Annotated in this window: 386 protein-coding genes, 3 tRNA genes, 1 other RNA gene and 1 riboswitch (2 of these 391 running past the window's edge); of the genes, 160 read left to right on the forward strand and 230 right to left on the reverse strand. The window is 66.8% G+C overall.

Annotation, left to right across the window (positions count from 1 at the left end; genetic code table 11):
- The 5 genes from SriyCCGPB3_RS16420 to pilG all read right to left on the reverse strand — a co-directional run.
- A protein-coding gene (locus tag SriyCCGPB3_RS16420; protein ID WP_350259506.1) for an Hpt domain-containing protein crosses the window boundary here: on the reverse strand, positions 1–6001 show its 5' portion. The gene continues 641 nt to the left of window position 1, outside the view; 6001 of the gene's 6642 nt are visible here — the first part of the coding sequence; the start codon lies at positions 5999–6001; the stop codon falls past the left edge of the window.
- 100 nt (positions 6002–6101) lie between these two features.
- Positions 6102–8138: a methyl-accepting chemotaxis protein gene (locus SriyCCGPB3_RS16425; protein ID WP_032130100.1), complete on the reverse strand. Its 2037-nt coding sequence runs from the start codon at positions 8136–8138 to the stop codon at positions 6102–6104.
- A 41-nt stretch (positions 8139–8179) separates the two neighbouring features.
- Positions 8180–8710 (reverse strand): chemotaxis protein CheW, encoded by a 531-nt coding sequence (locus SriyCCGPB3_RS16430; RefSeq protein WP_005410716.1) that lies wholly within the window; start codon positions 8708–8710, stop codon positions 8180–8182.
- A complete protein-coding gene (locus SriyCCGPB3_RS16435; RefSeq protein ID WP_005410717.1) occupies positions 8710–9072 on the reverse strand; it encodes a response regulator in 363 nt (120 codons plus the stop codon). The genes SriyCCGPB3_RS16430 and SriyCCGPB3_RS16435 overlap by 1 nt, the downstream gene beginning before the upstream one ends.
- A gap of 18 nt (positions 9073–9090) precedes the next feature.
- Positions 9091–9492 carry a twitching motility response regulator PilG gene (gene pilG, locus SriyCCGPB3_RS16440; RefSeq protein WP_005418455.1) on the reverse strand — a complete coding sequence of 134 codons (402 nt, stop codon included), beginning with the start codon at positions 9490–9492 and terminating at the stop codon, positions 9091–9093.
- 240 nt (positions 9493–9732) lie between these two features.
- On the opposite strand from pilG, the gene gshB reads away from it, so the two are divergent.
- A complete protein-coding gene (gshB, locus tag SriyCCGPB3_RS16445; protein ID WP_153855727.1) occupies positions 9733–10680 on the forward strand; it encodes a glutathione synthase in 948 nt (315 codons plus the stop codon).
- Positions 10680–11564 (forward strand): energy transducer TonB, encoded by an 885-nt coding sequence (locus SriyCCGPB3_RS16450; protein ID WP_110713262.1) that lies wholly within the window; start codon positions 10680–10682, stop codon positions 11562–11564. The genes gshB and SriyCCGPB3_RS16450 overlap by 1 nt, the downstream gene beginning before the upstream one ends.
- 487 nt (positions 11565–12051) lie before the next feature.
- Here the strand turns inward: SriyCCGPB3_RS16450 and tsaB are convergent, their stop codons facing one another.
- The 4 genes from tsaB to mrcB all read right to left on the reverse strand — a co-directional run bounded on the left by tsaB (position 12052) and on the right by mrcB (position 18357).
- Positions 12052–12765 (reverse strand): tRNA (adenosine(37)-N6)-threonylcarbamoyltransferase complex dimerization subunit type 1 TsaB, encoded by a 714-nt coding sequence (gene tsaB, locus SriyCCGPB3_RS16455; protein WP_153855726.1) that lies wholly within the window; start codon positions 12763–12765, stop codon positions 12052–12054.
- A gap of 9 nt (positions 12766–12774) precedes the next feature.
- Complete coding sequence (locus tag SriyCCGPB3_RS16460) at positions 12775–14823, reverse strand: ATP-dependent DNA helicase (protein ID WP_153855725.1); 2049 nt, start codon at positions 14821–14823, stop codon at positions 12775–12777.
- Positions 14824–15382: 559 nt separating this feature from the next.
- A complete protein-coding gene (locus SriyCCGPB3_RS16465; RefSeq protein ID WP_110713267.1) occupies positions 15383–15919 on the reverse strand; it encodes a hypothetical protein in 537 nt (178 codons plus the stop codon).
- On the reverse strand, positions 15916–18357 hold the full coding sequence (mrcB, locus tag SriyCCGPB3_RS16470) for a penicillin-binding protein 1B (protein ID WP_110713268.1): 2442 nt from the start codon (positions 18355–18357) through the stop codon (positions 15916–15918). Before mrcB ends, SriyCCGPB3_RS16465 begins: the two co-directional genes overlap by 4 nt.
- Positions 18358–18453: 96 nt before the next feature.
- On the opposite strand from mrcB, the gene SriyCCGPB3_RS16475 reads away from it, so the two are divergent.
- The gene (locus SriyCCGPB3_RS16475; protein ID WP_153855724.1) at positions 18454–20553 is read left to right on the forward strand and encodes a glycosyltransferase; all 2100 of its coding nucleotides are present in this window, start codon (positions 18454–18456) and stop codon (positions 20551–20553) included.
- Here the strand turns inward: SriyCCGPB3_RS16475 and SriyCCGPB3_RS16480 are convergent.
- Positions 20550–22115, reverse strand: a complete 1566-nt coding sequence (locus SriyCCGPB3_RS16480; RefSeq protein WP_153855723.1) for a hypothetical protein — start codon at positions 22113–22115, stop codon at positions 20550–20552. The genes SriyCCGPB3_RS16475 and SriyCCGPB3_RS16480 overlap by 4 nt on opposite strands.
- A 30-nt stretch (positions 22116–22145) precedes the next feature.
- Entirely contained in the window at positions 22146–24302 is a 2157-nt protein-coding gene (locus SriyCCGPB3_RS16485; protein WP_248858109.1) for a RelA/SpoT family protein, read from the reverse strand.
- Positions 24303–24432: 130 nt separating this feature from the next.
- Between SriyCCGPB3_RS16485 and SriyCCGPB3_RS16490 the strand changes: the two genes are divergently transcribed.
- Positions 24433–24969, forward strand: a complete 537-nt coding sequence (locus SriyCCGPB3_RS16490; RefSeq protein WP_153855721.1) for a hypothetical protein — start codon at positions 24433–24435, stop codon at positions 24967–24969.
- A gap of 112 nt (positions 24970–25081) precedes the next feature.
- Here the strand turns inward: SriyCCGPB3_RS16490 and hrpA are convergent, their stop codons facing one another.
- Positions 25082–29164, reverse strand: a complete 4083-nt coding sequence (gene hrpA / locus SriyCCGPB3_RS16495; protein WP_350259507.1) for an ATP-dependent RNA helicase HrpA — start codon at positions 29162–29164, stop codon at positions 25082–25084.
- An 86-nt stretch (positions 29165–29250) separates the two neighbouring features.
- Here hrpA and SriyCCGPB3_RS16500 point away from each other — a divergent pair, with 86 nt between their 5' ends.
- The 6 genes from SriyCCGPB3_RS16500 to SriyCCGPB3_RS16525 all read left to right on the forward strand — a co-directional run bounded on the left by SriyCCGPB3_RS16500 (position 29251) and on the right by SriyCCGPB3_RS16525 (position 36185).
- Complete coding sequence (locus tag SriyCCGPB3_RS16500) at positions 29251–29799, forward strand: Dps family protein (protein WP_005410730.1); 549 nt, start codon at positions 29251–29253, stop codon at positions 29797–29799.
- A 551-nt stretch (positions 29800–30350) separates the two neighbouring features.
- Positions 30351–32156 carry a DNA helicase RecQ gene (recQ, locus tag SriyCCGPB3_RS16505; RefSeq protein WP_153855719.1) on the forward strand — a complete coding sequence of 602 codons (1806 nt, stop codon included), beginning with the start codon at positions 30351–30353 and terminating at the stop codon, positions 32154–32156.
- Between the two features lie 232 nt (positions 32157–32388).
- Positions 32389–32772, forward strand: a complete 384-nt coding sequence (locus SriyCCGPB3_RS16510) for a CopL family metal-binding regulatory protein (protein WP_153855718.1) — start codon at positions 32389–32391, stop codon at positions 32770–32772.
- Positions 32773–32847: 75 nt separating this feature from the next.
- Complete coding sequence (locus SriyCCGPB3_RS16515; protein ID WP_164162465.1) at positions 32848–34674, forward strand: copper resistance system multicopper oxidase; 1827 nt, start codon at positions 32848–32850, stop codon at positions 34672–34674.
- Complete coding sequence (locus SriyCCGPB3_RS16520) at positions 34671–35591, forward strand: copper resistance protein B (protein WP_350259508.1); 921 nt, start codon at positions 34671–34673, stop codon at positions 35589–35591. The genes SriyCCGPB3_RS16515 and SriyCCGPB3_RS16520 overlap by 4 nt, the downstream gene beginning before the upstream one ends.
- 81 nt (positions 35592–35672) lie before the next feature.
- Positions 35673–36185: a GNAT family N-acetyltransferase gene (locus tag SriyCCGPB3_RS16525; RefSeq protein ID WP_153855715.1), complete on the forward strand. Its 513-nt coding sequence runs from the start codon at positions 35673–35675 to the stop codon at positions 36183–36185.
- Positions 36186–36274: 89 nt separating this feature from the next.
- Here the strand turns inward: SriyCCGPB3_RS16525 and SriyCCGPB3_RS16530 are convergent, their stop codons facing one another.
- Positions 36275–36583, reverse strand: a complete 309-nt coding sequence (locus SriyCCGPB3_RS16530) for a zf-TFIIB domain-containing protein (RefSeq protein ID WP_132810656.1) — start codon at positions 36581–36583, stop codon at positions 36275–36277.
- Between the two features lie 149 nt (positions 36584–36732).
- On the opposite strand from SriyCCGPB3_RS16530, the gene SriyCCGPB3_RS16535 reads away from it, so the two are divergent.
- Both SriyCCGPB3_RS16535 and SriyCCGPB3_RS16540 read left to right on the forward strand, forming a co-directional pair.
- Positions 36733–37500 (forward strand): CPBP family glutamic-type intramembrane protease, encoded by a 768-nt coding sequence (locus SriyCCGPB3_RS16535; protein WP_153855714.1) that lies wholly within the window; start codon positions 36733–36735, stop codon positions 37498–37500.
- 94 nt (positions 37501–37594) lie between these two features.
- On the forward strand, positions 37595–38020 hold the full coding sequence (locus SriyCCGPB3_RS16540; RefSeq protein ID WP_049400506.1) for a response regulator: 426 nt from the start codon (positions 37595–37597) through the stop codon (positions 38018–38020).
- A 37-nt stretch (positions 38021–38057) separates the two neighbouring features.
- On the opposite strand, the gene SriyCCGPB3_RS16545 is transcribed toward SriyCCGPB3_RS16540, so the two are convergent.
- Together SriyCCGPB3_RS16545 and SriyCCGPB3_RS16550 are read right to left on the reverse strand one after the other, a co-directional pair.
- Positions 38058–38996: an alpha/beta hydrolase gene (locus SriyCCGPB3_RS16545; protein ID WP_153855713.1), complete on the reverse strand. Its 939-nt coding sequence runs from the start codon at positions 38994–38996 to the stop codon at positions 38058–38060.
- Positions 38997–39078: 82 nt separating this feature from the next.
- The gene (locus tag SriyCCGPB3_RS16550; protein ID WP_153855712.1) at positions 39079–39921 is read right to left on the reverse strand and encodes an alpha/beta hydrolase; all 843 of its coding nucleotides are present in this window, start codon (positions 39919–39921) and stop codon (positions 39079–39081) included.
- A gap of 231 nt (positions 39922–40152) precedes the next feature.
- Between SriyCCGPB3_RS16550 and SriyCCGPB3_RS16555 the strand changes: the two genes are divergently transcribed.
- Positions 40153–40491, forward strand: coding sequence for a hypothetical protein (locus SriyCCGPB3_RS16555; RefSeq protein WP_153855711.1), 339 nt, complete (start codon positions 40153–40155; stop codon positions 40489–40491).
- Positions 40492–40567: 76 nt separating this feature from the next.
- Here SriyCCGPB3_RS16555 and SriyCCGPB3_RS16560 read toward each other — a convergent pair.
- Positions 40568–40643 (reverse strand) — tRNA-Lys (locus SriyCCGPB3_RS16560).
- Between the two features lie 178 nt (positions 40644–40821).
- On the opposite strand from SriyCCGPB3_RS16560, the gene SriyCCGPB3_RS16565 reads away from it, so the two are divergent.
- A complete protein-coding gene (locus tag SriyCCGPB3_RS16565; RefSeq protein ID WP_153855710.1) occupies positions 40822–41778 on the forward strand; it encodes a DUF2268 domain-containing putative Zn-dependent protease in 957 nt (318 codons plus the stop codon).
- A 181-nt stretch (positions 41779–41959) separates the two neighbouring features.
- On the opposite strand, the gene queC is transcribed toward SriyCCGPB3_RS16565, so the two are convergent.
- From queC to aspS, 18 genes are all read right to left on the reverse strand, one after another.
- The gene (gene queC, locus SriyCCGPB3_RS16570; RefSeq protein ID WP_014038216.1) at positions 41960–42625 is read right to left on the reverse strand and encodes a 7-cyano-7-deazaguanine synthase QueC; all 666 of its coding nucleotides are present in this window, start codon (positions 42623–42625) and stop codon (positions 41960–41962) included.
- A gap of 78 nt (positions 42626–42703) precedes the next feature.
- Positions 42704–43405 (reverse strand): 7-carboxy-7-deazaguanine synthase QueE, encoded by a 702-nt coding sequence (gene queE, locus SriyCCGPB3_RS16575; protein ID WP_350259509.1) that lies wholly within the window; start codon positions 43403–43405, stop codon positions 42704–42706.
- Positions 43406–43706: 301 nt separating this feature from the next.
- A complete protein-coding gene (ybgF, locus tag SriyCCGPB3_RS16580) occupies positions 43707–44525 on the reverse strand; it encodes a tol-pal system protein YbgF (RefSeq protein WP_054172360.1) in 819 nt (272 codons plus the stop codon).
- Between the two features lie 3 nt (positions 44526–44528).
- Positions 44529–45047 (reverse strand): peptidoglycan-associated lipoprotein Pal, encoded by a 519-nt coding sequence (gene pal, locus SriyCCGPB3_RS16585; protein WP_032128527.1) that lies wholly within the window; start codon positions 45045–45047, stop codon positions 44529–44531.
- Between the two features lie 64 nt (positions 45048–45111).
- Positions 45112–46431, reverse strand: a complete 1320-nt coding sequence (gene tolB / locus SriyCCGPB3_RS16590; RefSeq protein ID WP_110713294.1) for a Tol-Pal system beta propeller repeat protein TolB — start codon at positions 46429–46431, stop codon at positions 45112–45114.
- A gap of 284 nt (positions 46432–46715) precedes the next feature.
- Positions 46716–47771: a cell envelope integrity protein TolA gene (tolA, locus tag SriyCCGPB3_RS16595; protein ID WP_110713295.1), complete on the reverse strand. Its 1056-nt coding sequence runs from the start codon at positions 47769–47771 to the stop codon at positions 46716–46718.
- The gene (tolR, locus tag SriyCCGPB3_RS16600) at positions 47761–48189 is read right to left on the reverse strand and encodes a protein TolR (protein ID WP_088026880.1); all 429 of its coding nucleotides are present in this window, start codon (positions 48187–48189) and stop codon (positions 47761–47763) included. Before tolR ends, tolA begins: the two co-directional genes overlap by 11 nt.
- A gap of 24 nt (positions 48190–48213) precedes the next feature.
- Complete coding sequence (tolQ, locus tag SriyCCGPB3_RS16605; RefSeq protein ID WP_006438802.1) at positions 48214–48993, reverse strand: protein TolQ; 780 nt, start codon at positions 48991–48993, stop codon at positions 48214–48216.
- Positions 48994–49003: 10 nt separating this feature from the next.
- Entirely contained in the window at positions 49004–49435 is a 432-nt protein-coding gene (ybgC, locus tag SriyCCGPB3_RS16610) for a tol-pal system-associated acyl-CoA thioesterase (RefSeq protein ID WP_350259510.1), read from the reverse strand.
- Positions 49425–50465 carry a Holliday junction branch migration DNA helicase RuvB gene (gene ruvB / locus SriyCCGPB3_RS16615; protein ID WP_110713297.1) on the reverse strand — a complete coding sequence of 347 codons (1041 nt, stop codon included), beginning with the start codon at positions 50463–50465 and terminating at the stop codon, positions 49425–49427. Before ruvB ends, ybgC begins: the two co-directional genes overlap by 11 nt.
- A 541-nt stretch (positions 50466–51006) precedes the next feature.
- Positions 51007–52926, reverse strand: a complete 1920-nt coding sequence (locus SriyCCGPB3_RS16620; protein ID WP_429000806.1) for a potassium transporter Kup — start codon at positions 52924–52926, stop codon at positions 51007–51009.
- Between the two features lie 49 nt (positions 52927–52975).
- Positions 52976–53569, reverse strand: coding sequence for a Holliday junction branch migration protein RuvA (gene ruvA, locus SriyCCGPB3_RS16625; RefSeq protein WP_005410756.1), 594 nt, complete (start codon positions 53567–53569; stop codon positions 52976–52978).
- A gap of 13 nt (positions 53570–53582) precedes the next feature.
- Positions 53583–54104 (reverse strand): crossover junction endodeoxyribonuclease RuvC, encoded by a 522-nt coding sequence (ruvC, locus tag SriyCCGPB3_RS16630; RefSeq protein WP_088026882.1) that lies wholly within the window; start codon positions 54102–54104, stop codon positions 53583–53585.
- A gap of 105 nt (positions 54105–54209) precedes the next feature.
- Positions 54210–54941: a YebC/PmpR family DNA-binding transcriptional regulator gene (locus SriyCCGPB3_RS16635; RefSeq protein ID WP_110713298.1), complete on the reverse strand. Its 732-nt coding sequence runs from the start codon at positions 54939–54941 to the stop codon at positions 54210–54212.
- Between the two features lie 162 nt (positions 54942–55103).
- Complete coding sequence (locus tag SriyCCGPB3_RS16640; RefSeq protein ID WP_164162474.1) at positions 55104–55736, reverse strand: esterase/lipase family protein; 633 nt, start codon at positions 55734–55736, stop codon at positions 55104–55106.
- A gap of 75 nt (positions 55737–55811) precedes the next feature.
- Positions 55812–56333: a GNAT family N-acetyltransferase gene (locus tag SriyCCGPB3_RS16645; RefSeq protein ID WP_110713301.1), complete on the reverse strand. Its 522-nt coding sequence runs from the start codon at positions 56331–56333 to the stop codon at positions 55812–55814.
- A 31-nt stretch (positions 56334–56364) separates the two neighbouring features.
- Positions 56365–56685 carry a DNA primase gene (locus SriyCCGPB3_RS16650; protein WP_126929986.1) on the reverse strand — a complete coding sequence of 107 codons (321 nt, stop codon included), beginning with the start codon at positions 56683–56685 and terminating at the stop codon, positions 56365–56367.
- 16 nt (positions 56686–56701) lie between these two features.
- The gene (gene aspS / locus SriyCCGPB3_RS16655; protein WP_164162476.1) at positions 56702–58453 is read right to left on the reverse strand and encodes an aspartate--tRNA ligase; all 1752 of its coding nucleotides are present in this window, start codon (positions 58451–58453) and stop codon (positions 56702–56704) included.
- A gap of 158 nt (positions 58454–58611) precedes the next feature.
- Between aspS and SriyCCGPB3_RS16660 the strand changes: the two genes are divergently transcribed.
- Positions 58612–59355 (forward strand): DUF3011 domain-containing protein, encoded by a 744-nt coding sequence (locus SriyCCGPB3_RS16660; RefSeq protein WP_110713305.1) that lies wholly within the window; start codon positions 58612–58614, stop codon positions 59353–59355.
- 133 nt (positions 59356–59488) lie between these two features.
- Here the strand turns inward: SriyCCGPB3_RS16660 and SriyCCGPB3_RS16665 are convergent, their stop codons facing one another.
- From SriyCCGPB3_RS16665 to blaL2, 3 genes are all read right to left on the reverse strand, one after another.
- Entirely contained in the window at positions 59489–60130 is a 642-nt protein-coding gene (locus SriyCCGPB3_RS16665; protein WP_350259511.1) for a hypothetical protein, read from the reverse strand.
- A gap of 53 nt (positions 60131–60183) precedes the next feature.
- Positions 60184–61398 (reverse strand): cation:proton antiporter, encoded by a 1215-nt coding sequence (locus tag SriyCCGPB3_RS16670; RefSeq protein WP_110713308.1) that lies wholly within the window; start codon positions 61396–61398, stop codon positions 60184–60186.
- Positions 61399–61484: 86 nt separating this feature from the next.
- Entirely contained in the window at positions 61485–62396 is a 912-nt protein-coding gene (gene blaL2 / locus SriyCCGPB3_RS16675) for a L2 family extended-spectrum class A beta-lactamase (RefSeq protein ID WP_350259512.1), read from the reverse strand.
- A 175-nt stretch (positions 62397–62571) separates the two neighbouring features.
- On the opposite strand from blaL2, the gene ampR reads away from it, so the two are divergent.
- Complete coding sequence (gene ampR, locus SriyCCGPB3_RS16680; RefSeq protein WP_350259513.1) at positions 62572–63438, forward strand: LysR family transcriptional regulator AmpR; 867 nt, start codon at positions 62572–62574, stop codon at positions 63436–63438.
- 79 nt (positions 63439–63517) lie between these two features.
- Here the strand turns inward: ampR and SriyCCGPB3_RS16685 are convergent, their stop codons facing one another.
- Positions 63518–65383, reverse strand: a complete 1866-nt coding sequence (locus SriyCCGPB3_RS16685; protein ID WP_043400521.1) for an ABC-F family ATP-binding cassette domain-containing protein — start codon at positions 65381–65383, stop codon at positions 63518–63520.
- Between the two features lie 336 nt (positions 65384–65719).
- Here SriyCCGPB3_RS16685 and SriyCCGPB3_RS16690 point away from each other — a divergent pair, with 336 nt between their 5' ends.
- The gene (locus tag SriyCCGPB3_RS16690; protein WP_350259514.1) at positions 65720–68107 is read left to right on the forward strand and encodes a TonB-dependent receptor plug domain-containing protein; all 2388 of its coding nucleotides are present in this window, start codon (positions 65720–65722) and stop codon (positions 68105–68107) included.
- 189 nt (positions 68108–68296) lie between these two features.
- Entirely contained in the window at positions 68297–69994 is a 1698-nt protein-coding gene (gene ybaL, locus SriyCCGPB3_RS16695; RefSeq protein ID WP_088026892.1) for a YbaL family putative K(+) efflux transporter, read from the forward strand.
- Positions 69995–70423: 429 nt separating this feature from the next.
- Here the strand turns inward: ybaL and SriyCCGPB3_RS16700 are convergent, their stop codons facing one another.
- Positions 70424–71710, reverse strand: a complete 1287-nt coding sequence (locus SriyCCGPB3_RS16700) for an O-acetylhomoserine aminocarboxypropyltransferase/cysteine synthase family protein (protein ID WP_032128543.1) — start codon at positions 71708–71710, stop codon at positions 70424–70426.
- A 182-nt stretch (positions 71711–71892) separates the two neighbouring features.
- On the opposite strand from SriyCCGPB3_RS16700, the gene SriyCCGPB3_RS16705 reads away from it, so the two are divergent.
- The 3 genes from SriyCCGPB3_RS16705 (at position 71893) to SriyCCGPB3_RS16715 (ending at position 74863) form a co-directional block, all read left to right on the forward strand.
- A complete protein-coding gene (locus tag SriyCCGPB3_RS16705) occupies positions 71893–72630 on the forward strand; it encodes a response regulator transcription factor (protein WP_049461520.1) in 738 nt (245 codons plus the stop codon).
- Entirely contained in the window at positions 72627–73922 is a 1296-nt protein-coding gene (locus tag SriyCCGPB3_RS16710) for an ATP-binding protein (RefSeq protein WP_164162901.1), read from the forward strand. The genes SriyCCGPB3_RS16705 and SriyCCGPB3_RS16710 overlap by 4 nt, the downstream gene beginning before the upstream one ends.
- Positions 73923–74062: 140 nt before the next feature.
- The gene (locus SriyCCGPB3_RS16715) at positions 74063–74863 is read left to right on the forward strand and encodes a MipA/OmpV family protein (protein WP_153855699.1); all 801 of its coding nucleotides are present in this window, start codon (positions 74063–74065) and stop codon (positions 74861–74863) included.
- A gap of 72 nt (positions 74864–74935) precedes the next feature.
- On the opposite strand, the gene clpB is transcribed toward SriyCCGPB3_RS16715, so the two are convergent.
- Together clpB and SriyCCGPB3_RS16725 are read right to left on the reverse strand one after the other, a co-directional pair.
- Positions 74936–77521 (reverse strand): ATP-dependent chaperone ClpB, encoded by a 2586-nt coding sequence (gene clpB / locus SriyCCGPB3_RS16720; RefSeq protein ID WP_248858187.1) that lies wholly within the window; start codon positions 77519–77521, stop codon positions 74936–74938.
- Between the two features lie 181 nt (positions 77522–77702).
- Entirely contained in the window at positions 77703–78524 is an 822-nt protein-coding gene (locus SriyCCGPB3_RS16725; RefSeq protein ID WP_153855697.1) for a DUF3014 domain-containing protein, read from the reverse strand.
- A 172-nt stretch (positions 78525–78696) separates the two neighbouring features.
- Between SriyCCGPB3_RS16725 and SriyCCGPB3_RS16730 the strand changes: the two genes are divergently transcribed.
- A complete protein-coding gene (locus SriyCCGPB3_RS16730; RefSeq protein WP_153855696.1) occupies positions 78697–79407 on the forward strand; it encodes a glutathione S-transferase in 711 nt (236 codons plus the stop codon).
- Between the two features lie 79 nt (positions 79408–79486).
- On the opposite strand, the gene SriyCCGPB3_RS16735 is transcribed toward SriyCCGPB3_RS16730, so the two are convergent.
- The 4 genes from SriyCCGPB3_RS16735 to SriyCCGPB3_RS16750 all read right to left on the reverse strand — a co-directional run bounded on the left by SriyCCGPB3_RS16735 (position 79487) and on the right by SriyCCGPB3_RS16750 (position 84961).
- Positions 79487–81091: a hypothetical protein gene (locus tag SriyCCGPB3_RS16735; protein WP_153855695.1), complete on the reverse strand. Its 1605-nt coding sequence runs from the start codon at positions 81089–81091 to the stop codon at positions 79487–79489.
- A 642-nt stretch (positions 81092–81733) separates the two neighbouring features.
- A complete protein-coding gene (locus SriyCCGPB3_RS16740) occupies positions 81734–83452 on the reverse strand; it encodes a thiamine pyrophosphate-dependent enzyme (RefSeq protein WP_350259515.1) in 1719 nt (572 codons plus the stop codon).
- Between the two features lie 132 nt (positions 83453–83584).
- Positions 83585–84442, reverse strand: coding sequence for an XAC2610-related protein (locus SriyCCGPB3_RS16745; RefSeq protein WP_110713326.1), 858 nt, complete (start codon positions 84440–84442; stop codon positions 83585–83587).
- 36 nt (positions 84443–84478) lie between these two features.
- On the reverse strand, positions 84479–84961 hold the full coding sequence (locus SriyCCGPB3_RS16750; RefSeq protein ID WP_075676432.1) for a DUF3574 domain-containing protein: 483 nt from the start codon (positions 84959–84961) through the stop codon (positions 84479–84481).
- Between the two features lie 214 nt (positions 84962–85175).
- Here SriyCCGPB3_RS16750 and SriyCCGPB3_RS16755 point away from each other — a divergent pair, with 214 nt between their 5' ends.
- From SriyCCGPB3_RS16755 to otsA, 4 genes are all read left to right on the forward strand, one after another.
- Complete coding sequence (locus SriyCCGPB3_RS16755) at positions 85176–87611, forward strand: TonB-dependent receptor plug domain-containing protein (RefSeq protein ID WP_110713329.1); 2436 nt, start codon at positions 85176–85178, stop codon at positions 87609–87611.
- A 147-nt stretch (positions 87612–87758) separates the two neighbouring features.
- Positions 87759–88517 carry a trehalose-phosphatase gene (gene otsB, locus SriyCCGPB3_RS16760; RefSeq protein WP_110713331.1) on the forward strand — a complete coding sequence of 253 codons (759 nt, stop codon included), beginning with the start codon at positions 87759–87761 and terminating at the stop codon, positions 88515–88517.
- Between the two features lie 37 nt (positions 88518–88554).
- Positions 88555–90336, forward strand: a complete 1782-nt coding sequence (locus SriyCCGPB3_RS16765; RefSeq protein WP_350259516.1) for a glycoside hydrolase family 15 protein — start codon at positions 88555–88557, stop codon at positions 90334–90336.
- Positions 90333–91697, forward strand: coding sequence for an alpha,alpha-trehalose-phosphate synthase (UDP-forming) (gene otsA / locus SriyCCGPB3_RS16770; protein WP_324187307.1), 1365 nt, complete (start codon positions 90333–90335; stop codon positions 91695–91697). Before SriyCCGPB3_RS16765 ends, otsA begins: the two co-directional genes overlap by 4 nt.
- Before the next feature lie 126 nt (positions 91698–91823).
- Here otsA and SriyCCGPB3_RS16775 read toward each other — a convergent pair whose 3' ends face one another.
- From SriyCCGPB3_RS16775 to rluD, 4 genes are read right to left on the reverse strand one after another with little or no spacing between them, the layout of a single operon-like run.
- Positions 91824–92261: a thiol-disulfide oxidoreductase DCC family protein gene (locus SriyCCGPB3_RS16775; RefSeq protein WP_350259517.1), complete on the reverse strand. Its 438-nt coding sequence runs from the start codon at positions 92259–92261 to the stop codon at positions 91824–91826.
- Positions 92236–92742 (reverse strand): DUF4166 domain-containing protein, encoded by a 507-nt coding sequence (locus SriyCCGPB3_RS16780; RefSeq protein WP_110713336.1) that lies wholly within the window; start codon positions 92740–92742, stop codon positions 92236–92238. Before SriyCCGPB3_RS16780 ends, SriyCCGPB3_RS16775 begins: the two co-directional genes overlap by 26 nt.
- Before the next feature lie 20 nt (positions 92743–92762).
- Positions 92763–93533 (reverse strand): peptidoglycan editing factor PgeF, encoded by a 771-nt coding sequence (gene pgeF, locus SriyCCGPB3_RS16785; protein WP_164081330.1) that lies wholly within the window; start codon positions 93531–93533, stop codon positions 92763–92765.
- The gene (gene rluD / locus SriyCCGPB3_RS16790) at positions 93533–94522 is read right to left on the reverse strand and encodes a 23S rRNA pseudouridine(1911/1915/1917) synthase RluD (RefSeq protein WP_110713339.1); all 990 of its coding nucleotides are present in this window, start codon (positions 94520–94522) and stop codon (positions 93533–93535) included. Before rluD ends, pgeF begins: the two co-directional genes overlap by 1 nt.
- 113 nt (positions 94523–94635) lie before the next feature.
- Between rluD and SriyCCGPB3_RS16795 the strand changes: the two genes are divergently transcribed.
- Both SriyCCGPB3_RS16795 and SriyCCGPB3_RS16800 read left to right on the forward strand, forming a co-directional pair.
- On the forward strand, positions 94636–95523 hold the full coding sequence (locus SriyCCGPB3_RS16795) for an outer membrane protein assembly factor BamD (RefSeq protein WP_110713341.1): 888 nt from the start codon (positions 94636–94638) through the stop codon (positions 95521–95523).
- A gap of 209 nt (positions 95524–95732) precedes the next feature.
- A complete protein-coding gene (locus SriyCCGPB3_RS16800) occupies positions 95733–96935 on the forward strand; it encodes a lipase family protein (protein WP_350259518.1) in 1203 nt (400 codons plus the stop codon).
- 114 nt (positions 96936–97049) lie between these two features.
- On the opposite strand, the gene SriyCCGPB3_RS16805 is transcribed toward SriyCCGPB3_RS16800, so the two are convergent.
- Positions 97050–98684 (reverse strand): NAD+ synthase, encoded by a 1635-nt coding sequence (locus tag SriyCCGPB3_RS16805; protein WP_350259519.1) that lies wholly within the window; start codon positions 98682–98684, stop codon positions 97050–97052.
- Between the two features lie 345 nt (positions 98685–99029).
- Here SriyCCGPB3_RS16805 and SriyCCGPB3_RS16810 point away from each other — a divergent pair, with 345 nt between their 5' ends.
- The 6 genes from SriyCCGPB3_RS16810 (at position 99030) to SriyCCGPB3_RS16835 (ending at position 104362) form a co-directional block, all read left to right on the forward strand.
- Entirely contained in the window at positions 99030–99215 is a 186-nt protein-coding gene (locus SriyCCGPB3_RS16810) for a hypothetical protein (RefSeq protein ID WP_141097650.1), read from the forward strand.
- Between the two features lie 58 nt (positions 99216–99273).
- On the forward strand, positions 99274–99948 hold the full coding sequence (locus tag SriyCCGPB3_RS16815) for a hypothetical protein (RefSeq protein ID WP_141097651.1): 675 nt from the start codon (positions 99274–99276) through the stop codon (positions 99946–99948).
- Positions 99942–100955 carry a hypothetical protein gene (locus SriyCCGPB3_RS16820; protein WP_049447473.1) on the forward strand — a complete coding sequence of 338 codons (1014 nt, stop codon included), beginning with the start codon at positions 99942–99944 and terminating at the stop codon, positions 100953–100955. The genes SriyCCGPB3_RS16815 and SriyCCGPB3_RS16820 overlap by 7 nt, the downstream gene beginning before the upstream one ends.
- Entirely contained in the window at positions 100949–101965 is a 1017-nt protein-coding gene (locus SriyCCGPB3_RS16825) for a TraB/GumN family protein (protein ID WP_350259520.1), read from the forward strand. The genes SriyCCGPB3_RS16820 and SriyCCGPB3_RS16825 overlap by 7 nt, the downstream gene beginning before the upstream one ends.
- Before the next feature lie 318 nt (positions 101966–102283).
- Positions 102284–102553: a hypothetical protein gene (locus tag SriyCCGPB3_RS16830; protein ID WP_110713349.1), complete on the forward strand. Its 270-nt coding sequence runs from the start codon at positions 102284–102286 to the stop codon at positions 102551–102553.
- A gap of 51 nt (positions 102554–102604) precedes the next feature.
- Positions 102605–104362 carry an ABC transporter transmembrane domain-containing protein gene (locus SriyCCGPB3_RS16835; protein ID WP_350259521.1) on the forward strand — a complete coding sequence of 586 codons (1758 nt, stop codon included), beginning with the start codon at positions 102605–102607 and terminating at the stop codon, positions 104360–104362.
- Between the two features lie 117 nt (positions 104363–104479).
- Here the strand turns inward: SriyCCGPB3_RS16835 and sucD are convergent, their stop codons facing one another.
- Entirely contained in the window at positions 104480–105355 is an 876-nt protein-coding gene (gene sucD, locus SriyCCGPB3_RS16840; protein WP_005410793.1) for a succinate--CoA ligase subunit alpha, read from the reverse strand.
- Between the two features lie 20 nt (positions 105356–105375).
- Positions 105376–106545, reverse strand: coding sequence for an ADP-forming succinate--CoA ligase subunit beta (gene sucC / locus SriyCCGPB3_RS16845; protein ID WP_004154430.1), 1170 nt, complete (start codon positions 106543–106545; stop codon positions 105376–105378).
- Positions 106546–106950: 405 nt separating this feature from the next.
- Here sucC and SriyCCGPB3_RS16850 point away from each other — a divergent pair, with 405 nt between their 5' ends.
- Both SriyCCGPB3_RS16850 and SriyCCGPB3_RS16855 read left to right on the forward strand, forming a co-directional pair.
- Complete coding sequence (locus SriyCCGPB3_RS16850) at positions 106951–108564, forward strand: sensor histidine kinase (RefSeq protein WP_164162034.1); 1614 nt, start codon at positions 106951–106953, stop codon at positions 108562–108564.
- A gap of 60 nt (positions 108565–108624) precedes the next feature.
- Positions 108625–109998 (forward strand): sigma-54-dependent transcriptional regulator, encoded by a 1374-nt coding sequence (locus tag SriyCCGPB3_RS16855; RefSeq protein WP_110713353.1) that lies wholly within the window; start codon positions 108625–108627, stop codon positions 109996–109998.
- A 128-nt stretch (positions 109999–110126) separates the two neighbouring features.
- Here the strand turns inward: SriyCCGPB3_RS16855 and pilB are convergent, their stop codons facing one another.
- The 3 genes from pilB to SriyCCGPB3_RS16870 all read right to left on the reverse strand — a co-directional run bounded on the left by pilB (position 110127) and on the right by SriyCCGPB3_RS16870 (position 113055).
- Positions 110127–111857: a type IV-A pilus assembly ATPase PilB gene (gene pilB, locus SriyCCGPB3_RS16860; protein WP_153855680.1), complete on the reverse strand. Its 1731-nt coding sequence runs from the start codon at positions 111855–111857 to the stop codon at positions 110127–110129.
- A 215-nt stretch (positions 111858–112072) separates the two neighbouring features.
- Positions 112073–112480, reverse strand: a complete 408-nt coding sequence (locus tag SriyCCGPB3_RS16865; protein WP_180854230.1) for a pilin — start codon at positions 112478–112480, stop codon at positions 112073–112075.
- A gap of 125 nt (positions 112481–112605) precedes the next feature.
- Positions 112606–113055, reverse strand: a complete 450-nt coding sequence (locus SriyCCGPB3_RS16870) for a pilin (RefSeq protein WP_153855678.1) — start codon at positions 113053–113055, stop codon at positions 112606–112608.
- Positions 113056–113409: 354 nt separating this feature from the next.
- Between SriyCCGPB3_RS16870 and SriyCCGPB3_RS16875 the strand changes: the two genes are divergently transcribed.
- The 3 genes from SriyCCGPB3_RS16875 to coaE are packed head-to-tail and all read left to right on the forward strand — an operon-like array spanning position 113410 to position 116164.
- The gene (locus SriyCCGPB3_RS16875; protein ID WP_180854231.1) at positions 113410–114669 is read left to right on the forward strand and encodes a type II secretion system F family protein; all 1260 of its coding nucleotides are present in this window, start codon (positions 113410–113412) and stop codon (positions 114667–114669) included.
- Between the two features lie 8 nt (positions 114670–114677).
- A complete protein-coding gene (locus SriyCCGPB3_RS16880) occupies positions 114678–115541 on the forward strand; it encodes a prepilin peptidase (protein WP_010481503.1) in 864 nt (287 codons plus the stop codon).
- A gap of 11 nt (positions 115542–115552) precedes the next feature.
- A complete protein-coding gene (gene coaE, locus SriyCCGPB3_RS16885) occupies positions 115553–116164 on the forward strand; it encodes a dephospho-CoA kinase (RefSeq protein WP_350259522.1) in 612 nt (203 codons plus the stop codon).
- Between the two features lie 129 nt (positions 116165–116293).
- On the opposite strand, the gene SriyCCGPB3_RS16890 is transcribed toward coaE, so the two are convergent.
- The 12 genes from SriyCCGPB3_RS16890 to rimK all read right to left on the reverse strand — a co-directional run bounded on the left by SriyCCGPB3_RS16890 (position 116294) and on the right by rimK (position 129831).
- Positions 116294–116680, reverse strand: coding sequence for a hypothetical protein (locus SriyCCGPB3_RS16890; RefSeq protein ID WP_350259523.1), 387 nt, complete (start codon positions 116678–116680; stop codon positions 116294–116296).
- 424 nt (positions 116681–117104) lie between these two features.
- Positions 117105–119087 carry a T6SS phospholipase effector Tle1-like catalytic domain-containing protein gene (locus SriyCCGPB3_RS16895; protein WP_350259524.1) on the reverse strand — a complete coding sequence of 661 codons (1983 nt, stop codon included), beginning with the start codon at positions 119085–119087 and terminating at the stop codon, positions 117105–117107.
- A gap of 179 nt (positions 119088–119266) precedes the next feature.
- Positions 119267–119863, reverse strand: a complete 597-nt coding sequence (locus SriyCCGPB3_RS16900; protein ID WP_350259525.1) for a DUF3304 domain-containing protein — start codon at positions 119861–119863, stop codon at positions 119267–119269.
- A gap of 27 nt (positions 119864–119890) precedes the next feature.
- The gene (locus tag SriyCCGPB3_RS16905) at positions 119891–120991 is read right to left on the reverse strand and encodes a phospholipase effector Tle1 domain-containing protein (RefSeq protein ID WP_350259526.1); all 1101 of its coding nucleotides are present in this window, start codon (positions 120989–120991) and stop codon (positions 119891–119893) included.
- A 41-nt stretch (positions 120992–121032) separates the two neighbouring features.
- Positions 121033–121641 (reverse strand): DUF3304 domain-containing protein, encoded by a 609-nt coding sequence (locus SriyCCGPB3_RS16910; protein WP_180860819.1) that lies wholly within the window; start codon positions 121639–121641, stop codon positions 121033–121035.
- Between the two features lie 190 nt (positions 121642–121831).
- The gene (locus tag SriyCCGPB3_RS16915) at positions 121832–122542 is read right to left on the reverse strand and encodes a DUF4123 domain-containing protein (RefSeq protein WP_350259527.1); all 711 of its coding nucleotides are present in this window, start codon (positions 122540–122542) and stop codon (positions 121832–121834) included.
- 97 nt (positions 122543–122639) lie between these two features.
- The gene (locus SriyCCGPB3_RS16920; RefSeq protein ID WP_350259528.1) at positions 122640–125249 is read right to left on the reverse strand and encodes a type VI secretion system Vgr family protein; all 2610 of its coding nucleotides are present in this window, start codon (positions 125247–125249) and stop codon (positions 122640–122642) included.
- Positions 125250–125471: 222 nt separating this feature from the next.
- Positions 125472–125888, reverse strand: a complete 417-nt coding sequence (locus tag SriyCCGPB3_RS16925) for a hypothetical protein (protein WP_350259529.1) — start codon at positions 125886–125888, stop codon at positions 125472–125474.
- 270 nt (positions 125889–126158) lie between these two features.
- Entirely contained in the window at positions 126159–127529 is a 1371-nt protein-coding gene (locus SriyCCGPB3_RS16930; protein WP_350259530.1) for a sensor histidine kinase, read from the reverse strand.
- Positions 127492–128169 (reverse strand): response regulator transcription factor, encoded by a 678-nt coding sequence (locus SriyCCGPB3_RS16935; RefSeq protein ID WP_005410804.1) that lies wholly within the window; start codon positions 128167–128169, stop codon positions 127492–127494. The genes SriyCCGPB3_RS16930 and SriyCCGPB3_RS16935 overlap by 38 nt, the downstream gene beginning before the upstream one ends.
- A 12-nt stretch (positions 128170–128181) precedes the next feature.
- Positions 128182–128667, reverse strand: coding sequence for a hypothetical protein (locus tag SriyCCGPB3_RS16940; protein ID WP_110713376.1), 486 nt, complete (start codon positions 128665–128667; stop codon positions 128182–128184).
- A 285-nt stretch (positions 128668–128952) separates the two neighbouring features.
- Positions 128953–129831: a 30S ribosomal protein S6--L-glutamate ligase gene (rimK, locus tag SriyCCGPB3_RS16945; RefSeq protein ID WP_110713377.1), complete on the reverse strand. Its 879-nt coding sequence runs from the start codon at positions 129829–129831 to the stop codon at positions 128953–128955.
- Positions 129832–129960: 129 nt separating this feature from the next.
- Here rimK and SriyCCGPB3_RS16950 point away from each other — a divergent pair, with 129 nt between their 5' ends.
- On the forward strand, positions 129961–130398 hold the full coding sequence (locus SriyCCGPB3_RS16950) for an acyl-CoA thioesterase (protein WP_110713379.1): 438 nt from the start codon (positions 129961–129963) through the stop codon (positions 130396–130398).
- Here the strand turns inward: SriyCCGPB3_RS16950 and SriyCCGPB3_RS16955 are convergent, their stop codons facing one another.
- On the reverse strand, positions 130399–131553 hold the full coding sequence (locus SriyCCGPB3_RS16955; protein WP_350259531.1) for a hypothetical protein: 1155 nt from the start codon (positions 131551–131553) through the stop codon (positions 130399–130401).
- 144 nt (positions 131554–131697) lie between these two features.
- Here SriyCCGPB3_RS16955 and SriyCCGPB3_RS16960 point away from each other — a divergent pair, with 144 nt between their 5' ends.
- Positions 131698–132222 carry a hypothetical protein gene (locus SriyCCGPB3_RS16960; RefSeq protein WP_350259532.1) on the forward strand — a complete coding sequence of 175 codons (525 nt, stop codon included), beginning with the start codon at positions 131698–131700 and terminating at the stop codon, positions 132220–132222.
- Between the two features lie 13 nt (positions 132223–132235).
- Here SriyCCGPB3_RS16960 and SriyCCGPB3_RS16965 read toward each other — a convergent pair.
- Positions 132236–132309: transfer RNA gene (locus SriyCCGPB3_RS16965), tRNA-Gly, on the reverse strand.
- 115 nt (positions 132310–132424) lie between these two features.
- The gene (locus SriyCCGPB3_RS16970; RefSeq protein ID WP_110713383.1) at positions 132425–134260 is read right to left on the reverse strand and encodes an autotransporter outer membrane beta-barrel domain-containing protein; all 1836 of its coding nucleotides are present in this window, start codon (positions 134258–134260) and stop codon (positions 132425–132427) included.
- A 207-nt stretch (positions 134261–134467) separates the two neighbouring features.
- Between SriyCCGPB3_RS16970 and thiS the strand changes: the two genes are divergently transcribed.
- The 4 genes from thiS to SriyCCGPB3_RS16990 all read left to right on the forward strand — a co-directional run bounded on the left by thiS (position 134468) and on the right by SriyCCGPB3_RS16990 (position 138189).
- Positions 134468–134668, forward strand: coding sequence for a sulfur carrier protein ThiS (thiS, locus tag SriyCCGPB3_RS16975; RefSeq protein WP_110713385.1), 201 nt, complete (start codon positions 134468–134470; stop codon positions 134666–134668).
- Between the two features lie 117 nt (positions 134669–134785).
- Positions 134786–135580, forward strand: coding sequence for a thiazole synthase (locus SriyCCGPB3_RS16980; protein WP_180860835.1), 795 nt, complete (start codon positions 134786–134788; stop codon positions 135578–135580).
- Complete coding sequence (gene trmB / locus SriyCCGPB3_RS16985; RefSeq protein WP_010481468.1) at positions 135580–136314, forward strand: tRNA (guanosine(46)-N7)-methyltransferase TrmB; 735 nt, start codon at positions 135580–135582, stop codon at positions 136312–136314. Before SriyCCGPB3_RS16980 ends, trmB begins: the two co-directional genes overlap by 1 nt.
- Positions 136315–136341: 27 nt before the next feature.
- Positions 136342–138189: an SLC13 family permease gene (locus SriyCCGPB3_RS16990; protein WP_110713387.1), complete on the forward strand. Its 1848-nt coding sequence runs from the start codon at positions 136342–136344 to the stop codon at positions 138187–138189.
- A 364-nt stretch (positions 138190–138553) separates the two neighbouring features.
- On the opposite strand, the gene SriyCCGPB3_RS16995 is transcribed toward SriyCCGPB3_RS16990, so the two are convergent.
- A complete protein-coding gene (locus SriyCCGPB3_RS16995) occupies positions 138554–138889 on the reverse strand; it encodes a Rieske (2Fe-2S) protein (protein WP_012511947.1) in 336 nt (111 codons plus the stop codon).
- Positions 138890–139067: 178 nt separating this feature from the next.
- On the opposite strand from SriyCCGPB3_RS16995, the gene SriyCCGPB3_RS17000 reads away from it, so the two are divergent.
- The 4 genes from SriyCCGPB3_RS17000 (at position 139068) to SriyCCGPB3_RS17015 (ending at position 142249) form a co-directional block, all read left to right on the forward strand.
- Positions 139068–139349, forward strand: coding sequence for a hypothetical protein (locus SriyCCGPB3_RS17000; RefSeq protein ID WP_019660189.1), 282 nt, complete (start codon positions 139068–139070; stop codon positions 139347–139349).
- Positions 139350–139424: 75 nt separating this feature from the next.
- Entirely contained in the window at positions 139425–140141 is a 717-nt protein-coding gene (locus SriyCCGPB3_RS17005) for a fumarylacetoacetate hydrolase family protein (protein WP_350259533.1), read from the forward strand.
- 55 nt (positions 140142–140196) lie between these two features.
- Complete coding sequence (gene mscL, locus SriyCCGPB3_RS17010) at positions 140197–140601, forward strand: large-conductance mechanosensitive channel protein MscL (protein WP_153855661.1); 405 nt, start codon at positions 140197–140199, stop codon at positions 140599–140601.
- 226 nt (positions 140602–140827) lie between these two features.
- Positions 140828–142249: a M28 family peptidase gene (locus SriyCCGPB3_RS17015; protein WP_110713390.1), complete on the forward strand. Its 1422-nt coding sequence runs from the start codon at positions 140828–140830 to the stop codon at positions 142247–142249.
- 145 nt (positions 142250–142394) lie between these two features.
- Here SriyCCGPB3_RS17015 and SriyCCGPB3_RS17020 read toward each other — a convergent pair whose 3' ends face one another.
- The 10 genes from SriyCCGPB3_RS17020 to SriyCCGPB3_RS17065 form a co-directional block, all read right to left on the reverse strand.
- A complete protein-coding gene (locus SriyCCGPB3_RS17020; protein ID WP_350259534.1) occupies positions 142395–143846 on the reverse strand; it encodes an alanine/glycine:cation symporter family protein in 1452 nt (483 codons plus the stop codon).
- A gap of 10 nt (positions 143847–143856) precedes the next feature.
- Positions 143857–144849, reverse strand: coding sequence for a hypothetical protein (locus tag SriyCCGPB3_RS17025; protein WP_350259535.1), 993 nt, complete (start codon positions 144847–144849; stop codon positions 143857–143859).
- A gap of 237 nt (positions 144850–145086) precedes the next feature.
- The gene (locus SriyCCGPB3_RS17030; RefSeq protein ID WP_180846455.1) at positions 145087–145923 is read right to left on the reverse strand and encodes a TrmH family RNA methyltransferase; all 837 of its coding nucleotides are present in this window, start codon (positions 145921–145923) and stop codon (positions 145087–145089) included.
- The gene (locus SriyCCGPB3_RS17035) at positions 145924–147435 is read right to left on the reverse strand and encodes an alanine/glycine:cation symporter family protein (protein ID WP_180860853.1); all 1512 of its coding nucleotides are present in this window, start codon (positions 147433–147435) and stop codon (positions 145924–145926) included.
- 211 nt (positions 147436–147646) lie between these two features.
- Positions 147647–148219, reverse strand: a complete 573-nt coding sequence (locus SriyCCGPB3_RS17040; protein ID WP_433963296.1) for a GNAT family N-acetyltransferase — start codon at positions 148217–148219, stop codon at positions 147647–147649.
- 16 nt (positions 148220–148235) lie between these two features.
- On the reverse strand, positions 148236–151361 hold the full coding sequence (locus tag SriyCCGPB3_RS17045; RefSeq protein WP_350259537.1) for an efflux RND transporter permease subunit: 3126 nt from the start codon (positions 151359–151361) through the stop codon (positions 148236–148238).
- Complete coding sequence (locus SriyCCGPB3_RS17050) at positions 151358–152464, reverse strand: efflux RND transporter periplasmic adaptor subunit (protein ID WP_197611738.1); 1107 nt, start codon at positions 152462–152464, stop codon at positions 151358–151360. The genes SriyCCGPB3_RS17045 and SriyCCGPB3_RS17050 overlap by 4 nt, the downstream gene beginning before the upstream one ends.
- Before the next feature lie 273 nt (positions 152465–152737).
- On the reverse strand, positions 152738–154801 hold the full coding sequence (locus SriyCCGPB3_RS17055) for a TonB-dependent copper receptor (protein WP_350259538.1): 2064 nt from the start codon (positions 154799–154801) through the stop codon (positions 152738–152740).
- A gap of 72 nt (positions 154802–154873) precedes the next feature.
- Positions 154874–155305: a DUF2946 domain-containing protein gene (locus tag SriyCCGPB3_RS17060; protein WP_110713404.1), complete on the reverse strand. Its 432-nt coding sequence runs from the start codon at positions 155303–155305 to the stop codon at positions 154874–154876.
- A 652-nt stretch (positions 155306–155957) separates the two neighbouring features.
- Complete coding sequence (locus SriyCCGPB3_RS17065; RefSeq protein WP_010481448.1) at positions 155958–156941, reverse strand: LysR family transcriptional regulator; 984 nt, start codon at positions 156939–156941, stop codon at positions 155958–155960.
- Between the two features lie 207 nt (positions 156942–157148).
- On the opposite strand from SriyCCGPB3_RS17065, the gene cysK reads away from it, so the two are divergent.
- Together cysK and SriyCCGPB3_RS17075 are read left to right on the forward strand one after the other, a co-directional pair.
- Positions 157149–158108 (forward strand): cysteine synthase A, encoded by a 960-nt coding sequence (cysK, locus tag SriyCCGPB3_RS17070; RefSeq protein ID WP_110713406.1) that lies wholly within the window; start codon positions 157149–157151, stop codon positions 158106–158108.
- Positions 158109–158375: 267 nt separating this feature from the next.
- Positions 158376–158975, forward strand: coding sequence for an O-acetyl-ADP-ribose deacetylase (locus SriyCCGPB3_RS17075; protein ID WP_110713408.1), 600 nt, complete (start codon positions 158376–158378; stop codon positions 158973–158975).
- 91 nt (positions 158976–159066) lie between these two features.
- Here SriyCCGPB3_RS17075 and SriyCCGPB3_RS17080 read toward each other — a convergent pair whose 3' ends face one another.
- From SriyCCGPB3_RS17080 to gap, 8 genes are all read right to left on the reverse strand, one after another.
- Complete coding sequence (locus SriyCCGPB3_RS17080) at positions 159067–160215, reverse strand: ABC transporter substrate-binding protein (RefSeq protein ID WP_164162910.1); 1149 nt, start codon at positions 160213–160215, stop codon at positions 159067–159069.
- 129 nt (positions 160216–160344) lie between these two features.
- Positions 160345–161349 (reverse strand): class I fructose-bisphosphate aldolase, encoded by a 1005-nt coding sequence (locus tag SriyCCGPB3_RS17085; protein ID WP_010481439.1) that lies wholly within the window; start codon positions 161347–161349, stop codon positions 160345–160347.
- A gap of 196 nt (positions 161350–161545) precedes the next feature.
- A complete protein-coding gene (gene pyk, locus SriyCCGPB3_RS17090) occupies positions 161546–163012 on the reverse strand; it encodes a pyruvate kinase (RefSeq protein WP_164162911.1) in 1467 nt (488 codons plus the stop codon).
- A gap of 174 nt (positions 163013–163186) precedes the next feature.
- Positions 163187–163840 (reverse strand): HAD hydrolase-like protein, encoded by a 654-nt coding sequence (locus SriyCCGPB3_RS17095; RefSeq protein ID WP_164162912.1) that lies wholly within the window; start codon positions 163838–163840, stop codon positions 163187–163189.
- Positions 163837–165012: a phosphoglycerate kinase gene (locus SriyCCGPB3_RS17100; protein ID WP_110713414.1), complete on the reverse strand. Its 1176-nt coding sequence runs from the start codon at positions 165010–165012 to the stop codon at positions 163837–163839. The genes SriyCCGPB3_RS17095 and SriyCCGPB3_RS17100 overlap by 4 nt, the downstream gene beginning before the upstream one ends.
- Before the next feature lie 670 nt (positions 165013–165682).
- Positions 165683–167059, reverse strand: a complete 1377-nt coding sequence (locus SriyCCGPB3_RS17105) for a DUF3999 domain-containing protein (protein ID WP_110713416.1) — start codon at positions 167057–167059, stop codon at positions 165683–165685.
- Positions 167056–169725, reverse strand: a complete 2670-nt coding sequence (locus SriyCCGPB3_RS17110) for a DUF2339 domain-containing protein (protein WP_350259539.1) — start codon at positions 169723–169725, stop codon at positions 167056–167058. The genes SriyCCGPB3_RS17105 and SriyCCGPB3_RS17110 overlap by 4 nt, the downstream gene beginning before the upstream one ends.
- Positions 169726–169850: 125 nt before the next feature.
- The gene (gene gap, locus SriyCCGPB3_RS17115; RefSeq protein ID WP_005414333.1) at positions 169851–170855 is read right to left on the reverse strand and encodes a type I glyceraldehyde-3-phosphate dehydrogenase; all 1005 of its coding nucleotides are present in this window, start codon (positions 170853–170855) and stop codon (positions 169851–169853) included.
- Positions 170856–171048: 193 nt separating this feature from the next.
- Here gap and SriyCCGPB3_RS17120 point away from each other — a divergent pair, with 193 nt between their 5' ends.
- The 3 genes from SriyCCGPB3_RS17120 to SriyCCGPB3_RS17130 all read left to right on the forward strand — a co-directional run bounded on the left by SriyCCGPB3_RS17120 (position 171049) and on the right by SriyCCGPB3_RS17130 (position 173867).
- Positions 171049–171678 carry an OmpW/AlkL family protein gene (locus SriyCCGPB3_RS17120; protein ID WP_110713419.1) on the forward strand — a complete coding sequence of 210 codons (630 nt, stop codon included), beginning with the start codon at positions 171049–171051 and terminating at the stop codon, positions 171676–171678.
- A gap of 558 nt (positions 171679–172236) precedes the next feature.
- Complete coding sequence (locus tag SriyCCGPB3_RS17125; protein WP_350259540.1) at positions 172237–173055, forward strand: S1/P1 nuclease; 819 nt, start codon at positions 172237–172239, stop codon at positions 173053–173055.
- An 11-nt stretch (positions 173056–173066) separates the two neighbouring features.
- Positions 173067–173867 (forward strand): MBL fold metallo-hydrolase, encoded by an 801-nt coding sequence (locus SriyCCGPB3_RS17130; RefSeq protein WP_350259541.1) that lies wholly within the window; start codon positions 173067–173069, stop codon positions 173865–173867.
- A 65-nt stretch (positions 173868–173932) separates the two neighbouring features.
- Here the strand turns inward: SriyCCGPB3_RS17130 and SriyCCGPB3_RS17135 are convergent, their stop codons facing one another.
- Genes SriyCCGPB3_RS17135 through SriyCCGPB3_RS17145 form a run of 3 tightly spaced genes read right to left on the reverse strand, consistent with a single transcriptional unit; the run spans position 173933 to position 176059 of the window.
- The gene (locus SriyCCGPB3_RS17135) at positions 173933–174496 is read right to left on the reverse strand and encodes a hypothetical protein (protein ID WP_197611747.1); all 564 of its coding nucleotides are present in this window, start codon (positions 174494–174496) and stop codon (positions 173933–173935) included.
- Positions 174493–175701 carry a M56 family metallopeptidase gene (locus tag SriyCCGPB3_RS17140; RefSeq protein ID WP_350259542.1) on the reverse strand — a complete coding sequence of 403 codons (1209 nt, stop codon included), beginning with the start codon at positions 175699–175701 and terminating at the stop codon, positions 174493–174495. Before SriyCCGPB3_RS17140 ends, SriyCCGPB3_RS17135 begins: the two co-directional genes overlap by 4 nt.
- The gene (locus SriyCCGPB3_RS17145) at positions 175694–176059 is read right to left on the reverse strand and encodes a BlaI/MecI/CopY family transcriptional regulator (RefSeq protein ID WP_010484077.1); all 366 of its coding nucleotides are present in this window, start codon (positions 176057–176059) and stop codon (positions 175694–175696) included. The genes SriyCCGPB3_RS17140 and SriyCCGPB3_RS17145 overlap by 8 nt, the downstream gene beginning before the upstream one ends.
- Before the next feature lie 118 nt (positions 176060–176177).
- Between SriyCCGPB3_RS17145 and SriyCCGPB3_RS17150 the strand changes: the two genes are divergently transcribed.
- A complete protein-coding gene (locus tag SriyCCGPB3_RS17150; protein WP_350259543.1) occupies positions 176178–176735 on the forward strand; it encodes a flavin reductase family protein in 558 nt (185 codons plus the stop codon).
- Positions 176736–176769: 34 nt separating this feature from the next.
- The gene (locus SriyCCGPB3_RS17155) at positions 176770–178722 is read left to right on the forward strand and encodes an acetyl-CoA hydrolase/transferase C-terminal domain-containing protein (protein ID WP_350259544.1); all 1953 of its coding nucleotides are present in this window, start codon (positions 176770–176772) and stop codon (positions 178720–178722) included.
- Between the two features lie 88 nt (positions 178723–178810).
- On the opposite strand, the gene SriyCCGPB3_RS17160 is transcribed toward SriyCCGPB3_RS17155, so the two are convergent.
- From SriyCCGPB3_RS17160 to SriyCCGPB3_RS17230, 15 genes are all read right to left on the reverse strand, one after another.
- Complete coding sequence (locus tag SriyCCGPB3_RS17160) at positions 178811–179116, reverse strand: HigA family addiction module antitoxin (RefSeq protein ID WP_014038309.1); 306 nt, start codon at positions 179114–179116, stop codon at positions 178811–178813.
- 11 nt (positions 179117–179127) lie between these two features.
- A complete protein-coding gene (locus SriyCCGPB3_RS17165) occupies positions 179128–179406 on the reverse strand; it encodes a type II toxin-antitoxin system RelE/ParE family toxin (protein ID WP_350259545.1) in 279 nt (92 codons plus the stop codon).
- Between the two features lie 308 nt (positions 179407–179714).
- On the reverse strand, positions 179715–181712 hold the full coding sequence (gene tkt, locus SriyCCGPB3_RS17170; protein ID WP_350259546.1) for a transketolase: 1998 nt from the start codon (positions 181710–181712) through the stop codon (positions 179715–179717).
- Between the two features lie 215 nt (positions 181713–181927).
- Entirely contained in the window at positions 181928–183247 is a 1320-nt protein-coding gene (locus tag SriyCCGPB3_RS17175; protein ID WP_110713434.1) for a dicarboxylate/amino acid:cation symporter, read from the reverse strand.
- A 57-nt stretch (positions 183248–183304) separates the two neighbouring features.
- Positions 183305–185020: a BatD family protein gene (locus tag SriyCCGPB3_RS17180; RefSeq protein ID WP_350259547.1), complete on the reverse strand. Its 1716-nt coding sequence runs from the start codon at positions 185018–185020 to the stop codon at positions 183305–183307.
- A complete protein-coding gene (locus SriyCCGPB3_RS17185) occupies positions 185017–186855 on the reverse strand; it encodes a vWA domain-containing protein (protein WP_350259548.1) in 1839 nt (612 codons plus the stop codon). Before SriyCCGPB3_RS17185 ends, SriyCCGPB3_RS17180 begins: the two co-directional genes overlap by 4 nt.
- Entirely contained in the window at positions 186852–187856 is a 1005-nt protein-coding gene (locus SriyCCGPB3_RS17190; protein WP_110713440.1) for a vWA domain-containing protein, read from the reverse strand. Before SriyCCGPB3_RS17190 ends, SriyCCGPB3_RS17185 begins: the two co-directional genes overlap by 4 nt.
- Entirely contained in the window at positions 187853–188302 is a 450-nt protein-coding gene (locus SriyCCGPB3_RS17195; RefSeq protein ID WP_350259549.1) for a DUF4381 family protein, read from the reverse strand. The genes SriyCCGPB3_RS17190 and SriyCCGPB3_RS17195 overlap by 4 nt, the downstream gene beginning before the upstream one ends.
- Complete coding sequence (locus SriyCCGPB3_RS17200; RefSeq protein WP_350259550.1) at positions 188299–189228, reverse strand: DUF58 domain-containing protein; 930 nt, start codon at positions 189226–189228, stop codon at positions 188299–188301. Before SriyCCGPB3_RS17200 ends, SriyCCGPB3_RS17195 begins: the two co-directional genes overlap by 4 nt.
- An 8-nt stretch (positions 189229–189236) precedes the next feature.
- Positions 189237–190262, reverse strand: a complete 1026-nt coding sequence (locus SriyCCGPB3_RS17205) for an AAA family ATPase (RefSeq protein WP_110713444.1) — start codon at positions 190260–190262, stop codon at positions 189237–189239.
- A gap of 173 nt (positions 190263–190435) precedes the next feature.
- Positions 190436–192403 carry a type IV pilus secretin PilQ gene (locus SriyCCGPB3_RS17210; protein WP_350259551.1) on the reverse strand — a complete coding sequence of 656 codons (1968 nt, stop codon included), beginning with the start codon at positions 192401–192403 and terminating at the stop codon, positions 190436–190438.
- Positions 192404–192424: 21 nt separating this feature from the next.
- Positions 192425–192931: a pilus assembly protein PilP gene (locus tag SriyCCGPB3_RS17215; RefSeq protein ID WP_350260381.1), complete on the reverse strand. Its 507-nt coding sequence runs from the start codon at positions 192929–192931 to the stop codon at positions 192425–192427.
- Positions 192932–192957: 26 nt separating this feature from the next.
- A complete protein-coding gene (locus SriyCCGPB3_RS17220) occupies positions 192958–193614 on the reverse strand; it encodes a type 4a pilus biogenesis protein PilO (RefSeq protein WP_110713450.1) in 657 nt (218 codons plus the stop codon).
- Positions 193611–194507 carry a PilN domain-containing protein gene (locus SriyCCGPB3_RS17225; protein ID WP_350259552.1) on the reverse strand — a complete coding sequence of 299 codons (897 nt, stop codon included), beginning with the start codon at positions 194505–194507 and terminating at the stop codon, positions 193611–193613. The genes SriyCCGPB3_RS17220 and SriyCCGPB3_RS17225 overlap by 4 nt, the downstream gene beginning before the upstream one ends.
- Entirely contained in the window at positions 194507–195565 is a 1059-nt protein-coding gene (locus SriyCCGPB3_RS17230; protein ID WP_010484061.1) for a pilus assembly protein PilM, read from the reverse strand. The genes SriyCCGPB3_RS17225 and SriyCCGPB3_RS17230 overlap by 1 nt, the downstream gene beginning before the upstream one ends.
- 219 nt (positions 195566–195784) lie before the next feature.
- Between SriyCCGPB3_RS17230 and SriyCCGPB3_RS17235 the strand changes: the two genes are divergently transcribed.
- Both SriyCCGPB3_RS17235 and SriyCCGPB3_RS17240 read left to right on the forward strand, forming a co-directional pair.
- Complete coding sequence (locus SriyCCGPB3_RS17235) at positions 195785–198208, forward strand: penicillin-binding protein 1A (RefSeq protein ID WP_350259553.1); 2424 nt, start codon at positions 195785–195787, stop codon at positions 198206–198208.
- 379 nt (positions 198209–198587) lie between these two features.
- The gene (locus SriyCCGPB3_RS17240) at positions 198588–199232 is read left to right on the forward strand and encodes a hypothetical protein (protein ID WP_010484059.1); all 645 of its coding nucleotides are present in this window, start codon (positions 198588–198590) and stop codon (positions 199230–199232) included.
- A gap of 281 nt (positions 199233–199513) precedes the next feature.
- Here the strand turns inward: SriyCCGPB3_RS17240 and SriyCCGPB3_RS17245 are convergent, their stop codons facing one another.
- The 7 genes from SriyCCGPB3_RS17245 to SriyCCGPB3_RS17275 form a co-directional block, all read right to left on the reverse strand.
- On the reverse strand, positions 199514–200257 hold the full coding sequence (locus SriyCCGPB3_RS17245; RefSeq protein WP_071229172.1) for a hypothetical protein: 744 nt from the start codon (positions 200255–200257) through the stop codon (positions 199514–199516).
- A 69-nt stretch (positions 200258–200326) separates the two neighbouring features.
- Positions 200327–205351 (reverse strand): ESPR-type extended signal peptide-containing protein, encoded by a 5025-nt coding sequence (locus SriyCCGPB3_RS17250; protein WP_350259554.1) that lies wholly within the window; start codon positions 205349–205351, stop codon positions 200327–200329.
- Between the two features lie 58 nt (positions 205352–205409).
- Positions 205410–206117: a pilus assembly protein gene (locus SriyCCGPB3_RS17255; RefSeq protein ID WP_350259555.1), complete on the reverse strand. Its 708-nt coding sequence runs from the start codon at positions 206115–206117 to the stop codon at positions 205410–205412.
- Between the two features lie 18 nt (positions 206118–206135).
- Entirely contained in the window at positions 206136–207272 is a 1137-nt protein-coding gene (locus SriyCCGPB3_RS17260) for a CfaE/CblD family pilus tip adhesin (RefSeq protein WP_350259556.1), read from the reverse strand.
- Positions 207269–210001 carry a TcfC E-set like domain-containing protein gene (locus SriyCCGPB3_RS17265; protein ID WP_350259557.1) on the reverse strand — a complete coding sequence of 911 codons (2733 nt, stop codon included), beginning with the start codon at positions 209999–210001 and terminating at the stop codon, positions 207269–207271. Before SriyCCGPB3_RS17265 ends, SriyCCGPB3_RS17260 begins: the two co-directional genes overlap by 4 nt.
- 61 nt (positions 210002–210062) lie before the next feature.
- The gene (locus SriyCCGPB3_RS17270; RefSeq protein WP_350259558.1) at positions 210063–210563 is read right to left on the reverse strand and encodes a CS1 type fimbrial major subunit; all 501 of its coding nucleotides are present in this window, start codon (positions 210561–210563) and stop codon (positions 210063–210065) included.
- A gap of 318 nt (positions 210564–210881) precedes the next feature.
- On the reverse strand, positions 210882–211646 hold the full coding sequence (locus SriyCCGPB3_RS17275; protein WP_350259559.1) for an alpha/beta fold hydrolase: 765 nt from the start codon (positions 211644–211646) through the stop codon (positions 210882–210884).
- Between the two features lie 93 nt (positions 211647–211739).
- On the opposite strand from SriyCCGPB3_RS17275, the gene SriyCCGPB3_RS17280 reads away from it, so the two are divergent.
- Entirely contained in the window at positions 211740–212513 is a 774-nt protein-coding gene (locus SriyCCGPB3_RS17280) for an AraC family transcriptional regulator (RefSeq protein WP_110713465.1), read from the forward strand.
- 160 nt (positions 212514–212673) lie between these two features.
- Here the strand turns inward: SriyCCGPB3_RS17280 and SriyCCGPB3_RS17285 are convergent, their stop codons facing one another.
- From SriyCCGPB3_RS17285 to gmk, 8 genes are all read right to left on the reverse strand, one after another.
- Positions 212674–213951 carry a citrate synthase gene (locus SriyCCGPB3_RS17285; protein ID WP_110713467.1) on the reverse strand — a complete coding sequence of 426 codons (1278 nt, stop codon included), beginning with the start codon at positions 213949–213951 and terminating at the stop codon, positions 212674–212676.
- A gap of 296 nt (positions 213952–214247) precedes the next feature.
- Positions 214248–214490, reverse strand: a complete 243-nt coding sequence (locus SriyCCGPB3_RS17290) for a type B 50S ribosomal protein L31 (RefSeq protein ID WP_010484049.1) — start codon at positions 214488–214490, stop codon at positions 214248–214250.
- An 88-nt stretch (positions 214491–214578) separates the two neighbouring features.
- Positions 214579–215517 carry a nucleoside hydrolase gene (locus tag SriyCCGPB3_RS17295; protein ID WP_032127836.1) on the reverse strand — a complete coding sequence of 313 codons (939 nt, stop codon included), beginning with the start codon at positions 215515–215517 and terminating at the stop codon, positions 214579–214581.
- Positions 215518–216041: 524 nt separating this feature from the next.
- A complete protein-coding gene (recG, locus tag SriyCCGPB3_RS17300) occupies positions 216042–218093 on the reverse strand; it encodes an ATP-dependent DNA helicase RecG (RefSeq protein ID WP_433963297.1) in 2052 nt (683 codons plus the stop codon).
- A gap of 67 nt (positions 218094–218160) precedes the next feature.
- Positions 218161–218547: a RidA family protein gene (locus tag SriyCCGPB3_RS17305; RefSeq protein WP_005410875.1), complete on the reverse strand. Its 387-nt coding sequence runs from the start codon at positions 218545–218547 to the stop codon at positions 218161–218163.
- 355 nt (positions 218548–218902) lie between these two features.
- Entirely contained in the window at positions 218903–221065 is a 2163-nt protein-coding gene (locus SriyCCGPB3_RS17310) for a RelA/SpoT family protein (RefSeq protein WP_093999555.1), read from the reverse strand.
- Positions 221066–221171: 106 nt separating this feature from the next.
- Positions 221172–221471 carry a DNA-directed RNA polymerase subunit omega gene (gene rpoZ, locus SriyCCGPB3_RS17315; protein ID WP_005410877.1) on the reverse strand — a complete coding sequence of 100 codons (300 nt, stop codon included), beginning with the start codon at positions 221469–221471 and terminating at the stop codon, positions 221172–221174.
- Between the two features lie 110 nt (positions 221472–221581).
- A complete protein-coding gene (gmk, locus tag SriyCCGPB3_RS17320) occupies positions 221582–222247 on the reverse strand; it encodes a guanylate kinase (RefSeq protein ID WP_110713473.1) in 666 nt (221 codons plus the stop codon).
- Positions 222248–222537: 290 nt separating this feature from the next.
- Between gmk and fdnG the strand changes: the two genes are divergently transcribed.
- The 8 genes from fdnG (at position 222538) to selD (ending at position 233155) form a co-directional block, all read left to right on the forward strand.
- Positions 222538–225606, forward strand: a complete 3069-nt coding sequence (gene fdnG / locus SriyCCGPB3_RS17325) for a formate dehydrogenase-N subunit alpha (RefSeq protein ID WP_350259560.1) — start codon at positions 222538–222540, stop codon at positions 225604–225606.
- A 10-nt stretch (positions 225607–225616) separates the two neighbouring features.
- Complete coding sequence (gene fdxH, locus SriyCCGPB3_RS17330) at positions 225617–226531, forward strand: formate dehydrogenase subunit beta (RefSeq protein WP_097049444.1); 915 nt, start codon at positions 225617–225619, stop codon at positions 226529–226531.
- The gene (locus SriyCCGPB3_RS17335; RefSeq protein ID WP_164119395.1) at positions 226528–227175 is read left to right on the forward strand and encodes a formate dehydrogenase subunit gamma; all 648 of its coding nucleotides are present in this window, start codon (positions 226528–226530) and stop codon (positions 227173–227175) included. Before fdxH ends, SriyCCGPB3_RS17335 begins: the two co-directional genes overlap by 4 nt.
- A 389-nt stretch (positions 227176–227564) precedes the next feature.
- Positions 227565–228548 carry a formate dehydrogenase accessory protein FdhE gene (gene fdhE, locus SriyCCGPB3_RS17340; protein ID WP_350259561.1) on the forward strand — a complete coding sequence of 328 codons (984 nt, stop codon included), beginning with the start codon at positions 227565–227567 and terminating at the stop codon, positions 228546–228548.
- A 4-nt stretch (positions 228549–228552) separates the two neighbouring features.
- Positions 228553–229977 (forward strand): L-seryl-tRNA(Sec) selenium transferase, encoded by a 1425-nt coding sequence (selA, locus tag SriyCCGPB3_RS17345; RefSeq protein WP_350259562.1) that lies wholly within the window; start codon positions 228553–228555, stop codon positions 229975–229977.
- Positions 229974–231929, forward strand: coding sequence for a selenocysteine-specific translation elongation factor (selB, locus tag SriyCCGPB3_RS17350; RefSeq protein ID WP_350259563.1), 1956 nt, complete (start codon positions 229974–229976; stop codon positions 231927–231929). The genes selA and selB overlap by 4 nt, the downstream gene beginning before the upstream one ends.
- Positions 231930–231953: 24 nt before the next feature.
- A tRNA-Sec gene (locus SriyCCGPB3_RS17355) sits at positions 231954–232049 on the forward strand.
- A gap of 26 nt (positions 232050–232075) precedes the next feature.
- Positions 232076–233155, forward strand: coding sequence for a selenide, water dikinase SelD (selD, locus tag SriyCCGPB3_RS17360; RefSeq protein ID WP_153854447.1), 1080 nt, complete (start codon positions 232076–232078; stop codon positions 233153–233155).
- Positions 233156–233212: 57 nt separating this feature from the next.
- Here selD and SriyCCGPB3_RS17365 read toward each other — a convergent pair whose 3' ends face one another.
- Positions 233213–234073 carry a YicC/YloC family endoribonuclease gene (locus SriyCCGPB3_RS17365; RefSeq protein WP_164161107.1) on the reverse strand — a complete coding sequence of 287 codons (861 nt, stop codon included), beginning with the start codon at positions 234071–234073 and terminating at the stop codon, positions 233213–233215.
- 124 nt (positions 234074–234197) lie between these two features.
- On the opposite strand from SriyCCGPB3_RS17365, the gene rph reads away from it, so the two are divergent.
- The 7 genes from rph (at position 234198) to pepQ (ending at position 241444) form a co-directional block, all read left to right on the forward strand.
- Positions 234198–234923, forward strand: a complete 726-nt coding sequence (gene rph / locus SriyCCGPB3_RS17370; protein WP_049426699.1) for a ribonuclease PH — start codon at positions 234198–234200, stop codon at positions 234921–234923.
- On the forward strand, positions 234920–235309 hold the full coding sequence (locus tag SriyCCGPB3_RS17375) for a VOC family protein (protein ID WP_350259564.1): 390 nt from the start codon (positions 234920–234922) through the stop codon (positions 235307–235309). Before rph ends, SriyCCGPB3_RS17375 begins: the two co-directional genes overlap by 4 nt.
- Entirely contained in the window at positions 235306–235902 is a 597-nt protein-coding gene (gene rdgB / locus SriyCCGPB3_RS17380; RefSeq protein ID WP_014038346.1) for an RdgB/HAM1 family non-canonical purine NTP pyrophosphatase, read from the forward strand. Before SriyCCGPB3_RS17375 ends, rdgB begins: the two co-directional genes overlap by 4 nt.
- Positions 235903–235958: 56 nt before the next feature.
- The gene (gene hemW, locus SriyCCGPB3_RS17385; RefSeq protein WP_164161113.1) at positions 235959–237185 is read left to right on the forward strand and encodes a radical SAM family heme chaperone HemW; all 1227 of its coding nucleotides are present in this window, start codon (positions 235959–235961) and stop codon (positions 237183–237185) included.
- 201 nt (positions 237186–237386) lie between these two features.
- Entirely contained in the window at positions 237387–239666 is a 2280-nt protein-coding gene (locus SriyCCGPB3_RS17390) for a DUF1631 family protein (protein WP_164161114.1), read from the forward strand.
- Entirely contained in the window at positions 239663–240037 is a 375-nt protein-coding gene (locus SriyCCGPB3_RS17395; RefSeq protein ID WP_097049436.1) for a PilZ domain-containing protein, read from the forward strand. Before SriyCCGPB3_RS17390 ends, SriyCCGPB3_RS17395 begins: the two co-directional genes overlap by 4 nt.
- Positions 240038–240112: 75 nt before the next feature.
- Positions 240113–241444 (forward strand): Xaa-Pro dipeptidase, encoded by a 1332-nt coding sequence (pepQ, locus tag SriyCCGPB3_RS17400; protein WP_164161116.1) that lies wholly within the window; start codon positions 240113–240115, stop codon positions 241442–241444.
- An 820-nt stretch (positions 241445–242264) separates the two neighbouring features.
- Here pepQ and SriyCCGPB3_RS17405 read toward each other — a convergent pair.
- Positions 242265–243587, reverse strand: a complete 1323-nt coding sequence (locus SriyCCGPB3_RS17405) for an aminopeptidase P N-terminal domain-containing protein (protein ID WP_088028469.1) — start codon at positions 243585–243587, stop codon at positions 242265–242267.
- A gap of 5 nt (positions 243588–243592) precedes the next feature.
- Positions 243593–244141, reverse strand: a complete 549-nt coding sequence (locus tag SriyCCGPB3_RS17410) for a YecA family protein (protein WP_032128368.1) — start codon at positions 244139–244141, stop codon at positions 243593–243595.
- A gap of 153 nt (positions 244142–244294) precedes the next feature.
- Between SriyCCGPB3_RS17410 and SriyCCGPB3_RS17415 the strand changes: the two genes are divergently transcribed.
- The 8 genes from SriyCCGPB3_RS17415 to SriyCCGPB3_RS17450 all read left to right on the forward strand — a co-directional run bounded on the left by SriyCCGPB3_RS17415 (position 244295) and on the right by SriyCCGPB3_RS17450 (position 248444).
- Positions 244295–244516: a TIGR02449 family protein gene (locus tag SriyCCGPB3_RS17415; protein ID WP_005410898.1), complete on the forward strand. Its 222-nt coding sequence runs from the start codon at positions 244295–244297 to the stop codon at positions 244514–244516.
- Positions 244513–244809 (forward strand): cell division protein ZapA, encoded by a 297-nt coding sequence (locus SriyCCGPB3_RS17420; RefSeq protein WP_005410899.1) that lies wholly within the window; start codon positions 244513–244515, stop codon positions 244807–244809. Before SriyCCGPB3_RS17415 ends, SriyCCGPB3_RS17420 begins: the two co-directional genes overlap by 4 nt.
- A gap of 152 nt (positions 244810–244961) precedes the next feature.
- A non-coding RNA gene (gene ssrS, locus SriyCCGPB3_RS17425) (6S RNA) lies at positions 244962–245147 on the forward strand.
- Between the two features lie 83 nt (positions 245148–245230).
- On the forward strand, positions 245231–245824 hold the full coding sequence (locus SriyCCGPB3_RS17430) for a 5-formyltetrahydrofolate cyclo-ligase (protein ID WP_110713499.1): 594 nt from the start codon (positions 245231–245233) through the stop codon (positions 245822–245824).
- Positions 245821–246300 carry an EVE domain-containing protein gene (locus SriyCCGPB3_RS17435; RefSeq protein WP_032128370.1) on the forward strand — a complete coding sequence of 160 codons (480 nt, stop codon included), beginning with the start codon at positions 245821–245823 and terminating at the stop codon, positions 246298–246300. The genes SriyCCGPB3_RS17430 and SriyCCGPB3_RS17435 overlap by 4 nt, the downstream gene beginning before the upstream one ends.
- Positions 246301–246322: 22 nt before the next feature.
- Positions 246323–246970, forward strand: coding sequence for a ribose-5-phosphate isomerase RpiA (gene rpiA, locus SriyCCGPB3_RS17440; protein ID WP_006389802.1), 648 nt, complete (start codon positions 246323–246325; stop codon positions 246968–246970).
- A gap of 21 nt (positions 246971–246991) precedes the next feature.
- Positions 246992–247438 (forward strand): DUF192 domain-containing protein, encoded by a 447-nt coding sequence (locus SriyCCGPB3_RS17445; protein ID WP_110713503.1) that lies wholly within the window; start codon positions 246992–246994, stop codon positions 247436–247438.
- Positions 247439–247598: 160 nt separating this feature from the next.
- A complete protein-coding gene (locus SriyCCGPB3_RS17450) occupies positions 247599–248444 on the forward strand; it encodes a SirB1 family protein (RefSeq protein WP_110713505.1) in 846 nt (281 codons plus the stop codon).
- A 59-nt stretch (positions 248445–248503) separates the two neighbouring features.
- Here the strand turns inward: SriyCCGPB3_RS17450 and SriyCCGPB3_RS17455 are convergent, their stop codons facing one another.
- Complete coding sequence (locus SriyCCGPB3_RS17455; protein ID WP_014038358.1) at positions 248504–248728, reverse strand: rubredoxin; 225 nt, start codon at positions 248726–248728, stop codon at positions 248504–248506.
- Between the two features lie 34 nt (positions 248729–248762).
- Between SriyCCGPB3_RS17455 and thiE the strand changes: the two genes are divergently transcribed.
- Both thiE and hemL read left to right on the forward strand, forming a co-directional pair.
- Entirely contained in the window at positions 248763–249389 is a 627-nt protein-coding gene (gene thiE / locus SriyCCGPB3_RS17460) for a thiamine phosphate synthase (RefSeq protein ID WP_180854327.1), read from the forward strand.
- 16 nt (positions 249390–249405) lie between these two features.
- On the forward strand, positions 249406–250695 hold the full coding sequence (hemL, locus tag SriyCCGPB3_RS17465; RefSeq protein ID WP_180854328.1) for a glutamate-1-semialdehyde 2,1-aminomutase: 1290 nt from the start codon (positions 249406–249408) through the stop codon (positions 250693–250695).
- Between the two features lie 105 nt (positions 250696–250800).
- On the opposite strand, the gene azu is transcribed toward hemL, so the two are convergent.
- The gene (azu, locus tag SriyCCGPB3_RS17470; RefSeq protein WP_164161125.1) at positions 250801–251250 is read right to left on the reverse strand and encodes an azurin; all 450 of its coding nucleotides are present in this window, start codon (positions 251248–251250) and stop codon (positions 250801–250803) included.
- A gap of 123 nt (positions 251251–251373) precedes the next feature.
- Here azu and SriyCCGPB3_RS17475 point away from each other — a divergent pair, with 123 nt between their 5' ends.
- Positions 251374–251976 (forward strand): HAD-IA family hydrolase, encoded by a 603-nt coding sequence (locus tag SriyCCGPB3_RS17475; protein WP_164161127.1) that lies wholly within the window; start codon positions 251374–251376, stop codon positions 251974–251976.
- A gap of 53 nt (positions 251977–252029) precedes the next feature.
- Here the strand turns inward: SriyCCGPB3_RS17475 and SriyCCGPB3_RS17480 are convergent, their stop codons facing one another.
- On the reverse strand, positions 252030–253256 hold the full coding sequence (locus SriyCCGPB3_RS17480) for an acetylornithine transaminase (RefSeq protein WP_006467246.1): 1227 nt from the start codon (positions 253254–253256) through the stop codon (positions 252030–252032).
- Between the two features lie 63 nt (positions 253257–253319).
- Here SriyCCGPB3_RS17480 and SriyCCGPB3_RS17485 point away from each other — a divergent pair, with 63 nt between their 5' ends.
- Positions 253320–254192: an ion transporter gene (locus SriyCCGPB3_RS17485; protein WP_110713514.1), complete on the forward strand. Its 873-nt coding sequence runs from the start codon at positions 253320–253322 to the stop codon at positions 254190–254192.
- Positions 254193–254247: 55 nt separating this feature from the next.
- Here the strand turns inward: SriyCCGPB3_RS17485 and SriyCCGPB3_RS17490 are convergent, their stop codons facing one another.
- Both SriyCCGPB3_RS17490 and SriyCCGPB3_RS17495 read right to left on the reverse strand, forming a co-directional pair.
- A complete protein-coding gene (locus SriyCCGPB3_RS17490; protein WP_153854454.1) occupies positions 254248–255240 on the reverse strand; it encodes a YiiG family protein in 993 nt (330 codons plus the stop codon).
- Positions 255241–255333: 93 nt separating this feature from the next.
- Entirely contained in the window at positions 255334–256152 is an 819-nt protein-coding gene (locus SriyCCGPB3_RS17495) for an SDR family oxidoreductase (RefSeq protein ID WP_180854330.1), read from the reverse strand.
- Between the two features lie 108 nt (positions 256153–256260).
- Here SriyCCGPB3_RS17495 and SriyCCGPB3_RS17500 point away from each other — a divergent pair, with 108 nt between their 5' ends.
- Positions 256261–256944, forward strand: coding sequence for a hypothetical protein (locus SriyCCGPB3_RS17500; RefSeq protein WP_164161135.1), 684 nt, complete (start codon positions 256261–256263; stop codon positions 256942–256944).
- 141 nt (positions 256945–257085) lie between these two features.
- On the opposite strand, the gene SriyCCGPB3_RS17505 is transcribed toward SriyCCGPB3_RS17500, so the two are convergent.
- From SriyCCGPB3_RS17505 to SriyCCGPB3_RS17520, 4 genes are all read right to left on the reverse strand, one after another.
- Positions 257086–257589: a hypothetical protein gene (locus tag SriyCCGPB3_RS17505; protein ID WP_180854331.1), complete on the reverse strand. Its 504-nt coding sequence runs from the start codon at positions 257587–257589 to the stop codon at positions 257086–257088.
- Complete coding sequence (locus SriyCCGPB3_RS17510; protein WP_164161139.1) at positions 257589–257918, reverse strand: hypothetical protein; 330 nt, start codon at positions 257916–257918, stop codon at positions 257589–257591. The genes SriyCCGPB3_RS17505 and SriyCCGPB3_RS17510 overlap by 1 nt, the downstream gene beginning before the upstream one ends.
- Positions 257919–258101: 183 nt before the next feature.
- Positions 258102–258590, reverse strand: a complete 489-nt coding sequence (locus SriyCCGPB3_RS17515) for a DUF2867 domain-containing protein (RefSeq protein WP_429000800.1) — start codon at positions 258588–258590, stop codon at positions 258102–258104.
- A 14-nt stretch (positions 258591–258604) separates the two neighbouring features.
- Positions 258605–259267, reverse strand: coding sequence for a serine/threonine-protein kinase (locus SriyCCGPB3_RS17520; protein ID WP_110713522.1), 663 nt, complete (start codon positions 259265–259267; stop codon positions 258605–258607).
- A gap of 85 nt (positions 259268–259352) precedes the next feature.
- On the opposite strand from SriyCCGPB3_RS17520, the gene SriyCCGPB3_RS17525 reads away from it, so the two are divergent.
- Positions 259353–261350, forward strand: coding sequence for a bifunctional DedA family/phosphatase PAP2 family protein (locus SriyCCGPB3_RS17525; RefSeq protein WP_153854459.1), 1998 nt, complete (start codon positions 259353–259355; stop codon positions 261348–261350).
- Between the two features lie 123 nt (positions 261351–261473).
- Here SriyCCGPB3_RS17525 and SriyCCGPB3_RS17530 read toward each other — a convergent pair whose 3' ends face one another.
- From SriyCCGPB3_RS17530 to SriyCCGPB3_RS17540, 3 genes are all read right to left on the reverse strand, one after another.
- Entirely contained in the window at positions 261474–262052 is a 579-nt protein-coding gene (locus SriyCCGPB3_RS17530; RefSeq protein ID WP_110713526.1) for an LON peptidase substrate-binding domain-containing protein, read from the reverse strand.
- Positions 262049–263413: a UDP-N-acetylmuramate:L-alanyl-gamma-D-glutamyl-meso-diaminopimelate ligase gene (gene mpl / locus SriyCCGPB3_RS17535; protein WP_110713528.1), complete on the reverse strand. Its 1365-nt coding sequence runs from the start codon at positions 263411–263413 to the stop codon at positions 262049–262051. Before mpl ends, SriyCCGPB3_RS17530 begins: the two co-directional genes overlap by 4 nt.
- Before the next feature lie 331 nt (positions 263414–263744).
- Entirely contained in the window at positions 263745–264308 is a 564-nt protein-coding gene (locus SriyCCGPB3_RS17540) for an adenylate kinase (protein ID WP_110713530.1), read from the reverse strand.
- Between the two features lie 136 nt (positions 264309–264444).
- Here SriyCCGPB3_RS17540 and SriyCCGPB3_RS17545 point away from each other — a divergent pair, with 136 nt between their 5' ends.
- Complete coding sequence (locus SriyCCGPB3_RS17545; protein ID WP_153854460.1) at positions 264445–265701, forward strand: 6-phosphofructokinase; 1257 nt, start codon at positions 264445–264447, stop codon at positions 265699–265701.
- Positions 265702–265820: 119 nt separating this feature from the next.
- A complete protein-coding gene (locus SriyCCGPB3_RS17550; RefSeq protein WP_110713534.1) occupies positions 265821–266210 on the forward strand; it encodes a DUF488 domain-containing protein in 390 nt (129 codons plus the stop codon).
- Between the two features lie 72 nt (positions 266211–266282).
- Here SriyCCGPB3_RS17550 and SriyCCGPB3_RS17555 read toward each other — a convergent pair whose 3' ends face one another.
- Positions 266283–266786: a hypothetical protein gene (locus SriyCCGPB3_RS17555; RefSeq protein WP_153854462.1), complete on the reverse strand. Its 504-nt coding sequence runs from the start codon at positions 266784–266786 to the stop codon at positions 266283–266285.
- 308 nt (positions 266787–267094) lie between these two features.
- On the opposite strand from SriyCCGPB3_RS17555, the gene SriyCCGPB3_RS17560 reads away from it, so the two are divergent.
- Positions 267095–269122: a sodium-translocating pyrophosphatase gene (locus tag SriyCCGPB3_RS17560; protein ID WP_071228169.1), complete on the forward strand. Its 2028-nt coding sequence runs from the start codon at positions 267095–267097 to the stop codon at positions 269120–269122.
- Positions 269123–269200: 78 nt separating this feature from the next.
- On the opposite strand, the gene SriyCCGPB3_RS17565 is transcribed toward SriyCCGPB3_RS17560, so the two are convergent.
- From SriyCCGPB3_RS17565 to SriyCCGPB3_RS17585, 5 genes are read right to left on the reverse strand one after another with little or no spacing between them, the layout of a single operon-like run.
- Entirely contained in the window at positions 269201–269920 is a 720-nt protein-coding gene (locus SriyCCGPB3_RS17565; RefSeq protein ID WP_350259565.1) for an energy transducer TonB, read from the reverse strand.
- Complete coding sequence (exbD, locus tag SriyCCGPB3_RS17570) at positions 269917–270342, reverse strand: TonB system transport protein ExbD (RefSeq protein ID WP_110713538.1); 426 nt, start codon at positions 270340–270342, stop codon at positions 269917–269919. The genes SriyCCGPB3_RS17565 and exbD overlap by 4 nt, the downstream gene beginning before the upstream one ends.
- Before the next feature lie 9 nt (positions 270343–270351).
- Positions 270352–271080 (reverse strand): tonB-system energizer ExbB, encoded by a 729-nt coding sequence (gene exbB / locus SriyCCGPB3_RS17575; RefSeq protein ID WP_180859656.1) that lies wholly within the window; start codon positions 271078–271080, stop codon positions 270352–270354.
- On the reverse strand, positions 271067–271534 hold the full coding sequence (locus SriyCCGPB3_RS17580) for a YbaN family protein (RefSeq protein ID WP_110713541.1): 468 nt from the start codon (positions 271532–271534) through the stop codon (positions 271067–271069). The genes exbB and SriyCCGPB3_RS17580 overlap by 14 nt, the downstream gene beginning before the upstream one ends.
- Positions 271535–271565: 31 nt before the next feature.
- Positions 271566–272153 carry a biliverdin-producing heme oxygenase gene (locus SriyCCGPB3_RS17585; RefSeq protein ID WP_012512028.1) on the reverse strand — a complete coding sequence of 196 codons (588 nt, stop codon included), beginning with the start codon at positions 272151–272153 and terminating at the stop codon, positions 271566–271568.
- A gap of 105 nt (positions 272154–272258) precedes the next feature.
- Here SriyCCGPB3_RS17585 and SriyCCGPB3_RS17590 point away from each other — a divergent pair, with 105 nt between their 5' ends.
- Positions 272259–272516, forward strand: coding sequence for a DUF2789 domain-containing protein (locus SriyCCGPB3_RS17590; protein ID WP_010483993.1), 258 nt, complete (start codon positions 272259–272261; stop codon positions 272514–272516).
- A gap of 78 nt (positions 272517–272594) precedes the next feature.
- On the opposite strand, the gene SriyCCGPB3_RS17595 is transcribed toward SriyCCGPB3_RS17590, so the two are convergent.
- From SriyCCGPB3_RS17595 to SriyCCGPB3_RS17610, 4 genes are all read right to left on the reverse strand, one after another.
- A complete protein-coding gene (locus SriyCCGPB3_RS17595; protein WP_350259566.1) occupies positions 272595–275513 on the reverse strand; it encodes a TonB-dependent receptor in 2919 nt (972 codons plus the stop codon).
- 199 nt (positions 275514–275712) lie between these two features.
- Entirely contained in the window at positions 275713–276645 is a 933-nt protein-coding gene (locus tag SriyCCGPB3_RS17600; RefSeq protein ID WP_350259567.1) for a FecR family protein, read from the reverse strand.
- Between the two features lie 104 nt (positions 276646–276749).
- Entirely contained in the window at positions 276750–277250 is a 501-nt protein-coding gene (locus SriyCCGPB3_RS17605) for an RNA polymerase sigma factor (RefSeq protein WP_014038389.1), read from the reverse strand.
- A 72-nt stretch (positions 277251–277322) separates the two neighbouring features.
- Positions 277323–277796 carry a hypothetical protein gene (locus tag SriyCCGPB3_RS17610; protein ID WP_350259568.1) on the reverse strand — a complete coding sequence of 158 codons (474 nt, stop codon included), beginning with the start codon at positions 277794–277796 and terminating at the stop codon, positions 277323–277325.
- A gap of 184 nt (positions 277797–277980) precedes the next feature.
- On the opposite strand from SriyCCGPB3_RS17610, the gene ppa reads away from it, so the two are divergent.
- Together ppa and SriyCCGPB3_RS17620 are read left to right on the forward strand one after the other, a co-directional pair.
- Positions 277981–278517, forward strand: a complete 537-nt coding sequence (ppa, locus tag SriyCCGPB3_RS17615; RefSeq protein ID WP_005410935.1) for an inorganic diphosphatase — start codon at positions 277981–277983, stop codon at positions 278515–278517.
- A 151-nt stretch (positions 278518–278668) separates the two neighbouring features.
- Positions 278669–279790, forward strand: coding sequence for an HDOD domain-containing protein (locus SriyCCGPB3_RS17620; protein WP_110713547.1), 1122 nt, complete (start codon positions 278669–278671; stop codon positions 279788–279790).
- A 58-nt stretch (positions 279791–279848) separates the two neighbouring features.
- On the opposite strand, the gene SriyCCGPB3_RS17625 is transcribed toward SriyCCGPB3_RS17620, so the two are convergent.
- The 6 genes from SriyCCGPB3_RS17625 to thiC form a co-directional block, all read right to left on the reverse strand.
- Positions 279849–280058 (reverse strand): hypothetical protein, encoded by a 210-nt coding sequence (locus SriyCCGPB3_RS17625; RefSeq protein WP_010483987.1) that lies wholly within the window; start codon positions 280056–280058, stop codon positions 279849–279851.
- Positions 280059–280228: 170 nt separating this feature from the next.
- The gene (locus tag SriyCCGPB3_RS17630) at positions 280229–283099 is read right to left on the reverse strand and encodes a TonB-dependent receptor plug domain-containing protein (protein WP_110713548.1); all 2871 of its coding nucleotides are present in this window, start codon (positions 283097–283099) and stop codon (positions 280229–280231) included.
- A gap of 49 nt (positions 283100–283148) precedes the next feature.
- A complete protein-coding gene (locus SriyCCGPB3_RS17635) occupies positions 283149–284048 on the reverse strand; it encodes a helix-turn-helix transcriptional regulator (RefSeq protein ID WP_110713550.1) in 900 nt (299 codons plus the stop codon).
- Positions 284049–284163: 115 nt separating this feature from the next.
- A complete protein-coding gene (locus SriyCCGPB3_RS17640; protein WP_153854467.1) occupies positions 284164–286488 on the reverse strand; it encodes a winged helix-turn-helix domain-containing protein in 2325 nt (774 codons plus the stop codon).
- Positions 286489–286748: 260 nt separating this feature from the next.
- A complete protein-coding gene (locus tag SriyCCGPB3_RS17645; RefSeq protein WP_110713554.1) occupies positions 286749–287420 on the reverse strand; it encodes an ion channel in 672 nt (223 codons plus the stop codon).
- A gap of 93 nt (positions 287421–287513) precedes the next feature.
- Positions 287514–289358 carry a phosphomethylpyrimidine synthase ThiC gene (gene thiC, locus SriyCCGPB3_RS17650; protein ID WP_153854468.1) on the reverse strand — a complete coding sequence of 615 codons (1845 nt, stop codon included), beginning with the start codon at positions 289356–289358 and terminating at the stop codon, positions 287514–287516.
- Positions 289359–289440: 82 nt separating this feature from the next.
- Positions 289441–289542, reverse strand: a riboswitch (TPP riboswitch).
- Positions 289543–289787: 245 nt separating this feature from the next.
- On the opposite strand from thiC, the gene SriyCCGPB3_RS17655 reads away from it, so the two are divergent.
- Positions 289788–291365 (forward strand): BCCT family transporter, encoded by a 1578-nt coding sequence (locus SriyCCGPB3_RS17655; protein WP_350259569.1) that lies wholly within the window; start codon positions 289788–289790, stop codon positions 291363–291365.
- A gap of 552 nt (positions 291366–291917) precedes the next feature.
- Here the strand turns inward: SriyCCGPB3_RS17655 and ggt are convergent.
- The gene (gene ggt, locus SriyCCGPB3_RS17660) at positions 291918–293636 is read right to left on the reverse strand and encodes a gamma-glutamyltransferase (protein WP_350259570.1); all 1719 of its coding nucleotides are present in this window, start codon (positions 293634–293636) and stop codon (positions 291918–291920) included.
- 685 nt (positions 293637–294321) lie between these two features.
- On the opposite strand from ggt, the gene ilvC reads away from it, so the two are divergent.
- From ilvC to leuB, 9 genes are all read left to right on the forward strand, one after another.
- Complete coding sequence (ilvC, locus tag SriyCCGPB3_RS17665; protein ID WP_110713561.1) at positions 294322–295296, forward strand: ketol-acid reductoisomerase; 975 nt, start codon at positions 294322–294324, stop codon at positions 295294–295296.
- 38 nt (positions 295297–295334) lie between these two features.
- Positions 295335–297071: an acetolactate synthase 2 catalytic subunit gene (ilvG, locus tag SriyCCGPB3_RS17670; protein WP_350259571.1), complete on the forward strand. Its 1737-nt coding sequence runs from the start codon at positions 295335–295337 to the stop codon at positions 297069–297071.
- Positions 297055–297306, forward strand: coding sequence for an ACT domain-containing protein (locus SriyCCGPB3_RS17675; RefSeq protein WP_014038403.1), 252 nt, complete (start codon positions 297055–297057; stop codon positions 297304–297306). Before ilvG ends, SriyCCGPB3_RS17675 begins: the two co-directional genes overlap by 17 nt.
- Before the next feature lie 96 nt (positions 297307–297402).
- Positions 297403–298494, forward strand: coding sequence for a threonine dehydratase (locus tag SriyCCGPB3_RS17680; protein WP_350259572.1), 1092 nt, complete (start codon positions 297403–297405; stop codon positions 298492–298494).
- On the forward strand, positions 298491–300077 hold the full coding sequence (locus tag SriyCCGPB3_RS17685) for a 2-isopropylmalate synthase (protein WP_350259573.1): 1587 nt from the start codon (positions 298491–298493) through the stop codon (positions 300075–300077). Before SriyCCGPB3_RS17680 ends, SriyCCGPB3_RS17685 begins: the two co-directional genes overlap by 4 nt.
- Positions 300078–300087: 10 nt before the next feature.
- Positions 300088–300867: a class I SAM-dependent methyltransferase gene (locus SriyCCGPB3_RS17690; protein WP_350259574.1), complete on the forward strand. Its 780-nt coding sequence runs from the start codon at positions 300088–300090 to the stop codon at positions 300865–300867.
- A 60-nt stretch (positions 300868–300927) separates the two neighbouring features.
- Positions 300928–302346 carry a 3-isopropylmalate dehydratase large subunit gene (leuC, locus tag SriyCCGPB3_RS17695; protein ID WP_350259575.1) on the forward strand — a complete coding sequence of 473 codons (1419 nt, stop codon included), beginning with the start codon at positions 300928–300930 and terminating at the stop codon, positions 302344–302346.
- Entirely contained in the window at positions 302346–302924 is a 579-nt protein-coding gene (leuD, locus tag SriyCCGPB3_RS17700) for a 3-isopropylmalate dehydratase small subunit (RefSeq protein WP_005410953.1), read from the forward strand. Before leuC ends, leuD begins: the two co-directional genes overlap by 1 nt.
- Positions 302914–303975: a 3-isopropylmalate dehydrogenase gene (gene leuB, locus SriyCCGPB3_RS17705; protein ID WP_350259576.1), complete on the forward strand. Its 1062-nt coding sequence runs from the start codon at positions 302914–302916 to the stop codon at positions 303973–303975. The genes leuD and leuB overlap by 11 nt, the downstream gene beginning before the upstream one ends.
- A gap of 107 nt (positions 303976–304082) precedes the next feature.
- Here leuB and SriyCCGPB3_RS17710 read toward each other — a convergent pair whose 3' ends face one another.
- Positions 304083–304856, reverse strand: coding sequence for an SDR family oxidoreductase (locus SriyCCGPB3_RS17710; RefSeq protein ID WP_153854474.1), 774 nt, complete (start codon positions 304854–304856; stop codon positions 304083–304085).
- Between the two features lie 117 nt (positions 304857–304973).
- Here SriyCCGPB3_RS17710 and SriyCCGPB3_RS17715 point away from each other — a divergent pair, with 117 nt between their 5' ends.
- Positions 304974–305879 (forward strand): LysR family transcriptional regulator, encoded by a 906-nt coding sequence (locus SriyCCGPB3_RS17715; protein ID WP_153854475.1) that lies wholly within the window; start codon positions 304974–304976, stop codon positions 305877–305879.
- Between the two features lie 626 nt (positions 305880–306505).
- On the opposite strand, the gene SriyCCGPB3_RS17720 is transcribed toward SriyCCGPB3_RS17715, so the two are convergent.
- Positions 306506–309667 carry an efflux RND transporter permease subunit gene (locus SriyCCGPB3_RS17720; protein ID WP_350259577.1) on the reverse strand — a complete coding sequence of 1054 codons (3162 nt, stop codon included), beginning with the start codon at positions 309665–309667 and terminating at the stop codon, positions 306506–306508.
- A gap of 4 nt (positions 309668–309671) precedes the next feature.
- Complete coding sequence (locus tag SriyCCGPB3_RS17725) at positions 309672–310802, reverse strand: efflux RND transporter periplasmic adaptor subunit (RefSeq protein ID WP_350259578.1); 1131 nt, start codon at positions 310800–310802, stop codon at positions 309672–309674.
- A 119-nt stretch (positions 310803–310921) separates the two neighbouring features.
- Between SriyCCGPB3_RS17725 and SriyCCGPB3_RS17730 the strand changes: the two genes are divergently transcribed.
- From SriyCCGPB3_RS17730 to SriyCCGPB3_RS17740, 3 genes are all read left to right on the forward strand, one after another.
- A complete protein-coding gene (locus SriyCCGPB3_RS17730) occupies positions 310922–311602 on the forward strand; it encodes a TetR/AcrR family transcriptional regulator (protein ID WP_049398377.1) in 681 nt (226 codons plus the stop codon).
- 136 nt (positions 311603–311738) lie between these two features.
- Positions 311739–312386 carry a protein-L-isoaspartate O-methyltransferase family protein gene (locus SriyCCGPB3_RS17735; RefSeq protein WP_005414414.1) on the forward strand — a complete coding sequence of 216 codons (648 nt, stop codon included), beginning with the start codon at positions 311739–311741 and terminating at the stop codon, positions 312384–312386.
- Between the two features lie 16 nt (positions 312387–312402).
- Positions 312403–313761 (forward strand): TolC family outer membrane protein, encoded by a 1359-nt coding sequence (locus SriyCCGPB3_RS17740; protein WP_110713581.1) that lies wholly within the window; start codon positions 312403–312405, stop codon positions 313759–313761.
- 68 nt (positions 313762–313829) lie between these two features.
- Here SriyCCGPB3_RS17740 and SriyCCGPB3_RS17745 read toward each other — a convergent pair whose 3' ends face one another.
- Together SriyCCGPB3_RS17745 and waaA are read right to left on the reverse strand one after the other, a co-directional pair.
- Complete coding sequence (locus SriyCCGPB3_RS17745) at positions 313830–315050, reverse strand: amino acid transporter (protein WP_350259579.1); 1221 nt, start codon at positions 315048–315050, stop codon at positions 313830–313832.
- Between the two features lie 215 nt (positions 315051–315265).
- Positions 315266–316564: a lipid IV(A) 3-deoxy-D-manno-octulosonic acid transferase gene (gene waaA / locus SriyCCGPB3_RS17750; protein WP_110713584.1), complete on the reverse strand. Its 1299-nt coding sequence runs from the start codon at positions 316562–316564 to the stop codon at positions 315266–315268.
- Between the two features lie 60 nt (positions 316565–316624).
- Between waaA and SriyCCGPB3_RS17755 the strand changes: the two genes are divergently transcribed.
- The gene (locus tag SriyCCGPB3_RS17755) at positions 316625–317542 is read left to right on the forward strand and encodes an LpxL/LpxP family Kdo(2)-lipid IV(A) lauroyl/palmitoleoyl acyltransferase (protein WP_110713586.1); all 918 of its coding nucleotides are present in this window, start codon (positions 316625–316627) and stop codon (positions 317540–317542) included.
- 100 nt (positions 317543–317642) lie between these two features.
- Here SriyCCGPB3_RS17755 and SriyCCGPB3_RS17760 read toward each other — a convergent pair whose 3' ends face one another.
- The 3 genes from SriyCCGPB3_RS17760 to SriyCCGPB3_RS17770 are packed head-to-tail and all read right to left on the reverse strand — an operon-like array spanning position 317643 to position 320283.
- Complete coding sequence (locus SriyCCGPB3_RS17760) at positions 317643–318974, reverse strand: O-antigen ligase family protein (protein ID WP_350259580.1); 1332 nt, start codon at positions 318972–318974, stop codon at positions 317643–317645.
- Positions 318955–320070 (reverse strand): glycosyltransferase, encoded by a 1116-nt coding sequence (locus SriyCCGPB3_RS17765; RefSeq protein WP_350259581.1) that lies wholly within the window; start codon positions 320068–320070, stop codon positions 318955–318957. Before SriyCCGPB3_RS17765 ends, SriyCCGPB3_RS17760 begins: the two co-directional genes overlap by 20 nt.
- Positions 320071–320085: 15 nt before the next feature.
- Positions 320086–320283, reverse strand: a complete 198-nt coding sequence (locus tag SriyCCGPB3_RS17770) for a zinc-finger domain-containing protein (protein WP_005410967.1) — start codon at positions 320281–320283, stop codon at positions 320086–320088.
- 421 nt (positions 320284–320704) lie between these two features.
- On the opposite strand from SriyCCGPB3_RS17770, the gene SriyCCGPB3_RS17775 reads away from it, so the two are divergent.
- Entirely contained in the window at positions 320705–324049 is a 3345-nt protein-coding gene (locus tag SriyCCGPB3_RS17775) for a GH92 family glycosyl hydrolase (RefSeq protein WP_350259582.1), read from the forward strand.
- 420 nt (positions 324050–324469) lie between these two features.
- On the opposite strand, the gene SriyCCGPB3_RS17780 is transcribed toward SriyCCGPB3_RS17775, so the two are convergent.
- The gene (locus tag SriyCCGPB3_RS17780; protein WP_014038426.1) at positions 324470–326761 is read right to left on the reverse strand and encodes an NADP-dependent malic enzyme; all 2292 of its coding nucleotides are present in this window, start codon (positions 326759–326761) and stop codon (positions 324470–324472) included.
- 230 nt (positions 326762–326991) lie between these two features.
- Positions 326992–328335 (reverse strand): dicarboxylate/amino acid:cation symporter, encoded by a 1344-nt coding sequence (locus SriyCCGPB3_RS17785; RefSeq protein ID WP_110713592.1) that lies wholly within the window; start codon positions 328333–328335, stop codon positions 326992–326994.
- Between the two features lie 332 nt (positions 328336–328667).
- Here SriyCCGPB3_RS17785 and SriyCCGPB3_RS17790 point away from each other — a divergent pair, with 332 nt between their 5' ends.
- Complete coding sequence (locus SriyCCGPB3_RS17790) at positions 328668–329837, forward strand: OprO/OprP family phosphate-selective porin (protein ID WP_180847767.1); 1170 nt, start codon at positions 328668–328670, stop codon at positions 329835–329837.
- A gap of 66 nt (positions 329838–329903) precedes the next feature.
- Positions 329904–332552, forward strand: coding sequence for a hybrid sensor histidine kinase/response regulator (locus tag SriyCCGPB3_RS17795; protein ID WP_110713596.1), 2649 nt, complete (start codon positions 329904–329906; stop codon positions 332550–332552).
- 51 nt (positions 332553–332603) lie between these two features.
- Here SriyCCGPB3_RS17795 and SriyCCGPB3_RS17800 read toward each other — a convergent pair whose 3' ends face one another.
- From SriyCCGPB3_RS17800 to SriyCCGPB3_RS17820, 5 genes are read right to left on the reverse strand one after another with little or no spacing between them, the layout of a single operon-like run.
- Positions 332604–333056, reverse strand: coding sequence for a DUF695 domain-containing protein (locus SriyCCGPB3_RS17800; RefSeq protein ID WP_110713597.1), 453 nt, complete (start codon positions 333054–333056; stop codon positions 332604–332606).
- Between the two features lie 3 nt (positions 333057–333059).
- Positions 333060–333707, reverse strand: coding sequence for a response regulator (locus tag SriyCCGPB3_RS17805; RefSeq protein WP_075676778.1), 648 nt, complete (start codon positions 333705–333707; stop codon positions 333060–333062).
- A 28-nt stretch (positions 333708–333735) separates the two neighbouring features.
- Positions 333736–334791, reverse strand: coding sequence for an ABC transporter substrate-binding protein (locus SriyCCGPB3_RS17810; protein ID WP_110713599.1), 1056 nt, complete (start codon positions 334789–334791; stop codon positions 333736–333738).
- Entirely contained in the window at positions 334788–336179 is a 1392-nt protein-coding gene (locus SriyCCGPB3_RS17815; protein WP_110714374.1) for a sensor histidine kinase, read from the reverse strand. The genes SriyCCGPB3_RS17810 and SriyCCGPB3_RS17815 overlap by 4 nt, the downstream gene beginning before the upstream one ends.
- The gene (locus SriyCCGPB3_RS17820) at positions 336172–336861 is read right to left on the reverse strand and encodes a response regulator transcription factor (RefSeq protein WP_110713600.1); all 690 of its coding nucleotides are present in this window, start codon (positions 336859–336861) and stop codon (positions 336172–336174) included. Before SriyCCGPB3_RS17820 ends, SriyCCGPB3_RS17815 begins: the two co-directional genes overlap by 8 nt.
- Positions 336862–337103: 242 nt before the next feature.
- Here SriyCCGPB3_RS17820 and SriyCCGPB3_RS17825 point away from each other — a divergent pair, with 242 nt between their 5' ends.
- From SriyCCGPB3_RS17825 to SriyCCGPB3_RS17850, 6 genes are all read left to right on the forward strand, one after another.
- Positions 337104–338243 carry an OprO/OprP family phosphate-selective porin gene (locus SriyCCGPB3_RS17825; protein WP_153854486.1) on the forward strand — a complete coding sequence of 380 codons (1140 nt, stop codon included), beginning with the start codon at positions 337104–337106 and terminating at the stop codon, positions 338241–338243.
- 75 nt (positions 338244–338318) lie between these two features.
- Positions 338319–339647: a CitMHS family transporter gene (locus SriyCCGPB3_RS17830; RefSeq protein ID WP_110714375.1), complete on the forward strand. Its 1329-nt coding sequence runs from the start codon at positions 338319–338321 to the stop codon at positions 339645–339647.
- 25 nt (positions 339648–339672) lie between these two features.
- Positions 339673–340413, forward strand: a complete 741-nt coding sequence (gene phbB / locus SriyCCGPB3_RS17835) for an acetoacetyl-CoA reductase (protein WP_005419193.1) — start codon at positions 339673–339675, stop codon at positions 340411–340413.
- A gap of 207 nt (positions 340414–340620) precedes the next feature.
- Entirely contained in the window at positions 340621–341241 is a 621-nt protein-coding gene (locus SriyCCGPB3_RS17840) for a hypothetical protein (protein ID WP_228756285.1), read from the forward strand.
- Positions 341216–341758 (forward strand): hypothetical protein, encoded by a 543-nt coding sequence (locus SriyCCGPB3_RS17845; protein ID WP_110713604.1) that lies wholly within the window; start codon positions 341216–341218, stop codon positions 341756–341758. The genes SriyCCGPB3_RS17840 and SriyCCGPB3_RS17845 overlap by 26 nt, the downstream gene beginning before the upstream one ends.
- Before the next feature lie 160 nt (positions 341759–341918).
- Positions 341919–344216, forward strand: coding sequence for a TonB-dependent receptor (locus tag SriyCCGPB3_RS17850; RefSeq protein WP_164162879.1), 2298 nt, complete (start codon positions 341919–341921; stop codon positions 344214–344216).
- A 440-nt stretch (positions 344217–344656) separates the two neighbouring features.
- On the opposite strand, the gene SriyCCGPB3_RS17855 is transcribed toward SriyCCGPB3_RS17850, so the two are convergent.
- Positions 344657–345910, reverse strand: a complete 1254-nt coding sequence (locus SriyCCGPB3_RS17855) for a flavohemoglobin expression-modulating QEGLA motif protein (protein WP_110713608.1) — start codon at positions 345908–345910, stop codon at positions 344657–344659.
- A 209-nt stretch (positions 345911–346119) separates the two neighbouring features.
- On the reverse strand, positions 346120–347229 hold the full coding sequence (gene rsgA / locus SriyCCGPB3_RS17860) for a ribosome small subunit-dependent GTPase A (protein WP_110713610.1): 1110 nt from the start codon (positions 347227–347229) through the stop codon (positions 346120–346122).
- Between the two features lie 114 nt (positions 347230–347343).
- On the opposite strand from rsgA, the gene SriyCCGPB3_RS17865 reads away from it, so the two are divergent.
- From SriyCCGPB3_RS17865 to SriyCCGPB3_RS17875, 3 genes are read left to right on the forward strand one after another with little or no spacing between them, the layout of a single operon-like run.
- Positions 347344–348618, forward strand: a complete 1275-nt coding sequence (locus tag SriyCCGPB3_RS17865) for a pyridoxal phosphate-dependent aminotransferase (RefSeq protein WP_110713611.1) — start codon at positions 347344–347346, stop codon at positions 348616–348618.
- Positions 348619–348621: 3 nt separating this feature from the next.
- Positions 348622–349239, forward strand: a complete 618-nt coding sequence (locus SriyCCGPB3_RS17870; protein ID WP_006384308.1) for an SGNH/GDSL hydrolase family protein — start codon at positions 348622–348624, stop codon at positions 349237–349239.
- A 4-nt stretch (positions 349240–349243) separates the two neighbouring features.
- Positions 349244–349963: a class I SAM-dependent methyltransferase gene (locus tag SriyCCGPB3_RS17875; protein ID WP_350259583.1), complete on the forward strand. Its 720-nt coding sequence runs from the start codon at positions 349244–349246 to the stop codon at positions 349961–349963.
- Positions 349964–350108: 145 nt separating this feature from the next.
- On the opposite strand, the gene SriyCCGPB3_RS17880 is transcribed toward SriyCCGPB3_RS17875, so the two are convergent.
- Positions 350109–350888, reverse strand: coding sequence for a polysaccharide deacetylase family protein (locus SriyCCGPB3_RS17880; RefSeq protein ID WP_350259584.1), 780 nt, complete (start codon positions 350886–350888; stop codon positions 350109–350111).
- A 59-nt stretch (positions 350889–350947) separates the two neighbouring features.
- On the opposite strand from SriyCCGPB3_RS17880, the gene grxD reads away from it, so the two are divergent.
- A complete protein-coding gene (gene grxD, locus SriyCCGPB3_RS17885; protein WP_042358958.1) occupies positions 350948–351874 on the forward strand; it encodes a Grx4 family monothiol glutaredoxin in 927 nt (308 codons plus the stop codon).
- A gap of 77 nt (positions 351875–351951) precedes the next feature.
- On the opposite strand, the gene SriyCCGPB3_RS17890 is transcribed toward grxD, so the two are convergent.
- Both SriyCCGPB3_RS17890 and SriyCCGPB3_RS17895 read right to left on the reverse strand, forming a co-directional pair.
- Positions 351952–352491: a DUF924 family protein gene (locus tag SriyCCGPB3_RS17890; RefSeq protein WP_110713615.1), complete on the reverse strand. Its 540-nt coding sequence runs from the start codon at positions 352489–352491 to the stop codon at positions 351952–351954.
- Positions 352492–352534: 43 nt separating this feature from the next.
- Positions 352535–353311: an AMP nucleosidase gene (locus SriyCCGPB3_RS17895; RefSeq protein WP_049415280.1), complete on the reverse strand. Its 777-nt coding sequence runs from the start codon at positions 353309–353311 to the stop codon at positions 352535–352537.
- Between the two features lie 152 nt (positions 353312–353463).
- Here SriyCCGPB3_RS17895 and SriyCCGPB3_RS17900 point away from each other — a divergent pair, with 152 nt between their 5' ends.
- The 5 genes from SriyCCGPB3_RS17900 to SriyCCGPB3_RS17920 all read left to right on the forward strand — a co-directional run bounded on the left by SriyCCGPB3_RS17900 (position 353464) and on the right by SriyCCGPB3_RS17920 (position 358262).
- Complete coding sequence (locus SriyCCGPB3_RS17900) at positions 353464–354873, forward strand: amidohydrolase (RefSeq protein WP_153854492.1); 1410 nt, start codon at positions 353464–353466, stop codon at positions 354871–354873.
- Positions 354873–356156, forward strand: coding sequence for an amidohydrolase family protein (locus SriyCCGPB3_RS17905; RefSeq protein WP_153854493.1), 1284 nt, complete (start codon positions 354873–354875; stop codon positions 356154–356156). The genes SriyCCGPB3_RS17900 and SriyCCGPB3_RS17905 overlap by 1 nt, the downstream gene beginning before the upstream one ends.
- A gap of 20 nt (positions 356157–356176) precedes the next feature.
- Positions 356177–356809, forward strand: coding sequence for a 2-hydroxychromene-2-carboxylate isomerase (locus tag SriyCCGPB3_RS17910; protein ID WP_164162268.1), 633 nt, complete (start codon positions 356177–356179; stop codon positions 356807–356809).
- A 95-nt stretch (positions 356810–356904) separates the two neighbouring features.
- The gene (locus SriyCCGPB3_RS17915) at positions 356905–357846 is read left to right on the forward strand and encodes a DegV family protein (RefSeq protein WP_164162269.1); all 942 of its coding nucleotides are present in this window, start codon (positions 356905–356907) and stop codon (positions 357844–357846) included.
- Between the two features lie 77 nt (positions 357847–357923).
- A complete protein-coding gene (locus SriyCCGPB3_RS17920) occupies positions 357924–358262 on the forward strand; it encodes a hypothetical protein (protein ID WP_005414449.1) in 339 nt (112 codons plus the stop codon).
- Between the two features lie 216 nt (positions 358263–358478).
- On the opposite strand, the gene SriyCCGPB3_RS17925 is transcribed toward SriyCCGPB3_RS17920, so the two are convergent.
- From SriyCCGPB3_RS17925 to SriyCCGPB3_RS17940, 4 genes are all read right to left on the reverse strand, one after another.
- Positions 358479–359891: an efflux transporter outer membrane subunit gene (locus tag SriyCCGPB3_RS17925; RefSeq protein ID WP_350259585.1), complete on the reverse strand. Its 1413-nt coding sequence runs from the start codon at positions 359889–359891 to the stop codon at positions 358479–358481.
- Positions 359888–360970 (reverse strand): HlyD family secretion protein, encoded by a 1083-nt coding sequence (locus SriyCCGPB3_RS17930; protein ID WP_006384446.1) that lies wholly within the window; start codon positions 360968–360970, stop codon positions 359888–359890. Before SriyCCGPB3_RS17930 ends, SriyCCGPB3_RS17925 begins: the two co-directional genes overlap by 4 nt.
- Positions 360971–360991: 21 nt before the next feature.
- On the reverse strand, positions 360992–362521 hold the full coding sequence (locus tag SriyCCGPB3_RS17935; RefSeq protein WP_110713627.1) for an MFS transporter: 1530 nt from the start codon (positions 362519–362521) through the stop codon (positions 360992–360994).
- Positions 362522–362674: 153 nt separating this feature from the next.
- Positions 362675–363592: a LysR family transcriptional regulator gene (locus tag SriyCCGPB3_RS17940; protein ID WP_110713629.1), complete on the reverse strand. Its 918-nt coding sequence runs from the start codon at positions 363590–363592 to the stop codon at positions 362675–362677.
- 156 nt (positions 363593–363748) lie between these two features.
- Here SriyCCGPB3_RS17940 and SriyCCGPB3_RS17945 point away from each other — a divergent pair, with 156 nt between their 5' ends.
- Both SriyCCGPB3_RS17945 and SriyCCGPB3_RS17950 read left to right on the forward strand, forming a co-directional pair.
- Positions 363749–364195, forward strand: coding sequence for a universal stress protein (locus SriyCCGPB3_RS17945; RefSeq protein ID WP_088027082.1), 447 nt, complete (start codon positions 363749–363751; stop codon positions 364193–364195).
- A gap of 5 nt (positions 364196–364200) precedes the next feature.
- Positions 364201–364671 (forward strand): hypothetical protein, encoded by a 471-nt coding sequence (locus SriyCCGPB3_RS17950; protein WP_110713630.1) that lies wholly within the window; start codon positions 364201–364203, stop codon positions 364669–364671.
- A 32-nt stretch (positions 364672–364703) separates the two neighbouring features.
- Here the strand turns inward: SriyCCGPB3_RS17950 and SriyCCGPB3_RS17955 are convergent, their stop codons facing one another.
- The 5 genes from SriyCCGPB3_RS17955 to frmR form a co-directional block, all read right to left on the reverse strand.
- A complete protein-coding gene (locus tag SriyCCGPB3_RS17955) occupies positions 364704–366149 on the reverse strand; it encodes a GGDEF domain-containing protein (protein ID WP_180860680.1) in 1446 nt (481 codons plus the stop codon).
- A 185-nt stretch (positions 366150–366334) separates the two neighbouring features.
- Complete coding sequence (gene fghA, locus SriyCCGPB3_RS17960) at positions 366335–367165, reverse strand: S-formylglutathione hydrolase (RefSeq protein WP_164162272.1); 831 nt, start codon at positions 367163–367165, stop codon at positions 366335–366337.
- Between the two features lie 63 nt (positions 367166–367228).
- Positions 367229–367585 (reverse strand): YqcC family protein, encoded by a 357-nt coding sequence (locus tag SriyCCGPB3_RS17965; RefSeq protein ID WP_164162273.1) that lies wholly within the window; start codon positions 367583–367585, stop codon positions 367229–367231.
- An 8-nt stretch (positions 367586–367593) separates the two neighbouring features.
- Positions 367594–368703, reverse strand: coding sequence for an S-(hydroxymethyl)glutathione dehydrogenase/class III alcohol dehydrogenase (locus SriyCCGPB3_RS17970; protein WP_110713638.1), 1110 nt, complete (start codon positions 368701–368703; stop codon positions 367594–367596).
- A 58-nt stretch (positions 368704–368761) separates the two neighbouring features.
- A complete protein-coding gene (gene frmR, locus SriyCCGPB3_RS17975) occupies positions 368762–369037 on the reverse strand; it encodes a formaldehyde-responsive transcriptional repressor FrmR (RefSeq protein ID WP_005411009.1) in 276 nt (91 codons plus the stop codon).
- Between the two features lie 213 nt (positions 369038–369250).
- Here frmR and SriyCCGPB3_RS17980 point away from each other — a divergent pair, with 213 nt between their 5' ends.
- On the forward strand, positions 369251–372340 hold the full coding sequence (locus tag SriyCCGPB3_RS17980; protein ID WP_164162274.1) for a TonB-dependent receptor domain-containing protein: 3090 nt from the start codon (positions 369251–369253) through the stop codon (positions 372338–372340).
- Between the two features lie 47 nt (positions 372341–372387).
- Here the strand turns inward: SriyCCGPB3_RS17980 and SriyCCGPB3_RS17985 are convergent, their stop codons facing one another.
- The gene (locus tag SriyCCGPB3_RS17985) at positions 372388–373293 is read right to left on the reverse strand and encodes a LysR family transcriptional regulator (protein ID WP_110713642.1); all 906 of its coding nucleotides are present in this window, start codon (positions 373291–373293) and stop codon (positions 372388–372390) included.
- A 130-nt stretch (positions 373294–373423) separates the two neighbouring features.
- On the opposite strand from SriyCCGPB3_RS17985, the gene SriyCCGPB3_RS17990 reads away from it, so the two are divergent.
- Positions 373424–374527 carry an alkene reductase gene (locus tag SriyCCGPB3_RS17990; protein WP_164162275.1) on the forward strand — a complete coding sequence of 368 codons (1104 nt, stop codon included), beginning with the start codon at positions 373424–373426 and terminating at the stop codon, positions 374525–374527.
- A 46-nt stretch (positions 374528–374573) separates the two neighbouring features.
- On the opposite strand, the gene SriyCCGPB3_RS17995 is transcribed toward SriyCCGPB3_RS17990, so the two are convergent.
- Entirely contained in the window at positions 374574–375116 is a 543-nt protein-coding gene (locus SriyCCGPB3_RS17995) for a hypothetical protein (protein WP_153854503.1), read from the reverse strand.
- A gap of 64 nt (positions 375117–375180) precedes the next feature.
- Positions 375181–375738 carry a hypothetical protein gene (locus tag SriyCCGPB3_RS18000; RefSeq protein ID WP_350259586.1) on the reverse strand — a complete coding sequence of 186 codons (558 nt, stop codon included), beginning with the start codon at positions 375736–375738 and terminating at the stop codon, positions 375181–375183.
- A gap of 113 nt (positions 375739–375851) precedes the next feature.
- Between SriyCCGPB3_RS18000 and SriyCCGPB3_RS18005 the strand changes: the two genes are divergently transcribed.
- The gene (locus SriyCCGPB3_RS18005) at positions 375852–376268 is read left to right on the forward strand and encodes a VOC family protein (RefSeq protein ID WP_153854505.1); all 417 of its coding nucleotides are present in this window, start codon (positions 375852–375854) and stop codon (positions 376266–376268) included.
- A gap of 12 nt (positions 376269–376280) precedes the next feature.
- Here SriyCCGPB3_RS18005 and SriyCCGPB3_RS18010 read toward each other — a convergent pair whose 3' ends face one another.
- On the reverse strand, positions 376281–376976 hold the full coding sequence (locus tag SriyCCGPB3_RS18010) for a DAPG hydrolase family protein (RefSeq protein ID WP_153854506.1): 696 nt from the start codon (positions 376974–376976) through the stop codon (positions 376281–376283).
- A gap of 77 nt (positions 376977–377053) precedes the next feature.
- Between SriyCCGPB3_RS18010 and SriyCCGPB3_RS18015 the strand changes: the two genes are divergently transcribed.
- On the forward strand, positions 377054–377716 hold the full coding sequence (locus SriyCCGPB3_RS18015; RefSeq protein ID WP_279908578.1) for a TetR/AcrR family transcriptional regulator: 663 nt from the start codon (positions 377054–377056) through the stop codon (positions 377714–377716).
- 51 nt (positions 377717–377767) lie between these two features.
- On the opposite strand, the gene SriyCCGPB3_RS18020 is transcribed toward SriyCCGPB3_RS18015, so the two are convergent.
- Both SriyCCGPB3_RS18020 and SriyCCGPB3_RS18025 read right to left on the reverse strand, forming a co-directional pair.
- Complete coding sequence (locus SriyCCGPB3_RS18020; RefSeq protein ID WP_248858284.1) at positions 377768–378430, reverse strand: SMI1/KNR4 family protein; 663 nt, start codon at positions 378428–378430, stop codon at positions 377768–377770.
- 129 nt (positions 378431–378559) lie between these two features.
- Positions 378560–379444, reverse strand: coding sequence for a LysR family transcriptional regulator (locus SriyCCGPB3_RS18025; protein WP_180854367.1), 885 nt, complete (start codon positions 379442–379444; stop codon positions 378560–378562).
- Between the two features lie 107 nt (positions 379445–379551).
- Between SriyCCGPB3_RS18025 and SriyCCGPB3_RS18030 the strand changes: the two genes are divergently transcribed.
- The 3 genes from SriyCCGPB3_RS18030 (at position 379552) to SriyCCGPB3_RS18040 (ending at position 382587) form a co-directional block, all read left to right on the forward strand.
- Complete coding sequence (locus SriyCCGPB3_RS18030; RefSeq protein WP_005419275.1) at positions 379552–380610, forward strand: NAD(P)-dependent alcohol dehydrogenase; 1059 nt, start codon at positions 379552–379554, stop codon at positions 380608–380610.
- Positions 380611–380750: 140 nt separating this feature from the next.
- Positions 380751–381959 carry an NnrS family protein gene (locus SriyCCGPB3_RS18035; protein WP_350259587.1) on the forward strand — a complete coding sequence of 403 codons (1209 nt, stop codon included), beginning with the start codon at positions 380751–380753 and terminating at the stop codon, positions 381957–381959.
- 31 nt (positions 381960–381990) lie between these two features.
- Entirely contained in the window at positions 381991–382587 is a 597-nt protein-coding gene (locus SriyCCGPB3_RS18040) for a GrpB family protein (RefSeq protein WP_350259588.1), read from the forward strand.
- A gap of 45 nt (positions 382588–382632) precedes the next feature.
- Here SriyCCGPB3_RS18040 and SriyCCGPB3_RS18045 read toward each other — a convergent pair whose 3' ends face one another.
- Complete coding sequence (locus SriyCCGPB3_RS18045; protein ID WP_350259589.1) at positions 382633–383997, reverse strand: glutamate--cysteine ligase; 1365 nt, start codon at positions 383995–383997, stop codon at positions 382633–382635.
- Positions 383998–384148: 151 nt separating this feature from the next.
- Here SriyCCGPB3_RS18045 and SriyCCGPB3_RS18050 point away from each other — a divergent pair, with 151 nt between their 5' ends.
- From SriyCCGPB3_RS18050 to SriyCCGPB3_RS18060, 3 genes are all read left to right on the forward strand, one after another.
- On the forward strand, positions 384149–384853 hold the full coding sequence (locus tag SriyCCGPB3_RS18050) for a VIT1/CCC1 transporter family protein (RefSeq protein WP_164162282.1): 705 nt from the start codon (positions 384149–384151) through the stop codon (positions 384851–384853).
- A complete protein-coding gene (locus SriyCCGPB3_RS18055; protein ID WP_350259590.1) occupies positions 384850–385674 on the forward strand; it encodes a helix-turn-helix transcriptional regulator in 825 nt (274 codons plus the stop codon). The genes SriyCCGPB3_RS18050 and SriyCCGPB3_RS18055 overlap by 4 nt, the downstream gene beginning before the upstream one ends.
- A gap of 696 nt (positions 385675–386370) precedes the next feature.
- A complete protein-coding gene (locus SriyCCGPB3_RS18060; protein WP_110713667.1) occupies positions 386371–387342 on the forward strand; it encodes an MBL fold metallo-hydrolase in 972 nt (323 codons plus the stop codon).
- 73 nt (positions 387343–387415) lie between these two features.
- Here SriyCCGPB3_RS18060 and yihA read toward each other — a convergent pair whose 3' ends face one another.
- Positions 387416–388018: a ribosome biogenesis GTP-binding protein YihA/YsxC gene (gene yihA / locus SriyCCGPB3_RS18065; protein WP_100440120.1), complete on the reverse strand. Its 603-nt coding sequence runs from the start codon at positions 388016–388018 to the stop codon at positions 387416–387418.
- 156 nt (positions 388019–388174) lie between these two features.
- Here yihA and SriyCCGPB3_RS18070 point away from each other — a divergent pair, with 156 nt between their 5' ends.
- The 4 genes from SriyCCGPB3_RS18070 to SriyCCGPB3_RS18085 all read left to right on the forward strand — a co-directional run bounded on the left by SriyCCGPB3_RS18070 (position 388175) and on the right by SriyCCGPB3_RS18085 (position 391463).
- On the forward strand, positions 388175–388975 hold the full coding sequence (locus tag SriyCCGPB3_RS18070; RefSeq protein ID WP_153854513.1) for a c-type cytochrome: 801 nt from the start codon (positions 388175–388177) through the stop codon (positions 388973–388975).
- A gap of 106 nt (positions 388976–389081) precedes the next feature.
- Complete coding sequence (locus SriyCCGPB3_RS18075; protein ID WP_110713671.1) at positions 389082–389732, forward strand: thiol:disulfide interchange protein DsbA/DsbL; 651 nt, start codon at positions 389082–389084, stop codon at positions 389730–389732.
- A 106-nt stretch (positions 389733–389838) separates the two neighbouring features.
- Positions 389839–390672 carry a thiol:disulfide interchange protein DsbA/DsbL gene (locus SriyCCGPB3_RS18080; protein ID WP_153854514.1) on the forward strand — a complete coding sequence of 278 codons (834 nt, stop codon included), beginning with the start codon at positions 389839–389841 and terminating at the stop codon, positions 390670–390672.
- A gap of 53 nt (positions 390673–390725) precedes the next feature.
- Positions 390726–391463 (forward strand): endonuclease/exonuclease/phosphatase family protein, encoded by a 738-nt coding sequence (locus SriyCCGPB3_RS18085; protein ID WP_005419292.1) that lies wholly within the window; start codon positions 390726–390728, stop codon positions 391461–391463.
- A 58-nt stretch (positions 391464–391521) separates the two neighbouring features.
- Here SriyCCGPB3_RS18085 and SriyCCGPB3_RS18090 read toward each other — a convergent pair whose 3' ends face one another.
- Positions 391522–392397 (reverse strand): EamA family transporter, encoded by an 876-nt coding sequence (locus tag SriyCCGPB3_RS18090; protein ID WP_032128972.1) that lies wholly within the window; start codon positions 392395–392397, stop codon positions 391522–391524.
- A gap of 72 nt (positions 392398–392469) precedes the next feature.
- Between SriyCCGPB3_RS18090 and SriyCCGPB3_RS18095 the strand changes: the two genes are divergently transcribed.
- The 4 genes from SriyCCGPB3_RS18095 to SriyCCGPB3_RS18110 all read left to right on the forward strand — a co-directional run bounded on the left by SriyCCGPB3_RS18095 (position 392470) and on the right by SriyCCGPB3_RS18110 (position 396505).
- The gene (locus SriyCCGPB3_RS18095) at positions 392470–392952 is read left to right on the forward strand and encodes an Lrp/AsnC family transcriptional regulator (RefSeq protein WP_164081387.1); all 483 of its coding nucleotides are present in this window, start codon (positions 392470–392472) and stop codon (positions 392950–392952) included.
- A 77-nt stretch (positions 392953–393029) separates the two neighbouring features.
- Complete coding sequence (locus SriyCCGPB3_RS18100; RefSeq protein ID WP_350259591.1) at positions 393030–393581, forward strand: M23 family metallopeptidase; 552 nt, start codon at positions 393030–393032, stop codon at positions 393579–393581.
- A 172-nt stretch (positions 393582–393753) separates the two neighbouring features.
- A complete protein-coding gene (fhuE, locus tag SriyCCGPB3_RS18105; RefSeq protein ID WP_350259592.1) occupies positions 393754–395898 on the forward strand; it encodes a ferric-rhodotorulic acid/ferric-coprogen receptor FhuE in 2145 nt (714 codons plus the stop codon).
- 172 nt (positions 395899–396070) lie between these two features.
- Positions 396071–396505 (forward strand): hypothetical protein, encoded by a 435-nt coding sequence (locus tag SriyCCGPB3_RS18110; protein WP_350259593.1) that lies wholly within the window; start codon positions 396071–396073, stop codon positions 396503–396505.
- A gap of 70 nt (positions 396506–396575) precedes the next feature.
- Here the strand turns inward: SriyCCGPB3_RS18110 and SriyCCGPB3_RS18115 are convergent, their stop codons facing one another.
- Complete coding sequence (locus tag SriyCCGPB3_RS18115) at positions 396576–399437, reverse strand: TonB-dependent receptor (RefSeq protein ID WP_197612310.1); 2862 nt, start codon at positions 399435–399437, stop codon at positions 396576–396578.
- A gap of 101 nt (positions 399438–399538) precedes the next feature.
- Here SriyCCGPB3_RS18115 and SriyCCGPB3_RS18120 point away from each other — a divergent pair, with 101 nt between their 5' ends.
- The gene (locus SriyCCGPB3_RS18120) at positions 399539–400141 is read left to right on the forward strand and encodes a hypothetical protein (protein ID WP_162622094.1); all 603 of its coding nucleotides are present in this window, start codon (positions 399539–399541) and stop codon (positions 400139–400141) included.
- Between the two features lie 9 nt (positions 400142–400150).
- Here the strand turns inward: SriyCCGPB3_RS18120 and SriyCCGPB3_RS18125 are convergent, their stop codons facing one another.
- Positions 400151–400558, reverse strand: coding sequence for an ExbD/TolR family protein (locus tag SriyCCGPB3_RS18125; protein WP_180855449.1), 408 nt, complete (start codon positions 400556–400558; stop codon positions 400151–400153).
- A 151-nt stretch (positions 400559–400709) separates the two neighbouring features.
- Between SriyCCGPB3_RS18125 and SriyCCGPB3_RS18130 the strand changes: the two genes are divergently transcribed.
- From SriyCCGPB3_RS18130 to SriyCCGPB3_RS18140, 3 genes are all read left to right on the forward strand, one after another.
- Positions 400710–402695, forward strand: coding sequence for a transglycosylase SLT domain-containing protein (locus SriyCCGPB3_RS18130; protein WP_350260382.1), 1986 nt, complete (start codon positions 400710–400712; stop codon positions 402693–402695).
- Positions 402696–402801: 106 nt separating this feature from the next.
- A complete protein-coding gene (locus SriyCCGPB3_RS18135; protein WP_049429401.1) occupies positions 402802–403038 on the forward strand; it encodes a hypothetical protein in 237 nt (78 codons plus the stop codon).
- Between the two features lie 113 nt (positions 403039–403151).
- Positions 403152–404372: a multifunctional CCA addition/repair protein gene (locus SriyCCGPB3_RS18140; protein WP_350259594.1), complete on the forward strand. Its 1221-nt coding sequence runs from the start codon at positions 403152–403154 to the stop codon at positions 404370–404372.
- Between the two features lie 47 nt (positions 404373–404419).
- Here the strand turns inward: SriyCCGPB3_RS18140 and SriyCCGPB3_RS18145 are convergent, their stop codons facing one another.
- From SriyCCGPB3_RS18145 to SriyCCGPB3_RS18160, 4 genes are all read right to left on the reverse strand, one after another.
- A complete protein-coding gene (locus tag SriyCCGPB3_RS18145) occupies positions 404420–404617 on the reverse strand; it encodes a hypothetical protein (protein ID WP_180855451.1) in 198 nt (65 codons plus the stop codon).
- 102 nt (positions 404618–404719) lie between these two features.
- On the reverse strand, positions 404720–405154 hold the full coding sequence (locus SriyCCGPB3_RS18150) for an SseB family protein (RefSeq protein ID WP_005419309.1): 435 nt from the start codon (positions 405152–405154) through the stop codon (positions 404720–404722).
- A gap of 49 nt (positions 405155–405203) precedes the next feature.
- Positions 405204–405539: a hypothetical protein gene (locus SriyCCGPB3_RS18155; protein WP_180855452.1), complete on the reverse strand. Its 336-nt coding sequence runs from the start codon at positions 405537–405539 to the stop codon at positions 405204–405206.
- A 3-nt stretch (positions 405540–405542) separates the two neighbouring features.
- On the reverse strand, positions 405543–406580 hold the full coding sequence (locus SriyCCGPB3_RS18160; protein ID WP_134951226.1) for a S41 family peptidase: 1038 nt from the start codon (positions 406578–406580) through the stop codon (positions 405543–405545).
- Between the two features lie 416 nt (positions 406581–406996).
- Between SriyCCGPB3_RS18160 and SriyCCGPB3_RS18165 the strand changes: the two genes are divergently transcribed.
- Positions 406997–407431 (forward strand): hypothetical protein, encoded by a 435-nt coding sequence (locus SriyCCGPB3_RS18165; protein ID WP_180855453.1) that lies wholly within the window; start codon positions 406997–406999, stop codon positions 407429–407431.
- 180 nt (positions 407432–407611) lie between these two features.
- Here the strand turns inward: SriyCCGPB3_RS18165 and SriyCCGPB3_RS18170 are convergent, their stop codons facing one another.
- The 6 genes from SriyCCGPB3_RS18170 to SriyCCGPB3_RS18195 form a co-directional block, all read right to left on the reverse strand.
- Positions 407612–410641 (reverse strand): autotransporter outer membrane beta-barrel domain-containing protein, encoded by a 3030-nt coding sequence (locus tag SriyCCGPB3_RS18170; RefSeq protein WP_350259595.1) that lies wholly within the window; start codon positions 410639–410641, stop codon positions 407612–407614.
- Positions 410642–410940: 299 nt separating this feature from the next.
- Positions 410941–412023, reverse strand: coding sequence for an acyltransferase family protein (locus SriyCCGPB3_RS18175; protein ID WP_350259596.1), 1083 nt, complete (start codon positions 412021–412023; stop codon positions 410941–410943).
- On the reverse strand, positions 412023–413171 hold the full coding sequence (nagA, locus tag SriyCCGPB3_RS18180; RefSeq protein WP_350259597.1) for an N-acetylglucosamine-6-phosphate deacetylase: 1149 nt from the start codon (positions 413169–413171) through the stop codon (positions 412023–412025). The genes SriyCCGPB3_RS18175 and nagA overlap by 1 nt, the downstream gene beginning before the upstream one ends.
- The gene (locus SriyCCGPB3_RS18185; protein WP_110713700.1) at positions 413171–414199 is read right to left on the reverse strand and encodes an SIS domain-containing protein; all 1029 of its coding nucleotides are present in this window, start codon (positions 414197–414199) and stop codon (positions 413171–413173) included. Before SriyCCGPB3_RS18185 ends, nagA begins: the two co-directional genes overlap by 1 nt.
- Before the next feature lie 7 nt (positions 414200–414206).
- Entirely contained in the window at positions 414207–415274 is a 1068-nt protein-coding gene (locus SriyCCGPB3_RS18190) for a LacI family DNA-binding transcriptional regulator (protein ID WP_006391719.1), read from the reverse strand.
- Positions 415275–415313: 39 nt separating this feature from the next.
- Complete coding sequence (locus SriyCCGPB3_RS18195) at positions 415314–416600, reverse strand: sugar MFS transporter (protein ID WP_110713702.1); 1287 nt, start codon at positions 416598–416600, stop codon at positions 415314–415316.
- A 376-nt stretch (positions 416601–416976) separates the two neighbouring features.
- On the opposite strand from SriyCCGPB3_RS18195, the gene SriyCCGPB3_RS18200 reads away from it, so the two are divergent.
- From SriyCCGPB3_RS18200 to SriyCCGPB3_RS18210, 3 genes are all read left to right on the forward strand, one after another.
- Positions 416977–417996 (forward strand): glucokinase family protein, encoded by a 1020-nt coding sequence (locus tag SriyCCGPB3_RS18200; RefSeq protein WP_248858294.1) that lies wholly within the window; start codon positions 416977–416979, stop codon positions 417994–417996.
- A gap of 143 nt (positions 417997–418139) precedes the next feature.
- The gene (locus tag SriyCCGPB3_RS18205) at positions 418140–420848 is read left to right on the forward strand and encodes a TonB-dependent receptor (RefSeq protein WP_350259598.1); all 2709 of its coding nucleotides are present in this window, start codon (positions 418140–418142) and stop codon (positions 420846–420848) included.
- A 111-nt stretch (positions 420849–420959) separates the two neighbouring features.
- Entirely contained in the window at positions 420960–423317 is a 2358-nt protein-coding gene (locus SriyCCGPB3_RS18210; RefSeq protein ID WP_350259599.1) for a beta-N-acetylhexosaminidase, read from the forward strand.
- A gap of 145 nt (positions 423318–423462) precedes the next feature.
- Here the strand turns inward: SriyCCGPB3_RS18210 and SriyCCGPB3_RS18215 are convergent, their stop codons facing one another.
- Together SriyCCGPB3_RS18215 and SriyCCGPB3_RS18220 are read right to left on the reverse strand one after the other, a co-directional pair.
- Positions 423463–423855 (reverse strand): VanZ family protein, encoded by a 393-nt coding sequence (locus SriyCCGPB3_RS18215; protein ID WP_180848087.1) that lies wholly within the window; start codon positions 423853–423855, stop codon positions 423463–423465.
- Positions 423852–425036, reverse strand: coding sequence for a class I SAM-dependent methyltransferase (locus tag SriyCCGPB3_RS18220; RefSeq protein ID WP_350259600.1), 1185 nt, complete (start codon positions 425034–425036; stop codon positions 423852–423854). The genes SriyCCGPB3_RS18215 and SriyCCGPB3_RS18220 overlap by 4 nt, the downstream gene beginning before the upstream one ends.
- 59 nt (positions 425037–425095) lie before the next feature.
- Here SriyCCGPB3_RS18220 and SriyCCGPB3_RS18225 point away from each other — a divergent pair, with 59 nt between their 5' ends.
- On the forward strand, positions 425096–425833 hold the full coding sequence (locus tag SriyCCGPB3_RS18225) for a pteridine reductase (protein WP_350259601.1): 738 nt from the start codon (positions 425096–425098) through the stop codon (positions 425831–425833).
- A gap of 60 nt (positions 425834–425893) precedes the next feature.
- Here SriyCCGPB3_RS18225 and folK read toward each other — a convergent pair whose 3' ends face one another.
- Positions 425894–426379, reverse strand: coding sequence for a 2-amino-4-hydroxy-6-hydroxymethyldihydropteridine diphosphokinase (gene folK, locus SriyCCGPB3_RS18230; RefSeq protein ID WP_110713711.1), 486 nt, complete (start codon positions 426377–426379; stop codon positions 425894–425896).
- Between the two features lie 91 nt (positions 426380–426470).
- Between folK and SriyCCGPB3_RS18235 the strand changes: the two genes are divergently transcribed.
- The gene (locus tag SriyCCGPB3_RS18235; protein WP_110713713.1) at positions 426471–427214 is read left to right on the forward strand and encodes a 20S proteasome subunit A/B; all 744 of its coding nucleotides are present in this window, start codon (positions 426471–426473) and stop codon (positions 427212–427214) included.
- 75 nt (positions 427215–427289) lie between these two features.
- On the opposite strand, the gene SriyCCGPB3_RS18240 is transcribed toward SriyCCGPB3_RS18235, so the two are convergent.
- The 4 genes from SriyCCGPB3_RS18240 to SriyCCGPB3_RS18255 form a co-directional block, all read right to left on the reverse strand.
- Positions 427290–428801, reverse strand: coding sequence for an ATP-binding response regulator (locus tag SriyCCGPB3_RS18240; protein ID WP_164162132.1), 1512 nt, complete (start codon positions 428799–428801; stop codon positions 427290–427292).
- Between the two features lie 4 nt (positions 428802–428805).
- Positions 428806–429246, reverse strand: a complete 441-nt coding sequence (locus SriyCCGPB3_RS18245; RefSeq protein WP_005411057.1) for a response regulator — start codon at positions 429244–429246, stop codon at positions 428806–428808.
- Positions 429243–431060, reverse strand: a complete 1818-nt coding sequence (locus SriyCCGPB3_RS18250; protein ID WP_110713717.1) for a sensor histidine kinase — start codon at positions 431058–431060, stop codon at positions 429243–429245. The genes SriyCCGPB3_RS18245 and SriyCCGPB3_RS18250 overlap by 4 nt, the downstream gene beginning before the upstream one ends.
- Before the next feature lie 195 nt (positions 431061–431255).
- Positions 431256–431639 (reverse strand): BON domain-containing protein, encoded by a 384-nt coding sequence (locus SriyCCGPB3_RS18255; protein WP_006470382.1) that lies wholly within the window; start codon positions 431637–431639, stop codon positions 431256–431258.
- 170 nt (positions 431640–431809) lie between these two features.
- On the opposite strand from SriyCCGPB3_RS18255, the gene SriyCCGPB3_RS18260 reads away from it, so the two are divergent.
- Positions 431810–432853, forward strand: coding sequence for an oxidoreductase (locus tag SriyCCGPB3_RS18260; protein WP_350259602.1), 1044 nt, complete (start codon positions 431810–431812; stop codon positions 432851–432853).
- Between the two features lie 468 nt (positions 432854–433321).
- Here the strand turns inward: SriyCCGPB3_RS18260 and gnd are convergent, their stop codons facing one another.
- The 7 genes from gnd to SriyCCGPB3_RS18295 all read right to left on the reverse strand — a co-directional run bounded on the left by gnd (position 433322) and on the right by SriyCCGPB3_RS18295 (position 440778).
- Positions 433322–434227 (reverse strand): phosphogluconate dehydrogenase (NAD(+)-dependent, decarboxylating), encoded by a 906-nt coding sequence (gnd, locus tag SriyCCGPB3_RS18265; protein WP_133935587.1) that lies wholly within the window; start codon positions 434225–434227, stop codon positions 433322–433324.
- Positions 434228–434237: 10 nt separating this feature from the next.
- Complete coding sequence (locus SriyCCGPB3_RS18270; RefSeq protein WP_164162860.1) at positions 434238–435476, reverse strand: hypothetical protein; 1239 nt, start codon at positions 435474–435476, stop codon at positions 434238–434240.
- Positions 435477–435493: 17 nt separating this feature from the next.
- Positions 435494–436087, reverse strand: a complete 594-nt coding sequence (locus SriyCCGPB3_RS18275) for a DUF2242 domain-containing protein (RefSeq protein ID WP_164162861.1) — start codon at positions 436085–436087, stop codon at positions 435494–435496.
- 224 nt (positions 436088–436311) lie between these two features.
- On the reverse strand, positions 436312–438489 hold the full coding sequence (locus SriyCCGPB3_RS18280) for a carboxy terminal-processing peptidase (protein ID WP_049429375.1): 2178 nt from the start codon (positions 438487–438489) through the stop codon (positions 436312–436314).
- Positions 438490–438772: 283 nt separating this feature from the next.
- Complete coding sequence (lipA, locus tag SriyCCGPB3_RS18285; protein WP_180855313.1) at positions 438773–439783, reverse strand: lipoyl synthase; 1011 nt, start codon at positions 439781–439783, stop codon at positions 438773–438775.
- Between the two features lie 18 nt (positions 439784–439801).
- Positions 439802–440512, reverse strand: coding sequence for a lipoyl(octanoyl) transferase LipB (gene lipB, locus SriyCCGPB3_RS18290; protein ID WP_032130311.1), 711 nt, complete (start codon positions 440510–440512; stop codon positions 439802–439804).
- The gene (locus SriyCCGPB3_RS18295) at positions 440500–440778 is read right to left on the reverse strand and encodes a YbeD family protein (protein WP_005411067.1); all 279 of its coding nucleotides are present in this window, start codon (positions 440776–440778) and stop codon (positions 440500–440502) included. The genes lipB and SriyCCGPB3_RS18295 overlap by 13 nt, the downstream gene beginning before the upstream one ends.
- 261 nt (positions 440779–441039) lie before the next feature.
- Between SriyCCGPB3_RS18295 and SriyCCGPB3_RS18300 the strand changes: the two genes are divergently transcribed.
- Positions 441040–442113 (forward strand): lipid A deacylase LpxR family protein, encoded by a 1074-nt coding sequence (locus SriyCCGPB3_RS18300; RefSeq protein WP_125893453.1) that lies wholly within the window; start codon positions 441040–441042, stop codon positions 442111–442113.
- 163 nt (positions 442114–442276) lie between these two features.
- On the opposite strand, the gene SriyCCGPB3_RS18305 is transcribed toward SriyCCGPB3_RS18300, so the two are convergent.
- The 9 genes from SriyCCGPB3_RS18305 to SriyCCGPB3_RS18345 form a co-directional block, all read right to left on the reverse strand.
- Positions 442277–443497, reverse strand: a complete 1221-nt coding sequence (locus SriyCCGPB3_RS18305) for a D-alanyl-D-alanine carboxypeptidase family protein (protein WP_049447834.1) — start codon at positions 443495–443497, stop codon at positions 442277–442279.
- A gap of 100 nt (positions 443498–443597) precedes the next feature.
- Complete coding sequence (locus SriyCCGPB3_RS18310) at positions 443598–444872, reverse strand: septal ring lytic transglycosylase RlpA family protein (protein WP_180855317.1); 1275 nt, start codon at positions 444870–444872, stop codon at positions 443598–443600.
- Entirely contained in the window at positions 444869–446014 is a 1146-nt protein-coding gene (gene mltB, locus SriyCCGPB3_RS18315) for a lytic murein transglycosylase B (protein WP_350259603.1), read from the reverse strand. The genes SriyCCGPB3_RS18310 and mltB overlap by 4 nt, the downstream gene beginning before the upstream one ends.
- A 1139-nt stretch (positions 446015–447153) precedes the next feature.
- Positions 447154–448233: a rod shape-determining protein RodA gene (gene rodA, locus SriyCCGPB3_RS18320; RefSeq protein WP_176433130.1), complete on the reverse strand. Its 1080-nt coding sequence runs from the start codon at positions 448231–448233 to the stop codon at positions 447154–447156.
- Between the two features lie 138 nt (positions 448234–448371).
- Positions 448372–449484: a rod shape-determining protein RodA gene (gene rodA / locus SriyCCGPB3_RS18325; protein WP_010481418.1), complete on the reverse strand. Its 1113-nt coding sequence runs from the start codon at positions 449482–449484 to the stop codon at positions 448372–448374.
- Positions 449481–451556 (reverse strand): penicillin-binding protein 2, encoded by a 2076-nt coding sequence (mrdA, locus tag SriyCCGPB3_RS18330; protein ID WP_110713732.1) that lies wholly within the window; start codon positions 451554–451556, stop codon positions 449481–449483. Before mrdA ends, rodA (SriyCCGPB3_RS18325) begins: the two co-directional genes overlap by 4 nt.
- 3 nt (positions 451557–451559) lie before the next feature.
- The gene (gene mreD / locus SriyCCGPB3_RS18335; RefSeq protein WP_110713734.1) at positions 451560–452045 is read right to left on the reverse strand and encodes a rod shape-determining protein MreD; all 486 of its coding nucleotides are present in this window, start codon (positions 452043–452045) and stop codon (positions 451560–451562) included.
- Complete coding sequence (gene mreC, locus SriyCCGPB3_RS18340) at positions 452042–453046, reverse strand: rod shape-determining protein MreC (protein ID WP_350259604.1); 1005 nt, start codon at positions 453044–453046, stop codon at positions 452042–452044. Before mreC ends, mreD begins: the two co-directional genes overlap by 4 nt.
- Before the next feature lie 121 nt (positions 453047–453167).
- Positions 453168–454214, reverse strand: a complete 1047-nt coding sequence (locus tag SriyCCGPB3_RS18345; protein WP_005419402.1) for a rod shape-determining protein — start codon at positions 454212–454214, stop codon at positions 453168–453170.
- Between the two features lie 283 nt (positions 454215–454497).
- Between SriyCCGPB3_RS18345 and SriyCCGPB3_RS18350 the strand changes: the two genes are divergently transcribed.
- Complete coding sequence (locus SriyCCGPB3_RS18350; RefSeq protein WP_134951036.1) at positions 454498–455436, forward strand: carbohydrate kinase family protein; 939 nt, start codon at positions 454498–454500, stop codon at positions 455434–455436.
- 207 nt (positions 455437–455643) lie between these two features.
- On the opposite strand, the gene SriyCCGPB3_RS18355 is transcribed toward SriyCCGPB3_RS18350, so the two are convergent.
- The 3 genes from SriyCCGPB3_RS18355 to SriyCCGPB3_RS18365 all read right to left on the reverse strand — a co-directional run.
- Entirely contained in the window at positions 455644–456267 is a 624-nt protein-coding gene (locus tag SriyCCGPB3_RS18355; protein ID WP_248860626.1) for an HAD family hydrolase, read from the reverse strand.
- A complete protein-coding gene (locus SriyCCGPB3_RS18360; RefSeq protein ID WP_008265071.1) occupies positions 456267–456998 on the reverse strand; it encodes a hypothetical protein in 732 nt (243 codons plus the stop codon). Before SriyCCGPB3_RS18360 ends, SriyCCGPB3_RS18355 begins: the two co-directional genes overlap by 1 nt.
- Before the next feature lie 125 nt (positions 456999–457123).
- Positions 457124–457614 carry the 3' portion of a M1 family metallopeptidase gene (locus SriyCCGPB3_RS18365; RefSeq protein WP_350259605.1) on the reverse strand. 1438 nt of this gene lie beyond the right edge of the window, so the window shows 491 of its 1929 coding nt (coding positions 1439–1929); its start codon lies off the right edge, out of view; the stop codon is at positions 457124–457126.

Here is a 457614-nt window from a genome sequence, read left to right on the forward strand (position 1 = left end):
CATCGGCACGCGCCGGGGCCTGGCCTACCAGGCTGCCGAGGTCGTACAGCGGATAGTCCTCGCCGCTGTAGCGGTAGCTGCTGTCGGCGGCTTCGAAACGCTCGCGCGACAGACGGCCGATACCACTGACCGAGGCGACCGGCACTGCAAAGGTGGTCTCGCCGATCTGTACGAACACCGCCTGGGTGACCGCCAGCGTCTGCGGCAGGCGCAGGGTGAAGCGCACGCCCTGGCCCCGCACCGACTGGATGTCGACCGAGCCACCGAGCTGGCGCACTTCGTTGCGCACCACGTCCATGCCCACGCCACGGCCGGCCAGCTGGCTGACCTGGTCGGCGGTCGTGAAGCCGGAAGCGAAGATCAGGTTGTCCAGCTCCTGCTCGTTCGGTTGTGCGTCGGCCGCCAGCAGGCCCCGGTCGATGGCACGGCGGCGGATCGCTTCGCGATCCAGGCCAGCGCCGTCATCGGCCACTTCCAGCACGATTTCCGAGCCTTCGCGGTGCAGGCGGATGGCGATCTCGCCTTCCTCCGGCTTGCCGGCGGCGCGACGCTGTTCCGGCGCTTCCAGGCCATGGGCCACGGAGTTGCGCAGCATGTGTTCCAGCGGCGCGACCATGCGGTCGAGGACGTTGCGGTCCAGTTCGCCGTGGGTGCCTTCCAGGGTCAGGTGGACCTGCTTGCCGGTATCCATGCCGGACTGGCGGACCACGCGGCGCAGGCGCGGCACCAGACCATCGAACGGCACCATGCGCGCACGCATCAGGCCATCCTGCAGCTCGGAGCTGACGCGTGACTGCTGCTGCAGCAGCGAATCGTACTGGCGCGACAGATCGTCCAGCACGCCCTGCAGGCCCCCCAGGTCGGCCGCCGACTCGTTCAGCGCACGGCTGAGCTGCTGCAGGGTGGAGAAGCGGTCCAGTTCCAGCGGATCGAACTTCTGGTCGGCCTGGTCCTGTTCGCGCTGGTAGCGGGCGACGATCTGCGCCTCGGTTTCCAGGTCGAGGCGGCGCAGCTGGTCGCGCAGTCGCGCATTGGTGCGTTCCAGTTCGCCCATGGCGCCACGGAAGGCACCCAGCTGCTGTTCCAGGCGCGAGCGGTAGATCGCCACTTCACCGGCATGGTTGACCAGGCGGTCGAGCAGATCGGCGCGCACGCGCACCTGCTCCTGCTGCGGACGCGCCAGCGGATCTTCATCGACCACGCCCTCGGCCGGCAGCGGTGCCGACAGCGGGATATCGACCAGGGCAGTCGATGGGCTGATGGTCTGCGCCGGAGCCGCCTCGACCACACTGGCCCCGTGCGCGGCCGCCACGGCCGCTGCGATATCGGTGGTGGTGCGGACTTCAAAGGCTTCGACCAGATCCTGCGCCGGCTCCACCACGCGGTGCGCGCCGGTGCGGGTGAGCAGCTGGTGCAGGCGATCGAACCCACGCTCCAGCAACTGCACGTCGCGGCGCTCGATCTCGGTACGGCCCGCGGCCACGGCCTCCAGCAGCGATTCGATGCTGTGGCCAAGGTCGCCGATGGCGTTGATGCCAGCCATGCGTGCGCCACCCTTCAGGGTGTGCAGATCACGCTGCAGGCCGGCCAGTACCTCGCGGTCCTGCGGCGCATCGCGCAGTTCGCTGATCAGGCCATCGCAATGATCCAGCAGGTCCTTGCCTTCCTCGACGAAGATATCGACCAGTTCGCGGTCGTACACGCTGAAATCGAGCGCATCAACGCCATCGGCGCTGTCTTCCAGAGCGGCGGCTCCATCGTGGGCCGGCAGGTTGGCGGCGGCTTCGGACTCGACAGGCTCGGCATCGACATGGACCGTGCCCTGCCCCGGTGCGTCTTCGAGTTCGAAGAAGCGTACCGGCCCGCCGGAGGCCTGCAGTGCGTCCGCTGCGACCTCCTCATTCACCGTCGCCGGGGACGGCTGATCGGCGCTCTCTCCTTCACCGATCGCCGCCTCCCCGCCGACGTCCGCATCCTCGGCAAAGGCTTCCGCCTCGCCCGGCGCGAGTTCGCTGGCCTGGAGGCCGAGCACGGGCCATTGCCCGTCGTCGTCCAGGGTCTGCTCTTCGTCGATCACGTGCAGGCCGGCCTCGAGCGCGGCTGCCAGCGTGACCGGTTCTGCAAAACCCGGCGCAGCCATTTCATCCTGCAGGCTCGACAGCTCGCTGTCGAGTGGCAGTGCAGCAGTGTCGTCGAAGTCGTTGCCGTCGACATCGCCCGGGCCTGCGGGCTGCTGCGTATTCAGGTCGATCGCGTCAGTTTCCGCAGGCGCAGCCAGCTCATCCGTGTCGCGGTCGTCCACCGGCAATGCGCTGGCGTCGAGGTACGGCGACAGGTCGTCCGCGGCAGTCAGTTCGGCTTCGGCGGCCGGCGTCGGTGCAGCCTCCACTTCGGCCGGCGCAACAACCGGCTCACTTTCAACCGGCTGGATCGATTCAAGCGATCCGGCATCCACGGTGACGGCTTCGCCCTCGCCCGGCACCGACGGCCATCCGGCATCGAAGTAGCGCGAAAGATCATCGCTGCCGGTCAGTTCACCGACGTCGAGACCGGTGTCGATCACGTCCGTGGTTTCCGGCACCTGCGCGCCAGCTGCAATCGGTTCCAGCACCGGCTCGGCAGGCTCGATCCCAGACCCGGTCGGCTCGAACGCGGAGGCATCCGGCGTGTCGACAGCGGCATCGAACTCCGGATCGGTCTCCAGCGGCAGCTCGTCGTCCTCGTCCTCGTCCTCCAGCCCGACCATCGGCCAGCGCGCTTCCGGCAGTTCGCCGGCCAGCGCCTGCAGGCGCTGCACCAGCGCTTCCTGCGGAACAATGCGCGGCTGCTCGGCCTGCAGCGCTTCCATGGTCGCGGTGATCGCCTGCGCGGTCGCCCCCAGTGCGGCAACGCCTTCGTCACCAGGCACCACGTCTGCAGCCAGTGCACGCTTGATGTAGGACTCGGCACCGCCAGTGACGGCAGTGATTTCCGGCACTTCGGTCATCGCGAAGGCGCCGTTCATGGTGTGCACCGCGCGCAGCAGCGCGTCGCTGACCGGCTGCGGTGCCTGCTGCGCCGAACGCAGCCAGTCCTGCAGGGTGGCCTGGTGGACTTCCACTTCGGCTTCGAGGATCTCGCGCAGCACGCTGTCGATATTGGCTGGCGTGCCCACGGCCTCGGGCACCGGCTCGGCTTCGGCCTGCACCGACGCGATGGCTTCGGCCTCGAGGATGCGGCTGATGTCGTCCTCGCCTTCGCTCCCGGCCTCCACCACCGGTGTCGCAGGTGCGACCGCAACCGGCAACGGTACGTAGTAGGTTTCCTCACCAGCGCCGACACGGTCGGCGATGGCCTGCATCGCCTGCAGGTCCACGCTGATGCGCTGGCCGTGGCGAAGCGCTGCGTTCAGCTGCGGCAACGCCGCGTGCGCGTTGTCGACCATGGCCAGCACGGCCGGCGAGGCCGGACGGCTACCGTCCAGCACGCGATTGAGCATGCCCTCGATCTTCCACGCGAACTCACCCAGGGTGCGGGCACCGACCAGGCGGCCACTGCCCTTGAGGGTGTGGAAGATGCGGCGGATCGGCCGCAGCCGGTCCATGTTGTCCGGCTGCATGCGCCATGCCGGCAGCAAGGTACCGAGGTTGGCCAGTTCGTCATCGAACTCTTCCAGGAACACCTCACGGATGTCCTCGTCGATGTTCTCGGCGTCATCATCGAAGCCCGCTTCAAAGCCCTCCTCGGCATCCACCGCGACTGGCGCTTCGACGACGGTCGGTGCCGCCGTTGCCTGCGGATTGAAGTCCGCAGCAGCCGCGCTCAGCTCGGCGAAGAACTGCGCGTCGGCTTCGCTGAAATCGATCGGCGCGATGGTGTCGATGTCGATCACCGACACCGCAGGTGCATCCGCCACAGGCGTCGGCGCGTCGGCACCGGGTGCCGGCGTGTCAATCGGTGCATCCGCAGGAGCGGTGCCCATTTCGACGGCAACAGGATTTTCGTCCTCCATCGTTGGCGCGCCGGCATCGGCGATCTCCAGCGACGGGTGCAGCGGGGCATCGTCGTCCAGCGACAGCGTCTCCATCGCATGCAGCGACAGCACATCGTCAGCGTTGTCCAGCGCGTCGGCGTCGAAGCGGAACACCACGTCGTCACTCGCCGGAGCAGCCTCGTGCTCGGCGGCCACCGGATCAAACACCGGCGCGGCATACGCATCGGCGTCGATGCTTGTCGTCGCAACTGCGCCTTCGTCGGCGTCCAGCGCGACTTCATCCGCCGGTGCCGGAGGCGTTGCCTCCGACAGCGTCCAGTGTGTTGCAGCGCCCTGCCCCGCGTCGGCCTGTTCGAAACTGACCGGATCGAAGCTGGCAAAGGTCGGGCTGCGCTCGTCGGCAGACGCGAGCGGATCGGCTTCCGGATGGAACGGCGCGAGATCCCACTGCGGCACCTCGGGCGCAGGCGCGCTCGAAGCCGCAAACACCAGCGGTGCATCCGCGTCGTCATGCAGCGACAGCGGTGCGGACGCAACCGTCCCCAGCGCGCCAAACATCAGGCTGTTGTCCACCACGTCCGGTGCAGGCGCGGCCGGTGGCGGGTCGAAGGTAAAGTCCGGCAGCGGCACCGGCACCGTGCCGGCGGCAGGCGCGGCCGGCTGCACCGGAATCTCGATGTGCTCCGGCTGCAGCGGCTCGGCCTGCAGCGTGACCGGCTCGCGCTCGATCAGCAGCGACGCAAACGCAATCGGCGCGGCTGCAACAGGTTCCGCCGCGTTGCGCTCCGGCAACGGCCAATAGCGCAGCGCTTCAAGGCTGCTGCGGGTGATGTCGAGGATGTCCTCGCGCCCCGGCCGACGGTCGCGCAGGGCTTCGAGGTAATACTCCAGGCTGGCCATGGCGTCGGCCAGGGTGTCCAGCTGGCGGCCACTGGGCACGCGCTGGCGACCGATCAGCTCGGCTTCGATGTACTGCTGCACACCGCGCAGGTAATCGGCAGCCATGCCCAGATCCAGCATGCGCAGCGCGCCGGACACATCGCCCAGCAGGCGCGGCACGTCCTGCAGCTCAGCATGGTTCCAGCTGGTTTCGATGAAGGCGACGAAATGCTCGCGGGCGGCGGCGAAGTTGGCGATGGCCTCATGTGCCAGCACCTCCACCGTGCGCCGGTTCTCGACCGCGCTCGGATCATCTTCGCCACTGCCACCGGCACCCAGATGGGCGACCTGGTCGTCCAGCGACGCGTCCACGTAGAGCAATGCGCCGGCGATATCCAGCAGCAGGTTCTCGTCGATCTGCTGGCGGCCTTCGACCACGCCACGCAGCGCATCGCGCTGCTGCACGACCACGCCACGGGCCACGCCCAGGCCCATCATGCCCAGCGTATCGGCCACGGCGCCAAGTTCGTTGGCCTGGGTCTGCAGCTGTTCGGGCGCACCGCCAGTACGCAGGTGCAGGTCCAGCGCATCCTTGATGCGCAGCAGTTCTTCCTTCACCGCGCTGCCCACGGTATCCAGCAGCTCGCGGTTGCGCCCGCTCAGGCTGCCACGGGCATGGTCCAGCTCGGCCTCGGTGGCGCTGACGCTGTCCGGCGCGAACGCCAGCAGCACGCTGTCATGCACCCCTTCTTCGCCCCGCGCGGCACGGATTTCGTTGAGCAGCGGCATCAGCACGATCGGAATGTCGCGGTGACCGTTCTGCAGGCGCTCCAGGTAATCGGGCAGCAGCACGCTGCCGCGCATCAGGGTCGCGCAGGCTTCATCGCGATCGGCCACGCCACCGGCACCGATGGCATTGGCCAGCTGCTCCAGCTCCTCGGCCACCATCGCCGGGGCGTACAGCTCGACCATGCGCAGGGTGCCCTGCACCTGGTGCAGGAAGCCGGCGCAGATGCGCATGCGGCTGGCATCGGTCGGGTCTTCCGCGTAGTACTCGACCTCGTTGCGCACCTGGCGCAGGGTCTCGTCCAGCTCGGGCTTGACCCAGCCCAGCGCTGCGTGGCTCATCGCATCGCGCAGACTGCTCATGGACGCGCTCCGTTCGCCGCCGCGCGGAGGCCGCGCGAGTTCTGGCGTGGGGAATGGAAATGCTTCATCGACTGGTTCCTTGCTCGCCGCCCTGCCCGCGTCACGCCGGCAGCTTGAAGTCGGCGACCGAACGACGCAGGTCGGCCGCCAGCTGCGCGAGGTGGCCGATCGATTCGGCGGTCTGCCCGGCACCCTGCGAGGTCTGGCCGGTGATCTGCCGGATCACGCCCATGGTGCGGGTGATGTCCGAGGCCGCAGCCGACTGCTGCTGGGCGGCGATGGAGATGTTCTTGATGAGGGTGTTCAGGGCGTTGGACACGCGCTCGATTTCGGTCAGCGCGGTGCCGGCGTCCTCGGCCAGGCGTGCACCGGACACCACTTCGGCGGTGGTCTGTTCCATCGAGGTGACCGCTTCGTTGGTATCGGCCTGGATCGCCTGCACCAGGTTCTCGATGCGTCGGGTCGCGCCCGAGGTGCGTTCTGCCAGGCGCTGCACTTCGTCGGCCACGACCGCGAAACCGCGGCCCGCTTCACCGGCCGAGGCCGCCTGCACCGCTGCGTTCAACGCCAGGATGTTGGTCTGCTCGGAAATGTCGTTGATCAGCTCCACGATCGAGCCGATTTCCTGCGAGGACTCACCCAGGCGCTTGATGCGCTTGGAGGTTTCCTGGATCTGGTCACGGATCTGGTCCATGCCCTGGATGGTCTCGCGCACCACGCCGGCACCTTCGGCGGCGATTACCACCGAGCGTTGTGCCACGTCGGCCGACTCGGCCGAGTTGCGCGACACCTGTTCGATGCTCGCCGCGATTTCGCCGATGCGGTCCGAAGCCGAGGTGATCTGGTTGGCCTGGTGGCCCGCCGCTTCTGCCAGCTGCATGGCGGTGGCCTGGGTTTCCTGGGTGGACAGCGCGACCTTGGCCGAGGTGTCGTTGATGGTGGTCACCAGGTGGCGCAGCTCGTCGACGGCGTAGTTGATCGCGTCGGCGATGGCGCCGGTCATGTCCTCGGTCACCGAGGCCTTCACCGTCAGGTCGCCCTCACCCAGCGAGGAGATTTCGTCCAGCAGCCGCATGATCGCCTGCTGGTTGCGGCTGTTGAACTCCACCTGGGTCTGGTAGCGCAGTTCCTGCTCGCGCGAGCGGCTGCGCACGTTGGTGGAGACGAAGCCGATGATCGCGATCAGCGACAGCGCACCGGACACCACGCCGATCCAGAAGTTCGGGAACAGGCGGGTATCGGACACCGAGCCGAACGAGGAGAACGCCTCGAACAGCTTGCGGCTGTCGTCCAGCATGTGTGCCGACCCCTGGCCCAGCGCAGTGGCCGCCGACTGTGCGGCGAACAGCTGGCGCGAGCTGGCCAGGATCGCGTCGGCGTCCTGCTTCATCGCTTCCCACTTCTGCTGCGACTGCTCCAGCGCGGCCACGGCGGCAGCACCGCGCACGGCGGTGATGCCCAGTTCCTCGTTGCCGTTGCGCAGGCCGTCGAGCACCTGCGAGAACACGGTGATGTCGCGTGCCAGTGCATCGCCGGACGTCGCCGCAGCGCTGCCACCGGCGCGCATTTCGGTCACGCGACGGGCCATGGAGCCGGCCACCACCACCTGCTGCAGGGCGCTGTACACCTGCGACGACGGCGCGCCGGAGGCGGACATCGCACGCACCAGCTCGTTCAGCTGTGCCTGCAGGCCCGGCACCGCGCCGGTGAAGTTGTTGGCATTGCCGGCCAGCGCCAGCACCGCCGGTTCACTGGCGACCAGCTGCCCGGCCTGCTTGCCCAGCGGCGCCCAGGTTTCGGCCAGGGTGGCGATCGCACCCGACACGCCCGGCTCCTTGCCGTAGCGCCCCTGCAGGGTCGACACGTTCTGTTCGATCGCGTTGCGGGTCGCCTTGAAGGCGGTGAACGCCTGCGCGTTGCCGCCCACCGCGTCACGGCCCTGGTTGGCCAGCTGCTGCGACAGCACCTGCAGGTCGGCTGCCTTGGAACCGGCATCGGCCAGGCGACTGCCCTGCCAGGTGGCGACGCCGGTGTTGACGCCGAACAGGATCATCGATGCCAGCAGCAGGAACAGCCAGAGGTTGCTGCCGCCCAGCCGCAGCTTGCCGGTCTTGGTGGCGTCCGAAGCAGTACTCATCGTTCAACCTCGATCTTCAATGCAGGGGGCGATGCCCGGCCTCAGGCCGCGGCTTGCCGGAATTCAGGGGTACGCGACAGCAGCGAGAGCGAGAACACGCCCCAGTCATGGCCGTCGGCATGGAAGGCGCGATCGACGAAGTGGCCGTAGCGCCCTTCGGCCAGCGTGCCGGCCGCGATCTGCTGGTCCAGTTCGAAGCTGCGCTGGCCGAACAGTTCATCGATGGTCAGCGCGACGTCGCCGCCGGCCTGGCGCATGATCAGCACGCGCTGGCCTTCCTGCTGCACGGTACGCGTGCCTTCCAGGAAGTACTTCAGGTCGACCACCGGGAACAGGTTGCCGCGCAGGTTGCCCACGCCCAGCAGCCACGGCTGCGCGCACGGTACCGGGGTCACCGGCGGCATCGGCACGATTTCCACCACTTCGCGGAAATCGGACACCAGCCGGCGCTGGCCGACGCGGTAACCCACGCCACGCCAGAGGTCCTGGGCGAACTGCCGTTCGGGCAGCTGCACCGCGTGGGCCAGGCTGCGCCGTTCGTAGGCTTCGAGAATGTCGAAGGGCGAGCGCATCAGGCCACCAGTTCGTTGATCCGCGCGATCAGTTCATCCTCGCGCGGCGGCTTGACGATGTAATCGGCCGCGCCCTGGCGCAGTCCCCATGCCTTGTCGGTTTCCATCGCCTTGGTGCTGACGATGATCACCGGAATGTGTTTGATCGCCGCATCACGGGCCATCGCACGGGTGGCCTGGAAGCCGCTCATGCCGGGCAGGACCACGTCCATCAGCACCAGCTGCGGCACCTGGTCGCGGACCAGCTGCAGTCCATCCTCGGCGTTGTCCGCTTCCAGCACCTCGTGGCCGGCACGGCGCAGCCACTGGGTGAACACCGCGCGGTCGGTCGGTGAATCCTCGATCAGAACGATACGAGCCATTGTGCCTTTCCCCCCTGGTCAGGCGTTGACGTATGTGCGGATGGCACCCAGCAGTTCTTCACGCGTGAAAGGCTTCGTCAGGTACTGCTCCGAGCCGACGATGCGTCCCCGCGCCTTGTCGAACAGGCCATCCTTGGACGACAGCATGATGACCGGGGTCGCCTTGAACAGCTGGTTGCCCTTGATCAGCGCACAGGTCTGGTACCCGTCCAGGCGCGGCATCATGATGTCGACGAAGATGATCTGCGGTTGCTGGTCTGCGATCTTGGCAAGCGCTTCGAAGCCGTCGGTGGCGGTGACCACCTCGCAGCCTTCGCGCTTGAGCAGCGTTTCCGCAGTCCTGCGGATGGTCTTCGAATCATCGATGACCATCACCCGGAGTCCTGCGAGTTCCCCGCCCGCAGTCGTGTTTTCAGTCATTGCCTATCCCCAAGCGCACGGCCCGATCTCTGGCGGGGGCCGCTACGAAAGCGTATCTATATCGCACTTTCCGCGCCCGCTTCAAGGCCGCCCCATGGCGCGGGGCATGGCGCCCTCCTGAACGTGACGGGTTTCGCAATGCGTGCGCGACCGCCGGGCGGACGCTGCGTTGCAGTACGGCGGGGAGGCGCGCGAGCGGCGTTGCCGCTACCATCAACGCCTTGCCTGACAGGTGCGCCCATGCCGTTGAACGTCATCGTGGTGATGGACCCCATCGCCCACATCAAGATCGCCAAGGACACCACCTTCGCCATGCTGCTGGAAGCCCAGCGCCGCGGCCATGCCCTGCACTACGTGCGCCCGGGCGGCCTGGCCCTGGAAGGTGGCGTGGCGGTGGCCCAGACCGCGCCGCTGCAGGTGCGCGACGACCCGGCCGGCTGGTATGAGCTGGGCGCGTTCAGCCGTACCGAGTTCGGCCCCGGCCAGATCGTGCTGATGCGCAGGGACCCGCCGGTCGACGCCGAATACATCTACGACACCCAGGTGTTGGACGTGGCCGCGGCCGCCGGCGCCTGCGTGGTCAACAATCCGCAGGGGCTGCGCGACTACAACGAGAAGCTGGCCGCCCTGCTGTTCCCGCAGTGCTGCCCGCCGACCCTGGTCAGCCGCGATGCCAAGGCGCTGAAGGCCTTTGCCCTGGAACACGGCCAGGCCGTCCTGAAGCCGCTGGATGGCATGGGCGGACGCTCGATCTTCCGCAGCGGCCAGGGCGACCCGAACCTGAATGTGATTCTGGAAACGCTGACCGACGGCGGCCACAGGATGGCACTGGCGCAGAAGTTCATTCCCGACATCACCGCCGGCGACAAGCGCATCCTGCTGGTCGATGGTGAGCCGGTCGATTACTGCCTGGCGCGCATCCCGCAGGGCGACGAATTCCGCGGCAATCTGGCCGCCGGCGGCCGCGGCGAAGGCCGCCCGCTGAGCGAGCGCGACCGCTGGATCGCCGCCCAGGTGGGCCCGGAGATGAAGCGTCGTGGCATGCGTTTCGTCGGCCTGGACGTGATCGGTGATTACCTGACCGAGGTCAACGTGACCAGCCCGACCTGCGTGCGCGAACTGGACGCCCAGTACGGGCTGAACATCGCTGGCACCCTGTTCGACGCACTCGAGGCCGGCCTGCGCTGATGCCGTCCGCCCCTGCCGTCCTGCCCCCGCCGCCGCGCGAAGCGCAACGGCTGGGGGCGACCATCGCGCTGTCTGTGCTGGTCCACGCCCTGCTGATCCTGGGCGTGGGCTTTGCCGTGAAGGGCGATGCACCGCTGGTGCCGACGCTGGAAGTGATCTTCAGCCAGACCCGCACCGCATTGACGCCGAAGCAGGCCGATTTCCTGGCCGCAGCCAACCAGGAAGGCGGTGGCGAGCACGACCGCGCGCAGCGTCCGCGCGACAACCAGGCCGGCATCGTGCCGCAGGCCCAGTCCGGAATCAGCCCGGTGCCACAGCAGCAGCAATCGGCCGCACCGGTTCCGCCGCCGCAGGCACGGGTGGTCAGCAGCCGCAATGGCGAAGAAATGGTGGCGCAGGCGCAGTCCCGGCCCACGCCGGATCAGCCCGAACCGGACGCACCGCTGAGCGCGCGCGAACAGCGCGACGTGGAGATGGCGCGCTTGGCCGCCGAAGTGCACCTGCGCTCGGCGCAGTACGCCAAGCGTCCGAACCGCAAGTTCGTGTCGGCCAGCACGCGCGAATATGCCTATGCCAATTACCTGCGCGCGTGGGTCGATCGCGCCGAGCGCGTAGGCAATCTGAATTACCCGGATGAGGCGCGGCAGCGGCGCCTGGGTGGCCAGGTGGTGATCAGCGTGGGCGTGCGCCGCGATGGCAGCGTGGAGAGCAGCCGGATCCTGCGTTCGAGCGGGACCCCGCTGCTGGATGAGGCGGCACTGCGGGTGGTGAAGCTAGCCCAGCCGTTCCCGCCGTTGCCGAAGACCGAGGATGAGATCGATATCCTGCAGGTCACCCGCACGTGGGTGTTCCTGCCGGGCGGCACCCTGCACGACGATCGGTAGGGTTTTGTTGCCCGGACCTGCGGCCCGGGACCCGCTGCAAGCCCAAGCAACTGCAACAGCAAGATCAAGAGCTGCGGTTGGGCTTTGGGTTTGGCGGGGCGGTGTGGGCTTGCAGGACACGCCGTAAACCCATCCCTGGGGGCTCGATGGCGCCATCCATGGCGCCAACGGTCCTGCAAGCCCACACCGCCCCACCTTTGACAGATCGCGGCGCATTTTTGCTATTGGTAGGTGTCGACCTTGGTCGACACACATCCACGCCACGCGTGGATGCGAGCGAAGCGACCCGCTTTTGACTTTGATTTTTTTGATTTTCCGTGGCGGACGCACACGGAAACTGTCCGTGGCCGGGCGGGGTGGGTTCGCGGGGGTGTCCGCGGCATGGATGCCGCGGCCAAGCCCCCAGGGATGGGTTCACGGCGTCCCCCGCGAACCCACCCCGCCCGGCCCAGCGCGGCTTGTGCTTTCGCCCCCCGCCACGAGGGGCTCAGCCGTTGGCCTTCGCCTTCGCCTCGCGCGCCGCCTGTTGCTCGACCAGGGTCAGCGCCACGTTGTCACGCAGGTACGCCGGCTCGACCTTCTCCGGTGCGATGGCTTCGCCGCGCGCGAAGGCCGGCACCGCCAGTGCCAGCACGTCCGATGCCCGCGGCAGCGCAGTGGCATCAAAGCCGCGCAGGCCAGCGCCCAACTGCAAAACAAGCGCGCCCTCGGCTGCACCGAAACCGGTACCGACGCCGTAGGCGGACAGCCCTTCCGGCAGCGCCACCGCGGCAGGTGCGCACACACGTTCTGCATCGCGCGCCACCGGCAGGCCGTCCACGCGCTCGAAGCGGGCAACGTAGAGTTCGCCCATCCGCGCATCGATCGCCGACAGGATCTGCGTTTCTTCCGCCGGTGCCCGCAGCGCCAGCACCTGCAGTGTCGAGACCGGCAGCAATGGCCGATCCAGTGCCAGCGCAATGCCTTGGGCAATGGCGATCGCCAGGCGCACGCCGGTGAACGCACCCGGGCCGCGGCTGAGCGCGATACCGTCCAGCTGGCGGCGGCTGATGCCGGCTTCGGCCAGCAGCGCCTCCGCCCACGGCAGGCTCAGTTCGGCGTGCCGACGCGGGGCAATCTCGAAGCGTTCCAGTACCTGTCCATCGACATGCAGGGCAACGGAACAGGCTTCGGTGGCGGTTTCAAAGGCGAGCAGTTTCATCGGATCGGGTCAGAACAGGGGGAACGTGGCACCGGGCGCCGGCTCGGGACCGGTCGCTACAGCGACCGGGGCAGCCGCATCATCGGCCACGGGCGCCCATTGTGGCGTAAAGAAGGCCTGCACATCGGCCAGGCTGCGGGTACGGCGGAATGGCGGCAGCGAATCGAGGAAGACCCGGCCATACCCCCGATTGAGCAGGCGCGGGTCGCACAGCACCAGCACGCCGCGGTCGCTCTCGCTGCGGATCAGACGGCCGACGCCCTGCTTCAGTGCGATCACCGCCTGCGGCAACTGCTCGTCGCGGAACGGATTGCCGCCCTGGCTGCGGATCGCCTCCAGCCGCGCCTCGTACACCGGGTCATCCGGTGCCGCGAACGGCAGCTTGTCGATCATCACCACGCTCAGTGCTTCGCCGACCACGTCCACACCCTCGCGGAAACTGGCCGAACCGAGCAGCACGCCATTGCCGGATTCACGGAAGCGCTGCAGCAGCGTCGCGCGCGGCGCCTCGCCCTGCACGAACAACGGCCATGGCCCGTCGCGCAGTGCCTCGGCGGCCTCGCGCAGCGCGCGATGCGAAGCGAACAACAGGAAGGCCCTGCCCTGCGAGGCCTGCAGCACGGGTCGCAGGGTCTGGATCAGCGCAGTGCCGAAGCCCCGCGCGGCCGGATCAGGCAGGCCTTCGGGCAGGTAGCACAACGCCTGCTCCGGCCAGTTGAACGGGCTTGGCTGGACCAGCGTGTGGGGGTCGTCCAGGCCCAGGCGCGTGGCGATGTGATCGAAACCGCCACCGACGGTCAGCGTCGCCGAGGTGAAGATCCATGCCGCACGACTGCGTTCGCGGTGCTCGCGCAACGGACCGGACACATCCATCGGCGTGCGCTGGCAGCGGAAACCGCGCGGGGTGAGTTCGTACCAGAGCACATCGGCGGCAGTGGCGGTTTCCGCCGGGTCGGTATCGAAATCGAGGGCAGGTTCGTCATCGCCCAGCCAGCGGCTGAGCCGCGAGACCGCCTCGCGCGCCCGTGCATGGCAGGCATCCAGGCCCGCCGCCGCTTCGCGCAGCGGCTGCAATGCCTGCTCCAGCGTTACCAACCCTGCCATCACCGTATCGAAGCCGTCGCGTACCTGCGGCATCGCCAGTGCGCGCCATTGCGTGCCACGTGGCGGCAGCCCCTCCATCGCCGAACGCAGCGCCAACAACGCCTGCTGCAACTGGTCGACCGGCTCCTGCAACGCCGACTGCGCGCCGCCCACCCCGCGTGCTTCTGCCAGGCAATCGCGCCCGAGCTCCTGCCACGGTCGCATGCCGAAACCCTCGCCGAAGAACTGTGCAGCCAGTTCCGGCAGCTGGTGCGCCTCGTCGATGACGAAGGCCTGCGCGCCCGGCAACAGTTCACCGAAGCCATCCTGCTTCAGTGCCAGGTCGGCCAGCAACAGATGATGGTTGACCACCACCACGTCGGCGGCCTGCGCGCGTTGTCGCGCGCGCACCACGAAGCAATCGTCCCAGAACGGGCAATCGGTGCCCAGGCAATTGTCGACGGTGGAGGTAACCATCGGCAGCAGCGGCGAGTCATCGGCCAGGCCTTCCAGTTCGGCGATGTCACCGAACTCCGAGCGACCGGACCAGGCCAGGATGCGCTGGAACTGCGCCGCCTGTTCGGGGCTGGAAAAACGCGGCTCACCGCGCGCCTGCTGCAGGCGATAGCGGCACAGGTAGTTCGCACGCCCTTTCAGCAGCGCACTGCGCAGGCCGACCCCGAGTGCCTGGCGCACCCGTGGCAGGTCGCGGTGGTAGAGCTGGTCCTGCAGCGCGCGGGTACCGGTGGAGATGATGGTGCGCAACCCGGACAGCAACACCGGCACCAGGTAGGCGAAGGTCTTGCCGGTACCGGTACCGGCCTCGGCCAGCAACAGGTCCCGCTGCTGCAGCGCATCGGCGATGGCTTCGGTCAGGTGCAGCTGGGCTGGACGCGGGACGAAGGCATCCAGATGCGAGGCGAGCGCGCCGCCGTCGCTGAGGGCTTCGCGGCTGGCATGGACAAGGTCGGACATCGGAGGGAAAGGATACCCGGCCGGGCGCTGCCCGGCACCCGTTTCAAGCCGGAGCCAGAGCACCAGCAACGGCAACGGCGGTCATGGCTCTGGGTTGCACCGAGGGCTGGCAGGGGACTGTGGGTTTGCGGGGACGCCGTAAACCCGTCCCTGTGGGCTTGGCCGCGGCATCCATGCCGCGGACACCCCGCAAACCCACAGTCCCCTGCCTTCGACAGTTTCCCGGTGACGGAGGCACGCGCTTCGTAGCGTCGAGCTTGCTCGACTGGGATGTCAAAAGCGGTGGAGGGAACGGGGAAAAACGATGAATTACCGCGAGTGCGCGCAGCGCGCGACCCGCTTTTGATTTTGATTTTGTTCTTGCCTGCGGCCCGCGCGATGTATGGCGGGCCGGGTGGGTGGGGCGTGCAGGACCGTTGGCGCCATGGATGGCGCCATCGAGCCCCCAGGGATGGGTTTACGGCGTGTCCTGCACGCCCCACCCACCCGGCCCATCACCAGTATCCATCAGTGCGAGCGCGCGCCGCAGAGGGGGCAGCGCCCGATGGAGTGGAATACCTCAGTACCGCTTGATCCCCGGCACCGTGCAACCTTCAATCTGCGCATGCGCCGACACCGCATTTTCCTTCTCGCCCCGCGCCAGGCGCGACTGCTCGATCGTCGCCCAGTGCCGGCGGCACAGCGGCCCCGTCTTCGAACCCAGGTCGATCGCCTTGCGTGCGAACGTCTCCGCCTGCGCCCACTGGCCCTGCAGCAGCGCCAGCTCGGCGCGCTCCTGCAGCACCGCCGGGTCACCCGCCACGATCTCCAGCGCATGGTCCAGGCTGCTGGCGGCACCGGCCAGATCGTTGGCCTGGCGCTGCGCCTGCGCGGTCACCCGCAGATCTTCCACCTGCGAATCACGCAGCGGCTGCACCGACAGCTCCTTGTCGTCCGGACCCGCAGCTGCGTTCACGGCGGCCAGACGCTGCGCCGGCGTGGTGGTATCGACCGGCTTGACCACTGGCGGTGCGCTGCTCACGCAGGCGGCCAGGGCCAGACTGAGGCCGGTCAAGGCCAGGGGCTGCAACAGGGATCGCATGTTCATCGACATCATCGGCTCGGAGGAGGAGAGGCTGCGGCAGGTGCCGCGGCAGGTTCGGCAGGCGCTTCCGGCTTGCGGTCCAGTCCGAACCAGCTACGCCAGCCACCGCCTTCGCCTTCGGCACCGCCCTGCCCATCCGGCGACGTCGCCGGTGCGCACGGTGCATACGCCGGAGCGTAGCCGACCACGAACGGGAAGCGGCGGGCACCCGGGCAGCCTTCATCGGTCGTGTTGAGACCGGTGGGTGCCACCGACTGCCAGTCCAGGCCCTTGTTGCTGACCCGCAGCGGGGCACTCGGCAGGCGCTGGAAGATACCCGACCACACCCGCATCGCACCGGTGGCGCCGTACAGGCCGGCCTGCTCGTTCTGGTCGTTGCCGATCCAGATCACCGCCAGATGATCACCGGTATAGCCGGCATACCAGCTGTCACGGCCGTCGTTGGTGGTGCCGGTCTTGCCGGCCGGCTGCAGGCGGCCCAGGCCATCGGCATTCAGTCGCTGCGCGGTACCACTGGCGACCACCTGCTGCAGGCCGACGCTGATCAGGTTGGCGGCGATCGAGTCACCTTCCTGGGCCGGTGCCGGAGTCTTGTCATACCGCTTGAGCAGTTTGCCCTGCGGGTCGAGCACGCCACGCACCGCGTGCAGCGGCTGGATCTCACCGCCGGACGCGAGGAACTGGTACAGCTGCGCCATCGCGTACGGGCTCTGGTCGGTCGAGCCGAGGATCACCGCCGGATTCGCCTCGGCCTTGATGCCGGCCAGCACGTGGATCAGCTGGGTCACGCGTTCGGGGCCGACCTGCATGCCCACGCGCACCGTGGCCTGGTTGTAGGAATGCGCCAGCGCGTCGATCAGGCGCACGGTGCCATGGCTGCGGTTGTCCGCGTTGCCAGGGGTCCAGTTGCGGCCACGGCCGAGCTGGACGGTCACCGGTGAATCGTCGACCCAGCTGGCCAGCGAATAGCGGTCCGGCTGTGCCAGCGCCAGCAGGTACACGAACGGCTTCAGCAGCGAACCGACCGGGCGCTGTGCCTCGATCGCACGGTTGAAACCGACCTCGGACACTTCACGGCTGCCGATCACGGCCAGCACGTCGCCGTTGTGCACGTCGGTCAGCACCATGCCGGCCTGCAGTTCGGGGCGACGCTTGCTTTCCAGCGACTTGATGGTGCGGGTCACCGCACCTTCGGCATAGGCCTGCGCGGACGGCGACATGCCGGTCATCACGCTCAGGCCGGCCCCCTGCAGTGCCGATTCCGGATAATCATGGCCGAGCTGGCGGCGAACCAGATCGACGTAGGCCGGGAAGCGGTTGGCCGCAACCAGGCCGGGGGTCTTGGGCACCCCCAGCGGCGCTTTCAGCGCACGTTGGTACTCGGCGTCGTCGATCAGCGTGGCCTCGTGCAGCTTGCCCAGCACGAAGTTGCGGCGGTCCAGCGCACGTTCCGGGTTGCGCCGCGGATCATAGAAGGACGGGCCTTTGACCAGGCCGATCAGCAGCGCGATCTGCTCGGTTTCCAGCGACGACAGGTCGCGGCCGAACCAGAACTCGGCACCGGAGGACATGCCATGGATCGCCTGGCTGCCGCGCTGGCCCAGGTACACCTGGTTGAGGTAGGCCTCGAAGATGGTGCGCTTGTCGTAGCGCGCTTCCATGATCAGCGCGTAGAGCACTTCGTTGAACTTACGGGTGACCGTCTGTTCCTTGCCGATGCCGAGCAGGCCGCTGCGGGCCAGCTGCTGGGTCAGCGTAGAGGCGCCCTGGCGGCTCTGGCCACCGGAGCGGATGGTCACCCACACCGCACGGGCGATGCCGGACAGGTCGATGCCGTGGTGGCGGTTGAAGTCCTTGTCCTCGACCGCCTGCAGGCCGGTCACCAGCAGGTCCGGCGCCTCATCCATGCGGATCAGGCGGCGTTCTTCCTGCTTCTGCCCGTACAGGGTGGCGATGCGCGCCGGGTCCAGCCGTGCGGCCTTCAGCGCCTTGCGGTTGTCGGCATCACGCAGCGACGCGACCGCACCGTCGGACAACGACAGTTCCAGCCGGCGCGGGGCAACCCGGCCGTCGACATCGTTGTAGCCGCGGCTGGAAATGACGAAACGCCCGCCGTTCACCGCATAGGTGGCTGGCTCCTTGCCCTGGCCGTCATCGCGGTAGGCAGAAGCGGCCAGCTCGGTCTTCAGGGTCGCCGCATCCATTGCCTTGCCGGGCGTGAGCACCAGCGGACGCGCGTACACACGGGTCGGAATCTGCCAGCGCAGTTCACCGAAGCGTTGGGTGACCTGCTGGTTCAGGTACAGCGTATAGGGGATGAGGAAACCCAATCCCAACGCGACCGCAGCCATGCTCCAGGTGATCAGCCGGCGCCGCCACAGCGGGCCGTTGTCCTGCTGGTCGTCGTCGTCGAAATCGTCGATGTCGTCGGAATCGTAGCGTCGGGGCACGGGGATGCGAGAATGTAAGGTCTGGCGAGTCTACCCCAGCCGCTGCGGCTGGCGGATTCTCCCGGGTTCCCCTGCTTAAGCTGGAGTTGCAACCGGATGGCGATGTCCCTGGCCGAGATCCGATACCTGATCAACCGCCTGTCGGGCCTGGCCCGCCGGAGCCTGGCCAGCCTGCGTACCCGTGGGTGGCGGGCGACCTGGCAGCGCATCCGCGTGCACACCCAGCGCGCCGTCCCCGCCCCACGCACGCCGTTGTTCCTGCCACCGGAACAAGCGTTCGCCCCCTTCACGGTGCCGTTCAGTGAAACGCCGGAAGTGAGCATCGTCATCCCGGTCTACAACCACGTCGGCCACACCCTGGCCTGCCTGCGCGCCCTGGCAGCGCACCCGCCGGCGGCGGCCTGCGAGATCCTGGTGGTGGATGACGGCAGCAGTGATACCACCCCGCAGTGGATGCCACAGGTGGCCGGACTGCGCTATGAGGTACGTGAGCGCAATGGCGGCTTCATCGAAGCCTGCAATGACGGCGTCGCACGCGCACGCGGCCGCTTCGTGGTGCTGCTCAACAACGATACGGTGCCGCAGCCGGGCTGGCTGGATGCACTGCTGGACACGTTCGCCAATACCCCCGAGGCCGGGCTGGTCGGCAGCCAACTGCTGTACCCGGATGGCCGACTGCAGGAATCGGGGGGCGTGATCTTCGCCGACGGCAGCGGCTGGAGCTACGGCCGCTTCGAGGCCGCCGACGACCCGCGCTTTGCCAGCCTGCGTGACGTCGACTACTGCTCCGGCGCGGCGCTGATGTTGCCGCGCGCCCTCTGGCAGCAGCTGGGCGGCTTCGATACCCGTTACAAGCCGGCGTACTACGAGGACACCGATCTGGCTTTCCGCGTTCGCGCCCAGGGCCTGCGAGTGCTGGTGCAGCCGGCCAGCCGCGTGGTCCACGATGAAGGCACCAGCAACGGCACCGATACCGGCAGCGGGGTGAAGGCCTACCAGGTGCGCAACCAGGCCATCTTTGCGACCAAGTGGGCGGCCGAGCTGGCCCACCATCCTGCAGTGGGTGCGGTGCCGTCGCCTGCGCTGCTGCAGCGCGGCCGCCGCCAGGTGCTGATCCTCGATGAGGAAGTCCCGAGGCCCGATCGCGATTCCGCCTCGCTGCGCCAGGTCAACCTGATCCGCCTGCTGCTGCAGGGCGGCGCTCACGTGGTGTTCGTCCCCACCCGCCGCGAACACGGCGGCGCTGCCACCGAGGCGCTGCAGCGGATGGGCGTGGAAGTCTGGTACGCGCCGTTCATTGATGGCGTGGCCGGCTGGCTGCGCACGCACGGTGCGCGCTTCGACGTGGCGCTGCTGGTCCGCCATCATGTTGCCCACGAGTGCCTGCCGCTGCTGAAGCGCTATGCCCCGCAGGCACGCACGGTATTCGACACCGTGGACCTGCACTACCTGCGCGAACGCCGCGGTGCCGAAGTCGCCGGCGACACCAGCCTGCTACGGGCCGCCGAGCGCACCCGTACCAGCGAACTGGCGGTGATGGAGCAGTGCGACATCACCGTGCTGGTCAGTGCCGCCGAGCGCGAGCAGCTGCAGGCCGACGCACCCGCCGTGCAGGTGGAACTGATCTCCAACCTGCATGACCTCGCCGGTGCCGGCAAGCCGTTCGAACAGCGCCATGACCTGGTGTTCGTCGGTGGCTTCCGCCATCCGCCGAACCTGGATGCCATGGAGTGGTTCATCGGCGAAGTCTTTGCCGGCATCCGCGCCCGTCTGCCCGAGGTACGCCTGCACTGCATCGGTGCCGCCACGCCGGAATCGCTGCTGGCGTTGGCCGCTCGCCAGCCGGGCGTGCAGATGCATGGCTTCGTCGAGGACATCACGCCTTACATGGACGGTGCCCGCATTTCCATCGCGCCACTGCGCTTCGGCGCCGGCGTGAAGGGCAAGATCAACCTGAGCATGGCCCATGGCCAGCCGGTGGTCGGTACCACCTGCGCCGTGGAAGGGATGCACCTGCACCCGGGCCAGGACGTACTGGTGGCCGATGATGCGGCGGGCTTCGCCGATGCGGTGGTCCGCCTGTACCAGGATCCGCAGCTGTGGCAGCAGTTGTCCGACGCCGGCCTGGCCAACATCGCAGAGCACTTCTCCCTCGACGCTGCCCGCGCGACCGTGCAGCGGGTGTTCTTCACCTAATCCGGGCGACCGCCGGCGCGGCGCAGGCGGTCTTCGAACGCCGGCAGCTCGGCCAGGTCCGGTTGCAGCAACCGGGCCTGTTCGGCAGCGTGTGCGGCAAACGCCAGGTCTCCATTGCCGAGCCGTTCGCTGCCGATCGCCAGCCAGCGCTGGGCCAGGCGCAGGCGTGCCGCGGGAAGTCCAGCCGCGGTCGGCGACAGGGTCTGCCACGCCTGCAGGCAGGCACCGGCCGCCTGCACGCGATTCTGCCGCAGGTTGTCGTCGAAACAACTTCGGCTGGCCGGCAACAGGCGGGCTGCAGCGGCCTTCACCCGTGCATCGCGTGGCGCCAGTGACTGCGCTTCGCGCAACGCGTCGAACGCACTGTGGCCGGGCGGACTGATCCACTGCCCAGCGCGTTCGGCGCGCTCGATCCTGCGCAGGTGGTCGCGCAGTTGGCGCTCGCGCTGCGTGTTGCTGACCGACGGCTGCTGCAGCGCCTTCTGCGCCTGGTGTGCGCGCTGCAGACGCTGTGCGAGCTGCTGTCGTGCGGCCGGCGAGGCGCCCAGTTCTTCCGCCAGCGCTGCATCCGCCTGCGCCGCCTCGAACTGGAAGTCGTCGGCCTGCTTCTGGCTGCGTGCCAGTACGGCCTGCAACGCCTGTTCGCGGCCACGCTGGGCATTGGGATCATCGGCCGCCACCCCAAGAACCGCCAGGAACCCCTTGGCCGCCACGTCCAGCTGCCGCCGCTGCAATGCACGTTGCGCCTGCCTCAGGCGCTGATCGACTGCCCGCGCCAACGCCTCCTGGCTGGCGGGCAGATCGGCGTGGCCGGCATCGAACTGGCGCGCGCGCTGCACGATCGCAGCGGCTTCGGCCAGGTCCCCGCGCCCGGCCAGCGTACGCGCATGCTGCAGCAGATCGCTCAGTGCATCTTCGCGCCCTTCCAGCGCCGGCAGGTTGTCTGGCTGCAGTGCCAGGATGCGCTGGAACAGCGGCAGTGCACTGCTGTCGCCATCGTCGAGCCGCCCGGCAGCGAGGGCATTGCGGGCCAGCGCCAGCAGCGCACCGATGCCCGCCCCGGCACTGCGACGTGCCTGCAACTGGCGGGCGACGGCATCTGCATCGCCTTGCGGCACCTGCAGTTCGCGGGCCAGTGCCAGCGCCTGCGCACTGCCGTCGAGATCATTGCTCTCAAGTTTGTCGCGGGCCTGCTGCAGGGCGGCGGCGGCCGTTCGTGCCAGGCCTTCACGGGCCTGCGGACGGTCGCCATCCAATGCCAGCACGGCCTGGTAACGTTCGCGTGCGCCACTGCCGTCGGCCGCGCTCAGTCGGCCGCTGGCAAGCGCACGATCGCCCTCGACCAGCAGCTGTTCGATCTGCGGTTCATCCCAGAACCAGTCAGCCAACGGCTTGCGCAGCAGCACCAGCAGCACGAACACCGCCAGCGCTGCGACCAGCGCCCAGCGCCACACCCGGCGCGCGTGGCGGGCCTGCAGCCACCACCAACGGCCTTCGCGGCGGACGCGGTCCAGCGCAGGATGTTCAGCGCCATGCGGGCGATGCGGAGGCTCGCGTTCCATGCGTGCAGGGTAGCCGGGGCAGCGTGAAGCTCAGCCGAGGCGACGCGCCTCGCTCACGCCGGGCAGCGCATCCAGCTTGCCCAGCAGGGTCGACAGCTGGCCGTAGTCGCTCACCTTCAGGCGCAGGCGCAGATGGGCACGGCCACTGTTGCGCACGTTGTCACTGTGGATGTCGAGCACGTAGGCGTCTTCCTGGGCGATCAGGTTGGTGATGTCCTTCAGCAGCCAGCGGCGGTCGACTGCAGTGACCACCACGTCCACCTCGTAGCCACCGCCGGCCTGGCCCCACTCCACCGGCAGGATGCGCTGCGGGCTGGTGGCTGCCAGCCGGGCCAGCGCAGCACAGTCTGCACGATGTACGGTGACACCCCGGCTACGGGTCAGGTAGCCGACGATCGGTTCGCCGGCCACCGGCTGGCAGCAACGCGCCAGCTGTACCAGCAGGTTGCCCACGCCCTGCACGGTGAACTTGGACTTGCCCAGGTTCTCGCGGCGCGCGGTCGGGCGTGGCAGGCTCGGCGCAGGTGCCGGCTGGCTGGCCGCACGCTCCGCCTCCAGCAGGGTACGGCTGACCTGGTTCGGGCCGGTATCACCCAGCGCCACCTGGATGTAGAGATCGTCGACGCTGTCGGCATGGAACTTCTTCGCCGCCACCGACAGGTCCGAATGCTGCAGGCCGAGCCGCTTCAGTTCGCGCTCAAGCAGTTCGCGGCCGGCCTGCACGTTGCGCGCGCGATCCAGCTTGTGGAACCAGCTGCGCACCTTTTCGCGCGAGCGGTTGCTGGCCAGGAAGCCGTTGGCCGGCATCAGCCAGTCGCGACGCGGGTCGGCCTCCTTGCCGGTCAGGATCTCGACGCGGTCGCCGCTGCGCAGGCGGTAGGTCAGCGGCACGATACGGCCATTGACCTTCGCACCACGGCAACGGTGGCCCACCATCGTGTGCACCTGGTAGGCGAAATCGAGCGGCGTGGCCCCCTGCGGCAGGTCCAGCACCTCGTCCTTCGGGCTCAGCGCATAGACCCGGTCCTCGGTCAGTTCGGCATCGAGCGCCCCGGCCAGTTCATTGCCCTGCCCATCCTGCGCCTGCTCCAGCAGTTGGCGCATCCAGGTGATCTTGCGGTCGAAGGACTTTTCCGCGCCCTTGCCGCCTTCCTTGTACTTCCAGTGCGCGGCCACGCCCAGCTCGGCCTGCGAATGCATCTCGTGGGTACGGATCTGCACTTCGATGGTGCGGCCTTCCGGACCGACCACGGCGGTATGCAGCGAGCGATAGTCGTTGGCCTTGGGCCGGGCGATGTAATCGTCGAACTCGCTCGGCACCGGCGCCCACAGCGCATGCACCACGCCCAGCGCGGCATAGCAGGCGGCGACATCATCGACCATCACCCGCACCGCGCGGATGTCGTACAGCTGGTCGAACGCCAGCCGCTTCTTCTGCATCTTCCGCCAGATGCTGTAGATGTGCTTCGGGCGGCCACTGACCTCGGCCTTGATGCCCTGCGCGACCAGTTCGCGCGACAGCACCTTCTTGACGTTCTCGACGTAGCGCTCGCGGGCGATGCGGGTTTCGTCGACCTCGCGGGCGATGCGCCGATAGGTCTCCGGCTCCAGGTGGCGGAACGCCAGGTCCTCCAGCTCCCATTTCAGCTGCCAGATGCCCAATCGATTGGCCAGCGGTGCATGGATGTCACGGGTCAGCTGCGCCAGCGCGCGACGCTGCTCATCGTCCAGCTTGTCGGCCGCGCGCATGCGCGCCAGCTGCCGCGCCAGCAGGATGGGCACCACGCGCAGGTCACGGATGATCGCCAGCAGCAGGCGGCGCAGGCCCTCGCTGTTGCGCCCTGCCTCACGTCCGGCATGCAGTGCCCAGACCGGGTCGGCCGCATCCTGGCCATCCAGCAGGCCGATCACTGCGGCCTTGTGGTTGCCCAGCGGCAGTTGCTCCAGGCTGGCGCGCAGGCCGGGCAGATCGAACAGCAGGGCCGCGACCACCGCGCCTTCGTCGGCCGAGAGCATCGCCAGTGCGTCGAGGGTGTCGCCCAGCACCGACCAGCTGGCGCGCATCTGATGGTCGCAGTCCGGCGCTTCCCAGTGCCCGCGCAGGGCCTGGCGCAGCGGAGCAGGCAGCACGGCTGCCGAGGGGCGGTTCAACAAGGCATCCAGGCCGGGGACGGAAGCGCGGTTCACAGCATCGAGCAGGCAAGACAGAGGCCCCTACACTAGCGCCGGCGCCGTTCAGGGACAATCACCGCGGCCACCATCACCCGGCATGAAGACATGCCGCTACACTCGCGGGCAAACCCAGGAGAGTCCCGACATGTCCTCGATCGTCCCGCGTTTCCGTCTACGGCTGCTGGCCTGTGCCGCACTGTTGCTGTCCCTGTCGGCGCCTGCGCTGGCCCAGCGCGTGGTGGAGGGTGACCTGCAGCAGCAGATGTCACCGGCCGAGTTCAAGGCGGCCGGCCTGGACAAGCTCAACGCGCAGGAACTGGCCACGCTGAACCGCTGGCTGCAGGGCAAGGTCGAAGCGGCCACCACCCAGGCGGTTGCGGCCGTACGGGAAACGGCGCGCGAGGAAGGCCGTCAGGAAGTGATCGTGAAGAACCGCGGCTTCTTCGATTTCGGCAGCAGCGAACCGATCACCGGTGTGCTGCAGGGCGAGTTCCGCGGCTTCGGCAAGGGCCGCATCTACGTGCTGGACAACGGCCAGGAATGGGAGCAGACCGACACGTCCACGACCCCTGGGGTGCGCAAGCAGTCGCCAAACGTCAGTATCAAGCCCGGAATGCTCGGTGTCTGGTACATGAAGATCGAAGGCGTGAACGTACAACCGAAGGTACGCCGTACCAAGTAACGGATTGCCTGTCCTGTGGAGCCTGGCGGATGCTCGGCTGCTTTCCGATGGAACGCGATCGTCCATCGCCAGCAGTCGAGCATCGGCTCGGCTCGGCGCTACAGGACAGGATTCACGCCTGGCGCAGTGCGGTCACCCGCTGCGCCAGCTTCTTCGCCGAGATGCCGGTGCGTGCACCCAGCTCCTGCGCGAACAGCGATACCCGCAGCTCTTCCAGGTCCCAGCGCAGGGCCTGCCACTGCGGGCGCTCGCGCAGTCCCTGCTGCTCCCCCGCTTCCAGCGCTTCCAGGAAGGGATGCAGTTCCAGCATGCGTGCCTGGTCACGTGGCGGATCACGCTTGGCGCGCTCGGTGCGCAGGATCATCGCCTTCAGATAGCGCGGGTACTGTGCCAGCGCGTCAGCCGGCGTATCGCGCAGGAAGCCGGGATGGATCAGGCCGACCAGCTGCGCTTCCATGTCGTCCAGATTGCCGCGCGCCCAGCCCATCAACGGTGCTTCCAGCATCGGCTTCAGTTCCGCCACCAGCGCCAGGATGGTCTCGGCCAGTTTCAGCCGCGACATGGCCTCGCCGAACAACGCCTTGGCCGCATGCTCACGTCGCTGTTCGAAGGCCGCCGCATCGCGGATGTCTTCCAGGCCCTCGGCCAGCACCGCGTTCATCGCCGCATCGACCAGGTCGCCACGCAGGCGCTCCTGCGACTCGATCGCCGCATACAACAGGCCGGTCTTGGCACCGACCGGCAGCTGCTTGCGCGCCTGCTTCACCTTCTCGGCCAGGGCAATCTCCAGCAGCCGGCGCACGCCCAGCGGATGGGCCTCCTGCGCCTGCTGGCGATCGGCGAAGATGCGCAGCGCCACGCTGTCGCCCTCGTCCAGCAGCGCCGGATAGGCCGGCACGCCCGCTTCACCGGGTACCTGCAGCGGAATCGGCGTGGCCGGGAACGTGCGCAGGCCATCGGCGGCCATCTCGCGCCCAGCGCGTGCAGCGAACGCATCGCCGGCACGACCACCGAATTTCGCGCGCAGTGCGTCCAGATCGCGCGAGGTCGCCAGCACCTTGCCCTGCTCGTCGCGCAGCCGCAGGTTCATGTGCAGGTGCGGTTCGATCGAACCAGGCTCGAAATCGAGCGCGGTCACCGTTGCGCCGGTCGCACGTGACAGGAAGCGCGCCAGTTCGCCGGTAATGGCATCGGCGCTGGGCTGCGGGAACGCCTCGTAGAACGCGCGGCCGAAGTCCGGTGCCGGCACGTAGTTGCGGCGCATCGCCTTGGGCAGGCTGCGGATCAGTGCCGAGGCCTTGTCGGCGACGAAACCCGGCGCCAGCCAGCCCAGTTGCACCGGGTCCAGTGCGTTGAGCAGGTGCAGCGGTACGTCCAGGGTCACGCCATCGTCGTCGGCACCCGGTTCGAAGCGGTAATGCAGCGGCAGGCGCGCCTGGCCCAGCGGCAGGTACTTCGGATAGCGCTCCTGTTCGCTGCCCTCACCCGGCAACAGATCGACCAGGGACCAGTGCAGGGTCTTGCGTTGTTCCGGCGCCAGCCCCTTCCACCAGGTGTCCAGCCCCGCCGCCGAATGGATCTGCGGCGGCACCCGGTCCAGGTACCAGCGCGCCTGCCAGTCCTCGTCGGCAACGATGCCAGCACGGCGCAGCTTGGCTTCTTCCTCGCGGGCGATCTCCAGCACTTTCTGGTTGTCGGCCACGAAGCTGGCGCGGGTGTTGATCTCACCGGTCACCAGTGCCTGGCGCACGAAGATGTCGTGCGCTTCGCCCGGCGCGATGCGGCCGTAGTGCACCGGCTTCTTCGGCGCCAGCACCAGGCCGAACAGGCTGATCTGCTCGGAGGCCAGCACCTGGCCCTGCGCGCGCGACCAGTGCGGATCGAAGTGCTTGCGCTGCAGCAGGTGCGGCAGTTCGGCGATCACCCAGTCCGGCTCGATCGCCGCCAGGGTCATGCCCCACACCTTCTGCGTATCCAGCAGGTTGGCCACCAGCAGCCACGGCGGCGGCCGCTTGGACAGCGCCGAACCCGGGAACGGCAGGAAGCGGCGCTGGCGTGGCGCCTGGAAATCGCCCTTCTCGGTGCGGTGGCCGATCTGCGTCGGCAGGCCCGCCACAAGCGCCCGATGCAGGGTCTGGTACGCAGCGGCACGCACGCGTTCGCTGAAACCGCCGCCAACCGGTGCCTGTTCCTTCTGCGCGCGCACGGGCACTGGCGCCGGGGCCGCCTCGGCCTTGCCTTCGCGGGCCAGGCGCGCGGCACGGTGCAGCTGGCCACGGGTGGCCTTCACTGCAGCGGCGTCATCGCGCGCCGGAGCCGGTGCACTGCTGCCAGCCAGCAACGGCGCCATCGAGGCCTCGTTGGCCTCTTCCTTCCAGCCCAGTTCTTCGCACAGCAGGCGCAGCTGTCGATGCAGCTCGCGCCATTCGCGCATGCGCAGGAAACCGAGGAAATGGCGACCGCACCAGTCGCGCAGCTTGGACTGGGTCAGGTCTTCGTGAGCCTGCCGATAGGCATCCCACAGGCGCAGCACGCCGACGAATTCGGACCGCCCATCGGCGAACTGCGCATGCGCGCTGTCGGCCGCGCCACGCGCTTCGGGCGGGCGCTCGCGCGGGTCCTGGATGCCCAGGAACGAGGCGATCACCAGCATCGGCCGCAGGCAGCCGGCGGCCTGCGCGGCGACCAGCATGCGCGCCAGCTTCACGTCCACCGGCAGGCGTGCCATCTGCTTGCCGATGGTGGTCATGCGCCGCTCGGCGTCGATCGCGCCCAGTTCGGTCAGCTGTTGCCAGCCATCGGCCACCGCGCGTTCGTCCGGCGCTTCCAGGAACGGGAACTCCTCGATGCGGCCCAGGCCCAGCTGCAGCATGCGCAGGATCACCCCGGCCAGGCTGGAGCGGCGGATTTCCGGATCGGTGAACTCCGGCCGCGCCTGGAAATCGGCCTCGGCATATAGGCGGTAGCAGATGCCCTCGGCGATACGGCCGCAGCGGCCCTTGCGCTGGTTGGCGCTGGCCTGCGAGATCGGCTCGATGTGCAGGCGGTCCAGCTTGTTGCGCGGGCTGTAGCGCTTGACGCGGGCAAAGCCCGGATCGACCACGTAGCGGATGCGCGGCACCGTCAGCGAGGTTTCCGCCACGTTGGTGGCCAGCACGATGCGCCGGTTCGGCCCGGGATTGAACACCCGGTCCTGGTCCTGGTTGGACAGGCGCGCGTACAGTGGCAGCACCTCGGTGTTGCGGTACTTGCGCCGTTCCAGCGACTGGTGCGCATCGCGGATCTCGCGCTCACCCGGCAGGAAGATCAGCACGTCGCCGCGCCCATCCAGGCGGGTGATCTCGTCGATGGCCGACACGATGGCGTCGTTGACGGTGCGCTCGCCCTGCTCTTCGCCCTCGCCTTCCAGCGCGCGGTAACGCACTTCCACCGGATAGGTGCGGCCTTCGACGCTGATCACCGGCGCATTGTCGAAATGCTGGGCGAAGCGTTCGGTGTCGATGGTGGCCGAAGTGACGATCAGCTTCAGGTCCGGGCGCTTGCGCAGCAGCTGCTTCAGGTAGCCCAGCAGGAAGTCGATGTTGAGGCTGCGTTCGTGCGCCTCGTCGACGATGATCGTGTCGTAGTTCGACAACCAGCGATCGCTGGCGATTTCCGCCAGCAGGATGCCGTCGGTCATGAACTTGATGCGGCTGTCTTCGCTGACCTTGTCGTTGAAGCGCACCTGGTAGCCGACCAGCTGGCCCAGTTCGCTCTGCAGTTCCTGCGCCACGCGGCTGGCCACCGCACGCGCGGCAATCCGTCGCGGCTGGGTGCAGCCGATCATGCCGGCCTGGCCACGGCCTGCGGCCAAGCACAGTTTCGGCAGCTGGGTGGTCTTGCCCGAGCCGGTTTCACCGGCGATCACCACGACCTGGTGGTCGCGGATCAACCCGATGATGGCGTCGGCTTCACGCGCAATCGGCAGCTGCGGGTCCAGAGTAATGGACGGCTGCTGCTGCGCCCGGACCTGCCGGCGCTGCACCGACGCCTGCAAGGCCTGCTCGAAGGTGGCGGCCAGCACCGCATCCTGTGGCTTGGCCTGGCAACGCGAGAGCATTCCCAGCAAACGGCCCCGGTCGCGGCTCATGGCGCCGTCGATGGCGGCACGCTGTTGGCGCAGGCGGGGCGGCGGATTTTTATCGATAGAGTTCATCAATCGGTTCGTTCAAAACTTTGAAAGCGACCAGTCATCACGACCGGTTTATTGTGAAGGCCAACGATTCCACAAGGAGGAACCCCATGGCGAAGACCAAGAGCACGACCAAGGCCAAGACCGGCAAGCAGAAGCTTGCAGCGGCGGCACCGTCGGCGCCGAACATCGATATCGGGATCACCCAGGGCGACCGCAAGAAGATCGCCGACGGTCTGTCGCGCTTCCAGGCCGATGCGTTCACGCTCTACCTGAAGACGCACAACTTCCACTGGAACGTGACCGGGTCGATGTTCAACTCGCTGCACACCATGTTCGAGACGCAGTACACCGAGCAGTGGGCGGCACTGGACGACGTGGCCGAGCGCATCCGCGCGCTGGGCTTCAATGCCCCGGGCTCCTACCGGGAATTCGCTGCGCTGACCTCGATCGCCGAGGAACCGGGCCTGACCGACAGTGCGGACTGGCGTGAAATGGTACGCCAGTTGGTGGTCGCCAACGAAGCGGTCTGCCGTACGGCACGTGAAGTGCTGGAGGTGGCGGCCAAGGGTGACGACGCGCCGACCGAGGATCTGATGACCCAGCGCCTGCAGACTCACGAGAAGTACGCCTGGATGCTGCGTTCCCTGCTGCAGTAAGGGTTGGGGGCGGCAGGGCTTGCAGCCCTGCACCCGCCGAAGCCTTCAAGCCAGAGCCAGAGCAAAAGCCAGTTTCCTGAAGGTTGGCGGGGTGGGTCCGGTTGAGGGGGACGCCGTAAACCCGTCCATGGGGGCTTGGTCGCGGCATCCATGCCGCTCACACCCCCTCAACCGGACCCACCCCGCCTTCGACAGATTTTCGCGATCTGCCAGGGCATTGCTTGGGGTCAGATCCGTTTTCCGCAGGAAAACGGATCTGACCCCATTTTGTTTGTCGATATCTGACAGATTTCATCCACGCATGGCGTGGATGGATCCACCGTCACCGGGAAACTGTCGGGGGTGGGGCGGTGTGGGCTTGCAGGACCGTTGGCGCCATGGATGGCGCCATCGAGCCCCCAAGGACGGGTTTACGGCGTGTCCTGCAAGCCCACACCGCCCCGCCCAGCCAGAAGACACCCCAGAGCCGGCTGTTGCCTTTGACGTTGCTCTGGCTTGTAGCAGGTGCAGGGCGCAGCCCTGCCGCCGCCTCCGGGAGGTAAACTAGCCGGATGCCTTCCCGTCCCGCGCACGACCTGCTCCAACGCGTCTTTGGTTACGACGATTTCCGTGGTCCGCAGCAGGACATCGTGGAGCATGTGGCTGCCGGTCATGATGCCCTGGTACTGATGCCCACCGGCGGTGGCAAGTCGCTGTGCTACCAGGTCCCGGCCCTGCTGCGTGACGGATGTGGCATCGTCATCTCGCCGCTGATCGCGCTCATGCAGGACCAGGTCGAGGCCCTGCGCCAGCTCGGCGTGCGTGCCGAGTACCTGAACTCGACCCTGGACGCCGAGACCGCTGGCCGCGTCGAGCGCGAACTGCTCGCGGGCGAGCTGGACATGCTCTATGTCGCCCCCGAGCGCCTGCTGACCGGCCGCTTCCTGTCGCTGCTGTCGCGCAGCCAGATCGCCCTGTTCGCCATCGATGAAGCACACTGCGTGTCGCAGTGGGGCCATGATTTCCGCCCCGAGTACCGCCAGCTGACCGTGCTGCACGAGCGTTGGCCACAGATCCCGCGGATCGCGCTGACCGCCACCGCCGATCCGCCGACCCAGCGCGAGATCGCCGAGCGCCTCGATCTGCAGGAAGCACGCCACTTCGTCAGCTCCTTCGACCGCCCCAACATCCGCTACACCGTGGTGCAGAAGGACAACGCCCGCAAGCAGCTGACCGATTTCCTGCGCGGCCACCGTGGCGAGGCCGGCATCGTCTACTGCATGTCGCGGCGCAAGGTCGAAGAGACCGCCGAATTCCTCTGCGGCCAGGGCTTCAACGCCCTGCCCTACCATGCCGGCCTGCCACCGGAAGTACGCGCCAGCAACCAGCGCCGCTTCCTGCGCGAGGACGGCATCGTGATGTGCGCCACCATCGCCTTCGGCATGGGCATCGACAAGCCGGACGTGCGCTTCGTCGCGCATACCGACCTGCCCAAGTCGATGGAAGGCTACTACCAGGAAACCGGTCGCGCCGGCCGCGATGGCGAGGCCGCCGAGGCCTGGCTGTGCTACGGCCTGGGCGACGTGGTGCTGCTCAAGCAGATGATCGAGCAGTCCGAAGCCGGCGAAGAGCGCAAGCAGCTGGAGCGGTCCAAGCTGGACCACCTGCTGGGCTACTGCGAGTCGATGCAGTGCCGTCGCCAGGTGCTGCTGGCCGGTTTCGGCGAGACCTATCCCCAGCCCTGCGGCAACTGCGACAACTGCCTGACGCCGCCGGCCTCGTGGGACGCGACCATTCCGGCGCAGAAGGCGCTGAGCTGCGTCTACCGCAGTGGCCAGCGTTTCGGCGTCGGCCACCTGATCGACGTCCTGCGCGGCAGCGAGAACGAGAAGGTCAAGCAGCAGGGCCACGACAAGCTCAGCACCTACGCGATCGGCCGCGACCTCGACGCGCGCACCTGGCGCAGCGTGTTCCGCCAGCTGGTTGCCGCCAGCCTGCTGGAAGTGGACAGCGAGGGCCACGGTGGCCTGCGCCTGACCGACGCCAGCCGCGACGTGCTGACCGGCCGCCGCCAGATCAGCATGCGCCGCGATCCGGCCAGCAGCACCAGCGGCCGCGAGCGCAGCGCGCAGCGCACCGGCCTGTCGGTGCTGCCGCAGGATCTGGCGCTGTTCAACGCGCTGCGCGGCCTGCGTGCCGAACTGGCCCGCGAACAGAACGTGCCGGCCTTCGTGATCTTCCACGACAGCACCCTGCGCAACATCGCCGAACAGCGCCCGACGAGCCTGGACGAACTGGCCCGGGTCGGCGGCATCGGCGGCACCAAGCTGAGCCGCTACGGCCCGCGCCTGGTCGAGATCGTGCGCGAAGAAGGGTAGCGGCGGGCCATGCCCGGCGGCCCGTGGATCGGCCGCGCTTCGCGCTCGCTTGGCATGACCCGGCGCTACTCCTACGCTGCTGCCCTTGTAGAGCCGAGCCCACGCTCGGCTGCTTCTGCGGGGACGACAGCCGAGCATGGGCTCGGCTCTACATACATTGGTGCTGCTCCAACCTTGAACCGGCCATTCAGCCGGAAGTGCATCCGCGCTCGCTTGCAGCTAGATTAGCGCCATGTCCCTGGCCTCGACTCTGCTCCGTGTCGTGCTCATGCTCAGCCTGTTGCTCAACGGGTTGAACGCGGCCATGGCCAGCGGTCACGAGGAAATGGGCCGGATGGCCCACGCCGCAGCCACTGCTGTTGATGGCGACACTGCCGACTGCCACCACCACGCGGGTATGCAGGCCGACGAGGCCCCGCAGGCCAAGGCGCCCGCCCACGACGCCCACTGCCAGATCAAGGACTGCGTGCGCAGTTGTGCCCAGCACCCGCTGCTGATGGTACTGCCGCTGCCGGTCATGGCCGGCCCGGCGCTGTCGCTGGCCCCGCAGCCGATGCCGGCCACTGGCCGTCCGGCGCCGCCGCTGCCGCCGATCTCGCGTCCTCCCATCGGCTGATTCCACACGCACCGTGCGCCCTGCGCACCGTAGCCGGCCGCCTGCCGGCGTCTTTACGTGTCTGGAGTCACCACCATGAATACCCGCATTCCCCCCGGTCCGGGCGCTGTGCCCATGCCGTCGCGCCGCCTGTTCGTGCAGGGCCTGGCCGCCGGCGGCGTGGTTGCCGGCATCGCCGCTGTCGGCGTTCCGCAGCGCGCGCTCGCCGCCGCCACGGCCGCCCCACGGCTGGCCGGCGCCCCCGCCGTGCTCAGCGACACCCGCATCGAACTGGCCATCGGCGAATCGCTGGCCAACTTCACCGGCCGCACCCGCCCGGCGATCACCGTCAACGGCTCGCTGCCGGCACCGATCCTGCGCTGGCGCGAAGGCCAGACTGTGGACCTGTTCGTGCGCAACACGCTGGAACGCCATCCGACCTCGATCCACTGGCACGGCATCCTGCTGCCAGCCAACATGGACGGCGTGCCCGGCCTGAGCTTCAACGGCATCGGCCCCGGTGAGACCTATCACTACCACTTCGAGCTGAAGCAGTCGGGCACCTACTGGTACCACAGCCACTCGATGTTCCAGGAGCAGGCCGGCCTGTACGGTGCACTGATCATCGACCCCGCCGAGCCGGCGCCGTACCGGCACGACCGCGAGCACGTGATCATGCTGTCCGACTGGACCGACATGGACCCGGGCGCGCTGTTCCGCCGCATGAAGAAGCTGGCGGCGTACGACAACTACTACATGCGCACGCTGCCGGATTTCCTGCGCGACGTGAAGCGCGACGGCTGGTCGGCGGCGCTGTCTGACCGCGGCATGTGGGGACGGATGCGGATGACGCCGACCGACCTGTCCGACGTCAACGCCAACACCTACACCTACCTGATGAACGGCACCGCCCCGGCGGGCAACTGGACCGGGCTGTTCCGCAGTGGCGAGAAGGTGCTGCTGCGCTTCATCAATGGCGGGTCGATGACCTACTTCGACGTGCGCATTCCTGGTTTGAAGATGACCGTGGTCGCCGCCGATGGCCAGTACATCCACCCGGTGAGCATCGATGAGTTCCGCATCGCCCCGGCCGAAACCTACGATGTGATCGTCGAACCGAGCGGCCAGGATGCCTACACGATCTTCTGCCAGGACATGGGCCGCACCGGCTACGCCGCCGGCACGCTGGCGGTTCGCCACGGCCTGCAGGCGCCGATTCCCGAGCGCGACCCACGCGTGCTGCTGACCATGGCCGACATGGGCCATGGCATGTCGGGCCATGACATGGGCGGTGGTGGCCACGGCGGCCACGACATGGCCGCGATGAAGGGCATGGAAGGCGGCTGCGGCGCCAGCATGGGCCACGGGGCACAGGCTGGCGCCGATACCGCCAGCAAGGCACCGAAGCACCCGGCCAGCGAGCGCAACAACCCGCTGGTGGACATGCAGAGTTCGGCTACCGAACCAAAGCTGGACGACCCCGGCATCGGCCTGCGCGACAACGGCCGCCAGGTACTAACCTACGGCGCGATGCGCAGCCTGTTCGAAGACCCGGATGGCCGCGAGCCGAGCCGCGAGATCGAGCTGCACCTGACCGGACACATGGAGAAGTTCTCCTGGTCGTTCGATGGCATTCCGTTTGCCAGCGCCGAACCGCTGCGGCTGAACTACGGCGAGCGCATGCGCATCGTGCTGGTCAACGACACCATGATGCAGCACCCGATCCACCTGCACGGCGTGTGGAGCGATCTGGAAAACGCGCAGGGCGAGTTCCAGCTGCGCAAGCACACCATCGACATGCCACCCGGCACCCGCCGCAGCTACCGCGTGCGCGCCGATGCGCTCGGCCGCTGGGCCTACCACTGCCATCTGCTGTACCACATGGAAGCGGGCATGATGCGCGAAGTGAGGATCGAAGAATGAGCCGCTCACTGCTTTCCCCCAGCCTGCTGGCCCTGGGCCTGGCCGCCGCATTGCCGGTGTTCGCGCAGTCGCACGCTGGTCATGACATGGCCGCGATGGATCCGCCGGCGAAGACCGTGAAGGCACCGGTCGAACCTGTCGATCATTCGAAGATGGACCATTCCAGGATGGATCATGCGGCGATGGGTCACGGCGCGCCCGCGCCCACCGAACCGCGCGAGCCGATCCCGGTCCCGACCGATGCTGACCGTGCCGCTGCCTTCCCGCCCATCGCCCACGGTGCGATGGAGCATGCGCCAGAGATCAACAGCCTGCTGCTGATCGACCGGCTTGAGCATTGGGACGGCAAGAGCAGCAACGGCCAGGCCTGGGAGGCCACTGGCTGGATCGGCGGCAACATCAACCGCCTGTGGCTGCGCACCGATGGCGAACGCAGTCGTGGCCGCACCGAATCGTCGTCACTGGAAGCGCTGTATGGCCGCAGCGTGTCGCCGTGGTGGGACGTGCTGGTCGGCGTGCGCCAGGACTTCCGCCCGGCCGACTCGCGCACCTGGGCAGCGGTCGGCATCCAGGGCCTGGCGCCGTACAAGTTCGAAAGCTCGGCCACGCTGTACATGGGCTCCGGCGGCCAGGTGCTGGCCAAGGCCGAGGTCGAGTACGACGTGCTGCTGACCAACCGCCTGATTCTGCAGCCGCTGCTGGAAGCCACCGTCGCGGCCAAGGATGAACCGGAGTACGGCATCGGTCGCGGACTGAACAAGGTGGAGGCCGGTCTGCGCCTGCGCTATGAGTTCAGCCGCCGCTTCGCGCCGTACATCGGCATCAGCCACGAACGCACGTTTGGCGACACCGCCGACTACGCCGGTGACCACGCGCGCGACACACGCTGGGTGGCCGGCGTGCGCATGTGGTTCTGAGCAGCGGTTCGTGAGCAATGGCCAGCCCCGGCAGTCGCCGGGGCCGGCTACACTGCGCCACGCTCCATTGCAGGCCCCGCCATGTCGTTGCAGATCCGCCGCGCCACCCTTGCCGATGTCGACGCCCTGTCGGCGATCGCCATCACCACCTACAACGAAACCTGGGGCGACTCGTATCCGCCGCAGGAGCTGCACGATTTCCTGCAGGACCACTACAGCAGCAAGCCGCAGCGCATCGAACTGTCCGATCCACGCAGTGCCATCTGGCTGTTGATGGACGGTGAGTCGGTGGTCGGCTATCTGGCCGCCGGTGCCAACACCCTGCCGCATGCCGAGTCACGCGAGGGCGACATCGAACTGAAGCGGTTCTACATCCTGGCCACACACCAGAACGGCGGCCACGGTGCACGCCTGATGGACGCGTTCATGGCGTGGCTGGACCAACCGCAGCGCCGCACCCTGTGGGTGGGCGTGTGGGAAGAAAATTTCGGCGCACAGCGCTTCTATGCGCGTTACGGCTGCAACAAGGTCGGCGAGTACGACTTCATCGTCGGCGACACCCACGACCGCGAGTTCATCCTGCGGCGGACGTGATCACGCGCCCCCTGTAGAGTCGAGCCATGCTCGACTATTGGCGGCAACAGCCAGTCGAGCATGGCTCGACTCCACAAAGCGCGAAGCGCCTAGAAGTCGAACAGCTCCGACAGGAAGCTGTCCTTCTTCTTTTTCTTGTATCCGTGGCCCCGATTGTCCTCGTAGCGCTGGCCCAAGTGGCGGGTATCACGGTGCATCACCGGCGGCGGAGAGGATGCCGGATGCTGCTGTACAGGCGCGGGCGGCGGCACGGCCGCACCGGCGCCGGCGCGCTCGATGATCTTGTCCAGTTCACCACGATCCAGCCACACGCCCCGACAGCCGGGGCAATAGTCGATCTCGATGCCATGGCGTTCGGCCATCTGCAGGGTCTGGGTCTTGCACACGGGGCACAGCATCGGCATTGCTCCTGTCGGTCCTGCATCGACTGTACCTGTGCGGTGATGACTGTGCGGCAACGCATGACCGATGGCACAGGGACTTCCGACGCACGCCGATGCGGCGGCAGTCGCACACACTGGGCCCCTGTTCCGCAGGGAGTGCGTACATGACCGCGTTGTCCCGCCTGCCCACCACCGCGCGCCTGCTGCTGGTCCTGCTGGGCGTTGGCCTGGGCCTGAACCTGCGCGATATCGCCGCGGCCGCAGGGACTCCGATTCCTGCCCTGCCCATGCCCTACGGCGGCAGCCTGCTGGACAATGCGCTGGCGGTGCTGGCGGCACTACTGTTGGCCGCGCTGCTGCGGCCCCGTGGCATGGGTCTGTCGGCCAGCCTCGGGCTGCGCGGAAATGGCTGGGGAGGCCCGATGTGGGTGCTGTTGGCCAGCCTGCCGTGCTGGCTGGGCCTGGCGCTGCTCGGTACCCCGAACACGGCGTTGACCACGCTGGATGCCACGATGCTGGGCGTGCTGTTCCCGCTGGCCGAGGAAGTGCTGTTCCGCGGCCTGGGCTTCGTGCTGCTGGTGAAGATCGTGCGTGGTCCGTGGCCGCTGCTCGCGCTGCCGCAGGCATTGCTGTTCGGCATGGTGCACTGGCTCGGCTTCGGCGGCTTCAACGGTGGCGGCATCGCGCTGTTCATTGGCGCGGTAATCGCCCTGGGCGGCTTCATCTTCGCCTGGCTGGACCATCTGGATGGCGACACCCTCTGGTGTGGCCTGGTCCTGCACGTGTCGATGAACCTGGCCTGGAATGTGTTCAGCCTTGATGACGCCGTCGCGCTCGGCTGGCAGGCCACCAGCCTGCGCATCGGCACGGCCCTGCTGGCGGTGCTGGTGCTGGCCTGGCACGTGCGCCGCCAGCGGCGCGGGCGGCTGTAACGCCCACTTAGCTTGCCGTGCACGCCGGGCTCACTACCGGCTTGCGCATACTTGCGCGCCTTTCGCTCCCCCTGTTGTCCGGAGTTGCCGCGTCATGTTGCTGTCCAAGCGCTTTGTGGAACCGCGCGTCCTGCTGATCGAGGACGCCGAGGAAACCCAGGAACTCAGTCGCCTCGCCCTGGAAAGCCAGGCCTGCCAGGTCACCGCTGTCAGCAGCGCCGAGGCCGCACTGGGCCTGCTCAACGCCGGCGAACCATTCGACCTGCTGTTCACCGACGTCTGCCTGGGCGGCATCAGCGGCATCGAAACCGCCAACCGCGTGCGCGAGCACCTGCCGCAGCTGCCGATCCTGGTCACCTCCGGCATGGACCAGCACCGCGTGCTGCCGCAGCTGCGCGCCGGCATCCACTTCCTGCCCAAGCCGTACAGCATGAGCGAACTGCTCGATGCCATCCGCCTGTGTTTCCGCCATGCAGCGGATGCCACGTTGATACCGCCGCCGCAGGCCAGCGCGGCCTGAGGCAATCATCCACGCCATGCGTGGATGCAACCGGTCGTCAACCGCTGCTGTACGGCCCGGTACCCGGGAACACCTTCAACAACGCGCGGGTGATCATGTCCGGGTAGACCGTGAAGTGGTCCTCGTCATCGATCACCATGTTCTCCACTTTCAACGAATGCCCGCTGGCGCGTAGCTGCTCGGCGAATTCGGCGTTGTGGCGCAGCATGTCGTTGCGGGTGAAGTAGCGCGGTTCGGGCTTGACCGTCTCGAAGCTGCCGACTGACAGCACCACCGTGGTCGGCTGCGCAGGCGCCTTGGCCTCGGCCTGCAGGCGCGGCACAAAGTGGTTGTCGAACCACAGCGACGGGCTGGACAGGATGTAGGTCCGGAACATGTCCGGACGCGTGGTCAGCACGTAGGCACCGAACAGGCCGCCATAGGAATGGCCGGCATAGGCGCGTCGCGCCGGATCGGTGCGGTAGCGCGCATCGATCATCGGCAACACGCGTTCGGCGAGGAAATCGCGGTAGTGTGCGGCGCCGCCATAGCTGACGTCATCGCTGTAGTCACGCGGATCGGTGCGCGCCGGATTGCTGGGGGTGTAATCACGCGAGCGGCTCTGCTTCGACGTCAGCCCCTCCTGCGGCGGCAAACCGACCAGGATGAAATCCTCGATGTTGACGCCCTTCTGCCCGACCATGTTGCGCACGCTGCGCACCAAGGGGAAGCTGTACAGCGCATCGGTCACGTACAGCACCGGATAGTGCTTTTCAGGGTGCGCGGCATAGTCGGCCGGCAGCGCCACCCAGATCGGATAGTCGCGGCCCATGGGGTCATGTATGCGCAACGCTTCCGTATCCGGCAGCACCACGCCTGGCGCAGCGGCTGCCGCGCTCTCCTTCGCTTCACTCTGCGCTGCCGGCGGCGCCACCGACATCGCACAGCCACTCACGGCCAGGCAGGCCGCCACACTCCATCCACGCACACGCTGCATCCACACGCTCCCGTTGCGGGCGGCGCACCGGATGGCACCGCTGCCGCATCCTTGCATGGCATGCGACACGGTGCCAGTGCGGTCAGGGCGAGGCCGGGGACGGCGCCGGGAAGAGCGTGCGCAGCGCCTGCAATGCGGCCGGATGATAGATCGTCGCGTGGGTTTCCTCCGGCAGTGGCAGGTACTTCACCAGCGGAGATGGCGATGACTGCTGCAGCAACTCGGCCAGTCGTGCAGTGGATGCGGCCAGCTCCGGCTGCCCACTGCTGGCCAGGAACACGCGCGGCTGCGCACGCGTCACCGCCGGCAGCTGCTTGGCCGCCCCGGCCAGCATTGCACCACGGTTCCACCACAGGCTGGGGTCCAGCGCGATGTAGCTGTTGAACAGTGTTGGCTCCTGCAGCAGCGTCTCGACCACGAACAGGCCGGCCAGCGATTCACCGATCAGCGCGCGCTCGTCGGTGGTCGGGTAGCGCTGGCGTACCTGTGGCATCAGTTCATCGCGCAGGAACGCGCGGTAGGCCGCCGATCCCCCAATGCGGGGCGCGATCTTCTGGTCCTGCGGGTCCTTGCTGGGGCCAGTCATGTCGCGGCGGCGTTCGGTGTTCTCGATGCCAACCAGCAGGAACGGACGCATGCTGCCGTTGCCGCTCAGCACCTGCACCAGCCCGGCCACATGCAGGAAGTCTTCACCGATGCCGCCGTCGGGCATGTACAACACCGGCAACGGCGCCTTCGGGTCCAGGCCCCATGGCTGCGGGCGATAGACATTGATGCGACGGGTTTCGCCAAGCACCTTCGACTCAATGGTGAAGGTCTCGCCGATCACCAGGGGTGTGGCGGCAGCGGGCGACGTGGTTTCGGCGGCCATCAGCGGTGCGGCGGAGACGACGGACAACAACAGCGACAGCACGATCAGACGCATGGGACGGCCCATCCTGGGAAAGTGCCGAGCATAGCGTCAGGGCCTCGAGCCGGGTGGGTCGCACTGCAATGCGATGGATTCACGCGAAGGCACATCCCTGCCGAACGCTCGATTCTGGTCCATGCGTGCTGGAACCATGATGCGCCCGCCGAGCGACGACGGGCCAGGATGGCGCTATGCTCGAAGCTGACAGCCCCAGCCGCCCTAGCCGACCACTACAAGGAGGTTTCGATGTTGAGTGCATTGATTGCTGTTGCCCTTGCCGCAGGCTCACCGCAACCCACAGGGAGCCAATCCACATCTGCGTCGTATGCGGACTGCCTGCTGGGTCATATCCAGCCGGGGTTGTCCGATCACGCGGTGCAGCTGGTGCAACAGGCCTGTGCCTCGAAGTATCCGGAGAGCTTCGTCGCATCGATGGAACTGGAGCGCAGGATGAGTGCACAGCGCCGGGCCGATTTCGAGGCGGAACGCGTCGCGATCGAGCGCTCTGCGAATGCCGCAGCAACGGCTGCACAGGAGGCTGCTGACGCAGCAGCCGCAACGGCAAAGGGAGCGCGGACGAAGTAGGAGCCCGGCACCGGGAGCAACAAAAAAGGCACCGCTTGGCGGTGCCTTTCTGAATGACCTGGGTCATTGGATGCAATGGTGGGCCGTGAAGGATTCGAACCTTCGACCAAAAGATTAAAAGTCTTCTGCTCTACCGACTGAGCTAACGGCCCATTGCACTGCCCCAGCCTTTCGGCGGGGTGGGCATTCTACCCTACTTTGGCGGGCAGCGCGAAGCCCGGGTGTGCCGAAGGTGCCGGCCAGCGGCCGGCACTACCCGATCTGGTGAGCCCGCTTAAACCTTCCGGGCCGCCGTCGCATCCCATCTGTGATCCTTCCCCGGAGCCATGGATGCGTCTGATCGTCAGCCTGATTGCTGCCTTGTTGCTGCCATGTTCGGTACTGGCCGCCCCTTCCCAGGTCGTCACCGATGATATCGGCCGCTTCTGGGCCACCTATGACGCGGTGCGCGCCGAGCCCGACGTCGAACGCCAGGTGGCACTCGTCCAGCAGCGCTACATCGATCCGGGCAGCCCTGGCCTGCGTGCACTGATGCAGGTGCGCCACTACACCGCCCGCGAGTACGCCGAGGCCATGCGTGCGTGGCCGCGCTTCTGGACGTCGGTACGCCCATTGACCGCCAACGCGCAGCAGGCCAGCGCCACCCTGGAACGGGACCTGGCCGCGTTCCGGGAGCTTTACCCGGCGCTGCGCCCGGCCACCATCACCTACGCGGTCGGTGTGCTGCGCACCGGCGGCACCACGCTGGGTGACAAGGTGCTGATCGGCGCGGAGATGGCGCTGGGCGATGAACGCGTGGACGTGAGCGAGCTGCCGGAGCCGATGCGCAGCCGCCTGCGGATCTTCTACGACAGCCGCCCGGGGGCGAACAACGCGCAGAACAACCTGCACGAGTACGTACATACCCAGCAGCGCGAGACCACCGGCAGCCTGGCCCAGTACGCGGTACGCGAGGGTGTTGCCGAGTATGTGGCCGAGCGACTGAGCGGGCGCCGGCCGGCATTGCCCTTCTACGACTACGGCGCAACACACGAGGCGGAAATCCGCACGCGCTTCATCGCTGAGATGGACGGCGATGACCTGGACAACTGGCTGTACAACAGCGCCCGCAATCCGTTCGGGGTGAGTGATGTGGGCTATTACGCCGGGTATCGCATCGCGCAGGAGTACATGCGACAGCAGGCTGATGAGAAGGCGGCGATCGCGCGGATGATCGAGCTGGACTATGCCGACCCGGGGGCGGTGCGGGCGTTTATTGACGCGTCGGGGTGGTTGCGGCAGAGATAACGCCGGGCCTTGCCTGGCAGACAGTGCCAACCAAGGTTGGCACCCACCATAGTCAGACCTGCCCGGCGGGTCAGGGAGTGCGAACCAAGGTTCGCACCCACCGAGGAGCAGTTCGCACCCACCATCTTGGAATTCACACCCATCAGGGAAGCCGGCCAGCGGCCGGCTCTACCAGACGCGGTCAGGCGTACAGCGTCGGGTCGGCGACGCCGGCTTCGGCAAAGCCTTGCGCGCGCAGGCGGCAGGCATCGCAGTGGCCACAGGCGGCGCCGTTGGCGTCGGCGTTGTAGCAGGACACGGTCAGGCCGAAGTCCACGCCCAGACGCACGCCTTCGCTGACGATCTGGCCCTTGCTGAGGAACTGCAGCGGCGCGTGCACCTTGATGCCTGCGCCTTCCACGCCCGACTTGGTAGCCAGGTTGGCCAGTGCCTGGAACGCGGCCACGAACTCTGGGCGGCAGTCCGGGTAGCCGGAGTAGTCCACGGCGTTGACGCCGCAGAAGATGTCGTTGGCGCCAAGCACTTCGGCCCAGCCCAGCGCCAGCGACAACATGATGGTGTTGCGCGCCGGTACGTAGGTGACCGGGATGCCGGCACCGCCGGCCTCGGGCACGTCGATATCGTCGGTCAGCGCCGAGCCACCAATGCTGCGCAGGTCCACGTCCACGGTCTTGTGCGCGACCACGCCCTGGGCCTTGGCCACGCGGGCGGCGGCATCCAGTTCGGAGGTATGGCGCTGGCCGTAGCGCACGCTCAGGGCATGCACGGCGAAGCCCTGTTCCTGGGCCATGGCGATGACGGCGGCTGAATCCATGCCGCCGGAGAGAAGCACGACTGCCTTCTTCATGGGTAAAACATCCGGTTGGGAGGGGAAAGCCAGCACGCTGTCCCGCGCCGGAGCTACATCAGGGAACGCTGCGCCGGCTCATCGGCCCGGCTCGTCGTTCCACAGGATTTTATGCAACTGCATCTGGAAGCGCACCGGCAGCCGGTCTTCGACGATCCAGTCGGCCAGCTGGCGCGCGGTGATCTCACCCTTGCTCGGCGAGAAGAACACGGTGCAACGCTTCACCAGATCGTGCTCGGCCACCATCGCCTTGGCCCAGTCGTAATCCTCGCGGTTGCAGATGACGAACTTGATCTGGTCGCGCGCGGTCAGCAGCGGCAGGTTTTCCAGGCGGTTGCGCGCCACTTCGGCCGAACCCGGGGTCTTGATGTCGACCACGCGCGATACCCGGGGGTCCACGGCGCTGACGTCCAGCGCGCCGGAGGTTTCCAGCGAGACGTCCATGCCGGCGTCGCACAGCTTCTGCAGCAGTACCAGGCAGCGCTTCTGTGCCAGCGGCTCGCCACCGGTCACGCAGACGTGGCGCACGCCCTGGGCCAGCACCTCGGCCACGATGTCGTCGATGTCCCACCAGGTGCCGCCGTGGAAGGCATAGGCGGTGTCGCAGTACTGGCAACGCAGCGGGCAGCCGGTCAGGCGCACGAACACGGTCGGCCAGCCGGCGGTATCGGCTTCGCCCTGCAGCGAGGTGAAGATCTCGGTGATCTTCAGGCGTGGCAGGGGCGACTGCACGATCTCGCTGGGCGTGGCGGCGGCGCTGGACGGGGTAACGGCGGTCATGGCGGGGACTTCTTGGTGGGACACGTGGCGGGTGGGCTACCGTGGCCGGTAACGAAAGCAGCCGAGCATGGCTCGGCTCTACAACAGCAACCGGACGGGCACGGCCCAGCCGGTAACGAAAGCAGCCGAGCATGGCTCGGCTCTACAACAGCGGCCGGTCGGGTGTGGCCCAGCCGGTAATGCGAGCCGCCGGGCATGGCCCGGCGCTGCCGGATCCGGGCGGGTTTGCCGAACCGGAAACGAAAGCAGCCGAGCGTGGGCTCGGCTCTACAGGACACATATTGTACGCCCGGTCAGCGGATCAGCGGATCTGCTTGCCGAGACGGATCGACTGCAGGCGGTCCTGCGCGGTACGCGCGGCGTCCGAGCCGGGGTACTGTGCCACGACGGTCTCCAGCGTCTGCTGGGCCTGGTCGACCTTGCCCTCGCCGTACTGCGAGAGGCCAACCTTGAGCAGGCCGCCAGCGGCCTTGTCGTGGGTCGGATAGCGCGAGAGCAGTTCACGGAACTGGGTCTCGGCCATCGGGAAATTGCGGGTGGCGTAGTAGCTCTCGCCCAGCCAGTACAGCGCGTTCGGCGCATAGACGCCGTTCGGGTACAGCTGCAGGAAGCTCAGGAACAGCTGCGCCGAATCATCGTACTTGCCGGCCTTCAGCGAATCGAAGGCGACGTTGTAGGAAGTGCGCTCGTCGCCGGTGGCGGCAAGGCTGCCGGCATCCCCATGGACGGAAGGCGGCCGCTCGGAAGTGGCCGCCGCTGCGGGTTTTGCCGGGGCCGGGGCGGCCTTCGGCGCGCTCGCCGGAACGGGCGGCAGGGCCGGGGCGGCATTGCCCCCTTCCAACCGGTTCAGGCGGCTGTCCAGATCCAGGTACTGGTCCTGGGCGGACTGCTTGAGCTGGGCGTTGTCGTGCTGCAACTGCTCGATCGAGGCCTGCAGGCTGGTGACCTGCTGCCGCAGCTGATTGATCTGGTTCAACAGGTCCTGGTTGGCACTGTTGTTGTACATCTGCTGCTCGAGCGCGCCGACGCGGTCAGCCAGGCTCTGTCGCTGTGCATGCGCCGGTGCGGCAGCCACGAGGGCTGCCGCAACGACCAGCATCAGTTTGATGCCAATGCGCATGGATTACTGCGCGGTGTAGACGATTTCGACGCGACGGTTCTGCGACCAGCAGGACTCGTTCGACTCGGTGCAGACCGGACGCTCTTCACCGTAGGACACGACGGTCAGCTGCGAAGCCGAGCCACCGTTGGCCTGCAGGGCCGAGTTGACGCCGTTGCCACGACGCTCGCCCAGGGCCTGGTTGTACGCGCGCGAACCGCGCTCGTCGGTGTGGCCCTGCAGGGTGATGCGCGAGGACGGACGGTCACGCAGGTACTTGGCGTGGCACGCCATGATGGCCTGGAATTCCGGCTTCACGTCTTCCTTGTCCAGGTCGAAGTAGACAACGCGCTGGCGCAGGCAAGCGTCGGTGTCCAGGTCGCCCGGGCCGTACAGGCCGGAGGTCGACGGAGCGGTCGGGGTGGTGGTCGAGGTGCCGGTGTCGACCGGGGCTGCCGGCTCTTCCTTCACCTTCTTCGAGCAACCGGCCAGGACGGCCACAGACAGCAGGGAAACAAGCAGAACGCGGGTGGACTTGTTCATGGCGATACCTTTGTGGCTCCTAGGCCGATGAGGGGTTCAAGACAGCGAAAATATTAACACTCTTTTAGCGCTGGGTACGGTATGGGGACCATGCCGGTTCGCGCACATCTCCGTCAGCCAGAACCAACCGCTGGCGCACGCGCGCATCGGCAGAAACGGCGTACAGGACACCACGGCCACCCTCGCGGGCGGCGTACAACACCATGCTTGCGTTGGGCGCAAAGCTCGGAGATTCATCCAGCGAACCCGGGGACAGCGTGCTCCAGCGAGGCGACCCCAGCGAGCTGTCCATCATCGCGATCTTGTAGCTGTTGCCCGAGCCCTGGGCGACGGCGATCTTCTTGCCATCGTAGGACACCGAGGGCTTGGCGTTGTAGTTGCCCTGGAAGGTCACGCGTTCGGCACTGCCGCCGCCCGCACCGACCTTGTAGACCTGCGGACGGCCGCCGCGGTCGGAGGTGAAGTACACCGCGCTGCCGTCCGGCGCCCAGGTCGGCTCGGTATCGATGGCGAAGTGGTTGGTCAGCTGGGTCAGCTGCTTGCTGCCCAGGTCCATCACGTAGATTTCCGGGTTGCCCGAACGCGACAGGGTCAGGGCCAGCTTGCGGCCGTCCGGCGAGAACGCCGGGGCGCTGTTGATGCCACGGAAGCTGGTGACCAGCTCACGCGCGCCGGTGCCGATGTTCTGGATGTAGATCGCCGAGTTGCCACGCTCGAAGCTGACATAGGCCAGCTTGCTGCCATCCGGGCTCCACGACGGCGACAGCAGCGGCTCGGCCGAGCGCACGATGGTCTGCGGATTGAAGCCGTCGGAGTCGGCCACCATCAGCGCGTAGCGCATGGCGTCGCCCTTGCCGCTGGCGGTCACGTAGGCGATGCGGGTCCAGAAGGCGCCACGGATGCCGGTGATCTTCTCGTAGATGGCGTCGGCCATCTGGTGGGCGACGTCACGCATGGCGTTGCCACGGGCGGTCATCGCCAGGCCCAGCAGGCGCTCACCCTTGGGCACGTCGAACAGTTCGTACTCGACGCGGTAGGCACCGGCACCGGCGTCGAGCACGCGGCCGACCACGATGTAGTTCTGCTTCAGCGCGCGCCAGGTGGCGAACTGGATGTCGCCGCCACGGACCGGCTTTTCGACGATCTGTGCTTCCGGCAGCGTGCGGAACTGCCCCGAACGCTCGAGGTCGGCGCGGACCACGCCAGCGACGTCGGTCTGCGGTGCGGCGGCCGAACCCTGGTAGGGCATCGGCACGATGGTGATCGGCAACGCGGAGGCATTGCCACCGATGATGTCGATATCCAGTCCCCTCTGCTGCGCAACGGCAGCGAAGGGCAGCAACAGGGCCGCAAACACGGCAAGCCAGCGAGGCATCTTTTTCATGGAGCGCTCAATAGGGGGAAACCGGAACGAGGGATAGCAAAGCGGGAGTGAACCGCTTCGCAATCATGAACCAAGGGTACGTGAATTCCGGGTCAGTTCCAGCCCGTCCTCTCACGCACCGTTAACGTCGTGGCTAACATCGCACCCGCCTGCCCCGATCACGCCACCCGGCCGGGCAGCGTTCGACAGCAGGCTCAGCCTGCCCGGTCGAAACCGGGCCTGCCAGAGGCAAGCGCGACATCCATGGGCGCGGGTGGCTCCCTGGCCACCCTGCCCTGCCCGCCTCAGCGATCCTGGGCGGTAAAGGTGAAGTTGAGCGTGCGCGCGAACACCGACTCGAACCCGCGGTACGGCAGCGGCTGCGCATTGAGCACGGCGGCCTCGATCGAACGCCTGCCGGCCTCGTCGTACGGGCAGTTCGGGCTGACCTTGGCCTGCATCACCGTGCCCCCCGGAATCTGGGTGATGGTGATGGTGCAGCGCTGGCCCAGCGGCACCGTATCCGGGCGCACCCACTGCGACAGCACCTTGGCCTGGATCGCGGCCGCGTACTTGGCCGAAAGATCATCGCTGTTGCCACCGCCACCCGCAGCCGGCTGGGACGCACCGCTGGCACCGGCGGCCGCACTGCCGGCGGCATTGCGCGCGGCGGCGACCTGGCGCAGCTTCTGCTCGGCCAGCTTGGCTTCCTTCTCGGCCTGCTCGCGGCGGGCGCGGATCTCGGCGATCTTCTTCTGCTTCTCGGCCTCGGCCTTGTCAGCCGCCACGCGCTCCTGCTCGGCCTGCTTCTTCTTTTCGTCCGCTTCCTGCTGCTTGGCCAGGCGCAGCTTCTGCTCCGCTTCTTCCTGGCGCTTGCGTTCGGTCAGGTCGATCTGCTCCTGGCGGCGCTTGGCTTCCTGTTCCTGCTTGGCCTTCTCCTGCGAGATGGCCAGCGCGCTCACCGCTTCCTGGTCCTTGGTGTCCGGCTGTGCGACACGCTCCTGCGCCTGTTGCTGCTGCGGCGTGGGGGCGTCCTGCGGGCGCGGCTCGGGAATCGGCTGCGGTGGCGGGATGGTGTCTTCGGGCACCGGAATCGGCTCGGCGACCGGTGGCGGCAGGTCTTCCAGCTTCTCCGACTGGCGCAGGGCCTGACGCGCGGCGGACGCCTCGGACGCGGACAGCGCAAGGCTGGCCTCGACCGACGGGTCGCCGGCAGCGGCATCGGTGTTGCGCTCGGGCGACCAGAACCAGGCCACGATGAAGACCAGCGCGACCAGCAGATGCACCAGCAACGCCAGCGCCAAGGGCAGGCCCCAGCCGGGTTCGCGCTGATGCGAAGGTGGCAGGGCGTCAGCGTGCATCGGTGGCCAGGCCTACCTTGTCTACCTTGGCGCGCTTGATCACATCCATCGCGGCGATGACCTTTTCATAGGCCACGGCGCGGTCGGCGGCAACGATCACGCGCACGCCCTTGTCCTGGGCGGCAATGCCGGCCAGGCGGCCTTCCAGTTCCTCGGCCGACACGGCGGTCGGTTCCTTGGCGTCAGCCAGCTTCAGGCTGAGCTGGCCGTCCTGGCGCACCGAGACGATCACCGGGTCCTGCTTGCTCTCCAGCGCCTTGGCGTTGGACTGCGGCAGGTCGACGTCGAAGCTCAGGGTGAGCAGCGGCGCGGTGACCATGAAGATGATCAGCAGCACCAGCATGACGTCGATGTAGGGAACGACGTTGATTTCCGATTTCAGCTTGCGGCGCTTGCGGCGACCGATGGCAGCGGACATGGCTTGGACTCCCGGGTCAGGCGCTTACTCGTCGCCAGCGCTCTGGCGCTGCAGGATGGAGCTGAACTCTTCGGCGAAGGTCTCGAACCGCACCGACATGCGCTCCACGCGCGTGGTGAAGCGGTTGTAGGCCCACACCGCCGGGATCGCCACGAACAGACCGATGGCGGTGGCGAACAGCGCTTCGGAGATGCCCGGCGCAACGGCGGCGATGCCCGCCTGCGCGCCACTGCTGATCATGTCGTGCATGGTCACCATGATGCCGAACACGGTACCGACCAGACCCACGTACGGCGCGGTCGAGCCGATGTTGGCCAGCAGTTCCAGGTTGCGCTCGAGCTGGTCCACTTCGCGGGTGTAGGTGGTGCGCATGGCACGCTGTGCGCCTTCCAGCTGCGCGCGGCCATCCAGACGGCGCTTGTCGCGCAGGCGGGTGTACTCGCGGAAGCCTGCTTCGAAGATCGCTTCCAGGCCGCCGACGTTGCGGCTGCGGTCGGTGGCCGAGCTGTACAGCTTGCCCAGGTCGGCGCCGGACCAGAAGCGGTTCTCGAACTCGTCGGCTTCACGGGTGGCCTGCTTGAACACGCGGGCCTTGCGGAAAATGATCACCCAGCTGACGAACGAGCCGACCAGCAGCAGCAGCACGATGATCTTCACCGGCAGGCTGGCCTTGGCCATCAGTTCGAGGTAGTTGATGCCGCCGCCGGTGGTGGCCTGGGCAAGGGTCTGTGTCGCGGCGTTGCTGACGTCGGCCGGCAGTGCCTCGGTGACCGTGGCCTGCAGGGCCAGGAGCGTTGCGATCATCCGTTGTTCCTCAGTGTTCGGATTCGGGGTGGAGGTGGGGTTGCAGCACGGCAAGGACGGCCTCGTCCATGCCACGCGGGCGGAAACTGGCCGCTTCCAGTGCGGCGATGCGGACCTGCGCCGACAGCAGCAGTTCGCCGTCGCGCAGGATCTGCTGGTCGAAGACCATGCTGGCCTTCTTCAGCTGGACCAGGCGGGCGCTCACCTGCAGGGTGTCATCCAGCCGTGCCGGCTTGATGAAATCCATCTGCATCGAGCGCACCGCGAAGACCATCCCGTGCTCGGCGCGCATGCGCTCCTGGCCGTAGCCCAGCGCTCGCATCCATTCGGTCCGGGCCCGTTCCATGAAGGCCACGTAGCGGGCGTGGTAGACCACGCCACCTGCGTCGGTATCTTCCCAGTAAATGCGTGTCAGCCAACTGAATCGGGGCTCAACCGGCATCGGGAACCTCCGCGAACAGGTCCTGCGGCGGGTTCTTCGGCTTCAGGCCCATGTGCCGGTAGGCCTTGTGGGTGGCCATGCGGCCACGCGCGGTGCGCACCAGGAAGCCCTGCTGGATCAGGTACGGCTCGACCACGTCTTCCAGCGTGCCACGCTCTTCGGACAGCGCCGCCGCCAGCGATTCGATGCCGACCGGGCCGCCATCGAAGTAGTCGACCATGGTCTTGAGCAGGCGCCGGTCAAGCTCGTCGAAGCCCTCCGGGTCGACCTTCAGCATCTTCATCGCGGCCTGGGCCACGGCCTCGTCGATGTGGCCGCCGGCCTTGACCTGCGCGTAGTCGCGCACGCGCCGCAGCAGGCGGTTGGCGATACGCGGGGTGCCACGCGCGCGGCGTGCGATCTCGCCGGCGCCATCGGCGGTGCAGTCGATGGCCAGGATGGCTGCCGAGCGGCGCACGATCCGGGTCAGCTCCTCGACGCTGTAGAACTCCAGGCGCTGGACGATGCCGAAGCGATCGCGCAGCGGCGCGGTCAGCAGGCCGGCCCGGGTGGTGGCACCGATCAGGGTGAACGGCGGCAGGTCGATCTTGATCGAGCGGGCGGCGGGGCCCTCGCCGATCATGATGTCGATCTGGAAATCTTCCATCGCCGGATATAACACTTCTTCCACCACCGGCGACAGGCGATGGATCTCGTCGATGAACAGCACATCGTGCGGCTGCAGGTTGGTCAGCAGCGCGGCGAGGTCGCCGGCCTTCTCGATCACCGGGCCGGAGGTCACCCGCAGGGCCACGCCCAGTTCGTTGGCGATGACATGGCTGAGGGTGGTCTTGCCCAGGCCGGGCGGCCCGAAGATCAGCACATGGTCGAGCGCGTCGCCGCGCCCCTTGGCCGCCTGGATGTAGATCTCCATCTGCTCGCGCACCGGCACCTGGCCGAGGTAGTCGGCAAGGCGCTTGGGGCGGATGCTGGCGTCGGCGGCGTCATCCTCGCGGGTGGCGCCGGCGCCGATGATGCGGTCGTCGGTCATGTGCTGATTATGCGGCAAAAGCGCGGGTTTCGGCCGGGCTGCGCCCGGCACCCGCAGAAGCAACTGCAACGGCCAAAGCAACAGCCAAAGCTGAGTTCCTGGGGAATGGCGGGGTGGGTCCGGTTGCGGGGGACGCTGCAAGTACGTCCATGTAAGCTCGGTCGCCGCATCCATGCGGCTCACGCCCCCGCAACCGGACCCACCCCGCCTTCGACAGAGTCCTGCGATCTGTCGGGCTGACATGGGCTGCTCTTGGTGGGTGTCGACCTTGGTCGACACGGTAGATCCACACCGTGCGTGGATGGACCTGAGGAGCCGGGTGGATTCTGCTTCCAGCGCGCGCCGTCTCCACAAGTGCCCCCCCCCTTGTTGTTCAAGGGGGCGCGCCGACAAGCGCGGGGATAAGGTGGAATGCGCGGAACGCCGGCGCCCAAGGCGCCTGCGTTTCAAGGGGGCGCGCCGACAGGCGCGGGGACAAGGTGGAATGCGTGCGGGGCCCACGGTTTGCGCAGCAAATCGTGGGACGTAGCGCAGGTGGGGATTAAATCTCCACCTGCGCGCCCAGTTCCACGAGGCGGTTGCCCGGAATCCGGAAGAAGCCGGTGGCCGGGGCGGCGTTGCGATGCATCAGCGCGAACAGCTTGTCGCGCCAGATCGGCATGCCACGGTTGGCGGTGGCGACGATGGTTTCGCGGCTGGCGAAGAAGGTGGTGTCCATCGGGTCGAAGTAGATACCGCCGTGGTCGCAGGAACGCATCAGCGCCAGCGGCACGTCCGGGGTCTCCATGAAACCGAAGCGCACGTAGACGCGGTAGAACTCGTCACCCACCGATTCGATCTTCAGCCGCTGCCCTTCCATCGCATAGGGAATGGGCAGGGTTTCCACGTGCAGGAACACGTTGCGCTCGTGCAGCACCTTGTTGTGCTTGAGGTTGTGCATCAGCGCGTGCGGGGCCACGGTCGGGTCGGCGGTGAGGAACACCGCGGTGCCCGGCACGCGTACCGGCGGTGCCAGCATCAGGCCCGGCAGGAAGGTGTCCAGGCGGATGCCGTCCTTGCGGATCTCATCACGCAGCAACTCGCGGCCACGGCGCCAGGTGCGCATCATGGTGAACAGGAAGATGCCCAGCACCACCGGGAACCAGGCGCCCTGCAGCAGCTTGGCACCGTTGGCGATGACGAAGCCGAGGTCGATGATGAAGAACACCACGCACAGCGGCAGGATCCACTTGCGCGCCTTCGGCCACAGCGATCGCGCCACCAGGGCCAGCAGCAGGGTGTCGATCAGCATGGTGGCCGACACCGAGATGCCGTAGGCCACGGCCAGGTTGGAGGAGCTGCGGAAGGCCAGCACCAGGCCGATCACCATCACCGCGATGCCCCAGTTGATGCCCGGGATGTAGATCTGGCCGATGGTGTCGTGCGAGGTGTGCTTGATCCGCATGCGCGGGATGTAACCCAGCTGCATGGCCTGGCGCGAGACCGAGAACGCACCGGTGATGACCGACTGCGACGCGATCACCGCCGCCATCGTGGCCAGGATGATCATCGGGTACAGCGCCCACGGCGGTACTGCCTCGAAGAACGGGTTCTTCAGCGCCTCGGGGTGGTTGAGCACCAGTGCGCCCTGCCCCAGGTAGTTCAGCACCAGGCACGGCAGCACGAAGAAATACCAGGCGTGGCGGATGGGTTTGGCACCGAAGTGGCCCATGTCGGCGTACAGCGCCTCGCCACCGGTCACGGCCAGTACCACCGCACCGAGGATGAAGATACCGTGCCAGCTGTGCTCCATGAAGAAGCGGATCGCCCACCACGGGTTGAAGGCCTTCAACACTTCCGGCGCGTCGACGATGTTGTAGATGCCGATCGCGGCCAACGAGATGAACCAGACCGAGGTGATCGGGCCGAACGCCTTGCCGATCTTCTCGGTGCCGAAGCGCTGCGCGGCGAACACCGCCAGCAGCACGACCACGGTGATCGGCACGATGAAGGCATGCAGGCCGGGCGCGGCCACCTCCAGGCCCTCGACCGCGCCAAGCACGGAGATCGCCGGGGTAATCACGCCATCACCGAAGAACAGCGAGGCACCGAAGATGCCGAGGATGCCGACCACATAGGCCGAGCGCGACCCGTTGCGCAGCGTGCGCTGGGTCAGCGCCATCAGCGCCATGATGCCGCCCTCGCCGTCGTTGTCGGCGCGCATGATGATGGTCACGTACTTCAGGGTGACCACGATGTTCAGCGCCCAGAACGCCAGCGACAGCACGCCCAGCACGGTGTCATGGTCACTGTTGAGCCCGTAGTGCGGCGAGAACGCCTCCTTCAGGGTGTACAGCGGGCTGGTACCGATATCGCCGAAGACCACGCCGATCGCACCGATGATCAGCGCCATGCCTCCGGCTGGAGGGGCGTGACCGTGGCCGCTGGGGGCGGCTGTGTGCGGGGTTTGACTGCTGGACATGGGACTCCTGGCGAAGCTCAGGCGGTAGGTTGGGGGAAAGGGACGCGGCTCAGCGCAGCGCGGACTGCAGCGCCTTGCGGATCACGGTGGCCACTTCGTCGCCTTCATTGAAGGCATCACGGGCCATGCGCGCCGCTTCGGCCGGCTTGTAGCCCAACTGCTGCAGGGCCACGGTGGCATCGGACAGCGGATCGGCCGGGGCCGGGCCGCTGCCGGTGGGCAGCGCGCCGCCGGCACCGAACTGGGCCGCGCGGTCACGCAGCTCCAGCACCATGCGCTCGGCGGTCTTCTTGCCGATGCCCGGAATGCGGGTCAGCGCGGTGATGTCACCGGCCTGCACCATGCGCGCGAACTCCTCGACAGTGACGCCGGACAGCACGGCCAGCGCGATCTTCGCGCCGATGCCACTGACCTTCTGCACGTCGCGGAACAGGCGCCGCTCACCTTCGCGCAGGAAGCCGTACAGCGAAACGCTGTCTTCCTTCTGCGAGTAATGGGTGTACAGGGTGACCTCGCGGCCAAGCTCGGGCAGGTCGTAGAAGGTGCTCATCGGCGCCTCCAGTTCGTAGCCCACTCCGTTCACGTCCACCACCAGCCACGGCGGCGCCTTGTAGGCGACGATGCCGCGCAGTCGACCGATCATTGCGTGCAGCTCCTCATTTGCGGCCCCACGCCTGGCGGGCACTGAGCCCCAGGCGGTTGGCCGTCGCCCTTACGTGGGCATGGGTGATCGCCACCGCCAACGCGTCGGCCGCGTCGGCCTGCAGCTTGGTTTTCAGGTTGAGCATGAGCCCGACCATGTGTTGAACCTGTTGCTTTTCGGCGCCACCGCGCCCGACCACTGCCAGCTTGATCTCGCTGGCGGCGTATTCGTGCACCGGCAGGTCGCGCAGCACCACGGCGGAGATCGCCGCGCCACGGGCCTGGCCCAGCTTCAATGCCGAATCGGGATTGCGCGCCATGAACACCTTTTCGATGGCCACTTCGTTCGGCTGGTATTCCCGGCACAGGTCGGCCAGGCCCAGCACCAGCAGCTTCATGCGCTGCGGGAAATCGTCGGCGCCCAGCAGCACCAGTGGCTGGTGGTGCACGTGGCTGACCTTGCCGGTGGCGTCAACATCGATGATGCCGACCCCGGTCCGCTGCGAACCGGGGTCGATGCCGAGAATGCGGGTCATGCTGCACTCCTGGCGGGGAGGAACGGAATGCGCTGGCAGGCGTATGGGCTCATGACTGTCCGCGGTGACCGTTCAACGGCCCGCGCCCAGGCCGTCGAAGACGGCTCAGGCGTAGGCGTCGGCGCCGAGTTCGGCGTTGGAATACACGTCCTGCACGTCGTCCAGGTCTTCAAGCATGTCCAGCAGCTTCTTGACCTGCAGGGCAACCTCGCCCTCGACCTTGATGTCGTTGTCCGCGCGGAAGGTGATCTCGGCGTGGTCGGCGACATGGCCGGCGGCAGCCATCGCATCCTTGACCGCGTTGAACGCGTCAGGGCTGGTGACCACGTCGATCGAACCGTCATCCGGATAGACCACGATGTCATCGGCGCCGGCGTCGATAGCGGCCTCGGTGATGGCTTCCTCATCGGCGCCCGGGGCGAAGCTGAGCACGCCCAGGCGCTTGAACATGAAGGCCACCGAGCCTTCGGTGCCCATGTTGCCACCGCACTTGCTGAACGCATGGCGGACATCGGCCACGGTGCGCACGCGGTTGTCGGTCAGGCAATCGACGATCACGGCCACGCCACCCGGAGCGTAGCCCTCGTAGCGGATTTCCTCGTAGTCGACGCCTTCCAGTTCACCGGTGGCCTTCTTGATGGCGCGCTCGATCACGTCCTTGGACATGTTCACGGCCAGGCCCTTGTCCACGGCCACGCGCAGGCGCGGGTTGTTGTTGGGGTCGCCTCCACCGCCGCGCGCGGCAACGCCGATCTCGCGGATGATCTTGGTGAAAATCTTGCCGCGCTTCGCGTCGGACGCGTTCTTGCGGGCTTCGATGGAGGGGCCTCTACCCATGGGTGCTACCGTCTGGCTGCTTCAGGATCAAGGCGCGGATTCTACCTGATCGGGCGCTGCAACCGTGTCTAGGGGCGAAGGATGCCGCCGGGCATGGCCCGGCGAAGAGCGTGCGAACCAAGGTTCGCACCCACCAAGGTAGGACGGTTCGCACCCACCATCTTATGCGGCGGCGGCGTCGCGGCTGTGGTCGAACTGGCCGTGGCGCAGGAAATGCGCGGTCTGCCGCGCGGCGTCGGGCGACACCACCAGACCGCTGTGGCTGGTACGCACCACGCAATGGTCGGCCAGGCCCGGCAGGCGGGTCTCGGCCAGGGCCACGGTGCCGTCGGAGGCATCGTCGATGGCGCCCAGCAGGCTGCCCAGCCCGTGCGGCACTGAACCGGCGATCAGGCCAACCTCGGCCCTGCCCTGCCAGTCCGGCAGGCCATCCAGCAGCAGCTCGCTGCTGCGCCCCAGCGCCAGGCCCCAGCCGTGATCGGACAACGAGCGCGCGGTACCGCTGCCGCGCAGCGGCGAGCCCAGACAGACCACGCGCTGCACCGGCAGCTGCGGATTGCGGCGCAGCGCTTCCAGCGCCAGCAGGCCTCCCAGGCTGTGGCCGACCAGCGACAACGGCCCGGCATCGGCCAGCCGCTCCAGCAGCTGCGGCACCGCCACGTCGGGGCCACCGAAGACCGAGGAGTAACCGAATGCGTGCACCTGGAAACCGCGCGCGCGCAGACGCCAGGCCAGCGGCCCGACCCAGGCACGGGCATTCCAGATGCCATGCAGCAGCAATACGGGGGGAGTCATGCAAACAGCCTGGCGGTCAGCGGGGCAGGAACGTACGGTGATTGAACACGCGCGCGCAGCAAGCGGCGGTGAACGTCAGGCTGCGCGCGGTGCGCGGCGCAGGATGAATTCAAGATCGTGGGTGTCGCCGACCGGGAACAGGTACTCGCCCGCCTTCTCGAATCCATAGCGGGCGTAGAAGCGCTGTGCGCCGAAGTTCTCCGACCACACGCCCAGCCACAGCGTGCGTGGGCCTTCGTGTTCCAGCCAGGCCAGCGCGGTTTCCAGCAGGCGGCTGCCCCAGCCGCAGCTCTGCTGGGTCTTGACCAGGTACAGGCGCTTGAGTTCGCCGTCACCGGGTTTCACATCCGGATGCGGCAGGCCACAGGGGCCGGCGGCGGCGTGGCCGACCGCCTCCCCATCCAGCTCCAGCAGCCACACCGCGTAATCCGGGTGGGCCAGGATCACGCGCTGGCGCTCGACCGTGTAGGCCTCCTCGAGGAAGGCCTGCAGGTCCTGCGGCGGATACAGATGGCCGAAGGTTTCGGTGAACGTGCGGGCGGCCAGCGCCGACAGGGTCGGCGCGTCGTCCACGGTAGCGCGGCGGATCGAATACATGCAGGAAGTTGACGTCAGGGCGAAGCGCGGGTCAAGCCTTTTCAGACGATTCCGCTTCTTCTTCCTCGTCCTCTTCCTCGTATTCCTCTTCGTCTTCGTCCTCTTCTTCCTCGCCTTCCTCGTCCTCGTCGTACTCTTCCTCTTCGTCGTCTTCGTAATCCTCGACGCCGAAGTCTTCACCGTCCCAACGGCCTTCGCCGTCGGCGACGAAGGTCAGGGCCATCGCCGCCGGGTTGGTACCGACGCGGACCAGCCAACCCCCGAACACGCGTGCACGCTCGGTGACCAGGGTGGCCTCGGAGCCTTCATTGCCCAGCTTTTCCCACTCCAGCGAAAACGCAAACTCGGTCATTGCCTGGATCTCCTGATCAGTTGGTCTTGGGGCGAACCTGGATGTGCACTTCGGCCAGCTGCGCGTCGACGATCGGCGACGGCGCGTCGGTCATCAGATCCTGTGCACCGGTGGTCTTCGGGAACGGGATGACGTCGCGGATCGACTCGGTGCCGGCCATCAGCGCGGCGATGCGGTCGATGCCGAAGGCGATGCCACCGTGCGGCGGCGCGCCGTAGTTCAGCGCGTCGAGCAGGAAGCCGAACTTGGCACGGGCTTCTTCGGCGCCGATGCCGAGCAGCTCGAATACCGCGCTCTGCATGTCCGGACGGTGGATACGGATGGAACCGCCGCCGATTTCATTGCCGTTGAGCACCATGTCGTAGCCGCGCGAGACGGCGGTACGGGCGTTGGCGCGCAGGTCGGCGATGTCGTCCACGGCCGGTGCGGTGAAGGGGTGATGCAGGGCGACGTAGCGCTGTTCTTCCTCGTCCCACTCGAACATCGGGAAATCGGTGACCCACAGCGGCGCCCAACCGTCGGCGACCAGGCCGAAGTCCTTGCCGGCCTTCAGGCGCAGGGCGCCCATGAAGTCCGAGACCTTGTTGTAGCCACCGGCGCCGAAGAACACGATGTCGCCGTTACCGGCGCCGACGTGGGCGACCAGCGCAGCGAAGGCGGCTTCGCTGAAGAACTTCTGGATCGGCGAGCTGATCTCGCCGTTGTCGGCGATCTTGATGTAGGCCAGGCCCTTCGCGCCGTACTTGGCGGCATGCGCGGCATATTCGTCGATCTGCTTGCGGCTCAGCGACGCACCGCCCGGGATGCGCAGCGCGGCGACGCGGCCTTCGGCATCATTGGCCGGGCCGGTGAACACCGGGAACTCGCTGTCCTTGACCAGCTCGGCGACGTCGACCAGCTCCAGCGCGATGCGCAGGTCCGGCTTGTCCGAACCGTAGCGACGCATCGCCTCGGCCCAGGTCATGCGCGGGAAGCTGGCGTCCAGCTGGACGTCGACCACTTCCTTGAAGATGGCACGGATCATGTCCTCGACGAAGTCCTGCACGTCGCGCTCGCGGACGAAGGCGAATTCCATGTCCAGCTGGGTGAATTCCAGCTGGCGGTCGGCACGCAGGGCCTCGTCGCGGAAGCAGCGCGCGATCTGGTAGTAGCGGTCGAAGCCGGCCACCATCAGGATCTGCTTGAACAGCTGCGGGCTCTGCGGCAGGGCGTAGAACTCGCCCGGATGCATGCGCGCCGGCACCAGGAAATCGCGCGCGCCTTCCGGGGTGGCCTTGGTCAGGATCGGGGTCTCGATGTCCTGGAAGCCCTTTTCGTCCAGATGGCGGCGCAGGGCCTGCACCAGCTTGATGCGGGTGCGCTGCATGCGCTGCATTTCCGGGCGGCGCAGGTCCAGGTAGCGGTACTTCAGGCGGGTTTCCTCGCCCGGATTCTCGTGGGCGTGGAACGGCAGCGGCGCGGCCTTGTTCAGCACGGTGATGGCGGTGGCGATCACTTCCACCTTGCCGGTGCGCATCTTGTCGTTCACCGCGTGGCGGGCACGCACGACGCCTTCCACCTGCAGCACGTCCTCGTAGCCCAGCGACGCGGCCACGGCGAACACTTCGGCGTTGTCGACTTCCACGGTCACCTGCACGATGCCTTCATGATCTCGAAGATCGATGAAGCAGACGCCGCCCTGGTTACGGGCCACGTCGGTCCAGCCGGCGAGGGTGACAGTCTGGCCAATCAGGGTCTCATCGACCAGGCCGCAGAAGTGGGTACGCATGGGGGGAAGCTCCGCTGGAGAACGCCGGCACCGGATGGGGGCCGGAAAGCCTCGTATTCTGCGGCCGAGGCCCCGGCCGGGGCAAATCCGGCCAGTCACACCGGCTTGATCGCCCCCCTCCCTATAGTCGGGCACCTGCCACCGTATGGGATGCCGCCATGAAACCGCTGTCCCTGGCCAGCCTGGCCCTGACCCTCGCCCTGGGTGCACTGGGCACCCTTGCCCTGCCCGCCCCTTCCGCGCATGCGCAGAGCGGGGTGGTCCGCTGCGAAAGCCAGAACAACCGCGAACGGGTCTGCAACACCGGCTGGCGCAATGCGCAGCTGGTCCGCCAGTTGTCCGGCAGCGCCTGCGACGAAGGCCGCACCTGGGGCAGCCGCAATGGCAGCATCTGGGTCACCAATGGCTGCCGCGCCGAATTCGTCGAGGCCCGCGGTGGCTGGGGCGGCGGCAATGGCGGTGGCTGGGGCGGCAACAACGGCCGCCCCGGCGAGACGATCCGCTGCGAGAGCCAGAACAACCGCGAGCGCAGCTGCCCGGTCGGCTGGCGCAATGCCCGCCTGGTCCGCCAGCTGTCCGGCAGCCCCTGCGACGAGGGCCGCACCTGGGGCGTGCGCAATGGCGCGATCTGGGTCAGCGGCGGCTGCCGCGCCGAGTTCGCCGAAACCCGCGGCTGGGGCGGTGGTGGCGGTGGCTGGGGCGGTGGCAACAGCAATTACTCGGTCACCTGCAGCAGCAACAACAACCGCTCGCAGACCTGCGACTGGGATGAGCGCCAGGGCCGCCCGGTGCTGCAGCAGCAGCTGTCCGGCAGTGCCTGCCAGGAAGGCCGCAGCTGGGGCTACTCACGTGGCCAGGTGTGGGTGAGCAACGGCTGCCGCGCGCGTTTCGGTACGCGGTAAGTACACGGCCGGATCCCTGGCCGACGGCCAGGGCTCTGGCCCCGGTCCGGTATCCCGCATCCACACATGGCGTGGATCTACTGAGGGTCCTTCTGGGGTCGGGGCCCTCCGCAGGAGGGATCCGACCCCGGGATCACGGCGCGGGTGCTGTGTCGTCGCCCCACGGTGGCGGTGGCAGGTCGACCGGCTTGCCCAGGTCGAACTGCACGCGGAAGCGGCGGCCATCCGGGCGGGTCAGCTCGTAGACGAAGGTCTGGTCGGGATCAATCTCCATCGCCCAGGTGTTGTGCGTGGAGGCCAGCATGTCGGCGCGGCGGAACATCGCCACCGAATCGCTGTCGGCCGGGAACTGCTGGCGCTCGGCAGTGCCGGGTGGCGTGCTGTCGCCACCGTACAGGGTGATCGCGTCAGGGCTGCCGTCTTCGTGGCGATGATCGTGCTTCAGGCGCAGGCCGGTTTCCGTGCGGGTCAGCACCCAGGTCCGCGAGTGGTCATCGCCGACATGGAACGGGATGCGCAGCTCGTGCGCCGGATCGGCACAGCCGCGCACGTGCATGACCAGGCGCTGCCCGGCGAACGGATCCTTGCCGGTCGGTGCCGGCGTGTCCTCCACTACCTTGCCGGCATAGGCCTGGCCGCAATGTGCGGCCACGGCAGCCATGAAGGCGTCGGCCGGTGCGGTCGCCAGATCATGGGCGACCGTATCGGAGCGCTGCGAACACGCAGCAAGGCTGAGCAGGAGGGCGGAAGCGGTGACAACGGCAGGCAGTTTCATGCCCCAACCCTAACGGCCATGGCCGACGGGCGCAAACCGCGTGCGGCAACCGCTCAGCGTTCGGCGATGTGCGGTTCCGGCAGCGTCTCGGTGGCCGCCACCGGTGCAGCCGCGCCCTCGCCTGCCGGCTCCTGTTCGACCGGATCGACATCGAACGGCGTGCGGAACACCAGCGACGGCAGCAGCGTGGTCAGCGCCGCATACAGCAGCAGCGCGCCGAACAGCACCGCCGGAATCTGGAAGCGCTCGCGCATGATCGCGGCCAGCACCAGGGTGAAGATCAGCGTCGGCGCCAGCGCCAGCGAGACCCGCAGGCTGCTGCGGAAGCTCTCGCCGAACATCACCCGGCGCTGCAGCCAGACCACACCGATGCGCAGCGGCAGCACCACCAGAGTGATCACGATGCCCAGCCCCAGCGCCTCGAAACTGAGTGCTTCGCTGGGCACCTTGGTGCCGGCATTGAAGAAATAGAACGGCACGAAGAACGAGGCGAACAGGCGCAGCGCGTGCAGGTTCTCATGCGAGGCCAGCAGCGGCATGCGCTGGTGCAGCAGGCGCGCGACCAGGCCGGCGATGAACGCACCGACCAGGTAGTACACGCCCAGCAGATAGGTGATGTAGGCCGCGACCATGCCCACCATCACCAGCAACGAGAACTCCGAGCCCGGCGCATGCGGCGCCACCCAGCGGCCCAGCGCGATGAACAGCAGCGGCAGGCCGATCATCATCGCCAGCAGCGCCAGGCTGGACAGCGCCATGTGGCCCGGATCACCCGCCTGCAGCACGATGAACAACGCCGCCAGCGCCAGCAGTTCGCCAGCGATGGCCTTGCTGGTCACCCAGAACCGCTCGTCCTCGCTCAGGCCCAGCCGCGACAGCGAATCCATGATGAAGCCGGTGGAAGGCGTCAGCAGCGCCAGCGCCAGCAGGCCGGCGGCCTGCCACGGCAGCCCCGCGTAGCGCCAGGCCAGCCAGCCCACACCGAACAGCGTGCCGGTACGGATCACCAGATGCGCCAGCAGCGGCCACATGCCACGGCGCAGCGCCTGCAGGTCCACTTCCAGGCCGGCGAACAGGAACAGCGAGGAAATGCCCAGCGTGGCCAGCAGACCAATCACCGCGTCGTGCGCCTGGTCGCCCAGCCAGAGCATGCCGATGATGCCGAACAGCAGGCAGGTCAGCGGCGCGGGCAGGCTGAAACGCTGCAGCGCGCGCGGGATCACCAGCAGCGCGAAGATCAGCAGCAGGTAGATCAGTTCATGGCTCATGGGGGACTTCCGTGTGGTTCGAACGCGCGCAGGATGCGCGCGCCGAACCGATCCGGCAAGCCGTTTCTGGATGACTCCCGGTTACCTCATCCGATCAGGCGATCGGCAATGCGCCCCACCTGTGCCAGCACGGTAGCGCGTTGCTCGTAGCTGATCGCACCTGCCTGCAGATAAGCCGTCAGCACCCACGGTGCGCCGCCGGCCACGGGCCACAGCACGGCGATGTCGTTGCGCGCGTCCTCGCCGTTGCTGCCGGTCTTGTCACCGACGCGCCAGCGCTTGCCCAGACCCGCGCGCAGGCAGGCGTCGCCGGTTTCGTTGTCGATCAGCCAATCGGCCAGCTGCTGCCGCGACGCCGGCTGCAGCACCTCGCCCAGCATCACGCGCTGCAGGGTCGCAGCCATTGCCGCCGGCGTGGTGGTGTCGCGCGGATCGCCCTTGGCAAAGCTGTTCAGCTCCGGCTCCAGGCGATCACTGCGGCTCACCGCATCACCGCTGGCGCGCAGGAACGCAGTCACCGCGGGCGGGCCACCGACCACGCCGAACAGCAGGTTGGCGGCGGTATTGTCGCTGGTGATGATCGTGGCACGGCACAGATCGCGCACAGTCATGTCCTTGCCGGCGTGGCGGCGGGCGACCGGCGCGTGCGAGAGAAGATCGGCATCGCGCACCGGCACGCGCGTGTCCAGCAACGCGGGCCTGCGCTCGGCCTGGCTGAGCACGGTGGCGACCAGAACGCTCTTGAACGTGCTGCACATCGGGAAACGCTCGTCCTGGCGATGACCGATGCGGCGACCGCTCGCAGTGTCCAACAGGGTCACGCCGAGGCGTCCGGCGCACGCCTTCTCCAGCGTGGCGAAGTCGGTGGCGGCGGTGAGGGCGGCATCGGTCGGTGCACTGGCGGTGGTCTTGCCCGCCGCACGGGCCAGCAACGGCAGGGCAAGCGAGGAAGCAACAGCGGCACCACTGAACTGCAGGAATCGGCGACGGGCGAGCATGCGGGGTTCTCCTGGGGACCGCCCGATTATTGAAGCCCTCCCCGGAGCCGACCAGCGCGAAATATCAGCGGAAGCCATGAACTTAATTCATGCCTGTCGTAATCAACTCGTTGAGATTTACGAAATTCCTCACTGAAGGGTAGGATCAGCCATCACCCTGGCTCACGGCTTCCCGATGCTGCACCCGACCCTGCCGCTGAACGCGCTGCGCGCCTTCGAGGCCGCTGCGCGCCACCAGAACTTCACCCGCGCCGCGCTGGAGCTGTGTGTCAGCCAGGCCGCGCTGAGCCACCAGATCCGCGGGCTGGAGGACCGGCTCGGCATCCGTCTGTTCCATCGCCTGCCGCGCGGCGTGGCGCTCACCGAGGAGGGCGCGGCGCTGTATCCAGTGCTCAATGAATCGTTCGAGCGCATCTCGGCCAGCATCGCGCGCTACACCGGTGGCCCGGCCCGTGAAGTACTGACGTTGGGCGTGGTCGGCACCTTCGCCACCGGTTGGCTGCTGCCACGGCTGGCTGCGTTCGAGGCCGCGCACCCGGACATCGAGCTGCGCCTGCAGACCCACAACAACCGCATCGATCTGGCCGGCGAGGGCCTGGACCTGGCGATCCGCTTCGGTGATGGCGACTGGCAGGGCCAGGCCTGCACGGCAATCCTCGACGCGCCGTTCGCGCCACTGTGCGCGCCGGCGCTGGCGCGGCGGCTGAAACAGCCACGCGACCTGGGCACCCTGCCGCTGCTGCGCTCCTACCGCAGCGACGAGTGGCCGCGCTGGCTGCAGGCGGCAGGAGTGAGTGGCGTGGAAGCCCGCGGGCCGGTGTTCGATTCGTCGTTGACGGTGGCGATGGCCGCGGTCGGCGGTGCCGGCGTGGCGCTGCTGCCGCTGCGCATGTTCGAGCAGGAGCTGGCCGAGGGTCGCCTGCTGCAGCCGTTCAGCACCACGCTGGAGCTGGGGCGCTACTGGCTGACGCGGCTGCGCTCGCGGGCCGAGCGTGAGCCTGCCAAACGCTTCCGCGAGTGGCTGCAGACGCAGGGCGCGTAGGTAGTGCCGGCCGCTGGCCGGCCCCCCCCTTGATCGTCGTGGGCGCATCGCGCTGCCGGCCAGCGGCCGGCACTACCGGTCAGGACTCCAGCAGTTCCATCCACGCGGCTTCGGCTTTTTCCAGCTGGGCGGCAGCGGTTTCGCGGTCACGGCCGATCACCGCCATGCGGGTGGCATCGGCGTAGTTGGCCGGGTCGGCCAGCTGGCGGTCCAGTTCGGCCAGGGCGCCTTCCAGCTCGGCCACCTTGGCTTCGGCGGCGGCCAGCTTGTGCGGGTTCACCGGCTTCTTCTGCACCACCTGCGCGACCGGTGCGGTCTTGACCACCACCGGCTCTTCCACCTGCTCCATGCGCGCCTTGGTGCCCTGCGCCTGCGGACGGGTGCGCAGCCACGCCGCGTAGGCGTCGAGGTCGCCGTCGAACGGCTCGACCACACCATCGGCCACGCGCCAGTAGGTATCGCAGACCAGGCCGATCAGGTGGCGGTCATGCGAGACCATCACGATCGCGCCCTCGAAGGTGGCCAGTGCTTCGGCCAGCGCTTCGCGCATTTCCAGGTCAAGGTGGTTGGTCGGTTCGTCCAGCAGCAGCACGTTCGGCTGCTGCCAGGCGATCAGCGCCAGCGCCAGGCGCGCGCGCTCGCCACCGGAGAAACCATCCACCGGCTCGAACGCGCGGTCGCCCGGGAAGTTCCACTTGCCGAGGAAATCGCGGAACGACTGGTTCGGTGCGTCCGGCGCGATCTCGCGGAAATGCTCCATCGGCGACTGGCCTTCGTGCAGCGACTCCACCGTGTGCTGGGCGAAGTAGCCGATCTTCAGGTCCGGGTGCGCCATGCGCTCGCCGACGATCGGCGCCAGCTCGCCTACCAGGGTCTTCACCAGGGTGGTCTTACCGGCACCGTTGGGGCCGAGCAGGCCGATGCGCTGGCCCGCTTCCAGGCCGAAGCCGACGTTGTGCAGGATCACCGCGTCCTTGCCGTAGCCAGCCTCGACGTGGTTCAGGCGGATCAGCGAGAACGGCAGCTTGGCCGGCGGCGCGAACTCGATGCGGAATTCGCGCTCGGCACGCACCGCTTCGGTGCCGGCCAGCTTGGCCAGGCGCTTCATGCGGCTCTGCGCCTGCGCGGCCTTGCTGGCCTGCGCCTTGAAGCGGTCGATGAAGCTCTGCAGGTGGGCGCGCTCGGCCTGTTCCTTCTCGTGCGCGATCTGCTGCTGGCGCAGCTGTTCGGCGCGCTGGCGCTCGAAGTCGGTGTAGCCGCCCGGGTAGAGCTTGGCGCCGCCACCGTGCAGGTGCAGGGTGTGGGTGGCCACGTTGTCGAGGAACTCGCGGTCATGCGAGATCAGCAGCAGGGTGCCGGGATACTTCAGCAGCCACTGCTCCAGCCAGTACACCGCGTCCAGATCCAGGTGGTTGGTCGGTTCGTCCAGCAGCAGCAGATCGCTGGGCATCATCAGCGCGCGTGCCAGGTTCAGGCGCACGCGCCAGCCGCCGGAGAACGAAGACACCGCGCGATGGTGGGTCTCGGCCGGGAAGCCCAGGCCATGCAGCAGCTTGCCGGCACGCGCTTCGGCGTCGTAGGCATTGAGCTCGGCCATCTTCGTATGCGCTTCGGCCACCGCTTCCCAGTCTTCGCGGGCGGTCGCCTCGGCCTCGGCAGCCAGCACCGCGGCCACCTCGATGTCGCCGCCGAGCACGAAGCTCAGCGCCGGGTCGGGCAGCGACGGGGTTTCCTGGGCAACGCTGGCGATGCGCACCTTGCCGGGCAGATCGACATCGCCCTTGTCGGCCTCCAGCTCACCCTTCACTGCCGCGAACAGGCTGGACTTGCCAGCACCGTTGCGGCCGACCACACCCACCCGGTAACCGGCGTGCAGGGTCAGGTCGACATTGGACAACAGCAGCCGCTCGCCGCGGCGCAAGGCGAAATTACGAAGGGAGATCATCGGGGGAGGCGTCCATATAACCGAATGGAATGTGCTGGTGAGCACTGTTCCTGCGACGCAATTCTAGCGTTAACGAATACTTGACGCGTCCCGGGATGCGCGGCGGCCGGCGTTCCTCTCTCCCACGTCCTCGCCGCGCGCGTCCCGGGCTCCCTCCCCCGCCAGTGCCGATCCGGGCTAAATGGTTGCTGCTGCAACGTTTTTTCCGATGACCGGCATTTGACAGGCACTGAATATCCCGTTAATTCCTGCTTTGCGCACCGCAACAACCGCCGTCCGCCTCACCCCCGTGATGTCGATTCCGGTGCCGCCCCCGCCAACCGGAGCTCCGTCCCGATGACCCGCAAGACCAGCCTGATCGCCGCCGCCGTCGCTGTCGCACTCGGTGGCTCTCCGTTCGTTGCCGCTGCCCAGCAGGCCGGCACCGCCGCCAACACCCTGGACACGGTGATCGTGACCGGTACCCGCGTGGCCGACCGCACGGTGGCCGAGTCGCAGTCGCCGATCGACATCATCACCCCCGAAGCCCTGCAGTCCACCGGTACCAGTGAGCTGGCCACCGCACTGTCGCGCGCCCTGCCCTCACTGAACTTCCCGCGCCCGGCGCTGACCGACGGCACCAGCGGTGTGCGCCCGGCGCAGCTGCGTGGCCTGTCGCCGGACCAGGTGCTGGTGCTGGTCAACGGCAAGCGCCGCCACACCTCGGCGATGATCAACGTCAACGGCAGCATCGGCCGTGGCTCGTCGGCGGTGGACATCAACGCGATCCCGATCGCTGCCATCGAGCGCGTGGAAGTGCTGCGCGACGGCGCGTCGGCGCAGTACGGCTCGGATGCCATCGCCGGCGTCATCAACATCGTGCTCAAGGGCAGCGGCCGCGGCGGCAGCCTGGCGGTGGACTACGGCCAGTATTCGGCCGGTGACGGCAACAAGTACCAGCTGTCCGGCGACACCGGCGTCGAGTTCGGCAATGGCCGCGGCCGCGTGCACGTGGCCGGCCAGATCAGCCAGCAGGACGAGAGCAACCGCGCCGGCCCGTACCGCGGCACCACCCCCAACACCGGCAATTTCCCCAGCATCGGCCAGACCACCTTCATCGTCGGCGACCCGCGCGTGGATGCCACCGCCGCCTCGGCCAACGCCAGCTTCGACTTCAGCGACCACGTGACCGGCTACGCCAGCGCGCTGCTGAGCAACCGCGACATCACTTCGTTCGCGTTCTACCGCTCGCGCAACCACAACGGGCAGAGCGCGCTGCTGGCGCAGACCTACCCGGACGGCTTCGTGCCGGAGATCAACCAGTACTCCAAGGACCGCTCGCTGGTGGCCGGGGTCAAGGGCAACACCGACAACGGCTGGACCTGGGACCTGAGCCTGAACCATGGCGAGAACACCCTGGACTTCCACACCCGCAACAGCATCAACTACAGCCTGGGTGCAACCAGCCCGCGCTCGTTCTACGACGGCACGCTGAAGTACCAGCAGGACATCTTCAATGCCGACCTGACCAAGTCGCTGGACTGGGGCCTGGCCTATCCGGTCACGCTGTCCTTCGGCGGTGAGTACCGCAAGGAGAAGTGGGACCAGAAGCCAGGCGAACTGAACTCGTACACCGGCAGTGGCGCGCAGGGCTTCGGTGGCTTCACCCCGACCAATGAAGTGCATGCCGACCGCCACAACTACGCGGTCTACGCCGGCCTGGAAGCGGACCTGACCGAGAAGTTCTCGGCCGGCATCACCGGCCGCTACGAGGACTACTCGGACTTCGGCGACCGCTTCTCCGGCAAGCTGTCGGCGCGCTACGCATTCACCGACAAGGTCGCGCTGCGGGCCACCGCCTCCAGCGGCTTCCGCGCACCGTCGCTGGCGCAGCAGGGCTACCAGGCGGTCACCAGCCAGTTCACCAACGGCGTGTTCGTCGAGCGCGGCACCTTCCCCACCACCAGCCAGGCCGCACAGGCACTGGGCGCCTCGCCGCTGAAGGCCGAGACCTCTACCTCCTACAGCGTGGGCCTGGTGCTGCAGCCGGTCGACCGCCTGTACATCACTGTCGACGCCTACCAGATCGACATCGATGACCGTATCGCGCTGTCGTCCAGCATCACCACCAATGACGCCAGCAGCGCGTTGCTGACCAGCCTGGGCCTGCCGCAGGTGACCGCGTTCTCGTACTTCACCAACGGCCTCGATACGCGCACCCGCGGTGTCGATTTCGTGTCCAGCTACACGGTGCCCTTCAGCGCCAGCAGCCTGGAACTGACCGCCGCGTACAGCTACAACGACACCGAAGTACGCCGCGTTGGCGGTACCCCGGCGGTGTTCGGCACGCTGGGCCTGAACCAGTCGCTGATCGGCCGCGATGAGATCGGCCGCATCGAGGACAGCTATCCGCGCGACAAGGCGATCCTGAGCGGCACCTGGCGTTCGGACCACTGGGAACTGGGCCTGGCCGCGACCCGCTACGGCAAGTTCACCGTGCGCAACTCGGCCACCGCACTGCGCGACCAGACCTATGGCGACGCCTGGGTGGTGGATGCCTCGGCCAGCTACAAGCCGAGCAGCAACTGGACCCTGACCGTGGGCGCCGACAACCTGCTGGACAAGTATCCGGACCGCACCGAAGACCTGCAGAACTCCACCTTCGGCATGCTGCCGTACAGCAACTACTCACCGTTCGGCTTCAACGGCGCGTACGTGTACGGCCGGGTCAAGTACACCTGGTAAGCGGTATCGGTAGCGCCGGGCCATGCCCGGCGCCGCTCTGGTAGTGCCGGCCGCTGGCCGGCAATCCCCTGGTGGGGTCAGATCCCTTTTCCTTCGGGAAAAGGGATCTGACCCCAATCGCATTTAAGGTTTGCCGTATCTGGCCTCATCGGTGAAAATCGGGATACCCCCGATTTCCTGCGAGTGCCGATGCACCATGACACCGACCTGATCAACATCGTTGCCGTTGGCCTCGGGCTCGCCTTCATCTTCGGCGCACTGGCCAACAAGCTCCGCTTGTCTCCCCTGGTCGGTTACCTGGTTGCTGGCATCTGCGTAGGCCCGTTCACTCCCGGCTTCGTTGCCGACCAGGCGCTGGCCAACCAGCTGGCCGAGCTGGGCGTGATGCTGCTGATGTTCGGCGTCGGCCTGCACTTCTCGCTGAAGGACCTGATGGCGGTCAAGGCCATCGCCATCCCCGGTGCCATCGGCCAGATCGCGGTCGCTACCCTGCTCGGCTGGGGCGTAGCCTCGCTGATGGGCTGGCCCGCCATCCATGGCGTCATCTTCGGTTTCTCGCTGGCCACCGCCAGTACCGTGGTACTGCTGCGGGCGATGGAGGAACGCCGCCTGCTGGAAACCATGCGCGGCAAGATCGCGGTCGGCTGGCTGATCGTGGAAGACCTGGCCTGTGTGCTGGCGCTGGTGATGATGCCGGTGATGGCCGGTGTCTTCGGCCCCGACGCGGCCAAGGAATCGCACTCGCTGGGCAGCGTGCTGGCCGACATCGGCTGGACCTTCGTGCAGCTGGGCCTGTTCGTGGCGGTGATGCTGGTGGTCGGGCGCCGGGTCATTCCGTGGATCCTCGAACGCATCGCCGGTACCGGCTCGCGCGAGCTGTTCACCCTGTCGGTGCTGGCGATCGCGCTGGGCGTGGCATTCGGCTCGGCGATGCTGTTCGGCGTCTCGTTCGCGCTGGGCGCGTTCTTCGCCGGCATGCTGCTCAACGAATCGGAGCTGAGCCACAAGGCCGCGCATGATTCACTGCCGCTGCGCGATGCGTTCGCGGTGCTGTTCTTCGTCTCGGTGGGCATGCTGTTCGATCCGAACATCCTCATCCAGCACCCGTGGCAGGTGCTGGCCACGGTGCTGATCATCATGTTCGGCAAGTCGGCGGCGGCGTTCTTCATCGTGCGCGCCTTCGGCCACCCGACCAGCACCGCGCTGACCATCTCGGCCAGCCTGGCGCAGATCGGCGAATTCGCCTTCATCATCGCCGGCCTCGGCGTGGCGCTGCAGATCCTGCCGAAGGAAGGCCAATCGCTGGTACTGGCCGGTGCGCTGGTGTCGATCATGCTCAACCCGCTGGTATTCGGGCTGCTGGACCGTTGGCAGGCCAAGCAGGAACAGCAGCCGCAGCCGGCCGAGCCGGAAGAGGCCATCGGCCCATCGCGTGATCTGAACGGGCACGCGATCGTGATCGGCTACGGCCGGGTCGGCAGCGAGCTGGCACAGGTGCTGCGCGATCGCGGCGTGCCGGTGCTGGTGATCGATGACAACAAGGAACATGTCGAGCAGGCGCACGCCAAGGGCCTGGCGGCGATCCGTGGCAGTGCTGCCGCCGACCGGGTGCTGGCCGAGGCCCATCCGGAGCGCGCGAAGATTGCGGTGCTGGCGATTCCACAGCCACTGGAGGCCGGTGAGGCGCTGGCCAAGCTGCGGGCGATCAACCCGGAGCTGACGCTGCTGGCGCGTGCGCACAGCGATGCGGAGGTGAAGCATCTGCTGGAACACGGTGCGGATGGCACGGTGATGGCCGAGCGTGAGCTGGCGTACTCGCTGGCGGAGATGGTGATGTCCACGCCGCCGTATCGCGGGCTGGGACAGCACAGTATTCCGGTGGTGTGAGGGGTGTGGGTGCGGCAGGGCTTGCAGCCCTGCACCTGCTGAAGCAACGTCAACGACAAAAGCAAAAGCTGGCATTCCGTGGGATGGCGGGGGGGGGCCGGTGGCGGGAGACGCCGTAAACCCTTCCATGGGGGCTTGGCCGCGGCATCCATGCCGCGGACACTCCCGCCACCGGACCCACCCCGCCTTCGACAATTTCCTGCGGCTGTTGGTAGGTGTCGACCTTGGTCGACACGGCGGTGCATGGGGTCAGATCCGTTTTCCGCAGGAAAACGGATCTGACCCGGAAACAAAAGAATCCCCGGTCGACCCGCATCGACCGGGGATCTGGATCGCCACGTTGCCACACCTTGGAGAGGCAGTTCCACCGTAGCGCATCGCGGCGTGCGTGGTGATCGCCTGTGGCGATGACGACCAAGCGTGCGGCTATCAGGCGCCGGCCAGGGCCTGTTCCAGGTCGGCGCGCAGGTCGCCGATGTGCTCGATGCCGATCGACAGCCGCACCGTGTCTTCGCTGACGCCGGCCTTGGCCAGTTCGGCGGCGTCCAGCTGGCGATGGGTGGTCGAGGCGGGATGGGTGGCCAGTGACTTCGCGTCGCCCAGGTTGACCAGGCGGGTGAACAGCTTCAGTGCATCGAGGAAGCGTGCGCCGGCTTCACGGCCGCCCGGCAGGCCGAAGGTCAGTACGCCCGAGCCGTGCCCGCCCAGGTAGCGCTGCGCGGCGGCGTGCTCGGGGTCGTCGGCCAGTCCGGCGTAGCGCACCCAGGCCACCTTTGCGTGTGACTTCAGGAACTGCGCGACGGCCAGTGCGTTGGCGTTGATGCGTTCCATGCGCAGCGCCAGGGTCTCGATGCCCTGCAGGATCAGGAACGCGTTGAACGGTGACAGCGCCGCGCCGGTATTGCGCAGCGGCACCACCCGCGCGCGGCCGATGTAGGCCGCTGGCCCCAGCGCTTCGGTATAGACCACGCCGTGGTAGCTGGGGTCGGGCTGGTTGAGCCGCGCGAAGCGCTGGGGTTGTGCAGCCCAGTCGAAGCGGCCGGAATCGACGATCGCGCCGCCCAGGCTGTTGCCGTGGCCGCCAAGGTACTTGGTCAGCGAATGCACCACGATGTCGGCGCCGTGCTCGAACGGGCGCAGCAGGAACGGGGTGGCCACCGTGTTGTCGACGATCAGCGGCACGCCGGCGGCATGCGCGACCTCGGCGATGGCGGCGATGTCGGTGACGTTGCCACGCGGGTTGCCGATCGATTCGACGAACACGGCCTTCGTGCGTTCATCGATCAACGCGGCGAACGCGGACGGATCGGCCGGGTCGGCGAAGCGCGCCTGGATGCCGTACTGCGGCAGGGTGTGCGCCAGCAGGTTGAGGCTGCCGCCATACAGCGCACTGGAGGCGACGATGTTGTCGCCCGCCTCGGCGATGGTCTGGATGGCATAGGTGATGGCCGCCTGCCCCGAGGCCAGCGCCAGCGCACCGATGCCGCCTTCCAGCGCGGCCAGGCGCTGCTCCAGTACGTCGGTGGTGGGGTTCATGATGCGCGTGTAGATGTTGCCCGGCACCTTCAGATCGAACAGGTCGGCACCGTGCTGGGTGTCATCGAAGGCATAGGCCACGGTCTGGTAGATCGGTACCGCCACCGCACGTGTGGTCGGGTCGGGACGGTAGCCGCCGTGCACGGCCAGGGTTTCCAGTTGCCACTGCGGGTCGCTCATTGCACCAGGCCCCATCCGGGGAAACCGCCACCATAGGCCAGCCGGGAGCATCCGCTGAGAGCCGCTGGCGATGACGCCAGTACCACCGGTTATCAGGTTGGCCACGATTCAGGCAGCCGTCATGGGCCATTGCTAGGCTTCGCCACCGGGCGCCCCTGCCCGGGCACGGAGGCCCAACGCGCATGCAGCCATCCCCTTGGACACCCACCGCCAGCGGTACGCCGACCCCGGTCCTGCTGGTGGAGGACGACCGCCGCCTGGCAGAGCTGGTCAGCGACTATCTCCACGAACATGGCTTCGCCGTGCAGCATGTGGCCCGTGGCGACCTGGCCGGTGCCGCCTGCCGCCAGCACGCGCCGGAACTGGTGGTGCTGGACCTGATGCTGCCCGGCCTGGGCGGCATCGACGTGTGCCGGCAGATCCGCAGCTTCTCCGATGTGCCGATCCTGATGCTGACGGCCTGCGAGGACGACATCGAGCAGGTGCTCGGCCTGGAATCGGGCGCCGACGACTATGTGCACAAGCCGATCGAGCCGCGCCTGCTGCTGGCTCGCCTGCGCGCCCTGCTGCGCCGCCGCCATGGCAGCAGCAACACCGGCACCCCCTGCCGCCTGATGCACGGCGAGCTGCTGATCGACCGCATGCAGCGCGAGGTGCACCTGCACGGCCAGCCGGTGGACATGGGCACCACCGAATTCGAGATCCTGTGGCTGCTGGCCAGCCAGCCGGGGCAGATCCTCTCGCGTGACCAGATCCTGCAGGCGGTGCGCGGCATCGGCTTCGACGGGTTGGACCGCAGTGTCGATGTCAGCATCGGCAAGCTGCGCCGCAAGCTGGGGGATGACGCGCGCGAACCGCGGCGGATCAAGACGGTGTGGGGCCGCGGCTACCAGTTCAATCCCTCGTCCTGGTCGGCATGAAGCGGCTGTTCCTGCGCCTGTGGCTGGTGGTCGGCGCGAGCTTCCTGATCACCCTGCTGCTGATCAACGTGATCTTCGATCGCATCTACCTGCCGTTCCAGCAGCGTGTATTCGCAGAGCAGGTGCGCGGCCAGTTGTATGCATTGCGGCAGGGGCTGGACGGAAAGGACTCCGCCGCCCAGCAGGACCAGCTGGCGCAATGGCAACCCCACTATGGCATTGCACTGGCACTGCTGCCGTCAGCGCCGGCCCTCGAGGCCGGCGAACAGGAACAGCTGCGGCGCAACGGGCTCATCTCCCGGCAGAAGTTCGAGATCGTACTGGCGCCGCTTGATCCACTGCATCCCGATGGCCCCTGGCTGCGCCTGCACCTGCCAGGCGAGCCGTCGATGACCCTCTATCTCACCCTGATCGCCTATTCGGTGATGCTGGCCCTGTTCGGGCTGTGCCTGTACGCCTGGGTGCGCCTGCTCTGGCGCGATCTGGACGCTCTGCGCGAGCATGCCGACCGCATCGGCGCCGGCGATCTACAGGCACGCGCGCAGGTCTCGCCGCGCTCGCAGATCCGGGTCATCGTCGACCATTCCAACCGCATGGCCGCACGCGTGGCCGAGCTGGTGCAGCGCCAGCGCGACCTGACCCATGCGATCTCGCACGAACTGCGTACCCCCATCGCACGCGTGGCCTTCGGCCTGGACCTGATGCAGGACAGCGATGATCGCGATCGCCGCGCACGGCTGGCCCAGGGCCTGCATGGCGACCTGGCCGAACTCAACCGGCTGGTCAGCGAACTGTTGGCCTATGAACGCCTGGAACACCCCAGCGACGGCGAGCCTCTGCAACGCATCGAGGCCAATGACTGGCTGCAGGACTGCCTGGCCGATGCGCGACGCGACGCGGAACGGACCGGACTTGTCGTGCGCGTGCAGCCCAGTGCGTTGCCGCGGGTGGATGCCGAACCGCGGCTGCTGCAGCTGGCGCTGAGCAACCTGGTCGGCAACGCACTGCGTCATGCGCATTCGCAGGTCGAAGTCTCACTGGTTGGTGTGGGTGGCCGCGCCTGCCTGCGCGTGGATGATGACGGCCCGGGCATCGCCGAGGCCGACCACGAAAAAGTGATGCGCCCGTTCACCCGCCTGGATGACAGCCGCAGCCGCGATACCGGCGGCTTCGGCCTGGGCCTGGCCATCGTCAACCGCATTGCAGCCCGCCACGGCGGCGAGCTGCGCATCAGCCGCGCCACGCTGGGCGGCGCGCGCCTGGAAATGCACTGGCCGCTGGCTGCCAGCTGAACGCCTACGGGCGCGATTACAGTTGATTACAACTCCCGCACAACTGCGGACGGATCGGTCGCCGGCATATCGCCACGCTGGCGACCCTGCAGCACACGCCGGATGCGCGTGCTGCACTCCTCCCATTGTCGAGAGTGCCCATGTCCCAGCGTCACCGTTCCCCGTCCCTGCTCTGCCTGGCCCTGCTGCCCCTGTTCGCCGCGCCGATCGCCCATGCCAAGGATGATCACTGGACCTTCGAAGTCGCCGCCGGTGGTGGCGTGACCCCGCGCTACAGCGGCAGCGAGGACTATCGTGCGACGCCATCGCTGTCCTTCGATGTCACCTCGCCGGGGGGATGGTTTCTTGGCACCAGTGGCATCGGCTGGGGCACCTCCATCGGCGAGCACACCCGCGTACGGGCCTACGTCGGCGCCAGCGGCATCCGCAAGGACAAGGACTCCCTGCTCGGCGGTTCGGATTTCCTGCGCGGCATGGGTGATATCGATACCCGTCCCCTGGTCGGCGTCTCGGCTGGTTATACGCTGGGCGAAGCCGTGCTGAGTGGCGCCTGGCAGTTCACCCGCAAGGACGAGGACAAGGCCGAGAACGGCCTGGCCACCCAGCAGATCCACCTGAACCTGACGATGCCGCTGTTCGACCTGGCCGGCGGCGTGGTCAGCGGCAGCGTGTCCACCGACTACGGCAACCGTGGCTACATGCAGACCTGGTACGGCGTCAGCCCGGAACAGGCGGCGCGCACCGGCTTTGCCCAGCACACGCCGAAAGCCGGCCTGGTCAGTGCCGGTCTTGGCCTGAAATGGAGCCACCGCGTGGGCCGCAACGGCAACTGGTACATCTCGGCCGAGGGCACGCGACTGCTTGGCGACGCCGCCGACAGCCCGATCGTGCAGAAGCCCAACCAGTTCGGCCTGATGAGCGGCTACACGCACCGCTTCTGAGTGGGCGCCGGGCATGGCCCGGCGTACTCCGCAGGAAACGGGGCGCCGCGATCAGGCAGCGCCCCGTGTGAATCACGCCTTGGCGAACACCAGGTGGCCGCCGTCGTTGCCGACTTCGATGGTGTCGCCGTTGGCGAAGGCACCGGACAGGATCTTCTGCGCCAGCGGGTTCTCCAGCTGCGCCTGGATCGCGCGCTTCAACGGGCGTGCGCCATACACCGGATCGAAACCGACGTTGCCAAGCAGGTCGAACGCTGCATCGGACACCACCAGCTTCAAGCCACGCTCGGCCAGCCGCTTTTCCAGGCCACGCATCTGGATGCGCGCGATCTGCTTGATCTGCTGCTTGTCCAGCGGGTGGAACACCACGATATCGTCCAGGCGGTTGATGAACTCCGGACGGAAGTGCGCCTGCACCACGCCCATCACCGCCGCCTTCATCTGCGTGTAGGCCTCCGGGCTGTCATCAGCGCTCATGTCCTGGATCTGGTGCGAACCCAGGTTCGAGGTCATCACGATGACGGTGTTGCGGAAGTCCACGGTGCGGCCCTGGCCATCGGTCAGGCGGCCATCGTCCAGTACCTGCAGCAGGATGTTGAACACATCCGGATGCGCCTTCTCCACTTCGTCCAGCAGGATCAGCGAGTACGGACGGCGACGCACGGCCTCGGTCAGGTAGCCACCCTCTTCGTAACCGACGTAGCCCGGGGGCGCACCGATCAGGCGGGCGACGCTGTGCTTCTCCATGAATTCGCTCATGTCGATGCGGATCATCGCGTCGGCACTGTCGAACAGGAACTCGGCCAGCGACTTGCACAGCTCGGTCTTGCCGACGCCGGTCGGGCCGAGGAACAGGAACGAACCGGCCGGGCGATTCGGATCGGACAGGCCCGCACGCGAACGGCGCACCGCATCGGAGACGACCTTGATCGCTTCCTCCTGGCCGACCACGCGGTTGTGCAGCACCTCTTCCATCCGCAGCAGCTTGTCGCGCTCACCTTCGAGCATCTTGTTGACCGGAATGCCGGTCCAGCGCGACACGACCTCGGCGATCTCCTCGTCGGTGACCCGGTCCTGCACCAGCTTGAAGTCCCTGTGTTCGGCTTCCTGCGCGGCGGCCAGCTGTTTTTCCAGCTGCGGCAGCAGGCCGTACTGGATCTCGCTCATCTTGGCGAAATCCTGGCGGCGCTGCGCGGCTTCCAGCTCCAGCTTGGCCTGCTCGACCTGCTCCTTGATCTTGGTCGCGCCCTGCAGCGCGGCCTTCTCCGACTTCCAGATTTCATTGAGGTCGGAGAACTCGCGCTCCAGCGCCTCGATGTCGTTCTCCAGATCGGCCAGGCGCTGCCGCGAGGCCTCGTCCTTTTCCTTCTTCAGCATCTCGCGCTGGATCTTCAGTTGGATCACCCGGCGTTCCAGGCGGTCCAGCTCCTCCGGCTTGGAGTCGATCTCCATGCGCAGGCGCGAAGCGGCCTCGTCCATCAGGTCGATGGCCTTGTCCGGCAGCTGGCGGTCGGTGATGTAGCGGTTGGACAGCGTGGCGGCGGCGACGATGGCCGGGTCGGTGATCTCCACGCCATGGTGCAGCGCGTACTTTTCCTTCAGGCCGCGCAGGATGGCGATGGTGTCCTCCACCGACGGCTCACCAACGAAGACCTTCTGGAAGCGGCGCTCCAGCGCGGCATCCTTCTCGATGTACTTGCGGTACTCGTCCAGCGTGGTCGCGCCGATGCAATGCAGCTCACCGCGTGCCAGCGCCGGCTTCAGCATGTTGCCGGCATCCATCGCGCCATCGGCCTTGCCGGCGCCGACCATGGTGTGCAGTTCGTCGATGAACAGGATGATCTGGCCCTCGTTCTTGGCCAGGTCGTTGAGCACGCCCTTGAGGCGCTCCTCGAATTCGCCGCGGAACTTGGCCCCGGCAATCAGCGCGCCCATGTCCAGCGACAGCACGCGCTTGCCGCGCAGGCCCTCGGGCACTTCGTCGTTGATGATGCGCTGGGCCAGGCCTTCCACGATCGCGGTCTTGCCCACGCCGGGTTCGCCGATCAGCACCGGGTTGTTCTTGGTCCGGCGCTGCAGCACCTGGATGGTGCGGCGGATTTCCTCGTCACGGCCGATCACCGGATCGAGCTTGCCGCTCTCGGCACGCGCGGTCAGGTCGATGGTGTACTTCTCCAGCGCCTGCCGCTGTTCCTCGGCATTCTCCGACTGCACGTTCTCGCCGCCACGCAGCTTGTCGATCGCGGCCTGCAGGCGGGTCTTGTCGGCACCGGCGGCGCGCAGCGCCATGCCCAGCGTGCCACTGTCTTCCAGCGCCGCCAGCACGAACCACTCGCTGGCGATGAAAGCATCGCCGTTCTGCTGGGCCAGCTTGTCAGTCTGGTTCAGCAGACGCCCCAGGTCATTGCCCATCGAGACGTTGCCGGCCTGGCCGGACACCTTGGGCAGTGCATCCAGCGCCTCGGTCAGGCGCTCGCGCAGGACCGGCACGTTCACCCCCGCCTGGGCCAGCAGCGGGCGCGTGCTGCCGCCCTGCTGGTCCAGCAACGCGCTGAACAGGTGAACCGGTTCGATGATGCTGTTGTCGCGGCCTACGGCCAGCGACTGTGCGTCTGCCAGCGCCTGCTGGAAACGCGAGGTGAGCTTGTCCATCCGCATTGCGAAACCTCATCGGTCATCAGGGCCGGCCCGCGCCGGCGATGCTGGAAAGATGCGGTTGCCCCACCCCGTTTCAAGGGTGACTGCGACTGCACCCCGAGGCCAGTCAGCCTGCGGCCAGCATGCCGGAACGGGTGTGGTCGGCGCGTTGATCCCGATCAGTTCTGCGCGGTGGACGGGCTCAGCGGGTGATCGCGCTGCGGATCGCCCGCAGCTGCTGCTTGACCGCCCTTGCCTGCGCCACATCCATGCGCAGCAGGGCCTTCTGGCCGATGGACCTCGACTGCAGGGTGGGATCGACGAAGCGATAGCGGCCGCGTTCATCGCGTGCCACCTGCGGCGCCTGGGCCAGTTCCGGGGTCTCCAGCAGGTGGTCGATCACCGTGACCAGACGATCGTTGAAGTAGCCCTCGGGCCGGCCCAGGTCGACGTAAGCCTGCTGGATCAACGGATAGAAGCGCTTGTAGGTTGTCGCCGTTGCCGCCGGGTCCAGCGCGGTGAAGGCCTGCACGTAGGGCGCATAGCGCGCCGCGTTGCTGACGGCGATGTGTTCACCGCCTTCGCCTGGCTCCACCTGCAGGTTGCCCGGCAGCGGCCGCGCGGCCAGCGCGGTCGGCGGCACGCTGGGCTTGTCCAGATTGTCGACCTGGGTGACCAGGCGTTGGATCAGGTGGTCGCGCAGCAACAGGGTCAGCGGCCCCTCGCCCTGGAACAACTGGCTCAGTGCGCCCCAGGCCGCGGCATCGCTGTCAGCCAGCCTGGGCAACGCCGGGTCGGCCGCAGCCTCGGCATCCAGCGGATGCTTGATCGGGGGTGGTGCTGGCGCGGGCTCTGCGGCCGCCTTCGGTTGTGGTGGTGCACCGGTACTGGCGGGGGTTGATTGCACCGGCACCGAGACACCGTCCGCCAGGCTCTTCAGCTGGTCGCGGAACAGCCAACCGCCCGCGCCACCGACCACCACCACGCCCAACACCCAGGGCCATACCGCCTTTCCACTCTGCATGATGCAGTCCCTCATCGTTTCACCTGCATGGACAAGGTGTGACCCCGCTGATTCCAGCCGGTTCCCCGCTTGTTCCGCTGCCGTTCGGGTTGAGGCACCCGTCTTTCACGCTCACGTCTGCTTTGCACTGCCCGCGCGAGGCTATGTGTCCTTGTCCTGTGGAGACACCGCCATGCAGTACGCGCTGTATTACTGGACCGGCATCCAGGGCCGTGGCGAGTTCGTGCGGCTGGCGCTGGAAGATGCCGGTGCCGACTACATCGACATGGCGCGGGTGCACGGCGATGCAGTGATGCAGGCGTTTCTCGATGGCAGCAGTGAAGGTGCACAGCCCTTCGCGCCGCCGTTCCTGAAGGCCGGTCGCCAGGTCATCGCGCAGGTCGCGGCAATCCTGGATTTCCTGGGCCCGACGCTGGACCTGGTGCCGCAGGCGGCCTCGCGGCGGATACAGGCGCTGCAACTGCAGCTGACCATCGCTGATCTGGTGACCGAGGTGCATGACACCCATCATCCGATTGCCGCATCGAAGTACTACGAAGAGCAGAAGACCGAGGCCAAGGCACGTGCTGCGTCGCTGCGCAGCGAACGGCTGCCGAAGTTCCTCGGCTACTTCGAGCAGGTGCTGGCCGCCAACGGTGGCCGTCATGCACTGCGCGAGCACTCGTATGTGGATCTGTCGCTGTTCCAGCTGCTGAGCGGGCTGGACTACATGTTCCCGCGCCGCATGCAGGCACTGGTGCCGACCCTGCCCCTGCTGCGTGCGCTGCAGGAGCGGGTGGCGAAGCGGCCGAACATCGCCGCCTATCTGGGCTCGGAACGGCGGTTGCCGTTCAACACCAACGGCATCTTCCGCCACTATCCCGAGCTGGATGGGGAGCGGTAGTGCCGGCCGCTGGCCGGCAGCTGCACACTGCGTCCGAGGTCCATGAGGATGCCGGCCAGCGGCCCGCACTACTCTGGGGTCAGCTGTTTTCAGCCAGCGGCTTCACCGCCTGCTTCTGCAGCGACAGCAGGCCCAGCAGCACTGCCAAAGCCACGTACGCGCCGGCAAACTGCCAGCTGATGATGCGCGCCAGTCCGTCCAGGTCCCACGGCAGGTAGATGCCACCGCGCGGGTCCACCGAGTGGATCAGGCCGAACAAGGTCAGCACGGCGGCCACCAGCAGAAAGCCGCAGGCGCGGCGCAGGCGTCCATCGACCATGGCCGCCACCGCCGAGATCCACAGCATCGACGTGATGATGAAGCCGTTGCCAAGGGTGAAGATCACCGCCAGCTCGGGCAGGCCGTGGCCGTCGAGCTTGGTCAGCAGCTGCGGCAGCTGGTCCGGTGCGATCCAGCCCGGCGCCTTGATCGCCAGCAGGTAGGCCACCGACGGCAGGAAACCGAACACCATCGCGCCGGTATGGTGACGCGGCGTGGCCTGGAAGGCCTGGGTGGTGATATCGATGGCCACGTACACGATGATCGGTGCCAGCACCGCCAGCGGCAGCCACTGCACCAGCCCGGAGATGATGCCCAGCATGCCGCCGATGCCGACAAACAGGCCGGTCAGCAGCGTGTAGCCGCTGCGCGCGCCCATGTGCTTGTAGGCCGGCTGGCCGATGTACGGTGTGGTCTGCGCCACGCCGCCGCAGACACCGGCCACCAGCGTAGCCACCGCTTCCACCAGCAGGATGTCGCGGGTGCGGTAGTCATCACCAGCGGCGCGTGCGCTTTCGGACACGTTGATGCCACCGACCACCATCAGCAGGCCGAACGGCAGCAGCAGCGGCAGGTAGGTCATCGCCGTGGGCAGGCCTTCGAGGAAGCCCAGCGTCGGCAGCGGCAGCACCACCTGCGGCGGCACCCACGCCGGCACATGGAAGCCCGGTGCGCCCAGCCCGGCGATACCGAGGCCGTAATACAGCACGGTACCGAACACGAAGGCCAGCAGCACGCCGGGGCCACGCACCGGCAGCTTGCCCTTGGCAATCAGCACGTACAGCAGCAGGCCCAGGGTGGTGAAGCCGACCAGCGGCGAGCGCAGCGTTTCCAGCAGCGGTAGCAGGCCCATCAGCACCAGCGCGATACCCGCGATGGAACCCAGCAGCGCAGCCCGCGGCAGCGCGCGGGTGACCGCCTCGCCGAAGAACGACAGCACGAACTTGAGCACGCCCATGATGACCAGCGCGGCCATGCCCAGCTGCCAGGTGGCGATGCCCGCAGCATGCGGGTCCATGCCCTGCTGCTTGAAGGCGATGAAGGCCGGGCCGAGCACCAGCAGCGCCATGCCGATGCTGGTGGGTGCATCCAGGCCCAGCGGCATGGCGGTGACATCGTCGCGGCCGGTACGCGCAGCCAGCCGGCGCGCCATCAGGGTGTACAGCAGGTTGCCGACCAGCACGCCGAAGGCGGTGCCGGGGAACATGCGGCCGAACACCACGTCGGCGGGGAACTGGAAGATCCCGACCAGGGCCATGGCGATGAAGCCGAGGATGGAGAGGTTGTCGACGACCAGGCCGAAGAAGCCGTTGAAGTCGCCGGCGACGAACCAGCGACGCGGCGCGGCGGAAGCGGGAGCGGACATGGAAGGGGTGGTGGGGGTGGGGACCGCCGATGGTAGGCCCAGCGGGGCCGGCGCGCCAATTCCGTCGTGGAATGATGGGTTCCAGCCAACGGCGGAGCCCCTCGTGGCTGGGGGTGGGTCGTCAAAAGCAGCTTTATCGGAGTGGGCCGGTCGGGATGGGCTGCGCAGGACACGCCGTAAACCCATCCCTGGGGGCTCGATGGCGCCATCCATGGCGCCAACGGTCCTGCGCAGCCCATCCCGACCGGCCCCTGACAGTTTCCTGCGGGTGCCAACCACGGAAGAGAATCAAAAGTTCAAAAGCAAAGGCAGGCGCTCGTTGTAGAGCCGAACCCATGCTCGGCTGCTGTACGCGAAGCCTCTGAGCCGAGCATGGCTCGGCTCTACAGAAGATCATTTCGATCATTCTTGCGTTATCCACGCATGGCGTGGATCTACCGGCAGATCGCGATGATCTGTCGAAGGCGGGGTGGGTCCGGTTGCGGGGGCGTGAGCCGCATGGATGCGGCGACCGAGCTTACATGGATGTACTTGCAGCGTCCCCCGCAACCGGACCCACCCCGCCATCCCTCAGCAAACCCGCTTCTGCTCTGCCTCCGGCTCGTAGCGGGTGCAGGGCGCAGCCCTGCATCGACCAACCCCCTACTTCTTCAGGAAGTTGTCCACCAGCAGATGCTTCACGTCGTCGAAGCGGCCGTTCAACACCGCCTTGGCTGCGTACAACGCGGTACCGGCCACCTGCTTGGCCTCGATCTGCGGCGGCATCACCAGTTCAGCGCGGCTGGTATGCACATCCAACAGCGCCGGGCCGCGCTGCGCCAGGAAGTCCTGCACCGCCTCCTCCAGGTCCTCGCTGCGGGTGACCGTGCGGCCATGGAAGCCGATCACCTCGGCCAGACGGCCGAAGTCCGGGTTCTTCAGGTCGGTGTAGTTGTCCAGCAGGCCTTCCACCTTCTGCTCCAGCTCGACGAAATTCAGCGAGCCGTTGTTGAACACCACCACCTTGATCGGCAGATTCTCCTGTACCGCCGTCAGCAGGTCGCCCAACAGCATCGCCAGACCACCGTCACCGGACAGCGAGATCACCTGGCGGTCGGGGAACGCCTTCTGCAGGCCGAGTGCCTGCGGCATCGCATTGGCCATCGTGCCGTGCAGCAGGCTGGTCAGCGTGCGGCGGCGTCCGTTGACACGGATGTGACGCAACACCCACACCATCGGCGAGCCACCGTCGGCGGTGAACAGCGCATCATCGGTGGCATGTTTCGACAGGAGCGCGGTCAGGTGCTGCGGGTGGATCAACTCACCTTCGCCCGGCTGTTCTTCCTGCTCGCGCTTCTTCAGCGCCTTGTCACGGCGCTCGATGCATTCGTCCAGGAAGCTGCTGTCCTCGCGCGGCGGCAACATCGGCAGCAAGGCGTCCAGCGTCGGTGCGATATCGCCGACCACGCCGAGGCTCACCGGATGGCGGCGGCCGAGATGACTGCCATCGCGGTCGACCTGGATGATAGTCGCCTTGTCGGGGTAGAACTGGCCCCAGGCGAAGTCGGCGCCGAGCAGCAGCAGCGTGTCGCATTCCATCAGCGTGTGGAAGCCGGATTCGATGCCGAAGATGCCGGTCATGCCCATGTTGTACGGGTTGTCCGGCTCGACGAAGTCCTTGGCACGCGAGGTGTGCGCAACCGGTGCCTGCAACCTGCGCGCAAGTTCCAACAGCTGCACGTGTGCGCCCTGGCAGCCGGCGCCGGCATAGATGCCAATGCGCTTGCCCTGCCCCAACAGTTCAGCGATGCGCTGCAGCTCGGCATCCGACGGGCGCAGCACCGGTTGGGTGTAATGCACGGAGAACGGCACATCGTGCTTCACCTCGGCCTGGCTGATATCGGCGGGCAGGATCACCACCGCTACGCCACGGCGGCTGATCGCCGCCTGGCAGGCCAGCGTGACCACACGTCGCGCCTGCTCGGCACTGTGCACCTGCTCGCAGAACACCGAACAACTGGCGTACACCGCCTTGAAGTCCACTTCCTGCGGGAATTCCATGCCCAGCTCACTGGTCACCACCTGGCTGGCGATCAGCACCATCGGCGCGCGGTTGCGGTTGCTCTCGAACACGCCATTGATGAAATGCAGGCTGCCGGGCCCGCACGAACCGGCACAGGCGGTCAGCTCGCCACTTACCAGCGAATCGGCACCGGCGGCGAATGCGGCCACTTCCTCATGCCGTACGTGCACCCAGGCGATGTCACTGCCATGCATCGCATCGGTCACATGGTTGAGCGTATCGCCCACGATGCCGTAGCAACGGCGGACACCGGCCTGCTGCAGGGCGTCCACCACGATTTCGGCCACGCGCTTGCTCATCGGATACATCCTCGAACGGGGGAACATCCGAGGCTAGACCCGATGAAGTGATGCCACCGCAAAAAAAGGGGACGGAGGGAATTAAGTCGTATGTGCCGCAAACGACTTAATTCCCTCCGTCCCCTTTTTTCTTCAATCGTTGACGTTGATCCAACCTTCCACCGCGCCCAGCTTCGGATTGCGGTAGCGCAGCTTCATCCAGCCATCCTGCTCATCCAGCATCTCCACATGGTCGCCCTGCACCAGGTAGCGTTTGGTGCTGGATGCGCCGGGCCGATCGAACAGGAACAGGCGCGCTGGCACCACGGTGGCCTGCTGGCCACGTAGCGGCCCGTCGGGCGGTGCGCCCAGGCCATCGGCGATGGCGGTCTCCAGCACGCGACCGGCGGGATCATAGGTGCGCCAGACCGCCAGCGGACCCTGCTCGTCGGTCTGTTCCCATTGCAACGCAGCGTTCACCGTGTCGCCCAGCATCAGCACACTCTCGCTGCGGTAGAGGTAGAGCGTCGCGCCCGAGAACCGGTACTGGTCGGCGTACCACATCGGGCCACTGCGGCAGCTGCTGGTCAGGGTTCGAGTGGCAGCATCCACGCTCAACCCCATCAGGTCACCGCAGCTGTCCTTGCCATGGGTGTCCGCCTGCAGCGCGCGGAACCCAGCACTGGCCGGATCGAAGCGATACACCGCCACCGCCTCGTTGACCATGCCCACCGATGCACGCGCAACCAGTTCCGGGTAGCCATCGAAATCGACGTCTTCCAGCGACCATTGCGAATTGCCATCGGCATCGGCCGCGCCCTCAAGCGTCTGGCGCTTGCCCGACGGTGACAGCTGCACCGCGATGCTGCCGTCCTGCTGGGGATCGGCGTGCGCCTGCACGTGAGCGGCCACCTGGAACCGCAGCGTCTCGCTGTCGTCCCCACGCGCCTGCGCCGTCGGTGCCAGCACGCCGGCCAACACCAGGCCCAGCAGGCATTCCCTGTAGTTCATCACTGCTCCCTGCGGCACCGCGGCGGCACCTTCACCTCAGAACGATACCTCGACCGGCTGCCGCGACCACAGCACCGATTGATGCTTGGTCTGCTGCTTCCACGCCAGGCGGATCGCTTCGATATCAGCACGGCGCTGCGGGGTGTCCTCGTGCAGCACCACCAGCACCTTGGTGCGCAGGCGGTTGGGCGAGGCATCACCGCGGAACAGCCACTGGCCGTAGGCATCGAATACGGTCAGGCCATCCGGGAAGCGCGGGGTCACTTCCTTGTCCAGGAAGGTGCGCCACTGCGTCTCGCTGATGGTGTCGGCCTGCGGACGGTTGCCGGCACCCTGCTCTTCGCCCACGCCGAAGTACAGCTCGCTGCGCACCCAGCCGTGGCCGGCGGACGGCCGTGCGGCATCGCCCTTCAGTTCGGCGGTGGTGGCCGTGGCATAGGCGCTGGGCGCCTGCGAGGACAGGCTGGCGCAGCCACTGGTGGCCAGCAGCACGGCGAAGACGAGGCCAAGGTGTTTCATCGGTACAGCTCCGGGGAAGGGGGACAAGGCGAGCCGGCAGCGTACAGCGCCACTGGCCCGGCGTGCTGATGCCAACCGGGCATCAGCTCATGCCGGACCGGCAGGGGCTTGCATCGGCACCGGTCATCACGCGAAGATAATATATCGCTTCATCCGGATGGATGTAAGTGAAACCATCTCCCCCTTCCCCGTCGTCGTAGTTGCTGGAGCCCCCATGTCCGTCCGCCTGCCCGCGTCGCCGCTCGGCCTCGCCATCGCCCTCGCGCTTTCCTCCGCCGCCGTCCCGGCCCTGGCCCAGGACGCCACCAACCTCGACACCGTGATCGTCACCGGCACCCGTGCGGCTGACCGCACCGTGCTCGAATCCACCTCGCCAGTGGATGTGCTGACCGCCGAGGACATCCGCAAGGCCGGCGTGGTCAACGGGGAACTGGGCAGTGCGCTGCAGGCGCTGCTGCCATCGTTCAATTTCCCGCGCCAGTCCAACTCAGGCGGCGCCGACCACGTGCGCGCCGCTCAGCTGCGTGGCCTGTCGCCGGACCAGGTGCTGGTACTGGTCAATGGCAAGCGTCGCCACCACACCGCGCTGGTCAACACCGACAGCAAGATCGGCAAGGGCACCACGCCGGTCGACTTCAATTCGATCCCGGTCAGCGCGATCAAGCGCATCGAAGTGCTGCGCGACGGCGCCGGTGCGCTGTACGGATCGGACGCCGTGGCCGGCGTGATCAACGTGATCCTCGACAACGGCGGTGACGGCGGCGAGATCGAGGCCAGCTACGGTGCCAACCACACCGACCTCAAGCCGATCGGCCGCACCCTCACCGACGGCCAGACCGGCAACATCAGCGCCAAGGTCGGCACCTCGCTGGGCGAGGACGGCGGCTTCCTGCGCGTCGGCCTGGAATACAAGCACCGCAACGGCACCAACCGCGCCGGCTTCGACCAGATTCCGCCGTGGGACCAGACCCCGGGCAACCTGGCGCTGCAGGGCAAGCGCAACTACGTGCTGGGCGATGGCAAGAGCAAGGACATCAACCTGTGGCTGAATACCGAGATTCCGGTGGGCCAGACGTCGACGTTCTACGCGTTCGGCACCTTCAACCAGCGCGATACCGAAGGCGCGAACTACTTCCGCTATCCCGATGGCGATGCCAACTGGAAGCAGGTGTATCCGAACGGTTACCGGCCGATCTCCGAAGGCGAGAACCGCGACGTGCAGGCGGTGGCCGGCGTGCGCGGCCAGTGGGGCGAGTGGAGCTACGACGGCAGCCTGGATTACGGCCAGAACGACTTCACCTACCGCCTGCGTGATTCGCTCAACGCGTCGCTGGGCCCGACCAGCCCGACCCGCTTCAAGACCGCCGACTACGAATACGCACAGACCGTGGGCAACCTCGACCTGAGTCGTGTGTTCACCCAGAGCGACAGCATCAGCCACACCCTGGGCCTGGGCGTGGAAGCACGCCACGAGCGCTACCAGACCCGTCCCGGCGACCCGGCCAGCTACGCCGCCGGCCCCTACACCGATCGCCCGACCGGCTCGCAGGCCGGTGGCGGCCTGACCCCGCAGGATGCGGCGCGCCTGTCGCGCGATGTGGCCAGCGCCTACGCCAGCCTGTCCAGCCAGTTCGGCGAGAAGTTCTCCACCGATCTGGCCGCGCGCTACGAGCACAACGACGACTTCGGCGGTGAACTGACCGGCAAGCTCGGCCTGCGCTATGAGTTCACCCCGGCGTTCGCGTTGCGCGGCGCCATCTCCAACAACTTCCGTGCGCCGTCGCTGGCACAGATCGGCTACGAATCCACTTCAACCGGCTACAACGCTGGCGGCCAGCTGGTGCAGGGCCGCCTGTTGTCGGTCAACAATCCGATCGCACGTGGCCTGGGTGCGCAGAACCTGAAGCCGGAAAAGTCGATCAATACCTCGCTGGGCTTCACCAGCCGCATCGGTGAGCACTTCGACCTGTCGCTGGACTTCTTCCAGATCGACATCGACGACCGCATCGCGCTGTCGGAGAGCATCACCGGCGATGCGCTGACCGACTACGTGGCGGCCAACTACGGCGTCAGCGGCCTGCAGAGCGCCAGCTTCTTCGTCAATGCCGCCGATACCCGCACCCGCGGCGCCGAGCTGGTCACCAACTGGCGCCAGTCGCTGGGCGATGGCCAGCTGCTGCTGACCGGCACCTATGCGTACACCAAGACCACGCTGAAGAACGTGCTGGCCACGCCGGCGCAGCTGCGCGCGCTGAACCCGGACTACGTGCTGTTCGGCATCGAAGAGACCAACACCCTCACCGATGCCACGCCGCGCACGCGCGGCAGCTTCTCGGCCGCATGGAGCAACGACCACTGGTCGCTGAGCACCCGCGTGAACCGCTATGGCAGCGCCACACGCGTGTTCAACTTCGGTGATGGCTACATCCCGCGCCAGACCTACCAGGCCGAGTGGCAGCTGGATGCGGAAGTCGAGTACCGCATCACGCCGCAGTGGAGCGTGGCCATCGGCGGGCAGAACCTGACCGACAACTACCCGGATCGATCCAACAGCGATATCCACTACTTCGGCAACCTGCCGTACGACGTACTGTCGCCGATCGGCAGCAACGGCGCGTATTACTACGGCCGTGTCCGCTATACGTTCTGATTCACCCGTACGGTAGTGCCGGCCGCTGGCCGGCAACGTCACGGTCCATGGATGCACCCTGAGGTTGCCGGCCAGCGGCCGGCACTACCCTGATTCGTAGCCTGCCCTCGACCCCACGTACACGCCCACGCTGGCAAGCTGGGCGTCATGGCTGAACCGCTCCCCCTGCGTCCGCCACCGCCATTGCTGGATGACGCCTGTGCGTTGTTCCTCGATGTCGACGGCACTCTGATCGAATTCGCTGCACGCCCGGATGCCGTGCAGCTGCTGCCGGATGTGCGTGAAGCCATCGGCCGCATCAGCGACCGCCTGGAAGGTGCCGTGGCACTGGTCAGTGGTCGCCCGCTTGAACAGCTGGATCAACTGTTCGCTCCCCTGCAATTGCCTGCCGCCGGCCTGCACGGCCATGAACTGCGTGGCCAGGATGGTCGTGTACTGCGCGACGAACACGACGACGACACCGCCGAGTGGCTGCACGCGCTGCACCAGCAGGCGATGCGCTTCGCCCACGGCCATCCCGGCGTGCTGGTGGAAGACAAGGGCGTCGGTCTGGCCCTGCATTGGCGAGGCGCGCCGCACGCGGCGAGTGATGTCCGCGCCTTCGCCGACCGCCATGTGCGCGGCCGTGCCAGCTACCGCCTGCAGCCCGGCGACCATGTGGTCGAATTCGTGCCGGTTGGCACCGACAAGGGCCGCGCCGTGCGGCGGATGATGCAGTACCTGCCGTTCCGCGGCCGCCTGCCGGTGTTCCTCGGCGACGACCTCACCGATGAGTTCGGCTTCGACGCCGCCAACAGCCAGCATGGCTGGAGCGTGCTGGTGGGCGAACGGGAACCCAGCAAAGCGGTATTCGCGTTGCCCGACATACGCAGCGTGCACGCCTGGCTGCGTGAGAATGCCTATTGACCCGGCCCCCACGGCCGCAACCGAGATGTACCGCGTGATGACCCAACCCGATCTTGATCTGGGCGTGGTCGGCAACGGCAGCTTCGGCGCCCTGGTCGACAAACGTGCCCGCGTTGTCTGGAGCTGCCTGCCCACCTTCGACGGCGACCCCACCTTCTGTGCCCTGCTCGGCCCCAACCAGCAGACCGGTGGCGACTTCGCCATCGAGCTTGAGGACTTCGCGAGCAGCGAGCAGGAATACCTGACCAACACCGCGATCCTGCGCACCGTGCTGCGCGACGCGCACGGTGGTGAACTGGAAATCCTCGATTTCGCGCCGCGCTGGCGCCAGAACGACCGCTTCTACCGCCCGGTCAGCCTGATCCGCCAGGTGCGCCCGCTGGCCGGCAGCCCCCGCATCACCGTGCGTGCACGTCCGCTGGCGGACTGGGGCGCGCGCGTGCCCGAGTCCACCTGGGGCAGCAACCATGTGCGCTGGATCCTGCCCGAGCACGTGCTGCGGCTGACCACCGATGTGCCGGTGCGCTTCATCCGCGATGGCCTGCCGTTCGTGCTCAACCATCCCATCCACCTGATCCTGGGCGTGGATGAATCGCTCAACCGCTCGATCAGTGGCTACGTGCAGGAAGCCTTCCAGCGCACCCGCGACTACTGGCGCGAATGGGTGCGCTACCTGTCCATTCCGCTGGAATGGCAGGACGCGGTGATCCGCAGTGCGATCACGTTGAAACTGTGCCAGTACGAGGACAGCGGCGCGATCATCGCGGCGATGACCACCTCCATACCGGAAGCCCCCGGCAGCGTGCGCAACTGGGACTACCGCTATTGCTGGCTGCGCGATGCGGCGTTCGTGGTGCGTGCGCTGAACCGCCTCGGCGCCACGCGCACAATGGAACAGTTCCTCGGCTACATCTTCAACCTGGCCACCACCGACGGCACGCTGCAGCCGTTGTACGGCATCGGCTTCGAGGCCAAGCTGGACGAAGACGAAGTACCGAGCCTGTCCGGCTACCGCGGCATGGGCCCGGTGCGGCGCGGCAACCTGGCCTGGGTGCAGCGCCAGCACGATGTCTACGGCAGCGTGGTGCTGGCGTCCACCCAGTTGTTCTTTGACCGCCGCCTGCAGGACCCGGGCGATGCGCACACCTTCGCCCGCCTGGAACCCTTGGGTGAACAGGCGTTCGCCCTGCACGACGTGCCTGATGCCGGCCTGTGGGAGTTCCGCGGCCGCACCGAAGTGCACACCTACACCAGCGCGATGTGCTGGGCCGCCTGCGACCGCCTGTGCAAGATCGCCGTACGCCTGAAGCGCGATGATCGTGCCCACTACTGGCGCGAGCGTGCCGACACCATCCATGCGCGCATCATGGCCGAGTCCTGGAGCGAGGCGCTGGGCCACTTCACCGACACCTTCGGTGGTCATCGGCTGGACGCCTCGTTGCTGCTGCTGGCCGACATCGGCTTCATCGATGCGCTGGATGCCCGCTTCGTGGCCACCGTCGACGCCATCGGCCGCGACCTCAAGCATGGCAATTCGCTGTACCGCTATGTCGCACCGGATGACTTCGGTGAGCCGGAAACCAGCTTCACCATCTGCACCTTCTGGTACATCGATGCGCTGGCAGCGATCGGGCGCATGGACGAAGCGCGCGGGATGTTTGAGCTGCTGCTGAAACAGCGCAACCACCTGGGCCTGCTGTCGGAGGATCTGGCCTTCGACAGCGGCGAGGCCTGGGGCAATTTCCCGCAGACCTATTCGCATGTCGGCCTGATCACCGCCGCGATGCGCCTGTCGCGGTCCTGGCAGGAGGCATCGTGAGTCGTCTGGTGGTGGTTTCAAACCGTGTGGCCGTACCGGGCGAGAACCGTGCAGGCGGCCTGGCGGTGGGCCTGCTGGCCGCGTTGAAGGAACGCGGCGGCATGTGGTTCGGCTGGAGCGGCAAGAGCGTGCGCGAGGGTAGCGGCACGCTGCACACGCAGAAGGATGGCGATATCGAATTCGTCACCCTGGACCTGAGCAAGCGCGAGGTCGATGGCTACTACAACGGTTTCGCCAACCGCACGCTCTGGCCGTTGCTGCACTTCCGCCTGGACCTGGTCGATTACGATCGCGGCACCCGCGAGACCTATCACAAGGTCAATGCGCTGTTCGCCGACAAGCTCGCGCCACTGCTGCGCGAGGACGACATCGTCTGGATCCACGACTACCACCTGATCCCGCTCGGTGCGCTGCTGCGCGAGCGTGGCATCGGCTGCCGCATTGGCTTCTTCCTGCATATCCCGATGCCCTCGGCCGACCTGCTGCAGGCGATGCCGGACCATCTGCGGTTGTTCTCCGCGCTGTATGCCTACGACCTGGTCGGCTTCCAGACCCAGCGCGACGCCGATCGCTTCCAGACCTACCTGCGCCTGTTCGGCGGAGGCCGCGTACTCGACAACGGCGAGCTGGAAGCACCGGGCGGGCGCCGCTTCCGTGCGGCGGCGTTCCCGATCGGCATCGACACCGAGCTGATCGCACGCCAGGCCGGCACCGCTGCCACCAAGGCCGCCGTAAAGAACCTGCGCGCCAGCCTGCGCGACCGCCAGTTGGCCATCGGCGTGGATCGTCTGGACTATTCCAAGGGCCTACCCGAGCGCTTCCTCGGCTTCGAGCGCTACCTGGAGCGGCATCCGGACCAGCACGGCTCGCTGACCTACCTGCAGATCGCCCCGGTCTCGCGCGGCGATGTCACCGAGTACCGGCAGCTGCGCAGCCAGCTGGAACAGATCGCCGGGCACATCAATGGCGGCCACGCCGCTCCCGACTGGACACCGCTGCGCTACGTCAACCAGAACTTCACCCATGCCACGCTGACCGGCTTCTACCGTGCGGCGGCAGTGGGCCTGGTCACGCCGCTGCGCGATGGCATGAACCTGGTGGCCAAGGAGTACGTGGCCTCGCAGGACCCGGAAGACCCCGGCGTGCTCGTGCTGTCGCTGCTGGCCGGCGCCGCCGACGAGCTGAAGCAGGCGCTGCTGGTGAACCCGCATGATCTGGACGGCGTGGCCGACGCCATCGCCACCGCGGCAACGATGTCACTGCGCAGGCGCAAGGAACGCTGGCACGCGATGATGGAGCACCTGCGCACCTACGACATCAACCACTGGCGACGCAGCTACCTGGACGCGCTGGAGGGTTGACGAGGCCGCGCCTGTAGCGTCGAGCCTGCTCGACTGGCTCTTGTAGAGTCGAGCCATGCTCGACTGCTATCGGCAGGGAAAAAAAACCCCAGTCGAGCATGGCTCGACTCTACAGAAGGCCGGCGGTCAATCCAGGAACCGCGCGGCCTGCTCCGGTGCGGGCAGGTAACAGGCGTCATGCCGCCCGAACCAGCGGTAGCGGTTGCGGGCCAGCGCGCGGTACGCGGCATCACGCCAGCTGCGCGGCAGCACGCGCAATGCACCACTCAGACGCCAGGCGCCGCCCAGCCCCGCCAGCACCCGCAGGATCGCATCGGTATCGGTCCAGGCCCCTTGCGCGTCCAGCAACAGGAACGACATCGGGTCCTGCGGGTCCAGCCCGTGCGCGCGCAACAGCGCGCTGCCCTGCGCACCCTGCATCGCCGCAAAGCGGTAGCAGCCCTTGCGGTCGAAACGCAGCAGGAAGCGCACCCAGCGGTTGCACAGCGCGCACACGCCATCGAACACGATCACCGCGCTGCCGGCCTCGGCGGCGGAATCACTGCGGTTCGAGCCAGCCTTCATAGCGGATCAGGGCTCCGGCCCAGGGCAAGGTCACATCGACCAGGAAAGTGTAGCGCTGGCCGTGCCACGCTTCGCGACATCGCACGCCGCCGAACCAGCGCTTGGGCAGCGGCAGCAGCCCGAACGCCCAGACCCGCCGCACCGACCAGTCGATGCCACCGTCGCGGGCCTGCAGGTCGAACTCGAAGCGCACCGCCCCCAGCTGCTCGCGCAGGTATCCCTCGTGTACCCACAGCCGCGACACCATCGGCCAGCGACCGAATCGTCGCGCCCAGCGTTCGCCCTGCCCGTGCGCGCTGAACGCCACTTCGGTGGGCAGCGCGTCACCGTCCTTCGGCAACCGCGCCAACGCGGCCAGCAGCGGCACCAGCCAGTGCCGCCCTCTCACGATGCGCGCCTGCCCCACGTAGCGGCAAGGCAACGGCGCGGCATGCAGCACCTGCACCGGCGCGGCCAGGGTGGCGAAGGCCGGCCCCAGCACGCGCGCGAACAGCGGCGTGGTCAGGGCGCGATCCAGGCCAGGGTCGCCATGCGCCCGGTGCGACGGTCGCGCCGGTGCGAATACAGGTCCGGATCGGCCATGGTCGACACCGTGCCGCCATACACCTGCGCCGGGTCCATGCCCGCCGCCTGCAGGCGCTGGCGTGCCAGGGCGAACAGGTCCACCTTCCAGTGCCCCGGGCGCGTCGCCGCGAACGCCACCTCGGCCGCCGGATCATGGCCGACGAAAGCGTGGAAGACCTCCTCGCCGATCTCGTAGTCGGCCGGCCCGGCCGCCGGGCCCAGCCACGCGCGCAGCTGCGCGGGCGGGGTCTGCATGGCGGCCACCGTGGCCTCCAGCATGCCGTCGGCCAGCCCACGCCAACCGGCATGGGCCGCGCCCACTTCACTGCCATCGGCCGCGGCAAACACCACGGGCAGGCAGTCGGCGGTCAGGATCGCCAGCACCACGCCCGGCACCGAGGTCACCGCAGCGTCAGCCACCGGTTCGCTGGCGCCTGCCACCGGCGGCGCGGTGAAGCGCAGCACGGTGCTGCTGTGCACCTGGCGCAGCCAGTGCGGTGCCGAGGGCAGTGCCAGCCCCTGCTGCAGCAGCTGGCGGTTGTGCTCCACGTTGGCCGGGGTATCACCATCGGCCGCGTGCCGGTTGCCCAGGTTGAACTGCGCGAACGGCGCCGGCGAGATGCCCGCACCGTGCCGACGCGTGGTCAGCGCATGGACGCCCGGAGGCGCCGGCCAGTCCGCCTGCAGCAATGGCAGCGCGGCGGCCATCACCAGCGGTCCCGCTCGCGCGCGGCGAAGGCTTCGCTGTCCTCGCGCAGCACCTTCATCAGGTGCAGCATGTCGTCCGGCACCGGCGCGGTGTTGCGCACCGGCTCACCGGTAATCGGATGCGTGAACTCCAGGGTCTCGGCGTGCAGGGCCTGGCGCTTGAAGCCGCGCAGCGCGGCCACCAGCTCGTCGCTGGCGCCCTTGGGCAGCTTCAGCGCACCGCCGTACAGCGGGTCACCGATGATCGGATGGCGAACGTGCGCCATGTGCACGCGGATCTGGTGGGTACGGCCGGTTTCCAGGCGGCACTCCAGCGCGGTGTGCGCACGGAAGCGCTCGCGCAGGCGGTAATGGGTGATCGCTTCCTTGCCGTCCTCGCGCACGGCCATCTTCAGGCGGTCGCGCGGGTGGCGGTCGATCGGGGCATCGGCGGTACCGCCGGCCACCAGCGCACCCATCACGATGGCCAGGTACTGGCGGTGCACGTCGCGCGCGGCCAGCTGCTCGACCAGCGCGGTCTGCGCTTCCAGGGTCTTGGCCACCACCATCACGCCGCTGGTGTCCTTGTCCAGGCGGTGCACGATGCCGGCGCGCGGCAGCACCGCCACCGAGGGGTCGCGGAACAGCAGGGCATTCACCAGGGTGCCGCTGTGGTTGCCCGCGCCCGGGTGCACCACCAGGCCCACCGGCTTGTTGATCACCAGCAGGTGCTCGTCCTCGAACAGCACGTCCAGCGGGATGTCCTCCGGCTGGGCGTCGGTCTGGGTCTCGAGCACCACATTGAGGGTCACGAGCTCGCCGCCGCGCAGCGGATCGCGCGGGCGCGCCTGGGCGCCGTCCAGCAGCACCTCACCGGCCTTGATCCACTCGGTCAGGCGCGAACGCGAGTATTCGGGGAACAATTCGGCCACCACGGCGTCGAAACGACGGCCGGCAGCGGTGTCGGGGACGATGGCCTGGCGGGCCGATTCAGAGGGTTGTTCAGACATGGCAGGGGGCATTCTTTGAAATTTTGGGGTCCCGGCGGCCGGTTTCAGTCGCTGGACAGGACACTAGGCTATCATCGACCCTTCGTATTCCAGCCGCGTCCCGCCTCGACCTCATGATCCGACGCTCCGCCATGCTCTCCGCGCCCGTCCGCCTCACCGCCCTGCTGCTGGTGCTGGTCATCGCCGCCACCGGCTGCCACCGTGGTGCCAAGAAGGGTGATCGCCCCGATGAAGGGACGCCGGTCGAACAGTTGTACGAGAAGAGCCACAAGCTGATGCAGGGTGGCAACTGGAGCGGCGCTGAAACCAGCTTCCGCCGTCTGGTGGCCCAGTATCCGTACGGTCCGTACACCGAACAGGCGATGATCGAAACCGCCTACGCGCAGTACAAGGCCGGCAAGCACGATGACGCGGTGTCCAGCATCGACCGCTTCATCCGTACCTACCCGACCCATCGCAACATCGCGTACCTGTACTACCTGCGCGGCCTGGCCAACTCCAACCGCAGTACGGTTTTCCTGCGCCGCGTATGGTCGCTGGATGCCAGCCGCCGCGACCTGTCCACGCCGCACCAGGCGTATTCGGACTTCAACATCGTGGTCGACCGCTACCCGAACAGCCGCTACGCCGCCGATGCGCGCCAGCGCATGCTGGAGCTGCGTGACGTGTTCGCCCAGCACGAGCTGGACAACGCCCTGTACTACATGCGCCGCGGCGCCTGGGTCTCGGCCGCCGGCCGCGCCAACTACCTGCTGGAAACCTACCCGCAGAGCGCATTCCAGTACGACGCCGTGGCTGTGCTGGCCGATTCCTACACCCACCTGGGCAACAAGACCCTGGCCGACGACGCCCGCCGCGTCCTGCAGCTGAACCAGCCGGACCACCCGTGGCTGGAAGGCAAGTGGCCGAAGTACCCGTGGATGATCCGCAAGCTGAACCCGTTCGCCGGCGAGAAGTCCGCCAGCACCGGCCAGCGCAACGCGCGACTGGAAAAGAAATAAGAAAAAGGCCCCGAAAGGGGCCTTTCTTCTTTCTGCAGAGTCGAGCCATGCTCGACTGCTTCCTGCAGGACGCTCAGCGCGCGGCGGCGTCCCGGGGCCCACCTAGGAATCCTACGAATCCCCAAGGGTTGCGACGCTGGTCCCAATCGGCTCGGACGAGCCCCTCCACACTGCGGCGCAACGGCCATCCCGGCCGTGAAGGAGCGCCCATGTCCCCACTGCCCCGTCGTTTCCGGCCCCTCTCGAGCGTCATCGCCACGGCCCTGCTGGCCCTGACGTCCAGTCCCCTGAGCGCCGCGCCGGCCGCGCCGGGTGATCTGCTGTCCGCCGCGCCCTATCGCGCGTCATGGGTGCCCTCCAAGGCCACGCAAGCGTACAAGCTGCACTACCGCACCCCCGACCACCGCGGCCAGCTGGCCGAAGGCACCGGCCTGCTGTATCTCCCCGCGGGCGCGGCGCCCATCGGGGGCTGGCCGGTGGTGTCGTGGGCACATGGCACCCAGGGCATCGCCGATCGCTGCGCGCCCTCGGTCTCGGGCCCCTACCAGCCCGAACGCGACGGGCGTTTCCTCGACCAGTTCCTGGCCCAGGGCTATGCCGTCGTCGCTGCCGACTACCAGGGGCTCGGCAGCCCCGGCAACCACGCCTACCTGCACGTCCGCACGGCGGCCCGCAACGCCATCGATCTGGTCAAGGCCAGCCGCCAGTATCTGGGCGCATCAGCGCTGTCGCCGCGCTGGGTCTCGGTTGGTCATTCGCAGGGTGGTGCCGCTGCGCTCACGGCCGGGCATCTGGCGCCCACCTATGGTGGTCCTTCCCTGCACTACCGCGGCAGCTTCACAACCGGCACGCCTACCGCAGTCGAGCTGACCGCGCTGGTGATGAAGCCCGACAACCGCACCGCCAATCCTGGCGCGCTCAACGCCTATCACGCGTACCTGCTTGATGGCCTGCTGCAGGTCGCGCCGCAGATCGACCGCGTCCTCAGCGACACCGGCCGCGCCCGCGTGGCAGTGGCACGCGAGCAGTGCCTGGGCGAACTGGCCGCCACGCTGGACGGCGCGGATACCGGCAGCATGTTCACTGCACCGCTGACCAGCGTGCCAGGCATCTGGGCAGTGCTGTACGACTATCTCGGCGTACCGCGCCGCGGTTTCAGCCAGCCGCTGATGCTGGGCCATGGCAGTGAGGACCGCGACGTGCCCTACCTGACCACCCTGCTGTATGCCGCAGGCCTGGCCCTGCGTGGCGAGCCGGTCGCGTTCCGGCGCTACCCGGTCGACCATCGCGGCACGCTGGACGCGGCTGCTGCGGAGGGTCTGGCGTTCGTGCGGGCACGGCTGGGGGACGGCCACTTCGACGATGCTGCGGAAACCGCCAGCCTCGAACAGCTGCTTGAGGAAGTCCGGTAGATCCACGCCAAGCGTGGATGGTCTTCGACCATTGTGCGGACCAAGGTCCGCACCCACCGGAGAGGGGCCAACGGGTTGCCGGCCAGCGGCCGGCACTACCCGCCAACCGCTGCTTCAGCCCTTGTAGCCGTTGCTGATCGGGTAACGACGTTCGCGGCCGAAGGCGCGGCGCGAGACCTTCGGCCCCGGCGCGGCCTGGTGCCGCTTCCACTCGCTGATGCGCACCAGGCGCAGCACGCGGTCGACCACGGCCGCATCGTAGCCGGCGGCCACGATCTCCGTGCGCGACTGCTCCTGGTCAATGTAGCGGTACAGGATGCCGTCCAGCACGTCGTAGGCCGGCAGCGAATCCTGGTCCAGCTGGTTCTCGCGCAGCTCGGCCGACGGCGGGCGGCTGATCACGGCCGGCGGGATCACCGGCGCGCCGCCCACGGTGTTGCGCCACTTGGAAAGACCGAACACTTCCGTCTTGTACAGGTCCTTCAGTGGCGCGTAGCCACCGCACATGTCGCCGTAGATGGTGGCGTAGCCGACCGCGTACTCGCTCTTGTTGCCGGTGGTCAGCAGCAGGCCACCGAACTTGTTGGCCAGCGCCATCAGGATCACGCCACGGCTGCGCGACTGCAGGTTCTCTTCGGTCACGTCCGGGGTCGTGCCCTCGAACATCGGCGCCAGCGATTCCATCAGGCCCTTGAACGCCGGTTCGATCGAGACTGCCTCCAGCTTCACGCCCAGTGCCTGGCACTGCTCGGCGGCCAGGTCGTTGGAAAGGCCTGCGGTGTAGCGCGAGGGCAGGCGCACCGCGGTGACGTTCTCGGCGCCCATCGCATCCACTGCCATGGCCAGCACGATCGCCGAGTCGATGCCGCCGGACAGACCCAGCCACACCTTCTTGAAGCCGTTCTTGCGGCAGTAGTCCTGGATGCCACGGGTCACCGCGCGCCAGGCCAGCGCGTCCATGCTCTCGTCGCCGTCGTCCATCCACACGTGCGGCATGAAGCGGCGGGTTTCACCCTCGTACTCCACCACCAGCCACTGGTCGACGAAGGCGGCGGCGGCCGGGTGCACCGTGCCGTCACCATCGGCCACTACCGAGGCGCCGTCGAACACCAGCGCGTCCTGGCCACCGACCACGTTGAGGTAGGCAATCGCCGCGCCGCTTTCGCGGGTGCGCGCCGCCAGCACGGCATCGCGCTGGGCGTGCTTGCCACGCTCGTACGGCGAAGCATTGGGCACCACCACCAGCTGCGCACCGGCGCGCATGGTGTCGGCCAGCGGTTCGGCGAACCACAGGTCCTCGCAGATCAGCAGGCCCACCGGAATGCCGTTGACCTCGAACACGCAGCTGCCGCCATCCGGATCGACATCGAAGTAGCGGCGCTCATCGAACACCGCGTAGTTGGGCAGCTCGCGCTTGCGGTAGGTCTGTTCGACCAGGCCGTCACGCAGCACGCTGGCGGCGTTGTAGACCACCGCGCCAGCCGCCTGCGGCCAGCCGACCACGGCGGTGATGCCACGGCAGGCAGCAGCGATACGGCCCATCGCCTGCTCGCATTCGTACAGGAAGCCGGGACGCAGCAGCAGGTCCTCCGGCGGATAACCGCTCACCGCCAGCTCGGGGAACATCACCAGCTCGGCGCCATACTCGTCGCGCGCCTGGCCGATCATCTCGATGATGCGCTCGGTGTTGCCGGCGACATCGCCGACCGGGAAATCGAACTGCGCCATCGCGATGCGGATCGAAGCCATGGGAATCCAGCCTGTGGTTGCAATTGCACCATTCTAGGCCTTTGGACACGGACCGGTCAGGCCCGATGCATGCGATCGGTCCGCCCCGCGTCGCGCAGACCTGGACCACGTTTCCCTGCCGGCCAGGCACTGCCATCGCCTCCTCGAATGTCCGTCCTGGGGCTATTGATTTTCGCCTTCATCAGTAGCACTCTCCCATTCACGAAAAATTCAGGGTGATCACCTTCGACGGCTCAGATCACCGCGCAAGCTGGTTCAAAAAGGAATTTGGACGTTGTGTCCAGATTGGCCGGCCAATTCGGTCCGGCTATTGATCGCTGTATCCAATTGGAATGGAGAATCAGGATGAGTTCTATGGCATTGGATGTCGCAGGCTTTGAAGCTGGGATGCTGCAGAGGGCCGAAGACGCAACGTCGATTGGCACCGCATTTGAAGTGGTGAGGAATGGTGCGGTAGCACTGTTCTGCTCGGACTGTTGCGGCAGCAACGGCAATGACTGCGTGCCGGAAATCGACCCGGGCATCAACTGACGCAGATCGAGGGCGAAGGCGGTTGCCTTCGCCCTCTTCATTATCGAGAGCACATTCCATGGATGGATTCAACGCACCGGAGGAGTTCGAGCGGAGCCTCCATGCCTATGCAGGCAGTGACCACGCTGGCACCAACGCGCTTGCGCTGGTCCTGCCATCCACGCGTGCAGTCTTGACCAGAAGCAGACAGCTCGCAGATGCAGGGCGCCTACGCGTTGTGTGTAACGAGAACAGCCCTGGGTTGAGCGCAAGCGGCATGGTTCGGCTGGCGCAGTCCGGCCAGCGACCAGCACTCGTCATTTTCTCGGACCAGCTTGTCTCAGCACACGAAGCAACCCTGCTGATTCGGACCTCGCGCGAGGACATCTACGTCTCGCCGCTCGAAATGATCCTCAATCAGCGCTACGGCTATGCACTGTCGTTCTGGGGCATACAGGGCTATTCCACGATCGAGGCCCATTCGGCCGACAGCAGCGCGATCCTGCACGGGATCATCGACCATCTTCACCAGTGCAGCAGCCTGGGGGATCAATGGTTGCTGCGCGAACAACAGTCACTGCGCAGGCCGGCGATCAGGACATACAACGCGCGCAGAAAGATCAGGATGTTCCGATCCGCACTGCTGGCACAGTACCAACCCGACAGTATCGATGCCGAACTCGACGCCTTGATGGAAGCGATCGATACGCTTGAAGGCGATGTCGTTGATCGACAGGGAAGGCTTGCATGCTGATTCCGCAATTGTTGACTCAACTTGCCCGTCCCTTGCGCCGCCTTGATCGGCGGATTGCCTGGATCGAGTCGATCATCAAGACCCCTCTGACCGACGACGACGAGCACTACCTGCGTGTTGCCTGCGCCGAATCGGGAAACACGAGATTTGGCGAATACTACTACTGGTACCTGCAGAAGCTGTTCGTTGCCAACGTTCTGCGGCGTGGGAACCGGACCGAGTTCCTGTCCCTGCTCAGTCGCGCCGACCGAACGGACTACAGCGCATTCGATGAACTGGCACGTACGCCACGCGGGCTTCTGATCGCAGTGCCGCACCATGCCCACTACATTCTGTCGATCATCATGCTGGCGGAGCGTTTACGGCACGAGCGGAAAACCTTCCTGTTCTATGGAAACCCGGAAACCCATCCAGGCAACGAAATCTTCGACAGGCTCAACGGCTGGTTCTGGAACGAGGACAACGGTGTTGGTTTCGTCCATGACACCCGCAAAGGCCTGGCAACAGCCATCCGTGAACTGAGGGCAGGCGCAGCCGTCTTCATCCTGCCGGACGTTTTCAAGGACGAGAACGCCACGTACCCCATCAGCTTCTGCAAGCGCTCGATGAGCATCATGCTCGGCACCGCCGCATTGTCCCGCAGAACCGATGCGCTGATCGTCCCGATGATCTCCACCCCCGTCGCGTCGGGCCTGGGCTTCAGGAGCGTTTTCGCACCGCCGTGCGCTGAGCCGGCACCTGCAGCACAGGGCCAGTCCGAACGCAGGCTGCTTGCAGACGACTACCGCGTCATGCGCGGGCTCTTCGCCTTCTATGAACACCACATGCAGCACCAGCTGATCTACTGGCAGAACGTACGGCAACACATCGCCCAGAACGGCCCTCATCTTGAGGTGCCGAGGTCCGATGTGGCGCGCGTGGCCGGGCTGCTGGCCCGCGACCCCGACATGCTCGCCCCTACCGCAGTAATTGACCTGAGAAGAGACGCAACGGCACCCACATGCTGAAACAGAAATCACGTCTTGTGCTCCTCATTGCATTGGCGCTTTTCGCGGCGGGCATCAACTGTGCCGCCGCAGCAGATGCCACCGAGTCCCCATTGCGCACCCTTGATACCGTCGTGGTGTCCGGGGTTGCACCGGGTCCCGGACTCTGGAGAGTCTCGCGTGGCGAGCACACACTCTGGATCCTGGGCACGCTCAAGCCGGTGCCATCCTCGATCACATGGGATTCGGCAGCGGTGCGAGAGGTGATTGCCGAGGCTCAGGCCGTGCTGTGGGAGCCATCCTTCACCGTAGACGTCGACACCGGCTGGCTCGGCAAGCTGTCGCTTGGCTACAGCTACATGAAGGCACAGAACAATCCTGGCAATGCGCAACTCAAAGACATCCTGGCACCGGATGTATACGCGCGCTGGCAGAATCTGCGCGACACGTACCTCGCTGGCCGCAGCAACCTCGAAGGCAAGCGCCCGCTTGCTGCGGCGGACGAGCTGATGTCGGCGGTGATGGCCCAGCGTGGCCTGAGCAGCAAGGGGGTGGTCGCTCCCGTCATCGTCGCCGAAGTGAAGGCGCGCGGCATCGGACTGCACACACCTCGATATACGCTCAAGCTCTCGCGCCAGAACGCCGCGCAGATGCTCAAGGCAGTCAGGTCAACGTCGATCGACGACAGCGCCTGCCTGGTGGCAACCATGGATCTTGTCGAATCCGGCATGGATCGCCTGGTAACCAACGCAAATGCATGGTCTACGGGCGAGACCGCCCGGATCGACGTATCCCTGACCTCGAAACGGGATGAACTATGCACGGACTCGCTCAGCAACGCGCCCGCAGCCCGTGCTTTTGGCATGCCCGACATCCGCACGGTCGTAAGGGAGAAATGGCTTGCGGCCGCAGACAAGGCACTGCAGACCAACACGACGACGCTCGCGGTGCTTCCCATCGCCGACCTGTCCGGCAACGACGGATACATCGATGCGCTGCGCCAGCGCGGATACGAGGTCGAGTCACCTTGAACGCCCTCCCGCAGTGACCGACCGATGTCGCCTCGAGTGGATCGACTATCGGCGCTTTTCCTGGCATCGGCAGCACAACTGGCCTTGCTGATCCTGCTGTGCCAGCTCGCCGGCAAGTCACCTGTAAACGCCGGGGATGATGAAACGAGGGTATCGCTCGTGTTCATCGAGCGCCCTCTCGCGCGGGCGCCCGTTCCCGCTGCCATGCCCCGGGCATTGGGAGGGCCCGGCAGGACTGCTGGCCCGGCGCTGCCAGTTGCATCTGCGGCGCCCCGCAGGCCCACGCTGGACGTGGTCGATGAAGCACCTGGACCTGCGATGGCTGTTGCCCCCGCACCGCTCGACCTTGCCATTCGTCCAGATGATATCTCGTTCAAGCGCCCCTCCCTGACAAGACCGGCCCAGGCCGCCTTTCCGGCGCGCGAGCCCACATTGCAGGTGAGCGTCGAAGACAACTCATGGATGGGAAGGTATGCACGCATGGGGCGGAGGATGGCGTGCGCAGAACTGCGGCAGGCGCTTGCATCAAACCCCGGCAGTGCCGAGGCCATCATCAGGACGATGGAGCAGCGCAAGTGCATGAACTAGCTATCGCCATGGTGCTTGCTCCAGCAACTGGAACTGACAGGAGCGCCGGGTGTGAATAAAGCCCTCGAGAAAGCCATGCCGGTGGCACGTACCCTCCGGCTGCTGGCGAGTCTTTCGCGCAACCACCTGCCACTCCTGGCGGGTGCACTGACCAGCATCGTGGTTGCAACCACGTTCGCCCTTGCCGTTCCCATCGCCGCAAGGGGCAACCGCGGCCTGGACCTGAACAGCCTGGAGAAGATCGACAACATCTTCCTGACACTTGCCTTGATCTCAGTGGCGATTGGCGTGGCCACCGCAATGCGGGTCTACTTCATCAATCGCCTCGCTGACGAAGTCACCAATGACCTGCGGGGGCAGCTGTTCTCACGATTGCTCGTCCAGCCGCTGGAATTCCATCAGCAGCAGCCATCAACGGAACTGCTTTCACGATTGACCTCGGATATCGAGCACCTGCGGATAGCCATCGGGGTCAGCTTCTCTGTGGCAATACGCAGCGGAATCATGCTGGCCGGTGCGGTCACCATGTTGTTCATTACCGACCCTGGCCTGGCGCTGCTGACGATCGCCGCCATCCCGTTTGCATCGGTTCCCATCGCCGTGGGCTCCAAGCACCTGCGGGCCAGCGCGCGCGACTACAATGATCTGCTTGCGCAATCGCGCGTCGTTGCGGCGGAAGCGCTGGGCCATATCAGGGCGGTGAAGGATTTCGCCCGCGAACCCTTCGAGACAGAGCGCCATGCGGTGACGCTCGATGCCAGCGTCAGCGGAGCTCGTCGGCGCACGACCTGGCAGTCTGTGCTGACGGCATTGTCATTGATCGTCATGCTGCTGGGCATCACCGCTGTGTTATGGACAGGCACCCACAAGGTCATGGACCGGACGCTCTCGGCGGGCCAGCTGGGACAGTTCGCCATGTATGCCGTGATGTGCGGCATGGCCGCCGCCGCGCTTCTGGACACATGGGGCGCGCTGCAGCGCTCCGCCGGAGCGACTGATCGCATCACCGCATTTGGTGACCTGCCACACCATGAGGCGCAGGAAACCAGGCTGGTGCAGGCTCTGCAGGGATGCATCCGATTCGAGAATGTCGATTTCTGGTATGCCGCTGCGCCCGACAGGCCCGTCCTGCGACGCTTGAACCTGGACATTGCGAAGGGGGAAAAGGTCGCCATCGTGGGCGCATCCGGCGCGGGCAAGAGTACGCTGCTGTCGCTGCTTCTGCGCCTGCATCCCGTGCGGGCGGGCGCCATCTTCATCGACGGCCACGATATCTCCACGTTCCAGCCTGCAAGCATCCGCAACGCAATCGGCACGATCTCGCAGGCGCCGGCGATTTTCGGCCGATCCGTGCTTGAGAACATCCGATACGGCAAGCTCGATGCTACCGACGAGGATGTCAGGAACGCAGCAGTGTCTTCAGGCGCAGATGCCTTCATCAATGAATTGCCCGCTGGCTACGATGAGCCCTTGGGCGAACGCGGAGCCCGATTGTCAGGCGGCCAGCAGCAACGGGTAGCCATTGCGCGCGCACTGTTGAAGCGGGCCGATATCCTGCTGCTCGACGAGCCGACATCGGCGCTCGATTCACACGCCGAACAGGCGGTACATGACCATGTTTTCGGAACGGGCACGGGGCCGACCACGCTCATCGTCGCACACCGGTTGCAGACCATTCTTGCCGCCGATCGAATCGTACTCATCGATGAAGGTGCGGTCGCCGCCACCGGGTCGCACGAAGAACTGCTGATCCGCAGCGCTCGATACCGCGACCTGATCAGGCCGCAGATGCAGGCCATGGTCGAATAATGGCCACCATAGCGTGCCACCCGCAGAACAGGAAAGGCCGCCCGGAGGCGGCCTTTCTGTTTCAAGCAGCCGGCCAGCGGCCGGCTCTACAGAATCGTCTGCCGGAGGCAGTCGATCTTATTTCACCAGCTTGGCGATGGCAGCGCCCAGGTCGCCCGGCGAGCGGACGGTGACAACACCGGCAGCTTCCATCGCGGCGAACTTGCCTTCAGCAGTGCCCTTGCCGCCCGAGGCGATCGCACCGGCGTGGCCCATGCGCTTGCCGGCCGGAGCCGACGCACCGGCGATGAAACCGACGACCGGCTTCTTCACGTGGTTCTTGATGTACTCGGCGCCGGCTTCTTCAGCGTCGCCGCCGATTTCGCCAACCATGATGATGCCTTCGGTCTGCGGGTCTTCGTTGAACAGCTTCAGGCAGTCGACGAAGTTCAGGCCGTTGATCGGGTCACCACCGATGCCGATGCAGGTGGACTGGCCCAGGCCGACTTCAGTGGTCTGCTTGACCGCTTCATAGGTCAGGGTGCCCGAACGCGACACGATGCCGATCTTGCCCGGCTGGTGGATGTGGCCCGGCATGATGCCGATCTTGCACTCACCCGGGGTGATGACGCCCGGGCAGTTCGGCCCGATCAGCACGGTGTCCGGATGCGAGCGGGTCAGCACGTTCTTGACGCGCAGCATGTCCAGCACCGGGATGCCTTCGGTGATGCAGACGATGACCTTGATGCCGGCAGCAGCGGCTTCCAGGATCGCGTCGGCCGCGTACGGCGGCGGCACGTAGATGACCGAAGCGTTGGCGCCGGTGCTCTGCACGGCGTCGGCAACGGTGTTGAAGACCGGCAGGTCGATATGGGTGGTGCCACCCTTGCCCGGGGTCACGCCGCCAACAACCTGGGTGCCGTACTCGATCATCTGAGTGGCGTGGAAGGTGCCCTGCTGGCCGGTGAAGCCCTGCACGATCACCTTGGTGTTCTTGTTAATCAAAACAGACATGGGAATTCCTTGGTGTCGGATCAGGCAGCGTTCTTGACAGCTTCAACGATCTTCTTGGCGCCATCGTTGATGTTGTCAGCCGGGATGATGGCCATGCCACTGTCGCGCAGCAGCTGCTTGCCTTCTTCCACGTTGGTGCCTTCCAGGCGCACCACGACCGGAACCTTGACGCCCACTTCCTTCACGGCGGCGATGATGCCTTCGGCAATCATGTCGCAGCGGACGATGCCGCCGAAGATGTTGACGAAGATGCCTTCAACCTTGTCCGAGGACAGGATCAGCTTGAACGCTTCGATGACGCGCTGCTTGTTGGCGCCGCCGCCCACGTCCAGGAAGTTCGCCGGCTCGCCGCCGTTGAGCTTGATGACGTCCATGGTGGCCATGGCCAGGCCGGCGCCGTTCACCATGCAGCCGATGTTGCCGTCCATGGTGACGTAGTTGATGTCCAGCTCCGAAGCGATCACTTCGGTCGGATCTTCCTGGGTCTTGTCGCGCATGGCGACCAGGGCCTTCTGGCGGAACGCGGCGTTGTCGTCGCTGTCGAACTTGCCGTCCAGCGCGTACAGGTTGCCGTCGTCCAGGATGGCCAGCGGGTTGATTTCAACCAGCGCCAGGTCCTTTTCGTTGAACAGGCGGTACAGGTTCACCATGATGCTGGCGAACTGGCCGGCCTGCTTGGCGGTCAGGCCCAGCTTGAAGCCGAAATCACGGCCGTGGTAACCCTGCACGCCTTCGACGAAGTCGACGTTCAGCGAGTGGATCAGCTCCGGGGTTTCAGCCGCGACCTGCTCGATCTCCACGCCGCCTTCCGAAGAGGCGATGTAGGTGATGGTCTTGGTGCCACGGTCGACCAGCACCGACAGGTACAGTTCCTTGACGATCTCGCCGGCGGTGGTCACCAGCACCAGATTGACCGGCAGTTCAACGCCAGCGGTCTGGTAGGTGGCCATCTTGGTGCCGAGCATCTTGGCCGCGGCGGCCTTCACGTCGTCGGTGGTCTTGCAGAACTTGACGCCGCCAGCCTTGCCGCGGCCGCCAGCGTGGATCTGCGCCTTGACCATCCAGGGGCCCTGGCCCAGGGAGTTGGCAGCGGCAACAGCTTCGTCCGGGGTCGCAGCGACCTTGCCGGCCGGGACCGGGATGCCGTACTCGGCAAGCAGTTGTTTTGACTGGTATTCGTGGAAATTCATGCGTCACCGTGGGAATAGGAACGACCGCACGCAATTCCTCAGGGCCCCGGCGGGGCGCCGGCATGGACCGCGGCGGGCCCACTATTGTGGCCGAGCCGGCGCCGGGGCGCAAAGAAGTCTGTACAAAACGCCACACCCGGCCAGATTTCCACCGTCATTCAGGCAGTTGCGCCGGGGCCGCCGTTGCCCACCGGTATCCACGGCGGGCCAAATGCGCGATCCAGGGCGCTCCGGCGGCACCTGCGCGGGGGCCCTATACTGGTCAACCAGGGTGTGTAGAGTCGGGGGTGCTCGACGGCTTCCACCGCAGGCCACATCGAAGCGACATGCCCGCCCGGCCTCAGGGGACGCCAGGCAGGCCTGTCGCAGATTCCAGACCCAGGCAGCCAGAAGGGGAGTTCCGGCGTGTCACCCAGTGCTTCATTGATCGACCGCATCGAATCGATCCCGCGGCGTGAGCTGTACTTCTTCGCGCTGTACCGGGTGCTGATCGCCTCGGTCATCGCCGCCCTGCTCTACAGCCCCTTGTCGGCCATGGTCGGCGAAGCCCACCACCCACGACTGGCCGATGTGGTTGCGGTCATCTATCTGGCCTTGTCGCTGCTGGCCCTGGTGATCGGCCGCAACGAACGCTGGCTGCGCCCGATCGTGGTCACCGGGGTGATGGTGGACATCGTCGCCGCCACCCTGCTGTCACACGCGCTGCCCGGTGCCAGTGCCGGCATCTCGATGTCGCTGCTGTTCAACATCGCCGCCGCCGCCACCCTGCTGCCGCTCAGCCTGGGCCTGGGCCTGGCGTTGGCCGCCAGCCTCGCCACGGGTGTCGAGTACACCTGGAAGCTGCTGGAAGGCGGCGACCCCACCCGTACCCTGGCCGAGCTGGCCATGTTTGCCACCAGCTACCTGGCACTGGCCTTCATCAGCTACCAGGTGGGCAGCCGCGCCCGCCGCAACCAGCAGCTGGCCAACCAGCGCGGCGACGAAGTGGCCAACCTGTTCCAGATCAACGAACTGATCATCCGGCGCATGCGTACCGGCGTGCTGGTGGTGGACGCCGACAACCGCATCACCCTGGCCAACGAAGCCGCGTCGATGCTGCTCGGCGACAACGACGGCATCGGTGAGACGGGACGCCTGGACCTGGCCAGCGCCGCGCCGGAACTGGCGCGCCGCCTGCAGCGCTGGCGCAACGGCTGGGCCCAGGACGAACTGCCGCTGCAGCTCAACCCCGACCAACCGGAAGTGCAGCCGCGCTTCGCCCGCCTGCTGGCCGGCAGCGAGCTCTCGCTGGTGTTCCTGGACGATTCCAGCGTGGTCTCACGCCGCGCCGAATCGCTCACCCTGTCGGCGATGGGCCGCTTCTCGGCCAGCCTCGCCCACGAGATCCGCAACCCGCTGGCGGCGATCAACTACGCCGTGCAGCTGCTCGAGGAAGGCACCGGTTTCAACGAGAGCGACCGCCGCCTGCTGCAGATCATCCGCCAGCAGTGCCAGCGCACCAACGGCATCGTCGAGAGCGTGCTGGGCCTGGCCCGTCGCGAACGCGCCACGCCCGAGAACGTGGACCTGGTCGCCTTCGTGCGCCGCTTCGTGCTGGAGTACAAACAGGGCCAGACGCTGGAGACCGACAGCATCGAACCGATCATCAGCGAGATCTCGGTGATGGCCCAGGTCGACACGAAACACCTCTACCAGGTGCTGACCGTCCTGGTGCACAACGCCCTGAAATACGGCCGCATCGGCCAGCAGCCGGCCCGCGTGCGCCTGCGCGTGGCGCAGCACGAACGCAGCGCAGTGATTGACGTGATGGATCGCGGCCCCGGTATTCCCGAGACCGTGGCGGCGCAGTTGTTCCGCCCGTTCTTCACCACCTCGGAGCACGGTACCGGGCTGGGCCTGTACATCGCCCGCGAGCTGTGCCGGGCCAACCAGGCCCGCCTCGACTACATCCCGGTGCCCGCCGGTGGCTCCTGCTTCCGCCTGGTGCTGCCCGGCCCGCACACGCTGCTGCCCACCTGATTCCGATTCTGTGCGTCAAACATTTGTCGCTTCCAGCCCCCTCGTTTATCTTTCACGCCCATGAACGAAACCCGCAGCGCCCTCGTCGTCGACGATGAACGCGACATCCGCGAACTGCTGGTACTGACCCTCGGCCGCATGGGGCTGCGCATCAGTACCGCCGCCAACCTGGCCGAAGCGCGCGAGCTGCTGGCCAGCAATCCGTACGACCTGTGCATCACCGACATGCGGCTGCCGGATGGCAACGGTATCGAGCTGGTCAGCGAGATCGCCCAGCACTACCCGCGCACGCCGGTGGCGATGATCACCGCGTTCGGCAGCATGGACCTGGCGGTGGAGGCGCTGAAAGCCGGCGCCTTCGACTTCGTCAGCAAGCCGGTGGACATCTCGGTGCTGCGCGGCCTGGTCAAGCACGCACTGGAACTCAACAACGCCGAACGCCCCGCGCCCGGCCCTGCTGCCGAACAAGGCGCACGCCTGCTGGGTGCTTCGCCGGCCATGGACGTGCTGCGCACCACCATCGGCAAGGTCGCGCGCAGCCAGGCACCGGTCTACATCCTCGGCGAATCGGGCGTGGGCAAGGAACTGGTGGCACGCACCATCCACGCCCAGGGCGCACGTGCGGCCGGCCCGTTCGTGCCGGTCAACTGCGGTGCCATTCCCGGCGAGCTGATGGAGAGCGAATTCTTCGGCCACCGCAAGGGCAGCTTCAGCGGTGCGCATGCCGACAAGCCCGGCCTGTTCCAGGCTGCGCACGGCGGCACCCTGTTCCTGGATGAAGTGGCCGAGCTGCCGCTGCAGATGCAGGTGAAGCTGCTGCGCGCGATCCAGGAAAAGTCGGTGCGCGCGGTCGGTGCGGCGAATGAGGAGCCGGTGGACGTGCGCATCCTCTCGGCCACCCACAAGGATCTGGCCGAGCTGGTCGAGGACGGGCGCTTCCGCCACGACCTGTACTACCGCATCAACGTGATTGAACTGAAGGTGCCGCCGCTGCGCGAGCGCCGCCAGGACCTGCCGGAACTGGCCGCCGCGGTATTGGCACGCCTGGCCCGCAGCCATGGCCGCGCCACCCCGCTGCTGGCACCCTCGGCACTGGAGGCGCTGGCGCAGTACGCCTTCCCCGGCAACGTGCGCGAACTGGAGAACATCCTGGAACGCGCGCTGGCCCTGGCCGAGGAAGACTGCATCGGCGCCGACGACCTGCGCCTGCCGCAGCACGCCCCGCGCGCGCCCGGCAGCGCAGCGCACGCCGAAGCGGTGGTGGACCTGCAACCTGGCAGCGCCGCCCTGCCCTCGTATATCGAGCAGCTGGAACGCAGTGCCATCCAGCGCGCATTGGAAGAGAACCGCTGGAACAAGACCCGCACCGCCGCGCAGCTGGGAATTACCTTCCGCGCGCTGCGCTACAAGCTGAAGAAGCTGGGGATGGAGTAAGGGCCGGGTCGGATCCCTTTCCAAAGGAAAGGGCTCTGACCCGACGCGGACCCACCAACCTGGTAGTGCCGGCCGCTGGCCGGCAACCCCATGCATCGCGCATCCACGCATGGCGTGGATCTACTACCTCAATCCTTGGTAACGCGATTGATCTCGGCCAGGCTGGTGATGCCCGCCGCCGCCTTCTTCAGCGCGGATTGGCGCAGATCATTCACCCCGATCTGCTGCGCTGCCTCGGCAATCTGCAGCGCATTACCGCCAGCCAGCACGATGGTGGCGATCTCATCGGTCATCGGCATCACCTGGTAAAGCCCGGTACGGCCCTTGTAGCCCTCAGTGCACTCATCGCAGCCCACCGCCTCGTACAACTGCACGCCTGCATCCAACTGCGCCTGGGTGAAGCCCTCGGCCAGCAACGCGTGCGCGGGAAGATCGGAAGGCTTCTTGCAGTTGCCGCACAGCCGGCGCGCCAGGCGCTGGGCGATCACCAGCGTCACCGAGCTGGTGATGTTGTAGGGCGCAATACCCATGTTCATCAGTCGCGCGATGGTCTGCGGCGCATCGTTGGTATGCAGGGTGGACAGCACCATGTGGCCGGTCTGCGCCGCCTTGATCGCAATCTCGGCCGTCTCCAGGTCGCGGATTTCGCCGACCATGATGATGTCCGGATCCTGTCGCAGGAACGAGCGCAGCGCCGCCGCGAAGGTCATGCCGCGCTTGTTGTTCTGCTGCACCTGGTTGACGCCGGGCAGGCGGATTTCCACCGGGTCTTCGGCGGTGGAGATGTTGCGCGTCTCATCGTTGAGGATGCCCAGCGCGGTATACAGCGACACCGTCTTGCCCGAACCGGTCGGGCCGGTCACCAGCACCATGCCGTAGGGCTTGTGGATGGCTTCCAGGAACAGCTTCTGCTGGTCCGGCTCGTAACCCAGCTTGTCGATGCCCAGCTTGGCCGCGCTGCCATCGAGGATACGCAGCACCACCTTCTCGCCGAACAGGGTCGGCAGCGTGCTGACGCGGAAGTCGATCTGCTTGGACTTGGACAGGTTCAACTTGATGCGACCGTCCTGCGGCACGCGCTTCTCGGCGATATCCAGCTGCGCCATCACCTTCAGGCGCGCGGCAATGCGCTGGTTCAATTTCACCGGCGCGCGCGCCACCATCTTCAGCAGGCCGTCGATGCGCAGGCGCACCCGGTAATCGTCTTCGTAGGGTTCGAAGTGGATGTCCGAAGCGCCCTTGCGGATCGCATCCACCAGCACCTTGTTGACGAACTTCACCACCGGGGTGTCGTCACCCTTGGCGTCGATGCCGGAGTCGCCACCGGCCCCCAGGTCCTCGTCGCCAGCCGCGACTTCCAGGTTTCCCATGCCCTCGTCGTCGCCACCCAGGGCGTCACCGAGGGTGTCATGGCTGGCGTGCCACTGCTCCAACGTCCGGCGGATCTGGTCCTCATCGACGATGATCGGCTCCACCACCAGGTTGGTGTGGAACTTGATCTCATCCAGCGAGTGGGTCGGGTTGCTGGTGCCGACGAACAGCTTGCCGCCGCGCTTGAACAGCGGCAGCACATTGTGTTTCCGCAGCAGCTCCTCACTGACCAGGCTCATGGCGTTCTGGCTGGCGTCGAACGTGGATACGTCGAACAGCGGCATGCCGAACTCGACCGCGTTGGCAGCTGCCAGCTGGGCTGCCCCAACCACCTTGTTCTGCGCGAACCAGGTCGGCAGCGGCTGCCGGGCGGCGGCAGCCTTGGCCATGGCATCGCGGGCGGAAGCCTCGTCCAGCGCACCATCCTGGACCAGGCGACGGGCCAGGCCGGTGATGCCGACGAGATTGGCGGTGGTTACGGCGTTCATAGGGATCCTTGCTCGTGGTCTGACAGTGCTACGCACCTTCCAAGGGCGCAGCACAGGGCAGCAGAGCCCGTCGATGCCTGATGATCGACGACGATGCCAGTCCTTCAGCAATGCGGCCTATCGAAGATCATCTTCTCCAACAGGCACGGCCCCTACTCCCGCGAACATGATAGCGCTGCCAGATCAGTGGGAGTGTGACTGAGCCAACAACTGACTCAGCCTCGGCATTCGGCAGGAACACGCTGTTGCTCACCGGCCCTGATCGAGCAACTCCAACTGATTGCGGAATCGCCTCCCAACGTTGGAGTCAACAGTAGCTCGATCGCACCCGCCCGTTCGGTCGTGGTGACCTTGAGCACTCCATTTCCCTCGCACTCAATCGCCTCGACATTGGTCGTCTTTCCACCGATACCCGCCATGTTGTCACAGGCCGAAGAAGTCAGCTTGGCTTGCGCCGCAACGTTCTCGGCAACCAGCGACTTGTATGACCCGACCCCGACCAAGGCCTCGGCGACACGGGCACGGATGGTGTAGTCCTGATACGCAGGAATCGCCAATGCAGTCAGAATCGAGATGATGGCAACCACCACCATCAGCTCAATCAATGTAAACCCCTTGTTCATTCCTCTCCCCCTTGAGGATGCCCGCTTGCTTTCCCCATGCAAGCAGAAAAAAAAAGGGCCCCTCACCAGCGGCAAAGGACCCTCTTCCACTGTGCGAGCAATTCAGCTCACACAGTAGTCATTCGTCACGAACCCTTACGGCATTCCGACGGAACGTACTTGTTGTTGGCAGCGTTGGCGACTTCGCACTTCCAGGTGATCACGTCACCCGGAACACTGCCCGCAGCGAGGGCAGCACCACCGCTCATCGGGGTCAGGGTGAAGCTCACAGCCTTGGCGTTGTCCTGCATGCCAACAGTGATGACGCCGGTTTCCTTGGTGACCGCGATCGTCTTCACATTCTTGGTGTCAGCCTTCGTGACGTCGAATGCATAGCCCTGGCCCAGGTCGGCAGCGCCGTTGCTGGCATTTTCGGCGACGATGGTCTTGGCGGCCGAAGCGAGGGTCAGGCCTTCCGAGACGCGGGCGCGCACGGTGTAGTCCTGGTAAGCCGGCAGCGCAATGGCGGCCAGGATGGCGATGATCGCGACAACGATCATCAGTTCGATAAGGGTGAAGCCCTTCTGGTTCTTCATTTGGTACATCCCCAAGATAAGTGGTGGTTGATGTCAGCGGACAGGATCGGTCCGACCATTGGCCGGTTGAGCGGGACCTGCCCCTGCGGGTGGATCAACGCAGGTTGCGTGCCAACCCCGGCACGCCTCCCCCTGGATTTCCCCGCGCCCATGATGGCAGCAATTTCGCGGATGGGAACCCCCCGCATGCGAATCTGCGATGGACGCGGCAATGTGACGCAGTACGTCACCTTTGGTCGCCCCCTGCCACGAATTCGCACACTGAGCCGCCCGCCAACTGCCCAGATGGCCCTGAACCCGCTACCATCAACAGCTAGTTGCCCGCCTGGGGATGGCGGGCCTTGGGGAGCCAACATGTCTGTCAGTCGCAGTGCGATCAAGAAAGAGCCGGTGGCGCGCGCCACCATGGACTTGCAGCCGTTTGTCTGGGAGGGGACCGACAAGCGGGGCGTGAAGATGAAGGGCGAGCAGCTGGCAAAGAACGCCAACCTGCTGCGCGCCGAGCTGCGCCGTCAGGGGATCAATCCCGGCCAGGTCAAGTCCAAGCCCAAGCCGCTGTTCGGTGCGGCGGGGAAGCCGATCAAGCCCAAGGACATTGCCTTCTTCAGCCGCCAGATGGCGACCATGATGAAGTCAGGCGTGCCGATTGTTTCAGCACTGGAGATCATCGGCAGCGGGCACAAGAACCCCCGCATGAAGAAGATGGTTGAGAGCGTCCGCGCGGATATCGAGGGCGGCTCTTCGCTGCATGAGGCCATCAGCAAGCATCCTGTGCAGTTCGACGAGCTCTACCGGAATCTGGTGCGTGCCGGCGAGGGCGCCGGCGTACTGGAAACCGTACTGGACACGGTCGCTACCTACAAAGAGAACATGGAAGCCCTCAAGGGCAAGATCAAAAAAGCCCTGTTCTATCCGGCGATGGTCGTCGTGGTGGCCTTTGTCGTATCTGCAATCCTGCTGATGTTCGTCGTCCCGCAGTTCGAGGAGGTCTTCCAGAGCTTCGGCGCGGAACTCCCCGCGTTCACTCAGATGATCGTGGCAGCATCCCGCCTCATGCTGTCCTGGTGGTGGCTGCTTCTGATCATCCTTGTAGGTGGCAGCGTCGGACTCCTGATGGCTTACAAGCGCTCACCCTCGATGCAGCACTCGTTTGATCGCCTGATCCTGAAGGTCCCGGTGATCGGCCAGCTGATGCACAACAGTTCGATCGCCCGTTTCGCCCGTACCACCGCCGTGACCTTCAAGGCCGGCGTACCGCTGGTGGAGGCGCTGGGCATCGTGGCCGGCGCCACTGGCAACAAGGTCTATGAGGAATCCGTGCTGCGCATGCGCGACGATGTCTCGGTCGGCTATCCGGTCAACATGGCCATGAAGCAGACCAACCTGTTCCCGCACATGGTCATCCAGATGACCGGCATCGGCGAGGAGGCCGGCGCCCTGGATGCCATGCTGTTCAAGGTAGCCGAGTATTATGAGCAGGAAGTCAACAATACTGTGGATGCTCTGAGCAGCCTGCTGGAACCGATGATCATGGTATTCATTGGCACCATCGTAGGCGGCATTGTCATCGGCATGTACCTGCCCATCTTCAAACTCGGCGCCGTCGTCGGCTAAAGGTATCAATGGCATTTCTCGACCAGCATCCCGGCCTCGGCTACCCCGCCGCGGCCGCCCTGGGACTGCTGCTGGGCAGTTTCCTGAACGTCGTCATCCTGCGCCTGCCCAAGCGGCTGGAGTGGCAGTGGAAGCGCGATGCGCGCGAGGTCCTGGAGGAACCGGACTTCTATGAACCGCCCCCACCGGGGATCGTGGTCGAGCCGTCGCACTGCCCGCACTGCAAGCACAAGCTGAGCTGGTACGAGAACATCCCGCTGTTCAGCTGGATCATCCAGGGCGGCAAGTGCCGCCACTGCAAGGCGCCGATCTCGCTGCAGTACCCGCTGGTGGAGGCCCTGACCTCGGTGCTGGTGCTGGCCTGCGTCTGGCAGTTCGGCTTCGGCTGGCAGGGCTTCGGCGCCATCGTGCTGACCTGCTTCCTGATCGCCCTGTCCGGCATCGACCTGCGCACCCAGCTGCTGCCCGACCAATTGACCCTGCCGCTGATGTGGCTGGGGCTGATAGGCAGCATCGACAACCTGTACATGCCGGCCAAGCCCGCCCTGGTGGGCGCGGCGGTGGGTTACCTGTCGCTGTGGACGGTCTGGTGGCTGTTCAAGCAGCTGACCGGCAAGGAAGGCATGGGCCACGGCGACTTCAAGCTGCTGGCGGCACTCGGCGCCTGGTGTGGCCTGAAGGGCATCCTGCCGATCATCCTGCTGTCCTCGGTACTGGGCGCCATCATCGGTTCGATCTGGCTGTACAGCCGGGGCCGTGACCGCGCCACGCCCATCCCGTTTGGGCCGTACCTGGCCGTTGCCGGCTGGCTGTACTTCATGTGGGGTGCGCCACTGGTGGAGCAGTATCTGGTGATGAGCGGGCTGCGCTGAGGGGAGTCCCCATGAGCCGCTATGTGGTTGGCCTGACCGGTGGCATCGCCTCGGGCAAAAGTGAGGTGACCCGGCGCTTCGAGGCGCTGGGCATCGTGGTGGCCGATGCCGACCTGGCTGCCCGCGCCGTGGTGGCCGCCGGCAGCCCGGCGCTGGCCCGCATTGCCGAGCGCTTCGGCGCCGACATGCTGCTGGCCGATGGCAGCCTGGACCGGGCCCGCCTGCGCGCCCACGTGTTCGCCGACCCGGCGGAGCGGACGGCATTGGAAGCCATCACCCACCCGGCCATCCGCCTGCTGATGCAACAGCAGTGTGAGCAGGCCACCAGCGCCTATGCGATTGCCGCCATTCCGCTGCTGACCGAGGTCGGTGGGCGAAAGGCCTACCCTTGGCTGGACCGGGTGCTGCTGGTGGATGCGCCCGAGGCCGTGCGGCATGCACGGCTGATGCAACGCGACGGCATCGACGCCGCGCTGGCCGACCGGATGATTGCTGCGCAGGCCAGCCGGGCGCAGCGGCTGGCACTGGCGGATGACGTGGTGGTCAATGATGGGCAGCCGGAAGACCTGCAGGCGCAGGTGGAACAGCTGCATGCGCGGTATCTGGGGTTGGCTGCGGGCTGAGGCCGGGTTGCCGGCCAGCGGCCGGCACTACCAAAGCGTATCCACGCGTGGCCGGGATCTGGGGATCTGCTGTAGAGCCGAGCCCATGCTCGGCTGCGATCACAGATGGCATTCCGCATATGTACGGACCTACCCCACCTGTTGACGCGCGTGGCGAACCAGCTCGCGGGCGCCCAGCAGCAGACCATCGACCACATCCGGGCTGAGCTGCTGGTGGGCGCCGCCCTGTTCACGCGCGGCGGCGGCAGCGTGCAGTACCTGGACCAGCACGTCCAGACCCGCCAGAGTACGGTCGAGCCCGGCCCGGGCTGCGGCCTGCGCCGGGCTGAGACCCTCTACCTCCAGCCGCTGACCATCGGCACCGTCGCGGCCATCCATGCGGGCCAGCAGGGTGGGCAGCAGATCTTCGGGATCATCGAGCAGGGTTTCGAGCCGCTCGGCCGCTTCGGCGGGCAGCCGGTTGACGGCGTCGCCAATCAGGGCGGAAAGATGGGGAAACACGGGGCGTGCGGACATGAGGTTCCTCGCAGACGGCGAACCACCCGCAAAGGCGAGGTGGCGGACGGTGCGGGTTGGCGTACCGGACAACTCCCGACAGGTGGAAACTCCGGCGGATTCCCAGGAATCCCCACGCACCGTCCGCCGCAGGCGAGCCACGGTGCATTGTCCTCGATGCGCAACACAACATCGGAGACTTCCTGTCGAAGAGTTGATTTCAGGACGCCAATCCCGGCCAGGGCACCCGCCCCGGCTCAGCCATCAGGCCACCCGAAGAAAGTCAGTTCTGTAGGGGAAATCCCAAGCGGCGCGCGGGCGTGCCGATTCGTGCGGCACAGCACGGCCATGCCGCGGCACGCATCACGCAGGTGTCGCTATGGGCCGCGATGCTGGGCCGTCATGGCGGTCAACTACGCGCCGGTTACGACAATCCGCGCGATGGCTATGCGGCAGCATCCTTTACGCCCAGCCCCCTGCGCGCCGACGCCTCCGCAATCGCCACACCGGGTGGATTGAGATAGCAGGTGCGCCAGCGCAGATAGCCCCACTGCCAGTAATACTCGCGGCCAGTCAGCTGCAGTACTTCCTCATAATTCTCCGGATGCTCGCGCCAGGCTGTCAGCTCCTCCAGTTCCTGCACCGACATCGCCAGCGGCACCCGTGGCTGGAACAGCTGCCCGGCTCGTTGCATGCGCTCCCGCTCCTGCCGGTGGGCCTGCTCGATCGCATCCAACTCCTGCATCCGCTGCCGGTAGGAATCGCGTTCGCGCTGCTGCACATGCAGCCACTCGTCATCGTCCAACCCGAACGGCTTGAACCAAGCCCGCGAGTCGTGCACATAGCCATCCAGAAACGTTGCCACAGCCAGCGGTGGTGCCTGCTGCGATTCCCAGATCTGCTCGATATGCCCATCCAGCCACTGCTGTTCCTTCTGGCCACGCAGCTTTGCCTGCACGAAATCAAACGCCGGAATGCTGTTGTACGGGGGCGGCGTAGCCATGCCGTGGTGCGAGGTGACAACGGTGCTGCGCACTCGCCGCGTAGCGTTGTTGTAGCGCATGCCCCATACCTCCTGGGCCAGCTCGGTGTTGCCACCACGCAGGTCCGCGCGGTCCTGCGCCGACGCACCCTGGAAACCCGGCAGCGCGGCGAAGTCGTCCAGATGCTGGCGCCGCCACAACAGATACTGGCGGTAGTGCGCATACATCAGCGCCGCCGTGCGATTGGCTCTGGATGCGGGATTCACAGCCGGCAGGAACGGCGCCATCGCCTGCAGATAAGCGTTGTAGTGCTGGCGCAGGGTGGCGGAGATCTGGAACTGGCGCTGCAGCTCCACGCGCGCCTCTGCGATAGGCAGCAGCGGCACACCTGCCGCCAGAGCGTGCTTGTACATGTCGCACAACGGAATCTGGGAGAGCTTGTCAGCGTCATGCGGCGAACGTCCCTGCTCACCCGGTGCGTAACCGCCACCCACATCCGAATGCACCCCGGGGTAGATGATCTGCTCACAGTTCGCGCCGTCCACCAGGTCCACCGGGAACGAACCACGCACCTCATGTGCGGCCACCATATGCACGCAGCGGCGCACATCGGCGGGAATACGCAGGTCTTCGGCTTCCGCCCAGCCGCCGTGACCATCGAATACCGACTCAAAGAAGCTCTGCGCAGCACCGACCGACGCCACCGTATCGAACAGCCCCATGAAATCGATCTGCACCGGAATGCCACACAGCCGCAGCGGTCCGGGACCGGGGTCACAGGCGTCGCCGAGCCAGTTACAGAATACGCGCGCCTCGGTGGCGCCGCGCGAGAAGCCAAACACCGAAATGCGGATGCGGTCCACCCGGGGATTCTGCTTCTGGAATGGAGCCACCTTCTTTTCCAGAAAGGCGCGCCGTTCCTGCAACACCGCACGGCGCGCCGTGTGATCGGCGCGCGCGAGATGGGTGCCACGCACCCGCTGCAACGCGCCGACCATATTCCAGAAGCCGCCGCTGAGCGAGTTGCGCAGGTCGAGCTCTTTCTCGCCCTGGTTGACAGCCAGATAGTTGGAAAGCGGCATTCGTGCTGCCTGCGCCAGACGCTCCACGTCCTGAAGGCTCAGGCGGAGATCGGCACTCATCTTGCGCGCGACAGGGACCGTGGAATCGAAGCCCATTGCTTTGGTGACGGTGGTACCCGCGAAATGATCGAAAAGGTGATCCTGAACCTGCATCAGCATCCAATTCACCCGCCCCTCGCCTCCCCAACCCGCTGCCGCGCCGGCGCGCGCGTGCCAGCCAGTGCCGGTGTCGCCAATCTCATTCAGCGCCTCGGTTCCTACGCCTTGGATGTAGCTTGAGAACTTTTGTCTGCGTCGCCCCTCACTCCGCAATCGGTCTGCATCATAGACATCGAAAAGCCGTGATACGTTGCTCTCACTCATATCCCCACGCTTTTTGGACACCAGCCTGTGGTTACGTGTCCCGTCAAAGAAGCAGCCTATTGAAAGATCCACACCACAGTCGGATCCGGATTCCGACAATGACGCTGCATATCGCCCCGCTTCATTGGAACTGAGCTGCGTTGGTTGCTCTGACGTCGGAGTAGATACTCTTACCCTCACTATTCCGCCTCCTTGCCCGATGTTGCTTCCAGAAATTTCTTAATCTTTGCTAGATCACCGTTTCCATCACCGAAGTCAATGTCGTAAGCGAAGCCCGGATATCCTGGGGAGTAGGGAGTGGCCACGACCCGCACTTGATCACCCGGAAAGTAGAAGAAATAGATGAACCCATCAAGAAACGGCTCATAGGGCGCAACAAGAACGTCCTTCTCAACATAGCTTTTGGGATCCTTGATAAACATGCTGCTGGTGCGGTAGGCCACTGCCACTTTGAGCCCCGGATGCCAAAGACGAGGGAGCATCACGCAGCAAGTGCGTCCGTTACTGCTGGCGTACGGTTGCATGCCGCCCCCCCATACGTCATTAATGAAGACTTTTCCAAGGCCTTCGTCGGAATAGTTGACGATGCCAATCTTCAAATGCATCTCCGGCGGAGCGTCGGTAATGTCGCGACCAGTATCAGGCTCAATTATGCGTGGCTTCGGGGGAGCTGCCGGTGGTGGACCGACCCTGAAATCCATGATCTTTAGTACTAGGCCTGCCAAAGCAAACAGCGCCAGCCCGATCAGAACGATGCTTACGAACACCTTCTTCACCACGACCATTCGGTGGACACTATTCATTCAAACGCACCCTCGCCTGCGACGCATGTTGGGGTAGATGATCTGCTCACAGTTCGCGCCATCCACCAGGTCCACCGGGAACGAGCCACGCACCTCATGCGCAGCCACCATATCCACACAGCGACGCACATCGGCGGGAATGCGCAGGTCTTCGGCTGTTGCCCAGCCGCCATGGTCATCGAACAGCGACTCAAAGAAGCTCTGCGCGGCGCCTACCGAAGCGACCGTATCGAACAGACCCATGAAATCGATCTTTACCGGAATGCCATATAGGCACAACGACCCAGGGCCGGGGTCGCAGGCATCACCGAGCGAGTTGCAGAACGCGCTCGTCTCAGTGGCGCCGCGCGAGAAGCCGAATACCGAGATGCGGATGCGGTCCACCCGGGGATTCTGCTTCTGGAATGGAGCCACCTTCTTTCCCAGAAAGGCGCGCCGTTCCTGCAACACCGCACGGCGCGCCACGTGATCGGCCCGCGCGAGATGGGTGCCACGCACCCGCTGCAACGCGCCGACCATATTCCAGAAGCCGCCGCTGAGCGAGTTGCGCAGGTCGAGCTCTTTCTCACCCTGGTTGACAGCCAGATAGTTGGAAAGCGGCATCCGCGCCGCCTGCGCCAGGCGCTCCACGTCCTGCAGGCTCAGGCGGAGATCGGCGCTCATTTTCCGCGCGACAGGGGCAGTGGAATCGAAGCCCATCGCGGTGGTGACGGTTGTCTCTGCGAAATGGGTCAAGAGGTGGTCCTGGACCTTCAGCAGCATCCAATTCACCCGACCCTCGCCGCCCCAGCCGGCTGCCGCGCCGGCACGGGCATGCCAGCCGGTGCCGGTATCGCCAATTTCCTTTAGCGCCTCGGTTCCCACACCTTGGATGTAGCTCGCAAAGCGAGCTGCACGCCCACCGGGACTTGAACCCTGATCGCGGTCATAGACATCAAAGAGTCGTGCGATGTTTGATTCCGTCTTATCTTGCCGACGATGAGAGTCCAACTTGTGGTTTCGCGTTCCATCGAAAAAGCAGCCAAGAAAGACATCGGTACCACAATCTGAGGATGACCCGGAGCTCGCTCCAGCATTGCGAGCTGCTTCGCGATCATTCAACCTGGTCAAATGCTCAGAAGCTGGAGAAGATACCGCCACCCTCATTCGTCCACCTCATTGGGCAAAGTCTGCAACAGGAACTGCGTGACTCTCTCTTCGTCGCGCTCACGGCTAGCGAACTCTATGTCGTATTGGAATTTCGGATAACCAGGAAAATACGGCGTCGCGACCACTCGCACCTGGTCATCCGGGAAGTACATGAAATAGATGAACCCATCAAGAAACGGCTTATAGCGCGCAACGAGGACGTCTTTCTCAACATAGCTTTGAGGATCCTTGAGAAACATGCTGCTGGTACGGTAGGCCACCGTCACCTTCAACCCCGGATGCCAGAGGCGTGGCAACGTCACACAGCAGGTGGCAGCATTACCACTCGATCGCGGCTCCATCCCCCCCGCCCAAGCATCGTTGATGTAGACCCTACCCAACCCATCATCCGAGTAGTTCGCCACACCAATCATCAGATGCATCTCTGGCGGCGCATCGGTAATGTCGTGGCCGGACGCGTAGTCAATGATGCGCGGCTTCGGGGGAGCTGGCGGTGGTGGACCAATCCTGAAGTCCATGACCTTCAGCACCAAGCCAGTCAAGGCAAACAGCGCCAGCCCGATCAGAGCAGTCCTGACAAACACCTTCTTCAGCAGAGCCATTCGCTCGACACCGTTCATTCAAACGCACCCTCGAATGCGGGACATTCTGGGGTAGATGGTCTGCTCACAGTTCGCGCCATCCACCAAGTCCACCGGGAACGAGCCACGCACCTCATGCGCAGCCACCATATGCACGCAGCGGCGTACATCCGCAGGAATACGCAGGTCTTCGGCTGCCACCCGGCTCTCTTCATGGCATCTCATCATCACCATGGCGGGCGCTCCAGCAGGCAACAGCCTTGATCGTCATCCGATGTGCCAGCGCAAGATGATCGATGCCTCGGCGTGCCAGACGTCCCAGCACGTGTTCCGCACAGCGATGCACCTGCGAGGGCTGCATGTCCTCCGGCCGCAGCACGGGTCGTTGCAGAATGAAGCGCGTGATGGCATCGGCCTGGCTTCCGCTCCGTAATGCGGTTTCCTGAGCCGCAGTGAACGTCAGTGGTCTTGCGTCGGCATCGAACTGCGTCCCGCCCTTGCCGGTCACGCACATCCAATCTCCGATGCGGGTAGGCAGGTGCCAGTCGTGCAGACCAGCCAGCACGCGTATCCGCTGTGCTTCGTCCAACGCATCCAGCAGGCGGGAGGCGGTGCGCCCATCGGCCCAGCGCAACAGCCACGGCTGGCCGGTGCTGGAACAGCCCTCCCAGATCCGCCGTAGATGCGCGGCCAATGCGTTCGGGTTGGCGGTGCTGCGCAGCACCGACAGCATCGGCGCGCCGCGGCTCAGGTCCAGCAGCGCCTGCCAAAACCGTTCGCGTGCTCCGGCTTCGTCCGGCAGGGCAACCAGGCACGGCGACAATCGGTCCAATCCATTGCCGGCATAGCGATGCGTGAACAGCGGCTCCATTTCTGCGGTCAGCGCGCTCAGCTGCGTCCAGGCGTCCGGCGCGAATGCCATGTCCAGCAGCGCACAGGCGGGCCGCGCGTCCGCGCGCAGATCGCCGGGGCTCTGCCACGGCAACCGGGAATGCCGCCACGGATCGATCCACGGGGCGTCAGCCATTCTTCGCAGACCATGGCAGGCCGGCCTGCATCGCCTTCAGCAGGCACTCCACGCAGACCGTCTGCGCGAACTGCGGCAGCAGAAACAGCTCCTGCACTGGGCCAGTGAAGTGCCGTTCGCCGGTCTTGAAGGTCAGCGTGCCCGGGCAGGTCACGTGCAGGTTGCCGTCCTTCAAGGTAATTGCCGCGCCGCCTCCCGTCGCAATGTGCAAGGTGCCTCCCGCAGCCAGCTGCACCTCCTCCTGGCGACTGGCCGCCACCAGCCCAGCGCGCGCCTGCAGGTGCACAGCGTCTGCCTGCGCCTGCACGTCGAGCGGCTGTTCGCCAGCCACCACACTCAACCCGGCACTATCAGGATTGCGTGTCGCGCCAGCCAGCACGCCGATGGCCTGGCGGCACTGCCAACGCACATGGTCGCCTGCGATCACGCCCGAACTGGCGCCGCTGGCCAGCAGCGTGCTGTGCCCTGCCGCCAGCTGGATCGACTGCCCGGCCACCTGGCAGATGCCTGCCGGTGCCGACAGTCCCAGCACCGCAGACCCGGTTGCGGGGATGTCTTCGTCAGTACCCTGCAGCCGCTGCGATGCCGCCACGCTGTCGGCCAGGGTCTGCAGCACGCTCGCGCCATCGCCCTCGATGGCAGGGCCACGCAGCCGCACTGTGCGCTGCTGCCGTGCAGCTTCGTCAAAGGTCTGCGCCAGCACGACGGTCTGCCGCAGCAGGGACACCGGCGCAGCGCGCAGGCCGGCCGGGGCGGACGCGGCGCGCTGCATGCTGTCCAGCCATAGGCCTGCCGTTGCACGCACGGCGCCCCACGCATCGCTGCGCAGTTCGAACCCACTTCCGCGCAGGCTGCCGCGGAAGTTGTGCTGCCGGTGACACAGATGCCCCATGCTGAGTGCGCTGTGGCACTGCGTTGTGGCGAGTCGCACCTGCAGCTGGTCGTCGCTGTCATCAAACGCCAGACTGTTGCCGCCATCGCCGTCCCAACTCTGCGAGCTGATGCCCCACACAGCGCCTGCATTGCGCTGGGCCGGTTCGCCCGCGCCTACGGCATGCCAGCGCGGGGCGTTGCCACCGGCAAGGTTGTTCTGGGCGCTGCTGCCAGCATCGCTGGACTGCGCGAGCGCTTCAGCGCGCGCCTCGCCACGGCCGTTGTAGAGCGCGCCAATCACGATGGGGCGGCAGAGGTCGCCGTTGACGAAATCCACCACCACCTCCTGGCCGACGCGGGGCAAGAACTGACTGCCCACGCCAGGGCCGGCGAAGGTCTGGGCAACCCGCAGCCAGCCGCTGTCAGCCCTGCTGTCGGTGGCAAAGCCGAACCGCACACGGATGCGCCCGTTGCTGTCCATGTACAGCGGTGCACCGTCATCGCCGCCGAGCACGGTAGCCAGTTGTGGCCCGGGGGCCATCGACCGCCCTGCCCTGCCCTCCAGCGAACGTCGCCATCGACGGTCGAACGGCATGGCCTCGAAGCGGTTGGCATAGCCCAGCTTCAGCGCGCGGTCTGCGGGCACGGTGTCGGGCAAAGCGTGCAGCGGCAGGTGCTGCTGCAGTTCGACAACGGCAGGCAGTTGATTGACCGCCGCGTGTTGCACCGCCGTAAGCAGCAACGCAGGCACCGCCCGCTGCCCGGGTTCTGGCAGCACCTCGAACGCGTAGCCGGGCTGGAAGTCCGGCTCGGTCCCCTCACCGGTCCAGCGCCGCTGCTCACACAGCGCCGCTTCGGTGTCGCGCATCACCTCGGCCAAGGCGTCGTGCGAGGTCTCCCACGCCGCGCGGCGGGCCGGCGAATAGTCCTCCAAGGGGCCACGGGCCACTGTACGAACAGGCAGGCTGGCCGAAACCACCCGCAACGGATCGTCCAGGTCTGTCACGCGGGTCATGTGGGTCGGTACTACCCGCCAGGCTTCATGCAACAGTGCGATGCCCCCGCCATCCAGCACGCGCTGGCTCTGGTGAAGGCGCCGCGGCGGTGACAGCAGCGAGCATCGCGTGCTGTCGCCGAAGATCATCAGCGTGTGCCCGCCCGGTGCCTCGGGCAGCGTGCGGATGCACCAGCCCAGGCCTTCATCGGCCATCAACTGCTGCAGGAATGCCATGTCCGATTGGCGATACTGCACGCGGTAGCCCCGGCACCGACGCTCCAGCGCATGGGCACTTCCGAGGTGCCAGGACCAATGCGCCAGGGGCGCATGCACCGAAAGTACCGTGTGGATGATGCTGGCCACATCCTCATCCTGGAAGACGCGGCTGTGGCGACTGTCATGCAGCCAAGCGGTCCAGTCGGCCAGGTGAACGCGGTACCGCACCAGACGGCCTGCGTAACCCAGGCGCTCGACGCTGCGGATCAGCCCGGCGCGGACAACCTCGGCGCCGTCCGGCTGGCGTGTGGTGATGCTTGCCGGTCGGGTCAGCCAGTCATCCAGGCTGTGCCCGCATGCCTCGCCCAGCAGATCAACCTGGCAGCACAGGCCTTCGGACAACGACTCGCTGCCGTGCCAGCGCTCCACGATCAACCGCAGGGCGGTAGGACCGCAGAATCGATGGACGCGCGACGACGCCTCGTAGGCGGCAACAAACGATGATGGGTGATCCATGGCAGTTCCTCGACGAACACGGCACGCGAGGGCGCGCTTGTCTGTAGTCCAAGCCTTGGCGGATCAATGCGGAGGACGCAATCTGAAAAGTGTCTGAAAAGCGTCGAGGATCAATTTCTGCCCGGCACGAGAGGCCTCACCGGCATCAACGTCAGGGCGTGCAGGCAAGACCTGACAGCCAGGGAGGCGGAATGCGACAAAGGATGCGCCGACCCACGACGACTACTGCAGCGTTGCTCCGCCCCGGATCTTTTCAGCCCGCAACTGCTGTTGCGCGTGGCAGGTCAGCTCGCGTGCAGCCAGCAGCAGGCCTTCCATCGCATCCGAAGGTACGACCTGCAACGGACCTCCGCGGGTGCGTGCGATATGCACGGCGTACATCATCCGGGTCAGGATGGTGATACCTGCGACGGTATGCCTGATGCCGGCCAGCGTGCCGGCCTCCGACGTTTTCAACCCGGCGCGTTGTGCAGCCTCCCCGGTGATGCGGTCGACGTCCATCTGGACCTTCAGGAGCGGCATCAGGCCATCGGGCCGGGACAGCGTGTCCTCGACACGCTGGGCGATATCGGCGGACAGCTGGCTGATCGATTCGCCGACCAGTTGATACAGATTCGGGTAACGGGTGCGGTGTGGCATGGCGAGCCTCCTGGCGGACGGCGGGTGATTCCGGCGCAGGCATCTGGCCATCTGCACGTCAGTCTGTCAGGAGGCAAATGCGGCAATGGCAGCGGGGATCACCGGAACCGTGAGCCGCGACACGCCCCCACAACCACGCGGCTCCCAGCCCGAACTGGCAGGAAGAGGCACTTCCGTGCTCCTTGCGACATTGAATCCACCCGAAGCCTCGCGGATGCAGTGCCGACCAAGGTCGGCGCCTACCGAAGCGGGTGTGTCGGCCGTCCGCGCTTACAACGGCTTCGGCGAGAACGTCAGGGTGGCGATCACGCCACGCTCGCCACCGGGGCGCACGCTCACCTGCCAGCCGTACAGATCGCACAGGCGGCTGACGATCGACAGGCCGATGCCACCGCCCTGCGAATGGCCGGCGTGGGTGCCGCGATAACCACGCTGGAACAGCTTGGCAGCGTCTTCCTCGCTCAGGCCAGGCCCACTGTCGGTCACCGACACCGAATTGGTGCCGACGAACACGCGCACTTCGCCATCCTGCGAGTACTTCACCGCGTTGCCGATCAGGTTGCCCAGCGCCACCGACAGCGCGGCTTCGGGCGCGTCGATCACCAGGTTGCGCTCGCCTTCCAGCGCCAGCTCCAGTGGCTTGCCACCCAGCTGGGCGCGATGCGCGTCCAGCAACTGTTCGGCCACGCGGGCGACGTTGCTGGTGCCCTGCCCGCGCTCGTTGCGCGACAGCAGCAGCAGTGCGCCGATCAGATCGCTGCATTGTTGTTCCGCACGCTGGATACGCTGCAGGCGCTGCAGTACCTTCTCATCCAGCCCGGGCCGGGTCAGCAACAGCTCGGTGGCGCCACGGATCACCGCCAGCGGCGTGCGCAGCTCGTGGCTGACGTCTGCATTGAATTCGCGGTCGCGCTGCACCACTTCGGTCAGCCGCGAGGAATAGTCGTCCAGTGCCTGGGCCAGCTGCCCCACTTCGTCATCGGGGAAGCGTGGTGCCAGCGGCTCAGGGTCACTGGTGCCGCCGCGATAGGCGCGCAGCCGCGCGGCCAGGTCCGAGACCGGCTTCATCACCTTCGATGCCGACCACCAGCCCAGCACCAGCGACAGCAGGCTGAACACCAGTACCGACAGCACCAGCGCGCGGTTGAGCTGCTGCCCACCCCGCACGCTGTCGGTCATGTCATAGGCCAGGAACGCCCAGGCGTCGGGCGTCTTGCGCACGGCCAGCTTGTAGGCGTACGGCTGACCACGTTCGTCGGTACCGGAAATGTTGTGGTTGCCATCAGGCAACGCTGCCCAATCCGGCTCTTCCTCGCGCAATGCCTCGAACTTGTCGGGTTTCACCAGGCGCGCGCGCATCTGCTGCACGGGCAGGTCGGGGTTTCGATCCGGGCTCTCGTAGAACCGACGCACGTACTCGTTGATGTTGCGGTTCATCACGTCTTCCACCAACTGGTTTTCCACGCGCATGCGGGCCCAGTTGGTGGCGAACGCGAACAGTGTTGTCAGGCAGAAGCCCAACAACACGAACGAGACGATGATGCGGCTGCGCAGGCGCCGCCGATAGGGCGTGCGCCGGCGCTCCCCCTTGGTTGCCACGGAATCAGGCTTCCGGGGTGGCGATGCGATATCCGATGCCATGGCGGGTCTGGATCAGCGGCACTTCAAACGGCTTGTCGACCACCGCACGCAGGCCATGAATGTGCACGCGCAGCGAGTCCGAGTCGGGCAGTTCCTCACCCCACACGCGGGTTTCCAGTTCCTGGCGGGTCACCACGGCGGGGGCCGCCTCCATCAGCGCCTGCAGGATCTTCAGCGCGGTCGGGTTGAGCTGCAGCAGCTTGCCCTGGCGGCGCACTTCCAGCGTGTCCAGGTTGTATTCCAGGTCGCCGGTTTCCAGCACGCGGGTCTGCACGCCCTTGCCGCGGCGCGACAGGGCATTCAGGCGCACTTCCACTTCCTGCAGCGCGAACGGCTTGATCAGGTAGTCGTCGGCGCCGGAATCGAAACCGGCCAGCTTGTTGTCCAGCGAGTCGCGGGCGGTCAACATCAGCACCGGGGTCTGCTTGCGCGCTTCGTTGCGCAGCTTGCGGCACACTTCGATGCCATCCATGCCGGGCAGATTGAGATCCAGCACGATCGCGTCGAACTCGTGCACCACAGCCAGGTGCAGGCCGGTAACCCCATCAGCTGCGAAGTCCACGGTGTGTCCCCGGTCCTCCAGGTAGTCGCCGAGGTTGGCCGCAATGTCGCTGTTGTCTTCGATTACCAGGATTCTCACTGTCACCTCTAATTAAAAATCAGTTGTATCCATACGTGTACCGAGACGTTGGACCCGCTGCAGCTCGTTGCCGCCTTCTTCTCTCTTGCGATTCCGTTCCGCCACGGTCATGCAACTCGTCTGCTGGCGATTGGAACCCACAGTTCGTTCGCGCCTGCATATTAGACGACTATCTTCACGCGCCTGTGTCAAAACGGTGTTCACGATCTGCTGGTCATTGAACACTTGAGTTCGTGCCGATTCAGGCATGGCCGATGCGTCCGGGAAGCGTTCCGAAGCGGATCGCAGGCGGCCCAGCACCTCGCGCACGCGGCTGCGATCATCGGGTTTGAGCTCCGAATAGGTCTTGCCATCATTTAGATCGGTTTCGATCCGTTCGACTTCGGCCAGCAGGGGCTGGCCCGGTCGGATCACCTCAGTCTTGTCCTTCGCCGCCAATGCAATGGGAGGAAGAACCGCGCAGGAAAGCAGGCAAGTCATGAGCAGTGCGCGTTTCATGGCAAACGTATCCTTGTCCGAAGGTGAATGCAGACTGTATTGACGTCCCTTCACATGAGCAAGTGCCACTCGGGAGTGGTGAGCAGGAGGGGCTCCAGACACAAGCGAAGCTGGATCGCCATAAAAAAGACCCAGGCGGTGCCCCCGCCTGGGTCTGAAGTTGTATCCCGATACCGATCCTGCTGAGAGGCAGAGCTGCGGTTCGCTGAAGGCTACGCCGGGGCCGATTAAAGGCATGTTAAACCCGGCCTCATTCACTCATGAGAATTTCAAGCCACTGAATAATCAGGGCTTTTTGAGCTTTTCAACATGTTCGATGATGCGTGTGGCCACATCCACCCCGCAGGCGGCTTCGATCCCTTCCAGCCCCGGCGTGGAGTTGACCTCCAGCACCAGCGGCCCACGCGCGGAGCGGATCAGGTCCACCCCGCATACCGACAGGCCCAGCGCTTTCGCCGAGCGCACCGCTACCTGCTGCTCGGCACGGCTGGCCTTGGCTGCCACCGCGGTGCCACCGGCATGCAGATTGGAGCGGAAGTCGCCTTCCGGGGCCTGCCGTTGCATCGAGGCCACCACCTGGTCGCCAACCACGAAGCAGCGCAGGTCGGCGCCCTTGGCCTCGCCGATGAACTCCTGCATCAGGAAGTTGGCATACAGCCCACGCAGCGCCTCGACGATGCCGCGCGAGGCACTGGCCTTCTCGGTGAGGATCACGCCCCGTCCCTGGGTGCCCTCGTTGAGCTTCACCACATGCGGCGGCGGGCCGAGCATGGACAACAGATCGACAGTGTCGTCGGGGTTGTCGCCGAACACGGTGACCGGCATGTCGATGCCCTTGGCCGCCAGCAACTGGTGCGCACGCAGCTTGTCGCGCGAACGCAGGATCGCGTCGGACGGATTGGGCGTGCGCGCGCCCATCAGCTCGAACTGGCGCAGCACGGCGGTGCCATAGCGGGTGATGGAGGCACCGATGCGCGGGATGACCATGTCCACCCCGGTCATCGGCCTGCCCTTGTAATGCATCGAGAAACCATCGGCCGCGATGCGCATGTAGCAGCGCAGCGGGTCGAGGATGCGCACGGTGTGGCCGCGCGCGCGGGCCGCCTCGACCAGCCGGCGGGTGGAGTACAGGGAGCTGTTGCGGGACAGGAGAGCGAGCTTCATCGCGGCAGGATCGGGCGGCAGGCGCGCAGCATAGCGCGGGCGTGTGGCGGGTGGATGATGCTCTGCGGCGTGGCCTGGCCGGAAACGGACGGCACACTGCCAGGATCTGGACAGACCGGAAGGAAGCCCATGTCGATCACCGTGTTCCCACGCTTTTCGGAGGTGGACGTGCTTGGCCACGTCACCAACACCGCCCTGCCCGTCTGGTTCGAGGAGGGCCGCCAGGAGATCTTCCGGTACTTCAGCCGCGAGGCCGGCATGCGCGACCTGACGCTGATCCTGCGCCGCTACGAAATCGACTTCCTGCAGCAGATCCAGCCGGGACACGACGTGCGCATCGAGACCCGCATCGAGAGCATCGGCCGCTCTTCGCTGACGATCGTGCAGCAGGCGTTCCAGTTCGAGGCCCTGGTGGCCAGCGGGCGCTGCGTGATGGTGCATTTCGACTACACGACCAACGCTTCGCGCGAGATCGATGCGGGGCAGCGCCGGGCGTTGTCGGGGCTGTTTACCGAGGAGTATGCGCAGTCGCTGCGGGAAACGCGCGAGCGCGCCGCCGAGGCCTGATCAGGGCGAAGGGATGCGAAGGTTGAAGCGTCCATTGCGAGCACGCAGTGCCAACGGAGTGTCCCGCCACTCCACGGGAAGCGCCAGCGACGTGTGTACTGTCGGGCAACGCGTGATGTCATCAAACTCCCAGCGTTCCTCGTAGGCCTCGCATCGGAGCGTGCCGTCATCGCCGGCCTCGATCACATCGATCCAGGCCCCACTCCGGGCCTTGCCGCTGCCGCCCATCGCACGGCGGCCAATGGCTTGCCAACGCCCCTGCCAGTGGACGAGCCATACGCCCTCGATGGGACGCAGCTCCCCATCGAGCACGCTGCCCGCCACCACCACGCATCGACCGGACGGGCTGGCAATGACCGTCTCCAGATCGCAGGCGTGACGGTCACTGGGCTCGCCATCAAGACAGAGCGCGTACGGGCAGATGCGCGCGAACAAGGTCGGATACGCAGTCAGGCGCAGGTCGTCGGGAAGCAGCGGGATGGCCTGCAGCACCCGGGCATCAGGCAGGACATGCCGCAACGCCTTCGGCACTCCAGCGCTCAGCGCCGGGTGCGCCTGGTGCAGCCACAGACCGCGACAGGGATACAGCTGGCGCGCGCTGCTGGGCAGGCTGCGCAGCCACGACACGGCGCCAGCGTCTCCTTCGGATTGCCGCTGCGCATTCAGTTGCTGCCAGAACTGCCAGCCAGGCATCGCCAGCACATACACCACCTTGTGATGCTCGTCGTAGACGATGACGGCCTCGCACCGGTCAACATAGCAGGAGGCCCAGCGCAGTGCGCTTCCCGGAACGTCCTTCCATCCGCAACTGGCATCACGACCACCTGCAATGGCGATGTCTTCGACGATGGCACCATCACGCAGCATCTGGGTGCTGTAGACGGGCCCTCCCATGCCCAGCTCGCCCCATTCCAGCTGCACATCGTGGGCAGGCGGCCGGTTGGCAAAGCGCCCTGGTGTTCGCGAGCGCAACCGTTCACCGCCTACTGCATCGCCGATCAGATCGAAGCGCTGCAGCACGCCCCCCAACGCAAGACACGCAGCCAAGCCGGCGATCACTCCCAGAGGTGACCACCACGCCACACCGATGACAACCCAGACCAGAATGGGCAGCCATTGGGTGTAACGGCGAAGCGTGCTTGGATTCAAAGCCATGCAGATCAGGCAGAGTGTTCGTTGTGATCCATCACGTCGACCTCCAGAATGTGCGCTCACAGGCTAAGAGAAGCCAAGCGCGATATCCAGCGTTGTATATGTCGTGCTTTGGCACCTTCGATCACTCAACCGCGGACGGACACGATGGCGGAATGGACCGGCTATCCCACGATCATCTACACCAACCGCCCCCTCCTTGATCTGGCCAAGGACCTCATGGCCTGTTTCCGGGATACGTTCGGCTATCAGATGGAGGTGGACCGCCTCGGGAACGGCCTGGGCTTCCTGTTCTACCGCGACAGGGACATGCTGGATCACCACCTCGACGTAGGATTCAACGTTGACCGGGCCGGTCGCGGATGTGTTGGCATTGAAGTGGACGAAGTCGACTTCTACGCCAGGCTTTCCCTGTTCGAGTTCGAGGGCGAATCGGACTTCGACCCCTACGACGTCGGCATGATGCTGAGCGGGGTTCTTCATGTCACCGTGGTGCTGCCCGCAGCAACCGAGGAGAACACGTTCTGCTCGCAGGTGCTCAGTGACATTGAAAAGCTGACGAAAATGCCGGTGGACACTTCCCGGCACGAGCGCCTCAAGGAACATCTTTCCGGGATCAAAGCGCTTTCAGCCGAAGCGGATCGGCTGGGTGGCCTGCTCGATCAGGAGTGATCGAGAGGCGGGATGGAGCGGGCGATGGGAATCGAACCCACGTCAGTAGCTTGGGAAGCTACAGCTCTACCATTGAGCTACGCCCGCAGCGCGGATGAAAGTCTATGCGGAGGGACCGGTACAGCGCAATGGTGGCCACCGCATCCGCGAGGGGTCAGAGCCCTCTCCTTGCGGAAAGGGATCCGACCCCCGCGGTTGCTGCTTAGAACGTGCCGCTGAAGTTGGCGAACAGCGTCGCGTCCTGGGCACGCTTCTGCCCGGCCGATGCGCTCAGGCCGAAGTTGCTCTGCAGCCCGAACAGCTCGGTACGGGCACCCAGCACCACGGTGGCGTAGTTCTTGTCGAAGTTCAGGCCCGGCACGCGGTAGCTGCCCAGTTCCGGCAGGGTCTGCAGCCAGGCACTGGCCTGCTTGGTGTCTTCGAACTCGTGGTCGTAGGTCACCTGCGCGTACGGCTTGACGGTGCCGCCATCGAAGCGGGCCTGCCAACCGATGCGGCCGACGGTCGAGTCGACGTTCTGGCGGTCATAGCCCAGTGCGGTGGCCAGGGTGCCGGCCGCAGCACTTTCGGTGTAACCGTCGATCTTCACCTTCTGCCAGATCACCGAAGCGATCGGGCCGTGGCGGAAACCGCCCTCGGTGCCGAACTCGTAACCAGCGTTCAGGGCAGCGGTCAGGTTGCTGCCGTCCGGCGAACCACCGTGCTCGCGGGTGGCCGGGCCCAGCTGGACCTTGCGGTTCACGTCATAGGACAACCAGGTGTAGCTGACCTGGCCATTGACCCAGATGCGGTCGTGGTACCAGCCCGCGAACAGACCGGCGGTGGTGTCCTTCTGGGTGAAGTCACCACGGCTGTTGCCGAAGTCGGCATTGAGGCGGCCAAAGCCGGCGAAGCCGCCGAACACCATGCCGTCGCGCGCCCAGTCGATACCGAACAGGCCGGCCGGCGCCAGGCCGTCGTACAGGTCGGCGTGGTCATAGCGCTGCAGGTCACCGCGCACGCCGCCCCACCAGGACAGGCCGTCGGCCGGACGACCCCCCAGATGCATGCTGACCTGGTCGGCGCGCGAGCGGCCGATGGTCTGCGCCGAGTGGCTCAGCACCTGCTGCAGACGCGGGCCTTCCAGCACCGAAACCGCGTACTGGCCCAGCAGCTGGTGGCCGGCGGTGGTCGGATGCACGCCGTCGGCGAACAGGTAGGTGTTGGCCGCATCCGGGCTGACGTAGCTGGTCGGGTTGCAGGTCAGGATGCTCTGCGTCGAGTTGGCCGGGTCGATCTTGCAGGCGGTGCTGGTGACGTTGGTGAAACCGTACATGCCCGGGTTGGCAGCCACTTCGCCCAGCACGGTGAAGGTATCGAGCGGGATGAACTCGATGCCGGCCTGCTTCAGGCCGCCGTACAGGGCCTTGTTGTAACCGGCCGACAGCGCGGTGGCGGCTGCGGCATTCGGGCCACGGAAGGCCGGGGTCAGGCCCACGTTCGGCAGGTTCGGCACCAGCACGTACTGCGCTCCAGCCTGCTTCAGCGCGCCGACCAGGGCGATCTGGTCGGTGACGGCCGCGCCGATGATGGCCTGCGCCTGCGCCGGCGCAGCGGCGGCGGCGAACAGGTCGTTGGCACCGCCCCACACCGTATACAGGACATTGGCGTCAGCCTTGCCGCCGTTCGCGGCCAGGTAGCGGGCCGCCTGCGACTTCAGCGACGGGATGGTTCCCATCGCGCTCGGAACGTCCACGCCGACGCGGGCACCACCCACCGCATAGTTGTCGCCGCTCTGGCCGTTGCCGTTGGCGGCGCCGTTGAGACCGTAGTAGTTGGCCACCTGCTGCGACCACACCCAGCCCGGGTTGGTGGTGAACTGGCCGGTGACCGGCTGCACGCCAGGCGGCAGCAACGGCCGGAAGTAGCCGGCATCGGTGAGGCTGTCACCGAAGAACACGGCCTTGGAATACGGGGATTCGCCTGCCATGGCCGGAAGCGCGGCCAGCGCGATCGCGGCCGCCATCAGGGAGCGGATCGGGCGTTTGCTGAGCAGCATGTAAAGAACTCCTGTGGGGATATCGTTGAGGACCCGGCGGACGTACGCCGGCGCACGGTGAATGGTTTCACTGCGCCGCCGTTTGCTCACGCTGCGCCGCCGCATGGATTGTCGCCTGACCGCGTGAAAACCGGTTGTGCCAGAGCTGGCGCCCGGTTCAATTTGCAAACGTTCCGATCCCACCGGGCTATCGGCGACAATGCACGGATGAACATCCAGCTCAACGGCGAACCCCGTACCCTGCCCGCTCTGGCGACCCTCCACGACCTGCTCGAAGCCGAGCAGCTGCTGCAGCGCCGGGTGGCGGTGGAGGTCAATGGCGAGATCGTCAGCCGCAGCCGCCATGGCGAGCATGTCCTTGCCGAAGGCGACGTGGTGGAGATCGTGCACGCGCTGGGCGGGGGCTGAGGCTGCTCGGGTCTTCAGGGGTCAGATCCCTTTGCCACAGGCAAAGGGATCTGACCCCACGCTCGACCCCGCCCGCTGCGTGACCCCATCTTCAGGCGGATAAGCGATAATCGCGCCATGAACGTTCATGTCTCCCCCGATTCGCTGGTGATCGCCGGCAAGACCTATGGCTCGCGGCTGCTGACCGGCACCGGCAAGTTCAAGGACCTGGAAGAAACCCGCCTGGCCACCGAGGCTGCGGGCGCCCAGATCGTCACCGTGGCCATCCGCCGCACCAACATCGGGCAGAACCCGGGCGAGCCGAACCTGCTCGACGTGCTGCCGCCGGAGCGCTACACCATCCTGCCCAACACTGCGGGCTGCTACACCGCCGAAGACGCGGTGCGTACCTGCCGGCTGGCCCGTGAGCTGCTGGACGGCCACAACCTGACCAAGCTGGAAGTGCTGGGCGACCAGAAGTCGCTGTACCCGGACGTGGTGCAGACCCTCAAGGCCGCCGAACAGCTGGTCAAGGACGGCTTCGACGTGATGGTCTACACCTCCGACGACCCGATCCTGGCCAAGCGCCTGGAAGAAATCGGCTGCGCTGCGGTGATGCCGCTGGCCGCGCCGATCGGCTCGGGCCTGGGCATCCAGAACAAGTACAACCTGCTGCAGATCATCGAAGACGCCAAGGTGCCGATCATCGTCGACGCCGGCGTGGGCACCGCGTCGGATGCGGCGATCGCGATGGAGCTGGGCTGCGACGGCGTGCTGATGAACACCGCCATTGCCGGTGCACGCAGCCCGGTGCTGATGGCCAGTGCCATGCGCAAGGCCGTCGAAGCCGGCCGCGAGGCCTTCCTGGCCGGGCGCATCCCGCGCAAGCGCTACGCCAGCGCCTCCTCCCCGGTGGATGGGTTGATCGGCTGATGACCAATCCCTTCGACAGCGCCGGTTCCAAGGCCCCGCCCAAGCCCTTCACCGTGAGCGAGGGCCGCCGCGAAGTGCGCAGCTTCGTATTGCGCCAGGGCCGCTTCACGCCCGCCCAGCAGCGCGCGTTCGACGAACGCTGGCCGCGCTTCGGCATCGACTACAACGGCCAGCCGCGTGACCTGGACGCCACCTTCGGCCGCCCGGCGCACAAGGTGCTGGAAATCGGCTTCGGCAATGGTGCCGCGCTGCGCTTCGCTGCCCAGCACGACCCGTCGCGCGACTACATCGGCATCGAGGTGCACGCCCCCGGCGTGGGTCGCCTGCTGAACGCGCTGGCCGACGACAACGCCGACCATGTGCGCCTGTACCACCACGATGCGGTGGAAGTGCTGCAGAACGAGATTGCCGATGGCGCGCTGGATGAAGTGCGCATCTACTTCCCGGACCCGTGGCACAAGAAGCGCCACAACAAGCGCCGCCTGCTGCAGCCTGCATTTGCCGAGCTGCTGGTGCGCAAGCTGCGCCCGGGTGGCCGCCTGCACTGCGCCACCGACTGGGAGGACTACGCCGAGCAGATGTGGGACGTGCTCGATGCCACCGCCGGCCTGGTCAACCGCGCCGGCCCGCGTGGCAGCGTGCCGCGCCCGGACTGGCGTCCGCAGACCCACTTCGAGACCCGCGGCCAGAAGCTCGGCCATGGCGTCTGGGACCTGCTGTACGACCGCACCTGACGATCGCCTGAGGACACCGCTCCCCACATGGATACCGCGCTGACGCTGACCAACGACATGAAGCTCGTGCTCGGGCTGGTCGGCTTCACGATGGCGATGTTCCTGTTCGAGCGCATCCGCGCCGACGTGGTCGCGCTGGTGGTCCTGGTGGTGCTCGGTGTCACCGGGCTGATCGCGCCGGAGGAAATCTTCGGCGGCTTCTCCGGTAACGCGGTGATGAGCATCATCGCCACCACCATCCTCGGTGCGGGCCTGGACCGCACCGGGGCGCTGAACCGGCTGGCCGCGTGGCTGCTGCGGCGCGGCCATGGCGTCGAGCAGCGGCTGTTGATGATGACCACGGCCATTGCCGGCCTGAATTCCTCTTTCATGCAGAACCCGTCGGTGATGGCGCTGTACCTGCCGGTCGCCTCGCGACTGGCCGCGCGCACCGGGTTGACCCTGCAGCGCCTGCTGCTGCCCATTTCGGCGGCAATCGTGATGGGTGGTGCGCTGACCATGGTCGGCAATTCACCGCTGATCCTGCTGAACGATCTGCTGGCCTCGGCCAACAACAACCTGCCTTCCGGCCTGGCCACCATCGAGCCGCTGCGCATGTTCGCGCCACTGCCGATCGGCGTGGCACTGCTGATCGCCTCGCTGCTGTACTTCCGCTATTACGGCGACCGCAAGCTGGTGGAAGAGGAAAGCCTGGTCAACGACGGGGTCACCCCGGCACGCACCGAGAGTTACTTCGCCAAGACCTACGGCATCGAAGGCGATGTGTTCGAGCTGGTGGTCAGTGCCGAAAGCCCGCTGGTCGGCATGACCCTGGGCGAGGCGGAGAACCTGCACGATGCCCCGCTGCTGCTTGCCTTGAAGACCGGCAACGACACCCGCCTGGCACCGCCGGCGGAGATGCGCATCTGGGTCGGCAGCGTGCTCGGCGCGATGGGCCCGCGCGAGCAGATCAGCGACTTCGCGCAGAACCAGTTCCTGCGCATGTCCTCTCGCCTGAAGCATCTGGGCGACCTGTTCAACCCCAGCCGCGCCGGCATTTCCGAGGCCGTGGTGCCGCCGACCTCGAACGTGATCGGCAAGAGCGCGGCCGACCTGCGCCTGCGCAAGGAGCGCGGTATCAGCCTGCTGGCGATCAACCGCGACAAGCAGGTGATCCGCGAGGACGTGCGCGACGTGCAGCTGCGCGCCGGCGACATGCTGGTGTTCCACAGCATCTGGACCGACCTGGCGCAGGCCGCCCGCAGCCGCGACTTCGTGGTGGTGACCGACTACCCGACCGGCGAGCAGCGCCCGCACAAGTTCAAGATCGCGATGGCGATCTTCGCGCTGACCATCCTGATCGCGCTGACCAGCAAGCTGCCGGTGGCGCTGACGCTGATGACCGGCGTGGCCGGCATGCTGCTGACCGGCGTGCTGCGCATGGACGAGGCCTATGCCTCGATCAACTGGAAGACGGTGTTCATGATGGCCGGGCTGATTCCGCTCGGCTGGGCGATGGATTCCAGTGGCGCGGCGGCATGGGTGGCCGGCCATACCATCGACAAGCTGCCCACCGGCATTCCGGTGTGGGTACTGGAGGTGGCGCTGGCGCTGCTGACCACGGCGTTCTCGCTGGTGATCAGCCATGTGGGCGCGACCATCGTGATGGTGCCCATTGCAGTGAACCTGGCGTTGGCGGCGGGCGGCAATCCGACGGCGTTCGCGCTGATCGTGGCGCTGTCGGCGTCCAACAACCTGATGACGGCCTCCAATCCGGTGATCTCGATGATCACGGGGCCGGCCAACTACACACCGCGTGAGATGTGGCGGGTCGGCGGCCCGCTGTCGCTGATCTACACGCTGGTGGTGGTGTTGATGATCAACCTGATGTTCTGAGGTTGGGGTTTGTTGGCAGGGCTGCGCCCTGCACCCCGGTAGTGCCGGCCGCTGGCCGGCAACCTCAACAGCAAAAGCGTGCATTTCGTGGGATGCCGGGGTGGGTCCGGTTGCGGGGGACGCCGTAAACCCGTCCGTGGGGGCTTGGCCGCGGCATCCATGCCGCGGACACCCCCGCAACCGGACCCACCCCGCCTTCGACAGATTCATGCGAGCTGTCGAAACGGCATTCCGTGCTGCTGTTGGTAGGTGTCGACCTTGGTCGACACGGCTTTTGTAGCGTCGAGCCATGCTCGACTGCTCCTGGCTTGATGGGGTAAGAGCCGCTTTCCTGCGGAAAACGGATCCGACCCCTGGCCTGGACTCAGGCGAGATAAACCTGCCCGTCGCGCACGTCCACCGGCACCGCGCGCAGGCGGTCGCCCTTGCAGGGGCCAGCGATGCAGTCGCCGCTGTCCAGCGCGAACGAGGCACCGTGGGCGGCACACACCAGGTGGCCCTCGCGGCTCTTCAGGAACTGGCCCGGGGCCCAGTCCAGGCGACGGCCCGCGTGCGGGCAGATGTTCAGGAACGCACGCACCTGCGCGCCATCGCGGTACAGCACCAGCGATTCGGCATCGCCATCGACCACCGCTTCGACCTCGGCAAACGCGCCATCGGCAATGGCATCAAGGGCGATCAGGGCAGCGGCGGCAGTCATGGCGAAGGCTCGGACAGTAAACCTGCATTGTCGCACGCCCACTCAGGTGACTGGCTGCGACATGAACACAAGTCATTGATCCGTAATAAGCACAGGCTATATTTAACGAGTTTTTCACTCAATGACAGTGGCGCGTCCCGATACTCTGGTTTCGCTGATCCCAGCCTATCGAGCCGCCATGTTCAATCGCGCATCCGCCTTCAACCAGTTCCGCACCCTGTTCGCGCCGCGCAAGCCGCGTCACCCGCTGGTGCGCGTGGCCGTGGGCCTGCTTGGCCTGGCGATCCTGGCCGCGATGGTGTTCATCGGCGTATTCGTCGGTGCGGCAATGATCCTGGTCGGCCTGGCGTGGAAGCTGCTGGCCTCGCGCAAGCCGGGCGCCGCGCGTCCGGTCGACCCGACCGTGGTCGAGGGTGAGTACCGCGTGGTGCGCAAGCCGGTGCTGCCGGCCTCGCGCTGATCCACGCCCTCCGCGCCCGCTGACGGCGGGCGCCATGCGTTCTAGACTGCGGGCACGCCCCTCCTGGATGCCCGCATGTCCGATGTCTCCGATGTGATCCCTGCCGTAGCCCTGCCGCGTGTGCCGGTGGTGGGCGGCGGCAGCTTCCCCGTGCACCGCATCTACTGCGTCGGCCGCAACTTCGCCGACCATGCCCGCGAAATGGGCGCGGCGGTACCGGCAGCCGATGACCGCGGCCGCCCGATGTTCTTCAGCAAGCCAGCCGATGCGATCGTGGTCGGCCACGACGATGCCATCCCCTACCCCCCAGCAACCGCCAACCTGCACCACGAAGTGGAGCTGGTGGTGGCGATCGGCCGCGATGCGCCCGCGGGCGAGCTGGCCGTGGCCGATGCCGAAGCGCTGGTCTACGGCTATGCCGTCGGCCTGGACCTGACCCGCCGCGACCTGCAGGCCGCCGCCAAGGACAAGGGCCACCCGTGGGATGCGGCCAAGGGCTTCGATGCCTCTGCGCCGATCAGCGAGATCGTGCATGCCGCTGAAGTGGGCGACCTCGCCGCGCTGAACCTGTCGCTGGAGGTCAACGGCGAGGTACGCCAACAGGCGCTGCTGGACCAGATGATCTGGAACGTGCCGGAGATCCTGCACGAGCTGTCCAAGCTGTGGCAGCTGCGTGCCGGCGACCTGGTGTTCATGGGCACCCCGTCCGGGGTGGCTGCGCTGAAACCCGGCGACCGCTTCAGTGCCCGACTGGAAAACGTGGCCGAGCGCCACGGCGTGATCGCCGGCTGACATCACCTGCGCTACCCTGCGCGCTGTCCACTTCCCCCACCGGAGAAAAACAACAATGGGAATGCTCACCGAGTTCAAGGAATTCGCGATGCGCGGCAACGTCATCGACCTCGCCGTCGGCGTGGTGATCGGCGCGGCCTTCGGCAAGATCGTGACCGCCCTGGTCGAGAAGATCATCATGCCGCCGCTGGGCATGCTGATCGGCAAGGTGGATTTCTCGCAGCTGGCCTGGACGTTGTCACCGGCCAGCGTCGGCGCCGATGGCAAGGAGATCCCGGCCGTGGTGATCGGCTACGGTGACTTCATCAATACGCTGATCCAGTTCGTGATCGTGGCCTTCGCCATCTTCCTGGTGGTCAAGACGATCAACCGCCTGTCGCGCAAGCAGGAAGCCGCACCGGCCGCACCGGCCGAGGAAGTGGTGCTGCTGCGCGAGATCCGCGACAGCCTGAAGAAGTAAGGCCGCCTACCGGTAGTGCCGGCCGCTGGCCGGCAAGGTCGGAACAAGCGGGGAGCCGGCCGGCGGCCGGCACTACCGCGGCTGCACGAAAGCCCCGCCCCGGCGGGGCTTTCGCTTTGCCGGACGTGGCGGAAAACAGCGTTCGCGGCAGCCATGACCTCCCGCCCATGCGCCGGGCTGAACGACTGTTAAGCTCCAAGGCTTAGGTCCCTTCCCGGAGTTGTCCATGCGTCGCCGCGTCCTTGCCATCGCATCCTCCCTCGCCCTGCTGGCCGCCCCGGCCTTCGCGGCGCCGCGTACCACCACCCTGCCCCCGGCGTCGCTGGCCACCGCCGCACAGCTGCGCGACCAGGCGCTGGCCGATGACACCGGCTGGAAGGTGGTCGAATCGCTCACCACCGAGATCGGTCCGCGCATCGCCGGCAGCGAGGCCGACGCCCGCGCCGTGGCCTGGGCCGAAGCCAAGTTCAAGGCCCTCGGCTTCGACAAGGTGTGGAAGGAACCGGTGACGTTCCCGAAGTGGGAGCGCCGCAGTGAACACGCCGCGGTGACCGGCAGGAACCCGCAGCCGCTGCAGATCACCGCGCTGGGCGGCAGCCCGGGCGGCACCGTTGAAGCCGAAGTGGTCCGCTTCGCCGACCTGGCCGCGCTGCAGGCGGCACCGGCCGGTTCGCTGAAGGGCAAGATCGCCTTCGTTGATTACCAGATGCTGCCGTTCCGCGATGGCCGCGACTACGGCCGTGGCGGCGCGATCCGCAGCAAGGGCCCGTCCGAAGCGATCCGCAAGGGCGCGGTCGGCTTCCTGATGCGCTCGGCCGGTACCGACTCGCACCGCGTGCCGCACACCGGCATCACCCGTTTCGATGAAGGCCTGACCCCGGTGCCGTCGGCGGCGCTGTCGGTGCCCGATGCCGACCAGTTGGCGCGCCTGCTGGCACGTGGCAGCACCACGGTGAAGGTGGCGCTGGACTGCGGTTGGGATGGCACCGCCACCTCGTACAACGTGATCGGTGAGATCACCGGCCGCAGCCTGCCGAAGGAAGTAGTGGTGATCGGTGGTCATCTGGATTCGTGGGACCTGGGCACCGGCGCGGTGGATGACGGCGCAGGCGTGGGCATCACCATGGCCGCCGGCCACCTGATCGGCCAGCTCAAGCAGGCGCCGAAGCGCACCATTCGCGTGATCGCGTTCGCCAACGAGGAACAGGGGCTGTACGGCGGCAAGGCCTACGCCGAAGCGCACGCCAAGGATGTGGCCCTGCACCAGCTGGCTGCCGAGAGTGACTTCGGTGCCGGCCGCATCTATGCCTTCAATACCGGTTCGCCGAACCCGGAAGGCTCGCGCGAAGCGACGAAGCAGATTGCCGAGGTGATGAAACCGCTGGGCATCGAGTACCAGGCCGACAAGGGTGGCCCGGGTCCGGACGTCGGTCCGCTGGCTGCCAAGGGCGGTGCGTGGGCATGGCTGGCGCAGGACGGCTCGGATTACTTCCACCTGCACCACACCGCCGACGACACGCTGGACAAGATCGACCCGAAGGCGCTGGCGCAGAACGTGGCTGCCTACACTGTGTTCGCGTACCTGGCGGCGGAAGCCGATGGCAGCTTCGGCAGCGAGGCCAAGGCGACCACGCCGCCGAACGAGTGATGCGGTAGTGCCGGGCCATGCCCGGCGAACGCAACTGGAAGCGCGGTGCGAACCAAGGTTCGCACCCACCGGCAATGGCGCACCCACCGGGTAATGGCGTGCGGCCAGAGCCCTCGCCGTGACGAGGGATCTGACCCCGGTCCTGTCAGCCCTCCCACACGCTGGTGTTGTGTACACCCAGCAGCTTCGGATTGAACAGCGGATCCTTGCCCGCCTGGCGGTGCTGTTCGTAGTCGCGCAGCGCCGCCAGCGCCGGCTTCTGCAGCAGCAGGATGGCGATGATGTTCAACCAGCTCATCAGGCCGACGCCGATGTCGCCCAGCGACCACGCGATCGTTGCACTGTTCACCGCTGAGTAGCCGGTCGCGGCCAGGAACAGCAGCTGGAACCCGCCCATCACCCACGGCGCGGGACGATCACGGCACAGGTAGCTGATGTTGGTCTCGGCCATGTAGTACAGCGCCAGGATGGTGGTGAACGCGAACGGCAGGATCGCCAGCGCCACGAACGAGCGGCCGAAGCCCGGCAACGCGGATTCCACCGCATGCTGCACGAAGCGCGGCCCGGCCTCGACGCCGGGCAGATTGCCCAGCAGCAGGCGCGCCTCATCCGGAATGCCATTCACTGCCGGGTCGTAGACGTTGTACAGACCCGTGGACAGGATCAGGAACGCGGTGGCACTGCACACCACCATCGTGTCGATGTAGACCGAGAACGACTGCACCAGGCCCTGCTTGACCGGATGCGAAACTTCGGCGGCAGCGGCCGGATGCGCACCGCTGCCCATGCCGGCCTCGTTGGACAGCACGCCACGGCGCACGCCCCACTGGATGGCGGTACCGATCATTGCACCGAAGGCGGCATCCACACCGAATGCGCTGCGCAGCACCAGCATGATCACCTCCGGTACTTTCTCTGCATTGAGCACCATCACCAGCGCCGCCACCAGCAGATACGCCACTGCCATCAGCGGCACCACCCATTCGGCAACCCGCGCGATGCGGCGCACGCCGCCGATCAGGATCGCACCCAGCACCACCAGCAGTACCGCCGTAGTGGTCATCACCGGCACGTTCCAGGCTTCGTTCACCGCACTGGTGATGGCGTTGGACTGGGTGCCGGCCAGCATCGCGCCGGCCAGTACGGTCACCAGTGCGAACAGCACCGCGTACCAGCGCTGGCCCAGGCCTTTTTCGATGTAGTAGGCGGGCCCACCGCGATACTGGCCCTTGGCATCGCGGTCCTTGTAGATCTGCGCCAGCGTGGATTCGATGAAGGCACTGGACGCGCCGAGGAAGGCGACGATCCACATCCAGAAGATCGCGCCCGGGCCGCCAAAGGCGATCGCCATCGCCACGCCGGCGATGTTGCCGACCCCGACCCGGCTGGACAACGACAGCGACAGGGCCTGGAACGGTGACACGCCGGATTCGGAGCGCTCATGACGGAACATCAGGCGCAGCATGTCCGGCAGCGCACGCAACTGGATGAAGCGGGTGCGCACGCTGAAGTACAGGCCAGCGAGCAGGCACAGCACCACCAGGTACGGGCTCCAGACGACGCCGAGGATCGTGTTGACGATGGATTCGATGTTCATCGGCCGCCCCTCAGAAGAACATGCCCAGGGCGACCTGGGGGCTGATGATGCGGCCGGCGTTGCGCCCGGCCACGGTGAATTCGATGCCGGCGATCAGGCCCAGCGACGGACTGAAGTGGTACTCCACGGCCGGCGCCAGGCTGACGTTGCGGCTGGCCGGACGGTGCTCTTCAATCCGTTCGATCACACCACTGCTGTTGCGTGCGAAGCCGCTCAGGCGCTGGCCGGTCTCGCGGCTTGCGGCCATTTCCATCACGCCCACCCAGCGTGAGTTGAAGCTGTACTCGGCGCCCACCGACAGGCCCAGTACCGAGCCGCGCGAAATGTGCCCCTGGAAGCTGTCGTCGGTGCCATACACGCTGGTGCCGGAAATGGCGGTGCGCGATGGAGCAGGACCGGCGCTGAGCTGGGCGCGCCAGCGCAGCGGGCGATCGTTGCCCAGCCACACCACCTGCTGCACGCCCAGCGCGGCGGTGGTGCGCTGCACGCCATCGCCCTGCGCATCCAGCGGATTGCCGGTGATGCGGTCGTGGCTGCCGGTGCTGAAGCGCTGCACCAGCGCGACCGAGATGGCCGGACGGGTGCCATCGGCATTCGGCGCCTGCAGCAGGTACTGCAGGCGTGCCGTGGTGTCGCCGGCACGGAAGCCGCTGCTGCGCGCACTGCCGGATTCCGAGCGTGAGGCGCTGAGATTGACCTGGCCCATGACCCGGTCGCTGAAGCCGTAGATGATCGGCACCACGGTCGCCCACGCACCACTGCGCTCGGCGCTGCGGCGGCGATCCCCGTTGTTGTCGTAGTGGTCGCGGCTGTCGACCCGCACCAGATAGGGCTCGATGTACCAGTTGCCCTGCGGCAGGCCGGCCGGATTCGGCGTGATCAACGGGCCGGTGAAATTGATCCCGTCGAGGCTGCGTTCTCCGGCCTGCACCGCGGGTGACGCAAGCGCAGCGAGTGCCAGCACCAGGCAAGTGCGGCGAGTGCGGCGTTGGATTCGATGCATGGAACCACTCCTGTACGACGTTGGAAGGATCTCCACCGTGCGGCGCGGGAAACGGCCCAGCAATGAGATAAGTTCTAAAATTGCCTGTCGTTCGGTCAAGCGTGCTTGAAACAACGTGAGCTGACGCAGATGACCCAATTCCCCTGGCATGCACCGCTTGCGCTCTTGCACCGCGCAAAAGAAAACCCGGCCACAAGGGCCGGGTCCGGGCATCAGCACGGCATTGAAACCGCGCGATCAGCCGTTGCGTCGGCTCGCCCACTGCGCCAGCAGCACCGCCGTGGCTGAGGCCACGTTCAGGCTCTCCACCGCGCCACTGCCGGGAATCGAGACCTGCAGGTCGCACTGGCCGGCCAGGCTGCGGTCCATGCCCTCGCCCTCTGCGCCCATCACGTACACCAACCGTTCCGGCAGCGATGCGCGGAATACGTCGTCACCGCCATCGACCAGGGTTGCCGCCAGGCCAAAACCGGCCGCACGCAGCTGCGACATTGCCTGCGCGGTCTCCGGCAGCTGTACCAGCGGGACGGCTTCGGCACCGCCCTCAGCCACACGCGCGGCGGCACCGGACAACGCCAGCGTGCTGGCGGCCGGCAGCAGCAGTGCCTTGGCACCGAAGTGCGCGGCCGAGCGCAGGATCGCGCCCAGGTTGTGCGGGTTGCCCACGCCATCCAGCCACAGCGCCAGCGCCGGGCCGTCGCCGACCTGCTCCAGCCACTGCGCCAGCGGCAGTGCCGGTGCACGCAGCACATCGGCCACCACGCCTTCGTGATGGGTGGTGCCGGCGAGCTTGTTCAGATCGCCGTCTTCAACCACGCGGTACCCCACGCGGTTGGCCACGCACCACTTCAGCAGCGGCTGCAGCCGCGCAATGCGCGCCTCCAGCAGGTACAGCTTGCGCAGCGCCTGCGGCCGCGCCTCGAACGCGGCCAGCACGGCATTCAGGCCGTACAGGCGCAGCTCATCGCTGCCACCGCGCCCGCCACCGCCCGTGGCCGGCACCTCCGGGCGCGGCAACGGCGTTGCGCGCGGCGGACGGGCGGACGGGCGGCGGTTGTTCCAAGGGTTGTTCACTTACACACTCTCCTGCTTGCGCTGGCGCCAGAAATCAGCGTTCTTGATGCCCAGGGCATCAGGGTCGAACACCGGATCCAGGCCGAGCTTCTTCTGTCGTTCGTAGTCACGCAGGGCCAGCATTGCCGGCTTCTGGATGATGAGGATGGCAATGATGTTCAGCCAGGCCATCAGGCCCACGCCGATGTCACCCAGCGCCCAGGCCAGGGTTGCATTATGGAACGCGCCGAACACCACCATGGCGATGATGCCCAGGCGCAGCACCAGCACGGTCAGCGGGCGCTTCTTGTTGTGGTTCACATAGCTGAGATTGGTCTCGGCCATGTAGTAGTACGCCATGATGGTGGTGAAGGCGAAGAAGAAGATGGCGATGGACACGAACGCCGAACCCCAGCCCGGCAGCACCGCTTCCACGCCGGCCTGAGCGTAGCCCGCGCCTTCCGGAATGCCGGCCAGACCCTGGAAGATCGGCGGGGCGCCGGCACCTGCTGGCGAATACACGTTGTAGGTGCCGCTGGCCAGGATCAGGAACGCGGTGGCGGTGCACACCATCATGGTGTCGAAGTAGATGGCGAAGGCCTGCACGTAACCCTGCTTGGCCGGGTGCGAGACTTCCGAGGCCGCTGCCGCGTGCGGGCCCGAGCCCTGGCCGGCCTCGTTGGCATAGATGCCGCGCTTGATGCCCCACTCCACCGCCAGGCCCATCATCGCGCCGAACGCGGCGTGGGTGCCGAAGGCGCTGCTGAAGATGATGTTGAACATCTCCGGCACGCGGTCGTAGTTGATGATCATGATGACGATGGCCATCAGGATGAAGCCGGCGGCCATGAACGGCACCACCACTTCGGCGAAGTTGGCGATGCGCTTGACGCCACCGAAGATCACCACGCCCAGCAGCAGCGCGACCACGATGCCGATGCCCAGCTTCAGCGCCTGCACCGATTCCATGCCGAAGGCCTGGCCATCGAGCGGACCGCACAGCGCAGTGCCGCGGCAGGCGTTGATGATGCTGTCGGCGATGGCGTTCGCCTGCACACCGGGCATCAGGAAACCGGCGGCAATGATCGTGGCGATGGCAAAGGCCAGCGCGTACCACTTCAGGCCCATGGCCTTTTCGATGTAGTACGCCGGGCCACCGCGATAACGGCCTTCGGCATCCTTGGTCTTGTAGATCTGCGCCAGGGTGCATTCCACGTACGAGGTGGACGCGCCGAGGAAGCCCATCACCCACATCCAGAAGATCGCACCGGGGCCGCCGAAGGCGATGGCGGTAGCCACGCCGGCGATGTTACCGATGCCCATGCGGCCGGCCATCGACATGGCCAGGGCCTGGAAGGACGACACGCCAGCGTCGGATTTCTCACCCCTGACGGTGAGGCGGCACATCTCGAGGAAGCCGCGGATCTGCATGAAGCGCGTGCGCAGGCTGAAGAACAGGCCGGCGCCCAGGCACACGAAGATCAGTGCCTTGCTCCAGATGATGCTGTTGATGAAGTGTACGGTTGCTTCCACGCGCGCTCTCTCCAGTCGGCGGGTTGTAAGGACGTCCCGTCGGCTGGAGGGGACCGGTCGATTCTCCCTGATCGAAGGCCGCTGCGGTAGCGCCAGAAGGATGGGGTCGGATCCCTTGCGCAGCGCGCAGGGGCTCTGACCCCGGTTCTACCGTTTAGCGGGTTGGGGGTCAGAGCCCTTTTCTGCGAAAAGGGATCTGACCCCGGGCCATTCAGGGCAGCTGCGTGCGTACCCGGGCAAAACGGCGCAGGTCGTGCAGCACGCCGCGCTTGTAGACCGCGCAGCGGTCCACGCCTTCTTCCTGGAAACCGTTCTTTTCCAGCACACGGGCCGAGCCGAGGTTGAAGTCGACCACCCCGGCCTGCAGCCTGAACAGGCAAAGTTCGTCCATCACCCAGGGGGCGAACAGGCCGACCACCCGGGTCATCACTCCTTGGCCCCAGTAGGCCTGGCCCAACCAGTAGCCCAGCTCGGCCATGTGCCCGCGCTCGGCACTGCCCTGCTGGGCCCCGACGCTGCCGCAGGCCTGGCCGTCGATCTCGATGGCCAGGTTCAGGGTACCGGGGGCCAGCACGCGGCCGGCCAGGAAGGCCTCGCCATCCTCGCGCGTGTACGGATACGGGAAGCGGTCGCGCAGGCCGCGCGACACCTCGGCGTCGTTGGCGTGGTGCAGCAGGGATTCGAGGTCTTCATTGCGCCAGGGGCGCAGCAGGAAGCCCTGGCCCTGCAGGTATGGGGTCAGAGCCCTTTCCCCTTGGGAAAGGGATCCGACCCCGCCTGCCATCCCGTTGGCGGTTGGATCAGGCATGGCCACCCACCGAGGGCGATTCCGCTTCCTGCTTCTCCAGCTCGCGCTTCACCGCTTCCGGCGAGCGGGTGTACGGGGCCAGCCGCGCGTAGAACGCCGGCACCACGAACAGCGACAGGAAGGTCGAGAGGGTCACGCCGAAGATGATCACGATGCCGATCGTGCCACGGCTGGCCGAACCGGGGCCACCGGCCACCACCAGCGGAATCGCGCCGACCACGGTGGCGATCGAGGTCATCAGGATCGGGCGCAGGCGCACCATCGCCGATTCGATGATCGCCTCGCGCACGGTTCTTCCGTCGTCACGCAGCTGGTTGGCGAATTCGACGATGAGGATGCCGTTCTTCGCGGCCAGGCCGACCAGCATGACGATGCCGATCTGGCTGAACAGGTTCACCGTGCCGCCGCTCACCCACAACCCGACCAGCGCGCCGAGCACGCCCAGCGGCACGGTCAGCATGATGGTGAGCGGGTGGATGAAGCTCTCGAACTGCGCGGCCAGCACCAGGTAGACCACCAGCAGGGCCATCGCGAAGGTCAGCAGTACGGCACCACCGGCGCTCTGGTACTCACGCGATTCGCCCTTCCAGTTCACCTGTGCGTACTGCGGCAGCTCCTCGCGAGCCACGTTCTGCGCCCAGGCAATGGCCTCGCCCAGCGGATAGCCCGGCGCCAGGCCGGCGTTGATGGTGATCGAGCGCAGGCGGTTGAAGCGGTTCAGGGTGCCGGCCTCGGCCACTTCGCTCAGCGTGACCAGGTTGGACAGCGGCACCAGTTCGCCGGAAGTCGCGCGCACGCGGATCGCCGCCAGGTCGGCCGGGCTGGCACGGCCATCGCGGCCGGCCTGCACCAGCACGTCGTACTCCTCGCCGTTGTCGACGAAGGTGGTGACGCGGCGCGAACCCATCATGGTTTCCAGCGCCGAACCGATCGCGGTGACCGGCACGCCGAGGTCGGCCGCACGCTGGCGGTCGATGTTGACCCGCATCTGCGGCCGGGTCTCCTTGTAGTCCGAGTCGGGGCCGACCAGGCCGGGATTGTCGGCCATGCGCAGCAGGATGCGGTCGCGCCACTGCGCGATCTCGGCATATTCCGGACCACCCAGCACGATCTGGAACGGCTGGCCGCCGCTGCGCACCAGGCCACCGCCCACCTGCGTGCGTACGCGCACGCCACGGATGGTATCCAGCTCCTTCTGCAGTTCGTTGGCTACTTCCGGCGTGCCCTCGCTGCGCTGGCGCCACGGCTGCAGGAAGATGCTGACGCGGCCGGTGTGCATTTCCTCGCTGGCGCCCCAGCCACCCGGCACGCGCGGGTTGGCGCGCACGATTGGCTTGTCCGGGCCGACATGCGGTGCCAGCATCGCTTCCACCTGCTGCACCTGCTGCACGGTGTAGTCGTAGCCGGCGCCTTCCGGGCCGTCGATCATGATCTGGAACGAACCGCGGTCTTCGGCCGGCGCCAGTTCCGACGGCAGCAGCTTGAGCAGGCCCCAGCTGGCGGCCAGTGCAGCCACCATCACCAGCAGGTAGATCCAGGTGCGGTCCACGTGGTGGTCGAGCACCCGCCCATAGGCCCCTGCCAGGCGCTCCAGGTTGCGGTTGACGAAGCCATGCAGGCCACGCGGCGCGTGCCCGGTGTGCGGCTTGAGCAGCTTGGAGGCCATCATCGGCGTCAGCGTCAGCGCCACGAAGGCGGACAATGCCACCGCGGCGGCCAGCGCCACCGCCAGCTCGCGGAACAGGCGCCCGGTGTTGCCTTCCAGGAAACCGACCGGCAGGAACACCGCCACCAGCACCGCGGTGGTAGCAATCACCGCGAAGGCGACCTGCGCGGTGCCGCGCTTTGACGCCACCAGCGGCGGTTCGCCCAGATCGATGCGGCGCTGCACGTTCTCCACCACCACGATCGCATCGTCCACCACCAGGCCGATGCACAGCACCAGCGCCAACAGGGTCAGCAGGTTGATCGAGAAATCAAACGCATACAGTGCGATGAACGCCGCGACCAGGCAGACCGGCACGGTCACCGCCGGAATCAGCGCGGCGCGGAAGCTGCCGAGGAACAGCCAGATCACCGCCAGCACCAGGATCATCGCCTCCACCAGCGTGGCGTAGACGCGGTCCACCGCGGCTTCGATGAAGGTGGTGTTGTCGAAGGCAACGAAGATCTGCGTGCCCTTGGGCAGGGTCAGCGCGACCCGTTCGGCTTCAGCGCGCGCAGTACGCGCCACGTCCAGCGAGTTGGCGGTGGAGGTCTTGACGATGCCCAGGCCGATGCCCGGCTCGCCGTTGCTGCGGTAGTACGCGCGGCGCTCGGCCGAGGCCAGCTCGATCTTCGCCACATCGCCCATGCGCACCACGTAGCCATCGCGTCCCTTGCCCAGCGGGATGGTCGCGAAGTCTTCCGGCTTGATGTAGTTGCGCTCCACGCGCAGGGTGAAATCGCGGTCGGTCGACTCGATGCGGCCGGCCGGCAGTTCCACGTTCTCGTTGCGCAGCGCGGTTTCGACGTCGCCGGTGGTCAGCCCGCGCGCCGCCAGCTGGTCGCGGTCCAGCCAGATCCGCATCGCGTAACGCTGGCGGCCGCCGATGCGGACCTGGGCCACGCCGTCGAGGCTGGAGAAACGATCGACCACGTAGCGGTCGGCGTAGTCGCTCAGCTCCAGCGTGTCCATGGTCGAGGAGACCATGTTGAACCAGATGATCGGGTCGGCATCGCTCTCGACCTTGGCGATCTCCGGCGGACGCGCTTCCTCCGGCATGCGGTCGGCGACGCGGCTGACCGCATCGCGCACGTCATTGGCCGCCGCTTCGATATCACGGTTGGAGGTGAATTCGATGCTGACCTGCGAGCGGCCGTTGTTGCTGCGCGCATTGATCGTATCGATGCCTTCGATGCCGGCCAGCGCGTCTTCCAGTACCTGGGTGATGCGGCTTTCGATGACTGCGGCCGAGGCGCCGGTGTAGTCCACCGACACCGAGACGATCGGCGGATCGATGGCCGGCAGCTCACGCAGGGTCAGGCGGGTGAAGGACATCACGCCCAGCACCAGCAGCAACAGGCTCATCACCACGGCAAACACCGGCCGCTGGATGGAGATGTCGGACAGCTTCATCCGCCGTGGCCCTCGGCCGCGACCGGCGCTGCAGCGTCAGCGGGCTTCGCACCGCTGGCCGGGGCCGCGTCCTTGGCCGCGACCTTCAGGCCCGGGCGCAGCTTGCCGGTGCCATCGACCACGATGCGCTGGCCCGCTTCCAGGCCCTGCCTGATCTCGACCACGCCGGCACGGCGCGCGCCGGTGACCACGTCCACGCGCTCGACGCTGTCGTCGGCCTTGATGCGGTACATGAAGGTATCGCGGCCGACCTGCACCACGGCGATCTCCGGCACCACCAGCGCCGGGCGCTCGGGCCGGAACAGGCGCACGTCCAGCAACATGCCCGGACGCAGCGCATGGTCGCCGTTGGCGAAATCGGCGCGCACGGTCACCGCACGGGTGGCCGGGTCGATGCGCGCATCGATGGTGCTGACCACACCCTCGAAGGTGCGGCCGGGCCACGCCACGCTGGTGGCACTGACCTTGTCACCGACGCCCAGTGCGGCCAGTTCCACTTCCGGCACCTGGAAATCGATGTGCATGTGCTCGATGTCGTCGAGCGTGGCGATCACCGTGGTCGGCGTCAGCAGCGTGCCCGGGCTGACCTGGCGGATACCCAGGACGCCAGCGAACGGCGCACGCACGCGACGGTCGCCGATATCCGACTGCATCTGCGCCACACGCGCCTCGGCGGCATCGCGGATCGACTTCTGCGTATCCAGCGTGGCGCTGGACACCAGCCGCTGGGTGGCCAGCTCGCGCTGGCGCTTGTACAGCTGGTCGGCCTCGTGGAAGGTGGCCTGCGCCTGCACCAGCGCAGCCTCCTGGGCCTGGCCGCGCAGGGTCACGATCGGCGCCCCGGCAGCGATGTGCTGGCCGCTTTCGAAGTGCACCTTCTCGACGATTTCGCTGACCTTGGCGGTCACGCTGATGGATTCACGCGCCTTGGCCGTGCCCAGTGCCTGCAGGGTGTCGTTCCACTGCGTGGACTGCACGACCTGCGCGGTGACCGGCACCGCTTCTCCCTGCCGACGGGCGGCGGCCTCCTGTTTGCCTGCGCACCCGGCCAGCACGGCCAGGCTGAGGCCAAGGGCCAGGGTCGAAGCGATACGAGCCAACATGAACGGTCCTGAGTGATCCACGGCCGCCGAGTGTAGGCAAGGGCCCGCAAAAGCGGTATGTGCCAAGCGTTTACCGGCGTGGAACCAGGGCTGCGATAGCGCCTTGAACCCGTTCCGTGCAAGGCTGATATCAGCGGTGTCGGCGTGTGTCGAGGTGTATCCAGCCGCCCACTGTGGCCGCTGCCATCGTAGAGTCGAAGCTGCCCGACGGAGGGCGTCGGGCGGGGACGGATCCTGGCGGGGATCCGGCCCCGTTTTTTTGCATCCAACGGATCAATACCGGTAGTTCACCTTCATCCACAGGCTGCGGCCCGGCTCGTTGATGCGCACCGGATCGGCCGGGAAGCCGAAGTCGGCGCTGCCGGCAAGGTTCAGGTGCTCGCTGTAGGCACGGTCGAACAGGTTGTCGACGCCCGCGCTGAGCTGCAGCTGCGAACTGAAGCGGTACGCCGCGTTGAGCGCGAAAGTGGCGAAGCCGGCACTCGGCCCGAGATCCTGGGCGACGACGTTGCCTTGGCCATCTGCGACACGATGCTGGTGGGTCACCGCGCGCAGCAGTGCACCGGCACTCCAGCGCTGGCCCTCCCAGTTCGCGCTCAGGCGTGCTTCCAGCGGTGGCATCTGCGGCAACGGGCGATGCTGGTCGCGGTTCTCGCCCCACGCATAGGCCAGCGTGCCGCCCAGCGTCCATTGTTCGGCCACGCTCACTTCCAGGCCCGCCTCGGCACCAGCGATACGCGCATCAACGTTGCTGGCTTGGCTCATGCCCATCATGCCGCTGCCGTGGTAGGTGAACAGGATGTAGTCCTGGATCTGCCCGGCGTACGCCGAAACCCAGGCCTGCACGCGCGGTCCCTTGTACTGCAGGCCGACATCGAGCTGGGTGGTGCGCTCCGGCTGGATACCGGCAAACGCGTTCACTGCACCGGCCGGGCCGTGGTTGGGCGAGAACAGCTCCCAGTAGTCGGGCATGCGTTCACTGTGGCCGAGGCCGGCATACCAGGTCAGGCCGTCGGCCAGGTCCTGCTCGTAGCGCAGGAAGCCACTGCCGAGCCATTCCTTGCGGCGTTGGCCCGCAGTCGGATTGGGCATGTTGCCCATCATTCCGCGGATCGACTGCCGCTCGTCGCGCACGCTGGCACGGTCGATGCGCAGGCCGCTGATCCAGCGCTGATCGGTGCCGGCACCGAGGGTCAACTCGGTGAACACACCATAGCGACGGAAGTTGGCATCGGTCTCCCACGCCGCCTGCCGGTAGGTGTCGCGGCCCATGCCCATGCGCCCACGATGGCGGCTGTCTTCGCCATCCACACCCGCCACCAGCTGCACATCCTGCCAGCGCCACTCGGAACTGACCCGGCCGCCCTGGGTTCGGCGATCCACGTTCGATGCCATCGGCATCGGCATCATGCTGTGCGGGTTCGGCGTGCGCAGCGTGTAGTTGTCCATCACGTGGTCGGCGTTGTTGTAGTACACGTTGGCCTGCACCGTGTCCCATGCCCCCGGCAGGTTGCGCTTCTCGAAACGCGCGGCGTAGCTGGTGCGTTCGAACGCGGCACCGTCCATGCCACGGCCCGCGTAGCGTGCGATGGCATCACCGGCACCGGCGGAAATCTCCAGCAGCGTGTCGGCATCCGGCGTCCAGCCGATGGCCACGTCACCGTTCCACTTGCGCCACTTCGACGGCACCACGTCACCGTTGCCATCCTTGTAGTCATCGGCTTCGGAACGGTTGCCACTGGCGCGCACGTAGCCGGTCGGATTGCCCAGGGTCAGGTCCAGCACCTGGTCGTTGCGGTTGCGCGAACCGACCAGCGCACTGGCATCGGCACGCACGCCCGGTTCCTCGAAACGCGGGGTATCGCGCTCGAACCGAACGGTGCCGGCCGACGCGCCGGCCCCCCAGCGCACGCTCTGCGGGCCCTTGATGATGGTCAGCCGGTCGAAGCTTTCCGGCGCGATGTAGGACAGCGGATTGTCCATGCGCGATGGGCAGGCGCCGATCAGGTTGCCGTCATTGCTGAGGATGTTCAGGCGCGAACCGAACATGCCGCGCAGCACCGGGTCGCCGTTGGTGCCGCCGTTGCGGATGGAGGAGAAGCCGGGGACGGTCTTCAGGTAATCAGCGCCATCACTGGCAGGCACGGGCTGCCGCGGCAGGCGCGGATCGGTCACCCAGTGCAACGGGGACGACGGTGCGGCGGCGGTGACCACCATCGTGTCGAGGGTACGCGCCTCTTCGGCAGGCGCAGCGTGGGCCAGTGACGCGGCCACGGCCAGGCCAAGGGCAACCGGCAGGCGCGCGCAGGCGCCCGCGGGGCGGGAAGTCATTTTCATCGGAACAGCTCCAAAGTACGCACGCGCGCACGGCGCCCGGTCAGGCGTCGTGCGGCAGATTCGATAGGGACATCAGCGGACGATGGAGAAACGCGGCGGCCCGCGCGCGGCATGTGCCGGCCAGCGCAGCGCGGGCAGTACCTGCTGTGACCACGGGAATACCAGCCGCGGCCGCCACAGCAGCGGCAACAGCAGCACCAGCACCGCCAGCCACGGCAGCAGGCGCATGGCCAGCACGCAGTATTCGCAGGCTTCGCCGTGCATGGCGTGGGGATCGGGCGGACGGCTGGGCGCGGCCGGCGCGGCGCCGTGCTGATCGTGCCCGGGCATGGCCATGGCGTGCATGTCATGGCCCATCGCGGCATGGTCCATGCCCGCCATCGCCGCGTGCTCCATCGGCGATGCCTGCAGCGCGCGGCTGACCAGCGGCGCGAGCACCATCAGCAGCGTCGCCAGGACGGCGAGCTGGAGCAGAAGGCGCTGCGGGCGGGACAGGCGGGTCACCCCGCTAGTGTAGAGCCGGGTCCAGAGTTACCCGTGCGACGAACCGTCGCAGGCATTTACGACACCCCGTCGTGGGGGTGTTCGGCAGGGCTGCGCCCTGCACCTGCAGATGCCACGTCCACGGCAAGAGCCGAAGCAACAGCAGAAGCTGGTTTCCTGAGGGATGGCGGGGCGGGTCCGGTTGCGGGAGACGCCGTAAACCCGTCCCTGGGGGCTTGGCCGCGGCATCCATGCCGCGGACACTCCCGCAACCGGCCCCACCCCGCCTTCGACAGTTTTCCGCGATCTGTCGGAACAACTCTCGGGGTCAGATCCGTTTTCCGAAGGAAAACGGATCTGACCCCAGATGTATTTCGATATCTGACAGTTTTCATCCACGCATGGCGTGGATCAACCGTGTCGACCAAGGTCGACACCTACCAACAGCCATCGGAATCTGTCAGAGGTGGGGCGGTGTGGGCGGGCAGGACCGTTGGCGCCATGGATGGCGCCATCGAGCCCCCATGGATGGGTTTACGGCGTGTCCTGCCTGCCCACACCGCCCCGCCATCCCACAGGAAACCCGCATTTGATGTTGATGTTGCTACTGAGGTTGCCGGCCAGCGGCCGGCACTACCGCGGGTGCAGGGCTGCAAGCCCTGCTCGACCCACCTCACACCGTGATGGTCTGGGTCAGTGACTCCCAGGTCGGTGGCACCGGCCACGCCGCCGCCTGGTTGCCATCCAGCACCCTTCGCAGGTCGCGCGGATCAATCTGCGGTGCCAGCACGTGCACCAGCTCCAGCGCGTAATCACGCAGCACGCGGTCGCGCGGCAGCACCGCCCACGCGATGCATTCGCTGATCGGGTCCGGCGCCGGCCACGATCTCAGGTCTTCGTCGTTGGAACTGACCGCCATCTCCGCCAGCAGGCCCACGCCCAGCCCGGTACGCACATAGGTCTTGATCAGGTCCGCATCAAGCGCGGTCAGCGCCAGGTCCGGCACCAGGCCGTTCGCAGCGAAGGCGCGCTGCAACGAGGAATTCGGCCGGGTCGAGGATTCGTAGCTGATCAGCGGTTGCCGGGCCAACGCGGCCAGGTCCGGTGCGCGACCCGCGCGGTCCAGCGGGTGGCCCTTCGGTACCACCACCAGACGTCGCCAGCGGAACAGCGGCACCGCGATGCCATCGGTGGGCTCACCGCCGGCGGTGCTGATGATGGCGATATCGGCATCACCCTGGTTCAAGCGGTCCAGCGCGTCGGCTTCACCGGCCTGCTGCAGGTGCACGCTCACCTGGGGATAGGCCTGCTTGATCGCCGCCACCGCCGGCGGCAGCACGAAGCGCGCCTGGGTGTGGGTGGTGGTCAGGATCAGCTGGCCCTGGCTCTCGCGGCGCTGGTTGGCCGCGTAGGTGCGGATGTTGTTGGCCTCGGCCAGCACCGCGCGGGCACGGGCGATGACCTCGGTGCCGGCCGGGGTGACCGACTCCAGGCTGCGGCCCTTGCGCACGAACAACAGGAAACCCAGCTCATCCTCCAGCTGCTTGAGCTGCTTGGACAGACCGGGCTGGGTGGCGTGCACGCGCGAGGCGGCCAGCGTGATGTTCAGCTCGGCGTCGGCGATGGCAACCAGGTAGCGCAGCTGGGTCAGCGTCATAGGAGGCAGGCGGCGTGGGGCGGAGGTCCACTCTAGGGTCAATTGCCGTCACCAGCTTATAACCAAAGGTTGTTTAAGAAAGGTATCTGGTCATTTCCGGGCGTCATATGCCGGCGCTACGGTCAGCCGGCAGCCGCTGGCCTGAACAGCCAGCCCTCCCCCTTCGCCCGCCGAAGCCCGGCGCGGCCCCGTTTCCGGAGCGCTTCCATGGCCCTGTACGACTCCATCCTCGATACCGTCGGCAACACCCCCATCGTCAGGCTGCAGCGCCTGGCGCCCCCGCAGGTCAGCGTCTACGCCAAGGTCGAGTCGTTCAACCCGGGCGGCTCGGTGAAGGACCGTCTGGCGCTGGCGATCATCCTCGACGCCGAGGCACGCGGCCTGCTCAAGCCGGGCGACACCATCGTCGAAGCCACTTCAGGCAACACTGGCGTGGCACTGGCGATGGTCGCCGCCGCGCGCGGCTACAAGTTCGTGGCCACCATGGTCGAGACCTTCTCGGTGGAGCGCCGCAAGCTGATGCGCGCCTATGGTGCCAAGGTGATCCTGACCCCGGCCGCCGAGCGCGGCAGCGGCATGGTGCGCAAGGCGGCCGAACTGGCCGAGCAGCACGGCTGGTTCCTGGCCAGCCAGTTCGCCAACCCGGCCAATCCGGCCTATCACCGCAACACCACCGCTGCCGAGATCCTGCGCGACTTCGCCGGCAAGCGGCTGGACTATTTCGTCAGCGGCTGGGGCACGGGCGGCACGCTTACCGGCGTGGGCGAAGTGCTGAAGGTCGCGCGCCCGCAGACCCGCATCATCGCCACCGAACCGGCCGGCGCTGCACTGCTCAAGGGCGATGACTGGAAGCCGCACAAGATCCAGGGCTGGACCCCGGACTTCGTGCCGGACGTGCTCAACCGCGATGTGGTGGACGAACTGGTCTCGGTCGAAGATGACCGCGCCATCACCACCGCGCGTCGCCTGGCTGCCGAGGAAGGCATCTTCGTCGGCATCTCCGCCGGCGCCACCGTGGCCAGTGCGTTGGACGTGGCCGCCCGCGCTGAACCGGGCTCGGTGATCCTGGCGATGCTGCCGGACACCGGTGAACGCTATTTCTCCACACCGCTGTTCGCCGATGTGAATGAAGGGTCCGACGACGAGTGGTTGGCCGGCCTGCCGTGACACCCGGGGTCAGAGCCTTTTCCGTTCGGAAAAGGATCCGACCCCATCCTGCTGGATGCCCGGGGTCGGATCCCTTTTCGGCAGGCAAAGGGCTCTGACCCCCTTCTGCTTCAGCCTGCGTGAAGGCGCCGCCCGCCATCGTGCGTGAAGGCCGTCGGATCGCAGCGCGTGAGACGGTCATGACGCAATATCGATGCCCTGTCCCCTACCGTGGGAACAGCCGGCGCAGATGCTGCGCGGATCACCTCACAGGCAGGAGACGGACGCATGAAGATCGAGGTTTGGCAGGGCGACATCACGACCCTGGCGGTGGATGCGATCGTCAACGCGGCCAATGAAACACTGCTCGGTGGCGGTGGTGTCGACGGCGCGATCCATCGCGCAGCCGGCCCCGCACTGCTGGCCGAGTGCGAGCAGTTGCCGGAGCTGCGTCCGGGCGTGCGTTGTCCGACCGGCGAAGTGCGCGCCACCGGCGCCCATGCGTTGCCAGCGCGCCACGTACTGCACACGGTGGGCCCGGTCTGGCATGACGGCCAGCGCGACGAACCGGCGCTGTTGGCCAACTGTTACTGGAAATCGCTGCAGCTGGCCGAATCACTGGGCGTGCAGTCGATCGCGTTCCCGGCGATCAGCTGCGGCGTGTATGGCTATCCGCTGTACCAGGCCGCGCAGATCGCGGTGACGGAAACGCTGGCCTGGCAGCGCAGCCACGCGCAGCCGATGCGCATCGTGCTGGTGGCATTCAATACGGCCACGGCCAAGGCGTACCAGCAGGCGCTGGCTGCCGCCGGCCAGAACACGGACAGTGAACCGCGCACTTCGATGTTGCCGCCGCTGGGCGATGCAGGCTTCGCTGCAGCGCATTGATCCGCAGCGCTGCAGGCAAGAGAAAAGGCCGGGCATTGCCCGGCCTTCTGCATCACACCGTTGTTTTCATCCACGCATGCGTGGATCACGCTCAACGGCTGGCGGCTTCCACCGCAGCAGCATCATCAGCCACCGCCGCCGCAGCGTCGGCCGCAGCACGTGCAGCCGAGGCCGCAGCACCATCGGCGCTGGCACCCTCCACCTGCACGCGCACTTCCACCAGGCCCGCGCCATTGTTCAGGCCGGACACGTCCACGGTGTAGTGACCGGCCGGCAGCGTCTCTTCCAGGCGCGCGTTGGTGCCGTTGCCACCATCATCGTCGGCCAGCTCGACATCGCCGCCCACCACGCGCAGCACGGTATCGACCTGGCTGGAGATCGCATCCAGGCGTACATCGGCCGGGCGGTCCAGGGACAGCAGGAAGCGGCGGCGGCCATCATTGTCGAGCATGGTGTACACGCTGCCCGACTTCGGCAGGGCGCTGCCATCGCGCTCGACCAGGTTGCCCGGCAGTTCGATGCGGGTGGCCGACAGAGTGAACATGCCACTGACGCCGTCGCCCAGGCCACGCGCGGTCAGGGTGTACTTGCCCGGCTTCAGCGACAGGGTCAGGCGCGAGTTGGTGCTGTCGCCACCATCGTCATTCTCCGCATCAACCCCCTGGCCCGACAGCTTCAGCACCGGATCGAAGACATCCGAGACCAGGCGGATCTCATACAGGCCTGCCATGTCCACCTGCAGGGTGTAGTCCTGCGAACCGCCGGCCAGCATGTCGACGATCTCGCCACTGCCGGCCAACGGCTTGCCGTCGTACGGCACCAGCTTCTCGGCGCGCAGGCGGTACGGGCCGTAATCGGTCGAGCCATTGGCGTTGACCGCCACCTGGTAGGTGCCGCCACCGTTGGCACGGAAGGCCAGCGAGACGTCGCCTTCGCGCTCGTAACCGGTGTTGCTGCTGGCCACCAGGCTGCCGTTGCTGAACACCGCGATCGAGCCACTCAGCGATCCGGTCAGCTTCAGCCCAACCAGCTGCTTGTCTTCCAGCTTGATCTGGTAGAGCTGGTGGTGGCTGCCGTCATTGAAGTTGATGCCGCTGCGCGAGGTGATCTCGCCGGACACCGGCTTGTCGAAATCGAGCGACGCGGCCTTGCCTGCCTCTGCGCCGCCGCCACCGATGCGGTTGCACCCGCCGGCGACCAGGACCGTGGCTACGGCCAGTGTGATTGCTGCCAAACGCATGTTGTTTCTCCTTGGCCTTCCATGTGGTTCCCGCGTACCGGCCGGGCACGCGGGGGCGGAAAAGATACCCGCAAAAGCAAACGCCGGCGTGATGCCGGCGCTGCCTTGTTCATCCAGCGATGGGACGGATCAACCGTTCCACTTGCCCAGCGCAGCCAGGCCGTTGTCCTTGGCACGCTCGTACACGGTCTTCTGGGCAGCGGCGTAGTTGCCCTTCATGTCCTTGGCCCACAGCTTCAGCGCGGCCTGCTGCATGGCACGGCCGTAGGAGAAGCTCAGCGGCCACGGCAGGTTGCCCAGCTGGTTCATCGCGTTCAGGTGCTCGGTGGACTGCTCATCGCTCTGGCCACCGGACAGGAACACCACGCCCGGCAGGATCGCCGGCACGGTGCTCTTCAGGCACATCACGGTAGATTCGGCCACTTCCTCGACGTCGGCCTGCTCATCGCAGCCCTTGCCGGAGATGACCATCGAGGCCTTCAGGATGGTGCCTTCCAGCAGCACGTTCTGCTGGTAGAGCGCGTCGAACAGCGAACGCAGGGTGGCTTCGGTGACTTCGTAGCAGGTCTCGATGTCGTGGTCGCCGTCCATGATCACTTCCGGCTCGACCATCGGCACCAGGCCACATTCCTGGCACAGGGCGGCATAGCGGGCCAGCGCGTGGGCGTTGGACTCGATGCAGGTGCCCGACGGAATGCTCTCGCCGATGTTGATCACCGCACGCCACTTGGCGAAGCGCGCACCCAGCTTGTAGTACTCCTGCAGGCGCTCGCGCAGGCCGTCCAGGCCTTCGGTCACCAGCTCGCCCGGGCAGCCGGCCAGCGGGTGCGCACCCTTGTCCACCTTGATGCCCGGAATCATGCCGTGGTCGGCCATGTACTTGGCGAACGGCACGCCGTCCTTGGTCGACTGACGGATGGTTTCGTCAAACAGGATGGCGCCGGAAATGTGCTCGTTGAGCTTCGGCGTGGTCAGCAGCAGCTCGCGGTAGGCGCGACGGTTCTCCTCGGTGTTCTCGATGCCGACGCCAGCGAAACGCTTGGCGATGGTAGCGGTGGATTCGTCGATCGCGATGATGCCCTTGCCCGGGGCAACCATGGCCTGGGCGGTTTCAGCCAGCTGTTCGATGCTCATGTACTTCCTGTGGCGGGTGCGGGAAAAACGTAAGTATAGCCCCGCTGCCCGTTGCCCCGACGTGGAGGCCAGTCTGGAAACGATTCCAATGTCCGCACCGGACAAGGGATGTCCTGCGGCGTGGGGTCAGAGCCCCTTCGGGAATCTGACCCCGGGTCGGACCCGCGCCGCGGCTCCGACCCGGGGCCGACTGGGTTTACAGATCGCCCAGGCCGATCGCGCGGCCGTCGTCGCCCACTTCCAGCAGGCGCAGGGTGTTGGTTGCGCCCAGGGTTTCCATGTGCTCGCCGCTGGTAAACACCACGCGGTCACCGGCCTGCAGCAGTTCGGCTTCCACCAGCAGGCGGATGCTGCCGCGTGCGGCTTCGCGCGGGGTCAGGCCACGGCTGTCGAAGTTGATCGGGTAGACATCGCGCATCAGCGCCATCTGGCGACGTGCGCCGTCGTGGCGGGTCACCGCGAACACCGGCGCCTTGGCGCGGAAACGCGACAGATAGCGGGCGGTACCACCGGATTCGGTCATGGCCACGATTGCGCGCACGCCCACGTGCTGCGACAGGAACATGGTGGCCATGGCGATGGCTTGGTCAGCACGCTCGAGGTTGCGCGGCGAGGCGTTGAAGTCGGTCTCGGTCTGGAACTGGCGCTCGGCCCCCAGGCAGATGCGCGCCATTGCTTCCACAGCCTTGACCGGCCACGCACCGGCAGCGGTCTCGGCCGACAGCATCACCGCGTCCGTGCCATCGATGACCGAGTTGGCCACGTCCAGCACTTCGGCACGGGTCGGGATCGGGCTTTCGACCATCGACTGCAGCATCTGCGTGGCAGTGATCACCACCTTGTTCTGTGCCAGCGAGGCCTTGATGATCTTCTTCTGCAGGCCCGGCAGTTCGGCATCGCCGATCTCCACGCCGAGGTCGCCACGGGCCACCATCACCACGTCGCTGGCCTCGACGATTTCTTCCAGGTTCTCGATCGCCTCGGTACGCTCGATCTTCGACACCAGCGCGGCATCGCAGCCGTGCGAGCGGGCGATCTCACGCGCGTCGTTCATGTCCTGCGCATTGCGGCAGAACGACACGGCGATGAAGTCGACACCGATCTTGGCGACAATGCCGATCAGCTCCTTGTCACGCTCGGTCAGCGCGCCCAGCGACAGGCCGCCGCCCTGCTTGTTCAGGCCCTTGCGGTCGGACAGCACACCGTCGTTGAGCACGGTGTTGATGATGCGTTCGCCCTGCACCTCCACCACCTGCAGCTGCATCAGGCCGTCGTCGAGCAGCAGCACATCGCCCGGACCCACGTCCTGCGGCAGGCCGAGGTAGCTCACGCCTACCTGGGTGGCGTCACCCGGGCCGGCGCTGGTGCTGGCGATCAGGTCGAAGCGGTTGCCCGCCTTCAGCTGCACCTTGCCTTCAGCGAAGCGCTCGATGCGGATCTTCGGGCCCGGCAGGTCAGCCAGGATGCCGACTTCCACGCCGACGCGGGCGGCGGCGGCGCGCACTTCGGCGGCGCGCTTGGCCTGGCCGGAGGGATCGCCGTGGCTGAAGTTCAGGCGCACCACGTTGACGCCAGCGCGGAACAGATCCTCCAGCACGCCCGGCGGATCAGTGGCCGGACCGAGGGTGGCAAGGATCTTGGTGCGACGCTGACGCTCGAACATGGTGAATGGGCCTCTCCCGATAAAGAACGGAAATTAGCACATCCTTCACGCCGCATGTATACGGTTACAGCCTTGCGCTGCCTGACTTCGCGGGTCATGGAACGGACATCGTCCGGACATTCGCTGGCGCAGGGAGTTCTGCAGAGCCGAGCATGGGCTCGGCTCTGCAGGGGACTAGGCCAGCAGCGTTTCCAACTGCGACGGCGCGTGCGCCAGCTGCCCGGCACCGGCTTCGATGAGCTCGGCCTCACCGCCAAAGCCCCACAGCACACCGACACTGCGCAGGCCGTGGTGGTGTGCGCCTTCGATGTCCATGCGGCGATCGCCGATCATCCAGCATTGTTCGGGCTTCACCTGCAGCCGACGCAGCGCCTCGCCGACCAGTTCCGGCTTGTGGCTGCGCGAGCCGTCCAGGGTCGAACCGACGATTTCCTCGAACAGCCCGCCGAACGGCAGGTGGGCCAGGATGCGGCGCGCATGCGGCTCGTTCTTGGCGGTGACCACCGCCAGGCGGTGGCCACGCCCATGCAGCGTGCGCAGGGTGTCTTCCACCTGCGGGTACACCGTGTGCTCGCGCCAGCCCTCGGCGTCGAAGCGTTCACGGTAGTAGCCCACCGCCTGTTCCACCCGCGCCGGTTCAATGAACAGCGGCGCGAAGGTGGTGCGCAGCGACGGACCGATCCAGCCCAGCAGCGTCTCCTGCGGCGGCACCGGATGGTCCATCTTCTGCAGCGCGTAGGCGATGCAGGCGGTGATGCCCACCTGCGAATCGATCAGCGTGCCATCGAGGTCGAAGAACAGGACATCCTTGCTGCACTCGGCACTCATGCGCCGCGCGCGTCGAGTGCGGCCACCGCCGGCAGGGTCTTGCCTTCCAGGAATTCCAGGAACGCACCGCCGCCGGTGGAGATGTAGCTGACCTGCTTGGCGATGTCGAACTTGTCGACCGCCGCCAGCGTGTCACCGCCACCGGCGATGGAGAACGCCTTGGAGCTGGCGATGGCGCGGGCCAGCGCTTCGGTGCCCTTGCTGAAGGCTTCGAACTCGAACACACCGACCGGACCGTTCCAGACCACGGTACCGGCCTTCTCGATCAGCTGCGCGTACTGCGCCGCGGTCTGCGGGCCGATGTCCAGGATCAGGTCGTCTTCGGCAACGGCGTCGACCGCCTTCACCTCGGCGACCGCATCCGGCATGAACTGCTTGGCGGTGACCACGTCGACCGGCAGCGGGATGTCGGCGCCGCGCGCCTTGGCATCGGCCACGATCTTCTTCGCGGTGTCCAGCAGGTCCGGCTCGTACAGCGACTTGCCGACGTTGTAGCCGGCGGCAGCGATGAAGGTGTTGGCGATGCCACCACCGACGATCAGCTGGTCGACCTTGCCGACCAGGTTGGCCAGCAGTTCCAGCTTGGTGCTGACCTTGCTGCCGGCGACGATGGCCAGCAGCGGCGTGGCCGGTGCATCCAGCGCCTGCGCCAGCGCATCCAGTTCGGCCATCAGCAGCGGGCCACCGGCAGCGACCGGGGCGAAGCGGATGACACCATGGGTGGAGGCCTGCGCACGGTGTGCGGTGCCGAAGGCATCCATCACGAACACATCGCACAGCGCGGCGTACTTCTTCGACAGGGCCTCATCGTCCTTGCCCTCGCCGACGTTCATGCGGCAGTTTTCCAGCAGCACCAGCTGGCCCGGCTGCACGTCGACGCCGTCGACCCAGTCGCGCACCAGCGGAACCTCGCGACCGAGCAGTTCGGACAGGCGCTGGGCGACCGGCGCCAGCGAATCGGCTTCGCTCCACACACCTTCCTTCGGGCGCCCCAGGTGCGAGGTGACCATCACCGCCGCGCCCTGCTCCAGCGCGCGCTTGAGCGTCGGCAGCGAAGCCGTGATGCGCTGTTCGGAGGTGATGCGGCCATTCTCGATCGGCACGTTCAGATCCTGGCGGATCAGCACGCGCTTGCCGGAGAGGTCGAGGTCGGTCATGCGGACGATGGACATGGGCAACTCTTTGGCTCAGGGACGGGATGCCGGGGTACGGCAGACGGACATTGTATCGGGTGCGGGTGGTGGGAGGGCCGATGCCTGCGGCAGGCAGAGGCGCAACTGCAACTGCGAGAGCCAAAGCGCTGGCGCCTTGTGATGCTGTGGCTGGGCCGGGGCGGTGTGGGCTGGCAGGGGACGCCGTAAACCCGTCCTTGGGGGCTTGGCCGCGGCATCCATGCCGCGGACACCCCTGCCAGCCCACACCACCCCGGCCTCGACAGGTTCATGAGGTGACGCGGGCGGCAAAGGCGGAAGCAAGAGCGGTTTCTGGTGTCGGAGGAGAAAGAAGGGGGCAGATCCGTTTTCCTGCGGAAAACGGATCTGACCCCGATGGCCGTCTCCGCGAACAGCAGCCGAGCGTGGGCTCGGCTCCACAAAGAGCGCGCAGCCAAGCTGCTTTTGCTTTTGCTCTTCTTTTTTCTTCCGTGGGTGGACGCACCCGGAAATTGTCAGAGGCCTGGCGGGTGGGCTGGGCAGGGGTATCCGCGCCATGGATGGCGCGGCTAAGCCCCAGGGACGGATTCACGGCGTCCCCTGCCCAGCCCACCCGCCCGGCCAAGCGCGGCTTCTGCTTTTGCTTTACACGACCACCCCACCCACGAGGGGCTGCGCCGTTCGCCGGAACCTACGCCGAAGGCGCCGGCTTCTGCCGAAGCAGACTGACCGCCAGGCCGCCAACAACCAACACCCCCAGCCCCAGCAACGCCCACAGCAACCACGACTTCCAATCGCGCTGCGGCTTCAGCGCCGCGTCGCCGGCCAGCGGCTCCGGGCTGCCCTCCAGGCGCGCCAGCGTCGGCTGCCACGACGGGTCATTGCGCTGCCGCAGTTCCTCGATCAGCACACCAATCGGCGCTTCCATGCGGCGCGCGGTCGCACTGCCCACTGCCAGTGCATACGGCGCGGCCCCCTGGCTCAGGAACACCAGCACCTCCGGCTGGTAGCCCAGGCGCAGGGTCGGTGCGGTCGCCGTTTCCGCCGGGTTCGCCACCAGCTTCCAATAGCGGTCACGATGCACGCTACCCAGCGGCTGGGCCGCTGATTGCTGGCGCTGGCCCAGCGTGCCCTGCTGCAGCTGGTACGCAATCCACGGCGCACTGCGGCGCTGCCACTCGGCACTCTCGTCATCGCGGCTGAACAACGTCCACTGCACCAGGCTGTTGTCGGTGCTGGCCACATCGGCGCGTGCTACCGGGAAACGACCATCGAGTTCGAAGGTGTATTCGCCCTTGCCCTTCGAGACCGGCTCCAGCGACAGCCATTCCCACGGCAGCGTGGCCGGTGCCGGCGGCAGTTCGGCCAGCACGCTGCGCAGCGTCGGCAGGCGCGCATCGCCCTGTGCCAGCACACGCAGGTAACGTGCTTCGCCATTCACCTGCAGGCGACGCTGCAGCAGGCGCTTGCCAGCGCGCTGCAGATCCACCAGCGGAACGTCACGCCCGACCGCACGCCAGTGCTGCAGATCGTCGCTGGCATCCAGCTGCACCTGCGCCTGCAGCGGCTGTCCGCTGTCGGCCCAATCCAGCACCAGCGCCGCCAATGGTTGCTGGCCGAGCACGCTGGCATCGATCAGCCAACCGCCCTGCCCATTCGCCACCGCACCACCACTCACGCGCGCCTCGACCCGGCGTACGCGCCCATCGGTATCGCGTTCGGTCAGCAGCTGCAGATCATTGCGCTGTGCCTCGGCCAACGGCGGCAGCGCGAACCACGGCAGTTCACGCTGCACCGGCGGCTGCGCCAGCGGTTGGTCCGGCGCCAGCAGCGCCGATGGCAACGACTGGCCAGCGGCATTGAACACCTGCAGATCGCCGAGATCGGCGGCACCTGCACGGCGATAGATCGCCGGCTCCAGAACAACCCTGTACGCACCGGACTGTGCGCTGGACAGCGTCAGCGGCCACTGTTCGGCGTACTGCGTGCGGTAATCGGCGGCCTGCACCACGACGGCGGCCAGCATGCCGAACATCGCCGGCAGCAGCGCCCTGCTCCACTTCCTCATTGCTTCTCCTCCACGGACGGCGCCGCGCTGGGCGGTGCCGGTGCCAGATAACCCACGACCGTGCACAGCAGGCCGTAGGCGATGAACGATGCGATGCCCAGCAGGTTGCCCAGGTGCTGGCGATCGACGATGACCAGCTTGGCCAGCACCACGCCCATCAGCACGGCACCGACCATCCACAACACGCGCTGGCCACGGCGCGATCCCCACACCCAGGCAATCACGCCGAGCACGCTCCACAGCACGGTCAGGCTGGTCTGCGCCAGGCTGAAGCGCATCATCGACGCGTTCCACGACAGGCCGCCCCACTGATGCACGCCATGCAGCACAACGCTGGTCAGCGCGACGAAGGTTGCCAGTGACAGCAGCGGCATGCGGATACCCAGCAGCGCCTGCGGCGCCTGATCGCTGTACAGCCAACGCGCCAGCAGCAGCAGGCTCAGCCACTGCCCGAGCTCCGCCGGATTCAGCACCGGCAGCCACAGCAGCGGCGCAGCATCGCCCGGCAGCAGCTGGCCGGACAGCCAGCCGATCGACAACAGGCCGAACAGCACGCACTGCAGCGGCTGACGCACGCGGTCGAACGCTGCACCCAGCGGCCAGCGCAGCGCATTCCAGCGCCACAGCGACAACGCCGCCATCAGCAGCCACGGCAGGGTCACCAGCAGCGTCGTCCAGCCCTGTGCCAGATCGGCCTCGCCACCGCCCCACAAGGCCAGCAGCGAAAGCAGCGACGGCCACAGCAGCCACCACAGGAACTGCGCGATGCGCGCCACGGTGTCGCCCCCCTGGCGCAGGCACAGCAGCGTGCGCACGCCCAGCACCGCGAACACCGCCCAGGCCAGCGCGCCGTAGCCGGCGAACGGCTGATGGTGCGCGTCGCTCTGCAACAGCGCCAGCGGGAAGCCCAGCGCCAGCATCGCCAGTGCGGTCACCCCCAGCGCACGCGCTGGCTGGCGCCGCTGTACTTCGGCGGCCAGCCATGCGGTAACGGCAGCCAGCACCAGCAATGCATCCACTTCGGTGCGGTACGGGAAGAAACGGGTGATCTCATGCACCAGGCCACCCAGCCACCACAGCAGGCCCCACAGGTAGTAGACCAGGGCAATCTCGTGGCGGGACCTGCGCTGGTAGCTCCAGGCCGACGCGAAGCCGGCCAGGGCCAGCAGCAGCGCCCCGATGGCGGTCGGATTGATCAGGAAGCGCAGGTCCTCATGCCAGTGATCGCCACCGGCCACGAAGGCGAACGCAGCGCCGATCTGCAGCAGCGCGCCGGACACCTGCGGCAGCCAGCGCTTCTGGCGCAGGCCCAACCAGGCCAGGCCGGCGCCTTCCAGCGCAAAGACCGCGCCGGTGGCACGCGCCGACAAGGCCAGCGGCACCGCCAGCGTGGCGAAGCCCACCGCCAGCACCGCGTGCGACTGTGCCAGCACGGTGTACGACGCACGCGCGATCAGCGCACGTGCCAGCACCGCGTAGATCGCCGCCAGGGCCAGCGCGCACAGCGCCAGCGTCATCGGCTGCTGGTACAGCATGCCCGCCTGCAACGAGAACGCGACCAAAGGCGTACCGAACACCAGGCTGCCATCGATCAGGTCACGCCGCCCGGCGGGCTGCCGGCGTGCATACAGCAACGGGATCAGCAGGTAGAAGGCAAAGAACAGCAGCAGGAACGGCTCGGTGCTGCTGAACTTGTCAGGCGCGTACTGCAGCACGCCCCAGAACGTACCGATACCGAAGGTGAAGGCGAAGCCCAGCAGGTTCAGCGCGCGCCACGGTCGGAACCAGGCAATGGCGAAGATGCCGGCGTTGAGCACCGCGTAGTAGCTGAACAAGCCCACGTGGTTGCCGCTGCCGGTGGACAGCCACAGCGGTGCCATGAAGCCGGCGAGGATGCCCAGCACCGCCAGCGTGCGCGAGTTCTGCACCACCGCCAGCACGCACAGCCCGGCCACCAGTGCAATGGAGCTGACGAACGCGAAGCCCGGGGGAATCAGGTCGAAGCGCTTGAAGGCCGCGAAGATCGTCAGCAGCAGCACCCCGATGGCGCCGCCCTGCAGGGCCAGCGCAAACAGGCGCCTGCGCTCGCGCTGGTGCCAGCCGAACGCCAGCAGGCCGAGTGCGCCGACGGTGACGCCGGCCAGGCGCAGCTCGATCGGCAGCACCAGCCAGCCCTGGTCACTGACGTACTTCAGCAGTGCGGCGACACCGGCCAGCAGCACCAGCATGCCGATCTTGACTGGCACGTTGCCCTCGGTGAACCAGCGCTTGACCGCACCGACGCCGCGCTCGATGAAATTCGGCAGCACCGGTTCTGGCGGCAACGGCGGCTGCACCGGCGCCGGCGGTACCGGCGGTGGCGCAGCAGGACGGGGGGCAGGCGCCTCGGTGGGCGGGGCCTCTCGCACCGGCGGTTGTGGGGGTTGCGGCGCAGCCGCAGCGACCGGGCGCAGGAACGGTGGATCGGCACTGGCCGCAGGCGTGACCATCGGCCGTTCAGGGGCGGGCGTGACGGCCGCCGGCTTGGCAGCGGCAGGCGCGGCGGCCATGGCGCTTTCCAGCGCGGCGACGCGGCGGCGCAGGCCGGCAATCATCACCAGCGCCACCACCAGCAGCAGCGGGATGGCCAGCAGGACCAGTACGACCAGGGCTATCAGTGCTTCCATTGCGTGCTTCCATTGCGTTCCCGCGCCCCAGCGGCAGCGGTCGACCGCCCCATGCTACGACAGGGCCGGCCCCATAAACGACGAACCCCGGCCAGGCCGGGGTCCGTCTGCGATCTACGCCGGCCTTACTTGGCGGCGATGACCTTGGCCATTTCCAGGCACTTGTTCGAGTAGCCCCACTCGTTGTCGTACCAGGTCACCAGCTTGACGAAGGTGCCGTCCAGGGCGATGCCAGCGTCGGCGTCGAACACCGAGGTGCAGGTTTCGCCGCGGAAATCGGTGGCCACGACCTTGTCTTCGGTGTAGCCCAGGATGCCCTTCAGCGGGCCTTCGCTCTGTGCCTTCACTTCCGCGCAGATCTCGGCGTAGGTGGCTTCCTTCTCCAGCTCGACGGTCAGGTCGACCACCGACACGTCCGAGGTCGGGACGCGGAAGCTCATGCCGGTCAGCTTCTTGTTCAGTTCCGGGATGACCACACCGACGGCCTTGGCCGCACCGGTGGACGACGGAATGATGTTTTCCAGGATGCCACGACCGCCGCGCCAGTCCTTGTTGGACGGGCCATCGACGGTCTTCTGGGTGGCGGTGGCCGCATGCACGGTGGTCATCAGGCCGCGCTTGATGCCCCACTTGTCGTTGATGACCTTGGCCAGCGGCGCCAGGCAGTTGGTGGTGCACGATGCGTTGGAGATGATCGCCTGGCCGGCGTAGGTCTTGTCGTTCACGCCGTACACGAACATCGGCGTGTCGTCCTTCGACGGGGCCGACATGATGACCTTCTTGGCGCCGGCATCGATGTGCTTCTGCGCGGTTTCCTTGGTCAGGAACAGGCCAGTGGCTTCCAGCACCACGTCGGCGCCGACTTCGTCCCACTTCAGGTTGGCCGGGTCACGTTCCTGGGTCAGGCGGATCTTCTTGCCGTTGACCAGCAGGTCGTTGCCCTGCACCGCCACGTCGGCCTTGAAACGGCCGTGCACGGAGTCGTACTTGAGCATGTAAGCCAGATAGTCCGGCTCCAGCAGATCGTTGATGGCCACGATTTCGATGTCGTCGCCGAAGTTCAGCACCGCCGAGCGCAGGACGTTACGCCCGATGCGACCGAAACCGTTGATACCAACCTTGATTGCCATGTTCTCAAGCTCCTGCAGCCGCGACGGGTGCGGCGGGATGGATAGGGCCCACAAGTCTAGCAAACCGGGGCTGGCCACCGTGGGCCGGCCGGGGCCCGCAGCGGGCTGGCGGACAGGATTTGATCCGGATCAAAGCGTTAGCGCGGCGTGAGGCCGAGACTGTCGCCATCCACCCAGCAACGAGAACACCCCCATGCGCAAGATGTCCCCCCTGATCGTGGCCAGCCTGGCCGCCGCCCTGTCCCTCGCCGCCGCACCGGCCATGGCCCAGTCCAAGGGCGACTGGACGCTCTCCGCCGGCATCCACCAGGTGGCGCCGAAGTCGAACAACGGCTGGCTGGCCAACCACACCCTGAAGGTCGACGTCGACAACGACGTCAAGCCGACCATCACCGGTGAGTACTTCATCGCCGACAACCTGGGCATCGAAGTGCTGGCCGCGCTGCCGTTCAAGCACGACATCAACATCAATGGCCTGGGCCGCGTGGGCAGCACCAAGCAGCTGCCGCCGGTGGTGACCGTGCAGTACCACTTCAACAGCAAGGGCAAGGTGTCGCCGTTCATCGGTGCGGGCGTGAACTACACGACCTTCTTCAGCGAAGACACCACCGGTGCGCTGAAGGACAGCCGCCTGAAGCTGCAGGATTCGTGGGGCCTGGCCGCGCATGCGGGCGTGGACTTCGCGATCGGCGAGAAGGGCGCGCTGCGCGTGGACATGCGCTGGATCGACATCGACAGCAAGGTGAAGTTGAACGGCGAGAAGATCGGCACGGTCAACATCGATCCGCTGGTCTACGGCGCGTCGTACGTCTTCAAGTTCTAAGCGGTGTGTTGAGCGCGGGGGCTTCGCCCCCGCTCCCCCGCTACCAGCAAAACCCTCGCAGCATGTTGCCCCGGTGATTGCCGGGGCTTTTTTGTTTGCGCGAAAGGCACCGGCATCTGGAATTGGGCGGAGAGGGTGGGGTGATCGGGACACGCCGTAAATACGTCCCTGTAGGCTCGATCGCCGCATCCATGCGGCGAACGGTCCCGATCACCCCACCCTCTCCACCCTTCCCATCTGCGCGCGCGTGCCAGCTCAAGCAAAGGCAGGAACAAGCCGCGCACATCCAAGGTGTAGTGGTTGCCTGCCGCTAACGGCGGCAGGTTTTGATCCTGCATTTGTTTTTGGAGTTGCCTTTGACGTTTGCATCCGCCTCCGCGGCCATGTCTGGAGGGGAGCGCAGAGGGAGGGGCGGCGGGACCGTTGGCGCCATGGATGGCGCCATCGAGCCTCCAGGGACGGATTTACGGCGTGTCCCGCCGTCCCTCCCTCTGCGCTCCCACTTCGGAACAGGTAACGCGCCGCTCTTCAATCCACCTACCCCGCTAGAATGTGCGCATGAAAGCCCTGCACTCCCTCTTCCTCGCCGCCGCCCTGGCGCCGGCCCTGCTGTCCCTCTCCGCCCCCGCCCATGCCTGGGGCGCGCAAGGCCACCGTCTGGTCGCCGAAGTCGCCGACGCCCGCCTCACCCCCACCGCCCGCGCTGAAGTGGACCGCCTGCTGGCCATCGAACCGGATGCCACCCTGGCCAGCATCGCGCCATGGGCCGACCAGCTGCGTGCAAAGGATCCGGGCCTGGGCCGTCGCTCGGCCGGCTGGCACTACGTCAACATCGCCGAAGACAACTGCCATTACGAAGCACCGAAGCACTGCAAGAACGGCAACTGCATCGTCGAGGCCCTGAAGGCCCAGAGCGCCATCCTCGGTGACCGCGGCCTGACCGACGGCGAGCGCCTGCAGGCACTGAAGTTCGTCGTGCACCTGGTCGGCGACATCCACCAGCCGATGCACGCCGGTTACGCCCACGACAAGGGCGGCAACGATTTCCAGCTGCAGTTCGGCAACCGCGGTACCAACCTGCACTCGCTGTGGGACAGCGGCATGCTCAACACCCGCAAGCTGGATGACGCAGGCTATCTGCCGCTGCTGCAGAGCCAGCGCGCGCCGAAGCTGGCGCGCCAGTCCAACCCGCAGCGCGACCCGCAGACGTGGGCCGAGGCCAGCTGCCGCATCTCCATGCAAGCTGGCGTTTATCCGGCCACGCGTAAAATCGGTGACGAGTACACCGAGCGCTACCGGCCGCTGGCCGAAGCGCAGCTGCGACTGGCCGGTGAGAACCTGGCGCAGTTGCTGAACCGCGTGCTCGGCGCGCGCTGAGGAGAGTTCCGATGTCGGTCCAGGTGCAGTCGTTCTTCCACCGTGACAGCAACACCTTCAGCTACCTGGTCAGCGACCCGGCCAGCGGCGAGGCAGCGCTGATCGACCCGGTCCTGGACTACGACCCGGATACCGACGCCAGCAGTGAAGCACCGCTGCATGCCGCGTTGCAGGCCATCGAGCAACAAGGCCTGCAGCTGCGCTGGCTGCTGGAAACCCATGCCCACGCTGACCATGTGTCGGCCGGGCGCCGCCTGAAGCATCGTTTCCCGCAGGCCACGCTGGCCATCGGCGAAGGCATCCGCGCGGTGCAGGCCACGTTCGCACCTCGCTATGGCCTGCAGCTTCCGGCGTCCGATGAGATCTTCGACCACCTGTTCAGCGATGGCGAGACCTTCGCCCTCGGCGAACTGCGCGGCCAGGTGATCGCCGTGCCCGGGCACACCAGCGACAGCATCGCCTACCTGATCGGCGACGCGCTGTTCACCGGCGACTCGCTGTTCATGCCTGACGGCGGCACCGCACGCTGCGACTTCCCGGGTGGCGATGCAGCGCAGCTGTACCGCTCGATCCAGCGCCTGCTGGCCCTGCCCGAGGCCACCCGCGTATTCGTCTGCCATGACTACGGCCCGGGCGGTCGCGACGTCGCCAACGAAACCACCATCGGCGAGCAGCGCGCGCACAACATCCACGTGCATGACGGTGTGGCCGAGGCGGAGTTCGTCAGCGTGCGCCAGGCCCGCGATGCGACGCTGGAAGAGCCGAAGCTGATGCAGCCCGCGGTGAAGGCCAACATCCAGGGCGGGGCCTGACATACACCGCTGCGCTCGCCGGGCATGGCCCGGCGCTACCGTTTTCGGTCAGGCATCGCGGGCGTTCATTTCCCCTGCGTGCGCACCACATGCTGCCCCTTCACGACCTCGAAGGTGAAGGCGTACTGCAGAGTGACCGCCACCGGCTCGACGCGCTCGGCGCCGCGGCAGTCGCCGCGATCAGCTGGCACCTTGCCGGGTGCGAAGTGGCAGACCGCGGCGGACGAGTACTTCCACATCGCAACCGCCTCCTGCGCGGCCTGCAGCAAGGGCGCATTTTCACCTGCAGCACCTGCCGCGCACTCCGGGCGATCGGTGAGCGGCACGCTGCGTTCGACGCTGCCCTGCGCATCGACCACCACCTGCAGGCAGATGGTGGTCGGCGCCAGTTCCGCACGCGGGTCGCGATCGCCAACCTGCGGATCCGGTGCCACGTGCAGCTGCGGCATCCGGTAGCCCTCGCTCGCACCCAGCGAATACGTCTGCACTTGCCCGCTGCCGCCACCGGCCTGCGGCTGCAGGCGCTGATGGCCGACATTCTCGCTGCGGGTATCCACGGTGGTCAGCCGGTCCTGGGTCGCGCATCCTGCCAACAGCGCCGCCATCATCAACAGCGGCGCGGTCTTCACTGGGAGTCCTCGGTGTTGTCCATGGCATAGGTGATCGGAATCTTCACAGCCCCTGCAACGGGCTTTCCGTTCTTTATCGCCGGACGATAGGTCCAGCTGCGCGCTGCGGCGATCGACACCGCGTCGAACACCCCCGGATTGGTGGCGCTGAGCACCTGGACGTCGTTGGGATGGCCCTGGGCGTCCACTTCCACGCGCAGGTTCACTACGCCCACCTGGCGCTGCTCGACCGCAGATTTCGGATAGGACGGTGGCGGCATCTTGTCGACCTGGATCTCCCGGTCCATGACGGACCCTGCGGCGCCTCCCGCGCCTCCCGCGCCTCCGCCCTGGCTGGCCCACGCCACCGCGCCCATTCCCAGACACAAGCCGACCACCAGCACCTGCCCCGACACCCACGGCAATGCCTTCCGCTTGGACTGCTTCAACATGGCGATACGCTCCTTCAACACGGGTTGGCTGCGCCAATGGCAGACCGCTGGCGCAACCGGATGGACCAGCTGCGCCTTCAGCAGCGTGCTGGCGTAGAGACCGCGCAGCGCAGGCTGCGGGGCAATGGTGCGGGCATCGCAGGCCAGTTCCTGGTCCCGCAGGAAGCGGCGTGCAGCCCATGGCACGAGCGGGTGGAACCAGAACACCGCGCGTGCCATCAGCAGCGCCCCATTGGCCCAGTGATCGCCATTGCGACGGTGGCTGCGCTCGTGCTGCAGGATCAGGCCCTGCTCCTGTGCGGTGAACTGCTGGTCGAAGTCCGGGCCTACCACGATGCGCGGACGCCACAGGCCGACCAGCGCGGGCAGCCCGGGATCAGCGCTGGCCTGCCAGCTGCCATCTGCGCGTGCACACAGTTGGCCCATGCCACGTTCAAAGCGCCGCTGCGCACGTAGATCGCGTAGCAGACAAAGGACCGCCCCCAGCGTCCATGCCAGCAGCAACAGCCCGGCCCACGGCAGCGACTGCCCCGCCATGCCTTCGACGGCGCCGGGTACCACTTTCAGCGGCAACGTCGGCACATGCTCCAGAAGTGCCACCTGCGGCAACGGCAGCATCAGTGCCAGCAGCAGCATCGGCAGCAGCCACCAGCTGCGATAGGCCAGCGCAACGCCCCCCAATCGCACCAGCAGCGGCCGCATCACCGCCAGCAGGACCACGCCCACCGCCAACCACAGGCTGGCCTGCCACACTCCGTTGAGCAGCTCAGTCATGGTCCAGCTCCTGGATCAGCTTCTTCAGTTCGGCGATGTCCTGCGCACTCAACTGGCCGCGTTCGCTGAAGTGCGCGACCAACGGCGCAACGCGCCCTTCGAAGACACGGCCGATGAAGTCCTGGCTCTGCGCCTCCACCCACGCCTGGCGCTGCAGCAACGGCCGGTACAGGTAGCGCCGGCCATCACGCTCGGCAGCAATCGCGCCCTTGGTCAGCAGGCGATTGAGCAGGGTCTTGATGGTCGGCTCGGCCCAGTCACGGTGGGCCAGCGCGGCCACCACGTCGTCGGCGCTGCGCGGTGCCTGCTGCCAGAGCACCTCCATCACAACGGCTTCGGCTTCGCTGATCGGGGTCATGATTTACATCCGTAATCGACGATTTGATTACGCGCGTAATCGAAAGCCTTGTCAACCCCCTCGACTCCAGGTTCATCGCACCTGCGCCAGCATCGATGCCTCCCGCCCCAGGCCCCGGATGAAAGCGCTGCCCAGGAAGGACGTCCCGGTCGAGCACGCCCGCCGCTTCCTCGAACCCGGCCCGATCGTGCTGGTCAGCACGGCGTGGCGTGGCCAACGCAACCTGATGACGATGGGCTGGCACATGGTGATGGGCATGTCGCCTTCGCTGGTCGCCACCTACCTGTGGCGCGAAAACCACAGCCACGCATTGGCGCGCGGCAGCGGCGAATGCGTGATCAACGTGCCGGGGGTGGAACTGCTCGATACCGTCGTGGACATCGGCAACTGCAGCGGCCGCGAGGTCGACAAATTCGCCCGTTTCGGGCTCGATGCGCAGCCCGCGCGTGAGGTTGGCGCACCGCTGGTCGGGCAGTGTCATTCCTGCTTCGAATGCCGCCTCTACGACGACAGCCAGGTCGCAGCGAACAACCTGTTCATCTGGGAAATCGTGCGCGCCCACGTGGCGCCACGGCCGAAGCTGCCGCGCACGGTGCATTACCGCGGCGATGGGCAGTTCATGGTGTCCGGTGCGGAAGTCTCGCGTCGACGGCGGTTCAAGCCCGACATGCTGTAATGCCCGCACTCCCCCACACGCAGGACCGCCGCGCATGACCGAACACCTCACCGACCTGGACGCCGCCGTCGATTGGTTGTTTGCGCGCGTGGACGGGCCGCTGCGGATCGGGGCACCGCTGGCACTGGGCAAGCCGCATCGGCTGCTCAATGCCCTCTACGCACGCGTCGAACACGATCCCTCGCGGCCGCTACAACTGTATACCGCGCTGTCGTTGAACCCGCCGAAGGCGCGCGGCAACGGCCTGGAAGCGCGCTTCATGGCGCCGTTCACGCAGCGCCATTTCGGCGACGATTTCCCTCGCCTGGCCTATGCCGATGCGATCGCGCGCGACGCGCTGCCGGCGCACGTGCAGGTGGAAGAGTTCTACATGCAGTCCGGCGCCCTGCTCGGTTCGCGCCAAGCGCAGTCCAGCTATACCAGCCTGAACTACACCCACGCCGCCGATGCCGTAGCGCAGCGCGCGCCGCAGGTGATCGTGCAGAAGGTGGCGATGCGCCCGGATGACCGCCGGCTCTCGCTGTCGTGCAACAACGACATCACCCAGGACACGCTGGATGCGATGACCGCGCGCGGCCTGCCGCGCCCATTGATGATCGCCGAGATCGATCCCCAGCTGCCCTATCTGGGGGGCTCGGCGACGGTCGATGTGTCGTTCTTCGATCTGGTGATCACCCCACCGCCGCCGTACCCGGCGCTGTTCGGGCTGCCGCGGCAGCCGGTCGGCGATGCCGACTACGCCATTGGCCTGTACGCCAGCACGCTGGTGCGCGATGGCGGCACCCTGCAGATCGGCATCGGCACGCTGGCCGACGCGCTCAGCCATGCGCTGGTGCTGCGCCACACCGACAACGCCCGCTACCGCCGCGTGCTGCATGCGCTGGATCCACAGCTGGCCAGCCACCCGCTGGTGCAGGAAATCGGCGGACTGGATCCGTTCGAGGTCGGCCTGTATGGCTGCAGCGAAATGCTCAACGAAGGCTTCCGCCGGCTGGTGCAGACCGGGGTGATCAAGCGCAAGGTGCACGACGACCTGGCGCTGATGCAGCGCATCGAGAACGGCAGCACGCTGTCCATCGACCACGCCACCCTGGCGGCCGAGGGCGAGTACCTGCACGGCGCGTTCTACCTGGGCTCGCCGGAGTTCTACGAGTGGCTGCGCACGCTGCCGGAAGACGAATGCCGTGCGATCGGCATGCGCCGCATCAGCGAAATCAACCAGCTGTATGGCGGCAACGAGACGCTGGAGCGCCTGCAGCGCCGCCATGCGCGCTTCTTCAACTCCTGCATGATGGCCACCGCGCTGGGCGCGGCGGTGTCGGATGCGCTGGACGATGGCCGCGTGGTGTCCGGCGTGGGCGGCCAGTACAACTTCGTGGCGATGGCACATGCGCTGCCGGAAGCCCGCAGCGTCTTGATGTTCCGCGCGGCGCGCGATGACAAGGGCCGGCGCGAATCCAACGTGCGCTGGAACTACGGGCACACCACCATCCCGCGCCACCTGCGCGACATCTACCTCAACGAATACGGCATCGCCGATCTGCGCGGCCTGACCGACGAGGACTGCGTGCATGCGATGACCGCGATCACCGAGGCCCCGTTCCAGGGTGGCCTGCTGCAGCAGGCACACGCCTCGCGCAAGCTGCTGGCGGCCACGCAGCCGGATCCACAGCATCAGCAGCGCAACACGCCGCAGGCACTGGCCGCGGCACTGGCCCCATTCCGCACCGATGGCAGCCTGCCCGACTATCCGTTGGGCAGCGACTTCAACGAGATCGAGCAGGTGCTGGTGAAGGCGCTGGGTTGGCTGAAGGCCAACACGCAGACCCGTGGCGACAAGCTGCGTACCGTCTGGTCAGCGCTGCGCCAACCGGCTGGCGACGGCGATGCGGTGTACCTGCAGCGCATGGGCCTGCAGGCCCCGAAGGATTTCGCCGAGCGCCTGGACGCGCGACTGCTGCGCCTCGCACTGGCACGCACCGCCTGAAAAAAGGGGACGGAGGGGATTAAGTCGTTTGTGCACATGCGACTTAATCCCCTCCGTCCCCTTTTTCTCATCCACGCATGGCGTGGATCTACCGCTCTATCCTCACTGCATCCTCAAGATACAGACGGGCAATCGGTGGATGCGCTCGATGCTCGACCTGCCACAGGTCATATGCCGCCTGCATCGCCAGCCACATGCGGGCATTGCCCAGACCTGCAAGCTCAAGGCGGAATGCGAGTTCCGCGGAGATGCCCGCGTGCCCGTTGATGATCGTCGACAGCTGTCCGCGCGAATAGCCAAGATGCTGCGCCAGCGCACTGATCGACATACTGATCGCTGGCAGGATGTCTTCGCGCAGCGATTCCCCGGGATGCGGCGGATCATGCAACGGCATCGAGCAGACTCCTAGTGGTAATCAAGGTAATCGACCAGTTCGACGTCGAGCCCACGAAAGCGGAACACCAATCGCCAACTCGCCGAGACACTTACAGCCCAGTAGCCGCTATAGCTCCCGCGCAGGGGATGCAGGCGATTTCCGGGCAGCCCCATGTCCCCAGGCACGCGTGCCTGATCCAGCTGCAGAAGCAAACGCCGCAACCGAGCGAAATGATCGGCACGGACTCCGGAAATGTCGCCCCGCTCATAGAGCGCTTTCAGGCCCTTGTGCCTGAAGCTGACGATCATGCGGCCCCAGTGTAAGGCATCACCTTACACCCCCGCAAATCCACCATGGGTTTCTGCGCCGCTCTTCTTGTCCATGACTACTTCCGGGGGTACCTCGGCAGGCCCTCCTTTTCGCAAGGAATGCAGGTCAGATGAAGAGGCCAACGCGACACTGGTGCCGCGGGGGGCAACATGCCGGACAAAAAAAGGGACGGAGGGGATTAAGTCGTTTGTGCAAAAACGACTTAATCCCCTCCGTCCCCTTTTTCTTCCGGCAACGAGAAAGGCCGGCTTGCGCCGGCCTTTCCCTTCCTGCTTCGCGAGGCTGCTTACAGCGCCTTGGCGGCTTCCACCACGTGGGCAGTGGTGATGCCGAAGTGCTTGTACAGCTGGTCGGCCGGGGCCGAGGCACCGAAGGTGTCGATACCGATCACGGCACCGTCCAGGCCGACGAACTGGCGCCAGAAACCGGTGACACCGGCTTCCACCGCCACGCGCTTGCGCACGGCGTTCGGCAGTACCGATTCACGGTAGGCCGCATCCTGGCGCAGGAACACGTCGGTGGACGGCATCGAGACCACGCGGGTCTTGATACCGGCCGCGTCCAGCTGGGCCTTGGCTTCGGTCGCCAGCGAAACTTCCGAACCGGTGGCGATCAGGATCACGTCCGGGGTACCGGCGGCATCGGCCAGCACGTAGCCACCGCGCTCGATCTGGGCGATCTGCTCGGCGTTGCGCGGCTGGTGCGGCTGGTTCTGGCGGCTGAACACCAGGCAGCTCGGGCCGTCCTGGCGGGTGATCGCAGCCTTCCAGCTCACCGCCGACTCGACCGCATCGCACGGACGCCACACATCGTTGTTCGGGATGTAGCGCAGCGAGGCCAGGTGCTCCACCGGCTGGTGGGTCGGGCCGTCTTCGCCCAGGCCGATCGAGTCGTGGGTGTAGACGTGGATGGCGTGGGCCGGAATCAGCGCGCTCATGCGCACGCCGTTGCGGGCGTAGTCGCTGAACACCAGGAAGGTGGCGTCGAACGGAATGAAGCCGCCGTGCAGGGCCAGGCCGTTGGCAATGGCGGTCATGCCGAACTCGCGCACGCCGTAGTACACGTAGTTGGCGTTGGCGTCGTCGCTGGCCACCGACTTGCTGCCCTTCCACAGGGTCAGGTTGGAGTGCGCCAGGTCGGCCGAGCCGCCGACGATTTCCGGCAGCAGCGGGGCATAGGCTTCGATGGCCAGCTGCGAGGCCTTGCGCGAGGCGATCGTCGGGCCTTCAGCGGCCACCTGGGCGATGTAGGCATCGGCCTTGGCAACGAAGTCGGCCGGCAGTTCGCCGTGCGAACGGCGGGTCAGCTCGGATGCTTCAGCCGGGTACTGGCTGGCGTACTTGTCGAACAGCTGCTCCCACTCGGCCTGGCGCAGCGTACCGGCGCCATTGGCGCGCCAGCCGTCGTAGATCGCCTGCGGGATCTCGAACGGACCGTATTCCCAGCCCAGCTGCTTGCGGGTGGCTTCCAGTTCGTCCTTGCCCAGCGGGGCGCCGTGGCTGGATTCCTTGCCCGCCTTGTTCGGCGAACCAAAACCAATGGTGGTGCGGCAGCAGATCAGGGTCGGCTTGTCGCTCTGCGACAGCGCGGCCTCGATGCCGGCCTTGATGCTTTCCGGGTCATGGCCATCGACATCGCGCACCACGTTCCAGCCATAGGCCTCGAAACGCTCCGGGGTGTTGTCGGTGAACCAGCCCTCGACATTGCCGTCGATGGAGATGTGGTTGTTGTCCCAGAAGCAGACCAGCTTGTGCAGGCCCCAGGTACCGGCCAGCGAAGCGGCTTCATGCGACACGCCTTCCATCAGGCAGCCATCGCCCATGAACACCCAGGTGCGGTGGTCGACCACTTCCAGCTCCGGGCGGTTGAAGCGCTGTGCCAGCAGCTTCTCCGCCAGGGCGAAGCCCACGGCGTTGGCGAAACCCTGGCCCAGCGGGCCGGTGGTGGTTTCCACGCCCGGGGTCTCGTGGCGTTCCGGGTGGCCGGCGGTGTGGCTGCCCAGCTGGCGGAACAGCTTCAGCTGCTCGATCGGCAGGTCGTAACCACTCAGGTGCAGCAGCGCGTACTGCAGCATCGAACCGTGGCCGTTGGACAGCACGAAACGGTCGCGGTTGAACCAGTGCGGGTTGCTCGGGTTATGGCGGAGGTAGTCGTTCCAGAGGACTTCGGCGATGTCGGCCATGCCCATGGGCATGCCGGGGTGGCCGGACTTTGCGGTTTCAACCGCATCGGCGGCAAGGAAGCGGATGGCGTTGGCCAACTGGCGACGGGTAGGCTGCGTCATGGTTCTGTCGGAATCGGGAGGCGGCCGCGGACGTGCGGGCGGCCTATTGTCCCATAGTCGCCGGGCGGGGGGTCGGTTCACCTTGCCCGGTCGTGCCGGCCGCTGCCCGGCAACGTCGTCACCTCCGCCGGATTCCGCATGTGAAACGGGGTCGGAGCCCTTTCCCTGCGGAAAGGAATCCGACCCCGATCAGGTCGCCAGCAGTGGCGTTGGACTCAGTCCTGCTGCGGGCCCAGCGCCGGGCCGTCGTGCGATTCGCCCTTGGCCACCAGGGTGGTCAGGGCCAGGTCGCCGGTCACGTTCAGGGCGGTGCGGCACATGTCCAGGAAGTGGTTCACGCCCAGGATCAGGCCGATGCCCAGCGGGTTCACGCCCACCATCGCGCAGATCATCGCCACCACCGGCAGCGAGCCCGACGGCACGCCGGCCGTGCCGATGCCACCGAGGATGCAGACCGCCATCACCATGATCTGCTGGCCGATGCTCAGGTCCACGCCGAAGAACTGGGCCAGGAAGATCACCGTCACGCCCTCGAACAGCGCGGTGCCGTTCTGGTTGGCGGTGGCGCCCACGGTCAGCACGAAGCGCGACACGCGCTGCGGCAGGCCCATCTGGTCGGCCACGCGCAGCGCGGTCGGCAGGGTAGCGTTGCTGGACGCGGTGGAGAACGCCATCACCGTCGCTTCCTGGGTATCGCGGAAGAACGACAGCGGCGAACGTCCGGACAGCCACACCGCGGTGCCGTAGGTCACGATCATGTGCAGGCCCAGCGCCAGCACCACCACGCCCACGTAGGCACCAAGGCGGATGATCAGCTCGAAGCCGAACAGTGCGGCCAGGTTGAACATGAAGCAGGCCACCGCATACGGGGCCAGGCGGATGACCAGGTTGATCAGGGTCATCGAGATTTCGAACACGCCTTCGATGGCGCGGCGCAGCGGGGCAACCTTCTCGTTGTCGGTCAGCACCATGCCGATGCCGAACATCAGCGCGAAGAACATCAGCGAGAGGATCGCGCCGTTGTCCGACGCCGCCTGCAGCACGTTGCTCGGCACGATCGACAGCAGCATGTCCATGCCTTTCGGCGTGCCATGGATGCCCGCGACGATTTCCTTGCTGCGCTCGGCGTTCTCAGAGAGCATCATCGCGGCGACCTGCGGGTCGACGCCGGCACCCGGCTTGAGCAGGTTGACCAGCACCAGGCCGATGCCCACGGCGATGCCGGACAGCAGCACGGTGTAGGCCAGGGTCTTCCAGCCGATGCGGCCGAGGGCGCGGATGTCGCCCATTTCCGACACGCCCATGATCAGCGCCGAGAAGATCAACGGCACGATCAGCATGAAGATCAGATTGAGGAACAGGCCCGACGCCGGGGTGGTGACGTAGTCCATTACCCACTTGGCACCGGCCTGCAGACCATCGACGCTGCCGCCCAGGGCGTGCACGATCAGTCCCAGGACCAGGCCGATCGCAAAGCCGATGCCCATCTTCCAATGCAGGGGCAACTTCTTCTTGTCGGCAGCAGCTGCTGTCATACGCGGGTTTCCTCGAAAAATGAATGCACTCTAACAAAGCGCGCAAGCGGCGCCGGTTCAGGTTCGCCGTGGCGGATACAGCGGCGCCAGGCCAGTGTCGGCGGTGCCCGTAGCCGCCGACCAGTGCGGTCCGTCACGGAAGACCTCGCGCAGGCGCACACGCAGCGGCGCCAGATCACCCTGCCCGCCCCAGCGCGCCTGCTGCAGGTCCTGCAGCACCTGGCGCTGGGCGGCATCCTCAAGCCGCGCGATGACCTGCTCGATGCGTTCAACGCCGGCCATCGCACACAGCTGTGCTTCCACCTGGTCGAAGCCTTCGCCATCCAGCGCCCGGCGCAGTTCGGCCAGGCCGGCACGCCCGCTCGCCACAGTCGGCACAGCGGGCTTGCCCGCCACAGGCGCCACTGCACGCGGGCGCCGGCCACGCTGCCAGCCCCACAGCAGGGTCAACAGCCACAGCAATGCCAGGCCGATGGCGGCGCCCATCCATGGCCACGGACGTTCGGCCAGGCCACTAGCGCGTGGATCGGCCGCCGCGATGCGGCTGTCCTGGCCATCGGCACCGGGCAGCGCCGCATCGGTGTCGATCGGCGGCAACGGTGCCGGTGTGGCCGTGCCACCCCCATTACCCGCGGCGACGACCAACGTCAGGTCCGGCAGCTTCGCTTCCTGTGCCTTGCCATTGCGCACGTCCCACCAGGGCAGGCGCGGCCCCGGCACCACCAGCGAACCCGGCTGGCGCGGCACGATCGAATAGCGGCGGGTGATCTTCAGGCGCGGCGTGCTGCCGTTGAAGGTCTCTTCGTACTGTGCCGGTTCGGCGAACACCTGCGCAGCGTTGCCGACGTCCGACACCGGCAGATCGGTGAACTGCGCGCGGGTCGCGCCTTCGGCAACCGCTTCGACCACCACGTTGGCGGCCTCACCGCTGCGGGCGCTGGTCGGCGCACTGGTGTAGCGCAGCTGCAGGCTCTGCAGCGGCAGCCATGGCTGCGGTGCCTGTGCCGGTTGTGCCTGCACCTGCAGCGTGCGGTCCGCACCGGTGGCATTCATGCGGCCGTCGCCGCCACCGAAGAAGTCATCGAAGAAACCGCCGGCACTGCGCCCGTTGAAGCGGGCACCGGCGAGGCGCAACGCACCACTGCGCTCCGGAATCAGCAGGAAGCGGCGTTCGACCATGTTGTAGCGGCGGCCGTTGACCTGGCGCACATCGGTGCGGTCGTCACCTACCCGCTGCAGCGACGCACCCGCCGGGGTATCCAGCACCAGTTCGCCCGACGCCAGCTGCGACGCGAAGTACAGACGCACGACCACGCCCACGCTCTGTTGCACGTAAGGCGTCTCGTCATCGACCACGGTCTCGATGAAGGCCATCGCATTGCTGTCCGGACCGGCCACGACGGCCGCATCCACCTGCAGGGTCAGCGGCGCGGTGCGCGTGCTGCCCACCTGCAGGCCCGGAACCACCAGCGCGCCGCTGCGCCGTGGCGTCAGCGCCACGCCATACAGGTTGCGCTGCTGCATGCTGCCGTTGCTCCACTCCACCTGGCGGCTGCTGGTCTGCCCGCTGAGATCGAAGTCGGTACGCAGCGGTGTGAAGTCTGGCGCGCCCTGATCACTCTCGACATTGAGAGTGACCGTGTCGCCCATCGCGATGCGGTCGCGGTCCAGCCAGGCACGCGGCTGCGCCCAGGCCAGCAGCGGCAGCCACAGCAGCAGTGCCGCCAGTACCTGCAATGGCCAGCGCCCGTGCATGTTGATCGCCCGCGTCATCGCCCTTCCCTCTTCCTGCGTTCGTTTTCCAGCTGGAACTTGGCCCGCAACAGCGCACCCGGATCATCCGGTACGCGCCGCATCCACGCCTCCACCGCCTGTTGCTCCTCGCGCTGGCGCGGGGTGCTGCCCTCACTGCCCGGCACCGGCTTGCCGTCCTTGTCAGCCTTGCCCTCGCGCGCCTGCTGCATTGCCTGCTGCATGCGCTGGCGCTGCTGTTGGTCGGCCTGCGCCTGTGCCTTGGCATCTTCCACCTGCGGCGGTGCCTGCTGGCCATCGCGGCCACGCTCGCCGGGCTGCGGGCTCGACTGGGATGTGTCGTCACCCGCCTTGGGCTGCCCCTGCTGGCCCGACCGCGGCTGCCCTTGGCCGGGATCCTGCTGGCCCTGCTGCGGTTGCTGGCCCTGCGGGTTCTGCTTGCCCCGCGAATCGTCCTGCTGCGTCTGCTGGCCGTTCTGCGGCGGCTTCTGCTGATCCTGGCCCTGCCCGCCCGACTGCTTGCGCTTGCGCGCGGCATCGACCACGGCACGGTTGGCCACCGCATCGGCCATGCCGGGATGCAGTGCCAGCGCGCGGTCGTAGGCGGCGATGGCCTCATCGTAGTTGCCCTGGCGTGCCAGCGCGTTGGCCAGGTTGTACCAGCCTGCATCGCTGTCGATGCCTTCGAACTGCTTGCGTGCACTGGCAAAGTCGCCATTGCGGTAGGCCTGTACGCCTTCGGCCAGGCGCTGGTGCTGCAGTTGGTCGGCGCGCTTCCACAGGGTGCCCTGCACGGGCGGCGAAGACGGTGCAGCAGGCGTCTGTGCCTGTACATCCGTCATCCACGGCAACAGGCCAACCGCCAGCACGGCGGCCAGCACCGCGCGGCGACGGAAGGCCAGCAGCGCCAGCAGCATCACCGGCGGCAGCAGCCAGAAGCCCTCGTCACGCCATTGCTTGCCTTCGCCCGGCCGTTGCGCTGCCGTACCCTCGCGCGCATCCAGCACGCCCAGTGCGCGCAGGTCACTGTCATCGGCCGCGATGCGCGCATAGCGCCCACCGCCTGCCGTGGCCAGCGCGCGCAGGCTGCCTTCATCCAGCGCGGTCTGGCGGATCTGGCCACTGCTGTCGCGATAGGCGGCACCGGCTGGCGTGCCCAGGCCCAGCACCGACACCTGCATGCCGAGACTGCGCGCCTGCGTGGCCGCCAGCGTCGCTTCACCGTCGGCCTGATCGGTGACCAGCAGGATCTGCCCCTGCGGCGCAGCAATCTGCCGCATCAACCGGGTGGCCCAGTCGATGCCGCGGTCGGCGCGCTGGCCCTCGCGCGGCATCACATCGGGCGACAAGGCATCCAGATACAACGCAACATTGCTGCCGTCGTCGGTCAGCGGCGCGACGGTATAGGCATCGTCGGCATACACCACCAGGCCGACCTGTCCGCCCTGGCGTGCGCGCAGCAGTTCACCCACCTTGGCCCGCGCCTGCAGCAGGCGCGAGGGCGGCAGATCGGTGGCGGTGATCCGGCTGGACAGGTCCAGCACCACCAGCAACGGCGCGCTGGCCTGGAACATCGGTTGCGCCTGCTGGCGCCAGCTCGGTCCGGCCATCGCCAGCGAGGCCAGCGTCCAGCCCAGCAGCAGTGCCCACGGCAGGCGCGCACGACGGCGCGTTCCGGCAGCCAGCAGATGCGGCAACAGGTGTGCATCCACCGCCTGTCGCCACACATCGCTGCGTCGCTGCCGGTACAGCGCAAGCACCAGGATCACTGGCAACGCGAGCAAGGCCCACAGCCATTCCGGGCGCAGGAAGTGCAGCGCGTTCCAGTCAGGAAGATTCGACGCCAATGCGATCATCGGCGTCGCTCCGGCCACAGCCAGGCCAATGCGCCCAGCAGCAACGCCAGGCCCAACGGCCATGCATAGCGTTCTTCGCGCGGGCGCAGGCTCGGCCCCTTCGCCGCGATCGGCTCCAGCCGATCCAGTTCGGCATAGATGCCGGCCAGCTGCACGGTATCGCGGGCGCGGAAGAACTGGCCACCGGTCATGCTCGCGATCTTCTTCAAGGTGGCCTCGTCAACCGGGTCCTGATCGGCGGAAATGGGAATGCCGAACAGGCGCATGCTGCCATCGCCACCAAACGCAACGGTGTGGATGCGTACGCCCTCGGCACGCGCGACTTCGGCGGCACGCAGGGGTTCCAGCACGCCGGCATTGCTGACGCCGTCGGTCAGCAGGATCAGCACGCGCTGGCCTTCGGGCTGGCTGCGCAGGCGTTTCACCGCCAGGCCGATGGCATCACCGATGGCGGTCTCGCGCCCGGCCAGACCAACCACGCTGTCGCGCAACTGGTCGCGCACGCTGGCCAGATCGGCAGTCAGCGGCGTGAGTGTGTAAGCGCGGTCGCCGAACACCAGCAGGCCGATGCGGTCACCGGCACGGCGGTCGAGGAAGTCGGCCAGCACGGCCTTGGCGGCGGTGAGGCGATCGACCGCCTGCCCGCCCAGCACCATGTCGCCCTCGCCCATGCTGCCGGACACGTCCATCGCCAGCATCATCTGCCGGCCCTCCTGCGGTGGCGTGACTGCCTCACCCAACTGCTGCGGACGGGTCAGCGCGATGCACAGCGCGCACCAGCCCAGCCACAGCAGCAGCGTACGCAGCCACGACACATCAACGCGTCCACCACCGGCCAGCGCTTCCAGTTCGGTGGCCGCATATGGCACGCGCAGCGCGGCGCCCGGATCAGCACGACGTTTCCACCAATGCATCAGCAATGGCAACGGCAACGCCAGCAGCGCCAGCGGCCACGCCAGCTGCAGGTCCGGCCACGGCCAGTAGCTCGCCAGCAGGTTCATCGACGGCGCTCCAGCAGCATGGCCAGATAGCGCTCGCGCGCCCAACTGCGCACGGCGCCCACTTCGCTGGCGTCAACGCGTGGACGGTAGGCCCCTTCGGCCAGCAGGCTGCGGCGGGCATCGGGCAACGTGCCCTGCGGATCCACCCGCTGCCACCAAGCGTCGTCGCGCAGGGATTCACTGCCGGGCCGTGCCTGACGTGCGGCGCGACGCAGCAGTCCTGCGATCGCCGCCAGTTCCGCAGCAGCATCGGCGGTCGATGCCAGCTCCCGGTCGAACAGCTGCAACCAGCGTTGGCGGCGACGGCGACGCTGCCAGCCGAAGAATGCGACCACCAGCAGCACCAGCAGGACCGCACCTGCGATCATCAGATAGCCCGGTGCCGGCGGCCACCATGAGGGCGCGGGCGGCAGCTGCACGTCGCGCAGCGGCAGGTTCGCGCTCATGCCGGCACCTCGGTCGGTGACGGCGCCAGCCAGGCGTCGCTGGCTGCATCGGTGGACAGTACCTGCACGTCGACGCGGCGTGCGCCGAGCTGGCGCCGCAGCGCCTGCAACGGTTCGACGAAGTGCGCCTGCCAATGTGCCTGCACCTCGCTGCGGCGCAGGTCGAGACCGATGCGCTGCTGCGCGGTCTGGAACTGCAGCGCGGCCGAGGGCGGCCGCATCTCCAACGGATCGACCAGCAGCACCAGGCTGAGGTCATGGTGCTGGGCCAGCGCGCCCCAGCGCGCCGGTGGAATGCGGATGGCCTGCTGCGGATCGGCCAGCACCAGCATGCGCGCACCCGGGCGCAGCACGCGGGCGGCGTGGTCCAGCGCGCGCTCCAGGCCGAGGTCATCGGCAGGCGGCTGTGCATACCAGCGGGTGAGTGCATCGAGCACGCGCAACACGCCACGCGGGCCGCCGGCGGGTGCGATGGGCGGCTCACGATCACTGCCGCGCAATGCACCGATGCGGTCGCCCCGACGCTGCGCCGACCATGCGGCGACGGCGCCCGCGCGCGCGGCCTGCACCGACTTGAAGCGTACGCGGGTGCCGAAATACAGGGCCGGCGACGTATCGGCCACGATCAGGCTGACCCGCTCGCGCTCGGCCTGGAACAGCTTGGTGTGGGCACGGCCGGTCCGCGCGGTCACCCGCCAGTCGATATGCCGCGCATCATCACCGGCCACGTACTCGCGTGACTCGGCGTATTCCATGCCGCGCCCACGCAGCGGCGACGGCGCCTGCCCGGCGTTGCCCGCACGGCCACGGCGCTGCGGTGGCGGCCGCTGTGCAAGGCGGCGCAGCGCCACCAGTTCGGACAGCTGCGGGCGCAGCCCGTCGCCATCGCTGGCGTTGGATGCAGGTTCCAGGGACGGATCGGTCATGCGCAGGCTCAGGGTGCCGGCACCCGGGCCAGCAGCTCCTGCACCAGGCGCTCACCATCCCAGCCTTCGGCGGTGGCCTCGTAGCTGGGCAGCACGCGATGGCGCAGCACGTCGGCAGCGACCGCACGCACGTCATCAGGGGTGACGAAATCGCGGCCGGCCAGCCAGGCGCGCGCACGTGCGCAGCGTTCCAGCGCGATCGATCCACGCGGGCTTGCACCCCAGGCGATGCGGCGGCCGAGACCCGCGTCATAGCGCGACGGATCGCGCGAGGCCAGCACCAGTTCGATCAGGTAGCGCTCCAGCGCTGGTGCCATGTGCAGGTCCAGTACTTCGCGACGGGCATCGAACACATCCTGCATCGGCAGCTTCTCCGGTGCCGGTGCCGCCTCGCCCAGCGCGCCACGGGCGCGCTCGCGGGCCAGCCGCAGGATCTCCGATTCGGCGGCCTGGTCGGGGTAGCTGATGCGCACATGCATCAGGAAACGGTCCAGCTGCGCTTCGGGCAGCGGGAAGGTGCCTTCCTGCTCGATCGGGTTCTGCGTGGCCATCACCAGGAACAGCGACGGCAGTGCGTAGGTGTGGCGACCCACGGTGACCTGGCGCTCGCCCATCGCTTCCAGCAGCGCCGACTGCACCTTGGCCGGTGCGCGGTTGATTTCGTCGGCCAGCAGGATCGGATGGAAGATCGGACCGGGCACGAATTCGAAGCGACCTTCCTGCGGGCGCCAGATCTCGGTGCCGGTCAGATCGGCCGGCAGCAGGTCGGGGGTGAACTGCACACGGGCGAAATCGGCCTCCAAGCGCGCGGCCAGCGCGCGGATGGCGGTGGTCTTGGCCAGGCCCGGGGCACCTTCCACCAGCAGATGGCCGTCGGCCAGCAGGGCAATCAGCAGACGTTCGACCAGTGCGGCCTGGCCCACGATCTCCGCTGACAGCGCGTCGCGCAGCTGGGTGAAGGCGGCATGCAGGCGGGAGGTGGCCGGCGCAGGCGGCGGCGAGGCGGTTTCGGGCATCGGCGGTGGCAGGTTCATGGGGGCCTTTGACCGGCGCGGGACGGCACGGGTTCCCGACATCATCGCAGGGTGCCCTGCGATTGGCATCAAGAACGGCTGAACGGCCCATCCGCGCATGGCGTGGATCTACCGGCGGAAACGAAGAAGGGCCGCACGCGGCGGCCCTTCTTCGCATCATGGGTTGCGCGGGCTTAGTTCTGCTTGGCCACGCGCAGCACCTTCGGGGTGACGAACACCAGCAGCTCGGCCTTGTCCTTGTTGCGGCCACGCTTCTTGAACAGGTTGCCGAGGAACGGCACGTCGCCGAGGAACGGCACCTTGTTGATGCTGCTGCGGTCGGTGAACTCATATACGCCACCGATGACCACGGTCTGCCCATCCTCGACCAGTACCGCGGTGTTGACCTCGCGGCGGTTGATCGACGGCACCGTGCCGTAACCGTCCAGCTGGATGAGCTGGTCCACTTCGTCCTTCTTCACCTGCATGTTGAGGAAGACGCGGTTGTCGTTGGTGATGGTCGGGGTGACCTTCAGCTCCAGCACCACTTCCTTGAACTGCACGTTCGGCGTGGCAATGCCGCTGGCACCACCACCGCTGATGGTGACGTAGCCGATTTCCTTGCCCTGCTTGATCAGCGCTTCGCGCTGGTTGGTGGTGACCACGCGCGGGTTGGAGATCACTTCGCCACGGGACTCTTCCTGCATGGCCGACAGCTCCACATCCAGCAGGTACCCGGCGTTGAGGATCGACAGGGCCAGCGAACCCGGATTGCTGGCCGTCGCGACCGGCAGGCTCCAGTTCAGGCCACGGGTGATGGTCGAGCCCGTCGGCACCGGCGGGGGACCGACGCGGCCGCCAGCAATCCAGTCACGCTCGGCCTTGGCATTGTCCTGCGCCGTCTTGACCTGCGATTCGCGGGTCAGGCGATTGGATTCCAGATTGCCGCTGAAGTACACATTGTCACGGCTGCCACTGATGCCGAACTTCGCACCCAGCTCGCGGGCGAAGGTATCGGTGGCGATGACGATGCGGCTTTCGATCAGCACCTGGTCGACCGGGCGATCAATCACACCGATCAGTTCGCGCATGCGCGCGATCTTCTTCGGAATGTCGCTGATCATCAGCGTGTTGGTGCGCTCGTCGGCGACGATGCGGCCACGCGAGGACAGGAAGCCGCTGTCTTCCTGCGACGGCGAGCCCGAGCCACCTGCACCACCGCTTCCGCTGCCGCCGATACCCTTGGCTTCGGTCAGCGCTTTGAAGATCTGGGTGGCGCTGTGGTAGTTGATCTGGACGTAGTCGGTAACCAGGTCCTCGCGGTTCTCGATGGCGATGCGCGCGTCTTCCTTCTCCTGCTCGAACTTGGCCAGTTCAGCCTGCGGAGCGACCCAGATCACGCTGCCGTCGCGGCGCTTGTCCAGGCCCTTGGCACGCAGCACGATGTCCAGCGCCTGGTCCCACGGCACATTGACCAGGCGCAGGGTCACATTGCCCTGTACCGAATCGGACGCCACCACGTTGAGATTGGATTCTTCAGCGATCAACTGCAGCACGGTGCGCACCGGCACGTCCTGGAAGTTGAAGGTCACCGGCTTGCCGGTGAAACCGCGCTGGCCGACAGCCTTGGCGGCCTGGGTGACGCTGCCGGCAGTGACCGCACCGACGGCGGCCGGAGCCTGCCGCGGGCTGATCTCCACCACGTACTCGTTGCCGCTCTGGTAGGCCAGCGATTCCACGGCGCCACCGGTGCTCAGCACCAGCTGGGTGCCGGCACCGGACGGCTTGGCATCAATGCGCTGCACCGGCGTGGCGAAGTCGGTGACGTTCATCGGCTTCTGCAGGTTGGCCGGCAGTCGGGCGTTGCCGACGTCGACCACCACGCTGTTGCCCTGCGTGCGCAGGTCCGGGATCGCACCCTGGCCGTCGAACTGGACGATCAGGCGCCCGGCGCCGTCATCGCCACGCTTGAAATCGATCTTGGCCACCGACAGGCCGGCCGGCGCGTTCGCCGGGGCCACGGTAGCGCCCACCGGCTTTTCCGCCGGTGCGGCGGCCAGCGCCGGAGCGCAGGCCAGCATCAGCGCGACTCCCAACGCGCTGACACGGTTCAAGGTAGAGCGCCGGATGGGACGCAGCCCCTTGGCTTGGTGAAAGGTCATCGTGCTATCCCCAGTAAACGATCATTGATCTTCAAGCGAGAGCGTTGCCGGCCGTTCCAGCCAGCCGCCCGCGCCATCCGGCACCAGTTCGATCAGCTCCACGCGGTCTTCGAAGACCGCCGTGACCCGCCCGTCGCTCTGCCCGAGGTAACCGCCCGGGCGCACCCGGTAGGTCACCTTGTCCGGCCCCATCACCAGCGCGACGGTGCCTGCACCGGTGCCGATGGTACCGACCATGTCCAGTGCATCCAGCGGGAAGCCTTCCAACGGCTCCTTGCGCCGGTTCGGATCCGGACGCATTCCGCCATTCCCCTGCTGCGGATTGGTCCAGGCATCGGTGAACGGGTCGCGCATGCCCTGCGCGGAGTACTCGAAGGTCTCGAACTGCTGCATCACCGGCAGCGGCTCCAGCGGCTGTGCCGGTCGTGCACGCTCGCCCTCCACCCACTTTTCAAGATTCGGCGCATCACCCGGCGTGCTGGTCACGCCGCGGCCGCATGCGGCCAGCAGCAGCACGGCAGCCGCCATTCCACAACGTGCAAAGAAGGAACGGATCACTTCTTGTCCTCCTTGCCGGCCTCAGCCTTCTGCTGTTCCTGCACCTCGGTCTCGTCCAGGTAGCGATAGGTCTTGACCGTGCCGGACAGTTCCAGCGCGCCACTGCGGACGTTGCCGCTGGTTTTGTCCTTGGGCTTGAGGTTGATGTCGTGCATGGTCAGGATCACCACCCGCGGCAGCGAGGCCACGCCGCTGACGAACGCGCCGAACTGGTGGTAGCTGCCCACCATCCGCAGCTTGATCGGCTTCTCGGCGTAGAACTCCTTGACCTGCTCCTGCTCGGGCTCGAACAGCTCGTTGGTCAGGCCGCTGGACAGCGCGGTCTGCGAAATGTCGATGATCAGGTCCGGCATTTCGGTCTTGCTGGGCAGCTGCCGCAGCATCTGCTGCAGCACCTGCTCCATCTGCGCCAGCTGCTGCTTCAGCGGCGCCAGGTTCACCGCGCGTTCCTGCTGCTTGGTGAACTCCGAACGCAGCTCGGTTTCCTTCGATTCCAGGCCGGCCAGTTCCTCGCGCTTGCCGCTGATCAGCAGCATCCACGCCAGGAACATGATCACCAGTGCCAGCAGCGAACAGAAGACGATCTTGGCCTTCTGCGGCCAGTTGCCGATGTCGTTGAAATCCAGGTTCTTCAGATCGATCTTCTGGCTCATGCGCGGTCCCCCTGCAGCGGGGCATTGAAGGCCTGCGGCGGCTGCGCCAGGCGGCTGCCCTCAGGCTTCGGGGCAGGCTGGGCAGCCGGTACGGCCGGTTGGTTCGGCTTGGCCGGAGCAGCGGCCGGCGCACTTGCCGGCGCGGCAGCAGGTGCCGCCGGCGTCGGTGCAGCCGGGTTCGCTGCCGGACCTGCAGCCGGAGCCGCAGGCGTGGCCGCATCCGGGCCAGCGGCGAGCGGTGCCACCGGCGCCGGCGCAGCCGTCGCCACCGAACCGTCGGCGTTCAGGCCCGGCGTCGCCGCCACTTCCTCGCTCTGTGCCGGCAGTTTCACCTTGACCACGAACACGTACGGCAGCGCCTTGATATCCGCAACCGGGCCGGTCTTGCCGTCCTTGTCCTTCTCGGGGTCACGCGCTTCGATGATCGACAGCTCCGGGTTGGTCATCCAACCGGAGGTCTCCAGGTTGCGCATGTAGGCCGAAACACGGGCATTGGACTGGGTACGGCCTTCCAGGGTCAGCACATCGCCTTCCTGCTTCAGCGCGGTCAGCACCAGGCCATCGGGGATCGTGCGCACCAGCGCATCGAACAGGTGCACCATCTGCGAGCGCTTGGCCTGCAGTTCCTCGATCACCTTCTTGCGGGCCAGCAGGCGGTCCTTCTGCGCGTCGAGGCGGTCGATCTCCTTGTTCTGTTCCTTGACCTTCTCGATCTCGGCTTCCAGATAGGCGTTGCGGTCCATCTGGCCGCTCACCTGGCGGTCGTAATAGAACCAGATCAGCAGCGACAGCAGCAGGCCACCGATCGCGGCCATGCCCAGCATTGCGTAGAACTCGCGCTGGCGTTGCTTGCGCCGTTCGGCGCGCCAGGGCAATAGATTGATGCGTGCCATCAGTCGAAGCTCCTCAGCGCCAGACCGGTGGCGATCATCAGCGCGGGGGCATCCTGGGCCAGCGCATGCGCGTTCACCTTCGGGCCCAGGGTCATCTGTGCCAGCGGGTTGGCGACCACGGTCGGCACGCCCAGCTGTTCCTCGACCATTTCCGGCAGACCGCCGAGCACGGCGCAGCCGCCGGCCAGCACGATGTGGTCGACGCGGTTGAACTCACTGCCCGCATAGAAGAACTGCAGCAGGCGGCTGATCTGCTGGACCGTGGCTTCCTTGAACGGCTCCAGCACTTCCATCTCGTAGCTTTCCGGCAGCCCGCCCTGGCGCTTGGCCAGTCCGGCTTCCTCGTAGCTCAGGCCGTAGCGGCGCATGATCTCGTCGGTCAGCTGCTTGCCACCGAACACCTGTTCGCGGCTGTACAGGCTGCGGCCGCCGCGCAGGACATTGAGGGTGGTCATGGTGGCACCGATGTCGACCAGCGCGACCACGCCCTCGATGGATACCGGCAGCTCGCTGGCGACCAGGGCATAGGCGTTCTCGACCGCGAAGGCCTCCACGTCCATCACCTTGGCCTGCAGGCCACCCAGCTCCAGCGCCGACTGGCGCAGTTCCACGTTCTCCGAACGCGACGCGGCCAGCAGCACCTGGACCATCTCCGGGTTGTTCGGGATCGCCCCGATCACCTCGAAGTCCAGGTTCACTTCCTCGATCGGGTACGGAATGTAGTTGACCGCTTCCAGCTCGATCTGGGCTTCCATGTCGTTTTCGTCGAGCTCGGCCGGCATCGGGATCACCTTGGTGATCACCGCCGACCCGGCGACGGCGGCAGCGGCCAGCTTGGCCTTGCTCCCCGAGCGGTTCATCGCACGGCGGATGGCCTCACCCACGGCCTCCACTTCCACGATGTTCTTCTCCACCACCGCATTCGGCGGAAGAGGTTCCACAGCGTAATGTTCCACACGAAAACGGTTGCCACTGCGGGACAGCTGCAAAAGCTTTACCGCAGTCGAACTGATGTCGACGCCCACAAGCGGCGACTGACTTTTTGGGATGAGCCCCACGGTTTCTCCCCTGCCGACGGGCACTTGGACGCAAGACCTGCGCCCGAGCATTAATAACGTATTCTTAGCAAATGGCAACGGCCCTGCTGTGAAGTCCCTCACGGATTCACCATGCAGCCCCTGACTGTTCCCTTTGCGCTCCCCGGCGGCGACCCCAGCCGCCACCTTGCGTAATCTATACTCTGCGACCACGAAATTCGCAATCGGAATCTGAACCCGATGACTCGACTCCGCCGCTGGCTGCGCTGGATCTTCCTGATTGTCCTGGTCCTGGCGCTGATCGGCGCGGCCGCCGTGGGCGGTCTGTACTACGCTGTGTCCTCCAAGCTGCCCGACGTGCAGACCCTGCGCGACGTTGAAATGCAGGAGCCGATGTACGTCTACGCTGCCGACGGCAAGCTGATGGCCGTGTTCGGCGAGACCCGGCGTACCCCGATCACCATGAAGGACGTGCCGGAGAAGCTGAAGCAGGCGTTCCTGGCCACCGAGGACGCCCGCTTCTACGAGCATGGCGGCGTGGACTACATGGGTATCGGCCGCGCGGTGTGGCTGCTGGCCACCACCAACGACAAGCGCGTGCCGGGTGGCTCCACCATCACCCAGCAGGTCGCCCGCCAGTTCTTCCTCAGCTCCGAGTACAGCTATACCCGCAAGCTGGCCGAGATCCTGCTGGCGCGGAAGATCGAGTCCGAGCTGAGCAAGGACGAGATCTTCGAGCTGTACCTGAACAAGAGTTTCTTCGGCAACCGCGCCTACGGCGTGGCCGCCGCTGCCGAGTTCTACTACGGCAAGAAGCTGAACGAGCTGGACCTGGACGAGATGGCCTCGCTGGCCGGCATCCCCAAGTTCCCGTCCTCGGGCAACCCGATCTCCAACCCGGAGCGTGCCCGCCAGCGCCGCGACAACTATGTGCTGCAGCGCATGGCCGACCTGAAGTTCGTCAGCCAGGCCGAGGCCGACGCGGCCAAGGCGGTGCCGATGCACGCCACCGCGCATGAGCCGCCGGTGCAGGTCGATGCCCCGTACGTGGCCGAGCTGGTGCGCCAGGAAATGATCGCCCGCTTCGGCGGCGATGTGGTCAACAAGGGTTACCACGTCACCACCACCATCGACTCGACCCTGCAGACCGCCGCCAACCTGGCTGTCCGCGATGGCCTGCTGCTGTACGACCACCGCCACGGCTGGCACGGCGTGGAGAAGCAGGTCCAGGTGAGTGCCGGCGAAGACGCCGCCGCCCTGGCCGAGCACCTGCGTGGCATGTTCGCCCAGGCCGGACTGCTGCCGGCCATCGTCGCCAGCACCGGCGCCGACGGCAGCGCCACCGTGGTGCTGGCCAACCGCAGCGAGATCGTGCTGCCGGCCGGTGCCGCCAAGTGGACCAACAAGACCCCGGGCAAGCTGGTGCAGCGCGGCGACATCGTGCGCGTACGCGCCGGTGCCAAGGACGGTGAGTGGCTGCTGGACCAGCTGCCGCGCGGCCAGTCCGCGCTGGTCTCGCTGGATGCCCACAACGGCGCGCTGAAAGCGCTGGTGGGTGGCTTCAGCTTCTCCGGCAACAAGTTCAACCGCGCCACCCAGGCCCGTCGCCAGCCGGGTTCGAGCTTCAAGCCGTTCGTCTACGCGGCTGCCTTCGACAAGGGTTACAACCCGGCCTCGATCGTGCTCGACGCCCCGGTCGTGTTCCGCGACCGCCGCGGCAAGACCTGGGCCCCGCAGAACGACGGCGGCGGCTTCCGCGGCCCGATGCGCCTGCGTGAAGCGCTGGTGCAGTCGCGCAACCTGGTCTCGGTGCGCCTGCTCGATGGCATGGGCGTGGACTACGCGCGCAAGTACATCAGCGAGTTTGGCTTCGCCGAATCGGAACTGCCGCCGAACCTGTCGATGTCACTGGGTACTGCCTCGCTGACCCCGCTGTCGGTGGCCCGTGGCTACGCCGTGTTCGCCAACGGCGGCTCGCGCGTGGACACCTGGCTCATCGACCAGGTGAACGACCGCGACGGCAACCTGGTGTTCAAGGAAAACCCGGCACTGGCCTGCCGCGACTGCGCCGGCAGCAGCGACCAGCCGGTCAACCAGGTGGTGGACGGCTTCAACTTCGGTGCCCCGGCCCCGAAGGTGGACCCGGCCGCCGCGGCCAAGGCCGAAGCCAAGACCGAAACCCCGGCGGCTCCGGCCAACCCGGATGCCCGCACCGCCCCGCGCGCGATCGACGCCCGCACCGCCTACCAGCTGGTGTCGATGATGCGCGACGTGGTCCAGCGCGGTACCGGTGCCCAGGCCAAGGTGCTCGGCCGCGAGGACGTGGGCGGCAAGACCGGCTCCACCAACGACCACCGCGACGCCTGGTTCTCCGGCTTCGGCGGCCCGTACGTGACCACCGTGTGGGTGGGCCGCGACGACTTCCGCTCGCTGGGTTACCGCGAATACGGTGGCAAGGCCGCGCTGCCGATCTGGATCGACTACATGCGCACCGCGCTGAAGGACACCCCGATCGCGCAGAACGACCCGCCCAGCGGCATGGTCCAGGCCACCCTCAACGGCGCCACCGAGTGGGTGAAGGTGGAAGACATGGACCGCCTGACCGACTACGACCTGAACCTCAATACGCCGCAGGCCGACGCCGCCGCGTTCGATATCTTCTGAGGAAGGGTTTGGTGGGTGCCAACCGTGGGTTGGCACCGATGCGGCTCTGGTAGATGCCAACCTTGGTTGGCGCCCCGTGCCGACCAAGGTCGGCACCTACCAGAGCGTTGGTGGGTGCCAACCTTGGTTGGCACTGATGCTGCCCTGGTAGACGCCAACCTTGGTTGGCGCCTCGTGCCGACCAAGGTCGGCACCCACCAGAGCGTTGGTGGGTGCCAACCTTGGTTGGCACTGATGCTGCCCTTGTAGACACCAACCTCGGTTGGCGCCCTGTGCCGACCAAGGTCGGCACCCACCAGAGCGGTTGCATCCGCCATACCCACGCAGATGTCACATCCGTGCGCTAGTCTGTAGCCAGGTCGCAACAGGGAGTCATCGCATGCATCGCGCCCGTCAGCATGCTGCCAGCCAGACCCGCGAGCGGCGTCACCGCCTCGCCCACGAAGCCGCCCGCCTGATGGCCGAAGGCGGCATCCGCGACTACCACCAGGCCAAATTGAAGGCCGCCAGCCGGCTCGGCATCCACGACGATGCCTCCCTTCCCCGCAACACCGAGATCGAAGACGCCCTGCGCGAGTACCAGCGGCTGTTCTCCGGGCCCCAGCACGGCAACGAACTGCAGCGCCGCCGTGAAGCCGCGATGCGCGCGCTGGAGTTCCTGCACGGCTTCTCCCCGCGCCTGGCCGGTCCCGTACTGGACGGCACCGCCGACGCCAACAGCCCCGTGCAACTGCACCTGCACAGTGACGACCCGGAAGCCGTGCACCGCTTCCTGGACGAACACGGCATTCCCGCCGAATCGCGGACGCGTCGCCTGCGCATGGACCGCGAACGCTGCCTGGACGTGCCGGTGTGGGTGTTCAGTGCCGAGGAGCTGACCTTCGACCTGGCCGTGCTGCCGTACGACGCACTGCGTCAGGCGCCGCTGTCACCGGTGGATGAGAAGCCGATGCGGCGCGCGTCTGTAGCGCAGTTGCGGCAGGTGCTGGCCGAGGCGGAGATCACCGCGTACATCGGCGGGTGACGGTAGCGCCGGTCCATGGCCGGCGAGCGCAGCGGTGCCTGCCTTGGGTGGGTGCGGACCGTTGGTCCGCACTGTGCTTCGGGCATTTCGATGGCTGACCGGAGAACAGTCGAGCATGGCTCGACTCTACAGGGGCGCTGCACCCGTGTTTGGTAGGTGCGGACCGCTGGTCCGCACTGTGCTTCGTGCATTTCGATGGCTGAGCGGAGAGCAGTCGAGCAAGCTCGACTCTACAAAAGCGGTATTACCTGCTCTGGCAGATGATGCCCATCTTGCTCCCGCTACCAGACAAAACGGGTATCGCGCAGCGGGTCGCTGAGCAGCCGCGGCAACCACGGTGCGGGGGCACGCTGCGGATATTCCCGCATCATCTGTGCGTGCATGGCCTGCAGGTCCCGCAACACCCAGGACTGGTAGTAGATGTCGTTGAACCCATCCGACCAACCACTCTTCACCCGCTCATGCTCGTCTGCCTCCAACGACGGCATCTGGTCCAACGACACCTCCAGGATCGTCGCCAGCGCAGCGTTGATCTGCGCATTCTCAACACCCGCCTGGCGCACGTAGTCCAATCGATCGAGGACCCGCCGGCAATCGTAGGGAAAGCACCCACCTGTGGCCATGATGTAGTCAGCGATGTCCGCCAGCATGTCGGCTTTCAGCCGCCACACCACTTCGCTGTCCATCACCTGCCGTACCCGTATCGTGCGCAGCGTGCTTGCCCGCACCTCCTCCGGCGTAGTGAACGGAGCACCCGGCGTGCTGCCCGCGTGGCGCACCAGCACGATGCGATGGATCGCCTCCCTGGTGACACCCTCGATGCGCAGCGCCGCTGTCTCCGGGTGCACGCGCGGCGTCGGCACGCTCAGCATCCGCCACATGTACCACAGCACCAGCAACAGACCGGCGATGCATAGTCCGCTCATCAGCGTCCACAGATCCAGGTTCCGTGTGTAGTAGCGATAGCGCGCCCGCCAGATGTAGAACGTGCGATAGCTGATGATTCCCTTTACCCATCTGTACATCGCCATCTCCTGGGCGAGGACCCCGGCGCGGCGGGGTGGATTACGCGCGTCACGCCGGGGCTCCATGGCTTACCAGCCGATGCCCACACCGACGCCCATGCTGCGCTCACCGCTGTTGGTGAACGCACCATTGAGGCTGAAGGTGGCCGAGCCCTTCTCATTGAGCACGCGCTGGTAGCCCACCGCCATCGCCGACTCACCCTCGCTGTAGCCCACGCCCGCACCAAGGCGGTTGTAGGTGGCCAGGCCGGCGGTGTTCATCGCCATCGCCGTCTGTGCGCTGCTCATCGCCGCCATGCGGTTGAAGCGCTTGTCCATCTTGTCCAGGCGGCGCTCGAAGTTGCTGATCGCCCCATCGGTGTACTCGTTGGCACGGGCCAGCATCTTCTCCAGCTCGGCGGTGTCCACCTGCGGCTTCGGCGAGTCGTCCTTGTTGATCTTCGGCTGCGGTATGGGCTTGTCGCCCTCGCCTACCGACGCGACCTGCTGGGAATCCTTGCCTTCCGGTACCACCGAAGTTTCATCGGTCTGCGGCTTCGGCACCGAGGACGACGCCAGGGCACGCGGTGCCGGGGCATCGTCGATGCGCTGCTCCAGCCCATCCATGCGGCCATTGAGCTGCTGCTGCATCGAATGCAGCTGGTCACCGTTGACCGCATCGCGGCTGCCGGCCGCGATCAGGCCGTTGGCCACGTTGGAGATGACCATGCCGTTGGCGCCGGCGAGGGTGAGCTGGTTGACACCATCGACGCGGACCGAGGGGGTGTCCTGGAAGACGGAGCGGAGCTGGGTCTCGACCTTGTCCACGCGCGAGGTGTTGGTGACGAGCGCGCCATCCAGTGCTTCAAGTGCGCCATTCAAGGTGGACTGCGCCTGGCCCTGGACGTTGAAGCGCGGGGCGACGATGTTGCCGTTGGCATCCACCTCGCCACCGAGGGCGGAGAGTGCACCACGCAGCTGGCCGACGGTGGCGGCGTTGTGGTTGGCGGTGCCGTTGGCGATGTTTACGAGGCGGCGTTCAGTTCCCGCACTCCCGAAGGATGCAGTTCCTGCCTCAGTGGCTTCAGACCCCACACCCAGCGCCAATGATCCCTCTGCGCCCACGTGGACTCTTGAACTTGCACCAATTGAAACCCCGTTCGTCGACGCGACATGTGCACCAGCCCCCACCGCGAAGCCATTCAAAGCGTTCGCTGACACGGAAGATCCACGGCCTATAGCGACAGAATTTACGCCCAGCGAAGAGGCAAACGAACCGATAGCCGTCCCTCCCTCGCCCTGCGTGCGAGCCGAGTCACCAATTGCAACCCCCAAGAAGCCCGCAAACGCATCTTCGCTGAGCTGATCCGTATTAATTCTGAGGAACCGTCCCTGATGCTCAATCTCGGATACGCGGTCACTTACCGAAAACAACTGTCGACCCGTAACTACATCTCGACTATCTGCCGAGATAGAGCCGTCGGCCACGCCAGTCAAGCGCGCACCACCGAAGTCGATTGGGCCGTTTGCATCCATCTCTCGCATTGCCTGCTGCCCCATCTCCCGATCCTTGCGCATCGCGTCCAGATCATTCCGATTCTGCGAGATCTTCTGCTCTGCGGCGTACAGCTGGTTGCCCGTTACGGCATCACGGCTTCCTGGGGCCACCCGGCCATCGGCAAGATTGGTCAGTACCATGCCGTTCACGCCATTCAGCGCGATCTGGCTCATGCCGTCGGTACGCGCCGAAGGTGAATCCTGGAAGATCGAGCTGAGCTGACCTTCCACCTTGTCCGCGCGACGGCCGGCGGTGATGACGGCGCCATCGAGTGCCGTCAGCGCATCCTCGACGGTGCTCTGCGTTCCGCCCTGCACCGTGTAGGTCGGGGCGATGATGTTGCCATTGGCATCCATGCCTGCGGCGCCGCCGAGCGTGGCGAGGGAATCCTTGAGCTGGGAGACGGTGGTGGCGTTGTGGTCAGCGGCGCCTCTTTCAACATTGACAAGTCGGCGCTTTAGCAGCCCACCACCGACAGAAACCGTGGAAGCCTCCTCAGCGATTGAACCATTGCCAAGCGCAACGGAGTTCGTAGCTCCCTTCTGCACGTAGCTGCCTGCGCCAACCGCCAGCCCATTCGCTTCCTCAACTCGCGAGCGTGAGCCCAATGCAAAACCGTTCTCCGCATCCTCAGCAACTCCGGACGCGCGCCCGATCGCTACCGAGTTTGTTGCCCGCGCCTTCGCATAACTTCCGATAGCAACACCACCCTCGCCAACAAGTGACGCCTCCGCGGAATCTCCAAGTGCAATTCCCAAGCGACCAGCCTGCGCCTTCACATCATCTATCGGCGCGCCAACCGCCATGAATTTCGATTTCCCCTCAATCTCCCCGATCCTACGACCGGCTTCTTCAACAGCGACCGTGGCTGCCTGCACTGCGGTGTTGGTCGTATACAACTGCCCACCATTCACGGCATCGTTGCTCCCTAGACTCAACACGCCGTTCGCGACACCCGTAATCCGTCGACTCAAACCGAGGCTGTTATGCACATCCAGTAGGCTGCCGCTGTTCCTCTCACCCAGACGTACACTGCCAGCCGGAGAAGCTTGTGCTACCAGCCCGCCCAGCACCGCTGTCTCGGCCAGCGCCTTGGACGCATCCCCCTTTGCGGCCGCAGCTTCCGTGCCCGCAGTCCTGGCAATGCCCTCCACCGTCGCCACCTTGTCATTGGTCGCGTTGAGCTGCCTGCCGTTGACGGCCTCATAGCTGCTGGCGCTGACCACTCCATCAGCCACACCAGTCAGCTTCCGATTCGCGTTCGCGCTATTGCGCACATCCAGCACGGTGCCGCTGTTCTTCTCGCCCACGCGAACATTGCCGCTGGTACTGGCCTGGCTGAGCAATCCATTGAGCGTTCCTACCTGGGTCAGAGCGGTGTTCGCAGTAGTCTTGGCTGCACTGGCGTCACTCAGTGCGGTGCTGACGTTGCTGTTGGTGGTATTGAGCTGCCGGCCTGTCACCGCATCGGTGCTGGTGGTGGACAACGCTGCATCGGCAACACCGGTGATCTTGCGGCTCGCATTGGCGCTGTTCCGCACGTCCAGTACGGTGCCGCTGTTGGCTGCGCCCAGGCGGACATTGCCCGAGGCAGAGGTCTGGCTCAGAAGCCCGGAGAGGGTGTTGGCCTTGGTCAGCGCGCTGTCGGCACTGGTCTTTGCGGCGTCAGCTGTCGTCTGAGCCTTGGCTACAGTCTGCTGGGTATCGAACAGCTGGCTGCCGGTAACAGCATCCGTACTGCTCTTGCTGATACTGCCGTCTGCAACGTACTGGATCTTTCGCCTGACCGAGGCGTTACCCACCGAGACCGAGTTGGCAGAGTAGGTGACGGACCCGGCTCCCAGTGCCACCGCGTTCTCATGCTTGGCCTGGGCACGATCGCCCAGCGCGACCGCGCTGACCGCAGTTGCTTTCGAAAGGTTTCCGAATGCACTGGTATACAGCGCAGTTGCTTCGCTGCTGCGACCCAATGCAGTGCTCTGGCCAGCAGTCGCCTTGCTCTGATAGCCGACAGCGGTACTATGATCGGCCTGGGCCTTGGCATCGGCCCCCATCGCCACGCTCCAGGCGCCAGTGGAGTCGGCCCTGAAGCCCGCAGCGACGCCCCCATTGCCACTTCGGCTGTTGGCGCCCAGGGAGACACCTGAGTTCGACCCGACAATCTTCTTTCCGTCCACGTCCACACCCGCCAACGCGTTGGCCCCCAAGGCCACGCTGCCGCTGTTGTAGGCCTTGGCGGCATCGCCAAGCGCAGTGCTGGCGCCGTAGGCGCCCGTTTCTGCAAGCGCGCCCCTGCCCAGCGCCGGTGCGGCCGCGTCAATACGATTGGCGGCCTTCTGCGCGAGGTCGCGCACTGCAACAAGATCCGCCTTCGCGGCATCGGCAGTCTTCTCGACGGCCGCCACCTTCGTGTTGGTGGCATGCAGCTGGTTACCCGTCATGGCATCCGTGCTGCCGGCACCAATCACGCCATCGGCAAGGTACTGGATGCGGCGTTTCTTGCTCGCATTGCCCACCGATACGGTGCTCGCCGAGGAAGAGACCGAGCCCGCCCCGATCACAAAGGAGTCGGAATGCGAGCCTGCCTTGATCATTCCATTCAAGGAACCGATTTTCTGCTCGGTGGCGTAGAGCTGCTTGCCGGTAACCGCATCGGTGCTGGAACTGCTCACACGAGCGTCGGCAAGATTGACGATGCGGCGTTTGATCGTCTCATTGCCGACCGAAACGGTGTTCCCTTCATTTGCGAGAGAATGCACACCCAACGCCACCGAGCTAGCCGCAGTCGTTCGTGATTCGTAGCCGATTGCCACACTGTCGTGGCTTGCCTGTGACTGCCCCCCCAGCGCAACTGCACCGGTCCAGCCACTCGTGCCCGCGTAGGCGTTTCCACCGATGGCGATCTTTGAAATTCCGCCCGTTGAGTTCGTGCGGGATCCACTACCAACAGAAATCGAGTTGAGGGTTACGGCCCGCGAATCGTGCCCAACTGCAACCGTTCCAGTTCCATCTGCCAGAGCATTGGCGCCCAGTGCTGTCGCATGACCGCCCTTCGCATCCGTTCTGTATCCAAACGCAACACTGAGCATCCCCTCAATTTCTGCCCTTGGTCCAAATGCCGAACTTTTCTCACCTTGGACAATCGTCCCAGATCCAATTGCGGCACTGCCGTTTCCAATGGCGGTTGCACCATATCCAAACGCGCTGCTGTGCTCTCCTGGTGCATTCGCTCTGTCACCATAGGTTGTCGACCATGGTCCGGCCGCCATGATTCCGGCACCTGCCGAATGCATGCCACGCTCCATCGCAGCTGCACTGAACACAGATAGCTCAGATCCACCTTCCAAACACTGGCTTTCATCGCTGAGTTCTTCTGTACACCGAGGCCCAATTTCCGCATGAACCGGCGATGCACCCAGCAGTGCCACGAGCAGGAGAGCGCCGCGAACCCGGGAACCAGCGCTGCCTTTCTTGCCTCCCCTAGCAGGGGACAGCTCGCTGGCCACCACCCAGCACTGCTTGACCTTGTTCCAGATACGGCGATAGATGTGGTTCATGTTTATTCCTTAACAAACAAGGGAAATGAAGCTCCGCGCATGCGCGGAGCAAAGAACGTCAGGCGCTGGGCGCCAGGGTCGTTACGTGATCGCGATAGCTGTCGTTCGACAGTCGGTACTGCAGCTGCAGGGTGCTGCCCGGCTGAAGCTGGAACGGCAAGGTCAGCGCAGCGTCGGGGTACAGGCTTCTGGACAGCTCAAGCGGTGTGCACACACCACTGGTACTGCACTCGGCAGCACCGGTGATGCCCACGCGCAGCGTGCCGGTGTTGCGCAGGGTGTTGCCCTGCAGTTGCAGATCCACGCTGCCCTTGGCAGGCACCACGTTCACCAGCGCGCCCCAGACCAGGCTGACACCAACGTTGGCCTGCGCCGCCTGTTCATCGCCTTCCAGGATCGTGCCGTCGGGGCCCTTCACCCCTTCGAAGTAGATGCGGTAGGCCGCCTCTTTCTCCACCGTCTGCAGCGGAATCACCCGGATCAGGCGATTGCCTCCACCGCTGAGTGCGAACTTGCCAGGCGTGATGGCAATCGCAGCATCGGCGGCCTCCACTTCAATCTCTTCTTCACCCACCTGTGCCGGGTTGGTGATGCGCAGCAGGCGTGCCTGCACGTACTGCGGCTGGGTGGATTGCGAGTACACGCGGATCTTCGTGCCGTGCTTGGCATCCACCGCTGCACGCATCGGATGAATGGACAGATTGGCCTGTGCCGGCGGGGCCAGCAGTGCGCTCAACGGCAACAGGCAGAACAGCAGCTTCTTCATGATGAGCCTCCGAAGGGATCAGGGTTTGGCAGTCGGCACGCGCAGCTCTACCGTCAGCTCGCCGTCGTAGAGACCGGGGCGTTTACTGGCGATGGGCGTGGGCGGTGTTTCCAGCGTCAGTGGCGTGGGCACGCAGTACACGGGTTGGCTGATGCCCGGCAGCAGCACCATGCGTAGTTGCGCGCTGTCGATGCCGCGCAGCAGCTGTTCCTCGCCGTGCTTCATCGCCAGTAGGTTGCCGCCGTAGTTCAGGCCAACCTGGTAGTCGAGGCGCTGGGTGTCGTCGCTGCCGCCATCCTGATGCCAGACCGCGAAGTCGCGCCCCGGCGGTGGGCGCGGCCCGCTATCGCGCACGGTGACGCCGAGGAATTCGCTCTGCGAGCCCACGCCGTCGTAGAGGCACATGTCCACCTCCTTGCGCCCGGCGACCACCTTGCGGATCGGGTCGTAGCGCAGGTCCATGTTGACCAGGGGTGCAACGCCGTCGAAGCCGGGGAAGTAGATCGAGATCGCGTCGTAGTCGGTGACGGTGAAGTCGAAGTTGAAGACGTACTTTGCTAGATGCTGGGCTGGCGGCTTCCTCAGATAGAGATCAAGCGCACCCCGCCAATGTCCTGCTGTTAGATGAGTTAGCTCAGGGGCAAGAATTCGAAGTCCTGCTCCCGTCCCCGCGGGCGGATTCCAGTCGCAAGGAGCGCCAAATGTAGTCCATGGGACATACGATAGGTTGGACCAGTAGCTCGAGTGACAGGCCGCAGTCTGGTCAGCGCGGTAGACGGATGCCAGAAGCGTGAAATCTGCACTCAAGCCGCCGCGCTGCTCAACCAACCGAACGACTACCTTTCCCTCTACTGCCGAAGGTTCAGAAGTATTCTCCGTTGGGCAACGACCGGTGGCCGAATCCGTCGCCGAAGCACACGTGATAAAGAGCGCTCCATATTGTTTTAGTGGATCACGGTCATATGCGACTAAGGTCTTTCTCGCCCATATCTCGATATCCCCGGGCATCGCCGAGCGATCCCATCCCAGCTTGATGTCGCGTGTAATCACTCCGCTTGGCGGATCCGTATCGGGCGGACGTTGCGCCCACGCCCTCGGCGCCAGCACCACCAGCGCACACACCAGCATCAACACCAACAACACACGCCGGTTCATGGCGTTCCTCCTGCAGCAGCGGTCTGGGGCGTGGCGGCAATCAATGCGCGTTCCTGCAGCAGGCGCGTCACCCGGGCCTGCTGGCGGATCTGCGGCGGCAGCTGGGCCACGGCCAGCGGCTCGCAGTGCACGGCGCCGACCAGCAGCACCACCTGGCGGCGCTCGCGCACCTGCAGCGGGCAGTGCAGCAGGCGGTCGTCCTGCAGCAGGTACAGCGTTGTCTCGCGACGCGGGAAGTCGGCAACGAAGCTGCCGTTGGCGCTGGTGCCGGGCACCGGCGCGTTGAGGATGCGGGCACCGCCCAGCGGCGCTCCGGCAAGGTCCTTGGCGTTGCCGATGAAGGTGTAGGTCACCTCGATCGGCACCGGCATGCGCATCAGCCGTCCGGGGCTGAGGAACATCGGCCGTGCGCCGCCCCCCCCGGTCACGCGGATGGCGGCGATGCTGTCCAGCGTGCTGGCGTCCTGTACTTCGGCGCGGTGCGACTGGTACGACGACAGCGGCAGCAATCGGCGCTCGCCAATCTGCAGGCGTTGCCGGCGCAGGCCGCCCACCTGCAGTTCGGCCGCCACGCCACGCAGGTCGACGTCGTCGGTGTCGGCCACCTGCACGGCCAGGCCGGCGTCGGCGCCGTTGCTGCCGCTCCAGTAGAAGCCGCGCTTGCCCAGTGCAAAGCCAGAGCTGTGCATGCCGCTGTAGGCGGTCTCGCTGCGGCCGCGCTGCTGGTAGTGCGCCAGCGTGGCGCCACTCTGGCCGAGGCTGTTCTGCAGCTGGCCGCTGAGCGTGGCGCTGTAACGGTCGCTGTTGTTGGCGCGCAGTTCGGTCGACAGCTCGCGGTACTGCGCGTCCACCTCCTGGCGCAGGCTGTGGCCGACGCTGTAGTTGATGTCCGGGCGCTGGTGCTGCGGCTGGCGCACGTCCACGCTGTAGCGGCGCTGGCCGCTGCCGGCGGTACCGCGCAGCAGACGGGTCAGACTCAGGTTGAAGTAGATGCCGCGGTCGCGTTGGTCACTGCCGCGCAGGCTGTCGCTGGCACGCTGCTGCCACACACCCATGCGGGTGGAGACGCTGAAATCTTGCCAGCGATGGCTGCGGCTGAAGCTGGCCTGCCAGGTGCGGCTGAGCTGCGGCTCGCGGCGCGGTTGCCACGGCGCCGGCGGCGGCAGCAACGGGTCCAGCCCGGCCAGCGGATCGTCTTCCGCACCGGGAAGCTCGCGCCCGGCGCGCCAGGTCTGCCGCCGCGTGTAGCCCACGTAAGCGCTACCACCGGCCAGCGGCAGCGCCATCGAGGCGCTGAGGGAGTTGGCACAGCCCAGCTGATCGCGCGCGTCAGCCTCGAACTGGCAGGCCTTGCCGCGCATGCGCTGCTGGTAGATGTTCCAGGATGCGGTGCGGCGGTACGACAGCTGGTGCTGCTGGCCGGTGCTGCCATCGTTGCCGCGCATGCCGCCGAAGCTGGCGCGTAGTTCCTGGGTGGCGTACAGGCGGCGCAGGTCTACGCGCAGCTCGCCGTAGCGGAAGCCGCCCAGGTCGGCGGCGCCGGCCACCATCGCCACGTCGCGGCCCAGCGGCACGCGCATGCCGGCCACCGCCACGCGTTCGCCATCGAAGCGATCACTGCGACGCTCGTTGCGCCTGCCGCCCTGCACGAACCACTGCCACTGGCTGTTGGTCCAGTCGCCGCCCTTGTCGAACGGCGCGTCTTCGCTGCGCACCAGCACGCCGTCTTCGTAGATGCGCAGGGTGATGGTGTAGTTGCCGAAAGGGAAGTTGCGGGTGTCGATCTGGTTGATGCCGGCCTGCAGGTAGGAGGTCTGCAGCAGGCGCGTGCCGTCGTAGGCATCCACGCGTGCGTCGCGGGCCAGCAGCACGGTCAACGGCGTGGCCTGCACGGCGGCATCGGAGTCGACATAGGCCTGGGTGGTACCCACGCGCAGGCCCTGCAGGCGGTCCAGCGGCAGCATGCTGAAACTGAAAGTGCCGCCCTGCGGGCTGGACAGGTTGCGGCGGTCCATGCGCCCGGCCTGCAGGTAGTGCGCCTGCCCCAGGTCGTGGCGGTAGTAGACGTTGTCGAACTGGAACGCGCTGTCACTGCCACGGCTGCGGTAGCGCTGCTGGTTGAAGTTCCATTCGGCGGAGACATGCCCGCGATCGAACAGGCCCAGCACACCGGTGCCGCGCGCGGACAGCGTCTGGTAGTCGCGGCTGCCGCTGACATTGATCACCTGCTGGTGCAGGAAAGCGTTCTCGGCGTTGGCACTGACGGTGTGGAAGCGTTCGGCAGCCGGCTTGCCCGGAATCCACTGGCGGGCGACGAACAGGCGCACCGCGCCCTCGCCTTCGTCGTACAGCGCGCGCACGGCGGCGGGGTCTTCTGGTGGATCGAGATAGCCGCAACCAGCAGTGGCGCCACCGAAGCGGCAGGCCAGGTGGCTGTTGCGCGGCATGGGCTGCGACAACGCGGGCAGCAGCGCGGCCTGCGCCTCGGCCGGGAGGTCGAGCGACTGCAGCACGCTTGCTGGATCTTCCAGCTGCACGTGCTCCAGAGTCACGCGCACCGGCGACAGCCCGGCCGAGCGGCCGAACAGCTGGATATCGAGTTGTTCGGTCTGGCCTTGGACCAGATCCTCGAAGCCGGGCGGGACGCCGCGTGCGGCCACCAGTGGAGTGGACAACGCCAGGGCGAGCGCGACCGCCAGCCGGGTGATGGCGGGGGCGTGTGGGGTCATGGGGGCACCGCTGGAGAAACGGCCGGCCCGCAATGCGGGCCGGCGCTGGGGAAGCCTTCGATCAGGGCTTCTGGCTCAGCACGATGTTGACGATGCCCGAGTAGCGCCCCTGGGTCGTAAGCGGCGCCGGAGCGGTCTGGGCGATGACCAGCGGCATCGAGATCGACGCGCCCGGGGTCGAACCGGCACCGGTGAACAGATCGGCTGCCTTGAATTCGACGGCAGTGAGGCCGAGTGCGCGATTGTTGAGGCTGACCGTCATCGGCACGGTGATCTTGCCGTCACCGTTGGCCAACACGAATGCACCACCGATCTTGGCTTCGATATCAGCGGTGTCGTCGTTGGAGTGGATGCGCACGTGCTGGGTGTCCGGAATCAGGCCACGCAGCGGATCGTGGGTCAGGGTGACGGCGTCCGGCAGTGCGCTGCCGTCATCACGCAGCAGGGCCAGGGTCGGGTCGACGTCGGCGTAGACGGAGATCTTGGTTTCCACGGCGTGCGCGGACAGCGAAGCCGTGGCCAGCGCTGCAGCGAGCGCGGCCTTCTTGATAATGGCGTGCATGGGTGTCTCTCTCGGACAAGGGGGAATATGAAAGCCCCCCTCCCCTAAGGAGAAAGGGAGGGAGGCGCCGCCCGCAGAGGTGGTTGCGGGCGACGGAGAGAATGTTAGAAATCCCTTGTCCTGCCGGCCATTCAAGCATTCCTAAAACATTGAATGCTAAGGAAGATTCTTGAAGGCGCTCAATGTTTGAGGGTTATGCAATTTCCCTCATTCGTTGAATGCAACAAACCTCATTGCCTTGCCCTTGTAGAGTCGACTGCTCTTCCGACACTACGCGAAACGCCCGCGCTGCGCGCGTTAGTCGAGCATCGCTCGACTCTACCTCTTGGGCAATGACAACAGAAAGGACTCCATGGCCCCCACCAGGGCCAAGGGTGTCTCATTCATCGGGTAGTGCCCTGCATCCTCCAGAACCTCCAGCGTGGCCTGCCGGTAGCGGCGCAGATAGGTGCGCTCCATCAGTGATCGGTTGAAAGTGGGATCATTCCCACCCACCACCACCTTCAACCGGTGCTCGCCGACGATCTCGTCGCTGAAATCCGTATCTGCCCACGCGGCTAGATAGGCAGCAAACGCGTCGGGCGCTGAGTGCTCCATTGAATAACGGGCCTTCCAATCCAGCCAGGCTGCGGGCAGTCTGCCGCCAGTACTGCGATCGATGATGGCCCTTCGGCTGGCCACGCTGCCGGAAGCGCTCTCCAGAAGTCCTCGCGTGAGTGCGTCATAGGCCATGCCGCCGCAGGGAACGGGCGCGATGGCCAGCATGGACCGCACCCGCTGGGGGGCGAGCACGGCGATGCGCTCGATCGCCATGCCTCCCATGGAATGCCCCGCTACGCTGAACGTTTCCAGCTGAAGTGCATCGGCGAGCGAGAGTGCGTCACGGGCGATTTCGTCGATGCTGTACTGCCCCGCCACATCGCGCATGCCGCCGTAGCCACGGCAGTCCATGAAGATGTAGCTGAAGTGGTCGCGTGACAGCCACGGCTCGATCGGTTCGAACGCGTGTGCGTCGCCGAACCAGCCATGCAGGACCAGGACGGAGTGAGGCCCCTGCCCCACGCGATGAAAAGTGTTGGCCATGAAGCATTGCCGCAATGAGGAGGAGTGTTGATGCTAGGCAACGCAGGCCCGGCCCACCGTCGATGACAGGTCAACCGCTATAGAATCCGGGCCATGCGCAATTCGCTGCTCGATCCCTATGAAGACCTGCCGCGCGATGTCGTGGTCACCTCGAACGACTACGCAGCGTCGTCCACCTTTCCGCGCCATGCCCATCGACGCGGACAGTTCGCGTTCGCCGCGCGCGGCACCATCAGCGTGACGACACCGCAGGGGCGCTGGCTGGTGCCGCCACAGCGCGCCTGCTGGGTTCCCGCCGGGCTGGCCCACGAGATGACGATGCGCGGGCCGGTGACGATGCTCAACGCCTTCCTTTCCATCGAGGCCGCTGCTGCGGTGACGATGCCGGCGCAGTGCCACGTGTATGCCGTTTCGCCGCTGCTGCGGCAGCTGCTGGAAGGCGCAGTGGACCTACCTGCGCTGTACGACGAGGACGGGCGTGCGGGCAAGCTGATGCAGTTGCTGGTCGCGGAGATCGCGTCGATGCCGATGCTTTCCCTGCATGCGCCGTTGCCTGCCGATGCACGCCTGGCGCACGTCTGCCGGGCGCTGTTCGATGCGCCCTCACTCGCCATCGGGCTTGATGAGGTGGCTGCGGATGCAGGCATGAGCCGGCGCACCTTCACGCGGACGTTCCGCGCGGATACCGGGGTGAGTTTCGCCGAGTGGCGGCAGCAGGTGTGCCTGCTGGCGGCCATCGAACGGCTGGGCCAGGGGCAGGCGGTGACACGCGTGGCCCTGGACCTGGGGTATGCGAGTCCCAGTGCGTTTTCCGCCGCGTTCCGGCGCGAACTGGGGTGTTCGCCGAGCCAGTATTCAGAGGTGTAGTGCTCTGCTTTTGTAGAGTCGAGCCATGCTCGACTCAGCAAGAGCAGTCGAGCATGGCTCGACTCTACAAAAGCGTGCCGACCAAGGTTGGCACCCACCAGGGCGGCAAAAAAAACGCCCCGCGGATGCGGGGCGTTCTCGGCACAACCTACGCGGGCGATCAGCCCTGGTAGTCGCGCACGTCGCTGCCGGTGTAGACCTGGCGCGGACGGCCGATCTTCATTTCCGGGTCAACCTGCTGTTCGAGCCAATGCGAGACCCAGCCGGAGGTACGGCCCAGGGCGAACATGACGGTGAACATTTCGGTCGGGATCTGCAGCGCCTTGTAGATGATGCCGCTGTAGAAATCGACGTTCGGGTACAGCTTGCGGGCGACGAAGTACTCGTCCTGCAGCGCGGCCTGTTCCAGCTTCACGGCCACGTCCAGCAGCGGATCCTGCACGCCCAGCTGCTTGAGCACCTTGCTGGTCATCTCGCCGATGACCTTGGCGCGCGGATCGAAGTTCTTGTAGACGCGGTGGCCGAAGCCCATCAGGCGGAAGCCGGAGGTCTTGTCCTTGGCCTTGACCACGGCGGACTCGACGTTGTCGGCGCTGCCGATCTCTTCCAGCATCTTCAGCACGGCTTCGTTGGCACCGCCGTGGGCCGGACCCCACAGCGCGGTGACGCCAGCGGCGACCGACGCGTACGGGTTGGCACCGGTCGAGCCGACCAGGCGCACGGTCGAGGTCGAGGCGTTCTGCTCGTGGTCGGCGTGCAGGATGAACAGCAGGTCCAGCGCCTTGACCACGTCCGGGTTCAGGTCGTACTGGCCATCAGCCGACTCGAAGGTCTGCTTCAGGAAGCGGCTGACGTAGTCCAGCGAGGTATCCGGCTTGTTGGCCGGCAGGCCCTTGCCATGGCGGTAGATCAGCGCCGACAGGGTCGGCACCTTGGCGATCAGGCGCACGGCGGCCTGGCGGCGCTGTTCGGCGTCGGACAGGTCCAGCGAGTCGTGGTAGATGGCCGACAGCTGCGCGATCGCGGCAGCCAGGATGGCCATCGGGTGGGCGTCCTTGGCGAAGCTGCCGATCAGGGTGTTGATCGACGCATCGACGTTGGCTTCGGCGGTCAGCTCATCGGTGAAGGCCTTCAGCTGCTCGGCGCTCGGGCGCTCGCCGTTGATCAGCAGGTAGGCCACTTCGACGTAGCTCGACTTTTCCGACAGCTGTTCGATCGGGTAGCCGCGGTACAGCAGCACGCCCTTGTCGCCGTCGATGTAAGTGATGGCGGACTTGCAGCTGGCCGTCGCGGTGAAGCCGGAATCGTAGGTGAAGAACCCCGTTTCCTTGGTCAGCTTCGCGATGTCGACGCAGTCGTTGCCAAGGGTGGGTTTGATGACGGGCAGAACGACGGACTTATCGCCGGCGTTGAGCGTGACCTGATCAAGATCGGACACTGTGTGCGCTCCTTCATGGGAAGGCGCCTGCCCAAGCGCATTGGTCAGGCACGTGAATGACGTCCTCGGCCTGTGCCGGGGATCACGCCATTATCGCACAGCAGCATTTGCCCGGCGCTAGACAGAAGTCGTATACGACAGGCGGCCAGACGCCGGCCGTTGAGCGGCCCGGATCGGCAAAAGCGTTGTCACACGAACGCAGTGTTCCGTCCATCCAAACGCCCGTTGGGTTGGCGTTGGGGAAAAACAAACGGCCGCGCAGAGCGCGGCCGTCGGTTCGAAGCTGGATCGACAGATCAGCGCGCGTAGCGCTTCTGGAACTTGTCGATACGGCCCGAGGTGTCGATGACCTTGTGCTTGCCCGTGTAGAACGGGTGCGAAGCCGAGGAAATTTCAACCTTCACCAGCGGGTAGTCGTTGCCGTCTTCCCACTTGATGGTTTCCTTCGTCGCCATGGTCGAGCGGGTCAGGATCTTGAAATCGGAGGTGACGTCATGGAAGACGACGTCGCGGTAGTTCGGATGGATATCGGCCTTCATGGGCTCACACCGTAAATGGGCTGGTGGTCAAGAGCGGCATTATAAGCACCGGTTGCCGCTCGGGGCAACCGGTGCCGGTCAATCAACTTCAGTCCGCGCCCAGGGCCTGGCGCACCAGGGCCTCGAAACGCTGCTGGTCGTAGGCCATCAGCAGATCGCAGTTGTCCGGCTGGCCGGTCTGGCGGTTCCAGTCGACGATGGTGGCGCCGCGGCTGAACGTGCCGTTCAGTTCCACGTTCAGCGGACGCGATTCGACCTGCAGCTGCCCTTCCGGGTTCAGTGCCCAGGCCATGGCCACCGCATCGGCGGTGTACCAGCGCCCGCCCTTGCTGTCTTCGGACAGGCCACGGGTCTTGCGCGAGATCAGCTCGTAGAAGCGGGCACGATCGGAATCGGCCTGCAGCCACTTCTCGGCGTCCTGCAGCGGCAGGCCATGGGCGACGGTGGCCTCCCAGTCCGACACCAGCAGGTGCTTGAACGAAGTGAACACCACGTGCGCCGCTTCCGGATCGAACGCAATGTTGAATTCGGCCGCCGGGGTGATGTTGCCGTGGCAGGTGACCGCACCGCCCATGACCACGATGCGCTTGATGCGCTCGGGCAGGGTCGGGTCCAGCTTCAGTGCCAGCGCCAGGTTGGTTAGCGGGCCAAGCATCACCAGCATCAGTTCGCCGGCGTGCTCGTGCGACAGGCGCAGGATGGCCAGCGCGGCATGCTCGGCCTCGGCCTGGCGGCTCGGCGGCGGCAGGTCCACGTCGCCGTAGCCGTCACGGCCATGCACGTGGGCGGCGTCAACGGAGGGATGCAGCAGCGGATCCGGGCTGCCGGCAAACACCGGCACGTCGGCGCGGCCGACGATGTCGCAGAGCTTGAGGGCGTTGCGGACGGTGTACTGCAGGCCGACATTGCCGGCGGCGATGGTCAGGGCGACCACGTCATGCCGTTCGTCGGCAAAGGCCATCAGCAGGGCCAGGGCGTCGTCCACACCGGGGTCGGTGTCGATCAACAGGGGGATCTTGTGGGTCATCGTTGCCGTCTTCAGATCGGCAACGAAGTGTGGACCGGGATGATGACCGTTGCAAGTACGGGGGGTTGGGGTTCGGCAGGGCTGCGCCCTGCACCCGCAGAGGCAGGAGCAACGGCAACAGCAACGGCAACGTCAGAAGCTGGTTTTCTGGAGGATGGCGGGATGGGTCCGGTGGCAGGGGCCGCCGTGAACCCGTCCATGGGGGCTTGGTCGCGGCATCCATGCCGCTCACACCCCTACCACCGGACCCATCCCGCCTTCGACAGATTTCCGCGATCTGTCGGAACGGCGTTCTGCTCTGGTGGGTGTCGACCTCGGTCCACACATCCACGCAATGCGTGGAGGAACATGTAAATGATCGAATTGGCTCTCTGTAGAGTCGAGCCATGCTCGACTCCCGCGCGCAGCGCGAAAAGCAGCCGAGCGTGGGCTCGGCTCTACAGTAGATCCACGCCATGCGTGGATGAGCGTCCCGGGGATGGGGTCAGAGCCCTTTGCTGTGCAAAGGGGTCTGACCCCGCCACTTACGCCGAGGCGTAACGCACGGCGGTGCCGATCCAGCGCTGCACCACGCGATCGGCCAGCGCGGGTTGCTGGGCCAGCAGGCGTTCGGCAAGATCGTGCACGCCGGGCAGCAGGCCGGCGTCGCGGGCCAGATCGGCAATGCGGAAACCGGCCAGGCCGGTCTGGCGGGTACCGAGTAGTTCGCCCGGGCCACGCAGTTCCAGATCCTTTTCGGCGATGACGAACCCATCGTTGGTTTCGCGCATGGTCTGCAAACGCTCGCGCGCCATCTGCGAAAGCGGCGCCTGGTACAGCAGCACGCAGCGCGACACCGCCGAACCGCGGCCCACGCGGCCGCGTAACTGGTGCAGCTGGGCCAGGCCGAGGCGCTCGGCATTCTCGATCACCATCAGCGAAGCGTTCGGTACGTCCACGCCCACTTCGATGACCGTGGTCGCCACCAGCAGATCGATCTCACCCGCCTTGAACGCCACCATCGTCGCCAGCTTCTCGGCGGCCTTCAGGCGGCCATGCACCAGCCCCACGCGCACGCCCGGCAGCAGCGCCTGCAGCGATTCGTAGGTGGCCTGCGCCGGCGTGGCGTCGAGCTCTTCGCTTTCCTCGATGAGCGTGCACACCCAGTACACCTGCCGCCCTTCCTGGCAGGCCAGCGCGATGCGCTCGATCAGTTCGGGACGGCGATCGTTGTTGAGTGCCACGGTCTGCACCGGTGTGCGGCCGGGAGGCAGTTCGTCAATGGCCGACACATCCAGATCCGCGTATTCGGACATCGCCAGCGTGCGCGGAATCGGCGTGGCGGTCATCACCAGCTGGTGCGGCACGCTGTTGCCACCCGCGCCCTTGTCGCGCAGGGCCAGCCGCTGGTGCACGCCGAAGCGGTGCTGTTCGTCGACGATGGCCAGAGCCAGATCCTGGAATACCACCGCCTCCTGCATCAGTGCATGGGTACCGACCACCACCTGCGCTTCGCCGTTGGCGACCTGCTCCATCACCTTGGCGCGCGCCTTGCCGGTGACCTTGCCGGCCAGCCAGGCGATACGCACGCCCAGCGGTTCCAGCCAGCCGCGCAGGTTGTTGAGATGCTGCTCGGCCAGCAGTTCGGTGGGCGCTGCCAATGCGACCTGCTTACCCTGCTCGACTGCCAGCATCGCGGCCAGTGCGGCGACCACGGTCTTGCCGGAGCCGACGTCGCCCTGCACCAGCCGCAGCATCGGGCTGGGCCGTGCGAGGTCTTCGCGAATCTGCTTGAACACACGCGCCTGTGCACCCGTCAGCGCGAACGGCAGCTGTTTCAGCAGCGCCTTGGCCAGCTTGCCGGGGCCGGCCAGCGGCGGCGCATGGTGCGCCTGCAAGGCAATACGCTGGCGGCGCAGGCTAAGGTGATGGGCCAGCAGCTCTTCCATTGCCAGACGACGCTGCGCCGGGTGGGTGCCTGCTGCCAAGGCGGCCAGATCGGCATCCGGCGGCGGCCGATGCACGGTCAGCAGCGCACTGCGCAGCGACGGTAGGCCGAGGCCATCCAGCCAGCCGCTGGGCAGCAGTTCCAGCGTGCTTTCCTCAGGCAGGCGATCCAGCGCCTGACCGATCAGCTTGCGCATGGTCATCGGGCCGACGCCTTCGACGGTGGGATACACCGGGTCGAGGCGGTCGCCGAGTTCGGGATCGTCGTTGCGGCCCAGCAGCTGGTAGCTGGGATGGACGATTTCCAGGCCGAGGTGGCCGGGTTTGGGCGTGCCGAAGCAGCGCAGCCGGTTGCCGACCGCGAACTGGCCGACCTGCTGCTGGCGGAAATGGAAGAAGCGCAGCACCAGGGTGCCCTGCCCCTCATCCTCCACCGCCACTTTCAGCATCGGCCGGTAGCGCATGCCGCGCTCGACCGCGACCACCCGCACTTCCACCTGCGCCGGCACGCCATTGCGCAGGTCTTCGATGCGGGTCAGCCGGGTCCGGTCTTCATAGCGCAGCGGCAGATGAAGCCAGAGATCCTGCAGGGTGGCCAGGCCACGCGCCTGCAGTTTGGCGGCCACGGCCGGGCCCACGCCAGCGAGCATCGCCAGGGATGCTTCGCCGGACGGTGACAGGACCGGGGTGACCGCCGCCTTGCGTGCCACGTGGCGGTCAGTCGATGACCATCACCGCGTCGACCTCGAAGTTGGCGCCCTTCGGCAGGCCGGAGACTTCGATGGTGGAACGGGCCGGGTACGGGGCCTGGAAGTAGTCCTGCATGACGGCGTTGACCTTGGCGAACTCGCCCAGGTCGGTCAGGTACAGGCCCAGGCGCACGACCTTGTCCAGCGAGCCGCCAGCGGCTTCGGCCACGGCCTTGAGGTTGTCGAAGGCGCGGCGGGCCTGGGCTTCGACGTCACCGGCGCCGACGATGTCGCCGGTGGCCGGGTCGAGCGGGATCTGGCCGGAGAAATACACGGTGTTGCCGGCGCGCACGGCCTGCGAGTACGGGCCGATGGCGGCGGGGGCCTTTTCGGTGTTGATGATCTGGCGGGACATGGGTCGCTCCGGTGCTTGGGGGAAAACAGAGCGGTGATTGTACCGGGTGGGGGCGCGCGTCGGCTGGGGTCGGATCCGTTTCCCGGCGGGAAACGGCTCTGACCCTGCACGGTGATGGTAGTGCCGGCCGCTGGCCGGCAACTCCATGAACGTTTGCCGGCATCGCAAGGTTGCCGGTCAGCGGCCGGCACAACCGGGAATATCCACGCATGGCTTGGATCTACTGCGATACAACCGGTAGCGTCGGGCCATTCCCGGCGAACGCGCGATCATCCACGCATTGTGTGGACCTACGGCGGGATTCAATGGGGTCAGAGCCCTCTCCGCAGGAGAGGGATCCGACCCCGGGTTCGCGTTACTGGCGGCGTACCGATTGCACGACCGACAGGCGGCGCAGGCGGCGCATCACTTCGGCCAGGTGGTTGCGGTCGCGCACCTGGATGTTGAACGCCAGCACGGCAGCGTTGAAGTCACGGTCCAGGTAGTCCACCCGTTCGATGTTGGAGTGGCTCTGGGCGATGGCGGCGGCCAGCTGCGCCAGCACGCCGGTGCCGTTCTCCACTTCCACCACCAGCGATGTGTCGTAGTCGCCGGAAACGGTGGTGTCCCAGCCGATCGGCACCCAGCGCTCGGGCGACTTGCGCAGCTCGGCCAGGTTCGGGCAGTCCATGCGGTGCACCACGATGCCCTTGCCGGCGGTGTGGTAGCCCATGATCTCGTCGCCGGGAATCGGCTGGCAGCAACCGGCGAAGGTGACCACGCCGCGCTCGCTGCCGTTGATCAGGATCTTTTCCTGCGAGTGGTGGCGCGAATGCGGGCCGCCACGCAGTTCGGCATAGGCCATCAGCGCCTGCGCGGCCTGGGTCGGCATCCAGTTGCCCAGTGCGACCTCGGCCAGCAGTGCCTCCAGGCGCGGGAAGCGGTGCTCGGCCAGGAACGCATCCAGGCGCCCCTTCGGCAGCCGCTCCAGCGACGAATCCATCGCCTCCAGCGCACGGTCGAGCATGCGGTGGCCGAGCTGCACGGCGTCTTCGTGCTCCAGCTGCTTGAGCTGGTGGCGGATGGCGGTGCGCGCCTTGCTGGTGACCACGAATTCCAGCCACTGCGGTTTCGGCGTGGCCGAGCGGGCGGTGATGATCTCCACCGACTGCCCGGACACCAGCTTGGTGCGCAGTGGCACCAGTTTCTTGTCCACGCGCGAGGCCACGGCCATGTTGCCGACATCGGTATGCACGGCGTAGGCGAAGTCCAGCGCGGTGGAGTTGCGCGGCAGGGCCAGGATCTTGCCCTTCGGGGTGAACAGGTAGACCTCGTCCGGGAACAGGTCGACCTTGACGTTGTCGAGGAACTCCAGCGAGGACCCGGCGGCGCGCTGCGAGTCGATCAGCTCGACGATCCAGGCGTGCGCGCGGCTCTGCGCGCTGTTGGGCGAATCACCACCGAACTTGTAGGTCCAGTGCGCGGCCACGCCGCGTTCGGCAATCAGGTCCATTTCCTCGGTGCGGATCTGCACCTCGATCGGCGAGCCATAAGGCCCGAACAGCACGGTGTGCAGCGACTGGTAACCGTTGGCCTTGGGAATGGCGATGAAGTCGCGGAAGCGGCCATCCAGCGGCTTGAAGGTGGCATGCACCGAACCCAGCGCGTGGTAGCAGCTGGGCACGCTGCGCACGACCAGGCGGAAGCCGAACACGTCCATCACCTGGTCGAAGGATTTGTTCTCGTCGCGCATCTTGTTGTAGATGCTCCACGGGGTCTTGATGCGGCTGACCAGGCGGTGCTCGATCCCTTCTTTGGCCAGGCGCTGCGACAGCTGCACTTCCACCTGCGCCATCGCCTCGCGGCGCACTACCGGCTGACTGCGGATGTGTTTCTCGATGATGGCGTGGCGCCACGGGTACAGCGCCTTGAAACCGAGGTTCTGCAGCTCGCTCTTGACCAGGCTCATGCCCAGGCGCTGGGCGATGGGTGCGTAGATCTCCAGCGTCTCGCGGGCAATGCGGCCGCGTGCTTCGCGGCTCTGCGCGCCCAGCGTGCGCATGTTGTGCAGGCGGTCGGCCAGCTTGATCATGATCACGCGCAGGTCGCGCGACATCGCCAGCAGCATCTTGCGGAAGCTCTCGGCGGCTGCTTCCTGGCGGTCGCGGAACTTCAGCTTGTCCAGCTTGGTCACGCCGTCGACCAGTTCGGCCACGGCTTCGCCGAACTCGGCGGCCAGCGCCTCACGGGTCAGCGGGGTGTCTTCGATGGTGTCGTGCAGGATCGCGGCGATCAGCGCTTCCACGTCCAGGCCGAGCTCGGCCAGCACCTGGGCCACGGCCACTGGATGGGTGATATAGGGCTCGCCCGACTTGCGCGTCTGCCCAGCGTGCGCGGCGGCGCCGACTTCCCAGGCACGGCGCAACAGCGGCAGCTGTTCCGGCGGCAGGTAATGGGCGGCGCGTTCAAGCTGGAGGACGTAGTCGGGTACGGCGGCAGCGGGGGCTGCGGCGACCTTGGCAGTGGGGCCTGGGTTCATGCCCGAAGCCTATTCCAGCGCGACGTTTACGGCAAATCCTGAATGCGAAACAGCCCGCACGGGGCGGGCTGTTCGGCACATCCAACGATTACGTTGATCGATGCGATCAATCGTCGTTCTTGGACATGTCTTCGTCGGCGACCACTTCCGCGGCAGCCCACTCCAGCGCTTCGCGCTCGGCGCGCTCACGCTCGGCCTTCTCGACTTCGTCGATCAGCGCGTTGTCGATCTTGCGGGCAGCGATTTCGCGCAGCGCCAGCACGGTCGGCTTGTCCTCGGTCTCGCTGTTGTCCAGCGTGGCCTGCACGCCGTTGGCGAGCTGGCGGGCACGCTTGGAAGCCATCATGACCAGTTCGAAACGGTTGTTAACGACTTCCAGGCAATCTTCTACGGTGATGCGGGCCATACGGGCTCCCGGCGACCGGTCGGCCGCTCAGTCGAATGAGGGAAAGGGGACGGAGTGTACTGGCAGGGGCTGGACAAAATCAAGCCAACCCCTACCCGATTCTTTTGGAATCAGTCAGTTGCGCCCGGATCGGGGGTCAACAGGGCCTGGATCAGGCCAGCGTGGCGGACCTTCTGGGCCTCCCGGCGCAGCCGGCTGGCGGTGAAGATGGCGCACAGCTCGTCCACGGCGGTGTCGAACACCTCGTTGACGATCACGTAATCGAACTCGTTGAAGTGCAGCATCTCGTCACGGGCCGCGCCCAGGCGCTGGGCGATGACCGCCTCGCTGTCCTGGCCGCGCTTGCGCATGCGGTCCTGCAGGGCCTGCTTGGACGGCGGCAGGATGAACACGGTGACCGTGCCCGGCACCAGCTGGCGCACCTGCTGCGCGCCCTGCCAGTCGATCTCCAGCAGCACGTCCTGGCCGGCGGCCAGCTGCGGTTCCACCGACTGGCGGGCGGTGCCCTTCCAGTCACCGTGCACCCAGGCATGCTCGAAGAAGTCGCCGGCAGCGATCATCTGTTCGAACTTCTCGGCGCTGACGAAGTGGTAGTGCTGGCCGTTCACTTCACCGGGGCGCATCGCGCGCGAGGTGAAGGAGATCGACAGGGCGATCTGCGGGTCACGCGCCAGGGTGGCGTTGACGATGCTGCTCTTGCCGGCGCCGGAGGGCGCCGCAACGATGTACAGCGTGCCGCGCGCGACGGCGTCCGACGGAGTAGACGGGGCGCTCATGCACGGAACCCAACTGGTTGATTTCGCAAAATTTTTCCTCGATGTTCCAGATCCGGCGCGGAGGATCGCGCCAGGACGGCGGGGGCTGCGCGGAACATCCTGGAACCAGGCCCGGCAGACGACTCCCCGGGGTGCGGGCACGCAACTTTACCAGAGCCGCCCCTTGCCGCGCCCGCCCGGCAGGCGCCGGGCCTTGTGCCACATGGGCATGCGGGGGCCTGTGCTATAACCGGGCCGTACCCAACGACAGCCCGGAGGCCCGTGCCTCCCCGCCATCCCAGGAGAACGGCATGCCATCGATGAGCCGCCGCCAGTTCCTGAAAGTGACCGGGACAACCCTGGTCGGCTCCAGCCTGGCACTGATGGGCTTCGCGCCCGGCATCGCGCTCGCGGAGGTTCGGCAATACAAGCTGACCCGCGCGACCGAGACCCGCAACACCTGTACATACTGTTCGGTGGCCTGCGGCATCCTGATGTACAGCCTCGGCGACGGCGCCAAGAACGCCGAGTCGAGCATCTTCCATATCGAGGGCGACCCGGACCATCCGGTCAACCGCGGCACGCTGTGCCCGAAGGGTGCCGGCCTGGCCGACATCATCCACAGCAAGTCGCGCCTGCTCTACCCCGAGTACCGCGCACCGGGCTCGAACGAGTGGAAGCGGCTGAGCTGGGACGATGCGCTGGACCGCATCGCGCGGCTGATGAAGGAAGACCGCGATGCAAACTTCGTGCAGAAGAACGAGGCCGGGCAGACGGTCAACCGCTGGCTGACCACCGGCATGCTGGCGGCCTCGGCGACCAGCAATGAAACCGCGGTGCTGACCCACAAGGTCGTCCGCTCCCTTGGCATGTTGGCATTCGACAACCAGGCACGTGTCTGACACGGCCCGACGGTGGCAGGTCTTGCCCCGACGCTAGGCCGTGGTGCGATGACGAATCACTGGGTCGACATCAAGAATGCCGACCTGATCCTGATCATGGGTGGCAATGCCGCCGAGGCACACCCGTGCGGGTTCAAATGGGTGACCGAGGCGAAGGCACACAACAAGGCCCGACTGATCGTGGTCGATCCGCGCTTCAACCGCTCGGCCGCGGTGGCCGACGTGTATGCGCCGATCCGTACCGGCACCGACATCGTGTTCCTGGGCGGCCTGATCAACTACCTGTTGACCGAGGACCGCATCCAGCACGAGTACGTGCTGAACTACACCGACATGTCGTTCCTGGTGAAGGACGAGTTCGCCTTCAAGGACGGCCTGTATTCGGGCTACAACGAAGAGAAGCGCAGCTACGACCGCTCCAGCTGGGACTACGCCTACGGTGACGATGGCTTCGTGCGCAGCGACCCGACGCTGAAGGACCCGCGCTGCGTCTACACCCTGCTCAAGCAGCACTACGCGCGCTACACCGTGGAGATGGTCGAACGCATCTGCGGCACGCCCGCCGACAGCATCCGCCAGGTCTGGGACATGATCGCGTCCACCGCCGGCAAGGACAAGGCGATGACCATCCTGTACGCGCTGGGTTGGACGCAGCACTCGATCGGCGCGCAGAACGTGCGCGCCGGCACCATGGTGCAGCTGCTGCTGGGCAACATCGGCGTGGCCGGCGGCGGCATGAACGCGCTGCGCGGGCATTCCAACATCCAGGGCCTGACCGACATCGGCTTGATGTCCGACCTGCTGCCCGGCTACCTGACGCTGCCGAAACAGGACGAGCAGGACTACGACGCTTACATCGCCAAGCGCACGCAGAAGCCACTGCGCGCCAACCAGATGTCGTTCTGGCAGAACTACCCGAAGTTCCACGTCAGCCTGATGAAGTCGTGGTGGGGCGACGCCGCTACCGCCGACAACAACTGGTGCTTCGACCATCTGCCCAAGCTCGACAAGCCGTACGACATGCTGCAGGCGTACGAGCTGATGAACGAGGGCAAGATCCACGGCTACATCTGCCAGGGGTTCAACCCGCTGGCTTCGGCGCCGAACAAGGGCAAGCTGATCAGTGCGTTCTCCAAGCTGAAGTTCATGGTCAGCATGGACCCGCTGGAAACCGAGACCATTGCCTTCTGGCAGAACCATGGTGCGTTGAACGACGTCGATCCGGGCACGATCCAGACCGAAGTATTCCGCCTGCCGACCACCTCCTTCGCCGAGGAGAACGGCGCGGTGGTGAACTCCTCGCGTTGGCTGCAGTGGCACTGGAAGGGTGCCAATCCGCCGGGCGAAGCACGCAGCGACATCGAGATCATGTCCGAGCTGTTCCATCGCATCAAAGCGATGTACGAGAAGGACGGCGGTGCGTGGTGGGAGCCGGTGCGCGACCTGGCCTGGAAGTACTCCAACTCGGAACTGCCAACGCCGGAAGAACTGGCGATGGAATACAACGGCAAGGCGCTGGCCGACGTGTTCGATCCGAAGGACCCGACCAAGCTGGTGCGCAAGGCCGGCGAGCAGCTGGCCGCGTTCGGCGACCTGCGCGACGACGGCAGCACCTCCTCCGGCTGCTGGATCTACATCGGTGCCTGGGGCCCGACCGGCAACATGATGGCGCGGCGTGACAACAGCGACCCCACCGGCATCGGCAACACGCTGGGCTGGGCCTGGGCGTGGCCTGCCAACCGCCGCGTGATGTACAACCGCGCGTCGTGCGACGTGGCTGGCCAACCCTTCGATCCGCGCCGCACGCTGCTGGCCTGGAACGGCAAGAACTGGGGCAGCGTGGACGTGCCGGACTTCAAGGCCGACGAAGATCCCGCCGGCGGCATGGGCCCGTTCATCATGAACCCAGAGGGTATCGCCCGCTTCTTCGCCAAGGCCGGCATGGCCGAGGGCCCGTTCCCGGAGCACTACGAACCGTTCGACACCCCGCTGCGCAGCAACCCGCTCAGCCCGGGGCAGGCACTGACGCTGAACAACCCGGCGGCACGCGTGTTCGCCAGCGATCGCGCACAGATCGGCTCGCCGGACGAGTTCCCGCATGTGGCCACCACCTACCGCCTGACCGAGCATTTCCACTTCTGGACCAAGCACGGCAAGCTCAACGCGATCATCCAGCCCGAGCAGTTCGTCGAGATCGGCGCGGCCCTGGCCGACGAGCTGGGCATCAACAACGGCAGCCGCGTGCGGGTCAGTTCCAAGCGCGGGCACATCGAAGCGGTGGCGATGGTGACCAAGCGCATCAAGGCCCTGCAGATCGATGGCAGAACCGTGCACCAGGTGGGCGTGCCGATCCACTGGGGCTTCCTCGGTGCGGCCAAGCCCGGATACATCGCCAATACGCTGACCAACGCCATCGGTGACGGCAACTCGCAGACGCCCGAATCGAAGTGCATCCTGGTCAAGGTCGAGAAGGTGTAGGAGACACGCCATGTCACTGCAATCCCTGGACATCATCCGCCGCTCGGCCACGACCACGCCCTCGCCGGAGGCGCGCGGTGCGCACACCGGCCAGGTCGCCAAGCTGATCGATGTGAGCAAGTGCATCGGCTGCAAGGCCTGCCAGGTCGCCTGCATGGAGTGGAACGACCTGCGCGACGAGGTCGGCAGCTGCGTTGGCAGCTACGACAACCCGCCCGACCTGAGCGAACAGTCGTGGACGGTGATGAAGTTCCGCGAGTACGAGGACGAGAAGGGCAAGCTGGAGTGGCTGATCCGCAAGGAAGGCTGCATGCACTGCAGCGATCCGGGCTGCCTGAAGGCCTGCCCGTCGCCGGGCGCGATCATCCAGTACGCCAACGGCATCGTCGACTTCCAGGAAGAGAACTGCATCGGCTGCGGCTACTGCGTGACCGGTTGCCCGTTCGACGTGCCGCGCATTTCCAAGAAGGACCACAAGGCCTACAAGTGCACGCTGTGTTCGGACCGGGTGGCGGTGGGCCAGGAACCGGCCTGCGTGAAGACCTGCCCGACCGGTGCGATCACCTTCGGCAGCAAGCAGGCGATGACCGAGCATGCCGCCGGCCGCGTGGAGGACCTGAAATCGCGTGGCTACGAGAACGCCGGCCTGTACGACCCGCAGGGCGTCGGCGGCACCCATGTGATGTACGTGCTGCAGCACGTGGACAAGCCCGAGCTGTACGCCGACCTGCCCAAGGACCCGCGCATCAGCCCGATGGTGGAAGTGTGGAAGGGCGTGGCCAAGCCGCTGGGCGTGCTGGCGATCGCCGCCACGGCCTTCGCCGGCTTCCTGCATTACATCGGCATCGGCCGCAACACGGTGGACGAGGAAGAGGAAGAACACGCCGAGCGTGAGGCCGAGAAGATCGAGGAGGACCGGTCATGAGCCGCGCCCCGCGCCCCCGCGAGATCATCCGCTACCGTGCGCCGACCCGCATCAACCACTGGATCGTGGCGATCTGCTTCGTGCTGACCGCGCTGTCCGGGCTGGCGCTGTTCCACCCTGCCCTGTTCCCGCTGACCCAGCTGTTCGGTGGCGGGCCGTGGACGCGCATCCTGCATCCGTTCATCGGCCTGGCCATGGTGATCGGCTTTGCGCTGCTGGCGCTGCGGATGTGGCGTGACAACTTCCTCAGCGCCGATGACCGCGCGTGGATGCGCGGCATGCGCGATGTACTGCGCAACGAGGATGAGAAGCTGCCACCGGTGGGCCGCTTCAATGCCGGCCAGAAGCTGCTGTTCTGGGCCATCATCGGTTGCCTGTCGGCGCTGCTGCTGACCGGCTTCGTGATCTGGCGGCAGTACTTCAGCCACTTCTTCCCGATCGGGGTGATCCGCTTCTCGGTGCTTGCCCATGCGCTGTTCGGCTGGGTACTGGTCTGCGCGATCGTGGTGCACATCTATGCAGCGATCTGGATCAAGGGCTCGGTGCGGGCGATGACCCAGGGCAAGGTGACCTACGGGTGGGCGTACAAGCATCACCGGCAGTGGTTCCGGGACATCCTGCGCGGGCGGCGGGAACAGGGTTAGCGGCAGGGCCTGCGGCCCTGCACCCGCTTCAAGCCAAGGCAACAGCAACAGCGGCTATCCGTGGGATGGCGGGGTGGGTCCGGTTGCGGGGGACGCCGTAAACCCTTCCATGGGGGCTTGGCCGCGGCATCCATGCCGCGGACACCCCCGCAACCGGACCCACCCCGCCTTCGACAGGTTCCTGCGATCTGTCGGGACGGCGTTCTGCGTTGCTGTTGGTGGGTGTCGACCTTGGTCGACACAATGAACACGGTAACAACCGATGGGGTCAGATCCGTTTTCCTATGGAAAACGGATCTGACCCCAACCATTTCAAATGGCCCGCAGTGCGCTGGACGGCAGCGCTGACAACGGCGAGGATGGAGGCTGGTTCTTCTGGCTGGCCCTGCATGGCGCAACGCATCCTTGAACCCGGTGAGATCGAGACGCTGGCCTCGCGCGATGTTCCGCGCATCATCCTGCCCGATACCGCGTCGCTGTTTGCCGGACGTGCGGACCGGCTGCGCAGTCTGGCGGGACACAGTGCCATCGGTGGTTACCTGCAGCTTCTGGCGGCGTTGGCCGATGCGCAGCAGGCGCTGCTGGAGGATCTGACACCGCCGCAACGCGAGGAACTTCAGGCACAGGCGCGTGCACAGCAGTCGAGTGCGGCGGCCGGCGCCGGGATGCCGTTGCGGCCGGCCAACACGCTTCAGCTGGATGGCTGTTGGCGCGGCTGGCTGCGCACGCTATGCCAGCACTGCGCTGAAGAAGCCGGGCTGCCGGCGGAAACCCGGCTGGAACTGCAGCGCGTTGCCGCTGCCGATGACGCGTGGCTGGATGCACAAGCGCATGCGGTGCTGGAACGTGATGACGCGCCGTCGGTGGATGCGGTGGCTGCGCTGCTGGTGATGAACGCGCTGCAGGTCTACTGGGCGGTACTGGCGGACAGCTTCCGCCCCACCGACCTGAAGCCGCTGGCCGATGCACCGGGGCTGTGCCCGCTGTGCGGCACCCTGCCGGTGGTCAGCGTGGTGCAGGCGCGGCCGCCCTATGCGTCCTACCGCTACCTGTCGTGCTCACTGTGTGCCTGCCAGTGGCACTACGTGCGCGTGCAGTGCAGCCAGTGTGGCACCGCCGGCAAGGACATCGCCTACCGCGCCCTGGCCGATGTGGATGGCGACAGCGGCGAGGCTGTGCGCGAGAGCGCGGTCCGTGCCGAGACCTGCGACCACTGCCACAGCTACCGCAAGATCCTGTATCTGGAAAAAGACCCGTCACTGGAACCGGTGGCCGACGACCTCGGCACGCTGGCGCTGGACCTGCTGCTGGGCGAGGAAGGGTATGCGCGCGCCAGCCAGAATCCGCTGCTGTGGCAGTCCGACAGCGAGTGAGGCGATGACAGGCACGCCCCCCACCCCGGCATCGGCCGCTGCCCTGCCCTCGCTGGACCGGCTGCTGCGCCTGCCGGCCCTGGGAGCACTGATCGAGGGCCACGGCCGCAGCCGTATCACCCAGCTGCTGCGTTCGCACCTGCAGGTGCTGCGCGACCGTATCAGCGCCGGCCAGCTCTCGGCCACGCAGCTGCAGGAAGCGGTTGACGGCCCGGCGCTGGTGGCAGCAGTCGAGGTCGCACTGGCCGCTGACGCACGGCTGGATCTGCAGCCGATGTTCAACCTGACCGGCACCGTGCTGCACACCAATCTTGGCCGCGCATTGCTGCCCGATGCCGCCGTGCACGCGGTCACCCGCGCGATGACCGCACCGGTGGATCTGGAGTTCGACGTCAGCCGCGGCCGTCGCGGCGACCGCGATGCACGGGTGCAGGCATTGATCTGCGAACTGACCGGCGCAGAAGCCGCCACCGTGGTCAACAACAATGCCGCGGCGGTCCTGCTGCTGCTCAACAGCCTGGCCAACCGCCGCGACGTGGTGGTGTCACGCGGCGAGCTGGTGGAGATCGGTGGCGCCTTCCGCATTCCCGACGTGATGCGCAGTGCCGGTGCGCGGCTGCTGGAAGTCGGCACCACCAACCGTACCCATCCGGCTGACTTCGCCAATGCCATCGGCGCGCGCACCGCGCTGCTGATGGAGGTGCACGCCAGCAACTACGCGATCACCGGCTTCACCGCCAAGGTCGACACCGCGGCGATGGCCGCGATCGCGCACGAGCATGGCCTGCCGCTGGTGGTGGACCTGGGCAGTGGCAGCCTGTGTGATCTGGCGGCCTTCGGCCTGCCGCACGAGCCCACCGTGCAGGAAACGCTGGCGGCCGGCGCTGACCTGGTGTCGTTCAGTGGCGACAAGCTGCTGGGCGGGCCGCAGGCCGGCATCATCGCCGGCCGCGCCGACCTGATCGCGCGGATCAACCGCAACCCGCTGAAGCGGGCACTGCGCATGGACAAGATGGGCCTGGCCGCACTGGAAGCGGTGCTGGCCCTGTACCGCGAACCGGAGCTGCTGGCACAGCGGCTGCCGACCCTGCGCACCCTGTCACGCACGCAGGAGGACCTCGACGTGCAGGCTCAGCGCCTGCTGCAGCCGATGCGTTCCGTGCTCGCGGCCGACTACGATATTGAACGGTCACCAATGCAGAGCCAGATCGGCAGCGGCGCCCAGCCACAGGCGCAGCTGGCCAGCGCCGGACTGCGCATTACCAGCGCGCGCCGTGGCGGACTGGATCGCCTGGCCAAGCGCCTGCGTCAACTGCCGCGCCCGGTATTGGGCCGTATCACTGACGATGCCTTGTGGCTGGACCTGCGCTGCCTGGAACCGGCCGACGAAGCCGACTTCCTCGCCCAGTGGAGCACGCTGCAGGCATGATCGTCGGCACCGCCGGGCATATCGACCATGGCAAAACCCGCCTGGTACGCGCACTGACCGGCATCGAAACCGATCGCCTGCAGGAAGAGCGAACGCGCGGTATATCGATCGAACTGGGCTACGCCTATGTCCCGGTGGAAAGCAGGGACGTCGAAGGCCCCGCCGCGACGCTGGGTTTCGTCGACGTGCCAGGCCATGAGCGCTTCGTGCATACGATGGTGGCCGGCGCCACGGGTATCGATGTCGCTCTGCTGGTGATCGCTGCCGACGACGGCGTGATGCCACAGACCCGCGAGCATCTGGCGATCCTGCAGCTGCTGGGCGTGGATCGTGGTGCGGTGGCCCTGACCAAGATCGACCGTGTGGATGCGGCGCGCCTCGCCCGGGTCGAGATCGAGATTGCCGCGCTGCTGGCCGCGACACCGCTGCAGGATTCCCCTCTGTTCGCCTGCAACAGCACCGCACCCGACGATGCCGGCATCAGCGCACTGCGTACCCAGCTGCACGCGTGGGCGGCGGACGATGCCAGCACACGCCAGGCCGAACTGCGCAGCGAACTGTTCCGCATGCCGGTGGACCGCGTGTTCTCGCTGGCCGGCCACGGCACGCTGGTGACCGGCGCGGTGCATGGCGGCATCGCGGCGGTGGGTGAGCATCTGCAGCTGATGCCGGCCGCCACCGACGTGCGCGTGCGCAGCATCCACGCGCAGAACCAGGCCAGCGAGCACGCGATGGCAGGGCAACGCTGCGCGCTGAACCTGGCCGCCATCGCCCGCGACGACATCCACCGGGGCGACTGGATCGCCGATCCACGCGCGCTGCTGGCCACCACCCGCGTTGATGTGCGGCTGCGGCTTTCCGCACTGGCGCCGCCACTGCGCGACTGGTCACCGCTGCACATCCACTGGGGCACGATGCACCGGCAGGCGCATATGGTGCTGCTGGAAGACCACGACCACGACCACGACCACGACCACGACCACGGCGATGGTCAGTTGGTGCAGCTGGTGTTCGATGCACCGGTCTGCGCGATGTGTGGCGATCGTTTCATCGCCCGTGATTCAGCGGCCACCCACACACTGGGCGGTGGCGTCGTGCTCGATCCGGATCCTCCGCAGCGGCGTCGGCGCAGTCCTGCACGGCTGGCCTGGCTGGCGGCACTGGAGCAGCTGGCGGCCGGTGCCGGTGTTGTCCCGCTGCTGCAGCAGGCACCTGCCGGCATTCCCCTCACTGCGCTGCAACGCTATTGCCGACGCGCCGCCGACCGCATCGACCTGCCCGAGGACGCGCGACGCATCGCGACCCGCGATGACACAGTGATCATCCTCGCACCGCACTGGCAGGCACTGCGCGAGCAGGTGATCACCTCGCTGCGCGGCTGGCACGAGCGACGCCCGGACGAACCCGGTGTCGACAGCGGGCGCCTGCAGCGCAGTACCCTGCCCTCGCTTGCAGCGAGCCTCTGGAATGCGCTGCTGCAGGACCTGCTGGCCGATGGCACGCTGCAGCGCGTGGGCGCGTGGTGGCGCCTGCCCGGCCATGACCATGTGCCACCGGAACGCGAACGTCTCCTGCTGGAACGCGTGCTGCCGCAACTGCACGCCGGTGGCTTCGATCCACCGTGGGTGCGCACCCTGGCCGCCGACGTCGGTCTGGCCGAAGATGAGGTCCGCGCGGTCCTGCGCCGCGCCGCCGCACGTGGTGAACTGTTCCAGGTGGTGCCGGACCTGTTCTATGCGCCGGCCCGCATCGCCGAGCTGGCCGCGATTGTCGCGCAGCTGTCACAGGCCACCGGCACGGTGGATGCGGCGGCCTTCCGCGATGCCATCGGCCTGGGCCGCAAACGCAGCATCCAGATCTTGGAGTTCTTCAATCGCGTTGGCTACACTCGACGCGTCGGTGACCAGCATCGGCCGCGCGGCGACCTGCAGTGGAACGCAGCCCGCGACTGAGCCCACCGGTACCGCCGTACTTTCGGAAGGCATGCGCATCCGGGCATGCGGCTGGGCTTCAAACCCAGTAGGGGGCGTCGATCGTTCCCTGGTAGGTTCGACTCCTGCTGCCTTCCGCCATTCGTGTTTCCGCAGGAGATGTCGGCATGGCCACGCACGCGCAGTCCCCCGCTCCTTCAACGGCTGATGCCCCGCAACGACTGACGTCTCTCGCGCATGGCGGTGGCTGCGGCTGCAAGATCGCGCCCGGCGTGCTGACCGAACTGCTGCGTGGCGTTCCAGCGCTTCCGGCACCGGCCGAGCTGCTGGTCGGCCGCGAGACCAGCGACGACGCCGCGGTGTATCGCCTCGATGACCGGCAGGCAATCGTCGCCACCACCGACTTCTTCATGCCGATTGTCGACGACCCGTTCGACTTCGGCCGCATCGCCGCCACCAATGCGCTGTCGGACCTGTACGCGATGGGCGCGCGGCCATTGTTCGCGCTGGCCATCGTCGGCATGCCGATCAACACGCTGCCGCAGGACACCATCCGCGGCATCCTGCAGGGCGGCGAACGCGCCTGCGCTGATGCCGGCATCGTGGTGGCTGGTGGCCACAGCATCGATTCGGTGGAACCCATCTATGGCCTGGCCGCGATCGGCGTGCTCGATCCGCAACGCCTCAAGCGCAATGCCGATGCCCGCGCCGGCGATGTGCTGGTGCTGGGCAAGCCGTTGGGCGTGGGCGTGTATTCGTCAGCACTGAAGAAGGAAGTGCTGGACGCCGACGGGTACCGGCAGATGATCGAGTCGACCACGCGCCTGAACACTGTCGGCGTGCCACTGGCTGCGCTGGACGGCGTGCACGCGATGACCGACGTCACCGGTTTCGGCCTGCTGGGCCACCTGCTGGAAGTGTGCCGGGCCAGTGGGGTGGCTGCCGAGGTGGACAGTACCCAGGTGCCGCTGCTGCCGCAGACCTTGGACCTGCTGCAACGCGGCTGCGTAACCGGCGCCTCCAACCGCAACTGGGCCTCGTATGGCGCCGAGGTGCGCTTCGCCGAGGGCTTGGCCGCCCACTGGCAGCCACTGCTGACCGACCCGCAGACCAGCGGCGGCCTGCTGGTGTCCTGTGCGCCGGAAGCGGTGGATGCGGTGCTGGCCTGCTTCCACGACGCCGGGTTCGGCCAGGCGGCCGTGGTGGGACGGTTGGGCGAGGGAACGCCGGGCGTCAGCGTCCGCTGAGGCGCTGGAACGGCAAGGGCGCCCGAAGGCGCCCCTGCTGTAGCGCTGGATGCAGCATCACTCGATGTTCTGCACCTGTTCGCGGATCTGGTCGATCAGCACCTTCAGCTCCACCGCGGCATTGGAGGTGCGGCTGTCCACCGACTTCGAGCCCAGCGTGTTCGCTTCGCGATTGAACTCCTGCAGCAGGAAGTCCAGGCGACGGCCGACCGGCTCGCGCTGCTTGAGCACGCGGCGGATCTCGACGATATGGCTGCCAAGACGGTCCAGTTCTTCATCCACGTCCAGCTTCTGCAGCCACAGCACCAGTTCCTGCTCGGCGCGGCCGGGGTCGACCGGGTGCGGCAGGTCGGCCAGGCGTGCGGCCAGCTTGGCGCGCTGGCCGTCGCGAATGGCCGGAATCAGCGTGCGGACGTCGGTGGCGATACGCTCGATGCCGTCCACGCGCTCGCTGATGGCCGCGGACAACTTGCCGCCTTCGCGCTCACGGGCCTCGACGAAGCCGTCCAGCACCTGGTCCAGCAGGACCAGTGCCTCGACCTGCAGGGCGGCGGCATCGGTGGCCTCGCCGCGGGTCACGCCCGGCAGCTGCAGCAGGTCGGTGAAACTGACCTGCAGGTTGGGGAAATCGGAGGTCAGACGGTGCGCCAGGCGGCCCAGCTGGCCCAGCAGGGCCTCGTCCACCTGCAGGTTGGCGGCCGCTTCCGGCGCGCGCAGGCGCATCACCAGATCCAGCTTGCCGCGGCTCAGGCGCGCGGCGATACGCTCGCGCAGCTGCGGCTCGAGCGCCCGCAGTTCCTCGGGCAGGCGGGTGCCGACCTCCAGGAAGCGGTGGTTGACCGAGCGCAGCTCGCAGCCCAGCGTGCCCCACGGGGTGACCCGCTCGCCGCCGGCGTAGGCGGTCATGCTTCGAATCATGGATTGTGTCCGGTGCGTGCAAAGGGGGAATGGTACCCTAGCGCCCTCACCAGAGCCCCCTTGCCCGCCCCGTGAAGGCCGCGGGCGTGGCGGCGTACTCCCACGCCATTACGGAACCCGCACCATGTCCGATTCCCGCCCCAGCGGCCGCCAGCCCGACCAGCTCCGCCCGGTCGTCATCCAACGCGGCTTCACCCGCCACGCCGAAGGTTCGGTGCTGGTGTGCTTCGGTGAAACCCGTGTGCTGTGCACCGCCAGCGTCGAGAACCGCGTGCCGGGCTTCCTGCGCGGCAAGGGCGAAGGCTGGGTGACCGCCGAATACGGCATGCTGCCGCGCGCCACCCACACCCGCAGCGACCGTGAAGCCGCCCGTGGCAAGCAAGGCGGCCGCACGCTGGAGATCCAGCGCCTGATCGGCCGCAGCCTGCGTGCCTGCGTGGACCGCAACGCGCTGGGCGAACGCACCATCACCCTCGACTGCGACGTGCTGCAGGCCGACGGCGGCACCCGCACCGCCGCCATCACCGGCGCCTACGTGGCCCTGGTCGATGCGGTGAACGTGCTGATGAAGCGCGGCGACATCAAGCGCAACCCGATCCTGGGCGCGGTGGCAGCGGTGTCGGTGGGCGTGTACCGCGGCACCCCGGTGCTGGACCTGGACTACGCTGAAGACAGCGACTGCGACACCGACATGAACGTGGTGATGAACGACGGCGGCGGCTTCATCGAACTGCAGGGCACCGCCGAAGGCCATGCCTTCCGTCGTGACGAACTGGATGCGCTGCTGGGCCTGGCCGAAAAGGGCGTGGCCGAACTGCTGGCCGCACAGCAGGCAGCGCTGTCGGCATGAACCGGCGCCTTGCCCTGACCACCCTGGTGGTGGCCGACTATGACGAAGCCATTGCCTGGTACACCGGCAAGCTCGGCTTCGCACTGCTGGAGGACATCGACCAGGGCCACAAGCGCTGGGTGGTGGTGGGGCCGACCGACGGCAGCGCTGCCGCCCTGCTGCTGGCCCGTGCCAGCGACGAGGAACAGCGCAGCCGCATCGGCAACCAGACCGGTGGCCGCGTCGCCTTCTTCCTCAACACCGATGACTTCCACCGCGACCACACGGCGATGCTGGCCGCCGGGGTCGAGTTCCTGGAAGCGCCGCGCGAAGAACCCTATGCAACGGTCGCGGTGTTCCGCGATCTGTATGGCAACACCTGGGACCTGCTGGAGCCCCGTCAATGAAGAAACTGGTACTGGCCAGCCACAACGCCGGCAAGCTGGTGGAGATGCAGGAGATCCTCGCCGACCTGCCGCTGCAGATCACCTCGGCCGCCGAGCTGGGCCTTGGCGACGTGGAAGAGACCGGCCTGACCTTCGTCGAGAACGCACTGCTGAAGGCGCGCGCGGCCTGCGAAGCGACCGGCCTGCCGGCGCTGGCCGATGATTCGGGCCTGATCGTCGATGCCCTCGGCGGCGCACCCGGCCTGTACAGCGCGCGCTATGCCGGCCACCCGACCAACGCCGCAGCCAACAACGCCAAGCTGCTGGAGGCGATGGCCGACGTTCCCGATGGCCAGCGCGGTGCCCGCTTCTATGCGGTGATCGTGCTGCTGCGCCACGCCACCGACCCGCAGCCACTGATCTGCGAAGGTCGCTGGGAAGGGCAGATCATCCGTGAACTGCGCGGCACGAATGGTTTCGGCTACAACCCGGTGTTCCTGGACACCACCCACGGCCTGACTGCCGCGGAGATGGAGCCGGCCCTGAAAAACGCCATCAGCCACCGTGCCATTGCCCTGCAACAGCTCAAGCAGCAGCTGGCGACGCTGTACTGACGCCACCCGATCGAACCAGGGAAGCCGGCCAGCGGCCGGCACTACCGAAGAAGCCCATGCCGCACGCCCACGACCACTGCAACCACCTGCCCGGCGAAGCCTGCTCCGCTGACCACGACAGCCCGCCGCGACTGGTGCCACCACCGCTGTCGCTGTACGTGCACCTGCCGTGGTGCGTGCGCAAGTGCCCGTACTGCGATTTCAATTCGCACCAGGCCAAGGGCGAACTGCCGTTCGACGCCTACATCGATGCGCTGCTGCGCGATCTCGACCAGGACCTGCCGCTGGTCTGGGGCCGGGTGGTGCACAGCGTGTTCTTCGGTGGCGGCACACCCAGCCTGTTCCCGCCGGAAGCAATCGACCGTTTCCTGCAACAGGCCAGCGCACGCCTGCGCTTCGCACCCAACGCCGAAATCACCCTGGAAACCAACCCGGGCACGGCCGAGCATGGCCGTTTCGACCGCTACCGCGCGGCCGGCGTGAACCGCCTCAGCTTCGGCATCCAGAGTTTCGACGATGCGATGCTCAAGCGCCTGGGCCGCATCCACGACAGTGGCGAAGCCGAGCGCGCGGTGAAGATGGCGCAGGACGCGGGCTACGACAACTTCAACATCGACCTGATGTACGCGCTGCCGGAACAGACCCTGGCCGGCGCCGAGGCCGATCTGGAGCGCGCGTTCGCACTGCAGCCGGCGCATATCTCGCACTACCAGCTGACCCTGGAACCGAACACGGTGTTCTTCGCGCGGCCGCCGCAGGGCATTCCCGATGAAGACAATGCCTGGGACATGCAGGAACACTGCCAGGCCCTGCTGGCGCAGGCCGGTTTCGGCCAGTACGAGGTGAGCGCCTACGCACGCCCTGGCCGGCAGAGCGCGCACAACCTGAACTACTGGCGTTTCGGCGACTACCTGGGCATCGGTGCCGGCGCGCACGGCAAGATCAGTTCGGGTGCCGAGGAACACGTGCTGCGACGCTGGAAGCTGAAGCATCCGCAGGCTTATCTGGACAGCGCGGGTACCCCGGCCTCGTTCGGCGGTGACGATGTGATCGCGCCTGAGCGCCTGCCCTTCGAGTACATGCTGAATCTGCTGCGCCTGCATGAAGGCTTCGGCCTGCGCGATTTCGAGTCGCGCACCGGGCTGCCGCGCCGCGTGCTCGATGCACCGCTGGCCGAGGCCGTGCAGCGCGGCTGGCTGGAGGTGACGGATGGCCATGTGCAGCCGACCGAGCTGGGCCGCCGATTCACCAACGATGTGGTGAGCCTGTTCCTGGAGGAGTGATCCTCGCCTGACAGGGGGTAGTGCCGGCCGCTGGCCGGCAGCTCGATCGGCGCGGATTGCCGGCCAGCGGCCGGCACTACCGTTCATCGGTCGGGCCATGCCTGGCGAATGGGATGCACATTCACCCTAAAGTAGCGCCGACTGCGGCCGACACGGTAGATTCACAAGATCGATCCGCGGGAATCCGGGTACCGCCTGCCGATGTCAGCTGTCTTCTCCATTACCTCTGCCGACAAAGCCCGCCTGGCTGCCAGCAACCTGCCACCGCGGGTGCGTGAGCTGCTGGGCGCCTTGATCGGCCTGTGCCGGCAGACGCTGGCCGCCCCTCTGATCCTGACCGTCGAAGCGCTGGAACAGACGCTGCTGCACGACGCCGATCGCGCGCGCAATCCACAGCTGCAGGCCGAACTGATGGCCCAGCGCGGCCAACTGCATGCCTTTTCCGGCCATTTCGCCGACCGCATGCTCGATGCCGTGGCCGATGCACTGATACGGCTGCGCGAACCCGCCACCGGCGCCAGCGTCGGTGCCACGCCCCCGCCGTTGCCCGGCATGCTCGGGCTGTCGCTGGTCGATGAACATGAAGTGGACCGCGACCTGCTGCTGACCGAGATGATCCGGCGCGAGACGCTGCGCTCGACCAACACACTGAACCTGCTGGGCCAACGCCTGGGCGTGCTGGCCGCGGCACCGGCCTTCGAGGCCGATACCCTGCCACTGGCACCGCAGGCACTGTGCGCGATGCTGCGCCGGATCGCCGAACAGGATGCGCTCAGCGTCGAAGTCCAGTTAGCGCTGTATCGCAGCTTCGAACGCCAGGTGCTGGAACGCCTGGGCGACATCCTCGACCGCGCCAATGCTCTGCTGGCCCAGCACGGCGTGCTGCCCGGCCTGGTCTACACCCCCTACCTGGCGCGCTCGTCGAGCACGCGGCGGATCATCACCCAGTCGGTGGGCGGAGGACGTGCCACCCAGCCGGCAAAGCGCGCTGCGGCGCCACTGACCGGCTGGAACGGATCGGCACCCGCCGGTTCCTGGTCGAGCCTGGTGCAGGACGCCTTCCAGGATGGCGGCGCAACCGGCGCGGCCCTCCCGGGCCTGACCACCGCCACCGGCAGCGCGCTGCATGAGCTGCTGCAGCAGGCACGCCATGCCAGCGCAGCCCCTGCGGACCGCGATGCCGTGCCGAGCGCGGCAGTGGATGCGGTGCTCGCACGCCTGCAGGCCCAGTCCAGCTCGGCCACCGGCGTTGCCGACCTGCAGGCCGCCGTCGTGGCGCAGCTGCGCAGCGAGCACGGTACGCAGGCGCAGCTGGGCAGCCACGACCGTGACAACCTCGACCTGCTGCGCATGCTGATGCAGCAGGTGCAGCAGCAACAGCGCCCCGACCCGGTGCCGGCCGCCCTGCTGGCGCGCCTGCAGGTGCCCTTGGCACGTGCGGCAATGGCCGATCCGGGCTTCTTCGTACGCGACGAGCACCCGGCGCGCGAGCTGCTCAACCAGATTGCCGAAGTCGGCGCCAACTGGCTGGGCGACGATGACGTCGACCCACAGCTGCTGCAGCGCATGGCGCAGAGCGTGCAGGGCCTGCTGGGCCAGGACGCACGGACGCCGGAGGCTTTCGCCACCGCCAATGAAGACGTGCAGCAGCACCAGCGTGCCGCGGCGCATCGCGCCGAGCTGGCCGAGCGCCGCCATGTCGAGGCTGCGCGCGGCAAGGAGCGGCTGGAACTGGCCCGGCGCCAGGCCAGCGCACAGATCGACCAGTGCTGCGACATGCAGGAACCGCCGCGCTTCGTGCAGACCCTGCTGCGCCAGGCCTGGGCCGACGCCCTGACCCTCACCCGCCTGCGCCATGGCGACGACTCACCGCAGTGGCAGGAACGCCTGCAGCAGACCCAGCGCATCGCTGCCATCACCGCGCAGGCCGTCGATGCCCCCGGTGGCACCGATGCCGCACTTGCTGCCGATGTCGAGGCCGCCCTGCTGCAGGTCGGCTACCACGCCGAGGAAGCCGCCGCCGTCGCGCGCAGGCTGGCCACGCCCGGCGGCGAGGACGAAAGCACCTCGCGTACCGAACTCAGTGCCCGCCTGAAGGCGCGTGCACGCCTGGGCGAACACGCCGGCACGCCCACCGGCACGGCGCCTGCAACACCCCGCAACAGTGCCGAAGAAGCCGCCTACCAGCAGCTGTCAACGCTGCCGTTCGGCAGCTGGTTCGACATCGATACCGGTGATGGCACGCTGCGCCGCCAGCGCCTGTCCTGGTACAGCCTGCTGACCGGCCACGCCCTGTTCGTCAATCCGCGCGGGCAGAAGATCGCCGAGACCGACCTGGATACGCTGGCCCGGCAGATCAGCGCCGGCCGTGCGCAGCTGGTCACCGAAGACAAGGCCCGGCTGGTCGACCGCGCCTGGGAAGCCAGCCTTGGCGCATTGCGTGCGCTGGCGGCCGGCCACACGCAGGAGACCTCCGCATGAACACCCAGCCGCCACAGGACACCCGTCGCGCACCGCGCCGCCAGGTCTCGGACCTGGTCCCGGTCACCGACCAGATGCGCGAATGCGTGGTCGGCCGTCTCGGCAATGTTTCCGAAACCGGCATGCTGATGCTGGCCAGTGCGCCGCTGCGTGAGGACGCGCTGTACCAGCTGCGCTTCCCGCTGCCACTGGGTGATGGCCGCCAGCAGGACATCGATGTGGGCGTGCACCTGCTGTGGAGCGAGCCCGCACATGCACCCGGCCAGAGCTGGACCGGCTTCCGATTCCTCACCCTGTCGCGCGAACATCGGCAGCTGCTGCGCCAGTGGGTGGGCGAGGACAGCGACGAGGGACCGGTTTCGACGGCCTGAGTGCCGGTTCCGGCACAGCGGTTTTTCGCGGTATGCGGCAGAATCTAGGGCCGTTTTCCGTGTCGAGCCACCGCAATGATCCAGCAAGACCCCGGCGCCCTGTATTCCGACCACCTGGCCGTGCTGTGCCGACGCGCCGAACAGGCGCTGGACCGCGGCGGCTTCGATCACCTGGTGGTGCCCAGCGGCACCCTGCACTACCAGGTGTTCGACGATCGCGACTACCCGTATGCGGTGAATCCGCAGTTCAAGGCCTGGCTGCCGCTGACCCGCGTGCCCAACAGCTGGATCGTGTTCACCCCCGGCAAGCGTCCGGCGGTGATCTTCCACCAGCCCTTCGATTACTGGCACGTGGTACCGGACGCCCCCAGCGGCTGGTGGGTGGAGCACTTCGACATCCACATCATCCGCAAGCCCGAAGAGGCGCTGGCGCTGCTGCCGGCCGACCCGTCGCGCTGCGCGATCCTCGGCGAGCCGCAGAGCGCGCTGGGCAACTACGTGCCGAACAACCCGGCACCGGTGGTGAACTACCTGGAGTGGCATCGCGGCAGCAAGACGCCGTATGAAATCGCGCTGATGCGTCAGGCGCAGGTGCTGGGCGTGCGCGGCCACCGCGCCGCCGAGGCCGCGTTCCGCAACGGCGCCGACGAGTTCAGCATCCACATGGCCTACTGCCAGGCCGTTGGCCAGGACGCCAACGAGTTGCCCTACGGCAACATCGTGGCGCTGAACGAACATGCCGCCGTGCTGCATTACACCGAGCTGGGCCGCAAGGCACCGCAGCCGCTGCGCAGCTTCCTGATCGATGCCGGTGCCAGCGCGCACGGCTACGCCAGCGACATCACCCGCACCTACGCCGCGCAAGGCCACGACGAGTTCGCCGCGATGATCGCCGCCGTCGATGCGGCCCAGCAGCAGATGTGCGCAGCGGTGCGCCCGGGCTTTGACTACAAGCAGCTGCACGTGGATGCACATCTTTCACTGATGGGCGTGCTGAAGGACTTCGGCGTGATCAAGGTCTCGCCACAGACTGCAGTGGAAACCGGCGTCAGCGCCGCGTTCTTCCCGCATGGCATCGGCCACCTGATCGGCCTGCAGGTGCACGACGTGGCCGGTTTCGCGGCCAGCGACGAGGGTGGCCGCATCGAGCGCCCGGCGGGCCACCCGTACCTGCGCCTGACCCGCGTGCTGGAACCGGGCATGGTGGTGACCATCGAACCGGGCCTGTACTTCATCGACATGCTGTTGAATGAAGTGAAGGATGCCGGCCATGGCGATGCGATCAACTGGGACCGCGTGGATTTCTTCCGTCCGTATGGCGGCATCCGCATCGAAGACGAAGTGCTGTGCACCGAGGGCGAAGCGGACAACCTGACGCGGCCGGAGTTTGCGGTGGCGAACGGCTGAGTCGCTCGTGGTTGGATGCTGAAGTCAAAAGCCGCGCTTGGCGGGGCGGGTGGGCCATGCAGGGGACGCTGCAAGTACGTCCCTGTAAGCTCGATGGCGCCATCCATGGCGCCAACGCCCCTGCATGGCCCACCCGCCCCACCTCTGACAGTTTTCTGCGCGCGTCCAACCACGGAAAAGAACAAAGAAAAGCAAAAGCGGGTCGCTCGCTGCGCTTGCTCTGTGTCGACCAAGGTCGACACCTACCAACAGCCGCGCGTTCCAACGGCCGCAGTGGCCAGTAGATCCACGCCATGCGTGGATGATTCATTCGATATCTGACAGATGTGCCGACCAACGGTCGGCACCCACCAACAGCCCCGTCAGCCTGTCGAAGGCGGGGCACTGTGGGCTTGCGGGGTGTGAGCGGCATGGATGCCGCGACCAAGCCCCGATGGATAGGTTCACGGCGCCTCCGCGAACCCACCCCGCCCGGCCTTTGACAGTTTCCTGCGCGCGTCCAACCGCGGAAAAGAACAAAGAAAAGCAAAAGCGGGTCGCTCGCTGCGCTCGCTCTGTGTCGACCAAGGTCGACACCTACCAATCATCGTTCGTTCCAACAACCGCCGTTACCAACAGCCGCAGGAATCTGTCAGAGGTGGGGCGGTGTGGGTGGGCAGGACCGTTGGCGCCATGGATGGCGCCATCGAGCCCCCACGGATGGGTTTACGGCGCGTCCTGACCACCCACACCGCCCCGCCATCCCACGGAATGCCGCTCTGGCTTTGGCAGTTGCCGTTGATTGCAGCAGGTGCAGGGCTGCAAGCCCTGCCGAAACCCCTTACCCCGCCATCACCGCTTCAATCTCGTCGGCGCTGCGCGCCAGGCCTTCGGTCAGCACGCGATGGCCGTCATCGGTGATCAGCACATCGTCTTCGGTGCGGATACCAATACCGCGCCAGCGCGGTTCCACCGTCGTGTCGTCCACGCCGACATACAGCCCCGGCTCGATGGTGAACGCCATGCCCGGCTCCAGCAGGCGCGAATCGCCCGCCAGGCGGTAATCGCCCACGTCGTGCACGTCCAGCCCGATCCAGTGCCCGGTCTTGTGCCGGTAGAAGCGCTGGTACAGGCCTTCGGACAGGTTCTTTTCCAGCGTGCCCTTCAGCAGCCCCAGCCGCAGCAGGCCTTCGGTCAGGGTCTGCACCGCAGCCAGGTGGCCGGCCTCGTACGGCACGCCCGGCTTGGCCTGGGCCAGTGCCGCGGCCTGCGCGTCACCGACCAGGTCGTGCAGCGCGCGCTGCTCGGCGCTGAAGCGGCCATTCACCGGGAACGTGCGGGTGATGTCGCTGGCATAGCCGCGGTATTCGGCGCCGGCGTCGATCAGCACCAGCTCGCCATCACGCGAACGGGCGTTGTTGTCGCGGTAATGCAGGATGCAGCCGTTGCGGCCGGCACCGACGATGCTGCAGTAGGCCGGCACGGCATCGTTGGCGCGGAACACGCGTTCCAGTTCGGCCTGCAGTTCGTATTCGTGGATGCCGGCCTTCGCCGCTTTCATCGCCGCCAGATGTGCACGCACGCTGATCTGCGCGGCGTGGTGCATCAGCGCCACTTCAGCACCGGACTTGAACAGGCGCTGCTCGTGCAGCAGGTGACCCAGCTCCAGGAACTCATGCGGCGGCTGCGCGCCGTGGCGCACCTGCGAACGCACGCGGTTGACCCAGCCGATCAGCTTCAGGTCGAAATCGGCGTCGCGGCCGAAGTGGTAGTAGACGCGCGAACGACCTTCCAGCAGGCCTGGCAGGATGTCGTCCAGATCGTCGATCGGGTACGCATCGTCCATCCCGTACTGCGCCACCGCACCTTCCTGGCCGGCGCGGCTGCCATCCCAGGCCTCGCGTTCGGCATCGCGCTCGCGGCAGAACAGGATGGCCTCGCCGTGGCGGCGGCCCGGGATCAGCACCAGCACCGCCTCCGGTTCCGGGAAGCCGCTCAGGTACTGGAAGTCCGAATCCTGCCGGAACGGGTAATGGGTATCGAGGCTGCGCACCTTCTCGGCGGCGGCGGGAAGCACCAGGATCGCGTCTTCGCCGGCCATGTCCATCAGCTGGCGGCGGCGACGCTTGTATTCGCCGGCCGCGATGCCGGTGCGCTGCTTGATGTCCATCAGTTCAGGCGCTGCCGATGGCGCGAGGCCAGCACCACGTCACCGTGCAGCAGCAGTACCGCCACGCGGATGAATTCCTCGATCTCCGACAGGGCTTCGTCGTCATCGTCACCACCCGCCTCGAAATCCTCGCTGGAGGCACGCGCCAGGCTGGCCATGTCGGTCAGCGCTTCTTCGCCCTCTTCGGACAGGGTCGGACGGCGGCCGCCGCTGCCCAGGCCGAAGCCGCCCAGGAAGGAACGGGTCCAGCTGAACATGGCATCGGCCTGCGCGGACACGTCGTCGCCGTCGGTCAGCAGCAGTTCGAAGGCGAAATCGCGGTCTTCCAGTTGCTTGATGGTGACCTGCAGCAGCTGCCCCAGCACGCTGTCGGCGGCCACCGGCGGCAGGTTGTCGTCGGCCAGCACACGCGCCGGCCAATCATTGCCGGGGGCACCGCCGGCGGCCAGCCAGCCGCACAGTGCGCCGTGCAGCTCGGCAGCGGTGGCGCCCAGGCCCAGTTCCTGGCTGGCGCGGGTAACGTCGTCGACGGAGGGAAGTTCGGTCATCGTGCGGCTCGTTCGGAAAGGAAACCCGGGGCGCGCACGCGCGCGCCCGTGAGACCCGGTAGTGTAGCAACCCGACGGCATCCGCTCTGCGACCGTCAGGCCTTGCTGCGACAACGCTTGACCGCCCTTACCCGGCTTGCCTATCGTGCCCGCATGGAACCCGCCGATCCCCTTGCCCAGCTGCAGGACTTCGCTGCCCGCGTGGAAGCGTTGCTTGAACGCAACCAGCGCCTGGCCGAGGAGAACCGCAGCCTGCGCCACCAGCAGGAACAGCTGGTGGCCGAGCGTTCCACGCTGCTGGCCAAGAACGAGCAGGCACGCTCGCGGGTGGAAGCAATGATCAGCCGGCTCAAATCCCTGGAGCAGCACACATGAGCGCCGAACCGGTCAGTGTCCGCATCCTCGATCGTGAATACACCGTGGGTGTCGGCGGCGATGAACGCGACAGCCTGATGGCGGCCGCGCGCCTGCTCGATGCGCGCATGCGCGAAATCCGCGGCAGCAACCGCATGGCTGCGGTCGACCGCGTCGCCGTGCTGGCGGCGTTGAACCTGGCCCACGAACTGCAGTTGCTGCGCGATGAGAACGCCCGCCAGGCGGTGGCGCTGCAGCAGACGCTGGCCGACCTGAACCGGCGCCTGGACCGCGCGATCGACGGCACCCCGTAGAAGAGGGGACGGAGGGAATCAAGGCGCATTCGCCCCTTCCGTGCTGGAAACGTCTTAATCCCCTCCGTCCCCTTTTCTCATATCTGAATTGGCACGGACTGTTGCCGACGAACGGCCTATCCAGATCCTGCGTGCTGGCTATAATGGCCACGCGTTCTCTGCGGTACTCGACGGCATGTGCAAACATTCGCCTTGTCCCTTAAGAACGACACCGGGAGCGCGACAGCGCCGGGAGTGCAGGTCCGCCTTGTAGCGGGAAGCCCGATGGTTCTCCAGCGTTCCCACTTGAGCCCCCGGGTTCAAGGTCGTTTCGCATGCATCGACATTGCGGAGAATGCAATATTCCAGCAAGGGCGGCGTCTTCGGGCGTCGCCCTTGTTCTTTCCGGCACAATGGCGACTGATCCTTGCCGCACGCTGCCATGACCGACCCGCGCCAGGCCCTGCGCCACGACCTGCGGCAACGCCGCCGCGACCTTTCCGCCGCTGAGCGCATCGCCGCCGCTGAATCGCTTGCCGATGCCCTGCTGGCCCTCCCATTCGCCCCGCGCGAAGGCGCCGTGGCCGGCTACTGGGCGCTGGATGGCGAAATCGCCCTGCACCGCTGGCAGCTGCAACTGCCCGAAGGACTCACCTACTGCCTGCCAGTGCTGGCTGGCGAGGTGCTGCGCTTCGCGCCGTGGCGGCCCGGGCAGCCGCTGACCAGCAACCGCTATGGCATTCCCGAGCCGGACGTAGCCGTGGAAGACACCCTGGAACCGGCGCAGATGGCGTTGGTCGTGACCCCGCTGGTGGGCTTCGACACACAGTGCCGGCGGCTGGGCATGGGGGGCGGCTGGTATGATCGCAGCTTCGCCTTCCGCCACGACCGGCCGGCGCCGCCCTGGCTGGTCGGTGCTGCATTCGCGGTGCAGCAGGTCGAGTCCTTGCCGGTGGCGTCGTGGGACGTACCGGTGGATGCGATCTGCACCGAAGACGGCACCCTGCTCCCCTCCGCTGCCCCCGTGAACGCATGACCGCCCGCAAGCGCTACTGGCTGATGAAGTCCGAACCGGACGCCTTCTCCATCGATGACCTGGCCAAGGTCAAGGTCGAACCCTGGAACGGGGTGCGCAACTACCAGGCGCGCAATTTCATGCGCGATGGCATGCAGGTGGGCGACGGCATCCTGTTCTACCACTCCAATACCAAGGTGCCCGGCATCGTCGGCCTGGCCACGGTGGCCAGCCCGGCCTATCCGGACGACACCCAGTTCGACCCGAAATCCGACTACCACGACCCCAAGAGCACGCGCGAGAACCCGCGCTGGATGCTGGTGGACGTGGCCTTCGACCGCAAGCTCAAGCAGGTGATCGCGCTGGACGAGATCAAGCTGCACGCCGAAGAACTTGGCGAGGGCTTCCCGCTGGTTGCCAAGGGCAACCGCCTGTCGGTGTTCCCGGTGACGGCTGCGCAGTGGAAGCTGCTGCTGTCGCTGGAAAAGAAATCCTGATTCCCTGCCTGAGAGTTCTCCCATGTCCGAAGCCAAGCGCCTGGCCGCCGAGAAAGCCATCGAGTACGTAGAAGACGGCATGATCGTCGGTGTCGGCACCGGTTCCACCGTCGCCTATTTCATCGATGCCCTGGCCCGCATCCAGCACCGCATCAAGGGTGCCGTGTCCAGCTCCGAGCAGAGCACCGCGCGCCTGAAGCAGCATGGCATCGAAGTGATCGAGCTGAACCACAGCGGCAACCTGTCACTGTACGTGGACGGCGCCGATGAGTGCGATGCCAACAAGTGCCTGATCAAGGGCGGCGGCGCCGCGCTGACCCGCGAGAAGATCATCGCCGAGGCCAGCGAGCGCTTCATCTGCATCGTCGACCCGAGCAAGCAGGTGCCGGTGCTGGGCAAGTTCCCGCTGCCGGTGGAAGTGATCCCGATGGCGCGCAGCCTGGTCGCCCGCCAGATCCGCGACATGACCGGCGGCCAGCCGACCTGGCGCGAAGGCGTGGTCACCGACAACGGCAACCAGATCCTGGACATCCACAACCTGCAGATCACCGATCCGGAAAAGCTGGAGCGCGAGCTCAACCAGCTGCCGGGCGTGGTCTGCGTCGGCCTGTTCGCGCGCCGTCGCGCCGATGTGGTGATCGTCGGCGGCGAGCCGCCGGTCGTGCTCTGACCCTTCCGAAGGATCCTGACGATGTCGCTGTTGCGTTCGCTGCTGATGCTTCCGCTGCTGGCCCTGACCGGCTGTGCCACCGACGCGGCCCGCCACTGGGTCGAGCTGGATGGCGCCCGCTACCAGGTTGAGCTGGCCACCAACGATGAAACCCGCGCGCGCGGGCTGATGTTCCGCGACCAGATGTCGGCCGACCACGGCATGCTGTTCATCCACGACCGCGAAGAAATGCAGGCGTACTGGATGAAGAACACCAAGATCGCACTGGACATCCTGTACTTCGACAGCCAGCGCAAGCTGGTCAGCCAGCAGCGCGATGTGCCGCCGTGCTCGGCCGGCGACATGTGCCCGCCCTACCCCAGCGGCGGCCCGGCGCGCTATGTGCTGGAGCTCAACGCCGGCCAGGCCGAGAAGCTCAAGCTGAAGGACGGAACCCAGCTGACCTTCGGCCCGGGCATCGAGAAGTAAACGATGCGACCGGCCAGCGGCCGGCACCCGCGGTAGTGCCGGCCGCTGGCCGGCAACCCTGCAGGGGTCAGATCCCTTTCGCACGCGAAAGGGATCTGACCCCTGAATTTTTCACGCGGCACCGCTTGAAACCGCCTGCGAATGACGCCAGTCTGTGGTCATGCAGGACCAGATCTCACTCCCCGACTGGGATGCACTGGCCGACCTCGAAGACGAGGCGCTGCCACTGTTGCCGACCGCGCTGCTGATCGCGCGCGATGAATACCCCGATCTGCAGCCGTCCACCTACGACGCGCTGATCCAGAGCCATGTCGACCACCTCCGTTCGGAAGTGGACAGCATCGACAACAGCCCGTTGAAGATGGCGGCGATCAACCGCCACCTGTTCGACGAACTGGGCTACAGCGGCGACCACGACGAGTACTACGACCCGCGCAACAGCTACCTCAACCAGGTATTCGAGCGCCGCCTGGGCAACCCGATCTCGCTGGCACTGGTGCAGATGGAAGTCGCGCGCCGGCTGGGCATTCCGCTCGACGGCGTGTCCTTCCCTGGCCACTTCCTGGTGCGCCTGCCGGTGGACGACGGTGTGCTGGTGATGGACCCGTTCAATGGCGGCCGCCCGCTGGACGTGGACGAACTGCGCGAGCGGGCCAAGTCACACCTGGGCGGGCAGATGCCCGACGACCAGGTGCTGGCGCAGATCCTCGACCCGGCGCCAGCGCGCGCGATCCTGATGCGCATGCTGCGCAACCTGCACGGCGTGTATGCCGAAGCAGGCGAATGGGACCGCGCTGCACGCAGTGCCGACCGCCTGCTGAAACTGGCCCCCGAGCAGGACGACGCGCTGCGCGACCGCGGCCTGGCCTACCTGCAGCTGGAGTACCTGGCCGGCGCCCGCCACGACCTGGGGCAGTACCTGAAGCGCAATCCCGAGGCCAGCGATGCGCAGTGGCTGCGCGAGAAGCTGATCGACCTCGGCGGGCCGATGCCGCGGCTGCATTGAGGGTGTCCGGTGTGTGGACCAACGGTCCACACCCACAGAAGGGCCTGCAGGCCCCGCCATCAATCGACCTCGACCATCTCGAAATCAGCCTTGGTCACCCCGCAGTCCGGGCAGGTCCAGGTCTCGGGAATGTCCTCCCAGCGCGTCCCCGGCGCGATGCCCTCCTCCGGCAAGCCTTCCGCTTCGCTGTAAAGGAAGCCGCAGACCACGCACATCCAAGTGCGCAAGGTGGTGGGGGTGGCATCGCTCATCGGATAATCAGGGCTGGATTCACGGGCCGCCATTGTCCCATCGCGGTCCACTCACCGGTAGCCATCGATGACTTCTGCTTCCCCGGCGCCCCGCGGCGTCTACCTGATCACCCCGGACGAGCCCGATACCGCACGCCTGCTGGCCCGCACCGCGCCGCTGCTGGCCACGGGCGCCACCTGGCTGCAGTACCGCAACAAGACCGCCAGCGGCGCGCTGCGGCGGGAGCAGGCCACCGCCCTGCAGGCGCTGTGCGCGGAACACCGCGTGCCGCTGATCGTCAACGACGACCCGGTGCTGGCCAAGACGGTCGGCGCCGCCGGCGTGCATCTGGGCGGCACCGACTGTGACATCCCCAACGCGCGCGCGCTGCTTGGTGCCGAGGCCATCATCGGCGCCTCCTGCTACGACCAGCTGGCCAATGCCGAGCAGGCCGTGGCCGCCGGCGCCAGCTACGTGGCCTTCGGCGCGTTCTTCCCGACCACCACCAAGATCACCACCAGCCGCGCCCATACCGACCTGCTGCGGCAAAGCGCCGCACTGGGCGTGCCGCGGGTGGCGATCGGCGGCCTGACGCCGGACAATGTCGGTCCCATCATCGACGCCGGCGCCGATCTGGTCGCCGTGGTCAGCAGCGTGTTCGCCGCCGAAGACCCGGTCGCGGTCCAGCGCGCCTACCTCGCCCAGTTCGCGTAATGCCCAGGAAATCCGCATGAACCACGACCAGTCCCACGCCCTGTTCTCCCGCGCCCAGCAGCTGCTGCCGGGCGGCGTCAATTCGCCGGTACGCGCGTTCAAGTCGGTCGGTGGCGAACCGTTCTTCGTCGAGCGTGCCGACGGCGCCTACCTGTACGACGTCGACGGCAACTGCTACATCGACTATGTCGGTTCCTGGGGCCCGATGATCGTCGGCCACAACCATCCGGCCGTGCGCCAGGCGGTGAAGAAGGCGATCGACAACGGCCTGTCGTTCGGCGCGCCGTGCGCGGCCGAAGTGACCATGGCCGAGACCATCACCCGACTGGTGCCGTCATGCGAGATGGTGCGCATGGTCAACTCCGGCACCGAAGCCACGCTGTCGGCGATCCGCCTGGCGCGCGGCGCCACCGGCCGCAACCGCATCGTCAAGTTCGAAGGCTGCTACCACGGCCACGGTGACTCGTTCCTGGTCAAGGCCGGCAGCGGCATGCTGACCCTGGGCGTGCCGACCTCGCCGGGCGTCCCGGCCGGCCTGAGCGAACTGACCCTGACCCTGCCCTACAACGACTTCGAAGCGGCCACTGCACTGTTCGAGCAGCAGGGCGATGACATCGCCGGCCTGATCATCGAGCCGGTGGTCGGCAACGCCAACTGCATTCCGCCACGCGAAGGCTACCTGCAGCACCTGCGCGACCTGTGCACGAAGCATGGCGCGCTGCTGATCTTCGACGAAGTGATGACCGGCTTCCGCGTTGCCCTTGGCGGTGCACAGGCGCACTACGGCATCACCCCGGACCTGACCACCTTCGGCAAGATCATCGGCGGTGGCATGCCGGTGGGCGCCTACGGCGGCCGTCGCGAGCTGATGCAGCAGATCGCACCAGCCGGCCCGATCTACCAGGCCGGTACGCTGAGCGGCAACCCGGTGGCGATGGCCGCTGGCCTGGCGATGCTGGAGCTGATCCAGCAACCGGGTTTCCACGCCGATCTGGCCGAGCGCACCGCGCGCCTGTGTGCCGGCCTGGAGGCGGCCGCCGCCGAAGCCGGCGTAGCCGTAACCACCACCCGCGTGGGCGCAATGTTCGGCCTGTTCTTCACCAGTGAGAAGGTGGAGACCTATGCGCAGGCCACCGCCTGTGACATTCCGGCGTTCAATCGCTTCTTCCACGCGATGCTGGAGCAGGGCGTGTTCCTGGCACCGTCGGCGTACGAAGCCGGCTTCCTGTCCAGCGCCCACGACGATGCGGTGATCGAGGCCACCCTCGCCGCTGCACGCGTGGCGTTCAAGGCCGCCAAGGGCTGATCCCGCTCTGGTGGGTGCCAACCTTGGTTGGCACTGTTGCATCTGGTAGGTGCCAACCTTGGTTGGCACGGAGCAGTCGAGCATGGCTCGACTCTACAGGCGGCATCAACCGAACACGAATTTGCCCTTCATCATCGCGAAGTGGCCGGGGAACGAGCAGAAGAAGGTGTAGTCGCCACCCTTCTGCAGGCCCTGGGTGGAAAAGCGCACGCGCGTGGTCTCGCCGCCGCCGATCACCTTGGTGTGCGCCAGCACGCGCTTGTCGGCCTTCGGCAGGTAGCTGTCGGCCAGGGTCATGCGCATGCCGGCCATCGCTACCGGCTGGTAATCTGCGCTGCGGGTCAGTACCCAGTTGTGGCCCATCGCGGTAGTGGCCAGCTTGCCGGTGTGGCGCAGGGTCAGATCCACGGCGGTGCAGTCGGCCGCCACCTTGATCTCGCGGCTGCTGAAGCTCATCTGGTCGGTGCTGTCGATGCTGACCGCACATACCCGCGCCATCGCCGACGGCGCAAGCATCAGCGCGCCCAGTCCCACTGCCACCATCCAAGCCTTCATCGTTGCATCTCCTGCGGATCTAGGCGCCATTCTAGGCAGGCCCCTGCGGCGCCGTCTGCGACCGTCTGTCGCATGCCCACTCCAGGGTTTCCCGCGTGTTCACTGCAATGGCATGCTCGACCAATGCGGATCGACCTGTTGCTGCTGGATGTGGATGGCGTTCTGGTGCAGTACCAGCGCACGCAGCGTGTGCTGCACCTGGCGGAGGCGCTGGATGTCGCGCCGGAAACCGTGCAGGCCGCACTGTACGACAGCGGGCTGGAAGCGGCGCATGACAATGGCACGCTGGATGGCCCGGCCTATCTGGCGCAGCTGAGCAAACAGCTGGGCCGCACCGTTGATGTGCACACCTGGATCGCGGCGCGACAGGCCGCCAGCCATCCACAGCCGGCCGTGCTGCAGCGGCTGCAGACACTGCAGCTGCCGATGGCGGTGCTGACCAACAATGGCGCACTGATGCAGCAGGCCTTGCCCACCCTGCTACCGGAACTGTTCCCTGCCCTGCAGGGCCGCGTGTTCTGCAGCGCGGATTTCGGTCTGCGCAAACCGGCGCCTGCGGTATTCCTGCGTACGCTGGAAGCGCTCGGCGTGGCACCTGCGCGCACGCTGTTCGTCGATGACCTGTTCGCCAACGTGCGCGGCGCACGCGCCGCCGGCCTGCACGCGGAAACCGTGCGCGATGGCCGGGGATTGGGCAAGGTGTTGAAGCGTTACGCGGTGAGCTGATCGGGGTCAGAGCCCTCTCCGCAGGAGAGGGATCCGATCCCAGCGCCATGGCTTCAGCGCGCGGCGATGAACGCGGCAATCGCCGCGCGCAGGCGCTTCAGGCCTTCGGCCACTTCTTCGTCGGTGATGTTCAGCGACGGCACGAAGCGCAGTACATCCGGGCCGGCCTGCAGGGTCAGCAGGCCCTGCTCGGCGGCATGGTCGAGGATCGCCCCGGCCTGGCCGGCGAAGTCCTTGCTCAGCACCGCGCCCAGCATCAGGCCACGGCCGCGCACGTCGCTGAACACGCCGAACTCGTCATTGATGCGGGCAAAGCCATCGCGCAGTGCCTTTGACTGGCGGCTGACATTGGCGGCGATCTCCGCCGAGGCCAGCTTGCGCAGTGCCACGCGGGCCACCGCAGCAGCCAGCGGGTTGCCGCCAAAGGTGGTGCCATGCGCACCGAACTGCATGGTCTCGGCCACCTTCGGGCCGGCCAGCATCGCGCCGATCGGGAAGCCACCACCCAGTGCCTTGGCCAGGGTGACCATGTCCGGCACCACGTCGTCCTGCCAGTGCGCGAACAGCGTACCGGTACGGCCCATGCCGGCCTGGATCTCGTCCAGCACCAGCAGCGCGTTGTGCTGGTCGCACAGCTCGCGCACGCGCTTGAGGAAACCGGATTTGGCCGGCATCACGCCGCCCTCGCCCTGGATCGGCTCCAGCATCACTGCGGCCACGTCGCCGGCAGCCATCGCGGTTTCCAGCTGCACCTCATCGTTGAAATCGATGTAGCGGAAGCCACCGGGCAGCGGCTCGTAGCCTTCCTGGTACTTCGGCTGAGCGGTGGCGGTCACCGCGCCCATGGTGCGGCCGTGGAAGCTGCCGCGGAAGGTGATGATCACCCGCTTGTCGGCCGGACGCCCCTGGCTGGAGGCCCACTTGCGGACCATCTTGATCGCCACTTCATTGGCTTCGGCGCCGGAATTGCACAGGAACACGCGCTCGGCGAAGCGGCTGGCCTTCACCAGCTCCTCGGCCAGGTGCAGCGGCGGCGCGCTGTAGAACACGTTGCTGGTGTGCCAGAGCTTGCCGGCCTGCTCGACCAGCGCGGCCACCAGGTCCGGGTCGTTGTGGCCCAGGCCGCACACGGCGATGCCGGCAGCCAGGTCGATGAACTCACGGCCCTGGCTGTCCCACACGCGGGCGCCCTGGCCTCGCTCCAGTACCACCTGGCGGGGCTTGTAGACCGGCAGGTAATAGTGCGAAAGGGAGATCAGCGGATCGGTAGCGGCGGTCATGGCAGTCGACAGGGTTCAGGAATCCCCATTCTCGCGCCGGAACCCCTGCGGCACAATGCGCCCATGCGACCGTTTTCCGCCCCCCAGCTGAACCCCGCCACCGAGACCGGCTGGCGCCGTCGGTGGTTCGACATCATCTACCGCCATGACTCGCGGCCCTCGCGCAATTTCGACCTGATCCTGGTGGTGGCGATCATCGCCAGCATCCTGGTGGTGATGATCGACAGCGTGCAGCACCTGCATGCCGAATGGTCCACCGGCCTGTACATCCTGGAATGGGGCTTCACGATCATCTTCACCGCCGAGTACCTGCTGCGGCTGGCGGTGGTCAAGCGCCCGCTGCGTTACGCGGTGAGCATCTGGGGCATCATCGACCTGCTGTCGATCCTGCCCGCCTACCTGTCGATGTTCATCCCCGGCGCGCAGAGCCTGCTGGTGGTGCGCGCGCTGCGCATCCTGCGCGTGTTCCGCATCCTCAAGCTGACCCGCTACATCGAGGAAAGCGGCGTGTTGATGACGTCGCTGTGGCGCAGCCGGCGCAAGGTGCTGGTGTTCCTGTTCACGGTGATCACCATCACCATCATCGCCGGCGCACTGATGTACGTGATCGAGGGCCCCGAACACGGCTTCACCAACATCCCGGCCAGCATGTACTGGGCGGTGGTGACCATGGCCACGGTCGGCTTTGGCGACATCGTGCCGCAGACCGTGCTCGGCCGCTTCGTCACCTCGGTACTGATCCTGATCGGCTACAGCATCATCGCCGTGCCCACCGGCATCTACACCGCCGAACTGGCCAGCACCATGCGCGAAGCCGAGCTGGCCGCGCGTCGTGATGCACGTGGCTGCCCGGAGTGTGGACTGGAAGGGCACGAGCCGGATGCGCGCCATTGCCGCAAGTGTGGTGGCCAGCTGCCGGATGCGTTCAGTCATTGATGCGGGCGCCGGCGATGTACACCGGCGCTCGCTGATCACGCGATGAGCGGGAGCGCTACTGGCGGTTGCTCTGGAAAACGAGCGTGTTGTATTCCTGCATCAGCTTGTTGGCAGAGCCACGCGGCGCCATCGACGGCGAATCAAGCATGCGTCGTTCGAAATCGGTGTAAGGCTTCTTCTCGCTGACGCGCTGCAGCCGCTCCTTGCCTTCGCGCCGGAAATTCTCGGCCCCTCGTTCGAAGCCTTCCCAGTCCGACTTGCCCGGTTCCTGGTCGGCAACCTTGGCGTGCGCTTCATCGGAAATGCGGTTGAAGGCATCCAGGCGTTCGCGGGCCTTGGCCTGATCGAAATCATCCTCGCTCATCAGATCCATGATGGCCTTGGCTTCCAGCATCATCGCCAGACGGTAGTACTCGCGCGTGCGCCCCTCGGCCTGCTCCAGAACCTTGAGCTGCTCGCGTTGGGCAGCATCGTTCTGGCGCTCCAGCTCGGCATTGAACGTTTCGCTGGCAGCCACGAAATCCTTGAAAGCGGCCATCAAGGGCGCGTGCAGCTGCTTGCCCTTGGCGAACTGGTCGTCTTCGTAGTCCTGGCGATCGTAGTAGTCATGCGCGTCCTTGCTGAGCGGCACCAGCGCCTTCAGCGCCTGCTGGTAATGGCCTGCAGCGGCATCCAGATCGGCCAGCGCCGGCTTGGCAGCAATCGCCTCGGTCACCGGAGCGTCGCACTGCTTCATGTCGTAGCCGCTGATCTCGAACGGACCGTAAACGTGCGTCTCGCGTCCGGTCGGGCCAGCGTCGACATCCTTGATCCAGCGCGTGTAGGACTGGATGCTGCCGTGGGTTTTCGAATCCAGCGCGTTGAAGCAGCCGATGTAGGCGTTGAGCTTGGCGGTCAACTGCTGCTGTGTATCGGACGGGGCCGCGCTGGCCTCCGGCGTGCCGGAGGCAGCGGCGCCGCCTGCAGCTGCGGGGGCCTTGCCACCGCAGGCGGTCAGGATCAACGACAGCGAAGCGGCCAGCGCCGCGACGGAAAGAGTGCGTGACATGTGCTCACATCCTTGTTGAAAACGATTACAGCCACGCATTCTAGCGCAGCAGGCCGAGGGTCGCAGCCCTCGGCCTCTTCCGGCGACGCGCGGTCAATCCAGGAACAGGTCCGGCAACAACGCGCGCGACGGATCCACTGCATAGCCGGAAAGATCGGTGACACCGGCCTGCGCCAGCACTTCATCGTCGATCAGGAACTGGCCGTGGAAGCCGGCCGCTTCGCGCACCAGCACCGCATGGGCGGCATCGGCCATGATCTGTGGCGTGCGGCAGCCGGCCGCATCCACGCCCGGAATCATGTTGATCGCATCGGTGGCGATCACCGTGCGCGGCCACAGCGCATTCACCGCCACGCCCTGCGGACCGAATTCTGCGGCCAGGCCCAGGGTGACGAAGCTCATGCCCATCTTCGCCAGCGTGTAGCCGGTGTGCGGTGCCCACCACTTCGGCGCCAGGCTCGGCGGCGGTGCCAGGGTCAGGATGTGCGGATTCGGCGCCTGCTGCAGGTACGGCAGGCAGGCCTGCGCGCACAGGAAGCTGCCGCGTGAGTTGACCTGCTGCATCAGGTCGAAACGCTTCATCGGCGTATCCAGCGTGCCGCGCAACCAGATCGCGCTGGCGTTGTTGATCAGGATGTCGATGCCACCGAAGGTATCGACCGTGGCCGCCACCGCCGCCTGCACCTGCTCTTCCTCGCGGATGTCGCACTTCAGGGCCAGGCCCTGGCCGCCGGCCGCCGTTACCGCTTCGGCAGCGCTGTGGATGGTGCCCGGCAGTTTCGGATTCGGCACCGACGACTTGGCCGCGATGGCCACGTTGGCGCCGTCGCGCGCGGCGCGCAGTGCGATGGCCAGGCCGATGCCACGCGAGGCACCGGTGATGAAAAGGGTTTTGCCCTGCAGACTGCCCACGTTCCACACTCCAGCGTATGCAATGAGCCGCTAGTATGCCGCGCCGACGCGGAGTTCACCCGGCCTTGACGATACTCAGGCCTCCAGACAACGCACGAGGTCCACGCCATGCGCCGTTCCCGCCTGTTGCTGCCTGCCCTGGGGCTTGCCCTGCTGACTGCCTGCCAGGGCCGTTCGCCGGAACCCGGAAAGGAGCCGCCCGCCGGTGACGCGCCCAGCGCGGAGAAGGCCGCCGCCGACGGCAAGATGCGCTGGAGCGAGGCGGTGGTCTGGGATGGCGACCTCAACGCCTGCCGCCAGGGCGAGAATGCTGCGACCCGTGATTGCCTGCGCGATGCGATGCGCGCGGGTGGCGCCAGCACCGATGCCATCACTGCCGCCGAGCAGTTGTCCAGCGGCGGTGAGCTGGCCTATGTGACCGCCTGGCACGAGAACGAAGGGCTGGGCATTGCCACGGTCGAGTATCCCTTCCGCGCCAATACCAACGAGGGCACGCGACTGGTCGATGCCAGCGGCAAGCGCATCGACGTGGATGCCGTGCAGTTGGACGACACCCTGCGTGCCGACCCGACCGTGCAGGAACTGCTGAAGGCCAGCCCGCAGGCCACGCCGTTCGCGCCGGCACAGTCGGCCGGCGCTTCGCCATTGGATAACGGCGGCATCCGCCTGCTGTACCGCACGCCGCTGCGCGACTGCCACGCCTGCCCGGATGTGGGGCAGTTGCAGATCGCCTATGACTTCGATGCCAAGCGCAACTTCATCGGCCAGCAGGTGGTGCCGGCGACGCCGTAAGGCGTTGAGCGTCGCGATGCTGTGGTCGCCGGGCCATGCCCGGCGACATCGACCGAGCGGACCGTGGATATTGGCTTTCCCCTGACCAAAAGCCGAACGACGACCAGAGCGGCAGTACCTCATATTTCGCGACGGAGAGAATCAAAGGGATCGTCGATAGAATGATTCAGTCGCCAACCGGCTTTCAATTACCGATCTAACATAGGTAGCCCGCGCCTTGCCGGACTGTGAGTACTCGGCAAAAATCGCCATTGCCTCGGACCTCATCTCGGCACCACCGGTGGCCGTAAATACGAAAAATGAGGGCTCAAGATAACCAACAGTCTCTCGCATGAATCGCCTGCACTCATCAAGCGGAAAATCTATGGCGTAATCCGCCCAATCGATGTAGCGCCTCCAGAAACCAGCCACCCCCCATTTCCCGCGTTTCTCATCAACGAAGAGCTTCAACTCAGAGAGCATATTGGCACATGCATCTACAGTTTCGTCATCCAAATCCAGGGAAGCGACGCGACCGGGATCAACCGCCTGCCAACAAAAAACCATAAAGTCTGCAACAAAGTCCTCTTCACAGCCTTCGAAGAAATTGCTCTTGTACCAAGCAATAGTTTTCGCCACATCAGCCAATTCATCAGAATCAATCATCATCTCACCTTTCCGCCGGTTCCCTCGATGTTGGCGTTGAAGTTTCCAGCCCCCACCAGATCCATCTCGACGCTGAAGCGACGCCGCATCTGCACAGGCAGTGCGTTGTTGCCGGGAAGGCTGACATCGGTCACGGCAAATGCGGTCTTGCCGTTGTAGAGGCTGACACTCTCACCAAAGAGATCGTCCTTCAGCGCGGTCAGATTCTGCGCGGACTCGATGAGCTTGCGATTCTCCTGATACGGCTGGACCGCCGAGACCGTTCCCGCACCCACACACAGCACCAGTACCGCAACAGCGCGGTACTGCCAAGCAGAAAATCGACTCACAGCATTCCCCTCGCGTCCGCATGCGAGCCCGCGCAAGGGCGGCGCGACGACGCTTCCATGCGACTCTCTCGCTCTCGATTCTAGGTGAGTACCACGAGCAGATGAAAGATGTTCTCAGCGCCAATTATCTGGCGTCTGTGCGCAATCATTGAATTGCGAACAGCACCCACGCATGGCGTGGATCTACCGGTACAACCGCACCTGCTTCTCCAGCAGATGCGGCACGATCAGCCGATGCACGGGCGCAACCGGCAGCATGTACACGCGCCCGAACGCGTTGTGCGTATGCACCACCGTCGCCACCTCCAGCAGGTCACCCTGCCACTGCAGCGCCAGCTGCACGCGAAGATGGCGGTCGTCGTCTTCCAGCACGATGGCATCGTCGTCCAGCGACTGCAGGGTGAAGATGCCCAGCCGCTGGCCGGGTTGCGGATCCTCAACAACCTGCACCGCACGCAACGAGCCCAGGTGCTTCATGCCGAGCAGGCGCATGCCGCGATTGCGCAGCGCCATCAGCCCATCGAACCAGCCGGGAATGGTCGCCGCCATATCGCGATAGGCCTGCAAGGCCGAGCGCCCATCGCGACGGGTCGTCGCCTGGCAGGCGTGCACGAAGTCGGCACCGGGCAACTGCGCACGCAGCACACTGCAGGCAGTTGGCGGCCTGCTCACGACGGACGCACTGCTCACGGCTTCGGCCCCTGCCCTTCGTTGTCTTCCCAATGCAGGATGCGGCGGGTGACGAAGCGATAGACCGGCTTGCCGGTAGCAAACCACAGTTCGCGCACCCACGAGGTGCGCTTGAGCAACCGCTTCTCCACCGGGGTGAGCGACTCGCGGCAATACATGCGCTTGTGCTTGAGCAGGTGGCGCAGGTCCTCGCGGGCCAGCAGCCGCATCCAGCGCGAGCGCGGGTTGCCGATCACCGCCAGCTGGAAGTCGATCAGCGCTGGACGACCGTCTTCGGTGACCAGCCAGTTGGCTTCCTTGGCCAGATCGTTGTGGGCCACGCCATTGCGGTGCAGCTGCTGCAGCAGCCGACGCGCCGAGCGGAACCAGGCCAGATCGCCACGCGGCGGGCGCTGGTACATGGCATCGCCGGCCATGAAGCTGCGGTCGAGATGACGGCCATCCCACGCCAGCAGCTGCGGCACATCGGCCATGCCGTGGATGTGGCGCAGCGCGCGTGCTTCGCGGCGGGCCAGCCACCAGGCCGGCAGCCGCAGCCACAGCGGCGTGGCGCCCAGATCACGGCGCACGAAGGGGCCATCGGGCCCTTTCACAAGAAGGATCTGGCCGAAGCTGTCGGCCTTCAATGCGTGCGGTGGAGCGTCTGGCGAATGCGGCATGGGCCCATTCTAGGCGATGGCGACGGTTGCAAACGGTCACGAAGCGGCTGGGAACCAGTCACCTTCACGCCCCTATAATCGGGCAATGGACTCTTCATGGATCGACGCCACGCTCGCGTGGATTGCCGCTCACCCCGTGCTGGCGGGTGCCGTTATCTTCCTCATCGCCTTCTGCGATGCGGTGATCATTCTTGGCGCCATCGTGCCGGCGCTGCCGCTGCTGTTCGCGGTGGGCGTGTTCATCGGCCTGGGCCAGATCTCCGGGCCGTACGCGGTGGCGGCAGCGGCACTGGGCGCGTTCGCCGGTGATGGCATCAGCTACTGGATCGGCCGCCGCTGGGGTGACCGCCTGCGCGGCGTGTGGCCGTTCAGCCGCTACCCGCAGCTGCTCGACCGCGGTGAGAACCTGTTCCGCCGCAATGCCTTCAAGAGCATCCTGATCGCACGCTACGTGGGCGCGATCCGACCGTTCGTGCCGGCCATCGCCGGCATGATGAAGATGCCCGCCAGCCGTTACGTGCAGGCCAGCGGCATCGCCAGCATCTCCTGGGCGGTGCTGTTCCTGGCGCCGGGCTGGATTCTTGGCGAAGCTTACGACGCAGTCGCGGCGGTGGCCGGGCGTCTGGTGGTGGTGGTCGGCCTGCTGGCGGTGATCCTCGGCCTGGTCTGGGCCATCGTGCTGTACGGCTATCGCTGGTCGGCCGCGCGCATGGACAACTGGCTGGCGCGCCTGCTGGATTGGTCCAATCGTCACCCGACGCTGGGCCGCTACACCGTCGGCGTGCTTGATCCCAAGCGCCGCGAATCGGTGCCGCTGGCGATGCTGGCGTTGATGCTGCTGGTACTGGGCTGGGGCTGGTTCGCGCTGCTGACCGTGGTGGTCGCACACGGCGAGCCGCTGGCGATCGACCTGCTGGTGCACCAGGCCATGCTGGCACTGCGCAACCCGCTGGCCGACTACCCGATGGCCGCGCTGGCGTCGCTGGGGGCCTGGCAGGTACTGCTGCCGGCCACGGCGGCGGCGATGGGCTACCTGATCTGGCGCCGGCGCTGGATGGCCGCCGCGCACTGGCTGGCCGCGCTTGCCTTCGGCCTGGCGCTGACCATGCTGCTCGGTGCCACCGTGGATGTGGTGCGCCCGGTCGACGCCAGCAGCGGCTTCGGCTTCCCGTCGGTGTCGGTGACCATGGCCACCATCACCTTCGGTTTCTTCGCAGTGCTGATCGCCCGCGAGATGCCCGGCCGCACCCGCGTCTGGCCGTACCTGGTGTCGGGCATCGTGGTCAGCCTGATCGGCTTCTCGCGCCTGTACCTGGGCGCGCATTGGCTGAGCGATGTGATCGGCGGCATGCTGTTCGGCACGTTCTGGCTGCTGGTGCTGGGCATCGCCTACCGCCGCCGCTTCAACCGCTCGTTCTGGGTGAAGCCGGTGGCCTGGCTGTTCTACGGCGTCTTCGCCGTGGCGGCGATGTGGTACGCACCGCGCCATATTCCGGTGAAGCTGGAACGCTTCGAGCCGACCCTGCCGGCACCGCAGGCGATGGACATGCAGGCGTGGTGGCAGCACGACTGGGCCACGCTGCCGGCGCGCCGCAACGAGTTCGACGACGACCAGCGCTGGCCGCTGGACGTGCAGGTGGCGGGCCCGCTGGCGCCGCTGCAGGCACAGCTGGAAGCCCGTGGCTGGAAGCGGCAGGAGCAGGCCGGCTGGCAGCAGGCGCTGCTGATGCTGGACAAGAACACCGGCGCCGACGAGCTGCCGGTGTTGCCGGCAACGCTGGACACCCGCGTGGAAGCATTGCTGATGGTGCGCCAGGGCGCGCAGCCGGATGAGCGCTACGTGCTGCGCCTGTGGCCGGCGCCTGCGCAGCTGCAGCCGGGCAACACGCCGTTGTGGCTGGGCAGCGCACAGACACTGCGTTACGAGCGCCACTTCGAATGGATCGGCATGTGGCACCCGCTGCGTGGCGTCGACCCGGCCATGAATGCCGTGAAGGAAGCCGTACAGGGCTTGCCGCAGCACGAGGATGTGCACAGCGAAACCGGATTGCCGGTGCTGCGGTTGAAGACAACCGCGCCCTGACCGGCACCGGTGCGCGATCACCCACTGTAGAGCCGAGCCCATGCTCGGCTGCTCTTCGCGGGATCCATCAAGCCGAGCATAGGCTCGGCTGTACAGCAGATCCACGCCATGCGTGGATGGCTGCTATGGCATCCAGCCCAGCAACTGCTGCAGGCGTTGGTGCGGGTCGTCCATCTGCAGCAGCTGCAGGCGCTGCTGCTCGCTCAGTGGCAGCAGTTCGGCCAACCGCCAGCCGACCCAGCTGGCCTGGTCCAGCAGTGCCGGGTTGGCCGGCGCATAGGCCTCGCCAGCCTGTTCGATGATGTGCCCCAGCAGCGTGGCCAGCAGCGCGTGCTGCGGCCGCAGTTCATCGTCCGGGTCTTCCTCGCACCAGCGCACGTCGGCCACCACCAGGCCGTTGTCGCGCACGCGGGTGCGCTCGACGTGGAAGCGGCGGGTGCCGCGCAGGCGCAATTGCAGCACGCCGTCGGCGCCGACATCGAAGTCTTCGATACGCACCTGCACGCCATAGGCGGCCGGCGTCGCTGGTGCACCGACCTCCTGGCCATCGAGGATCAGGCAGACGCCAAACCCCTCACCACTGCGGCCGCTATCGCGGACCAGGTCCAGGTAGCGGCGCTCGAATACGCGCAGGCCCACCGCCGCACCCGGTACCAGCGTGGTGTGCAGCGGAAACAGCGGCAGCGAATCGTCGACGCTCATCGGGCCTGCAGGGCGGCGAGGAAGCGACGCGGCGCGCCGTCGAAGCCACCGTTGGACATGAACACCACGTGGTCGCCGCTGCGCGCGCTGGCCTGCAGTTGCGCCAGCAACGCGTCGGTATCCGGTACCGCGTGTGCTTCGCCGCGCACCGCGGCGATCACCGCAGCGGCATCCCAGACCAGTTCCGGGCGATGCAGGAACACCACTTCATCGGCCAGCGCCAGCGAGGGTGCCAGGGCCTGCGCATGTGCGCCCAGTCGCATCGAGTTGCTGCGCGGTTCCATCGCGACCACGATGCGCGCATCGCCGACCTTGGCACGCAGGCCTTCCAGCGTGGTGGCGATCGCGGTCGGGTGATGGGCGAAGTCGTCGTAGACGGTGATGCCGTCATGGCTGCCGATCACTTCCATGCGGCGCTTGACGCTGCGGAAGCGCGCCAGTGCCGGAATCACGTCGGCCGGTGCCACGCCCACCGCATGCGCGGCGGCCAGCGCGGCCAGGCCGTTGAGCACGTTGTGGCGGCCCAGCAGCGACCACTGCACATCACCCAGTGCCTGGCCGCGATGGTGCACGCGGAAGGCACTGCCATCGGCGGCCAGCAGTTCGGCGTGCCATTCCAGCGACGGATCGAATCCGAAGCGCTCGACCGGGGTCCAGCAGCCCATCGCCAGCACTTCGGCCAGATGCGGGTCCTCGCCGTTGACGATCAGTCGGCCACGCGCCGGCACCGTGCGCACCAGATGGTGGAACTGGCGCTGGATCGCGGCTACGTCCGGGAAGATATCGGCGTGGTCGTATTCAAGGTTGTTGAGGATGGCCACCAGCGGCCGGTAGTGCACGAACTTGCTGCGCTTGTCGAAGAACGCGGTGTCGTACTCGTCGGCCTCGACCACGAACTCGCGGCCCTGGCCCAGGCGGGCGGAGACGCCGAAATCTTCGGCGACGCCGCCGATCAGGAAGCCCGGCGATCGCCCGGCGCTTTCCAGCAGCCAGGTGAGGATGGTGGTGGTAGTGGTCTTGCCGTGGGTGCCGGCCACGGCCAGCGTGTCGCGGCCCGGCAGCACCTGCTCGGACAGCCACTGCGCGCCCGAAATGTAACGCTGGCCAGCATCGAGCACGGCTTCCACGGCTGCGTTGCCGCGCGAGAGCGCGTTGCCGATCACCACTTCGTCCGTCCCGGCCGGCACGCTGTCGGCGCGGTAGCCCTGGTCCAGGGTGATGCCCAGCTGCTCGAGCTGGGTCGACATCGGCGGATAGATGGCCTGGTCGCTGCCGCTGACCGAATGGCCCAGTTCCCGCGCCAGGGCGGCCACGCCGCCCATGAAGGTGCCGGCGATTGCAAGGATATGTACGCTGCTCATGACCGAGGATTGTGACCGATGACGGCTGTATAGGGCCAATGTCCGCTCCCGGGTAAGACAAGTCCTACACGGGATGTGAGAAAACTCCAATCTTCTGTCAGGGAATTCCCGATAGCGATGTTCTGTGAACCCGGACACAATTCGAACTGCCAGCCGCAGTACCCGAACCGGTCCTACTCCCCAAGAGGCCATCCCCAAGGGAGCTCATGCTGCGGGGCCCTGAGCAAGCCCTCTGCTGGCGCCTATCAAACGACACAGGCCTGATCCTCGCGGACCAGGCCTGTGTTTTTTTGCGCCCGAGGGGCCGGCAGCTCGCGCCGGCCCGGCCGGATCAGGCCTTGATCGCCGCCAGGATGCGGGCTTCGATCTCGTCCAGCTCACCGACGCCGTCGACGCGGGCCAGGGTGCCACGGCCGGCGTAGAAGTCGACCACCGGAGCGGTCTGGTCGTTGTAGACCTGCAGGCGCTGACGCACCGCTTCCGGATTGTCATCGGCGCGCCCCTGCTCCTTGGCACGACCGGCAATACGGTCGACCAGCAGCTCGGTGGCCACGTCCAGCTGCACCACGGCATCCAGCGGCTGGCCGATCTTGGCCAGCAGGCCGTCCATCGCATTGGCCTGGGCCACATTGCGCGGGTAGCCATCGAGGATGAAGCCCTTGGCGACATCAGCCTGGGTCAGGCGCGACTCCAGCATGCCCAGCAGGATGTCGTCCGACACCAGGTTGCCGGCATCCATCACCGTCTTGGCCTGCTTGCCCAGGTCCGTGCCGGCGGCGATTTCCGCGCGCAGCATGTCACCGGTCGAAATGTGGGCGATCCCCAGCTTTTCCTTCAGGCGCGTCGCCTGTGTCCCCTTGCCCGAACCGGGCGGTCCCAACAGAACCAATCGCATTGACCTGACTCCAACGTGTTGAAAACAAAGAAGGTTCGCGTCCCGGACGGACCGGTATCGCTGCACCGCAATAGCGCCACTTTACCGCATCCGGGTAATGTCCCTGCAATGTCCCCTCCCCCGAGCAGGTAGAAGCATGCGCAACGGTACTCTCCTCTACGCCCAGTCCGGCGGCGTCACCGCCGTCATCAACGCCACGGCGGCAGCGGTGATCGAGCAGGCCCGGGCCAAGGGCATCAAGGTCCTGGCCGCCCGCAACGGCATCCTCGGCGCGCTGCGCGAGGAACTGATCGACACCAGCAAGGAGAGCGCTGCGGCCATCCGCGCGCTGGCCCATACCCCGGGCGGCGCCTTCGGCTCGTGCCGGGTCAAGCTGAAATCGCTGGACGCCGACCGTGCCCGCTACGACCGCCTGCTGGAGGTCCTGCAGGCCCACGACGTGCGCTGGTTCCTCTACAACGGCGGCAACGACTCGGCCGATACCGCGCTGAAAGTCTCGCAGCTGGCCAAGGCGTCCGGCTACGACCTGACCTGCATCGGCGTGCCCAAGACCATCGACAACGACCTGGCGGTGACCGACACCTGCCCCGGCTTCGGCTCGGCCGCCAAGTACACCGCAGTGTCGGTGCGCGAGGCGGCGCTGGACGTGGCGGCGATGGCCGAGACCTCCACCCGCGTCTTCATCTACGAGGCGATGGGCCGTCACGCCGGCTGGCTGGCCGCGGCCGCCGGCCTGGCCGGCAACGGCGATGACGAAGCGCCGCACATCATCCTGCTGCCCGAGCGCGCCTATGACGAGGCGGTGTTCCTGGCCAAGGTCAAGGCCGTGGTCGAACGTGTCGGCTATTGCGTGGTGGTGGCCTCGGAAGGTATCGCGACCGCCGATGGCCGCTTCGTCGCCGACGCTGGTGGCGGCAAGGACTCGTTCGGTCATTCGCAGCTGGGTGGCGTGGCGGCCCACCTTGCGGGACGGGTCAAGGACCAGCTCGGCCTGAAGGTGCATTGGGCGCTGCCCGATTACCTGCAGCGCTCGGCCCGCCACCTGGCCAGCAGGACCGACTGGGAGCAGGCGCAGGCGGTGGGCAAGGCCGCCGTGCAGCTGGCACTGAAGGGACAGAACGGCGTGATGCCGGTGATCGTGCGCAGCAGCGATGCGCCGTACCGCTGGAAGATCGAAGCCGCGCCGCTGTCGAAGATCGCCAACCACGAGAAGAAGATGCCGGCAGGCTTCATCCGCCGCGATGGCTTCGGCATCACCGCCAAGGCACGCGCCTACCTGTCGCCGCTGATCAAGGGCGAAGCACCACTGCCGTACGGCAGCGACGGCCTGCCGAAGTACGTCACCCTGAAGAACGTGGCGGTGAAGCAGAAGCTGCCAGCCTTCGAGGGCTGAGCCGAAAAAGGGGACGGAGGGGATTAAGTCGCATCTGCCCCTCCGTCATCTCCTACAGCGTCAGCAGTGGGTCGGATACGACTTAATCCCCTCCGTCCCCTTTTTAGTGGAGGCACACCTTGGCACTGCGAGTTGTTCGACTGGGTACGCCGCGCGCTCCCGGCGAGGGCCTGCGTATCGGTACCGTGCGACGACCACCGCGCGGCGTGCCACGCAGCGAATTCGCGACACAGGACTGGTACGACGTCTGGTTCCCGACCCTGTCACCCAGCGCGGAACTGGTGAAGCAGGCGCACGAGGCAAAAACCGCGGCCGACTGGAATGCGTTCTTCCGCCACTACAGGGCCGAGATGAAGGCGCCCGATGCGGCCCACGCGCTGGACCTGCTGGCCGCGATGTCACAACACAGCGACATCAGCGTGGGGTGCTACTGCGAGGATGAAGCGCATTGCCATCGCAGGGCCCTGCGCGAGCTGCTGGTGGCGCGCGGGGCGACGCTGGCGGAGTGAAGATCGCAGGGTTGCCGGCCAGCGGCCGGCACTATGCGTGGATGACCGCGTGGGTACACCGCCCACGCAATTTCAATTGCAGGCCTTGCCTTCCATCTGCAGCTGCGCGGCGAACATCGTCACCTGCGGAATCTGGCCGGCGGCGGCCTGCTTCTTGGCCTCTTCCAGATAGATGCGCGACTGGCCCTGCCCGTCCAGCTCGACCTTGTTGCTCGACGGCAGGCGCCATACCCGCACCACGGCCTGCTGTGCCGGGCAGGCGGCGCTGGGAACGCGGATCACATCATTGAGCTTCCAGCCCTTGTCGGCGCTTGGCTGCGCCTTGGCGTAGTCGACGAAGCGCGCGCGCGGCTGGCACTGCTCGCTGGTACGCACGGCGGAGAAGCGATACGGCTCGGCCGCCTGACCGGTGAAGGCACCTTCCAGGCGCGCGCAGGCCTCGGGAATCTGCCGCAGGGTGTGCACCGCGCCCACGGCCTGGGGGGCACCCACGGCGCGCTGCAGCTCCGGGGTTTCCGCGGCGAGTGCCGGTACGGCCGGGACCAGGGCGGCAAGCATCAACAGGGACAGGCGCATGGGGGATCTCCTTCAGGACTCCGCGCAGGCTTGCAGAGGCTGGCTTAACGGGGTGCAAAGGCCTGCAGCTTTCGAATCATGCCCATGGACTGGCGGCATGCGCCGCGGTTCGCAGGAGCCAGTCGAGCACGGCTCGACTCTACAGTGCGCGGCACGCATACTGCGGGCACCAGGGAATGCTGAACACCGCCATACGTCGGACGACCACCAAGGTCGGTACGGGTTGGTTCCAGGCTGCAGCCCGTCGTCCCCCTCGTGGTGCCGTTCATCGCCACTGGATGCCTACATCCATTCTGCGGAGGGGTCTAATGCTGGAACGTCACGGGCTGTCATTGGCGCTGGGCTGCGCCATTCTCGCGATCCTGTTCGGAATCGTCTCGGCGCGCTGGATCCTGCGCCAACCCACCGGCAATGAACGCATGATCGCGATCGCCACCGCGATCCAGGAAGGTGCGCGTGCCTACCTCAACCGCCAGTACCTGACCATCGGCGTCGCCGGCGTGGTGCTGTTCGTGCTGGTCGGCATCTTCCTCAGCTGGTACACCGCGATTGGTTTCGCGGTCGGCGCGGTGCTGTCCGGCGCCGCCGGCTACATCGGCATGAACGTGTCGGTACGCGCCAACGTGCGCACTGCCGAAGCTGCACGCCACGGCATCAGCGCCGCAATGGACGTCGCCTTCCGCGGCGGTGCGATCACCGGCATGCTGGTGGTCGGACTCGGCCTGCTGGGCGTGGCCGGCTACTACGCACTGCTGCTGCGCATGGGCCTGCCGATGGAACAGGCGCTGCATGCCCTGGTCGGCCTGGCCTTCGGCTCCTCGCTGATCTCGATCTTCGCGCGGTTGGGCGGTGGCATCTTCACCAAAGGCGCCGACGTCGGTGCCGACCTGGTCGGCAAGGTCGAAGCCGGCATTCCCGAGGACGACCCGCGCAACCCGGCGGTGATCGCCGACAACGTCGGTGACAACGTCGGCGACTGCGCCGGCATGGCCGCCGACCTGTTCGAGACCTATGCGGTGACTGTCATCGCCACCATGCTGCTGGGCAGCCTGATGCTGGCCGAGGCCGGCGCCAACGCGGTGCTGTATCCGCTGGTGCTGGGCGGCGTGTCGATCATCGCCTCGATCATTGGCGCGCTGTTCGTCAAGGTGAAGCCGGGCGGTTCGATCATGGGTGCGCTGTACAAGGGCGTGATCGTCTCCGGCGTGCTGGCTGCGATCGCGTTCTACCCGATCACCACCGGGTTGATGAGTGACAACGTGCATGGGCCGATGGCGCTGTATGGCTGCGCGTTGATCGGGCTGGTGCTGACCGGCCTGATCGTGTGGATCACCGAGTACTACACCGGCACCCAGTACAAGCCGGTACAGCACGTGGCGCAGGCCTCGACCACCGGGCATGGCACCAACATCATCGCCGGCCTTGGCATCTCGATGAAGTCCACCGCGCTGCCGGTAGTGGCGGTGTGTGCGGCGATCTGGGGCGCATTCGCGCTGGGCGGCCTGTACGGCATCGCCATCGCCGCCACCGCGATGCTGTCGATGGCCGGCATGATCGTCGCCCTGGATGCCTACGGACCGATCACCGACAACGCCGGCGGCATCGCCGAAATGGCCGAGCTGCCCTCGGAGATCCGCGACATCACCGATCCGCTGGATGCAGTTGGCAACACCACCAAGGCGGTGACCAAGGGCTACGCGATCGGATCGGCGGCGCTGGCGGCACTGGTGCTGTTCGCCGACTACACCCACAACCTGCAGGCCGCGCATCCCGGGCAGGAATTCCGCTTCGACCTCAGCGACCACACGGTGATCATCGGCCTGCTGATCGGCGGCCTGATTCCCTACCTGTTCGGTGCGATGGCGATGGAAGCGGTCGGCCGCGCCGCCGGTGCGGTGGTGGAAGAGGTTCGCCGCCAGTTCCGCGAGATCCCCGGCATCATGCAGGGCACCGGCAAGCCGCAGTACGACAAGGCGGTGGACATGCTGACCCGCTCGGCGATCCGCGAAATGATCGTGCCCTCGCTGCTGCCGGTGGCGGTGCCGGTGGTGGTCGGCCTGCTGCTGGGGCCGCGCGCACTGGGCGGCCTGCTGATCGGCACGATCGTAACCGGCCTGTTCGTGGCCATCTCGATGACCACCGGCGGCGGTGCCTGGGACAACGCCAAGAAGTACATCGAGGACGGCCACTTCGGCGGCAAGGGCAGCGAAGCGCACAAGGCCGCGGTGACCGGCGATACCGTCGGTGACCCGTACAAGGACACGGCCGGCCCGGCAATCAATCCGCTGATCAAGATCATCAACATCGTGGCACTGCTGCTGGTGCCGCTGTTGTAGATCCACGCCATGCGTGGATGATCAGCCCGACGGGGTCGGAGCCCTTTCCTGCGGAAAGGGCTCCGACCCCATCGTCAATCACCGCCCGCGCAGGAAGAACGACACCGGCACCATCACTTCCACCGGGTCGCCGGCCACGTCGGCCGGCGGCGCCGGTACCGGGCTGGCGCGCTGCACGGTGTCCAGCGTCTCCTGGTCAAGCAGCACGAAGCCACTGCTGCGGCCCAGTTTCAACCCCGAGACCGCGCCATCGCGGGCCACGGCAAAGCGCACGTAGACCACGCCCTGCTGGCGCAGCCGCTCGGCCTGGCGCGGATAGCGCCGATGCCTCTGCAGATGCCCGAGCAGGCGTCCTTCCCAGGTCGCCTCGGCACGACTGCGCTCACCCGCCGTGGTCTGCGGTGCGGTGTAGCGTGTAGCCGCGTCAGCCGCCACCTGCGGCGGTGCGCTGGTCTGCGCGACGTTGGCGTCAGCGGTGTCCGGCGACGGCGTCGGCTCCGGTGTACGCGGCGGTGGCAGGTCGCCCTGCGGCTGCACCGGCGCCTTGGGCTGTTCACGCAGGGCCGGCGTCGGCGCCTGCCGCTGCTGTTGCTGCTGCAGCGGCCCGGTGGCGACCTCGCGCGGCGGCACCGGCGGTGCCTGCGCCATCGGCGCCAGTTCCAGCATCAGTGCCGCGGGCGGCGCCGTTGCAGCCAGTGCTGGCGCACGGGCCGCCCACCAGCAGGCCGCGCCGATCAACAGCGCATGCACCAGCAGCACGATCGCCAGGCTGGTCGCCCAGCGCCGCAGTCCACTCATCGTGCGCCCTGCTCCAGGCCGACCAGCGCCACCTTCAGGTAGCCGGCCGCGCGCAGCGCATCCAGCGTGGCCATCAGTTCGCCATAGGGCACACGGGTATCGGCACGCAGGAAGATGCGCTGTGCGGTGTCTTCGTGGGTGGCGGCCTTCAATGCGGCAGCGAGTCCCTCGCGCGCCACCGGCTGCTCGCCAACGCGCACCGACAGATCGGCCTGCACGGTCACGTACACCGGCGCCTGTTCCGGCGGCGTGGCGCTGGCATTGCTGGCCGGCAGCTGGACCGGCACCGACACGGTGGCCAGCGGTGCGGCCACCATGAAGATGATCAGCAGTACCAGCATCACGTCGATGAAGGGCGTGACGTTGATCTCGTGCGCTTCTTCCGGTGCATCGTCACGGCCGGACGCGGTCCTGATCGCCATCGTCGTGCCTCAGTGCACCGCACGCAGCGGTGCCGCTGCGGTACGCAGCACGGCACGATCGAGATCGCGCGAGACCAGCTGCTGCACGGCCGCCGACAGATCGCCGAGCAGACCCCGCAGGCCGGCCAGCACACGGCTGAAGTGGTTGTAGACCAGCACGGCGGGAATCGCTGCGACCAGACCCAGCGCGGTCGCCAGCAGGGCCTCGGCGATGCCGGGCGCAACCACCGCCAGGTTGGTGGTGTTGCTCTGGGCGATGCCGATGAAACTGTTCATGATGCCCCACACCGTACCGAACAGGCCGACGAACGGCGCCACCGCGCCGATGCTGGCGAGCACGCCGATGCCACGTCGCTGCACGCGCGCGGTTTCCAGTTCAATGCGGTCCAGGCGCGAGGCGACGCGTTCCTTGATGCCGTCGCGGCTGTCCAGTTCCTGCGACAGGCGCAGCTCGGTGCGGACAGCGTCCAGCATGGCGAGTGCGGTGCCCTGCTGCAGGCAGGCCTCGGCGCTCTCGCCGGACAGGCTCGGCGCCTGCAGCAACAGCGTGCGCGCTGCGCGCAGCTGCCGGCCCTGGCGAGCCAGCTCCCAGCCCTTGGCCAGCAGCACGGTCCAGGTGGCCAGCGACGCCAGTGCCAGCGCGATCATCACCGTCTTCACCACCACGTCGGCGGCCAGGTACATGCCCCACGGGGTCAATGCGTGGGCGGCCACGGGGGCCAGGTCAGCAGGCAGCATCGTCTCGGTTTCCATCAGCATCAGGTGTCGCTGCGCGGCGGCGGGCCGCGCGCGGATCATTGGCGTCGTCCACTTCCACGACCGGATTGGGCTCCAGCCGCGGTGCGGGCCGACTGAGCACGTAGCCGGCGCTGACCGCGAAGAACAGGCCTACGCCCAGCAGCAGGCGCCAGGACGGGTGCGCACCCCAGCAGAACAGTGCGAAGCCCACCGCCATGCCGGCGCTGGCGAACGCCTTGCCCTTGCGTGACACCGCGCCTTGTTCGCGCCACAGCCGCAATGACGGGCCGTAGCGCGGATGCGCCAGCAGGCGCTGTTCGAACTTTGGTGAACTGCGCGCGAAGCAGCCCACGGCCAGGATCAGGAAGATGGTGGTCGGCATCACCGGCAGCAGCGCGCCGATCACTCCGAGGCCGACCATCAGCCAGCCCAGCGCGAACCAGAGCCAGCGCATCAGCGTTGCGCCGATAGGCGGGAGGCGTGCATCAGGCGAATTCCACTTCAACGTGGCCGTGCACGCTGCGGAACGCAGCATCGGCCGCATCGATCACCTGCTGCTCCTGCTCGGCGCTCAGCGGCACCGCGTCCAGCGCAGCAGTGAATTCACGCCAGTGGCGCGCAGCACCATCCGGATGCGCGGCCAGGTGGCGGGCGCCGAAATCGCGGTCCAGGCCCAGCTTGGCGGCCATCTTGTACAGCACCGTGCCGCCCAGGTTGGAGCCCTCGGCCACATACAGCCACCCCAACGCGGCGGGCAGTTCCAGATCAGACGGCAACGCCGCGATGTCGGCCCCCGGCAGGGTCTGCTCCAGATCCTGCAGGTCGCGCGCGACCTGGGTCAGGCGGCGGCGCTCGCCCAGGTCCGGCAGCAGTGCGTCCAGCGCAGGATTGGCATACAACGCATCGATGCTGCGGTGGAAGCGGTACTGCACGCGCAGGAAACGGGCGAAGTTGCTGCGGTCGGCGAAGATGTCGCCGGCCATGATGCGCTTGTCCAGCGCGCCATGGCTGTCGCGGGTGGCGGCCTTGAGCCGCAGGCTGCGGCTGTCTTCAGGGGCGATGTGTGCGTTCATGGGGATGCCAAAGGGGTCGTCCTGCTGTAGACGTTCGCCACGGGGCTTTCCCCAAGGCCATGTGCACCGATAATGGCGCATCCCTTCTTCCCGCAGGAACCGACGATGATCACCACCGAACCGCGCATGACCAACCTGTTCCTGCAGCTGGGCCTGGATGCCAGCGCCGAGGGCATCGCCCGCTTCATCCGCGAACACCAGCTGGCCACCGACGTGGAAGTGGTCGAAGCACCGTACTGGAACGATGCCCAGCGCCAGTTCCTGTCCGAGTCGCTGCAGGCCGATGCTGCATGGAGCACAGTGGTGGATGAGCTGAACGAGTCGCTGCACGAAGATGCGGTGAAGGCGGCGACCGGGCTGTAAGCGGGCTACGCAGGCTCGCTGGGGTCAGAGCCCTTTCCGCAGGAAAGGGATCCGACCCCACCACTCATCCGCGACCGATCAGTACTTCCAGGTCAACGCCAACCGCGCGGTACGGCCCGGGGCCGGCATCACGCCCAGGGCAAGCGGGTCCAGGTAGTAGCGGTCGGTCAGGTTGTCCACGCCGGCTTCCACCGACAGCTGGTCGTTGAAGCTCCAGCTGGCGAACAGGTCGACCAGGGTGGTCGGCCGGTACAGCTGCTGGATCGCCGACAGGCCCACGTTCCAGTCCTTGTCCAGCTTGCTGATCGGGCCGGCGTTGTGGACCACGCGGGTGCCGAAGGTCAGGCGCTCGTCGAACAGGCGCGAGCCCAGGGTCAGGTTGACCATGTAGCGCGGCGGGTTCTGGGTATTGGTGTACGAGCCCTCGAAGCCGCCGTCCACGCAGTTGGGCGTGTTGGCCAGCTCATCGTTCCTGCGCTGCGCACCATAGGCACGGCGCTCGGCGGCGATGTCCGGCGCGCAGGTCTTGGCCTTGAAGTAGTAGTGCGCGGACAGGTCGGCGAAAACCTTGCCGCTGTCATAGCTGGACTGGAACTCCATGCCCGAGACCTTGAACTGGTCGACGTTGCGGATCAGGCCAGCCGACAGCGTGCGGTAGTCGCGGGTGATCAGGTCGTCGATGCGGGTATCGAAGTACGCCAGCTTCAGCGCCAGGCGGTCGCCGGCGGTGAACAGGTCATAGCGGATGGTGCTGGCACCGATCTCCCAGCTGCGCGCACGCTCCGGCTTCAGCTCGCCCACCGGCTTGGCGGCGGTGAACAGACCCAGCGTGGTCTCGAACAGGCTCGGCAGCTTGGTGCCTTCGGCGTACTTCACGTAGACCATGGTGTCTTCGCTGAAGCGGTAGGCCACGCTGGCGGTCGGCGAGAACGCGGTGTCGCGGCGACGGATCGGCTGCGACCAGGTCCAGCTGACCGGCACTTCCAGGTCCTGCGCCTTGCCGGCGTCGTAGAAGTTCCAGCCACCGATGTCGCCCACCGTGCCCTTCTTGTACGGCGAAGCCAGCAGCGATTCCTGGGTGAAATTGCCGTTGGCGTCCGGATACCAGTTCAGCAGCGCGATGCGCTTGGCCCGCCACGACGGCAGCGCCGGGTTGCCATTGAGCAGCTCGGTGTAGCGGTACTGGCCCTGCACCTCGTAGGCATCGGGCGTGGCCAGGCGGTTGCGGTCGTGCACATCCACGCGGTTCCAGCGGCCGCCGGCCAGCAGTTCCCAGTGCTCATCGGGCTGCCACTTCAGCGAGGCCACGGCGCTGTATTCCTTGCGCTCGGCGTTGCGCAGGAAGCGGTTGTTGATCAGGTCATCGTGCATGACCGGCCCCGAGCTGCCCGGTGCGATGTCCTCATCGCTGTAGGACAGGCCGTAGTCGAGGGTGAATGCACCGGCGCGGGTATCGAACTTCGAGGTATTGCTGGCATCCAGCCCGAAGCGCTTCTGCCGCAGCGGATTGCGGTAGGCATCCTTGTAACCGGGGTCGCCACTGAAGCTGGGCGCGTCGTACCACTCGGTACGACGATCGAAATACCACGGGGTGATGCCGGTCAGGCTGTTGTACATCACGCTGTCGGTGTCGGTGTACGCGGCATTGACGCGCAGGTCGACCAGCTCGCTGTCCGGGTTGAAGCGATAGCGCAGGGTGTAGCTGTCCATGTCGACGTGGCCCGGATCCCATTGCGGAATGCGGTCGCGATCGACGCGGATGATCTGCGAGGCCATGATCTCGCCGGCGGTGCCCTCGTAGCGGCGGTAGCCCGCTTCCAGGGTCTGTGCATCGTCGATGCGCCAGGTGCCCTTGAGCAGCGCCGACTTCGAGCGCGCCGAGGTATTGAAGACCTCGGTACGCGGCGGGTTCAGCGGCGCCAGCGTGCGCCGGGTCTGCGGAAAGTCGTCGTAGCCGTGCTTGCCGGAGAAGTAGTTGCCATTGTCGCGGTAGGCGTAGGCGGCGACCAGATCGAAGCGATCCCAGTGTCCCGCAGCGGCGACGTTGAAGAACTGGCTGCCGGTGGCACTGCGATCGATGCGCGGCGCGGCACTGTAGGAAGGCAGGTTGTTGGCGCTGTTGTTGGCCAGGCCGCCACGCACGCGCACACCGAAGTCCCGGCCTTCGCGCAGCACGTCGCCGATCTTCAGCGTCTCCATCTCGACCACGCCGCCGATGCCACCGGAGGCGTTGGCCTGCAGGCTCGGGCCTTTGGTGATGGTCAGGCTGGAGATCAGGTCCGGGTCGAGGTAGGTGCGCTGCGACTGGCCGGCATAACCACGGTAGGTATCGATGCTGGACTGGCCACCGTCGATGATCACCGGCACGCGGCCCTGGCCCTGGATGCCACGGATGTTGACGTCGAAGCCGTTGCCCACGCGCGGATCACCGGCGGTGACGCCAGCCACACCCTTGACGATGTCGCCGTTGGACGTACCGCGGAATCGCTCCAGGTGCGTGCGGTTGAGCGTGGTGGTGGAGCCGACGCTGCGATAGCCGTCGAGCAGCCGCGCCTCGTCGCTGGTTGCGCCGCTGTCGATACGGTCGCCGGCCACGCTCAGCGTATCGGTGACGATCACACCGCTGTCGGCCTGCGCCGACGCTGCCGCTTCCAGGGTCACCGCATCGGCACTGACCCGGCGCACCGCCAGGCCACTGCCCTGCAGCAGGTGCTGCAACGCCTCGCTGGCCGACAGGCTGCCGCTGACCGCACGCGAGGTCACACCCCGGGCCAGGGTGGCCGGGTACACGACCTGCACGCCGGACTGGCGCATGTAGCTGCGCAGCGCCTCGTCCAGTGGCTGCGCGGGGATATCGAAGCGCTGCACGGCAGCGTGGTCACCGCTTGCATCCTGCGCGAGTACGGACGGCGCGGCGCTGGCCAGGCCGGCCGCCAGCAGGGCGATGCACAGGCGGGACGGGCGCGGCATGCGGCCCGGACGATGGAAATCGAACATGGGGGAACCTGTCAGGTAATCGGTGCCGCGGGCGCGGCGACATCCGCAACACGGGCGGACACGGCGACGTACTGGCGGCGGCGGGTACGTTCGCGGAGTAAGACGGATGACAGCGTGGCAACCCCAAGAGCGATTTGCGGCCGCGGCAGGTGCCGACCGCTGGGCGGCACAGGGACGGTCATCCACGCATGGTGTGGATCTACTGCACGATGGCGACGCCGAATGGCAGACGAGTAACCCGAAGACCTGCTGTTGCCGCCAACGCATCCAGCGCCTGCTCCGGGCGATCAATGCGCAACGCCGCACTGACAGCCGGCAGCTGCGACAGATCGCCACGCACGAAGGTCGGGCCAGCGCGATAGCGCCCGACCCACTGCACGGCGTCGGCGACGCTGGCCTGCTCCAGCAGCAGTTCGCCCTGCCGCCACGCGCCGACACTGTCGGCCACCACATCCTGCAGACGCGTCACGCCACTGCGCTCGCCATAGACCGCACGCTGTCCCACCTGCAGATAGGTCCAGCCACCGTCGACCGGGCTGGCCACACGCACCCTGCCCTGCCCGACCTGGGTTTCCACCCGGCCATCGCTGCGTGCCACGCTGAAGGCAGTGGAAATGTCTTCGACCAGGCCATTGCCAGCGCGCACGCTGAAACGTCGCTGCGCATCCGGGCTGACCTCGAACCAGGCCCGCCCGCGCAGCAGCTCGATCTCGCGCGCATGTGCATCGAAACGCACAGCAATCGCACTGTCCGCATCCAGCACGGCGCGACTGCCATCGGGCAGATTCACGCTCTGCACGACATGCGTACTGCGATGGTCGGCCTGCAGCCGCAACCAGGCCTCCGGCCATGCCACCAGCATCGCCAGCGCAGCTGCAGCGGCCATTGCCCAGCGCATTCGATGCGGGCGCCGGCGTCCGACGGGCGTGGCCTGCGGGCGTGGTCCGACGCTGCGCCACAGCGCGCGCTCGTGCTCGAAGGCGCGGCGGTGCCCCGGTTGTTCCAGCCAGTGCTCGAACTCGTGCATGCGTCCCTCGCCGATGTCACCCGAGGCCAGCCACGCGATCCAGCCCCGGGCCTGTTCGGCCAGGGCATCGTCATTGGCGGCGGGCAGCGTGTTCGGCGGGCTCATCGGCTGGCGGACAGGCGCATTCAAGCGCGGGCGGAGGAACTAGACCGCATCCACGGTCCAGTGATCAAGACGTTTCAGCGAGGGCCAGCCCCAAGCCGGGGCGTTCATCGGCCGCTGCGCGCCCAGGCCAGGCGTTGCAGCGCGGTGCGCACATGGTTCTCGACGGTAGTCACCGACACACCCAGACGGCGTGCGATCTCGGCCTGGGTCAGGCCCTGCAGGCGGTTGAGCCGGAAGATGGTGCGGGTCGGCTCCGGCAGGTGTCCCGCCGCGTCGAGCACCCGCTGCAGCTCGTCCTGTGCCATCGCCTGCTCTTCGGTCGAGATCACCTCGTCCGGCCCCCACAGGTAGTGGTCGGCCAGCAGGCGGTTGCGCCGGGTCGATTCGCGGCCATGGTCGGTGGCCAGGTTGGCGGCCAACCGGTACAGATAGGCGCGCGGGTTGTCGATGGCCTGGCTGTCGTCGACCCCGCGCGCCTTGAACCACACCGCCTGGATCACGTCTTCGGCGCCGTTGTCGCCCCCCAGGATGCGTTGCACCCGGCGCAGCAGCGCGGGCCGCTCGCGGATCAGCAGTTCGGTGAGGGAGGCGGCATTGGAGGACATGCGCGGAACCGGGACGACAGACGGAAGGCGCCGCGCATGCTACTCCGTTAATGAGAATCAGTCACGTTCGCATCAATGAATGCACCCGGTCAGCCCGTCATAGACGCTCTGCGAGGTCCCCGGCAGCGGGTCATGCAGGGGATTGCGGGCGGCCAGCGCGGCATGGAAGGCTTCCACCGGGGTTCCCGCCACCAGCGGCAGGCGGCACAGCCAGGTCGGTTGCCGGGCCACGATCGCGCCATCGCTGCGGGACACCTCCAGATCGCTGGCGGCGAATGCCCACAGGCACTCATGGATGGTTCCCCGCACCGCATCCACCGAACAGCGCAGGCGCAGCGCCCGGATGTCGCTGTATTCGCCCTCGCAGAAGGTGTCGCCACAGATCGCATCGAAGCCATGCTGCAAACGGCCTTCCAGAGCAAAAAAGCGGTCCCAGTTGGCCTCCTGGTGCGGGTAGTCGATCAGGTCGACATAGGGAAATGCCTGTACCGGCGGCGCCATCAGCAGCGCGCAGCTCAGGCCGAACGGCAGGGCAGATGCTTTCATGCGGGAGCTCCTTGGGATGAGGGTTCCAGCCTGCACCCGGCGTCCCGACGTCCCCATCGGGCAACCCCACCAGCACGTGTGGGCGGCCGCCGTGCCGTACTGTCGGCACCCTCCCCTGCACAGCGCCCGGCAAAGGCATAAAATGGGGGGCTATCCGTCTATATCCCCCACCTGGAGCACGACCATGGGTCTGGAACTCGTCTCGCCCGGCAAGAACCCGCCGGAAGAAATCAACGTCATCATCGAGATCCCGAAGGACTCGGAGCCGGTGAAGTACGAAGTGGACAAGGAAACCGGCGCGATCTTCGTCGACCGCATCCTGTCCACCCCGATGCGCTACCCCTGCAACTACGGCTACGTGCCGAGCACCCTGTGCGGCGACGGCGATCCGGCCGACGTGCTGGTGGTGCTGCCGCTGCCGCTGGTGCCGGGCTCGGTCGTGCGCTGCCGTCCGGTCGGCGTGCTGAAGATGAGCGATGAGGCAGGCAGCGACGAGAAGATCCTGGCCGTGCCGGTCTCGAAGATCTTCAGTGGCTATGCCCACGTCGAAGACATCGCCCAGGTGTCCAGCCACTGGCTGGAGCGCATCGGCCACTTCTTTGAGCACTACAAGGACCTGGAGAAGGGCAAGTGGGTCAAGCTGGACGGTTGGGGCGGCGCCGCTGAGGCCAAGCAGATCCTGATCGAGGCGCACCAGCGCCATCTCGACAGCAAGGCCTGAGCCTGAACCGGATTGCTCCGGCAGGCCCTGCCGGAGCGATGCGGGTCACGTTTCACGACGACGGCACATCACACGTGCCGCCGTATTAGGTAAATTGCGTCACTTCACACGTCATCGACATCCATCGTCGAGACAGCCAGGGGAATGTGTCGTGCGTATTCTGCTTGTTGGGGATGCAGCCAGCCTGCCGGCCGAGCTGACCGAATTCATTGCCGATCTTGGGGAAGACTGGCAGCCGCTGACCGCCACTGATGGCCAGACCGCGATGACCGCGGTGGCTACGCAGGGTGTGGATGCGGTGATCGTCTGCCCGCAGCTGCCGGACCTCAATGCCACCACGCTGCTGGGCCAGATCCGGACCTTGCGCCCGGAAACCATCCGCATTGCGCTGGTGGATGCCCAGCATGGCAACCGGCCGCCACCGGCACGCCTGATCGGTGTCGCTCACCGTTTCCTGCCGTTGCCACTGGCACCGGAAGTGCTGCTGGAGGCACTGACCAGCCTGGAAGAGCTGCGCGAAGTACTGGACAGCCCACGCCTGCGCGATGCCATCGGCCGTATCGAGAAACTGCCTTCGCCGCCGCACCTGTACCTGAGCCTGACCCAGGCACTGGAGCATGACGACGACGCCGACAGCGCCGACGTGGCCAAGCTGGTGGCGGCCGATCCGGCCATTGCCGCCAAGGTGCTGCAGCTGTCGAACTCGGCGTTCTTCAGCCAGGGACGCACCATCGCTGACCTGCGCACGGCAGTGACCCGCCTGGGCCTGTCGACGCTGCGCGACCTGGTGCTGGCCAGCGAGGTGTTTTCCGCACCCACGCTGTCCACCGCCGAACGCAATTCGCTGCAGCAGCGCGCCCTGCTCGCTTCGCGCCTGGCCGCGCGCCTGCTGCCCGAATCCAGTGCCGAACTGGGCGCGACCGCCGCACTGCTGGCCGACATCGGCCTGCTGCTGCCCGGCGTACGCAACGAACGCAGCGAGCCGACGCTGGCCGGTGACACGCGCCCGGGCCACGCGGAAGCCGGCGCTTATCTTCTCGGCCTGTGGGGCCTGCCGATGCCGATCATCGAAGCGGTGGCGTTCCACCTGCAGCCGCAACGCGCCAATACGCGCAGCTTCTGGGTGACCGGAGCGGTGCATGTGGCGCTGGCGCTGGTCAACGGCGATCCGGTGGATGAGGACTACCTGCAACGCGCGGGTGTACTCAACAGGCTGCCGCAGTGGCGGGAGCATGCCAATGCGTTGATGGGACTGGTACCCAGCGACGCCTGAGCCCCCTGCATGCCAGGAAGACTCAAGGGGCGCGCCTGACGGCGCGCCCTTTTTTGCATCAGCGCGCGCCGCAGGCGTCCTGCACGCAGTGACGATACTGCAGATCGCACAGAACCTTCGACTTGCCTGCGGCCAGGCATTCCTGACGCAGCTCCTCGCAGTACAGCCCGCCCCCACAGACGCCCCCGGTCTGGGCAAACACCGCACCGACCAGCGTCGCATAGATCAGTGCAGCGGCAGACAGCTTGTGCAACAGCGTGCTCTTCATCTCTCTCTCCATGTGCAGGCGTCCGTGAGTGGACCCGTCAACTGTGTCGAATACGACACGACAGGAATGAGACTCCACTCACCTTCCAACATGTTTCGGAATTTCCCTACAAAAAAAGAGGGCGGACCTTGCGGTCCGCCCTCCCGGTACTGCTATCGCACTTCGAACGATCAGAAGCGCTGGGTGTACTTCATGTACAGGAAGCGACCGACGTCGAAGCCGCCGTAATAGGCGAAGCTCGAGTTCGGCTGGGTGAACATGATCGGACCCTTGTGGTCGAACACGTTGTTGGCACCCAGGGCGATCGTGGCATCCCACGGCGCCTTCCAGCTGACCTGCAGGTCGTGGAAGGTGTTCGAGCCCGTCTTGCGCAGCGGCGACTTCTCGCCGTTCTGATAACGGTCGGCGACGTCGCAGGGACGGTTGGCCACGCAGGCTTCGTTCATGCCCGAGTAGTAACGCGCCATGTAGGACACACCGAAGTCACCCTTCGACCAGGTAACACCGACGTTCGAGCGCAGACGGAACAGGCCGGCTTCGCCGACACGGCCGATGGTGATGTTGTTGCCATCAGCATTCTGGCCCTGCTCGTCGTACTTGGACAGATAGCTGGTCTGCCAATCGATGTTGAACTGGCCGATCGCCAGTTCCGGCAGGCGGTACTTGATACCCAGATCGTAGCCTTGGGTCTCCATCTGGCCCAGGTTGGCCAAACCATAGGTCATCGCGGAGATGTGGCCATCGCCAGCACGGGTGTGACCGGCGCAACGGGCCGAATCACCCAGCACGTAGCAGTCGCGCAGGATACGATCGACGCTGTCGGCGATGATCATGTCGCTGATTTCGTACTTGTACCAGTCCAGCGAGATGTCCAGACCCTGCACCCAACGCGGGCTCCACACCACACCCACGGTGGTGCTCTTGGAGGTTTCCGGCTTCAGTGCGGAGTTGGAACCGGAAATGAACTGGTCCGGGGTAGCGCACGGGGTCGAGGTGCAGGGAACAAGGCCCTGACCCAACTGCGTGTAACCCACCGGCACGCCACGCGAGGAACAAGCGCCGTTGCCATTGACCGAGCCCGGAGCGGTGACGCCGCAGGGATCGGTGTAGGACTCGAAGCTGCTGCTCAGGCCACCGTACAGATCATCGATGGTCGGGGCGCGGAAGCCTTCAGCCCAGGTGCCACGGACCAGCAGCTCGTCCAGCGGGCGCCAGGTGAAGCCGAACTTGGAATTCAGGGTGTTGCCGAAGTTGCTGTAATCCGAGTAACGGGTCGCAGCATTCAGGGTCAGCTCCTTGGCGAACGGCATGTCGGCGAGGACCGGCACGTTCAGCTCCAGGTAGACTTCATCCAGCGAGTAGTCACCCTGGGTGGTCTGCTTGCCCAGACCGGTGGACTCACCCGACTGTGCGAAGGCGTCCGGCGAGAAGCGGCCTTCTTCCTTGCGGTGCTCCACGCCCACGGCGAAGCCCAGATCACCGGCCGGCAGGGTCACGATCGAACCGGACAGGTTGGCGGTGAAGCTGGTGGTCTTGGTCAAACCGGTGTCGGTGAAGTACGGGAACAGGAACGACTGGGCAGCCGGGTCAGCCAGCGAGCCATTGCCTGCCACGCCGTACGGCAGCAGCGGGTTCCACGGACGGCAATTGCTGGTGGCCAGCGGGTCAGCCATGCTGGTGCCGCAACGGGCCACGCCGTCCGGACCAACGAACGAAGCACCCAGCGCCTGGCGCGAGGCGATCAGGCTCATGTCGCCGTGACCGGTCTTGGTCGATTCGTTGCGGTTCCACAGCGCACCGACGTCCCAGTCGAAAGTCCTGCCGGCGAACTCGAAGAAGCCGCTGACGCTCGGCGCAAAGCGCAGGGTCTTCAGCTTGCTTTCGGTGGTACGCGGCATTTCCCACAGACGGCGACGGAAGGTGAGGTCCTGATCGGTCGGGTTGAACGCGCTGTCCTTCGACAGCGGGGTATCGAACGAAGCCGACTGGTACGGGTAACCGGCGATCTGCTGGTTGGTGGTGCGCTCGTTGTAGATCACGTCCGCATTGAACGCGATCGAGTCGGTGAAGTCGTAGTTGCCGTTGACGTACAGCGACTTACGCTCGATGCCGGTCTGCACCATCATCTGCTCGTTGGCATTGACGGCGTCAGCACTGGTTTCCAGACGGTAGTCCGAACGCTTGGTCGGGTCGCCGCCATCGCGCAGGGTGTACCAGCGCTGGTCGTTCGGACCGATGTAGCCGGGCTCACCCTTCTTCAGGTCGGGGGTCACGCACGGGTCGCAGAAGCCACCCTTCTGGTTGATCGGGCTGGCACCCGAACCCGGGTAGTTCGGGCCGGCGTTGCCGTCACGGCTGAACCAGCGGTCCTTGGCCCACACCGGGTCCTGCTTGGAGTACTCGGCGGCCAGCGTCACACCACCGCGCTCGCCTTCGCTGCCGAGGGTGAACGAATAGGTGGTGGTGTCGCCGTCGCCCTTGCCGTACTGGCCGACATAGACACTGGCTTCAGCACCGTCAAAGCGCTTGCGGGTGATCACGTTGACCACGGCGGCGATCGCGTCCGAACCGTAGATGGCGGAGGCGCCATCCTTCAGGATTTCGATGCGCTCGATGGCCGACATCGGGATCTGGCTCAGATCCTGGTAACCCGAAGTGGTCGCGCCCAGGCGCTTGCCATTCATCAGCACCAGAGTGCGCTGGGCGCCCAGGTTGCGGATGTCGACGTAGTAGCCGCCGACGTTTTCGCCGGAAGCCAGCGATTCCGAACGCGAGATGGCCGGGGAACCGGCCGAGGTCAGGTTCTGCAGGACGTCGGCAACCGAGGTGTAGCCCTGCTTTTCCAGGTTCTCACGGCTGAGGGTAACGACCGGCTGCTGGGTTTCGACTGCAGCGCCGCGGATACGCGAGCCGGTGACCGAAATGCGGTCCAGGTCGGTGGTGCCCTTTGCTTCCTGAGCCGAAGCAAAGGCCGGCGCCAGCGCCAGCGCGATGCCGGCCGGCAGCAAGCCGAACCGCACTGCGGGATTACGAACGTTCATCAATCTCTCCAAGGTACGTGTTAGCAGCGTGTTAAAACACCCCAGCACGTTACGATTGCGTTGCAGCGCTGTATTTGCGCGAACCAACCGGAGACTTTGCAGATTGTGGCGGCAGCAAGCCGCCGTTCTCCCTGAAGCGCGAGGCCGACTGGCCGTAGCGGGCACGGAACGCACGCGCGAAGCTGCAGCAGTTGTCGAAACCACTGGCCGCAGCGACCTCGCCGACCATCATGTCGGTGTCACGCAGCAGGTCGGCGGCGCGCTCAAGGCGCAGGCGTGCGGAGAGCGACTGCGGGCTTTCTTCGTAGAGGCTCTGGAAGGTCTTGGAGAGATACCAGCTGGAAAAATTGGTCAGCTCGGCCAGTTCACCGATGCGCACCACGCGGTGGCTGTTGCCTTCCAGGTACAGGCGGGCACGCTGCATGCGGCCGAACACCTGGCGCTTGCGGCTGCGCGAACGGCCCGGGCAACGCTGTACGTTGTCGGCCAGCCCACGCTGCAGGCCTGCCAGGTGCAACAGCAACGGCCGCAGGGCCTGTGCCGGCTGCCCGCTGGCCAGCGCGTCGCGCCACAGGCGCAACGCAACGCGGGCATCGCCACGGTTCATGCGGCCACGACCTGCATACAGGCCACAGTCGGCCATCTCGGCCAGCACGCGCAGCGCTTCGGCGTTCAGGTTCAGGCCGACGCACAGCCCGTTTCGGCCGGCCTGCACCAGCGGCCGCGATTCCTTCTCGAAGGCGATCCACTCGCCCTGGCGCAAGCGGAAGCGTCCTTCCTTGGCTTCCACCCAGGAGCTTCCACGCACCTGCATCCAGACAGTGAAGCTGCTGCCGGCGGTCTGCAGGCTGCCCAGCCGGGCCACGCCCAGGCAAGTCGGCGCAGCATCATCGAGCGACCGGTCCAGAGAGACGGATTGGCCGCGATCGGCCAGCGAGAGTTGACGCATGGGGGCACCACGGATTTGCCTAGTACAGGACTCCGTTTTGCCAAATCAGGCGGCACCGCGTCAGGAAAGTCAGACGAGATCGCCACGAATTCGCGACGAGGTCCAGACGAAAAACTTACGAAGGCCCATTTCCTTTGAACAACAACAGCTTGGAGAATGCCGGCAGCAGCGCTGGCGAGCGTTCGGGCAAGCGCATCACACCAATGTCGGCACCGTCGCTGACCGCCATCGCGACAAACAGCGAGCGCCCATCGGCGCTGGCGCTCAGCCCATTGCCAGCGCTGAGCCGTTCCGCGTCCAGGCAGCGTTCCGGCTCCTCGCGTCCGGCCTGGATCCGCACCAGCGTGGTGCCACAGGTGGTGGACGTGCCGAGGTAACCAATCGCGCTGTTGCCGGCCACGGTCCAGGCCCGGTACCGCCAACGGCTGGGTCGGTCATCACTGATCTGCTGCACGCTGTCCGCGGCCAACCCTGCGTCCACCGACCACAGTCCTCCGGCCGCCAACCGCGTGAACAGGACCCGTCCGCTGCTGCGGTCGAACCGGGCCTGCGACACGCCATCGATGCTGGCCAGCCGACGCCACGGCTGAACGCTGCGATCGAACAGGCTCAGCCGGGTCTGTTGCTGGTCATCGCGTTCGACCACCAGCAACTGGTCGGGCGTTGCTCCGTACAGCGCCTGCAGGGGCTGCTCCGAAGGCACGGGCAGTGGCTGCAGGCGTTCATCACGCGGCGCGATCTCGTAGACCACCGTGCGCCCATGCTCGTCGCGCCCCACCACCAGCAATCGCCGGCTGTCGGCTGACCAGTCCGGGGCCTGGCGCGCCTCCGGCCGCAATCCCTCGATCGGTCGCAGCGAGTCGGGACGATCCATGTCCGCCCACCACAGCGCGAAGCTGCCTGAACGATCAGACGTGAACACCAGTTGCCGCCCATCCGGCGCCGCCATGGGTTGACCATCGCGGCCACTGGAAGCGAACAGGCGGACGGGCGGCGAGTGGCCCTCCACCGGTACCTTGAAGATGCCGAACTGCGCGCGCCGGTGGACGAACGCCAACATGCCACCGCGGCGCGATGTCGCCGGCCATTGCGCGTCGTCCAGCCCTGCGTCGCGCAGCGTGCGGCTTTCAACATCCAGGTAGTAGAGACGCACTTCACTGTCGACACGCCGCCCGAACACGATCGTGCGGCCATCATGCAGCCAGGCCCAACCGCGCAACTCCGCCGCCTCGTTGGTCAGCTGCTCGGGCGTCCCCCCCGTGGCCGGCATGCGCCACAGGTCGCCCAGCTGTGGGTTGCGTACGAACACCAGCCAGTTGCCATCGGGCGAGTAGCGGGGCGCATAGTCGAAGTCATCCGCATCGACAGCGTAGTCCAGTGCCTGCCATTGGCCGCTGGCCAGATCAAGCGTCCGGATCCCGCGATGGGCATAGCGGCCCACCATGCTGCCGAACACCAGGCCGCGACCATCCGGCGTCCAGTCGAAACTGAGCAGTTCGGTGCCATCGCAACGCGTGGCCTGGCGCAGTGCGCCGCCGGTCGCGCTGGCAATCAGCACCTGGCAGCTGCCATTGTCACCGAAGCGTGCAAAAGCAATCTCGCGTCCATCCGGCGACCAGCTCGGGAAGCGATCAACCGAACCCGCTGGCGGAGCCAGCAATTGCCGCGCCGGCGCATTGCCGGAAGTCTGCACCTTGATGGCACCGCCCCCCAACCCATCCTCGTTGGCACCTTCATAGGCCACCAGCGAACCATCGGGCGAGAGCGTGGGATAGGTTTCGAAACCGCTGGTCGCAGTGATCAGTCGATAGGGACGCTGCGGACTGCCGATCACACGCGTGCCGTTCTCAACGGCCGCATCCACGGGCGAGCTGCCAGCCGGTGTCCGGCGCAGCAACAGCGCGGCCAGCACCACCACGGTAGCGAGGAGCAGCACGCCCACTGCCAGCAGCGCACGCCGGCGAACATGGCGCCAACGGTGGCGTGAGGGCTGCCCAGGCACTGCGGGTGCCACTCCGACGGCCAGCGCGGGTTGCACATCCTCAGCGTGGTCGTCGGACGATCCTGTCGGTGTCGACTCGACATCGTCCAGCACCTGTACCGGTACCAGCAGGCGATAGCCGGTCTTGGCGATGGTTTCGATGTAGGCCTGGCCGTTGTCATCGTCGTTGCTGAACGCCTTGCGCAGCTGGGTGACGGCCTGGGTCAGCACATCATTGGTCGGCAGCGTGTCCGGCCAGACTTCCGCGAACAGTTCGTCGCGGGTGACAACACGCCCCGGCTGGCGCAGCAGTACACGCAGCACGCCCAGCGCCTTCGGCGTCAGCCGACGCGGGCGACGCGCACCGACGACCTCGACTTCGCGCGAGGACAGAGTGACAGTGCACTCTCCTATCCGGATCCGATCGAATCCGGGGGGCTGGTTTTCACTGCTGTTCATTTTCCGCTACACAGTAGAGACAGGTCCGGGGCAGCGTTTGCCTTCGATACCCTCCCGTCCTGGGAACAGCAAAAAGCCAGACTCCGCACAAAGCATCGGCGCATACCGCAAAAACAATGAAGCGGGCGAATACTAGCCTATGCGGGTTACCTCGCCTATCGCGTGGTCGACATCCAGGCTCTCTCTCGCCGACGAATTCACATAATCTGCAGCACCATTCGCGCCCTTCGGGGCGCGAAATTTTTATCTGGCGTTCATGTTCACATGCGCCTCAACATGGTCAGTCCGACCAGTCGCGAAACCACCAAAGCTACGTACATCACGCCGGAAAACTGCTCCAGCATGACCAGTGCACGCGCCTGCGGATGCAGTGGTACAACGTCGCTCAATCCCACCCCGGACAGCAAGCTGAAGCTCAGATAAAGCAGCTCCATCCAGCTGCGCTGATCGCCACCGCCGGTGCCGTGGAAACTGCCCGGATACCACTGCTGGCACACGGCGAACGCAAATGCGAACGCCCAGGCCAGCAATGTGAAGGTCGCGCCCGCAGCGAACAGTTCGTCGCGGGTGACCTTATGGTCCTGCAGCATGTAGGCGATCAACGCCCCCGCCGTATAGAAATACAGCAGGCTCTCCAGCAGCTGCGCCGTGGTGAGCAGGCCGGTGCGGTCCAACAGCGCGCCGGCCAGCGAGAACACCACCGAGGGGATGGCCAGCAGCAGCGCCAGCCACGTACCCAGCGGACTGCGCTGGACCACCCACAGCGCCAGGCCGAGCACCGCCATGCCGAACATGCCCAGCGCCGCACGGCCGCCAGCGGTGTCATCGAGTGCGGGATACAGCAGCACCGCGATCAACTGGGCCGCGAGCAGCCAGGCCGAAGGATGGCGGCGGGCGATGGCCAGCCAACGGGTGGTCATGGCAACGGGCATGGCGTCCTTTCCCCTGGGCAATGGGCGGAGCATAGCCGGGCGCGGCGTGATGAGCGGTAGTGCCGGCCGCTGGCCGGCACCCCCGTTTCCGCATCATCCCTGGTGGTAGACCTCGGCCCCCGCAGCGCGGAACTCCTCCGACTTCTCCTTCATGCCGGCCTCGGCGTAGTCGCGCACGTCCTGGGTGATCTTCATCGAACAGAAATGCGGGCCGCACATCGAACAGAAGTGCGCCAGCTTGTGCGCATCCTTCGGCAAGGTCTCGTCATGGAACTCCTTGGCCTTCTCCGGATCCAGGCCAAGGTGGAACTGGTCTTCCCAGCGGAACTCGAAGCGCGCCTTGCTCAGCGCGTTGTCGCGCACCTGCGCACCCGGGTGGCCCTTGGCCAGATCGGCCGCATGTGCGGCGATGCGGTAGGCCATGATGCCGTCGCGCACGTCCTGGCGGTTGGGCAGGCCGAGGTGCTCCTTCGGCGTCACGTAGCAGAGCATCGCCGTACCGAACCAGCCGATCATCGCCGCACCGATCGCGCTGGTGATGTGGTCGTAGCCCGGCGCGATGTCGGTGGTCAGCGGCCCCAGCGTATAGAACGGCGCTTCGCCGCACTCGCGCAACTGCTTGTCCATGTTTTCCTTGATCAGCTGCATCGGCACGTGGCCAGGGCCTTCGATCATGGTCTGCACATCGTGTTTCCAGGCGATCTTCGTCAGTTCACCCAGCGTTTCCAGCTCGCCGAACTGCGCCGCGTCGTTGGCATCGGCGATGCAGCCCGGGCGCAGGCCATCCCCCAGCGAGAAGGTCACGTCGTAGGCCTTCATGATCTCGCAGATCTCTTCGAAATGCGTGTAGAGGAAGTTCTCCTTGTGGTGCGCCAGGCACCACTTGGCCATGATCGAGCCGCCGCGGCTGACGATACCGGTCACACGCTTGGCGGTGAGCGGCACATAGCGCAGCAACACGCCGGCGTGGATGGTGAAGTAGTCCACGCCCTGCTCGGCCTGTTCGATCAGCGTGTCGCGGAAGATCTCCCAGGTGAGTGCCTCGGCACGGCCATCGACCTTTTCCAGCGCCTGGTAGATCGGCACGGTACCGATCGCCACCGGCGAGTTGCGGATGATCCACTCGCGGGTCTCATGGATGTGCTTGCCGGTGGACAGATCCATCACCGTGTCACCGCCCCAGCGGATCGCCCACACCAGCTTCTCCACTTCCTCGGCAATACCCGAGGACACGGCGCTGTTGCCGATGTTGGCGTTGATCTTGGTCAGGAAGTTGCGGCCGATGATCATCGGCTCGCTTTCCGGGTGGTTGATGTTGTTGGGCAGCACCGCGCGGCCGCGGGCAATTTCGTCGCGCACGAATTCCGGGGTGATGATCTTCTGGATCGAGGCACCGAACGCCTCGCCCGGGTGCTGCTGCAGCAGGCCTGCATCGCGGATCGCGTCCAGTCGCTGGTTTTCGCGGATGGCGACGAATTCCATTTCCGGCGTGATGATGCCGCGGCGCGCGTAGTGCATCTGGGTGACGTTCGCGCCTGCGCGTGCACGCCGTGGCAGGCTGCGCGCGGGGAAGCGTACTGCATCAAGCTTTGGATCATGCTCACGGTCGCGGCCGAACGACGAGCTGAGGCCGTCGAGCTGTTCGGTATCACCGCGTTCCTCCACCCAACCACGACGCAGCGTCGGCAGGCCGACGGACAGATCGATACGCACGTCCGGATCGGTATACGGGCCCGACGTGTCGTAGACCGTGACCGGTGCATTCTCTTCACCGCCGAACAGCGTCGGCGTGCGGGTCAGCGCGATCTCGCGCATCGGCACCTGAAGATCCGGGCGTGAACCGGGCACATGGATCTTGCGCGAACCGGGTATCGGCCGGGTCACGGATTCGGAGAGTTGCTGGGCCTGTTGCTGCAGGGCGGAGAGCTGTGCGTTCATCGGGCATCGTCCAGGAAGGTCAGGGACGAAGCGGCGGCGCACTGCGACCGCGCACGAACGGTCCTTGGGCGGAGTCCGGGCACGGCTGCATTGCAAAGCTTCCCTACGCCGGTATGAGCCGGATCAGGTTCCAAGGGACTGTCTCAACCGTGGCCACATGGCCGCGGTACCCCCGCTTCTTGGCGTGCATTAGAGCATAGAAATCACTGCAGCTCATGGCCGTTCATCCATGCATGGCGTGGCGCTGCTCCATCGGCATTAACAGAACCGTGACATCGCGTTCAGTAACGTGCACGCGCATCGTGCCGCTGCGGCCGGTGTTTTCCTCGCCGCCTTCGCGGCCCCTGCCCGGTCTGTGCTGCATGTCGCCGGCCCCTCGCAGCAAGCTCTGCTCGCTCCCCTCAATCCCTTGATCGGAGAAGCTCCTTCATGGTGTTTCGCGTTTCCATCGCACTGGTTCTGCTTCTGGTGCTGCTTGCCGGTGTTGCACCGGGCCCCTTCAATGCCGTGGTGCAGAGCATCCTCGGTGAACTCATCCGCGGCATCGGCTGGCTGTACCTGCTGGTCGTGTTCCTCGCGCTGGTGTTCCTGATGTATCTGGCCTTCGGTCGTTTCGGCAACCTGCGCATCGGTGGCGAAGACGCTGAACCGGAATTCTCGCGCGCCAGCTGGATGTCGATGCTGTTCGCCGCCGGCATGGGCATCGGCCTGGTGTTCTGGGGTGCCGCCGAACCCATCTCGCACTTCAGCAAGCCACCGGAAGGGCTGGCACCTGAAAGCATGGATGCCGCGCGCGCCTCAATGCGCTATGCGTTCTTCCACTGGGGCCTGCACCCGTGGGCCATCTATGCGCTGATCGGCCTGGCAATGGCCTGGTTCCAGTTCAACCGCAACGGCCGCGGCCTGGTCAGCGACATGCTGCAGCCGATCATCGGCCGCCATCACCGCGGCTGGATCGGGCGCGTGGTCAACATCGCCGCCGTCGTCGCCACCGCAATTGGCGTTGCCACCACGCTGGGCTTCGGCACCATCCAGATCGCGGCCGGCATGGAGCGTGTGTTCGGCCTGCACGCAGGCGTTCCGCTGCAACTGACCGTCATCGCAGTCGCGTTCGTGCTGTACATGGCCTCCACGCTCAGTGGTGTCGAGCGTGGCGTGAAGTGGCTGTCGAATTTCAACCTGGCGCTGGCCGCTCTGCTGCTGGCGCTGGTGCTGGTGCTGGGCCCCACCGGCGCGATCTTCAACACCTTTACCACCACGCTGGGCTCGTATCTGAACCAGCTGGTGACGATGAGCCTGCGCATGTCACCGTTCTCGTCCAGCACCTGGGTGGCCGACTGGACGATCTTCTACTGGGCCTGGTGGATTTCCTGGGCACCGTTCGTCGGTTCGTTCATCGCCCGCATCTCGCGCGGGCGCAGCGTGCGCGAGTTCGTCATCGGCGTGGTGCTGGCACCAACGCTGCTCGGCTTCTTCTGGTTTTCGGTGTTCGGCGGCACGGCGATCTGGATGCAGATCTTCGGCCAGGCCGATCTACTGCAGGCACTGGGTAATGGCTATGAAACGGTGCTGTTCACCATGTTCGACAGCATGCCGCTGCCGTTGCTGCTGTCGTGCATCGCGCTGGTGCTTCTGATGATTTTCTTCGTGACCTCGGCTGATTCCGCAGTGTTGGTACTGGCGAGCATGTCCACCGATGAAGCCGGCGATCCGCCGCCCAAGCGCAAGCTGGCCTGGGGCGTGGGGGTTGCGTTGATCGCCGGTGCGCTGCTGCTGGCCGGTGGCCTGGACGCGCTGCAGGGGGTCATCACCATCGCGGCGTTGCCATTCGCGCTGCTGATGGTGCTGGTGATGGTGTCGCTGTACCGGGTGCTGGACCAGGAGTACACGCGCGAGCGGCGGCAAGCGCAGCGCCAGCGGCACATGATCGATGCGTGGATCGCACGCGAGATGGCGGCACAGGAGGAGACCCAGGCGGAGGCCGCACGCGCGCAGGATTCGGATTGAGGATGTTTTGCAGCCTGCGGCTGCACTGCTTCTTTCAGGCAACAGCAACAGCAACTTCAACTGCGGCTCTGGGTTGCTGCTGGTTTGGCGGGTCGGTGTGGGCTGGCAGGACACGCCGTAAACCCATCCATGGGGGCTCGATGGCGCCATCCATGGCGCCAACGGTCCTGCCAGCCCACACCGACCCACCCCCGACAGTTTCCGTGTGACGGTGGGTTTTCCACGCTATGCGTGGATGAGGTGTATCGGAAAACAGGAAGGGGTCGGATCCGTTTTCCTGTGGAAAACGGATCCGACCCCAACCCACAGTGCGCGGCTGTTGGCTTTGCTCTTGCTCTTCTCTTTTCTTTTCCTGCGGTGACGGCCACGGAAACTGTCAGGGGCCGGGCGGGTGGGCTGGGCGGGGGTGTCCGCGGCATGGATGCCGCGGCCAAGCCTCCAGGGACGGATCCACGGCGTCCCCCGACCAGCCCACCCGCCCGGCCCAATCACATGATCCCGCTTCCACGAACCATCTCCGCGGAGGGGGCTGCGCCCGGTGGCCGGGAAACCTCAATACCCCGCCGCCTGCCCATCCTTGCGGCTCTCCGAAGCACCGTAGTAGACCCCGGTCTCGGGATCACGCATGATCGCCTGGTACCCACCATACGGACCATCGGCGAACACGATGCGATGCCCCTTGCGCATCAACGCACGCACCGTTTCATACGGGAAGCCGGTTTCCAGATTCACTTCGCCGCCATCGGTCATCGCCGTGGCCTGACCCGTCGGTTCAGTCGACCCTTCGTGCTGGATGCGCGGCGCATCACCGGCCTCCTGCAGGTTCATCCCGAAATCCACCAGGTTCATCACGATCTGCGCGTGGCCCTGCGGCTGCATCGCGCCACCCATCACGCCGAAGCTGGCATACGGCTTGCCGCCCTTGGTGATGAACGCCGGGATGATGGTCTGGAACGGACGCTTGCCCGGTGCATAGCCGTTGGGATGGTTCTTCTGCAGCACGAACATCTCGCCACGATCCTGCAGGATGAAGCCCAGCCCCGGCGGTGCCATGCCGCTGCCCATGCCGCGGTAGTTGGACTGGATCAGCGACACCATCATGCCGTCGGCGTCGGCCACGGTCATGTAGATCGTGTCGCCCTCCTCCAGCTGCTTCGGCGTGCCCGGCTGCACTTCCTTCAACGCCTTGTCCATCGAGATCAGTGCACGGCGCTGCGCGGCGTACTCCTTGGAAATCAGCTTCTGCACCGGCGCCGGCTGGAACGCCATGTCGGCATAGAAGCGCGCGCGATCGGCGAAAGCCAGCTTCTTTGCTTCAACGAACAGATGCACATGCTCCGGTGAACCGAACGGAATCTTCGAGAAGTCGTAGCCTTCCAGCACATTGAGGATCTGCAATGCAGCGATACCCTGGCTGTTCGGCGGCAGCTCCCACACGTCGTAGCCGCGATAGTTGCTGCTGACCGGTTCAACCCACTCACCGTGGTGGTCGGCCATGTCCTGGTAGCTCAGGTAGCCACCGTTGGCCTTGAAGTAGTCGCCGATGGTATGGGCGATGGCGCCCTTGTAGAAGGCATCGCGGCCGCCATCGGCAATCTGCTGCAGGGTGTTGGCCAGGTTCGGGTTCTTCCACATCTCGCCCTTGCGCGGGGCGTGGCCGTTGATCGTGAACTGTTCCTTGAAGCCCGGGTACTGCGACAGCTTGGGCACCGAACGGTCCCAGTAATAGGCGATCACCTCGGCCACCGGATGGCCCTCGCGGGCGTAACGGATCGCCGGCGCCAGGTTGTCGGCCATCGGCTTGCGGCCGAAGCGGTCGTGCAGCGCGAACCAGCCATCGACCGCGCCGGGTACCGAGACCGGCAGCGGGCCGGTGGCCGGGATGTCCTTCAGGCCACGACGCTGGAATTCGGCCAGGGTCAGCGACTTCGGCGAACGGCCCGAACCGTTGTAGCCATAGAGCTTCTGCGTCTTCGGGTCCCAGACGATGGCGAACAGGTCGCCGCCGATGCCGTTGCCGGTCGGCTCCATCAAGCCAAGCGCGGCGTTGGCGGCGATCGCCGCGTCCACCGCCGAGCCACCGCCCTTCATCACGTCCAGCGCGATCTGGGTGGCCAGTGGCTGCGAGGTGGCGGCCATCGCATGCGGGGCGATCACCTCCGAACGGGTAGCGAAGGCGTGGCCGGTGATGCGGTCGGCGGCAAAGGACAGCGCGGGCACGGCAGCCAGCACGGCGGCAGCGAGCAGGGAACGGGCAAGGCGTCGGGACACGGTCGGGTTCCGATGGAAGGGTGGTCCCCGATCTTCGCCGCTGCGGCCTTCACGCGGTATCGGGCAGAGGTCATGGACGTTGATCCTGGGGTGGGTGCGGAGGTCCGCACCCAACAAGGCGAAAATCCGCTGAATTCCGCGCAGAAGCCGACCTGAAAGGAGTGAATTCGGGTTCACCGAAACACTTTCAGCGGCAACCATCCTTGTGCCACAAGCGATTGCGCTGGATGCAGCGGAAACCGATAAAAATTCCGTCGCGAGGGTTGACATCGCCGAAACGGTTGTGTTCATCTCGATCACATGTTGCATCACAACACGCCACCGCGAACCCACATCGAAGCCGCCGACACCGGCGCCGCCTCGCTGCGTTCGATTCTTGTGCTCGTACTTATTACCCAACCAACAGGTGCGGGACGAGCCAGCGTGTAAGCAACAAACACACCGGAACTCTTCAAAAACCCGCACCCGCCCCGGTGCGGGTTTTTTCATTTCAGGACCTGGTTTCAGACGCAACCACCATGACCAACGCCGATCGCACAACCCGGACCTGCACCACCGCGACGCCTCGTGGTGGCTGTGCCTGTGCGATGCGCGGCGCCTCCTCCACCGCTTTCCCCTGACCGGCCGGCACGTCACCTCGACGACCGGCCGTTCTTTTTTCTTCCCACCGCAAGGAACCTCCCCCATGAGCACCAACGACCTGCCCCAGACCAAGATCGCCGTCATCGGCTACGGCAGCCAGGGCCGCGCCCACGCACTGAACCTGCGCGAATCCGGCTTCGACGTGGTGGTAGGCCTGCGTCCGGGCGGCCCGACCGAAGCCAAGGCCCAGGCCGATGGCTTCACCGTGATCGCGCCCGCCGATGCGGTGAAGGATGCCGACCTGGTCGCCGTGCTGACCCCGGACATGGTGCAGAAGAAGCTCTACAACGACGTGCTGGCGCCGAACATGAAGCAGGGCGCCTGCCTGCTGTTCGCGCATGGCCTGAACGTGCACTACGGCATGATCGAGCCGCGCGCCGACCTGGACGTGGTGCTGGTTGCGCCGAAGGGCCCGGGTGCGCTGGTGCGTCGTGAGTACGAGATCGGGCGCGGCGTACCGTGCATCTGGGCGGTCTACCAGGATGTCAGCGGCAAGGCCGCGCAGCACGCGCAGGCCTACGCGGCCGGCCTCGGCGGCGCCCGCGCCAACCTGATCCAGACCACCTTCAAGGAAGAGACCGAGACCGACCTGTTCGGCGAACAGGCGGTGCTGTGCGGTGGCGCCTCGGCGCTGGTGCAGGCCGGTTTCGAGACCCTGGTCGAAGCCGGTTACCAGCCGGAGATCGCCTATTACGAAGTGCTGCACGAACTGAAGCTGATCGTGGACCTGTTCTACGAAGGCGGCATCTCGCGCATGCTGGAGTTCATCTCCGAGACCGCGCAGTACGGCGACTACGTCAGCGGCCCGCGGGTGATCGACGCCGGCACCAAGGCACGCATGAAGGAAGTGCTGAAGGACATCCAGGACGGCACCTTCACCAAGAACTGGGTGGCCGAGTACGAAGCGGGCCTGCCGAACTACAACAGGTTCAAGCAGGCCGACCTGGAGCACCCGATCGAGAAGGTGGGCAAGGAACTGCGCGCCAAGATGGTCTGGTTGCAAGGACAGGCCGCGTAACCACGCGGCCCTCCCCCACCCGCTTTGCAAGGTTCCCCATGAACTCTTCCACACATCGCAGCGCGCCGCCCAACGGCGCGCGCTGGCTGACCCAGGCGCTGGAGGCCGAGGGCGTCCGCACGCTGTTCGGCTATCCCGGCGGCACCATCATGCCGTTCTACGACGCGCTGGTGGATTCGTCGCTGAAGCACATCCTGGTCCGCCATGAGCAGGGCGCGGCACTGGCCGCCAACGGCTTCGCCCGCGCCAGCAACCAGGTGGGCGTCTGCGTGGCCACCTCCGGCCCGGGCGCCTCCAACCTGGTCACCGGCATCGCCGACGCGATGCTGGATTCGGTGCCGATGGTCTGCATCACCGGCCAGGTCGCCACGCCGCTGCTGGGCACCGACGCCTTCCAGGAACTGGATGTGTTCGGCCTGACCCTGCCGATCGTCAAGCACAGCTGGCTGGTGCGCAGCGTCGATGACCTGCCGCGCGTGGTCGCCGATGCGTTCCGCATCGCCCGCGAAGGCCGGCCCGGCCCGGTGCTGATCGACCTGCCCAAGGACGTGCAGCTGGCCGATGCCAGTCATCTGCCGGCGCACGTGCCAAGCAGCGTCGAGCCGCCGCCTGCCCCGGCCGAAGCCGCCATCGCCGAGGCCATCGCCGCACTGGCAGCCGCCGAAAAGCCGGTGGTCTACGCCGGTGGCGGCATCGCGCTGGGCGATGCGGTGCAGGACCTGCGCGACTTCGTCGAGGCCAGTGCCATCCCCACCGTGATGACCCTGCGTGGGCTGGGCGCGCTGCCGGCCAACCACCCGCAGTCGCTGGGCATGCTGGGCATGCACGGCACCCGCGCGGCCAACATGGCGGTGCAGGAAAGCGACCTGCTGCTGGTGCTGGGGGCGCGTTTCGATGACCGCGCCACCGGCAAGCTGGCCGAGTTCGCACCGTTCGCCCGCGTCGTCCACATCGATGCGGACGCGTATGAGATCTCCAAGCTGCGCAGCGCCGATGTCGCCGTGGCTGGCAATGTCGGCCATGCCATCCGCGCCCTGCGTGCGGCCTTCCCCTCCCCCAAGGCCCACCAGGACGCATGGCGCAAGCGTTGCGCGCAGCATCGCGATCGCTTCGCCGCACGCTACGACGCGCCGGGCCAGCACATCTACGCACCGGCCATGCTGAAGCGCCTGAGCGAACTGGCACCGGCCGATGCGGTGATCGCCTGCGATGTCGGCCAGCATCAGATGTGGGTGGCACAGCACTGCCGCTTCAACCACCCGCGCAACCACCTGACCAGTGGCGCGCTGGGCACCATGGGCTTCGGCCTGCCGGCCGCGATGGGTGCGCAGTTCGCCTGCCCCGATCGCACCGTGGTGCTGGTCTCCGGCGACGGCAGCTTCATGATGAACGTGCAGGAGCTGGCCACCATCGCGCGTTGCCGCCTGCCGGTGAAGATCGTGCTGCTGGACAACAGTTCGCTGGGCATGGTGCGGCAGTGGCAGGAGCTGTTCTTCGCCGAGCGTTACAGCGAGATCGACCTGTCCGACAACCCGGACTTCGTGGCACTGGCACAGGTGTTCGGCATCGCCGCCACCCGCATCGACAACCGCGACGACGTGGAAGGCGGCCTGGCCGCGCTGCTGGCCGAACCGGGACCGGCACTGCTGCACGTGGCCATCGATGCGCGCGCCAACGTGTGGCCGCTGGTGCCGCCGAACACCGCCAACAGCACGATGCTGGAAAGCAATCCCGCCCACGCCCGCCAGGAGACCCCCAATGCAATACCGGCTTGACCTGGTGCTGCACCCGGCCGAAGGCGCGCTGCTGCGCGTGATCGGCATGGCCGAACGCCGTGGCTTCGCGCCGCGCGCGATCAGCGGTGCGCCAGTGGCCGCCGACGATGGCCGCTGGCACCTGCAGCTGGTGGTGGATGGCCAGCGCCCGGCGGAAACGCTGTGCCGGCAGATCGAGAAGATCTACGACTGCGTGTCCGTGCAGGTCACCGCCGTGGAAGGAGCATCCGTATGAACACCCGTACCGTAGCGACCACGGTGCCGGTACGGAGGCGTCTTCTTCGCCGCCCGTGCCCGCATGCGGCGGTCTTCTGCACTGCGCTGGTGGCCCATGCCGGCCGCTGACACCAGCCAGGAAAGCGATGTCGGCGACGTAAGCGTCGCCGACGTACTGGCGGCGCAGGCTCGTCTGCGCCGCTTCCTGCCGCCCACCCCGCTGCACCATGCCGAACGCTTCGGCACCTGGCTGAAGCTGGAGAACCTGCAGCGCACCGGCTCCTACAAGGTACGCGGCGCGTTGAACGCGCTGCTGGCCGGTCGCGAGCGCGGCGATACCCGGCCAGTGATCTGCGCTTCGGCCGGCAACCATGCCCAGGGCGTGGCGTGGGCGGCCTACCGCCTGGACGTGCCGGCCATCACCGTGATGCCGCACGGCGCGCCGGCCACCAAGATCGCCGGCGTCGCCCACTGGGGCGCGACCGTGCGCCAGCACGGCACCAGCTATGACGAGGCCTACGCCTTCGCGGTCGAACTGGCACAACGCCACGGCTACCGCTTCCTGTCCGCGTTCGACGATGCCGACGTGATCGCCGGCCAGGGCACGGTCGGCATCGAGCTGGCCGCGCACGCGCCGGACGTGGTGATCGTGCCGATCGGCGGCGGCGGCCTGGCCTCCGGCGTTGCGCTGGCGCTGAAATCGCAGGGCGTCCGCGTCGTTGGCGCGCAGGTGGAAGGTGTCGATTCGATGGCGCGTGCGATCCGTGGCGACGTGCGCGAGATTGCCCCCGTTGCCTCGCTGGCCGACGGCGTGCGGGTGAAGATTCCCGGCTTCCTGACCCGCCGCCTGTGCACCTCGCTGCTGGACGATGTGGTGATCGTGCGCGAAGCCGAACTGCGCGAAACCCTGGTGCGGCTGGCACTGGAAGAACACATCATCGCCGAGGGCGCTGGTGCGCTGGCGCTGGCGGCCGGCCGCCGCGTCGCCGGCCGCCGCAAGTGTGCGGTGGTCTCCGGCGGCAACATCGATGCCGGCGTCCTGGCCGGCCTGCTCACCGACATCCGCCCGCGCCCGCCACGCAAACCGCGGCGACGGCGCAGCGAAACCCCGCGCTCGCCCGCCAGGGCCAGCGCCACCGCTTCCCCCACCTCTTCCCCTTCCCCCCTGCAAGCCGTCGCACCCGCTGTCGAGGAGATTTCCCTGTGACCACCATCGAACGAATTACCACCCCGCGCATCCGCATCTTCGACACCACCCTGCGTGACGGCGAGCAGTCCCCCGGCTGCAGCATGAGCCCGCCGCAGAAGCTGGTGATGGCGCGTGCGCTGGACGAACTGGGCGTGGACATCATCGAGACCGGCTTCCCGGCCAGCTCGCAGTCCGACCGTGAGGCGATGGCACTGATCGGCCGCGAACTGCGCCGCCCGAGCCTGACCCTGGCGGTGCTGTCGCGCTGCCTGCAGGCCGACATCGAAACCTCCGCACGTGCGCTCGAGGCCGCTGCCAACCCGCGCCTGCACGTGTTCCTGTCGACCAGCCCGCTGCACCGCGAGCACAAGCTGCGGATGACCCGCGAGCAGGTACTGGAGTCGGTACGCAAGCACGTCTCGCTGGCCCGCTCCTACATCGACGATGTCGAATTCTCGGCCGAGGATGCCACCCGCACCGAGCTGGACTACCTGATCGAAGTCGCGCGCGTGGCCATTGCTGCCGGCGCCACCACCATCAACCTGCCCGACACCGTCGGCTTCACCACGCCGGAAGAGATCCGCGCGATGTTCCAGCAGGTCATTGCCGGCGTCGCCGACGTTCCCAATGCCGCCAACGTGATCTTCAGCGCGCACTGCCACAACGACCTGGGCTTGGCCGTGGCCAACTCGCTGGCCGCCATCGAGGGCGGCGCGCGCCAGGTCGAATGCACCGTCAATGGCATCGGCGAGCGCGCCGGCAACTGTTCGCTGGAAGAGATCGCGATGGTGCTGAAGGTGCGCCAGGCCTTCTACGAGCAGGACAGCGCGATCAACACCCCGCGCATCGTCGGCACCTCGCAGCTGCTGCAGCGCCTGGTCGGCATGCCGGTACAGCGCAACAAGGCCATCGTCGGCGCCAATGCCTTCGCCCACGAATCGGGCATCCACCAGCACGGCATGCTGCGCCACCGCGGCACCTACGAAATCATGCGTCCGGAAGACGTGGGCTGGGAAGATTCGCAGATGGTGCTGGGCCGCCACAGTGGCCGCGCCGCCGTCGAAGCCCGCTTGCGTGCGCTGGGCTTCTGGCTGGACGAAGACGAACTGAAGCTGGTGTTCGAGCAGTTCAAGGGTCTGTGCGAACAGCAGCGCGTGGTCACCGATGCCGACCTGCAAACCTTGATGCAGGGCGGCTCCAACGCGCAGGGCTACCGCCTGGCATCGATGACCATCAGCGATGTCGGCAGCCGCGCCAATGCGCTGGTCGAACTGTCCGACCCGGACGGCAACCGCGTGGCCGAGACCGCGCAGGGCGATGGCCCGGTCGATGCGCTGTTCGGCGCGCTGTCGGCCGCTACCGGCGTGCAGCTGATGCTGGACAGCTACCACGTGCACAGCGTCGGCATCGGCGCCGACGCGCGCGGCGAAGCCAATCTGAGCGTGCGACACGAGGGCGTGGAGTACGACGGGACCGGCACCAGCAAGGACATCATCGAAGCCTCCGCACTGGCCTGGCTGGATGTTGCCAACCGCCTGCTGCGCCAGCGCCAGGCTGCCGCCCACAGCAACACCGACGTTGCCACCCCCGCCACCGCCTGAGGACCCCGCCATGAGCGCCTTCGACACCCCCACCCCGGCCAGCGCCGCTGGCCAGCAGTGGAACGCCCAGGATTATGCGATCGACGCCGGCTTCGTGCCGCTGCTCGGCGGCGCTGTATCGCGCCTGCTCGACCCGCGCGCCGGTGAACGCATCCTCGACCTGGGCTGTGGCGATGGCGTGCTCAGCACCGAGCTGGCGCTGAGCGGCGCGCACATCCACGGTGTGGATGCCTCACCGGAACTGGTGATCGCCGCGCGTGCGCGCGGCGTCGATGCGCAGGTGATGGATGGCCACGCGCTGTCGTTCGACAGCGAGTTCGATGCGGTGTTCAGCAATGCGGCGCTGCACTGGATGGGCACCCCGGACCGCGTGCTGGAAGGTGTGCGCCGCGCCCTGCGCCCCGGTGGCCGCTTCGTCGCCGAATTCGGCGGCCATGGCAACGTGGCCACCATCATCGCGGCGGTGCAGGCCGCGCGCGCGGCCCACGGCCACGGCGCCAGTGCCTTCCAGTGGTACTTCCCCACTGCCGATGCCTATGCCGACCGCCTGCGCCAGCATGGCTTCCAGGTTCAACTGATCGAGTGCACACCGCGCCCGACCGCACTGCCGACCGGCGTGGCCGGCTGGCTGCGGGTATTCGCTGCGCCGCTGCTGGACGACCTGCCGGCCGAGGCACGCGCCACCGTGCGCGAGGCCGCCACCGCATTGCTGGCCGAGCTGCCGCGCAATGCCGCCGGCCAGCCGCTGGCCGACTACGTGCGGCTGCGGGTGCTCGCCCGCCGCCGCTGACATGGCCTTTTCGCTATCTTTCCTGATGTCCGCTATTTCGTACTTCTGCCAGGCACACGCATGACTTCCGCACCCCGCACCCTGTACGACAAACTGTGGGACGCCCACGTGGTGGTTCCCGAATCCGACAGCGCGCCCGCCGTGCTGTACATCGACCTGCACCTGATCCACGAGGTCACTTCGCCGCAGGCGTTCACCGAACTGCGCGAGCGCGGCCTGTCGCCGCGCCGCCCGGATCGCACCAAGGCGACGATGGACCACTCCACGCCGACCCTGCCGGCTGCCGCCGATGGCACGCTGCCCTATGCCAGCGCCGCCTCCGAAGCCCAGGTCGCCACGCTGGCACGTAACTGCGCCGAGCACGGCATCGAGCTGTTCGACATGGCCTCGGACAATCGCGGCATCGTCCACGTGATCGCGCCGGAACAAGGCTTCACCCAGCCGGGCATGACCATCGTCTGTGGCGACAGCCACACCTCCACCCACGGGGCCTTCGGCTCGCTGGCGTTCGGCATCGGTACCAGTGAAGTCGGCCACGTGCTGGCCACGCAGTGCCTGCTGCAGCGCAAGGCGAAGACGTTCGCGATCACCGTTGATGGGCCGCTGGCGCCGGGCGTCGGTGCCAAGGACGTGGTCCTGCACATCATCGGCGTGATTGGCGTCAACGGCGGAACCGGCCACGTGATCGAATTCCGTGGCAGCACCATCGAAGCGATGGACATGGAACAGCGCATGACCCTGTGCAACATGTCGATCGAGGCCGGCGCACGCGCCGGTATGGTGGCGCCGGACCAGGTCACCTTCGACTTCGTCGCCGCGACCCCACGTGGTCCCAAGGGCACCGACTTCGACGCTGCCGTGGCGCGCTGGCAGCAGCTGCGCAGCGATGAGGGCGCGCGTTTCGACAGTGAAGTGCACATCGACGCTGCCGATATCCGCCCGACCCTGACCTGGGGCACCCATCCGGGCACCGCCATCGCAGTGGATGCGCCGATTCCGGCGGCCAACGATGCTGCCGCACAGAAAGGCCTGGACTACATGCATTTCCAGGCCGGCAAGGCGCTGGCCGGAACACCGGTGGACGTGGTGTTCGTCGGCTCGTGCACCAACGGCCGCCTGAGCGACATGCGCGAAGTGGCGCAGGTGCTGCGCGGTCGCCGCGTCGCCGAGCGGGTGCGCATGCTGGTGGTGCCAGGCTCGGAGATCGTCAAGCGCGAAGCCGAAGCCGAAGGCATCCATGAGATCGTGCGCGCGGCCGGTGCCGAATGGCGCGAGCCGGGCTGTTCGATGTGCATTGCCATGAATGGCGATCTGGTCGCACCCGGCCAGCTGGCCGTGAGCACCAGCAACCGCAATTTCGAGGGGCGCCAGGGCCCCGGTTCGCGCACGCTGCTGGCCTCGCCGATGAGCGCGGCGTGGGCCGCGGTGAACGGGCACGTCGCCGATACCCGCGAACTGTTCGCACAGGAGGTGGCGTGATGGCCGGTTTCCGTACCCTGACCTCGGCCAGCGTGGTGCTGCGCCAGACCAACATCGACACCGACCAGATCATCCCGGCGCGGTTCCTGTCCACCACCGAGCGCGCCGGCCTGGGCCGCAACGCGTTCAATGACTGGCGCTGGCAGGCCGATGGTTCGCCGGTGGCCGACTTCGCCTTCAACCAGCCGCACAACGCCGGCCGCAGCATCCTGCTGGCCGGCCGCAACTTCGGCTGCGGTTCCTCGCGCGAGCATGCACCGTGGGCGCTGACCGACCTCGGCCTGCGCGCCATCGTCAGCAGCGAGATCGCCGACATCTTCCGCGGCAACTCGCTGAAGAACGGCCTGTTGCCGATCGTGCTGGACGAGGCCGATGTGCAGGCGCTGATGCAGCGCCCGGACGACGAGCTGACCATCGACGTGGCCGCGCGCGAACTGCGCACGCCCGATGGTCGCGTCTATTCCTTCCCGCTGGATGGCTTCTCGCAGACCTGCCTGCTGGAAGGTGTCGACCAGTTGGGGTATCTGTTGGGCCGTGTCCCTGAAATTGAACGTTACGAGAGTGAGCATGCACGCTGAAATTGTTGTCCTGCCCGGTGATGGCATCGGCCCGGAAGTCGCCGCCGCCGCGGTTGCGGTCCTGAAGACCGTCGCCGAACGCTTCAACCACACCTTCACCTTCAGCGAGCACGACATCGGTGGCATCGCCATCGACCGCCACGGTGAACCGCTGCCGGCGTCGACCCTGGCGGCCTGCCAGGCCGCGAACGCGGTGCTGCTGGGCGCGGTCGGTGGCCCGAAGTGGTCCGACCCGAACGCCAAGGTGCGCCCGGAGCGGGGCCTGCTGGCGATCCGCAAGGCGCTGGGGCTGTATGCCAACCTGCGCCCGGTGCGTACCCATGAAGCCGCCCTGCACGCCTCGCCGATCAAGGCCGAGCTGCTGCAGGGGGTGGACTTCGTGGTGGTGCGTGAACTGACCGGCGGCATCTACTTCGGCGACAAGACCCGCGACGCCGACAGCGCCAGCGATCTGTGCCGCTACACCGTAGCCGAGATCGAGCGAGTGCTGCGCAGTGCGTTCCGTCTGGCGCAACAGCGTCGCGGCAAGGTCACCTCGGTGGACAAGGCCAACGTGCTGGAAACCTCGCGCCTGTGGCGTGACGTGGCCGCGCGCATCGGCCGCGAGGAGTTCCCGGACGTGGCGCTGGAACACCAGCTGGTCGATTCGATGGCGATGCACCTGCTGGCCAAGCCGCGCGAGTACGACGTGATCGTCACCGAGAACATGTTCGGTGACATCCTCACCGACGAAGCCTCGATGCTGGCCGGCTCGCTCGGCCTGCTGCCGTCGGCCTCGCTGGGCGAGCCCGGTGCGGTCGGCATCTACGAGCCGATCCACGGTTCGGCCCCGGACATCGCCGGCAAGGGCATCGCCAATCCCTACGCAACGATCTTCAGTGCGGCGATGCTGCTGCGCCATTCGCTGGGGCTGGAAGCCGAAGCCGCCGCGGTGGAAGCCGCCGTGCACGCCGTGCTGGACGACGGCGTGTTCACCGCCGACCTCGCGGCGAAGGGAACGGCAGTGAGTACCGCAGCCGCCACGGATGCGGTGCTGGCGAAGCTGGGCTGACCTATCCGGCAACACTTGTAGAGTCGAGCCATGCTCGACTGCTGTTGCCTGAGTCGAGCATGGCTCGACTCTACAGGGACCTCGCGGCCACGCCCTGCGTGGCTGCGTTACTTGGTGGTGTACCCACCATTGACCAGAATCGTCTGCCCGGTCATCCACCAGCCGTCGGTGACCAGGAAGCGGATCCACGGCACGATGTCGGCGATGTCGGTCAGTCCGGTACGGGTGAACGCCGACAGTGCGGCTGCGGTCTTGTGATACGCCTGCGCGTCGGAACTCTCGGCGGGATAGAAGAACGGCGTGTCCATCGGACCCGGGCCGATCGCGGTCACCGAGATGCCACGCTCACCGAACTCCTTGGACGCCGCGCGGGTGAAATGCTCGACCGGTGCCTTGGTGCCTGCATAGCTGGAATAGAACGGGGTGAACGCCCCCAGCAGCGAGGTGACCAGCGTGCAGATGCGGCCACCGTCGTTGACGTGGCGGCCGGCCTCCTTCAGGAAGAAGAACGCAGCCTTGGCATTGACCGCACTCATCTCGTCGTACTCGGCTTCACTGATCTCAAGCAGCGGCTTCTTCAGTACCTTGCCGACCGTATTGATCGCGATGTCAGGGCGACCGACTGCAGCCACGGCATCGGCGAACAGGCGCTCCATCGCTGCGGCCGACGTCAGGTCGCCCTGCAGCGCCACCGCCGTGCTGCCAGCGGCCTGCACGGCGGCGACGGTCGCCTCTGCATCGGCCTGGGTGGCGGCGCTGTTGTAGTGGATGACGATGGCTTTGGCGCCCTGGCTGGCGAAGTCGCGGGCGATCAGTCCGCCGAGGTTCTTGGCGCCACCGGCGATCAGCACGGTCTTGCCCTTGAGGGAATGGTCGGTCATGGCGTTTGTCTCGGGAGGGGGCTGCCCGGGGTGGCAACCCTGCCCTGACGACGATATCGTGCAGAAAAAGCGGATAAAGCCCGCCACATTGACTTAACTTTCCAGAGCCAACGAACAATGGACCGGATCGATCGCTTCCGCATCTTCACCCGGGTGGTGGAGTGCGCCAGCTTCACCCGCGCCGCCGACCAGCTCGGCCTGCCCCGCTCCACCGTCTCGGCGGCCATTGCGGAGCTGGAGCAGCGGCTCGGCACCCGCCTGCTGCAGCGCTCGACCCGGCGGGTCTCCACCACCCACGACGGCGACGTGTTCCATGCCCGCTGCCTGCGACTGATCGCAGAGGTTGAAGACGCCGAATCGTTGTTCCGACAGGATGACGCACAGCCGGTGGGCCTGCTGAAGATCGACGTGCCCAGCCGCATCGGCCGCCGCATCCTCGCCCCTGCGCTGCCGGATTTCTTCGCTCGCCATCCACAGGTGGAAGTGGACCTGGGCATGACCGACCGCGCGGTGAACCTGATCGAAGACGGCTGTGATGCGGTCCTGCGGGTCGGGCAGCTGGGTGACTCCAGCCTGGTCGCGCGCACGCTGGGACAGCTCGACTTCGTCAACGTCGCCGCGCCGGCCTACCTGCGCGAGCATGGCGTACCGCAGCATCCTGCCGACCTGCAGCAGCACCGCGCGGTGAACTATGCATCGCCGACGACAGCGCGGGTGGAAGCGTGGGAGTGGCAGGACGGCAGCCAGCTGCGCACGTTGCCGATGCCCGGCTGGGTGCGGGTCAACAGTGCCGAGGCCTCGATCGCCTGCTGCGTGGCCGGACTGGGGCTGCTGCAGATTCCGCGCTACGACGTACAGGCTGAACTGCAGTCAGGCGCATTGGTGGAGGTGATGCCGCAGTACGTGGCGCAGCCGTTACCGGTGACCCTGCTGCAGCCGCACCGGCAACACCGCGCGCAACGCGTGCAGGTGTTCATCGAATGGCTGCTGCCGGTGCTGCGGAACGGCCTGCAGCTGCAGTAGATCGGCGCCATGCGTGGATGCACGCATCAGTGCCAACCAAGGTTGGCACCTACCAGGGCGAAGACCCGCTGCGATAAATCCACGCCATGCGTGGATGCGTGCATCAGTGCCAACCAAGGTTGGCACCTACCAGGGCGAAGACCCGCTGCGGTAAATCCACGCCATGCGTGGATGCATGCATCAGTGCCAACCAAGGTTGGCACCTACCAGGGCCAAGACCCGCTGCGGTAAATCCACGCCATGCGTGGATGCATGCATCAGTGCCAACCAAGGTTGGCACCTGCCAGGGCGAAGACCCGCTGCGGTAAATCCACGCCATGCGTGGATGCATGCATCAGTGCCAACCAAGGTTGGCACCTGCCAGGGCGAAGACCCGCTGCGGTAAATCCACGCCATGCGTGGATGCGTGCATCAGTGCCAACCAAGGTTGGCACCTACCAGGGCGAAGACCCGCTGCGATAAATCCACGCCATGCGTGGATGCATGCATCAGTGCCGACCAAGGTTGGCACCCACCAGGCGCACCGCGGTAGATCCACGCCATGCGTGGATGTGCACAACGTGGATGGGGTCAGAGCCCATTCCCAGCGGGAAAGGGATCCGACCCCGGCCGCAGAAGCCGGGGCATCACGCCCCGGATTCGTCCGGCTTCACCCGGAACCATGCCGCATACAGTGCCGGCAGGAACACCAGGGTCAGCACCGTGCCCACGATCAGGCCACCCATGATCGAGATCGCCATCGAGCCATAGAACGCACTGCGCGACAGCGGAATCATCGCCAGCACCGCCGCCAGCGCGGTCAGCACGATCGGGCGGAAACGGCGCACCGTGGCATCGATGATCGAATGCCAGCGGTCATGCCCGGCATCGATGTCCTGCTGGATCTGGTCGATCAGGATCACCGAGTTACGCATGATCATGCCCGCCAGCGCGATCGTGCCCAGCAGCGCCACGAAGCCGAACGGCGCGCGGAACAGCAGCAGGAACAGGGTCGCACCGATGATGCCCAGCGGCGCGGTCACCAGCACCATCGCCGCACGCGAGAAGCTGCGCAGCTGCAGCATCAGCAGCGTGGCCACCACCACCAGGAACAGCGGCATGCCGGCCTTGATCGAGTTCTGGCCACGTGCCGAATCTTCCACGGTACCGCCGGTTTCCAGCAGGTAGCCGCTGGGCAGCTCGGCGCGGATGCCGTCGAGCGTCGGCAGGATCTGGTGCACCACGTCCAGCGGCTGCATGCCATCACTGATGTCGGCGCGCACGGTCACCGTCGGCAGGCGGTTGCGGTGCCAGATGATGCCGTCCTCGAAGCCGTACTCCATCGTCGCCACCTGCGACAGCGTGATGCTGCCGCCGTTGGCGGTCGGCATCGACAGGCTCGACAGCAGCTCCAGCTGGTTGCGTTCATCGGCCGGCCCACGCAGCAGCATCTCGATCTGGCGGTTGCCTTCGCGATACACACTCACCGACTGCCCGGCCAGCGAGCTGGACAGGAACTGGCTGACCTGGGCACTGCTCACGCCCAGCGCGCGGGCACGCTCCTGGTCGATCACCAGCCGCACCACCTTGCTCGGCTCGCTCCAGTCCAGGTTGACGTTCATCACGTGCGGGTTTTCACGCACCTTGGCCTCGACCTGGCGTGCGATCGCCTGCACCTTCTCGATGTGCTCGCCGGAGATGCGCATCTGCACCGGGTAACCGACCGGCGGACCATTCTCCAGGCGGGTCACGCGCATCTGCACGTCCGGGAACTTCGGGATCACCTCATGCAGCAGCCAGTCACGGGTGCTTTCGCGCGACTTGATGTCCTTGGCCAGCACCACGAACTGGGCGAAGTTGGTGGCCGGCAGCTGCTGGTCCAGCGGCAGGTAGAAGCGCGGCGAACCGGTGCCCACGTAGGACACATAGTTGGCGATGCCCTCGCGGTTGGACAGCAGTTTCTCCAGCTTCTCGGCCTGGGCCTGGGTCGAGCGCAGCGACGCGCCCTCGGCCAGCTCGATGTCCACCATCAGTTCCGGCCGGGTCGAATCCGGGAAGAACTGCTGCGGCACGAAGCGGAACATCATCAGCGAGAACACGAACAGGCCGATGGTCGCGGCGATCACCCACCAGCGATGACGCAGGCAGGCATCCAGGAAGCGGCGGAAGCTGCGGTAGAACGGGCGCTGGTACGGATCATGGTCGTGCCCGTGCTGTGGCGGTGCGATCAGGTTGGCCAGCGCCGGATAGCGGTCGGCCCACTGCTGGCGCTTGGCCAGCCAGCGCGCGGACAGGCTGCCCGGCTTCGGCGGCTGCGGATTGAAGAGGTCCGGCAGCATCTTGTCGCCCAGGTACGGGATGAACAGCACTGCGGCAATCCACGACACCACCAGTGCGATGGTCACCACCTGGAACAGCGAGCGGGTGTATTCACCGGTGCTCGATGCGGCCGTGGCGATCGGCAGGAAGCCGGCCGCCGTGATCAGGGTGCCGGTCAGCATCGGGAACGCGGTCGATTCCCAGGCGAAACTGGCCGCACGCAGGCGGTCGTAGCCCTGTTCCATCTTGGTGGCCATCATCTCCACCGCGATGATCGCATCGTCCACCAGCAGGCCCAGCGCCAGCACCAGCGCGCCCAGCGAGATCTTGTGCAGGCCGATGTCGAAGTAGTGCATGACGAAGAAGGTCATCGCCAGCACCAGCGGGATGGTCACACCTACCACCAGGCCGGTGCGCAGGCCCAGCGAGAAGAAGCTGACCAGCAGCACGATCACCACCGCTTCGGTCAGCACCTGCACGAACTCGCCGACCGACTCCTCCACCGATTGCGGCTGGTCAGACACCTTGCGCAACTGCATGCCCGCCGGCAGGGTCTTCTGCAGGCGTTCGAACTCGGCATCGAGGTTGGCGCCCAGCTTGAGAATGTCACCGCCGTCCTTCATTGCCACGGCCAGGCCGATCGCCTCCTCGCCCATGAAGCGCATCTTCGGCGACGCCGGGTCGGCGAAGCCGCGCTTGACCTCGGCGATGTCGCCCAGGTGCACGGTGCGGTCGCCAGCGCGGATCGGGAACTGGCGGATGGCGTCGATGTCATTGAACTGGCCGGTCACGCGCAGCTGCACGCGATCGGTGGCGGTCTCGAAGAAGCTGGTGCCGGTGATTGCATTCTGGTCGGCCAGTGCCTGCTGCACCTGCTGCATCGACACGCCCAGCGTCGCCAGGCGGGTGTTGGACAGCTCGATCCACACCTTCTCGTCCTGCAGGCCGACCAGGTCGATCTTGCCGACGTCAGGCACGCGCTGCAGTTCCAGCTGGATGCGGTCGGCGTAATCACGCATCACCGCATAGTCGAAGCCCTTGCCGGTCAACGCATAGATGTTGCCGTAGGTGTCGCCGAACTCATCGTTGAAGAACGGGCCGACGATTTCGCGCGGCAGCGTCGGGCGGATGTCGCCCACGCGTTTGCGTACCTGGTACCAGAGGTCGGGGATCTGCTTGGAACGCAGGCTGTCGCGCGCCATGAAGATGATCTGCGACTCGCCCGGTCGCGAGTACGAGCGGATGAACTCATACTCGCCGGTGTTCATCAGTGCCTTCTCGAGCGGCTCGGTCACCTGCCGCGAGACCTGTTCGGCGGTGGCACCCGGCCACAGCGTGCGTACCACCATCGCCTTGAAGGTGAACGGTGGATCTTCGGACTGGCCCAGATGCTTGTACGACCACGCACCGATCAGCGCGAACGCCAGCATCGCGAACAGCACCAGGGGTCGGTTGGCCAGCGCCCACTCGGATAGATTGAAGCGGCGCACCGGCTTACTCCTTGGCCTTGGCGGCAGCCGCCGGCGCGGTCGGCTTCAGCACCGGGCGGTTCTGCCGATCCACGGCGATCACCGGCTGGCCCGCCCGCAACAGGTGGCCACCGGCGGCAACCACCCAGTCACCCGCGCCCACACCGGACAGCACCGGCACCGTTTCGCTGCCGTAAGCCCCGGTGGTGATCGCTGCGGACTTCAGCGTGCTGTTGGCCGGATCGACCACCCAGACGCTGGCGGCCCCATTGGCGCCACGCTGCAGCGCGCCCAACGGCAGCTGCAGGGTACCGTGGCGACCGGCACTGCTGTAGACGCGCGCGCTCTGGCCCAGTTCGACATCGGCCAGCGCATCGGCGGCCAGACTGACCCGGGTCGCATAGGTACGCGCCTGCGGATCGGCGGCGGCAGCGATCTCGCGGATCGTGCCCGGCAGGCGCTGGCCCGGGCGGTTCCACAGCTCCACCTCGACCGGCTGGCCGACCGCGTAGTCACGGATGGTGGCCTCGGGCAGGTCGATCAGTACTTCGCGCCCGCCATCGGCAGCCAGGTTGAAGATGGTCTGGCCGGCGGACACCACCTGCCCGGCTTCGGCCTCGCGGCTGGCGATCACGCCGTCGGCCGGTGCGCGCAGCTGTGCGTAGTCGGCCTGGTTGCGCAGCACATCGAGGTTGGCGCGGGCGGCGTTGGCCTGGCCCTGCGCGGCCTTGAACGCCGCGGACTGCTGGTCCAGCTGCGAGCGGCTGACCAGTTGCTGGTCGGCCAGCACCTGGTAACGCTTGAGGTCATCGCGGGCACGCACCAGATCAGCTTCCGCCGCAGCCAGCTGCGCCTGCGAGGCGCGGGCCTGCAGCGCGAAGTCGGCCACGTCCAGCTCGGCCAGCACGTCGCCCTTCTTGACCCGCTGCCCGGCATCGACATGGCGCTTGACCAGGTTGCCACCGACGCGGAACGACAGCGGGCTTTCCTGCCGGGCACGCACCGTGCCCGGGAACGCCGCCGGGGCCTGCCCGGCCTGTTCGCCGGGGTGAACCACCAGCACCGGTACGGCCGCCTGTGGCGCCTGTTCCTGTCCCGAACAGGCTGCCAGCGCAGCCACCCACACCATACCGCCCATCCAGCGCACGATCTTCATCGGTCAACGTCCTGAAAACGCAGGGTTGCAACTAAGGGGGGAGCCGCGACTGCCGGCCCAATTTAATAAACCGGCCGGTATAGTATAAATATCGAACCGCTTGGTCTAGTATTGTCGCGATGAGTTCTCCCACTTCCCGCAAGCCGTCGGCCAAGCCCGCTGCCAAGGCCGCCGGACCCGGGCGTCCCAAGGACCTCGGCAAGCGCGCGGCGATCCTTGAAGCAGCCAAGGCACTGTTCATCGAACAGGGCTATACCGGCGTGAGCATGGACACCATCGCCGCTCAGGCCGGCGTCTCGAAGCTGACTGTGTACAGCCACTTCGGCGACAAGGAGACCCTGTTCTCCGAGGCCGTGCAGTCAAAATGCATTGAAATGCTGCCTGATGCGCTGTTCGTGGCCGACGCGGACGGCCCCCTGCGCGACCAGCTGATCGGCATCGGCCTGGCCTTCTTCGAGCTGATCACCTCCGACGCAGCGATCTCGATCCAGCGCATGATGATGGCGCCGGAGACCGACGAACGCCTGCGCGAGCTGTTCTGGCAGGCCGGCCCGGAACGTACCTGCGAGGCCCTGGCCGATTTCCTGCGCGCGCGCGGCGAACGCGGCGAACTGGACATCCCCGACTATTACCTGGCTGGCCAGCAGTTCCTTACCCTGGTCAAGGGCGAAGTGCACATGCATATGATGTGCGGCATGCCACTGTCACCGGTGGAGTGCGACCCTCTTGCCCATGTGACCGCCAGCATCGACTTCTTCCTGCGCGCCTACGCGCCAAGAGGGGCCGGGACGGCCGGATAACCAAAACTGAACGAACCGGAGGTCGCGATGACTTCCGGCACTGCGACCCCGGCCACCCGGCAGCTGATGCTCTGGGCGCGCCGCCGGCCTCCGGCACCGGTAAAATGGCCGGCCCACTGCGCTGGATTTGAACCTCATGACGATTGATTACGCCCACGCCCGCGAACTGATGGTGGAACAGCAGATCCGTCCCTGGGACGTGCTGGACATCAAGGTGCTCGACGTCCTGGCCCGCCTGCCGCGCGAGGCCTTTGTCGCCGACGCGCACCGGGCACTGGCCTACGCCGATGTCGAACTGCCGATCGGCCATGGCCAGAAGATGATGAAGCCGGTCATCGAGGGCCGTACCCTGCAGGCACTGGATCTGCAGCCGGGTGACGAAGTGCTGGAAATCGGTACCGGCAGCGGCTTCCTGTCGGCCTGCATCGGCGCGCTGGCGCGCGACGTGCTGAGCCTGGAGATCGACCCGGAACTGGCCGCCGCCGCGCGTGCCCGCCTGGACGCCTCCGGCCTGGGCACCAACGTCCGCGTGGAAGTGGCCGATGCCCTGTCCTGGCAGACCGAACGCCGCTTTGACGTGATCTGTGTCACTGGTGCGGTCGACGTGGTGCCGTCACAGTTCGCCTCGTGGCTGCGTCCGGGTGGTCGCCTGTTCGTGATCCATGGCCGTTCGCCGGCGATGGAGGCCCTGCTGGTCAAGGCCGACGGCAGCACCGAGTCCCTGTTCGAGACCGATATTGATTACCTGCGTGGTGCCGCCCCGGCCCCCCAGTTCCACCTCTGAGTCCAAGGAAGCCGCAATGATCCGCCGATCCCTCGCTGTTGCGCTGGCCACTGCCCTGCTGCCGTTGTCCGCCCATGCCGCCGACCTGCTGCAGGTCTACGAAATGGCGCGCAATGGCGATCCGCAGCTGTCCGCCGCCGAATCCACCCGGCTGTACGACAAGGAAGGCGCCGTGCAGGCCCGCGCTGCCCTGCTGCCGCAGATCAACGGCCAGGCCACGCTGAACCGCTCGCGCAGCGAGGCGGACCATGACGCCAACTCCGGCACCGTGACCAGCAAGCGCCGCAACTACACGATCGAAGGGAGCCAGACGCTGTTCAACTGGACCCAGATCAACAACCTGCGTTCGCAGCGCGAGCTGAGCAAGGCGGCGGACTTCACCCTCGATTCGGCCAACGACAGCCTGATCGTGCGCACCTCGGCGGCCTACTTCAACGTGCTGGTGGCAATCGAATCGCTGAACGCCGCACAGACCAATGAAGCGGCTGCGAAGAAGCAGTTCGACTTCGCCGACAAGCGCCTGGAAGTGGGCCTGGCGCCGATCACCGACGTGCACGAAGCACGCGCCCAGTACGACCAGGCGCGCGCCAACACCATCGTTGCGCAGAACACCCTGGCCGATAACTACCAGGCCCTGACCGAACTGACCGGCCAGCCGGTGACCAACCTGCGTGGGCTGCCGGCCGACTTCCGCCCGGAAGTGCCGGCCAACCGTGGCAACATCGACGAGCTGGTGCACCAGGCCACCAACCAGAATCCGGCGCTGAAGGCCCAGGAACTGAAGGTCAGCGCCGCCGAGGCTGGCGTGCAGGCCGCTCGTGGCGGCCATTACCCGACCCTGTCGCTGGGCGGCAGCTGGGGCAAGAGCGCAACCTGGGGTGACAGCACCGGTGCCGGCTCGTTGTCGCCGGATGCACGCACCAACAGCATCGGGCTGACCCTGAGCGTGCCGATCTTCGCCGGTGGCGCCACCCAGTCCGGCGTCCGCCAGGCACTGGCCCAGCGTGACATCGCCCAGGATGGCTACGAGCAGCAGAAGCGTGCCCTCGACCGCAACACCCGCAATGCCTACCAGACCCTGGTGCAGGGCATCAGCGAAGTGGAAGCCCGCCGCCTGGCGGTGGTCTCGGCGCAGAGCGCGTACGACGCCTCGCAGGTCGGCCTGGAAGTCGGTACCCGCACCGTGCTGGACGTGATCCAGAACCAGCGCATCCTGTTCTCGGCGCAGCTGGACTACGCCCAGGCCCGCTACACCTTCCTGCAGAACCGCCTGCTGCTGAGCCAGTCGCTGGGTGCGCTGGACGTGGCCGAGCTGCAGGACGTCAACCGCCTGCTGACCCAGGACGCGGGCAACCCGGCAACGACCACGCACTGAGTCGTCGCCCTGCCGGCAATGAAGAAGCCACCCGCGAGGGTGGCTTTTTTGTTGCCTTTGCACGGCCGTCAGCCAGGCCAGGCGCGCATCCGCTCCACTGCGGCCAACAGGCACAGTACGGCGGCCATGGGCGCAAGCACCGGCAGGACGCGCGAGGGTGGCACCTGCACGTGAAGCACGGCCAGGCACAAGGCCGCCATCACCAGCAGGGTGGCCGGACCCGGCAGCACCGGCAGCGCACCGATGGGTGCCAGCAGCGCCAGCAGTGCCGCCGACAGGACCACCGCGACCCACGTCAGTCGCGCCTGGAAGCCGGGCGCTGCAGGGCCGGCCGCAGACCGCAGCTGCGTCGCCAGGCGCGCGGCCAACATCATCAGTACCAGAAGCAGCGCCGCCAACCCGGCCGCGCCGGCCAGTGGCAGCAACGGCATCATCCAGTGCAGCTGCGGGTGCTGCTGCAGCGCCACCGACAACGGTCGCGTGCTGGCCAATGCCGGGAACTCCACCAGGCCCGCCTGCAGCGCAGCAAGTACGATCAACAGCAGCATGGCCAACAGCAGCATCCCCGCCAGCAGCAGCGGCTGTCGTGCCCTCGCCTGCCGGCCCATGCCGGGAATTCCCAGCGCAAGGCCGACGCTGGCGAACACGCCGAGCAGCGGCACGCTCGCCGCCAGTACCCCACCCAGCCCGTAGCGATACGGCGCCGTGGCTTCCGGCAACCATGGAATCCAAAGTGCGTAGTGCACGTAACGGGCCGCCAGTGCCAGCAGCAGCAGGCCAATGCCGATCTTCACCGTCAGCAGCGCACAGACAATCAATGCGACGTGACGTGGCGGCAGCAGCCCGACCATGCCAAGCAGCCATAGTCCGGTGGCGGCCAGCAGCTGAACCGGCATCCCGTTTCCGGCCTCGATACCGCAGCGGGCCAGCAGCACCTGCAGGTGGCTGGCGATGGACTGCGCCACGCCCGCACTGGTCACCACCAGTTCCAGCAGCAGCACGCCGCTGAGTACACCCGCTCCCGCCCTGCCCCAGCTGGCCTGCAGCACGCCATGCAGGCCCCCGCCGGCGGGTCGCTGCTGGTTCAGGACATGCAGGCAATACAGCACCGGCGCAGTACCCAGCGCGGCCAATACCAGGCTCAGTACGATGGCCGGTCCCGCCCGCGCGGCGGTGTGCTGGCCGACCAGGGCGATCACGCTGCCCCCCAGCAGTAGCGCCAGTGCCAGCGCCGCGACATGATCCATGCCAAGGCAGGCATCCCGGTCGCGGCCGTTGTCGCTGTCCATCGCAAGTCCCCTTGATATCCGCCCAAGTGCGGTCGACAGCAGGCTGGCAGCCTGCGCCGAGGGGCGGTATCAGAAACCGTACCGGGGGCGCTGCGATGTGATCGAAGACACGATGAAAGGCCCGTACCCGGTCCTGCTGCGACAGGATTCCGATCGCTAAGCAGAATTGATGCAGTCGATCACGTCAGTCGACGCGCCGGCTGCCGGCGCCCGTCTCAGCTGCGCGGTGGCGGCAGATGCGGCGCGACCAGCGCCAGCGTGCGCTGCAGGGCGCCGCGGCCATTGCTCACCAGCGTGCAGCCAGCGCGCGCCATGTCTTCGCGTGCCTGTGCATCGTCGAGCAGGTGCTGCAACAGGTCACCGACCGCCTGCACGTCCTCACCGATCAGCAGTGCACCCGCCTCACGCATGCGGCGCGAGATCTCCGCGAAGTTGTGCAGGTGCGGGCCGGTCACGGCAGCGGTGCCCATCGCTGCCGGCTCCAGCAGGTTGTGGCCGCCGATCGGCTGCAGGCTGCCGCCGACAAAGGCGACCTGGGCACAGGCGTAGAACGGCATCAGTTCACCGAGGGTGTCGATGACGAACACGTCGGTGCCCGCTTCCGGCCACTGCTTCGCGCGCCGGGTGGCCACGTTCCAGCCCTGCTCGCGCGCCAGCGCCTCCACCTTCGGGAAGCGCTCGGGATGCCGCGGCGCCCACAGCAGCAGCAGGTCGGGATGCTGCTGGCGCAGGCGGCGGTGCAGGTCGACCACTGCCTGTTCTTCGCCATCGTGGGTACTGGCGGCGATCCACACCGGACGCCCGGCTGGCACCCGGGCATGAAACTGCTCGACGAAGCCCTGCACCTCCGGCGTGGTGATGTCGAACTTCAGGTTGCCCAGCGCCTGCACCTGCTCCGGGGCAGCGCCGAGCTGCACGAAGCGGTCCGCATCGTCCTGCGACTGCGCGGCCACGCAGGTGACGGTGCGCAGAGCGCGCCGGATCAGCGCCGCCAGCAGCCGGTAGCCGCGCAGCGAACGTGCCGACAGGCGCGCATTGAGGATGTAGACCGGAATCCCACGGTCACGGCAGCCGAACAGCATGTTCGGCCACAGCTCGGTTTCCAGGATCAGTGCCAGGCTGGGCCGGAAATGGCCGAGGAAGCGGTTGACGCTGCCCGGCACGTCGTACGGCAGGTAGACGTGGTCCAGCGCATCGCCCCACAGCGCGCGCACGCGCTCCGAACCAGTCGGGGTGATGGTGGTGATCACCCAGCGGATGTCCGGGCGCTGCTCGCGCAGGGCGTTCACCAGTGGTGCGGCGGCATTGACCTCGCCCACCGACACCGCGTGCAGCCAGACCCGTGGCTGGCCGGTCGGCTGTGGATAGGAGGCGTAGCGCTCGTCCCAGCGCCGGAAATACTCGCGAACCCGGAAGCCGCGCCAGACCAGGTGGTACACGGTGATCGGCAGCAGGATGTAGAGCACAGCCGAGTACAGGCCGCGCAGGATCCATTCGACAGGGTCTTTACGCATGCGGCAAGGATACGGGAGCCCCCCGGGAAAGACACGCGGCCGCCTTGGTAGAATGGCCCCATGTCAGATGCCTCCACCGCCGTCCGCCCGTCGCTGCGCGATCCGCGCAACTGGCCGATGTTCGCCGCCATGTTCGGCGCCTTCGCCATCGCCCGCCTGCCGTGGATGCTGCAGCGCGCGCTGGGCCGGGGCGTCGGCTGGATCACCTGGCGCCTGCTCGGCAGCCGCCGCCGCGCCGCCGAGGTCAACCTGCAACTGTGCTTCCCCGAGAAGGACGAAGCCTGGCGCCAGCGCCTGGTGCGCGACAGCTTCGATGCGCTGGGCGTGGGCGTGTTCGAGTGCATCCGCGCCTGGTGGGGCAGCATCGACAGCATCCGCCCGCAGGTGCGGATCGAAGGCCTGGAACACCTGCGGCAGATGCAGGCCGAAGGACGTGGCGTGCTGCTGGTCTCCGGCCACTTCATGACCCTGGAGATGTGCGGCCGCCTGCTGTGCGACTACGTCGACCTGTCCGGCATGTACCGCAAGCACAAGAACCCGGTATACGAGTGGGCGGTGAAGTTCGGCCGCCTGCGCTATGCCAAGGCGATGTTCGCCAACGAGGACATCCGCGCCACCGTGCGCCACCTGAAGAAGGGCGGCTTCCTCTGGTATGCGCCGGACCAGGACATGCGTGGCAAGGACACCGTGTTCGTGCCGTTCTTCGGCCACACCGCTTCCACCATCACCGCCACCCACCAGCTGGCGCGGATGACCGGTTGCGCGGTGATCCCCTATTTCCACCGCCGCGAAGGTGGGAAGTACATCCTGAAGATTGGTGCACCGCTGGAGAATTTCCCCAGCGAGGATGTGGAAGCCGATACCACGCGGGTCAACCAGGCCATCGAGGAAATGGTGCGCGAGGCGCCCGACCAGTACCTGTGGATCCACCGCCGTTTCAAGCGCCAGCCCGGCGGCCGGAGCGATTTCTACAAATAACCGGATGCGGTGGAAGGGCCGGCGTGCACGTGGTAGTCGCCAACCTTGGTTGGCGCCGATGAACCGAGGCCGGTCCCGGGGAGCCAACCAAGGTTGGCAGCTACTGCATCGGCGGGGAATCGTCTGCGTCGCGGGCCAGCAGGCTGCCGGCGAACAGGGCCGCCAGCAGCACGGTCAGACCACCCCAGAACGCGGAATAGAACGCCAGGTGCGTGTTGAGCGGGAACACCGTGACTGCCAGCGCCAGCATCGCCGGCCGCGCACGCTCACGGGCGGCGGCCGGCGCGTAGCGCCATGCCCGCCAGGCCTGGGCGACCGCCGCCAGCCACAGCAGCAGGCCGAGCACACCGGTCTCCGCCAGGATCTCCAACACGATCTGATGGGCGTGCAATGCCGGCGCACTGCCCCACACCGCCGGGTCTTCATCGGCCACGCAGGCCGGATAGGCATCGCGGAAGCCACGCGCGCCGACACCGTTGATCGGGTGCTCCTCGATCATGCAGACAGCCGCTTCCCAGATCCTCGCACGGCCGGACAGCGCCTCGTCGACACCACGGTCGCCGCCCTCCCAGGCCATCGCCGTACGTGCGAAGCGCTCACGCAGCTGCGGCACGCTGGCGGTCAGCACGCCAGCTCCGAGAACGGCCACCAGTGCCAGCACCGCCAACCGCTTCCAGCCGAACTGGCGCACGCCGCTGTAGGCCAGCACCAGTGCGAAGGTGATCCACGAGGCGCGCGAGCCGGCCAGCAGCAGCACACTTCCCAGCGTGGCGGCCGCCAGCAGCCAGCCCCGATTACCGAAGCGGCGCGCCACCGGCAGCAACAGGAACGGCGACAGGCTGGCCAGCACCTGGCCGAATTTCAGGTTGCACGGCCCCAGGGCGCCACTGAGCCGGTCGGCCAATGCGGCCTCATCTGCCGGGCACAGTGCACGACCGCTCACCGCAAGCTTCAGGTGTTCCAGCGACCAGAACCACGGGCTGGTACCCGCTGCCGCCTGCACCAGCGCATCCAGCGTCCACGCAGCGGTGATCAACGCAAGGCCACCGAAGGTCAGGCGTCGCCGTTCCGGCGTGGCCACAGCAATCGCCACCAGCCACATGAAGGGCAGGTAGCGCAGACCCGCAGCAGCCTTGGTCCAGGACGCCGCCGGATCAATGGCATCGATGGCCGAGAACGCCTGCGGCAGCCAGTAGCCGAGGAACAGGATCGAGGTCAGTGCCCAGGCTGCCGTGCTCAGCAGGTGCGGGCGGCGCTGCAGCCGGCGCATGACCATGCGCGCGGCGGCGTACAGCGCGCCAAGCCCGAGCACGGTTTCAGCGATGCCCGGCAGCGGCCACAGCGCCACGTACGCCAGCACCCACCAGGGCGCCCAGCGCCCGGCGCGGTCGTCGCGCAGGATGACGGCGGGATCAGCCGGCGAGATCGGCATAGAGGCGGAGGGTATCGCGCTGCATGGCCTGCAGGGTAAACGGGATGCGGGTCGGCAACGACGGTGGCTGCGCCAGCAGGGCCAGCGCACGTTCACCCAGCGCGCGTGCATCACCGAGCGGCACCGCGCCGCTGGGTTGCAGCTGCCGAAGCAGTTCGCCGACGCCACCATGGTCCCAGCCCAGCACCGGGCGGCCGACCGACAGCGCCTCGACCACGGTGCGGCCGAACGCTTCGGGCTTGTCCGACAACTGCAGCACCAGGTCGCTGGCCGCATAGGCCTGGGCGATGCGCGCGGTCGGCGTGCTGATCTGCACGGCATCGGTCACGCCCAAAGCAACGGCCTGCCGGCGCAGGTCGGCCACGTAGGCTTCACGGCCCGGCTCATTGGTGCCCAGCATCCACAGCTGTGCCGGCACGCCGGCGGCACGCACATCCGCCAGCAGCTGCAATGCGTGTGCGTGGCCCTTCAGCCGGGTGCCACGCCCCGGCAGCAGCAGCAGCGGGCCTTCAACCTGCGCCAGCCATGGGTAATCGGCCGCAAGCGCCAGCCGCGGACGGCGATCGGCACGCGCCACGCGTGGGAACTGGCCGACATCGACGCCACGCGGAATCACCTGCAGGGTCGCTTCGGGAACGGTCGGGTAATGCCGCTGCACGTAGTCGCGTACGGTATTGGATACGCAGATCACGCGTTCACCGCTGGTCATCACCGCGCTGTAGCGGCTGGGCGAGTTCAACCCGTGCACGGTAGTCACCCAATGCGGGCGCTGCGCGGCGGGCATCGCACGGATCGCGTACAGGCCCAGCCAGGCTGGCAGCCGCGAACGGGCATGCACGATGTCGGCGCCAACCTCGGCGAACAGGCGGCGCAGGGTCGGCAGGTGGCGCAGGGTCAGCAGCGACTTGCGGCCGATGTCGAGCGTGAGATGCTCGGCACCGCTGTCGAGCAGTGGCTGCACCAGGCGGCCACCGGCAGAGACCACCAGCGCACGATGGCCGGCGGCGACCAGGGCCGCAGCAATTTCCAGGGTCGAGCGCTCGACACCGCCGGAGTGCAGCGCCGGCAGCAACTGCACCACGGTCAATCGGCGCATCGAAGGGGCGGCCGCTTAGTCGGCCAGCACGAACACGGAACCGCAGTACGGGCACTGCGCTTCGCCGTTGGGCTCGTCTTCGATCGGCAGGTACACGCGCGGATGCGAGTTCCACAGCGCCATTTCCGGGGTCGGGCAGCTCAGCGGCAGATCGCTGCGGTGCACGGTGTAGCGCTTCTCGGCGTTGGCGGGCGCGGTGGCGGTATGGCTCATGGCGGATGTCGATGAACGGGTTGCGAGGCCTGTGATTCTAGCATCCGGGCCGCCTCGACATTGCGCCGCAACAGGCCTTTGCGTGCCGCCGGGCATTTCCTCGCAGCGATGCATGGCAGATCCAAGGCCGGGCACGGGCGGAAATTCTCCCATCGATCCTGCAGGTTCCCCCCGAAAACCTCTCGACCACGATATTTCCCGCATTTGGATCGAACTAAATGGCACTTGTCAGGCCGCTGCGGCTGTTGCAGGATCGGGCCAGGTCGCAGCCCGACCTGCCCAATCCGACCCGATCGCATGGCCCGCCCCACCGGACCAGCATCGCCTCTTCCACTGCCATCCAGGCGGGCGGAGCGATGCTGCCCGTGGTGTCTGCCGATGCGGGTTCTGCCCGCCGCCTGCCCTCCCGGGAGACCCTTGCATGACCCTGTCCGATCCACGCCGCGCCCTGCTTCCGCTCGCCCTGGCCCTTGCCTGTGCGACCACTGCGATGCCGGTACTGGCACAGGGGCTGCAGACCTCGTTCGAACCGGGCCAGCCGGCTCCGGCACCGGCCACAGGCGCATTGCAGGTCACGATCGGCAACGGCCCCGCGGCGCCCTACGCCGCCAAGCGCAATGCCGGCTACAGCGGCCTGCACGCACTGCGCTACAGCAGCGAAGGCGGCAGCGCGCGGCGCGAGCTGTTCAAGGCGGACATGACCATCGAGGCCGATACCACCCTGTCGTGGCTGGTGCTGCCGGAGATCGTCGGCAAGGACACCGTGGCCTCGACCTATGTATCACTGGACCTGCTGCTGGACGATGGCAGTCGGGTTTCGGCCGGCACTGCACGCGACCAGCACGGCGTAGCCATCGGCGCACGCGCGCAGGGTGACTCGAAGACGCTGTACCCGCAGCAATGGGCACGCAAGGCGGTGCGGCTGGGCGATGTGCCCGCGCTGAAGGGCCGCCGCGTGGTGGCGATCGAACTGGAGGTGGCCAGTGCCGACGGCGCACCGGTCTCCGGCTGGATTGATGACGTGCGCCTGGACACAGTGCCACGTCAGCAGCCAGCGCGCGTCTCCGACTGGGTGCTGACCACCCGCGGCACCCAGGCCAACGGCACCTTCTCGCGCGGCAACAATTTCCCGGCCACGGCGGTGCCGCACGGGTTCAACTTCTGGACCCCGGTCACCGATGCCGGTGCGCTGAACTGGCTGTACCGCTGGAACGAGCAGAACGACGCGCAGAACCGCCCGCAGCTGCAGGCGCTTGCGCTGAGCCATCAGCCCAGCCCGTGGATGGGCGACCGCCAGACCTTCCAGGTGATGCCCTCGGCCAGTCGTGGTGTGCCGGAGGCCGACCGCCGCAAGCGCGCGCTGTCGTTCGACCGCAGCCATGAAAGCGCGCGCCCGTATCGCTACGACGTTCGCTTCGACAACGGCATCGCGGCCGCCATCGCGCCGACCGATCATGCCGCGCTGTTCCGCTTTGATTTCCCCGAAGGCGGCGACGCCAACCTGCTGTTCGACAATGTCGATGCACGCGGTGGCCTGACCCTGGACGCTGCCACGCAGACACTGTCCGGCTACACCGATACGCGCAGCGGGCTGTCCAACGGCGCCAGCCGCATGTACGTGGCAGCCAGCTTCGACAGGCCGTGGCGCAGCAGTGGGCGCCTCAACACCGGCCGACCGACCGGTTACATCAAGTTCGATGCCGGCAGCGACCGGCGGGTGACCATGCGCATCGCCACCTCGCTGATCTCGGTGGAGCAGGCACGGCACAACCTGGCCCTGGAAATCGCCGCAGTCGATACGCTGGAAAGCGTGGCCGGCCGTGCGCAGGATGCATGGGATGCGCGCCTGGCCCGTTTCGACATCGGCGATGCCAGCGACGACCAGAAGACCACGCTGTATTCCAGCCTGTATCGGCTGTTCCTGTACCCCAATTCCGGCCACGAGAACGTGGGCAGCGCCGCCGCACCGGAGTGGCGCTACGCCAACCAGGCCAGCGCCAGCGATGACAACACCGAGGGCAGCGCGACCCGCAGCTATGCCGCCGTGCGCGACGGCAAGGTATTCGTCAACAACGGCTTCTGGGACACCTTCCGCACCACCTGGCCGGCCTATGCGCTGTTCACTCCGGAGGATGCCGGGCAGCTGGTACAGGGCTTCATCGAGCAGTACCGTGCCGGCGGCTGGATCGCGCGCTGGTCGTCGCCGGGCTACGCCGACCTGATGGTCGGCACCAGCTCTGACGTGGCGTTCGCCGATGCCTGGCTGAAGGGCATCGGCGGTTTCGATCCGGCCGAGGCCTATGCCGCCGCGCTGAAGAACGCGACCGTGGTACCACCCGACCGCCATGTCGGCCGCAAGGGCATGGACCGTTCGACCTTCCGGGGCTACGCCAGCGCCGACGTGCATGAGGGCATGTCGTGGACGATGGAAGGCGCACTCAATGACTTCGGCATCGCCAACATGGCCGATGCCCTGGCCAAGCGCGCGACCGCACCTGCCGCACGCGAGCGCTACAGCACCGAGGCCGACTACTTCCGCCACCGCGCCGCCAGCTACGCGACGATGTTCGACCCTGCCGCCGGCTTCTTCCAGGGCCGCAAGGCCGATGGCCGCTGGCGCGTGGACGCCAAGGACTACGACCCGCGCGTGTGGGGCCACGATTACACCGAATCCAACGGCTGGACCTTCGCCTTCACCGCCGCCCATGACGGCGAAGGCCTGGCCGCGCTGTACGGTGGCCGCGAAAAGCTGGCGGCGAAGCTGGATACCTTCTTCGCCACGCCGGAAACCGCGGATCCGGCACTTGCGGGCTCCTACGGCGGCACCATCCACGAGATGACCGAAGCACGCGACGTGCGCATGGGCATGTACGCGCACAGCAACCAGCCTGCGCACCACATCCCGTGGATGTACCTGTATGCCGGGCAGCCGTGGAAAACCCAGCAGCACGTGCGCGAGATCCTGTCGCGGCTGTACGTCGGCAGCGAGATCGGCCAGGGCTATCCGGGCGATGAGGACAACGGCGAAACCTCGGCATGGTACGTGCTGGCCTCGCTGGGCCTGTACCCGCTGCGCATGGGCGCCCCGGAGTACGTGATCGGCTCGCCGGCATTCGAGCACGCACGGGTGGAGCTGCAGGGTGGCGCGGTGCTGACCGTGAACGCGGCCAACAACTCGCGCGAGAACGTCTACGTGCAGTCGCTGAAGATCAACGGTACGCCGTGGACGAAGACCTGGGTGCCGCACGACCTGATCGCCAAGGGCGCGACCCTCGACTTCGTGATGGGACCCCGTCCCTCGCGCTGGGGCAGCGGCGTGGACGATGTGCCGCGCTCGTTGACCGCGCGCGGCCAGCGTCCGCAGCTGCTGCACGACCTGCTCGGCAGCGGCGCGAAGGCGATGCTGGCCGATGGCCGTGCCCTGCCCGCACTGGTCGATGACGATGCGAGCACCACCGTGGGCCTGGGCGGCGGCGCAACCATCGCGCTGACCGGACTGAGCGACGGCACGCCGACGATGTACACGCTCACCAGCGGTGACGGCCGCATCCAGGGCGGTGAGTGGACGTTGGAGGCACGCTACGGCGGCGGCAGCTGGACCGTGCTCGACCAGCGCAGCGGCGAAGACTTCGAATCCGCCCGCCAGACCCGTCCGTTCCGCATCGCCAAACCCGGCCGCTACAGCGAATACCGACTGCGCTTGGTCGCACCGGGCCGGATGCCGCTGGCGGAGATCGAGCTGCTGGCGCCGAGCACGGCGCAGTAAGCCGCGTGCACGATGGGCACGGATGCCCGACGTGCCGTGGCGGCTGGCGGCCTCAGCGCGACCGCACGAAACCGGCGTAGAGCGCGAACAGCTGCTGGAAGTACCGCCGGGTCACTCGATTGCGCATGACACTTTCGCCGATGGGGAGATGGTCGGGCCCAGGGTGGGAAGGCCGGTCCGGTCCCTTCCCACGGCCGGGCCGCGTGGGCGTATTGGGCCGCAATGGCGTTGCAGGGAAATGACCGGGCTGCGTAGCGCGTGTGGCACGGACCGGGGTAGAGCCGGCCGCTGGCCGGCTGTCGTCGTACCTGGACATCATTGTGGTTGCCGGCCAGCGGCCGGCTCTACCCGTTTCCGCTTCGCGGAAACAGAAACGCGCCCCATGGGGCGCGTTTCTGCAGCTGTCGCTGGAAAGAAGGCTTACGCCTTCTTTTCCGCTTCCAGCTGTTTCCTGATCTGCGCATCGACCGCGGCGATCGCGGTCATGTTCAGGATCCGGCGCGAGGTCGCGCTGGTGGTCAGGATGTGCACCGGCTTGTTCACGCCCATCAGGATCGGGCCGATCGCCACGCCGTCGGTGAACACACGCACCAGGTTGTAGGCGATGTTGGCCGCTTCCAAGTTCGGCAGCACGAACAGGTTGGCACGGCCCTGCAGGGTCGAGCCCGGCAGCAGCTTCTGGCGCAGCGCTTCGTCCCATGCGGTGTCGCCCTGCATTTCCCCGTCCACGTTCAGACGCGGGTTGCGCTTGAGCAGCAGCTCGCGCACCTGGCGCATCTTCAGCGCGTCCTTCGAATCATGGCTGCCAAAGTTGGAGTGCGACAGCAGCGCGACCTTCGGCTCTATGCCGAACAGCTTCATGCGGTAGGCCGCCTGCAGGGTCGCTTCGCACAGCTGCTCGGCGGTCGGGTCTTCCTGCACGTGGGTATCGACGAAGAAGAACACGCCCTGCTGGTTGATCACGCCGGTCATCGCCGAGGTCGAGGTGACCTTCGGCTCCAGCGGCAGCACGCTGCGCACGTAGCCCAGCTTCTTGTGGAAGCGGCCGACGATGCCGGTCAGCATCGCATCGGCTTCGCCACGCGCCACCATCACTGCGGCGATCAGGGTCGGGCGCGAACGCATCAGGTTCTTCGCCGCGGCCACGGTCACGCCACGACGGCCGGTCAGGCCGTGGTAGTACTGCCAGTACTCGTTGAAGCGCGGGTCGTCGTTGATGTTGGTGACTTCAACGTTCTCGCCGATCTTCAGGCGCAGGCCGAGGCGCTCGATGCGCGATTCGATCACTTCCGGGCGACCGATCAGGATCGGGTGCGCCAGGCCGTCATCGACCACGTTCTGCACCGCCTGCAGCACCACTTCCTCTTCGCCTTCGGCGTACACCACGCGCTGCTTGTCGCTGCGCGCGCGGTCGTAGACCGGCTTCATCATCAGGCTGGTGCGGTAGACGAACTGGGCCAGCTTGTCGCGGTAGGCGCCCATGTCGTCGATCGGGCGCGAGGCCACGCCCGAGTCCATCGCGGCCTGGGCCACGGCGGCCGACAGCTCCACCAGCAGGCGGCGGTCGAACGGACGCGGGATCAGGTATTCACGGCCGAAGCTCGGGGTGTCGCCGCCGTAGGCCGAGCCCATGTCGGTGGCGGCGCGGCGGGCCAGTGCAGCGATGGCACGCACGCAGGCGATCTTCATTTCCTCGTTGATCGCGGTGGCGCCCACGTCCAGCGCACCACGGAACAGGTACGGGAAGCACAGCACGTTGTTGACCTGGTTCGGGTAGTCCGAACGGCCGGTGCCGATGATCGCGTCCGGACGCGCGGCGCGCGCCAGTTCCGGCATGATTTCCGGGGTCGGGTTGGCCAGCGCGAAGATCACCGGATCCGGCGCCATGGTCTTGACCATGTCGGCGGTCAGGATGCCCGGTGCCGACAGGCCCAGGAAGATGTCCGCGCCGTCGACGATCTCGGCCAGGGTGCGCTTGTCGGTGTCGCGCGCATAGCGCTGCTTTTCCGGGTCCAGGTCGGTACGACCGGTGTGGATCACGCCCTCGCGGTCGAAGGCCAGGATGTTCTCCGGCTTCAGGCCCAGCTGCACCAGCATGTTCACGCAGGAAATGCCGGCCGCGCCCATGCCCGTGGTCGCCAGCTTCACTTCCTCGATCTTCTTGCCGGTGATCGCCATGGCGTTGAGCACCGCCGCGCCGACGATGATCGCCGTGCCGTGCTGGTCGTCATGGAACACCGGGATCTTCATGCGCTCGCGCAGCTTGCGCTCGACCACGAAGCATTCCGGCGCCTTGATGTCTTCCAGGTTGATGCCGCCGAAGGTCGGCTCCAGCGAGGCGATGATGTCGACCAGCTTGTCCGGGTCGGTCTCATCGACTTCGATGTCGAACACATCGATGCCGGCGAACTTCTGGAACAGCACGCCCTTGCCTTCCATCACCGGCTTGCCGGCCAGCGCGCCGATGTTGCCCAGGCCCAGCACCGCGGTGCCGTTGGAGATCACCGCCACCAGGTTGCCGCGAGCGGTCAGCTCGCTGGCCTGCTGCGGGTCGGCCTTGATCGCTTCACAGGCGTACGCCACGCCCGGCGAATACGCCAGCGACAGGTCGCGCTGGGTCAGCATGGGCTTGGTAGCGGAAACCTTGATCTTTCCCGGCGGGGACATCCGGTGGTAATCGAGGGCGGCCTGTTTGAAATCTTCGTTGGACATCGATGTGGGTTACATGAATGGGCAGAAGGGACAGGGGATGATACCCCCGTTGGAGCGTCTGGACCTGTCGCTATCCTGTCGCAAGCATGCTGCGACCGCACAATTCCGTGCCGTATGCGACGGTACCGCGAGACCAGCTTCGGCGCTCCGCATGACAGCCATGGGTCGCCTTGAAACGCCGCGGGGCCGTACCACTGTCGTGATCGGCCCCGCGGTACCACACACCTGGATCAGCCCTTGGCCGGCAGCGCCTCGGGCAGCGCATCGACCGGCGGCGGCAGTTCGCTCTCGCGGCCATCCAGCGCCAGCTGCAGGCGGTTGCGGTCCAGTGCGCCTTCCCAGCGCGAGACCACCACGGTAGCGACCGCATTGCCGATGAAGTTGGTCAACGAGCGGCATTCGCTCATGAAGCGGTCCACGCCCAGGATCAGCGCCATGCCGGCCACCGGCACTTCCGGCACCACGGCCAGGGTAGCAGCCAGGGTGATGAAGCCGGCGCCGGTGACGCCGGCCGCGCCCTTGGAGCTGAGCATGGCAACCAGCAGCAGGGCGATCTGGTGGCCCAGGGTCAGTTCGGTGTTGGTGGCCTGGGCGATGAACAGCGCGGCCAGCGTCATGTAGATGTTGGTGCCGTCCAGGTTGAACGAGTAGCCGGTCGGAACCACCAGGCCGACCACCGACTTGCTGCAGCCGGCACGCTCCATCTTCTCCATCAGCGACGGCAGCGCCGACTCCGACGACGACGTGCCCAGCACCAGCAGCAGTTCGGCCTTCAGGTAGCGTGCCAGCTTGAACACCGAAAACCCGCACAGGCGGCAGACCACACCCAGGATCACCGCCACGAACAGGAACGCGGTGAGGTAGAACGAGCCCACCAGCCAGGCCAGGTTGACCAGCGAACCGACGCCATACTTGCCGATGGTGAAGGCGATCGCGCCGAAGGCACCAATCGGGGCAGCCTTCATCAGGATGTGCACCAGCTTGAACACCGGGGCGACCAGCGCCTCCAGGAAATTCAGGATCGGCTTGCCCTTCTCGCCCACCGATGCCAGCGCGATGCCGAACAGCACCGCGATGAACAGCACCTGCAGGATGTTGCCGTCGACGAAGGCGCTCACCAGCGTCTTCGGAATGATGTCCATCAGGAAGCCGACCAGGGTCAGGTCGTGCGACTTCTCGACGTAGCTGTGCACCGCGGTCTGGTCCAGCTCGGCCGGGTTGATGTTCATGCCGGCGCCGGGCTGCACCACGTGCGCCACGACCATGCCGACGATCAGCGCCAGCGTGGAGAAGAACAGGAAGTACGCCATCGCCTTGGCGAACACGCGGCCCACCGTGCGCAGGTGGGTCATGCTGGCGATGCCGGTGACGATGGTCAGGAAGATCACCGGCGCGATGATCATCTTCACCAGGTTGATGAAGGCATCGCCGAGCGGCTTCATCTTCTCGCCAACCAGCGGCTCGTAGTGGCCGAGGATGGCGCCCAGGACGATCGCCACGATCACCTGGAAGTACAGCTGGCGATAGATCGGCAACGGCTTTGCAGGCGCCGGGGCTGCGGTCGGGATGTGCATGGCGTACTCCGGAAGGGGCGTTTTCAGGCACGTACGGCCCCGGGACAGCGCGGGAACCGTTACCGTGGAAACTGCTCGCAGGCCCTGTGCAGCACGCGCAGGGGGTGCGACCAATGGACGCCTTTGTACGCGCCGGGCACGCCGGCGCAGATAACCTATTGGTACTAGCCCCCCGGTTCAGGTGGCCACGGTGCCTACACTGGCGCCGCACCGCCCGATCCTGGGGAGGCCGGTGGCCCGAGCTGAACGGCCGGGCGCGTCTTTGCGAAAGTTCCGGCCCTTGCGGCCGTTGTTGTCCTGTCCACACGCAATCTGAGAGAGCCGCACCCAACATGCGCCCGATTCCCACCTTGCTGGCCCTGTCGCTGGCCGCCCTTCCCGCCTTCGCCTCCGCTGCCGATTTCGACAACTGGCCGACCAAGTACACCTTCGGCGATGGCACCGAACTGGCGGCCACCGCCAACATCGCCTACGACTACAACGACTTCTCTTCGGCCAGTGGCCTCGAGGACGACGATGCCGTGCGCCGCAAGGAATTCGGCGCGACGCTGAAGAAGAAGGGCGTCTACGATGCAATGGTCTACTACGACTTCCAGGCTGACACCTGGCTGGACGTGTTCGTGCGCTTCGAGAGCAAGGCGTTCTTCGGCCGCGACGTCGGCCGTTTCCGCTTCGGCTACATGAAGACCCCGGTCGGCCTGGATGCGAATACCTCTTCGCGTGCCGGCAGCTTCCTTGAGACCTCCTTGCCGGTGCAGGCCTTCTACGAAGGCCGCCGTACCGGTGTGGAATGGGTGCTGGAGCGTCCGCAGTACCTGCTGCAGGCCGGCGCCTATGGCGGCAAGGACCTGCAGGGCGACAACCCCGGCACCACCCAGGCCGTGCGTGCGGTATGGACGCCGGTGAAGGCACCGGGTGATGTGATCCACCTGGGCCTGGCCTACTCGCAGGAAAACCCGCGTGGCTACAGCGATGGCCGCGACGTGCACCACGAGGCCAGCGCCCGCCTGCGCGCGCGCCCGGAAGCCGGCCTCACCGACATCCGCTACGTCGATTCCGGCGCGCTGGTCACTGCCGACCAGATCCGTCGCACCGGTCTGGAAGGCATCTGGATCCGCGGCCCGTTCTCGCTGCAGGCCGAAGCGCTGCGCGCCACGGTCACCCGCCATGACGGCAAGCCCGACTACACCGGCAGCGGCCAGTACGCGATGGCCAGCTGGGTACTGACCGGCGAATCGCGCCCATACAACGCCGGCGCGGTGGCCAACATCAAGCCGGCGCACAACTACGGTGCGGTGGAACTGGTGGCCCGCTACAGCCGCCTGGATCTCGATGACGGCGACATCCTCGGTGGCCGCCAGCATGACCTCACCCTGGGTGCGAACTGGTACCTGACCAGCCACTTCAAGTTCCAGGCCAACTACGTGAAGGTCGACGCCAGCCGTCGTGGCGTGCACAGCACGCCGGAGATCTTCGAGCTGCGCGCGCAGATGCACTTCTGACCCCTTCCACGTCAGACCCCGGCGGGCGTGCACGCCACGCCCGCCGGCCCTGCGTAGACTGCCGCCATGTACTGGCTCAGCCGACATCGGATGCTGTTGCTGACCCTGCTGGTGATGGTCGGCGGTACCGCGCTGTGCGCGGTCGCCGCAGGCCACTACGCCTGGCGCCGCGCGCTCGGCGAGGAAAGCAGCCAGGTGCAGCGCCAGCTGCAGCTGTACGGCCAGGGCCTGCAGCAGCGCATCGACCGCTTCGGTACGTTGCCGCAGGTGCTGGCGCTTGACCCGGACCTTCTGCACGCACTGCGCGTGCCGCCCTCCCCTGTTGAACGGCAGCGGCTGAACCTCAAGCTGCAACGCGCCAACGAAGTCACCCGCACTTCCACCCTGACCCTGGTCGGTCACGATGGCGTGGCGGTGGCGGCGAGCAACTGGAACCAGCCGACCACCAATGTCGGCGAGAACTACAGCTATCGCCCCTATTACCGCCAGGCGCTGGCGCAGGGCCGCGGCCGCTTCTACGGCATCGGCATGACCACCGGCGTTCCCGGTTACTACCTGTCGCAGGCCATCGAGGAAGACGGCAAGCGGCTCGGCGTGGTGGTGATCAAGGTCGAGCTGTCGGCACTGGAGCAGGAGTGGCTGAGCAGCCCGGATGTGGTGCTCGCCAGTGACGACCACGATGTGGTGTTCCTGGCCAACCGTGACAGCTGGCGCTACCGCCTGCTGCGCCCACTGGGCGCCGATGAGCGCCGCGAAATGCTGGACGCCCGCCAGTACGCCGACCGCACCCTGCAGCCACTGCGCGCACGCACCGAGGATGTACTGGCCGACGGCGGCCGCATGGTACGCCTGCTGGATCCGGCGTTGCCGCAGCCGATGCTGTGGCAGAGTCTGCCGCTGCCCGCTGAGGGCTGGAACCTGCACCTGCTGCACGACGCCAGTGCGGCCACCACTGCCGGCCGTGCGGCCGCACTCACCGGCGGTGCCGCGTGGCTGGCGCTGGGCTTCCTGGTGCTGTTCGTACAGCAGCGCCGGCGCCTGGCCAAGCATCGCCTGCGCAGCCGCCGCGAGCTGGAAACCCTGCTCAAGCAGCATGCACAGGAACTGCGCACCGCGCAGGATGGCCTGCTGCAGGCCGCTACCGATGCCGACAGCGGCCTCAGCCGCAGCCTCGAACACCTACCGCAGGGCGTGGTGGTGATCGACCGCGAACTGCGTCTGGTCGCGTGGAATTCGCGCTACCTGGAGCTGTTCCGCTTCCCGGTGGACCTGGTACGCGTGGGCCGGCCGATCGAAGAACTGTTCCGCTTCAACGCACGCCGTGGCCTGCTCGGTCCCGGCCCGGTGGACGAGGCCATCGAGCGCCGCCTGAACCACCTGCGCAGCGGCCGCCCGCACATGCGCGAGAGTGAGAAGGACGACGGTACGGTGCTGGAAATCCGCGGCAATCCCCTGCCCGATGGTGGCTTCGTCACCAGCTACGCCGACATCACCAGCTACAAGAACGCCGCGCGCGAACTGCGCTCGCTGGCCGATGCACTGGAACACCGTATTGCCGAACGCACCCACGACCTGGACGAAGCACGCCGCGAAGCCGAACAGGCCAACCGCTACAAGAGCCGCTTCGTGGCCTCGGCCGTGCACGACCTGCTGCAACCGCTCAATGCCGCGCGCATGTTCGTCTCGGTGCTGCGCGGCAAGCTGAGCGACCCTGCGCAGCAGCAGACCAGCGATCACATCGACGCTGCATTGGCCGCGCAGGATGCGATTCTCAACAGCCTGCTGGATATCTCGCGGTTGGAATCAGGATCGTTGCAGCTACGCGTGCGCGCTTTCGCGATTTCGCCGCTACTGGAGACTCTGGCGCGTGAGTTCGGCATCGCCGCGCAGAGCCGCAGCCTGCAGCTTGATTGGGTGGACACCCACGCGGTGGTGGTCAGTGATGAAGCGCTGCTGCGCCGTATCCTGCAGAATTTCCTGTCCAACGCGCTGCGTTACACACCACAGGGACGCGTGCTGATCGGCTGTCGGCGTGCGGGCGACCAGCTGCGCATTGAGGTGCATGACCAGGGCCCGGGCATTCCGGAAAGCCTGCAGGGTGAGATCTTCGAAGAGTTCCGTCGCCTGAACGATGGTGTGGAGCAGGAACGTGGCGCCGGCCTGGGCCTGGCCATCGTCGAACGCATCGGCCGCCTGCTCGGCCACCGCATCAGCCTGCGCTCCACACTGGGCAAGGGCAGCGTATTCGCTGTGAGCGTGGCACTCGGGCGCGCCGACGATGTGATCGCACCTGCCGCAGCGCCTGTCATCGCGAGCGAACCCTCCGATGACAGCCCACTGCGACAATGCCGAGTGTGGAGCATCGACGATGATCCCCACGTCTGTGCGGCGACCCGCGCGCTGCTGGAACGCTGGGGCTGCCAGGTGGAACTTGCCGACGGTCCGCAGGGTGCACTGGAAATCGCCAGTGCGCTGAACGTACCGCAGTTGCTGCTGCTGGACGTGCGCATGGGGCAATGGCACGGACCGGACCTGTATGAAGCGCTTTGCACGCTGTGGAAGGCGCGACCGCCGGTGATCCTGGTGACCGCCGAGCGTGATGATGCACTGAAGGCGCATGCCGCCGAGAACGGCTGGGGCTTCCTGCTCAAGCCGGTGCGACCGCCCGCGTTGCGGGCATTGATGACGCAGATGTTGTTGCGGCATCGGGGGTGACAGCAGCCGCGCATGGCTCGGCTCTACAGAAGTGGACGTTCGCCTCTGCGGCTAGTTGACCTCTGAATCTCGTAGCGGCAGGTCCAATTCGGGTCTGGCCAGATTCCAGCCCAGGTCGTACTCCATCTGGAACTGCCACGCCCGCACCGGCTCGGACGTGGCAAGCAGGTGCTGCAAGCCATCATTCGCCTGCTCGGGATCATGCACGCGGTACAACAGCACGCGCTCGCCACGAACAGTGATGCGCGCGAGGAAAACCGCATTGCCATCCACTTCAACGGCCGCTTCCAGGCACTCTCCCAGACGGGTGATCACCGCCACTTCTTCCGGGTTGGGCATACCCTTCTCCCCCAACCCCCTGCAGGCGATAACGATCCGCAGGTGCCAGGGAAATGCATCTCGCCCGTCGAAGGTCCGCAGCGCCGTGTTGACCACAACCACGGCGGGATCCCCATCGAGGGTCGTGTTGATGAGGGAGTAGAACGGCGCCGGAGTCCCCCGCATCGGTCAGATCCCGCCTGGGTCGCCTTCCGGCTCCAGCGCCTTCACCAGCACCGCCGCCTGCGTGCGGCTATGGCATTCGAGCTTCTTCAGGATCGCCGTAACATGCACCTTCACCGTGTTCTCTGCCAGGCCCAGCTCGTAGGCGATCTGTTTGTTGAGCAGGCCATCGGCCAGACACAGCAGCACGCGGAACTGCTGCGGGGTCAGCTGGGCCAGGCGGCTGGCCAGCAGTGCGTCGGCCTCCGAACGCTCGGCGGCCATCGCCGGGAACCACAGGCCACCATCCAGCACCGCCTGCACGGCCTCGCCGATGGTCTCGGCCGGGGCCGACTTCGGGATGAAACCGGCGGCGCCGAACTGCTGCGCGCGGCGGATCACCCGCGGATGGTCATTGGACGAGAGGATCACCACCGGGATGTCCGGATGCGAGCCACGCACGTGCAGCAGCGCGGAGAAACCGTGCGCGCCAGGCATGGTCAGGTCGAGCAGCACCAGGTCCACATCCGGGTGCGCGTCGAGGGCCTCGGCCAGCGCATCAGCGCTGGCGACCTCGCGCACCTGCGCCAGCGGCAGGCTCTGCCGCAATGACTGCACCACCGCCGAACGCAGCAGCGGATGGTCATCGGCGATCAGGATGGTGTATTCGCTCATGCCGCCATTGTACGGGCAGGCCGCCGCGTCAGCGCCCTGCCGGCTCCACGCTGCTGCGCCAGGCATCGAGGAACTGGCGGCGCTTGAGCGCGTCCAGGTACACCAGCAGGCCCGGGCCAAGCTGGATCGGACGGCGGCTGCGGCCGGGCGCATCGTCGCCACGTGCGTTGCCGGTCACGATCGGCATCAGACGCGCTTCGCGCGACAGCACCTGCTGGCCTCGCGGCGACAGCAGGTAGTCGAGGAAACGCCGTGCCTCCTCCGGATGCGGGCCGGTACGCGGAATCACCGCGGTACGCAGCACCACCAGCGTGTAATCCTCGGGTTCGACGATGGCCAGCGGCGCGCCGGCATCGACACGTGCCTGCGCATAGGAGCCAAGTACGTTGTAGACCAGCGACAGCTGGCCACTGGCCAGCTGGTCCAGCAGCACGCCAGTGCGCTCCTCACGCACCACGTCGTTGTCGCCGAGCGCGCCCAGCAATGCGCCGGCGATGCTGCCACGCTGCGCATCCTGGGTCGCCAGCAGGTAGCCGACACTGCTGCGCTCGATGTCATAGGTGCCGACCTTTCCGCGTAGCGGTGCGCCCTCCGCACGCAGCCGGTCCAGCAGCTGGCGGCGCGTGTGCGGCACCTTCGCCGACGGCAGTGCGCGGGTGTTGTAGACCATCACCACCGGCTCATAGCTGATGCCGAATGCCTCGTTGCGCCACTGCGCCCAGGCCGGCAGCGCGGCGGTCTGTGCCGAACGGTGTGGCAGCGCATGGCCATCGTTGACCAGCTTGGTCTGCAGGTCCATGCCACTGGAGATCAGCAGGTCCGGCGATGCCGGCCCGCCGCGGTCGTGCAGGTACCGCGCGTACAGGTCCTGGGTGATGATGTCCTCGTACACCACTTCGGTGCCCGGGTGCAGGCGCTGGTAGTCGGCGATGACCACGGCGAACACTTCGATGTCGGTGGTGCCGTGGATGCGCAGCTGTGCCATGGCGGCTCCCTGCGCAGGGAAACGGCGCACATCGCCCGGTGCGGCCAGCACCGGCAGGGCCAACAGCAGGGCAACGGCGGTGGCGAACAGGCGGATCATGAACTGCTCCGGGGCAGGCGGATGGTAGCGATCAAACCACCCTGCGGACGGTTGCTGAGATCGATGCGGCCGCCATGGCTGTCGACCACGCGCTTGACGATGGCAAGGCCAAGCCCGGCGCCGCCGGACGGCGCGCCCTCGCCACGGGCGAAGCGCTCGAACACGCGTTCGGCATCGCCAGGCGCGATGCCCGCACCGTGATCGGCGATGGTCAGCACCGCCTGCCCACCTTCCACGGTCAAGGCAATCTGCAACGGGCCATCACCACCGTACTTCAACGCGTTGTCGACCAGGTTCTTGATCGCCTCGCGCAGCAGCAGCGCATCGCCATGCACCTGTACCGGCTCGGCGGTCATCGCCAGCTGCACGCGCGGCGCAGGGCCGGCCTGCGGCAGCGCTTCATGCAGGGCCTGGTGCACGGTCTCGGCCAGATCCACTGCAGCAAAGCGCTGCAGGTGCGAACGATGGATCACGCTGGCATCGCTGAGCAGCTGGTTGAGCAGGCGGCTCATGTGGGTGGCGTTGCGCTCGATCGCCTGCAGGCTGCGCCGCATGTCCTCCGGATCGTCATCGTCCAGCGCCAGCTGCGCCTGCGCACGCAATGCCGCCAGCGGCGTGCGCATCTGGTGCGCGGCCTCGGCCATGAACGCGCGCAGCGTCTCGTTGCTGCTGGACAGGCGATCCATGAAGCGGTTCAACGCTGCCACCATCTGGTCCATCTCGCGCGGCACGCGGGCATCGAGCGGCTTCAGGTCGGACGGTTCCCGTCGCGACAGCTCGCGCTCCACCCGCACCAGCGGACGGAATGCGCGATGCACGCCGAAGGCCACCAGCGCCAGCAGCAGGCCGGACAACACGCCGATCGCCAACAGCGCGCGATTGACCATGTCCTGCGCGACGGCTTCCCGTGCACGCCGGGTCTGGCCCACCTGGACCTGCACCTCGCCCTGCGCCGACGCGGCGGCAAAACTGCGGCCGACCACCACGAAGCGCACGGTCTCGTCGCTGTAGGGGGCATCGAACAGCTGCGGTTGCGTACCGGGCCGTCGCGGCGGCGCGGGCAGATCGCCGTAGCCGGTAATCAGGTTGCCGCGGCTGTCGGCCACCCGATAGAACACGCGGTCTTCCGGCGCCATCGCCAGCAGGTCCAGCGCTGCATAAGGCAGATCCACCTGCCACTGGCCATCAACCAGCGCCACCGAATCGGCGATGGACAGCGCCGAAGAGACCAGCAAGTGATCGTAGGAACGGTTGGCGGCGCGCTGGCCGTAGTCACGTGCAGCAAACAGCAGGGCCACTGCGAACACCGCCAGCAGTGCCCCGAGATAGAGCAACAGCGTGCGCCGCAGCGAGCCCGGTGCGGCGTTCGCAGCGCGGGCGTCAGCCATCGGCATCGGTGTTGCCGTCACTGGCTTCCAGCAGGTAGCCGACGCCGCGCACCGTGGTGATGCGCAGCGGCGCGGCGGCCAGCTTCTTTCTCAGACGCCCCACATACAGTTCGATGGCATTCGGACCGGCCTCATCATCGAAGCCGAACAGCCCGTTGCCGATCTCATCCTTGCCGACCACCTGGCCGAGACGACCGACCAGGATCTCCAGCAGCCGGTACTCGCGGTTCGGCAGTTCGATCGGTTCGCCGTCGAGGCTGACCCGGTGCGCGGCATTGTCGAACTGGAAGCCGCCGATCTGCACCACTTCGCTGGCCTGGCCGCGCGCGCGTCGCAGCAGCACGCGGCAGCGCGCTTCGAACTCGCGGAAATCGAACGGCTTGCCCAGGTAGTCGTCGGCACCCACGTCCAGCGCCTGCACGCGATCTTCGATGCCATCACGCGCGGTCAGCATCAGCACCGGTGTGCTGTCACCGCGCTCGCGCATGCCGGCCAGCACGCGCAGGCCATCAAGCTTGGGCAACCCGATATCCAGCACCACCAGGTCGAAGCTCTGGTAGCGCAGCACGCTGGCGGCGGCCAGGCCATCGGCCTGCCAGTCCACGGCGTGGCCGCTGCGACGCATGCGACGGATGATCGCATCGGCCAGATCCGGGTTGTCTTCGACCAGCAGCAGGCGCATGGGCACACGGGTGGGAGGGGAAACGAATGCTACCGCATGCCGCCGCCGCGCTTGCCGGGCGTGGCCCAGTGAGCGCAGCGGCCGGTTTTACGCTGCACCGCACAAACCGTTGACAGGACGATGACAGCTTGCCCGACCCAGACTGCGGCCGCGCACCGTCCGGTGCCCACGATTGCCGCGCGCCTGGCGCGCACCTGGGAGGGTTTGTGGAATTCACGTTTGCCTGGCGGCGTCCTGCCGCCATGATGGCTCTGGCTGCCCTGTCGGCGCCGGCCTTCGCCGCCGAAGACGACCGCCCGGTCACCGCCACCCTCGGTGGCCGCCTGCACCTGGACTTCGCCACCTTCGACAACGACAACCGCGGTACGCCGAACAAGGACGACACCGAGATCCGTCGCGCCTGGCTGGACGTGTCCGGCAAGTTCTTCGTGGTCGACTACAAGCTGGAAGCTGACTTCTCCGGCGACCGCGTCGAGGCCAAGGACGTGTACCTGGCACGCAGCTTCGGCAAGGCCGGCAAGCTGACCGTGGGCCAGTTCAAGCAGTACTTCTCGCTGGATGACCGCACCAGCTCCAACTACGGCAGCTTCCTGGAGCGCGGCAACGCCGGCACCACGCTGGCGCCGCTGTACCGCCTGGGTGCGTCGTGGCAGGCCAACCCCGGTGACTTCACCTGGGCGGCCAGCATCTACAGCCTGGAAAGCATCGACGCCTGGCAGGTGAAGGGCCGCGCCGCCGGTGGCCGCGTCACCTGGGCACCTTCGCCCAGCGAGGGCGACGTGCTGCACCTGGGCCTGTCGCTGGCCCGCGAGGCCTACGACAACCCCGGCGCCAACGGCACCCCGGGCCTGAGCATCCGCCCTCGCCCGGCCGGCCATCTGTCCGATGAAAGCCGCCTGACCCTGGTCAACTTCTCCGCCGGCCGCGATACCGACGTCAACAAGTGGTCGCTGGAATACGCGCAGGTGCGCGGCCCGCTGTCGTGGCAGGGCGAATTCAGTGGCGCCACCTTCGACGACGGCGCGCAGCGCGGTGACGTGATGGCCGCCTACGGCATGCTCAGCTGGTTCGTCACCGGCGAAAGCCGCGCCTACGACCGCAAGACCGGCCGCTTCGCGCGGGTGAAGGATATCCGCCACAAGGCCGGTGCCTTCGAAGTGGCGCTGCGCTACGACCAGATGTGGGGCGCACAGCACCTCGACGGTGCACCCGACCTGCGCCGCGGCAGCACCGAAGCGTGGACGCTGGGTGGCAACTGGTACCTGCGCGACAACCTGCGCTTCATGCTCAACGTGATCGAAAGCCGCAACCGCGACCGCCTGGCCGGGGTCACGGTGGACCGCACGCGCGCGGTCACCGGCCGCCTGCAGTACGACTTCTAAGCCCGGCATCCCGGGCACGCCGCCCGGGCCTTTTCCACTCCCCCACGTCCTGTTTTCGCAAGGAGTCCGCAGATGATGCTGAGCATCCTCGGCTTTGGCATGGTCATTACGTTCATGTACTTGATCATGAGCAAACGCCTGTCGCCGCTCGTCGCCCTGATCACCATCCCCATCCTGTTCGCGCTGATCGGCGGCTTCGGCGCCGGCATCGACGAGATGATGCTGGAGGGCATCAAGAAGATCGCGCCGACCGGCGTGATGCTGATGTTCGCCATCCTCTACTTCGGCGTGATGATCGACGCCGGCCTGTTCGATCCGCTGGTGCGGGTGATCCTGCGCTTCGTCAAGGGCGATCCGATGAAGATCGTGCTCGGCACCGCGGTGCTGGCGATGCTGATCTCGCTCGACGGTGACGGCTCGACCACCTACATGATCACCGTCTCGGCGATGCTGCCGCTGTACCAGCGGCTGGGCATGAACGCGCTGAACATGACCTGCGTGACCATCCTCGCCGGCGGCGTGATGAACCTGACCCCGTGGGGTGGCCCGACCGCCCGCGCGGCCACCGCGCTGCACGTTGACCCGGCCGATGTGTTCGTGCCGCTGATCCCGTCGATGGTGATCGCCTGTGCCGGCGTGCTGCTGCTGGCCTGGTACCTGGGCCTGAAGGAACGCCGTCGCCTGGGCGTGGTGACCCTGCCCAAGGGCGGCAGCTGGATGGACAGCAGCGTGTCCGACGACAGCAATCCGCTGCCGACGGTGGAAGACGCCGAGGACATCAAGCGTCCGAAGCTGCTGTGGGTCAACCTGGCCCTGACCGTGGCGCTGATGACCGCGCTGATCATCGGCGTGCTGCCGATGCCGGTGCTGTTCATGGTCGGCTTCGCCATCGCCCTGGTGATCAACTATCCGAACCTGGCCGAGCAGCGCCGCCGCGTGGTCAACCACGCCGGCAACGTGCTGTCGGTGGTGTCGCTGATCTTCGCCGCTGGCATCTTCACCGGCATCCTCAACAACACCGGCATGGTCGAAGCGATGTCGCACAGCTTCCTGGCGGTGATTCCGGAATCGTGGGGCCCGTACCTGGCGGTGATCACGGCGGTGGCGTCGATGCCGTTCACCTTCTTCATGTCCAACGACGCGTTCTACTTCGGCGTGCTGCCGATCCTGTCCGAGGCCGCCGGCAACTACGGCATCACCCCGGTGGAAATGGCGCGTGCCTCGCTGGCCGGCCAACCGGTGCACCTGCTCAGCCCGCTGGTGCCGTCCACCTACCTGCTGGTGGGCCTGGCCAAGGTCGAGTTCGCCGACCACCAGAAGTTCACCCTGAAGTGGGCCATCGCCATCTCGATGCTGCTGATGGTCGGCAGCCTGCTGTTCGGCCTGTACCCGCTCGCGGCCTGATCCCTTACCAAAGGAGCCTTCTGCAATGACGCTTCGAATCGCTTACGTCACCAGCGGCATGGGCAGTGTCGGTACTGCCATCTGCCAGAGCCTGGCCCGCAGCGGCCACACCGTGGTTGCCGGCTGCGCGCCGAACTCGCCGCGCAAGGCCAACTGGCTGCGCGAGCAGCGCGAACAGGGCTTTGACTTCATCGCCTCCGAAGGCAACGCGACCGACTGGGCCTCGACCAGCGCGGCGTTCGCCAAGGTCCGCGCCGAAGTCGGCGAGGTGGATGTACTGGTCAACAATTCCGGCGGCAGCCGCGACCTGCTGTTCCGGCAGATGACGGTGGAAGACTGGAACGCGGTGATCGCCTCCAACCTCAATGCGCTGTTCAACCTGACCAAGCAGGTGGTCGATGGGATGGCCACGCGTGGCTGGGGCCGCATCATCAACATCGGCTCGGTCAGCGCCCACAAGGGCCAGATCGGCCAGGTGAACTACGCCACCGCCAAGGCCGCGATGCATGGTTTCAGCCGTGCGCTGGCCGCGGAAGTAGCCTCGCGCGGGGTGACCGTCAACACGCTGTCGCCGGGCTACATCGCCAGCCAGGCAATCAGCAGCTTCCCGCCGGATGTACTGGACCGGCTCGCCGCCTCGGTACCGGTGCGCCGCCTGGGTCGCCCCGAGGAAGTAGCCGGCCTGTGCGCCTGGCTGGCCTCGGACGAAGCCTCGTACGTGACCGGCGCCGACTATCCGGTCAACGGTGGCCTGTACATGGGTTGAGCCCTCCTCCACGCAGTGCGTGGACCGCCTCCCCCACGGAGTGCGCGGGGCCGGTGAACCTTCGTTCGCGAGGGGGATCCGGCCCCTTTTTGTTTCTGCATTTCTGAGACGCACTTCCCGATACATCGGCAGAACCGGTGCTATACCTGCCAGCGCTCGCTGAGCCCGATGGATGAACGGCTGGAATCGCGGATCAAGGAGGTTGGCATGCGTGCATTGCTGATTGCGCTTCTCGTGGTCGCCACTACGCTGCTGGCGACACCGGCCCGCGCGGAGCCCCCGCCCATGCGGGTGATCACGGGTCTGGGCTGCCCCGACTGGCTGATCCCAGGCGCGCCCACGCTCGACGCGCAGATCACCGGCCATCCGGAGTGGACCTTCGCCTGGGCTCCCGCGTCCTATACCAATCGCAATCCCATCCGGATCTACATCCAGTCCTTCGACTGCGATTCCTCCGACATTGCAGGCTATTACTTCCGGATCGCAGCCATTGCCCATGAAGTGGGACACGCACTGTACTTCGAAGGTATCGCCTTGAGCACCCGAGGTGCGTTCATCCAGCACTTCTGCACCATGGAGGGGAAAGCGGTACTCAACAACCTCACCGCGCGCAGTGAGCTTCTGGTGACCAGCCTGGGGTACTACGACATCGGCGTAGCTGCATCCAACGGTCCTGGCCTCATCGCACAGGCCGATGCCGGCGGTGAAGACCTGGACCGGCGGGTAGGTAAGCTGTTCTGCGACAACAACGTAACTTCAACCACCGGCGAGAACTACAACGACTTCTACGGAAGAATCTACGATGAAGCGATCGCAGCCCGTCCCTGAACTTCTTCTGCTCCTGAGCCTGTTGGTTGCCGGTTCTGCAGCTGCAGCCACGTCCGCTGCCACTGCGGAAGAGGCGGACGCAACCTGGCGGCTCGTGGAGCGCTGGTCCTTGCAACTGGCACGCTCTGACCTTGTCGCGCAGCTGTCACCCCTGGCTCCGGCCGGCTCGCGTTCGGAAGCAAGAAGGGGCCGGGGCGACAGCGCCACCATCGATCTGGCGCCATTCGTGGTCGCTGGGAGGATCAAGGGGCCTTCTGGCCAGATCTACACCGATGCGTCGGGGCGAATCATCAAAGGCATTACGCTGTCGCTGGGCGGCGCCTGCATCTCGCGAAAGCAGATGGGTCGTCGCTACCCCGACTTCAACGTCCTTTCCGTCCCGTCAGGGCATAGCCTCGACGAGTCCACGGTGTTCGGTACGGTAGTGAACGGCATCCAGATCGGGTTCTCATTCTCCGAACATGACCGTGACTGCATGGACCAGCTCAAATTGAGCTGGCCAGGGGAGCGCTTCTGATTCCCACCGACATACCACCATGACGAACAGGTTGCAGGACGCACACCACTGCCCTGCATCGTTCGTTGGTTTTTCGTAAAGAAGGTTTCATGTTCCGTTCGCATAGTGGCCATGCACCGCGCACGCGTGCCGGTGACCACCCCCAATGCAACGGACCACCATGCAGACCCGACACCTGACGATCGCCGTGGCGATCGCGCTCTCCGCCGCCGCCAGCGCCCATGCCGCCACCGCCGCCGATACCGGCGCCAGCACCGAGGCCGCGCTGAGCGCGCAGACGCTGGATACCGTCTCCGTGATCGGCCAGGGCGAGACCCGCCAGGTGCAGCGCATCACCACCGTCGACAAGCAGGTGCTGCCGCCGGGCACCAGCGGCCAGAAGATCCTCGACCGCCTGCCGGGCGTGTCGGTGCAGTCCAACGACGCCTTCGGTGCCAACGAGGAATCGCAGACCATCAGCCTGCGTGGCTTCGACAAGAGCCGCCTGGGCTACACGCTGGACGGCATCCCGCTGGGCGACAACAGCTACGGCAACTACAACGGCCTGAGCATCGCCCGCGCGATCATCGCCGAGAACCTGGCCGGTGCCGAGCTGTCGCAGGGCATCGGTTCGCTGGGCGTGGCCTCGACCAGCAACCTGGGCGGCACCATCCAGTATTTCTCGATGGACCCGTCCACCGAATTCGGTGGCCGCGCCAGCGTCACCGTCGGCGACAACAGCCAGCGCCGTGGCTACCTGCGCGTGGATACCGGCGACATCAACGGCTTCTCGGCCTATGTGTCCGGCGTGCACCAGGACCAGGACATGTGGGCCGCGCCGTACCAGAACCAGACCACCCGCCAGTTCAATGCCAAGGCGGTGTGGAATGTCGGCGACCACCGCTTCGGTGCGTTCGTGGCCACCTCGCGCGCCAGCCAGGCCAACTACGCCTACCTGTCCAAGGACATGCTGGCCCGCGGCCTGGGCTATGACTGGAACATCTATGCACCGGACTGGGATCGCGCCGTCGCCGCCGCGTACTGCGCGCCGGGCACCTACAACAAGGCGCGCTGCGCATTCAGCGGCGGCGTCAACAGCATCGACGATGCGTACTACCAGAGCCGTGCGCTGCGCGACGACAACCTGTATTCGGTGGATGCCGACCTGCGCCTGGGCGAGCAGGGCCGCCTGAAGCTGCTGGCCTATCACCACGACAACCGTGGCCAGGGCCACTGGTGGGCACCGGGCCAGCCGTCCTACCCGGGTACCGACAGGATGCTGCCGATCTCGATCCGCAGCACCAACTACACGATCAACCGCGATGGCCTGACCGCCGCGCTGTCGTGGACGGTGGGCATCCACGAACTGGAAGCCGGCCTGTGGTACGAGCAGAACGACCATAACGTGTCGCGCAACTTCTACTACATCAGCGGTCCGTTCCTGGACGACCTGTACCTGAAGAACCCGGACCGCCTGTTGTTCAACCAGGACTTCGACATCCGCACCCGCCAGTTCTACGTACAGGACCGCATGCGCTTCCTGGACCAGCGCCTGACCGTGGATGTCGGCATCAAGAGCCCCAACACCCGCATGCGCGCCACCGCCCAGCCGGGCGTGGAAACCAGCATTGCCTCGGGCACGCTGACCGCCAAGAAGTCGGTACTGCCGCAGGTGGGCCTGGGCTTCAAGCTCAATGCCAACAACGAGCTGTTCGCCTCCTACGCCGAGAACATCGCCGCCTTCGTCGGTGGTGGCAGCGGCGGCCCGCTGCAGGTGTCGCCGGAATCGTTCGCGGCCAGTGCCGGGCTGGAGCCGGAGAAGTCCAAGAGCCTGGAAGCCGGCTTCCGTACCTTCGGCGAGAAGTACCAGGCGTCGATCGCGGCCTACAACGTGAAGTTCGACAACCGCCTGCTGTCGCTGAACCCGTGCTCGAGCATCGAAGTCGGCACGCGTCCGGAGTGCGTGACGCGCTTCATCAACGTCGGTTCGGTGAAGAGCCACGGTGCGGAGCTGACCTTCATCCTCAAGCCGATCGACGGCCTGCAGTGGTACAACGCGCTGTCCTGGAACAAGACCACCTACGAGGACGACTACCTGTCCGGCGGTGCGGTGGTGCCGGTGGCCGGCAAGATCACCGTGGATACGCCGCAGCGCATGGCCTCCAGTGAAATCAGCTGGAACCGCGATGGCTTCTTCGCCAGCCTGCGTGCCAAGTACACCGGCAAGCGCTACTACACCTACACCAACGACCAGTCGGTGCCGGGCGTGACCACCTTCGACGCCGGTGCGGGCTACGATTTCGGCCCGGGCCTGGGCCTGCGCAACGTTCGGGTGTCGTTGAACGCGACCAACCTGACCAACAAGCGCTACGCCGGCCAGCTGAGCTCGTTCGCACCGACCGATCCGAAGGGCACGCGGTATGCGATCCATGCGAGCGCACCGCGGCAGTTGTTCATGACGGTGGCGGCGGAGTTCTAAATCGAAAGCGGGCGCTGCGGCGCGTTGATTGTTCCTGCATAGCGTGGGTAGGCAGGCCCATGCAGGACACGCCGTAAACCCATCCATGGGGGCTCGATCGGCGCATCCATGCGCCTCACGGTCCTGCATGGGCCTGCCTACCCACGCTGGACAGTTCCCCGCGCCGGCGCGGAGGCAATGGAAAGCAAGAGCAAGAGCAAAGAGCCGGGCACTGCCCGGCTCTTTGCTTTTCAAGCGCAATCCCTTCGGCGCGGTGATGTGCTGCCGCCCGCGCGGGAAACTGTCTGGCGGCGGTGGGGCACCCTGGCCAGGACCGTGAGGCGCATGGATGCGCCGATCGAGCCCCCATGGATGGGTTTACGGCGTGTCCTGGCCAGGGTGCCCCACCGCCGCCCAGCGATATCAATCGAGGCGCCAGCGCATCATCCCGCCAACGCATTTCATTCCGGCGCCAGCTGGTCCATCCGTATCCGGTTGGCGAACAGCGAGAACGCCAGCATGCCGGCCAGGCCGTTCGCCCGGCTCACCCAATGCGGCAGCCAGCGCGGCGGCTTCAGCACCCCCGCCTCGAACAACGGCGCGAACGCGATCGCATCGGTCAGGCTCATCTTGCCGGCGAACAACCAGCGGCAGACCTGCAGGCGGTCCTCGGCCAGCATGTGGCGGAAAAAGGTATGCACCGACACCAGGCCGCGCAGGTACACCGTGTCCTTGGTGAAGGCCAGACCGCCACTTGGCGGCACGCCGCGGAACACGCGCTGCGCCGAAGCGAAACTCTCTTCCGCGTTCTGCCCGGCATCACAGAAATAGCGGAACACTTCGATGAAATCGGCGCCTTCGCGCGCCATCGCAATCGCTTCGGTACGCAGGCTGATGCGCTTGAGGCGCTCGATGTCGATGCTGCCGGTGATCTGCTCGGCGAAGGTGGCCAGCCCTTCCTGGGTCGCGGTCACCCGCGGCGAGGACAATGCCAGGCTCGGCAGCACCGGCTGCTCGCGGCCGTTCAGGGCGGTCAGCGAATGCACCAGCGCTTCATGGTGGAACAGCTGCGCGCGGTCGTAGGCACTGAAGCGCGCACTGGTGCGCAGGCGGATGCGGGTCGGGCCTGCAGCCGCCTTGGACACCAGTTCCGGATCCAGCTGCACCTGGATGATGCGTGATTCGAAGAAGGCGTCCAGATCGTTCTGCAGCTGCAGTTGCAGCGCGATGGCCGAAACCGGCACCTGCTCTTCCGGTGCCAGCAGTTCGTGGTCCAGCTCGGCGGCAATCTGGATGAAGTGGCGCGCCGCTTCGCGCGTGCTCGGGCCATTGCCCGGCAGCGGCTGCTCGGGTGCGCCGAACAGCTGCACCGAACAGGAGTCGACGGCAGCAGTGCCCAACCCTTCCAGCAGCTGTGCAGCCAGGTCCCAGCTCTGCGCCGACTGCCGCACGTAGTGACCCAGCGGATGGCTGTCGTCGCAGTCGGCGGCGATCGCGGCCAGTGCGCGGCGTTCTTCGCTGAAGTCCAGCTTCGGGTAATCCACCTTCGGCAGTACCGGCTGGCCACGCGCCACGCTGGCCAGGAACGGCGCCTGCACCGTGGCTGGCCAGCTGGTCAGGCCCAGCAGGCGGATGCCTCCCACGGCCTCGACCAGGCGCGCATCGAGCGCTGCATGGTGGGCCACGTCACGGTCCAGCGTCGCGATCGGTTCCATGCGCGGACTATAGCGCTCTGCCCGCGCGTTGGTAGGTGCCAACCTGGGTTGGCATCCGCCGAGGGCGGGCTTTGGAACCATTCGTGCCAACCAAGGTTGGCACCTACCAGGAGCGGGCAGTTAGCACTCATCCGAAGCAGGCAGACGCGGGTTCATTGCAGGGGTCAGAGCCCATTGCGGTGCAATGGGATCCGACCCCGCGATACCGATCAGCGCCGACGCGGCTTGCCTGCCGGGCGGAACTGCTGGCCCTTGCCCTTCTTGCCACCGCGTTCCTGCGCGGTCTCGGCCTGGCGCACCGCCAGCTTGGCGGCGGCGGCGGCGACTTCTTCCTTCAGCTTGAAGTAGTTCAGCAGCCGGCTCTCTTCAATCTCGCCGGCCTCGATCGCTGCACGCACGGCACAGCCCGGTTCCTGCTGGTGCTTGCAGTCGTTGAAGCGGCACTGTGCGGCCAGCGCTTCGATGTCGGCGAAGCCACCTTCGGACAGCGTCTCTTCACCGGTCGGCTTCAACTCGCGCATGCCCGGGGTGTCGATCAGGCAGGCGCCCATCGGCAACGGCATCAGCGCGCGGTGCGTGGTGGTATGGCGGCCACGTGAATCGTTGGCGCGCACTGCGTTGGTCTTCATCCGCTGCTCGCCGAGCAGGGTGTTGGTCAGCGTGGACTTGCCGGCACCGGAGGAACCGACCAGCACCACCGTGCGGCCCGGGCCCAGCCACGGCTGCAGCACCGCCACGCTGTCGGCATCCAGGCCGTTGATCGCATGCAGCGCGATGCCCTGCATCTCCAGCTCTTCCAGCACCGCCAGCGCATCCTCGCTGTACTCGGTCTGGTCGGCCTTGGTCAGCACCACTACCGGTTCGGCACCACCACCACCGACCAGCAGCAGGTAGCGCTCGATGCGGCGCGGATTGAAGTCGGCATCCAGGCCACAGACGATGAACACCGTATCGATGTTGGCGGCGATCACCTGCTGATGATAGTGCTCGCCGGCCGCACCGCGCTTGATCGCGGTACGCCGCGGCAGCAGCGCGACGATGCGGATGCCGTCGAGCAATACCCAGTCACCTACCGCCGGCCGTTCATGGCTGGGGAAGCGCGGGCGCTGCCATTCCGGCAGCGACTCGGCCTTGATCGACGCATCCGGGCCATCGGCCACCACATAGTGGGTGCGGTGCTGTTCGATCACCCGCGCCGGGCGGGCCTGCGGGTGAGCGGCCATGGCGGCCTGCCAGTCGGCCTGCTGCGCCGGGCCCGGCCAGGGCCAGCCGATGGTCTGCAGGGCGATGAAATCGGGGGTCTGGGTCATCACTGCCATTCTACCTGTGCCGGCGCCCTGCCAGCCCAGCATTGACGGGGCCCGAGCCCTTGCCATGCATTGCAGCAATTCCGGTAGGATGGAAGCCCCATGCCTTTTGACGGCCCAGCTCCCATGTCCACCAACTCGCCCAAGCCCCTGGCCATCCGCGAGCGCCTTTCCGAAGTGCGCTACGAAATCCGCGGAGAACTGGCGCGGCGAGCGCGGGAGCTGGAGGCGCAGGGCCGCAAGCTGATCAAGCTCAACATCGGCAACCCCGGCGCCTTCGGCTTCCGTGCGCCTGAGCACCTGCAGCGCGCGATCGCCGATGACATGGGCCGCACCGACCCGTACACCCACCAGCAGGGCCTGCCGGTGGCACGTGAAGCCATCGCGGCGTACTACGCCCGCCGTGGCGCGCCCGATGCCCATCCGGACCGCGTCTTCCTCGGCAATGGCGTCAGCGAACTGATCGACCTGTCGCTGCGTGCGCTGCTCAATCCCGGCGACGAAGTGCTGGTGCCCTCACCGGACTATCCGCTGTGGTCGGCCTCGACCATCCTCAACGATGGCCGCCCGGTGTACTACCGCTGCGCACCGGAGAACGGCTTCCAGCCGGACCCGAGCGAGATCGAGACGCTGGTGTCCTCGCGCACCCGCGCCATCGTGCTGATCAACCCGAACAACCCCAGCGGCGCCAGCTATCCGCGCGAACTGCTGGAGCGCGTGGTGGAGATCGCGCGCCGCCACAACCTGTTGCTGCTGGTCGACGAGATCTACGACCAGATCCTGTACGACGACGCGGTGTTCCAGCCGGTCGCACCGCTGGCCGGTGATCATCCGTGCCTGACCTTCAGCGGCCTGAGCAAGGTGCACCGCGCCTGCGGCTGGCGCGTGGGCTGGGCCCACCTCAGCGGCGATGATGCCCGCCTGGGTGACTTCCGCGCGGCGCTGGACCTGCTCGGCGCGCTGCGCCTGTGCGCCAACGTGCCGGGCCAGTACGCCATCGAGGCCGCGGTGAACGGCCCGGACACCATTTCCGAGCTGTGCACGCCGGGCGGTCGCCTGTATGAAACCCGCCGCGCGGTGATCGAGGCCTGCGAAGCCAGCGAGCACCTGTCGCTGGTCGCTCCCGCCGGTGCGCTGTACGCGTTCCCGGCCGTGGTCGGCGCTGCGGCGAAGGGCTTCGACGACCACAACTTCGCGCTGGACCTGATGAACAACGAGGGCGTGCTGGTGGTGCCGGGCTCGAGCTTCAACGTGCCCTACCGCCACCATTTCCGCGTGACCCTGATGCCGGAAGCCTCGGTGATGCGCGATGTATTCGCGCGCATTGACCGTGCCCTGGCCCGCCGTGCCGAGGACGCGACCAAGGTCGTGCCGCTGAAGCCGCGCCGTTCGGTGGCCTGACCTGTGACCCTGTCCTACCTGGCGCTGGGCGATTCGTACACCATCGGTGAAGCGGTTGCAGTCGAAGGCCGCTGGCCGCACCAGCTGGCTGCCGCGCTGCGTGCACAGGGCACTGAGCTGTCCGATCCGCAGACCATTGCGACCACCGGCTGGACCACCGACGAACTCGATGCGGGCATCGATGCGGCCGCGCCGCAGGGGCCGTTCGATTTCGTCAGCCTGCTGATCGGCGTCAACAACCAGTACCGCGGGCGTCCGCTGGACGAATACCGCAGCCAGTTCCAGGCCCTGCTGCAGCGGGCGATCGGCTTCGCTGGCGGTGACGCCGGCCGCGTGCTGGTGCTGTCCTTCCCCGATTGGGGTGCGACCCCGTTCGGCGCCGGCAGTGGCCGCGACCTGGCCGCCATCGAGATCGAGACCGACGAGTTCAACGCGGCTGCCGAGGTGATCAGCACCCAGCAGGGCGTGGCCTTCGTCGACATCACCGATATCAGCCGTGACCACGGTGACGACCCGGCGATGATTGCCGAAGACGGCCTGCACCCTTCGGCGCGGATGTACGCGCTGTGGAGCGCGCGCGCCCTGCCGGTGGCCGCGCACCTGCTTGGCGGCACGGACTGAGGCGATGGACGGCACGCCACGGACTGGCACGCCCCTGCCCTGCACTCCCCTGGCGGCCCCGCAAGCCCGCTTGATCGCCGACGCATTCCGGCCGGCGCAGGTCTGGGGCAGTCGCCGCGACTACTACTACACACGCGGCAAACTCGGCAGCGATCCGCTGTACGACGGCGTGCTGCAGCATCTGCCTGACGATGGGCAGCCGGTGCTGGACCTGGGTTGCGGCCTCGGCCTGTTCGCCCATGTGCTGCGCCAGCGCGGCGGTAGCCAGCGCTACCTGGGCCTGGACGTGGATGCCGGCAAGATCGCGCGTGCCCGGCGTGCAGCCGCCGACCTGCCCGATGTGCACTTCGACTGCCTGGATGTGCAGGCGCCGCTGCCGACCCAATCCGGGCACGTCCTGCTGCTGGACGTACTGCAGTATCTGGACGCGGGGCCGCAAAAGGCGCTGCTGCACGCGGCAAGCACACGGGTGGCCGCTGGTGGTCGCCTGCTGCTGCGCACGCCGCTGGCCACTGGCGACAGCCGCGACCGCACCACGCGGGTGGCTGACCGGCTGGCCTGGCTGGTCGGCTGGATGGGCACACGGCCGCGTCACTACCCCGACCCACAGGTACTGCAGGCGACGCTGACCGAAGCTGGATTGCAGGTGACTGCCCCCCGGCCGCTGCACGGGCGTACCCCGTTCAACAGCTGGCTGCTGGTGGCCGAACGCCCTTCGTTGTAGCGCCGAGCTCACGCCCGGCTGCCCTCCGACGTCTTCCAGTGCTGCGCACCGCCGCCCGAGCATCGGCTCGGGCGCTACAGGATGATCGCCAGCCCTTGTAGAGCCGAGCCCATGCTCGGCTGCCTCAAGCGACCAGAACCCTGGGTTACAGGGCCGGCAGTTGCGCCTTCAGGCCACGCTCGTCCAGCGCCTGCAGCACGCGCTCGATGATCGCCAGGTTGTGACCGTGGGCAGCCCCCTCATGCAGCAGCACGATGGCGCCCGGGCGCAGGTCGGGCAGCAGCCGATCGAGCACGCCCTGCGCCGTGCAGTCGATGCCGTCGAAGCCGCGCGCACTCCAGCCCACCCGGACCAGCCCCAACCGCTGCAGTACCGGCGCCACGAACGGATTGGTCATGCCCACCACCGAGCGGTACCAGTGCACCGGCTGGCCACCCAGGGTCTGCAATGCATGCTGGCAACCCTCGATCTCGGCGCGCATCGCGGCCGGGCCCAGCCGCCAGAAGCGTGCCTGCGGATGGCTGTGGCTGTGATTGCCGAGGTCGTGGCCACGGCGCAGGATCTCGGCTACCAGTTCCGGCTGCGCCAGCGCACGTTCGCCCACCAGGAAGAAGGTGGCGCGCGCCTGGTGGCGGTCCAGCAGGTCGAGCACGGCGCGGGTTTCCGGGCCAGGACCGTCATCGATCGTCAGCCATACCGTGTTGCCGGCCTCCGGCAGCCGGCTCAGCACCGGCGCATAGAAGCGGCTGTTGGGCAGGAACACCGGCACCATGAACAGCGCATGGCTGGCCACCATCAGTGGCAGCCCCCAGTGCCAGCCGGCCAGGGCCCAGACCAGGATCACGGCCAGCTGCGACGCCACCAGCCAGGGCAGCCAGCGCCAGGGGCGGGCCGGGATGCGATGCAATGTTCCTGCGTTGCTCATCCCCCATGATGCCATGGGGGTTAGAATTGATGATTCGAATTCCCGGAACCCCGACGTCCATGTCCCTCGATCCCGCCCTGCGTTCGCGCATCGAATCCATCCTCAACGCCAACCGCGTCGTGCTGTTCATGAAGGGCCAGCCGTCGATGCCGCAGTGCGGCTTCTCGGCCAAGGCCGTGGGCGCCCTGCAGGACCTCGGCGTCGAGTTCGCCCACGTCAACGTGCTGGCCGACCAGGAAATCCGTGAAGGCATCAAGGCCTATGGCGACTGGCCGACCATCCCGCAGCTGTACATCGACGGCGAACTGGTCGGCGGCAGCGACATCGTGCTGCAGATGGCCGCCAGCGGCGAGCTGAGCAGCGTGCTGGGCCTGGCTGCGCCGGACCGTACCCCGCCGAGCATCACCGTCACCCCGGCCGCCGTGGAAATGCTCAAGGGCGCGCTGGCCGATGCTCCGGGCGCTGCCCTGCAGCTGTCCATCGACGCCGGTTTCCAGCCGAACTTCCAGCTGGCCCCGCACGACGAAGGCGCGATTGCCGCCGAGTCCAACGGCCTGCGCGTGCAGTTCGACCTGGCCAGCGCGCGTCGCGCCAACGGCATCACCATCGACTGGGTGGACGACATCCGCGGCAAGGGCCTGGCGATCGACAACCCGAATGCGCCCAAGCCGGTGCAGGAAATCAGCGTGCGTGATGCCGACGACCTGGTGCGTGCCGGCAACATCACCCTGGTGGACGTGCGCCCGGCCGACGAGCGTGAAATCGCCGCCGTGGGCGTGCCGTTCAAGACCTTCGACGGCACCGGCCGCGCCGCGCTGGAAGCCCTGCCGAAGGACACCGCACTGGCCTTCATGTGCCACCACGGTGGCCGCAGCGCGCAGGCCGCCGAGCAGTTCCGCGCCCTGGGCTTCACCAAGGTCTTCAACGTCACCGGCGGCATCAACGCCTGGTCGGAAGACGTGGACAACGGCGTGCCGAAGTACTGATCGGCACCGAAAAAGGGGACGGAGGGGATTAAGTCGTTTGTGCCTCAAACGACTTAATCCCCTCCGTCCCCTTTTTCTTAGCCGGCGAAACCGCCTTCGGCCAGGTAATCCAGTTCTTCCGGCGAGGGAATGCGACCCAGCACGGCGTTGCGATGCGGGAAACGGCCGAAGCGGCGGATGATGTCGCGATGCAGTTCGGCGTACTGCAGGTATTCCTTGTCACCCAGCACATCGAACATCGCCACCGAGCGGTCCTGGTCCAACGGGTCCTCGGAGTGCTCGAACGGCAGGTAGATGAAGGCGCGCAGCTTCGGCACCAGCTGCAGGTCCAAGCCTTCCTCGATGGCGCGCATGGCGTAATGCCGGGCCAGGCCATCGGTGGCGTAGGAATGGGCGGTACCGCGGAAGCAGTTGCGCGGAAACTGGTCCAGTAGCAGCATCAAGGCGAGTGCGCCCTCGGCGCTGCCCAGCCAATGCTCGCGCGCGCGCGACGCCGCAGCGAAATGCTCGTCCAGAAACAACTGGCGGAACTGCGCGTCGAACGCATCGTCGCGGGCGAACCACTTCGCCGGGCCCGCCTCCTTCCAGAAATCCACCACTTGCGCGGCAACGTCCATCACCTACTCCCCAGGGCCGGCGCGCTGCGCGCGGCCATCATCATCATTCGTCGAAGCGCAGGTGGCGGACCGACTTGCCGTTGCGCCGGATAAGCTTAAGCGCCTCGATACCGATCTGGATATGATTTTCCACGAACTGGGAGCTGACCTTGGCATCGGAGGCCTCGGTCTTGACCCCGTCGGGGATCATCGGCTGGTCCGAGACCAGCAGCAGCGCGCCACTGGGGATGTGGTTGGCGAAGCCGGCGGCGAACACCGTGGCCGTTTCCATGTCGATGGCCATGCAGCGCATCGCCCGCAGGCGCTCCTTGAAGGCCTCGTCGTGCTCCCAGACCCGGCGGTTGGTGGTGTAGACGGTGCCGGTCCAGTAATCGTGGCCGAGGTCGCGGATCATGGTCGAGACCGCACGCTGCAGCGCGAAGGCCGGCAGCGCTGGCACTTCCGGCGGCAGGTAGTCACCCGAGGTGCCCTCGCCGCGGATCGCCGCGATCGGCAGCACCAGGTCGCCCAGCTGGTTCTTGCGCTTGAGGCCACCGCACTTGCCCAGGAACAACACGGCCTTGGGCATCACCGCCGACAGCAGGTCCATGATGATCGCGGCATTGGGGCTGCCCATGCCGAAGTTGATCATGGTGATGCCGTCGATGGTGGCACTGGCCATCGGCCGGTCCAGGCCGATGATGGGCGCGCCGGTCAGCTCGGAAAAGGTATGCAGGTAGCCGCCGAAGTTGGTCAGCAGAATGTGCTGGCCGAACTGGTCCAGCGGTACGCCGGTATAGCGCGGCAGCCAGTTGTCGACGATTTCCTGCTTGCTCTTCATGGGCAGTCCGGTACGGCGGGGGACCGGGTATTTTCAGCCACCCGGCCGGTGCCGTCGAGCCACCGTCGGCAGGCCTGTGAAGAAGGTCACTTGGCAAGCCCGCCGCCTCCGGGCTAGCGTCGGCGGCTGGATCACGCTGCAAGGGGAACTGCATGGCATCGACGTTGTTGCGCGCCGGGGTGGCACTGGCGCTGCTTTCATTGAGCACGGCACCGGCGGTGGGCGCCTCGCGCTTCGTCGCCGATCCCTACCCAAGCACCTACCAGGCGCATCCCGATGCGCCGGTGCTGATCCAGAACGCCACCGTGCTGACCGGCACCGGCCAGCGCCTGGACAATGCCGACGTGCTGCTGCGCGACGGTCGCATCGTCGCCGTCGGCCGCCAGCTGCAGACCGACGCCGGTGTCACCCGCATCGATGCGCAGGGCAAGTGGGTCACGCCGGGCCTGATCGACGTGCACTCGCACCTGGGCGTGTACCCCAGCCCCGGCGTTGGCGCGCACAGCGATGGCAATGAGATGACCGCACCGGTCACCGCCAACGTCTGGGCCGAGCACTCGGTGTGGCCGCAGGACCCGGGCTTCGCCACCGCGCTGGCCGGCGGCGTGACCAGCATGCAGGTGCTGCCGGGCTCGGCCAACCTGGTGGGTGGCCGCGGCGTGACCCTCAAGAACGTACCCGCGGTGACCTACCAGGCGATGAAGTTCCCCGGTGCACCGTGGGGCCTGAAAATGGCCTGCGGCGAGAACCCCAAGCGCGTCTATGGCGAAGGCAAGGGCGTTGCACCCGCCACGCGCATGGGCAACGTGGCCGGCTACCGCGCCGCCTTCATCGATGCCGCCGACTACATCGCCAAGAACAAGCCGAAGCCAGCCAAGCGCAAGGGCTGGTTCGGCAGTGACAAGGGTGACAGCGCCGGTGATGCCGGCGGCAAGCGCGATCTCAAGCTGGACACGCTGGCCGGCGCGATCGAAGGCGACATCCGCGTGCACATCCACTGCTACCGCGCCGACGAGATGGCCACCATGCTCGACCTGGCCAAGGAGTTCGGTTTCAAGGTCGCTGCGTTCCACCACGGCGTGGAGGCCTACAAGCTGGCCGACCGGCTGGCCGCCGACGGCGTCTGCGGTGCGCTGTGGGCCGACTGGTGGGGCTTCAAGATGGAAGCCTTCGACGGCATCCCGGAGAACATCGCGCTGGTCGACCGGCCGAAGAACAGCTGCGCCATCGTCCACTCCGATTCACCCGAGGGCATCCAGCGCCTGAACCAGGAAGCGGCCAAGGTGATGGCGTCCGCGCGCCGCGCGCGCATGCCGGAGATCACGCCCGAGCACGCCATCACCTGGATGACCGCCAACGCCGCCAAGGCGCTGGGCATCGAGGGCCAGACCGGCACCCTGGAGGCCGGCAAGATGGCCGATGTGGTGGTCTGGAACGGCAATCCCTTCAGTTCGTATGCGCTGGCCGAGCAGGTCTTCATTGATGGCCGCAGGTTGTACGACCGCAGTGCACCGGCAGCGACGCCGCGTTCCGATTTCCAGCTTGGCCAGGAGGTGCGCTGATGGTGGTGCTCAAGCAATTGGCGCAGTCTGCCGCGAAGGGCAGCCGAGCATGGCTCGGCGCTACTGCCGTCGTGCTGGCCTGCATCTCCACATCCGCACAGGCACAGGACCTGCTGGTGCGCAACGCTACGGTGCACACCGCCAGCGCACGTGGTAGCCTGCAGAACGCGGACGTGCTGGTGCAGGGCGGCATCATCCGTGCGGTGGGCAATGGTCTGTCGGCGCCGGCCGGCGCCAGCGTGGTCGAGGCCAATGGCCGTCCCCTGACACCGGCGCTGTTTGGTGGCATCACCGAAACCGGTATCGAAGAGGTCTCGGGTGAATCAAGCACGGTGGACAGTTCGTTGAAGCTCGGTGAGCAGCCGCTGCGCCCGGAATTCGACGTCACGCTCGCCTACAACCCGGCCTCGGTGCTGATTCCGGTCACGCGCCTGGAAGGCATCGGCTTCACTGCGCTGGGCGCTGCCACCGGCGGTGGTTTCGTCGCCGGCCAGGGCGGCGTGATGCGGCTCGATGGCAGCACCGATCCGATCGGCCCGCGTGCCCTGTTCCTGCGCATCGGCGCGGCAGCCTCCGAACTGACCGGGCATTCGCGCGCCGCGCAATGGATGCTGTTGCAGCAGATGATCGACGAAGCACGCGGCCAGGTGGCTGCGGACTCGCCGCACGCGCTGCTGACGCCGGCTGGACGCCGCACACTCAGTCGCTACCTGGCCGGCCAGGGCCGCATCGTGGTGGAGGTGGATCGCGCCGCCGACATCCGCCAGCTGCTGCGCTGGGCCACCCGCGAAAAGGTGAAGATCGCCATCGCCGGTGCCAGCGAAGCCTGGCAGGTGGCTCCGGAGCTGGCCGCCGCGCACGTGCCGGTGTTCGTCGACGTGCTGGCCAACCTGCCGGCGAGCTTCGACCAGCTCGGCGCCACCCTGGAAAACGCCGCGCGCCTGCAGCGTGCCGGCGTGGCGGTTTCCTTCGTGCAGCGCGGTGACGCCACCCACAACGCGCGCAAGATGCGCCAGCTGGCCGGCAACGCGGTGGCCAACGGTCTGCCGTGGGCCGATGGCCTGGCTGGGCTGACCCGGGTGCCTGCACAGGCATTCGGGGTGGCCGACCAGATCGGCAGCATCGAGCCGGGCAAGCGCGCCGACCTGGTGCTGTGGGAGGGCGATCCGCTGGACGTGGTGCACTATGCCGAGCAGGTCTGGCTGGGCGGCCGTGCGATGCCGATGCGCTCGCGCCAGACCGAACTGCGTGACCGCTACCTGCAGCGCAACGCGCAGCCCTGACCGCACACGAGGACACACCGATGGCGACGCTGCGCTGGTACTTCGACTTCATCTCTCCGTACTCCTACCTGCACTGGCAGAAGCTGAAGCGGCTGCCGCAGTTCGCGCAGATCCAGACCGTACCGATCGCCTTCGGTGCGGTGCTGCACCACCTGGGCAACCTGGGGCCAGCCGAGATCCCGGCCAAGCGCCGCTTCATCTACCGCCAGCTGCTGTGGACCGCACAGGCCGAGGGCACACCGCTGCGGTTCCCACCGGGCCATCCGTTCAACCCGTTGTCCGCCCTGCGCCTGTGCCTGGCCGCCGGCGCCAGCGTGCAGGCGGTGGACGTCCTGTTCGACTGGATCTGGCGCGACGGCAACGCGGCCGACAGCCCTGAAGCCCTGCGCGAACCTGCTGCGCAGCTGGGTATCGAGGATGTCGCCAGCGCCATCGCCGACCCGGCGGTGAAGGAGCAGCTGCGCCGCAACACCGAGGCCGCGATCAGCGCCGGCGTGTTCGGTGTGCCGACCCTGGCGATCGACGATGAACTGTTCTGGGGCAACGATGCGCACCCGCTGATGGCTGCCGTTCTGGCCGATCCTGACCTGCTGCAGCAGCCCGAATGGCAACGGCTGGCCACCCTGCCAGTGGCGGTGCAGCGCAATCGCTGAACAGGGCGTGGCGCGTTTCCCTCGCGCGCCACGCCGGGTTTTGAGATAGATTTCACGTTTCCGAACCTACAACCGCCCTGGAGGGGGAGCCGCGGATGCGCATCGGAATCGTCGTCGACTCGGCCTGCGACCTGCCACAGGACTTCATCGCCGAGCACAACATCGTGCTGCTGCCGATCACCGTACGCATCGGCGAAGCCGTGCTCGCCGATCACCGCGATGAGCAGGCTACCCTCAGCTTCCTGCACGCGCACGTGGCCGAGCACGGCGCTGAAGCGGAGACCATCCCCTTCAGCGTCAACCAGATCCGCGACCTGTTCCTGCAGCAGCTGGTGATCGATTACGACCACGTGTTCTGCATGACCATCACCAAGACCCGCAGCCCGATCCATGACAACGCGCTGCAGGCCAGCTTCGCCATCCTCAACGACTACAAGCCGGTTCGGCAGGCGGCGGGCTACAACTCGCCATTCGCGCTGCGCGTGCTCGACACCCAGAACCTGTTCGCCGCGCAGGCGGTAACCGCGGTGGAAGCGGTACGCCTGCGCGACAGCAATGCCAGCGTGCAGCAGATCCGCGAACGGCTGGAAGAACTGGCCAGCAACGTGCACGGCTACATGGTCACCCGCGACCTGTACTACATGCGCGCGCGTGCACGGCACAAGGGCGACCGCAGCGTCGGCCTGCTCAGCGCCGCGCTGGGCAGTGCCCTGGACATCAAGCCGGTGCTGCATGGGTACCGGGGCGAGACCGGACCGGTGGCCAAGATCAAGGGTTTCGACAACGCCGTGCAGAAACTGTTTTCGGTGGTCGGCCAGCGCGTGCGTGCCGGGCTGATGACGCCGACGGTCTGCGTCAGCTACGGCGGTGAGCTGGACGAATTGCGCAGCCTTCCCGGCTACGCCCAGTTGAAGGAGGTCTGCGCCAGCCATGGCGTGACCGTGTACGAATCGGTGATGAGCCTGACCGGCATGGTCAACGTCGGCAAGGGCGCGGTCACCGTGGGCTTCGCCGATGGGCCGCATCGGTTCGAGTGAGGCCCCAGCGCGGCGCGGATCTGCACATCGATTCCACCGCGGTTGTGCCAGTCTTCCCGCACTTCAAGGAGAACTCCATGCCTGCGCAGTACCACATCAGCCTGCCCGACCCGTCCAAGGCCCGCGGCAACGATCCTGACCTGTCCTTCCATTCGCAGGGCGCCGCCGGTTTCGCCGAAGAGCTGCAGGACGCCCTGCGCAGCGGCACGCTGTTCGAGCGCTGGAAGGCCAAGCAGCCTGACCCGGACGCGGTGGAACCGCAGTGGGGCGTGACCGACCCGGATGCCACCGTGACCGGCGAGCAGAAGGACCTGCGCATCAACCTGGTGGCCACCACGCGCATCGACAGCGATGTGTTCAAGCAGCGCCTGCGCCTGCTGGCCGGCAGCCACTGGGAGCTGCGCGACGTGCGCTGAGGCCATGCCCTGGTAGTGCCGGCCGCTGGCCGGCACCTCCATGGATGTTATCGCTGCCGGCCAGCGGCCGGCACTACCCCGACGATTTCCTACCAGCCGCCGCGCAAGGCCGTGCTCTGGTAGACGCCAACCTTGGTTGGCGCTTCCGGGAAAATCGCCAACCAAGGTTGGCAACTACAGACGAGCCGCCGGGCGTGGCCCGGCGTTTCCATTTCCCTACCAGCCACCGCCCAGCGCGCGGTACAGCTCCACCCGCGCGATCGCAGCCGTGGCCTGGCTGTTGGCCAGCGCGGCCTGGTTGTCCAGCGCGATGCGCTGGGTGGTCAGCACATCCAGCATGTCGACCACGCCAGCCTGGTACTGCCGGCGCGCCGCGCCCAGTGCGCTCTCGCTCTCGTCCACCGCCACATGCAGCTGCACCGTGCGCTGCTGCTCGGCGGCATAGCCATCGATGGCGTCGTCCACTTCATGCCAGGCCTGCAGCACGGTACGGCGGAACTGCAGCGCCGACTGTTGCTGCTGCAGCCTGCTCAGCGCCAGGTTGGCCTTCAGCCGCCCGCCCTGGAAGATCGGCACGCTGATCGACGGCCCGATGCTGAAGCGGTGCGCGTTCCAGCCATCCAGATCATCCAGCTGCTTGGCCTGGAAACCAGCGTCGCCATTCAAGGTGATGCGCGGCAGGAAACTGGCCTTGGCCACGCCGATGCCGGCGGTTGCCGCATGCAGTGCCGCTTCGGCACGACGGATGTCCGGGCGACGCTCGGCCAGTTCACTGGGCAGCCCCACCGCCACCGCCGGCAACGCCGGCCAGTCACGGCGTGCATCCTGCAGCTGCGCGTCCAGCGCCTGCGGCGGCTGCGCCAGCAGGAACGCCAGCGCATTGCGCAGTTGCGATTCACGATGCCGCAGCGGCGCGATGCGGGCCTGCAGCGATGCCACCTGCGCGGACGCGCTGGACACCTGCAGCGTGCTGGCCACGCCCTGCTGCTGGCGTGCCTCGGTCAGGCGCTTCATGTCGAGGGCGATGCTGAGGTTGTCCTCGGTGATCGCCAGCAGCTGCCGCGTCGCGCGCAGCTGCAGGTAATCACGAGCGGTTTCCGCCAGCAGCGCGATGCGCACCGCGTGTGCATCCTCCTCCGCCATCTGCACGCGTGCGTCGGCCGCTTCCACCTGGCGGCGCACACGCCCCCACAGGTCCAGTTCCCAGCTCAGGCCGATGCCGGCCTGGAACAGCCCGTAGTCATCACGGCCGCCGTTGCCGGACGGATCATTCAGGCCCACCTCGCTGTTGCGTGCACGCACGCCACTGGCGCTCGCGCTGACGCTGGGCAGGCGATCGGCGGCGGTGAAGCCACGTGCGGCGCGGCTCTGCTGCACGCGGTTGGCCGCCAGCTGCAGGTCCAGGTTGGCCGCGAGCACCTGGCCGGCAAGCTGCCCCAGCAGTGGATCGTCGAAGCCGGCCCACCAGGCCGCGTCCTGGTCGATGGCGTTGCCAGCGACCGCCTCACCCTGCCAGTGGCTGGGCAGTTCCGCCTGCGGGCGTACGAAGTCCGGACCCATCGTGCAGGCAGCCAGGGCCGTGCACAGGGTGGCCGCAACGAAGGTGCGGAACACGGTGGCTGCGCTCATGCACCCTCCCCGCTCTTGTGGCCCGGACTGTGCTGCACGCTCTGCGCGCGGGCGCGGCTGCCCAGGTCAACACTGGCTTCCACCGACATGCCGGCACGCAGCTGGTCCAGCAGTGGCTGGCCGGGTTCCAGCACGATCTTGACCGGAATGCGCTGCACCACCTTGGTGAAGTTGCCGGTGGCGTTTTCCGGTGCGACGGCGGCGAAGGTGACGCCGGTGGCCGGTGCGATGCTGTCGATGTGCCCGCGCAGCGGCTTGCCCGGGAACACGTCCACCTTCAGCTCGACCTGCTGGCCGGCCTGCATGCGGGTCATCTGCGTTTCCTGGAAGTTGGCGACCACGAAGGCGCGCTTCAGCGGTACCACCGCAGCCACCGGCGTACCCGGGGTCAGGTAGGCTCCCACGCGCACAGCGCGGCGGCCGACCATGCCGTCAATCGGCGCGCGCAGCACGGTGTGCGACAGGTCCAGTTCGGCGCGCGCCTGCGCCGCTTCTGCACGCTGCACCGCCGCCTGCGCGGCCTGCACGCCAGCGCTGAGGATGTCGGTGCGCTGGCGTGCGGTCGACAGCGCGGCCTGGCCCTGCTGCAGATGCGCACTGGCCACGGCCTGCTTCGACTGCGCCTGCTGGGCGTTCTGCACGGTGCCGGCGCCATCACGGGCCAGTTCGCGGTAACGCTGCTGGTCGGCGCTGGCCAGGGTCAGTTCGGAGCGGCTGACATCGACACTGGCCCTGGCCTGTTCAATCAGCGAGTCCTGCTGGGCCAGTGCGGCCTGCGCGTTGGCCAGCTGTGCACGGGCGTTGGCGAGGTCGGCACGGGCCGCCTGCAGGGCCACCTGGTAGTCGCGGTCGTCGATGCGGGCAAGCACGTCGCCGGCCTTCACCGACTGGTTGTCCTCTACTTCCACGGCACTGACGAAGCCGGGAATCTTCGGCGCGACCAGCGTGTAGTCGGCAACGACATAGGCATTGTTGGTGGTCTGGTGACCGCCGTCGCGCAGCAGCAGCCAGGCACCGATGGCCAGGGCCAGCACGCCCAGGCCCAGGCCGGTATTGAGAGTGGTTCGATTGATCGTCATGAGGGGGTTCCTGCGAAAGGTTCAGGCCACGGCACGTGGCGGATGGATGCGGGTGGGCATCCAGGCAATGAGGGGAATGAAGGCCAGCGCCACCAGCGCGACCACCCAGTACAGGTCGGCCGAGGTCAGCGCCTGCACCTGCGCATGCAGGCGCGCGCCCAGCTGCGGGCCCTCGGCCAGCCACGGCTGCTCGCCAAGGCGGTCGACCAGCACGGTGGAATGGAAATGACGGCGGCCCTGGGCGACGGCATCCAGCACGCCGCTGGCGAGCACGGCAGCAAAGCCCTTGACCGTGTTGAACCACGCCGAGGCGAACGGACCGTCCTGCGGTGCCAGCCCGCCAGTGGCCAGCATCAGCAGCGGCAACACCGCCATCGGCTGGGCGAATACCTGCAGCAGCTGTACCCACAGGAAGTTGTCGCGGATCCAGGCCACATCCAGGTGCGAGCCCAGCCAGCAGGCCAGCGCCAGCATCGCCAGGCCGGTGGCCTGCACCCAGCGGCAATCCACTGCGCGGATGTTCAACAACGCCGCCACCAACGGCAGTGCGATCACCTGTGGCAGCGCCACCCACAGCAGCATCGGTGCGGTCTGCAATGGCCGGTAGCCCTGCACGCTGGCCAGGAATCCGGAGGGAATCGAGATCACCGCCAGCAGCACGAACAGCACGCCGCCCAGGGTCACCAGCGAGTAGCTGAGGTTGCGGTTGGCCAGCAGCTGCAGCTTGAAGAACGGCAGCGGGTGGAACCATTCATTGATCATGAACAGCACCATCAGGCCGGCGCCGCCACCGATCATCAGGGTGATCATCGGCGAGTCGAACCAGTTCAGGCGCGGGCCCTGCACCAGGCCCAGCACCAGCAGCACCAGCGCCGGCAGGCCCAGCGCCAGGCCCACACCATCGAACTGGGCAAAACGCTCCAGCCGCAGCGGGTCCTGCGGCAGGCCCCAGCTGACCATCGCCATGGCCGCCAGGCAGTACGGCACGATCTGCCAGAACGCCCAGTGCCAGCCCACCTGCTCGACCCAGAACGCGGCCAGCGGCGTGCCCATGCTCGGGCCGAAGGTAGCGGTCAACGCGTAACCCGCCAGGCCATACAGCTTGATGCCCGGCGGCAGGAAGCGCAGCGCCACGCTCATCAGCAGCGGCGGCAGCGCACCACCGCACAGGCCCTGCAGCGCGCGCAGCAGCAGGAACACCTGCAGGTTCGGGGCAAGCGGGCAGAGCACGCCCAGCACCATGAAGCCACCGATCATCGCCAGCGCGAAACGGCGCAGCGAGAAGGTGGCGGCACACCACGGGGCGAAGGCCATCGCGCTGACCGACATCGCGCTGTAGAGGGCGACGATCCAGCTGCCGTCGTCGACGCTGAAACCCATCGCACCGCGGATGTCGGCCAGGGCGACCTTGGTGATGTTCTCGTTGAAGCCCGACACCAGCACCGCCAGCAGCACGCCACACAGGCCGACCAGGACGCGGCGGTCGAGCCCGGGGGCGGCGGCAGGACGGGGCGCTGCAGCGGCCGGGACAGCGGCGGCCGGCGTATTCATCGCCGGGCACCAATCCGTGCAGTGCACGGCATGTTGGGGGTCATTGGAATGCGCTCAGTGAAACTCCGGGGAGCGCAGTCTAGGGAGCCGGTACCCTGCGAAAAATGGTGCCATCGGCATCCCAGGCGTGCGCCGCGCGCACGCCTGCAGGTGTCACCGGTGGGTGTCCTCGACACGCTCGCACATGGTCTTGATCGAGCGGCGCAGCCACTGGTGCGCAGCATCGTTGTCCAGCCGCGGGTGCCAGGCCTGCACGATGGCGGCGGTGCGCACCGGGATCGGCAGCGGGAACAGGCGCAGCGGCAGGCGCATGCTGACGATCCGCTCCAGCATCACGCTCGGCATCTGCGGCAGGATCAGGTCCGACTCGGCCGCAGCGAAGATCGCGCCGTGGAAGGTCGGGCTGATCAGCGCCACCCGCCGCTGCAGGCCCAGCGTGGCCAGGTCGTCATCGATCGGGCCACGCGGCAGCCCCCGCCGCGACACCGCGATGTGATCGCAGGCAGCAAAACGCTCGGCGCTGATCTCCTCATCGAACAGCGGATGGTCCTCGCGCGCGGCGCCCATGAACGAGGTACTGAACAGGTTCTGCACCTTGGTATCGGGTGCATGCTTGCCGGCGGTGCTGATGTACAGGTCGATCCGGCCCTGCGCCATCGCATCGTCGTCGGTATCGCCCTCGGGCACGAAGCGCAGCACCGCGCGCGGCGCCTGCTGGCGGAACAGTTCACGCAGGCGTCCGCCGAATCCACCGATGAAGACATCATTGGCGCGGACATTGAAGGTGCGCTCCAGGGTGCGCAGGTCGATCTCGCGACCGGCGTTGAACACACGATGGGCCTGCTCGATCACATCGCGGACCTGCTCACGCAGCTGCAGCGCACGCGGCGTGGGCGCCAGCCCGCGGCCGGCACGCACCAGCACCGGATCGCCCAGGGCGGTGCGGATCCGGCCAAGGGTACGGCTCATCGCCGGCGCGCTCAGGTTCATCCGCCGCGCGGCGGCGGCCACGCTGCATTCGTCGATCAGCACGTCCAGTGCCAGCAACAGGTTCAGGTCCGGCAGGGGCATGGCAGTCTCCAGTGGAACATTTTCCAGTAATCCGGATGACTCTACGGCACGCGTGGCCCCCATGGATTGCGCCTGGCGCATTCATTGACTGCCGCGCACGGCATGGGTGCGCGCGGTGACATCGGCGACCATCCCCGGCCTGCCAAGGAGACATCCATGTTCACTACCCTGCTGGTCGCCCTGGACGGCGGCCCCCAGCACGCTCGCGTGCTGGACCTGGCCGCCGCCATTGCCGGCCCCCGCAGCCGCCTGCACCTGCTGTGCGTGCTCGACCCCGAATTCGCGCTGGCGGCCGATGCCAGCGACGCCGACCGCATCGAGTACCCGGAAGCCGCCCGCCAGCGCTCGCGGGCCGAAGCGGTGCTGGCCGAAGCCCTGGCCGAGCTGCGCGAGCGCGGCGTCGACGCCATCGCGCAGATTCCCTCCGGTGACCCGGGCGAAGTGATCAGCGAGCAGGCCCGGCGCCTGAAGTGCGACCTGATCGTGATCGGCCACCGCCACCTGTCCCGCCTGGAACGCCTGTTCGAACCCTCGATCGGGCAATGGACCATCGACCACGCGCCCTGTCCCGTGCTGGTGGAAACCCGCGACCCACAACCCTAGCTGCCATGGCCTCCCGTTCCCCCTTGTTTCCTACCCGCGTCAACTACCGGGCATTCGGCCGCCAGTTTGGTCGAGGCGAGCAGGCACTGCTCGCCGCGATACGCCAGCTCCGTGATCCTACGCTGCAGGCCGAAGGGCTGGCGGGTTTGAGCCACCTTGGCCTGGACCGCGAGGGCTGCGATGCGTTCGTCGCCCTGCTGCCATTGCTGGCCGCGCCCGCCGCCCCGATCGACCTGCTGCCCGCAGGCTCTCCCTTCATTGCCGCCAGCGAACTGGACCTGCTGGTCTGCCTGCTGCGCATTGCCCAGTGGCGACATGCGCGCCCCCGCGAAGATGACACGCTGGCACCGTTGCGCCAGCAACTGGCGCGCTGCGCATTTGCTGTCCACGCGGCGAATCTGCCATTGCGACAGCGCTCGCTGTCACCGGTCGGGCTGAGGTTGCTGGACCCGGCCGGCTGGCTGCGCCAGCGCTGAACCATCCACGGGCGGACGCGGCCGCATGGCATTCAGCAGTCGATCGTTCCATGTGCGCTGTCTTCGTCGTCAAGCACCTGCGCATGCAGTACCACCCGGTTGCGGCCGGCACGCTTGGCGGCGTACAGGCCGGCGTCGGCATCGGCCAGCAGCTGGCCTGCGCTGGCCAGCGCAGGCGGATGCAGGTAGCCCACGCCAATGCTGATGCTGACCCGCCCCTCCGGCAGCGGCAGCCCTTCCACCGCCTCGCGCAGGCGTTCGGCCAGTGCCAGCACGCCCGACAACGGGCTTGCCGGCACGATCACCGCGAATTCTTCGCCGCCGTAACGCGCAACACTGTCGCCGCCGCGACCGGCAATGACCTTCAGCACCGCGGCCACGGCCTGCAGGCAGCGATCTCCGGCGGGATGCCCGTGCTGGTCGTTGAACGCCTTGAAGTGATCGATGTCGACCAGCAGCAGCGCCAGCTCGGTGCCACTGCGACGCGCCCGGTTCCACTCCGCCAGCAGCAGTGCATCGAACTCGCGCCGGTTGGCCACGCCAGTCAGGCCATCCTGCCGTGCCAGCTGGTCCAGCGATGCCTGCCGTTCCATCAGGTCCACCTGCAGCAGGATGCTGCGCACGCCGAAGCCCAGCGTGGCCACCACGAACCCACTGACCGCCAGTGGCCGTGCATGGTCGACCACCAGCGTACCCACCACCAGCAGCAGCAACGGCAGGATCATCGGCCCGGCCGCCTGCACCGTGCGTGCCAACCGCGGATGCGGCAGGGCAGCCGGCAGCGGCGTGTGGCTCAGTGCCAGCAGCGCCAGCAACAGGAACGGAAGATCGATCAACAGATCGTTGTAGGCGCCAAAGGAATCTTCCGAGGTGTAATGGTTGATGTAGTACGCCACCAGCAGGTAAGCCAGCGCGTAGAGCGCCAGCGCGCGGAAGAAGCTGCGCCGCTCGGGTACATCAACGGCCAGCCAGCGCACCACCGCGAACCCGGCGATGCACAGGTTCTGGATATCGAACATGCGCTGCATGCTGACCAGCGCCAGGGGATCGATCTCGACCCGGTCGGCGAACGACCGCGTATGTACGAAGAACAGCACGCCCAGCAGTGCCGCCATCGCCGCATCGATCAGGCTGATGCTCATTCGTTCGCGGCGCGCGCGGGCCAGGATGAACACCAGCGGGACGCCATACAGCACGTACAGGAACAGGCTTGCCTGCGGGGTGATATCGGCGCGGCCAGCCCCCAGCGCATCGACCATGTTGGAGGCCATGCCGCCCGCCCACAGCAGCAGCGCAAGCGCGGTGGCGCGCCAGCCCAAGGCCGCCCGGTCGCGGCGCGCCCGCCACAGGCAGGCGCCCGCCGCCAGCAACGGTGCGCCGGTGAGGAACACGAACGATCCCACCCCGGCGGGGCCCGGCCACAGGGTCAGCACCAGGCCATGGCACAGCACATACAGCAGCGCCAGCACTACCGGCATGCATCCCCCGATCCGCAAGGCCGTACGCGCGCACGATAGTCCTGCCCGCGCCACAGCGGCGTGATCCACTACGGCAAGACGACACGCCGCGTGCCCGCCATGGCAGTGCCGGCCGCTGGCCGGCAATCCCGGGGAATCACTGGGCTGCAGGTTGCCGGCCAGCGGCCGGCACTACCGGAAAGCCGTCAGCCGTGCAGTGCCCGAGCGTGGTGGGCGATGTGCTCGCCGATGAAGCTGGCGATGAAGTAGTAGCTATGGTCGTAGCCCGGCTGCAGGCGCAGGGTCAGCGGGTGGTTGGCCGCATCGCAGGCCTGCTGCAGGCGCTGCGGCTGCAGCTGGGTCTGCAGGAACTCGTCCGCCTCGCCCTGGTCGACCAGCAGCGGCAGGCGCTCGTCAGCCACAGCGATCAGCTCGCAGGCATCCCACTGTGCCCAGTCGGCCGGGTTGTCGCCCAGGTAGGCATGGAAGGCCTTCTGCCCCCACGGCACGTGGCTGGGCGCGACGATCGGCGAAAACGCCGACACGCTGCGGTAGCGCCCGGGGTTGCGCAGCGCGATCACCAGCGCGCCATGGCCGCCCATCGAATGGCCACTGATCGCGCGCGCGTCGGTCACCGCGAAGTTCGCCTCGATCAGCGCCGGCAGTTCCTGCGCCACATAGTCGTGCATGCGGTAGTGCTTCGCCCACGGTGCGCGGGTGGCATTGAGGTAGAAGCCTGCCCCCTTGCCCAGGTCGTAGCCCTCGGCATCGGCCACGTCATCACCGCGCGGGCTGGTGTCGGGCGCGACGATGATCACACCGTGCTCGGCCGCATAGCGCTGCGCGCCGGCCTTGGTGATGAAGTTCTGCTCGGTGCAGGTCAGGCCGCTCAGCCAGTACAGCACCGGCAGCTTCTGCGTTTCCGCCTGCGGCGGCAGGTACACGGCGAACTGCATGTCGCAGCCCAGCGTGCTGGAATGATGGCGGTAGACGTCCTGCCGGCCGCCAAAACAGGCCCGGTGTTCAATACGCTCCATGGTGCTCTCCTGCGCGGCGCGTCAGCGCACGCGTGCTTCTGGTAGATGCCGACCTTGGTCGGCTTATCCACGCGCGGCGTGGATGCCTTTGTTGATCCGTTCATCCAGCTGTGCCAACAGGCGCAGCAAGGGCTCGACACCGGGCTGGCCGTCCAGGTTGCGATACGCCGCCACCGCCACGTTGCTGTGCGGTGGCCATTGGCCATCGGCGCGGGCTTCGTGCAGGCGCGGCAGGAACACCTGCGCCAGCCAGTGCTCGAACGGTATCTCGTCGATGCCGAAGGCGGAATCCACCGCGCGAGGCGGCCCGACCACACCCTCGACCCAGCCCAGTGCACGCAGGGCCTGCTCGATCGGATCGACCAAAGCCGCGCGCGGATCGTCCGCACGCGGCCTGCGCAGGGCATCGAACCAGCCCATGCCGCGCCTCAGTAATGGACCACCGACCGGATCGACTTGCCTTCATGCATCAGGTCGAAGGCTTCGTTGATCTTGTCCAGGTCCATGGTATGGGTGACGAACGGTGCCAGTTCGATATCGCCCTTCATCGCGTCCTCGACCATGCCCGGCAGCTGGCTGCGGCCCTTCACGCCACCGAAGGCGGTGCCCATCCACTTGCGGCCGGTCACCAGCTGGAACGGACGGGTGGAGATTTCCTGGCCCGAACCGGCCACGCCGATCACCACGCTCTGGCCCCAGCCACGGTGCGCGCATTCCAGCGCCGCGCGCATCACGTTGACGTTGCCGATGCATTCGAAGCTGTGGTCCACGCCCCAGGTGGTCATCTCGACGATGACCTGCTGGATGGGCTTGTCGTGGTCTTTCGGGTTGATGCAGTCGGTGGCGCCGAATTCGCGGGCCAGCTCGAACTTGGACGGATTGGTGTCCACCGCGATGATGCGGCCCGCCTTGGCCTGGCGCGCGCCCTGGATCACCGCCAGGCCGATGCCACCGAGGCCGAACACCGCCACGCTGTCGCCTTCCTGCACTTTGGCGGTGTTGTGCACCGCGCCGATGCCGGTGGTGACGCCGCAACCGAGCAGGCAGACGTGCTCCGGGTTCGCGTCCGGATTGATCTTCGCCAGTGAGACTTCGGCCACCACGGTGTACTCGCTGAAGGTCGAGCAGCCCATGTAGTGGTACAGCGGCTCGCCGTTGTAGCTGAAGCGGCTGGTGCCGTCGGGCATCACGCCCTTGCCCTGGGTGGCACGCACCGACACGCACAGGTTGGTCTTGCCGCTCTTGCAGAACAGGCATTCGCCGCACTCGGCGGTGTACAGCGGAATCACGTGGTCGCCCGGCTTGACGCTGGTCACGCCCTCGCCCACTTCCACCACGATGCCGGCGCCTTCATGGCCCAGCACCACCGGGAACAGGCCTTCCGGATCATCGCCGGACAGGGTGAACGCATCGGTGTGGCAGACACCGGTATGGGTGATCTTCACCAGCACTTCGCCCTTCTTCGGCGGGGCGACGTCGATCTCGACGATCTGCAGCGGCTGACCGGGACCAAAGGCGACGGCGGCACGGGACTTCATGGTGGTTTCTCCAAAAACAGGCAATGACAGGATGGGCGGCGCCATGTTGCGCCATCGTTTATTTCAGGTACGAGCGGATCAACGCGCTCATGTCGCGCACGCGTTCGGCGCGTTGTTCGTCAGAGGCCGCGGGCTGGCCGAACTCCTCGCGCAGATGGGCCTCCATCACCTCGGACATCAGGCCATTGACCGCGCCACGGATGGCGGCGATCTGCTGCAGCACCGGCCCGCAGTCGGCACCGGCTTCCAGCGCGCGGTCCAGCGCATCGCACTGGCCGCGGATGCGGCGCACGCGGGCCAGGACCTTCTTCTTCTCTTCGGGGGAGTGCGGCATGGCGGGGCCACCTCGGAACTATACTGGGGGATAGTATACACAGCTGCACGAATGTGGCCACGCCGCGCCCAGCGCCGGCTGTTCCGCAGCAGGCCGGCGCGGCAAAATGAATGCACCATGAATAGATTCAATTGTTACTTTTTCATGGCGTAGGGTGCCTGCCCTCCGCCTGCGTTTATCCCCGAGTCACATTGGCGTGACCAGGGAGAAATCATGTACCGACCGTTGTTCGCCCGCAGTCGCTTGTCTGTCGCGCTGGGTTCGGCATTGATGCTGGTGGCCGCCGCACCGGCCATGGCGCAGCAGGCCGCCACGCAGGAACAGAAAGCCGAGCCCGCCAGCAGCAAGACCCCCGTGCAGCTGGACCGGATGACCGTCACCGGCTCGCGCATTTACCGCGCCGGCTTCGATACGCTGGAGCCCGCCGCGGTGGTCAGCCGTGAATCGATCGAGAACTATGGCGACACCAACCTCATCGACGCAGTGACCCGGATTCCCGGCGTCAGTGCTGGCGTGAGTTCACGTGGCGACCAGGCCGGGTTCGGCGCCGGCGTCAACTTCGCCAGCAAGTTCGGCCTGGGCAGCAATCGCCTGCTGACTCTGGTCAATGGACGCCGCTTCGTCACCTCCACACCGCCCACCATCTTCGGTGCCGGCGGTGGCTCGGGCATCCAGGTCGACATGAACGCCATTCCCAGCGTCATGGTGCAACGCATTGAAAGCCTGAGCGTTGGCGGTGCACCCACCTATGGCTCGGATGCGATCTCCGGCGTCAACAACATCATCCTGCGCGACCGGTTCGAGGGTGCCGAAGTCGAACTGGGCTATGGCAGAACCAGCAAGAACGACAACGAGCGCTACTCCTGGTCGGCCATCTTCGGTACCGGATTCGCCGATGGGCGTGGTCACATCGTGGTGGCGGCGGAACTGGACAATGCCGATGGCGTGAACGCGCTGCAGCGCGATTTCTACCGCCAGGGCTACAGCCTGCAGGCCAATCCCACGGCGGCCAACGCCACTGCCCAGCCCCTGCGCCGGCCAACCAATGATGGCCGCATCGACGGCAGCATTCCGTTCAATACCGGGCCGGCCGACGGCATCCCCGACCAGGTCTGGATCCGCAACCGGCGCATTGCCAGCATGACCTTCGGTGGCCTGGTGATGCCGGCGACCGGCAGCTACACGCGCAACGGCCTGGGCGACATCCTTGGCTTCGGCCCGAACAAAGACAAACTGTGGCAGTTCAACAACGAGGGCAAGCTGGTCGAGTTCAACCCCGGCATCAGCTACGCGGGCGGCAACGCCTCGGGCGGGGACGGCCTGAACCTGTTCGAGACGGTGCCGCTGATCGCCGACCTCGAACGACGCTCGGTGTTCTCCACAGGCAGCTTCGACTTCACCGACAACGTGCGCGGCTTCTTCGAGCTTTCGCGATACGAAGCGACCGCCCGCGAAACCCTGGACCAGAACGTCTACAACGCCGTGTCCTTCGGCAATGCGCGCCTGGACGGCGGCGGTGCCGCCAGCGGTGCACTGACCTTCAGCGCCAGCAATCCGTTCCTGAGTGCGGAAACCCGCAAGATCCTCGCGGACAACGGCATCACCTCGTTCCGCCTGTCGCGTTCTTCGCGAGACCTGTCGATGAACAACGCCAGCACCGAGACCCGCCTGACCCGCGCGGTGCTCGGCCTGAACGGCTTCTTCGATATTGGAAAGCGCAGCTTCAACTGGGAAGCCAGCGTCACCCACGGCCGCGGTGACTTCGACTACCTCGGCACCGGCCTGATCCAGCAGAACTTCATCAATGCAATCAACGTCACCACCGACGCCAGCGGGCGCATCATCTGTGATGCCACCCGTCCGGGCACCACGGCCGATGCGAACTGCCGCCCGCTGAATCTGTTCGGCGAGAACCAGGCGTCGCGCGAAGCCCTGGACTATGTCTCCACCCGGACCGTGGCCAAGGCGCAGACCCGCCAGACCGTCATCAATGCGTCGGTATCCGGCGGCCTGTTCGATCTTCCCGGCGGCGAGCTGTCCGCGGCGGCCGGCTTCGAACACCGCCGCGAAGAAGGCTCCTTCACCCCCAGCGAGTACCAGCGTCTGGGCCAGGGCCGTTCGGTGCCGACCCAGGCGGCGGAAGGCAAATACCACACCAATGAAGTGTTCGCCGAAGTGCTGGCACCGCTGTTCAATCCCGACTGGGATATCCCGGGCCTGCATCGCCTGGACCTGACCGCCAAGTTCCGCCGCGTCGACAATTCCGTCGCCGGCGCGTTCAATGCGTTCACCTACGGCATCCAGTACGAACCGATCGCCGGCCTGCAGCTGCGCGGCAACAAGACCCAGTCACTGCGCGCGCCGTCCATCGCCGAGCTCTACACCACCCAGCAGCCGGCCTACTACAACATCCCGGAAGTGTGCTCGCTGGACAACATCAGCGGCGGCTCCAATCCGGCGGTGCGTCGCCGCAACTGCCAGGCGTTCTTCGCCGCCTACCCGGGCGCCGATCCGAACACCTTCCGCCAGCAGCCGACCAATACGCTGGGCTCGACCAACGGCAGCACCCGCCTGCAGAACGAAACGGCGAAGTCGTGGACGGCCGGCATCGTGTTCGCGCCGGAATGGATCCCGGGCCTGCGCGTCGCCGCCGACTGGTATGACATCAAGATCAACAACGTGATCACGTCGCTGAGTGCCAACGACATCATCACCGGTTGCTTCGACACTGCCGACTTCAACGCCGCCAACGTGCCCAACGCCAACCGCTTCTGCAGCTTGGTGACGCGTGATCCGAACACCGGCGTGGCTACCGACATCAAGACCGAGTATGGCAACGGCCCGGTGCTGATGTTCCGCGGCTGGACCGCCGAAGTCGGCTACCGTTGGGACCTGTCGCGCTTCGGCGTGCTGGACCTGGACTTCTACGGCTACATGCCGAAGAACCGTGGCCAGGCCGCGAACCGGGACGTGCCGTTCGTCGAACAGGCGGGCAGCTTCAATGAACCCAAGCGCCAGTTCCGCTGGACCGCCCAGCATCGCATCGGCAACTGGAACTACGGCGTGGCCTCCAACTACACCAGCCGCGCCCAGTACACCATGACCGATACCCCGGAAAGTCGTCAGTATTTCTATCGCGACAGCTGGACCACCTGGGACGCCAACGTCACGTACCGCATTACCGACGCCGCACGGGTGACGTTGTCGGTGATCAACGTGGGCGATGACATCGGGCCGTTCCCGTATGTGCTGGATTCACTGGGCCGCCGCTACATGGCCAGCCTGCGCTACAACTTCAAGTAGGCCAGGCGCAGCGGTTCCACAGGCGGGGCCCGGTTTCCGGGCCCCGCTCAATCAAACAGACCTTCTTCCGCCAACCGGGTCAGTTCATCCACCACGTAGCGCACCTTCGGCCGCAGGTGACGCGTCGGTGGCCACAGCGCATGGATGTCGATGTGCCGCTGCATGTGTTCGTCCAGCACCGATTGCAGCACGCCGGAATCGAGATGGCGGCGCACCAGTGAAATGGGCATCTGGCAGATGCCGAGGCCGGCGATTGCCGCTTCGATCACCGCATCGCCATCATTGAGTTGATAGGGCGCACTGGGAATGAACGTTCCCTCGTCCTCCTCGCTGCCGATCCGCCACCAGATCGGCTGGCCATGGCGGAAGCCGACGATGCTGCGGTGCTGCGCCAGTTCCTCCACCGTGCGCGGCACGCCATGCGCCCGCAGGTACTCCGGCGATGCGCAGGTGACCAGGCGTTGGCGCCCCAACCGGCGCGCGACCAGGTGCTCGGCCTGGTGCAGCCCACCGAAGCGGATCAGCAGGTCGATGCCCTCTTCGACTGGATCGACGAAGTGATCGGTGAAGGTCATCGTCAACTGCAGGTCCGGATACTGCCGGCACAACCGCAGCAGCACCGGCAGCACCACCAGCCGCCCGAACGAGGACGGCATGTCGATGCGCAGCCGCCCGCTGGGCAGGCCCGCCGAACCCAGACAGGCCTCGGCCGCGGAGATTTCTTCCAGCGCCGCCGCACAGGAGGCGTAGTACGCCTCGCCATCAGTGGTCAGTGCGATGCGCCGCGTAGTGCGATGGAACAGGCGCACACCCAGCCGCGTTTCCAGCCGGGCGATGGCCTTGCCCACCGCCGAGCGCGAGATGCCCAGCGCGTCTGCCGCCTCGGTGAAGCTGCCCGAGCGTGCGGTCGTGACGAACGTCACCAGGCCATTCAAGGATTCCAGCGGCAGCATCGTTCGCACTCCATTGGGGACAAATAGTCCCGCCCCAAGGGAGATCGAAGCGCTTTATGCACCCGCATGTCAACTCCATCCTGTGTGCATCGCGCCGCTGGCGCCTCTCCCCCGCACCGAGATGACCGACATGACCACCGCCCTCTTCCGCCCGTTCGACCTGTCAGGAACCGCCCTGCGCAACCGCATCGCAATGGCGCCGATGACCCGCGCCCGCAATCCCGGCGCGATCGCCAACGCGCTCACCGCGCAGTACTACCGGCAGCGCGCCAGCGCCGGCCTGATCATCAGCGAAGGCACGCCGGTCTCGCCGCAGGGCCAAGGCTACATCGATGTGCCGGGCATCTGGTCGGCCGAGCAGGTGGCCGGCTGGAAGCTGGTCACCGAGGCCGTACATGCCGAGCAGGGCAGGATCTTCGCCCAGCTCTGGCATGTGGGCCGCATGTCGCATGCCTCGCTGCAGCCCGGGGGCGGTCAACCGGTCAGCGCGGGTACGCGCCCGGTGGCCAGCGCACCGAAGAACACCTCGTTCGTGTACCTGGACGATGGCAGCCGTGGCCACGCCGATCCCACTCCGGCACGTGCACTGCAGACCGCGGAGATGCCCGGCATCATCGACGACTTCGTACGCGGGGCGGACAACGCCATTGCGGCCGGCTTCGACGGTATCGAGCTGCATGCCGCCAACGGTTACCTGTTCGAGCAGTTCCTCAACCCGCTCATCAACCAGCGCGAGGACCGCTACGGCGGCTCATTGCCGAACCGTGCGCGGTTGATCCTGGAGACGGTCGATGCGATGGCCGAGCGCATCGGCGCGCATCGCATCGGCGTGCGCCTGGCACCGAACAACCTCACCTTCGACATGCCGTTCTACCCCGACAACGAAGCCACCTATCTGTACCTGGCCGAGGAGCTGGGCAAGCGCGGGCTGGCCTATGTGCATCTCAACGACAACCTGCAGGCGGGGCAGTCGGTGCTGGGCGAGGCCTTCCTGCGGCAGTTCAAGCAGGCCTACGGTGGCACCGTGATCCTGGCCGGTGGCATGACCCGCGAGCGTGCCCTGCAGCTGGTCGAGGCCGGAACCATCGACCTGGCCGCATTCGGCCAGCCGTTCATCGCCAACCCGGATCTGGTCGAGCGTCTGCAGCACGACGTCGCGCTGGCCACGCCCGACCGCAACACCTATTACGGTGGTGGCGAAGCAGGCTACCTCGACTACCCGCGCGCGCCGTAGAGCCACGCGATGCGTGGATGCGACGCGCCACTCGCCACAGGACACATCACGGCGCCTTCTCCACCTTGGTCGAGTCCGAATCAAAGGTCAGCACACGGGTGCTGATTTCGCCCTTGGCCGAGTCCTTGCGACTCAGCTCAAGCCGCCCCTGGTTGCCCTGCGCCACCAGGCTGGCGGCAAAGCTGCCCTCGTTGGACAGTGCCGTGATCACGGCGGAGCCATCGGCAGCGACCCTCATGCCCGCCCGATCGCGAACCTTGTAACCCACGCCAACCGGTGCATCCAACGCCATCACTGCGCTGCCGTTGGCCATGGTGCCGATGCCACCGCGCTCATCGCCCTTCGCATCGTAGATGGTCATGCCCGTTGCGCGTGAGTTGCGGGCAATGTCACTGGCATCCTCGGCAATCTGCACGCGCGTGCGCCCTTCACTGTCGAGCACGGTCAGCTTGTAGGTACGGATCTCCGGCACCACGCCGGCATCAGGTGTGGCCACGCTGGTTCCGATCAGGGCCAACGATGCGCCCAGCGCGAACATCGAGGCCGCCAGCAAATTCCTGCGGCGCAGCCGGTGTTCCAGGCGTTCCAAGCGTAGGGCTATATCCTGTTCATGCATGTTGCGCTCCCTGTTTGAGTCTGTGGTTGTTGCTCCGTCACTTGCCATCAGCGTCCACGTGGATCACACGGGTGGATGCGCCGCCTTCGGCGGACTCCATGCGGCTCAGCTCCAGCTGTCCTTCCGCGCCCTGCGCGACCAGCCTGGCGGCAAAACCCCCGGCGTTGGACAGGACACCGATAAGCGCCGAACCGTCCGCTCCCACGTTCATTCCAGCCCGATCTGACACGCGATAGCCAACGCCGCGCGGCGCATCCAGGGCAACCGTGGCACTGCCATCGTCGGCCGTGACCATGCCTCCACGCTCCTGTTCATTGCCATCGAAGATGATCAACCCCGCCACCCGGGCGTTGCGCTTGATGTCCAGGTCCGGCGCGTCCTCACCGATCTCCACCCGCTTGCGCCCTTCCTGATCAAGCACGATCAGGCGCTGGGTTCGGATCTCCGGAACAATGCCGGCCTCCGGCCTGGCAAAACCGCGACCGGCCAGCACGATCGACATCATCAGCACGGGCGCTGCCACCAGCAGCCAGCGCCATCGGGCTGCCTGTTGCTCCAGCGTGCGTAGTCGCGCTTCCACTTCCAGATCCCGCATGGAATCCTCCCTGGCAACGAGGCCACCAGTCGCAACGACCGGACACTCCGATCCTGAACTACAGTGCGATCCTAGACCGCCCATCCGTGCCCAACAACATGACGAAAGTCCCCATGAACTCCGTCACCACGTCGTTCATCGTCAACCTCGACGTGCCCGATCTTGCTGCCGCTGAAACCTTCTACACCGAAGCCTTCGGCCTGCGCATCGGCCGCCGTCTCGGGCCGGAGGCCGTGGAACTGCTCGGCGGGCCAACACCGTTGTACCTGCTGCAGAACGAAGCTGGCAGCGTCGCTACTGAAGACGGCGACGTGCGCGACTACGAGCGCCATTGGACGCCGCTGCACCTGGATTGGGTGGTGGATGACATCGAAGCTGGAGTGGTACGTGCGGTTGCGGCCGGGGCGACACTTGAGCAGTCCGTGCGCGAGCGTCGCTGGGGGCGCATCGCCGTGCTGGCCGATCCATTCGGCCATGGCTTCTGTCTGATCCAGTTCAGTGGCGAAGGCTACGACGTGCTGGTCGAATGACCGGCGCATCGTTCACCACGGCAACGGCACCGCTTCGCCGTTGGCACGCTCGCCGTAGTACAGCGACGGCAGCAGGCGCGAGAGGAAACTGAACTCCGTATAGCAGTGCTTGAGCAGGCCCAGGCCGACCGCATCGCCGGCATCGCGGTGCGGATCGGTGCTGTCCAGGCCGAGTACGAAGCGGCTGCGCAGCACGCAGCCAAACGGCGTATCGCGCGCCACGTGCAGCATCTGCCCGTCGCAGGGATCACCGTTTGCATCCAGGCGTACGTGGTCACCGAAGCCGATGCGCGCGGCGATCACCGCCGATACATCGCCTGCATCCTGTGCCACCTGCAGGCGCTCGGGCACCAGCAACGTGCGCGGGTCATGGAACTTCAGGCGCGCCGCCACCGGCGGAATGTCAGCCAGCGATTCCACGGCATGGATGCTGGCACCGTGGTAGCTGCGTCCACGCTGCCAGGCCGCGTCCCAGCCGCGATGCTCGACATGGTCGACCGGATGCCACCAGCGGATGTGCTGGGTGGTCTCGAAGAAGGTGAACCACCAGTCCAGCATGCGGCCCTTGCAGCCGTGCAGATCGGTACGCACCGCCACCAGCAGGGTGCCGTCTTCGCGGCGCTGGATGCCGGTTTCCAGATGCATCGGTGCCGGGTCCAGCAGGTCGTGGTGGTCCAGCCAGGCGCGAGCGTTCACAGCGGTATCCATCGGGGGTCTCCTGCGGGGTTGGGAGGCCCGACAATACGGAAACGCATTTCGTTTCGCAATTATCCGAATGCGGTAAGATGGGCGCAATGAACAGCACCACCCTGCCCGAGCCACCCTCACCAATCCGCCGCCGCGGCCGCCCTGCGCGGCCGGAAGCCGAAGTCCGCCACGCCGTGCTGCAGGCCACGCTGGAGCTGCTGCTGGCACAGGGTTACGAGGCCACCACCATCGAAGCGGTGGCGGCGCACGCCGGGGTGGCGAAGAAAACCGTGTACCGCCACGCCAGCAACCGCGAGGAACTGGTCGGGTTGGCAGTGCGCGAGTGGACCGACGGCTTCGCGCCGCAGTTGCAGCGCGATGCGCGCAATGCCGACGAGGTGCTGCCGTTGCTGCAGGACATCCTGCAGGCGGTCTGCGCGCAGGCACTGTCGGCGCAGGCGGTGCAGGTGTTCCGGCTGCTGGCCACTGACTTTCCTGGCAAGGACGCGCTGCTGCAGGCCTACCTGGACAACGGCATCGAACGCGGCCGTGCGCTGCTGGCCGACTGGCTGGCGCGGCAGCAGCAGCGCGGGCTGCTGCGCGAGGGAGATGTCGCGTGCATGGCGCGACTGATCCTGGCGATGGCCGTGGCCGAGCCGCTGCGCGAACGTGTGATCGGCGTGGTGGCCGCAGATGCCCCCGTAGAGGTGCATCTGCGTGATTGCCTGGAATTGTTGGCACCCGTACTGCAGGTACCGTAGCCGGCCGCATCCACGCATGGCGTGGATCTACCGGCAACGCTTCGGATCAGGTCACGACTGCACGTAGGGCATTTCGCTGTCGATACCATCGAACGCGATCAGCTGCAGCAGCGGCTGCACGTCCTCGTCACTGATCTCACCCGCAGTGATGTCCTCCACGCGTGCATACAACGCCTGCAGCGCAGCTGCCTGCTCCCCTCGCAGCCAGCCACGATGGGTACCGAGCCAGGCCTGCAGATTGGTTCCGATATCGCCCTCCGAAAGCAGCGAATCCTCTTCCTCCAGCTCCACCACCGCTTCGGCCATCTTGCGGAACAGGAAGTCCTGGAAGTTCGCAGCCAGCAGATCGGCGCGATCATCGTCATGCCAGACCAGCAGCACCGGCGACTCACTGGAGCCCGGTGCATTGGTCCAGAAACAGTAGTGATCACCCGCGCCAGTGCGCGCGAACGGCAGCAGTTTCAGGTCATCGCGCAGCGGGTTGTAATGATCTTCGGCAGTCAGATCTTCCCAGGCTGCGCGCAGTTCGCTCGGCTCGATCGGTTCATAGTCGTTGGCATACAGCAGTACCGGCGGCTGCGGCTGCACCTGCGGGAACACCGTGCGGTACCAGTTCGGGCCCTGCTCGCCCCAGCTGAAACGGTTGCCTTCCACCAGCTGGCGGAACAACGGCGGGAAGGTCTGGCCGGAAGCCTGTTCGAGATCGGCGAGCATGCTCAATGACGTCCTTTTGTTGAGAAGACTCACTCTAGCGGGTGAACGCCATCCCCGCATGGCGCGGATCTACTCGGAAACCTCTCGCTGGAGCCGGTCATTGGACGGCTCTGCGCCATCCGCTGCGATTCACTCGCGCAGCATATCCACGAACGCACGCAGTGCGGCAGGCATCTGCCGCTGCTTCGGGTAGTACAGCGCGAAACCGGCGAACGGTTCGCTCCAGTCTTCCAGCACCGCCACCATCTGCCCCGAGTCGATGTACGGCCGCGCGGAGTCTTCCAGCACATAGGCCAGGCCGATGCCATCGAGCACCGCACTGACCACGGTGCCCTGCTCGCCCAGCGTCAGCCGCCCCGGCACATCGATCTCCAACGCCCGTCCCTCGCGTTCGAACTGCCACTTGTACAGATGGCCACTGGCGAAGCGGAAGCGGATGCATTCGTGCGCGGCCAGGTCGCGCGGGTGCTGCGGCGCCGGGTGCCGGCGCAGGTAGTCCGGCGAGCCGACGATCAGCCCGCGCAGCGGTGGCCCCATCGGCACCGCCACCATGTCCTCCGGCACGAACTCATGCAGGCGCACGCCGGCGTCGTAGCCCTCGGCGACGATGTCGACCAGGCCATCGTTCTCGGTCAGTTCCACCCGGATGTCCGGATGCGCGTGCAGGAAACGCGCCAGCCGCGGCCGCAACTGGGTCGGCACCGCCGCGCGGGTGGCGTTGATGCGCAGCAGGCCGGCCGGGACGGCCCGGAACTGGTTCATCTCTTCCAGCGCGTCATGCACCTGCCCCAAGGCCGGCTGCAGGCGCTCGAGCAGGCGCTGCCCGGCCTCGGTCAGGGCCACGCTGCGGGTGGTGCGATGGAACAGGCCCACGCCCAAGCGTTCTTCCAGCGCGCGGATCGCATAGCTCACCGCCGAGGTCGACAGCGCCAGCTCGGCGCCGGCGCGGCGGAAGCTGCGGTGGCGGGCGACCGCCGCGAACGCGGCCAGGTGCGAGAGGTTGTCAGTGGCCATGATTGTGCAGTTCCACTTGATGAATCATGCCGATATCCGCGCTTCTTGCAGCTGGGTACGGGGCGTATTGTAAAACGCCTTTCGACAAACCCTGCCAAGGATTCCCCATGTCCCTCGCCCGTGGTTACGCCGCCCATTCACATACCGACCCGCTGATCCCGTACGAGTTCGAACGCCGCGCGGTCGGCCCGGACGATGTGCGCATCGAGATCCTTTACAGCGGCATCTGCCACTCCGACCTGCACCAGGCCCGCGACGACTGGGGTGGCTCGATCTACCCGATGGTGCCGGGCCACGAGATCATCGGCCGCGTCACCGAGGTCGGCAGCAACGTCACCCGCTTCAAGGTCGGCGACCACGCCGGCGTGGGCTGCATGGTCGACTCGTGCCGCCACTGCGACGCCTGCGAGCACGACCTGGAGCAGTACTGCGCCGAAGGCGCGACCTGGACCTATAACGGCCGTGAACGCGAAAGCGGTGCGCCGACCTACGGCGGCTATTCCGACCACGTGGTGGTCGAGCAGCGCTTCGTGGTGAAGGTATCCGACACCCTCGACCTGAAGGCGGCCGCGCCGCTGCTGTGCGCCGGCATCACCACCTGGTCGCCGCTGCGCCACTGGAAGGTCGGCCCGGGCCAGAAGGTCGGCGTGATCGGCCTCGGTGGCCTCGGCCACATGGGCGTGAAGTTCGCCAAGGCACTCGGCGCGCATGTGGTGATGATCACCACCACGCCGGAAAAGGGCGCCGACGCCAAGCGCCTGGGCGCCGACGAAGTGCTGGTCTCGCGCGACGCCGCGCAGATGAAGGCGCACGCCGGCAGCTTCGACTTCCTGCTCAACACCATTCCGGTTGGCCATGACACCAACCCGTACATGGGCCTGCTCAAGCGCGAGGCCACCATGTGCCTGGTCGGCGTACTGACCGAGCTGGATCCGCCGCTGACCGGCGGCAGCGTGATCTTCGGCCGCAAGCACCTGACCGGCTCGGCGATCGGCGGCATGGCCGAAACCCAGGAAATGATGGACTTCTGTGCCGAGCACGGCATCGTCAGCGACGTCGAGATGATCGATATCAAGAACGTCAACGAAGCCTGGGAACGCATGGCGAAGAACGATGTGCGCTACCGCTTCGTGATCGACATGGCGACGATGAAGAACGCCGCCTGATCGATCGGCGACTGTGAACGAAGAACCCCGGCACTGCCGGGGTTTCTTTCTGGTCGTGCCGGCCGCTGGCTGGCACCATCCATACGTTGGCATGACGAAGGTCAAGGCAGCGGCCGCCCCCTCCGGCGCAGACTCGCTGCATGGCCCGCCTGCCCTCCCCTGCGATGCTGATGCGCGCGCCGCACCGGCTGCTGTTCTTCATCGGCGCCAGCAACCTGCTGCTGGCAATGCTGTGGTGGGCGTTGTGGCTGGGCGCTCTGCGCGGACTGTGGACGCCGCAGCCATCGCCGCTGCCTCCGGCCTGGCTGCACGCGCTGCTGATGCAGTACCTGGTGCTGCCCAGTTTCATCTTCGGCTTCCTGCTCACCGTGTTCCCGCGCTGGATGGCACAGCCGGAGCTGCCACGCAGCCGTTATGCGCCGGTCGGCATCGGCCTGTTTGGTGGGCAGGCGCTGCTGATTGCCGCCGCCTGCGGGTGGACACCCGGACTGTGGCCCGGCCTGCTGCTGGCACTGGCCGGCTGGAACGCCGGACTGATCGTGCTGGGACGCGTGCTCAAGGCCGCCGGTCCCAACCGCAACTGGCATGCGCGCGCCTGCTATGCCGCACTGCTGCTGGGCTGCCTGGGGCTGCTGCTGTTCATGGCAGTGGTGCGCGGCCACGCCACCCTGATGCCGGTCACGGTGGCACTCGGCACCTTCGGCCTGCTGCTGCCGGTCTACCTCACCGTCGCGCACCGGATGATCCCGTTCTTCGCCAACAACGTGGTGGACGGCTACGTGCCGTGGCGACCGCTGCGCTGGTTGGCCGCGATGTGGGCGCTGCTGATGCTGCGCCTGCTGTTGAGCGCGTTGCAGATCGACCACCTGCTGTGGCTGGCCGATGCGCCGCTGCTGATGTTGTCGCTGCAGGCGCTATGGCACTGGTGGCCACGCGGGCCGATGCCGGGCCTGCTCGCGGCCCTGTTCCTGGCGCTGGCGTGGCTGCCGATCAGCTTCGCGTTGTATCTGCTGCAGGACATCGGCCAGATGCTGGGCCATCTGCAACTGCTCGGCCGCGCGCCGCTGCATGCCCTCGCCGTGGGCCTGTTCGGCAGCCTGCTGGTGGCGATGGTGACCCGGGTCACCCAGGGGCATTCCGGGCGACCGCTGGTGATGCCGGCAGTGGCCTGGTTTGCGTTCGTCGCGCTGCAGGCGGTGGCGATCATGCGCATCGCTGCCGAACTGATGCCCGACGCCTATGCGTGGCATTTCGCCGCAGCCATCGGCTGGTTGCTGGCCTTGGCACCGTGGGTGGCGCGGCTGGGCTGGATCTACCTGTGCCCACGGCGCGACGGCAAGCCGGGCTGACATCACCGCTGGGCATGGCACCATGGTGGGCATGTCCGATATCCCGTTCGATCCCACCGCAATCACCACCTTCGCCGATGGCGACCCTGAGGAGAATCCCTGGGTTCTCGGCGCGCCGCAGCCGGAAGCGCTGCAGGTGGTGCCCTGGTCCACGCTGTGGGCCGACCAGTTCGAGCAGCAGCGCACGCAGCTGCAGGCGACACTCGGCAACACCGCGCTGGGCATTGAACATGTCGGCTCCACCGCGGTGCCGGGCCTGCCGGCCAAACCGGTACTGGACATCGACCTGCTGGTTGCCGATCCCGCCGACGAAGCGGCCTGGCTGCCACCGCTGCAGGCACTGGGCTACGTGCTTACCATCCGCGAACCCTCGTGGTACCAGCACCGCATGCTGCGGCTGGACGTGCCGCGCGTGAACCTGCACGTGTTCGCACCTGGTTGCGCCGAGCACCTCCGCCACTGCTTGTTCCGCGATTGGCTGCGCAGCCATGAAGACGACCGCAGGCGCTATGCACAGGCCAAGCAGGCAGCACTGCAGGGCAATGCCAACGTGCAGGCCTACAACCGCAGCAAGCAGGATGTGGTTCGCGGCATCTACGCGCGCCTGTTCGCAGCGCGCGGGTGGTGACGCAACGGCAGGTGCCGGCCCCGGTTGGCACCTGCCGGAACAGTGTCAGTACGCGAACTCGCGGAACACCGGATCGACGTCGCCGTGCCAGCGGCCATGGAACAGCGCCAGCTTGCGTTCGGCCGGGGTCAGGCCGGACTCGACGATCTCCTGCAGCACGTCCAGGAACTTGCTCTCGTCCTGGCCGTCGGCATTGCGCGCCGCGCGGCGCTTGAGGCCTTCGACGGAAATCTTCACCGCTTCACGGGCCAGGTCGCGCACGCTGCCAGTGCGGAACGGCAGGTTCATCGCATGCTTCGGCACGCCGTCGCGCAGTGCGTGGCGCTCGGCCAGGGTGAAATCACGCACCAGGTCCCAGGCCGCATCCAGTGCGGTGTCGTCGTACAACAGGCCCACCCAGAATGCCGGCAGCGCACACAGGCGGCTCCACGGGCCACCGTCGGCACCGCGCATTTCCAGATACTTCTTCAGGCGCACTTCCGGGAACGCGGTGGTCATGTGGTCCGACCAGTCGCGCAGCGTCGGCAGCGCACCCGGCAGCACCGGCAGTCTGGCCTGCATGAAATCGCGGAAGCTCTGCCCGCTGGCGTCGTGGTAGATGCCATCGCGGTAGGAGAAGTACATCGGCACGTCGAGCAGGTAGTCGACATAGCGCTCGTAACCGAAGCCATCCTCGAACACGAAGTCGAGCATGCCGGTGCGGTCGGCGTCGGTGTCGGTCCAGATGTGCGAGCGGTAGCTCAGATAGCCGTTGGGCTTGCCTTCGGTGAACGGCGAATCGGCGAACAGCGCGGTGGCGATCGGCTGCAGCGCCAGCGACACGCGGAACTTCTTCACCATGTCCGCTTCGGTGGCGTAGTCCAGGTTCACCTGCACCGTGCAGGTGCGGGTCATCATGTCCAGGCCCAGCGAGCCGACCTTGGGCATGTACGCGCGCATGATCTTGTAGCGGCCCTTCGGCATCCACGGCATCTCATCGCGCTTCCACTTCGGCTGGAAGCCCATGCCGAGGAAGCCCAGCTGCAGCTCACCGGCCACCTGTGCCACCTCGTTGAGGTGGGTGCCGGTCTCCACGCAGGTCTGGTGGATGGTCTCCAGCGCCGCGCCGGACAGTTCCAACTGGCCCGCCGGTTCCAGCGTGACCGAGGCGCCATCGCGCAGCAGGGCGATGGTGTTGCCGTTCTCCTGCACCGGCTCCCAGCCGAAGCGGACCAGGCCGTTGAGCAGTGCCTCAATGCCACGCCCGCCCTCGAAGGTCGGCGGTCGCAGGTCATCCAGGCGGAACCCGAACTTCTCGTGCTCGGTGCCGATGCGCCACTGCGCGCGGGGCTTCTCGCCGGAGGCGATCACCTCCACCAGCTGCGAGCGGTCGGTAATGGGGGTATCGGCGACGTGGCTGGGGCTCGACAAGGGAAAGGCTCGCTGGACGGTGGCGGGGGATGTGGGGCCCGGGGCCTTCCATCGCAAGGGCGCACTATAGCGTGGCCCCCCGTCACGTCATGCGACGGTGACGGGTTTCAGCATCCTACCGACGCCCTCTTGACCCTCGTACACTCAAGCCATGAGCCGCCATTCACGACACCCCGAACTGCACCGCTCCGAGCGCGTCGGCTGGCTGCGTGCCGCCGTGCTGGGGGCCAACGATGGCATCGTCTCGGTGGCCGGCCTGGTGGTCGGCGTGGCCGCCAGTGGCGCCTCCGCGGCGACCATCCTGGCCACCGGCGTGGCTGGCACCGTGGCCGGCGCGATGTCGATGGCTGCTGGCGAGTACGTCTCGGTACAGACCCAGGCCGACACCGAAGACGCCGACCTGGCGATGGAAAAACGCGAACTGCACGAAGACCCGCACAGCGAGCTGGAAGAGCTGGCCGCGATCTACCGCCACCGCGGCCTGGACCCGGCGCTGGCACGGCAGGTGGCCGAGCAGCTCACCGCGCACGATGCCTTGGGTGCCCACGCACGCGACGAGCTGGGCATCACCGATACCCTGCGCGCGCGCCCGCTGCAGGCGGCGCTGGCCTCGGCCGGGGCGTTCACCTGCGGCGCCGCATTGCCGGTGCTGACATCGCTGCTCGCCCCGGTGGACAAGGTTGCAGTGATCACCACCGGCAGCACCCTGCTGGGCCTGTGCCTGACCGGCGCGATGGCGGCCCGGGCCGGCGGCGCACCGCCGGTGCGTGGCGCGATCCGGGTGATGTTCTGGGGCGCGCTGGCAATGGCCGCCGCTGCAGGCGTCGGACGTCTGTTCGGCGCCCACGTGGCATGACCACCATGCTGCCCCCGGCCACCGCACTGCTGGCCGAGATGACCAGCCTGGCCGGCTGCGCACGCGCCGAAGGCTATGCATGCATCACCGCTCGCCAAGAGCATGGCGCCAGCTCGGTGGAGATTCCGCAACCACAGTTCGCGATCCTGCTGGAAGGCCGCAAGCAGGTGCGTACCGCGCACCAGTCGCTGGAATTCATCCCCGGCGACATCCTGCTGCTGACCCAGCGCTGCCGTATCGACGTGGTCAACAGCCCCGATCCGCGCAGTGGCCGCTACCTCAGCGCCATCGTGCCGCTGTGTACCGAAGTGCTGGCGGCCGCACGCACGCTGTGGAGCGAGGACCTTCCCGCCCCGGGCCAGGCGATGGCGCGACTGTCGTTGATCGACCATGGCACGGTGCTGCGCCAGTGGCGGCAATCGCTGCAGGACGGCCGTTACAGCGAAGCCCGGCTGGCCCTGGCCTCACTGGTATTGACCCTGTGCCGGCAGGGCCACGGCAACCTCTTGCTGCCACAGGCACCGAGCCTGGGCGAACAGATCCGCGACCGCATCGCCGCCGAACCGGCTCGCGACTGGCAATCGCGTGATGTGGAAGAACAGTTCGCGCTGAGCGGTGCGACCCTGCGCCGTCGCCTTGCGGCCGAGGACACCAGCCTGCGCCAGCTGCTCACCGAGGCGCGCCTGGCTCACGGGATGCAGCTGCTTTACACCACCGACCTGCCGTTGAAGACCGTCGCCGCACGCGCGGGCTACCGGTCTGCGGCGAGTTTCAGCAAGCGCTTCGCCGAGCAGTACGGACTGGCTCCCACAGACATTTGAGGGGGTTCGGCAGGGCTGCGCCCTGCACCTGCCGAGGCAACAGCAAGAGCCGAAGCAACAGCAACAGCAACAGCGGCTATCCGTGGGATGGCGGGGCGGTGTGGGTGGGCAGGACACGCCGTAAACCCATCCATGGGGGCTCGATGGCGCCATCCATGGCGCCAACGGTCCTGCCCACCCACACCGCCCCACCTTCGACAGGTTCACTCGGCTGTTGGCAACTGCGGCTTTGTTCCGCGCGGCTGTTGGTAGGTGTCGACCTTGGTCGACACGATTTTTCTCTCAGATATCGAATGAGTCATCCACGCATGGCGTGGATCTACTGTGTCGACCAAGGTCGACACCCACCAGAGCAATACGTCGTTCCAACAGATCGCGGAAAACTGTCGAAGGCGGGGTGGGTCCGGTTGCGGGGGCGTGAGCCGCATGGATGCGGCGACCGAGCTTACATGGACGTACTTGCAGCGGCCCCCGCAACCGGACCCACCCCGCCATCCCACGGATAGCCCGCTGTTGCTGTTGCTTCGCCTGTTGCTGTTGCTTCGGCCGTTGCTGTTGCCTCTACGGGTGCAGGGCGCAGCCCTGCAGACAACACCCCTTCCCTGAGCATTCCGCGCAGTGGTTTGAGCGCCGTGCACACGCCGGCCACGGCACGCTGGGCGCAACGGAACCGCCCGTCATCCACCGAGAACCGCCATGACCCTGCGTCCCTTGCCGCTACGCGGCGCCCTGCTGCTGGCCCTGTCGTCCCTGCCGCTGGCCGCGCTGGCCGAAGCCACTTCGCCCGCCCCCACCCAGCAGGTCCCCGGCGTCTACCACCAGCGCATCGGAGCGCTGCAGGTCACCGCCCTGTTCGACGGCGTGGTCGCACTGGGCCGGCAGGAAGTGGTCGACGTGCCGCCAACGCTGGTCAGCCGCCTGCTGGAGGGCCGCTACGTGCCTGAAGACAAGAAGGGCCTGCAGACCGCGATCAACGCCTTCCTGGTGCGCCAGGGCAACCACCTGACCCTGGTCGATACCGGCACCGCGCAGTGCTTCGGCCCCGGCCTGGGCCAGGTGCTGGGCAACCTGCGCGCCTCCGGCGTGGACCCGGCCGAGGTGGATGAGGTGCTGCTGACCCACGCCCATCCGGACCATCTGTGCGGCGTGCTCGACGCGCAGGGCAAGCCGGCCTACCCGAATGCCACGGTGTGGCTGTCCAAGGCCGATGCCGATTACTGGCTCAATCCGGCCAGCGAGGCCACCGCGCCGAAGGGGGTGCGCTTCGCCTTCCCGCTGGCGCGCAACGCGGTGGCGCCGTACCAGACCAGCGGCCACCTGCGCACGTTCAGCCCCGGCGATGCCCTGCCCGGTGGCGCGGTGGCGATGGATACCCATGGCCACACGCCCGGCCATGTCTCCTACCGGTTCGACAGCCAGGGCCAGTCGCTGCTGGTGTGGGGCGATGTGCTGCACTTCCATGCGGTGCAGTTCGCCCACCCGGAAGCCGCGTTCGAGGCCGATTCGGACCGCAAGGCGGCCACCGCCAGCCGTCGCAGCCTGCTGCAGCAGGCCACCGCCCACGGTTGGTGGGTGGCCGGTGCACACCTGCCGTTCCCCGGCCTGGGCCATGTGCGCAGCGAAGGCCAGGCCTATGCCTGGGTGCCGGCGGAATATTCGCCGTTGTGAGGGTGTGCCGACCAAGGTCGGCACCCACCCGATCCGGTAGCGCCCGGCTGCCAGCCGGGCGACGGGGGAGCGCTTACTCCAACCCCAGCCAGCCGCCGATCACGCCGCGGGCTTCATCCACGCCGGTGCGGTCTTCGCCGGAGAACACCTGCACGCTGACGCTGTCGCCGTAGGCCGAGTGCAGTTCCTTGCGCACTTTCTGCAGGGTCTGCATCTGCTGGCTGCGGCTGAGCTTGTCGGCCTTGGTCAGCAGCGCGTGCGCCGGCAAACCGCGCTGCACCGCATAGGACAGCATCTGCCGGTCGTAGTCCTTCAGCGGATGGCGGATGTCCATCACCACCACCAGCCCCTTCAGGGCCTCGCGGGTGCGGAAATACTTGTCGATGAAGGCCTGCCAGTGCGCCTGCAGGTCCAGCGGCACCTTGGCGTAGCCGTAACCGGGCAGATCGACCAGATGGGCTTCCGGGGTGATCTGGAAGAACACCAGCTGCTGGGTGCGGCCGGGGGTCTTGGAGACACGGGCCAGCGCGTTCTGGCGGGTCAGCGCGTTGAGCGCACTGGACTTGCCGGCGTTGGAGCGGCCGGCGAAGGCCACTTCGGCCCCTTCGTCGGGCGGCAGCTGCCGCACGTTGTGGGCCGAAAGGTGGTAACGGGCGCGTTCGATGAGCAATGACATGCGCCTAGGATCGCATGTTGCGGCGCCGCGCGCCCGTGCCGGCGGCCTTTGCGGGCATTTTGCTGCACTGCTGCGTTGACCGTGCGCGGAAACGGCGTTGATAATCCGGGCGATGCCGGCGGCCACCGCCCGGCCCGGTCCATACGGAGCTTTAGCATGCGCCACGCTCGCGTTCTTGCCGTATCCGCCCTTGCCACTGCTGTAGTCGTTGCCGCTGCTGCGTTCGCGCAGACCACGTTGACCCCGCTGCCCGACAACGGGCCGATCAACACCGCCTCGCTGGAGGTGGATTTCAGCAAGACCCACTGGGGCGATGCCAAGGCCGGCCAGACCAAGGCCTCGGCCTGCGCGGCCTGCCATGGCGCCGACGGCAATTCCACGGTGGAGATGTACCCGTCCATCGCCGGCCAGAGCGAACGTTACGTGGCCCAGCAGATGGCCCTGATCGCCAATGGCCAGCGCAGCTCCGGTGCGGCGGTGGCGATGGTGCCGTTCGTGCAGAACCTCACCCCGCAGGACATGCGCGACATCGGCGCGTTCTTCGCCACGCAGAAGGCCACCGCCGGCATCGCCGACGACACCCTGGTTGCCGACGGCCCCTACAAGGGCATGAAGTTCTACGAGATCGGCCAGCAGCTGTACCGCGGTGGCGACGCCAAGCGCGGCCTGCCGGCCTGCATGGCCTGCCACGGCCCCAGTGGCGCCGGCAATCCGGGCCCGGCCTATCCGCACATCGGTGGCCAGCACGCCAGCTATGTCGCGCGGCGCCTGCAGGAATACCAGGCCGGGCAGACCCACGAGACCGACAAGGCGCACTTCCAGATCATGGCCACGGTCGCGCAGAAGCTCAGCGAGCAGGAGGTGCAGGCGCTGTCGAGCTACCTGCAGGGCCTGCACAACAAGGCCGACGACGTTGCCGTGACGACCACGCCGGCACAACCGGCTGCCGCGCCCTGACCACCGCTGGTCGGCCCGGGCCGCCACTGCGGCCCTCGCCTGCGGTATGTTTCCTTCACGCCGGCGACCGCGCCGGCGTTGCTTTTTTCAACGGAGATGCGTGTCGATGAGGTTGATTTCCCGCCTGCTGTTGTCCGTGCTGGTGCTGCTGCCGCTGGTAGCCTGCGCCGCCACTCCCGCCAATGCCCCGCTGGTCGAGGGCAAAGACTACGAGCGCATCGCCCAGCCGGGTCCGTTCCAGCCGCTGGCCGGCAAGATCGAGGTGGTCGAGGTCTTCGGTTACACCTGCCCGCACTGCGCCCACTTCGAACCGCAGCTGGAAGCCTGGGCGGCCAAGCTGCCGGCCGACGTGCGCTTCACCCCGGTCCCGGCCGCCTTCGGTGGTGCCTGGGATGCCTGGGCGCTGGCCTATTACGCCGCTGACGAAGTCGGCGTGGCCAAGCGCAGCCACGCCGCCGTGTTCAAGGCCCTGCACGAACAGGGTTCGCTGCCGATGCAGAACGTCTCGGCCGATGAGCTCGCCACCTTCTACAAGGCCTATGGCGTCACTCCGGACCGCTACATCCAGGCCCTGCGCGGCGAGGCCGTGCAGAAGAAGGTCGATGCCGCCCGCGCGTTCGCCCAGCGCACCAAGGTGCCGGGCACCCCGGCCATCATCATCAATGGCCAGTACCTGGTGCGCGGCAACAGCTTCGACGACCAGCTGCGCATCGCCTCGGCCTTGATCGCCCAGGCCCGCGCCGCCCGCGGCCGCTGAACCAACGCCCACCACCGACACGGCGCTGTCGCCGCCGCATGTCATCATTTCCCTCTGGCCGGCGCCTGACGCCGGCCCCACCTTTCCAGATGCTGGAGACGTTTCCATGAAGATCCGTTACGCCCTCGCACTCGCAGCGCTGCTGCCGATCCTGGCGGCCTGCAAGGCCGACGACGGCAGCACCAACACCACCGCGGCCCCGGCCGAACCGGCGACCGCTCCGGCCACCACCGAGCCCGCCGCTGCACCGGCCGCGGGCAGCGAAGGCACCGCTCCGGCTGTCGCCGAAGGCGAGAAGGCCCCAGCCGAAGCCGCACCGGCTGCCGCACCGGCTCCGAGCACCGCCGCGCTGACCGGCCCGGCTCCGGTGGAAGGCGCCGATTACCAGGTCATCCCGAACGGCCAGCCGTTCCAGCCGGCCGCCGGCAAGATCGAAGTGACCGAGATCTTCGGCTATGTCTGCCCGGCCTGCGCCGCATTCCAGCCGCTGGTCGGCCCGTGGAAGGCCGGCCTGCCGAGCGACGTGAACTTCGTCTACGTGCCGGCCATGTTCGGCGGCACCTGGGATGACTACGCCCGTGCCTTCTACGCCGCGCAGACCCTGGGCGTGCAGGAGAAGACCCACGAAGCGCTGTACGCCGCCATCCACTCGCAGAAGACCCTGAAGGGCGAGCGTGGCCGTGATTCGGTGGACGACATTGCCAAGTTCTACGGTGCCTACGGCGTGGATCCGAAGCAGTTCGCCGCCACCATGGGCAGCTTCGCGGTGAACGCCAAGACCAACTCGGCCAAGCAGTTCGCCCAGCGCAGCCAGATCAGCGGCACCCCGTCGATCATCGTCAACGGCAAGTACCTGGTGAAGGGCAAGAGCTTCCCGGACATGCTGCGCATTGCCGACCACCTGATCGCCCGCGAACGCGGTGCGGCCCAGGCTCACTGATCCAAGAGAAGCGTTTCCCGGCCGTGAATTCCCCCCGTACACGGACCCTGCGCTTGCTGACGGCCAACATCCAGGCCGGCTCAAGTACCCGCCGCTACAGCGACTATGTGACCCGCAGCTGGTCACATGCGCTGCCGGCGGGCCGCAAGCGCAGCAGCCTGGACGCGATCGCCACCCTGGCGCGCGAACATGACATCGTCGGCCTGCAGGAGGCCGACCCGGGCAGCCTGCGCTCGGGCTTCACCAACCAGACCCACTACCTGGCCCAGCGTGCCGGCTTCAACTACTGGAGCCACCAGCCGAACCGGCGCATGGGCGGGGTCGCCTCCAGCGCCAACGGCCTGCTGAGCAAGCTGGAACCGGTGGAAGTGCAGGATCACGCCCTGCCCGGCCGCATCGGCGGGCGCGGCGTGCTGCTGGCCAAGTTCGGCGACGGCGCCGATGGCCTGGCGGTAGCGGTGGCCCATCTGTCGCTGGGCGCGGGCTCGCGGATGTCGCAGCTGGGCTTCATTGCCGAGCTGCTGTCCGACCATCCCAATGCCGTCCTGATGGGCGACTTCAACTGCCTGGCCGAACGCCCGGAAATGCAGGTGCTGTACCAGAAGACCCGGCTGCAGCCCCCCGGCTGCATCGTGCCGACCTTCCCCAGCTGGCGCCCCGATCGCGCCATCGACCACATCCTGGTCAGCAGCGGCCTGCAGACCCGCACCGTGGAAGCCGTACCGGCCGCGTTCTCCGATCACCTCGCCCTGGCGATGCAGATCGACGTCCCGGCGGACGCCCTGCGCTGACCGCTCCTGGTGGGTGCCAACCTTGGTTGGCACGCTCTCCGCCGGGCATGGCCCGGCGCTACCCCGCCTGCACCACCGGCACCTTCAGCCGCCGCGCGGTCATCGTGCTGCCCACCGAGGCCAGCACCGTGCAGCCGATCGCCAGCCACTGCAATCCATGCAGGTGCTCGTGCAGCAGCAGCATCGCCCACAGCGCGGCCACTGCCGGCTCCATGCTGATCAGGATGCCGAAGGTCTCCTTGGGCAGGCGCTTGAGCGCCATCATCTCCAGCGACATCGGAATCGCGCTGGAGACCAGCGCTACCAGCAGGCCAGCGGCCAGGATCTTCGGATCGAGCAGTGCGGCGCCGGCATGCACCACGCCCACCGGCACCACCACCAGCGACGCCGCCAGCAGCCCCAGCGACACCGAATGCCCGGCGTGCAGATGGCCGGCACGCTTGCCGAACACGATGTACAGGCCCCAGCACGCCGCCGCACCCATGGCATACAGCACGCCGGCCGGGTCCAGCGCCGGGCCGCCACCGATCGGCAACAGCAACAGCAGCCCCACCGCCGCGCAGCCTACCCACAGGAAGTCGATCGGTCGTCGTGATGACAGCATCGCCACCGTCAGCGGCCCGGTGAACTCGATGGCCACCGCGATGCCGAAGGGAATCGTGCGCAGGGCCATGTAGAACAGCAGGTTCATCAGGCCCAGGGTGAGCCCGTAGCGCAGGATAGTGATCGCATCCACGCGGCTGGTCTTCCAGCGCCATGGCCGCCAGAACAGCAGCAGCAACAGCGCCGAAAAGCCCACGCGCAGCGCGCTGGTGCCCTGGGCACCGATCAGCGGGAACAGGTGTTTTGCGTAGGAGGTGCCGATGGCCAGCGAGGTGACCGAGCCGAGCACCGCCAGCGCCGGCAACATCGGCGCGAGTCGTGAGGTCTGCATGCGCAAAGTCTATTGCGCCGGCGCCGAGCACTTGGCTCAATTGACGGCCCGTTCGTGCAACTTCTGCTCGCCATGTCCATCGCCCCCGTGCTCGACAGTTTCGACCGCGCCATCCTCGACCTGCTGCAGCGGGACAACACCCTGCCGCAGCGCGAAATCGCCGAGGCCGTGCACCTGTCCACCCCGGCCGTGCAGCGTCGCATCAAGCGCCTGCAGGACAGCGGCGTGATCGCGGCCAATGTAGCGGTGGTCGCCGCCGCCAAGGTCGGGCGGCCGCTGACCATCATCGTCGAGGTGCGCGTGGTCAGCGAGCAGCGCGAGCGGGTGGCGCCGTTCAAGCGCCGCGTGCAGGACGACCCGGCCGTGCAGCAGTGCTACTCGATCACCGGCGATGGCGATTTCCTGCTGCTGCTTTCAGCGGCGTCGATGGAGGAGTACGAGGCGATCACCGAGCGCTTGTTCGGTGGCGATGACAACATCGAGCGCTTCCGTACCTCGGTGGCACTGGGCACCTTGAAGCGGAGTTTCGAGGTCCCGCTGGCACCGGTTCTGTAGCGTCGAGCCATGCTCGACTGCGCTTTTACCGCAAAGCAACAGCCGTCGAGCATGGCTCGACGCTACAGTCGGAGACCATGAGCACTCCGTCCTCTCCTGCCGGTCGCCTGCGCCGCTGGCTGCTGCGCGGCCTGTGGCTGGCCATTGCCGTCGTTGCCGCGATGGCGCTGTGGAACAGCCCGTGGGCGGCCACGCCGAGGATGCTGTGGGCACTCTCGCGCATGCCGCCGGCCACCGAACTTCCGGTGCCGGTGGAGGGTGTGCGCCCCCGCCAGATCGCCGATACCTTCGGCGCGCCGCGCGGCCGCGACCGCTCCCACACCGGCATCGACATCTTCGCCCAGCGCGGCACGCCGGTGCGCAGCGTCACTGCCGGAGTCATCGCGGATGTCAGCGAACGCGGCCTCGGTGGTCGCCAGGTCTGGGTGATCGGGCCCGGGCGGGAACGCTACTACTACGCGCATCTGGAAGGCTGGGCCGAGGGCCTGGCGCGCGGCCAGGTGGTGCAGGCCGGTGACCTGCTCGGCCACGTGGGCGACAGCGGCAATGCCAAGGGCACGCCGCCGCATCTGCACTGGGGCATCTACGGCACGAACGGCCCCCGCAACCCGTTGCCGTTGCTGCGCTGATCGCCACGGCGCACCCGCGCACCGAACCGTTCATGATTTGTAAATAGGAATAGTTCGTATTACCATTTCTTTCGTTTCCGGTGGTGCCAGGACGGCCTGCCCGCCCTTCCCCTACCCGTAGCGCCTCGCCTCCTGGATGCCGGCCGAACGCGCGTGCTCGTCCAGGACCCCCATGACCCGTCCCGCCTTCCGTACCCTGCAGCCGCAGCGGCTGTCCGTTGCCGTGCTTGCCGTTCTCTGCGCCGTGGCCCCGGCCGCCTTCGCCGACACCGCCGCCGATCCGACCACGCTGGACAAGGTGGTGGTCAAGGGCGAACGTGCCGAAGGCTATTCGGTGCGCCGCACCTCGGCCGGTACCCGCTTCGATCTGGCACCGCGCGAGATCCCGCAGTCGGTCAGCATCATCAGCCACCAGCGCATCGAAGATCAGAAGCTGGACGACATCATCGACGTGCTGGCCAACACCACCGGCGTGACCAGCACCCAGTCCGACAGCGAGCGCACCGAGTTCTACGCGCGTGGCTTCTACATCGATGCCTACCAGTTCGATGGCCTGCCGACGCAGATGGTGCAGAACTGGAGCTACGGCGATTCCGGCCTCGATCTTGCGCTGTACGACCGCGTGGAAGTGGTACGCGGCGCTACCGGCCTGCTCAGCGGTGCCGGCAATCCGTCCGCCTCGGTGAACCTCATCCGCAAACACGCCGACAGCGCAGAACTGACCGGCAGCGTCTCGGTGAACGTCGGCAGTTGGGGCCGCACGCGCACCACCGTGGACGTGGGCACCGCGCTGAACGCCAGTGGCACGGTGCGCGGCCGGGTGATCGGCAGCTACCTGGACACCGATGGTCAGATGGACCGCTACAACCAGCGCAAGACGCTGGGTTATGCCGTCATCGACGCCGACCTGACCCCGGACACGCAGCTCAGCGTGGGCTACGACTACCAGCAGAAGCGCGCCAACGGCGCGACCTGGGGCGGCTTCCCGATGTGGTACGCCGATGGCAGCCCGACCAACTATCCGACCTCGTTCAATCCGTCGCCGAACTGGACCTACTGGGACACCACCAGCAAGCGTGCGTTCGCCACCCTGCAGCATGCCTTCAGCAACGGCTGGAAGTTCAAGATCGGCGCCACCCACGACCGCACCAAGGCCGACGACAAGCTGTTCTATCCGGCCTACACCGCGTTCAACAAGACCACGGGCGCCGGCATCACGCCGATGGCCGGCTTCTACAACACCGAGCGCAAGGTTGATGGCATCGATGGCTACATCGATGGGCCGTTCCAGCTGTTCGGCCGCGAGCACCAGTTCATGGCCGGCCTGAGCTACAACAAGCGTGAGTTCGCCAACTATGGTGATTTCCAGCCTGACTTCAACGATCCGAATGCACAGTACCTGCCGCTGGCCAGCTACTTCGGCTGGACCGGTGATTTCCCGCAGCCGAACTGGCGACCGCTGAAGCTTGCCAGCCAGGGCACCATCACACAGAAGGCCGGCTATGCCGCCGCACGCCTGTCGCTGGCCGATCCACTGAAGCTGATCATCGGTGCGCGCTACACCGACTGGAAGAGCGAAGACGAAGGCAACGACCGCTCGCACAAAGTGACCACGCCGTATGCCGGCCTGGTCTACGACATCAACGATACCTACTCCGCCTACGCCAGCTATACCGAGATCTTCCAGCCGCAGACGCTGCGCAACAAGCAGGGCAGCTACCTCGATCCGGTCGATGGCAAGAGCTACGAAGTCGGCGTCAAGGGCGCGTGGTTCGACAACCGGCTGAATGCATCCGTGGCAGTGTTCCGCATCGAGCAGGACAACGTTGGCCAGGGAACCATGGACAAGGTCGACGGGCAAATGAACGAGACCGCCTACATCGCTGCACGTGGCACCGTCAGCCGCGGCTTCGAGTTCGAAGTGAACGGCGAACTGGCACCGGGCTGGAACGCGACCTTCGGTGCTTCACGTTACGTGGCCAAGGACATCAACGGCGCCGACATCAACACCAACCTGCCGCAGACCGCGCTGAAGCTGTTCACCAGCTACACCCCGCAATCGCTGCAGGAACTGACCGTCGGCGGCGGTGCCAACTGGCAGAACCGCATCTACTACGCTGCGCCGGTAGTGGGCCGTTTCGAACAGGAAGGCTACGCGCTGGTCAGTGCCTTCGTGCGCTACCGCATCTCGCCGGAGTTCAGCGTGCAGGCCAACCTCAACAACCTGCTGGACAAGAAGTACTACTCGCAGATCACCGGTTACGGTGCCTACGGCGACGGCCGCAATGGCTCGCTGACGTTCACCTGGGCGTTCTGATTCAACCGGCCTTGTAGCGTCGAGCCATGCTCGACTCGATCATACGGGGTCGTCGAGCACAGCTCGACGCTACAACGGGGGCGCTCCGCGCCCCCGTTGCCGCGCTGACCTTGCAGGTGTAGCGTCGCGCAGACGGATACCTCCGCGCCTTCCCCCTCCAGGACGACCGGCCATGCGCACCCGCACGAAACTCGGTCTCTCGCTCCTGGCCCTGTTCTCTTCGCTGCCGCTGATGGTCGCTACAGGCAATGGCTACTTCATCCTGCTTCTGCTGATCGGCCTGCCCGCAGCGATCCTGTTCTGGTTCGATCTGGGCCGTGAACTGCGCGCCATCCCCACTCCCACCCGCTCCGAGCGCGCGCTGGGATTGGCAATGGGCATTCCACAGGTGCTGTTCGGATTGTTGTGCGCGGGGATCGGCCTGATCCTGGTGGCCTGGATCCTGTACAACCTGCTGGTCCAAACGCTGCCACAGTTCCGCATTCCCTCACTGCCCGCCTTCGCGGTCGGGCCGATGATGATCGTGGCCGGACTGGGATGGGCACGCACCGCGTTCCGCCGTGCCAGCCTTGAACAGGATGACCCGGAACAGGACATTCCGGATTGACCACCTTCATGGAGTCGAGCATGGCTCGACGCTGCAACGGCGCCGGGCTGAGCCCGGCGCCGTCCCTTCATCAGAAACGCAGGTCCGCGCGCAGGTACCAGTAGCGGCCACGCGGGATGTCGTAGGTCGAAGCGTCGTAACCGTTCAACGAGCACGACAGGCAGATCGGCGGATCCTTGTCGAACACGTTGTTCAGGCCAGCGGTCAGCTGCAGCCCCTTCATCCAGTCGATCTTGTAGCCCACCTGCATGTCATGGAAGGTGGTGGCCGACAGCGTATTGGTGCCTGCGGCCTGGTTGCTGCACACCGGGAAGGCAGCGGCATCACCGCAGTTTTCGGTCAGCTCGGAGATGTGCCGTACGGTCCAGTTGGCACTCCAGCGGTCCATCGTCCAGCCGATGCTGGCATTGCTGGTCCATTCCGGAATCGAACTGTCGGCTACTTCCACGCCTGGCTTCTGCGGCTGCTTCTGGCCGGCCGCGCCGGTGGCCTCGTAACGGCCGACGAAGGTGTTCTTCCAGCCCAGCTTGAACTGGCCGATGGAGGTCTGCGGCAAGGTCCAGAACAGATCCACGTCCCAACCATCGGTCTTGATCGACCCCAGGTTGGTCAGGCGGTTGTTGAAGCTGCTCACTGCGCCGGTGCTGGCACGGGTGATGCCGTCGCAGTAGATCGGATCGAGCGTATCCACGCACAGGTCCAGCTGGGTCTGCGCGTTGATCGCCTGGATGGCACCATCGATGGCGTGGCGGTAGAAGGTCACTTCCACGTCGAAGCGCTCCGACCACGACGCATTGTTGCCGAACCACGGGCTCCACACGAAGCCGGCACTGAAGCTGCGCGAGCGTTCCGGATCAAGCTCGCGGTTGCCGCCGGTGGTCACCGAGATCTGCGAGTTGGCCTGCTGGAAACCAGCCGGCACGCCCAGCGCAGCACAGTTGGCGGCGCTGCCACGCGGCGGCGTACCGCCCAGGCCCACCGAGCATGGATCGAACAACTGCAGGTCGGCACGTGCCGCCGAGCCGTACAGCTCACCGATCGACGGTGCGCGGAAGCCTTCGGCATAGGTCGTGCGCAGCACGAAGTCATCGGTCACCTGCCAGCGCAGGCCGTACTTGGGCGTGAATTCACCACCAAAGGTGGAGTAGTCCGAATAGCGGCCGGCCAGGCTCAGGTCCAGCTTCTTGCCGAACGAAGAGTCGGCGAAGATCGGCACGCTCAACTCCAGGTAAGCTTCATTGACGTCATAGGAGCCCGAGGTCGGCTGCGAGGGCACGCCGTTGTAGTGGCCCGCCACCGTCAACGGATCCGGCTGGTAGGAGCCCTTGTACCTGCGGTGTTCGACACCGGTGGCGAACGACACCGGGCCGGCCGGGAGCGTGAACAGCTCGCTGGACAGGTTGGCGGTGAACAGGCTCAGCTCGTTCTGGCTGCGGTCACGCACCACCGGCTGGATCCACTTCAGCATGTCCGGCGTGATCGAGCCCACGCCACCGAAGATGTTCAGCGGCACGCACCCTGGCGTGGCGGCGCAGATGGCAGGATCGCCCAGCGCCATGTTGACGTTGTAGATGTTGTAGCTGCCGTAGTTGGTCTGTTCGGCCTTGTTCTTGCTGTACATGCCGTTGACGTCCCAGTACCAGCTGCGGTCAGCCGCCTGGAAGTTGCCGACCAGGCCGGTGGCGAAGTACGTGGTGTCCACCTTCTGCTTGAACACGCGCGCACCGCCCTCCACCGGACGGCGACCGATCAGGCTCAGGTTGTCACCCGAGACCAGGTCGAAGCCGAACGGGTTGTACGGGTTGAGCGCAGACACGGTGATGTTGTCAGCCAGCGGGTTGCCGGTGGCGCCATCGGGACCGAAGAACAGCGGCTCCGGACCGGCCTGGTTGGTCGACTCGCGGCGGTTGCCCAGTGCCTTGACGTACCACTGCACGTTGTCGGTGATGTCGAAGCGGAACTGGCCGAACAGGCCCTTACGCTCCGAGGGTGTCAGCACCATGTTGTATTCGGCGAAATTGAACCGATCAGCACTGGTGAAGCAGTGATAGTCATCGGTGCGCGTGCAGCCGGCACTGCCGTCGTAACGCGGGTTGCTCACACCGGTATTGGGCACGATGTTCTGCACCGCACCGGTGTTCGGATCGGTGAACATGAAACGGCCCTGCGGAATGCCACCACTGCCGAAGGCCAGGCCGGTGCCCGGAATCGGGAAGCGCGACTGTTCGCGGTCCTTGGCAAACACCGGATCCTGCTTGGTCCAGCTCGCGCCCAGGAACAGGCTGTAGCGGTCACCGCTCTTGCCCCAGGCCAGGTCCACGCCCTTCTGCGTACCATCGCCCTTGCTGTACTCGCCGTAGTTCAGGGTCACCTGGCCGCCATCGAAATCACGGCGGGTGATGATGTTGACCACGCCGGCAATGGCATCGGAGCCGTACAGCGACGACGCGCCATCTTCCAGCACTTCGATGCGCTCGACGATGGCCAGCGGAATGGTGTTGAGGTCGGTGGCCGAGCCCACACCGGAGGCAGACGACTCATTGACCCAGCGGATGCCATCGACCAGCACCAGCACGCGCTTGGCCCCCAGATGACGCAGATCAACCTGCGCGGAACCGGCACCCACGCCACTGCCATCGGGCGGGAAGCCGAAGTTGCCGGACGAGTTGAACTTGGCATTGAGCGCGGAACCAGACCCGGTGAGCTGCTGCAGCACTTCGCCGATCGAGGTCAGGCCGGTGCGTTCGATATCACCGCGGGTCAGCGTCTGGATCGGCACCTGGCCTTCGACTTCAGCGCGCTTGATGCGGGTACCGGTGACTTCCACCGCATCGAGGTTGGTGGTGGATTGTGCAGCGGCACCCAACGGTGCCAGGGCCGTCACGCACAGCGCAACGGCAACCGCCAACGGGCGGTGATGCAGGTGAATCATTCGCTCTCTCTCCAAAGGAATGTCGGGACATGGACTGCCGCGCTCCCCCCTGCATGGCGGCAGCGTCTCCTTTGTAAACAAGTGGTAAAAACCACGGCGTGATGATCGACACTCTTTCACGCGGAATTGACGCAATTGCAGGCCGATTGCGTCAGATGGCTGCAGGTTATGACCGGACGATATTGTTCACGACAGGCAGCCTTGATGCCGGCTGCGACAGCGCGCGCCGGGGGCTGCCACATTCATGGAAAAGGTCTTTGCCGGACCGTTTCAGGAATAGTTTGAAATTCCCTCTTTCAGAAGGCGCCGCTAGTCGATCCAGCGCAGACTCGCACCTCCAGCCATTCGCGGGAGGGTCGATCATGAAAGCGGTGAGTGCGGTGCTGGGTGTCACGACGGTGATGACGCTGCTTTTTTCCCTGGCGGGCGAATCGAGAGCAGGCGGCGTGATCGAGTGCAACAACTGCCCCTCTCCCAGCGATGCGGCCTTGGCCTCGGGAGAGGGATTGACGGTTGTGGTGGATTTCGAGAGAGCCGAGTTGACTGCTTTCGACGTTGAACGTGCCCCTGGGACCGGAAGGTGGCGAGCACATCCAACCCCGGTTCCAGCGCAGATTGAAATGGCCTTTCTGCGGATCCTGGATGCGACGCTGTCAGCAGGGGAAGCGCCGCTCATGCAGCAATCACCGCATGAGCGGCAGTGAGACATCGCACTACCGCACGAACGCAATGCGCTCCATGCCGGTCGCCTCGGCTGCGGCCAAAATCCTCGCCATGCCTTCGTATTCGGCCGCCGGATCGGTGGCGATACGCAGCTCCGGCAGGTTGCCGGCATGTTCGCCCGCCTGTGCCTGCAGGCGCGCCTGCAGCTCACTGATCACCATCGGCTGACCATTCCAGCTGAGCTGGTTGGCAGCGTCCAGGCGCAGCTCGATCGGCGGTGGCGGTTCGGGACGGTCGACCACGCGATCGGTGGCCTGTGGCAACTGCACGGCTATCGGCCGGGCCACGATCGGCGCGGTCACGATGAAGATGATCAACAGCACCAGCATCACATCCACCAGTGGCGTGACATTGATGTCCGCCAGCGGGCCGCTTCTTCCTGTGCTACTGAACGCCATGTGCCGCTCCCTGCAGCCGGGCCGTTCGCCCAAGCTCGACACTACGTCGCCCGCAGGCTCGCGAGGCAGTGCCTGCAGCACGAGCATTCAGCTGCCGTTGCCGACCCATCGCGTGCACGCAATGCGAAACTGAATTCAGCCATTGCCCGCTATGCTGCCCGCCATGACCCGACGCTCTTCGACCGCCCTGTCCCTGCTGCCCTTGGCCACCACGCTGCTGATCGGCTGCGCCAATGCCCAGTCCCTCGACGCCCAGAACGCGCAGCTGAAGGCCGCGATCGCTGCCGCCGAACGCGGCCAGTTCGATCCCGGCCAAGCCGCCGCACTCAGCCGCCATCCTGCATACGGCTGGCTGGAGTACGCCAACCTGCGCCGCAACATCGACACCGTCGATACCGCGCAGGCGCAGGCCTTCCTCAAGCGCTACGACGGCCAGGCCGTGGCTACCACCTTCCGCAGCGTGTGGCTGCCCTCGGTCGCACGCCGCCAGGACTGGCCGACCCTGCTCGCCAACTGGGCGCCCACCGACAACGCCGGCCTGCGCTGTGCGCAGCTGACCGCGCGCCAGGTGACCGGCAAGGTTGATCCGCAGTGGATCAGCGAAGCGCAGGATCTGTGGCGCAAGAACGGCAAGTCGCTGCCGGACGGCTGTGATGCCGTTTTCGCCGTGCTGCAGGCGCAGGGTGGTCTGAGCGACGCGCTGCGCTGGGAACGCATCGATGCCGCCGCCGACGCCCAGCAACCCGCTGTGATGCGCAGCGCCGCACGGGGCCTGCCTGCCACCGACCTGGCGCTGGCCAGCAATTACGCCGCCTTTGTCGACAAGCCCAACGCCAGCGCGTTGAACTGGCCGCGCACCGAGCGCAGCCGGCGCATCGCCACCGATGGCCTGGCCAAGCTGGCCAAGGCCGATCCCGGCGCCACCGAACAGCAGCTGCCGCAGTACGCGCAGGCACTGGGCCTGAGTGCCGAGCAGCAGGGCCAGGTGCTGTACCAGATCGCACTGTGGACGGTGGCGTCCTACCTGCCCGATTCGGCGCGGCGCCTCAACGCGGTGCCGGAATCGGCGTACGACGAACGCCTGCACGAGTGGCGCGTGCGCGAAGCGATGTCGCGCGGTGACTGGCCGGCGGCGCTGACCGCGATCCGCAAGATGGGCAGCAAGCAGCGCAGCGACCCGCGCTGGCGCTACTTCGAAGGCCGCATGCTGGAGAAGACCGGCCAGGCCCAACAGGCGCAGCCGCTGTTCCGCGAGGCCGCGCGCGCACCGACCTTCCATGGTTTCCTCGCCGCCGACAAACTGCAGCAGGGCTACACGCTGTGCCCGTGGAAGCCGAACGACAGCGCGCAGGCTCAAACGGTGATCGCGCGTGATCCGGCCATCCAGCGCGCGATGGCGCTGTACCAGATCGACCGCGCCGGCTGGGCCGTGGCCGAATGGAACAGCGCGCTGTCGCGCTTCGATGACACCCAGCGCCGCCTCGCCGTTCGCGTGGCGCAGGACAATGGCTGGTTCGACCGCGCCGTGTTCGCACTCGGCAAGCAGCCGCAGGAACAGCGCCTGTACGACCTGCGTTTCCCGCTGCACCACGACGCCACCATCCGCCGCGAATCGGCACGCAACGCGATCGATCCGGCCTGGGTGGCGGCAGAGATCCGCGCCGAGAGCACCTTCACCCCGCGCGCGCGCTCGCCTGCCAACGCCATGGGCCTGATGCAGGTGCTGCCGGCCACCGGTGCAGGCGTGGCCAAGTCGATCGGCCTGACCGGCTACGGCGGCGCCGACAGCCTGTACGACCCGGACACCAACATCGCCATCGGTACCGCCTATCTGCGCCAGCTGATGAACAAGTACGACGGTCTGCCGTACGTGACCATCGCCGCCTACAACGCCGGCCCGACCCCGACCGCGCGTTGGCAGGGCCAGCGCCCGGGTTATGACCCGGACCTGTGGATCGAGACCATCAGCTACAAGGAAACCCGCGAGTACGTCGCGCGCGTGCTGGCCTTCAGCGTGATCTACGACTGGCGCCTCAATGGTGATGCGCTGCCGCTGAGCGACCGTCTGATGGGCCGCCTGGTGGACAAGCGCAAGAGCTTCAGCTGCGCCGCCAACGCTGACCAGGGCGGCGATTGATCGCACCACGGTCGTGCCGGCCGCTGGCCGGCTTCGGCCATTATCCAAGGGTTGCCGGCCAGCGGCCGGCACTACCCGGCATCCATTTCCCGGGGAGGGGAAAGCGATGAGCCTGCTGGCCTGGATCGGGATATTCGCCGCCTGGAGCCTGTTCGCCACCTGGGTGCTGCGCTGGGGTGGCGCGGCCTGGATGGAAGGCTGGAAGTCGCTGGCCTTCGTCGACAGCTGGGGCAGCCTGTGGGACGAAGCGCAGATCAAGCTGTATTTCCTCTGCCTGTGGATCGTCTACGGCCTGTGGTTCCTGGCCGGCCTGTTCGTGCCGGAGTGGCGCGGCCTGCCGTGATGCATCTGCGTCGGTAGTGCCGGCCGCTGGCCGGCAACCGCCATTGTCCAAGGATTGCCGGCCAGCGGCCGGCACTACCGATGCTCATGCACCTACCGTGCGATCATCCCCCCATGAAGATCTATCTTGTCGGCGGCGCCGTACGCGACCGCCTGCTGCAGCGCCCTGCCGGCGACCGTGACTGGGTGGTGGTTGGCGCCACGCCCGCGCAGATGGAAGCGCAGGGCTACACCGCCGTCGGCCGCGATTTCCCGGTGTTCCTGCATCCGAAGACGGGTGAGGAGTACGCGCTGGCGCGCACCGAGCGCAAATCCGGCCGCGGCTATCGCGGCTTCGTGGTCGACGCCGATCCGGCGGTGACGCTGGAAGAGGACCTGCAGCGCCGTGACTTCACCATCAACGCGATTGCCTGCGACCAAGACACCGGCACCCTGGTCGATCCTTACGGTGGCGTGCGCGATCTTGAGCAGCGCGTGCTGCGCCACGTCGGACCTGCGTTCGTGGAAGACCCGCTGCGCGTGCTGCGTGCGGCGCGCTTCATGGCGCGCTTCGCGCCACTGGGCTTCACCGTCGCCGAAGAGACCATGGCGCTGATGCGCGAGGTCGCCGCCAGTGGCGAGCTGGACGCGCTGGTGCCGGAACGCGTCTGGCAGGAACTGCGCAAGGCGCTGGCCAGTGAACGGCCCTCCGCCTTCCTGCGCACGCTGCACGCTGCGCAGGCACTGGGCCCGATCCTGCCCGAGCTCGAAGCGCTGTATGGCGTGCCGCAGCGTGCCGAATTCCACCCGGAAGTCGATACCGGCATCCACCAGGAAATGGTCAGCGACATGGCCGCAAAGCTGGCACCGGGTGATGACCTGGTCGGCTTCGCTGCCCTCACCCACGACCTCGGCAAGGGCCTGACCCCGCCGGAGGAATGGCCGCGCCACATCATGCACGAGCAGCGCGGCATCAAACCGCTGAAGGCATTGTGCGCGCGGTTGAAGATTCCCACCGAGCACCAGCAACTGGCCGAAGCGGTCTGCCGCGAGCACTTGAACGTGCACCGCATCGACGAACTGCGCGATGCCACCGTGCTGGAACTGCTGGGCCGCTGCGATGCACTACGCCGGCCGGAACGCGTGGCCCGCATCGTACTGTGCTGCGAGGCCGACAAGCGCGGCCGGCTCGGTTTCGAGGACGCCAACTACCCACAGGGCGAAACGCTCAAGCGCCTGCACCAGGCGGCGCTGTCAGTGCAGGCGCGGGATCTGGATACCACGCATCTGAAGGGTCCCGCCATCGGCGAAGCACTGGCCAAGGCGCGGGTGAAAGCCATCGCCGCCGCCCGCTGAAGCACCGGGTAGTGCCGGTCGCTGGCCGGCACCTTCACATCTCCCGTCTATCGACGACGCTTGCGCGAAAAATGGTCGACAGCATGAGCACCCAACAAGATGGGTTGCATCAAGAGGAACAGCCATCCACCCAACCGGAGCGTCTCCACCGGATTGAACCGGGTGATGAACGCAGCTGCCAGTGCCAAACCCGCAAGAAGGCCGATCTCATAGACCCACAGCGATCGGCTAGAACGCTTGCCCACGATGCTCCTCTCCATTGAACAGGACGCACTTGCAAGCCATCGCCGCCGTCCGGCACCACGGGGAGTGCCGGCCGCTGGCCGGCACCCAGACAATCCCTGGATTCAGTGCGCCATGCCGCGGGTGATCGCCGCCGCACGCTGCTTCAGCTGGGCCACGGCATCGGGAATCATCTCCATGCCCACGTCCAGGCCCGGGTTCAGCACCAGGCCGACGCCGTCGCCGATACCGGCCAACAGCGCGTGCACCGCAATCGGCATGGCATGGGCGAACTGCGGCAGCTGCTCGTGCCACAGGCCAGCACGCTCGGGCGCGGTGAACACCGCGAACATCGGCTCGCCGCTCTCGCTGGTCAGCACCAGCGGCGAGATGCTCTCGTCCCAGGCGCCATCTTCACCAATGGCCTTGTCCAGCAGCACGAACGCCGTCGAGGTCAGCAGGCCGTCGAGGAACTGCGCTGCGGTCAGCGTGCCGTCCTGGGCCTGCAGCAGGCGCACCTCGAGGTCGTTGAGGGGTTCGAACGGGGTGTCGTGGTCCATGGTCGGTTCCGGTACGTGATTGCAGGACAGACTTTAACAGCCCCGGCCCTCAACCGATGAATCCGTGCCGCCACAGCCAGCCCAGCGCGGCCAGCCCGGCCACGACCACCAGCATCAGCGGCAGGCCGAAGCGGTGCCGCCACGGGATCGGCACCCCACCCAGCTGCTGGTCCATGGTCTCGGTATCCAGCACCCAGCCGTGCGCGCACCGGGTGCAGGCCAGCTCGTAGCGGCGCTGGTAGGTTAGGCCGAACAGCAGGTCGATGCGCGCCATCCTGTAGCGCAGCTGGGGCGCGAACTCGGTTTCCGTCTGGCAGCGCAGGCAGTGATGCGCTTCGGTGGGGCCGACAACCACCACCCGTTCCTGCTGGCCGATCAGGATCATGGATCAGCGGCCCTGGCAGGCGGGTTGGGCCAGCAGCCAGGCTTGGGCGGCGGCCAAAGTGGCGGCATCACCCTCGATGCGCTGGTCGGGCTCGATCTTCAACCCATCACCACGATCATTGCGGTCGCGCATCACGGTGGTGGTCAACAACAGGCGGCTGCCATCGGCCAGTGTGCGCACGTTGTTGCCAGTCGAGACCCCTGCCGTCGGCTGGCCGAAGCTGCGCGTCTGCGCACGGCCACGCCACGCCAGCGCCGAGGCCTCGCCCGAACTGCCGGTACGCTGTCCGAACAGCACCGCCACCGGCGCGCCAGGCTGCCGCAGCACATAGCCGGTCTGGCCGAAGTCCAGCACCGGCTTGCCTGCACGCTGCACGGCGGTCGCGGTCAACGTCCAGCGCTCCGGCCCCTGTGCGGTTTCGAACGACCCCACATCTTCGTTGTTCACCACCGAGGTGCGCAGCAGCGGTGCCATGCCCAGCAGCATCGGCCACATGTTGCCACCGCTGTTGTCACGCAGGTCGACGATCCAGCCACAGCGCATGCCGTCGTCCTTGCTGCGGATGACCTGCTGCCACCGCGCGGCGCGCTGGATGTTCTGGCGGAACGCTTCCTGTGGCGTCGCGCCGGGCGTGGAGGCATATCCCTCGATGACCAACCAGCCGATGCGCGCATCCACCGCATCGGCGGCCTTGGCCCTTTCCACGGCGGCGGCGCCGACCTGCTGCGCGCGCGCAAGGGATTCGCTCTGGCGCTGGGTCGTCGTCCATACGCCATGATTGCCCGTGCTGACCGCAATGGCTTCGCGCAGCAACGCCAGCCGCTTCACGGGGTCACCCTGCACCGATTGCAGTCGTGTGCGGGTGCCAGGCCAGTCCACCCGGTCGCGATACAGCGCCTGCCGTTCAAGCAGGTTGAGGATCTCGGCCTCCGCCTCCGGCGAGGGCACCTCGATTGCCTTGGGCGTATCGGCCATGGCGTTGGCAGCCACCAGCGCGATCACCAGCGCACCAATGCGACGCACTCCCTTGCGAACCTGCATGTGACGTTTCCTTGTCGTTGAGGCAGGCGCACAGCATAGCCCGCAGGTGATGGCTTTCGCCATGCGCGGACTGTCGTATCTGGCCCCGCCGCGGATTGCAGCAAGACAGCTTGCACGCGATCAGTAGATTGCAACTTTGCCCATGTCATCGCCACGTAGAACGCGAGAAGGTTGCCTCCGTCGGCGCCTCCTGCGCTGGCCGGGATTGGCGTCCTGAATGAAGCTACCTGAAGTCGGGCTTGCGACCATGTCGCGGGCTCGAATAATGCACCGTCCGTCGTCCTGCGGCGGGCGGTGCGTGGGGATCCTTCCGATCCGCCGGCTTCGTTTCCTTTGGGTAGCTTCACCGGCACGCCAACCCGCACCGCCCGCCACCTCGCATCCCGCAGGTGGCCTTGCCTTGTGAGGTTGCCGTCATGAACACGCCCTTCCCCACCTATCCACGCCTGCAGGCACTGCTCGGCGCTGCACTGCCCGGCCTGCAGCTGTCCACTACCGCAGCAGAAGCGTTGGAAGATGCGCTCACCGAAGTCCACGAACAGGCGCCGCCCTCCGCGTTCTTCGCGCGGTTGCGCGGCATCGCGCACAGCCACGCGGTCGATGGGCAGTCGTGGCGCGAGCGGCAACTCAGCGAGGCGCGCGGCCGGGAACTGGCCGAGGCGACGCGCTGTCTGGCGGCAGTGTCTGCGTGTGGGGGCGTGTTGCTGGCGGCGCAGTCGGCGCGCGAGATGGATGATGCGCAGGCGCAGTGTCCGCCGCAGGTGGAGGAAGGGTTGCTGCATGCGGTGGTGGTGCTGGCCGATCATGCCGGGGCGCTGGTGGAGCCCGATACACACGCCAGTGTGTTGTAGAGCCGAGCCTATGCTCGGCTTTGTGGAATTACGACCGAAGCAGCCGAGCATGGCTCGCCTCTACAGGGTCATGGCAGCGGCAGGGTTCGTGTCGACCAAGGTCGACACCTACCAGAGCGAAGCATGGCGGTGACGGGATGAGTGCCGACCCAGGTCGGCACCTACCCAAGCCTGCGGGGGTCACCAATCCGCGCGCAGGCCGATGTTGCCTTCGATGATGCGGCGCTTCTCGTTGCGGTCGCCACCTAGCTCGCGCGTGTAATCGGCCACGGCATAGGCGCTGATGGTGCGGTTGAAGCGCCCGACCACGCCTACACCGGCTTCCAGCGCACGCGAGCGCTGCGAATTGATGATCACGTCGTCGTCGAAACGGATGCGATCCTCGCCGGAACGGCCATGCCAGTAGTTGAGCTTGAAATACGGCTGCCAGCCGTTGTCGGCCAACTGGTAATCGCCAGCCAGGCGCAGGCCGATGCGGCCGGTCCAGGCGTTGTCGTTGTCGAAACGCACGCTCGATACCACATCGCGGCGGTCGTCCAGCGCGGTGCGCTGCCAGATTACCTGTACCTGCGGTTCCAGCCACCATGCGGACTGACCGACGTGCAGCAGCGGCTTGCCGGCTTCCACCGATACGCTGGTGCCATCGCCCTTGATCCCGAAGCCAAGCCCGCGCGAGGAACGTACGCGGCCGTCGTAGCGGCTCTGCATCGCCACGGCGTCGATGTAGCCGCCGCTGCTGTCGGTGAACGTCCAGTACAGGCCCACGTGCTTGTCGTCCAGGCGGTTCTGGCCCACCTGTACGTTCTCCCAACCCAGCGCCAGGCCGGTGGTCTTGCCCTGCGCGCGGGTGCGGCCGACGAACACGCCGATCTGGTTGCGATGGTTGTCAGAGGCCGCGGCCCACACATCGAGGCCGGCCTGCAGGCCCATCACATCGCCATCGAAGCCGGGCTGCGCATCACCCTTCCAGTGGATCTCGCTGCTCTGCCCCACCAGACGGCCCCAGGCAGTGCGGAATGCGCCCTGGTTGTACAGCAGGCGCTGCTCGCCCTGCCGCTCGTGGAACGTGCCGAGGCTGGCCAGCGAGGTCTCGCGCAGCAGCGGCGGCACCACGGCGTAGGCGGCGGTCTCCACGCGGTACAGCGGCACCACCGCGCCCTCGGCGGGGCGTGCACCCGGCGTCGGCGGCGCACCGGTACCGGGCAGGCTGCCACCCGCCACCGGCACGTCCGGCACCGCCGGGTCGCTGGGCGGCGCCACCGGAGCGGGTTCCGGTGGCGGCGGTGGCGGCGCGGTCTCGCCGGCAGTCAGGTCCGGATCGGTAGCGCCTTCGGGCGGCGGTGGCGGTGCCGGGGTGATCGGTGGTGGGGGTGCGACGGGTGGCGTCGGCGGCGGCGGCACGCCATTGATACCGCTTCCGTTGGGCGCCGGTGCAGGCCCGGCCACCACGGTCGAGCGCAGGTACCAGTTCTCGCTGGTACCGGCACTGACACCGCCCTTGAACAGGAAGTACTCGTAGGCACCGGCCGCAACCGGTGCGAACAGCGAGAACGCGCCCGGCGCGGTACGGCCACCATTCAACGCCTGCACCACCAGGATGCCATCGGCCAGCGTGGCCGCGCCGCTGCCGCCGGCATTGAGCACACCGATGCCGGTGGTCCCGGTGGCAGTACCGCCATCGATCACCAGGCGGTCGCTGTTGGAATTGTCCGCGCCCAGCACGGTACGCAGGTACAGCCCACCGCCCTCACCGCGGTAGTTGCCACGCACGGTGAACACGTCGCCAGCGCCGGTACCGGTCAGGTCGATGCGCCCGGCATTGACCATCTCCACCAGTGCGCCACTGTTGAACGGCCGGATGGCATGACCGCCACTGCCCGCGTAGACGGTACTGGTGTCATCCACCGTGAGCGTACCGGTACCGGTCCCGCTGTCGCCCAGCACCAGATCCCCATCGAAGCTCAGCTCGGTGCTGTTGGCCAGGCTGATCGCCTCCCAGTTCTGGAAACGGCCTACGCCGGCGGTCTTGACGTTGCTGAGGTTGAGCTGGTCGACGCCACTGCCACCGTCGAACAGCGGTACCGCACCGAGGTTGGCCTGGTTGAGATTGCTGAGGTTGGCCACGTCGTTGTCCGGCCCCATGTCGATCGCGCCGTAGACGATGCCGCCGCCGTTCCAGTTGAAGGTGTCATTGCCGGTACTGAGCAGCACCTGGCCACGCACGGTGCCATCGGTGATGGTCACGCTGTCATTGCCGCCGCTGACGCTGATGTTGCCACCGATGTAGGCCGTACCCGAGATGATGATGGTGTCGGTGTCGAAGCCGGTCACCACGTTGCCGTCCACGGTGCCGCCGGACTGGTCCCACAGGTTCTTGTCCAGCTTCATGTTGACGCGGCCGATGCGGCCACCGGTCATCCACGCCTGGTCGCCATCCTCGAACGCGCCGATGATGCGGCCACCGCTCATGCGGAACGTATCGATGTTGTCGCCCTGCTGCAGCGCGCCGATCGTGCCGCCACTCATGACGAAATCGTCGCGGCCGCTGCCCTGCGCCACCACGCCGGTGACAGTGCCGCCAGTGACGGTCATCTGATCATCGCCGCTGCCCTGGTCGACGCTGTCGATGGTGCCATTGCTCAGCAGCAGCACGTCGTTGCCGTCGCCCTGCAGGACACCGCCGGTGATGCTGCCGGCCTGCATTTCCAGGCGATCATTGCCGGCGCCGAACTGCACGCCGGTGCGCCCGCTGATCGTTCCGCGGTTGACCAGCACGCTGTCGCCGGCGCCAACGAACTGCAGGGCCGTGTTGTTGCCGGTACTGATGCTGCCGGCATTTTCGACGCGGCTGCCACCGCCAAGCTGGACCGCCACGCCCCCCACCGAACTGATCGTGCCGAGGTTGGACAGCAGGTGCCCGCCGGCCCCGACCAGCGAAATCGCGCTGCCACCACCGCTCTGCTGCAGTTGTGCCGTGTTGGCGACATTGACGGTGATACCGGCCGCGCCAGTGGCGGTGACGGGAACGGTCTGTGGATTCGGCGCGTTGGCATCGCAGCTGACCGTCTGGCCCGCAGTCGGGGTGGCATTGTCACAGCCGGCCCAGGCGACACTGGCGGTCAACAGCAGGACGGACGGGACAGCCAGGGTCTGAAGCACGGAAACGGTGAGGCGGCGCGGACGGAACGCGCGCGGGACGGCACGGGACATACAGCACTCCTGGACAGGGGATCAGGAACTGCGGATATGCGGTACTGCGAAGGCAGTCTGCCGTGTGGTGAATGGTTTCGATAGGTGAAATTGAGTGCCCGTTATCACGGTTCAGATGCGAACCTGATCAGGCATCACCTCGCCTCTACGTGGCTGAAACCGTTCATCAAGGCGGCGATCGCAAGCCACGCGGAGAGCATCCACGCATGGCGTGGATCTACTGACCATTCCGCCTGCATCGCGTTCGCCTCTCGCCCGGTAGATCCACGCCATGCGTGGATATGGCGCGCCGCCGGGGGTCAGATCTTCAGATAGATCTTCCGCCGGTCCAGCCACCACGCCACGCCCCACCACAGCGCGACAAACACCAGTGCCTGCAGCATCGACGCCAGTTCCAGCGACTGCGGCATCGCGCTGGCCAGCTGCTGCCAGATCCAGCCCCAGGCGCCGGTCGCCATCAGCACCACCGACATCACCGATGCCCCCAGGTACGCGGTGATCGCGTTGACACCGAAGCGCCGGCCCAGCGCCGGCCAGCCCTTCTGGTCGATCAGCATGTGGCCCAGCCACAGCGCCAGCGCGGCCAGGCCGCCGGTCCACAGCACGTAGCTGGGCGTCCACAGTTGCTTGTTCAGCGGCAGCACGATGGCCAGCAACAGGCCGAGCACAGCGGTCGCCACGCCCAGCCCAGCCAATGCCCCCGAACGCCCGTTGCGCAGCAGGCCACCGGCAAGCAGGCCGAGCACCGTGCTGGCAAGCGCACCCAGCGTACTCAGCAATCCTTCCGGGTCATGTCCGAGCCCGGTATCGGCATGCCACTGGTAGATCCACGGTGCGAACAGCGTGGTATCCAGACGACTGGCCGGATTGGTCCACGGCGCCAGATCGCCGACGCCCAGCAGCAGCACGGTATACCCCACCAGCAGACTGACCAGTACGGCCGCCTGTGCGCGCGGACGCGCATACACCGCCAGTACGCCCACCAGCGCCGCGCATACCGCGATCCGCTGCAGCACGCCCCAGATGCGGAAGTGAGGGGTATGCAACGCCCACCAGATCAGCAGGTGCAGCAACGCACCGGCCACCAGGATGCGCAGTGCGCGCTCCAGAACGCCGCGCACCAACGCGGGTCGCGCCGCCGTGTCCAGCGCGCGTGGCGCCACGCTGAAGGCCATCGACACGCCCACCAGGAACAGGAAGAACGGGAACACCAGATCGGTGGGTGTGCAGCCATGCCATTCCGAATGGCGCAGCGGCGCGAACACCGCGCTCCAGTCACCCGGGTTGTTGACCAGCAGCATTGCCGCCACGGTGATGCCGCGCAGGGCATCGATCGAGCCCAGCCGGCGTGGCGGTGTGCTTCCCTTCAACGGCTCGGCCATCAGGCAGCCTCGTACTGTCCGGCAATCCAGGTGCCGCGCACCTGCAGCGCGTAGTCCAGCAGCACCAGATCAGCCTGGTAGCCCTCGGCGATATGACCCAGGCGATCGTCAACGTTGAGGAACTGCGCCGGATAGGTCGAGGCCATGCGTGCGGCTTCGGCCAGCGGTTGGCCGAGCAGCTGCACGGTATTGCGCACGGCGGTGGCCATGTCCAGCGCCGAACCCGCCAACGAACCGGCAGCGTTGCGCACCACACCGTCGATGGCGGTGATGGTTTCGCCATACAGCACGTAGCTGGGATCGTCGGCACCGACCGGCGGCATCGCATCGGTCACCAGCAGCAGGCGACCGCGCGGCTTGGCCGCCAGCGCCACGCGCAGGCTGGCCGGATGCACATGCACGCCATCGACGATGATGCCGATCCAGCTGTCGCGGTCTTCCAGCGCAGCGCCCACCGCGCCGGGCTCACGCCCCTGCAGCGGCGACATCGCGTTGTACAGGTGGGTGAAGCCGCGCACGCCGGCATCCAGACCGGCGCGGATCTCTTCGTAGGTGCCTGCGGTATGCCCAGCGGCAACGACCACGCCGCGCTCGACCAGCGCGCGAATGGTCTCCAGCGGCACGCGTTCCGGTGCCAGCGTCAGCAGGGTCACGCCGTTGTCCAGCGATGCGGCCAGCGCGATCTCCTCTTCGTCGGGCACACGGAACTTGCTGGCATCGTGCGTGCCCTTGCGCGCCGGCGCGATGTACGGTCCTTCCAGATGGATGCCGATCACGCCTGGCACACCCTGCGCGATCGCCTCGCGCATCGCACCGATGGCTTCACGCATCACCGCCACGTCATCGCTGATCAGCGTTGGCAGCATTGCGGTGGTGCCGAAGCGACGGTGCGCCTGCGCGATGGTGCGCAGTGCCGCCACGTCCGGCGTGTTGTTGAACAGCGCACCGCCACCACCGTTGACCTGCACATCGATGAAACCGGGCAGCAGCCAGCCACCGCCCAGGTCCACCTGCTCGGCGGCCTGGCCGAGCTGCGGTGCAGCGTCAGGCAGCAGCGCGCTGATGCGACCGCCCTCGATCACCACCGCCAGATCGTCTCGGAATTCATCGCCGGCAAGGATGCGGGCGTTGCGCAGGACCGTTGCCATCACACCGTCTCCGTAACCTTGTTCAGGTGCGGCGGCAGGTCCGGATTGAAGCCACGACGCAGCGCCAACGCGTTGATCGCGCGGTAGAAGCTCTGCACGGTCAGCAGCGGTGCGCACAGCGGATGCGGCGCGGCGGCCACCGGCAGATTGCCACCGGCACCGGCCATCCACACCTGCGCGCCACGTGCGGTGAACTCATCGACCACCGCGCGGGTACCGGCGCCGGTCTCATCCGGCTGGGCGAAGGCCAGCACCGGGAAACCACGATCAACCAGCGCCATCGGGCCATGCTTGACCTCGGCCGAGCTGTAGGCCTCAGCGTGCAGGCTGCAGGTTTCCTTGAACTTCAGCGCAGCTTCCTGCGCCGCGCCCAGGCCCAGGCCGCGGCCGAGCACGAACAGGTTGGTGGCATCGACCAGGCCCTCGGTCACCGACGTCCAGTCGCACTGCCAGGCCTCACGCATCGCGTCCGGCAGCAGGTCCAGCGCGGCACGCAGGCTGCTGTCCTGCTTCCAATAGGCAGCCAGCTGCAGCAGCGCGGCCAGCGACGCCAGGTAGCTCTTGGTCGCCGCCACGCTCTTTTCGGCACCGGCATGCAGCGGAATGACCGTGTCGGCCAGCTGCGCCAGCGGCGAATCCTCGACGTTGACCAGCGCGATCACGCGCGCGCCGGCGGCCTTGGCAGCTTCCGCGTTGCGCAGCAGGTCCGGGCTCTTGCCCGACTGCGAGATGACGATGAACAGCGCGCCACGCAGCTGCAGCGGTGCGGCATAGACCGACCCCACCGACGGCGAGGCCGATGCGACCACCAGGCCCAGCTGGGTTTCCAGCAGGTACTTGCCATAGGTGGCGGCATGGTCGGAGCTGCCGCGGGCGCAGGTGACCACGAACGGCGGCGGCGCCGCACGCAGGCTGGCGGCCAGGGTTTCCATGGTGGCGTGGTTGCGCGAGAACTGGCGCGCGACCACGTCGGCCGCTTCAGCGGCCTCGGCGAACATCAGGGTGGACGTGGGGTCTGACAGCGACATGGCAGGCTCAGGCAGGATCGGAAGGAAGGGGGCGTGCGCCGGCTGGGCGCATCGGCGCGGTCGAGCCGCGCACCACCAGCTGCGGCACGAAGCCCTGGTTGTGCAGCGGTGCCGGTGCATCGTCGTAGGCGTCGCTGCGCAGCTGTGCGATCAGCAGGCGCGCGGCATGGCGGGCAATGTCCTCGGTGGCCTGCTTGGCGGTGGTCAGCGGCGGCCACGACTGGCGCGAGAACGGGCTGTCCTCGAAACCGGCGATGGACAGGTCGTACGGCACGTTCATGCCCGCCGACTTCGCGGCGGCCAGCACACCGGCGGCGATTTCGTCGTTGGAACCGAAGATGGCGGTGGGCGGCTCGCGCAGCGCCAGCAGGCGGCGCGCACCGCGGAAACCATCGTCGAAGGTGTAGTCGCCCTGCACCACCAGGTGCTTGTCCACGGTCATGCCGTAGTCCTTCAGCGCGGCTTCGTAACCGGCATAGCGCTCGCCCGAGGAGCGGTGCGAAATGCCGCCCCAGAGGAAGCCGATGCGCTGGTGACCCAGCTGGATCAGGTGCTCGGTGATCTCGTAGGCGGCCTCGCGGTCGTCGACGAACACGCAGGCACCGTCGGCCGGGTCTTCGGTGGCGGCAATGATGCGCACCAGCTTGATGCCGCGCGCGGTCAGTGCCTGGATCAGGTCGCGGCGTTCGGACATCGGCGCGGTCAGCACCAGCCCGGCCAGGCGCGAACGCTGCACCCAGTCGGCCAGTTCATCGGCCAGCAGCGGCGAGCTGGAATCACAGGGATGGATCTGCAGGCCGAAGCCGGTCTCGCGGCAGGCAGCGAGCACGCCGTTCTGCACGCCGATGATGTGGTACGGGTTCGGGTTGTCGTAGACCAGCCCGATCACGAAGGTGGTGCCGCTGCGCAGGTTGCGCGCGGACGGATCGGGCTCGTAATCGAGTTCGGCGATGGCACGCAGCACCCGCGCACGGGTGGCCTGCATCACCGAAGGCTCGTTGTTGATCACCCGCGAGACCGTCTTCAGCGAGACCTTGGCCTTTTCCGCAACGTCCTTGATGGTCGCTCTGCGCATGGGTTTTCCCTGGGGTTGGCTGCCGTCCATCATCGCCGATCAGCGCTCCTGCGGCAGGCCGGCGCGGTGGCCGATCACCGAGTAGAACAGGATGTACAGGTAGCACGGCACCATCAGCAGCACGAACACCAGCTGGAAGTCGATGTGCTGCTTGAGCACGGCGAACAGCTGCGGAATGATCGCGCCACCGGCAATACCCATCACCAGCAAGGCCGAGCCGGTCTCGGTGAAGCGGCCCAGGCCGCGGATCGCCAGCGGGAAGATCGCCGGCCACATCATCGCGTTGGCGAAGCCCAGCAGGGCCACGAAGGCCACCGATACATAGCCGTGGGTGGCCCAGGCGCCGAGGCAGAACACCACGCCCAGCACCGCTGAAATGGTCAGGTAGCGCGACTGCGAGACCACCTTGGGAATCAGCAGCAGGCCGACCACATAGCCGACCAGCATCGCGCCCAGCGTGAGCGAGGTGAACATCTTGGTCTGGTCCAGCGGCAGGTCGAAACCATGGCCGTAGGTACCGATCGCATCACCGGCCATCACCTCCACGCCCACGTAGACGAACAGGCACAACACGCCCAGCCACAGGTGCGGGAACTGGAAGATGCTGCGGCGTTCGGCGGCACCGGCCGCCACCGGCGTAGCGTTGGCTTCGGACGACTTGATTTCCGGCAGCGGCGAGAACAGCACGGCCACCGCCAGCAGCACCAGCAGGCCGGCCATCGCCAGGTACGGCGCATGGATCTTGGCGGCGAATTCGTTCAACAACTGCGCCTTGGTGGCTTCATCGGCAGCGGCCACCGTGGCCGACAGATCACCGATGCCATGCAGCACCACGGTACCGATCAGCACCGGGGCGAGCATGCCGGCGATCTTGTTGCAGATGCCCATCAGCGCGATGCGGCGTGCCGCCGTCTCGATCGGGCCGAGGATGGAGATGTAGGGGTTGATCGCGGTCTGCAGCAGGGCCAGGCCACTGCCGATCACGAACAGGCCGCCAAGCGCGCCCGGGTACCAGCGCTGGGTGGCGAACTCACCGAACAACGCAGCACCACCGGCCATCACCAGCAGGCTCAGGCTCAGGCCCTTCTTCATGCCGGTGCGGCGCAGGATCCACGATGCCGGCAGGGCCAGGAAGAAGTAGGACAGGTAGAACACCATCAGCACCAGGAAGGCACCCACCTCGCTGAGTTCGAAGGCGAGCTTGACGAAGGTGATCAGCGGGCCGTTGAGCCAGGTGAAGAAGCCGATCAGGAAGAACAACACGCCAACGATGGCGATGGAGGTGGCCACGTTCGGGCGCGCGCTTGCAGCGGGGACGGCGGACATCAGGAGGGCTCCTGCGGCGACGGCCGCAGAACGCGGCGTCGGAGAGTGGCTGGGAACAACGTTGTCACATTCTTTCGATGGACAACCGCGGTTTGTCAACTTCCATGCGCAGCCCCGTGAACCTCGTGCTGCACTGCGCAACCCGATCACAGCGCCGTGTGCTGAATGCGCCACAGCCCTTGAGCCCCTTGCAGCAACGGTTCCCGCGTGAAACCCATGCTCACGCCATGTAAACGTTTACTGCATGTCGCATTCGTTGCGACGCAGCAACGAAAGTGTCACGAACTCGTTGACATCGTTGTCAGCGGGGTTACAGACTCCGCCCCAATCGCCGCCCCCGATCCCGGGTCCGGCCCCACCTGCAGCAGGAGCCCGCGTGACCGCCAGCCACCCCGCCCCGGCCCATGTCCTGTCCCGAGTCGCGCCCTCGTTCCTGGCCGCCGACGTCGGTGGCACCCATGTGCGCGTGGCCCGGGTCCAGGCCAGCGGTGATGCTGCCCACCCGGTGCAGGTGCTGGAGTACCGCAAGTACCGCAATGCCGACCATGCCGGCCTCAGCGCGATCCTGTCCGACTTCCTTGGCGAAGGCCCGCGGCCCACGCATTGCGTGGTTGCCAGCGCCGGCTACGCCCGCGAGGACGGCACGGTGATCACCGCCAACCTGCCGTGGCCGCTGTCGGCGCGCCAGGTGGAAGCAGACGTCGGCCTGCAGCGGGTCTACATCGTCAATGACTTCGAAGCGGTGGCCTATGCCGCCGCGCAGGTGGACGCCAGCGGCGTGCTGCACCTGTGCGGGCCGGACACCGCTGCGCGTGGCCCGACCCTGGTGGTCGGCCCCGGCACCGGCCTCGGCGCCGCGCTGTGGATTCCCACCGCGCACGGCCCGGTGGTCCTGCCGACCGAAGCCGGCCAGCCGACCCTGGCGGCCAGCACCGAACTGGAAATGGCCATCGTCCGCCACATGCAGCGCGACCGCGCCCACGTGTCGATCGAGCATGCAATCTCCGGCCCGGGCCTGATGAACCTGTACCGCGCGGTGTGCGCGCTGCAGGGGCAGGCACCGACCCTGACCAGCCCCGATGCTGTCACCGCTGCGGCCATGGTCGATACCGACGTGCACGCGCGCCAGGCGCTGGATGTGTTCTGTGGCCTGCTCGGCAGCACCATCGGCGACATGGCGCTGTTCTACGGCGCCCACGGTGGCGTCTACCTGGCCGGCGGCATCCTGCCGCAGATCCGCGAATACCTGCACGCCAGCACCTTCGTCGAACGCTACCTGCAGAAGGGGCCGATGGGCGAAGCGCTGGCACGCATCCCGGTGAAGGTCGTCGAACACGGCCAGCTGGGCGTGGTCGGCGCTGCCAGCTGGTACCTGCAGCAGCAGTCGGCCGCCTGACACCGCAACAGGCTTCAACGCAATCGCAGCACGCAGTACGTGGCACGCCAACGCACGGGACTTCGCCGCCGCCCCGCGCATGTCTTCGCAACCGTAATCGAACACCGCCGCCGGCATCCAATCGAGTGATGAGGAGAGACATCATGAACACCCGCAAGACCCTGCTTTCGGCCGCCATCGTCAGCTGCATCGCCTTCAGTGCGCACGCGCAGCAGGCCTCCCAGACCGCCACCGACCTGGATACCGTGCAGGTCACCGGCATCCGTGGCTCGATGGAAAAATCGCTGGACACCAAGCGCGAAGCGAACGCACGCGTGGAAGTGGTCACCGCTGAAGACGTGGGCAAGCTGCCCGCGCACAACGTCGCTGACACCCTGCAGCGCCTGCCGGGTGTGAACATCAGCTCGTCCAGCGCCGACGAAGGCGGCTTCGACGAAGCCGACCGTGTCAGCCTGCGCGGCACCAGCCCTAGCCTGACCCAGACCCTGATCAACGGCCACACCGTCGGCTCGGCCGACTGGTTCGTGCTCAGCCAGGGCAACAACGTCGGCCGCAGCGTCAGCTACGCCCTGCTGCCGTCGGAACTGGTTCGCTCGGTGGAAGTGAACAAGTCCTCGCAGGCCAAGCTGCAGGACGGCGGCACCACCGGTACCGTCAACATCCTCACCCGCAAGCCGCTGGAGTTCTCCAAGCAGATCTCGGCTGAGGCCTCGATCGGTGCGGTGCGTTCGGACCAGGCGAAGTCGAATGACCCGCAGCTGTCGGCGTTGTTCAACTACAAGAACGACGACAACACCTTCGGCGTGATGGTGCAGGCCTTCAGCCAGAAGCGCGAGCTGCGCCGCGAAGCGCAGGAAATCCCGGGTGGCTTCTTCAAGATCGATCCGACCGGCACGGTGGCCCAGTCCAATCCGGATCTGGCCGGCGTGTACGCGCCGGGCCTGCTCGGCTCGACGCTGTTCGAACAGACCCGCGAGCGCAAGGGCGGCCTGATCTCGCTGCAGTTCAAGCCTATGGGCAACCTGACCCTGGGCCTGGAAGGCTTCAGCTCGGAACTGAAGGCGAACAACTACAACCGCAATTTCATGCTGTGGGGCGGCCGCATCCTCAACGACCGCACCGTTGAAGATGCCAATGGCAACAAGATCCTGATTCCGGGCCAGGCCCCGAACCCGGGCTATGTGGTCAAGGATGGCGTGCTGACCAACGCCACCTTCGCTGGCCAGGCCGACCGCGATTACGCGGTGTACGACATGATCTACCGCGAGTCGAAGGCCAAGACCAACTACATCACCTTCGATGCCGACTGGCAGATCAATGACAACCTGGGCATGAAGTTCCAGGCTGGCAGCACCAAGGGTACCGGCGATACACCGCGCCAGTACATCGCCGAGGTCAACCTCGCCCGCGGTGGTGGTGCAACCTGGGCCACCCACGGCAATGGTTCGCCGATCGACTGGAATGTCGGTGGCAACATCAGCCCGGGCGGCGTGACCGAATTCGGCACCTGGGGCAACCAGCAGGTGACCGCGATCGATAAGGAAAAGTGGGTCAACGTTGACTTCAACCAGTACTTCAGCGATGCCGGCGCACTGAACTCGATCGACTTCGGTGCCCGTTTCGCCGACCACAAGCGCGAATCCAAGTCGCCGGAAGGCGCAACCCCGGGCGCGATCTGGGATGCACTGAAGAACGGTGCGACCGCAGGCTTCCCGGGTGGTTTCGCCAGCAGCATCGGTGGCAGCTTCCCGCGCGACCTGTGGTATTTCACCCCGGGCGCGCTGAAGGATGCGGTGACCAACAACTCCACCTGGCTGTCCGGCAATGACGGCCCGACCGGCCGCCACAACTACGGTGCCGAGTGGAAGGTTGCCGAGAAGAACTTCGCCGCCTATGTGCAGGGCAACTTCAGCGGCGACCGCTGGAGCGGCAACGTCGGCCTGCGCTATGTCAACATCAAGCAGGACATCGACACCTACCAGGCCGTCACCGACGCGGCAAACGCCGACGTCCGCAGCCTGTTCGGCATGTGGAAGTCGCTGTCGTTCGACAACAAGCACGACCGCATCCTGCCCAGCGCGAACCTGAAGTTCGATCTGGCCGATGACCTGGTGTTCCGCTTCGCCGCGTCGCAGACCCAGACCCTGCCGGACTTCTCGGCGCTGGGTGCTTCGACCTGGGGCTCGGATCTGAACAAGACTGGTGGCGGCGGCAATCCGAAGCTGAAGCCGGTGCTGTCGACCAACTTCGACGCCAACGTCGAGTGGTACTTCATGCCGCGCGGCCTGCTGTCGGTGGGTGCGTACTCGATGAACCTGAAGGACTACGTGGCCTTCGGCACCCAGACCCAGATGCTGTTCAGCGAACTGACCCACCAGCTGGAGGCCTACCAGGTCTCGGTGCCGGTCAACGCCGACGGCAAGGTCACCGGCATGGAAGTGGCGTACGAGCAGCCGATCGGTGAGTACTTCGGCGTCAACGCCAACTACACCTACGCCGATGGCAGCACCTCGCACACCTGGGCCGACGGCAGCCACAACCTGCTGGGCACCTCGAAGAACACCTACAACGTGGGTGCCTACTTCGAGAACGATACCTTCGGCGCACGCGTCAGCTACACCCGCCGCTCGTCGTTCCTGATCGGCCTGTCCGGTGCCAACCCCTACTACCAGGACGCGTTCGGCACCCTGTCGGTATCGCTGAGCTACAAGGCCACCGACTGGATGAGCGTCAGCTTCGATGCGCTGAACCTCAACAACCCGACCTACAAGTACTACCAGAGCGCGGCCACCCCGACCTCGTTCTACAGCAACGGTCGCCAGTACTACCTCAACTTCCGCTTCAAGTACTGATCCAGCGGCGGCAACATCGCCGAGTCGTGCACGCACGCCGGGCCTGGGTCATTCCGGGCCCGGCGTTTTTCATGTATAGCGTTCATCGCACCGTTCCAAGGAGTCGTTCCGATGGTCAAGCCTTCCCGCGCCCGGATGCGCAGCGCAGTGCTGCTGGGCAGCCTGCTCGCCCTGCTGCCGGCAATGCCGGCGCTCGCCGCCGATCCCACGCCCGCCGCCGAAGCACCCGGTCCGCAGCTGCGTGCTGGCAGCCTGATGCTGATCCCCGCCCCGGTCACTGTGCAACGTGGCCAGGGCAGCGGCATCACCGTGCGCGCCGATACCGTGCTGCAGGCCGAAGGCGAAGCCGCACAGCGCGTCGCTGCCCAGTTCGCGGACCTGCTGGCCCGCAGTGGTGGCCCGCGCCTGGTCCTGGCCAAGAGCAAGGCTGCAGCCAGGGCCGGCAGCATCCGCTTCCAGATCGTGCCCACCTTCCGCGACAGCGGTGAGGGATACACGCTGGACAGCACCGCGCAGGGCGTGGTGATCCAGGCCGGCAACGAAACCGGCCTGTTCTATGGCGCGACCACCCTCGCCCAGCTGGCCACCGGCGGCAGCAACGGCGTGCTGCCAGCGGTGCAGATCCAGGACGCGCCGCGCTTCAGCTGGCGCGGCTTCATGCTCGACTCGGCGCGGCATTTCCAGAGCCTGGACGAGATCAAGCGCGTGCTCGACGCGATGGCCGCGCACAAGCTCAACACCTTCCACTGGCACCTCACCGATGACCAGGGCTGGCGCATGGAGATCAAGCGCTACCCGAAGCTGACCGAGGTGGGCAGCTGCCGCCTGCCGGCCGGCGATGGCGGCATCGATCCGGCCAGCGGCCAGGAGCACCCGTACTGCGGCTTCTACACGCAGGACCAGATCCGCGAGGTGATCGCCTATGCCGCGAAGCTGCATATCCAGGTGATTCCGGAAATCGATGTGCCGGGGCACGCGACCGCAGCGATCGCCGCGTATCCGGAACTGGGTTCGATCAATACCCCGCTGAAGCCGATCAGCGAATGGGGCGTGTTCCCGAACCTGTTCAACGTGGAAGACAGCACCGTCACCTTCCTCGAGAACGTCCTGGAGGAAGTGATCGAACTGTTCCCGGCCAAGTACGTGCACGTGGGCGGCGACGAGGCGGTCAAGGACCAGTGGGAAGCCTCGAAGCAGGTGCAGCAGCGCATGCGTGCGCTGGGCATCAAGAATGAAATGGCCATGCAGAGCCACATCATCAAGCGCCTGGAGACGTTCCTGGAGGAACACGACCGGCGCCTGATCGGCTGGGATGAGATCCTCGAAGGTGGTCTGCCACCGCAGGCCACGGTGATGTCGTGGCAGGGCACCGAAGGTGGCCTCGCTGCGGCCAGTGCCGGGCATGACGTGATCATGTCGCCCGTCGGCTACCTGTACCTGGACTACCTGCAGACGGCCTCACCGAACGAACCGCCGGGCCGCCCGACCCAGGTCAACCTTGGCAAGCTCTACAACTTCGAGCCGGTGCCGGCCGAACTGGCCGCCGACAAGCGCGGGCACATCCTCGGCCTGCAGGCCAACATGTTCACCGAACACACGCGCAGCTATGCACGCCTGCAGCACAACCTGTTCCCGCGCCTGGCCGCCGTGGCCGAGACCGGCTGGAGCATGCCGGAACATCGCGACTTCCGCGATTTCCTCGCACGCCTGCCGGCGCAGCTGCAGCGCTACCGTGCCTGGGGCCTGGCCTATGCGCAGACTCCGTTCGAAGTAGGCGTGGACTACACCGATGATCGCGCGAAGAACACGGTGACCGTGTCGCTGGCCAATCCGCTGGGCTATGAAGTGCGCTACAGCACCGATGGCCAGCCGGTGACCGCGCAGTCGCCGCTGTACCAGCAGCCGCTGACGGCGCAGCTGCCCGCCGCCGTGCAGGCCGCCGCGTTCTACCAGGGCCAGATGCTGGCGGCGAAGCCGACGGTCGCGGACTTCAGCGCACAATCGCTGCTCAGCCGCCGCAGCGATGAACTGCTCAGCTGCGTGGGCAAGAAGGGGCTGGTGCTGCGCCTGGAAGACGATGGCCCACGCGAGGGCCCCCGTGCGGTGTTCAACGTGGACATCTTCCAGCCGTGCTGGCGCTGGCCGCAGGCGCAGCTGGACGGCATCGGCAGCGTGGAAGTGCGTGCAGGTCGCATCCCGTACTACTTCCAGCTGGCCCACGACGAACCCAAGCGCCGTTTCGAGAAGGCCAAGCGCGCGCGCGGCGAGATGCAGGTGCGTCGTGGCGACTGCAGCGGCAAGGTGCTGGCTGAAGTAGCGTTGCCGGCCAAGCCCGATGCCGATGGCTTCGTGACGCTGAAGGCCACGCTGCCGAAGGACACCCAGGGCACGGGTGACCTGTGCATCAACTTCACCGGCGATACGCGCCCGGCGATGTGGGTGCTGGATGAGGTCACGCTGGGGAAGTAATGACAGGTCTGTCATGGTGGGTGCCGAACTTGGTCGGCACCCCGGGCAGCTCATCCACGCATGGCCACGCATGGCGTGGATCTACGGATTCCATCCGCGCATGGCGTGGATCTACAGGTGGGTGCCAACCTTGGTTGGCACGCCTTTACCCGCGCCAGCGCAGCAGCAGATCGCGCAGCGGGGTCAGTGCCGTAGCCAGACCGACCAGCACGCCGATCGTGTTGGCCAGCGCATCCATCGGGTCGGCGGTGCGGTTGCTGGTCAGCGCGCCCTGCGCGAACTCGATGCCGATCCCCATCAGCACCAGACCCACGCCCACCCACAGCAGCGGACGTCCGCGCCGGAACAGCTGCACCGCGCTGCCCGCCAGGATGAAGTAGGCGAGGAAGTGCTCGCCCTTGTCGCTGTTTTCCGGCAGCGGAATCGGCGGCGGCGGAATCAGGCAGACCACGATCACCAGCAGCACCGCCGTCGCCCACAGTACGGTCCACAACCGTGGCCGACGCAGCGGCTTGATCACCGGCAACGCCGCGCTCACAGGCGCCAGCTCAGGTCACCCAGCTCGAAGGCCGGTTCGAAGTCGACGCCGCGCTGCAGGCCGATGGCCTGGAAGCGCTCGCCCATTTCGGTCGGCAGGGTCAGCTTCTTCACCTGGTCGCGCAGCTGGATGCGGCCCACTTCATCGGTGCGTTCCTCGGCCAGCAGCAGCACCTGGTCCAGCCCGTTGCCGAGCAGGAAACTGGCCTGGCTGCAGTAGCCGGCCAGCTCGAAGCCACCGTGCATGCCGGCCTCGGCCATGGCGGTGAAATCCACCGACGCCGTGATGTCCTGCAGGCCCGGCCAACGATGCACGTCGTTATGCACGTGATGGCGGTAGAAGGCGCGCACGGTGCCATCGTCGCGGTCGTGCTGGTAGAACTCGCCGCGGTTGTAGCCGTAATCGACGAACAGCATCGCGCCGCGCTGCAGGCCGCCGGCCACCGCCTGCAGCCAGTACGGCAGCTGCGGCAGCACCTCGGAGCGGTAGCCCTCGGCGAAGGGTTTTTCCAGGTAGCGCTCGATATGGCGCACTGCGCCGTTGAGCAGGATGTCGGCCGGCTGCGCGCCGCGGATGAAGTTGCCTTCGGCATCCAGCTCCACGGTTTCCTCGTAGACCTCGCCATCCCGGATCAGGAAGCGCGGGGTCGGCAATGCGTCGATCACCTCGTTGGCGAACACCACGCCCTCCCAGTCCTCTTCGAACGGGCGGTCGACCCAGTCCACGCGTGCGGCCAGCTCGGCCGGCAGGTTCTGCTGCAGGCGCAGCTGCTGGCGCTCACGCAGGTCGGCGCTGGGTTCGAGGATGGCGTACCGCGACGGCAGCGCGTCGAGCTCGGCCAGGCGCAGCAGCACGGCTTCGGCGAAGGCGCCGGTTCCGCCGCCCAGTTCCAGCATCCGCGCCTGCGCGCCCAACTGGGCGAACACCGGCGCCAGCGCATTGGCCACGCTGCCGGCGAACAGGCTGCCGAGCTCGGGCGCGGTGGTGAAGTCGCCACTACCGCCGAATTTGCTGGCGCCGGCGCTGTAATAGCCCCAGCCGGGGGTGTACAGGCACAGCTCCATGAAGCGGGAGAACGGCATCGCCCCGCCCTGCGCAAGGATTTCGGCGCGCAGGGCGGCGGCCAGCTGGTCGCTGTGGGCCAGGGCATCGGCTTCGGGCAGGGGGAAGGTGGGCTGCATGGCGTCTTCGAATGCGGTGACAATGGTGCACAGGATAGCCGAGCCTTGGAGGACCCTCGATGAGCGACACCCACCCCGTGGTCCTGATCACCGGCAGCGCGCGCCGGATCGGTGCGGCCATCGCCCGCCAGTTCCATGCCTGTGGCTGGTCGGTGGTGCTGCACGCCAACACCTCCAGCGCCGAGCTGCAGCAGGCCGCGTTCGATTTCGACAACGTGCGCCCCGGCAGCGTGCTGGCCCTGCAGGCCGACCTGCGTGACGCCGACGCCCTGGCCGACCTGGTGGAACAGGCCGCCACCCACTTCGGCCGGCTGGATGCGCTGGTCAACAACGCCTCCAACTTCTTCCCCACCCCGCTCGGCCAGGTCACCGCCGAAGCGATGGACGAGCTGTATGCGGTCAATGCACGTGCGCCGCTGCTGCTGTCACAGGCGGCGGCGCCCTACCTGCGCCGCCAGCAGGGCTGCATCGTCAACCTGACCGACCTGCACGGCACCGACCCGATGCGCGACCACATCGCCTACACCATGGCCAAGGCCGCGCTGGAGATGGCCACCCGCTCGCTGGCGCTGGAGCTGGCGCCGAAGGTGCGGGTCAATGCGGTAGCGCCGGGGGCGATCCTGTGGCCGGAACAGGGCAAGGACGATTTCGCCCGCGAAGCGCTGCTGGCGCGTACACCGCTGGCGCGGATCGGCACCGTCGAGGAGATCGCCGAGGCGGTGTACTGGCTGGTGGCCGAAGCCAGCTTCGTCACTGGCCATACCCTGCGCGTGGATGGCGGGCGTACGGTCAGTTGAAATGTTGCCGGCCAGCGGCCGGCACTACCGGTAGTGCCGGCCGCTGGCCGGCAACCACCCTCATTCCAGGTCCACCACCTCGAACGTCTCGCCAAACTGTCTGTGCGCACGCCACAACGTGGCCAGGTCCTGCCCGCTGACCGGGTCGATGAAGCCCGGCGCGATGTCGGCCAGCGGCTTCAGCACGAAGGCATGCTTCAGCTCCGGGCGCGGAATGCGCAGGTGGCCGGGACCTTCCACCACCAGATCCCCGTAGAACACCACGTCGATGTCCAGGGTCCGGTCGGAGAAGCGCGGCCCGCTACGGTCGCGGCCGTGTGCGTCTTCCAGCGCATGCAGCCAGTCGTCCAGTTCCTGCAGCGGCAGGTCGGTTTCGATCGCCACCGCATTGTTGAGGAAGGCCGGGCCATCGAAGCCGACCGCGGCGGTACGGTAGGCGGGCGACACCTGCAGCGCGCCGAAGCGCTCGCGCAGGGCCGCCACCGCGGCGTGGAGGTAGCGACGGGGCTGGACGTTGCTGCCCAGGCTCAGGAGCACGGTGGTCATGCGGTTCAGGTGACGGCACTTGGGGGGCGTGGACATGCCGTCGTCACGGCGGCCTGCCTACAATCCGGGACGCACATGATAGGGCACCGACATGACCTATTGCGTTGGAATCGAGGTGGACGAAGGCCTGGTCTTCGCTGCCGACACCCGGACCAATGCCTCGCTGGACGATGTGCGCGTGCACCGCAAGCTGCACGTGTTCGAGTACCCCGGCCAGGCAGCCTACGTGCTGATGGCGGCTGGCAACCTGGCCACCACCCAGCTGCTGGTGTCGCGCCTGGGGCGCGATGCCGACGAAGGGCGCGCGCCCAACCTGCGCGACATAACCCACCTGTTCGAAGCCGCCGAGTACGTCGGCCAGCTGCTGGTGGACAGCCAGGTGCACAGCAACCACAGCGAACATGGCCACGATGGGGTCAATACCCAGGCCACGCTGATCTTCGGCGGCCAGATCGCCGGCGAGCGCCCCGGGCTGTACATGATCTATCCGCTCGGCAACGCCATCGCCGCCTCGCCGGAGACGCCGTACCTGCAGATCGGTGAATCCAAGTACGGCAAGCCGATCCTCGACCGCATCCTCAGCCCGGCCACACACCTGGAGGATGCCGCGCGCACGGCCATCGTCTCGCTGGACTCCACCATCCGTTCCAACCTGTCGGTGGGCCTGCCGATCGACCTGGCGCTGCTGCGCGACGGCGAGTTGCGCATCGGCCAGCAGCTGCGGCTGGGCGCGGATTCAGCGCTGTATGCAGACATCCACCAGAACTGGTCGCGGCGGTTGGAACAGGCGGTGGATGCGCTGCCACGGTTCCCCTGGGAAACCCTGGACCGGTAGTGCCGGCCGCTGGCCGGCAACCGCAGTGATCCCACCGCACGCGGATGCCGGCCAGCGGCCGGCACTACCGCGGCATCAGCCCAGCGCTTCGGCCACCGCGCGGAAGACCTGCTGCATCTGCAGCGGCTTGTGCAGCACATGCACCTCGACACCCGCAGGGAACGTATCGGCCGGTACCGTCACTGCCGCATCCTCCAGCACCAGCGCGGGGCCGCGATAGCCCAACGTCGCCATCTCGCCCAGCAGCTGGCTGGCCGGCAGCAGCTTGGAGCCAGCATCGGCAATCACCAGCGCCGGCATCGCCTCCTGCTGCATCCAGCGCAGCGCCGCCGGGCCATCGGAGGCCAGCTGCAACTGGTAGCCCTGGCTGGACAGCGCGTTGCCGAGCAGCGACAGGCGCGTGGCTTCGCCATCGACCACCAGGATCGACTGGCCGCTGCCCAGCGCCACCAGCTGCTCGATCGGCTCGCTGCCATCGATGGCCTCGTGCATCGGCAGCCGCAGTTCGAAGCAGGTGCCCTGCCCCGGCTGGCTGCTGACGTGGATGCTGCCGCCGGCGCCTTCAACGATGCGCTTGCAGGAAATCAGGCCCAGGCCCGTGCCATCGGCCTTGGTGGTGAAGAACGGATTGAACAGGTGCGACAGCGTGTCCGCATCCATGCCGATGCCTTCGTCGGCGACCCGGATGTGCATCCAGTCCACGCCATCGCGCTGGCCGGCATGGCTGGCGGTCAGGCTCAGGCGGCCGCCATTGGGCATCGCCTGGATCGCGTTGAGCGCCAGGTTCAGCATCACCTGCTGCAGTTCGGTGTAGTTGGCGTCGACCACCAGGCCTTCGTCCTGCACCTGCAGTTCCAGGCGCACGGCATCGGGCACGTTGCTGCGCAACAGCAGCGCCACCGCATCGAACAGGCCATCGATCTCGATGCGCTCGCTCGGCTTGCGCGAACCGCGCACGAACGACAGCATTGATTCGGCCATCTCGTGGCCACGCCGGCCGCACTCGGCGATGACATCGGCCAGATGGTGCAGCTGCGGATCCTCGGTACGCGCCTTCAGCAGGTCCGGCATGATCAGCAACGGCTGCAGGATGTTGCGCAGGTCATGGCTGAGGCCGGCGGCAAGCAGCGACAGGCTTTCCAGGCGCTGCGCGCGCATCAGTTCGGTTTCCACCCGTGCACGCTCCACCGCGCTGCGTGCATCGCGGATCGCACGCGCCACCGCCGACGGCAGGCGCGCCGGCAGGTGCTTGATGATGTAATCGTTGGCGCCCTTCTGCAGCGCCGCCACTGCGTTCTCCTCACCCATGGTGCCGGAGACGAAGATGAAGGGCACTTCCGGCGAGGTCTCGCGCACGATGCGCAGCGCGTCATCACCGGAGAACCCCGGCATGCTCAGGTCGGACAGCACGATGTCCGGCTGGAACCTGGCCAGTGCCTGGCGTAGTTCGGCCTCGCTCTCGACACGCTCGAAGCGGGCTTCCAGGCCCGCGTCGAGCATCTGTTCAGACATCAGCTCGGCATCTTCCGGTGAGTCTTCCACCAGCAGGATGCGCAGCGCCCCCAGGGCGGGACCGGTCAGGGGCATGGGCTCACTCGAGTTCCGGTGCCTGGTTGATCAACGCCCAGAACTTGCCCAGGGTCTGCACCGCGCCGAAGAACTGGTCCACGTCGACCGGCTTGACCACATAGGCGTTCACGCCCATGTCCCAGCTGCGGGCCAGGTCGCTTTCCTCCCGTGAGGACGACAGGATCACCACCGGCAGGCGCTTGAGTTCTTCGTGCTCGCGGATCTGCCGCAGCACTTCCAGCCCATCCATGCGCGGCATCTTGATGTCCAGCAACAGCACCGCCGGCAGGCCTTCCTCGCGATTGGCGAAGGCACCACGGCGCAACAGGTAGTCCATCACTTCCACGCCGTCTTCGACGTGCACGATGGGATTGGCCAGACGCGCCTCTTCCAGGGCGTCGATCGCCATTTCGGCATCAGCCGGGCTGTCTTCGGCGAGAAGAATGGTGCGCAGAGTGGTCATGCAGAAGGCCCTTGTTTGTCCGCATCGATCGCGGGAGGCAGGTAGAAGTGGAAGGTGGCGCCGACGTCCGGTTCGGCCTCGGCCCAGATACGGCCGCCATGGCGGGTCAGCACGCGGCGCACGCTGGCCAGGCCGATGCCGGTACCCGGGTAGTCACTGGCCTTGTGCAGGCGCTGGAACACACCAAACAGCTTGCCGGCGTAGGCCATGTCAAAGCCTGCACCATTGTCGCTGACCGTGAACTGATGACCGCCATCGGGCTGCGGCTGGTAATCCACGCGGATCTTCGCCGGCTCGCGGTTGCCCGAGTACTTCACCGCATTGCCGAGCAGGTTCAGCCAGACCTGGCGGATCATGTTCTCGTCCGCCACCACGATCGGCAGCGGCGCGATGCTCCACTCCACCTGGTGCGCGTGGCCGCTGCTTTCGGCCTCCGCCTGCAGGTTGGAATCGAGCATCGCACGGGTATCGGCCACCAGCGACTGCATGTCCACCGCCTGCTGGCGCATCGCCGCGCGGCCCAGCCGCGAGTAGACCAGCAGGTCGTCGATCAGTGCCGCCATGCGACGGGCCGAACTGGAGATCACTTCCAGGTAATGGCGGCTCTTGTCGTCGGCAGCGTCGCCGAGGTGGCGCGACAGCTTGTCGGAGAAACCGGCCACGTGGCGCAGCGGTGCGCGCAGGTCGTGCGACACCGAGTAGCTGAAGGCCTCCAGCTCACGGTTGACCTCGGACACCTGGGCCACCTTGCCTTCCAGCTGGCGATTCAGCTCTTCCACGCGCAGCTGAACCGCACGTTGCATGGTCACGTCACTGACCGTCAGCAGCACCACTTCATCATCGGTATCCGGCAGCGGCATGCGCCGCGCATTGAGCAGCATGTAACGCGCCATGCCATCGGCAGTGCGCTGCTCGTGCTCGAAGTCCCACAGCTCCCGACCACGCGAGAGCACGTCGGACAGGCGCTGACGCACCACCGTGTCCTTCCACGCACCATCACCGACGGATTCCAGCAGCAGGCCATCGGCACGTTCGTCCTGCAGCCCGTACAGCTCGGCGAAGGCAGGGTTGTGCAGCTGTACACGCAGGTCACGGTCAAGCAGCACGATCGGTTCGCGCACCGTCTGCAGTACCGACGCGGCACGTGCCGCCGCGCGCAGTGATTGCCGTTCGGCATGCAGGCGACGGCCGATCTGCCGCTGCAGCAGCCACAACACCAGGCCGAGCAGCGCCAGCTGGATCACCAGCGAACTCCACGACACCAGCTCGGTCTGCTTGCGCTGGCGCGCAGCCTGCTCCGCACGCAGGGTCAGCAGTTTCTGCTCGCTGGCCTGCAGTTCTTCAACCAGGCCGCGAATCGGATAGCGCGTGCTCAGGTCCTTCACCAGCCCGCGCTGATCACTGTTGGGCTCAGACTTGGCCAGCTCACGGGCAAGCGCCATGCGCCCTTCCAGCATCGACTCGATACGGCCGATGCGGATCAGCTGGTCAGGATTGTCGCGGGTCATCCGGCCCAGTTCGGCCAGGCGCCCGGGAATGTCGTTGGCCTTGGCCATGCGCTCGCGCAGCCCCGGCGCGTCCACACCCTTGGACAGCGTCAGCGCCGCCGACTCGACATCGCGTACGTCCGCCTGCAGCTGCTGCAAGGCTACGCCGACGGCCTGGGTGTGATTGACCCAGGCCATCGCCTGTTCGTTGTCCTGCTGCAGTTTGCGCAGGGTCAACCACGGCACCACGATGATCGCGGCGGCGGCCAGCGCCAAGGCTGGCAATCGCCAACGGTCCCAGATGTCGTCACTGAAAACCAGCGCCATAGTTCCTCGTCAGCACAGCCGCGAAGCGTTGTCCGGGACGAGCCCGGTTGCGGCGGAACCGGCAATATAGCGCAGGCGGTCACAAGTCTGGGGCTTCCAGCGCGGTTGCCTGAACGGGTTACGACATTTCCTGTGGAGCCGAGCATGGCTCGGCTCCACAGGGGGTGGGCGCCCCGCCTGGGGCGCCCACCGGGGTCAGCGCTTGGCAGCAGCGCTGACCTTCAATGCAGCGGCATCGACGCGAGTCACGCCCTTGATGCCCTTGGCGGTGGTGACCGCCTTGTCCTTCTCAGCCTGGGTGGCCACGGCACCGCTCAGGCTGACCACGCCGTTCACGGTTTCCACCTTGATTTCAGTGCCCGGAACGTTGCTGCTGGCCAGCAGATCGGCCTTCACCTTGGTGGTGATCCAGGTATCGGTCACCGGCTCGTTGGAGTCATGGCGATCGGCATGGGTTGCCGGATGGGTGCTGGTCGGCGGGCTCTTCGCGGCCGGATCCTTGGCGAACGCAGCCGAGGAGGACAGCGCCAGGCCCAGGGTCAGGGCGGAAGCAATCAGCGTGCGGGTGGTATTGCTCATCGTGTCGTACTCCTTCGGGATGTGCTGCCAGTCTGGACACGCGGCCGTAGAGCAGGCGTGGCGTTGCGGTCATGCCGCCGTGAATCGAAACGTTTCCAACGGCAACGGTTCAGTTTTGGACTGCCAGCAGTCCTCGTTTACCCTGCCCTTCCCACTGCCGGAGGCCTCTCATGCGCCCCGACCTGCAACTGGCCCTGATCGGCTACGGCTTCGCCGGCCGCGTCTTCCATGCGCCGCTGATCCAGCACACGCCGGGCCTGGTGCTGCACAGCATCGTCAGTTCGCAGCGCGACACGTTGCTGCGCGCGTTCAGCGACGTGCACGTGCGCGCCACGCCGCAGGAGGTGTTCGACGACCCGGCGGTGGACGCGGTGGTGATCGCCACACCGAACGCACAACATGCACCGCTGGCGATCGCGGCATTGGCCGCGGGCAAGCATGTGCTGGTCGACAAGCCGTTCGCGCTGGATGTCGCTGAAGCCGTAGCGGTGCTGGCTGCGGCACGTGATGCCGGACGCATCGCCACCGTGTTCCAGAACCGGCGTTTCGATGCGGATTTCCTCACCCTGCAGGCGCTGCTGGCCGAAGGCACGCTCGGTGACGTGGCCGAGTGCCACGCGCACTTCGACCGCTACCGGCCGCAGGTGCGCGACCGCTGGCGCGAACAGGACGGCCCGGGCAGTGGCCTGTGGTACGACCTTGGCCCGCATCTGCTGGACCAGATGCTGGCGCTGTTCGGCTGGCCCGAGGCGATCGATGCCGATCTGGCCGTGCAGCGCGAAGGCGGCAGCGGCATCGATTACTTCCACGCGGTACTGCACTACCCGTGGCATCGCGCGATCGTGCATGCCGGTTCGCTGGTGGCGGCCCCCACGCCGCACTTCAGTGTGCATGGCAGTCGTGGCAGCTGGATCAAGCATGGGCTGGACGTGCAGGAGGCACAGCTGCGGCGCGGTGTTGCGCCAGGGGCGCCGGGCTGGGGCATCGACCCACGGCACGGCGAGTTGGTGCGCTGCGATGCAGAGGACAATGTGCAGCGCAGTACCGTGGACAACCTGCCGGGCGACTACCGGCGGCTGTATTCGCAGTTTGCGGCGGCGATGCACGGCGATGGCGAGCCGACGGTCAGTCCGGTGCAGGCACTGCAGTTGATGCGGTTGCTGCAGGCCGGCATGGACAGCGCGCGCGAAGGGCGGCGAATCGCGTTGGGGTGACCGGCAGGGCTGCGCCCTGCACCTGCCGAATCAACGGCAACGTCAACGTCAACGACAAAAGCAAGCTATCCGTGAGATGGCGGGATGGGTCCGGTTGCGGGGGACGCCGTAAATACGTCCATGTAGGCTCGGTCGCGCCTTGCTCGTGTGCGCTGTCCTGCGCACACGGCAAGACCGGGGTTGGGCGTCCTGCCCAACCCGCCCGAGGCATGCCTCGGGCCCATGGCGCTCACGCCCCCGCAACCGGCCCCACCCCACCTTCGACAGATTCCAGCGCCCGACGGTAGGTGTCGACCTTGGTCGACACATCGACGTGGAAACGATCGGAAACGGCTCTTCTAGAGTCGAACCGTGCTCGACTGGCTGCATGGGTTTAGAGCCCTTTCCTGCGGAAAGGGATCCGACCCCGATCTGCTTGGGGTCGGATCCCTTCGGCAACGCCGAAGGGCTCTGACCCCACCGCAGTGCTTACGACTTCTTGATGGCGTGGCCGCCGAATTCATTGCGCATCGCCGACAGCAGGCGATCGGTGAACGAATTCGATTCGCGCGACCGCAGGCGTTCCAGCAGCGACAGGGTGATCACCGGTGCCGGCACGTCCAGCGCGATGGCTTCGGCGACCGTCCAGCGGCCTTCACCGGAGTCCTCCACGTACGGGGCGATGCCATCCAGCGAGGGATTGCGCTTGAGGGCTTCGGTGCTCAGGTCCAGCAGCCACGAACGCACCACGCTGCCGTGGCGCCAGACGTCGGCGACCTGGGCCAGGTCCAGTTCCATTTCCTGCTTGCGCTCCATCAGCGCGAAGCCTTCGGCGTAGGCCTGCATCATTCCGTATTCGATGCCGTTGTGGACCATCTTGGTGAAGTGGCCAGCCCCAGACGGGCCGACACGCGCCCAGCCGCGGTCTTCGGCCGGTGCCAGCGTGCGCAGCAGCGGTGCGATCTGCTCCACCACCGACGCTTCACCACCGACCATCAGGCTGTAGCCTTCCTGCAGGCCCCACACGCCACCGCTGGTGCCGCAGTCGACGTAGCCCAGATCGTCTTCGGCCAGGGCCTTGGCGCGGCGGATCGAGTCCTGGTAGTTGGAGTTGCCGCCGTCGATGACGATGTCACCTTCGGCCAGGTGCGGGGTCAGCTGGCCCAGGGTCTGGTCGACGGTTTCGCCGGCCGGCACCATCAGCCACACCACGCGCGGCACCGGCAGCGCGGCAACCGCGGCGGCCAGCGAATCAACCACCTCCAGGCCAGCCTCGGCGGCGCGCTGGCGGGCGCCTTCGCCCGGGTCGTAGCCGACCACGCGGTGGCCGCCACGATGCAGGCGCTGGGCCATGTTGGCGCCCATGCGGCCGAGGCCGATCATTGCAATGTCCATTGTTTCACCTTCAGTTGGGGTCTAGGGTCAGGCTGCCTGGCCTGCCGGTAGCCGCGCAGTGGCGCAGCTGCGCCTCGCGCCAACGCCGGTAGAGCGTGGTATGCAGATTGTGCACCGCCAGGTCGATCGAAAACGGCGTTCGCGGGTTGCGATCAAGCAGGCGGGCGACGTGGTAGCCGATGGGACGTATACCGCGTGGGTGCACATAGATCACGAACTGCTGGTAGAACGGATCGTCCAGCAGCTGGTCCATGCGTTCCAGCGTGGCGTGGTAGCGCGGTTCCAGCCGTGCACGAAGGTTGGGATCGCGCTCGAACAGCAGGCGCTCGAAGTAGCGCTGGCCGATGCGCGGGATGCCCTGCGCGAGTTTCCAGAGTTCGACATTGCGCTGGTCGTACCAGGCCAGCCCACCGTGCATCGCCAGTGCCTGCGCAGCGTCTGCACCCACATCGACCACCACGAAGTTCTCGGCCTGGTTGCTCAGATCGTCCAGCGTGCTCTTGTCGTACACATGTTCGATGAAACCGGGCACGCCGACGAAGGCCTGCCGTCCCATCGCCGAGGTGCGCACCGCTTTGCCATCGGCGAAGAAGTCGCCTGCATGTGCGCCGAGCAGGATGCTGTCGGTGTCATGCAGGGCGAGGAAGGTGCCGATCGACAGTTCATCCGCTGCGAACTCCGTATCGAACGCGGCATCGCCATACAGCTCTCGTTGCGTGGCCAACTGCGCGACCTGGCGGCCGACCCCGCATTCGGCGCGCACGGCACCGCTGTAGAACGCCTCCAGTGCATGACTGTTGCCCGCGCTCGGCACGAAGCCACGACCGAAACTGCGCGTGCGCTGCCAGCCTTGCGCGCGTGGGCCCTGCAGGCCGAAGCCGATCCAGCCCAGCTGCGGGCCGGAGAAGCGGAAGGTGGGATTGTCCTGCAGTGCCGAGGCCGCACGTTGCGTGGCTGCGCCCAGCTGGAACGCATAGGCACAGACCGTGGCCGGATCGTCCAGCAATTGTTGCAGCAACGCCTGGCGTGCTGCAGCGGACATTCCGGCCGGCCACCCCACGCGCAGATCGCCTGCCGCCTGTGCTTCAGCCAGCGAGGCACGTGTACACACCGGGCCGCCGTGCACCTGTGGTGCACCGGCCGTGACCTCGTCAAAGCGCCATCCCAGCCGCTGCAGCAGGCCCTGCGTGCAGTCCGGCGTTGCGGACGCAATGCCCAGCGCGGGCATCAGCAGGAGTGCCACGCCCATCAACCTGCCGCGCACGATCACCCTTGATCCGTGCTGCGGGCCGGTGCGGGCTCGGACGATGCAGGCGCGGGCGGCGCGGGTTTGCCGGCATCCGCCGGCAGGTACTGTTGCAGGCGCTGGAAGAAGCGCTGATAGAACCCGGCATCGGTGACGGTGCTGCTGGCCACTTTCACCAGCGAATCGTCATTGCTGCCGAACGGCAGCGACACCGAGCCCAATGCACCCACGCCCACGCTGGCCGACGTCGGGCTCTTCTTCAGCGCGTAGCGGTCCTGCACCGCGCTGACGAACACCAGCGTCTGGCTGCCACGCGGCGCGCAGGAGATGCGCAGCACCAGCTGCTCGTGGTCGTCCTCGCGTGGCTGGAAATTCTTGTTGCCCTCCACCTGTGCCTCGTCGGAGCGGGCGATGGCGTAGCCCTGGCTGAGCAGGGTGCGCCGCGCGGCCTCGCAGGCGTCACCGGGACGGCCATCGACGGTGCGCGAGAAGGTGTCGCCGGAATCAAAGGATTCGCGCAGCAACGTGCTGTCGGCGGCGCGGCCACCACAGGCCGACAGGATCAGGGCGCTGGCGAGCGCCACGGCAGCACTGGAAAGACGGGAGGCCCGCATGGGTACTCCTGCGAGGACGGTACCGCCAAGGGTAGTCCTGCGGCCGTGTGCGGCAGGTCGAAACCGGCGTGACCGAGCCACCCCGTTGCTGCCGGTTCATGCACAGAAAAGGGGACGGAGGGGATTAAGTCGCTTGTGCCACAAACGACTTAATCCCCTCCGTCCCCTTTTACGCAGAAGGGCCGGCAATGCCGGCCCCTCGGGTATCACATGCCGTCGCCGGCTCAGTCGGCCCAGCGACCAGCGCCGGTCGACTGCGGCAGCACCTGCGCCGACAGCGGGCGATCATTGGCCAGCAGGTTCACCGCATCGGCCAGGATCGAGGCCGACTCGCGCAGCAGCGGGTCCGGACGCTTCTCGGCGGCCTTCTCGCGCGCTGCATCCTTGACGATGTCGCGCTCGTTGCCAGTCAGGCCGTCGTCGTTGCTGTCATCGGCCAGCGGGTCCAGGGCCAGGCCCAGTTCCTTGCGCATCGCCTGGCGCTCCTTGCGCTGGGTGTCCTGGCGCTCACGCTCGGCGCGGCGGGTGGCCTCGTTGAGCGAGATGTACTTCTTCGCGGCCTCGGTGCGGAACTGCTGCACGTCCTCGTTCCACCACTGGAATTCCTTGTCGGCGGCGATGCGCGCGTCATGGCGGGTTTCCAGCTTCGGCAGCAGCGGCGCGAAGTTGCCGTACTGGGTGTGCGGCACGGCGGCGATGCGGGTCCACGGCAGCGCGTTGTCGTAGGTGCTCTCGCCGAATTCGGTGGCATCGACGCTGGCCGGGAAGGCCAGGTCCGGCACCACACCCTTGTGCTGGGTGCTGCTGCCGCTGATGCGGAAGAACTGGGCGATGGTCAGCTTCACCTGGCCGAAGCGCTGGGTCTCGCCACTCGGCCAACGGTCCAGGTCGACGATGTTCTGCACGGTACCCTTGCCGAAGCTGGTCTCACCGATCACCAGGCCACGTCCGTAATCCTGGATGGCACCGGCAAAGATTTCCGAAGCCGAGGCCGAACCGCGGTTGATCAGCACCGCCAGCGGGCCATCCCATGCCACGCCCTGGTTGCGGTCGCTGTTGACGGTGACGCGGCCACCGGACTCGCGCACCTGCACCACCGGGCCCTGCTCGATGAACAGACCAGTCAGTTCAATGGCTTCATCCAGCGAACCACCACCGTTGTTGCGCAGGTCCAGCACCACGCCGTCCAGCTTGTCGTTCTTGAAACCAGCCAGCAGCTTGGCCACGTCGCGGGTAGCCGAGGCATAGTCGGCGGCATTGCGGCGACGGCCTTCGAAGTCCTGGTAGAAGGTCGGCAGCTTGATCACGCCGATCTTCCGTGCCGGCTCGCCGTTGGCGGCCGGAATGGTCATGGTCTCGCCCTTGGCGGCCTGTTCGGCCAGGCGCACCTTCTGCCGGGTCAGCACCAGGGTGTGGTGCTTGCCGTCGGCACCTTCGGCGGCCGGAATGAATTCCAGCTTGACCTGGGTGTCCTTGGCGCCGCGGATCTTGGCCACGACATCGTCGATGCGCCAGCCGATCACGTCCTCGACCAGACCGGACTTGCCCTGGCCAACGCCGACGATGCGGTCACCCGGCTTCAGCGTGCCATCCACGGCGGCCGGACCACCGGCGATGATCTCGCGGATCACCACCACGTCGTCCTGGCGCTGCAGCTGCGCACCGATGCCTTCCAGCGACAGCGACATCGCCTGGTTGAAGTTCTCGGCGGTGCGCGGGGTGAAGTAATCGGTGTGCGGATCAACCGCGCTGGTGTACGAGTTCATGAAGAACTGGAAGACGTCTTCGCCCTTCAGCTCGTTGACCGACTTCTCCAGCGTCGCGTAGCGCTTGTCCAGCGTCTTGCGGATGTCATCCGGCTTCTTGCCAGCCAGCTTCAGGCGCAGCCAGTCGTTCTTCACCGACTTGCGCCACAGCTCGTCCAGTTCGGCGCTGCTGGCCGCCCACGGCACCTTCTTGCGGTCGTATTCGAAGCGCTCGTCGGTGGTGAAATCCGGCTCCTGCTTGAGCAGCTTGCGCGCGTAGGCCACGCGTTCGCCGACGCGCTGCTTGTAGACCGCGAACACCTGGAACGCCGGCTCCAGCTCGCCGCCACGGATGGCCGAGGAAATGTTGGCTTCGAACGGCGCGAAGCGCGCCACGTCGGCCTGGGTGAAGTACTGCTTGCCGCCGTCCAGCGTCTCCAGGTAGCGCTTGAACACGTCCTTGGAGGTGGCCTCGTCCAGCGCACGCGGGCGATAGGCGTAACGGCTGTCGGACAGCAGGCCGTACACCAGCTTGGAGGTGGTCACCTGATCGGCGGTTGCCGCAGCGGGCAATGCCGGCGAATCGGCCTTGGCCGCCAGCGCCAGCGGCGCGACCAGCGCCAGGGCCATCAGGAATGCGGGGGCTTTGAATTTCATTGACGTGCTCGGAGGCGCCTTGCCAAGGGGGAGACTGCGGGGTGTTAAGACACCACGACAGTGCCGAAAGTTGCCGGGTTTGTCACCCGGCCGCGCTCGGTGGAAAACCAGCCTAGCCGGGCCGGTGTAGCAAATTGTGAATGCAGGCGAAGGCACGGCAGAGCCCTTGCTCGGCAGGCCGCCAGCAAGCAAGCCGAGCATGGGCTCGGCTCTACAGCAGGCAAAGGCGTGCGAACCAAGGTTCGCACCCACCGAAGGTGGCGGGCCGCGCCCGCCTGGGGCGTCAGGAGACCCCGGCGCCCTTGGCCTGCACGTCGGCGTGGTACGACGAGCGCACCATCGGGCCGGACGCCACGTGGCTGAAGCCCAGCTCGTAGCCGTAGTCTTCCAGCGCCTTGTAGTCCTCGGGGGTCCAGTACTTCAGCACCGGGTGGTGGTGCGCGGTCGGCTGCAGGTACTGGCCGATGGTGATCATGTCCACGTCGTGCGCGCGCAGGTCACGCAGGGTGGCCTTGATCTGTTCGAACTCTTCGCCCAGGCCCAGCATGATGCCGCTCTTGGTCGGCACGTCCGGGTGCTGCGCCTTGAAGTTCTTCAACAGGTTCAGCGACCACTGGTAGTCCGCACCCGGGCGCACGTTGCGGTACAGGTCCGGCACGGTCTCGATGTTGTGGTTGAACACATCCGGCGGGTTCTGCGCCAGGATCTCCAGCGCGCGCTCCATGCGGCCCTTGCCGCGGAAGTCCGGGGTCAGCACTTCGATGCGGGTGCCCGGCGACTTCTCGCGGATGGCGCTGATGCAGTCGACGAAGTGCTGGGCACCGCCGTCGCGCAGGTCATCGCGGTCGACGCTGGTCACCACCACGTACTTCAGCCCCATGTCGGCCACGGTCTGGCCGAGGCTGGCCGGTTCGTTGGCATCCGGCGGCTTCGGGCGGCCGTGGGCCACGTCGCAGAACGAGCAGCGGCGGGTGCAGACCTCGCCGAGGATCATGAACGTTGCCGTGCCGTGGCCGAAGCACTCGTGGATGTTCGGGCAGCTGGCTTCCTCGCACACCGTCACCAGGCGGTTCTCGCGCAGCTTGGCCTTCAGGTTCTGCACGGCATTGCCCGAAGGAATGCGCACGCGGATCCAGGACGGCTTGCGCAGTACCGGCGCGTCGGCGAACTGCACCGGCGAGCGGTTGATCTTGTCACCGCCCAGCTGCTTGACCCCGGCCTGCAACGGCGCGGCGGACGGAGAGTCGCCCTGCACGATCTGCAGGGGAATGGAACGGGCGGTGGTTTCAGTCATGGCAGTTCCGGGGGGCGGTCAGGCGGCCGCAGAAAGATCAGGCAGTTCGGGCGTGGGCTGCAGCAGCAGGCCGAACTGGCGGGCCAGGTGGTCCAGCAGCACCGGCTTGACGGCCTCCATCCCGGAGGGCCCGCCCAAGTCTACTACCGAGGTCACCTGCAACCCCTGATAGCCACAGGGGTTGATACGGTGGAAAGGTTCCAGGTCCATGGCCACGTTGAAGGCCAGGCCATGGAAGGTACAGCCGCGGCGCACGCGGATGCCGAGCGCGGCGATCTTGGCGCCACCAACATAGACGCCCGGGGCGCCCTCGCGGCGTTCGGCGCCGATGTTCCACTCGGCCAGGGTATCGATGATGGCCTGCTCGATGCGGCACACGTAGTCGCGCACACCGATGCCCAGCCGTGGCAGGCGCAGCAGCGGATAGACCACCAGCTGGCCGGGGCCGTGATAGGTCACCTGGCCGCCGCGGTCCACGTGCAGCACCGGGATCTCGCCCGGCGCCAGCACATGCTCGTCCTTGCCGGCCTGGCCCAGGGTGAATACCGGGTCGTGCTCGACCACCCACAGCTCATCGGCGTCGGCCTCGCTGCGCTGGTCGGTGAAGCGCTGCATGGCGCGCCACACCGGTTCATAGGCCTGGCGGCCGAGGTCGCGGACCAGCGCCGGGCGCGGCGCGCGGTCTTCCGGGGCGGCTTCGGCCGGGCAGCTGTCGGCTACAGCGTCCACTTCACTTCCGGGTGGTCGCGCAGTGCCTGGTGCGCCAGGTCGTACTGTTCGCGGCTCTCGGCCTTGAACACGATGCGCACGGACACGTACTTGCCGTTGGAGGAATGCTTCCAGCTGATGCGTTCATTCACCACATCGATGCCGGCAGCCAGCAGCAGGCGGGGAAGCTCATGTTCCAGGCCGCGGTTGGCCGGGCCCATGGCACTGAGCTCGAACTGGCCGGGGAACTGGAAGCCGTGGTCGGGGTTGTCGGACTTGATTTCCATGCCCCCATTATCGGGCCGCAGGCCAACAAACCCAAGAGTATTCATCAACGTCAAACAGTGCACCGGTGAGTCGCTGCGTTGCAGCTGAACGGCCGTTCAGCATTGGCCGTTGCCCCTTGGGGCGCCGCAGGACAGTGCAGGATTGTCTTCACGAGACAATGTCGTTTTCGGAACAGACAAGTGATTCGAACGCGCTCGTTCCATCACGCCCGCACGAGTACCGTGTCGCGGCATATAACGACAGACAGAAAAAACCTCCACATGAGCCCCCCTTCCCAACGCCGCCTTGCAGCCCTCGGGCTGTCCGGCCTGCTGGCTGCTGCCCTCCCCCTCGCCGCCCAGGCGGCCGAACAATGTGGCCCGGACGCGATGCGCGACCACCCTCCGCAGGTCAATTTCCGCGTTGACAACGACCTGTTCGGCGGCCGCCACCAGGACCAGGGCTATACCAATGGTGCACTGTTGACCCTGGTCTCGCCCAATCTGGTCGATTACACCGACGACCCCTGCCTGCCACGCATGGCCCGCTGGGTGAACCAGTACCTGGAAGGGCTGCATCCGGGCAAGTTCGAACAGCAGAACATGATCTTCAGCATCGGCCAGGGCATCTTCACCCCGACCGATTTCAGCCGCAGGGACCTGATTGAGGACGACCGCCCTTACGCCGGCGTACTGATCGCAAACTTCGGTTTCAATGCGCGCAGCGGCGACCGCCTGCAGACCACCCAGCTGACGCTGGGCGTGGTTGGCCCGTGGGCACAGGGCAAGCAGGTGCAGAATGCCGTGCACGAAGTGCTGGGCGACGAGAAATTCAAGGGCTGGGACAACCAGCTGCACAACGAGCCGCTGTTCATGCTGACCCATGAGCGCATGCGCCGCTGGCCGGGCGATGCCAGCGTCAATGCCGACGGCTGGGGTTGGGACGCGATCAGCCACTACGGTGGATCGATCGGCAACCTGGAAACCAAGGCCAATCTCGGCGGTGAAGTGCGCTTCGGCTGGAAGCTGCCGGACGACTTCGGCAGCACGCCGCTGCGCCCGGCCGGTGAGAACACTGCGCCGACCCGCGGCGGCCGTCCCAATGGCTGGTCCTGGCACCTGTTCGCGACCTCGGACGCCGCCTGGGTGATCCGTGACATCACGCTGGATGGCAACACGTTCCGCAACAGTCACAGTGTGGACAAGCGCCATGTGGTGGCCTACGGCGGCTATGGCGTGGCGGTGATGTACGGACGCTGGAAGTTCGCTGCGGCGCGTTACCACAGCACGCGCGAGTTCAACGGCCAGCGCGAAGCGCCGGTGTTCGGCAGCTTCACCATCAGCCGCTCGATGTAGGTAGGTGCCGACCGTTGGTCGGCACACCGGCCGGCATATCCGGATGGGTTCATGAGGAGCCGGCCAGCGGCCGGCACTACCCGCATCCGGGCCGAACCGGCATCCCGAAAACGGAAAAGGCCGGCTTTCGCCGGCCTTTTCCTTCACCACGCGGGGGCGTGGATCATTCCGATTCCCACCACATCCAGAAGCTGTCCCACAGGCGCTTGAAGAAGCCGGCCTGCTCGACCGCGGCCACGGCCACCAGCGGTGCCTCGGCGATGACCTTGCCATCCAGGGTGACCTTCACGGTACCGATCTGCTGGCCGGCGGTGAACGGTGCTTCCAGGGTCTTGGGCACGTCGATGCTCGGCTTCAGGTCGTTGTAGCGGCCGCGCGGCACACTCACCAGCATCGGCTGGGCCACGCCCAGCTGCACCTTGTCGGTGGTGCCCTTCCAGACCTTGTGCTCGGCCACGGCCTTGCCCGGCTCGTACAGGCGGTGGGTCTCGAAGAAGCGGAAGCCCCAGTTCAGCAGGGCCAGGCTGTCATCGGCACGCTGCTTTTCCGACGCACCGCCCAGCACCACGGCGATCAGGCGCTGGTCGCCACGCTGGGCCGAGCTCATCAGGCAGTAACCGGCTTCGGAGGTGTGGCCGGTCTTGATGCCGTCCACGCTGCCATCGCGCCACAGCAGCAGGTTGCGGTTCGGCTGCTTGATGTTGCCGACCTGGAATTCCTTGATCTTGTTGTACGCGTAGGTTTCCGGGTAATCGCGCACCATCGCGCGGCCCAGCAGTGCCAGATCGTAGGCGGTGCTGTGGTGACCCTGCGCGGTCAGGCCGTGGGCGTTGACGAAGTGCGAGTCCTTCATCCCGATCTTGGCGGCGTAGCTGTTCATCAGCGACGCAAAGGCTTCTTCGCTGCCAGCCACGTGCTCCGCCAGGGCGATCGCGGCGTCATTGCCGGACTGGATCGCCATGCCCTTTTCCATGTCTTCCAGGCGCGCGGTCTGGTTGACCGGGAAGCCGCTGTAGCTGCCGTCGGTACCGGCGCCACCTTCGCGCCAGGCGCGCTCGCTCATCATCACCTGGTCATCCGCACGGACCTTGCCGTTCTTGACCTCGGCAGCGATCACGTAGGACGTCATCACCTTGGTGATGCTGGCCGGGGCCAGCTGTTCGTGGACGTTCTCGCCGGCCAGCACCTGGCCGGTGGCGTAATCCATCAGGACCCAGGCTTTGGACACGCTCGGCGCCGGGGCCGGCGGAGTGGCAACGGTAGCCGGGGCAGCAGCGGCGGCGGCGGGCGCCGGCGTAGCCGGGGTCGGCAGCGGCGTCTGGGCGGAAGCCAGGCCGACCACCAGGGTGGCGGCCAGGGCGGTGGCGGCGGAACGGAAATTCATTGGACAGCAGGCTCCAGGGGACGGCCGGGAATGGAGGGTGGAACGTAGCGGCCATTGTAAGGCCGGGGCAGCATGGGCCGGCAGCACCGGTCCGGGTGGATCAATCCTTGACGATCTGCGGCGAACCCAGGCCCAGACCGGCGATGCGGCCGACAAGTTCCGCGGCACTGGCATGGTCGCTGGCGGGAACGCGCAGGCGGAACAGGGTACGGCCACCGGCGGCGATGTCGCTGATGGTCGCACCGACGATACCGGCGGCATTGAGCTGGCCCATCGCGCGGTTGGCGTTGTCACGGTTGGAGAAGCTGGCGACCTGCACCATGACCGCGCCCACCACCTGCTGCGACAGGCTGGGGCTAGCTGCCGCGGTGCGGACCGGTGCCGGCGCAACGGCGCGCGGCGTGGTGCTGGCAACGACCGCCGGAGCCGGTGCGTATGCGGTGCTGCGCACCGGCGGTGCACTCGGCGGCAGGCTGCTGACCGCCACGTCCGGCACGGTGCTGGCCACGCCCTGGGTGGTGGCCGGCTGGCCACGCGCCGGCATGCCATCGGCCGGCAGCCCCTTGACCAGGCGATCGATGTCGCTGTCGGCGGCAGCACGTGCGGTCGGTGCCGGGCGCGCACTGGCTACAGCGCTGGCGGCGGCCGCTTCGGCGGCACGACGCTCGCGGCGCGACGGCTTCTGCGCCAGCAGGTTGCTCTCGCCCGGCTGCAGCGCGCGCACTTCGACGTTGCCGGTACCGCGCTGGGTGATGCCCAGTCGCACGGCGGCGGCATAACTGAGATCGACCACACGACCATCGTGGAACGGGCCACGGTCGTTGACGCGCACGATCACCGACTCACCGTTGTCGAGGTTGGTCACGCGGGCGAAGCTGGGCAGCGGCAGCGTCTTGTGCGCAGCGGTGAACTGGTACATGTCGTAGACCTCGCGGTTGGAGGTCAGGCGCCCATGGAACTTGGCGCCGTAGTACGACGCAGTGCCACGCTCGACATAGTTGCGGGTGTCGTCGAGCACTTTGTACGACTTGCCCAGCACCACGTACGGCGTCTTGTTGCCGATCGCCGACCGCTCTTCCGCGGTCACTTCCGGTTCGGGGATGCAGGCCACGTTCGGAATGTAGTCCGGGGTGCTGTCGCGCACGCCCGGCTTGTACAGGCCACCGGCGGTGTAGTTGCCGCGGGTGCTCAGGTCTTCCTTGGCCGCCGCGTACGGCGAGCCTTCCGGGCAATGTGCCGGGCGCGAGCCACGGCCCTGCACCAGGGTGCCGCCCGACTTGCCACCATGGCCGGCCGTGGCCGGCTTCTTCGGCGCGCTGCTGCAGGCAGCCAGCGCGAGGACGATCAAGCCTGGGACCAGCCATCTGATGTTCATGCCGGGGGCAGCTCCTGTCCGGCGATGGCCAGGGACAACTGGAACACGGCCATCGCGTACATCTTCGAGAGGTTGTAGCGGGTGATCGCGTAGTAGTTCTGGAAGCCCAGCCAGTACTGCTTGCCGGTGCTGCCTTCAAGCGTGATCGGGGTGGCGGTGGCACCCGGCTGCACCGCAGCGCTGGGCTGGTAGCCGCGCTGCGCCAGGTCGGCCAGCGACCAGGTCGGCATCCATTCGGTCGGATTGAACTCCTCGCGGCCCGGCGCCAGCGTGGCCGGCACGGCCACCTGCCCGCCACGCACCCAGCCGCCCTTCTTCACGAAGTAGTTGGCGATGGACGAGAACACGTCGTCGTAGCTGGTGAACAGGTCGCGACGGCCATCGCCATTACCGTCCACGGCGTAATCGAGGTAGCTGGACGGCATGAACTGGCCCATGCCCATCGCGCCGGCATAGCTGCCCTTGAGCGTGGTGATGTCCAGGTTTTCTTCGCGGCCCAGCTCGAACAGCTTGGCCAGCTCATCGCGGAAGAACAGCTCGCGGCGCACTTCGCGCTCCAGCTTGGCCGGGTCGCCACTGCGCGGGTAATAGAACGCCAGCGTGTACAGCGCATCGAGCACGCGATGGCTGCCTGCATTCTTTCCGTAGCTGGTTTCCACGCCGATGATCGCCACGATTACTTCGGCCGGCACACCGGTGCGCTGCTGCACGCGATCCAGTTCGGCACGGTGCTGGGCCAGGAACGCGCGGCCGCCATCGATGCGCGCCTTGCTGATGAACATCGGCCGGTATTCGTTCCACGGCTTGACCCGTTCGGCCGGGCGCGACATCGCGGCGATGATCGGTTGGCGCACCTGCGCCTGGTCGAGCACGCTGCTGATCTGCTCCGGCTTCAGGCCATAGCGCTTGGCGGTATCGGCAATGAAGCGGGCCCGCGCGACTTCGAACGGTACCGGGGTGAGATCGACCGGCGGCGCAGTGGCGGCGGTGGCTTCGGGCGCCGCCTCTGCCGGGCCATGGGCCTTGGCGGCGGGCTGGCGCGGCGTACTGCTGGCCTGGGGCGAAGACGGTGGGGACTTCGGCTGGGTCGCGCAGGCGACCAGGCCGAGGGTGAGCATGCAGGCCAGAGTGCGTCGAATCATCGTCGCAGGTTAGCAGGTCATGGATGAATTAAAACCCCTAACACCATGAATCACAACGATTTGCCTGCAAGCAGCGGGAAATGTGAAGACGTCGTGATCACCCTTCCCCATTCAGATAGAGGTTGCCGGTTGCGTCCCCATCCCCGCAGACGCAACCGGCGACCGGATCCGGTCGGTACCTGCACGGCTGCCGCTCCCCAGTGGCAGTGCTCCGCGCTCCCTGTACCCGTTGGATCAGTACTGCTTCCCGCCCGACGCCCCCTCGCGCTGCATCGATTGACGGCGCGCCGTGCCGAACGGGCCGCCATTGTGCAGGCCGATTACGACAAGTCCATTGATCAAGATCAACGCGCTGTAAAAGTGTGAACCAGCTAACGTTTTTTGCGGACTTTGGTCAGTGGGTGTGCTGCCATGCATCGTTGTGAGAACGCTTCCACAACGAGCGTTGCGCAGAGTCAGGAAGGTTCCAGCCAACGGCGCAGCCCCTCGTGGGTGGAATTGGTCGCTGAAAGCCGGATTGCTGAGGGCTGGCCGGGTGGGTGGGCACTGCGGGGACGCCGTGAACCCATCCATGGGGGCTTGGCCGCGGCATCCATGCCGAGGACACCCCGCACTGCCCACCCACCCGGCCGCTGGCAGATTCCGTGTTCGTCCACCCACGGATAAGAAAGAGAAGATCAAAAGCAAAACCAGCTTGGCCGCCCGCTTCATTGCTTCCTGTAGAGCCGAATGCTGCGGCAGGAGCCGCTGCCAACGTCGCCCATGGCGACGGCCCGAAGGGTGCCGGTCAGGACGACCGGCATAGCCTTGCTCGGCTCACGAACAAGCGCAGCGCCGCGACCCGCTTTTGATCTTCTCTTTCTTATCCGTGGGTAGACGCGCACGGAACCTGTCCGTGGCCCGGTAGATGGGCTGCGCAGGGGCGTGAGCCGCATGGGCCCGAGGCATGCCTAGGGCGGGTTGGGCAGGACGCCCAACCCGGGTCTTGCCGTGTGCGCAGGACAGCGCACACGAGCAAGCGGCGACCGAGCTTACATGGACGTACTTGCAGCGTCCCCTGCGCAGCCCATCTACCCGGCCCCACCCATGAACTGCTTTGCGCGACCACCCACGAGGGGCTGCGCCGTTGGCTGGGAACCCTATCCCCCGTGTACGGGCCGGTGCCCACGTACGGCCATCACCAGTCCGATGCCGGCCAGCAGCGAGACCGCCGAGGTCCCGCCGTAGCTGATCAGCGGCATCGGAATGCCCACCACCGGCAGCAGGCCAGAGATCATTCCGCCATTCACCAGCACATAGACGAAGAACGCCAGCCCCAGGCTGCCGGCCAGCAACCGCGCATGCGTGTCGCGCGCGTGCACTGCGATCCACAGGCAACGCCCGACCACGAACAGGTACAGCGCGAACAGCGTCGCCACGCCGATCCAGCCGAACTCCTCGGCCAGCACCGAAAACGCGAAGTCGGTGGTGTACTCGGGCAGGAAATCCAGCGTCGCCTGCGTGCCCTGCCCCCAGCCACGCCCCTCCCAACCACCGGAACCGATCGCGATGCGCGACTGCAGGATGTTCCAGCCGGTGCCAAGCGGGTCTGCTGCCGGGTCGAGGAAGGTCAGTACGCGATCCTTCTGGTACTGCCGCAACAGGCCGAACCAGGCCAGTGGCGCGGCCACCGCCAGCCCTGCCGCGCCGGTGGCCACCCAGCCCCAGTGCAGGCCCGCCAGCAACAACGCGAACACGCCGCTGGCGGTGACCAGCGTGGCGGTGCCGAGGTTGGGCTGCATCAGGATCAGCACGGCGGGAACGCCGATCAGCACTGCGGCCGTCAGTACCGTGCGTGGCGACGGTGGCAGCGGTTGGCGGTGCAGGTACCAGGCCATCATCAGCGGCAGGCTGAGCTTGAGCAGCTCGGAGGGCTGCAGGTAGAACACCCCCAGGTTGAGCCAGCGCTGCCCGTACTTGCCGGTGCCGATCACGTACACCGCCATCAGCGGCAGCATCGACAGCGCGTACAGCGCCGGTGTCCATGCGCGCAGGCGCAGCAGCGACACCCTCGACAGCAGCCACATCGCCAACAGGCCACCGGCGAAGCGCGCCGCCTGCCCGCCCACCGGGCCGGACACGCTGTGCAGCACCGCCAGGCCTGCGGCCATCAGGATCAACAGCGCGATGAGCAACGGCAGATCGATCGTGCGCACCGCCTCACGGCAGCCGCCAAACATTCGTTTCCAGTCCACGCGCAGCACGGTAACAACGGGCGCTTGCGTGAAGCTGTCAGGGTGCTCCTGCTCTCCGTCGCCGAGCTCTGGGGTCAGATCCCTTTTTCCTGTGGAAAAAGGGATCTGACCCCGACGCCGGACTCAACCGTAACCGCCATGCACCGGGTTGTGGCTGCGCACCGCCATCACCAACCCGAAGCCGGCCAGCAGCGAGACCGCCGAAGTGCCGCCATAGCTGATCAGCGGCATCGGCACGCCCACCACCGGCAGCAGGCCGGAAATCATCCCGCCGTTCACCAGCACATAGACGAAGAACGCCAGGCCGGTGGCGCCGGCCAGCAGCCGCGAATAGGAATCACGCGACTGGCTGGCGATCCACAGGCAGCGCCCGATCACCACCAGGTACAGCGCCAGAACGGTCGCTACGCCGATCCAGCCGAATTCCTCGCTCAGCACCGAGAACGCGAAGTCGGTGGTCTGTTCGGGAATGAAGTTCAGGTGCGACTGCGAGCCCTCGCCCCAGCCCTTGCCATCGAAGCCGCCGGAACCGATCGCGATCTTCGACTGGATGATGTTCCAGCCAGCACCCAGCGCATCCATCTCGGGGTCCAGGAACATCATGATGCGGTCCTTCTGGTACGGCCGCAGCAGCCAGAACCAGGCCACCGGCGCGACCGCGGCCACGCCGCCCACACCCAGGCCGACCCACCACCACGGCAGGCCCGCCAGCAACAGCACGAACACACCACTGGCGGCGATCAGCACACCGGTACCGAAGTCCGGCTGCAGCATCACCAGGCCGGTTGGCACGCCGATGATGACCAGCGCCACGAGCACGGTGTTGAAGCGCGGCGGCAACGGCATCTTGTGCAGGTACCAGGCCACCATCATCGGCAGACTGACCTTCAGCAGCTCGGCCGGCTGCAGGTAGAAGAATTTCAGGTCCAGCCACTGCCGGCCGTACTTGCCGGTGCCGAGCACGAACACCGCCAGCAACGGAATCATCGAGATCGCGTAGATCATCGGCGTGGCCGAGCGGATGCGCAGGATCGGTACCCGTGAGATGCCCCACAGCGCCGCCATGCCCACTGCGAAGCGCGCGCCCTGGGCCATCACCAGACCATCGCCACCGGCGCTCTTCAAGGTGGCCAGGCCGATCACCATCAGCGCGCCGAGGGCCAGGCACAACACCCAGTCCAGCGTGCTGAAGAAGCGGCGCAGCATGTCGCCGGCCCAGCGCAGGAATACTCTCATCGTGCGGGCTCCGCGACGGTCGGGCGCGGCGTGGCCGGCAGCGCGGCGGCGGCCGGCGTCCCCGGCTGCGGTGCGGGTTGCGGTTCCGGCGCAGGCATGCCGACCAGCACCGGATGTTCTCCCAGCTGCGCCGCGGCGAGATCGCCCGCCTGGCGCGCGCCGGCGTCTTCGTTGTCGAACGCGGTAGCGCCGATGGCGGTGGTGCCGCGCTCGCTGTCCAGCGGCTGCATGCCTTCGGGCATCTTGCCCAGCAGGTAGGCGTCGAACACCTTGCGCGCGATCGGCGCGGCCGCCGAACCGCCGTAACCGCCGCCTTCCACGGCCACCGCAATCGCGATCACCGGGTTCTCGACCGGTGCGAAGCCGACGAACAGCGCGCGGTGGCGCAGGTGCATCGGCAGGCTCTTTGGATTCACCGCCGCCGTGCCCTTGCGACTGATGACCTGCGCGGTACCGGTCTTGCCGGCCATCACGTACGGTGCACCCACCGCCACGCGCCAACCGCTGCCGCCGGGCCGCATGGTCGCCATCATGCCCTCGCGCACGGCCTGCACGTTGTTGGGGTTGGGGCTGACCGGCTTGCTCTCGCCTGCCGGCATCGCCGACCAGTCGCTGTCGAATCCGTCGCGCTGCTGGATCACCAGGTGCGGGGTGCGCAGCTGGCCGTCGGCCAGACCGCTGACGCCGCGCGCCAGCTGCAGCGGGGTGACCTTCCAGTCGCCCTGGCCGATGCTGATGTTGACCGTATCACCGGGATACCAGGCTTCCTTGCGGCTCTTCCGCTTGTAGGCCGGCGACGGCAGGATGCCGCCGATCTCACCGGTCAGGTCGATGCCGGTCGGCTGGCCGAAGCCGTAGTACTCCATGTAGTGGTCGAAGCGCTCGATGCCCAGGTCCAGCGCCAGCTTGTAGTAGTAGGTGTTGACCGATTCGGCGATGGACTTGCGCAGGTCGGTCCAGCCGTGGCCGCCACGATGGGCGTCACCCCAGCCGCGCGAGGTCCCCGGCAGGTAGAACATGCCGGTGGACAGCACCTTGTCCTCCGGGCGGCGCACGCCGGAATCCAGGCCGGCCAGGCCGATCAGCGGCTTCAGCGTGGAACCGGGCGCGACACCACCGAGCACCAGGCGGTTGAACTGCGGCCGCGACGGATTTTCGTTCAGCGCCTTGAAATCGGCATGCGAAATGCCGTTGACGAACAGGTTGGGGTCGTAGGACGGCAGGCTGACCATCGCCAACACCTCGCCGCTACGCGGGTCCATCGCCACTGCCGAGCCTTCCTGGTCGCCAAAGGCGGCCACCATGGCGCGCTGCAGGTCGGCGTCGATCGACAGCCGCAGGTCGGCACCGGACTGCGCGGCGACGCGACCGATAGTGCGGATCGCACGCCCCTGCACGTTGGTCTCGACCTGCTCGTAGCCGACCTTGCCGCGCAGCTGTTGCTCGTAATAGCGCTCCAGGCCGGATTTGCCGATGTGGGTCAGCGCGGCATTGCCTTCGCCGAGGATCTCCAGGTCCTTGTCATCGACGCGGCCGACGTAGCCGATGATGTGCGCGAACAGATCGCCGTACGGGTAGCGCCGGGTCAGGTAGGGCTCCAGCTCGACGCCGGGGAAACGCCAGCGGTCGACGGCGAAGCGCGCCATCTCCTCGTCGCTCATGCGCAGCTTCAGCGTGACCGGCAGGAACTTGCGGCGCGCCTTGCGCGACTTGTTGAACGCTTCCAGTTCTTCCGGGCTGATGCTGATGATCTTCGCCAGCCCCTCGAGGGTGGCATCCATGTCCTTGACCTTGTCCGGGGTCACGTCCAGGCGGAAGGCCGGCACGTTCTCGGCCAGCAGGCGGCCATTGCGGTCGTAGATCATGCCGCGCCCGGGCACCACCGGCCGTGGCTTGATGCGGTTGGCTTCCGAGCGCGTGGCGTAGACGTCGTGGTCCAGCACCTGCAGCTTGAAGTACCAGCCGCCCAGGCCCAGCAGGCAGACCAGCACGCCCAGGAAGCCCAGCGCCGCACGACGGCGGAACTGTTCGGCTTCGGCATGCGGATTCTTGACCTGGCGGCGCGGGATCATGGCTCAGCGCCCGCGCTTGCCGAAACGCACCGCGTCCAGCAGCACGAATACCAGCGGCCACAGGCCCATGCCCAGCAGCGGTGCCCACCAGTACGACCACGGCAGGGTCGGCTCATCCACCACGATGTGGACCAGCGCGCTGACGATGCGGTCGTTGAACAGCAGGCCGCCGATGGCGAGCATCTGCTGCGACATCGGGAAGAAACGGATACGGGCACGGAAGCGCTGCAGGATGAAGGCCAGCATCACCAGCCGCAGCGACTGTTCACCGAGTACCCCACCGTACAGCAGATCGGCGATGACGCCGCTGGCGAAGGCAATGCCCAAGCCAACACGCTCCGGCGCTTCGATCACCCAGTACGCGAGCACCAGCGCCAGCCAGTACGGACGCAGCGGCTGCAACAGCGCCGGCAACGGCAGCAGGCCCAGCAGCAATGCCACCACCAGGCTGGCCGGCAGCACCCACGGATTGTCGCGCAAGCGGCTCATCGCTGGGCCTCCGGCGTGGTCGGCACTACCGTAGCGCCGGCTGGGGTGGAGCCCCCTTGTTGTTCAAGGGGGCGCGCCAACGGCGCGGGGTTAAGGGAGGATGCGCGGGCCGGTTGCACCGAAGGTGCAGTCGGCTGCAATTCGCTGACCGCAGGCAAGCGAATTGCCGCACCCGGGCGCAGCAGCAACACGTCGCGGCCGCGGTCGAGCTGGGCCGCCGGCTTCAGCTCGCCAACCAGGAAGGCATGGGTATCGTCCGGACGCAGGCCGGTGATGGTGCCTACCGGGAAGCCGGCCGGGAAGCGGCCGCCGAGGCCGGAGGTGACGATCTCATCGCCCACTTCCACGCCAGCGCTGAGCGGAATGTCGCGCAGTTCCAGTTTGTCACCGCGGCCGTACACGATCAGGCGCACGCCGTTGCGGGCCACGGTCACTGGCACCGCGTGGTCGGGGTCGGTCAGCAGCAGCACGGTGGAGGTGCCGCCGGTGACGCTGATCACCTGACCCATCAGGCCGCCGGCATCGATCACCGCCTGGCCGACATGCACACCTTCACGACTGCCAGCGTCGAGCACCAGACGCTGCTTCACCGGGTCCAGGTCAATGTCCAGGATCGGTGCCAGCTGCACGTCCAGGCCGCTGCGCTCGGCCACGTTCAGCAGCTCGCGCAGCTGGGCATTGTCCAGCGCGGCGGTCTGCAGGCGGGTCAGGCGCGCGTTGGCCAGCAGCAGCTGGTTGCGCAGTTCGCGGTTCTCGGTGACCAGCTGGGTGTGGCTGGCAGCGGAATCCTTGACCTGGTTGCCGAGCTTGCCGGGCAGGCCAGCCAGTGCCCATACCGGCTGCACCAGGCTGTTGGCCTGCCCGCGCAGCTGCGCAAGCCAGCCGGCCTGGTCGTCGAGGACGATCAGGGTGATGGCCAGTGCGAGATAAGCCAGCAGACGCAGCGGGCTGGCGGCATCACCGGATCGGGAAGCAACGGGAGGTCCGGCGTAGGGCGGCACGGCAACGATTCAACTGGCAGAAGGCGGAAGGGAAACACGCGGACGCCCCGCCGGTGCCGGCCTACCCTCATGGTGGGCCGCACCCCGGAGGGGCGCTGCGGGCGCAGGCAGCCGGGACGGCTTATTCCGGCGCAAAGAACTCGTTGCCGTGCATGTCGACCAGCTCCAGCGCACGGCCACCGCCGCGGGCCACGCAGGTCAGCGGATCGTCCGCCACCTGCACGTGCAGGCCGGTTTCCTCGGAAATCAGGCGGTCCAGGTCACGCAGCAGGGCGCCACCACCGGTCAGCACGATGCCGCGCTCGGCGACGTCGGCGCACAGTTCCGGCGGGGTCTGCTCCAGCGCCAGCTTGACCGCGCTGACAATGCCCGACAGCGGTTCGTGCAGGGCCTCGAGCACCTCGTTGGAGCTGATCTTGATCATCTTCGGCACGCCCTCGGCGAGGTTGCGGCCGGAGATTTCCATCTCGATCACTTCCGCCTGCGGGTAGGCACAGCCCAGCTCGACCTTGATGCGCTCGGCGGTGGCTTCACCGATCAGCATGCCGTGGTTGCGGCGCACGTAGTTGGTGATCGACTCGTCGAAGCGGTCGCCGCCGATGCGGACCGAGGCCGAATAGACGATGCCGTTGAGCGAAATCACCGCAACTTCGGTGGTGCCGCCGCCGATGTCGATGACCATCGAGCCACGGGCTTCGGTGACCGGCATGCCGGCGCCGATCGCGGCGGCCATCGGTTCTTCGATCAGGAACACGTCACGGGCACCGGCTTCCTCGGCCGATTCCTTGATCGCGCGGCGCTCGACCTGGGTCGAGCCGGCCGGCACGCAGACCAGCACGCGCGGGCTCGGGCGCAGCACGCGCGACTTGTGCACCTTCTTGATGAAGTGCTTGAGCATCGCCTCGGTGTAGGTGAAGTCGGCGATGACGCCGTCCTTCATCGGGCGGATGGTGGTGATGTGGCCCGGGGTACGGCCCAGCATCTGCTTGGCTTCGGCGCCCACGGCTGCCACCGAGCGGGTACCACCGATGGCACGGTCCTGGCGCACGGCCACGACCGACGGCTCGTTCAGCACGATCCCCTGCCCGCGCACGTAGATGAGGGTGTTGGCCGTGCCCAGGTCGATGGACAGGTCATTGGAGAACATGCCACGGAGTTTCTTGAACATCTGAGGAAGGAGTCCTGAGGGGTGTCGTGCCCGCCGCGGGATGGCGAAAAAATGGGCAGAAATCGAGGCCGACAAGCCTAGCAACCCGCCTGCCGCCGAGCAAGGAAAAAACTAGCTGAACCCGCGTCTTCACAGGCTTTCGGCCTGATCGGGTCTCACCCGGTTCTGGCCCTGAGCGGCACCAGCGGGTAACCTTTGCGCCGTCGGGCGCCCAAGGGCGCCGTTTGCTTGCCCGCTGAACCGGGCCGGCCCACCCCAAAATTCACCGCATAGGCTTACATCGATGTCCGCTCTGATCTGTGGTTCTCTTGCCTTCGACACCATCATGGTGTTCCCGGACCAGTTCAAGAATCACATCCTGCCGGACAAGGTGCACATCCTGAACGTGTCCTTCCTGGTGCCGCGCATGCGCCGCGAGTTCGGCGGCTGCGCCGGCAACATCGCCTACAACCTGCACCTGCTGGGCGGCCAGCCGATCCCGATGGGCACCGTGGGTTCGGACTTCGGCCCGTACCGCGAGTACTTCGAAGGCCTGGGCATCGACCTGACGCGCGTGCGCGTGATCGATGAGCTGTTCACCCCGCAGGCGTTCATCACCACCGACCACGACAACAACCAGATCACCGCCTTCCACCCGGGCGCGATGATGCGTTCCTACGAGAACCACGTGCGTGGCGTGCCGGGCGTGACCCTGGGCCTGGTCGGCCCGGATGGCCGCGAAGGCATGATCCAGAACGCGCAGGAATTCCACGAAGACGGCATTCCGTTCATCTTCGACCCGGGCCAGGCCATGCCGCTGTTCAACGGCCCGGAGCTGCGCGCCTTCATCGACCAGGCCGACTACGTGGTGGTCAACGACTACGAGTCGAACCTGCTGCAGGAACGCACCGGCTGGGACGAGAAGGAGATCGTCAGCCGGGTCAAGGCCTACATCACCACCCGCGGCCCGAAGGGCGCGGTCATCCACACCCCGGAAAAGAGCTACGACATCCCGCCGGCGCACGAGCGCCGCGTGGTCGACCCGACCGGCTGTGGCGACGCCTTCCGTGCGGGCCTGATCTACGGCATCCAGAAGGGCTACGACTGGCTGACCATCGGCCGCATGGGCAACCTGATGGGCGCACTGAAGGTCGAGCACCCGGGCACGCAGAACCAGCGCTTCACCTTTGACGAGTTCAACGAGCAGTTCAAGCAGCAGTTCGGTTACGCGCTGGGCGCGTAAACGAACTGCCCGCGCACCCGCTCGGTGGGTGTCGACCTTGGTCGACACGCTGTGGCCTGGTAGGTGTCGACCTTGGTCGACACGCTGTGGCCTGGTAGGTGTCGACCTTGGTCGACACGCTGTGGCCTGGTAGGTGTCGACCTTGGTCGACACGCTGTGGCCTGGTAGGTGTCGACCTTGGTCGACACTGCCGGCCAGCGGCCGGCACTACCCCCTGCGCTGCCAGGCGGCCAACAGGTCGCGGCAATCGGCGAAATGCCAGTCGGCACGGCCCGGCCACGGGTTCTCCGGCAGGTTGACCAGCACGGTGTGCGTGCCTGCGGCGCGGCCGCACTCCAGGTCGTAGGCGTGGTCACCGACCATCACCGCCTCCGACGCTGCGATGCCCCAATGCCGCAGGTGCTGCTGCAGCCCATCCGGTGAGGGCTTGGGCACCGCTTCATCGCGGCCAATGATGTCGGCATCGTCGAACAGCTCCCCGACCCCGATTGCGTCCAGGGTCAGCTTCGCCAGCGCATGGTCGTTGCGGGTCAGGATGCCCAGCCGGCAGCCAGCCGCCGCCAGCGCGCGCAGCAGCTTCACCGCGCCCGGTGCCGGCAGCGCGTCCTCGGCCAGCGTGCGCTCGTGATCCAGCAGCCACTCACGCTTGGCCTGCGCCGATGCGTCCGGCAGCGCCGCGATGTGATCGAGGATGTCTTCCTCCGCGGCGATCTCCAGCGCGCGGCGGATCGCGGCGAAGTCATGCACGGCCACCGTCAGAGTGCCGTCCATGTCAAACACCCAGTGCCGGATCGCGGACAACGCGTGCACTGCGCTGCCCGCCGCAACCATCACTGCCACCACTGCGGCATGCGGCTGGCGTCGACACCACCGGTTTCGAACACGGCAGTACGCGTGCCGCCGGCCTTGACCGGGAACTCGATGCTGATCGACTTGCCCTTGCGCGCCAGCTTCCACAACGCCTTCTGGTCGGTGATGAACAGCGCGATGGCTTCATCGGTCTTCGGGCGCCAGGCTGCCATCGACACCGGCTTGCCGTCGTCCACGGTCACCTTCACCGTGCACTGCGGGCAGCGGAAGTCGCCGGCCTGCAGCACCAGGTAGGCATGCCGCTTCCACTCCGGGTGATCGCGGAACACCAGCTGCACCGGCTTGGCGCCGCTGCCGTCCACGTCCACCCGTTCCTTGCTGTAGATCTGCGCCGAAACCTGGTTGCCCTTGTTGCCCACCGGGATCTGGTTGTACTGCCACAGCGCCTGCATGCGGCGCAGGTCGCGCGCGGCATCGCCCTTGGCCTTGACCTCGTCGAAGCCTGCGGCGATGCGCTCGGCGGCGGCGGTGTCCTTGTACTGGTCCAGCAGCGAGGCGCCATGCAGGCGCGCACGCTCCCAGTCCTGCGCGGCCACGGCCATGTCGTACTGCTTGGCCACGTCTTCGGCCTTGGCTTCCTTCTGCGCCTGCACGGCGGCAGCGGCGGCTTCCTGCGCCTTGCGCTCTTCCTCGGGGTTGCTGCAGGCAGCCAGGGCCAGCGTACAGGCGGTGAGCAGGATCAGTCGTTTCATGGCGGAGGTCCTTGGTGTTTTCGTATTCTTGTAGAGTCGAGCCATGCTCGACTGCTGTTGAAGAGCCAGTCGAGCATGGCTCGACTCTACAAAGAAAAGCGCCGGGGGGTGCCCGGCGCGTTTTCTTACTTGGCTTCAGCCTTGGACAGCATGTCCTGCACCGAGCCGGTGGTGATCGGGTGGTATCCCGGCTTGGCCTTTTCGAAGGCCTGCTTGGCCAGCTCCAGGCCCTTCGGCGTCTTCACCAGTTCGGCGTAGATCGGCAGGATCAGCTTGCGACGACCGACGCGCTCGATGAATGCAGCCGCCCCTTCATTGGCCTGCTCGTAACCGCTGCGGATCGCCAGCGGATACCAGCGCATGGCGATCTCGCCATTCGGGGTGCCGGTGAAGTGGAACGCCTTGTCCAGCGTGGCCAGCTTGTCCAGCGGCTGGGTCGCGCCCAGGCCGTCGATGAAGCGCACCCATTCCTGCGTGCTCCAGTCAGCGATGACCTGGCTGCTCGGCACGGTGCCGGCGCTGGCGAAGGCGATGCGTGCGGTATCCACGCTGCTGAAGTTGCGCGACTGCGCCTTGGCCGCGAACGCCGGAATGCCCGGCTCGTCCAGCCACGCCT

Source organism: Stenotrophomonas riyadhensis (assembly GCF_040256885.1).
In the GTDB taxonomy this organism is placed as follows: domain Bacteria; phylum Pseudomonadota; class Gammaproteobacteria; order Xanthomonadales; family Xanthomonadaceae; genus Stenotrophomonas; species Stenotrophomonas riyadhensis.

Coding starts and splice junctions, on each gene's coding strand:
- SriyCCGPB3_RS16425 (WP_032130100.1), bottom strand. CDS start 8,138: ATGAGTACTGCTTCGGACGCCACCAAGACCGGCAAGCTGCGGCTGGGC.
- SriyCCGPB3_RS16430 (WP_005410716.1), bottom strand. CDS start 8,710: ATGCGCTCGCCCTTCGACATTCTCGAAGCCTACGAACGGCGCAGCCTG.
- SriyCCGPB3_RS16435 (WP_005410717.1), bottom strand. CDS start 9,072: ATGGCTCGTATCGTTCTGATCGAGGATTCACCGACCGACCGCGCGGTG.
- pilG (WP_005418455.1), bottom strand. CDS start 9,492: ATGACTGAAAACACGACTGCGGGCGGGGAACTCGCAGGACTCCGGGTG.
- gshB (WP_153855727.1), top strand. CDS start 9,733: ATGCCGTTGAACGTCATCGTGGTGATGGACCCCATCGCCCACATCAAG.
- SriyCCGPB3_RS16450 (WP_110713262.1), top strand. CDS start 10,680: ATGCCGTCCGCCCCTGCCGTCCTGCCCCCGCCGCCGCGCGAAGCGCAA.
- tsaB (WP_153855726.1), bottom strand. CDS start 12,765: ATGAAACTGCTCGCCTTTGAAACCGCCACCGAAGCCTGTTCCGTTGCC.
- SriyCCGPB3_RS16460 (WP_153855725.1), bottom strand. CDS start 14,823: ATGTCCGACCTTGTCCATGCCAGCCGCGAAGCCCTCAGCGACGGCGGC.
- SriyCCGPB3_RS16465 (WP_110713267.1), bottom strand. CDS start 15,919: ATGATGTCGATGAACATGCGATCCCTGTTGCAGCCCCTGGCCTTGACC.
- SriyCCGPB3_RS16475 (WP_153855724.1), top strand. CDS start 18,454: ATGGCGATGTCCCTGGCCGAGATCCGATACCTGATCAACCGCCTGTCG.
- SriyCCGPB3_RS16480 (WP_153855723.1), bottom strand. CDS start 22,115: ATGGAACGCGAGCCTCCGCATCGCCCGCATGGCGCTGAACATCCTGCG.
- SriyCCGPB3_RS16490 (WP_153855721.1), top strand. CDS start 24,433: ATGTCCTCGATCGTCCCGCGTTTCCGTCTACGGCTGCTGGCCTGTGCC.
- hrpA (WP_350259507.1), bottom strand. CDS start 29,164: ATGAACTCTATCGATAAAAATCCGCCGCCCCGCCTGCGCCAACAGCGT.
- SriyCCGPB3_RS16500 (WP_005410730.1), top strand. CDS start 29,251: ATGGCGAAGACCAAGAGCACGACCAAGGCCAAGACCGGCAAGCAGAAG.
- recQ (WP_153855719.1), top strand. CDS start 30,351: ATGCCTTCCCGTCCCGCGCACGACCTGCTCCAACGCGTCTTTGGTTAC.
- SriyCCGPB3_RS16510 (WP_153855718.1), top strand. CDS start 32,389: ATGTCCCTGGCCTCGACTCTGCTCCGTGTCGTGCTCATGCTCAGCCTG.
- SriyCCGPB3_RS16515 (WP_164162465.1), top strand. CDS start 32,848: ATGAATACCCGCATTCCCCCCGGTCCGGGCGCTGTGCCCATGCCGTCG.
- SriyCCGPB3_RS16520 (WP_350259508.1), top strand. CDS start 34,671: ATGAGCCGCTCACTGCTTTCCCCCAGCCTGCTGGCCCTGGGCCTGGCC.
- SriyCCGPB3_RS16525 (WP_153855715.1), top strand. CDS start 35,673: ATGTCGTTGCAGATCCGCCGCGCCACCCTTGCCGATGTCGACGCCCTG.
- SriyCCGPB3_RS16530 (WP_132810656.1), bottom strand. CDS start 36,583: ATGCTGTGCCCCGTGTGCAAGACCCAGACCCTGCAGATGGCCGAACGC.
- SriyCCGPB3_RS16535 (WP_153855714.1), top strand. CDS start 36,733: ATGACCGCGTTGTCCCGCCTGCCCACCACCGCGCGCCTGCTGCTGGTC.
- SriyCCGPB3_RS16540 (WP_049400506.1), top strand. CDS start 37,595: ATGTTGCTGTCCAAGCGCTTTGTGGAACCGCGCGTCCTGCTGATCGAG.
- SriyCCGPB3_RS16545 (WP_153855713.1), bottom strand. CDS start 38,996: ATGCAGCGTGTGCGTGGATGGAGTGTGGCGGCCTGCCTGGCCGTGAGT.
- SriyCCGPB3_RS16550 (WP_153855712.1), bottom strand. CDS start 39,921: ATGCGTCTGATCGTGCTGTCGCTGTTGTTGTCCGTCGTCTCCGCCGCA.
- SriyCCGPB3_RS16555 (WP_153855711.1), top strand. CDS start 40,153: ATGTTGAGTGCATTGATTGCTGTTGCCCTTGCCGCAGGCTCACCGCAA.
- SriyCCGPB3_RS16565 (WP_153855710.1), top strand. CDS start 40,822: ATGCGTCTGATCGTCAGCCTGATTGCTGCCTTGTTGCTGCCATGTTCG.
- queC (WP_014038216.1), bottom strand. CDS start 42,625: ATGAAGAAGGCAGTCGTGCTTCTCTCCGGCGGCATGGATTCAGCCGCC.
- queE (WP_350259509.1), bottom strand. CDS start 43,405: ATGACCGCCGTTACCCCGTCCAGCGCCGCCGCCACGCCCAGCGAGATC.
- ybgF (WP_054172360.1), bottom strand. CDS start 44,525: ATGCGCATTGGCATCAAACTGATGCTGGTCGTTGCGGCAGCCCTCGTG.
- pal (WP_032128527.1), bottom strand. CDS start 45,047: ATGAACAAGTCCACCCGCGTTCTGCTTGTTTCCCTGCTGTCTGTGGCC.
- tolB (WP_110713294.1), bottom strand. CDS start 46,431: ATGAAAAAGATGCCTCGCTGGCTTGCCGTGTTTGCGGCCCTGTTGCTG.
- tolA (WP_110713295.1), bottom strand. CDS start 47,771: ATGCACGCTGACGCCCTGCCACCTTCGCATCAGCGCGAACCCGGCTGG.
- tolR (WP_088026880.1), bottom strand. CDS start 48,189: ATGTCCGCTGCCATCGGTCGCCGCAAGCGCCGCAAGCTGAAATCGGAA.
- tolQ (WP_006438802.1), bottom strand. CDS start 48,993: ATGATCGCAACGCTCCTGGCCCTGCAGGCCACGGTCACCGAGGCACTG.
- ybgC (WP_350259510.1), bottom strand. CDS start 49,435: ATGCCGGTTGAGCCCCGATTCAGTTGGCTGACACGCATTTACTGGGAA.
- ruvB (WP_110713297.1), bottom strand. CDS start 50,465: ATGACCGACGACCGCATCATCGGCGCCGGCGCCACCCGCGAGGATGAC.
- SriyCCGPB3_RS16620 (WP_429000806.1), bottom strand. CDS start 52,926: ATGTCCAGCAGTCAAACCCCGCACACAGCCGCCCCCAGCGGCCACGGT.
- ruvA (WP_005410756.1), bottom strand. CDS start 53,569: ATGATCGGTCGACTGCGCGGCATCGTCGCCTACAAGGCGCCGCCGTGG.
- ruvC (WP_088026882.1), bottom strand. CDS start 54,104: ATGACCCGCATTCTCGGCATCGACCCCGGTTCGCAGCGGACCGGGGTC.
- SriyCCGPB3_RS16635 (WP_110713298.1), bottom strand. CDS start 54,941: ATGGGTAGAGGCCCCTCCATCGAAGCCCGCAAGAACGCGTCCGACGCG.
- SriyCCGPB3_RS16640 (WP_164162474.1), bottom strand. CDS start 55,736: ATGACTCCCCCCGTATTGCTGCTGCATGGCATCTGGAATGCCCGTGCC.
- SriyCCGPB3_RS16645 (WP_110713301.1), bottom strand. CDS start 56,333: ATGTATTCGATCCGCCGCGCTACCGTGGACGACGCGCCGACCCTGTCG.
- SriyCCGPB3_RS16650 (WP_126929986.1), bottom strand. CDS start 56,685: ATGACCGAGTTTGCGTTTTCGCTGGAGTGGGAAAAGCTGGGCAATGAA.
- aspS (WP_164162476.1), bottom strand. CDS start 58,453: ATGCGTACCCACTTCTGCGGCCTGGTCGATGAGACCCTGATTGGCCAG.
- SriyCCGPB3_RS16660 (WP_110713305.1), top strand. CDS start 58,612: ATGAAACCGCTGTCCCTGGCCAGCCTGGCCCTGACCCTCGCCCTGGGT.
- SriyCCGPB3_RS16665 (WP_350259511.1), bottom strand. CDS start 60,130: ATGAAACTGCCTGCCGTTGTCACCGCTTCCGCCCTCCTGCTCAGCCTT.
- SriyCCGPB3_RS16670 (WP_110713308.1), bottom strand. CDS start 61,398: ATGAGCCATGAACTGATCTACCTGCTGCTGATCTTCGCGCTGCTGGTG.
- blaL2 (WP_350259512.1), bottom strand. CDS start 62,396: ATGCTCGCCCGTCGCCGATTCCTGCAGTTCAGTGGTGCCGCTGTTGCT.
- ampR (WP_350259513.1), top strand. CDS start 62,572: ATGCTGCACCCGACCCTGCCGCTGAACGCGCTGCGCGCCTTCGAGGCC.
- SriyCCGPB3_RS16685 (WP_043400521.1), bottom strand. CDS start 65,383: ATGATCTCCCTTCGTAATTTCGCCTTGCGCCGCGGCGAGCGGCTGCTG.
- SriyCCGPB3_RS16690 (WP_350259514.1), top strand. CDS start 65,720: ATGACCCGCAAGACCAGCCTGATCGCCGCCGCCGTCGCTGTCGCACTC.
- ybaL (WP_088026892.1), top strand. CDS start 68,297: ATGCACCATGACACCGACCTGATCAACATCGTTGCCGTTGGCCTCGGG.
- SriyCCGPB3_RS16700 (WP_032128543.1), bottom strand. CDS start 71,710: ATGAGCGACCCGCAGTGGCAACTGGAAACCCTGGCCGTGCACGGCGGC.
- SriyCCGPB3_RS16705 (WP_049461520.1), top strand. CDS start 71,893: ATGCAGCCATCCCCTTGGACACCCACCGCCAGCGGTACGCCGACCCCG.
- SriyCCGPB3_RS16710 (WP_164162901.1), top strand. CDS start 72,627: ATGAAGCGGCTGTTCCTGCGCCTGTGGCTGGTGGTCGGCGCGAGCTTC.
- SriyCCGPB3_RS16715 (WP_153855699.1), top strand. CDS start 74,063: ATGTCCCAGCGTCACCGTTCCCCGTCCCTGCTCTGCCTGGCCCTGCTG.
- clpB (WP_248858187.1), bottom strand. CDS start 77,521: ATGCGGATGGACAAGCTCACCTCGCGTTTCCAGCAGGCGCTGGCAGAC.
- SriyCCGPB3_RS16725 (WP_153855697.1), bottom strand. CDS start 78,524: ATGCAGAGTGGAAAGGCGGTATGGCCCTGGGTGTTGGGCGTGGTGGTG.
- SriyCCGPB3_RS16730 (WP_153855696.1), top strand. CDS start 78,697: ATGCAGTACGCGCTGTATTACTGGACCGGCATCCAGGGCCGTGGCGAG.
- SriyCCGPB3_RS16735 (WP_153855695.1), bottom strand. CDS start 81,091: ATGTCCGCTCCCGCTTCCGCCGCGCCGCGTCGCTGGTTCGTCGCCGGC.
- SriyCCGPB3_RS16740 (WP_350259515.1), bottom strand. CDS start 83,452: ATGAGCAAGCGCGTGGCCGAAATCGTGGTGGACGCCCTGCAGCAGGCC.
- SriyCCGPB3_RS16745 (WP_110713326.1), bottom strand. CDS start 84,442: ATGAACTACAGGGAATGCCTGCTGGGCCTGGTGTTGGCCGGCGTGCTG.
- SriyCCGPB3_RS16750 (WP_075676432.1), bottom strand. CDS start 84,961: ATGAAACACCTTGGCCTCGTCTTCGCCGTGCTGCTGGCCACCAGTGGC.
- SriyCCGPB3_RS16755 (WP_110713329.1), top strand. CDS start 85,176: ATGTCCGTCCGCCTGCCCGCGTCGCCGCTCGGCCTCGCCATCGCCCTC.
- otsB (WP_110713331.1), top strand. CDS start 87,759: ATGGCTGAACCGCTCCCCCTGCGTCCGCCACCGCCATTGCTGGATGAC.
- SriyCCGPB3_RS16765 (WP_350259516.1), top strand. CDS start 88,555: ATGACCCAACCCGATCTTGATCTGGGCGTGGTCGGCAACGGCAGCTTC.
- SriyCCGPB3_RS16775 (WP_350259517.1), bottom strand. CDS start 92,261: ATGAAGGCTGGCTCGAACCGCAGTGATTCCGCCGCCGAGGCCGGCAGC.
- pgeF (WP_164081330.1), bottom strand. CDS start 93,533: ATGGCCGCCGCGCTGCCATTGCTGCAGGCGGACTGGCCGGCGCCTCCG.
- rluD (WP_110713339.1), bottom strand. CDS start 94,522: ATGTCTGAACAACCCTCTGAATCGGCCCGCCAGGCCATCGTCCCCGAC.
- SriyCCGPB3_RS16795 (WP_110713341.1), top strand. CDS start 94,636: ATGATCCGACGCTCCGCCATGCTCTCCGCGCCCGTCCGCCTCACCGCC.
- SriyCCGPB3_RS16800 (WP_350259518.1), top strand. CDS start 95,733: ATGTCCCCACTGCCCCGTCGTTTCCGGCCCCTCTCGAGCGTCATCGCC.
- SriyCCGPB3_RS16805 (WP_350259519.1), bottom strand. CDS start 98,684: ATGGCTTCGATCCGCATCGCGATGGCGCAGTTCGATTTCCCGGTCGGC.
- SriyCCGPB3_RS16810 (WP_141097650.1), top strand. CDS start 99,030: ATGAGTTCTATGGCATTGGATGTCGCAGGCTTTGAAGCTGGGATGCTG.
- SriyCCGPB3_RS16815 (WP_141097651.1), top strand. CDS start 99,274: ATGGATGGATTCAACGCACCGGAGGAGTTCGAGCGGAGCCTCCATGCC.
- SriyCCGPB3_RS16820 (WP_049447473.1), top strand. CDS start 99,942: ATGCTGATTCCGCAATTGTTGACTCAACTTGCCCGTCCCTTGCGCCGC.
- SriyCCGPB3_RS16825 (WP_350259520.1), top strand. CDS start 100,949: ATGCTGAAACAGAAATCACGTCTTGTGCTCCTCATTGCATTGGCGCTT.
- SriyCCGPB3_RS16830 (WP_110713349.1), top strand. CDS start 102,284: ATGGCTGTTGCCCCCGCACCGCTCGACCTTGCCATTCGTCCAGATGAT.
- sucD (WP_005410793.1), bottom strand. CDS start 105,355: ATGTCTGTTTTGATTAACAAGAACACCAAGGTGATCGTGCAGGGCTTC.
- sucC (WP_004154430.1), bottom strand. CDS start 106,545: ATGAATTTCCACGAATACCAGTCAAAACAACTGCTTGCCGAGTACGGC.
- SriyCCGPB3_RS16855 (WP_110713353.1), top strand. CDS start 108,625: ATGAACGAAACCCGCAGCGCCCTCGTCGTCGACGATGAACGCGACATC.
- pilB (WP_153855680.1), bottom strand. CDS start 111,857: ATGAACGCCGTAACCACCGCCAATCTCGTCGGCATCACCGGCCTGGCC.
- SriyCCGPB3_RS16865 (WP_180854230.1), bottom strand. CDS start 112,480: ATGAACAAGGGGTTTACATTGATTGAGCTGATGGTGGTGGTTGCCATC.
- SriyCCGPB3_RS16870 (WP_153855678.1), bottom strand. CDS start 113,055: ATGAAGAACCAGAAGGGCTTCACCCTTATCGAACTGATGATCGTTGTC.
- SriyCCGPB3_RS16875 (WP_180854231.1), top strand. CDS start 113,410: ATGTCTGTCAGTCGCAGTGCGATCAAGAAAGAGCCGGTGGCGCGCGCC.
- SriyCCGPB3_RS16880 (WP_010481503.1), top strand. CDS start 114,678: ATGGCATTTCTCGACCAGCATCCCGGCCTCGGCTACCCCGCCGCGGCC.
- coaE (WP_350259522.1), top strand. CDS start 115,553: ATGAGCCGCTATGTGGTTGGCCTGACCGGTGGCATCGCCTCGGGCAAA.
- SriyCCGPB3_RS16890 (WP_350259523.1), bottom strand. CDS start 116,680: ATGTCCGCACGCCCCGTGTTTCCCCATCTTTCCGCCCTGATTGGCGAC.
- SriyCCGPB3_RS16895 (WP_350259524.1), bottom strand. CDS start 119,087: ATGAGTGAGAGCAACGTATCACGGCTTTTCGATGTCTATGATGCAGAC.
- SriyCCGPB3_RS16910 (WP_180860819.1), bottom strand. CDS start 121,641: ATGGCTCTGCTGAAGAAGGTGTTTGTCAGGACTGCTCTGATCGGGCTG.
- SriyCCGPB3_RS16915 (WP_350259527.1), bottom strand. CDS start 122,542: ATGGCATTCGCGCCGGACGCCTGGACGCAGCTGAGCGCGCTGACCGCA.
- SriyCCGPB3_RS16920 (WP_350259528.1), bottom strand. CDS start 125,249: ATGGATCACCCATCATCGTTTGTTGCCGCCTACGAGGCGTCGTCGCGC.
- SriyCCGPB3_RS16925 (WP_350259529.1), bottom strand. CDS start 125,888: ATGCCACACCGCACCCGTTACCCGAATCTGTATCAACTGGTCGGCGAA.
- SriyCCGPB3_RS16930 (WP_350259530.1), bottom strand. CDS start 127,529: ATGGCATCGGATATCGCATCGCCACCCCGGAAGCCTGATTCCGTGGCA.
- SriyCCGPB3_RS16940 (WP_110713376.1), bottom strand. CDS start 128,667: ATGAAACGCGCACTGCTCATGACTTGCCTGCTTTCCTGCGCGGTTCTT.
- rimK (WP_110713377.1), bottom strand. CDS start 129,831: ATGAAGCTCGCTCTCCTGTCCCGCAACAGCTCCCTGTACTCCACCCGC.
- SriyCCGPB3_RS16950 (WP_110713379.1), top strand. CDS start 129,961: ATGTCGATCACCGTGTTCCCACGCTTTTCGGAGGTGGACGTGCTTGGC.
- SriyCCGPB3_RS16955 (WP_350259531.1), bottom strand. CDS start 131,553: ATGGCTTTGAATCCAAGCACGCTTCGCCGTTACACCCAATGGCTGCCC.
- SriyCCGPB3_RS16960 (WP_350259532.1), top strand. CDS start 131,698: ATGGCGGAATGGACCGGCTATCCCACGATCATCTACACCAACCGCCCC.
- SriyCCGPB3_RS16970 (WP_110713383.1), bottom strand. CDS start 134,260: ATGCTGCTCAGCAAACGCCCGATCCGCTCCCTGATGGCGGCCGCGATC.
- thiS (WP_110713385.1), top strand. CDS start 134,468: ATGAACATCCAGCTCAACGGCGAACCCCGTACCCTGCCCGCTCTGGCG.
- SriyCCGPB3_RS16980 (WP_180860835.1), top strand. CDS start 134,786: ATGAACGTTCATGTCTCCCCCGATTCGCTGGTGATCGCCGGCAAGACC.
- trmB (WP_010481468.1), top strand. CDS start 135,580: ATGACCAATCCCTTCGACAGCGCCGGTTCCAAGGCCCCGCCCAAGCCC.
- SriyCCGPB3_RS16990 (WP_110713387.1), top strand. CDS start 136,342: ATGGATACCGCGCTGACGCTGACCAACGACATGAAGCTCGTGCTCGGG.
- SriyCCGPB3_RS16995 (WP_012511947.1), bottom strand. CDS start 138,889: ATGACTGCCGCCGCTGCCCTGATCGCCCTTGATGCCATTGCCGATGGC.
- SriyCCGPB3_RS17000 (WP_019660189.1), top strand. CDS start 139,068: ATGTTCAATCGCGCATCCGCCTTCAACCAGTTCCGCACCCTGTTCGCG.
- SriyCCGPB3_RS17005 (WP_350259533.1), top strand. CDS start 139,425: ATGTCCGATGTCTCCGATGTGATCCCTGCCGTAGCCCTGCCGCGTGTG.
- mscL (WP_153855661.1), top strand. CDS start 140,197: ATGGGAATGCTCACCGAGTTCAAGGAATTCGCGATGCGCGGCAACGTC.
- SriyCCGPB3_RS17015 (WP_110713390.1), top strand. CDS start 140,828: ATGCGTCGCCGCGTCCTTGCCATCGCATCCTCCCTCGCCCTGCTGGCC.
- SriyCCGPB3_RS17020 (WP_350259534.1), bottom strand. CDS start 143,846: ATGAACATCGAATCCATCGTCAACACGATCCTCGGCGTCGTCTGGAGC.
- SriyCCGPB3_RS17025 (WP_350259535.1), bottom strand. CDS start 144,849: ATGCATCGAATCCAACGCCGCACTCGCCGCACTTGCCTGGTGCTGGCA.
- SriyCCGPB3_RS17040 (WP_433963296.1), bottom strand. CDS start 148,219: ATGGCAGGCGGGGTCGGATCCCTTTCCCAAGGGGAAAGGGCTCTGACC.
- SriyCCGPB3_RS17045 (WP_350259537.1), bottom strand. CDS start 151,361: ATGAAGCTGTCCGACATCTCCATCCAGCGGCCGGTGTTTGCCGTGGTG.
- SriyCCGPB3_RS17050 (WP_197611738.1), bottom strand. CDS start 152,464: ATGTTGGCTCGTATCGCTTCGACCCTGGCCCTTGGCCTCAGCCTGGCC.
- SriyCCGPB3_RS17055 (WP_350259538.1), bottom strand. CDS start 154,801: ATGAAAATGACTTCCCGCCCCGCGGGCGCCTGCGCGCGCCTGCCGGTT.
- SriyCCGPB3_RS17065 (WP_010481448.1), bottom strand. CDS start 156,941: ATGACGCTGACCCAGCTGCGCTACCTGGTTGCCATCGCCGACGCCGAG.
- cysK (WP_110713406.1), top strand. CDS start 157,149: ATGGCCCTGTACGACTCCATCCTCGATACCGTCGGCAACACCCCCATC.
- SriyCCGPB3_RS17075 (WP_110713408.1), top strand. CDS start 158,376: ATGAAGATCGAGGTTTGGCAGGGCGACATCACGACCCTGGCGGTGGAT.
- SriyCCGPB3_RS17080 (WP_164162910.1), bottom strand. CDS start 160,215: ATGCGTTTGGCAGCAATCACACTGGCCGTAGCCACGGTCCTGGTCGCC.
- SriyCCGPB3_RS17085 (WP_010481439.1), bottom strand. CDS start 161,349: ATGAGCATCGAACAGCTGGCTGAAACCGCCCAGGCCATGGTTGCCCCG.
- pyk (WP_164162911.1), bottom strand. CDS start 163,012: ATGTTCGAGCGTCAGCGTCGCACCAAGATCCTTGCCACCCTCGGTCCG.
- SriyCCGPB3_RS17095 (WP_164162912.1), bottom strand. CDS start 163,840: ATGAGTGCCGAGTGCAGCAAGGATGTCCTGTTCTTCGACCTCGATGGC.
- SriyCCGPB3_RS17100 (WP_110713414.1), bottom strand. CDS start 165,012: ATGTCCATCGTCCGCATGACCGACCTCGACCTCTCCGGCAAGCGCGTG.
- SriyCCGPB3_RS17105 (WP_110713416.1), bottom strand. CDS start 167,059: ATGAGGAAGTGGAGCAGGGCGCTGCTGCCGGCGATGTTCGGCATGCTG.
- SriyCCGPB3_RS17110 (WP_350259539.1), bottom strand. CDS start 169,725: ATGGAAGCACTGATAGCCCTGGTCGTACTGGTCCTGCTGGCCATCCCG.
- gap (WP_005414333.1), bottom strand. CDS start 170,855: ATGGCAATCAAGGTTGGTATCAACGGTTTCGGTCGCATCGGGCGTAAC.
- SriyCCGPB3_RS17120 (WP_110713419.1), top strand. CDS start 171,049: ATGCGCAAGATGTCCCCCCTGATCGTGGCCAGCCTGGCCGCCGCCCTG.
- SriyCCGPB3_RS17125 (WP_350259540.1), top strand. CDS start 172,237: ATGAAAGCCCTGCACTCCCTCTTCCTCGCCGCCGCCCTGGCGCCGGCC.
- SriyCCGPB3_RS17130 (WP_350259541.1), top strand. CDS start 173,067: ATGTCGGTCCAGGTGCAGTCGTTCTTCCACCGTGACAGCAACACCTTC.
- SriyCCGPB3_RS17140 (WP_350259542.1), bottom strand. CDS start 175,701: ATGACTGAGCTGCTCAACGGAGTGTGGCAGGCCAGCCTGTGGTTGGCG.
- SriyCCGPB3_RS17145 (WP_010484077.1), bottom strand. CDS start 176,059: ATGACCCCGATCAGCGAAGCCGAAGCCGTTGTGATGGAGGTGCTCTGG.
- SriyCCGPB3_RS17150 (WP_350259543.1), top strand. CDS start 176,178: ATGAAAGCGCTGCCCAGGAAGGACGTCCCGGTCGAGCACGCCCGCCGC.
- SriyCCGPB3_RS17155 (WP_350259544.1), top strand. CDS start 176,770: ATGACCGAACACCTCACCGACCTGGACGCCGCCGTCGATTGGTTGTTT.
- SriyCCGPB3_RS17160 (WP_014038309.1), bottom strand. CDS start 179,116: ATGCCGTTGCATGATCCGCCGCATCCCGGGGAATCGCTGCGCGAAGAC.
- SriyCCGPB3_RS17165 (WP_350259545.1), bottom strand. CDS start 179,406: ATGATCGTCAGCTTCAGGCACAAGGGCCTGAAAGCGCTCTATGAGCGG.
- tkt (WP_350259546.1), bottom strand. CDS start 181,712: ATGACGCAGCCTACCCGTCGCCAGTTGGCCAACGCCATCCGCTTCCTT.
- SriyCCGPB3_RS17175 (WP_110713434.1), bottom strand. CDS start 183,247: ATGACAGCAGCTGCTGCCGACAAGAAGAAGTTGCCCCTGCATTGGAAG.
- SriyCCGPB3_RS17180 (WP_350259547.1), bottom strand. CDS start 185,020: ATGACGCGGGCGATCAACATGCACGGGCGCTGGCCATTGCAGGTACTG.
- SriyCCGPB3_RS17185 (WP_350259548.1), bottom strand. CDS start 186,855: ATGATCGCATTGGCGTCGAATCTTCCTGACTGGAACGCGCTGCACTTC.
- SriyCCGPB3_RS17190 (WP_110713440.1), bottom strand. CDS start 187,856: ATGAACCTGCTGGCGAGCTACTGGCCGTGGCCGGACCTGCAGCTGGCG.
- SriyCCGPB3_RS17195 (WP_350259549.1), bottom strand. CDS start 188,302: ATGAGCGCGAACCTGCCGCTGCGCGACGTGCAGCTGCCGCCCGCGCCC.
- SriyCCGPB3_RS17200 (WP_350259550.1), bottom strand. CDS start 189,228: ATGACCGATCCGTCCCTGGAACCTGCATCCAACGCCAGCGATGGCGAC.
- SriyCCGPB3_RS17205 (WP_110713444.1), bottom strand. CDS start 190,262: ATGAACCTGCCACCGCCGATGCCCGAAACCGCCTCGCCGCCGCCTGCG.
- SriyCCGPB3_RS17210 (WP_350259551.1), bottom strand. CDS start 192,403: ATGACCTTTCACCAAGCCAAGGGGCTGCGTCCCATCCGGCGCTCTACC.
- SriyCCGPB3_RS17215 (WP_350260381.1), bottom strand. CDS start 192,931: ATGGCGGCTGCCGTGCTGCTGCTGGCCGCATGCGGCCGCGGCGTGACC.
- SriyCCGPB3_RS17220 (WP_110713450.1), bottom strand. CDS start 193,614: ATGAGCCAGAAGATCGATCTGAAGAACCTGGATTTCAACGACATCGGC.
- SriyCCGPB3_RS17225 (WP_350259552.1), bottom strand. CDS start 194,507: ATGGCACGCATCAATCTATTGCCCTGGCGCGCCGAACGGCGCAAGCAA.
- SriyCCGPB3_RS17235 (WP_350259553.1), top strand. CDS start 195,785: ATGACTCGACTCCGCCGCTGGCTGCGCTGGATCTTCCTGATTGTCCTG.
- SriyCCGPB3_RS17240 (WP_010484059.1), top strand. CDS start 198,588: ATGCATCGCGCCCGTCAGCATGCTGCCAGCCAGACCCGCGAGCGGCGT.
- SriyCCGPB3_RS17245 (WP_071229172.1), bottom strand. CDS start 200,257: ATGTACAGATGGGTAAAGGGAATCATCAGCTATCGCACGTTCTACATC.
- SriyCCGPB3_RS17250 (WP_350259554.1), bottom strand. CDS start 205,351: ATGAACCACATCTATCGCCGTATCTGGAACAAGGTCAAGCAGTGCTGG.
- SriyCCGPB3_RS17255 (WP_350259555.1), bottom strand. CDS start 206,117: ATGAAGAAGCTGCTGTTCTGCCTGTTGCCGTTGAGCGCACTGCTGGCC.
- SriyCCGPB3_RS17260 (WP_350259556.1), bottom strand. CDS start 207,272: ATGAACCGGCGTGTGTTGTTGGTGTTGATGCTGGTGTGTGCGCTGGTG.
- SriyCCGPB3_RS17265 (WP_350259557.1), bottom strand. CDS start 210,001: ATGACCCCACACGCCCCCGCCATCACCCGGCTGGCGGTCGCGCTCGCC.
- SriyCCGPB3_RS17270 (WP_350259558.1), bottom strand. CDS start 210,563: ATGCACGCCATTATCAAGAAGGCCGCGCTCGCTGCAGCGCTGGCCACG.
- SriyCCGPB3_RS17275 (WP_350259559.1), bottom strand. CDS start 211,646: ATGGCCAACACTTTTCATCGCGTGGGGCAGGGGCCTCACTCCGTCCTG.
- SriyCCGPB3_RS17280 (WP_110713465.1), top strand. CDS start 211,740: ATGCGCAATTCGCTGCTCGATCCCTATGAAGACCTGCCGCGCGATGTC.
- SriyCCGPB3_RS17290 (WP_010484049.1), bottom strand. CDS start 214,490: ATGAAGGCCGATATCCATCCGAACTACCGCGACGTCGTCTTCCATGAC.
- SriyCCGPB3_RS17295 (WP_032127836.1), bottom strand. CDS start 215,517: ATGACCCACAAGATCCCCCTGTTGATCGACACCGACCCCGGTGTGGAC.
- recG (WP_433963297.1), bottom strand. CDS start 218,093: ATGCTCGCTGGCGTGGGCCCGGCCGTGGCCGCCAAACTGCAGGCGCGT.
- SriyCCGPB3_RS17305 (WP_005410875.1), bottom strand. CDS start 218,547: ATGTCCCGCCAGATCATCAACACCGAAAAGGCCCCCGCCGCCATCGGC.
- SriyCCGPB3_RS17310 (WP_093999555.1), bottom strand. CDS start 221,065: ATGAACCCAGGCCCCACTGCCAAGGTCGCCGCAGCCCCCGCTGCCGCC.
- rpoZ (WP_005410877.1), bottom strand. CDS start 221,471: ATGGCCCGCATCACCGTAGAAGATTGCCTGGAAGTCGTTAACAACCGT.
- gmk (WP_110713473.1), bottom strand. CDS start 222,247: ATGAGCGCCCCGTCTACTCCGTCGGACGCCGTCGCGCGCGGCACGCTG.
- fdxH (WP_097049444.1), top strand. CDS start 225,617: ATGTCACTGCAATCCCTGGACATCATCCGCCGCTCGGCCACGACCACG.
- SriyCCGPB3_RS17335 (WP_164119395.1), top strand. CDS start 226,528: ATGAGCCGCGCCCCGCGCCCCCGCGAGATCATCCGCTACCGTGCGCCG.
- fdhE (WP_350259561.1), top strand. CDS start 227,565: ATGGCGCAACGCATCCTTGAACCCGGTGAGATCGAGACGCTGGCCTCG.
- selA (WP_350259562.1), top strand. CDS start 228,553: ATGACAGGCACGCCCCCCACCCCGGCATCGGCCGCTGCCCTGCCCTCG.
- selB (WP_350259563.1), top strand. CDS start 229,974: ATGATCGTCGGCACCGCCGGGCATATCGACCATGGCAAAACCCGCCTG.
- selD (WP_153854447.1), top strand. CDS start 232,076: ATGGCCACGCACGCGCAGTCCCCCGCTCCTTCAACGGCTGATGCCCCG.
- SriyCCGPB3_RS17365 (WP_164161107.1), bottom strand. CDS start 234,073: ATGATTCGAAGCATGACCGCCTACGCCGGCGGCGAGCGGGTCACCCCG.
- rph (WP_049426699.1), top strand. CDS start 234,198: ATGTCCGATTCCCGCCCCAGCGGCCGCCAGCCCGACCAGCTCCGCCCG.
- SriyCCGPB3_RS17375 (WP_350259564.1), top strand. CDS start 234,920: ATGAACCGGCGCCTTGCCCTGACCACCCTGGTGGTGGCCGACTATGAC.
- rdgB (WP_014038346.1), top strand. CDS start 235,306: ATGAAGAAACTGGTACTGGCCAGCCACAACGCCGGCAAGCTGGTGGAG.
- hemW (WP_164161113.1), top strand. CDS start 235,959: ATGCCGCACGCCCACGACCACTGCAACCACCTGCCCGGCGAAGCCTGC.
- SriyCCGPB3_RS17390 (WP_164161114.1), top strand. CDS start 237,387: ATGTCAGCTGTCTTCTCCATTACCTCTGCCGACAAAGCCCGCCTGGCT.
- SriyCCGPB3_RS17395 (WP_097049436.1), top strand. CDS start 239,663: ATGAACACCCAGCCGCCACAGGACACCCGTCGCGCACCGCGCCGCCAG.
- pepQ (WP_164161116.1), top strand. CDS start 240,113: ATGATCCAGCAAGACCCCGGCGCCCTGTATTCCGACCACCTGGCCGTG.
- SriyCCGPB3_RS17410 (WP_032128368.1), bottom strand. CDS start 244,141: ATGACCGAACTTCCCTCCGTCGACGACGTTACCCGCGCCAGCCAGGAA.
- SriyCCGPB3_RS17415 (WP_005410898.1), top strand. CDS start 244,295: ATGGAACCCGCCGATCCCCTTGCCCAGCTGCAGGACTTCGCTGCCCGC.
- SriyCCGPB3_RS17420 (WP_005410899.1), top strand. CDS start 244,513: ATGAGCGCCGAACCGGTCAGTGTCCGCATCCTCGATCGTGAATACACC.
- SriyCCGPB3_RS17430 (WP_110713499.1), top strand. CDS start 245,231: ATGACCGACCCGCGCCAGGCCCTGCGCCACGACCTGCGGCAACGCCGC.
- SriyCCGPB3_RS17435 (WP_032128370.1), top strand. CDS start 245,821: ATGACCGCCCGCAAGCGCTACTGGCTGATGAAGTCCGAACCGGACGCC.
- rpiA (WP_006389802.1), top strand. CDS start 246,323: ATGTCCGAAGCCAAGCGCCTGGCCGCCGAGAAAGCCATCGAGTACGTA.
- SriyCCGPB3_RS17445 (WP_110713503.1), top strand. CDS start 246,992: ATGTCGCTGTTGCGTTCGCTGCTGATGCTTCCGCTGCTGGCCCTGACC.
- SriyCCGPB3_RS17450 (WP_110713505.1), top strand. CDS start 247,599: ATGCAGGACCAGATCTCACTCCCCGACTGGGATGCACTGGCCGACCTC.
- SriyCCGPB3_RS17455 (WP_014038358.1), bottom strand. CDS start 248,728: ATGGCGGCCCGTGAATCCAGCCCTGATTATCCGATGAGCGATGCCACC.
- thiE (WP_180854327.1), top strand. CDS start 248,763: ATGACTTCTGCTTCCCCGGCGCCCCGCGGCGTCTACCTGATCACCCCG.
- hemL (WP_180854328.1), top strand. CDS start 249,406: ATGAACCACGACCAGTCCCACGCCCTGTTCTCCCGCGCCCAGCAGCTG.
- azu (WP_164161125.1), bottom strand. CDS start 251,250: ATGAAGGCTTGGATGGTGGCAGTGGGACTGGGCGCGCTGATGCTTGCG.
- SriyCCGPB3_RS17475 (WP_164161127.1), top strand. CDS start 251,374: ATGCGGATCGACCTGTTGCTGCTGGATGTGGATGGCGTTCTGGTGCAG.
- SriyCCGPB3_RS17480 (WP_006467246.1), bottom strand. CDS start 253,256: ATGACCGCCGCTACCGATCCGCTGATCTCCCTTTCGCACTATTACCTG.
- SriyCCGPB3_RS17485 (WP_110713514.1), top strand. CDS start 253,320: ATGCGACCGTTTTCCGCCCCCCAGCTGAACCCCGCCACCGAGACCGGC.
- SriyCCGPB3_RS17490 (WP_153854454.1), bottom strand. CDS start 255,240: ATGTCACGCACTCTTTCCGTCGCGGCGCTGGCCGCTTCGCTGTCGTTG.
- SriyCCGPB3_RS17500 (WP_164161135.1), top strand. CDS start 256,261: ATGCGCCGTTCCCGCCTGTTGCTGCCTGCCCTGGGGCTTGCCCTGCTG.
- SriyCCGPB3_RS17505 (WP_180854331.1), bottom strand. CDS start 257,589: ATGATTGATTCTGATGAATTGGCTGATGTGGCGAAAACTATTGCTTGG.
- SriyCCGPB3_RS17520 (WP_110713522.1), bottom strand. CDS start 259,267: ATGCCGCATTCGCCAGACGCTCCACCGCACGCATTGAAGGCCGACAGC.
- SriyCCGPB3_RS17525 (WP_153854459.1), top strand. CDS start 259,353: ATGGACTCTTCATGGATCGACGCCACGCTCGCGTGGATTGCCGCTCAC.
- SriyCCGPB3_RS17530 (WP_110713526.1), bottom strand. CDS start 262,052: ATGAGCGTCGACGATTCGCTGCCGCTGTTTCCGCTGCACACCACGCTG.
- mpl (WP_110713528.1), bottom strand. CDS start 263,413: ATGAGCAGCGTACATATCCTTGCAATCGCCGGCACCTTCATGGGCGGC.
- SriyCCGPB3_RS17540 (WP_110713530.1), bottom strand. CDS start 264,308: ATGCGATTGGTTCTGTTGGGACCGCCCGGTTCGGGCAAGGGGACACAG.
- SriyCCGPB3_RS17545 (WP_153854460.1), top strand. CDS start 264,445: ATGCGCAACGGTACTCTCCTCTACGCCCAGTCCGGCGGCGTCACCGCC.
- SriyCCGPB3_RS17555 (WP_153854462.1), bottom strand. CDS start 266,786: ATGCGCCTGTCCCTGTTGATGCTTGCCGCCCTGGTCCCGGCCGTACCG.
- SriyCCGPB3_RS17560 (WP_071228169.1), top strand. CDS start 267,095: ATGCTGGAACGTCACGGGCTGTCATTGGCGCTGGGCTGCGCCATTCTC.
- SriyCCGPB3_RS17565 (WP_350259565.1), bottom strand. CDS start 269,920: ATGAGTGGACTGCGGCGCTGGGCGACCAGCCTGGCGATCGTGCTGCTG.
- exbD (WP_110713538.1), bottom strand. CDS start 270,342: ATGGCGATCAGGACCGCGTCCGGCCGTGACGATGCACCGGAAGAAGCG.
- exbB (WP_180859656.1), bottom strand. CDS start 271,080: ATGCTGCCTGCTGACCTGGCCCCCGTGGCCGCCCACGCATTGACCCCG.
- SriyCCGPB3_RS17580 (WP_110713541.1), bottom strand. CDS start 271,534: ATGCGCTGGCTCTGGTTCGCGCTGGGCTGGCTGATGGTCGGCCTCGGA.
- SriyCCGPB3_RS17585 (WP_012512028.1), bottom strand. CDS start 272,153: ATGAACGCACACATCGCCCCTGAAGACAGCCGCAGCCTGCGGCTCAAG.
- SriyCCGPB3_RS17590 (WP_010483993.1), top strand. CDS start 272,259: ATGATCACCACCGAACCGCGCATGACCAACCTGTTCCTGCAGCTGGGC.
- SriyCCGPB3_RS17595 (WP_350259566.1), bottom strand. CDS start 275,513: ATGTTCGATTTCCATCGTCCGGGCCGCATGCCGCGCCCGTCCCGCCTG.
- SriyCCGPB3_RS17600 (WP_350259567.1), bottom strand. CDS start 276,645: ATGAGCCCGCCGAACACGCTGCCCGCCGCCAATGACGATGCCCTGGCC.
- SriyCCGPB3_RS17605 (WP_014038389.1), bottom strand. CDS start 277,250: ATGTCCTCCAATGCCGCCTCCCTCACCGAACTGCTGATCCGCGAGCGG.
- SriyCCGPB3_RS17610 (WP_350259568.1), bottom strand. CDS start 277,796: ATGAAAGCATCTGCCCTGCCGTTCGGCCTGAGCTGCGCGCTGCTGATG.
- ppa (WP_005410935.1), top strand. CDS start 277,981: ATGGGTCTGGAACTCGTCTCGCCCGGCAAGAACCCGCCGGAAGAAATC.
- SriyCCGPB3_RS17625 (WP_010483987.1), bottom strand. CDS start 280,058: ATGAAGAGCACGCTGTTGCACAAGCTGTCTGCCGCTGCACTGATCTAT.
- SriyCCGPB3_RS17630 (WP_110713548.1), bottom strand. CDS start 283,099: ATGAACGTTCGTAATCCCGCAGTGCGGTTCGGCTTGCTGCCGGCCGGC.
- SriyCCGPB3_RS17635 (WP_110713550.1), bottom strand. CDS start 284,048: ATGCGTCAACTCTCGCTGGCCGATCGCGGCCAATCCGTCTCTCTGGAC.
- SriyCCGPB3_RS17640 (WP_153854467.1), bottom strand. CDS start 286,488: ATGAACAGCAGTGAAAACCAGCCCCCCGGATTCGATCGGATCCGGATA.
- SriyCCGPB3_RS17645 (WP_110713554.1), bottom strand. CDS start 287,420: ATGCCCGTTGCCATGACCACCCGTTGGCTGGCCATCGCCCGCCGCCAT.
- thiC (WP_153854468.1), bottom strand. CDS start 289,358: ATGAACGCACAGCTCTCCGCCCTGCAGCAACAGGCCCAGCAACTCTCC.
- SriyCCGPB3_RS17655 (WP_350259569.1), top strand. CDS start 289,788: ATGGTGTTTCGCGTTTCCATCGCACTGGTTCTGCTTCTGGTGCTGCTT.
- ilvC (WP_110713561.1), top strand. CDS start 294,322: ATGAGCACCAACGACCTGCCCCAGACCAAGATCGCCGTCATCGGCTAC.
- ilvG (WP_350259571.1), top strand. CDS start 295,335: ATGAACTCTTCCACACATCGCAGCGCGCCGCCCAACGGCGCGCGCTGG.
- SriyCCGPB3_RS17675 (WP_014038403.1), top strand. CDS start 297,055: ATGCAATACCGGCTTGACCTGGTGCTGCACCCGGCCGAAGGCGCGCTG.
- SriyCCGPB3_RS17680 (WP_350259572.1), top strand. CDS start 297,403: ATGCCGGCCGCTGACACCAGCCAGGAAAGCGATGTCGGCGACGTAAGC.
- SriyCCGPB3_RS17690 (WP_350259574.1), top strand. CDS start 300,088: ATGAGCGCCTTCGACACCCCCACCCCGGCCAGCGCCGCTGGCCAGCAG.
- leuC (WP_350259575.1), top strand. CDS start 300,928: ATGACTTCCGCACCCCGCACCCTGTACGACAAACTGTGGGACGCCCAC.
- leuD (WP_005410953.1), top strand. CDS start 302,346: ATGGCCGGTTTCCGTACCCTGACCTCGGCCAGCGTGGTGCTGCGCCAG.
- leuB (WP_350259576.1), top strand. CDS start 302,914: ATGCACGCTGAAATTGTTGTCCTGCCCGGTGATGGCATCGGCCCGGAA.
- SriyCCGPB3_RS17710 (WP_153854474.1), bottom strand. CDS start 304,856: ATGACCGACCATTCCCTCAAGGGCAAGACCGTGCTGATCGCCGGTGGC.
- SriyCCGPB3_RS17715 (WP_153854475.1), top strand. CDS start 304,974: ATGGACCGGATCGATCGCTTCCGCATCTTCACCCGGGTGGTGGAGTGC.
- SriyCCGPB3_RS17725 (WP_350259578.1), bottom strand. CDS start 310,802: ATGAAGATCGTGCGCTGGATGGGCGGTATGGTGTGGGTGGCTGCGCTG.
- SriyCCGPB3_RS17730 (WP_049398377.1), top strand. CDS start 310,922: ATGAGTTCTCCCACTTCCCGCAAGCCGTCGGCCAAGCCCGCTGCCAAG.
- SriyCCGPB3_RS17735 (WP_005414414.1), top strand. CDS start 311,739: ATGACGATTGATTACGCCCACGCCCGCGAACTGATGGTGGAACAGCAG.
- SriyCCGPB3_RS17740 (WP_110713581.1), top strand. CDS start 312,403: ATGATCCGCCGATCCCTCGCTGTTGCGCTGGCCACTGCCCTGCTGCCG.
- SriyCCGPB3_RS17745 (WP_350259579.1), bottom strand. CDS start 315,050: ATGGACAGCGACAACGGCCGCGACCGGGATGCCTGCCTTGGCATGGAT.
- waaA (WP_110713584.1), bottom strand. CDS start 316,564: ATGCGTAAAGACCCTGTCGAATGGATCCTGCGCGGCCTGTACTCGGCT.
- SriyCCGPB3_RS17755 (WP_110713586.1), top strand. CDS start 316,625: ATGTCAGATGCCTCCACCGCCGTCCGCCCGTCGCTGCGCGATCCGCGC.
- SriyCCGPB3_RS17760 (WP_350259580.1), bottom strand. CDS start 318,974: ATGCCGATCTCGCCGGCTGATCCCGCCGTCATCCTGCGCGACGACCGC.
- SriyCCGPB3_RS17765 (WP_350259581.1), bottom strand. CDS start 320,070: ATGCGCCGATTGACCGTGGTGCAGTTGCTGCCGGCGCTGCACTCCGGC.
- SriyCCGPB3_RS17770 (WP_005410967.1), bottom strand. CDS start 320,283: ATGAGCCATACCGCCACCGCGCCCGCCAACGCCGAGAAGCGCTACACC.
- SriyCCGPB3_RS17775 (WP_350259582.1), top strand. CDS start 320,705: ATGACCCTGTCCGATCCACGCCGCGCCCTGCTTCCGCTCGCCCTGGCC.
- SriyCCGPB3_RS17780 (WP_014038426.1), bottom strand. CDS start 326,761: ATGTCCAACGAAGATTTCAAACAGGCCGCCCTCGATTACCACCGGATG.
- SriyCCGPB3_RS17785 (WP_110713592.1), bottom strand. CDS start 328,335: ATGCACATCCCGACCGCAGCCCCGGCGCCTGCAAAGCCGTTGCCGATC.
- SriyCCGPB3_RS17790 (WP_180847767.1), top strand. CDS start 328,668: ATGCGCCCGATTCCCACCTTGCTGGCCCTGTCGCTGGCCGCCCTTCCC.
- SriyCCGPB3_RS17795 (WP_110713596.1), top strand. CDS start 329,904: ATGTACTGGCTCAGCCGACATCGGATGCTGTTGCTGACCCTGCTGGTG.
- SriyCCGPB3_RS17800 (WP_110713597.1), bottom strand. CDS start 333,056: ATGCGGGGGACTCCGGCGCCGTTCTACTCCCTCATCAACACGACCCTC.
- SriyCCGPB3_RS17805 (WP_075676778.1), bottom strand. CDS start 333,707: ATGAGCGAATACACCATCCTGATCGCCGATGACCATCCGCTGCTGCGT.
- SriyCCGPB3_RS17810 (WP_110713599.1), bottom strand. CDS start 334,791: ATGATCCGCCTGTTCGCCACCGCCGTTGCCCTGCTGTTGGCCCTGCCG.
- SriyCCGPB3_RS17815 (WP_110714374.1), bottom strand. CDS start 336,179: ATGGCTGACGCCCGCGCTGCGAACGCCGCACCGGGCTCGCTGCGGCGC.
- SriyCCGPB3_RS17820 (WP_110713600.1), bottom strand. CDS start 336,861: ATGCGCCTGCTGCTGGTCGAAGACAACCCGGATCTGGCCGATGCGATC.
- SriyCCGPB3_RS17825 (WP_153854486.1), top strand. CDS start 337,104: ATGATGGCTCTGGCTGCCCTGTCGGCGCCGGCCTTCGCCGCCGAAGAC.
- SriyCCGPB3_RS17830 (WP_110714375.1), top strand. CDS start 338,319: ATGCTGAGCATCCTCGGCTTTGGCATGGTCATTACGTTCATGTACTTG.
- phbB (WP_005419193.1), top strand. CDS start 339,673: ATGACGCTTCGAATCGCTTACGTCACCAGCGGCATGGGCAGTGTCGGT.
- SriyCCGPB3_RS17840 (WP_228756285.1), top strand. CDS start 340,621: ATGCGTGCATTGCTGATTGCGCTTCTCGTGGTCGCCACTACGCTGCTG.
- SriyCCGPB3_RS17845 (WP_110713604.1), top strand. CDS start 341,216: ATGAAGCGATCGCAGCCCGTCCCTGAACTTCTTCTGCTCCTGAGCCTG.
- SriyCCGPB3_RS17850 (WP_164162879.1), top strand. CDS start 341,919: ATGCAGACCCGACACCTGACGATCGCCGTGGCGATCGCGCTCTCCGCC.
- SriyCCGPB3_RS17855 (WP_110713608.1), bottom strand. CDS start 345,910: ATGGAACCGATCGCGACGCTGGACCGTGACGTGGCCCACCATGCAGCG.
- rsgA (WP_110713610.1), bottom strand. CDS start 347,229: ATGGCAGTGATGACCCAGACCCCCGATTTCATCGCCCTGCAGACCATC.
- SriyCCGPB3_RS17865 (WP_110713611.1), top strand. CDS start 347,344: ATGTCCACCAACTCGCCCAAGCCCCTGGCCATCCGCGAGCGCCTTTCC.
- SriyCCGPB3_RS17875 (WP_350259583.1), top strand. CDS start 349,244: ATGGACGGCACGCCACGGACTGGCACGCCCCTGCCCTGCACTCCCCTG.
- SriyCCGPB3_RS17880 (WP_350259584.1), bottom strand. CDS start 350,888: ATGAGCAACGCAGGAACATTGCATCGCATCCCGGCCCGCCCCTGGCGC.
- grxD (WP_042358958.1), top strand. CDS start 350,948: ATGTCCCTCGATCCCGCCCTGCGTTCGCGCATCGAATCCATCCTCAAC.
- SriyCCGPB3_RS17890 (WP_110713615.1), bottom strand. CDS start 352,491: ATGGACGTTGCCGCGCAAGTGGTGGATTTCTGGAAGGAGGCGGGCCCG.
- SriyCCGPB3_RS17895 (WP_049415280.1), bottom strand. CDS start 353,311: ATGAAGAGCAAGCAGGAAATCGTCGACAACTGGCTGCCGCGCTATACC.
- SriyCCGPB3_RS17900 (WP_153854492.1), top strand. CDS start 353,464: ATGGCATCGACGTTGTTGCGCGCCGGGGTGGCACTGGCGCTGCTTTCA.
- SriyCCGPB3_RS17905 (WP_153854493.1), top strand. CDS start 354,873: ATGGTGGTGCTCAAGCAATTGGCGCAGTCTGCCGCGAAGGGCAGCCGA.
- SriyCCGPB3_RS17910 (WP_164162268.1), top strand. CDS start 356,177: ATGGCGACGCTGCGCTGGTACTTCGACTTCATCTCTCCGTACTCCTAC.
- SriyCCGPB3_RS17915 (WP_164162269.1), top strand. CDS start 356,905: ATGCGCATCGGAATCGTCGTCGACTCGGCCTGCGACCTGCCACAGGAC.
- SriyCCGPB3_RS17920 (WP_005414449.1), top strand. CDS start 357,924: ATGCCTGCGCAGTACCACATCAGCCTGCCCGACCCGTCCAAGGCCCGC.
- SriyCCGPB3_RS17925 (WP_350259585.1), bottom strand. CDS start 359,891: ATGAGCGCAGCCACCGTGTTCCGCACCTTCGTTGCGGCCACCCTGTGC.
- SriyCCGPB3_RS17930 (WP_006384446.1), bottom strand. CDS start 360,970: ATGACGATCAATCGAACCACTCTCAATACCGGCCTGGGCCTGGGCGTG.
- SriyCCGPB3_RS17935 (WP_110713627.1), bottom strand. CDS start 362,521: ATGAATACGCCGGCCGCCGCTGTCCCGGCCGCTGCAGCGCCCCGTCCT.
- SriyCCGPB3_RS17940 (WP_110713629.1), bottom strand. CDS start 363,592: ATGCCCCTGCCGGACCTGAACCTGTTGCTGGCACTGGACGTGCTGATC.
- SriyCCGPB3_RS17945 (WP_088027082.1), top strand. CDS start 363,749: ATGTTCACTACCCTGCTGGTCGCCCTGGACGGCGGCCCCCAGCACGCT.
- SriyCCGPB3_RS17950 (WP_110713630.1), top strand. CDS start 364,201: ATGGCCTCCCGTTCCCCCTTGTTTCCTACCCGCGTCAACTACCGGGCA.
- SriyCCGPB3_RS17955 (WP_180860680.1), bottom strand. CDS start 366,149: ATGCCGGTAGTGCTGGCGCTGCTGTATGTGCTGTGCCATGGCCTGGTG.
- fghA (WP_164162272.1), bottom strand. CDS start 367,165: ATGGAGCGTATTGAACACCGGGCCTGTTTTGGCGGCCGGCAGGACGTC.
- SriyCCGPB3_RS17965 (WP_164162273.1), bottom strand. CDS start 367,585: ATGGGCTGGTTCGATGCCCTGCGCAGGCCGCGTGCGGACGATCCGCGC.
- SriyCCGPB3_RS17970 (WP_110713638.1), bottom strand. CDS start 368,703: ATGAAGTCCCGTGCCGCCGTCGCCTTTGGTCCCGGTCAGCCGCTGCAG.
- frmR (WP_005411009.1), bottom strand. CDS start 369,037: ATGCCGCACTCCCCCGAAGAGAAGAAGAAGGTCCTGGCCCGCGTGCGC.
- SriyCCGPB3_RS17980 (WP_164162274.1), top strand. CDS start 369,251: ATGTACCGACCGTTGTTCGCCCGCAGTCGCTTGTCTGTCGCGCTGGGT.
- SriyCCGPB3_RS17985 (WP_110713642.1), bottom strand. CDS start 373,293: ATGCTGCCGCTGGAATCCTTGAATGGCCTGGTGACGTTCGTCACGACC.
- SriyCCGPB3_RS17990 (WP_164162275.1), top strand. CDS start 373,424: ATGACCACCGCCCTCTTCCGCCCGTTCGACCTGTCAGGAACCGCCCTG.
- SriyCCGPB3_RS18000 (WP_350259586.1), bottom strand. CDS start 375,738: ATGCGGGATCTGGAAGTGGAAGCGCGACTACGCACGCTGGAGCAACAG.
- SriyCCGPB3_RS18005 (WP_153854505.1), top strand. CDS start 375,852: ATGAACTCCGTCACCACGTCGTTCATCGTCAACCTCGACGTGCCCGAT.
- SriyCCGPB3_RS18010 (WP_153854506.1), bottom strand. CDS start 376,976: ATGGATACCGCTGTGAACGCTCGCGCCTGGCTGGACCACCACGACCTG.
- SriyCCGPB3_RS18015 (WP_279908578.1), top strand. CDS start 377,054: ATGGGCGCAATGAACAGCACCACCCTGCCCGAGCCACCCTCACCAATC.
- SriyCCGPB3_RS18020 (WP_248858284.1), bottom strand. CDS start 378,430: ATGCTCGCCGATCTCGAACAGGCTTCCGGCCAGACCTTCCCGCCGTTG.
- SriyCCGPB3_RS18025 (WP_180854367.1), bottom strand. CDS start 379,444: ATGGCCACTGACAACCTCTCGCACCTGGCCGCGTTCGCGGCGGTCGCC.
- SriyCCGPB3_RS18030 (WP_005419275.1), top strand. CDS start 379,552: ATGTCCCTCGCCCGTGGTTACGCCGCCCATTCACATACCGACCCGCTG.
- SriyCCGPB3_RS18035 (WP_350259587.1), top strand. CDS start 380,751: ATGGCCCGCCTGCCCTCCCCTGCGATGCTGATGCGCGCGCCGCACCGG.
- SriyCCGPB3_RS18040 (WP_350259588.1), top strand. CDS start 381,991: ATGTCCGATATCCCGTTCGATCCCACCGCAATCACCACCTTCGCCGAT.
- SriyCCGPB3_RS18050 (WP_164162282.1), top strand. CDS start 384,149: ATGAGCCGCCATTCACGACACCCCGAACTGCACCGCTCCGAGCGCGTC.
- SriyCCGPB3_RS18055 (WP_350259590.1), top strand. CDS start 384,850: ATGACCACCATGCTGCCCCCGGCCACCGCACTGCTGGCCGAGATGACC.
- SriyCCGPB3_RS18060 (WP_110713667.1), top strand. CDS start 386,371: ATGACCCTGCGTCCCTTGCCGCTACGCGGCGCCCTGCTGCTGGCCCTG.
- yihA (WP_100440120.1), bottom strand. CDS start 388,018: ATGTCATTGCTCATCGAACGCGCCCGTTACCACCTTTCGGCCCACAAC.
- SriyCCGPB3_RS18070 (WP_153854513.1), top strand. CDS start 388,175: ATGCGCCACGCTCGCGTTCTTGCCGTATCCGCCCTTGCCACTGCTGTA.
- SriyCCGPB3_RS18075 (WP_110713671.1), top strand. CDS start 389,082: ATGAGGTTGATTTCCCGCCTGCTGTTGTCCGTGCTGGTGCTGCTGCCG.
- SriyCCGPB3_RS18080 (WP_153854514.1), top strand. CDS start 389,839: ATGAAGATCCGTTACGCCCTCGCACTCGCAGCGCTGCTGCCGATCCTG.
- SriyCCGPB3_RS18090 (WP_032128972.1), bottom strand. CDS start 392,397: ATGCAGACCTCACGACTCGCGCCGATGTTGCCGGCGCTGGCGGTGCTC.
- SriyCCGPB3_RS18095 (WP_164081387.1), top strand. CDS start 392,470: ATGTCCATCGCCCCCGTGCTCGACAGTTTCGACCGCGCCATCCTCGAC.
- SriyCCGPB3_RS18100 (WP_350259591.1), top strand. CDS start 393,030: ATGAGCACTCCGTCCTCTCCTGCCGGTCGCCTGCGCCGCTGGCTGCTG.
- fhuE (WP_350259592.1), top strand. CDS start 393,754: ATGACCCGTCCCGCCTTCCGTACCCTGCAGCCGCAGCGGCTGTCCGTT.
- SriyCCGPB3_RS18110 (WP_350259593.1), top strand. CDS start 396,071: ATGCGCACCCGCACGAAACTCGGTCTCTCGCTCCTGGCCCTGTTCTCT.
- SriyCCGPB3_RS18115 (WP_197612310.1), bottom strand. CDS start 399,437: ATGATTCACCTGCATCACCGCCCGTTGGCGGTTGCCGTTGCGCTGTGC.
- SriyCCGPB3_RS18120 (WP_162622094.1), top strand. CDS start 399,539: ATGATCGACACTCTTTCACGCGGAATTGACGCAATTGCAGGCCGATTG.
- SriyCCGPB3_RS18125 (WP_180855449.1), bottom strand. CDS start 400,558: ATGGCGTTCAGTAGCACAGGAAGAAGCGGCCCGCTGGCGGACATCAAT.
- SriyCCGPB3_RS18130 (WP_350260382.1), top strand. CDS start 400,710: ATGCTGCCCGCCATGACCCGACGCTCTTCGACCGCCCTGTCCCTGCTG.
- SriyCCGPB3_RS18135 (WP_049429401.1), top strand. CDS start 402,802: ATGAGCCTGCTGGCCTGGATCGGGATATTCGCCGCCTGGAGCCTGTTC.
- SriyCCGPB3_RS18140 (WP_350259594.1), top strand. CDS start 403,152: ATGAAGATCTATCTTGTCGGCGGCGCCGTACGCGACCGCCTGCTGCAG.
- SriyCCGPB3_RS18150 (WP_005419309.1), bottom strand. CDS start 405,154: ATGGACCACGACACCCCGTTCGAACCCCTCAACGACCTCGAGGTGCGC.
- SriyCCGPB3_RS18155 (WP_180855452.1), bottom strand. CDS start 405,539: ATGATCCTGATCGGCCAGCAGGAACGGGTGGTGGTTGTCGGCCCCACC.
- SriyCCGPB3_RS18160 (WP_134951226.1), bottom strand. CDS start 406,580: ATGCAGGTTCGCAAGGGAGTGCGTCGCATTGGTGCGCTGGTGATCGCG.
- SriyCCGPB3_RS18165 (WP_180855453.1), top strand. CDS start 406,997: ATGAACACGCCCTTCCCCACCTATCCACGCCTGCAGGCACTGCTCGGC.
- SriyCCGPB3_RS18170 (WP_350259595.1), bottom strand. CDS start 410,641: ATGTCCCGTGCCGTCCCGCGCGCGTTCCGTCCGCGCCGCCTCACCGTT.
- SriyCCGPB3_RS18175 (WP_350259596.1), bottom strand. CDS start 412,023: ATGGCCGAGCCGTTGAAGGGAAGCACACCGCCACGCCGGCTGGGCTCG.
- nagA (WP_350259597.1), bottom strand. CDS start 413,171: ATGGCAACGGTCCTGCGCAACGCCCGCATCCTTGCCGGCGATGAATTC.
- SriyCCGPB3_RS18185 (WP_110713700.1), bottom strand. CDS start 414,199: ATGTCGCTGTCAGACCCCACGTCCACCCTGATGTTCGCCGAGGCCGCT.
- SriyCCGPB3_RS18190 (WP_006391719.1), bottom strand. CDS start 415,274: ATGCGCAGAGCGACCATCAAGGACGTTGCGGAAAAGGCCAAGGTCTCG.
- SriyCCGPB3_RS18195 (WP_110713702.1), bottom strand. CDS start 416,600: ATGTCCGCCGTCCCCGCTGCAAGCGCGCGCCCGAACGTGGCCACCTCC.
- SriyCCGPB3_RS18205 (WP_350259598.1), top strand. CDS start 418,140: ATGAACACCCGCAAGACCCTGCTTTCGGCCGCCATCGTCAGCTGCATC.
- SriyCCGPB3_RS18210 (WP_350259599.1), top strand. CDS start 420,960: ATGGTCAAGCCTTCCCGCGCCCGGATGCGCAGCGCAGTGCTGCTGGGC.
- SriyCCGPB3_RS18220 (WP_350259600.1), bottom strand. CDS start 425,036: ATGCAGCCCACCTTCCCCCTGCCCGAAGCCGATGCCCTGGCCCACAGC.
- SriyCCGPB3_RS18225 (WP_350259601.1), top strand. CDS start 425,096: ATGAGCGACACCCACCCCGTGGTCCTGATCACCGGCAGCGCGCGCCGG.
- folK (WP_110713711.1), bottom strand. CDS start 426,379: ATGACCACCGTGCTCCTGAGCCTGGGCAGCAACGTCCAGCCCCGTCGC.
- SriyCCGPB3_RS18235 (WP_110713713.1), top strand. CDS start 426,471: ATGACCTATTGCGTTGGAATCGAGGTGGACGAAGGCCTGGTCTTCGCT.
- SriyCCGPB3_RS18240 (WP_164162132.1), bottom strand. CDS start 428,801: ATGCCCCTGACCGGTCCCGCCCTGGGGGCGCTGCGCATCCTGCTGGTG.
- SriyCCGPB3_RS18245 (WP_005411057.1), bottom strand. CDS start 429,246: ATGACCACTCTGCGCACCATTCTTCTCGCCGAAGACAGCCCGGCTGAT.
- SriyCCGPB3_RS18250 (WP_110713717.1), bottom strand. CDS start 431,060: ATGGCGCTGGTTTTCAGTGACGACATCTGGGACCGTTGGCGATTGCCA.
- SriyCCGPB3_RS18255 (WP_006470382.1), bottom strand. CDS start 431,639: ATGAGCAATACCACCCGCACGCTGATTGCTTCCGCCCTGACCCTGGGC.
- SriyCCGPB3_RS18260 (WP_350259602.1), top strand. CDS start 431,810: ATGCGCCCCGACCTGCAACTGGCCCTGATCGGCTACGGCTTCGCCGGC.
- gnd (WP_133935587.1), bottom strand. CDS start 434,227: ATGGACATTGCAATGATCGGCCTCGGCCGCATGGGCGCCAACATGGCC.
- SriyCCGPB3_RS18270 (WP_164162860.1), bottom strand. CDS start 435,476: ATGGGCGTGGCACTCCTGCTGATGCCCGCGCTGGGCATTGCGTCCGCA.
- SriyCCGPB3_RS18275 (WP_164162861.1), bottom strand. CDS start 436,087: ATGCGGGCCTCCCGTCTTTCCAGTGCTGCCGTGGCGCTCGCCAGCGCC.
- SriyCCGPB3_RS18280 (WP_049429375.1), bottom strand. CDS start 438,489: ATGAAATTCAAAGCCCCCGCATTCCTGATGGCCCTGGCGCTGGTCGCG.
- lipA (WP_180855313.1), bottom strand. CDS start 439,783: ATGACTGAAACCACCGCCCGTTCCATTCCCCTGCAGATCGTGCAGGGC.
- SriyCCGPB3_RS18295 (WP_005411067.1), bottom strand. CDS start 440,778: ATGGAAATCAAGTCCGACAACCCCGACCACGGCTTCCAGTTCCCCGGC.
- SriyCCGPB3_RS18300 (WP_125893453.1), top strand. CDS start 441,040: ATGAGCCCCCCTTCCCAACGCCGCCTTGCAGCCCTCGGGCTGTCCGGC.
- SriyCCGPB3_RS18305 (WP_049447834.1), bottom strand. CDS start 443,497: ATGAATTTCCGTTCCGCCGCCACCGCCCTGGCCGCCACCCTGGTGGTC.
- SriyCCGPB3_RS18310 (WP_180855317.1), bottom strand. CDS start 444,872: ATGAACATCAGATGGCTGGTCCCAGGCTTGATCGTCCTCGCGCTGGCT.
- mltB (WP_350259603.1), bottom strand. CDS start 446,014: ATGATTCGACGCACTCTGGCCTGCATGCTCACCCTCGGCCTGGTCGCC.
- rodA (WP_176433130.1), bottom strand. CDS start 448,233: ATGTTTGGCGGCTGCCGTGAGGCGGTGCGCACGATCGATCTGCCGTTG.
- rodA (WP_010481418.1), bottom strand. CDS start 449,484: ATGAGAGTATTCCTGCGCTGGGCCGGCGACATGCTGCGCCGCTTCTTC.
- mrdA (WP_110713732.1), bottom strand. CDS start 451,556: ATGATCCCGCGCCGCCAGGTCAAGAATCCGCATGCCGAAGCCGAACAG.
- mreD (WP_110713734.1), bottom strand. CDS start 452,045: ATGAGCCGCTTGCGCGACAATCCGTGGGTGCTGCCGGCCAGCCTGGTG.
- SriyCCGPB3_RS18345 (WP_005419402.1), bottom strand. CDS start 454,214: ATGTTCAAGAAACTCCGTGGCATGTTCTCCAATGACCTGTCCATCGAC.
- SriyCCGPB3_RS18350 (WP_134951036.1), top strand. CDS start 454,498: ATGTCCGCTCTGATCTGTGGTTCTCTTGCCTTCGACACCATCATGGTG.
- SriyCCGPB3_RS18355 (WP_248860626.1), bottom strand. CDS start 456,267: ATGGTTGCGGCGGGCAGCGCAGTGCACGCGTTGTCCGCGATCCGGCAC.
- SriyCCGPB3_RS18360 (WP_008265071.1), bottom strand. CDS start 456,998: ATGAAACGACTGATCCTGCTCACCGCCTGTACGCTGGCCCTGGCTGCC.